The sequence below is a fragment of the Paraburkholderia monticola genome, assembly GCF_001580545.1.
Taxonomy (GTDB): domain Bacteria; phylum Pseudomonadota; class Gammaproteobacteria; order Burkholderiales; family Burkholderiaceae; genus Paraburkholderia; species Paraburkholderia monticola.
Window position 1 is genome coordinate 401682 of record NZ_LRBG01000039.1, and the last position, 461373, is coordinate 863054.

The window sequence follows — 461373 nt, forward strand, 5'->3', positions numbered from 1 at the left end:
GCGCAGGCGACCGTCGCCGCAGACCACGCCGCGCTCGAGTCAGCGCGCTCGCAGATCGGCGCATTGACGGCCCAACTCACCCAGGCGCACGCCCAGCTCGAAGCGGCGCGGGCGAGCGCCGCGCAGTCGCAACTCGATCTCGAACACACGGTCATCCGAAGCTCCATCGCCGGTCGGGTCGGCGACCGCTCGGTGCGCGTCGGCCAGTTCGTGCAGCCGGGCACCCGCATGCTCTCGGTCGTGCCGGTGCAGGACACTTACCTCACCGCGAATTTCAAGGAAACGCAGATCGGCCGGATGCGAGTCGGCCAGCCCGTCGAGATCTCCGTCGATGCGTTGTCCGGTCACACGCTGCACGGCGTCGTCGATAGCTTCGCGCCGGGCACGGGGTCGCAATTCGCATTGTTGCCAGCGGAAAACGCGACCGGCAACTTCACCAAGATCGTTCAGCGCGTACCGGTACGCATTCACCTCGAAACCGGACCGGAAACGCATAAGGTGCTGCTGCCCGGCATGTCGGTCACCGCCCGCGTGGATACCCGCTCTTCACGCGACGACGATCGTCGCATCGAGGCCGAGAACCATCGTGAGTGATGCCACGGCCGCATCCGCCGCGCGGGCAGCGCCAGCGCATCCGCATGGCGAGCGCGCCAGCGCGTCGGACTGGATCGCGGTGGCGGCAGGCGCGCTTGGCGCGCTGATCGCCACGCTCGACATCTCCATCACGAACTCGGCACTGCCGCAGATCACAGGCGAGATCGGCGCAACCGGCACGGAAGGCACGTGGATTTCCACGGGCTATCTGATGTCCGAGATCGTGATGATCCCGCTCGCCGCGTGGCTCACGCGCGTGTTCGGACTGCGTAATTTCCTGCTCGCGAATTCGACGTTGTTCATCGGCTTCTCGATGATGTGCGGCTGGTCGAGTTCGCTCGGCGTCATGATCGCCGGCCGTATCGGTCAAGGCTTTACCGGCGGCGCGATGATCCCGACCGCGCAGACCATCATCCGCACCCGTTTGCCCCCGTCCCAATTGCCGGTGGGCATGACCGTGTTCGGCCTCACCGCGCTGCTGGGCCCATTGTTCGGCCCAGTGGTCGGCGGCTGGCTCGCGGAGAACATCAGCTGGAGCTGGTGCTTCTTCGTCAACCTGCCGGTCTGCATTGCGCTGATCACGCTGCTGCTTGCCGGACTCGAACCCGACAGGCCCCACTGGGAAGCGTTTCTGAAGGCGGACTGGCTGGGGATCATCGGGCTCGCCATCGGCCTGAGTTCGCTGACGGTGGTGCTCGAGGAAGGCCAGCGCGAACGCTGGTTCGAATCGCAGATGATCATCACGTTGACCTGCGTGTCCCTGTTCGGCATGGCGTTGATCGCCATCTCGCAGCTGACCGCCAAAAAGCCCATTCTGCGTTTGTCGCTGATGCGCAATGGCAGCTTTGCGAGCGTCAACATCATCGTGTTCATCGTCGGTGCGGGGCTGTACGGCATCTCGTACCTTTTGCCTCAGTTCCTCAGCCAGGTGGCCGGCTACAACGCGCAACAGTCTGGCATGGTGATGCTGCTTTCCGGTCTTCCCGCCATCATGACGATGCCGATCTTGCCGCGCCTGCTGGGCAAGGTCGACAGCCGCGCGCTCGTGATCGTCGGACTGATCGTGTTCGCATGGAGCTGCATGCTCGACACTACGCTCACTGCGCAGAGCGTCGGTGACGATTTCACCTGGTCGCAGTTGCTGCGTGGCGTCGGCCAGATTCTCGCGATGATGCCGCTGAATCAGGCCGCCATGGCCGCGGTCTCGCGCGAGGAATCGGGCGATGCGGCCGGCCTCTACAACATGGCCCGCAACCTCGGCGGCTCGGTGGGTCTTGCCATCATCGGCACGCTGATCGACCGGCGCGAGACGTTTCACACGGCCGTGCTGCGCGAATCGATCACGAGCAATTCGCTGAAAGGCCAGCAACGCATCGCGGAAAGCGCAGCCAGCTTCTTCGCCCAGACCGGCGACATGGCGTACGCGAAGATCCAGGCGCTCGGCCAGCTTGCCGAACAGATCCAGGTCCAGTCGACCGTCATCACCTATTCCGAAACCTTCTGGCTGCTGGGCGTCGCACTGCTTGCATGCATTCCGCTCGCTTTCCTGCTCAAGAAGCCGCAGCCGGGCGCACCTGCGTCGGCCGCGGGTCACTGAAGTTTTTACGGCTTGAACATGACCGCACTCCGCTCTCTTCGCCCCACGCTCTGCACGCTCGCGGTCGCCGGCGCAACCGCTCTGCTCGCAGCCTGCACGGTAGGTCCCGACTATCGTGGCGCCCCGGCAGTCGCGCCCGAAGCGGCGAGCGCCGCGACGTTCGTTCGCACGCCCGCGCAAGGGTTCGTGACGACCGCTCCCGCGCCAAGCCAATGGTGGCTCGCGCTCGACGACCCGCAGTTGAATACGCTGATCGCAGCGGCGCTCGCGCACAATCCCGACCTGCGCGCGGCGCAGGCCCGCCTGCGTGCATCGCGTGCGCAATTGCAACAGCAACGCGCTGCGGAGCTGCCGAAGCTTTCCGCCGACGCTGCCGCGGTGCGCTTGCGCCAGCCCGATCTGAGCGCCCTGTCCTCGTCAGGTTCCAGCACGGGTTCGTCCGGTCGTGGACCGCTGCAACTCTATACGGCAGGCTTCGACGCATCCTGGGAAATCGATCTGTTCGGCGGCACGCGTCGCGCGATCGAAGCGGCTACCGCACAATCCGAAGCCGTTGACGCCGACCTTGCCGATACCCAGGTCTCACTGGCAGCCGAGGTCGCTCAGGCATACATCGGCCTGCGCGATCAGCAGCAGCGTCTCAAGATTGCACAGCGCACCGCCGATCTGCAGCAGCAGATGCTGGCGCTCACCGAACAGCGCCGCGCGGGCGGCACGGCAGCCGAGGTCGATGTCGAGCGCCTGACCACCCAGGTCGAGACCACGCGCTCGACGCTGACGCCGCTCGCCGCCCAGGTGGAGATTTCGCTCGATCAGCTCGCGGTGCTGACCGGCAAGGCACCCGGCGCGCTCGATGCGGAACTGGCCGAATCAGGCGCTTTGCCGACGATGCCCGCCGGCGTGCAGGTAAGCGACCCCACGACGATGCTCTCGCAACGCCCCGACATTCGCGCCGCCGAGCGCCGCCTCGCGTCGAGCAACGCGCAGATCGGCGAGCACATCGCTGATTTCTTCCCGAAGCTGACACTGTATGGCGATATCAGCTTTTCGGCCGGGGACCCGGGGCATCTGTTTCGCAAGGCGAATGCGACGTGGCTTGGCGCACCGTATCTGTCATGGAACGTGTTCGACTTCGGTCGCACGCTCGGTGCGGTGCACGGTGCCGAGGCTTCCCGCGACGAGGCGATCGCCAAATACGAGAAGTCAGTCCTCGCCGCCCTACAGGATGCCAACGACGGCCTGTCGCGATTCGGTCATCAACGCGAACATCTGGCAACGTTGCAGAAGGTCCAGGCCTCGGCCGTGCGTTCGGCGGACCTGACGCGCCAGCGGTACCGTGCCGGTACCACGAGCCTCATCGATCTGCTCGACACGCAGCGCACGGAATTTGCCGCGCAGCAGGACGTCGTGTCCGGTCAGGCTGAACTGCTGAAGGATTTCGTCTCGCTGCAAAAGAGCCTTGGGCTCGGTTGGAGCCGGTATGACGACGGCGCGACGACCAGTCAATCGCCGGCCCCTGGTTTGACGAGACCTTCGAGCTGATAAAGCTCGATCTTGCGATAGAGCGTGCTTCGCGAGACGCCGAGGTCGCGTGCGGCCTGCGTCAGGTTGCCGTGGGTATGGTGCACGGCGCGTGCGATGGCTAAACGTTCCGTTGCCTCGAGACTGGCCCCGTCGTCGCGCGGCGACGGTATGACCTTCGAGGTCGAGACTTCGTCGAGCAACTCGGCAGGCAGATCGTCGAGGGAAACCGCGGGTTCGCTCGAGGTCAACAGCATGTTCTCGATCACGTTGCGCATTTCCCTGACATTGCCGGGCCACGAATAGGCACGCAGCAGCGCCATGATTTCCGCGCTCAATTGTCGCTCGGGAACGCCGTGGCGCAAGGCCAGCTTACGGTTGAAGTGCTCGACCAGCAGATCGATGTCGATGTCCCGTTCGCGCAGCGGCGGAATGCGTATACGCGTCACACTGATCCGATAGTACAGATCGCGTCGAAAGCGACCGGACTCGACCTCTTCGCGCAGATTGCGGTTGGTCATCGCCAGCAGACGCACGTCGACGCGGCGCGGCTGGGTGTCGCCAAGCCGGTACATGATGCCCTCTTCCAGAACACGCAATAGAACGGGTTGCAGTTCGAGCGGCATCTCGCCGATCTCGTCGAGACAAAGCGTGCCGCCATGCGCCAACTCGAAACGGCCCGCGCGCCCTTCCGTTGTCGCGCCGGTAAAGGCGCCACGCACGTGACCGAACAACTCGCTGGCAATCAGTTCTTTCGATGCCGCTCCGCAGTTGTATGCGACGAACGGGCTGTCGCCGGCCTCTTCACCGTGGATCGCGCGAGCGAACAGTTCTTTGCCGACGCCCGTTTCACCTTCGATCAACACCGGTACGCGTCGCCTGGCAAGCTGGCGGCCGCGATTGATGGCGGCCAGCATCACGGAACTCTGCCCGAGGATTTGCGCGAAGCGGTTGCGCTGCGGGTCCGCCTCGCCGTGGCGCTCCGCGCTGCGCACATGCACGGGCCGGGTTCGGGTGGGCACCACCAGCATCGCCCCGATCGTGCTGCCGTCGACGACGACGGGGTTGAACCATTCGGCGCTCAGGCCCTCGGGCAAATGCTGCGCCCAGTCCTCCACCGCCGAGGTCGCGCCCATGCCCGGGAAACGCTCGCCGATACCGACCGGCAAACTGACTCGGCCCGTGGTGTGAACGAGCCGGCCACTGCGGTCGATGGCAACCATCCCGGCTGCGTCCGAAGACGACATCCGCTGCAGGCAGAAGGCCAGCAAACGCATATGCTCGCGAGCGGCCTGCTCGGCGAGCACCATTTCGATCTGGCGCGCGGCGGTCACGGCCAACGTGAGGTTGTTGATCTGATAAGTGGAAGGTGGTCCGGAGATGTCGAGCACACCGATCACCGCGCCGGTGCCCGGCTCGCAGATCGGCGCTGCCGCGCAACTCCATGACTTGATTCCTTCACAGAAGTGCTCGGAGGCATGGATATAGGTCGGCTCGCGGGTGGCGAGCGCGGTGCCGATACCGTTGGTGCCGGCCCTGCCTTCGCCCCAGTCGCCGCCAATCGTCAAATGGATTTTTTCGCCCGCCGCCTGCGTGCGCAAATCGCCGGCCGCTTTCAGGATGACTCCGTCCTGGTTCGTGAGCAGCAGGATCGAATGTGAATCAGCGAAAAGGTCGGCCGTCACCGTGAAGAGGCGCTCGGATGCAGCCAGCAACTCGCGATGGCGCCACAGCAGCGCCGCCACTTCATCCCCGTGTACCGCGATCGGTGCCGAGACCGCGGTGGGACTCACGCCCGAACGCAAGCTGCGTTGCCATGAGTCGATCAGTGCGGGCGGAGCGGCCGTGGATGGCTCGCCGGCCAGAAAACGTTCCCACGCGAGCATCGTGCCCCGGTCGGAATGACTGAGGTTCGCGCGCTGCGCATTCGCGACGATGCCACGTATCGCGGCCTGGTTACCTAGACCCAACATGCTGCCAAGCTGATGTCTCCTCGCCACAACTGTCCTCCTGGGCGATGGGTTAACGCGGAACCGGGCTCTGCGGCTGGTTTCGTCGTGACTAGCTAGATTGCGACGGCTGGGCGTGGTTCGCTGTTTTCTATTTTTTTACACCCAGCTGCTAAGGCGCCCGCCAGTATATGCCTGGCGCTTCGACAAGTCTTTTGGGGGAAACACGGTTCGTATGCTCGGTCACACAATTGCCTTCATGATCACACCGGCGACGCTGTGCAAAAGCGGAGCGATCGTCGCGCTGACCTCGGTAACCAGAATCGACAGCCCGCTTAGCGTGATGCCGAAGCCCACGGTGGTTTTGAGCAGGCGCGTCGAAGGTGTCGCGCGAAGACGCCGGACTGTCATCGCGGCCGCGCCGAGATGGCGCTCCGTTCCTGTAGCCATCGTTCATCTCCTCAACCTGCGGCCGCCCGGTTCGTGCCGGAGGCGGCCTCGCTGTGCCGGCCCCCGGATACGGAGACCGGCTATCTCGCTCTCACGCGCCTAGGCCCGGCCGAGCCGTTCGGCGCCTGCGCCCAGCGCCGCTCCGGCGGTCGGATCAATCGTCTCCGGTTTTTTGGCGATCAGCGTCTGGGTGGTGAGAATCAGCCCTGCCACCGAGGCCGCATTGCGCACCGCGCTGTAACTGACCTTGACCGGATCGATGATGCCTGCTTCAGCGAGGTTCACGAACGCGCCGCGACGTGCGTCGAGACCCATGCCGGGTTTTGCCCGCATCGCTTCGCTGACGATGGCCATGCCGTCGAGTCCGCAATTCGTCGCGATGTGAAAGAGCGGCTTCGCCAGGGCACCCTGCAAGAGCCGCGCGCCTTGCTGCACACTGCCCTGATGACGGGCGATGACGCCCTCCAGTTCGGATGAGACCCGCAACAAGGCCATGCCACCGCCCGGCACGACGCCTTCGGCAATCGCCGCGCGCGCCGCGTGAATCGCATCGTCGATCAGATGAAGCCGACGCTTCTGTTCCACCGGCGTCGCGCCACCCGCGAGAATCAGCGCCGTGCCGCCCGACAGTTTTGCAAGGCGCACCTGAAACTTGTCGCGCTCGACGTTCTCCGGCGCCATCTCGTACTGCCGCGCCACCTGTTGACGGCGCGCCGCCACCGCCGCCGGATCGCCGCCGCCCGCCGTGATGATGGTCTGATTCGACGAGATGCGGACCTGGCGCGCGCTGCCGAGATCGCGCAATTCAGTGGCTTCCAGCTTGCCGCCCAGATCGCGGGCAACGACCTTGCCACCGGTCACGATCGCGATGTCCTCGAGCATCGCCTTGCGCCAATGTCCGTACTCCGGCGGATGAATCGCCGCCACGGGCATGCCGCCGTTGTCGCGCCACGCGAGCAGCGTCATGACGCAAGCCGGCGCGACCTCTTCGGCGATGATCAGCAGCGGCCGTTTGCTGCGCGCCGCCAGCGCCTGAAGCGCCGCCACTTCTTCCTGCGACTGCAGCCGCTGATCGGTCATCAGAATCAGCGGGTTGTCGAGCACCACCTGCATCCGCTCGATGTCGGTCACCATGTGGTGAGAGAGGTAGCCACGATCGAAAGCCATCCCGTCCACCACTTCCAGACGGGTTTCGACGGTGGTGCCGTATTCCACGTCGACGATCCCGTCGGCGCCCACCCGCTCCAATGCTTCGGCCACCAGCTTGCCGGTGAACTCGTCGTTGGCTGCCACCACCGCCACGGCGCGCACTTCGTCACTGCTGCGCAACGGCGTCGCGGCGCGCTTGAGCGCGTCGATTGCCTCGTTGACGGCCAGTTCCAGGCCTTGCACCAGTTCGACCGGATTGGCGCCCTGCGCGAGGCAGGCGAGACCGTCCTGGACCAGCGCGTCGGCCAGCACCGTCGCGGTGGTCGTGCCATCGCCGGCTACTTCGTTGGTCTGCCTCGATACTTCGCGCACGACCTGCGCGCCGATATTCTCGAAGGGATCTTCGAGTTCGATCTCACTGGCAATGCTGACACCGTCGCGCGAGATGATCGGCGAGCCGATCGGCCGGTCGATGATCGCGTTCATTCCGCGTGGGCCGAGCGTGCCTCGCACCGCTCTCGCCAGTTTCGCGATGCCTCGACCGAGCGCCATGCGGGCCTCGTCGTCATGCAGCATGATATTCGGCATGATCCTGTGTCTCCTGATCCGATTAGGTCTGATTGCTCTTTTTAGCTCTGCTGCTGTGGACGAAGTGCACCGGTTTGATCTCGACCGCCGGCGCGCAGGCGCTGCTTTCGCCATAGCGTGCGGCAAGAAGACCGCGGCATAGCGCGCCGTTGAACTCGGCATTGACGCCGACTCTTCGCAACGCGCGCAGGTATGCACCGAGTTCGTCCGGATTCAGCTGGCCACCTTCCGTGTCGACAAAAGCCAGTTCATCCTGCGCTGCTTCGTCGGCGTGCCCCACGACAGAACGCCGCTCGCCATATCGCGCGACCAGCCGCCGGGTCTTTTCGTCGTCCGTGCTCTCACCTGCCAGCGCCGACAGTTGCGTCATGCTCAGTCGCACCAGCCTCGCGGGCTCGCAGCCCTGGGCCAATAGCCAGCTCAGGAGTGCCTCCTGGCGACGTTGAAACGCCTTGACGAGAAAAATGCGCCGTACGTCCTCGACCTCGCCATTGGCCTCGCTGCCGAAGGTCTGCTGGAACGACCTGCCAGCCGCGACACCCCGATTGATCTCGGCGGCATACATGTGCTCGTCGAGCGTGATCGTGATGGTCGTGACCCACGGCAAGACCGCTATTGCCCGTCGCATGTCGTCCGCCATCAGGTAGGCGAAGTTGGCCGCGCACCAGTAGGTCGGCAAGCGGAAGCCGATCGATACGCCACCGCCTTCGACCTCCACCGCGGTGACGAAACCCAGCTCCGTCACCGACTCGTCGAGCTCCGGGTCGTCCACGGTCTCGAGCCGGGACCAGACCTCGCCGACCCGGCCCGACTCGCCCTTCGCCACGCATCCGGGCCGCGCCTGCACAGCGTGCGCGGTGCTCATGCACCGACCGCGGCCGGTTGCTGGACGTCTTTCAGCAACGCCTTTTGCGCCTCGATGTCGATGCCATACAGTCGCGCCGCGTTGAGCCCCAGGATCTTCTTCTTGGCCGTCAACGACAACTGCACGCCGGTTTCCTTGCTGACCGACTCGGGCAATTCGAAGGCCATGAACTTTTCGATCAGCCATTTCGGCGACCAGATGGCGTAATCGCTGCCGTACAGGATCTTGTCCTCACCGATCCAGAACAGCAGTTCCGAGATCACGTGCGCGAAGTACTCTGGCCGCGTGTGGATGAACGGCAGCACTACCGCAAGCCCGCCGTAGACATTCGTCTCCTGGGTCGCGATCCAGCAGAAGTCGTCGAGGCGCGGCAATCCGCAGTGCTCGACGATGAAATTCAGGTTCTGGAAGCTGGTCGCAGCGTCGTCGATATCGGCCACGTCGAACGCATCGCGATTGAGCGGCAGAATCGTCGGCCCCTTGTGAACATGGATGTTCTTGATGCCAAGCTTCTCGCAGCGCTCGAAATAGCGTTGCACGCTCGGGTCCGACAGCTTGTAGCCCTTGCTGTCGCCGCGCCATTCCGCCGTGTAAAGCTTGACGCCCTGAATCTTGTAGAGCGACGCAAGCTCCTCGAGACGGTCGAGCCCCGCTTCCCCATCGCGTGGATCGAACGCGCCATTGACGATGAAGCGATGCGGATACTTCGTCTTCAACACGTAGTTGGCCTCGGTCGTGTTGAAGCCGTTCTTGTAGAAGTCCGTCAGATAAGTTGGCTGACAGATCGCCATGTCGTCGTAACCGGTGACGAACAGGTCGTTGTACATCGCTTCTTCGCCGTACTTGTCGAACTTCTCCTTGGGCCACAAATACTCCTTCGGACTCAGGTTCGAGTGATAGGCGTAGAAGCAGTCGATGAATTGCTGGCCGTGCACGTTCTTAAGGTTGGCCTTGCTGCCGTCCCATAGATGGACGTGACCGTCGATGATGAAAATCTCTTCACCGTCCGTGGTTCGATACATGGCATTCGTCTCCTTGGTTGCACGAGCGGCCCGCCGCCGTTGCGGCAAGCCGGCCGCATGTTTAGCTATTGGGGGGAAGGTCATTCGTAAGCCATCGCATCATCCATGTTGCCGAACAGCACGACCGTCTCGTCGTCGATCATCACCATTCGCCCGTAGTGGGTCGAGGTGGAGATCTCGAATAGATGCGGCGTCATCTCGCGGCCCAGCACTTCGCTGATTTCGCCCATCTTGAACTCGATCTTGCCCTGCCCGTCGATGCGGATCATGGCGGGCAGATAGGTCACCGTGATGCCGGGCTTGGTGGACATCAGTTCGGCAATCGCCCGGGCCTCGACGCTGTCGTTCATCGTCACGCCGCATTGGTGCGAGATGGTCTGTTCGAAGCGAACGTCCTTCATCGACTTGAAGATGTTGTCGGTATGCACTGACATTGCGTACTCCTCTGCGCGGTTGGTTCGAATGGTTCGAGCGGCACTCAGGCGCGGATCGACGAAGGAAAGTGAACGCCGATCTCCCGGGCGATCATCTCCGCCCGTTCTATCGAGCTGTTCAGACTGTCATTGAACTGGGCCGTCTTCACATGCGGAATCGACCAGATCGGCTGTAGCTGCTTGGCCGCGGCCGCAGCCAGAGCACCGTGCTTTTCGAGCCATTCGCCAAACAGCTTGCGATTGGCCTCGCCGTGCTGCGGGTCGTTGGCGAGCATATGGAACAGCTCGACGGCATTGGCCAGGTTGCGCTCGTAGTCGCCCTCCGCCGCGGACACGACTGTCGGCGTCAGAAAATCGTTTTGCGCGGCGGCGACCTGCATGACGAAGCCGCTGCGAAACAGATCCGCGACGAGCGGCTCGAATACGATATTCACCGCGAAGTACTTCTCGAGAAAATCGGTGGCGCCGCCGATGGTTTCCACCGCCCGCCGCGTGTCCTGCCAGATGGGATCGGTCAGCCAGTGCTGCTTGCCGGCATCGAGGTCGAGATTGGGCAGATCCAAGGCGATCTCGCCCAGGTAGAGCGTCAGGTCCTGAGCAAAGCGCAGCTTGTAGGAGGCGTTCGTGAGGATCGCGCTATTGATCATCTGGGTGTAGCCGTAGCGCTGCGCATGCATCGTGGCGGTGCCCAGACCGAACTCCGCATGCTTGTACGCGCCCAGGTGCGCTTCTAGCACCTTGATCCACGTCTTGTCGAAGCGTTTCACCGCGCCCGAGCGCCGCGCATTCTGGATCGCGCCCGTGATCATGCCGACGATGGTCGATTGACGCTGGTAATGCGTACGCTCCCACTCTTCGTCGACGGCGCGGAACTTGTGCCAGTCCGAGCATTTGGCCGCCGTCCAGGTTTGCGAATACGTCGGCGTACCGTCAGCGAACGAAAGAATCCAGTCTTGCAGCAGATACCGGTTCGGATCAGGCTGCACATCCACGGTCATGTCTTCGTAGTGACTCGCCTTGCGTCCCTTCGGCTCGAAGTAGTTGTACTTGCGACTGTCCCAGCCGGCAAACTGGGCCGCGCCGGCCGCACCCGACTTCACTGGCGACTGCTCTGCCAAGGTACTCATGTTAGTCCTCCTTCGTGTTTCGGTTATAGACACTACGAACAGGTGCTGTCGTGCGAGAACCGCTCAGCGAACCGCCTGAGTAAACTTGTCGAAATAAAGTCGCTCGGGCGCGACGCCGGCCATCTGAAGAACCGGCATCACTGCCTCGATCATCGGAGTGGGACCGCAGGCGTAAGCGTCGATCTCACCCGCGAGCGCTTCCTCGCGCAACGTGCGGCCGACTACTTCGTGGATAAAGCCGGTCTCACCGGTCCAGCCGTCGTCCGGTTCGGCATTCGAGAGCGCCGGTATGAAGCGGAAATCCGGCAGTTTGTCCTGCAGATCCGCGAACTCGTCGAGATAAAACAGATCGCGCCGACTGCGTGCGCCGTAGAAAAAGCGGATCGGGCGCTCTTCGCCGCTTTGCACGTGATCGTTGAGAATCGACCACAGTGGCGACATGCCCGACCCGCCGCCCACGAGCACCATCGGACCGGGCTGGTCCTCGCGCCGGAAACAGGTACCGTACGGCCCCTTCGCGATCAGCCTGTCGCCTCGACGCAGGCCATCGTCCAGTTGCGACGAGAACGCGCCGTTGGGATACTTCTTGATGATGAATTGCAGTGTCGTTTGTCCATCCGGCGTATTGGCCATCGAAAACGATCGCGTGATGCCGGTGCCCGGAATCGTCAGGTCGACGTACTGCCCGGCCCAAAAGCGCAACGGCCTCGACAGGCTCACTTCCAGCAGCCTGATATCGTGCGTAAGCTTCGTGATCTTCGTGAGCGTTGCGTCGTATTCGGTGACCGCGATCGAGCGGCGCATCAGGTCTTCGTCGTAATTCAGCAACTCGACGGTCAGATCGCTATAAGCCAGTGCGCGGCATAGCAGGATATGCCCCGATTCGCGTTCGTAGTCGGGCAGCGCGAACGTCGAATACTTCTTGAGTTCCACATCGCCTTCGACCAGCAGTGACTTGCAACTACTGCACTGCCCCTCCTTGCATCCATGCATCACCGCGATGCCCTGGCGAAACGCGGCATCGAGCACCGTCTCGCCTTCGGCCACCGACATCTGCACCCCGACCGGCTCGAAGAAAACGGTATGGAATATCTTGTCGTCGTCTGTGTCAGCCATCTCGCGCCTCGTCTGTTGCACGTCGCTCATCTTTGCGCTCCTGATCCGTCCGGTGGCGCACCACCCGCCACCGGAGCGAATGGCTGCGTCAATTCACCGGATTGATCTTGAAGCCGGCGCGATACTCGGCAATGTGCTTCTCACGCTGTTCCGGCGTCATGCCGCGTAGCAGCACGATCGGGCTCTGGATCGTGTAGCCCCGCACATGGTCGAGCGTCCACATCTGCCTGTCGTCGAAGCGCAGATGCGGTTGCGGCACGAGCGTGTTGCCGTCGCTGCGCACGAAGCCGAGATCCTTGATGCAATCGGCCAGATCCCAGCCGTGGTAGCACTCTTCCCATTGACGGCGTCCACTGAAGCGCCCCATTGCCGGCGTCGGCCTGCCTTCGTATTCGTCGGCAAACGCCACCTTATGCGTCCAGCGGCACAGCTCCGAGCAATACGTGTACAGTTGGCCGTCGACTTCGTCGACCACGAAGTCTTCCCGAATCAGACAAGGCACCAGACAGCTCCAGCACCGGTGCGGATACACATAGCCGTTCTCCTGATCGAACAGCATGTTGGTTTCGCCCGGCACGCTCTTCTTCGCGTACCACTTCCAGTAGTCGCCGAATTCCGCGTACCAGCCGGGGTACTTGTGCTCGAACCATTCGAAGTCTTTCTCGGTCTGCGCTTCGATACGCCAGAAATTGACGGGCCAGCCGACCGAGAAGAACTGCGCGACCTTGTGGACATAGTTCTGCTTGACGATGCGATCCCAGGCCGCCGCGACGTCGTCATGGTGAATCTTGATGCCGTACTTCTCGAGCGGCAGCATGTAGGTGCGGTAGTAGTCCTCGTAGATCCAGCGGTGCCACAACTCCGCGTACGATTCCTTGCTCTTGTCGCGATTGGTGGTGCCGTACTCGATGAAGGTGCCAATGGCGGCATCGACGATCGCGTGGTTCTGCCAGAACGCATAGCGCAGGTCGCGCTCGAGTAGCAGATGGTTGTCCGGATCGTTGATGATCGACATCACCAGCGAGTGACCATTGCCGATATGGCGGCTTTCGTCCGACTGCACGGAAAGGAACACCGTGGGCAACGCATAGTCGCCGTTGCGGGCCGCTTCCGAGGGCATCGCGACGAAAAGCGTATTCGTGAATGCGGTCTCCGCCACCACCTGCAGGAAGACGTTGGCGGCCGTGACCGCATCGCCGGTCAGAAAGCCCTCGGCGAACTGCCGGCCAATCGTGGTGGCATAGCACTTGCCGAACGCGGCTTCCGTAATATCGAACCCGGCCGGGTCGATATAGTTTTCCATGTACCACTTTTTCAGGTTCATCTGGATCGTCGAGTGCCGGAACTCGTCGACCATCTGCATCGTGAAGCCGGTGCGTAGCTCTTCTCCGGGTGCGAGCCGGCCGAGCATCGCCATCGAGCGCGCCGCCGAAATCTCGGGGAACGGAATGATCGCGAGGAACAACTTCATCCATTCCACCCAGCGGGGTTCGACGTTGCGGAACATGTCGCCGCGCAATGCCGCGTCGAGTGCGCCGTAGACGCGGTTATCCTTCTCCTCCTGCATCGGAAAATAAGAGCGCAGCACCTGTTTCATCGGGTCACGCGGCGCCTTGCTGATCTTGTAATCCGTCGGGAAGGTCATCGCCTCCTGGACGTAACTCGGAGTCCAGCCGAGATCGGCGACGCGGCGTGCCGCCTCGCCGATACTGATCCCGCGCTGGGACGTGATCTTGTTGAGCGTTAATCCATCAGACATTGAGCTCTCCTAGTTCCATTTCGATAACTGTCGCAATGCGACGCTTCGGGCAGGGCTGGCTAGCGCCTGGGCCAGAGTCAACGACACGGGCGGGGCGTCTCGTCGGCAACAGAAAAACTCGGGAGAACGAATCGGACGACAGGCCTCGATGACCTGTCTTGATGATTGCGTCTCCTGCTGTTTTCGTTTTGCGCTTCTTGACGTCAACGCTTCCGGATTGACCTGGGCATATAGAGCGATAAGCGTGCCAAACGGACTTCCTTGATGCAGATCAAGCCCTGGTAAAGGGCACCGGCTGATGCAAAAAAATCTCGCAGTGCGCCATGTTTTGTTCTGCGACAACGCCGCTTCACCAGGCTGTCCGATATTGGGACGTTCTATCTGGCGATGCTGCCCTGACTCTCAGCAGTCAGAATCACGGATCGAGGCGCATCGCCAGGAACCTTTCCTTCAGCGACGAAGCGTGCCGTCAGAATGAGTGCGCCCAACGCGAAGTCCTTGCCATACGCTTCGATCATCTCGTCCGCCACCGCGCCGAGTCGCTCGAAGAACTGCTCTTTGGAAGTCTGTGCGTCGTTCATGGTTGTCTCTGGTTGATATGTGGGGGACCACGTCTTGTTTATCCGCGGCGTCGGAAACGGAACAACTCGTCCGGCAAAAACACCAGGGCCAGCTCGCCGGCCTCGGTGCCCAGCGCAAGCCGCCGACCGTCCGGCGACCAGGCCATCGCGCTGACCGGGCTGCTGCCGTCACCCTTGATGAACAGAAGGTCGCTACTGCCTGGCTGACACAGCAACACCGCGCCGCTGTGATAACCGACCGCAATCAGCGGATGAACCGGATGGCAGGCCACCACACTGACCGGCGTCTTGCTCGCCAAGCCGCATTCATGCGGCTCCTCATTCGCGCCGGGCGGATCGAAGCGCCAGCACACCGCACGCATGCCGCCGCTCGTCGCGAGAAAGCGCCCATCAGCGGAGAACGACAACGAGCGTGGCTGCCCCGGGTAGCCGCCCATTTCAATGTCCGCCCCGTCGGGTAGCCGCCAGCCATGCAGTGCGTTCTCCTCCATGCCGGTCACGAGATAGCGGCCGTCACGGCTCCACGCCACGTTGCGGTGATAGCCCGGCCACTTGAGCGGACGCTCGCGCAGCGTGTCGGCCGCCCATAGCGTGACGCCGCCTTGATGCGAGATCGCCAGTCGAGTGCCAGCCGGGTCGAACGCCATGGCAGTTGCCGATCCGGGCAGCATCAGGCAGGCAGGTTTCGGTCCCAGCCAATGCACCCTGCGGCCGCACGCATAGGCTCGGCCGCTCGCCTCGCTCGCAGCCACGCGGTCGATCCATGCGCCGGCCTCATGCGCGATCAGTTCGCTCGCGCCATCGAGAAGCAGATGGACGAGACGGCCATCGTCACCGCCACTGAGAAATCCGCCCGCGGGATCGGCGGCGAGAGCGAGGCACGCGCCCTCATGGACGGCGAAGCGCGTGAGCGGCGCCGGCGGCGCTTGCGCCTGCACGAACTCGACGCCGCCGCGCTCGCGTGGTTCGAGTCGAGGACCGCCCTCCCAGACACCGGTGGCGAGCGCCAGGGTGCCGTCGCCGAGCGCGAATCCCGCACATTGCCCTGACCTGTCCCAAACGACTTCGACGACGGCCGCGTCGCTTTCCCAACACGCCCCAAGCAGATCGATCAGAACGTGCGGCGCGTTCATGCGTCGATCTCGCAATGTCTGATGCTCTCGCGCAACTCGCGCCGGTCGAGATTGCGGCCGATGAACACAAGGCGGCTGTCACGACGTTCGCCATCTCGCCAGGGCCGGTCGAAGTCGGTATCCATCGTCATGTGCACGCCCTGAAACACGAAGCGGCGCTCCGATCCCGCAAGGTCGACGATACCTTTTGCACGCAGCAGGTCCTGCCCCTGCTCGACCACCAGTTGCTGCAGCCAGGAGAGGAAACGCGTTCGTTCGAGCGGCCGCTCGACGCGCAGCGATACGCTATCTATGCCGTGAGTATGGTGAGCCTGTCTGACAGCGGCGCCCGCACCAAGCGGCACGTAGCGGTAAGTCCGCTCTGCGCGTGAGCCGTCGTTGGTCTCGCCCGGCGATGCGCTCAGCCGCAGGCGCTTCAGATCGAACGCGCCACGATCGAGCAGCGCGGCAAGCGGTATGTCGCAGCGCACGCTGCTCAGGCATTCGGCAGTCGGGTTGAGGCGCCGCACGGCGTCCTGTACCGCGGCGAGACCGGCCGCATCGATGAGGTCGATCTTGTTGACGAGGACGATATCGGCCTGCGCGAGTTGCTCCGCGGCCTCGCGGCTGTCCGCGAGGCGCGCCTGCAGATGGGCGCCGTCGGCCACGCAGATCACGCTGTCGAGCCGGGTGCGCTGCCGGATCTCGTCATCGATAAAGAAGGTTTGCACGACCGGTGCGGGATCGGCCAGCCCGGACGTTTCGATCAGAATCCCGTCGAAACCGTCCTTGCGCTTGACCAGAGCCGCCACCACGCGAATCAGATCGCCGCGCACCTTGCAGCAGACACAGCCATTGTTCAATTCGATGACTTCGTCTTCCGCGCCGACGACGAGACCGCCGTCGATGCCGATGGCGCCATATTCGTTGACGATCACCGCATAGCGTCGGCCGTGCTGCTCGCGCAGAATGCGATTGAGCAGCGTGGTTTTGCCGGCACCGAGAAAACCGGTGAGCACCGTAACGGGAATCCGATTCATTGCCATCCCCCTTGTGTGCCAGACGATGCTCGACTCTCCAGGCGGAGCAGTTCGTCTGCCAGCCGCTCCCGATCGGACTCGATCTCGCGCAACCCGCTCTCGGCCTCGTCAAGGCGCTCGCGCAGTCGCGCGATATTCGCGGTTCCTTCCGGTGAGACGCCATCGCGCTGTTCGGCGGCCAGTGCCCACGCCAGTTCGATGTCCGCGCCCGCGCGTCGGCTTTCGGCGCGCAAGTGACGGGAGTTGACTTCGGTCAGTGCGATGACCAGTCGCATGCGCTCGAACTGCAAGGCGGCGTCGCGCTCCAGAGTCACGGCAATCTCCACGCTGAGGTCGTTGCGTCGAAGCGTTTTACGGAATCAGGACCGCGCGGCCTTTGACCTTGCCGTGATGCAGATCCTTGAGCGCCTGGTTCGCTTCGCTCAAACGGTATTCCCGTGTCGCCAGATGGACGAGGCCACGGTCGGCGAGCGCCATCAGTTCCACGAGTTCGGGATAGGTGCCGACCAGATTGCCGACGATGGTCTTCTCGCTGGTGATCATGTCGATGGTCGGGAGCTCGATCTTTCCGCCATAACCGACGATGTAGTAGAAGCCCGCGTTGCGCGTCATCGCGAGGCCCTTGGCGACCGCGTCACCTTCGCCAACGAAATCGATGACCGCTTCAGCGCCGTTGCCGCCCGTCAGTTCGAGCACGCGCTCGACTTCATTGCCGTCGCCCTTGACCGTGTGATGCGCGCCGCACTCCTTGGCCAGCTGCAGCGCCACCTCAGAGCGGTCGACCACGATAATTTCAGCCGCGCAAAGCGCGTTGAGCACCTGGATCCCGATGTGCCCCAAGCCACCGGCGCCGATCACGACGGCGAATTGTCCGGGAAGCAAATGGCGCGATGCTTTTTTTGCCGCGCGGTACGCGGTCAAGCCGGCGTCGGTATAGGGCGCGACGTCCTTCGGTGCGAGCGATTTCGGCAACTGGATCAACGAGCGTTCGCCCGTCAACAGATATTGCGCGTAGCCGCCGTTGGCGTTGATGCCGGGAAACTGGCTCTCCGTGGCATGCATATCGTCACCACGCCGACAGGCAAGGCAATGTCCGCTCGTCACCAGGGGATGACAGATGACCGGGTCGCCCACCTTGACACTCTCCACTGCGCGCCCCACTTCTTCGACCCAGCCGGCATTTTCATGGCCCATGATGTAGGGCAATGCCACCTCGACCTTGCTGCGCCAGATGCCTTCCACGACGTGCAGATCGGTGCGGCACACTCCCGCGCCGCCGATCCGGACGATCACGTCGGTGGGCCGCACGATCTTCGGATCGTCGACCTCTTCGTAGCGCACGAATTCTTCGCGAGTCAGTGACTCGTCGTACTGATGCAGCACGGCAGCTTTCACTTTTTGTCTCCTCCGTTCATGTATTTGCACGCGGCGAGGACCGATAAGGCAATGTCCATGCCAAACGGAAACTGGCGTATCCGCAGGTCCACTGTCGCAAAATCGGACGTTTGAAGAGGCCGAGGCGCCGCAGGTTGTCTGAAAATGGGACGCGTCGGTCTTCGATGAGCGGAGCGCCTAAGCCCCCTCCACTTTGCTGCGCCGCAACCTGCGCAACACCCTGCCCGCCTCGTCCCACCCGGCACGAGCGCGAGTCCGGCGTCTATTTAGCCGGCCATTACCAGCCCCCGCTTAGCGCGCCTAAACTGACGCTACTGCGCACAACGCAAGTCGCCCGCGTTGCCGATATCGCAGACGGAGGAGACAACGCATGCCCAAGCTCATTCACACGATGATTCGGGTGCAGGATCTGTCGCGCTCGCTGGACTTCTACGGGAAAGTCTTCAATTTCACGGTCTCGCACCGGCTCGACTTCCCCGACTTCACGCTCGCCTATTTACGCAACGACGAGGCCGAGACCGAAATCGAACTGACCTGGAACAAGGGGCGTGCCGAGCCCTATTCGCATGGCGACGGCTACGGTCATGTGGCCTTCGTCGTCGACGACGCGAAGAGCGATCGACAGCGGCTTCTCGACATGGGCCTCGCACCGAACGACCTGCGCGAATTCAAAGCGGACGACGGCACGCTGATCGCCCGCTACTTCTTCATTCAGGATCCCGACGGCTACAAGATCGAAGTGCTGGAAAGGCACGGTCACTATCGCTAGCGACCGTGAGCAGGACCGCGTTTGTTCGATGCTGGCATCAGACCAACAACAGGAGACAACGATGAACCCCACGATCATTCCGATCGCTCGCGACCCGGACGCGCGCGCGGTCGATCCCGTCATGCGTATCAAGCTCACGCGGCGCGAGCTGCTCAAAGGCACGGGCGTGCTGACGGGCACGCTGGCGCTATCGTCCACGCTCGCGATGCTCGCGCCGAGCCGCGTGTGGGCGCTCGAACTTCAGGGCCTCGACACGCACCAGGGCGACGTACTGCTCGCGTTCACGCGCCAGCTCTATCCGCATGACACGCTCGACAACGCCGTCTACGCGCTCGTCGTCAAGGACCTCGACGGGAAGGCGCAGAAGGATCCCGCCGTGCGCCAGCAACTGGCCGATGGCGTCAAACAGCTCGATGCCACCGCCGGCGGCTCGGACTGGTCCAAACGCGACAGCGCGGCGCAGGCGCGCGATGTGGCCGCACTGGCAGGCACGCCTTTCTTCGCCACGGTGCGCAGTACCGCCATCGTCTCGCTGTACAGCAACCCGTTGGCATATCAGCACTTCGGCTATGGGGCATCCGAGGGCGACGGCGGCTACCTGTACAAGGGATTCAACAGCCTGTCCTGGCTGCCCAATCCGCCGGCCGATCAAAGTGGTCCGATTCCAAAAGACAGCTGAGCACAGGAGACCATCATGGATCTGAACCAGAAGCACTTCGCGCTTACCGACGCCAATGTGGTGGTGGTCATCGGCTCGGGAGCCGGCGGCGGCACGCTCGCAAACGAACTCGCACAGAAAGGCATCGACGTCGTCGTGCTCGAGGCGGGCGCCATGCACACGCAGGCCGACTATGTCACCGACGAATGGGGCTCGTTCCAGTTACTTTCGTGGCTGGACAATCGCACCACCTCGGGCACGTGGCGCGTCGCCAAGGACTTTCCGAACCTGCCCGCGTGGATCTGCAAGACGGTGGGCGGCACCTCGACGCACTGGGCCGGCGCGAGCCTGCGAATCCAGCCGCACGAATTCAAGGCGCGCACGACCTACGGCGACATTCAAGGCGCCACGCTGCTCGACTGGCCGCTCACGCGCGAGGAACTCGACCCGTACTACGACCGTGCCGAGAAGAAGCTCGGCGTCACCCGCACCAACGGGCTGCCTGGCCTTCCCGGCAACAACAATTTCAAGGTCATGTCGGCGGGCGCGATGAAGGTCGGCTACAAACAATGCAACACGGGCCACATGGCGATCAACAGCGTCGTGCGCGACGACCGCAGTCACTGCTTCCAGCGCGGCTTCTGCTTTCAGGGCTGCCGCACCGGCGCCAAGTGGTCGACGCTTTATACCGAGTTGCCGCGCGGACAAGCCACGGGCCATCTGGAACTGCGCACCCAGGCCCATGTCGTGCGGATCGAGCACGATGCGCGAGGCAGAGCGACGGGTGTCGTCTATTACGACGCGCAGGGCAAGCTGCAACGCCAGAAGGCGAGAGTCGTGGCGGTCGCGGGCAACTCGATCGAGACGCCGCGTCTGTTGCTGAACTCCCATTCAGGCAAGTTTGCCGATGGTCTCGCCAACTCCTCGGGACAGGTGGGGCGCAACTACATGCGGCATACGACGGGCTCCGTCTACGCGACGTTCGACCAGAAGGTCGACATGTACAAGGGCACCACGATGGCCGGCATCATCGAAGACGAGGCGAAGAACGATCCGAAGCGCGGCTTCGTCGGCGGGTATCACATGGAAACGGTCTCGCTCGGGCTGTCGTTCTATGCCGCGTTCCTGAATCCTGGCGCCTGGGGGCCGACGTTCACGCAGGCGATGGACCAGTACGCGAATACGGCCGGCATGTGGATCGTCGGTGAAGACATGCCGCGCGCCAACAACCGCGTGACCCTCAACGACAGCGTGAAGGACCAGTACGGCCAGCCCGTCCCGAACGTCCACTTCGACGATCATCCGAACGACGAGGCCATGCGCGAGCATGCGTTCAAGCAGGGCTCAGCGGTATACGAGGCGGTGGGGGCGAAGTCGGTGTACCGGGTGCCGCCCTATCCGTCGACGCACAACCTCGGCACCTGCCGGATGAGCGCGAAGCCCGAGGACGGCGTGTGCAACGCGCATGGACAGACGCATGACGTGCGCAACCTGTACATATCGGACGGCAGCCAGTTCACGACCGGCGCCGCCGAGAACCCGACGCTGACGATCGTCACGCTCGCGATCCGCCAGTCGGATTACATCGCGAACCAGATGAAGCGCCACGCGATCTGATGACACGCGGTTCGACTCAGTGGTGTGCCTGCTTAAAAACAGCAGAAATATTGGCAAGGAGGAGATGACGCCCGGGCATGCCGCCCTCGGGCAAACGCTCGCTTGGCATCGTCGAGGTCTATGCTTGTTGGTGCGCTGCGTCCCACGTGACGCAGCGCGCCCAGACCTCGTGACGAACATAGGAGCGAAAACCGTGGCAACGATTGACTTCGAGAATCTGCGGGAACTGTTTCCGGGCCCCGACGACATCCCCGAGAGCGCCCGCCTTGTCGAGCCGATTCATCAGCGTGTCTCGCTCATCGATGGCGAACTGAAGCCGTGGGATGGCGCCTGCAAGACCGTGCTATCGCCGGTCTGCGTGCGACAGGCATCCGGCGAGGCCGAGCAGGCCGAGATCGGCAGCTATCCGGTCATGGGGGAGACGGAGAGCGATGCCGCGCTGGACGCGGCCGTGCGCGCCTACGACCACGGCCGAGGCGAGTGGCCGACCATGACGGTCGCCCAGCGCATCGGCTGCATGCAGGATTTCATTCGTCTCATGGCGGCGAGGCGCCATGAGATCGTGAATCTGATCATGTGGGAAATCGGCAAGAGTCTCGCCGATTCGCAGAAAGAGTTCGACCGCACCATCAGCTACATGCAAGACACGATTGCGGCGCTGAAGGAGCTGGACAACAGCAATTCGCGCTTTGTCATCGCCGAGGGCACGATTGGGCAGATTCGCCGCACGCCGCTTGGCGTCGTACTGTGCATGGGGCCTTACAACTATCCGCTGAACGAAACGTTCGCCACGCTGATTCCGGCCTTGCTGATGGGCAACACCGTCGTGTTCAAGCCGCCGCAATACGGCACGCTGCTGTTCTTTCCACTGCTCGAGGCATTTCGCTCCGCTTTTCCGAAAGGCGTCATCAACACGATTTACGCGCCCGGTGCGGTCGTCGTGCCGCACATGCTCGCTTCGGGAAAGATCGACGTGCTCGCCCTGATCGGGTCGAGCAAGGTCGCGGACCATCTGAAAAAGCAGCACCCGAAGTCGCATCGGCTACGCGCCGTTCTCGGCCTCGATGCCAAAAACGCCGCCATCGTGCTGCCTGATGCCGACATCGACCTCGCGGTCAAGGAGTGCCTGCTCGGCACCTTGTCGTTCAATGGTCAACGTTGCACCGCGCTCAAGATGCTGATCGTGCACCGCTCGATCGTCGACACGTTCATTGAACGCTTTACGTCAGCGCTCAGCAAACTCAAGGTCGGCATGCCGTGGGAACAGGGTGTGTCCATTACGCCGCTGCCCGGCATGCATCGCACGGCCTACATGACTCAGGCGATCGACGATGCGAAAGAGCAAGGCGCGCAGGTCGTGAACGAAGGCGGCGGCGTGTTCTGCAAAACCCTTTTCTATCCAGCCGTGGTGTACCCCGTCAAGGAAGGCATGATGCTGTTTCGTGAGGAGCAGTTCGGGCCGATCATTCCGGTCATGGCATTCGATGACATCGAGACGCCACTCGAATATGTGATCACGTCGGACCACGGGCAGCAGGTCAGCATTTTCGGCACCGATCCAGCCCAGATCGGCGCGCTGGTCGACCCGCTCGTCAATCAGGTGTGCCGCGTCAACCTGAACAGCCAATGCCAGCGGGGTCCGGACGTCTTTCCGTTTGCCGGCCGCAAGGACTCCGCGGAAGGCACGCTCTCGGTCACCGACGCGTTGCGCGCGTTCTCGATCCGGTCGATGGTTGCCGCCAAGGAGACCGACCTGAACAAGACGCTGCTCGACTCGATGGTGACGAACCATCAGTCGAAGTTCGTGAATACCGGCTTTATCTTTTGATGTCCGGGCGAGCGTGCGATTTGCGCGTATCCGGCTCGGCGCGCGCCTGGACCGCTGCCCCCTTCCGGGGGGTGTCAGCGGCGCCGACGCGCAAAGATCACCCCGGCTCCGATCGCTACGAGCAGGGCTGCCAGCAGACCGCCGCTCAGACCACCCATCCCGCTCATACTGCGGGATTCGCTCCCCCTGGAAGCCGTCGATGCAGCGACGGGCGCGGAAGCCGCCGGCGCGACCGGCTGCGGAAGCGCCACACCGGCGGCACTGCCTTGGCGTACAAGAGAAGCCCCCGAGGTCGGCGCGGTCGCGGGCGCCTGCGATACCTCGGGCGCCGATACGACCGGGGGCGCTTCCGGATTGGGACCGACAGGCGCCATCGCGGTTTCCGAAGCCGCCATGACAGGCGCGGCCGCCTGAGGAGCCGCGGCGACCGACCGGGTCATCGTCTTCCACTGCGCAAATACGCCATCCACGCAATGCACATCGATACAGGCGTTGCGCGCCTGCCGCCACTGGCGTAGCTGCGCCGACGAAAGCTTCCCGCTGCTCAGCAAAGCCTGTTGCTGCGCGAAGATATCGTCGTACTCGTTGTTCAGGATCGCGTGATCGCAAATGACACGCTCAGCCGGCTGCTGCGTCGTTGCGCACTGAATGTCGGTTGCCCATGCCGCGCTGGAACCCAGCGCCGCCATGGCGATCAGCCCTACCCCAAGTTGTCGTGCAGGATGCACCCGTCCTCCCAGATTGTGATTGTCAAAGTTTGGGCACCACGATGAATCCGCCAGACTCGTCACCGTAGGTATCGACGCTGCCTTCCAGCAGATAACGTGCCGCCAACGCGCACAGCGCCGCGTCGACATCGTCGATCGATCTCAGAGGCGCTGTTTCGATGCCTTCCCGCGCGAGGATTGCCCGGCGCTGAGGGCCCTTTTGTTTGGCGGATGCGACGTCCGTGCCGAGGAAAGCACACGTTATCGCGTGAGGGAAAGTTTCGAAGCACACACGGCCAGTGATTCTTTTGCCGCCGCTGAAAAGCGGAAAGTGCGCGGCGAACGCGTCGTAGACGCGCTCGCCGTTGAACATCCACCCATAGAACCCGCTTTTGCTGGCCAGCGCCAATTCGCGGGCCGGTGTGGCAAACGAAAAAATTCGCCGCTGCGCGAGGGCCTTTTCGGCCACCCTGCCCGCGGCACCCGTTCGCCACCGGCACGGCGCATCGATGCCGACCGCCGCCACCTCGAATGCGCGGCACTCCTCGAGCATCTGTTCGGGAGTCGTCCCGCTCAGATTGCACACCACATCGGTGCCGCGCAGGATGACCAGATGGTTGCCCTTCCGGTCACCCCCAACATCGATGCCCGCGACCGTGCGCGGTGTCAAAGCAACGCCACCACCCTGACGTCCCCCTGCTCCGCCGACGCCACCACCTTCTCGCCGATCCGGCGGAACGTGATCGACACCGACGCATCTCCGACCCGCAGATCGCCGACTTCGAGCCAGTCGATACCTTCAGGCAGCATCGGCTGCTCGATCAGCACTTCGCGGCGCTCGGCGTCGATCGTGATGCCCAGGCACGCCTCCAGCATCATGAACGGCGAGCCTGCCGCCCACGCCTGCGGCAAACACGCGACCGGATAGGCGGTAGGCGGCTCGCCGCGGCGTCTCGGGAAGCCGCAGAACAGCTCGGGCAAACGCATGTCGAAATTGACCGCCGCCTGGAACAGCGCATCCAGCAGTTTCACGGCCGACGCCTTGCCGCCGTAACGCGACACCCCGCGCGCGCAAAGCGCGTTGTCGTGCGGCCAGACCGAGCCGTTGTGATAGGCCATCGGATTGAAGCGCGCCTGGCTCGCGGCCAGCGTGCGCACCCCCCAGCCGGTGTGGAACAGCGTCGAGTCGAGCGCGCGCACCACCGCTTCGCCGCGCTCGCGCGTGGGCAGGCCGAACGCCAGCAGATGCCCCGCGTTCGATGCCATCACGCGACACAGTTCGCCATGACCGTCGAGCGCGATGCCGTAAAAGCCGACCTCGTCCATCCAGTACTTCTCTTCGACGCAGCGGCGGATATTCCTCGCGCGCTCCGCATACTGTGCGGCCGCGTCAGCCTGGCCGCGCAGCTTCGCGAAATGGGCCATCGTGTCGAACGCGGCGCTCGCGTAGGCCTGCACTTCGACGAGCGCGATCGGACCATCGGGGAAGCGCCCGTCCGCGTGGAACACCGAGTCGTGGCTGTCCTTCCAGCCCTGATTCGCGAGACCGCCATCCGATTCGCGCTGATAGTCGAGCAGCCCGAGACGGTTCTTGTCGCAGACGCCCGCGACCCATTGCGCCGCGCGTTCGAGCGCGGGCCAGAGTTCGTCGATCAACGCGAGGTCGCCGGTGCGGGCCGCGTAGGCGCCGGCCAGCACGATGAACAGCGGCGTGGTGTCGACGCCGCCGTAATACAGCGCGAACGGCACTTCGCCGGCCGCAGCCATTTCGCCCTTGCGCATCTCGTGCATGATCTTGCCCGGCGCGGCATCGCGAAACGGCGAATTCTCGCGCGCCTGATGCTCGGCGAGAAAGCGCAGCACGCCGGCTGCGAGATGCGGTTGCAGCCACAGCGTCTGCAGCGACGTGATCACCGCGTCGCGGCCGAACGGGGTCGAAAACCACGGGATGCCCGCGTACGGATACGGACCGGTCGCGAGATCCGTCGTCAGCAGGCTGAGGTCGGCGAACGAGCGGTCGATCCACGCATTGAACAGCGGGTTGCTCGAACGCACGCGCGCGCTCGCGAGGCGTCGCTCGCGCATCACGAGATGCGCATCCACCGAGGCCGCGCGCACCGCCGCACGACCCACGCGCGGGCGCTCCGCGTCGATCTGCGACAGATGCGCCTCGCTCAGCGCATGCACCGGCTGCGACACGTCGGCGCCAAGCTTGCCGGCTATCGGCGCGACATGCACCGCCACCGACAGGTAGATCGACACGCACGCCTGCGCGGGCAGCTTGACGGTGTAGTCGGCGCGGTCCGCGGACAGCTTGTCCGGCTCCGGCGAGAACGCGATCTGCAGATTGCGCGCCACGTCGTCGAGACCGATATAGCCGAGCAGCACCTCGTGATTCTCGACACGCGCGGGCTGGACGCGGCCCCGTTTGTCGCGTTTCAGCCCACGCACTTCGAACATGTCGCGGAAATCGCTGGCAAACGAAATGGACAGCGGCACCGTCGCGTCGCTCGTGCCGTAGTTCGTGAGTTCGATGGCCTCGTTGAGCACGGTGCCCGACAGCACGCGCACGCGCTGGACGTGGATCACGCCTTCCGGCGTGCTGCTGCCACCGAGCGGCGGCAGCGGGCGGTTGGTCAGATGCGCGGTGAACGTGGCGTTGTCGCTGCTGACGGCGCCCGACAGCAGCGACGGCGCGCGGCCGCCGAAGGTCAGGCGCAGTTGCGACAGCACGCGCGTGTCGTTGACGAACAGACCGTCGTCGTGGCCGGTGATGTCGCCGAGCGGATCGTTGACGATGAAGGTGTCGCCCGACTTGAGCACGTGCTGCGCGGCGCTCGCGACGTTGAGGTTCTCCGTCGGGATGAAAATGCCGTCCTGCTCGGGCTCGCGATGATCGACGCCGCCCGAGTGGGTCAGCCCGCCGAGGGCTTCTGGCTGCTGTATCAAGGTCGCTCCTATGAATTCGCTGCTGCGTTCAGTTGCACTTCGGGTCTCGCCTCGCCCCGTCGCATCCGATTGTAGAGGCTCTGTGCGCGTGAGACGAACTAATCGCGTCGGAGTTTCGGCTTTTTTGTGCCGTTTTTTTACAGCGTTTTCGGTGGCACAGGTCGTGCAGAGGGAAGGCGCCAAACGCAAAAAACCCACGGCCTCGTGAGCCGTGGGTCTGGGAACTGCATTCAACGCGTGATGAGCGTCTCGTCGGTCCGATTACCGGTGCTATTAACGCTGCGCGGCCGGCTTGGCCTCGCGCAGCGTCTCGCCGATGAAGAGCTGCCGCGGACGGCCAATCTTCTGCTCGGGATCGGCGATCATTTCGTTCCACTGCGCGATCCAGCCGACCGTACGTGCCATCGCGAAGATACACGTGAACATCGCGGTCGGAATGCCCAGCGCGCGCTGCACGATACCCGAGTAGAAGTCGACGTTCGGGTACAGCTTGCGCGACACGAAGTATTCGTCTTCGAGCGCGATCTTTTCGAGCGCCATCGCGAGCTTGAACAGCGGGTCGTCGTGCAGGCCCAGCTCTTCGAGCACTTCGTGGCAGGTTTCGCGCATCAGCTTCGCGCGCGGATCGTAGTTCTTGTAGACGCGGTGACCGAAACCCATCAGCTTCACGCCCGAGTTCTTGTCCTTCACCTTCGCGATGAATTCGGGAATGTTGTCGACCGAGCCGATTTCTTCCAGCATGTTCAGCGCGGCTTCGTTCGCACCGCCGTGCGCCGGGCCCCACAGGCACGCGATACCCGCCGCGATACACGCGAACGGATTCGCACCCGACGAACCGGCGAGACGCACGGTCGACGTCGACGCGTTCTGCTCGTGGTCCGCGTGCAGGATCAGGATACGGTCGAGCGCGCGCACCAGCACGTCGTTGACCTCGTACTCCTCGGCCGGGTTCGCGAACATCATGCGCATGAAGTTCGCGCTGTACGACAGGTCGTTCTTCGGATACACGAACGGCTGGCCGATGGTGTACTTGTACGCCATCGCGACCAGCGTGGGCAGCTTCGCGATCATGCGGATCGCCGATATCTCGCGATGCAGCGGGTTCGTGATGTCGAGCGAGTCGTGATAGAACGCGGACAGCGCGCCGACCGCGGCGACCAGGATCGCCATGGGGTGCGCGTCGCGGCGAAAACCGCGGAAGAAGAAGTGCATCTGCTCGTGCACCATCGTGTGCTGCGTGACGGTGTTCTCGAACTCGGCCTTCTGCTGCGCGTTCGGCAGCTCGCCTTTGAGCAGCAGGTAACAGGTTTCGAGGAAATCGGCGTTTTGCGCGAGATTGTCGATCGGATAACCGCGGTACAGCAGCTCGCCCTTGTCGCCGTCGATATACGTGATTTCGGAGTTGCACGACGCCGTCGACATGAAGCCCGGATCGTACGTGAATTTGCCGGTCTGGCCGTACAGCTTGCGGATGTCGATGACGTCCGGGCCCAGCGTGCCCTGATAGATCGGCAGATCGATGGTCTGGTCGCTGTCGGAGAAGCTCAGCGTTGCGTGTGACTTCGAGTTCATCTACGTCTTCCTTTTGCTTGATACCGCATACGTGCCGGCATGCATCGCAGTCGTAAGGCGAGGCGCGAGTTTCGGCGCTCTCGACGATAGACGGGCATGCTCAGCCTCCGCTGCGCATTCTACGGGTCGGCGTGGCGTTGATTGCGTCGATTGATTGCAACAATCCATCTCTGTGGGCGCAACATTCGTTGCCGGTGCGCGGGGCCGGCGGCGCTTGCGTCCATGCCGTGCCTCCTATGCGGGCATCGCGAGCCGGATGAAAGTTGCACGAAAGACGCGACATCGGCCGCAACAATGTTTTGCTGCCAGCACACTGCGTCGGCTCGCATCCATCTGCGATACTGATTCGGTGCATTTGATGCTTGCGGCCCGCTACTCCAAGCGGGCCTTTTTGGATCACTCTGAAAAGCAGGACGAACACAAAATGACTGCCTCTCTCGAAACGCTGTTTCCGGATCACGTCCATACCGAAGACCATACGGTCACCGCACTCAACCACCAGGACATCGTCGTCGCGTTGTCGGCGGCGCTCAAGGCGCAGCAGGTCGCGGTGCTGCACATGCTGTATCCGCGCACCGACGCGCGCACCCATCGCAGTCTCGACACGCTCGTCGACGTGCTGCACGGACACGGCCTGCATGAAGTCGCGGATCTGATCGCGCAGGAAGCGCACTATCTGCTGTTCAAGGATCCGGTGAAGGCATGGAAAGTCTTCCATGAAATCCGCAACGACTCGCTCGCGATCGGCGTGCATCTGTACTACCACGGGCTCGTCGGCGAAGCGGCCGAACGCGCGCTCGACAAGGACGCGCATCGCAAGGGTTGATGCGTGCAACGGGCGATCGGCGGCCTCGCGTAGAGGCCGATCGCCATCGTCATTCGCGACGCGGGTTCAGCGCGCGTTCACCGTTTGAATGAACTCGTCGACGTAGCGATTGAACGCGGACGGATGCGCGAGGTTCATGCCGTGTGAGGCACCGCGCACCGTTTCGCGGCGCGCATCCGGCAACCATCCCTGTAACGCGGTTACCGTGCGGCGGAACATGTCGGGACTCTTCTCGCCATCGATTAGCAGCACCGGGCAGCGCACATCGGTCGCATCCTCTGGCACGTACGCGGGTAGCGGATCGCGGAACTGCCGCGCGAGCGTATGCGCGTTGTCGGTCGCCATGCGGCGAAAACCCGGCGTGCTCATCGCCCAGAAGCCAGGGCGGCTCACCGAATCGACGAATAGCTGCAACCCCGCTTCGACGTCGCCGCCTTCGATCAGCTGGGCCGCTTTCGCGCGCAATGCGTTGACCGTCTCCGGCAGGCTCGCGGGCGGACGTCCGGCGATCTGCAGCGGACCGCCGGGATCGGCGAGCGTCAGCGTGCGCACGTGCTCGGGATGACGTCGCGCGAAATGATAGGCAACGCAGCCGCCGCGCGAATGCCCGACCACATGCGCGGGCCCCGCGCCGAAACGGGCGATGAACTCCGCCACTTCGTCCGCATGGCTACTCCAGCTGAACGGCTGGTCCGCCGCGCTATCGGTCGCCGGCCAGTAATGCGTGAGACTGACCGCGACGCAGCGATAGCGCTTCGACAGCCCGGCCACCTGCGGCTGCCAGTAGCGGTAGTCGCACAGCGAGCCGTGCACGAACAGCAGCGGTTCGCCGTCGCCGACCTCGACATAGGGCATGCGCAAGCCGCTGCGGAGTTCGATGAAAGATGGCGGTGACGAAAGCGACGAAGCGGAAACAGATCGATTCACGGGTGATTGACGGGCAGCGCGGCACCGGCACGTGAACGGGCGCGAAGCCGGCAAAAAGACATTGGGAAATGAGCGTATCCGCGTCCCGGAAAATGGGACGCGATCCGTATTGTCACATAAGCCTCGGCGACGCGTCGGCCGCCCAATTGCCGCCCGGCCGCCGCTCACCGGACGCTCACCCACCGCTCACTCGGCCCAGGCTTCCTCGACCCAGCCCGCGGCGGCCGCCACGCCCGCGCCGCGCACCGCGCAGGTCAGCGGTTCGTCGGCCACATGCACATCGAGGCCGATTTCCTCGCTCAAACGCCGCCCCAGATTGCGCAGCAACGCGCCGCCGCCCGTCAGCACGATGCCCGTGTTCGCGATGTCCGTCACGAGTTCGGGGGGCGCCATTTCGAGTCCGCGCTTCACCGCGCCGATCACCTGACGCAACGGCGCCTCGATCGCCTCGGCGATATCGTGATTGCTGAGCTGCACCGTGCGCGGCAGGCCGTCGTCGGCGCTGCGGCCGGTCGCGTTCATCTGCTCGAGCGGCACGTCGTGCACGGCCGTGCCGAGGTTTCTTTTCATGTGCTCGGCGGTCTGCTCGCCGAGCAGCACGCCGTACAGATTGCGTACGTAGCTGATGATCGCCGCATCGAAATTGTCGCCGCCGACGCGCACCGAGTCGCTATACGCGGTGCCGCCGAGCGCGATCACACCAACCTCGGTGGTGCCGCCGCCGATGTCGACCACCATCGAGCCGGTCGCCTCGCGCACCGGCAACCCCGCGCCCAGCGCGGCCGCAAACGATTCACCGATCAGGCTGACTTTCCACGCACCGGCTGCTTCGGCAGCCTCCCGGATCGCGCGGCGCTCGACGTGGGTCGCCGAGCCCGGCACGCACAGCGTGAATGCCGAGCGCCGGCTGAATAGCGAGCGCGGTCGCGCCATGTCGACGAATTGCCTGATCATGTGTTCGGCGGCGGAGAAATTGGCGATGACGCCGTGGCGCATCGGCCGCACCGCTTCGAGGTTGAGCGGTGCGCGGCCGAGCAGCTGGCGCGCCTCGGCGCCGATCGCGGCAATCCGTTTCGCGCCGCTCGTGGGCTGCTTCTCGAAGCACACGACGGACGGCTGGTTCAGCACGATGCCGCCGTCGTCGGTATAGATAAGGGTGTTGGCCGTGCCGAGATCCATCGCCACGGAATGGCGGAACAGTCGCTCAAAGAGCGGGTAATGCGGCGTCGGTCTGGCCATATGCAGGCTCTGTTGTGTCGTTATCCGCCGTCTCGGGCGGTCTGGAAATGCGCCCCCGGTACCCCGAAGCCGCGCGAGACGCCCGGCTGGGCGTTGCGCGTTTCGCGCGGCGGGGGTGATTTTCAAGCTATTGCCCGTATTACGGCAAGCCCGCCAGAATCTTTAGTGCCACTTTCTTTCGCGCGTGTATCAATCGCGCGACACCGCGCCCAGCGCGCGTTCCAGCGCGGCACGGCCGAGCGCGACGCCGTCGGCGGTGATCGTGTGGCCGACCCCGGGCAGCATGTAGGCGTCGACCGGATAGCCGGCCTCGCTGAGGGCATGGGCCGCGGTTTCGAGTTCACGCACCGGGATCACGTCGTCGTCCTCGCCGTGGATCAGCGTGAGCGGCGTCGCGCGGTTCGCGGACACGATCGGCGATGCCAGTCGCCCCGAATACGCGACGACGCCCGCGGCGCCGTCGGCGCTCGACGCAACGTGGTGCAGCGCCATGATCGAACCTTGCGAGAAGCCGACGAGTGCAAGCTTGTCGAAAGACAACTGCCAATGCGCGAGCTCGGCGTCGAGCACACGGCGCAGCGCCGGATAGCCGGCGGCGACACGCGCCTCGCGGTTCGCCTCGTTGACGTCGCGCAGGCTGAACCACTGGCGCCCGCCGAAGCCGCCGTCGAACGGATCGGTGCCGTCGAGCGAAACGAATGCCGCGCCGGGCAGATCCTCGCTCCAGATGTCCGCGAGCGGCATCAGATCGCGCGCGTTGCTGCCGACGCCGTGCATCAGCACGACGAGGCTCGTTGCGGGCGCATCTTGCGGTGCGCGTTGCGGCGCGCGGCGCCAACCGTGTTCGAATTGTTGCCAGCTCATGGTGGTGTCCTTTTTTCCGTGGGTTTGCGTTTCTTGCCTGAATGACTCAGCCTCAGCCGCGAGCATACGCCGCGTGCCGTGTCGGTGTCGCCGGACGGCGCAGCGGCTGCGCCCGTGGCCGACGTCGGCAAGCGAATGCAGGTATGCTTTTGCGGATCGACGGCCCCGCCCCCGGAGAACACCGTTTGAGCCAGCCCAACGCCACGCCCGCTGCCGCGTCGCCGCCCGCACCACCCCCGCCACTCGAAGGCGGCCGGCTGATCCTCGCCACGATCGCGGTCGCGCTCGCCACCTTCATGAACGTTCTGGATACGTCGATCGCGAACGTCGCGATTCCGACGATCTCCGGCAACCTCGGCGTCTCGGTCGATGAAGGCACGTGGGTGATCACCGTATTCGCGGCCTCCAATGCGGTGGCGATTCCGCTGACCGGCTGGCTCACGCAGCGCATCGGCCAGGTGAAGCTGTTCGTCGGCGCGATCCTCGCGTTCACGCTCGCGTCATGGCTGTGCGGCATTGCGCCGACGCTGCCGATCCTGCTGCTCGCGCGAGTGTTCCAGGGCGCGGTGGCGGGCCCGCTGATTCCGCTCTCGCAAGCGATCCTGCTCGGCTCGTATCCGAAAGAGAAGTCGTCGACGGCGCTCGCGCTGTGGGCGATGACCGCCACCGTCGGCCCGATCGCGGGCCCGGCGCTCGGCGGCTGGATCACCGATAGTTACAGCTGGTCGTGGATCTTCTACATCAACATCCCGGTCGGCCTGTTCGCGGCCGGCGTCACGTGGATGATCTATCGCACCCGCGAATCGCCGACGCGCAAGCCGCCGATCGACGTGGTCGGGCTCGGTCTGCTGATCACCTGGGTCGCGTCGCTGCAAATCATGCTCGACAAGGGCAAGGACCTCGACTGGTTCTCGTCGCCGGTGATCACGATTCTCGGCCTCGTCGCGCTGGTCAGCTTTGCGTTTTTCCTCGTGTGGGAGTTGACCGAGGAGCATCCGATCGTCGATCTGCGCCTGTTTCAGCAGCGCAACTTCCTCGGCGGCACGATCGCGATTTCGATTGCGTACGGCGTGTTCTTCGGCAACCTCGTGCTGCTGCCGCAATGGATGCAGGAGTATCTGAACTACCGCTCGGTCGACGCCGGTCTCGTCACCGCGCCGCTCGGCATCTTCGCGATCATTCTGGCGCCGGTGCTCGGCCGCGTGCTGCCGCACTCGGACGCGCGCATAATCGCGACGCTCGCGTTCGTCGGCTTCGCGATCGTGTTCTACATGCGCTCGAAGTACGTGATCGAAATCGACACGTGGCACCTCGTGCTGCCGACGCTGCTGCAAGGCATTCCGATGGCGCTGTTCTTCGTGCCGCTGACGGCGATCATCCTGTCCGGCCAGCCGCAGAACCGGATTCCAGCGGCGGCGGGCCTGTCGAATTTCGCGCGGGTGTTCTGCGGTGCGGTCGGCACGTCGATCGCGGGGACCGCCTGGAACAACCGCACGATCCTGCACCATTCGCGGCTGACCGAGCAGGCGTCGGTCAACAACCCGTTGTTCGCGCAGCAGATCGACACGACGCAATCGCTGCTGCATCTGAATCAGCAATCGGCGAATGCGCTGTTCGATTTCACCGTCAACACCCAGGCCGCGATGATGGGCCTGAACGACGTCTTCTATGTCTCGGCGATCATCTTTCTGCTGATCATTCCGCTGATCTGGATCACGCGACCGGCCAAGGGTGGCGGCGGGCCGGATGCGGCGGGCGCGCACTGAGGTTTTGTTTTCGCGCGAGGCCGGCGCTCGCGCGTTGGCCACGGCACGGCGTCAACGGAAATAGCGCGCGGGGGTGTCGCCGAACGCATCGCGAAACACCGCGATAAACGACGACACGTCGCTGTAGCCGACTTCGAGCGCCACCTGCGTGACACTCTCGCCGGCGCCGAGATGTTCGAGCGCGGCCAGCAGACGCAGCTGCTGACGCCATTGACCGAAGGTCTGCCCGGTTTCCTTCGCGAACAGCCGCGCGGCCGTGCGCGCGGTCACGCCAGCTGCCGCGGCGAGCTCCTCGAGTACCAGCGATTGCGCGGGATTCGCGCTGAGCGCGTCGGCGATGCGCTGCGCGCGCGGGTCGTCCGGCCAGTTCAGGCCGAGCGGCGCGGCGGGCAGGCCGGCGACGCGATCCAGCAATACCTGAAGCAGACGGCGGGCGGGTTCGTCGGGCGGATGGCCGTGCGGCAGTTTGGCGGCGGCGGCGAGCAGCGCCTGCACCAGCGTGTCCGGGATCAGCGCGCCGGTCTGCATGGGCAGCGGCGTGGCGTCGGGGGCGGGGTCTGCGGCGGAACCTGTCGCGGCATCGATCGCGACGTAGAGCGAATACAACTGCACGGGCTGCGTCGCGTGCAGACAGTGCAGCGTATTCGCGACGATCCACAACGCGCGGCCAGGCGGCACGACCCAGCGGCCGGCTTTGGTGCGCACGGTCAGCACGCCCTCACCGACGTGGATCAGCCGGGCGCGCCGATCCGCGCGCCACGGCTCGTCCAGCGCCGCATGGCGCTCGCCGACCACGAAAACCGCTTGCTCGATGCCGTCCGGATCGAAGGCTTCCGTCATGGTGTTTGCTCTCGCGCGGGACGTCCGCGAAGGGAGCAAGATTAGCACGCGAGCGGGGCGAGGCTATGGGGCCGCTTGATCTGGATCGGCGAGCCTGGCGCACCAGGCCCGAGACGTTGCTTAGCGTGCCCGTCTCGCCAACTCAGATTGCTTTCAAGCAAGACCGGTGACTCACAAAACCTCGAACACGCTATACACGGGCCCGCTTTCGAAGCGGTGCCCCGTTCCCACGGCAATGATGCGGTTGAGCCATTCGTATCGACCGGCCGGCGCTTCGAAAATCGGGGCGATGCGAAAGTAATAGCTGGCTGGATCGATCACCTGTCCTCTTTCGAGTCGCTCTATCAGCTCGGCGGGACCGTGTCGAACACCACGGTAGGACATCGCGATGGTCACGTCATCATCGCTCTTGAGCAGCAGACGCACGTCGAGCGTCGTGCTGCCGTCGTCCCGAACGGTTTGCCAGTCACTGCCGCCGTCCAGTACCGTTCCGGACAATCGTTCACCCGCGAATGTCCCTGAAGGAACGATGCCGACCCGGCGAAACGGGCCCGGCGTCTGGCCGACCACCACGATCGGCTTGACGTCGAGCCTCATGACGAACAGCGGTTGCGTCGCGATGGTTTTCAGCGGCACAGGAAGGGTCTCGAACACCGAATCGGGCATGGGGCACCTCGTAAATGACGATATGACAGGATCGAACCGTGTTGAATCCGTTCACCGGTTGACGGGAACAGTGCATCTCAGGACGCCGTTTTTCCGCCGTTGACTCTCAGAATCTCGCCGGTGATGAAACCCGCCTTCGCGGACGCGATGAATACGATCGCGTCCGCGATTTCTTCCGGCGCCCCTGCCCGCTTGAGCGGCACGCTCGCGAGAAACGCGGTTTTGCGCTCCTCGTTGCCGGTCAGTCGCGCCAGCATGGCGGTCTCCACCGGACCCGGAGCGATGGCATTGACGCGCACGCCCGCGGCGGCACCTTCGATCGCTGCGGACTTGGTCAGCCCTTCCACTGCGTGCTTGCTTGCCGCATAGAGCGAGACGTTGGGCGCGCCGCGCGAACCCATGGTCGACGAGATGTTGACGATGCTGCCGCTACCCTGCGCGAGCATCACGTGCATCTCGTGTTTCATGCTGAGCATGGTGCCCAGCACATTTGTGTCGAAGACGGCCGCATAGCGCTCGGGCGTCAGTTCCGTGACGGGCCCCGGCTCTCCCTCGGTACCCGCCGCGTTGACCGCCACGTCGAGCCTGCCGAACCGGGCGACAGTGCGCTGGACGAGTTGACGGACCGAATCTTCGAAACGGACGTCGGCGTGAACGAACTCCGCCTCCGATCCGAGCGCGCGAAGTTCAGCGGCCAGTTGCTCACCTTCTTCAGCACGTCGCCCGGACACGACGATACGCGCTTGCTCGTGGGCAAAGGCCAGCGCGGCGGCACGGCCGATACCAGTCAGCGCGCCGGTGATCAGAACGACAGGATGCAAGGACATAGGCTTTCTCCAGTGAGCGGCGCGTCGAAACCTGATTTTGCGGCGACGGCAGCGACAGGTCTGATACTAAAGCGAGCGCCATTGAAGATAAACGTGCGGCGATTCCGAACATTCTGGACATCAACGTCCGAAATCGCACGCCGCATGAACGGCCAGCGTCAGACCCGCAAGTTCTGGCTGATGTAGTCGATGAACACCCGCAGCTTCGGCGAGGCGTAGCGGCTCGCGGGCCACAGGATCCAGAAGGTCACAGTCTCGTCGATATAGTCACCGAGCACGATCCGCAAGGCACCCCTCGAGAGCGCATCGCGCACGATGAAGGTCGGCAGGAACGCGAGCCCCTTGTCCTGAAGCGCGAGGAAAGCCAGCACTTCGATGGTGTTAGCCGAGAACGTCTGAGGCAATTCCGGCTCGGCTTCGGACGCTGCAAGCCGGAATGGCCAGCGTTCGATCTTGCCCGTGGCGGGAAATTTATGGAGCAGGCAGGCGTGAGCGCGAAGCTCGGAGGGATGCGCGGGTGTGCCGTGCCGCTCGAGGTAGCCGGGCGAGCCGACGAGTACCTGCCCGCACGAACCCAATCGACGCGACACCAGCCGCGAGTCGTGCTGTTCGCCGGTACGAATGACGGCATCGAAGCCCTCTTCGATGATGTCCACCATCCGATCCGACAAATCGACGTCGAGTTCGATGTCCGGGTACTGCGCCATAAAGCCGTCCAGCGCCGGCATGATGAGCCCCGACAACTGCGGCGTGCTGATCCGCAGCCGGCCGCGCGGGCTCCCCGCGGCATCGGAGAGTTCGGCTTCGGCTGCCTCGATTTCCCCAAGAATGCGGCGGCATCGGTCGAGAAACAGTGCGCCCTCCGCGGTCAGCGTCATACTGCGCGTGCTCCGATGAAAAAGCCGCACGCCGAGTCGCTCTTCCATCCGCGCAATGCTCTTGCCGACCGCCGACGACGAGAGTCCGAGTTGACGTCCCGTCTCGGTAAAGCTACGTGTATCCGCGACCTGTACGAATAGAGAAATACCGCCAAAGCTATCCATCGGCATTTCCCGGGTCTGTGGGTCTGTGGCCCTGTGGGTGGACTAGTTCGCCGCAACCGTGGGTGCAGGACCGAGGTCGACGCGACACTTTCAATTTAGGACATTTCTGTCCGATATATTCGGAATCTGAGCCCATTTTTCTTCTTTGGATCGATTCCTACACTCTCTTCAAGTCTGAACCCGCAGTCGATTTGCCATCGACAGCCCCTTGAGCCCGAGAGAGAGTCATGTCCAAACTTCATTCACCCATCCAGGTCGGTCCTTTCGAATTTTCACATCGCGTCGTGCTGGCGCCGCTCACCCGCATGCGCGCCGAGGAAGGCGCGCGACCCGGCCCGTTGATGGCCGAATACTATGCGCAGCGCACCTCGCCAGGCGGGTTCCTCATCAGCGAAGCCACGATCGCGGCGTCCAACGGAAATGGTTACCTCGGCGCGCCCGGACTTTACGACGACAGTCAGATCGAAGGCTGGAAGCGGGTTACCGACGCCGTGCACGCCAAGGGCGGTCGCATCTTCCTCCAGCTGTATCACGCGGGACGTCAGTCACACAGCCAGTTACAGCCCGATGGCGGGCAGCCGGTCGCCCCTTCCGCCGTGCCGCACGGTGGCGTGGCCTACACGGAAGCAGGCTGGATCCCCAACACACCGAGCCGCGCGCTGACGTTGCCCGAGATCGCCGGTCTCGTCGAGAGCTTTCGCCGCGCCGCACTGCGCGGCAAAGAGGCCGGCTTCGATGGCGTCGAACTGCACGCAGCCAACGGCTATCTGTTCGATCAGTTCCTGCAGGACGGCAGCAACAAGCGCTCGGACATCTATGGCGGCTCATTCGAAAATCGCGCGCGTTTCCTGATCGAAGTGACTGAAGCCGTCATCTCGGTGTGGGGCAGCGACCGCGTCGCCGTACGCCTCGGCCCGAGCGGCAGTTGGGGCGACATGTCCGATAGTGACCCGGAAGGCCTGTTCACGTTCGTGGCCGAGAAACTCGATGCGATGAACCTCGCCTATGTCCATCTGATCGAACCGCGCGTGCTTGGCAACGTCGATGACGATTCGAAAGACCCGAATCCCGTCGCCGCGCAGCTGATTCGCCGGCACTATCACGGCGTGATCATTGCCGCGGGCGGGTTCAAGCGCGAGACGGCGGAAGCCATCCTGCAAGCGGGCCACGCCGATCTCGTTGCCTTCGGCCGCGACTTCATCGCCAACCCGGATCTGCCCGAACGGCTGCGCAAGGGTTTGCCGCTCAATCCGTACGATCGCCCGACCTTCTTCGGTGGTACGGAAATCGGCTATACGGACTATCCGTTTTTCCGTGCGACGTCCGCGCGAACCCATGCAGCTGGACGGCCGCAATACGAGCATCGTCGGTGATCCTGCGCAGGTGGACGACCCGCTGCGATCGCGGGTCGACGAAGCCGACATCGACGGCTTCAATCCCGACCCGTTGAGGGTATTCGCGTTCGCGCCAGTTTCGATAGAGGGAGAGCGGCTTCTCGTCGCAAGTGGATCAAGCCAGGCGCGACCGCATTCACGTGCATATCCGGGGTTGTGCGCCCCTGGATCTATCGATGTAGGAGGCCACATGGGCGAATTCACACGCTCAAACAAAAGCGTCAAACCAGGTTTTTGACGCATCGCGTCATGAAGCATGAACTTCGACGCGGTGGCTAATCAGTGACTGCCAACAGCCACTCATCGACCATCCGGCGCTGAGGGTGACTTAGCATGCGTCGCCCTGGCGAGTGAGACATCGAATCGCGTTCCAGGCAAAACGCTGGCTGCTCGAAACACACCAAGGAGCGGTGGACGTGGCGCACTTGCCCAGCTACCTCAACGAGTTCGTGTTCCGCTTCAACCGCCGACGTTCCCGTAGCCCCAGGCTGCTGTTTTACAGGGTTCTGGAACTCGCCGTGGCCCATGACCCCGTGCGCTACCAGGATCTGACGCAAGAAAGGTCCCAAGGCCATGCCGCCCACGCCGCAGCGAAAACGCGGACATCCTCCCAGTCTCGAGCGCCCTCGGCGGAACCGGCCGTGGCGACAGTCTGACTCCGGTTAAATGGACACCTCGGACGTCGCTTATCCCGGCGACTTCCCCTACTGTGGCCTGTCTTCCGGGTCGCAGCAGAACGGTCCGCGTCCCTCGTGTATCCCCAGCAGCAGAGTTGTGGCGTCCAATCCCCGGCGGGTGAATCGAGCACCTTCAACCACACATTCGGGCCACCGTTGAGCGGCTCAAAAAGTGGACTGCTCCTTGGAAAGCGTGGTGTCGTGCCAGGGAATTCCCTGGCCGCCTTGAATTCACCCCTACCTCGACCTATGATTCGACATAGAACGATCTTGTATAGAATCATGCTTACACAGATCATCTGATTGCGGTCAATAAAATGTGGCGACTGACCGGACGATACCAGGTGTGACGCACAAACGTTCCACGAGGCGCCAACGCTCAATGAGCGCTGGAGTGTACCCGGATGTCTGGCAAAAACGCTGGATCGGGGACCGAAGGTGAAGGAGCAGGAAATGACCAGTGACGTAGTTTCTTTGCGAAGCTTGATTGACAAATGGCTGGCCCCGACACGGGCCTCGTCGATCCGCCTGACCCGATGCCGGTATTCGACCCGCGAACCTATGCGATGCGTACGTGCGGAGTCTCTCGGCGCTCCAATGCCCCTTGCAATCTTCTTTTTCCGGCACCACGACGGATCGTGGTGTGTGTTTCCTCCTTCTTCGGCGCGGCCGACGATGCGAGCGTCCTGAAGGCCGAATAAGGAGCGTCGGCGTACTCGCCGGCACTGAAGGGGAATAGCGATGGACATCGAAAAGATTGCGAGTGATTCCGGCATGCTGGTCGTGCTCGATGGGCGAATCGGGCGTGAAGAGTACAAGAGCGTGCACGGCTCCCTGCAGGCGCTTCAGCGCTTCGCCAACGGCGTTCGCGAGCTGGTTGCAAGCGAAACATGCGCCGCCCGAATTGAACTGAACCTCGAACGCTTGCTTTGATAACTCCGGCCGTTGATGCTGCAGTTGCTGCGGAACAGTCTGTGTTCGGCCTTTACGAATGCGGCGGACAGGAAAAGTAGGCTGCTTCCCTCTTTATTTCCTTACTCTGCCGTTATCAGCGACCATCGTCAGACTGTTCTATGGAAAGCGACGCTGGAACTGTTCACGACCACGGAATTGCAGGGAACCTAGGGCATGTTTGCAGACGTGAACGAAGATTTTGTTGATTGGTCCCGCACTATTGCTCGCCGCCTCGCTAATATCGTCTTTGCCGCAATTGTTGTCTTCTGTGCGCTATCGGGACCGTCTTACGGCGCTGATTCGTCAATCTGGCCGACTCCCGCTCAAGCTGTCGGCATACCCGAAGAGGCGACGCCGACTGCCGAGGAGATCGCAGTCGTTGTACGCGCCCGTTTCCATATTGGTTTGCACGACGCATTAGAAATTGGTCATGCGGTAGTTCAGGCAGCCAGGCGATACGCAATCTCGCCGTTGGTGTTGCTTGCTGTGATCGCCGTCGAATCCAGCTTTGACCGACTCGCGGTAAGCGCGGTCGGCGCCAGGGGACTCATGCAAGTCCTCCCGTCTCAGCACAGAGACCGCGTGCTTCGCACGTCCGATTTGACCGACGCGAGCACGAATATCCGTATCGGTTCCGCGATTCTGCAAGACTATATAAGAGCATCAGATGGAAAACTCGACGACGCGTTATATCGCTATAGCGGTGGGGCTCAAGGCTATGCGCGTCGTGTAGCCAACCACGTTAGTATGCTGAGGTCAGCGTTCGGCTTGTAGAAGAAAATCTGCAAGTCTGCAATCTGCAATGGGCCTGGCCTGCGCACTGCCGTTGTACCGGCTCCGAAGTAAGTTTGGTCTACACCTTTCCCGGCAGCGCCCCCTTCTGCGAGAGTCAGACCCAATGCCGCAAGGCCCAGGTCAGGGGGCGCTCAATGACGGCCGGAACTCCGTCGCCCTCTTCGATCGCGTCACTCTCTCCGTCGACGAACCTTGCTTTGATCATCAACCGCATGGCCTGGCTCCGAGCATTGCGAGACCCCCAACTTCGCAAGTTACGACGAACTGAAGGAGCGGATGCGGCACCGCGAATGGCGGATTGACAGGACATTCGCCGACCTTCGCCGATGGCCGAGCGCGACGTACTTCTTGACCGTTTCCGGCGTCGCCGCGACCCGCACCTCTCCCCCTCGCGTCTCGGCAGGTATTCCAATCTGCATGTCTGTCCAATCCTTAAAGCGCTTGCGTTTCGGAGACAGCGCCGCGAGACTGCCGCCCGACGATTTCGCGCGACTTCGCTCCGAAGCGCATGCTTCAGCGCGGCGCGCCTTCGCCCGCGTCTGATTGCAGACGCTCCCTGAAAAGCGAACCCAGCGCATCCAGTGCTTGTTAAGCGGCCTTCAATTGCCCGACGCTTCCGAGAAAGACGTGGGGCACCGGGAATTCGCGCTGCGAGCTCAAAATCGAATCGGTCACGTGGCAAGGAAGCCGCCATCGATGGCCAACTCTGTCCCTGTCACGAATGAGGCCTGATCCGACAGCAACCATACGGCAGCCGCGGCGACTTCCTCGGGCGAGCCAATACGGCCGATGGGATAGGCGGTGCTCAGTTGATCGAGCATGCCGGCAAATTGAGGATCGGAGGTTAGCGCCTGCACCATGGGCGTATTCACCGCACTCGGCAGAATTGCGTTCACGCGGATACCCTCGCGCCCGTAGTCGAGCGCGGCGCCTCTCGTCAAACCCAGCACGCCGCTCTTCGATCCACAGTAATCCGCCGCTCGAGGCATCGCGACGCGCGCCAGCGCGGACGACGTATTGACGATCGCACCGCCGCCCGTCTTCAGCATCGCGAGTATCTCGTGTTTCATGCAGAAGAATATGCCGTCGTAATTGACGCTCTGAGTTCGCCGCCATTGCGTCGCAGTCAATTCATGTAACGCAACATTGGCCTGGGCCAGGCCAGCATTGTTGAATGCACCGTCGATCCGGCCATACGCGCGCAACGCCGCAGCCACCAGCGCCTCCACCTCGGCCTCGACGGCGACGTCCGTGGCCACGAAAATAGCCTCGCCGCCCAGCTTCCGGACGGCTTCGACCGTTGCCTCGCCCGACGCCACCGCGAGATCCGCGACCACCACCCGGGCGCCGGCGGTGGTGCAGGCGATCGCCGCAGCCCGCCCGATACCGCCACCACCGCCTGTAATGATGATTACCTTGCCTTCGAGTACTCGATTCATATCTGCACGTGGCTCCCGCTATCAGTGCGCAAACAGCGGCGCGTTGTCGACATAGATGCGGTTGTCGCAGATTTTCCCGTCGCGCAGACGCCAGATGGTTGCGGCCGGCACCGTCAGCGTCGATTCGTCGTGACGGGTATAGGTCACATCGATGCGCGAAACGATGACGTCGTCGTATTGCCAGCTATCCAGCAAACGATGATGGAGGCCGGCAATCATCGCCGAGAACTGCTTCAATCCCGCCGCGATATTGGCGTGCCCGACGAGAGGCGCCTGATTGCCGAAGACAAAGAGGCAGTCATCCGTCAGATAAGGCAGCAGTCGCCGTTCATCCATGGAATCCACGACTTGATACACTTCCAGCGCGAATTCGAATGCAGGGGTGAGTGCGTTAGCAGACATGATCGAAACGTCTCCTTGGCCAGGATATCGGTCAGGCGATGCGCGTGCGCGCGCCGCTTTGATTCGAGCGTTCGATAGCATCGATCACCTTGTGAAGGGCGACCGCATCATCGAAATCGGGCGCGGTATGCGTTTCGTTCACCAGATCGTCGGCCATCTGACGATAGACAGCGGCGACATTGCGCGCCGGCGTCGTATCTTCAAAGCCGTAGTAGTACGACTTCGGCACGTCGAGTTCGCGATAGCCTTCCTCGCCCTTCTTGCCGGCTTCCACGCGCAGCGGCGCGATATTGATCACGGGAGCAAAGGCGTTCGGCGCGGTAATGCGCAGATCGCCCTGCGTGCCATTGATTTCCCACAGCAGGCGCTCACCACGCGGCATCCCGCCGCGCAATTCGAGCGACAGCGGCGCGCCTGACTTCAGGACGGCATTGAGCATGACGTGGTCGTGCGTCTGCATCGGAATCGATTCGCCGGTTTCGACGATGCGCACAGTCCTTCGACGCTGGGACACCACACTCGACACCTCGTCAACCGCGCCAATCACGCTTTGCACTGCAGCCAGCGCATGCCCGCCGATGATCGCCAGCATCGTGGCGCCGGTGCGTGCATCCATGGCGTAGGAATCGCCTCGCGTCACTTCGTCGCCCCAGGTAAAGCCACAGCCGAGATAAGTGGACGAAATGACTTCACCCAGGAATCCGTCAGCCACCAGTTTGCGTACATACGCAACTTCCGGCGAGGCTACCGCCTGGGTTCCCACGACGGCTCGCCCCTTGCTTTGCCTGGCGAGCGCTGCCATCTCGACCGCTTCGGCCAAACCATTACCGAGTGGCCATTCGCAGTAGACATGCTTGCCAGCCTTCAGGGCAGCAGTGACGACTTCCTTGTGGTAGGGCACCTTGACGGCTACCACCACCACATCGATATCCGGCGACTCCACCAGCGCCGCCACACTCTCGAACGCGCGCGGGATATCAAAGGCAGCCGCAGCCGCCTGGGCGCTCGCGAGACTCGTGTTCGCCACACCTGCGATCTCGAAGACATCCGACAGCGCGCGCAGCGCAGGAAGGTGAGCCGTCGCGCCCCAGCCTCGATCCGGACTTACACCGACAATACCCACTCGAAAACGTTTGCTCATTGCAACCTCAATATTGTTCAGTCATTTGCATACGGGCCACCATCTCGTGTCGCCTGCGGCCCGAAACCAATTGCGTGTGCGACGAACCCTTCAGACCAGGCGGTTCGCCCGCTATCCGCTTCAAACGAGTCCGTACTTGTAGGACGGATCGCTCTTGTCACGGCGCCCGACGTTGAAATTCGCAAGCGGCACAGACTCGTCCTGCACCGCATCGGAACGCTGCGAATCGAGCACGACCATGCGGTCGGCAATGCGCCATTCGCCGTCGCGCCGCTCCATCCGATCGACGTAGCGGATAAACGCAATCCAGTCCGTGGCGGGCGTTTCGCTGGTGGGCCTGGTTCTATGGATCGCTTGTGCGTAGTGCTCCGCGTATGCCACATCGCCATCAACCTGGACGTACTGGTTGCCGGTGAAGTGCTGAGTGCACTCGAAGGCCGGCAGCAGCTCCGCGGCCCATTCGATAAAGCCCTCCACCCCGCCCTCATAGGCACCATGGCGATCGATGGCGTCCGGGTGATAGCACGACCGGATCAGATCCCAGTCCATCCGGTCAACACCACGGCAGTAGCGGATATGAACGCGGCGAATCTCCGCCTCATCCAGCAAATGTTGAAGTTTCTCTCCCAACGTATGTTCCATAGTCTGGATACCTAATTGTTGCTGCCTCGATGTATGGCAGGTTCGTGAAGACGGGGGCTATGGCTCGGGTGTATCGCCGAGCCACCCCCGTCCCTTATTTGCCCACGCTGGGGTGCGGTAGATACTGGCCAGTTTCCATCAGTTCCGCGATTGCCAGCGCCTTCGGCGTCCAGCGCAGCGTCGCTCGCGTTTCCAGCAGCCAGGCCTGATAACCCTCGGGAACATCTTCCGAGGGCCCGTGGTGAATCACGCCCTTGGGCACACAGGTCAGCGTACCGGGCTCCGTGCATCCACCCCATGCGCCCGGTCCACGCACATAACAAATCACTTCGTCGAAATCGGCGTTGATATGGACCGGCGGCCGGCCACCAGGGCGGGCGCTGAGGTTGAACATCAGCAAGTCGCCAGTGGTCGACGCCAGGAACTGACTGGGCGGCCCACCCTCGGGTAGATAGGCATGCACCTGGATACTGGCAAGGTTCAGCTTCCATACCGGCACGCTGTCCGACAGGCACACGCCCAGCGCCAGCGGATCATGCGGCAGCGTGAACACCGTGTTCTCGGCGTCGAAGGTCTTCAGCACCAGCTGCGTCGGGCCGCCGAGAGGCATGTTGGGATCGATCTCAGCGAACTTCAGGTCGCGCGCCGTGTTGAGCAGGCCGCTCGGCAACGGCGGTGCGAGCTTGAGGGCCGCGGGACTCTCGACAATCACGCTGCGCATGCCGTCGCCGGTCGGCGCATAGCGATACGCGATGGCGCGGGGAATGGAGACGAAGTCACCTTCGCTTGCGGTAAGGCAGCCGACATCGGTTTCGAATTTGACCGTGCCGGACTGAATGAAATGAACCTCGTCCGCCTCGACATTGCGCACCACGTACGGCATCGGCTTGCGACGCGCCGATACATGCAGCTTGACGCCCTGTCGGGAAGTTGCCACCGTCGTCGGCAACGCACCGGGGTCGTCCCGATCGTCCGGTGTCAGGCGCTCGAGCACGGCGCGGCGCGGCGCGTGCGGACCTTGCACGGAAAGATACTCCGGTGCGTACGTGGCTCGCGTCACGGCTGACAGCGCGCCCTGGAATCCGTCACGGGTCCAGAGTTGTATCGGCGGGGGGCCTGCATCAGGCTGTTTACCGCTCATTTGTCCACCTCCTATGCTCTTCGCTCGTCATCGCCTCAATCTCCAATCAGCATAGATGACGCCGCGCGCGGCGCCACCCGCATTACCCCGGAATTACTTCGCCGGAAGGCCCAGCAGGGCACGGTATTCATTCGCCGAAGCTGGCGTGCGCCCATGCAGTGCCGCGCTCTCGCGCGCCATGTGGAACATCTCGAGGTTGTCCTTCAGCAGCAAATCGCTGTTCGGATGCTTCCATTGCGTGTCCTCGGTGCCGATGCGGATATGCAGGCCCATCATGGTGGCCAGCGTGGTCATGTAAATACCAGCGCGACCTGCCGCACATACGCTGATCACCGAGGTCGGATCGATCTTGCGGATCTGGTCCACCATCAGAAACAGATGCTGTGCCATATCCTGGGCATCGCTGACCCAGGTGCCCGACACCAGCGTGCGCCCGGTGTTGAATGGCAGACCATACAGAATCAGCCAGTTGTACGGCGCTTTCAGAATGCCCGTATCGATCAGCTTACGCTTGGCGAGCTCGATTTCGCCCGAGCTGTGCACCGCGAGTTCGGGCTTGACGCCGGCCGCCTCGAGCGCCGCGACGGCCGGCACCATGAAGGCTTCCGGATGACCAGGGGCACACGGGGCGACTTCCGTCAGATGTTGACGCGCCGGGGCCACGCACTCGTCGAACGTCGAACCGTTGAGCACGTTCAGATTGGGTACGAAGTCATTGCCGAAGCGTTTTTTCAGCGGCTCGAGCACGGACAGGTAGGCTTCGACCGGCGGAATATCCTTGTCCATGCGACGCCCTTGGGCATCGACCATGAATGAAAAGTCGATGTGCACCCCGCACGCGCCCGCTTCGATCACGCTCGACGCGGCATCGATGTACTCCTCGAACGACGTGTTCGTTGCAAAGCGGCCTGACACGGCCGCGTTGATGGCGATTTTTTCCGAAACATCCCATTTCGGCTGCAACTCCGCGCCAGCGATGAATTGATAGGTTTCCGACTCCTGCTTGGCAGCTTCCCAGAGTGAAGGGTGTTGGGTCATGTAATCCTCGATCTCGGTAAAAAAAGCAGTTCGACACCAGCCAAACCAGCGGTAATGAAACTGCCATCCAGCACCCGTTCAGACGGATGCCCTCGACACATCCACGTATCGCAAACGGCTTATCAGCCAGCCGACGCATTGCTACGTTCCCCTGAACTATCGCTCTGAACACGATAACTTCACAAAGGATCGATGTATATCGAATGATGTGTCGTAGAATGAATTAAGTCAAGCGCGACCAGGGTATCCCCTGGATCTCCCATCCAATTTGCCGAGGACCGTGTACATGACCAAGCCCGCCCCCGCTTCAATCGACATGGTTTTCAGTTCGACCCAAGTCTCCGGTGGCCCCGGGGACATGGGATCGCATCCGGTCTTCGACGAGCGCAAAAGAACCGTGCCCTGGATGACCACCACCCTGCATCGCCTCTACGACGCGGAAATTCAGAAGATGCTGGGCACGGAAGGTATTTCGGTAGCGCACTGGTACTACCTGAGCGCGCTCGCGCACAGCGGCATGCTGAATCAGATGGAACTCAGCCGACGCATCGGGATCGCCTCGACCACAGCGGTGCCTGCGCTGGACAGCCTGGAACAGCGTGGTCTTGTAAAGAGAACTCGCGACCCCAAAGACCGACGCAAGTACGACGTAACCCTGACCGACGACGGCAGGGATCTCGTCGATGATTTGCAACCTGCGGTCATCAAGGTGATTGCCGCCTCACTGGAGGGGGTCGGCCAGCACGAGATGCGCGCGATCTGGCGCATCCTGCATCGGATCGAGCAGAACCTGATCGTCATGGCAAACGACGATACCGTCGACTGAACTCCCACCTATCGGCACTCTGACTGCCCTGAATCAGCGCTAGGGAGATTCCCCAGGATACTTGACTTCGTTCAAACTCAAACACATCATTCTATATAAATCGATCGCACATAGCATGATCTAAGATCGGATCATATGCCGGACTGGAGCGACGGATAGTGTCTGTAGGTAGCCTCGCGACCACGATCGGATACACGGAGACAGGACAGTCGATGAAACGCAATCTAGGAATCCTTAACGATGGCGACACATGCATGACTGCGTCGTTTGCGCTCACCTGTCCCGGCTATCCGCACCGAACTTGCCGGCAACCCCTTGCCTCAGATAGCAGCGCCAATAGGTCCCACTGTACGTGCATGCCACGAACTCTGCCGTCAGCGCGGCACAGGGAAGTACCCCGTTGCGCAATCGCATTCATCACCACGTCGAGGATCATCATGTTCTTCAAGCTTCGCACCTCTCTCGCAGCAGCAGACGCCCCGCGAACCATTCCGCGGCCGGGCAAGCGCCCGAACACGACAATGATTTCTCGCACGCTTCAGCTCATCGGCCTGATTCTCTCCGCGGGTCTGATCTGTACGGCGGCCCAGGCGGAGGAGGATTCCGTTACCAACCATCAAGGCGACATCACGCAGATGTGTGGCACGAAGCCGATGGTGGTCGGCGTATCCGATGGGTACGGAGGCAACACCTGGCGCAAAACGGGGCTGGCCGAAGTCAAGGACGAGCTGAGCCGCTGCAAGAACGTCACGCGCGTGATCTACAGCAATGCCAACGGCGATCCACAAAAGGCGAACTCCGATATCAACAGCATGGTCGCGCAAGGCATCAACGTGCTGATCCTGTTGCCCGACTTCGGCGCCGTGCAGTTGCCCGCCATGCGCGCGGCAATGAAGGCCGGCGTGGCGGTGGTGCCGTACTCGGCGCAGGTGCCTGGCGTTCCGGGGCGCGACTACGTAATCGACGTGGTCGGCGACACACAGAAAATCGGCGTCCTCTGGGCCGACTGGCTCGGAGCCAACCTCAAGAGCGGCAATGTCGTGTTCATGGGCGGCTCGCCCGGTGCGACCACCTCGCAGAACTTCATGGACGGCCTGCGTAACGGTCTCAAGAAATACCCGGGTCTAAAGCTGCTCAATGACCAGTATGTCGTGACGAACTGGAGCCCGGTAGACGCACGCAAGGCGACCGCGGGCCTGATTGCGCACTACCCGAAGATCGACGCCATCGTGACGGATTCCGGCGAAACCTCGCTGGCCGCCGTCCAGGCATTCGAACAAGCCAACCTGCCGATCCCTGCCATCGCGACGATCGCGAGCGACAACCAGGTGAATTGCCATTACCTCGCGGCCAAGAAGGCAGGCAAGCCGTACGCCTATTACACGCTGGATGGCACGACCACCTATGTGCGCTTTGCCGTGCGCCAGGGCGTAGCGGCCTACCAGGGAACGGTCAACAAGGAATCGCCGTGGATCCTGCCCTACCCCTACGCGGACAGCGCCAAGGGCATCGATCCGAAGTGCGACCCCTCGGTCCCGCCTGACGCCGACCTCACTTCCGCGCTCCCGCCGCAGAAGCTGAAGGCCGTTTTCGAGAACTGATTTCAGCATCCGAACCATGAACGCACAGCACTTACTCCTTCAGATCGAAGGCGTCACCAAGATCTTCCCGGGCGTACGGGCACTCGACAACGTCACGTTTTCGGTGCTCGCCGGAGAGGTCCATGGTCTCGTCGGCGAAAACGGCGCCGGCAAATCCACCTTGATGGCCGTGGCGTCGGGCGCCCTCGTCCCTGAGAGCGGACGCATCGTCATCGATCGCACGGAAACCCGGGGCGACACCGAAGCCGCGCGCCGCCTCGGGCTCGCCATCGTGCGGCAGGAGCCGGCCTTGATGCCGGACCTGACCGTTGCCGAGAACCTCTTTCTCGGCATGCCGGCCGAGCAGCGCCCGACACTGATGAACACCGCCGACTGGGCGCAGCAGCAATTGCGTCAGTGGAGCGACGACGTAGCGATCGATGCCCACGAACGTGTTTCGAGCCTGAACCCCGAGCAACGCTTTATCGTCGAGATCGTCAAGGCACTGTCGGCCAAACCCAAGGTCCTGGTGCTCGACGAACCCACTGAGCACCTGCTCGCGGAGGACGTCGCGCGCCTCTTCGATCGGATTTGCCGTGTCACCGATTCGGGTTGCGCGGTCGTCTATATCTCGCACCGGATTCGCGAGGTCCAGCAGATCGCCAATCGCATCACGGTGCTCCGCGATGGGCGGGGACAGGGCACCTACGACGCAGCAGGGCTCAGCGAACAGCAGATCGTCGAGCTCATCGTCGGCGGCGCGCTCGATCGCGAGTTCCCGGCCAAGACCAAAGCCGAATCGGCCGATACCGTGCTCGACGTGGTTGCGCTCGACGGCGTCGGTTTCTCGGACGTGACGATGCGCGTCAAGCGCGGCGAGATCGTGGGTCTCGCCGGCATCGACGGCAATGGCCAGCGCGAATTCATGGCCGCGTTGGCCGGTCTGACGCACAGCCGCGGCACGGTCACCGTCAACGGCCGCGCCGCCAGTCTGCGGGATTCCAAGGCCGCTGCCGCTTCGGGTATCCGTCTGCTGCCGGGCGATCGCCACCGCGCCGGCATCTTCGGCGAACTCTCGGTTCGCGAGAATTTCTCGATCCGCAGCCTCCCCTTCGACGCGGTCAAAGGTTGGGTCAGGCAGCGCAGCGAGGCGCGCCGGGCGCGCGAGGCCGTACTGAGTTTCGCGGTCAAGACGCCTTCGATCGAGACGCCGATTCGTTCCCTGTCGGGCGGCAACCAGCAAAAGCTCGTACTGGCCAGCGTGCTGGCCAGTCGGCCCGAAGTGCTGCTGGTCGATGAGCCAACGCAGGGTGTCGATATCGGCGCGCGCATGGAGATCTACAAGGTGCTGCGCGAGGCCGCCGCGACGGGCACCGCGGTCATCGCGGTTTCGTCGGATGCACTCGAAGTGGCCGGGCTGTGCGATCGCGTGTTGATCTTCTCGCGCGGGCACGTGGTCAAGGAACTGCGCGACGACGCTGTCAGCGAGAACAACATCACCTCGGCCGTGCTGACCGCCACCACCGAGCGCGCCCGTGGCACCGCCAGCATCCCACCCTTCTGGAAGTGGGCATCGGGAGACTGGGCGCCGCTCGTCATGCTCGCGCTGGCCGTCTGCGTGCTGGGTCTGTATGCCGCGCACGTCAACGACGCCTATCTGTCGGCCCGCAACCTGAGCGGCATGCTGGCCCTGGTGGCGACACTGGCGATCGTGGCCTACGGGCAACAGGCGTTGATGCTGGTGGGAGGCATAGACCTGTCAGTCGGCCCATTGATGGGCTTGATGGTGGTGATCCAGTCGTTCTACCTCAATGACGGGTCGCCATTCAGTCACGAGCTGACCGGATGGATTCTTTCCTTCGGAGTCGCCATTGCCGTCGGTCTCGTGAACTGGGTATTGGTCAGCCCGTTCCGGCTTCATCCGATGGTCGCCACATTGGCTACCTATATGTCCTTGCAAGCCATCTCGCTGATCCTGCGCCCGGTACCGGGTGGCCTGATCGCGAATAAGTGGCTCGATACGATCGGCGCCCAGCTGGGTTTCGTGCCGATCATCCTGATCGTGGCTGTGGTACTGGCCATCGTGCTCGAGTTCGCGCTATTCCGTTCCCGCACCGGGCTTGTGTTCCGGGGCGTCGGCTCCCGACCCGAGGCTGCGCGCATGGCCGGGGTCCGCACGCAACTGACGATGCTAGGCGCCTATATCGGCTGTTCGCTGCTGGCGGCCATCGCCTCCGTTCCGATGATGGCGCAAGTTGGCTCGGGCGATCCGAATGCCGGCATCAACTACACGCTGGCCAGCATCGCGGCTGTGGTCATCGGCGGGGCGAGCCTCTTCGGCGGGCGCGGTTCGTTTATCGGCGCACTGCTCGGCTCGCTGTTGATCATCCAGGTGAATGTCGTCACCTCGTTCCTTGATATCGGAGACGCATGGCAATCCTATCTGTTGGGCGGAATGATCCTGATATCTGTCGCCCTGTACTCGAAGAGCCGGGAAATGGCGGTAGCGAAATGAAGAAAATCATGAGCGACAGTTCAATCACGACACCTGAAGCCCAATCCACCACGCCCGCGCCGCGGCAATCCGTCAGTCTGCCGTCGATCGGCGAGTTCGGGTGGGTCTGGGTCGGACTGATCCTGCTGCTTGGCATCAGTCTGGTGGTAGCCCCCGGCACGATGACGCGTGGCTCGATTCTGGCCATGTTGCCATTCGCGGGTATTCTCGCCATCGTCGCGACCGGCGAGACGCTCGTCATCCAGCAGCGCGGGCTCGACATGTCGGCGATCGGCATGGTCTCGCTGGCCGGCGTCGTGATGGCCAGAACCGGCCTGTCGCACGACTCGCTGCTGCTTGCGGTGGCGGTCACGGTCGGGGTCTGCGCACTGGTGGGCATTGTCAACGGCGTGCTGGTTTCTCGGCTCGCGATCATGCCCTTGGTCGCCACGCTGGCAACCAATGCACTGCTAATCGGAGCGGTCCGCTCGCTGACCGACAATGCCCCTGTCAATGTGCCGGCACTGATGCAAACCATTTCGCATGCTCAACTGTTCGGTTTGCCGGCCAATATCCTGATTGCATGTGCCTTCGTCGTAACGGCATGGCTCATCACCCGAAAGACTGCCATCGGTCGGAGATTCGTGGGCGTCGGGGTGAATCCGCGCGCAGCGGAAGCAGCTGGTGTGCGAGTGCTGTCGTATCAGATCGGTGCCTACGTCGCGTCTGCTATGTGTTTCGGCGCAGCCGGCATGCTGTTAGCCGGCTTTATCGGCAGCGCGTCGGCAACCTCCGGCAACGATTATCTGCTTCCCGCAATTGCCGCGGTCGTTGTCGGCGGCACACCCTTCACTGGAGGAAAAGGCAGCGTTATCGCCAGCGCCGCTGCGGCTCTGTTCATGGCGCAGCTTGGCCAGCTCGTCCTCGCGCTGGGTGCCGGCGATTCGATTCAGCTGCTCGTGCAGGCCAGTGCCATTCTGCTTGCAACGCTGATCCGGCATTTGCCACATGTGCTGCATTCACTTAACCGCGTCAAGAAATAAGGCAATGCCGGAACGCCCAGTCGTGACGTTCCGATCCGTTTTGTAATACGGCATATCGGCTAGACAAGGCAGTTAGAGTGACAAAACCTATCAGATGTCGTCAGTGGTTCTTGGAGACTTGGTTAATAAGGATACCCAAATGAAAAGGCTAATGTTAGGGGCAGCGATAGCGACAATCGGCACATGCAATGTATATGCACAAAGCAGTGTGACATTGTACGGACAGGTCACCGCTGGCCTTGATTTCGTCAACCACGTAGCCACGGCCGACGGCGGTTCGACACACTTGATTCGCTTTGGCAGCGACCAGTACCATTACAGCTGGTTTGGCTTGCAAGGCACTGAAGAGCTTGGTGGTGGCCTGCAAGCCGTATTCAGGCTGGAGAGCCTGTTTTCGTCTGGGACTGGCCAGAATTTTCCCAATGAGCTCTTTACGCGATACGCCTATGTCGGTCTCGCATCCAACACCTACGGTAGTATCTGGTTCGGCCGGGCCATGTCCTTGACCGACACGACCGGCTGGTATCTCGACCCATTCGGCGAGCAAGCGACCGGCGTTGCCAACTTCGCCAATGGACGTGCCTGGGGTCCACGCTCGAACCTGGTCACCTACAACTCGCCGAACTGGCGCGGTTTCTCATTCCGTCTGCAGAACGGTTTCGGCGGCTCGACCACCGGCTTCCAGGCGGATCGGACCTTCAGCGGGAGTTTTGACTACACCATAGGTGACTTTGCCGCGCATGGCGTCTACGAGGAAATCCGCGACGCCAACGGGCAGCTGTCGGATCTCTACGCCGCATCGCGCGAATACATGATCGGCGGCACCTACCAGATTGGCGCAGCCAGGCTCTATGGTGGCTACCAGCTGCTCGCCTCGGATGCCAACACAATCGCAACTGCCTACAACCCGTTCAAGGCAACCCGCAGCCAGCAGGAATGGTTCGGTGTGTCCTATCAGGCCACCTCCGCTTTCACCGTTGGGGTAGCCTGGTACCACGCCAACGTCAATCACGACGGCGGCGGCGGCAACCTCGGCGTGATCGGCACCACCTACACTCTGTCGAAGCGGACCACGCTGTACGCGACGTTCGGAGCGATGTTCAACGACAAGCATTCCGTCTTCTCGGTCGAAACTCAGGATTCCCCGCCGAACCCGGGCCAAAATCAGCAAGGCGGGTATTTCGGCATCATTCACTACTTCTGATCCCCGTTCTATCGTCGAAGCGCCGCGTCTGCGGCGCCGTTCGACATGCGCCGTGGTTTGCGAGTCGGGTGCGCGGCACGCATCATCGATAATGCGGCAGTGCGACGAGGCCACCTCCAGTCAAGGCCATCCAGCAGTATCGACAGTTGCGCAGCACTCAGATGGACCTTGCCGCCGTCGGCCTGGGGCCATATAAAACGACCTCGCTCAAGCCAGTTCGCGAGAGCAGCCCGGATTCCGTCCCCCGTGGCCCGGCGAATGTTTACCAGCTCACCGCGCCACTCAGGAAACTGTGGACAGCTGCGTCAATCGGTGTGGACGAACGCATCGCTGAAGAAATCATCCTCCGCCAAGCCAGCCTTAACGAAGGTGTCCTGCGCAGAGCTCGTCATGATCGGGTTGCCACACGCGTAGACCTCATATCCCGCCAGTGAACCGAAATCTTCGAGCACGGCCTCGTGCACGAAGCCGCGGCGACCGGCCCATGCGTCATCGGCCTCCGACAGCACCGGTACGAATTTCACTCGCCCACTGTCGTGCCATTTCTGGGCAAGTGCGGCCAGATAAAGATCTTCGGCGCAGCGGGCCCCCCAGTAAAGATGCAGCGGCCGCTCAAGCTTGCGCCTGATTGCATCCTCGATGATCGATTTGACCGGTGCAAACCCTGTGCCTGTCGCCAGCAAGATAGCCGGGCTCTGCGAGCCGCCACGCAGCATGAACTGTCCGAACGGTAGCTCGATCCGTAGCTTGTCGCCCTTCACGAGGTGACTCAGCACGCCTTCAGAAAACCGGCCGCCGGGCACGTGACGCACGTGCAGTTGCACACTGTCGTTTTCGTGCGGTGCGTTTGCCATCGAATAGTTGCGCCGCGTGCCGTCTTCGAGTTCGATCTGCAGATACTGGCCAGCGCCAAACTTCGCTCGCACGCCTGCCGGCAGCCGCAACTGCAGAATGCGGACATCGGCGGCTGGTTGCGTGATCCGGTAAACCGAGGTCTCGAGCGTCTTGCGCGCGACGGGATCTCGCCTTTCGATGCGGCGGGGTGCGATCGTCACATCGGTGCCGGGACGCAGGCAGCATAGCAACACTCGCTCGCTTGGGCTCGACAACGCCCCCTGCACCGATGAGCGCCCCTCGCCTGCCACCAGATGCCCTTCGCAGGACGCGCAAACACCCTTGCGGCACGAATACGGTACCGCGTAGCCGGCGCGTTCAGCCGCATCGAGTACGGTTTCACCGGCCGCGCACGGGAACGTTATGTCGCTGTCCGCGACAGAAATACGAAAATCCATGATGTCTCCTCGACGTCTTGCCAGCGGCTTACAGGGGCAGCGCAAGTAGGGTGTCGACGCGCGAGCTGTCGCACACGACGATACGCTCGCGTAACCGCACGCCCGCCTCGGTGCGAACATACAGGTCGCAATAACGGCCCGTCGCGAACAGATCCGTGGTTCCGTCGCGCATGATGCGTGCAACCATGAACGAGGTTTCGCTACGCGTCTCAGTACCGTCGTCGCTGATCACGGACGGCTGCCCGAGCAGATGCCGGTAGCCATGCCGTTCATATATATTGGCGTCGCGCAGCGATGCGATCCGATCGACCAGCATCCCACGCGAGGCCGCATAGATCATGCTGATCTCGAAGCCTCGACGATAGTTTTCGGCGGTCGTCACCCGGTACACGCACGACGCGGTAAAGAATCCGGGCCACTGGTCAAGATCACCGTCATCAATACAGCGTGCGTATTCGGCTTGCGCTCGGGCAATCAGCTGATGGATATCCTGCGTCATGTCAGTATCCCATTGCGGTGCGGTAGGCTTTCCAGAAACCACGAATCGAGGCTTCCGTCACACGGCTTGCGCTACTCGTCGTGCCGTCCCCACCCATCTCGATTACCGAGCGCGCCTCACTCGCCCCTTCAATGCCGCGCTGCACGAAACCGCCTACGCAGCCATCCTCCATCGAAACGTAGCCCGCCGGACCCACCAGGTTCGCCTGGCGCAGACGCATTTCCCTCAACTCTGGCGTATCGTCCTCGAAGCCGAGGTAGATCCAGTTCAATTCGGTCTGCCGCGCGCCACGGGGCAGGATCTGACGTATCGCGAGAGCGTTCTGGATCTGCTGCAGCACAAAACCTGGAAACACCGAAAGAATCTGCAGCGTGATGCCGTCGCCGAACTCATCCAAACCCGTCAGCACCGAGGTGTCTTCGAGACGATGATCGTTCTCCGAGCGGATATTCTGTGCCGCGTATTCGCTCTTGCCCCCCTGCTTTGCTGCTTCAGCCGCGTGATCCACCGCTGAATAACTTACGTGGTGGCCGCCACTGGGGTCGACGATGATGCCACCACGCTGCGACAGCTTATTCAACTGGAAGGTCGTAAAGAACAGGTGCAGAATGCTCGCATGGTAGGAATCCTTAACGTTCTCGACGTAGAGCTTCCAGTTATTCGGGAGCATCTGGGTAAAACGCCCCAAAACGACAGGTGCTCGGCCCTCGAGTACGCGTGCGATGCGTTCAACGATCTCCTCGCCGAGGTATTCGTCAAGCGGCGGTACATCATCGGAATAGCTGCCGAACACCAGGCCATGCAGTGTCGCCACGCGCAGCTTGCGCAAGCCATGATCGCCGAGGCAGAAATCTTCCTTCATGCCGCCCTGGCCGTTAATGCCGTCCTTGAACGCGACACCCAGCAGATCGCCCTGCAGGTTATAGGTCCAGGCATGGTAGACGCAGCTGAAATCCTTGGCGTTGCCCTCATCCTCCAGACACACCATCGCGCCGCGATGTGCGCAGCGATTTTCGAATGCATAAAGCTCGCCGTCCATATCGCGGGTGACCACCACCGGGGCATCACCGACAAACGTACTGCGAAAATCGCCCGGATTCGGCACCTCGGCTTCGAGGCACAGGTAGCTCCAATTCGGGCCACGAAAAATTGCGTCCTGCTCGTCCGCGTAGACGTCGTCGCTCTGGAACAGTTCGTATGGCACACGCCTGACGCCCTCAGCGGGCCACTCGATGCTGGCACGACGTGCCGGCCGGATAGGGATGATGTTCAAATTAGTAACTCCTTAACAGGCATTCGCCCGTGCAGATTACCGAGGACCGCGCAAAGAGACGCTTGACAGCGCCGCCCAGTGGTGTTCGAATACCGTACGTTGTTCGATATTTGAGTTTAATATGGCACTCATCAAAAGCGCTGTCAACAAAGAAGTCGGCGCGTTGCCGACTGTCGCCGACGAAAACGAACCCATTCAGGCTCACGCGAAAGAAGGTATGGGGGGGCTGGCCAAGGGTCTCGCGATCATCGAGGCGTTCGGCGCAAGCACCCCGCGCATGACTGTCTCGGATGCCGCGCAGCTGGCCGGTCTGAGCCGGCCAGCGGCACGGCGGTGCCTGTTGACGCTCGTCGAACTCGGCTATCTCGCGCACGACGGCAAATTCTTCACGCCGCTGCCACGCATGCTGCGGCTGGGCGGCGCCTACTTCAGCACCTCGTCGCTACCGCAAATTGCGCAGCCGCTGCTGGCGAGCGCGCGCGACAAGTTGCAGGAGTCGGTCTCGCTGGCTGTGCTGGACGAAGGCTATGCGGTATTTGTCGCGCGCGCCGAGGCAGTTCGTATCGTGTCCACGGGTGTGAAGCTCGGGGGTCGCCTGCCCGCCTATTGCTCGGCGACCGGGCGTGTACTGCTGAGCGACCTGCCAGAACAGCAGGTGCGTGAACACCTCGAGAGCGTCCCTATGAAGCGTCTCACCGATCGCACGGTGGCAAATCTCAACGGCGTATTGAAAGCGATCCGACGCGCGGCCGAGGAAGGTTACGCGATCAGCGACGAGGAACTGGAAATCGGCATGTCGGCAATGGCGGTACCTGTGAGGAACCGCTCGGGGCAGATCGAGGCCGCCTTGAGCGTGAGCGTATTTTCAGGCCGTGTGAGCATCGAGACGTTGCGAGACAACTTCCTGCCGGTGTTGCGTGAAATGGCAGAACGCCTGCAACGTTCGCTTTAAGTAGGCACACGCGCCCCACGCGACCTGCTACAGCAGGACAGCCAGGTGACGGCGCGCGATTTCGAGCTCGGGCAGCAGGTGCTCCACTACGTCTTCACGGGTCATTCGGCTGGTGGACACCGAGAGACTCATCGCAGCCACCATTTCACCGCGTGCGTTGCGGATCGGAACGGCAATCGACCGGATACCGATCTCCAGTTCCTCGTCGATGATGGCATACCCGTGTTTTCCCACGAATTCAACCTCTCTCATGATGCTGGTGATCGTCGTCCGCGTATGGGGTGTCAATGCGGGGCGTGCCATTCGGTTCAGCATGAATCGCACTTCGGCCGAGGGCCGGTCCGACAGCAAAACGCGCCCGGTCGCGCTACAGTAGGCCGGCAGGCGCGAGCCGACGCCCAGACCACTGGAGAGACTACGGCGATGTGTCGAGCGCGCGACGAAGACGGCATCCTGCGAATCCAGAACCGCGATCGAGGCAGACTCCTGCGTGCGCTCGCTGGTGATTTCGAGGATCGGTTGCACGACCTTGGTTAAGGGATCGGAGACCACATAGGCGTAGCCAAGCCTCAGGGCGCGTGGCGCCAGGGTGTAGCTATACCCATCCTGTACCGCATAACCAAGCCCGCAGAGCGTCAGCAAACTTCGTCGTACTGAGCCTTTGGTGTGGCCCGTGATCTCGGCCGCCTGCGTCACCGTCAATGCGCCCTTCTTGATGCCGAAGGCTTCGATGATCGATAGCCCTTTCTCGAGCCCCATCACGTATTCCGGCTCGCTTTCCTGTGATTCCTTTCCATCCGCATGGATCGCCATGGTTTCCTCGCAAAATACGGAATCCGTACAACAGTCCGGTATCCGGACATAGTAGCCGAGATCTTTGACAACCGATGGGCCATTGCTGATATTTCGCTCTATGCCTAAGCGCAGTCGAGTCGATCAATCCGGCCGCTGATATTGCGATCCAATGTCTACTGAGGTGCGAAGAAAATCATGAAACCTGAAATACCCAAACGCATTATTGTCACGGGCGGCGCCAGCGGCATCGGCTATGCCTTCAGCGAACACCTTGCACAGTTAGGACACCGCATCGCCATCGCCGATCTGCGTGGTGCCGATGAAGCCGCGGCGCGCCTGCGCGAATCCGGACTTCAAGTGATCGGCCTACGCGCAGATGTTGTCAGCGAGACCGATGTTGCTGCCATGGCGGCCGCAACGGTTGCGGAATACGGCGGCATCGATGGTCTGGTCAACAACGCCGCGCTGTTTACCACACTGGCGCTCAAACCGTTCGAGCAGATCACCAACCAGGAATGGATGCGGGTCATGGAAGTCAACACCTTGGGACCGTTCAATTGCGCCAAGGCTGTGCTGCCGCACCTGCGAGAAAGCGGCCGGGGGCGCCTGGTGAATATCGCGTCCACCGTGCCGATCAAGGCGCCATCGAATATGGCCCACTACGTCGCCAGCAAGGGCGCCGTGATCGCTTTCACTCGCGCACTCGCGCGGGAACTGGCCAAGGACCACATCACAGTCAACGCAATTGCCCCGGGCTTCACACTCAGCAATGGCGTGCTGCAGACGGATATGCAGGATCGCATCGGTGAAAACGCCCGCACCACGGGCCGGTGTATCCAGCGCGACCAGGTGCCGAGTGATCTCGTTGCGGCACTGGCTTACCTGGTCAGTGACGGCGCGAGCTTTGTCACCGGCCAGACCCACGCCGTCGATGGCGGCAGCGTTTTCCTCTAAGTCAGGCCGCCATGGATACCATCACAACACCCTACGAAACACTCACCCTCTATATCGGCGGCCGCTTTCTGAATGCCGATGGGCGCCCCGAACAGGACGTGATCAACCCTGCGACTGGCAAGATCGTCGGCCGATTGCCACATGCAATGCCGCAGGATCTGGCTGATGCCGTCAGCGCGGCGGCCGACGCATTCCAGATCTGGCGCCGCACGTCGCCCTTCGAACGCTCGGTCTTGCTGCGTCGTGTCGCTGCATTGATCCGGGAGCGCGCTGCGCAGATCGCACGGAACATTACGCTCGACGAAGGTAAGCCTCTGGCCGAGGCCATGCAGGAAATAATGAACTGCGCGGAGCACGCCGAATGGCATGCGGAAGAATGCCGACGCATCTATGGGCGAGTGATACCGGCGCGTTCGCCGGGTGTGCAGCAGACGGTCTTGCGCGAGCCCATCGGTGTCTGCGTTGCCTTCACGCCGTGGAATTTTCCATTCAACCAGGCCCTGCGCAAAGCAGTTGCGGCCCTCGGTGCTGGCTGCACCATGGTCATCAAGGGTCCCGAGGATTCTCCGAGTGCCGTCGTGGCGCTGGCCCATATACTTCACGATGCCGGATTGCCGGCGGGCTGCTTCAACGTGGTCTGGGGCGTGCCGTCCGAGGTCTCCAGCTACCTCATCGGCGCTCCGGCAGTGCGGAAGATTTCGTTCACCGGCTCCACGGCCGTCGGCAAGCAACTGGCGTCATTGGCCGGCGCGCATATGAAACGCATGACGATGGAACTGGGCGGCCACTCGCCGGTGTTGGTATTCGATGATGCCGACGTCGAACAGGCCGCGCGTTTCCTCGCGCGCACCAAAATACGCAATGCCGGTCAGGTCTGCATGGCGCCGAGCCGCTTCTACGTGCACGAAAAGGCCTACGAGCGGTTTGTCGACGCTTTCACTACCGAATACGCGCCGCTTCGCGTAGGCGACGGCCTCGATCCTCAGACCCAGATGGGACCGCTGGCCCACGAACGCCGCGTGGACGCGATGCACGCGCTCGTCACGGATGCGCAGGAACGCGGCGCCACGCTGGTCAGTGGCGGCCGTCGTCTGTCCGACCAAGGCTGCTTCTTCCCTCCGACCATCCTCACCGGCGTACCGGACAATGCGCGCATGATGATCGAAGAACCGTTCGGCCCCATTGTTCCGATCACCACATTCAGCAATGCCGAAGAGGCTCTGACGCGCGCCAACGCCCTGCCGTACGGCTTGGCCTCATACGCGTTCACCAATACGATTGCCACTGCCGAATACGTTACCAGACATCTCGAGGCCGGCATGGTCGGTATCAACCATTTCGGTCTGGCACTGGCCGAAACGCCGTTGGGTGGCGTGAAGGACAGCGGCATGGGCAGCGAGGGGGGCACCGAGACGTTCGATGGCTATCTCGTCACCAAGTTTGTATCGCAAGCCAGCCGGGTGCCTTGACCATCAGTCCAGGGCGGCATCGCCCTGGGACATCTGAATCAGGTTCTTCTCGATCTGGTGCGTGACCTTCCAGAACACACGCATGTCCTTCGGGGAGATTCCCGCGAGCGAGAGCGCGAACATGTCCACCATTTCCGGCAGCACCTCGTCGATCAGGCGCCGGCCCTCGTCCTTCAGGCTGACGTAATACTTTCTCCTGTCCTTGGGATCCCGCACTCTCTGCACCAGCCCACGCTTCTCGAGATTGTCGAGCGCCGGCACCGCCGTCGTGGAGGCGACCCCCACCCGCCGGCTCAGTTCCAGCTGATTCAGTTCACCACGCTCAGCCAGTACGCGAAGGTAATACCAATAGGCAATGGGAAGGCCCACCCTGTCGAGCAGTTTCTGGCCCTGCATATCGTAAAGCCGATGCACCGTCCTGGCCATCCACGGCACGGCACGGCCCCGGTCGTCAAACATGTCAGGCGACAATCTCGCTAACACCGCATCCGGCGCTTCGCTCTCGATGGTCGCCTGGACGGCGCTGCGATTCATCTTGGACATTCCCGTATTCCTTTACACATGAGCGACCCGGGCCGACGTCCAGGTCGAATTTCAGCGGTAATCAGGGAACATCCCACCGCGGGAGTCCTTGACATTGTTTATGCCGAGTAACATCATTCGATATAGATCGATCACCAGATAGAATCATTGTCTCACGGATGATCCTTATTTGGATAGATCATACAACGGGATCGACCGCCGCGTCGCACTGCTCCGCAATAACGCCCTTCCAGGGCGTAATCCGGGACAGATCCGACCACGATGGCCGATCGATTTGCATCCTCGGAGACACAGGGGTGGCACTCTCATGCGAAGAAACATCCTGACACTTATCCTTTGGCTCATGCCGACCGTCCTACGTATGGCGGCCCGCAAGTCCCCCGCCATGCGAGCGCACCTCGCCGCTGGCAGCGGTGTCATCCAGTTGCGGCTCAGGGACAACAGCCTCTCGAGACAACTTCATTTCAAGAACGGCAGCATCTCGGGCCGTTGGGGCGTGCACCCTGAACCGGACGCCGAACTCGTCTTTATGGACGCGGCAACCGCGCACAAGATGCTCGCGCCGAAAACCGATCATGCGTTCCTGATCGACGCGCTCAAGAACTTCAAAATCACGCAAGGCGGAGACGACCGGAAACTCCTGTGGTTCGGCCAGCTCGTCAACATCATGAAGACGGCCGGCTGGCGCAAGGGCACGCCGATGAAGGACGGCAGCACGCGCTTTACCTCGCTCACCAATGGCGGCCCGCTGTTTGTCTATGTCAAGGACGACAAGATCATCCGCACCACGCCGATCGATCTTGAAGAGGAAGACGGGCCGAGCTGGACCATCACGGCGCGGGGTCGCAAGCTGTCGCCGGCGCGACGCGCGACGGTCAGTCCGCACGCCCTCTCGCTCAAATCGCTGGTGTACTCCGAAAAGCGCATTCTTTATCCAATGAAGCGCATCGACTTCGACCCCAACGGCGAACGCAACACACAGAATCGCGGTATTTCGGGCTATGAACGTATCAGCTGGGACGAGGCGCTCGACATCGTCTCCGGAGAAATCCGCCGCATGAAGAAGGATTACGGCCCCGGCGCCATCGGCATGGTCACGGGTGCCCACCATCAGTGGGGCAACATCAACTACTACCTGAGCGCCATGCTGCGCTTCGGTAACCTGATCGGCTTTACCCGCATCGAACCGAGCCCGATCAGCTGGGAAGGATGGTACTGGGGCGCGATGCATCATTACGGCAACAGTCTGCGCCTGGGCACGCCAAGCTTTTACGGTACGGTCGAGGACTGTCTCAAACACGCCGAAATGATCGTTTTCTGGTCAAGCGATCCGGAATCGACTAGTGGGGTCTATGGCGGAGCCGAAGGTACCGAGCGTCGTCTTTGGGCCAAGCAACTCGGCATCGAGTTCGTGCATATCGACCCCTATCTGACGCACTCGGCTCAATTCCTCGGCGGCAAATGGCTGCAGGTCAAACCTGGCGCCGACTCGGCACTCGCGATCGCCATCATGCACGAATGGATGGTGAGCGGCAGCTACGATAAGGAATACGTAGCTGCCAACACCACCGGCTTCGACGAATGGAGCGCCTACGTCCTCGGCAAGGAAGACGGCATACCGAAAACGCCCGAGTGGCAGGAAGCGGAAACCGGCGTTCCGGCCAAGGATGTCCGCAGTCTTGCCCAGCGCTGGGCCTCGAAAAAGACCTATCTGGCAGCAGGCGGTCTCGGTCATGGTTTCGGCGGCGCGTGCCGTACCGAAACCGGCGCGCAGTGGGCACGCAGCATGGTCATAATGATGGCCATGCAGGGCTGGGGCAAGCCGGGTATCAACTTCGGCAATCTACAGATCGGTGCGCCGCAGGACCTTAACTTCTACTTCCCCGGCTATGCCGAAGGCGGGATCTCGGGCGACCTGAACAATACCGCGAGTGCCGCCAACAACTACTGTCGCATGCCGCACATCATCACGCTCAATCCGGTGAAGCAGGCAATTCCGCGGCAAAGACTGGCCGAGGCTATCACCCAGGGCAGCTCGAAGGGCTATGTGTGGGATGGCTTCTCGATCGAGGGGCAATTTGTCCAGTACTCGTATCCCCAGCCGGGCCTTTCGAAGATGCACATGCTGTACCGCTACGGCTCGTCCTCGTTCGGCACGACGCCCGGATCGAATCGACTGGTTGAAGCGTATCGCCACGCGTCTCTCGAATTCATCGTCAATCAGTCTATCTGGATGGAAAATGAAGCCCAGTTCGCCGACATCATCCTGCCGGCCTGCACGGTACTGGAGCGCGACGACATCGGCGAATGGGCAAACTCGGGCGGCTACATTCAGCACGCCCAGACGCAACTCAATCACCGCATGGTCGTGATGCAGCACAAGTGCATCGAGCCGCTAGGCGAATCAAAATCGGACTATCAGATCTTTACCGACATCGCTGCAAGACTCGGCTACGGCGGCATGTATTCGGAAGGCGGGTGCTCTGAGCTTATCTGGTGCGAACGTGTCTTCGACTCGACCGATCTACCCCTGCAAACGACGTGGAAGAAGTTCCTGAAGAAGGGCTATCACGTGGTACCGCCGCCGAAAGACGACGACCAGCCGCCAGTCGATATGCGCTGGTTTGCCGAAGGCCGTGCGAAGGATCTGCCGGAGGCCAATCCACTCCCCGGCGCCTATACGAACGGCTTTGCCCAGGGGCTGCCGACACAGTCTGGCAAGTTCGAGTTCGTGCCGTCAAGCCTGCGTCGCATTGAACAGATCGACCCAGCGCGACCGGCCGTCAACCGGTACATCAATCCGTCCAGCACCGTCAAACAGCCGTTCCCCTTGCAGCTCGTGACCAACCATCCCGTGTACAGCTTCCACACGCATCAGGACGGCAAGAACAGTCATGTCAGCACGATCGACAACCACCGGATGAACGTCAACGGATATCGATACTGGGTCCTGCGCGTGAGCCCTCAAGATGCACAGGCGCGTGGCATACAGCACGGCGACCTCGTGCGGGTCTACAACTCGCAGGCCTCGGTCATTTGCGCTGCGGACGTTTCGCCGCTCGTTACGACGGGCGTAACGCGAGCCAACGAGTCGTGCGCTGAGCTCGACATGATCGAAACTTCAATCGGCCTGGTTGATCGCGGAGGCTGTCTCAACCTACTCACTCCGGGAACACAGATGAGTGCGACGGCAGACGGAATCATGCCCAATACTTGCTGGGTGGAAGTGGAAAGGTGGGACGCAACACTGGAGAAAGCAGCATGAGCGGCCGCGCACTAATCATTGATGTTTCGCTCTGCATCAATTGCAGAAACTGCGTGCTCGCGACCAAGGACGAGTACGTCGGAAATACCTTTCCGGGGTACTCCGCACCGCATCCGCCGGAGGGTCTGGAAACGATCCGTATCGAACGTCACGTTCGCGGCGCGGGATCGCTGGTCGATGTCACCTATATCCCGAAGGCCTGCAATCACTGCGACAACGCACCTTGCATCAAGGCTGCCGGGGATGGCGCAATCTACAAGCGCCCGGACGGCGTGGTCATGATCGACCCGGTCAAATCGCATGGCCGTCGCGATCTCGTCAATGCCTGCCCTTACGGCATGATTGAATGGAATGAGCAGGAGCAGGTACCGCAGAACTGGAACTTCGATGCCCACCTGCTCGACAGCGGGTGGAAAGAACCCCGCTGTGCGCAAGCCTGCCCTACCAAGGCGCTCCGCGCGATCGAGGCCGATGACGCCCGCCTTGCGGAGATGGTCGAGAAAGAGCATCTGACGGTCCTGCGCCCCGAGCTCGGCACCAAACCGCGTGTCTTCTATAAGCACCTCGACGATGCGCTGAGCCATCTGGTGGCCGGCAACGTCTGCGAAGACCTGGGCGGCGGCCAGCTACGCAATCTAGGTGGTATCGAAGTGATTCTGCGCGACTCCGCCGATGGCAGCGAACGCGCCACCACGACCGACCATTTCGGTGACTTCCGATTCTCGGGACTGACGACGCCGGCCTCGCATATCGAGTTGCTGGTCAGAAAGGACGGCGTCGAGAAGACCCTCGTCAGTAGCGATCGTTCTGGAAGCGTCAATCTCGGCACGCTACTCTTCTGAACGTGGCCATCAAGATGAATGCCACGACGGAAAGACATTGGGACCACGAGGTAGACGCCATCGTCATCGGTGTGGGTGCGGCCGGCATGAGTGCAGCGATCGTATCGAAGAGCGAGGGACTCGAGCCTTTGCTGCTGGAGAATACCGACCAGGGGGGGAGGTACCAGCGCCTGGTCGGTCGGCATGATGTGATTGGGTACTCAACACACCCACCTGAACTAGCCGGAAATGCCGGCGGTCCGGTGCCACGCGCCCTACTTTGACGCGTGGCACCGGACCAAGCGGGCATCAGATCTTGAAGCTTTCGAGGCTGGCCGGATGAAACAGCTCACGCGCCTCGAGTCGGCGGCTGGACAACCCCTCGGCATGGTGACGGGCCAGGAAGCGGTCAATGGTCTGCTCGTTTTCCGCAAAGCCGTATGGCCAGAAATCGTTCCCCATCAGCTTGCGCGCCGCCTGCACCTGCTCTTCGACAAACGGCAAGGTCACCTTGGTCGCCGCAGTATCGGCGAGTCGCGTGATGGCAAGAGCCTTCGATTTCTCGAACGCCTTGACGAGCGTGCCCGGCAGCCACGGATGTGCTTCGGCCACCGATTTCTTGATACCGAGCGTGTGCATGATCGGAAACAGTTTGGTGCGAGCGTACCAGTCAGTTGCCGTCTTCTGCGGATCGTCGAACAGATAACGCACCTTCGGGTGCCCCTGGTCAAAACACGAAGGTGCACGCGGACCGATCACTGCGTCGACTTCTCCTGACGCCAGCATGCTGGAAATGGTTTTCCCTTCGGGAGCATTCTCCAGCTTGATATCTGCGGGCAAATTCAAGGAGATTTTCTCGACCCGGGTCGGATCTTCATAGCCGCCGCGCACCCAGGTTACATCCGACGCTTTCACCCCATACTCTTCCTCGAGGAAGAGTCGAACCCATACATTGGCGGTAAGTTGGTACTCAGGCACGCCGATGCGCTTACCCTTCAGGTCTTCGGGCTTGCTGATCCCACTGTCCGCATGAACATAGATCGCCGTATGCCGGAAAGCGCGTGACGGAAACACCGGAACGGCAATATACGGCGACGTGCCCGCTGCCGTCTTGACGGAATAGCTGCTCAGCGACAGCTCGCAGACGTCGAAGTCGGCGTGGCGAAACGCTCGAAAGAAAATCTCTTCGGGATCTTGCAGCAGGAAAACCGGCTCCACTCCATCGATCTGAACATCCCCATCGATCAAAGGTCGCATGCGGTCATAGTTACCAACGGCGATTGACAGTCTAAGCTTGTGATTTCCCATTACATCGTCTCCTTGTTGCTGCACAGTCGAAACAAAGGCGATATCGACGACACTGATCGACCGGACAGGCTGACCGAGCAATAATGATAGATATCACTTCATCCTATCTAGTATGATCCTGCAAAGGATTACCACTGTCAAGGATCAAGGGGGCCGTAAAGACCATGATCGCCGCCATGCTGAAACCACCCGGTGGCATCAGATGAACTGGCGTTGATTCGTCGGGCAAGCACGGTCCTCGACGACAAAATCGCGAAGCTGCTGCTTTCGAAGCGAACAAAGCCAAGTCCGCCAGGGAATTCCCTTGGTAATGTGCGGGGGTTCTCCTGGTCACCCAAGGGACTAAACGAAATGGGTTCCATCGATCATCGAACGAGGGTCGCCAAAAGCAAACGTGATGCGACGCGTCACAAGTTGCTCGATGCGGCCATGAGTTTATTTTCGGATCATGTCGGGCCCACGCCGGTTATCGACGACGTGGTTCGGGAAGCAAACGTCTCGCGTGGCACTTTCTACAATTACTTCGATTCCGTCGACGAGGTGCTTGCTGCCGTCGGTCAAACGCTGAGCGATCAGATGACCGCTGATATCCTCCCCATGTATGACACACTCCGGGAACCGTGGCAGCGTCTGTCAGTGGGATTTCGCTTCTTTATGGTTCGCGCGCTGCTGGACCGGAAGTGGGCCGGGTTCGTCACGCGGGTGACTGCGTGGCAGCACGACACACTGGTAGCTCGATATCTGCGATCTGATCTGGAGCAAGGCAGGGAGCGCGGACAATTTTCCTTTGGCCGGCTCGATGTTGCGACCGACTTCATCATCGGCGCAACCGCCTATAGCATTCAGACCATCCGCGATGGTGTCGCAGAGCCCAATGCTTACATGGACGCGCAAGTCGGCATGGCGCTGGCCTGCGTGGGATGCGATCGGGATACGCGCGACCGCGCTGTCGCTTTCTCGCTATCGCACCTTCAACGGTGGGCGACCAGCGAGCTGAGTGCCGGCACGCCCACATGGGCGTCGAATCTCGCCTCCCACGAAGGACAACGCTTTCTGGCTCACGCGCTGCCCCGGGTTGAGTCCCTCGTGAACAGCGAACCCAAACCCTCAGCCTCTACCAGCCCTCAGGATCACCATTCGCCGCGAAAAGCGGGAGATGGGTAACAATCTGCCGGTATTTGCCGCCGTAAAAGACGAGTGGACGCTCATGCTCGCCGAAACGAAGGTGTTCCACCTCTCCGATAAAAAGGTAATGATCTCCGGCAGGATGAACGTCTACCGTCCGCAAGATCATTTGCGCGAGCGAACCGTCCAGAAGCGGCGTTTCCCGCTCGCTGATTAACGGCACCTGCAGTCGATCGTCCGGACTCCCTCCGAAGTGCATGCTCAGTGGTTTCTGGCTTTCCGCAAGGAAGTTGATGCCAAAGCGTACCCCTTGACGGACCCACTGGTTAAAGCGCGAAGTGGCTCGGACCGAAATGAGGATGAGCGGAGGCTCCAGCGAAACTGACATGAACGCATTGGCCGTCATCCCGGCCGGTTTTCCATCCGCGACGTAAGTGACGACCGTCACACCGGTGGCGAACAGCCCCATACAGGAGCGAAGAAGATTTTTGTCGATCATCTTCTTCTGCTCGGAAACAAGGAGATCTGCCATGATAAAAGTCCGTCGGTTTTATTCTGCCAGGCAAGCGAAAGATCGCGGGTCGCACAACGCGGCGATCTGATCAAAAGGCAGGGACGTGCGCCCTGCTCTCACGTTGCCATCGCGCTACGATCGCGCAGAGAGACCGCAGCGCATTGCTCGGCCAGGTACTACACCAGTGGGGTTACCGTGTTTTCGACATCCAGCAACGCTTTGCCGTACACCTCGGCGCCCACAGCCGGCAGCACGATCGCGTGACGCGCTGCAGTATTCGAATCGCGCCACCAGCGCTGCACCGGACTGGCTTCCGCGAAACTTCCGGCGCCATGCGCGAAAATCAGCGTGTTCAACGCATCCGTTATGTCCGACACGACAACACCCACATCGGCCCGGATACGGGCACGCGTGATGTAGTCCAGAGACATATCCAGGCGTGCAGCGTCGTCAACCTGATCCGCAGCGCGGAAGGCACGCATATGTGCCGTGTCGATCTTCAGCGCAGCCTCCGCCACCTGTAGCTGGAAGGCAGTCGAGTCCGTCTGCCTGGTAAATGACGTGTACGCAATCGCGCGCTGCGGAGCCTTCTCAATCACATATTTTAACGCTGCACGACCAATGCCCAGTTGCGGCCCAATGAGCAGAAGCGACGATACGGGTCCAAATGCGGCGCGATACTCGACTTCGTCTTTAAACGGAGTCGGATATTCGCCACGCACTGCGGCCATGATATCCAGCAGACGATGGTCTGGCACGAACACATCGTTACCCACGATACAGTTACTGCCTGAGCCGCGCATGCCGGTGGTGAACCAGGTGTCCTCGATCGCGAGTTCGCTCATTGGCACGAGCGCGAGATATTGAGCCTTGAGCGCGCCATGCTCGTCACGCTCGGCACACCCCAGAATGGCCCATTGCGAGTGCAGCGAACCCGACGAAAAGAACCACTTACCCGACATCACCAACCCACCCTCGACGCGTCGTACCTGCGTGGTAGGCGTGAAACCCCCCGATACCCGCGCGTTAGGGTTGGCTCCATAGATGTCGTCCTGCGCCTGTTCTGAAAACAGACTGACCAGCCAAGCACTCCCGTTGATCAGAGAGGTGACCCACGCAGTACCTCCGCAGGCTTCTCCCAGTGCCGCAGTGACTTCAATGTGCGAGCGGATCGTGCCCTGGTAACCGCCATAGCGTTTGGGAACCATCAACTTGAAGAGACCCGCATCCGCGATAGCCTCGATGTTTTCCTCGCTGGCGCGCCGGTTTCTGTCCGATTCTGGCGCATTCTTGAACAACAGCGGTTGCAAGCCTTTGGCACGCTTGACTAGTTCCTTCAGATCCGGCGACGTTTCATTCTGATGCGGGATCTCAAAGTTATCGATAATGTTTCCCATCATGCTTCCTCTTCTATGGATTCAGGAGACCACTACTTAAGGCCGGTTTCTCTTCTGTTTTCCGGACTAAAAATGAGTTTTACCAGGTAGAGGTTGTTGTTTCATAACGTTCCGCCTCAATGTTATTTCGCAGGCCGAATTACTATGCATAGCTTTATTTGCATCAACCGATACAACCTCTTTCTGGAATTAACTATAGATTGATGACCTCCCGGGCTCAACAGAATTACCGCCTCTCCAGGGTTATTGCTGACCGCTTTTGTCACTCTGACAAAATGTCAATTCTGGTGTGCAAACGCGCGCGTGAGGCGAGTGGTTTGAGAATGCACAGAGCCATAGCCGCGAAACACGAAGACCCGTATCATTTCCTGAAGACGTAACGAATGGCCCAAAAAGCAATTGTTCATAGACGGGAAAGACTGTGGATCATCAAACCAGGGCAGCTGAACGAAAGCGCTTCCTGACGCGGACCAGGCTACTGGATGCCGCAATGAAGGTGTACGTGCGGCGCGGCGGCCCACGGCCCGTGATCGATGACGTCATTCGTGAGGCGAGACTATCGCGAGCCACGTTCTACAACCACTTCATCTCGCTGGATGAAGTCATGGCAGCGATAGGAGAAGAGCTCAGCAATCAGATGACCGCGGATATCCTGCCCCTTTTCGATGGGCTTAAGGAGCCGTGGCAACGCGTTGCCGTAGGGTTCCGACTGTTTTTGTTACGGGCCCTGTTGGATCCAACGTGGGCAGCTTACGTAACGCGGGTTGATGCATGGCCTCACAATACGCTGGTCGCACGGTACATGGTGCTCGATCTACGCAACGGAAAAGCAAACGGACAGTTTCACTTTGAGCGGATCGATGCAGTCAGCGATTTTCTAAGGGGAGCAACAGCGCATACCATTCAGGCAATCATGGAAGGTGTGGATGACCCCAATCAATACATGGATGCCAGCCTGCACATGGCGCTCACCGGGCTGGATTGTTCGGCCAGGCTGTGCGAACAAGCGGTTATGTTTTCGCTCAGCTACCTTCAGACGTGGGCGGCAGGCACGACTGCCATACCCAGACCCAAATGGATCGACAAGATCGATAGCGAGGAGGGGCAACGCTTTCTGTCATATCAGCCGTCAAGCAGAACCACACCGGTCTCCTGGAAGTAACGGAAACGCACGCACGGGTCATTGCTGCGCGTGCAAGGCTGCTTTGCATTCGCCACGATAGTGTCACTGTGTGAGTTCCGATACATTGCGATCATCATTCACAGGAGACTCGACAATGAAGACGTTCCTTAGCATCGGTTCTGGGCCCGGCATCGGGATCGCAACTGCAGAGCGTTTCGCGCAAGAAGATTTCCGTGTGGTCCTGACGTCGCGCGATCCCGAGAAGCTTGGCGAGAGGGCGAGCCAATTGTCCAGCAAGGGCTATACGGTCAGCACCATGAAGGCAGATGCCGGAAATCTCGACAGCGTGCTCAAGCTCATTAGCGAAACGGAAGCAGAGTTTGGTGCAATCGATGTGCTGCATTTCAACTCGGCGTCCATACATTCGGCTTCAATTGAAACACAAGCGCCCGAGACCTTTGTTTCCGATCTGACTATCAACATCGGTGCGGCACTCGTCGCCACGCAGGCCGCTTCGCGAGGCATGCTGGCGCGCGGCAGCGGCGCAATCCTGATGACTGGCGGTGCCTTGGCAACGCACCCGCATCCCGACTACCTGCTGCTGGGCATTGGTAAGGCTGGGATTCAAAACCTGACGCAAGGGGTTTTCGACAGTTTCAGGAATCGCGGCGTCCACGTTGCTTCCGTCACCGTGGCCACCTTCGTGACACCCGATTCTCCCGAGGCACGCGGTGTCGCACAAGCGTTCTGGGATCTGTACACCCAACCGCGTGAAGGCTGGACGCCGGAGGTCATTTATCCGGCTCAACCCATCTGAGCGAATCTGTTCGGTTAGTCAATCGCGTCGCGGTGGCCATGGCACTGCAAAGTCTGCGCGCATTCGCTGACCCGCACATGAAGGAATGGCACACCGCGTAGTGGGGGCTGGCAAGGTTTCCGAGGCTTGCCAGGTTCAAGCCAAGCTCAATCCACGACCGAATTATCCTGAGACATCTGATTCAGGTTGTGTTCGATCTGATGCATAACCTTCCAGAACGCGCGTATATCGCGCGGGGTGATGCCGTCCAGTGACGTTGCGATCATCTGGGTCAGTTCAGGCATCAACTCATCCACGAGACGCTTGCCTTCAGGCTTCAGATTGACGAAATACTTTCGTCTGTCGTTGGGATCGCGCGTCCTTTGCACAAGGCCGCGCTTTTCAAGGTTATCCAGCGCCGGAACTGCCGTAGTCGACGCAATACCCACGCGCTTGCTCAGTTCGAGCTGGTTCAGTTCTCCACGCTCCGCGAGCACGCGCAGGTAGTACCAATACGCAATGGCGAGGTTTTCCTTGTCCAGAATCTTCTGCGCGTTGCCATCGTAAAGCCGGTGCACCGTTCTGGCCATCCACGGAATGGTTCTGCCGCGATCATCAAATAGCTCGGGCATATTTCTTTCAACCGGTGCTGACACAGCAGCATTCCTCGCTGTTTTGGCTGTAGTGGCGTTCGACTTGGCCATTGACTCATTCCTCGACATGGGGCCCGCCATCCAGACATGGGTCCGTAAGGCTGGGCAAGAAAAGGGGTATCAAAGCGCCGGATCAGGGCATTCCCCAAAGCCCTTGACTTTATTGAATCGAAATAACATCATTTGATATCAATCCATATTCGATGGCATCATCGTCCTACAGATGATCCACCAAGGAAAGATCATACAACACGCGCCCGCTGTCGGACCGTTGTGTTGCGTCGGCTCGCCAATGCGAGGGCGGCATGAGTGGATTGGCGGCGTTTGACCTAAAGTTTGCCCTGAAGCCTGAATCTCAGGAGGCGTGGATGCAGTTGGAAAACAAGGTTGCCGTGATTACGGGCGGAGATAGTGGAATTGGATTATCGTCCGCGCGTCTGTTTCTCGATGAAGGTGCTCATGTCGTGATCTTGAGCAATAGTCGGGAAACGCTGCGCACTGCTCGCGAACAACTTGGCAGCGGCGTCATGGCAGTCGAAGCCGACGTCACTGACAGGAAGGCGCTCGACCTCGCCTTCGCGCAAGTGGGTCGCCACTTTCAACATATCGACATACTGTTTGCCAACGCCGGCATCGTATGCTCCACCCCGTTGGAAGATACGTCCGGCGACCTGTTTGCGCGGGTATTGACCATCAACGTGGCAGGCAGCTTCTACACGGTGCAGGCCGCGTTGCCTTACTTGCGTGCTGGCGCGTCCATCATACTGATCGGCTCGATCGTCGCGACCATGGGCGTTGCTGGATTCAGCGCATATGCCGCCAGCAAGGCAGGCATCTCAGGCATGGCGCGGGCGCTGGCATCGGAACTGGCGCCAAGAGGCATCCGCGTCAATACGCTCGTGCCCGGCCCAACCCGCACGCCAATCTGGAACTCCATCGCGCATACGGAGGCGGAGTTTCAGGCGCTTGAAAAGAATCTGCTCAGAACTATCCCGATTGGCCGCCTGAACGAAGCAGACGAGATCGCACAGGCCGCACTATTTCTCGCATCCGATCGCTCCAGCAGCATGCAGGCGTCCGAGATCGTTATTGATGGCGGCGCGTCCCGTGCGCCACAAGGTGCGCCAGTGTATCGAACGTAAACGCACGCCAGACCGGGGGGTGCAATTCGAGTGGGATGGGCGGTGATGTCACACTGCCTTTGCGCGCCACAAATCAGGCATTGCGAGCCGCGCTGCCGCGACGGTGCGCGGCCAGTTCGCGACCGATGCGACGAATCTCGGCTTCGCCCTGCGCAAGCGCATCCGCGTTCGTGTGCACCGAATAGTGGCCGAGCACCAGCGGATAGGGATGCTTGGCCGCGGAGCCGAAAACAAATGAGGTCGCTTCCTCGGCATAGACCTCGATGGGCGCACCGGCGGCTTCCTCGAACAACGCGAATTGCCCCGCTTCGATGGTTTCAGATGCGCTCAGGCGGCCCTTGTCGATTGCCAGCCACGAAACGTTGTGTCCTGCTGGAGGCAGATATCGCCAAGTCTCGCCAGCATCCAATTGCACATGAAAATAGTTGATGTTCTCGGGTGCGCGGATCTCGCTCACCGCCGATCCATGGCGACCCAGGATCACGCGCACGGGCCCATCCTGCTGCACCCGGCCTGGCGGGACATATTGGCTTTCCGCTGGCGAATTCTCCTGCGCAGGCGGAAGCGCCACCCAGAGTTGAAAGAGGCGTACGGCCTCGCCCGGCAATACGTTGCCGTCGTGCCAGACACCGTTGCCGGCCTTCATCCATTCGAGGCCGCCCGCTGGCAACTCGCCCGTCTTTCCTGTCGTGTCCGCATAGGAGATGCCGCCGCTCAGCACCGTGGTGAGCGTGGCGATACCGGAGTGCGGGTGCATCCCGAACATCGGTTTGCCGGTCGGCACGACCACGGCGTGATCGAGGAAGACGAACGGCTTGATCAGCTCGCCGAGGTCGCTGGGACTGACCAGACGGGTAATGCTGCCGTGTCCGTTGCCGCGGGTTCGAAACACAACCTGGCGTGGGGTCAGCGCGGAACCCCGACTTGGAGTGAGTACGGCTGTGTGGTTGTTCATGGCTCTACCTCGAGAAAAACCGCGGTGCCTTGCGTGCGATTCGTATCCAACGCTTACCGCGCAATACCGTGATGGCAATGAAGGTGATTGACCGCACCGACGCGCCGCGTGGGCTAGCGGCGCGTGCCTTCATCACACAGTGGGGAAACAGGCGAGACCTCCCAATCAGTCCGCCAATTTAATTCACACCTAGAGAGCCGGTCCGTAAAACCGTCCGGGAGGACCGCGCGTCAAGGCTAAATGCGCCAGCACCGAACCACGTAATCTGCAGCAGGCCGCCAGCCATCATCACGTTCTTGAGGAAGTGAATCATCTGGTTTTGATCGGCAAAGTTGTGGTGGAAGAACATCGCGGTCACCACACAAAATACCGCCATCCCCAGCGACACAGCGCGGACCCTGTAGCCCGACAGCAGTAGCAGGCCGCCGCCCAGTTCGGTCAGCACGGCCAGAACGAATGCCAGCGGTGGCACGGGCAAACCCACGGCCGCAATATAGCCAACTGTGGCGCTATACGCTGCGAGTTTGCTGACCCCGCTCATCACAAACGGTGCCCCGATCAGAATGCGGCCCAACAGCGGAAGAAATTTAAAACGTTCCATGACAACAATCTCCTAAAGCAAATATGTGAAGGTGGATTGCAAACAAAGGAATCAGCCGGCGTCCACCATCACCAGCTCGGAATCTTCAAGTGCGGAAATCTGCGCAGCAGCGATCTTCGTGATCGCCACGCCGTCGAGCGGCCCAACCGGTTCGCCGTCGACTTCGATGCGTCCTGATGCCACCACGAGATAGGCGCAACGCGCAGCGCCAAACTCGTATCGAACGCTTTCGCCTGCCTTTAGCATCGCGCCCAGCACGCGTGCGTCAGCGCGAATAGGCAGTGCGCCGTCATCACCGGCAAACCCACTGGCAAGCACTACAAATCGACCTGACCGGTCGCTTTTCGGAAACGGACGGGTGTCCCACGCGGGTTTGCCACCGGACTCACGGGGCAGCAACCAGATCTGATAGACCTTGAGCGGCACGTCGGACTGGTTGAACTCGGCGTGACGTATGCCGGTTCCTGCGCTCATGACCTGCACATCACCCGCGTGAATCGTGCCCTCGGATCCGATGGTGTCCCGATGGCCGACCACTCCCTGGCGCACATAGGTGATGATCTCCATGTCACGATGCCCGTGCATGGGGAAACCGCTGCCAACGGCGATCTCGTCGTCGTTCCAGACGATCAGCGGACCGAGGGCGGAATGCGCAGGATTGCCGGCGGCGCTGACCGCGAAATGGTGCTTCGCGCGTAGCCAGCCAAGATTGCCGCTATCCAGTGATTCCCAACGTCTGTGCGTAAGCATGTGCAGCCTCTATATGCGTTGTGTGACCCGAGAAACGGTTTATTTCCAACTCGCCATCCCATCGAAATCAGCGTGATGCCAAACCATGTGAAAATGCTACTTCCGCAACGATTCAGCGCATATCTCCTGATTCACAACGTTTCATTGCTGCTGGTAGAACGATAAGAGGCACTGCACAAGTAATGCGCCGGGCTACTTCTGGCGGAGAGGACCTGGCGCGCGGACGTCAATGAGAAGAGCGCGATGAGGACGGCATGTGGGAATGACGCAGTCGAGCAGTGAGAGCGTGTTTAATCAGCGCACTAAATCTCGCTGCGGCATCGGCATGCACCGTGCGGCGTGACGCCCGTCCGCAGCTTTTCCGTGAGATACACAGCGACGGCATTCAGCACCCGCGTGAGGGCAATCCGCCGAATTCCCCTTTGCTCGAGCCCGCGATAAGACGCAGCACGTCATCGACGGCCGTAGGAAAGGGATGTTCGGGAGCAAGCCGATATCATGGGACTTGCCATTTCACGCGAGGCGCTGGTGACAGGCGCATCTTCCGGGTCAAGTAGACGGGTTACGACAAAATCTCCCAATGCACCCTCAATCGCGGGATATTGCATGGTCAGCTTTTTCAACGTAAGGGGTTGCCAATGGCGCCAGAAGTGCCGCATGCACGGGGGTGCACGAGCAACACGAATGTCCTAGCCTGGGACATAGCTCTTGATGATGTGATCCACCAGAGAAGGCAAATGCTGCGCGACTCGTATTGAATCGCCGCCTGATTGGAAACCGGACGTTGCACCCAACCAGAGTGTCGTCAGGCTTTCAGCCAACGCCTCGGCGTCCGTCGCGTTAGCGGCAACTGCGAGGCGCAGCAATAGCGCACGAAACTCCCGGACAAGATTGTTGCGCGATAGCCTGAGGGCATGCTTCTCGTCGGTGGACGGTATCGCCAGCACCTGGATCGGCCCAGGCGGATGATCATCAGAAGCCAGCACAACCGCTATGTCGATGAACAGTTCGATCATGGTTTCGACAGGCTCTTCGCCGCATCGCTGCGCGGCCTCGTGCCACCGCGCGCGCTCACGGTCACACAGCCACTCAGCGTAAGCCTGCAAAAACGCCTTACGCGGTCCAAATATCCGGTAGAGGGTCCGCTTGCCAAGCCCCGTCCGATTGGCGAGCCGCTCGAGGTTCATCGACTCGATAGGCTCGCGAGAGAAAAGCACTTCCGCGGCTTCAAGAATGCTCTTCCGCAGATCACCCAATGCAGCCTGTGGGTGTATGTGTTTTCTTCGACGGTTCGCGGACCGCGCAGTCCGCGATGAATCCGGAACAGGTTGATCGCGCTCTACCTGCGCATCCAACATTGCTTTCCACATCGTTAGCTATCCTTTGTATCAACAACCGGATCCGATCGAAAGCCCGCTGTAACGCGCCCCACCACTGGCACGACTATCGTCGTACCTCTCACAGATGCTATCTCCGCATCGATCGTTCGCACATGTCCTGAATTGCAAAGCAACGTTGCGAGTGGTAGAACGTTGAAGGCCCGACTTCAGGCAACCCATGAACCAAATCAACGACCTCAATGATCTTCGGCTCTTCGCGGAAGTCGTCGAGCACGGAAGCTTCACGGCAGCGGCCCGTGGCCTCGGCGTGCAGACGTCGAAACTCAGCCGGCGCGTCCGCGCTCTGGAGGAGGAACTGGGCGTCCGGCTGCTCAATCGCACCAGCCGAAGCCTGTCCTTGACGGAAACCGGGCGGCGGTTCTACCAGCATTGCCTTGCTCTTGTGGCGGAATCGAAGGCTGCCAAGGACTTTGTGGACCAGACGCGCTCAAAGCCACAGGGCACCATACGGATCAGTTGCCCCGTCGGGCTGCTGACCTCCGGCATTTCCGCCATGATTGCGCAGTACCTCCAGGACAACCCGCACGTGCAGGTGCTCGTCGATGCCACCAACCGCCGCGTAGATGTGGTCGAGGAAGGGTTCGACTTCGCCATCCGCGTCAGGCTTCCACCTCTCGAGAGCACGGATCTCGCGGTCCGCCAGCTTGGCTTATCCGTTCATATGCTGGTCGCCAGTCCGGAGTTGGTCGCGCGCTATCCGGTGCCCGACTCGATTGAATCGCTCAAGGAATGGCCCACGCTTTCCATGGCCAGCAACAGCGAACGCTTTGTCTGGAACCTGGTGGATGCGGAGGGTGGCATCACCTCGTGGACGCATCAGCCGCGTCTCGCGACAGACGACCTCGCTAGCCTGCGGCTAGCTGCCTTGCAAGGCATTGGCGCGGCCCTGCTGCCGCGCGAATTCGTGGAGGCCGATATTCAAGCCGGCGGGTTGCTTCACTTGCTGCCAAATCTGGCGACGACTCCTGGCCTGATTCACGCGATCTTTCCGACTCGCCGCGGCATGGTGCCTGCCGTCCGGCAACTACTCGACGCGCTGGTCGCAGGATTCGAAGCCCTGAACCAGAAGTGGTAGCGCGCTTGGCGGCGACGTCACACGCTCGTGTTGTCCCACGACGGTGCGAGTCCAAATGGATCGACAATCCGGCTGCCTGCTGCCGCCAATGAACGGATCGCCGCCATATCCGCACCATCGAGCTCGAAGTCGAATACCGCGAGGTTTTGCGCCAGCCGATCGATGCGCGTAGTTCTCGACAGCGCAATGACCCCTGGCTGCTGTACAAGCCAGCGCAAGACGATCTGCGCGATGGTTTTGTCATGGCGCGCCGCAATTTCCTTGAGCGTCGGGTCCGAGAAAACCCGGCCAACTGCCATGCCGCAATAGCTGGTGACGGAAAGTCCCGCTTGCAACGTGGTTTCGATCAGCAACGATTGATTCAGATACGGGTGATATTCGAACTGATTCGTCACGAGCGGCAACGCGGAAAGTTCGATCGCGTCTTTCATCAGCGCACGGTTGAAATTGCTCACGCCGATATGCCGGACCTTGCCCGCGCGGGCCACTGCGTTGAGCCCTGCAATCTGCTCGGCGAGCGGCACATCCGATCCGGGCCAATGCAGCAGGAGCAGATCGATATAGTCTGTCTTGAGCTTTCGCAAGCTCTCGTCAACAGATGCTTCAAAGCGCTCCGATGCGTAGTTGCTGACCCAAACCTTGGTGGTCAGAAAGATGTCGCTTCGCGGGATGCCGGACGCCTCGATGCACCTGCCGATTTCACCTTCGTTACGATAAATTTGCGCGGTATCGATGTGACGAAAGCCCGCGTCGAGTGCGGCCGGAATCATTCGATAGATGTCGTCAGCACCCATCCCATAGGTGCCAAAACCGATCGCCGGAATGGACCCGTTACCAACCTGAACAACCTGGACGTTTTGCATGAAGCGCTCTCGATGGGACTGCCGCCAGCCCAATTCCGTTCTGGTACGGAGATGAGACAGATGCTAGCTTCGCCCCAGACTCGCGCATAGGTCCCGCGCCAGAACGCATCGTTGCTACTGATGGAACGATTCCCGGAGAGCCAAGCTCCTGGGCTGATGTTTATCGTGTATTCAATGCGCGAACAACGGCGCGACGTCGATATAGATGCGGTAGTCGTCAATTTGCGTATCGCGCATCCGCCAGATCGTCGTGGCCGGCACGGTCAGTGTCGATCCGTCATTGCGCGTATAGGTCACTTCGAGCTGTGAGACGATCACGTCATCAAACCGCCAGGCGTTGAGCAGATGGTGCTTGATGCCGCTAATCGTGGCCATAAAGTTCTTTGAAGTCTGCGCGATATTTTTGCGTCCGATCACCGGTTCACCGTTGCCGTAGACGAATGTGCAGCCTTCGGTGAGGAAAGGTGCAAGCTTGTTCTCATCCATTGAATCAACTGCCCTGTTCACTTCCAGAACGTATTCGAATGCTGCCGTAGACGCCTGAGTAGACATGTCGCGGTTCCTCCTTAAATAGTATGCGAAGTGATAGACGGCCAGGTGCACCACGTGCGCATATGGCCGTCGTGCAGATCAATGACTCAGCGATCCCACGCCGTCAGGTTGCGTTCCGAAGACGTGGGGTGGTGATGCCTGCTTGACCAGCAACGCGATGCACGAAAGCGCGCCGGCAATGGCGATCGTCGCGAAAACACCCACTAGCGTGAAGTGCCGCCGCACGAGTTCAGCTACGAGAAATGAGCCGGCAACGCCGCCAAATCGGGCCATGCCGAGCATCCACGCCACACCGGTGCCGCGCCCTTCGGTTGGGTAGAAGGTGGCGGCGAGTGCATTCATCGAGGCTTGAGCCGTGTTCACCAGCACGCCGGACACGAGTACGACCGGTATGAGCAAGCTTACGGTTCCCGCCGTGACGCCAATCCCAAACAGACCGACTGCGGCGAGCGCGTAACACGTGGCGATGACGAGATTCGCGTTGAAGCGGTCCATGAGCGCGCCGCACAAGACCGCACCCACACCGCCAAGCGGAAACAGCGCGGAGACGAGTGTCGCGCTCTTCGGGCTCAGACCTGCGTCCCTCAGCAGAATGGGCATCCAGTTGATCAACGCGTAGATGATGACGAGGCCCATAAACGCCGCGAGCCACAACATCAATGTCCCGACGATGTATGAGCGCGACAGCACGAGGCCGAGCCCGTTATCACCCGTTGCCGGTGCGCTCTCGGTCAGAACAAAGCCGCGAGCATGGATTACATCTTCGGAGATGCGGCCCAAGGTTGCGCGAATGCGTGCCACTGGCTTGCCATTTGCAACCATGAAGCGTACAGATTCGGGCAGCTTGAGCCAGAGCAGCACACCGTGCAGTATCGGCGTGGCGCCGCCCAGCATCAGCACGCTTCGCCACCCGGCATGAGGAATCATCCATGCGGCAAGCAATCCGCCCAATGCCGCGCCGAGCGGGAATCCGCAGCACATCAGCGTGGTCACTGTGGCGCGGCGCCCGGTTGGACAGAACTCGTCGATCATGGTCACCGCATTAGCCATGGCCGCACCAAGGCCGATGCCGGTTGACTCAGCGTCGTCGAGAATGCGGATGCGACACAGGCCACGCCGAAGAGGAACACGGAGCCGACAATCAGCGCCCTTCGCCCAACGCGGTCGGACAACGGGCCTGACACGAGCGCGCCAAATGCGAGACCGAACAGCGCGGCACTCAGCACAGGTCCAAGGTCCGACTTTGCGACATGCCATTGAGTCAGCAGCGACGGCGCGATGAAACCGATTGCCGCGGTGTCGAATCCATCCAGCAGGACAATCACGAAGCACATGAAGAAAATCAGCCGCTGAAAGCGACCGAAAGGGTGCCCATTGATCAACTCCTGTACGTCAACGAGCGAAGCGCCTTTCATCGTATCTCTCCTGTCAGCTGCTCGCGGCACGGTGGCCACTGTGCGGTCATGGCGTGGGGCATTGCTTTGATCACTGCAGGGGGCACGCAGGTGAATATCAGCGACTTTCCACATTCGATTTATATCGAATGATCTTTCATGGGATGATCAATGTCAAGAAATTGTCGACCGGTTTCAGCAGAAAACCTCTGCGCCTGCAGAAAAGCGACCCGAGGCAATCTGCCAGGGGATTCCCTGGAGTTTCTTGACATCATTCACACTGATACGCATGATTCGATATAAATCGATTGCTCGAGACACTCTTACCAACAGGACAAACGCCATGCTCACCGCAACGACGGAGAACTGGGACCGCGAGGTCGACGTCATCATCATGGGTGCTGGCGCCGCCGGCATGACTGCGGCCATCGTGTCGAAAAACGAAGGGTTTGAACCACTTGTTCTGGAGAAGACCGATCAGGTCGGCGGCACCTCTGCATGGTCGGTGGGCATGCTGTGGTTCGTCGACAGCGCGCCCATGCAGGCAGCAGGATTCAAGGATTCGTTAGACAAGGCGCGCAAGTATTTCGCCAGCACGGTGGGAGCGAGTGTCGATCGCTCTTTGCAGGAAGCCTATATCCAGCAGGGTCGGACCGCGCTCGACTATATGCTGCGCAACTCCGAGCTGAAGGTGATGGCGGTCGACTATCCGGACTACTACCCCGAACTGGACGGCGGCATGTTCGGCCGCGCTCACGCCCCGTTGGAGTTCGATGCACGCAAACTTGGAACGCACTTCAAGACGCTACGCGCCCCGCTTCCAGCATTCGCACCGTTCGGCGGCATGATGCTCGACCTTGTCGACCTGCTTCACTTCCTTTCGGTCACGAAGTCGGCGCGGTCGTTCTTCCACGTGATGAAGCGCTTTCTGCGCTATGGCGTGGATCGGCTCAGCTATCACCGTGGCACTCGTCTCGTTGCCGGCAATGCACTCATCGCGCGCCTCTACAAAACCATGCTGGACCGGCAGATCGAAATCTGGCTGAAGTCGTCCGCCAGCAAACTGATCATCGAGAAGGGTGCCGTCATCGGTGCCGAGGTGGTTCGCGACGGCCGCACGCAGCGAATCCGCGCGCGCCGGGGCGTGATCATCGCCACCGGAGGCTATCCGGGCAACCAGAAAATGCGCGAAGAACATTCACGCAAGCCGACCGTCGAGTTGGGACTCGGACTGCCCAGCAATGTTGGCGAAGGTATTCGGCTCGGTCTGTCGGCTGGTGGGCGGCTCGATCACAACTCCGAAGACACGGGCTACTACGTGCCAATGTCCGTCCTGCAGAACGACAAGGGCGCGAAGGTGCTATGGGGGCACTTCATGCTTGACCGTCCGAAGCCTGGTTTCATCGCAGTGGGCAAGGATGGCAACCGGTTCACCAACGAGGCCGCGTCGTACCACGCTTTTACACTCGGCATGTTCGATGCTGGCGCGATCCCCGCGTATCTGATCGCGGATGCGGCCACGGTCAAAAAATACGGCATTGGCGTCATCCTTCCCGGCAGTTTGTCACTGCGACGGTATGAGAAGGCCGGCTACCTTTTCAGCGGACGGACGCTCACTGAACTTGCAGGCAAGATTGGCGTCGACACAGGCGGATTGGAACGCAGCGTCGCACGTAACAACGAGTTTGCGGCAACGGGCGTGGACACCGATTTCGGCAAGGGATCATCCGCCTATAACATCTACAAGGGCGACCCCACGCACTCGCCGAACCCGTGTCTCGGACCCATCGAGCACGGACCCTTTTATGCTGTCATGCTAATGCCGGGCGATTTCGGCACCAGCCGCGGTCTCGTGACTGGAAGTCACGGCGAGGTGCTGGATCAGGATAACCACCCCATTGCCGGACTCTATGCCTGCGGCAACGATATGAATTCGCCCGTAGGTGGACACTATATTGGCGCCGGGATCACCCTCGGACCCGCGTTGACTTTCGGCTATCTGGCTGCGATGTCACTTTCTGCAAGTGAGCCTGCAACAAGGTCATCCGCGCCCTTGGTCGCGTGAGGTGCAGGTCATCGCCTTGTCCAGCTTCTCCAGCATAAACCATGCAAGCCTCCACCTGCACTCGCATGTCGTTCACAGCGAACCGGCTGTTGATCGACACCTCCTGACTGCCGCGTGGCCCTTGCAGGCGCCACGTGTTGCGCCCTCTCCGGTTGAAAATCGCCAGGCAATCGTGATCGGCCGGTTCACGCAGCGTGCGCGGCGCAGCGCGTCTTTTCAGATAGGGTGGCTTCGCTGTGAGCATCGGCGAATTCGGAGCCAGCCGGCGCATTTTGAAACTGCTCCCTGTCGCGATGCCGGTGTGCAGGGGCAGATCGACCGTCTCCCGATCAGATCAGTCGGCGCATTTTCCAACCGAAATTCGACGTTGATAGCCGGCCAATTGGGGGCGAGCGAAATCAAGCCGAGACTGTCCTGTGGCGGGTGTCGATCACAGCTTGAGAGGCGGTCGTTCACTCGAGCCGCCTGACTTAAGGCGTGGAGTGGAGAGCACGAATTCGCTCACAGCGAGTTGCGACATCCGCCACCGTCGGTATGCGAACGTCGAAGATGCAGCTTTTAGCTGCCGCGCAAAGGTTGACGGCCGAACGTCGGCTTCGTCCGGCGATTTGCCGGCGCGACACGCCACACGAATGGCCATCCTCGTATTGAACCTGCCAACGAAGTGATCACGGGGGCAAGGCTTGCCTATGGACGCCCACACGTCGCGCTCACATCCTTACCTAGGGGTGTCGACAAGAATGTCCATACCCCACTTGACCGTAAGGCAGTTCGTGATGGGCTACGGCTGTGCGACTGGTTATTAGATGTCGCTGCAGTGAGCGCGGAATCGTAGCGCTTAGATGCGGGACTGAGAATCTGATCCCACATCATCCCAGCTAACGTTCGGCGCTTCGACTTGCCGTGTCGACCTCCTCCATCGCCCCGGGAAGCACAGACTACCCAAACACAGAATTCAATAGTTCTTCGCAAGAAAGATCTTGCGCCGCACGACGATTTTTCCCGTTGCCGCGGACTTGGTTGCGCCCGAACGACGAGTCTTACAGTCCCGCAGACTTTGTTGTCTCCCCATCGATCGAAAAAAGAGTTTGACAGACTATCTTAAGATATATATCTTAAGATGCATCTTACGACATTTATGGGAGACTCCCAGATGCGTCATCCTCATCGTTTTTCCGGTCCGCGAGGCGAGCACCGCGAGGCCCGTGACCGTTCTCACGCCGGGTTCGGCCGTTCATGGCCCCATGCGAGCGACGTTGCCGCGCACCACGCCTTCGCGGCCGGCGCTTCGCCCGACACGCGCCATCAGCAGTTGCTGCACGTCTTGCGGCTCGCGTTCGGCCGCCATGACGGTCTGCGCTTCGGCGGCCGTGGCTCACGCTTCGGCGGCGGCCACGGCGGCCACGGCGGCCACGGCGGCCACGGCGGTCCCGGTGGCTGGGGCGGACACGGCGGCGGCCCGGGTGGCTTCGGCGGCGACGGCGAAGGTTTGCCACGCGGCCGCAAATTCAGCTCCGACGATCTGCAATTGCTGCTGCTGTCGCTGATCGACACGCAGCCGAGCCACGGCTACGAGCTGATCAAGGCGCTCGAAACGCGCTCGAACGGCTTCTACAGCCCGAGCCCCGGCATGGTCTATCCGGCGCTGACCTATCTCGAAGAGCTCGGCTACGTGAGCGTGCAACTCGAAGGTAACCGCAAGCGCTATGAACTGTCGGATGCCGGCCGCGAGTATCTGGCCGCGAACCGCGAGCGCGTCGAGCTGATGTTCGCGCGAATCTCGCATATCGCCCGCAAGATGGATTCGGTGCGCCGCGCGTTTGCCGGCGAAGCGCCGGCCGACGTCAGCGAAGGCGGCTGGGTGCCTGAGCTCAACGAAGCGCGCCGCACGCTGAAGAACGCGCTGCTGCGTCGCGACAACGCGCCGGCCGACGAGCAGCGCCGCATCGCCGCGATCCTGATGCGCGCGGCCAAGGAAATCGAAGACGGCAACGGCAGCGAAAAACCCGGCGCGGGCAGCAACAGCGAGCCCTCCGCCTGATAGCGCGCCGCAGGCCACGAGCCTGCCCGCGCGTCCTCTCGAACCGAACAGGAGCACCATCCTCATGCAAGAGCAGCACCATCGCCCCGATCTCGCCGTGCAGCGCGTGCGGCATCCGTTGAAGTTCCGTCTGCTGCAGGTCAAGCAGGTGCGCGCGCTGACGCCGCACCTGATTCGCGTGACCTTCACCGGCGACGATTTGCACGACTTCGTGTCGGCGTCGTTCGACGATCACATGAAGGTCTTCTTCCCCGAACCCGGCGCCGACAAGCCGACGCTGCCGCAAGCCGGCCCCGACGGCCCGGTATTCCCGGAAGGCAAGCGGCCGACCGCACGCGATTTCACGCCGCGCCGATTCGATCGCGACGCCGGCGAGCTCGACATCGAGTTCGCGATGCACGACGCGGGCCCCGCCGCGACGTGGGCCGCGCAGGCGAAAGTGGGCCAGTATCTGGGCATCGGTGGTCCGCGCGGCTCGCTCGTGATTCCGACCGGCTTCGACTGGCATCTGCTGATCGGCGACGACACCGCGCTGCCCGCGATCGCTCGCCGCCTCGAAGAGCTGCCGCCCGGCACGCGTGCGGCCGCGGTGATCGAAGTCGCCGATCCGTCGGCGCGCATCGAGTTCACGACGCAGGCCGAGTTGCACCTCGTCTGGTGCTATCGCAGCGAAATCGACACGCAGGGCGGCACGCGCGGCGCAGCGCTGTTGCAGGCAGTACGCGATACCTGGCTGCCGGAGAACGGCGAAGGCTACGTGTGGGCCGCCGGCGAAGCGGCGACGATGCGCGCGGTGCGCCAGCATCTGTGCGGCGAACGCGGGGTCCACAAGACGCGGATTCGCGCGGCCAGCTACTGGAAACAGGGCGCGGTCGCGGTCCACGAAACGCTCGACGACTGAGCGCCCGCTCGCGCGCCGGGCCATGGCGCGCGACCACCCGGGGCGTGCTTCGAACAACAAACGGAGATCGATCGATGTACTCCATCACTCCACAGCACGAGCGTCGTCTGCTGTGGCTACTCGCGCTCACGCAGTTCACGATGAGATTGGACTTCATGGTGATGATGCCGCTCGGCCCGCAGATCATGAGCGCGTTCCAGATCACACCCGCCGCATTCGCGACGGCCGTATCGGCCTATTCGTGGTGCTCGGGGCTGTCGGGTCTGTTCGCGGCGACCTATATCGACCGTTTCGACCGGCGCCGTCTCCTGCTCGCCATTTACGCGCTGTTCGCGCTGTCGAACCTCGCCTGCGCGCTCGCCTCGAGCTTCGCGCTGCTGCTCGCCGCGCGCGCATTCGCGGGCATCACGGGCGGCGTGCTCGGCTCGGTGATCATGGCGATCGTCGGCGACGTGATTCCGCCGCAACGGCGCGGCGCCGCGACCGGCACGATCATGACGGCGTTCTCGCTTGCGGCGATCGCCGGCGTGCCGGCCGGCGTGATGCTCGGCGCGCGGTTCGGCTGGGCAGCGCCGTTTTTCCTGCTGGTCGTGTTGTCGCTGCTGGTGTGGGTCGCGGGCTCGCAACTCGTGCCCTCGCTGGCCGCGCATCTGAGCCGCCGGCAGCCACCGCTCGCCGAAGTGCTGCCCGATCTGTGGCGGCTGCTCAGCTACCCGCGGCATCTGAACGCGTTCGCGCTGACGTTCATGATGATGATCGCGCACATGCTGGTGATTCCGTTCATTTCGCCGACGCTGGTCGCCAATCATGGCGTCGCGCCGCGGCAGTTGTCGTGGCTGTATATGGCTGGCGGCGCGGCGACGTTCTTCACGTCGCGTCTTGTCGGCCAGCTCGCCGACCGCTTCGGCACGCAGCGCGTGTTCCGCTGCGCGGCGCTGCTGTCGTTCGTGCCGGTGCTGTTCATCACGCATCTGCCGAACCTGCCGTTCTACGCGCTCGTGCTGTTCTTCCCGTGCTTCATGGTGCTGATGAACGGACGCATGGTGCCGATGCAGGCCCTGCTGACCACCGTTCCCGAGCCTGCGCGGCGCGGCGCGTTCCTGAGCGCCAACAGCGCGTTGCAGGCGCTCGGCACCGGCACCGGTGCGTGGCTCGGCGGCTTGATGCTTGGCACCTCGGCCGATGGCCGCATCGTCGGATATGGGAGCGTGGGATGGGTTGCCGTGGCGCTCGCGTGCGTGGCGGTGCTGTGGGTCTCGCGCGTCAAGGGTACAGCGCGAGACGCGCAGCCAGCCGAAGCGCCACGAAACGATGTGGCCCACGGCGCAACACCACGTCAGGGACAATTCGAATAGCGCGCTTGGCAGAGCGTACGCGTGCAAAGGGGTTGAATTAACCAAACAAACGCGACCACGCCGCGCGTAGGCGACGCGCGCGGTCCTCGAGCAGGTACGACGCAGCGAGCGCGAACAGGCCTGACACTACGCCCGTCGCGATGTGTTCGAGAGCATGAAAGCGGTAGTGGCTCAGGTGAGAGTAGGCATCGCCAATGGCGGTCAGGCAGCCGACGAGCAGTGCGTTGCCATAGCGATTGCCGAACCACCTCGCAGCGGGCGTGAAGGTGAGCAGCAAGGTCAGCACACCGGTCAGCAGCCCCGTCTTGAATGCGATCGCCCAGTGAGCGAGGCTCATGATGTTGCCCCAGCTTCCGGGCATACAGGTCATGCATGCGCTTGTCGGTTGCCAGAAACGCTGGATAAACAGTTTGAAGCGGCGTTTCCATGCGCTTCCCATCGCGTGCTCCACGATCTTCGGTGTGGTGCCGGTGGCTCGACGAAATGCATCGCGCTTTCGCAAACGGGTGAACTTCGCGTTCTGTTGCAGCGCCTCGATGCTTTCAGCCTGCTGGGCCGAATTTTGCCGTTGTCCTGTCAGACAGGTTTCAGCTCTTTCTCGATGTTTTCGGCACAAATGGCGTGGGTATGTGCTCGACCTTCTCGCTCCCGCACTTCGGACAAGCCGGATGAGCGGCTTCATGTTCAGCAAGATGCTCGGCATGTTCGAACATCTCACCGCACTTTTCGCACCTGTACCGATAAGTCGGCATGGCATTCCTCCAGAGAGAATCCTGCACGTCGTGCTCGCCAGCGACTGTCGACGACGCCGGCAATAACCCATTCTAGTGCAGGAAAGGCCGTTCCCACCGGACAAAGCAGCACCCGATCGGCTTGCGCCAACTACCTCGAAACGCGCTAGGTCTCGTCGTCGGTCTGACCCGTCAGCGCGCATCGCGCGGCTTCGCCTTGCTCGTGCGACGCAGCATAAAACACCCGCGCCCGGCCGATTACGATCTTCAACGTGGCGATCACCGGCACCGCGAGAAAAATCCCCGCTACGCCGCCAAGCTGATCACCCGCGAGCAGTCCGACGATCACCAGAAACGGACTGACCTCGACGCCCTCGCTCATCAGATACGGATTGAGCACGTAATCCTGAAACAGCCGATACAGCCCGATAAAAATCACCAGCCACAGCAGATGCGGATAGCCGCTGAACACCGCGACCACCAGCGTGATCGCGACCGCGGCAAGCGGCCCCGCGAACGGCACGAATTCGAGCAAGCCCGCGCTGACCGCGAGCAGAAACGCATACGGCAAGCCGAGCAGCGAGAACGCGACGCCGTAGCACAGCAGCGTGGCGAGCGACAGAAACAGCAGCGCGCGCACGTACTTCGACAGCAGCACGTTCAGATCGTCGATGATCTCGCTCCACAGCATGCGATGCGGTCTGTTCAGCAACGCGAGAAACGCCTCGCGCATGTTCTCGCCGTCCTTGATGAGCAGGAAGCTCAGGATCGGAATCAGCACCAGATAGATCAGGTTGCTCGCCGCATGCACGACGCCGAGCCCGAGGCTGCGTGCCAATGGCACGGCTTTGTCGGAGCCGGTTTCGATCTGGCTGCGCACGAAATCGATGATCCGTTCGCGCAACGGTTCGAGAAAATGCGGCAGCGGCAGACGGTCCGGCACGTCGGTGCGCAGCAGCGCGGGCAGTTGGGTGACGAGACGCGTCGCCTGACTCTGCAATTCGACGCCGAACACCGAACCGACCACCGCGATCAGCGCGACCACGACGACGAACACGAACGCGATCGACGCGACGCGTGGCACGCGGCGCGGGCGCACCCGTTCGACCAATGCCACCATCGGGTAGATCAGATAGCTGAAGAACACCGCGAACACGACGACGAGCACCGTCGTCGACGCGATATAGATGATGAAGAACAGCAGCGCGAGCAGAAACGCGGTCCAGACTTTCCTCGCCGTTCCGGCGTCGAATCCCAGCATTAGGCGTCCTCGAATGGTCGATGCCAGTCCGGCGCGACGCGGCGAGCACCGGCGGTGTGCGAGACGCTACGCCCGTGGTGCGTCAGCGCACGGCTTGCGTGCCTGACGTGATACGCCCGCGGCCGGATGGTTCAAGCTGCGGGTACATGCAGCCGCAGCGCGCTAGCTCTTGACATGCTCGCGCACTTCATCGGTTTCTTCGCCGATTCTCGCCTGCATGCGGCCAGCGACTTTTTCGGCCGCCCCTTCGGCCTGTTTCGCGCGATTGCCGGTAACCTTCCCGATCGCTTCCTTGACCGATCCCTTCAGTTCCTTCGCGGTACCTTCGATGAGATTCCTGTTCATGGTGCCTTCCTGCTGGTTTTGACTGTGGAGTTGCCTGGCGTTGCAACGAAACAGCCGCCGTACGGCGCGTCGCGCCGCGTCATGGCGCACATCGCTTCACCTGAGGCGATGCGCGTCGGAGCAACCTGAAAGTCTAAGCATGCGCCGTTCCCGACATCCCGTGCGCCGCGTCCGGATGATCATCTTTCGCGTCGTGAAAGATATGCCTGAAAAGCTCCTCGTTCCTTGCACGATTCAGGAGGTTCCGCAGCGCGACCCCGTAGCGTTCGTCGAGCATGGAGTTCGCCGGCAGCGGCGTTTCGCGGCTTCCCACGTCGTGATTGATGAAGCACCCGGGAGGCTTGGTGCGGTCGATCACGTAGATGGACTGCTTGCGCAGACTGGCGGCGCCGGGCGACGTGCCGCGGAAGATCATGTCCCGCGCGAACGTGCGCACGACCGCGAAATTTCGGTCTTCAGGATGTCCTCTGGTACCGCATAGTAAATCGGATATCCCGACCTCCGGTACAACTGCAATTGCAATACTTCGTAACAGCGCCCTTCGAATTTACGTTCCGCGAGCATCCGCGCCCGTTCCTCTTCACCACGGCAAATGATCGATTACGAGCACAGGAATGCGGCAATACGGTGACGTGAACGCACCGTAAGTGGACGAGCGCCCGTGATGAGCGTTGCGAGCAGCCTTTGCCTGTCGGGACGGGGCTTGATTATCTATCTAAGAATGCGCCCGGAAAGATGTCAATTGGCGCACGTAGTCTATGTGCGCCAGACCACGATCGACTGCGGGCGGCAGACAGGCGGAACGCCGGACGGACGATGCCAGGGATGCCTAAGTTCGGCTGGTCTTCAGCCTGGCACCCGGCGTAAGTCAGTCGCCGTGCTCCACGCCCAGCGCGGCCAACGGATGCGCGTCGCCCTGCCAGGGCGAGCTGAGAAAATGCCGCACGCGCTCGGGCCGCACCTCGGCGAGCGTCGCGGGCGACCAGCTCGGTCGACGGTCCTTGTCGATCAGTTGCGCTCGCACACCCTCGCGGAAATCGCCCTCCTCGATCGCACGCTTCACGATGCCGAGCTCCATGCGGAAACATTCGGCGAGCGTCATCTGCCGGCCGCGCAGCAGGGCCTCGCGCGTCACATGCAGCATCGTCGGCGAACAGGTGGTCAGCGCGTCGTAGGTCGCCTGCAGCCATTGCCGCAGCTCGCGCGGCGGATCGCGCTCGAGGTCCTGACGCAGCGTCGCGACGATCCGCTCGACGCCAGAGCGCCGATCGAAGTGGCGCAGCATCAGTTGCGTGAGCGCCGCGAGCGGCGCGTGCGGCACGATGTTGCACGGCGGCTCGAACACGCTGCGCAAGGCGTCGATGCGCTCGCCGTCGTGCGGCATGCGCTGCAAACGCTCCTCGAAGCTCGCGAGCCAGTCGGACGGCACGCACAGGTCGGCCAGTTGCAGGCGCATCGCATCCGCGCCCGATAGCGTCGCGCCGGTCAGCCCGACATACAGCGCAAGCTCGGCCGGCATCACGCTCAGAAAGCGGCTCGCGCCGACGTCGGGCACGAAGCCGATGCGCGTCTCCGGCATCGCGATGCGGCTGCGCTCGGTCACGATGCGCAGCCGCGCCGCCTGACCGAGCCCCATACCGCCGCCCATCGCGATACCGTCGAGCAGCGCGACCACCGGCTTCGGAAACGTGTGCAGCGCGTAGTCGAGCCGGTATTCGTCGACGAAGAAGGCGAGCCAGCGCGGGTCGCGCTGCGTCGCGAGCCGATGCACTTCGCGCACGTCGCCGCCCGCGCAAAAGCCCTTGTCGCCGGCCCCCTTCAGCACGAGCGCGACGATCGCGGGATCGGTGCGGCAACGCTCGACCAGCACCGCGAGCTCGCGCACCATCGCGTGCGACAACGCGTTGAGCGCGGCTGGCCGGTTCAGCGTGACGATCGCGACACGATTGACGACGCGAAACAGAATCTCGGGTTCGGCGAGCGTGCTCGTCGCATGACGCGGTTCGGCCGCGACACCTGGCAGGGCGCTCATCGCTGCGTCTCCCGTGGTGCATGGCTCGCCTGCCAACGCGGCGCGCGTTTTTCGAGGAACGCGTTGACACCCTCGCGCTGATCGGCGCCGTCGAACAGATCGACGAAACCCTCGCGTTCGAGCGCGAGCGCGGCGCCGCGCGGCACGCCATGCCGCGCCTGATGGATCAGCGTCTTGCTGAAGCTGACCGCCTGCGGGCTCAAAGCGGTGACGCGCTGCGCCATGGTCAACGCTGCTTCAGGTGCGGCGCCGCGCTCCACCACTTCCTCGACGAGGCCGATGCGTAGCGCGGTCGCCGCATCGACGCGCTCGCCGGTCAGAATCATGCGCTTGGCCCAGCCCTCGCCGACGAGCCATGGCAGCGTCTGCGTGCCGCAGCCGCACGGCAGCAGGCCGACCGCGGTCTCGGGCAACGCCAGCACCGCATGCTGCTCGGCGATGCGGATATCGCAGGCGAGCGCGCATTCGAGACCACCGCCCATCGCATAGCCGTTGAGCGCCGCGATCACGACGGGCCGCGCATTCTGTAGCGTTTCGAACGCCGCGCCGAAGCGCGCCGCCGCGGTTCGCGCGATGTCGCGATCGCCGTCGGCGAACGTGTTCAGATCGGCACCCGCGCTGAAGAACTTCGGGCCGTCGCCGGTGATGACGAGCGCGCGCACGCGCGCCTCACCGTTCAACTGCTCGACGGTGCGCTGCAATTGCAGCAGGCCATCGGGCGTGAAGGCGTTCGCGGGCGGCCGCTTCAGCGTGATCAACGCGATCGCGCCATCGTACGCATAGGCGAGATCGATCATTGCGCGCCTCCGTTGCCGCCACCACCGTGCTCGTGCGAGCGATACAGCTTGATCACCGCCGAAAAGTCCAGACGTCCCGCGCCGTTCGTGCTCATCGTTTGATAAAGCTGCTGCGCGAGCGCGCCGAGATAGACCGGTTGACGCACGCTGCGCGCGGCGTCGGTGGCGAGGCCGAGGTCTTTCAGCATCAGGTCGGTGCCGAAGCCGCCGGTATAGCCGCGCGATGACGGCGCGGTCTCGATCACGCCCGGCATCGGGTTATACGTGTCCGAACTCCAGCAGCGACCGGTCGACGTATTGATGATGCCGCCGAGCACCTTCGTATCGATACCGAGCGCCTCGCCGAGCGACATCGCTTCCGCGACGCCCGCCATCGAGATGCCGAGCACGAGGTTGTTGCAGATCTTCGCGACCTGGCCCGTGCCGGTGTCGCCGCAATGCACGATGTTTTTCCCCATCGCCGACAGCACCGGTTTCGCCCGCTCGAACGCGCTCGCGCTGCCGCCGACCATGAAGGTCAGCGTGCCCGCCGCCGCGCCGCCCGTGCCGCCCGATACCGGCGCATCGACGAAGCTGTTGCCGTGCGCCGCCGCGAGTTCGGCGAACGCCTTCACGCTGGCGGGATCGATCGTGCTCGAATCGATGATCGGCACGCCCGGCGCGATGCCGGCGAGGATGCCGTCGTCCGCGGCGAGCACGTGGCGCACGTGCGCCGCGGCGGGCAGCATCGTGATCACGCATTCGACGTCGCTCGCGGCCGCTTTCGGCGAGCCGGCCGCCTGTGCGCCCGCATCGACCAGCATGCGCACGGCCTGCGCGCTAAGGTCGAACACGTTGAGCGCATGGCCGGCCTTCAGCAGGTTCAGCGCCATCGGCGCGCCCATGTTGCCGAGTCCGATAAAGCCTATTTTCATGGTGTCGTCTCCGTGTTGACCTTCAACGCAGGCTGATCGTCGTGTTGACGCCGTCGTTGACGGTGTCGTCGTCGAACCAGCGCGCGGTGACCGTCTTCGTCTGCGTGTAGAACTGCACGACCTGTTTGCCGTAAGGGCCGAGATCGCCGAGCTTCGAGCCGCGCGAACCGGTGAAGCTGAAAAACGGCACCGGCACCGGAATCGGAATGTTGATGCCGACCTGGCCGATATCGATCTCGCTCTGGAACTTGCGCGCCGCCGCGCCGCTTTGCGTGAAGAGACCCACGCCATTGCCGAACGGATTGGCGTTGACGAGCGCGATCGCATCGTCGAGTGTCGCGACGTTCACCACCACCAGCACCGGTCCGAAAATTTCGGTGCGGTAGATTTCCATGTCGGTCGTCACGTCGTTGAATACCGTCGGGCCGATGAAGTTACCCTGCTCGTAGCCTTTCACGTTCACGTCGCGGCCATCGAGCGCGAGCGTCGCGCCCTCCTTCACGCCCGCCTCGATCAGGCCGAGAATGCGCTGCTTCGCCGCGCGCGATACCACCGGCCCGACATCGGTGCCCGGCTCGTGACCCGCGTTGACCTTCAGCGTCTTCGCCTTCGCGACGAGCTCGGGCAGCCACTTCTGCGCGCCGCCGACCAGCACCGCCACCGAGGTCGCCATGCAGCGCTGCCCGGCCGCGCCGAACGCGGCACCCGCGAGCGCGTTGAGCGTCTGCTCGCGGTTCGCATCGGGCAGCACGACCGCGTGGTTCTTCGCGCCCATCATCGATTGCACGCGTTTGCCGTGCTCGCTGCCGAGGCGATACACGTGCGTGCCGACCGCCGTCGAGCCGACGAACGAAATCGCTTTCACCAGGTCATGTGTGCACAGCGCATCGACCACCTCCTTACCGCCGTGCACGACGTTCAGCACGCCTTTCGGCACGCCGGCTTCGAGCGCAAGCTCGACCAGTTGCATCGTCGACAGCGGGTCCTGCTCGGACGGCTTCAGCACGAACGTGTTGCCGCACACGAGCGCCATCGGGAACATCCACAGCGGAATCATCGCGGGGAAATTGAACGGCGTGATGCCGACGCATACGCCGAGCGGCTGTCGGAGCGTATAGGTGTCCACACCACCGGCGACGTTCTCGGCGAATTCGCCCTGCTGCAACGTGCCGATCGAACAGGCGTGCTCGACGACTTCCAGACCGCGGAAGATGTCGCCTTCGGCGTCGGGAATGGTCTTGCCCTGCTCGGCCGACAGCGTCTTCGCGATACGCGGCATATGCTCGCGAATCAGCGCCTGATACTTCAGCATGATGCGCATGCGCGCGCCGATCGGCGTGTCCTTCCACGTGCTGAACGCGGCGTGCGCGCTGCGCACCGCCGCGTCGACTTCAGCGACGGTCGCGAACGGCACGCGCGCGAGTACCGCCTGCGTGGCCGGGTTCACGATGTCGCGCCATTCGGTCGTCTTCGATTCGACGAACTCGCCGTTGATCAGCAGTTTCACGGCGGCGGTGGCAGTGGCGCCGGCAACGTCGCGGCTGGTCTCGTTCGAAGCAAGGGTGCTCATGCTGAAACTCCTGGGCGATGGCCGCGCGGCGGCCGGACAACGATAGGGATGAAAAAACAGTGTCCCGACGCGTCGAATCCGAAGCTCGAATTCAACGCGTGCGATTCAAACCGGTCATAGCGATGAATAGGGACAGTCAGCGCAACTCGGGAAAATCTTCTTCCCAGTACTCGTCGGGCAGACGCGCGGGCTCGGCCGCGCGCTCCATTTCACGGCGCCGCAACTCGACGCGGCGGATCTTGCCGGAGATGGTCTTCGGCAGCTCGCTGAATTGCAGGCGACGAATCCGCTTGTACGGCGCGAGTTTTTCGCGCGAGAACGCGAACACCGCGCGCGCGAGTTCGGGACTCGCTTCGTAGCCTTGACGCACCGTGACGAACGCTTTCGGCACCGACAGGCGCAGCGCGTCCGCGCTCGGCACCACCGCCGCCTCGCCGATCGCCTCGTGTTCGATCAGCACGCTTTCGAGTTCGAACGGACTCAAGCGATAGTCGGACGACTTGAACACATCGTCCGAGCGGCCGACATACACGTAGTAGCCGTCGTCGCGACGCAGCGCGACATCCGAGGTGCGATAGAAGCCGTTGCGCATCGCCTGCGCGGTCGCGTTCGCGTTGTTCGCGTAGCCGGTCATCAGACCGAGCGGCCTTTCGGCGAGCGCCAGCGCGATTTCGCCTTCGGTGACCGGCTGGTCGTCGGCGTCGAGCAGTTCGATCCGGTAGCCCGGCAGCGGGCGCCCCATCGAGCCGGGCACGACCGGCTGGCCCGGCGAATTGCCGATCTGGCAGGTCGTTTCGGTCTGGCCGTAACCATCGCGGATCGTGATGCCCCACGCGTGCTTCACGCGCTCGATGATCTCGGGATTCAGCGGCTCGCCCGCGCCGACGATCTCGCGCAGCTTCACCGGATAATCGCCGAGCCGCTCCTGCACGAGCATGCGCCAGACGGTCGGTGGCGCGCACAGCGTGGTCACGTTGAAGCGCACCAGCGCGGCGAGCGTGTCTTTCGGCACGAAGCGCGCGAAATTGAACACGAACACGCACGCCTGCGCGTTCCACGGCGCGAAGAAACAGCTCCACGCGTGCTTGGCCCAGCCCGGCGAGCTGATGTTCCAATGGATGTCGCCGGGTTGCAGGCCGATCCAGTACATCGTCGAAAGATGCCCGACCGGATAGCTCTGGTGCGTATGCTCGACGAGCTTCGGTTTCGAGGTCGTGCCGGACGTGAAGTACAGCAGCAGCGGATCGCTGGCGTGCGTGATGCCGTGCGGCGTGAACTGCGGCGAGGCCTCGTACGCGGCGGCGATATCGATCCAGCCGTCGCGCGGCGCGCCGACCGACAGGCGGGTGAGCGGCACGTCGAGCGCGTCGAATTTGCCCAGCTCCGCGCTGTCGACCACGGCGAACTTCGCGCCGCCAATCTGCACGCGGTCGCGCACGTCGTCGGCGGATAGCTGCGTGGTGGCGGGCAGCACGATCGCGCCGAGCTTCATCGCGGCGAGCATCACGTCCCATAGTTCGACGCGGTTCGGCAGCATCAGCAGCACGCGGTCGCCGCGACCGACGCCCGCGCCGCGCAGAAAGTTCGCCATCCGCGACGAGCGCTCCGACATCTGCGCGTACGACAGGCGCAGGCCGTCGCTCGAAGGATCGTCGACGATCCACAGCGCGGGGTTGTGGTTGTCTCGCGCGATGGTGTCGAAGTAGTCGAGGGCCCAGTTGAACTCGCCGAGCGCCGGCCACGCGAATTCGCGGTACGCGCGCTCGTAGTCGGTGCGATGGCGCACTAGCAGATCGCGCGCTTCGAGAAAGGCTTTCGCTGCTGTCATCGTCGTCTCCTGTCTGGCGCGAGGGGCGCGCTCGATTTTTATAGCTGGGTACCGCTGCTGTGCACAACGAAGCGTCGGCGGCGAGGCTATTGTGCGCTCAAACACAGCCCTCAAACATGCCTGGCGATCACCATCCGCTGCACTTCGCTGGTCCCTTCGTAGATCTGCGTGATACGCGCGTCGCGATAGTGGCGCTCCACCGCGTAGTCCTCCAGATAGCCATAGCCGCCATGAATCTGGATCGCATTCGAGCAGATCTCCTCGGCGAGCTCCGACGCAAACAGCTTCGCCTGCGACGCCTCCGACAGACACGGCCGCCCCGCCGAGCGCAGCCGCGCCGCATGATGCACGAGCAGACGCGCGGCGTTCAGGCGGGTCGCCATGTCAGCAAGCATATTGGCGATCGTCTGGTGATCCTTCAGCGGCTTGCCGAACTGTTCGCGCTCGCTCGCGTAGCGGCGCGCGGCATCGAACGCGGCGCGCGCGATGCCGACCGCCTGCGCGGCGATGCCGATACGCCCGCCTTCGAGATTCGACAACGCGATGCGCAGGCCCTCGCCCGGCTCGCCGAGCAGATTGGTCTCGGGCACCGCGCAGTGATCGAGCGAGATCGGGCAGGTGTCGGAGGCGCGAATGCCGAGCTTGTGCTCCGGCCGGCCAACGTCGAAGCCCGGCGTCGAGCTCGGCACGATGAACGCGGACAGGCCGCGCTTGCCGCGCTCGGGATCGGTGACGGCGAACACGATCGCCAGACCGGCGCGCGCGCCGTTGGTCACGAACTGCTTGCTGCCGTTCAGAATCCATTGGCCGTCGCGCAGCACCGCGCGGGTGCGCAGATTGTTGGCCTCGGAGCCCGCCTGCGGCTCGGTCAGGCAGAACGCGCCGATCGTGCGGCCGGTGGCCAGCTCGCGCAGATAGCGGTCCTTCTGCGCGGGGCTGCCGAAGTTCAGGATCGGCGCGCAGCCGACCGAGTTGTGCACGCTCATCAGCGTCGCGCAGGCGGCGCAGCCGGCCGCGATCTCTTCGAGCGCGAGCGCGTAGGCGACGTAGTCGGTGTAGGAGCCGCCCCACTCGGCCGGCACCATCATGCCGAGAAAACCAAGCTCGCCCATCTGCGCGACCACGCCGGCCGGTAGTTGCGCATCGCGGTCCCATTGCGCCGCGTGCGGCGCGAGGCATTCGGTCGCGAAGTCGCGCGCGGCGTCGCGGATCATCCGTTGTTCGTCGGTGTAGAAGCTGTCCATGACTGCGTCCTCGTGGGTGCTCGCGGCCGTGCTGGCGATCGCGGCGATGGGGCAAAGTGTAGGCAAGCGGCCCGCGCGGCTCGATGCTCGCTGCGCTCTTTCTTGCTGAGCGCTTTTGCCATACTGCTACCATTCACGTACACGGCAGCCCGCCATTTCAGGGGTTTCACCAACCACCAGCCAGCTCATGCTGAGCGCTTTTGCCAGAGAAGCCGCAACCCGATGAAAAGCGACAAAGCCACGATCTCGGTCAGTCTCGTCGAGGAAACGCTCGCGCTCGCGCAGGCGCGCGGGCTCGACGCGCGACCGCTCGCCGAAGCCGCCGGCATCGCCGCGCCGATGCTCGCGTCGCCGAAGAGCCGGGTGTCGTCGGCGCAATACGGCGCGCTGTGGGCCGCCATCGCGCGCGCGCTCGACGACGAATTCTTCGGCCAGGACTCGCACCCGATGAAAAGCGGCAGCTTCATCGCGATGACGCAGATGGCGCTCGGCGCGCGCAACGGCGCGCAGGCGCTCGCACGCGCGGTCGGCTTCATGCGGCTCGTGCTCGACGACCTCGGCGCGACGATCGATACCGACGCGCAGCGCGTGCGCCTCAGGTTCGTCGAGCGCGCGGGCACGCGCAAGCCGGCGATGTTCGCTTACGCGACGTATTTCATCCTCGTGTACGGGCTCGTGTGCTGGCTCGTCGGCCGGCGCATTCCGTTGCTCGAAGCGCGTTTTCGCTGCGCCGCGCCGCCGGCCGCGCACGAGTACCGGCTGATGTTCTGCGAAGACATGTATTTCGACGAGCCCGCGTCGTACGTCGATCTCGACCCTGCGTTTCTGGAACTGCCGGTGATCCAGACTTCGCGCTCGGCGCGTCCGTTTCTGCGCGATGCGCCGGGCAGCTTCATCGTCAAGTACCGCAATCCGGGTTCGCTCGCCGCGCGCGTGCGCCGCGCGCTGCGCGCGTTGCCGATGTCGAACTGGCCCGCCGCCGATCAGATGGCCGCGCGCCTGCACGTCGCCGAGGCGACGATGCGGCGGTATCTGAAGCAGGAGGGCCACACGTATCAGTCGATCAAGGACGCGCTGCGGCGCGACATCGCGATCGCCGAACTGCAGCGCACGGAGCGCACCATCGCCGATATCGCGAACGCGGTCGGCTTCGCCGAGCCGAGCGCGTTTCATCGCGCGTTCCGCAAATGGACCGGCATGCGGCCGTCCGACTATCGGCCCGCGCAGCCCGTCGGGGCCGATCTCACGCGACGCGCCGAATCGGACTAAGCTTTAAGCGGCAACAGGCCAGCCTTGATCGAGGTATCGGCCCGCGCCGCCGGTTCACGCCGGCCGGCGCGGCGGCCGTCAGCGATGAACACGACTCCGCGTCTCCCGCTCCGGCAGTCCGGTCCGCGCAGGCCGCTTATCCGCGGCGGCATCGCGGGCTGTTTGATGCGCGGCATCGCCGTGCTCGGCATGCTATGCGCGCTCGGCTTCGCGACGCGCGAAGCGCTGGCACCGCTGCAAGCGGCGAACGCGGCCAATCCAGCGACACCGACACGCGTCACCGCCGCGACCGCGAACAGCGTGGTCGTGATTCCGGTGAACGGCGCGATCGGGCCGGCCAGCGCCGATTTCATCGTGCGGGGATTGCAGCGCGCCGCCACCCAGCAGGCACAGCTCGCGGTGCTGCAACTCGATACGCCCGGCGGCCTCGATACCTCGATGCGGCAGATCATCAAGGCGATCCTCGCCTCGCCGGTGCCCGTCGCGACCTTCATCGCGCCGAGCGGCGCGCGCGCCGCGAGCGCCGGCACCTACATCATCTACGCGAGCCATATCGCGGCGATGGCACCGGGTACGAACCTCGGCGCGGCGACGCCGATCCAGATGGGCATCGGCGGCAACGAGCCGCCCGCAGGCGGCCCGCCGGGCACGCAAGGGCCACCGGGCACGCCCGGACTACCGGACATGCGCACGCTGCCCGGGGGCGCGTCCGCGCCCGTCGCGTCATCCGACGCCGCCAGCGCGCTGCCGCTCGACAGCCAATCGACCGAAATGCGCAAGCAGGTCCACGATGCCGCCGCCTACATCCGTGGCCTCGCGCAGATGCGCGGCCGCAACGCCGACTGGGCCGAGCGCGCGGTCCGCGAAGCGGTGAGCCTGTCCGATGAGGAAGCGCTCGCGCAGCACGTCGTCGATATCGTCGCGCGCGACGTGCCCGACCTGCTGCGCCAGCTGGACGGTCGCACGATCGTCACGACGAGCGGCAACGTCACGCTGCATACCGCGCATGCTCCGCTCATCACGCTGGAACCCGACTGGCGCAGCCGCTTTTTCGCCGTGATCACCGATCCGAGCGTCGCGCTGATTCTGCTGATGCTCGGCATGTACGGCCTGTTCTTCGAATTCGCGAATCCGGGCTTCGTGCTGCCCGGCGTGGTCGGCGCGATCAGCCTGCTGCTCGGCCTGTTCGCGATGCAGATGCTGCCCATCAGCTACGTCGGGCTCGGGCTGATCTTCCTCGGCATCGCCTTTCTGATCGGCGAAGCGTTCCTGCCGACCTTCGGCTCGCTCGGCTTCGGCGGCGTGGTCGCCTTCGTGGTCGGCGCGATGATGCTGATGGATACCGACGTGCCCGGCTACGGCATCCCACTGCCGCTGATCGCCGCGGTCGTCGTGTTCAGCGTCGCGTTCGTGCTCGGCGTGTCGCGGCTCGCGCTGCACGCGCGGCGGCGGCCGGTCGTGACGGGCTCGGAGGCGCTGATCGGCTGTGTCGGGGTGGTGCTGGACGGCGGCTTGCTGCCCGAACCCGAACACGTGGCGGACGGCGCGCTGGCCGGCTGGGCGCGCGTGCACGGCGAGCGCTGGCGCGTATCGAGCACGCTGCCGGCCGCGCCGGGTCAGAGCGTGCGCGTCACGGCACGCCATGGCCTCACGCTGACCGTGGTGCCGGTCACCCCGGTCGACGGCTTACAAGGAGAACGTTCATGATCGGCTTCACATTCGGCTTCAGCAGCATCCTGATCCTGCTCGCAGCCGCGCTGATTGCGTCGTCGGTGCGGATTTTTCGCGAGTACGAACGCGGCGTCGTGTTCATGCTCGGCCGCTTCTGGAAGGTCAAGGGGCCCGGGCTCGTGCTGATCGTCCCGATCGTGCAGCAAGCGGTGCGCATGGATCTGCGCACCGTCGTGTTCGACGTGCCGCCGCAGGACGTGATCACGCGCGACAACGTGTCGGTGAAAGTCAACGCGGTCGTGTATTTCCGCGTGGTCGATCCGGAGCGGGCGGTGATCCAGGTCGCGCGCTACTTCGAGGCCACCAGCCAGCTGTCGCAGACGACGCTGCGCGCGGTGCTCGGCAAGCACGACCTCGACCAGCTACTGTCGGAGCGCGAGCAGCTCAATGCCGACATCCAGAAGGTGCTCGACGCGCAGACCGACGCGTGGGGGATCAAGGTGTCGATCGTCGAGATCAAGCATGTCGATATCAACGAAACGATGATCCGCGCGATTGCCCGCCAGGCCGAGGCCGAGCGCGAGCGGCGCGCGAAGGTGATTCACGCGGAGGGCGAACTGCAGGCATCGCAGCATCTGCTGGAGGCCGCGCAGACGCTCGCGCGCCAGCCGCAGGCGATGCAGCTGCGCTATCTGCAGACGCTGACGACGATCGCCGCCGACAAGAACTCGACGATCGTGTTTCCGCTGCCGATCGACCTGCTGAGCGCGGTGATGGAACGGTTCAACAAGCCTTCGGCGTCGTGAGGACGTTGTTTTTCAGGAGACCCATTCGGCGCGGACCCGCGTCGAATTTGCAGTGAACCCAGCCGCCTTCGCGTTGTTTCCGCTTCATGATGGAACGACGCTCGCGGCGGGTTTGATCCGCCGGCAGAAATGGTGCGTGGCTTTCTATCGTGTTATCTGGTTCGGTTCGCACCGGAAAACGAACAACCCCGGCTGTTGTTCCGCTCCGCAGGAGCTAGACATGAATCTGTTTTCCCGCATTGGACTCGGCGCGCTGTTGACGGTGGTGACGATCAGCACCGTCTACGCGCAACCGGTGACGCAGCCCACCGACCCGTCGGCGCCGAAAACGCGCGCCCAGGTCCGCGCCGACCTCCTCGAATGGCTCGCCGCCGGCTACGACCCGTTCGACTGGATCAACTATCCCGAGAACGCGCAGCGCGCGGGCCGCATCGTCGCGCAGCGCCGCGCGGAGCAAGGCAATAGTTCGTCGACGGTGCAGTAAAGCGCTCGCGGCTTGCGTCGCCGCAGCCTGAATGCCGCCCGCGCGGGCGGCAGGGGGATGGTTTGCGCCGCGGCAAGGTATCATCCCGTCCCTCCCCCACGCGGCAAACCAGCCGCACTCAGCCGGAACCCGCACCATGCCAATCTGGGTCGATGCCGACGCCTGCCCGGCCGTCGTCAAGGACATGCTCTATCGCGCGGCGCGCCGGACCGGGGTGCCGCTCACGCTGGTCGCCAATTCTTTCCTGCGCGTGCCGCCGTCGCCGCTGATCCGCGCGATCCAGGTGCCCGCCGGCTTCGACGCCGCCGATCAGTTGATCGTCGAGCGCGTCGCCGCGGGCGACCTCGTGATCACCGGCGACATCCCGCTCGCCGCCGCCGTGCTGGCAAAACATGCCCACGCGCTCGATCCGCGCGGTAACTGGTACACGCCCGGCACGATCGAAGAGCGGCTGCGCATGCGCTCGATGCTCGACCAGCTGCGCTCGAGCGGCGTCGACACGGGCGGCCCGGCCGCCTTCAGCGCGCGGGATGGCAAGACGTTTGCCGGCGAACTCGATCGCTGGCTGGCGCGTCACGCGCCGCGCGGTGATGCGCCGGCGCCACACTCAGGTGGCGAACCGCCCGCCTGACGGGCCACGGCGATCTGCTGGCGCCGCCGTAAGTGCCGGGGCGGCGCCATTCGTGTTTACAATTCCGCGATAGCGCCCTTGCGCCGCCCGCTTTGCCGGGGCGTGCCGCGGCTGCCTCAATCAAAAAAATCACTTTCCGAACGACGAGAGAGAAAAAGACCGCCAAATGGACTCGATCAAACGCTTCTTCGGCTTCGACGACGTCGACACCAACCTGCGCACCGAGGTGCTAGCAGGCGTGACCACCTTCCTGACGATGGCCTACATCATCTTCGTGAACCCGGCGATTCTCGGCGACGCCGGCATGCCGAAGAGCGCGGTGTTCGTCGCGACCTGCCTCGTGGCCGCGCTCGCGTCGCTGATCATGGGTCTGTACGCGAACTACCCGATCGCGCTCGCGCCCGGCATGGGCCTGAACGCGTACTTCGCGTACACGGTCGTCAAGGGCATGGGCTATACGTGGCAGGCCGCGCTCGGCGCAGTGTTCATCTCCGGCTGCCTGTTCCTGATCGTCACGCTGTTCCGCGTGCGCGAGGTGATCGTCAAGGGCATCCCGCATTCGATCCGGATCGCGATCACCGGCGGTATCGGCCTCTTTCTCGCGATCATTTCGCTGAAGTCGGCCGGCATCGTGGTCGGCAATCCGGCCACGCTCGTCACGCTCGGCAACCTCCATGACGCGCACGTGGTGCTCGCCGCGGTCGGCTTCTTCGCCATCGTCACGCTCGATCATCTGCGCGTGCGCGGCGCGATCCTGATCGGCATCGTCGGTGTGACGATCCTGAGCTTTTTCTTCGGCGGCAACCAGTTTCACGGCATCCTGTCCATGCCGCCGTCGATCGCGCCGACGCTGTTCCAGCTCGATATCCGCAGCGCGCTGTCGAGCGGCGTGCTGAATGTGGTGCTGGTGTTCTTCCTCGTCGAGCTGTTCGATGCGACCGGCACGCTGATGGGCGTCGCGAACCGGGCGGGCTTGCTCGTCGAAGGCAAGATGCATCGGCTGAACCGCGCGCTGCTCGCCGACAGCACCGCGATCCTCGCCGGCTCGATGCTCGGTACGTCGTCGACGACGGCCTACATCGAGAGCGCGTCGGGCGTGCAGGCCGGCGGCCGTACCGGCGCGACCGCGATCACGGTTGCCGTGCTGTTCATCGCGGCGCTGTTTTTCGCCCCGCTCGCCGAAGTGGTGCCGCCGTACGCGACCGCGCCCGCGCTGCTGTACGTGTCGTGCCTGATGCTGCGCGAACTGGTCGACCTGCCGTGGGACGACGCGACCGAAGTCGTGCCGGCCGCGCTGACCGCGCTGCTGATGCCGTTCACCTATTCGATCGCGAACGGTGTCGCGTTCGGCTTCATCTCGTACGCGGGGCTCAAGCTGCTGACGGGCCAGGCGCGCCAGGTGAAGCTGGTCGTGTGGGTCATCGCGGCGATTTTCCTGTTCCGGTATTTCTATCTCGGCAGCGAGTGAGGCTGGGGTCGCGGCGCGCTGACGCGCCGCGGGACGGGCGAATCTGTCGTTGCACCCGGTGAGCGTTTATCATCTGATGTTTCGAACGACGACCGACCCGGTCGCAACGACACGGGTCGCACCTGGAGCCGCCATGTCCTCATACAGCCGCACGACGGACCGCTACACGAAGCCCGCGATCTTTTTCCACTGGGCGATTTTTCTGCTGGTCGCGCTCGCCTATCTGGCCATCGAAATCCGCGGCCCGCGTGGCTCCGACAGCCGCACATTCTGGACTGGCGTGCATTTCTGGGCGGGTACGCTGGTGCTCGGACTGGCGGTGTTGCGGCTGCTCTGGAGACTATGGGCCGGCACGCCGGAGCAGCTCGAAACCAACCGGCTGCTCGCTTTTATCGCGCGCGCCGCGCACCTCTCGCTCTACGTGTTCATCTTCGCGCAGCCTCTCCTCGGCATGCTGATGGTCAACGCGGGCGGCCGGCCGGTGTCGCTCGCCTGGACGGACATCAGCTTCACGCTCGTGCGGGCGGATTCGATCGCGCGGCCGCTCCTGAAGGATGCCCACGAGTGGCTCGGCAACGTGTTCTATTGGGTGATCGGACTGCATGCGCTCGCGGCGATCGCGCATCACGTCGTGTTCAAGGATCGCACGCTGCGGCGGATAGTTTGACGCGAGTGAGCGCGTCGGAGATGAGTCCGAATTTCGCGCTTCGGCAGCTGTAGCGCTTGCCGAAGCTTCAATGCCGACCGTTGGCCGGCAACGCCCGGTCAGTCAGTTACGCCAGTTGGCCTCGTAAAACCGCACGTAACCGCTTCTGAGCACGAGACACTGCGCACGCGTTTCCGACAGCAGCCGGCGCGTGGCGGCCTCGATGCGCGGCCGGTGCGCGTCGAACGCGACGACCATGTCCTCCAGCCGGGGCGATGCGGCGCCGAAGTGATCTTCCAGCGCTTCCGCGGTGATCATGCACTCCACCCTCTGCCCATCGACCATTGCCGGAAACGCCAGAGTAAGTTCGCGACCTGAATATTCAGGGGCTTCGTTCGGAAATTGGATCTGCATGGGAATCACCTGGAAGAATGCGCGCACGATGCACTCGGGTAATGCGCGCGCGGGTTGCTTGCTGTCGCGTTCGCCGCTCGTTCCTCCTTGTCCCATGCAGTCGACGCGGGCCGTCACCTCGGCACGGCATAGTCGATTCGCGCCACGCGGAGGTGAATTGATTCACTTTAGACGAGTTCTTGCCAGGTGCAAGATTTACGCGCTTTTTTCTTGATCGTGCGACCGATGCGCGTATGTTGCGATGCCACATAAAGCGGCGTCCGATCCCGTGTAAAGTGTCGCGCACCTAGCCACTGATCCGCACGATGTCCGCCCCCAATCACCCGCCTGTGGTTCGCGTCGAACCGCTCGGCCAGAGCTTCGAAGCGCCCGATTCGCTGACGATTCTCGAGGCCGCCGCTTTCGCGAATCTGCGTTTGCCGCGCTCGTGTCGCAACGGCACGTGCCGAACCTGCTTGTGCCGCCTTCTATCTGGGTCGGTCAAATACACCGTCGAATGGCCGGGTTTGTCGAAAGAAGAAAAGGCTGAAAGCCTTATCCTGCCTTGCGTTGCGGTCGCTGAGACTGATCTGGTGATCGTGGCCCCAGACGCTCGGCAAATCTGACGGTCTGGCGCGATCAAAAATCGATCCAAAACTAATCCAAAATTTTTCAGCCTTGTCCGATCTTTACCTCGGTCCATTCCCGGCCGCGTGAGTCCCGATATAGCTCGGTCATCTTGGAGGATTTGTGCCCCAGAATCGTCTGCGCCACTTGTTCCCCGTATTCATCTGCATAAAGACGCGCGGCTAGCGACCGGATCTCATGGTAGGTCGGCGGCGTACGGTCGGTTTCAATAGAGAGCTTGGCCTCATCCCGATACGTGGCAAACGTATTGCTGATCGTGCCGAGCTTCACATGTGAGCCCGCCTTGGCGTTCCCCCGCCCCTTCCGGTGGTGGATCATATGCTTCGAGACGACGGCATCCCGGCATTGCTTGACCACGTCCTCGACGGTCATGCCGATCGCGCTAAGGCGCAAGGTCATCGGAATGCGAACTTTAGTCTGATGACCCTTCCTGCCCTTGCTCTGCTCGACCCAAAGAAAACCGTCTTTGACCTGGCTGAACTGCATGCGCGCGACATCTTCCCGGCGCTGACCGGTGATCAGTGCCAGAAGCATCGCATTTTCCATCCAGTGCTGCCCGTCTTCGCGCACCTTGGCCAGCACGGCATTGAAGTCGTCAACCGTCAGCCGCGTGCGCGTCACGATGACCTTGGGCTTCTCGACGGGAGTCGCGGGATTGGAGCCTACCTTGATCAGTCCCTTCGCCTCAGCTGCCCGGAAGACATAGATCGCCCTTCGCAACACTCTGGCGGCCATAGTGGGACCGCGTTTCGTCGCATCCTCGATCAGATCCGACATGTTTCGCGTCGTGACCTTGTCGATAGATTGCACCGCAAAATCAGCGTTGCGCAGTGCGTTGAGTTCGTGCTTCGCGGCATCGAGAGTGCCGGCCTTGGCATCCTTCCGGCCTGCAAGCTTGGCTTCGTATTCATCGCACCATGCCGCCAGAGTCATCACATTGCCATCCAGTCTCTGGATGAGTGACACCGCCCCTTTGCGCCGGAGCAGTTCCGCATTGGCAGTTCTTGCCTGCTGGATAGCTATTCGAAGGTCATAGCCGAGCCCGACAGTTTTCCCGTCTGACGGATTGCGGAACCAGTAATACCCCTTCGAATTCTGATAGAGATTAGGCGGCCAGTTCCGCCTATCTGCGTTTCTTCGTCTAGCGGCCACCGATCATCCTCTCGATTCGATCAGCAACAGGATCAACATACTCGGCATCGGGTCGGCAAAAATATTGCCGACCTACCTTCTTCGGCCGAGGCCGGATTTTTCCATTCTTGACCCAGTTTAGTAGCGTATTGGCGTGCGGTACACGCTCTCCGAATATCGCTTCAGCCCAAGCCCTTACCGGTATCAGTTGTGCTGGCATTCTCTCCCTCCCAAACCCCATTCCCTCGCGGTGATCCGCAAAACGCGGCGCGCTGCCTCGATCATGCTGCCTGCGCCCTCGCAATCTCGACGAGCCGCGGATCGGCCTTCGTCAGCACGTCCAGCAGCAGCCGCTTTTCTTCCAGATACGTGACGGCGAACTTTGGGTCGTGCTTGACGATGCTCGACGTGTTGCTGATCAGGTCGGCGCATTTGATGGTCTGGACCCAGCCCGGTGCTGCGGCGAGCCGATCCCGCGATGCGGCTTTGCGCTCGGCGCGGTTGCCTGTTTCTAGGTCCGACAGCTTCAGCACGGCCGACGTTATGATGTCGCCGAACTCGCCGCGCAACGCCTCGGTCGAGACGCCCTGGTCCTCAATACAGTCGTGCAGCCACGCCACAGCGACCGACGAATCGGTGTCAAGAGCTACGGTAGCGACGATCCCCGCCACCTCGGCGAGATGATCGACATACGGATTGCCCGTGTACTTACGCGTCTGGTGCTTATGGACCTCTCGCGCGAATTGCATTGCCCTGAATGCGATGCTCATGCTCTCACCTCCGGCTCCAATGATTCGACAAGATTTTCCATCGCTGCCAACTCCTCCATCGTCAGCATGTCGACCGGACTTCCTGGCCACCAATCGTCAAACTCTCCTTCCCGGCCATCCGGCGCGAGCGCGCTGCTCACATAATCGAACTCGCTGCAATCGTTGAACACGACGATGCGCCATTCTCCAAACATGAACTCTACGTCGCCGCAGTAGATCTTGTCCCACGACTCATCGCCCTCGACCTTAACGGCGATTTCGCCGCGCAACGCCTGGCGGAACACCTCGACAATCTCGCTTGCCTGTATCGCGCTCACGCTCCCTCCCCTTCCTTCTCCAGCTCTTCAATCGCCTCCAGCGCCCATCGAAGCGCTGCGCCGGTACGCGGGCCGTAGTTGCCATTCTCGATGCACCACCGGAGTTCGGCTTTCAGTTCTGGCGCCTCAGGCATACGCGCTCCCTGGATGACCGGGCTCGTTGCTGCCGCGGCATTCGTTTCTGTGATCATTTGCATGAGGACACCTTTTGTTGCCACATTTGGCGCAGAGGATCATCCGCGTCATTTCAATCGGGATCGGGCCAAAGCCTGATTCCACGGTTTGACCGCGCAGACAAGCCCGGCATTGGCATTCGTCGGTCATCGTTTTCTCCGGGATGAAATCCATTCGAAAACCAACACAATCAGAAAGACAGGCCACAGCCATACAACCATGACGAACGAGCCTCCCTTCCCTGATAGCGGCGTACCTTCGCCGAGTTTTCCCGTGACGGCCAGGACGATCGCGAAGATCAGCCCGACGACCGGATATGCAAGAAACAGGTTTTCGCCGGTGATCATCACGCCCTCCTCGCCCGAACCGGCTCCCGCACTACGCGAAGCCCAATCGGCAGCATCAGTTGTACCGGGCCGTCGAAGTCATCGGCCATCATCTGGGCAAAGTCGGCGCACAGGTTGGCGGTGAGTTGAGGCGTGGGCTGGCGTGCGCGGGTGTAGGCGAAGGCGGATTCGAGGAAGGTGCGGCGGTTGGGGGTGTGGTTCATGTTTCAGAGTTGTCCGATAGATGGCGGAATGTTCACGTCCTACGATGTAACCTCTCAGGCCGCGCTCCCCCGCGGTTTTAAGCCTCGCCTTCTGGCGGGGCTTTTTTTCATTCAAGATGCGCAAATCGCTTCGATCCGTAGTAGTGTGCCGCCACACCAACCAGTGGAGCGCCAAATGAAAGCGACTCATGAAGTCTTGCGGACCGCGTATCGCGAGTGGATGGACGCTCGTGAGCACTTCGAGAGAGAGATGCGATTGATCCTCTTTGGCGGCCATCAGGACTTGGCCAAAGTCAGCGCACTACTCGACCGGCTGAACTCGACATATCGGCACTTCATTGAAGTGGGCAGGCCGCTAGTCGGGGTCGAGACGATCAATCGGTGATCTTGCCGTCCGATGCTGAGCCACCATCCTTGGCAGGCGCGGATAGGGCGCGGATAGCGTCAGCCACGTCTTCGTAATCGTCTTCCGGGATGCCGGGATGACTGCCGTACCAACTGTCGCCTTCCATCTCTCGTGTCAGGTCTTTGAGTTTCGCGAGCGCGGCAATGGCCGCTTCCTCCAGCGCAGCGCGGCGGGATGCTTGCTCGATGGCGCGGGCGAATACATAGGCCGTAATAGGTCCGTCTCCGACATCCTTCGCGCACTTTTCAAGGATCGTATCGATTTCGGCATCACTCATGGTCGCCTCCGCTTACTTGGGCGGCGAGAAGGGCGTTGAGTTGTGCAAAAACACCATCCGCCTCATCTGGCCTCCCTGCGAGCAAAGCGCAGCCATAGTTGGCCGCGAGCCGCAATATTTCGTCGAGCCGCACATCCGTCAGCGCCCGCGTCTGTGCTGGCACCGCTTGCGGGGATGCGGCGCGGGCGAGTTCTTCAATCACGGCGTACGCTGCGGTGAAGTCGTTCATCTGCCCGAAGTGGTCGCGCGCCCAATCAGGCACTCCGTTTGATCATTGGCCATGCTCACGCAGGTGCATCCATTCGGTATAGCGAGGAAACGCCGCCCGCTCATCGTCCAGCACCACGGCGGATTTCGGCGCATAGATGCCGGTTCGCTTTTCGGGGTCGCCTAGACGTTCGCGTTCGAGCGCTTCATAGTCGGTGTTGTCTGCCTCGCCAGCTTTAGCCGTCTGCGCCGCTTGGCACTCTTTGCAATGCCCGTACGACATATCCTGAAGCGGGACTAGCCCCCCACATCCTATGCAGTGGCCAGTTTGCACTGGCGTGGCATAGCGGCATCCCTCAGTGGCTCCCTTGTCCAAACAGTTTGGACCGCAATCGCAAGATTGCGCGGGGTGTGGTTGCGGGGCGGCGTGGACGATGCGGCGCCGCGTATAGCCGAACTGTTCGTAGGTGTCGTAGGTCTGCTTATCGACATCCCCCCATACGTTCTCTGGGGACGGCCAACCGGTCTGATAGATCGCATTCGCCGATTGCGCTGGCGCGGCAGGGGTCGGCTGCCCATTTGATACCCACCGGTCAATATCCGGGTCAGTGCAATGCCATGTGAGGCCGTCGATGACTCGCATGTCGCCGCGCTTAAGCTGACCCTGTAGAGCGGCAGGCTTGCTTGCAGATAGCAGGGCAGTATCGACAATGCGCTTCACAAGGATGACTCGCTCTTCTAGCGTCGTCTGGTACTTCATCGATTTAGCGAAGCCTTCAATTAGTTCATCCGTCATTTCAACGCCTCACATAAGGATTGTTCGTTTGGTCGGTCAGGCCGGCAATGTAGTCCAAGCTGACCCGGTAAAGTTTGGCCAGTTCGGCCGCCATAGTCAGGCCCGGCAGGTGTTCGTCCCGCTCAACCTGATTGAGATATGTCGGGCTCATATGAATTCGCTTCGCCACCTGTGCCGCTGAGATGTTCGCATCGGTTCGCAACCTTCTCAGGCGCGCGCCGATCGTTTCACTCATGCCGTGCATAGTTCCTCCGCTGAAAATAACCATTGCTGCGCCGGTTCTGGTCGTCCGTTGATCCGCTCCGTCCATGCTTTCGCTTCCCGCCAGTCGTTCGCATTGCGCCCCTGCTTGCGCGCTGCAAAGCTCCACGCCATTGAATCAGCCGTGTGCAGCAGTTCTCGCACGATCCACGATGAGAGCGCTGTCGACTTCAGCCCGAAACCGTGAAGTTTCAGATCCGGCCGCACCGCCTTGATCGCCATCAGCACGGCTTCAATCGCGCGCGGATCGCCGTTGCGCTTACACACCGAGCCGACGCCGACCCATGCGCCATGCTTCAGGCGATCCCCGTACATCTCGATGTGCCGCACGTAGTCCGCCGGCGAGTAGCCCTGCAACACCGGCATGATGTAGACACCGCCGACATCGCATTTCAGCAGTGCGTCATATCGCTCGATCGTGAGCTGCTGGTGTTGCTCGATCGTCATGCCAGTGATCTTCAGCATGTGCGCCTCGCACATGTAGTCCTGCGCGACGGCGGCCAACAGATTTCCGTTAGTCGACCAACGCTTGATCTCGGCCGCGTAGACCTCGACTCTTTCCGGATAGCCACCATGCGTCAGGATCGTGGTGAAAGCGCCGCTGTCCATGATCCAGTCGCCGACCGAGAAACCAGACTTTCGCTTTGCCAGCCGCTTGACGCTGACGAACGCCGCGTCGAAGTGCTGTGCATCGGACGGCTGGTGAAGGCCGGTGAAAAACCGCATGCTCGTCTCACGATTGAAGGGGTAAGGGGTTGCCGCGATACGTCTTCGTCAACGCAGCATCGACAGCGCGCCCGCGCGAGCGGACGACGTTCGCGAGCTTCGCGCGGTCTTGATGACTCGCTGTCGCTTGCCGCAGGAGTCCGAAATAACTGTTCGCCATCTCGAAGACGTCTCCTGCCGGCGCGCTTGCCACGCGCCGCAACGCCTCATTCCGCGTACGCTTACGCGTTTCTCTCCTCCACGGCTTAATGACTTGGCCCACGAAATCAACGCCGTGCTCGATCGGCTGCAAGATCGTCTTGCTCGGATTGATGTGGACACCGAGCCGCGCCGGCAGGAAACCGGTCAGATCGGCGAGCACGCCGTTGAGGTATCGCGGTGACTCGTGCAGGAACACGAAGTCATCGACATACCGGATGTAATGCCGCGCGTCGAGCACGTGCTTCGCGCGCTGGTCGAGCACGTCGAGATAGACGTTCGCGAAGAACTGACTCGACAGGTTGCCGATCGGCAAGCCGAGGTGCGCGGGCTGACCCAATAGACGCTTGTGCACCGGCACGAAGTTCATCATCTCCGGATCTCCGCGGTAGACGAAGTCGTCCCGTGGATCGTGCATCAGCACGAGCTCGGTCAACGCGCGCCAGAACGGCTCGGAGATGGGCGGCATCGTGTGGCGTATCACTCGCCCGGAACATACGGGATCGTCCATTCCGACGCATCGCAGCGAAGGCGCCCTCTCTGCCCACTACGACACGATGCGAGAACTGATCAACGACGGCGACGTGACTGCGCTGCATCTGAAGGTGTTTGATGCATTGCGGGCGGAACTCAACGCGGAGATTGAATGACAACCATCAAGCGAATCATCTGCGAACTGTTCGGTCACAAGTCACCCGGCAGCACCGTGACGTCTTGGACCCGCGCAGGCTATGTGTTCTGGCAGTGCCCGCGGTGCCGTGAAAACGTGGCGAAGGCTCCGAAATGACGGCCGCCCTCTACAGAGAGTTCACCCTAAAGAACGGCGGCGTCTGGAATGCCGTCGTCGCATTCATCAAGGCCAACGCGCCGGTCTTTGCCGACAAGGGCGAGCCGCTTCGCCTTATCGTGACGGCCGAGGAGCGGCAGCGCAACGCCCAGCAGAACCGCTTCTACTGGGGCGCGGTGCTGAAGCAGATAGCCGAGTCCGCATGGGTCGACGGCAAGCAGTACGACAAGGACACGTGGCACGAGTTCTTCGCCCGCAAGTATGGCGTGCTGGACGAACTGACGCTGCCCGATGGCGAGATCATCACGCGCCGGAAGTCGACGACGCAGATGAGCGTGGGCGAGTTCAGCGAGTACCTGAATCAGGTGCAGGCCTACGCCGGTGAAACGTTGGGGGTGACGTTCGAATGAAAGACAGCCGTCTCTATCTAGTACTTGCAGCCATCTATTTAGCGCCGCATCTCTCTCCGATGGTTGCCATTTTCTCTGGCGCGTACCTGACGGCCGCCGGGCTCTATGCCATGTGGAGGGAAGCATGAAGCGCTCGCCACTCCAACGAAAGACGCCACTCAAGCGTGGCTCCTGGAAAAGCTCACCGGTCGATCAAAAGGACTGGCGCGCCGAGATGCGAGCCAACCCCAAGCGATCGACGCTCAATAGCAAGCCAAAGCGCGTCACCGTTGCCGAGGGTGCGAAGTATCTCAAAGCGTGCCGCGGCGAGCGGTGTTACCTCAACGTGTTCGGCGTTTGCTTGCATGACCCGGCGACAGTCGTTCCATGCCACTCCAACCAAAGCAAGCACGGAAAAGGCATGGGTATCAAAGCGAAGCACGAATTCACCGTGCCCGGCTGCCGGACATGCCATGTATTCATCGACCAAGGTAGCGCGACGCGCGAATACAAGTTCGACATATGGGATCGGGCCTACGCGGAGTGGGAGCCGGTGCGGGCTAGAAAAATGGGATTGGAATTGAAGGAGGCGGCTTGATATGGCCACACCACACGACATAACGGGAATGCGCTTCACAAGATTGGTTGCTCTTCGGGTTCATACCGAGATGCCCATTAATCAACAGACTCTCTGGGAATGCCAATGTGATTGCGGCAATACGCATCTCGTAAATCGCAAGAACCTAATAGGCAATTTTGTCAGAAGTTGTGGATGCCTTGTAAAGGAGAGCATAAAAAAGGCATCCGAGGCAAATTTTACGCACAGGCACGCGAAGACGAGCATCTATCGCATATGGGGGTTAATGAAGACTCGCTGCAATAACCCTTCGAATCCAGCTTACCCACAATATGGCGGAAGGGGCATCAAGGTTTGCGAACGTTGGGAGAAGTTTGAGAACTTCTTGGCTGATATGGGTGAGCGACCTCTAGGAATGTCTCTTGATAGATACCCTGACGTCAACGGTAATTACGAGCCGTCTAATTGCCGCTGGGCCACTCGTGTGCAGCAAGCAAACAACCGTACCGACAGTTGTCATGTGACCTTCAACGGGAAAACACTGACATACGCGGAATGGGAAGCGGAAACAGGGATAAAACAAGGGGCGATTCGTAAGCGATTGCTCGCAGGGTGGGATGTGGAAAAAGCACTTACGCAGCCGACAAAGGTTTACAACAAGGAGGCTAAATGAGCGGGCCAAAGCGATACGGCACCTCAGCCGCTCACCGCGAGGACGGCGTTTTCTGTCTGTACGCCGAATACGAAAAGCTCGTGGCGGAGAGGGATGCGTTGCGGGCAGTCAATCGTGAATTGCACCGGCGCGCGCATCAGATCGAAGCCCCGCGCCAGCAGTTCAAGGCGCTGTTGCGTCAGGCCAATGACCATTGGGGCGATACGTGGATGCATGAGTTCGATCGTCTGGTGAACGCTCACCAAGAAATTCAGGCCATGTTCCGCGAACTGGCGCGGGTCTATGAATACCCGATGGACGGCCAGCATATGCATTCGTGCATGGATTCGAATGTCGAGTTCCCGCGCGAGAAGCATCCAGGAGTACCAGTTCCTGTCTGCGGGAATTGCAACGCCGATCAACGATCTTAATTCGGCGATCATCGCGGCATACAACGCCTACTCGCCAGCGACGGCTCAGAATGCGAACCTCTCGAGCGCCGTCAAGATCAATGGACTGGAACGCAACGTTCCTACGAATTCGACGGTCGATCAGATCATTGTCGGCGTTGTCGGAACGACCATCACGAACGGCGTGACGCAGGACGCGAACGGTAACAAGTGGAGCCTGCCGGCGCTGATTACGATTCCGCCCAGCGGCACGATCACTGTTACAGCAACTTGCCAGGCCGCAGGCGCTATCCAGGCCGGCATTGGCACGGTCAATCAAATAGCGACTCCGACGTTTGGCTGGCAGACGGTGACGAACGCAACCGCAGCTGCGGCCGGCGCACCAGTAGAGACTGACTCGCAGCTCAAGGCGCGTCAAGCGGTATCAACTGCGCTGCCCTCGCGCACGGTTCTCGAAGGCACGGTCGGCGCTGTGTGGGCTGTGACGGGTGTCACTCGCGTTACGCCATACGAGAATGATCTGAGTACGACGGACGCGAACGGCGTTCCTGGTAACAAGATCTATCTGGTGGTCGAAGGCGGCGACTCGACGGCAATTGCTAACGCGATTGCCTCCAAGAAAACGCCCGGGACTGGCACCTACGGCACGACCACTGTATCGGTCACGGACGCCTATGGCATTGCCCATAACATCAACTTTTATCGCCCGACGTACGACGCCATCACCTGCGCGATCACCCTGAAAGCGCTGACGGGATATACATCGGCGATCGGTGCGGCGATTCAGGCTGCGGTGTCGAACTATGTCAACGCAGTAGTGATCGGCGGCGCTCCTAGCGGTACGGTGGAATGGGATTCTGCGCTTACTGCAGCAAAGTCGGTATCGGGCAGCAACACCTTCCGCATTATTTCGCTCACGCTGAGTGGCCCTGGTGGCGCAGGATCGCCCGATGTGCCGCTCGCATTCAATCACGCCGGACAGGCTATACCCTCTAGCGTGACGATCACGGCTACCTGATATGGCGCTCGCTACCGACTACACCTCGCTCATCACAAGTGAGCATTCGTCGAAGCCGAAGTTTGCCGCAATGTTTGCGGCGGTCGCCCAATGTTTCGTCGATCAGATAAACGTGATGCAGTCGATACCGGCTGCGTTCGATCTTGATCAGGCTGTTGGCGTGCAGCTTGACGCAGTTGGGCTGTGGGCGGGCATCACGCGCCAAGTCAGGACGCCGCTCAATGTCTACTTCTCGCTCGATACGGCAAACTTGGGTTTCGACCAAGGTAACTGGCAAGGTCCGTTTGATCCATCGACGGGTTTGACGTCGCTTGACGATTCGACCTTCCGCACGCTGATCCGTGCGAAGATCGCTGCTAATTCATGGGACGGAACGATACCGGGTGCGGCGGCAGCGTATGCGAATCTGTTCGCCGGATCCGGAAGCTACATCTTCATCCAGGATAACCAGGACATGACCATGACGGTCGGTGTCTCTGGAGCGATTCCGAGCGCGCTTCTGCGATCTCTGTTCACTGGAAACTACCTCAAGCTTCGCCCGGAAGGCGTGCTCGCCAACTACATCGTGCCGTCTGCCAATAACACGCCGCTATTTGGATTCGACGTGAACAATCAATGGATCGGAGGTCTGGACGCCGGTTCTTGGGCTGTAGCAGCCTGATTTCTCCATCTTGCATTTAAGCCGTCTTCGGACGGCTTTTTTATTTGGACTTCTGAATGGCAACCAACGATTTCCAGACCTTTGCGGCTGGTGGCGGCGCAAACGTATTGACGCAAGCTCAGTACCTTGCATTGTCGTCGATCCTTGCGAATGGCTTTTCTGCCGGCGTCGCTCCGTCTGCGCAACTCAACAAAGTCTGGCGCCAAAGCTCTATCATGTCGGCCGTTCTAGGCCAACTCATCGTCAACACGACGGGACAGAACGCCACGGACGACGGCACAACGGCGACGCTCCTGACAAACCTGATCAACGCTATCAGCGCGAATTCGGAGTCAGTCATCGGCGGCGTCCGTAATCTGGCCATGAACATCGCCACAGCCAGCGCATCGGCGACATTGACCGCAGACGAGATCATCGTCGGATCCGCACTCGGCGGCCTGAAGTACACGCTCGCCAGCTTCAGCAAGACCATCAACCTCGCCACCACCGGCGCCGGCGGCATGGATACCGGATCTGCCCCAGCATCGGGGTTCGTCGCGATCTACGCGATCTATAACCCGACAACGCAGACTGCGGCGCTACTTGCGACTAATGCCGCCACGAAGCAGGGCAATGTGTACGGTGGCGCAAATCCGCCAGCTGGATATACGGCGAGCGCGTTGGTCAGCGTGTGGCAGACGAACTCGAGTGGACAGTTGACAGTAGGTACACAAGAAGACCGGTCAATCTCGACAGTGTCCGTTGGTGTTTTGACATCGTCAACAACACAGTCAACGCCCGTCGCGCTGACTATTTCCTCAGCCGTTCCGGCGAATGCGCGCTCTGTCTCTGGATATTTGTCGCTGGGGTCCACGTCCATATCAAGCATGTTCCTGAACTTGTTTTCAAGCTCGGCATCTACCGGTCAGCAGACAGCAGCCGGCACAGTGTCGGCAGGCACCAGCCTATTTACCACATTTCGCAATCTCCAGATGGTATCTGCGCAGACCTTGTTTTATACCGCGGGCAATGGTGCGGGGACGCCCACATTTTCAATCACGGTCAGTGGCTATGATTTCTAGGAGTATTTGATGCTCAGCGTTCAGTTTTCGGATTCTACGCAGACGGCAGTGATAGCATATTTTGGCTGCCCACAAGATCCTAGGTATTGGCCGAACCAAGGAACGGTCACGGCCAGCGATGCGCCATGGAAAGCCTTTTACGATGCTCAGCCGTCGTGGGTACAATCGCAACTGCCAGTTCCCGTCTAGCCGAGTTGGTCACTATTTTGCGTAGCCATCTGCCCGGCTCTGTGCAAAAATCAGCACTTCCCTACAAGTGCACAAACCGATGAGCGCCAACCTCTCAGAAGCCGCCGGCAGAGCCAACTCGAAAATAGATGAAGACGTCGCAGCCTGGATCGGTGTCGCCATCATTAGCTTGTTCGTCCACATCTATCTTTCCCTTGCATTCACTGGAGAAAATTTGCACGTATGGGGAGACGAGATCATTTACAGTATGGAGGCGCGGAGTCGTGATTTCCATGGCGCCGTTTATCAGAATTACCTGTATCTGGCGCTTTTCTCGATTATACGATTCGCCCATCAAGGCTTTCTTGAGCTCGCTCGAAGCATTAATGCGCTGCTGGTAGCAGTTTCAGTTCCGTTTGTATATGCGACAGCCAAGATCTATTTGGCAAAAAGATGGTCGCTGCTTATCGCGTTGATTACCGGAATTGCACCGATCACGACTTATGCGGCGTACTTCATGCCGGATGCGATGTACTATTCCGCATTCTGCGTCTTTGCGTGGTTTTGTCTAGCGTGCGCGGGCCTCTCTCCGGTTATTTATGGTCTGTCTTTGGGGTTGTTGGCGGCCGTGTTGGCAATGATCAAACCCCATGGAGTATTCATACTGATCGGATTTGTTGCTTCGCAGGTTATGCTGTGCGCCGCAGTCCGATCGAGAGAGAAGGCTCTTGCGGTGGTCAAGGTTATCTTGGCCTGTATCGCGTCCTTTGTCCTGGTCAGGTTTTCCGTGGGATACCTGTTTGCCGGTAAAAGCGGACTGAGTCTGTTTGGTCAATATTCGCGATTTGGTCAAGTAGGATGGACTGCGGCACAATATTTATCGGCGTGGAAGTTGCTTATCTTGCTGACAAAGGGGCATGTGATTTCACTGGTATTGCTTACCGGGCCAGCGATACTCGCACTGTTCATGCCGCATACAGGCGATTCTTCTGAGCGCGAAAAAAGCCTCCGGTTGCGCACGCTCGCTCTCTCCGTGTTGGCGCTGATGTTTTTTGTCACGCTGGCCTTTTCGGTGAGAAACGCCGAAGGGGAAATATCGTCGGATGCACTTCGGTTGCATATGCGGTATTACAATTTCATTTTCCCGCTTCTTTACATCGTCGTAGCAACCAGCATCGGCCAGATCACGCGGGTCCCGAAGATATTGTTGCTGTTGTCATTAGCCATGGTTTTGCTTGCGGCCAGCGCGGTTGGGGGAAGTTTGCATGGTTTCTTTCCTTTCGAAGTGGACTCGCCTGAGTTGCGGGGAGTGACGGCTCGTACGTGGACGCTGGTGCTTTCGGCACTCCTTTCTGCGCTATCCATCATTCTTTTTGCTTGGCGACCATCGCGGGGTGCCCGTTTCTTTCTTGTCTGTGCGTTGCCCGTTATGGCGGTTATCGGGACATGCTTCATAAACCTTGACCTGCGAGCCAGGATGGTCGATATGCCCGGAGACGTCGCAGGAAAAATGGTTCGGGAATATCTTGGGGCGGATGCAACTCACATCGGCTTCTTTGGTGATGTGACCCAGACCAATCAGGCAATGTTTTATATCGGGGATGCCGATTCGTTCATGTATGGACTTGATGAAGGAGAGGCGGTCCCGTCGACATTGATTGCTGGCGCGCGCGTTGATGGTAAATTGATGCCGCCTTGGGCGACGCTCCCTGCTTCTACAAAGTGGGCGGTCGTGTTCGGTGTCAGGCCCGTTCCTGCGACATACCGGGCAGTCCTGACTGGCCCGGATTGGACGCTGTATAGAATTAATTAAATGCACGGTTCGCGGCCTGGATTCAGCTCGTCACCATCTGTAATTCATGGTGAGTACGTGCGCATGCGTCCACAATGCCGGTATCGGATTCCCTGCCTTCGAACCGTTCGCGAAATATTGATAGCGCACGCTCAACCGCCTGTACGCTACGCTCGCGCCTACGACATACCCCAGATGCCAGCCTTCCTCGTCGACAAAGTGAGACTGATACGGCGTCTGGCCGATGTAGTTGACCTGATTCGTCGCATCGGCGGTCCACGTCGGACGGTGATAGTACGGACCGGCCTCGACGCCGAACCGCCAGCCTGCATAGTCGTAGTGCGGCTCGATCGTCGCGAGAAAGCCCATGTCATGTCCTGAACCGCTGAAGTTCGCGAGCGGCATCGCGACGCGCTCGGTCTTCGTGGCCAGGTTGTAATTGGCATCGCTCGTCGCATAACCGGTCGAATGAATTGCGCCCAGCCATGCATAGTTCAGATGCCATGAAACGCCCCAGTGCTCGGCCTGATAGGCGTCGCCCGTGAAGCCTGCTTCGATGGCCGGCGCAGTCAGTTGCACCTTGTGCGGAAAGCCCTCCTGTAACCAGAGGCCGTCTGCCGCCTGGGTGTAGGCCGTCCCGCCGATACCGGCTTCCGCGTTGAAGAATGACTCTGCATGCGCACTTGCAGCGGCGCAGCCGAGTGACATCGCTACGGCTGCTGCTCGCCATCCTGCTCCGGGGAACCGGAGGGCGCGGTTAGATCTATCTCGGCTCCGGCCTCGCGCATCCTGGCGAGCACGGCCTCGATGTCCCGCGGTTTCAGCACGAGTCGAGCCATTCCGAAGAAGAGCATGTGCGCGCCGAGCTCCCGCTTGTTCTTGATGCTTTCGGATTTGGACGTGTATCGGCGAAACGCCCTGTCCCCGGCAACGCCAAACAATTCCGCCATTTGCGCGCCCGTCAGACCCAGTTGTGTCTTCAGGCGCTCGATGTCCTCTGGGAGAGGTGCCTTGTAATGCATGTCGGGAGATTCCATGTGCGCGAAAAGGCGCACGAAAGCAGACTTTCATGATCGTTCCTATCGGGATGTCGGACCGCGCGGGAAGCGCTGTGCCAGTACGACCATACTAGGACCGATGGACCTGTTTAGTCAAGCGTTAGTTCACTGCGCACCAACATCCACAACACGACCACGCCCGCACCAGCGGGCTTTTTCTTTTTCCGGGGTTTCTCAATGGCAATCGGCGATCAGGCCGCAGAACTGGTGCGAAGCGATGTTGTTGCAAGCGCCGTTAAATCACTTCCCCCGGTTTCAGTCGTGAGCATGCACTGGCTCGGGTTCCAGTTATCGGACCTCGTTATGGCGACCACGCTGATTTACACAGTGCTCCAGATCTTCGCGCTCATCCGTGACAAGTTCTGGCCGCACAAGCGCAAGAGCAAACGCGAGTAGTTCCGGTTCATTGCCCGCTTCGGCGGGCTTTTTTATGGGGTGTTGTCATGAATCTCGCCCTGCTCGAAGCCGAGCTGCGCCGCGATGAAGGCGTGCGCTATATACCGTATCTGGACTCGGCAAAGCCGCCCAAGCGAACCGCCGGTGTTGGTCACAACATCGATGTTTCGCCGCTGCCCTCTGCTTGGACATTCCCGCTGACCGATGCGCAGGTCAATCAGGTGCTCGAGCGGGACATCTCGACGACGCTCGCGAAGCTCGACCAATACCTTCCGTGGTGGCGCCAGATGGATGAAGTGCGTCAGCGCGTCATCGCCAACATGTGTTTCAACATGGGCATCGGCAACGCGTCGCTCGGTACAGGTCTGCTCGGATTCAAGAACACCCTTGCAGCCATGCAACGCGGTTCGTATGCCGTCGCTGCGGCCGGGATGAAGGCCAGTTCCTGGTACTCACAAGTCGGAGCGCGCGCGCAGCGTCTTTGTCAGGCGATGGAAACCGGTGTGATGCCGGTCGTCGCCGGTGTCGCCTGAATATCTGCCGCACGAATAAACGTCAAATATCTGCCACACGAATAGCCGCCCGCGAGGCGGCTTTTTTGCGCCCCAAGGAAATCAATGGCCTCGAATCTCAAATACAGCTCGGCATTGAAGACATCGCAGCAGACGGCAATCTCGACCGCCGCAGGCTCGTCCGCCATCCTCACGCTATACAGCGGCACGCAACCTGCCTCGCCTGATACTGCGGTCACGTCTCAGGTCGCACTCTCGACCCATACGTGCGCGGCGACTTTTGGCACCGCGTCCGCTGGCGTGCTCACGGTCGGCGCCATCGCTAACGGCACCGGCACGGGCGGTGCGGGCGCTGGCACCGCGGCTACCTGGTATCGCCTCACGACCTCCGGCGGCACCGCGCTGGTCGATGGCAGCGTCGGCACTAGCGGCTGCGACCTGAACCTCACGGGCACGACCAACATCGCGACGGGCCAGACGGTGAGCATTTCGTCGTGGACGTTGACCAACGGCAACTGATTTTCAGGGAGCTCCATGAACTGGTACGCCATCTTCGCCGCTGGCGCAACGCCCGCAAATAGCGACCCGGTATCAACGGGAACGGTCATCGATCCGGCCGCGCTGCAAGCAGCAGACATGACCTCCATTCAGCTATCGGGAGATCCGGCTGGTCTCGTCTGGCAGCGATCGACGCAAACCTTCGTTGCGCCTTTCGTCGTCACCACGCTGAGCACCGTCGAGTTCATGGCGCTCTTTTCGCAGGCGGAACGTGTGGGTATCAGGACGTCAACCGATCCGGCGATTCAGGACTTCGTCTGGCAGACGAACAACGCGCGAACCATCACGCTGAGTGATCCGGTCGTCGTCAACGGGCTGGCGTACTGGAACGGCAACGCGGTGGTCTATGCGTTCCTGTGCGAGGACGGCAGTGGCCTTGTGGTGGAAGAGTTCGACCTGAACGACTTCGTTTGGTCCGAGTTCGACGCCCAATTCACGGAATGGTCCACCGCGCCGAAATTCAGTGAGCGCGCAGAAGTTAAAGGCTGGCTGATGGATGCGCCGCCGTACGAGGCGGGCTAATTGATGTGCGCTCAAGGGCGCGGGAGGAAAGCTAAACGATGACCGACGATGAAGCACGCGCCGACGCGCGCACGGGCACTGGATGGATTAACTGGGATACTGAGCGCAACTGCCCTATGTGGAGCACAAGCAGCGATCCGACGATCACTCTAGATGGTGAATTCACCGTGAGGGAACTGTTGGCGGTCCCGCACTTTGGGCCACAGGTCGCGGACTGATTGACGTGCGAGAGCGCGAGGAGGAAGGATGATCATTCGAGACGACTTGCGCCGTCTGATGGCGCAGAACCTGCTGGACTTCATTGAGGAGCACCCGGACGAGCCGATCTTCGCGGCATACCCGAACCCGGCGAAGGAGTTTAGCGTGAGCACGCGGGGCGAGGATATAGCGATCACGCACCCGACGCTTGGGACGGTGTTGCTGACGACGAGGTGAGGGAATGGATGACGCGCTGCCGGATGGCAGGCTAGAGAGGAATGCGCCCGAAGCGTGCAGCAATGCACCGGGCGGTTTACAGCGGATCGCCTGTTATGGCGGTTTACAATCGGTGGTCTGTATAGGATCAGGCGGGAACGCCGGAGCCAAATGCGGCGATGACCTTGTCGAGCATGTGATCTGCCAGCCGGGGCATGAGAGTTGCCGGCGCCCCGATGTGCGTGAGCAATGCCGACTGGTGCCAGCCAAGCGGTACGTCGGGAACCGGATCGGACCCGCACTTGTAGATATGCACCGACACCTTGGCGAGCAGCGTGCGCACGCCGAGATCAGGGCTGACGCGCGGAGCCTCAAACCCGTACACGGCCGCCGGCGGCTTTCCGGCGAGTGTCAACGCAACAGCGGCGCACACAGCCAACGCACCGCCGAGCGAGTGACCAACTAGCGTCACCGGCTGATCGCCTATCGCCTTCACGACATCGGCCGCGATGGCTTGCCAAGCACTCCAGAAGCCGCGATGGATTTCGCCGACACCAGGCACGCTGACCGTCAACACGTCGAAGTCGGTCGCCCAGCAGGCATCGTTGTCAGATCCCGGGAACGCAACCACCAGCCCCGCCGCAGTATTCCGCACGATCGCCCGCGAGGCGCTATCCGCTTTGCCTGGCAAGGCTGAGAGGGTATTTATCGGCTCGTAGCGAACCTGCTTGTGCCGGCTGAAGGCCGGGCGCGTGCGCTATTCGATCGAATGGCCCGGGGTGAGCCGTGAGGAAAAGGCGGAGGGCTACATCCTGCCGTGCGTGGCGATCGCGGAAACCGACCTGGTGATCGAAGTGCCGGATGCGGTCGTGCTACCGGCGCGCTGAGTGAAGGTGCGAGCGTGAAGGGCGAGGCGCCCCGCTCGCCGACGGCGACAAACGCCGCGTCTTACCGACCGTTGCCCATTGCGCGAGCGATTTTCTTATCCGTGTTGTACTGGCTCAGCGCATACACCGACCAGATCGCGGCCGGCACCCAGCCGATCACCGTGATCTGCAGAATCAGACAGATGATGCCCGCAAACGGACGGCCGATCGTGAAGAACTGCAACCACGGCAGAAGGATGGCAAGCAAGAGACGCATTCGGTTTTCCTGTTCCTGTCATTGCGGCAGCGTGCGTTAGTTCGCGTGGGACGCATCTGCCTCGTTGTTGAACGTATCAAGCGGACGGATCAAGCGGCGCAAAGCGCGGCACCTTGACGCCGTCCTGCTCGACCAGCTCGAAAAATACCGTCGCCGGCCGGGTCCAGATCGTACCATTGGCCGCCTTGTAGACGATCATCGTGACCGTCGGATCCGATTCGAGCGTGGCCTCGCACACCAGTTCGTAAATGCCGCCTTTGTAGTGCCGGTAACGCATCGTGTATGTCCTTATGTTGGGCGTGATCGAGGCAATTGCAAGCGCGGCGCGCTCAAGCTGCGCCGCCCTCTTTCATCTGCTTGAGGATCTTGTAGACGGTTGCGCGGCCCATCGTCAGCACCGCGGCCACATAGTTCGCCGAGCTGCGCCCGCGAAACGCGCCCTGCGCGTGCAGCGCCTCGACGATTTCACGCTTGTGCTCGCGCGTGAGCGCATTGATGCCGATCTGCCGGTCGCGCAGCCAGTTGTGCAGATACGTGTTGATACGGTCCTGCCAGTCGTCGCGGAACAGATCGTCGGTGGGCGCGTCGGTCATCGTGCCGCCCTTGATGAACAGGTCGAGCGTCGAGCGCACGTCCTCGAACACCGCGATGTTGAAGTTCACGCACAGGATGCCGGCGGGCTTGCCGTCGTCGTCGAACAGGATGTTGCTCACGCAGCGCATGCGGCGGCCGTCCCAGTTCAGCTTCTCGTAGGGACCGATGGTCTGGCCGCGCGCCGCAAAGTGCGCGTCGTCGAGCACCGACGGGGCGCCCACTTCCAGCCGCGACAGATTGTTGACCAGATACGCGATGGTCTGATCGCGCAGATCGTGAATCACCACTTCGGCGCACGGATAAAGCAGCGCGGCGATGCCGTCGGCGATCGGCGCGTAGCGCTTGAGCAGCAGGTCTTTGACAGGTGACACGTTCGAATTGCGCATGGGAGAAACGCGAGGTTCGACGGAAGGCAGCGCGCCGTCCGCATTCGGAAACTCGCCATTGTAGCGGCCCGCCACGGGGCGTCGAGCATCAATCCCGCGCAACAATTTTGTCGGCATCGCGAGCGCATTTTTTTCGTGCGATAAACCCTGATCGACCGACAACCGAACGGAGTCCACCGATGGCCACACTCGAAGCGCTTCGCGCCGTGCTCGACGACAAGCACACGCCGGAGATCATTCGCAACCACATCATCGATTCGTTGCAGTACGCGCTGCGCAACTACGGTCAGGTCTTCACGGCAAAGGAAGTCGAATGGCTGGCCGGCTGGGACGACGCACGCCTGCCGCTCGCGGCCACGCGCGAATTGCACAAGCGGGTCGCCGAGACGGCGCGCTGACGCGTTCGGCTAGCGAGCCTCGCGCTCGCGACTCGCCCCTCTCTCCTACGCATCTGACACGGCTTCGCCGATCGCTCGCAAAGCCCCGCCGGGCGGGCGTTTCGGCCATACGCCGAAGTTTTCGCTATCCAATCCTCCCTATTTCAGGCATCATATTGCAATAGTTGCACCTCGCACCCATATAGCACTGGCAGCACCAGGCAGTCTCAAACCGGCATCTCCGCACTACCCCCGACTGTTCGACCGCCGCTCACCAGCGGTCCCGTCATTCCGGCAATGCGCCGCCTGCATTCGCCGTCGCGAGAAGTACACCGAGCGGTTCAGCATCATGCGTCCAGCGTGCGAATCGCGTCGCGTCAGCGTTTTTTCGGTCGAATCCGCGCTTTCGCGCGACCGCTCGAGCCATTGTCATTGAGCCCGCCAGGTCTGGCAGACCTGTGCCAACCACATTTATCGCGGCGCGCCGCTTGGTGCTGCGCCGCCGGTCCGCGTCGTGACGCGTCGTGACGCTGCTGCCGAAAGCAGCGCCACCCGAGCGGTTCGCGGACCACGCCATACAGGACACTTTTTATGATGACTCCAGCAATCAAGACCTACAAAGGTTACGAAATTCACCCGCTCGTTTATCCGCGCCGTCCCGCGGGCGCAGAAACGACGCGCAATCCCGGCGCCGGTTACGACGCGTCGGTGCGGATCTGCCGCGTCGGCGCCAATGCGGCGGCCGACGGCCGGGTGTTCCGCCTGCAGTATCTGTTTCCGTTCGACGGCATGGGTAAGGCGCGCATCGCGTGCATGGCGCATGCGGAACGGTTGATCGACGGCCAGGTGAGCGGTCAATCGGTCGCCGATCTTTGAGCGGCGTCATCGCCGCGTCACTGATGTCGAGCAGCGTGCTTGCGGGCGCCGCTGCTTTTTCAACGAATTCACAGTCGCGCTGCTTGCAATGCGCGCGGCCGACTGCCCCTTTATCCCATCGACCAGGAGTTATGCATGGCGAAAGAAGAACTGCTTGAACTTGACGGTATCGTCGACGAAGTACTTCCGGATAGCCGCTACCGCGTGACGCTCGACAACGGCGTCGTGGTCGGCGCCTATGCGTCCGGACGCATGCGCAAGAACCATATCCGTATTCTCGCGGGCGATCGCGTGACGCTCGAACTGTCGGTCTACGACCTGACCAAGGGGCGGATCAATTTCCGTCACAAGGACGAGCGCTCGGGCGGCGGCGCGCCACGCTCGGCGCCGCAGCGACGCCGGTAAGTAGCGGTCTCGGCCCCGCACCGCGTACCTGTGAAGTCTTGCAGGTCACGCGGGCAGTGCGCCCGAACGACATGTGAAAGCGCGGGCCCTGCCGACTCGCGCTTGATCTTCCGACTCCGCGCCACCTTCGCAATGAAGGCCGCGAGCGTCGCAGCGCATCTCGCTAGACCCCAAACACCGCTCCCAAATCCTCCCCACCCGCGCTTCTGCGCACCTGCTCCACCACCCGCTCCTCCAACTCCGACAGATGCTCGCGCATCGACGTCAATGCGGCCTGCAGATCGCCGGCATCGAGTGCATCGATGATCCGCGCGTGCTCATCGGCTGAACAGCTCGAACCCTTCGACGGATCGAACAGCGCCTTGTACAGCTCGGTCTTCGCGACCAGTTGCCCGACCAGCCCCAGCAACTCGGTGCCACCCGCCAGTTCCGTCAGCAGCACGTGAAACTGACCGGCGAGGCGCACGGATTCATCGATGGCGCCGGCTCGCAGCGCCTTTTCCTCGCTGCGCACATGCGCGCGCAAACGCCGCTTGTGCGCCGCGCCCAGCGCCCCGCACAGCGTCGCGACGATGCCCGCCTCGACGATCTGCCGCGCGCGATACACCTGGCGAATGTCCTCCTCCGACGGCGACGGCACGAACGCGCCGCGATTCGCCTCGAGCACGAGCTTGCCCTCGAAGCCTAGCCGCGCGAGCACCTTGCGCAGCGCGCCGCGCGTGCAGCCGAACGCGGCCGCGAGATCGCGCTCGACCAGTTGCGCGCCCGGCCGCAAACGCCCTTGCAGCAGGGCTGCGGTGATCGACGCATAGACGCGCTCTTCGACGCTCGACGAGGCGTCGTCGCTGGCGGCGGAAGCGGATGGAGCCGAAACGGCGTGGGAAGAACGCGGGGAACGCGTAGCCATGATTTCAGTGCTCGTAGACGGTGGAAAACAACAAAGGAACGGCGCCGCAGCATTCTAGCGATGCCCCTCGCACAACGCCAATCTGCAGGGCCATGCCGCCGCTTATACCGGACATTCGCCAAAATGGTTAACCATTTTAGGTTAATATGGTTGACCAAAACGGAGACTGCAACGTTTTTCCGCGGTCCAACTCTCAGGCCCACGATGAATCTGCCCACCACCGCCACCTCTCCCCGCCCCTCCGCGAAGCGCGCTCGCTCGGCGCTGACGTGGCACGAGCTCACGTGGCTCGGCGCGATCGTCCTGATCGGCATCAATCTGCGCCCGCTGCTGACCTCGATCAGCCCGTTGATGACAACGATTCGCGACGCGACCGGCCTCAGCTTCTACGGCGCGTCGCTACTGACCAGTCTGCCGGTCGTTGCGATGGGCGTCGGCGCATTCGGCGCGGCGGCGTTGACCCGCAGCGTCGGCGAAACGCGCGGGGTCGCGCTTGGGCTCATCGCGATCGCGCTGGCGTGCGCGGCGCGCTGGGTGGCGTCGAGCGGTTTCACGCTGCTCGCCACGGCGCTGCTCGCGGGCGCCGGCGTCGCCGCGATCCAGGCGCTGCTGCCCGCCGTCATCAAGCAGCGCTTCCCGGCGCGCGTGCCGCTCGCGATGGGCGTGTTCTCCGCATCGATCATGGGCGGCGGCGGCCTCGGCGCGAGTCTGAGTCCGTGGGTCGGCCGTGCGATGCAGTCCTGGCACGCGGGGCTTGCGGTGTGGGCGCTGCCCGCCTGCGTCGCGCTCGCATGCTGGTGGCTGCTGACACGTCGGCATGCCGTGGCCCACGCCGCGGCTAGCACGCCTGACGCCTCCGCGCCGGCGTTCTCGCCGTGGACCACGCGGCGCGCATGGACGCTCGGCCTGTACTTCGGCATCGTCAACGGCGGCTACACGAGTCTGGTCGCGTGGCTGCCGGCGTTCTATCAGCAGCGCGGCGCGAGCGTCGCGGCGAGCGGTTCGCTGCTCGCGGCGATGACGGTCTTCCAGGCCGCGTCGGCGTTGCTGTTGCCGCTTGCCGCGGCATCGTTCCGCGATCGCCGCCCGTGGCTGATGCTTGGCCTGTCCGCGCAATTGGCCGGCATGCTCGGCCTGATCGCACTGCCTGACGCCGCGCCGCTGCTGTGGGTGGGTGTGGCGGGTGCGGGGCTCGGCGGCGTGTTTTCGCTGACGCTCGTGACCGCGATGGATCACTCGGCCGATCATCGCGTGGCCGGCCAACTGGTCGCGTTCACGCAGGGCGTCGGCTTTATCGTCGCGGCCGTGGCGCCGCTCGTGGCGGGCATCGTGCGCGGGTGGAGCGGCGGCTTCGTGGCCGCCTGGATCATGCTCGCCGGCTGCATCGCCGCGATGATGGCGGTGACGCTGCTGTTTTCGCCGCGCAGTTATTCGCGCTGGCTTTGAGACTTCGGCCACTGCCGTTTTGTACTTGATGCGCCGCTTCGGTGCATCGGACGTCGGCGGCCGTCCATGCCCCGCGCCGGTGCAACGCCACCGACGTGGCCGCGCCGCCGCTTCCCTCAACGCCTTGCAGCCATCAGCGGCGAAATTCCCGGCGACTCCCGCCAGTCCCCCGCACACATCCTCACACACCTCGCCAGCGCACGCCGGACGAAGACTGGCACGCCCATTGCTTTATAGAGAGTCAGCTGTCCCTTCCCCCGACTCCATGCTGCGTGTTCTCCTTGTCACCGACACCGACAAACCCATCGGCGATCTGCGCGACGCGCTCGCACGTCTCGGCTGCGAGATGCTCGCCGGCACCGCGACGCCGCAGGCGCTGCATCGCGCGGTGCAGGACGAGCGGCCCGACGTCATCATCATCGATACGGAGTCGCCGTCGCGCGATACGCTCGAACAGCTCGCCGTGATGCACGCGAGCGCGCCGCGCCCCGTGCTGATGTTCAGCCACGACGCGAACCAGCAATTGATCCGCGAGGCGGTCAACGCGGGCGTCACCGCGTATCTGGTCGAAGGCCTCGCGAGCGAACGGCTCGCGCCGATCCTCGAAGTCGCGCTCGCGCGATTCGCGCAGGAGTCGCAATTGCGCGAACGGCTCGCGCAGGCCGAGAACGAACTGGCCGAGCGCAAGCTGATCGATCGTGCGAAACGCCTGCTGATGGACCAGCAGAAACTCACCGAACCGGCCGCCTACGCGAGTCTGCGCAAACGCGCGATGAACCAGGGTGTCAAACTCGCCGAGGTCGCGCGCGAGGTCGTCGCGTCGGCCGGCTTGCTCAAATGATGCGCTCATGAATCCAGCCACTTCCGTCACCGCAGCGGCCATTGCGGAGCCGCTCGAAAAGACCCATCTGCGCCTCGGCTTCGTCGCGTTGTCCGACGCGGCACCGCTGATCGCCGCGAAGCTGCTCGAGTTCGGCCACGCGCACGGGCTCACGCTCGAGTTGTGCCGCCAGCCGTCGTGGGCCGCCGTGCGCGACAAGCTGCTGTCGGGCGATCTCGACGCCGCGCACGCGCTTTACGGGCTCGTCTATGGCGTGCAGCTCGGCCTCGGCAGTCCACGCACCGACATGGCCGTGCTGATGGTGCTGAACCGCAACGGCCAGGCGATCACGCTGTCGAATCGGCTCGCCGATCTGCTCGTGAAGCACCGGACATTACGTGACGCGCTCGCGGCGCTCGGCCGCAAGCCCGTGTTCGCGCACACCTTCCCGACCGGCACGCACGCCATGTGGCTGTATTACTGGCTCGCGGCGCAAGGCGTCGATCCGTTGCGCGATGTCGACAGCGTCGCGATTCCGCCACCGCAGATGGTCGCCGCGCTCGCCGAAGACCGGCTCGATGGTCTCTGCGTCGGCGAACCATGGAATGCGATGGCCGAGGCGCACGGCGTCGGCAGAACGATCGCCTATACGAGCGAGGTCTGGCCCGAGCATCCCGAGAAAGTGCTCGCCTGCCGGCGCGACTTCGTCGATACGCATCCGCGCACGACGCGCGCGCTCGTGCAGACCGTGCTCGAAGCATGCCGCTGGCTCGACGGCGCCGGGCATCGCGACGAAATCGCGGGCTGGCTCGCGCGACCCGATTACATCGGTATCGACGAGACGTTGATTGCAGCGCGGCTTGGCAATCACGTCGACACGGCGAACCCGCGCCGCCTGCCGATGCGTTTCTTCGACGACGGGGCGGTCAACTATCCGCATCCCGCCGAAGGCGCCTGGTTCCTGACGCAGTTCGAGCGCTGGGGGATCATCGATGCGCGCAACGATTACGAGGCGATCGCCGCGAGCATCAATCAGACGCGGCTGTATCGCGAGGCCGCCGCGCGCGTGAACGTGGCGGTGCCCGGCGAGGACGTGACGCGGGAATTGATCGATGGCGAGCTGTGGGGAAGCGGCTCACCCTCCACCGGGTACGCGCGGCGTTTTGCGATCCGCCGCTAAGGCGGATCGCACGCAAAAGCTAAAGGCGATGCTCAGAAGTTGTACTTGTCGATATTGCTGGCATCGAACGTGGTCGGCGGTCCGAGGATGATTTCGCCTTGCGCGCCGATGGTGCGCTTGCCGAGCTTGCCGGCGTCGAAGGTTTCGCCTTCCTTACCCGTGATCTTGCCCGACGCGAGCGACGCCGCCGCGTACGCGGCCAGATAGCCGAGTTCGTTCGGATCCCACAACTGGAACGCGGTCACCGTGCCGTTCTTCACGAACGCGCGCATCTGGTTCGGCGTGCCGAGCCCCGTCACCGCCACCTTGCCCTTGCTCGACGACGACGAGATATAGCGCGCCGCCGCCGCGATGCCGACCGTCGTCGGCGCGACGATGGCCTTCAGGTTCGGATACGCCTGCAGCAAACCCTGCGTTTCGACGAAGGACTTCTGATCGTCGTCGTTGCCGTAGGCGATCTTGACCAGCTTGATCTTCGAATACTCGGGCTTCTTCAGCTCTTCCTGCATCCACTTGATCCACGTGTTCTGGTTCGTCGCGTTCGGCGTCGCCGACAGGATCGCGAATTCGCCCTCGCCGCCCATCAGCTTCGCGACCAGTTGCACCTGGCCGCGGCCGATCCCCTCCGCGTTCGCCTGATTGACGAACAGCTGCCGGCCTTCGGGCGCGGTATCGGAGTCGAACGTGACGACCTTGATGCCCTGGCCCATCGCCTTCTTCAGATACGGCACGACCGCGTTCGCGTCGTTCGCGGCAATCACGATCGCATCCTGATGCTGCGTGATCAGCGTGTTGATGTACGACACCTGCGACGACGCGCCCGCATCCGACGGCCCCACCGCCTTGCCCACCCCGCCGAACTCCTTGATCGCGGCGAGGCCGCCATCGTCGGCGATCACTTCGTACGGGTTGTTGATCTGCTTCGGCACGAACGCGATCTTCAGCCCGCTTTTCAGGTCCGCGGCGAACGCGCCGCCGCAACTGATCGCGAGCAACGCGGCGCATAGCGCGGCCGTGCCGGTGTGACGTAGAGGTTTGAACATAAAGTGTCTCCTGCGTTGTTGTTGGACAGAGTGGGGAACCGGATTAGCTTGCCGATGAAGCAGACGCGGCGGCGGACTTCGCGATGAAACGCCGGTCGCGCGCCGCCCGCCAGCGCGCGACGAGGTTGGGAATCAGCACCGACGCGAGCAGCAGCACGCCGGTCACGATGGTCAGCGTTTCGCTCGATACGTCATCGAGCGTCAACGCGTTCTTCAGCACGCCGATGATCAGCAGCGACAACAACACACCGACCATCGAGCCGCGTCCGCCGAAAATGCTGACGCCGCCGAACAGCACCGCCGCGATCACAGACAACTCGAAGCCCTCGCCGTTATCGCCGCGCGCACTCGTGAAGCGCAGCGTATAGACGATGCCGGCGAGCGCGCTGACGAGCCCCGACATCACGAACAGACGCAAGCGGATCTTCGCGACCTCGATGCCGGAGAACGCGGCGGCGGTCGGGTTCGCGCCGATCGCATAGAGGCTGCGGCCGAACGCGGTGGCTTGCAGCAGCACGGTGAACAGCACGGCCGCGACGATCACGATCACGAACGGCAACGGAATGAACGTGGGCCCCAACGTGTCCATGCCGAACGCCGTGTACGCGGCCGGAAAATCCGCGACCGCCTGATCGCCGAGCAGCACATACGCGAGGCCGCGAAACAGCGCGAGCGTACCGATCGTGACCGCGAGCGACGGCAGGTTCAGCTTGACGATCACGAGGCCGTTCAGCAGTCCCGCCAGCGCGCCCGCGATCAGCACCAGCACGATCACGACCGGCATCGGCAGCCCCATGTGCCACAGCACGCCCATCAGCGCGCTCGATGCGCCCAGCACCGACGCGACCGACAGATCGATTTCGGCGGCGACGATGATCAGCGTCATCGGCAGTGCCATCAACGCGATTTCCGTCAGATCGGCGAATACGTTGCTCAGGTTCGCGCCGCTCAGAAACACCGGCGACAACCAGCGCCCCAACCCCAGCGACACGATCAGCACGACCACCAGCAACACTTCCCATTGCAGCGGCGTTTCGCGTTTGCGCGTGAGCAGCGCGGAATCGGGTTTAGCCATGATCGCGTTTCCTCATCATGCGTTTGGCGACGGAGCGGGCCAGCAACGTATCGGCGGCGATCGCGGCGACGATCAGCGCGCCCTGGATCGCCTGCTCCCAGAACGGCGACACGTGCAGCACGACGAGCGCGATGCTGATCACGCCGAGCACGAGCGCACCGAGCGTGGCGCCGAGGATCGTGCCGACGCCGCCGGTAATCGCGACGCTGCCGACCACCGCGGCCGCGACGACCTGCAATTCGATGCCCTTCGCGGTGCTCGCATCGACGGTGCCAAAGCGCGCGAGCCACAACGCGCCCGCGAAGCCCGCGATCGCGCCGGACAGCAGAAAGCCCGACATCACACGGCGCTCGACGTTCACACCCGCGAGCCGCGCGGCCTCAGGATTCGAGCCGATCGCGTAGTGCTCGCGACCGCCCCGAAACTGCTTCAGATACACGGACAGACCGGCCAGCACGACGACCGCGATCAGCGCGAGCGTCGGGATGCCGAGCAGCGTGCCGGTCGCGAGCCGCGAATAGGCGTCGGGCAGACTGGTCGCGTTGATCTGGCCGCCGTGCACCCACGCGTAATCGGCGCCGCGAAAGATGTACAGCGTCGAGAGCGTTGCCACGAGCGAAGGCACGCGCCCCACCGCGACGAGCAGCGCGTTGATGCCGCCCGCGACGAGCCCGATCGCGAGCCCCGCGGCCAGCGCGACGAGCACCGGCATATGCGGCAACGCCACGTACAGGCTGCCGACCGCGTACGCGCTGACGCCCACCGTCGAGCCGACCGACAGATCGATATGCCGCATCAGGATCACGACGGTCATGCCGGCCGTCAGCAGACCGATGATCGAGACGTTCAGCAGCACGTCGCGCAGATTCTGCAGATTCAGGAACTGCGGCCTCGCGATCCCGGTCCCCACGATCAGCAGGATCAGTACGACGAACAAAGTGGTTTCGCGGCTCTTCGCGATGCTCGCGACGAGACCGCCCGACGAAGCGGCGGACCGCTTCGGCAGCGACTGCTGGACCGGCGCGGGATGGGTCGAATGGCGCATCATGCTGCACGTCCCAATGGTGAGAGCCCCTGACCGAGCGCGGCGCCCATGATGCGCTCCTCGTTGGCGTCGGCGCGCGCGATCTCCGCGCTGATGCGGCCTTCGTGCATGACCAGCACGCGATCCGCCATGCCCAGTACCTCGGGCAGCTCGCTCGAAATCATCAGCACCGCCATGCCGTCGCGCACGAGTTCGGCCAGCGCGCCATACACCTCGGCTTTTGCGCCGACGTCGATGCCGCGCGTCGGTTCATCGATGATCAGCACTTTCGGGCCGGTCGCGAGCCACTTGCCGAGCACGACCTTCTGCTGGTTGCCACCGGACAGTGTGCCGACCGGCGCGTTCGGATCGCCCGCCTTCAGACGCAGGCGCGTGCCCCACTTCGTCGCGAGCTGTGTTTCGCTGCGCGTCGAAATGAGACCGTGCCGCACGAGCCGGCCGAGCACCGTCATCGAGGCATTGCGCGCGATGCTCAATTCGAGCGCGAGCCCTTGCTGGCGACGGTCTTCCGGCACGAGCGCGAGCCCCGCGCGCACCGCGGCCGCGGGCTTGCCGGTGGCGAGCCGCTGGCCGGCGAGCCACACCTCGCCCGCGTCGAGCGGATCGATCCCGAAGATCGCGCGCGCGACCTCGCTGCGTCCCGCGCCGACCAGACCCGCGAGCGCGACGATCTCGCCCGCGCGCACCTCGAACGAGACGTCCTTGAACACGCCGACACGGGTCAGGCCGCGCACCGACAGACGCACGTCGCCAGGCGCGCAATCGGCCTTCGGGTAGAAGGTCTCCAGATCACGACCGACCATCTTCGCGACGATCGCGTCGGTGGTCAGATCGGCGGTCAGCGCGTCGAACACTTTCGCGCCGTCGCGCATGATCGTCACGCGCTGCGTCAGCGCGAATACTTCGTCGAGCCGGTGGGTGATGAACAGGATCGCGACGTCGCGCTCGCGCAGCTTGCGCACGATCGCGAACAGCCGCTCGACTTCGGGCAGCGACAACGCGGCGGTCGGTTCATCCATGATCAGCACGCTCGCGTTCAGCGACAACGCCTTGGCGATTTCGATCACCTGCTGATCCGCGATCGACAGACCGCGCACCAGTTGATCCGCGCGCAGCTCGACGCCGAGCGACGCAAGCAGCCCGTCCACCTCGCGATGCATCGCGTCGTACTGGATGCGGCCGAAGCGATCGACCGGCTGCCGCCCCATGAAGATGTTCTCCGCGATCGACAGATCGAAGAACAGCGTCGGTTCCTGATAGATGACCGCGAGTCCGGCGTCGCGCGCTTCGGCGGGTGTCGCGAAGCGGCGCGGCTCGCCGTTCACCAGCAGTTCGCCGGCATCGGGCTGATGCACGCCGGCGAGAATCTTGACGAGCGTCGATTTGCCCGCGCCGTTCTCGCCGAGCAGCGCATGCACCTCGCCGGGCCACAGCACGAGGTCGCCGTCGGACAGCGCGCGCACCCGGCCGAAGGATTTGCTCGCGTGCCGCAATTCGAGTCGCGGCACCGCGGATGGGGATGGCTGCACTGCGTTGTCTCCTTTGTTTTGCGGCTGTTTGCGGCGCGGTGCGTGGTGCGTGGCGCGCGGCGCGCGGCGCTTCAAATACGGTAGTACCGTTCCGCGTTGCGCCGGAACAGCGCGTCTTTCTCTGCCTCGCTCGCATCGCCGACAATCGCCGCATACGCACGCCACAAATCCGTATACGAACCGAACAGCCGGTCGACGGGAAAGTTCGAGGCGAACATCGCGCGTTCGACGCCGAACGTATCGATCGTTTCGAGCACATACGGCCGCAGGCTTTCGACGCTCCAATGGTGATCGAACATCGCCAAGCCGCTGATCTTGACTGCCACGTTCGGACAGGCCGCGAGCAGGCGCATGCCGTCGCGCCACGCGCGATAGCCGGCCACGCTATTGCGATCGACGAACATGCCCGCATGATTGACGACCAGCAGCGTGTCCGCATGCGCACGCGCCAGCGCGGCCGCCTCTTCCATTTGCGACGGATACAGCTGTAGATCGAACGACAGGCCATAGCGGCGCAGCAAAGCGAAATGCTCACGCCACTGCGGCTCGCGCATGTAATGACGGCCGACGTAATCGAACAGCTTGTTGTCGTGCACGTTCAGAATCTGCCGGATGCCGCGCGTATTCGCGAACGAAGCGTGCGCTTCGAGCAAGGCGGGCGCGTTGCTCGCGGACAGATCGACCGCCGCGACGATCGCATTCGGCATGCCGCGAGGCGCGTCGCGATCCGCGATCGACTGCAGCCAGCGCGTTTCTTCGACCGGATCGGCCGGATCGTGATTCGCCTCGACGTGCACGAGCTTCAGCACGTCGATGTCGCCCGCTTCGCCGAGCAGATCGTCGAGCAGGTAGTCGTGCTTCAGGTCGCGCGCATCGCCGACGAACGACACGCCCGGGTTCTCCAGCCACGGATAGCGATGCGTCTTCAGATCCCACAGATGGATATGCGAATCGACAACCTGCATGCGGCACCTTCGTCGGGTTAAAGCGTTTCGAGGTTCGTGCGTCGTTGCGGGGTTCAGCTGTGTTCAGCGCGACTCAATGACTGAGATGAAAGACCGGGTCGAGCGTTTGCGACAGCGGTGTATGGTCCGGCGCGGTCTGCATGATATCGGCCATGTAGTCCCACCATTTGCGCATCACGTCGAGTTGCGGCAACTGGTCCATCGTGTGATCGGTCGTGCGCGAGAGCACCGCGAAAAGATGATCCGTGCCGGGGTCGAAGAAAATCCGGTAGTCGCGCACGCCGGCATTGTGCAACGCGTCAACGAGCTCGGGCCAGATCTGCGCATGACGCCTTTCGTATTCTTCGCGCATGCCGGGGTTGAGCACCATCCGGAAAGCGATTGTCTCCATTGCGCCTGTCTCCTGTCGCGCTCTTCGAACGACTATAATTCCTGCATCGATAGCCTCTCAATCCGTAGTTGGGATTGGGCGATCCACAAACCGAATCGCACGGGCACCCACACCGGCACCATGAGCCAACATTCAGCCGCCGTCGCACTCGTCAACCGTCTCAAGTTCAAGCATCTCGCCCTGCTCGTCGCGCTCGACGACACCCGCAACCTGCATCAGGCCGCCGAGGCCGTCAACGTCGCGCAACCGAGCGCGAGCCGCATGCTCGGCGACATCGAGGAAGCGTTCGGCTTCCTGCTGTTCGAGCGCAACGCGCGCGGCATGACGCCGACCCCACTCGGCGTCGTCACGCTCGCTTACGCGCGCCGCGCGCTCGCCGAGCTGACGCGCTTCGCCGAAGACCTCGAGGTCAAACGCCGCGGCGGTCACGGACAATTGACGGTCGGCGCGATCATGGGCGCCGCGCCCGATCTGCTGGCGATGTCGGTCGCCGCGCTGAAGACCGAAAGCCCGCTGCTCAACGTGCGCATCCTCGGTGAAACGAGCGACCAGGTCGTGCAATTGCTGCATCGCCGCGAAGTCGATCTCGCCCTGGGGCGCCTGACCAATCCTTTGCAGCACAACGACTTCAGCTTCGAGCCGCTCGCGCGCGAAACGCTGCTGCTCGTGGTGCGCGCCGTGCATCCGCTCGCGCGGCGCACGCGTATCACGTTGCGCGAACTGGTCGCGTGGCCGTGGGTTGCGCAGCCGATCACCAGTCCGGCGCGCGTGCTGTTCGAGGAAGAACTTGCGCGCGCGGGTCTCGCCACACCCGTCAATCTGACCGAATGCGCGTCGATCTTCGCCACGCTGCAACTGCTCGAGAATTACGATGCGGTCGCGATGCTGCCGGAGTCGGTCGTGCGCGATCATGTGCGCGGCGGCCTGCTCGTCGCGCTGCCGCTCGAAATCGGCAAGAGCCTCGCGGGCTTCGGCATTCTGACGCGCAAGGAAGAGCCGCTCGCCGAGCCGGCGCTGCGCTTCATCGAGCTGCTGCGCGGCTTCTCGCGCAACCTCGCGCGCGACGCTACGGCCGACGCGTCCAGTACGCCGACCACGCCCGCCACGGTCAATTGACGCTAGCATTGCGCCCGGCTTATTGCAGGTTGACGAACAGGCCGCCATCGACGAGCAACGCGGCCCCCGTCACATAGCGCGCGCGGTCCGACGCGAGAAACACGACGCAATCGGCGACGTCGTCGGGATGGCCCAGGCGACCCAGCGGAATGCGCTTTTCGAAGTAGGCCTTCTTCGCTTCGTCGGCGAGATCTTCGGCATTGAGGTCGGTGGCGATGGTGCCGGGCATCACCGAGTTGCAGCGGATGCCGAACGGTCCCAACGCAATCGCGCACGATTGCATCAGCGAATGCACGCCGGCCTTGGTCGGCGTGTAATGCGTCTGCATGCCGCCGCCCACCAGCGCGCTGATCGAACTCGTCGCGACGATCGCGCCGCCGGTGCCCTGCTTTTTCATCTGCTGCGCGGCGGCCTGGGTCACGTAGAACGCGCCGTTCAGATTGACCGCGACCGTCGATTCGAGCACGTCCGGCGGCATGTCGAGAAACGCGTGAAACGGGCAGATGCCGGCATTGCTCGCGAGCACGTCGAGCTTGCCGAACGCCTCGACCGTGCGGAGCACCAGTTGCTGGCCCGTGTCGCGCGCCGCGACGTTGCCTTCCACCGCGATCACGCGCCGCCCCAACGCTTCGATTTCGCCGACCACTTCCGCGACCGCCGAGCGGCGGCCATACGATGCGTCGTTGTCACCCCAGTAGTTGATCGCCACGTCCGCGCCTTCGCGGGCGCAGGCCACCGCAATTGCGCGTCCGATGCCGCGCGAACCGCCTGTGACGATCACGACCTTGTCCTTGAGCAGCACGTTAGTCTCCTTTGCCGGGGGTTGCCGTAAGGCACACGTTCACCACGTTCAATGCTGATAAGGCCGCACCAGCGCGCATTCGGGATTGAGCCGCACGCCGAAGCCCGGCGTGTCCGGCACCTTCATGCGCCCGTTGACCGGCACCGGTTCGTCGAGCAACAGTGGGTTGAACATCGGCACGACTTCGTCGGCCTTCGGCGCCATCATCAGGAACTCGGAGAACGGCGAGTTATGGCGCGTGACGACGAAGTGATAGCTGTACACCGACGACCCATGCGGCACCACCATGACGTTGTGCGCATCGGCGAGCGCGGAAATCTTGATCAGCTCGGTGATGCCGCCGCACCAGCCGACGTCCGGCTGGATCAGATCGCAGCATTGCATCTCCAGCAGCATCCTGAAGCCCCAGCGCGTCGCCTCGTGCTCGCCGGTCGACACCATCATGCCGCGTGGCACGTTGCGGCGCAGTTCGGCGTAACCCCAGTAATCGTCAGGCGGAAGACATTCCTCGACCCACTTGAGACCATATTCGTGCGCGCCTTGCGCGAGCCGCGTCGCATAGGGCACATCGAGGCTCATCCAGCAGTCGTACATCAGCCAGAAGTCTTTGCCGACGCGCGAACGCATGTCGGCGAGCTTGTCGAGGTTCTGTTTGAGACCCTCCTCGCCTTCCGCGGGACCATGCTGCAACGGCAGCTTGCCGCCGATGAAGCCCAGCTGCTTCGCGAGATCCGGCCGCGCGCCGGTCGCATAGAACACCAGCTCGTCGCGCACCGGGCCGCCCAATAGTTGATAGACGGGCTCCTTGCGAACCTTCGCGAGCAGATCCCAGAGCGCCAGATCGACGCCGGAAATCGTGTTGAGCACGATGCCCTTGCGCCCGTAGTACAGCGTCGCGAAGTACATCTGATCCCACATCTTCTCGATGTCGGTCACGAGCTGCCCTTCGAGAAAACGCGCGAGATGCTTCTCGACGATGAACGCGCCGATCTCGCCACCGGTCGTGACCGCGAAGCCGACCGTGCCGTCGCTCGCCTCGATCTCGACGACCAGCGTGCCAAGCACGTTGATGCCGAACGACTGGCGGCTTGCGCGATACTCCGGATAGCGCGCCATCGGCGTGGCGATGTGATCGTCGATCCAGTGTCCGCCGGCCTGGTCGTGATAGTCCGCGCCGCCGCCGCGAACGATGAAGGCACGCACGTGCCGGATGGTAGGCATGGCCATGAAAGGGCTCCGTGAGAGAGGCGTCGAGGCAGCTCGACAACGCGGGCTCGACGCGTGTGCAATAGTCGTGCAATAGTCGTGAATACGCGAGCAATGGGTGAGCAGCGCGCTCAGTAGGTGGCGCGGCCGCCCGACAGGTCGAACACCGAGGCGGTGCTGAACGCGCAGTCTTCGGAAGACAGCCACAGGATCAGCGAGGCCGCTTCTTCCGGCAGCAGGAAACGGTTCATTGGAATCTTCGAGAGCATGTAGTCGATGTGCTGCTGCGACATCGAATCGAAGATCTCGGTCTTGGCCGCGGCCGGCGTCACCGCGTTGACGAGAATGTTTTTCGTCGCCAGCTCCTTGCCGAGCGACTTGGTGAGCCCGATCAATCCCGCTTTCGACGCACTGTAGTGCGAAGCATTCGGATTGCCCTCCTTGCCCGCCACCGACGCGATATTGACGATGCGCCCATAGCCCTGCTTCAGCATCTGCGGCACGACGGCGCGGCAGGTCAGATACGGGCCGATCAGGTTCACGTCGATGACGCGGCGCCAGATATCGGGCGCGAGCTCCCAGGTCGCGCCATTGCCGCCGGTGATGCCCGCGCAGTTGATCAGCACGTCGATCGAGCCGTGCTCGGCGACCGTTTGCGCGGCGGCCTGCTCGACCGCGGCTTCGCTGGTCAGCTCGACCGTGACGGCGCTGACCTTGCCCAGTTCGCCCAGCTCGTGCTGGCTGCGCGCAAGGCGCTCACTATCGACGTCCCACAACGCGACCGACGCGCCCGATTGCAACGCCCGCTGCGCCACCGCATAGCCGATGCCCCGCGCGCCGCCGGTGATGACGACCGCGCGCCCCTCCAGATCGATCCGATTCATTGCTGTGCTCCTGTGGGCCGCCGTGCGGCGCGCCATCGAGTTGTTGTCTATCGCTGCGGTCAATATACGGGCGGTGCGATGCGCCAACAATTCGACTATTGGAGGGGGCGATAGCAAAAGTGGATCGTCGGCGATGCGGGGATACCGACGCCGTCGGGCGCCGGATCGTGGGACATGAAGAAGTGAAGCGGCTAGTCGTCCGCCGCGACGAACAGCATCGACACGTAAAGAATGGTCGACACGACGATGATGCCGACCCCGACCAGCACCTTGGTCCGATCGAAGTTGATACCGCCGATGATCGCGATACCGATGCCGAACACCGACGCCAACGTGCCGACCGCCGCGAGGCCAACGTGTATCTTGCTGCGGACCAGCCGTTTGCGCTCCGTTTCGGCAGCCGATTCCGATTCGCTCTGTTCCATGCCCTGCTCCTTCGCGCGCGACGCGATGACCATAGTGAAACCTGAGCCGCAGTGGCCGGCGCGCGACATCGAACGCCGGATGCCGTTCGACGCGACGCGCCTCGATACGCTTCAGCGTAGTTTATTTATGCCTGTTCGAGCGCCGTTATTTGACGTCCTCGCCATTGCGCGACACCTGCGCCGCGATGGCCGATATGAACACCGCGCGCACCGAATCGCCGACCTTGATTTTCTCGAGCGGGACGTCGGGCGCCACATCGAGCGTTTCCGTGCGCGACGGCCCACGCAGCGTGATCGTGCGCTTCTTGCGATCGATCTTGCGCACCGTCGCCACGATCTCGACGCGACGCGCCGACGCCACGACGCCATTGGCCGCCGGCTGGGTGACTTCGGTATCGATGCGTTGCCGGATACCGCTCGGCGCGAGTTTGTCGACGCCGACCAGCACCGCCTTCTTGTAGGCAATCGACACGACGTCGCCAACATGCAGCTTGCTGACGTCGGCCGCTTCCCGATTCACGTCGAAGGTTTCCTCGCCGCCTTGCGGGCCGCGCAGTGTCACGCTGTTCGTCGCGGGATCGATCGCGACGACGCGCGCCTGAACGTGCAGCAGCGCCACCGCGCCGACTGCAGGCTGCTCGGGCGCCGACGCCGGGTTGTCCTGCGCGAGGACCGGACCCGCCACCGCGACAGACACCGCCAGCGCCACCGTGATCGCCTTCATCCGCGCGAGCCCCGAACCCTTTCTATTGCAAGCCATGAAATGCTCCTTTTGATTGCGTCGTGGTGACGACCCATGTATTTGTCGCGAATCGCGTACTGCGCGCCGCGGCTGCAAGTGCGGTTGCATCGAATAAAAAGGAAGATGACTATTAATCGCTTTTATCAGACCGGTTCCGCTTTTTAAGCCAAAAGCGGTTCTTTCTAATGCGTTGATTTGTCACAAAGAGCGGATTGCGAAAAGCGGGTGCTTCTCCATGCGGTGCAATCGTTATGCGGAGTGGTTGCGGATGAGTCCGCGCAAGGAACCGCGCGGCTTTGCGCGCAGGTTTGGGTGCGTTCCCGCGAGCGTCAGCCGATCCTAACAAACATGGAAAGGAAGTCAAATCTTTATGACAGGTTGGCGATTCATTTGGCGTGGAAATGCGAAGCGAGCAATTCGTTGGTTGCCTGACAACGGCGGGCTTGATGGATGCGCTCCGCATTAAACCGCGATGCGATACGCGCGAATTCGCCCGCGCGACACGACTCAGCACAAACCCTTAATGGTTGACACTTAAGCTATTACGCATCAGTTGATTCAGGAATACAAAAAATTGTCGTCAATCATTGGAATACTGCGGGTACAGCTTTATCGAAAGGACACCACACATGATCACGCCACGCCCCTGCACCGCCGCCTGCGTCTTCGACGGCCGCCTCGTCACCCTGACTTTCCATCCGGACACCGGCCTGTTGCGTATTGCCGATCCGTCCGGCGCCTGTCTGAGGGAAACGCGCTGGCATGGCTCATGGCGCGCGCTGCTCGATGAATTCCGCGGCTATTACGAAGCGGCGGAACACGACGTGACGGCGCGCGGCGTCGACGAGATCGTCGCGCGCCTCGGCGAGCGCAGCGGTGATGCGCAGCGGGAATTGGCGTTCGCGTGAAATTGCCTGCGCGTGCAGGCAAGCACCTGAAAAGTAGTGGCGGCAGAGCGAGGCGCCTGATAGTTGCTGATTGACCCCGCGTTGTTCACTGCGCGTATGATTCGACGCGCCTCGCTGCCGCTCGCAAACCGGTCATTGACCGAAATAAACCTTGCACTCCGTACCAAACGAGCAGGACTGGCTGCTACGCCGGCCTCCCGCTTGCGACTCGCCGGCCGGGACTCCGCCATACGACGCATTGCGCACGCCCTGGTCGCGCGCATCCCAACTCTGGCCGAACGACATGTCGGTCGTCGCCTGCGCCGATTCGTTCGCATTCTGCTGCATGACCGCCCGACCCGACATGCCGGGGTCCGCCTGGCCACCCAACTCCGCCGCGGTGGCCGTTCTCGGCGCGAGAAACAGAACGGCGGTGGCGGCAATCATCAATATACGTACTCTCATTTCCGGACTCCTCATCCGGCGCAGCAGTGTTCGTCCTCCACGAGAATTGATCCGCGAACAGCCAAATTGCCCAAACGGGCCGAGGAACGGCTCGATGCCAATGCGCTACTGCTGCGACGGGTCACCGAACTAAACAGATGAAGAATTGCCGCGCTTGCCAGCGACCCTCGACGCGTTCCCGAGCGTCGGCGGAATCGGCACACACAAGCTGGCTGTAAGTCTGCATTGCGCAGTTTTTGATCTTTCTTTTATAGTTCGCGCATGCCGGAATTCAATCTAGGAGCTTCCACCAGTGTGGTCAATTGTCCACACCGTTCGATAAACCGCATTCACCGGCAAATTCAATGTGAACTAAGCGCGCTTCGCGCTCGCATTGCGTTATGATGACGCTACAACGCACAAAAGCGGCACCCGCACATCGACGAAAGTCCGGTGAACGACGGGCAGCGTGGAGCGACTCCAGCCATTCGCAATCATTGCATCGGGACACAGAGTTTTTTCTAGTGAACGTCAGGCTTACCGGCCTCGTTCGCCGCGCTGCGACATGCTGAAATATTTGCTGATTGAGACTCACGGTTTGAGGGTCGGTTGTTCCAACGGCCGTCTTTGTCACAGGCCTATTGCGATTCAGAGAGCGACGTTTTTTAACCGGCTCATGCATTCCCTTCAATCGACAACCCCATCGCGGGGCGGCCCGATCCAGTCGGGCTCGACGCTTCGCAGCTTTTTCCCCGCAATCTGTCTTTGACAGGACGCTGCACGTTTTAGAAGGACGAATATCCTATGGACGAAAGGAAGCGAGATAGCATGATTGCGTATCTCCGCCATCGTATGGAAGAGTTTGGTATCAGACCGGAAGACCTCGCTGCCGCGCTGGCGACCGAGTCATTGGCGAAAAAGGCCGCGCGCTATCGCAGTGCGACCGGGGACAGCTGGGACGGGAATGGCGAAATGCCGCAATGGTTGAAGCAGGCCATTAGCGCCGGCCAGAGCATCGAGCATTTCGAATTGGCCCAAAAACCGGCGCCCGCGCCTCAACCGAAAAAGCAGGTGGACTGGTCGAACGACCCGTTCGCCGGCACTCCGCTCGCGCGCCCGAATAGTCGCTAGGTGCAGGCCGCCGCGCTCGAAGGCGCGGGCGCAATGGCCGCGGCATCGAAATGAACCGCCGTACCACGCACCGGTTTGGACTCACCGCTTGCCACATTAACGGCAGTCGCGGCATTCACCGTATTTCCCGTATCGATGGCATTCACCTCAGCGGCGATATTCGCGTGCTTCGCGGCGGACTGCGCATATTGCGGCAGTTCGATAAACGCACTGACCTGGCGCACGATCTGCCAGAACGTCTTGTCGAAAAGACGGGCCTGCTCGTCAGCAGCCCCCGGGCCGCCCGCGAGCGGATCGGCAACGGTCCAATATACAAACGCTGGAGCGCCGGGAAATACCGGCGCATGCAGTCCGCCGACGGAGCCGTCGAGCGCGATCACGATATCCATCCGCGGCGCCCATTCGCCGGTGAATTCGAGCCAGCTTTTCGGGCTCAGCGCCGCACGACCCGAAATACCCGGCCGCAATTGCGCAACCGCAAGTGGATGAAGGCGCGCGGCCGGTTCAGGGCCCGCGCTGAACGCGTCGAACCGGTGCCCGGCCAGTTCGCGCAGTAAAGCTTCGGCAATGATGCTGCGGATCGAATTATCGCGGCAGAGAAACAACACCTTATATTTTCTGGACACGCTTACCCCGTACCGATGTTTTTTATTGGTCTCTGGGCGGTATTGTCCCGCTCCAGTCTTGCGCCCCCGTGACATTACGGCGTCTTTATTATTTGCGCCACGGGATTCGCACCAGGTATCTCGATTCACGGGCACAGAGCACAACTTAGCGAACGACGCGCAGTGTACCAGTGTCCGGCCTACTCTTTCAGTACCCTGACAATATTCGTCACATCAAACGGCACCGTCCCGCCGGCCGGGCACGACGCCGCTGGCCGCGGCGCCTGCGGTTCTTCGCCCATCCTGCGCTGCGTTACGTCAGAATTTCAGGCCATTGAGGAACTGGAACCAAAGATTGCCCAGCGCGCTGGCCGGATGCACGTCGCCGGCGGATTCGTCTGGCTTCGCGTGATTCGGGCGTCTGCCATGCGGCTTGTCCTCCGAGGCCGCTTCAGTTGCGGCCTGTTTTTCGGCTTGCCCGGCGCTTCGCTTCGCCTGCTTCGACGCCCTGCTGGTTGCTTGCGCGGTTTCCTCCCGTTCCGGTTCGTCGCCGCCAGCCTGTGCCGCCTGCGCGCTCTTCGCTGTCTTGCGCGCGCGCTGGGCATTTTGCGCGGCGTCCGCCTCGTCGCGACGCGCCGCCTGCAACGCCGCGACGCTGTCGGCGATCTGCGCGGCGCGGTGCGGTTCGCATTGCCGCCCGAGCAGCACGCCGAACAGCACGTCGCGATTGTGGCCCTGATCGGCGAAGCGGATCGCGGTCGACACCATCTCGGCGTACGCGGCTTCGTCGGCGGCGCGCGCTGCCGCCTCGCGCTGCGCCTGCGCACGTTGCCGGCGCGTTTGCTGGGCCTCCCACTCGCGCATCTGTTCGGCGTAGACCGTGTCGTACACCTTGCGCTGCCCGGCATCGGACAGGATCGCGTACGCGTCCTTGATTTCCTGGAACGCGACGCGCGCGGTGTCTTCGGTGCCGTGGTTGCGGTCCGGATGCCACTTCATCGCGGCTTTCCGATAGGCCCGCTTGATTTCTTCGTCGGTGGCGTGCGCGGGCACGCCGAGCGTCTCATACAGGGTTGCCATGCTGGGCTCGATCTCGCGGGGAATCCATGCGGGGCATCGTAGCATGCAAGAAGCGGCTTCATCGCGAAGCGGCCGCTTCGCGGACCCGCGCATCGGCACACTGCCGAGCCGACACAGCGGCGCAACGCCCGCCGGCGACCCACAAAAAATGGCCTCGCCATTTGCATAGCGAGGCCGAATCCCATGTCAAGGAGATGTCATGGAGGAGACGAGTTCATCTTATCGTCAGACCCGCGCGTGCCCAACCAACGGTTCGCCATATGCTTATCGGGCGCGCGCTCACGTGGATTGAAGCCGGGTCAGGCGAGCCGCGGCAACATGGTTATATCGTTAGAACAAAAAGTCGCTTAGCCGCGCGGCGGTCGCTCATTAAGATGACGCTTCAAAGTCCGGTTCCCAGTAGCCTCAAGCGCGCAGCGAACCGCAATCGAAGGAGCATTTCGTTGAGCAGATCTGATCATTCCCGTCCGCCGCTCGTCATTGGCATTGGCGGCACGACGCGCGCAGCCTCGTCGACCGAGCGAGCGCTCGCCTTCGCGTTGCGCGGCGCCGAAGCCGCGGGCGCGCACACTCGCCTGTTCGGTGGCAGCTTTCTGCATAGCCTGCCGCACTACGCGCCGGAGGAGCCGGTGCGCACCGACGAACAGCTCGAACTGATCGAGGCCGTGCGTCGCGCGGATGCGGTGATCATCGCGACACCCGGCTATCACGGCGGCGTGTCCGGGCTCGTGAAGAACGCGCTCGACACGCTCGAGGAATTGCGCGCCGACGAGCGCCCGTATCTGGATGGCCGCGCGGTGGGCTGCATCGTCACTGCCTACGGCTGGCAAGCGGCGGGCTCCGTGCTGACGTCGCTGCGCTCGATCGCGCACGCGCTGCGTGGCTGGCCGACACCGTTCGGTGCGGGCATCAACACGCTGGAGACGCGCTTCGAGAGCGCGGACAGTTGCTCCGATCCGAAGGTGGTCGAGCAACTCGCGATCGTCGGCCAGCAGGCCGCGCAGTTCGCGCTCGCGTTCAATGCACAGCGTGCGCATGGCGCGCCGGGTGTGTCGCGTCATTCGACTGCGAACCTCGCCGCCGCGCAAAGCAGCAGCACCGCCACCACCATCTCCGACACCCGTTCCGCGCGCGTTCTGCACGCCGTCTGAAGCACACCCTGGCACACCCCACCCCACCGTGGCGCCCGCGCAATCGCGCGCGGCGCCACGCTTTGCATCGAGCGACCGTGCGCCACATAACAGACGCCGCGCCCCCGCACGAATAGTGTGATCGAACACAGCGGATTTGATCCAATCCGGGCTTTTGATTACCACTCCCGCCCCGCGCTGATTTGCTTTCGACGAAAGATTGGTTCACCCGCTGCGCAGCGCGCCCTACGCTTGACCCTGCCCGCCGCTTCACTCAACTTCGGCATCGACAGGGCCGCGCCGCACGCATTTGTATTCCGCACAAGAAACGCGGACACATAGAGAAGTCAAGATCATGAACTCACACATCCGCTACAAGGGCTACGAAGTCGAAGCGGCAACGCAACTACTCCCGAATGGACTATTCGCCGCCAATCTGACCATCGAGCAGCGCGACGAGACTACGCGCAAGGCCTATTCATTCGACGCGCTCGACTACTTCTTCGACGAAGAGCACGCGCTCGCTTATGCGTCCGACTGGGGACGTATGTGGATCGATAACCACCAGTAAGCAAATCGAAGTGCGCAATGCGCGTTGCGCCTCGCCTGGCATCGGCATTCAGGCGGATGTGCCAGAATAGGTGAACCCTTGCGTTCGCCGTCTGCACGCGTGAGCTGTGCGCGACATCGACGGATGCGGCCTAGACTCGCGCCGCCCGCGACGCATCCATCGATACGGAGACGCCGGCCATGACATGGACCGTCGACGCACAACTCGCGCTGAGCGCGACACAAGCGGTCGAGGCAGTGCAGTCCGGCCGCCTCAAGGCCGCCGACTACGTCGCCACCCTGCTCGCGCGCGCCGCCGCGCTCACCCATCTGAACGCGCTCACCACGCTCGACTTCCACGGCGCACTCGCCGCCGCGCGGCGCATCGACACATTACCGGCAGCCGAGCGAGCGCGCCTGCCGCTCGCGGGCTTACCCATCGTCGTCAAGGACAACATCAACACCGCAGGCCTGCCGACGTCGGCCGGCACGCCCGCGCTAGCGGGCTTCGTGCCGACGACCAACGCGCCATCGGTGCAACGTCTCCTCGATGCGGGCGCGATCGTGCTCGGCAAGGCCAACATGCACGAACTCGCGTTCGGCATCACGAGCACGAACCTCTCCGCGCACGCGGGGCCAGTGCGCAACCCTTACGATCCATCACTGATGCCGGGCGGCTCGTCGGGCGGCACCGCCGTGGCGATCGCCGCGCGCATCGCGCCCGCCGGACTCGGCACCGACACCGGCGGCTCGACCCGCATTCCGGCCGCGCTGACCGGCACTGCGGGCTTGCGTCCATCGGTCGGCAACGGCGGCGCCGAGCGACGCTATCACGACCCCGACACGGTCGTGCCGATCAGCCATACACGCGATACCGTCGGACCGATGGCGCGCAGCGTCGCCGATCTGGCGCTGCTCGACGGCGTGATCACGGGTGCCGACGCGCTCCCCACGGTGGCGCTCGATCGCTTGCGGATCGGCTTGCCCGCGCCGCTGTGGGACGCGCTCGAGCGACAGGTCGAGGACGTCGCGCGCGCCGCGTTGCAGAAGCTCGAAGCGGCGGGCGTCACGTTCGTGCAGGTCGCGATGAACGAGTTGGAGCATCTGAACGGGATGGTCGGCGGTCCGATCGCCATTCACGAAGCGCGCGACGACGTGCTCGCCTGGCTGGTCGCGAATCAGGCACCGGTGCAAACCGTTGCCGAGCTGGCCGTGCGCATCGCGAGCCCGGACGTGCGCGCGATCTACGACGACGTGCTCGCCGACGTGCTCGGCTCGCACTACACGGCGGCGCTCAACTACTGGCGGCCGCGGCTGCAAAGCTACATGGCCGCGACCTTCGCCAATGCCGCTCTCGACGCGTTGCTATTTCCGACTACACGGCTCGTCGCGGTTCCGATCGACGATCTGAACGGTTCGTCGACCGTGAAGATCGACGGCGGCCCGCCGATCGATACGATGGAAGCGTTCCTGCGCAATACCGATCCGGCCAGCACTTCCGGCATTCCGGGGCTGTCGCTGCCGGCTGGGATGAGCGCGAGCGGGCTGCCCGTCGGTTTGGAACTGGATGGACCGCTCGGCTCGGACAGGCGGCTCCTCGCCATCGGCATCGCGATCGAACAGGTACTGGGAGCGTTGCCGCCGCCGGTGCTGTGAGGTTTGTGCTTTAATGCCTGCGCGTTCCAGCCTGCATCCCGACGCTTTACCCGCTCGACCATCACCCTTTGCGACGATGACGACATCCGCCACCGCCCTCTCTGCTCGCGGCCTCGCGCGCCGCCTCGTTCACTTCAGCGCGGTCCTCGCGTTCGCCTTCACCGCCAGCGCCTGCGCGCGTCTCGCGACGGTCGATTCCAATGCGCTATGGAAGATCGTCGACATCCGCTGCGTGCCGTCGCAGCAGGCCACCGGCACGCCGGGTCAATGCACGGTCGTCGATCTCGACAAACGCTACGTCATGCTGAAGGATATTCTCGGCCGCTCGCAGTTTCTGTTGATGCCGACCGATCGCATCACCGGCATCGAAAGTCCGCTGATCCTCGCGCCCGAGGCCAAGGACTACTGGAGCGACGCGTGGGATTCGCGCCATTACGTGCAACAGGCGGTCAAACGCGAACTGCCCGACGATCAGCTCGGCCTCGAAATCAACTCTGAGTATCGTCGCTCGCAAAACCAGCTGCATATCCATATCGATTGCATGCAGCGGGAAGTCAGCGTCGCGCTCGCGAAGCACGCCCACGACACGCCCGGCGAATGGCGCTGGGACACGCTCGATGGCAAACGCTACCGGATCATGCGCGTGAGCTCGCTGAGCGGCGCCGATAACCCGTTTCGGATCGTCGCGCGCGACAATCCGGACCCGGCGACGATGGCTACGCAAACGATCCTCGTCACCGGTGCGGGGCCGTCGGCGGATCCGGATGGCTGGTTGATCGTCAATAGCGGTATCGACGTCGATGGGGGCAGCGGCACGGCCGAAGGGCTGCTCGATCACGCGTGCCGCGTAGCCGACGATCGTTGAGCGCCAACCGGACACGCACTTGCCGCCCCTGCCTTACCACGATTGCGCAGATGCATTGCTCAATAAAATGGTTCGGGCGCGCCGCATTGCCCCGTACGATCGGTCTGCACCTGCGAGCCAAAGCCGTGGGCGCAAACATGCATTCGGACCGATTCAACGATGGCGATCTATCTCGACGACACCCAGCGCAAGCACCTCGACCGTCTGGCCACCAGTTGGACCTGGCGCACGCAATGGCCGACGTGGGTACTGATCGTCGCGATCTATGGTGGCTGGTTCGGCGTCGCCACGCACACGCGTGTGCTGGGTCTGCCGCTGACAGCCGCGCTGCTCGCCGTCTTCGGCGCGTGGTACATGTCGTTGCAACACGAACTGCTTCATGGCCATCCGACGCGCTCCCGGTTCGTCAACGCGCTGATCGGTTTCGCGCCACTCGCGGTATGGTTTCCTTATCACGTGTATCGCGAGTCACATCTGCGGCATCACGACGATGCGCATCTGACCGAACCCGGTAGCGACCCGGAAAGCTATTTCGTCAGCGCATCGGACTGGCTGCGCGCCGGGACCGCGATGCGTGCGTTGCTGGTGTTCCGCAATACGTTGATCGGTCGATTGCTGGTCGGGCCAGCGTTTTCGATTGCCGCGACGGGTGCGCAAGCGCTCGCGAGGATTCGCGATGGCGATTGGCGCGACGTGCCCGCATGGGTTGCGCATCTCGGCGCGTTGGTTGCGCTCACGGCGTGGTTGCAACAGGTGTGGGGGATACCGGGGTGGGTGTTTATCGTCGGTGCGGGGTATGGCTCGCTCTCGCTTGCATCGGTGCGCTCGTTTCATGAGCATCGGGTTGCCGAGGAGACCGCGCATCGGACGGTAATCAATGAAGCGGGATGGGTGTGGCGGTTGCTGTTTCTGAACAATAACTATCACGCGGTGCATCATGATCTGCCGCAGGTGCCGTGGTTTGCGCTTCGGCAGGTCTTTGAAACCTCCCGGCGGCAGTACATCGAACGCTCTGGAGGCTTTCTGGTAAAGGGTTACAGCGAATGGATGAGACGTCATGCATTCGCTCCAGTCGCCCCTCCGAATTATGGGGATCTATCCGGCTTGGGCCAGAGTAATCCGCGTGCTTCCGACAGTTTTGCGGGTAAATTGCGGGTGAAATTCATGGTAGTTGTCCGTCGAGGAGAACTCTATGAAGCTGACCTACCCGCTCCTGCTGAACGCAAAACCGCAAGACAAGCCTTATAAGCTCCGCGACCGCGATTCCATGCATCTTCGAGTGTCGGTCTCGGGTTCGAAGGTATGGAAATTTGACTACCGGCTAGATGGCAAGGATTGCAGCCATACCCCGTGGGCGATTCCCTGATCTGTCGATAAGCGACGCCCGCCAACGTCGCAATGATGCCGCCAGGCTGGTGGTCCGGCATTCACCCCAAGGCCTATGAGAAGCAGCTGCAACAGCGGACGATCACACACAACAAGAACACCTTTTGAGCCGCCTGCGAAGACTGGATTGAAGACTGGCAGGCCGTACGCTTTCTCTCGGCCTCTTCAGGGCGCACGGCGCACGAGGGACGCTCAGTACATGGGCGCACGAACCGGGGTTTGCTCCCCTGGCGATTGAACGTCAGTTGGCCCACGTCGAAAAGAATCGGGGGAGTCGTGCGTATAACAAAGCCGAGTTTCTTCCTGAGAGACAGAAGATGATGCTGGACTGGGGGAGTTATCTGGAGGCTTTGAGCGACTAATCTTTGGTCTGCGTCGCCCCCGCTTGCGGCAACAACGATCTCGCAACCCCCAAAGAACCGGACGTTACTAAAAAGCTCTGACAGTCAAACAGTTGGCAGTTTCTTTTATGTCCAACTAATAAAATGGACTGTTAGGCCAGGTTCTGCTCTCAGCCTCGTACCCAAACTCAGCGTGAACATCCCGACGGATCCCACCGTCGAGTCCACCACATCGCTCTGTGCGAATCACGATCACCATTCAGAAAATGGATAGATCGCATTCCAACATTTAATTGGGTGATGCCGCGCGCCTCCTGTATTTTTTATAGCTCAACCACACCAGAGACCCATCGACGCGCGCCGCAACCGATCCAGCGTGCGTCGACCATGTCCTGAATCATTGAGGCTCAAGAATGTTCGACCGCGTCTTCGTCAATGCCATCGACGTGAATGGCAATCCATTGAACCTCTCGGTGAAAGACGGCGTGTTCGCGTCCATTGGCTCGCAACGCCCCGAGACGGGCAACGAAGAGATCATCGATCTCAAGGGTCATCTCGTCCTGCCGGGCTTCGTCGATGGACATATTCATCTCGACAAGAGTTTCGTGGGCGATCGCTGGCGCCCTCACCGCCCGGTCTCCAGTCTGCGTGAACGTCTTGCCGTCGAGAAGCAGGAACTGGCCGGCGCACGCTCCATCGCGAAGCGCGCGGATGCGCTGATACGTCAGGCCGCATCGTTCGGCACGATGGCAATGCGCAGTCACGTGGACGTCGACGCAACCACAGGACTGACCAACCTGCACGCAGTCATGGAAGCGCGCGAAAAATGGCGCGGCCTCGTCGACATCGAGCTGGTGGCGTTTCCCCAGGCAGGCGTCGTTTCCTGTCCCGGCACAGCGGAGGTTCTCGATGCGGCTGTGCGCGAAGGCGCACAGGTTGTCGGTGGCATCGACCCGACGACTCTCGACGGTGACGCCGAAGGACAGCTCCGCATCGTCTTCGGCATCGCGGAAAAACGCGGCGTGAAGATCGATATCCATCTGCACGAACCGGGACAGCAAGGGATCGACCAGTTGCACCGGATCGCTGCACGCACGAAGGCGTCGGGGCTGCAGGGCCGCGTAACCGTCAGCCATGCCTACGGGTTGGGCGATGTCGCTCCCGATGTGGTCGACCGGATCGCCGCGGCGCTTGCAGATGCCGGCGTGTCGATCATGACCAACGCGCCCGGCGACCGTGCCTTCCCGCCGATCCTGCGGTTGCGTGAAGCGGGCGTGCGCGTTTTCACCGGCAACGACAACATCCGGGACGCGTGGTGGCCATACGGCAATGGCGACATGCTGCAAAGAGCGATGTTGATCGGCTACCGCTCCGGTCTCTACACCGACGACGAACTGCTGTTCGCGCTTCACATGGCAACAGACGCCGGCGCCGCCGTGCTCGGGAAAGACGCTTATGGGCTGAAGCCCGGCAATGAAGCGAGCTTCGTCATAGTCGACGCACCCAACGGCGCCGCTGCCGTTGCAGCGGCGCCTGCGAACCGCGCCATCGTTCGCAGCGGCCAGTTCCAGGACGACGCGTCGCGCCTGCGATTCGAGTCGGCGAAAGCCGAACCTCACGATGACGTGGCCCTGAGTGCCACGAGATAACCATTGACTGGAGAAAACCGTATGTCAGGCAATACCTACTATGCGCCTCAGGGCGGTCATCCGTCGCAGAAGGAGCTGCTGACCGATCGCGCGATGTTCACGCAAGCGTATGCGGTCATTCCCAAAGGAGTGCTTCGCGATATCGTCGCCAGTCACCTTCCCTTCTGGGACAACACTCGCCTCTGGGTACTGGCGCGCCCTCTCTCCGGCTTTGCCGAAACTTTCTCGCAATACATCATGGAAGTCGCTTCAGGGGGCGGCAGCGAGCATCCCGAACAGGATGAGAAAGCCGAAGGTGTGCTCTTCGTCGTCGAAGGCGAAATCGAAGTCACGCTGCAAGGCACCCTGCGCGTTCTGAAATCCGGCGGCTATGCGTTCATTCCGCCCGGCACGAACTGGCAGCTGCGCAATCGCCATAAAGACACCGCCCGCTTCCACTGGATTCGCAAGCACTATGAAGCCGTGGATGGCGTGCCGCTTCCCGAAGCCTTCGTGAAGAACGAGCAGGACATCGAACCGATTCCGATGCCCGGCACGGAAGGGCGCTGGGCGACGACGCGCTTCGTCGATACCGGCGACATGCGCCACGACATGCATGTCAATATCGTCACCTTCCAGCCTGGCGGCGTCATCCCGTTCGCGGAAACGCACGTAATGGAGCACGGCCTGTACGTGCTGGAAGGCAAGGCGGTCTATCGTTTGAACCAGGACTGGGTCGAAGTGGAAGCCGGCGATTTCATGTGGCTGCGCGCTTTCTGCCCGCAGGCCTGCTATGCGGGCGGACCGGACCGTTTCCGCTATCTGCTGTATAAGGACGTCAACCGGCATATGAAGCTGACGCTCAACGCGCCGCGATAAATTCCGCGCGAAACATGCCATGCAAAGCGGCACGCCCTTTCACCGGAACGTGCCGCGGAATTCTCTGCTTCAATCGCACTTCAGGCCTCAATAGTGGCTGCGGCTCCAGAGCGTCGGCGGTGCGTCGAGCAGATGACGCAAACCCGCGCGCTCGAACGTCTGTTCCGCCACTTCCGACACGCGTTCGAGCACCGCGCCTTCATCGACCGACAACACCCGATAGTCCTCCATCAGGATTTTCCCGCCGACCATCGTCATGCATACGTCGCCCGCATTTGCGAAGCAGGTGACGCGGTAGACAGGCATGTTCAGCGGCATCAGGTGCGGCTTGAACAGGTCGACCAGAATGATGTCGGCCTGCTTGCCCGCTTCGAGCGAGCCTAGTTCGTGATCGAGCGACAATGCGCGCGCGGCATCGATCGTCACCATCTCCAGCACCTTGCCGTGCGGAAGAACATCCGGATCGCGGAAGTGCCGGCGATGGTAGTGCATGCATTGCCACATGTGCCGGAACATGTCGTAGCCCCTGTCGGGCGCCGCGCCGTCGGAGCCGATCGCAACCGTCACGCCCGTATCGATCAGTTCCGGCACCGGGCAGCGTCCGATGATCGACATGATCGCGCTCGGGTTGTGCACGATCGAAGCGCCCGTCTCGACGCATGCTGCGATGTCGGCCTCCGTCAGATCGATGGCATGCGACATGAACGACTTCGCGCTCAGCAATCCCAGTTCGCGATGCGCGAAATCGAGTGTGCCCGCGCGATGGCCATCCTGCGTGAAACTCAGGTCCCGCTCGCGCGCAAGCGTCGCATAGCGGGCCGCCTCGCGCCGATAATCGCGTTCGTATCGCGCGACGGCCGGGTCGTGCTCCGGCGCATAAACGGGCAGTGCCAACGCGATCCGGATGCGGCCATCGGCGTCGCAGTGACACGCATCCACTATGTCCTTGCACACGTCGAACATGTGATCGAACGTGATGTCGCGCGTCTCGCTGCCGCCTGCACCGTGCCTTGTATAGGCACGAGGCGCGGGCGGACGCGACGGCCCGACTGCGACGACCGAACGTGTGCCCGTTCTGACCACCGCGTCGCAGTGACGCCGCGCGTACGCGGGGTCGTCGACACGCATGATCGAATCCCCGCCACCCAGCAGCGAAACGCCCGTCGTCACGCCTGCTTTCAGACGCTCCAGCGCCGCGAGATGCGACTCCGTTTCCCAGAACGCTTCGTTCGATGCGCGCGTATAGATTGCTTCGCACGCCGCCGTCCATGCATCGCCATCCGGGCCGCCGATCGTTTTCAGCATCGCGTGCCCGGCATGGGCGTGCGCATCGATCAGACCTGGCAATACGGCCTTGCGGCGCGCATCGATTACCCGTTCGGCGCGGTATCGCCGTGCGAGCGCGGCTGTCTCGCCGACAGCGACGATGCGATCACCCTTCACGGCCACCGCGCCATCGTCGATGACGCGGCGCGACGGGTCCATCGTAATGACGCAGCCGTGCTCGATCAGCACATCTACGTTTTCGTATTCGTTCATGATTTGAGCAGTTCTCCGTTACGCGCGACAATGCGTCCGTTTGCGACGACGAGCCTGCGCTTCGGCCTCGCCACCACCGCATGCGCGACGGACTCCGCATCCACCAGCACGAGGTCGGCGCGCGCGCCGGCGTGCAGACCGTAGTCGTTGAATCCGCAGCCGCGCGCAGCGGCGTCACTGACGCAATCGAAGGCGATCAGCAGATCATCGTCGCGGCGCAGGTCATAGCGCAGGCCGATCAGCATCGCGCGTTCGATCATGTCCGGGACGCCGTAGGGAGACCACGTATCGCGAATCCCGTCGTTGCCGCCGAACATCGTGATGCCCTTCTCGCGGCAAAGCTTGAGCGGTGGCACCGTGCGCGAAGGCGGTGCGCTCGTCAGCAACGCCACGCGCAGATTCGCGATCCGATCGAGCAGCGCGTCGCGTTCGCGCTCCGGCAACGCGCCCAGACAAAACGCGTGACTGACCACGACCTGCCCCTGCATGCCCAACGCCTCGACGCGATCGAGCAGAAGTCTCAGCGTGAACGCGCCGATTTCGCCCGGCTCGTGCAGATGAATATCGATCGGCTTGCGATAACGTTCGGCGAGCGCGAAGGTCTCGTCCAGCGAGGCGACAGGATCCCCGTCGATCAACGCAGGATCGAGCGCGCCGAGCACGTCGGCGCCTTCAGCGAGTGCGCCGCCGAGCAGTTCCACGGTACCGGGGCGAATCAGCATGCCCGATTGCGGAAACGCGACGATCTGCATGTCCAGCACGTCGCGCATCGCCTGGCGCGTCGCGAGCACGCCTTCCAGATAACGCAGGCCTGCATCGGTATCGATATCGACATGCGTACGCAGACGCGTGGTGCCCGCCGCGACGAACGCGCGCGACAGCGCGAGCGACTGCGAGGCCGCATCGTGTCCGGATGTCTTGCGCCATTCGCGTTCATTGCCGATGCGATCGGTGAGCAAGGGGCCGACTTCGTTGCGATACCACGGGCGTCCCCAGTTGCTCTTGTCGATGTGCGTGTGGCCTTCGACGAAACCCGGCAGCAGTAATGCGCCGCTGCCGTCCTCGATATGGGCGTCGGGCGCTGCAGCGGCATGCGCGCCGAGCGCCTCGATACGGCCATCGACGACCGATACGGAAACCTGCTGGCCATCGGCCAACCGGACATTGGAGAGATAAAGAGAGCGAGTCATGTTTGTCCTGCCGATTCGACGGCCGTATCGAAACGCGTGCGCAACAGGCGTTGCGCGGCACTGATTGCAACGAAGATCACCGCATTACAGAACAGAGCGACGAGTCCCATGTTGATGGACGTGAACGCGAGTGGCGCGTTCGGGAATATGGACGCAAGCGTCATACCGCCCCAGTTCGACAGCCCGAGCACGACGCCGCCTGCGGCAATTCCGCCGAACGCCGCTTCGCGCGTGCCGAACGGACGCTTCAGAAAACTCGATGCGAGCATGGGCACGAGTTGAGTTAGCAGGCTCGACGAGAAGATCGCGAGCGCCACGAACGTTGTGCCGCCGCGCAGCACGAAGAAGACGACGACCAGCGTGAACAACGGCAGCGAGATGCGGGCGACGCGCGCCACGTCCCTGTCGCTGGCCTGTGGCGCGAAGCCTTCGCGATAGATGTTGCGCGCGATCGTCGTAGACGCGTTGAGCATGATCAGCGAGCCCGGCACCAACGCCGTGAGCAAGCCCGCCCCGCCGACGATACCGACGAACCACGACGGGAAAGTCTGCTTCACGAGCCGCAACAACGCGAGATCGGTCTGCGCGCCTTCGAGCCCGTACACGGTGAGCACGGCCGCGAATCCGACGAGGAACAGGAACGCGATCAGCACCTGATAGATCGGCATCAGCACGACGTTCTTGCGCAGCGCCGAGGCATCGCGCGACACATAGATCGCGGTGAACCCGTGCGGGTACAGGTAATAGCCGAGCGACGTCAGCAGCAAGGTCGAGTTGTACCAGCTCAGATTCAATCCATGCTCCGGCATACGCAGCAGTTCCGGATGCACGGCATCGATACGCGCGAACATCTCACTTAAGCCGCCGAAGTAATGCAACGGCAAGTAGGTGCCGAGAAAGATCGCGAGGCCGAGAATCAGCGCATCCTTGAAGATCGCAATACTCGCCGAGCCATGAATGCCCGAGACCATCATGTACGCGACCATCAGCAGCGCGCTGATCCAGATCGCCGTGTTCTGTGCGATCAGGCCATACGACATCTCCGAGACGATGATGCCGAGCCCGCGCAACTGGATGATGAGCAGCGCGACCATCGCGAACACGGCCACCACGGACACCAGCACGCCCACGGCGCGGCTCTCGTACCTGGAGGCGAAATAATCGGCGAACGATACGAGGCCGTTGTCTTTCGCATAGCGCCAGATGGCTGGCAGCATCCAATAGCCGATCACATACGCGAGACAGCCGTATGACAGGATGTAGAACGCCGGTACGCCCTTGCTATAGGTCCAGCCGCTTGCGCCGAGGAAGGTGAAGGTCGAGAAGGCTTCACCCGCCATCAGCAGGAAAGTAAGCAGTGCGCCGAAGCCGCGTCCGCCGACCGCCCATTGCTCCAGGCTGAGTTTCTTTCCGCGACGCGCGTAAAGGCCCACCGCGAGCGCGAAGATCGCGAACAGAACGATGATGATGAGCGCCGCGTTCATTGCCCGCCTCTCACGCAACCGCTCGCGCCCGCGGATTTGTCGCGGCTATCGAGCCAATAGATGAGCGCCAGAATGGCGGCCGTCCCGACCATCCAGATCAGGTTCCAAACGAGCAGGAACGGTATGCCGAACAGGAACGGCGTGTGCGCGGCGAGCGAACCACCTGAATAAAGGCCGATGAACGGCAGCGCGGCAAGCAGAATGCGGAGTTTCATGGCGATACTCGCGTGGCGGCGAAGTCGGCGATGCGGTACAGCACGATTCCCGTGCCGACCGATTCGGGCGCCCTCCTCCAGTTGCATTTCACCTGTGCATTTCTCATGTCTGTCTCCGGGTTCTTGTCTTGCTGATAGGCGATTCTTCGACGCTTGCGGTAGCTCGTCGCTCATTCGCCAATTACTCGCCATTCAGATCACCGTTGATGATATCCACCTGCCATCTCATTCGAAAATTAAATGTTTTGATGATCGGTAGTTGATAAATAAATACCCAACGGACCTCCGGCTGCAAAAAAGGCACCCGCAGAGGTCATCGCTTTGGCCACTAGCGCCCAGTCGAATATTTAATTTCCCCATGATGTTGGGGATGCTTACGCTTGCCGCAGGGCGCGTAACACCCCGCAAGAGGCAGTGCAGCCCTCACAAACATCCTACTTATCGAATAGACGGAGACTTCATGAAGAAACTTGCGCTCGCAGCGACGCTCGCCCTGGTGGCCGGTATCGGACATGCAAGAGATATGACGGCCATTCGCTTCGGCGTGGATCCCAGCTATGCCCCGTTCGAGTCCCTCGCGCCGGACGGGAAGCTGGTGGGCTTCGACATCGATCTTGGCAATGCGATCTGCGAAAGGCTGAAGGTCAAGTGTGTGTGGATCGAAAACTCTTTCGACGGGATGATTCCGGCGCTCAAAGCAAGAAAGTTCGACGGTGTACTGTCGTCGATGAGTGTTACCGGGAAGCGTCAGGAACAGATCGCCTTCACGGACAAGATCGACAACGTGCTCCCGCGGCTGGTCGCCAGAAAAGACGCGGGTATTCTGCCGACTCCCGAATCGTTGAAGGGCAAGACCGTTGGCGTGGAACAAGGGTCGACGCAGGAAACGTACACCCGGGCCTACTGGGAACCGAAAGGCGTCACGATCCGGACCTATCAGACCCAGGACCTCGTGTATCAGGATCTGCTGGCCGGCCGTATAGACGCTGCGCTGCAATCGTCAGTGCAGGCGGAACTTGGCTTTCTGAAGTCCGCGAACGGCCGCGATTTTGCATTCGCCGGCCCCGCCCTGAACGATCCGAAAACGCTGGGCGTCGGTGCGGCCATCGGCGTACGTAAGGAGGATGACGATCTGCGTCTGCAGATCAACAAGGCACTGGCCGAAATTATTCAGGACGGCACTTATCAGCGGATTTCGCGCAAGTACTTCTCGTTCGACGTTTATAACTGATAAGTGGTTGGCTGACCTGACGGGTGAGAACCGGGGCTATCGGCGAACTAAGCGAAGTTGCCTTCGTTCGCCGAACGCGGTCGCTATGAATTCCCGATCAGAACTTGTGACGAATGCCGACCACAGCCGCAACCTGCGACGTTGTCGACGACGGCGCTGAAATGCTTTCGATCCACGCCTGCCCGATGCTCGACGAAGCCTTCTGGTACATAACGTTCACGTACAGATCCGTGCGCTTGGACAACAGATATTTCGCGCCCGTCGAGGTCTGGTTGAAGTGCCCCGACAGCGACCCTTGAGTCACATGGGTATACACCTGGGCGAGCGCAAGCACCAAAGTCGGCGTGACGTAATAAGTAACGCTGCCTTCGTAGTTATCGAAATGAATCGACGAAGCTGTCGGCACGTCGAATCGTGACCCGGTATAGAGGAGTCCAAATTGCGCCGGACCAAATGAATAGGTGCCACCGGCGCCCCAGATCTGCTGGCGCGTCGCGCTTCCAAGCGGCGTGCCGAACATCGACTCGCTGCCATAGTAGTTGTCCGACGCCACCGCCCCCACCGCGCTGCTGGCGGGGTCGTTCATCCGGGCGTAGGCGGCCCCCAGATTCAGCGGGCCGTTGGTATAGGTGAGACCGGCGCTCCAGCTATTGTTCGACGAGAAGTTCGTCGAGTTCGAAAAACCATACACCAGATTCGCCTGCAGGCCCGCGAAGGTCGGCGATACGTACTTGGCCGCGTTGTTCGTGCGGAACGTGTTGTTGATGTTGTCGTTGTCGTGCGGGTGAGCGGAATAGCCTGTCAGCACGCTGCTGATCTGCAGGTTGCCGAGGATGTCCTGGGTCGAGTTGTACTGACGGCCAAACGTGAGCGTGCCGAACCGGTCGCTGCTCAGGCCCACGTACGCCGAGCGGCCGAACAGCCGGCCACCTTGCGCGAGTCGGCCGCTCTCGATATCGAACCCGTTTTCCAGCCGGAATTGCGCCTTCAGACCGCCGCCGAGATCTTCGGATCCGAGCAGGCCCCAACGCGAGCCCGATTCGTTACCGCTCGTCGCCTCCCACGCCGTATGGCCTTGCTGGTTGTTCGTGTAGGTCACGCCAGAATCGGCGATGCCGTATAGCGTCACGCTGGACTGCGCGTTCGCCGCGCCCGGGAGCGCCGCCGTCATTCCGATGCTCAGGAGTGCCATCCTCCAGTTCTTGCTCACTTGTCTCTCCATTTTGTCTAACCTATAGCCGTCGTTATGAGGTCTCTGTACCGCGATGGGCGGCGTCCACGCACTGCGCGGAAACGCCACGTCGTCAGTCGCTGAATGTTATCTAGACAAGCTGGGCATTCGAAAATGAAATGTTCAAATGGCATGCAGTTGAACACTGAATAGTTCAGAAAACGCACCTGCTCCATGTGTGGGCGCTGTCAGCGAAGCGTAGGGTTGGCTCGATTGCCAGCCGCTCCGGTGCGTGATACAAGTTGACCAGTCAATTCACGGATCGAACAGTTCAATGTCAACCAGTGCGAAACCACGTAGACCCTTGTTCGATCTGGATCTACTCAAAGCGATTGTCATGGTCGCCGACTGCGGCACGTTCACCGCGGCGTCTGCGCGGCTACATTCGACGCAGTCCACCGTGAGCCAGAAAGTGCGGCGGCTGGAGGAGATGGCGGGACATAAGCTGCTCGATCGTGGAAGCCGGGACGTGCGTCCGACCGATGCGGGAGAAACGCTGCTGGGATACGCGCGACGGATGCTAGCGCTCAATGACGAGATGATCGAAGCGCTGTCGGGTGCGACGGTGGGCTTGACCGTCCGTCTCGGTGTGCCGGAGGATTTTGTCGGCGGCCCCACGACCCATGCACTCGCGACGTTCAATCGCAAGCATCCGGCGGTGAAGCTCGAGGTGACCAGTGGCTTGAGCCGTGACCTGGCCAATAGCTATGATCGGGGCGATCTCGACCTGGCTCTCGTCAAACAGCGTCGCAACAGCCGCGAAGCGGTCGCGACGTGGCCCGAGCAAATGAGGTGGATCGACAGCGCAAATAACCCTTGTATCGAGCTCGATCCAATTCCGCTCGTCGCGTTCCCGCCTCGCGGGTTATACCGTGACGACATGATCAACACGATTGAAGCAATCGGACGCCGCTGGCGGATCAGTTTCATCAGTTCGAGTCTGAGCGGCATTCAGGCAGCCGTCGCCGATGGTCTCGGCATTAGTCTTCTGCCGGCGCGCGCGGTCACCGCCGAGCACGTTGTGCTGACGCGCAAAAGCGGACTGCCTTCGATCGAATCGATGGATATCGCACTCCTGCATCGCCCGACCGCCGATCCGGTCGTAAAGGAGCTTGCGCGTGCGCTGTCGCGGATGTTTGTACAGTCGCGTCGCTGACCGGCGCGACCTGCTGATGCCCCAAATAAACAATACCCCCTGGGTTTCGGCCCCGAGGGCATCCATGCATGTCCTCATGCCAAGCGGACACGGTGCTTTATAAGGCATCGAATACGACGCTTCGATGACCCGCGCCCCATGCGGAAACGCAGTCTTCATATCTCCGTTCTGGACAGTCGGCACCACCCGCGCCTCGGGATCATCGAGCCACGCCGCCTGACGCGCTGCAAGTGTGCTGCTATCGAAGGTCTCCAGCGGACTGTCTTCCGACTCCACATGCAGCGCTGCCTGCCCTTTGTGCGCCGACCAATAATCATCGGCCAACACAGCAACGCCGGCCTGATTACCGCCCAGCACATCAGGCCGCCCGCGAGCTAACCCAGCATCTTGTCCAACGTGATGGGAAGATCGCGAATTCGCTTGCCCGTCGCATTGAAGACAGCATTCGCGACGGCTGCGCCCACCCCCGTAATGCCGATCTCGCCAACACCGCGCGCGCCCATAGGCGTATGAGGATCCGCTTCGTCATTCCAGATGATGTCGATCTTCGGCACGTCAAGGTGAACCGGCACGTGATAGTCGGCTAGCGATGGGTTCATCACACGGCCAGTCCTCTCGTCGAACTGGGTTTCTTCCATCAATGCCAGACCGAGACCCATGATGATGCCGCCGCGAAACTGGCTGGCGGCGGTTTTGGCATTGATGATCCGGCCGCAATCGAAAGAGCCGAGAAACCGGCTCACACGGATCTCGCCGGTGACAACGTTCACTTTCACCTCGCAAAAGAGAGCGCTATGGCTGTGGATGGACCAGTGTTGCAACTCGAAAGGCGTCGGCGCCTCTGCCTCGACACTCACTTCCGCGAGCCTGGCACGGGCGAGTAGCGCGGCGTAGCTCTCAAACCGGCTCTCATCTTCCAACGCACAGAGACCGCCGTCGCGGCCACCCACCTCGTCCCACAGTAGGCCAGACAGCGGCGATCGATTGCCGGCGAACTGGAGCAGTTTCCTGACGAGATTGTGATGGGCCGCAATCACTGCAGCGCCTATCGCGGCCGTCTGCTGTGAACCGCCGGCCAGCACCATGCCCGGTAACGTCGAGTCGGCGTATTCAAAGTCGATGTCGGCCATGGTCAGCCCGAGACGCTCGGCGATGACCTGGGTCTGGGCAGTCGACGTGCCCATCCCCATTTCATGCGCGGCGATACTGACGGTGGCCCGGCTCTTGTCGGTCAGCGTGATCTTTGCCGCGCCGCCTGGCATCCGATAATAAGGATACGTGCCCGTGGCACAGCCCATACCGACCAGCCAGTCCCCCTCACGCCGTGTGCCAGCCTTACCGCGCGCGGCCCACCCGAATCGCTCCCGGCCGGCCTTCCAGGCCTCTACGATGCCGCGCTGAGAGAATGGCAGCCCCGTCGTCGGATCCTTTTCTGGTTCATTGGCGATCCGCAATTCGACAGGGTCCATGCCCATGGCGTGAGCGAGTTCATCGATGCCGGATTCCAGTCCGAAAGTTCCGACAGCTTCGCCCGGCGCGCGCATGAAGGTATTGGCCGTCATATTCATGTTGACGGTCTCGACGTCGAGCAGAAAGCTTCGGGAGGCGTAGACGCTTTTTGCCGGCAGAATGAACGGCTCGGGCATGTTGTTGTGCGGCGTCATCGCGACTGTGCCCGTGTGGATCAGGGCGTCCAGGGTGCCGTCAGCCTGAGCGCCGAGCGCCACGCGCTGTTCGGTGAAGGTACGGCCGCCGACGAGGCGATACACCCCTTCCCGGGACAGCATGATCCGCACGGGACGTTGCGCCAGCTTCGCCCCCGCGGCTGCCAGGATCTGGTGCTGCCATACCGTTTTTGAACCAAAGCCTCCACCGACATACGGCGACGTGACGCGCACGTTTTTCTCGTCGATGCCGAACACGTGAGCGATGGTCCACGCTTCGTGAGCTACCGCCTGCACGGCGTCATGGATGCGCAGCGTATCCCCCTCCCAGGCGAGCGTCGCCGCATGCAACTCGATCGGATTGTGGTTGTGGCGCGGCGTCGTGTAACGCACGTCGATCTTGTAGGGCGCCGCCGCCAGCATGGCCAGCGCATCATTGATCTCGAGCTTGAGCGGCTCACCCAGAAAGACCCCGGGTTCGGAACCTCTCGCTTTGGCCGCATCGAGCGACGTTACCGCGTCGCGGCTCTGCTCATACGTGACGTGAATCACGGACGTAGCGTAGTCAGCCTGCTCCTGGGTTTCGGCCAGCACCAGCGCGACCGGCTGGCCATTCCAGTGAACCTGATCGTCCTGCATGACCGGCAGATCATCGCCGCCGATGGCCTTGGGCTGGGTCATGAATGCCGGCATCGGTTTGAGACGCGGCGCGTTCTCGTAGGTCATCACCAATACGACGCCTGGCGCGGTTTCGGCAGCAGCAGTATCCATGCTGACGATGCGCCCACGGGGGATAGAGGAATACTTGAGCGCCGCATAGGTCATTCCGTCCATCGGAAACTCCGCGGCGAAGCTCGCCTGGCCGGAAACTTTCAATGGTCCATCGATCCGGCTGACCGGCGCACCGATCAGGCCGTGTTTGTGATTGATCAGCGGATCGGGCTTGCCGCCGGGGATAAAGCTGTCAGGTGCGAGGGCGATGGCCTTTTTCATCACTGCCTGCATGGTGTCCTTGAGAATAGGCATCAGCGTGTCTCCTGAAGAGCAGCCAACTTCACCAGCGTGTCGATGACCACGCGCTGGCCCAATTCGATCTTGAAGGCGTTGTCGCGAAGACCTCGAGCGGCAGCGAACTCCGCCTGCGCCGCCGCGCGAAACGCCGCCTCGGTCGGCGGTCCGTCCTGCAAGGCCGCCTCGGCCACGTACGCGCGCCATGGTTTATGGGCAACCCCTCCCAACGCGATTTGGACCTCTTTCACGACGCCATCCCGCACTTCCAGAGCGGCCGCGACCGAGATCAATGCGAAAGCGTAGGAAGCCCGGTCGCGTACCTTGCGATAGGCGGAAGGCCCCGCAATGCCGGCCGGCACGGTCACGGCGGTGATCAATTCGCCCGCCTCCAGCACCGTTTCGACGTGCGGCGTTTCGCCGGGCAGCACATGAAAATCGACCAATGGAATGTCGCGGGCGCCATTGCGGTTCTCAACTGTCACCACCGCTTTCAGCGCGGCCAGGGCAACGGCCATGTCCGACGGATGCGTGGCAACGCAGGCGTTCGATGCGCCGAAGATCGCGTGCATGCGGTTGAAGCCCTCGATGGCGTCACAGCCCGCCCCGGGTTCGCGTTTGTTGCAGTGCGCGGCGTCGTCGTAGAAGTAACCGCAGCGCGTGCGCTGGAGCAGGTTGCCGCCCACCGTCGCCATATTGCGGATCTGCGCCGAAGCCCCTGCCAAAATGGCCTGCGACAACATCGGATAGCGCTCGCGCACGCGGCGATCAGCCGCCACGGCGGTGTTCCTCATGCCGGCGCCGATCCGCAGACCGCCATCGCCTGTCTCTTCTATCGCGCACGAGAGACCTGTGACATCGACGAGCATCGTCGGATGCTCGATGGTTTCGCGCATCAGGTCGACAAGATTTGTGCCCCCGCCCACGTATTTGGCACCCGACCGGCTGCCAAGCGTCAGCGCCGTCTGGTGGTCGGATGCGCGTTCATAGGTGAAGGGATCCATTATGTGGCCTCGCGCTCGCTGGACTCGATCCTGTTCGTGCCGTACGTGTCCTGGATCGCGTCGACGATGCCGTTATACGCGCCGCAGCGACAGAGGTTGCCACTCATTCGCTCGCGCAACTCGGTATCTGTCAGTTCGAAGCCGGCTGCGGTCACGTCGTCGCTTACATAGCTCGGCACGCCGCACTTCAGCTCCTGGGCCATGCCGACAGCCGAGCAGATCTGACCGGGGGTACAGTAGCCGCACTGGAAGCCGTCGTGTTCCACAAAGGCCGCCTGCAACGGGTGAAGCTCCCCAGGTGAGCCCAGCCCTTCAACGGTGGTGATCTCGCAGTCCTGATACTGCACGGCGAGCGCGAGGCAACTATTGATGCGTATTCCGTTGGCCAGCACCGTGCAAGCGCCACATGCGCCCTGGTTACAACCCTTTTTAGCGCCGAACAGATGACATTCCTCGCGCAGCAGATCGAGTAGCGAGGTCCTGGGGTCGAAGTCAAACTCGACCCTATTGCCGTTAATGATGAAATGCATGATTGCACTCCAGGTAGATTCGGGAAATCACCCCGATGCCGCCGCAACAAGCTAACGTCAATGCGGCGGATTGGTTGCGATGCTGCGATCGATTCACGGGACACATCAAGTAGTCGCAGCTTGAACCCAGACCCAGCGCACTTGAAACTTGATGTTGATTTACAAGGATAGTGCCTCTGTTGGTGATCGAACGCCGGCCGCTTGTCGATATTCAGGGCAGCAACGTCCGATAAACGGACGGCGCATTCCTCCGCGATGCCACAGCAAGGGAAATGCCCGATAAAAATCAATGGCCGCAAAATCGTCTTGGTTTCGACATCGCACGAAACAAGAGATGACACTTGCAAATCGCTTTCGGCGACCGCCCTCGGGAGATCTGGTTGTGCAATGGTCTCGACCGCGTCACGCGATACGGCAAAGATGAGTTTTCCTCTCGATCGATGGATGCCCAAGTGAACGCCGGACTCTGCACAGGCACGAAACATGGGAGATCAGAAATGCCACATCGATACCCCACATTACCTCCTCAGCCCACGCTGAAGCCTGCCCCATCGATAGAAGAGTTACGATGCAAGCAGTCGTTCATGCGAGGTTTGTGCGCATTTCCCGCAACGCTGATCATCGGCATAGTCGTTGCAATCGGCCTGGCGTTCTTCAAGACGGTGCACGACTTCCAGGCCGGTGCACCGAACGTCGACGGTGACACGATCGCTGTCGTCATGAGCCTGGCGCTTGGCGTCGCTGCTACATATTGCCTGGTGAATACTCTACTGCGCGGCTGGTCGCAGCACTCCCCCCTTCAAGGCGATGAACTCGACGAACTGACGAAGATTATTGGCGAGGAACACGTGAGGTCGCACGGCATCGATGCTCAGGGAAACCTCACCCGATACCACAACGAAGTACTTGCCATCGATCGGGAGTTCACCCGGTTCGACCTCGCTACCATGAAGACCTATTGCGCCGGGATGGATGCCTGGCGAGCGCAGATGAAAAAGCATCGGTCAGAGCAGGCTTTACGTGCGACCCTGTATGGCGACCGGCTGAAAGCAGCTCGCCTGACACAGAGTGCGATCACACGAGCGGGGCGCCGATGAAACTGGCGCAAAAAGAGAAAGCGCGATACTCACCCTGTCGTCCGTCGCGTGGTCGCTGCGCCACTATCCCGCTGGTGGATCAGTGCACTCGCTGCCTCGCTGGGCATTGCCATCCTCGCCTTCCTCAATCCTGATCACTACACCCGCCGCGACGCCGTCACTGGGCAATGGGTACCGAGCGCAGGCTAGGCACGCATGACGGATACTCAGTTCAATCCACGGAGATTGATGTGATCAAGAAACTGCTCTTCGAGCGCGGTGTAACCGTGACATATGAAACGATCCGATGCTGGTGTGACAAGTGTGGTAAGGGCTTTGCGCATAGGGTAAAAGCAGCGCGACCCAAGCCGGGTGGCACGTGGCACCTCGACGAGATGTTCGTCACGCTGCGTGGCGAACCGTACCTGCTGTGGCGTGCGGTCGACGGGCACGGCGCCGAACTCGACATCCTGCTACAAAAGCGGCGCGACAAGGCCGCAGCCAGGCGTTCTTCAAACGTGTGCTCCGCTCGAGCCCGATGCCGCGCAAGGTCGTCACCGATCAACTGCGAGGTTATCCGGCCGCGAAGGCCGAAATTCTAGAGTTGGCGAGCGTGAAGCATGTGTTCGTCAAAGCGGCCGCCCGCCTGAACATCCGCGCGGAGAACAGCCACCAACCAACACGCGAACGCGAGCGTCGCATGCGCGGCTTTCGCGACCCGAAACGCACGCAGGAATTCCTATCGTGTTTCGGGCCGATCCGGCAACATTTCGCATTGAAGTGGCACCTGCTGAGCGCCTCACTTTATCGCAAACAACTCGCGGCCCGGTTCGTTGCATGGCGCGAATTCGCCGTGCTCGCCCAAAATCCGTCGACTACCTTCTGACATGTCGTCGCATATGCCGTCATGCCGTCTCGCAATCGGCAAGTTGACAATGCCGTTCATGCCGTGGGTTTGCGCCTAAGCGGCTGGCTGTTTCGGACACATGGCCGCCAGAATCCGACGATTCGCCGTTTGCGGAGCATAAACCTGGATTCAGCTGCATCCAGTTCGCGCACACTTTCGTATGTGATTTGTCCGGCCGGAAGTCGCGGTCGCGATGGCGGCATCCAGTGCATTGATCGCCACCAACCCTCTGATGAATCCGGGTGCGTCTGCTCCACGTAGACGCGCGCGTCCACGCTGGGAAGGGGACTGGTCTTGCATAGCGAACCAAGGAAAATGATCTTCACAGGTCTGGTTGTCGGCGCGCTCGCCGTTGGCGGCTATGCGTATGTATCGCAGTCGAAAGACGACTCCTTGTCGACCTACGAGCTCGGCTTGACGCATGGCGGCGACTCGACGAGTTCGTCACGCGGCGACATCATCAGCGGAAGGATCACGCGCGGCCCGGTCGCGGCTGGCCTCGATTCGACCGCGAGCGTGGCCGCTCGTGTACAGGCGGCGCGCAACAGCCTGCTGCGCGACGACGTTGTCGCCGCGCGGGCGCAACTGAATGCGGTACGGCCGGCACACGAGCGCGAAGAGCCGGTGATCGATCTGCAAAAGCAGATTCAGGCGCAGGCGGTTCGGGACCAGCGCGCGCTCGCGGCGGCGCAGGCCAGTGAGGTGCCGCGAACATTGCCGCCTTCGTCCACGCCGCTGAAAATCGGCGATTCGCATGGTAGCCGCAGTGCGGCGCACGAGCATTGGAATCGCGCATCGAGCTATGCAAAGAGCGGGCGTCCGACGGAAACGGTGAAGGCGCGCGCTCGCAACGATGGCGGTTCGAGCGGGAGTGTATCTGTTGCGAACGCGCAGGCCGTTTCAAGTCAGCCTGTCGATGTGCGGCCGGCACTGAAACCTGGAGAGAGCGTGGCCAATGCGGCTAATGCTCCCACTGCGTCCGCTGCCCTCAACGCACCCAACGCGTCACAGGCGATGCAGCAGACGACGCAAGCCGTGCAAACGACGCCATCCAATCCCCCCGCCGAACTGAGCGCGCAAACCGCGTTGCCGCCGCGCGTCGTGCAACCCGCGCCATCCACCGACACACTGCCGAAACCGGACAGCGGCCCGAAGACGCGCGCACAGGTCCGCGCGGAGATCGCCCGCGCGCGCGAGGACGGCAGCCTTCCGGTATTCGGCAATCCCGATCCCGCCGGGCCCGCAGGCGCACCACGCGTGATTGGCGCGGTGCGCCCTTGAGTGGAGACAACTATCTCCCAATACGGAGAAGGAATTCGCGATCGGCTTCCGGCATTGAATTGATCCATTCCGATTCGGCTCCCGGTGCGGGCAACACCTTACCGTACTCAACCATCTGGGACGGCGGTAACTCAGAGAGATACACCCAAACGGAGCGCTTTTCGGCGCCCGTCGCGTTTGCGACAAGAGTGACGAGAGCTTCGAGCAAACCCCTTTTCTGATCCGCGCTTCTGCCCGCACGGATCTGTCCATGAACGAATAACTGATCCGACACGAGCGGTGCTCCGCCAAGGAAGTGATCGCCAGCCGGAATGGCCTGAAAAATCACCTGCGCGAAAAAGCCTTGCGCGCCGGTCGCCTGGCTGTGCACGTGCGTAATGTCTCGCGCGATCTGCCGCTTCTGCGGATCGGTAAGTCGCCCAGCGGCCGTCATTACGGTATAAGTTGGCATGCTGCTCTCCTGTCGCGATTGCACGCTACGATGCGGATTCGCAAATCTCGAAATTAGGGCAATAGATACGCCTCTTCCCTCACTGCCCTGACGCGATATCTCAAGTATCTGTTTCCGCGCCGGAAAATCGGTAACTCGGAATTAATTCACCTTGCTATCGACAGATTGTGACCCATTCAGCGTCACCGATCCATCGATCGAGGACGTCACCGAATTCCGGTGCCGACATCGGCTGCTGACCCGTAATCAGTTCGCGATCGACGACCACGTTGCTGTGCCAGTTCGCGACCGTATCGACATGCGCGCCCGCTTCTGCGAATGCATTCACCGCATAGAAGCGAACATTGCCGCCGAGACCGTTCTGGCCTTCGAGTGGCTGCTCTTCGCCCGTGGAGAGTACGGTCATGCGATAACCGGCATACGGCCACCCTGCAGCGAGCGAATTCGCCTTAGCTTCATTGGCAATCGTCGATGCGACGAAGGCGTCCGGGTCCTTCAGCGTGGACAGCAGCACGATGGGTCCGTGGCATAAGTTGGCGGGCTTACTGGGCGGTCGTGACGTTCGACGTGTAGCGCGGCGCGGCCTTGGCATTTGCGAACCGGGGAGCCAGCGCGCGACGGTCGGCTTCCCACTTCGTCCAGTCGTCACCATCGTGCAGCGTCGGGATGGTCACGAGTTCACCCTGATCGAGGCCCGCGAGCGCGGCATCCACCAGATCGTCGGCTGTCATCGTGCTCGCGGCTTCCTTTTGCTTCGCATAGCCGGCGACGTCCCAGAACTCGGTTGCCGTCGCTGCCGGCAGCACGGTCTGCACACGCACGCCCTTGCCTGCGAGGTCGCGCTGAAGCGCATGACCGAAGCTCAGCACATACGATTTCGAGGCGCTGTACACACCGTTCAGCAACTCGACTGCAATGCCGACCACAGAGCTGATGTTGATGATCGTGCCCGAGCCCTTGGCGACGAACGCAGGCGCAACCGCGTAGGTGAGACGCGTCAGCGCCGTGATGTTCAGGTTGATCATCGATTCCATGGAGTCGACGTGACCGTCGAGAACCGATGCGACCGATCCGACGCCCGCGTTGTTCACCAACATCGTGATGCGCGGGTCTTCGCGAAGCAGGGTCTCGATTTTCGCGAGCGCAGCCTTGTCGTTGAGATCGGCGGCAATCGTTTCGATCGCGCGGCCGGTCTCTTTCGTAAGACGCTCTGCGAGAGCGTTCAGTCGGGTCTGGTTGCGTGCCACCAGAATAAGGTCGAAGCCGCGCCTGGCGAGACGATCAGCGTAGATGGCGCCAATGCCAGCCGATGCGCCGGTAATCAGCGCGAAACCGTTCGTAGAGGAAGTCATTTTCAGTCCTTTGAGTGGGGGGTGAACCAACACAGCGTCGGTTCATGGAGCGAATTCTGAGCGCGGCCGCCAACGACATCAATGCCATATATGCAATGATTTCGGCCACTCATTCATCTGCACCGTTGTCCGTTCCGTGCTACCTTCAATGAATCAAGCCATGACTCGCGAGGCATCAATGCATAGCGTCGGACTCGTCGTCTATCCCAACTTCCAGTCGCTCGCGCTCGCAGTGGCGAGCGTCTTCGAATACGCCAATCTGCTGCGCGGCGAAGCAGCCTACGAATTCAGCATCGTGTCCGAGCACGGTGGACCGATCGCTTCGTCCCAGGGGTTTTCGGTTCATAGCGAACCACTTGCCAAAGAGGGCTACGACACTCTCATCGTGGCGGGCGACAACGAATGCCGCCTTCCCTCGACCGCGCTGGTGGATTTCCTTCGGGAAGCACCGCGCCATTCACGGCGTATTGCGTCGATCTGTACGGGTGCATTTGTTCTGGCTGCTGCAGGTCTGCTGGAAGGAAAGCGCGCGACGACACACTGGTTCCACGCGCGTGACTTCCAGAAGCAGTATCCGAACATACAGCTCGAAGAAGACCGCATCTTCGTCGTGGATGGACAGATCTGGACGTCGGCCGGCATGAGCGCCGGCGTGGATCTCGCGCTTGCGATCGTCGAAAACGACTTCGGGCTGGACACCTCGCGCATGGTCGCGCGCAAGCTCGTGCTGTATCAGCGGCGCGGTGGCGGCCAGTCCCAGTTTTCGGCGCTGCTGGAGATGGGCGCGCGCTCGGACCGCGTTCAGATGGCACTCACCTACGCGAGCGAAAACCTGGCGAGCGATTTGTCGGTCGAGCGGCTGGCCGAAGCGGCACGGCTCAGTCCGCGTCAGTTCAGCCGTGTGTTTCGTGAGGAAACGGGTCAATCGCCCGCCAAGGCAGTCGAGCGGCTTCGCGTTGAAGCCGCTCGTCTGATGATGGAGACGACCCGTCACCCGATCGAGATCGTCGCGAGAGAGACAGGCTTTGGTGACCGGGAGCGGATGCGTCAGGCGTTCCTGCGTGCATTCGGTCAGCCACCACAAACCATACAGCGGGCGTCGGGTGTCACTCCCTTTGCGCTTTAAGCGTAGTTCGCCTTACTGCTCGCCCGGCGTCCACTCCGGGCTATAGCCGCCCAGCGCCGGGTGATACATCTCATCCCCGGAATGCTGGGTGAATTCGACGTTGAGCCGGTCTTCGCGCAGGCCGAGAATTTCGATGCAGTGGGCGCACAGCGCTTTGGCCACGTCCATTCGCAGTTCGGGCGTCCTGCCCTTTCTGATGTCCAGCATCATGACTGCGACCGGAGTGGGCTCTTCACCGGTTTCGGGAATCCGCCAGACACCGCCGTCTCCGAGTTCTCGAATCGCGACGCTGATACGTCTGATGTCAACGGACATCATTCGCGCGTACGTCTCGCTCATCCTCAGCGCCAGGCGCCGCTTGTCGCCGACTGAATAGTGGTCGTTTACGTCCAGTTGTAAATAGGGCATGGTCGTCACACTCCTTGAAAGCCCCATTTTTCACTGGACGTGGAGCCTCTCCAATGTCAGATGCGCAAGGTTTCCGGACACGTGAGTGATCGCGTTTGCTCGCTGAGGATCACTTTATGCGGGCAGGAATTCACCAGACGCTAGGTCCTCGGTGGTCGAATGGCAGTTGATGGCAGCGCAAAGCTGACGCCTGACCTCGAGAAGTTCGGCGCCGATACGCCGATAGCCGACTTCGTGAAGTTCGCGATCGCAGCCAGCAAGTCTCCGTCGACTGCGCTTCAGGTCGCGTCATAATTCGGGAGGGTCCGCCGCCGGGAATAGCGCGATGCGAAGCACTCCTCGACACTTGAAGACCTTTTTCGAGGTCCTGCACGATGTGGGGGATGCATGCACCAGCACGGGCACATTTGCGACCCATACCGGATCAACGCCGCATCGAGGCACGCCCCCTACTCCGCGTCCGCGCCGCGCGGAACCCCTTGTCAGGTAAGGATTTCAGGCCACAATCCGAGTAGTGGCATAGTTGCTGCTCCTTTGAGTTCAAACTTGTATTCAAGATTGAACTCATGTCTAAAGACGCCCGCTTCAGAGTTCGCGCCCTGCTTGACGCCTATGCAAGCCACAGCACGACGCCCCGCCAGGTTGTCGAGACGTTGATCGCCAGGGCTGAGGCCTCCAGTCGTCCGGAGGTCTGGTTATCGCGCGTGAGTGCGGCCGATCTTGCCAGCCGCACTGCCGAACTCGAAGCAGCGCACGCGCGCCTGGGCGCTGGCGTCTTCGAGCGGATGCCGCTTTTCGGCGTGCCATTCGCAGTGAAGGACAATATCGATGTCGCCGGCATGCCGACCACTGCGGCCTGCGACGCCTTCGCGTACTCGCCCCGCACCTCGGCGTTCGTCGTCAACCGACTGCTCGATGCGGGCGCCATCCTGATCGGCAAGACGAATCTCGACCAGTTCGCGACAGGTCTGGTTGGCACGCGCTCGCCAAATGGCGGCGTGCGCCAGTTCGAATCCGACCTGCACATCTCTGGCGGATCGAGTTCGGGTTCGGCGGTCGCGGTTGCGGCCGGCCTCGTCGCGTTTGCACTCGGCACGGATACGGCAGGTTCCGGACGTGTCCCCGCCGGCTTCAACGAACTCGTGGGTCTTAAGCCAACGGCTGGCCTCGTGAGCAAGCGTGGCGTGGTACCGGCGTGCCGAAGCCTCGATTGCGTATCCATCTTCGCGCACGATGTCGGTGACGCGTGGGAAGTCCTGCTACAGATGGCGAAGTACGACGGCGAGGATGGTTATGCGCGCCGCGTGCCATCACTCGGGCTTACCCATACGGCGTTGCGTCTCGCCGTGCCAGAGCCACTGACCTTCTTCGAGGACGCACACGCGCAACAGGCGTTCGCCGCCACGCTCGACACGATTGGAACGCACCTCGCGCTGACGCCGGCGCGCGTGCCATTCGCACCCATGCAGCGAGCCGCGGCTCTCCTGTACGACGGCCCCTGGGTGGCTGAACGACGGGCAGCGCTCGGGTCCTTCTTCGAAACCCACCGCGCCGATATCGATCCGGTTGTCGCGCAGGTCATCGAGAAGGCAGACAGCTACAGCGCCGCCGATGCATTCAACGGCCAGTACACGCTCGCCGCACTACGCCGCGAGGTCGAAGCGCTGTTCGAGGCAGTCGATGTCCTGATCGTGCCAACCACACCGACGCATCCGACCTTCGATGAAGTACGCGCGGACCCGATCCGCACGAACAGCCAGCTTGGTGTCTACACCAACTTCGTGAATCTGCTCGACCTGTGTGCGCTCGCCGTGCCGGCCGTGCGCCGGACCGATGGCCTGCCGGCGGGGGTGACGCTGATTGCCCCGGCGGGCGCCGACCAGCGTCTCGCCGTACTCGGCGCGCAGATCCAGGCGCTCTTCATGGCGCACGCCGCGGCGGACGACGCCGCCCGCATCGCCGCCAGACCACTGCCGTTCGAAGAGCCTACTGTGACGCTCGCCGTCGTCGGTGCTCATCTTCGAGGGCAGCCGCTCTGCTGGCAACTGCTCGAAGCCGCTGCGCGTTTCGTCGAAACCACCACCACATCCGCGCAGTACCGCCTCTATGCGCTCGCCGGCACGTCACCGCCCAAGCCGGCGCTGGTGCACACGCCCCGCGAGGCTGGCCAGCCCATCGAGATCGAGTTGTGGGAAGTGCCGCTGCGCAGCTTTGGCGCTTTTGTTGCCCGGGTGCCCGCACCGCTCGGCATCGGCAGCGTGCAGACAGCCGGTGGACTCGTGGTCAAAGGTTTTATCTGCGAGCCCTCGGGGGTCGGCCCGGGCAGCGGCGCGCGTGACATTACCGGGTTCGGCGGCTGGCGCGCATGGCTTGCCACAGCGGCCGAAGCACAAGCCTGAATCGCTATGCAATCTTGAATCTAACGAATCGAATTCACGAGGAGTCCAACCATGACCAGGCGTCGCGATTTTCTCAAGGGGGCAGGCGCCCTCGCCCTCGGCAGCGCATTCCCGTTCGATCTCGCCTTCGGCGCCGAACCACTGACGGTCGGCGTCGTCTACGTCGGCTCGCGCGGCGACTACGGCTACAACCAGGCTCAGGCGCAGGCGGCTGCCGTCATCAAGAAGCTGCCGAACGTGAAGGTCGTCGAGGAGGAGAACGTCCCCGAGACCGTCGCCGCGCAAAAGACGATGGAAGCAATGATCGAGCAGGACGGCGCGACGCTCATCTTCGCGACCTCGTTTGGCTACTTCGATCCGCATGTGCTGAAGATGGCCGCGAAATATCCGAAGGTCCACTTCGCGCATTGCGGTGGCCTATGGAAGAGCGGCAATCCTGCCAACATCTCGAGCTACTTTGGCTACATCGACGAATGCCAGTACCTGAACGGTGTCGTGGCGGGCCATGCCAGCAAAACGAAGAAGCTCGGCTTCGTCGCGGCCAAGCCTATTCCGCAGGTGCTGCGCAATATCAACTCGTTCACGCTGGGCGCGCAATCGGTGGATCCGTCGATCACGACGCACGTCATTTTCACGGGTGACTGGTCCATGCCGGTGAAGGAAGCGGAAGCCGCGAACAGTCTCGTCGATCAGGGTTGCGACGTGCTGACGTGCCACGTCGATGGTCCGAAAGTCGTGATCGAGACGGCGGAAAAGCGCGGCGCAATGAGTTGCGGTTACCACGCGAGCCAGGCGGCGCTGGCGCCGAAGGGCTATCTGACCGGCGCCGAATGGGATTGGGCGACGCCCTACAAACTCCTCGTTACCCATGCGCAGACGAACAAGCCGCAACCGAACATCCTGCGTGGCGGCCTGCGCGAAGGTTTCGTGAAGATGTCGCCGTACGGCGCGAAGGTGACGCCGGATGCCCGCACCAACGCCGACGCCGTGAAGGCGAAGATGGTTGCGGGCGACTACGTAATCTTCAAGGGGCCGATGAAGGACAACAAGGGTGCCAGCGCCATTGCGTCCGGCACGAGTTACGCGCAGACCGACATCGCACTCGAAAGCATGAATTACCTGGTTGCCGGTGTGGTTGGCCAGATCTGAGGATCGTTCGTGTCCTCGCGAGGAGTCGTGATGTCCGCTTCCCTTTCTCCCGCTCAGGGGCAGTCGCGAAGACTGCCCGCAGCCCTTGCGCGTATGCTGCTTGCCGTGTTGCCCGCGTTGCCGACGCTCTGTGCGGTCGCAGCCACGCTGGTCCTGTTCGGCGCGTTTCTGCTCGTCCAGGGACAGCCGGCCGCTGAAGCCCTTCGCCTCATTGGCCAGGGCGCGTTCGGCTCGTCGTTCGCGTGGCAGAACACCTTGCTGCGCGCCGCGCCGCTCATGCTCACGGCACTGTGCGTCGCGCTGCCCGCTCAGGTCGGTCTGATCGTCATTGGCGGCGAAGGCGCGCTTGCGCTGGGCGGCCTCGCCGCGGCGATCGTGCCTCAGTGCCTGCCGCACGCCACGCCCTGGTTCATTGCCACTCCCTTGATGGCGCTAGCCGGCATGCTCGCGGGCGGACTGTGGATCACTGCGGTGGGCGCAATGCGTCAATGGCGTGGCGTGAACGAGACCATCAGCAGCCTGTTGATGTCGTACATCGCCATCGCCGTTTTCAAGTTTCTCGTCGAAGGACCGCTGCGCGATCCCGCAAGTCTGAACAAGCCGTCCACGCTGCCCATTCCCGACGCCATGACCATCGGTTCGCTGCCGGGTCTCGACGTGCACTGGGGGCTCTTCTGGGGCGTGCTCGCATGCCTCGCCGCGTGGGTGCTCGTACGCCGCAGCACGCTCGGATTTGCCATGCGGGTGACGGGCGGCAACGTGCGAGCGGCACGTCTCGTCGGCCTGCCGGTGGGCAAACTTGCGCTCGCCGCCTGCGCGCTGGGTGGAGCCTCGGCTGGACTCGCCGGGATGTTCGAAGTGACGGCCGTGCAGGGCAGCGCGAATGCATCGCTGCTCTCGGGCTACGGCTATGCGGGCATCCTCGTCGCGTTCGCGGCGCGGCAGAATCCGTTCGCCGTGATCGTCTGCGCGTTGATGGTCGGCGGCATCGAGGCGAGCGGCAGCCTGCTGCAACGACGCCTCGATCTACCCGACGCCGCCACGCTCGTACTGCAGGGCTTGCTGTTCGCGAATCTACTGGCCTGGGAAGCACTGGCTCCTCGCCTTGCCACCTGGCGCGTGAGGCTGCAGGCTGCCGCGCTCGACGCCTCTTCTGTTTCGCTGGAGCGTACTCACCATGTCTGACCTTCATTCGCCCGTGGCGGTGCTGCTGCTTTCGCTCTTCGCGGGAGCCATCCGCGTGAGTACGCCCTACCTGTTCGTGAGCCTCGGCGAATGCCTCACCGAAAAGGGCGGCCGCGTGAACCTCGGCCTCGAGGGGATTCTCGTCTCCGGCGCCATGTGCGGATACGCCGGCTCGTATCTGTTCGGGTCCCCGTGGCTCGGTGTGCTCGCGGCGGCGGCGGCCGGTCTGGTGCTCGGCTGCCTGCACGGGCTCGTCTGCTCGCTGCCGCGTGTTTCCGATATCGCGTTCGGCATCGCACTCATGCTGTTTGGCACCGGCCTTGCGTTTTATCTCGGCAAGCCGTTCATCGAACCGCAGGCACCGATGCTCCCGTCGATCGATCTCGGCGCGTGGGCTGCCTCGCCGCAAGTGCACAACGCGCTGCACATCAACCTGCTGTTCGTGATTGGCGTCGTGCTTGCCGTCGCCCTGCAGTGGGGGCTGCGCTCGATGCGCTGGGGCATGACGCTGCGGCTCGTGGGCGAGAACGCCGAGAGCGCCCGCGCGATGGGCTATCCCGTCACGCGCGTGCGCGTCATCGCGACGGCGGTGGGCGGCCTCTTCGCCGGTGTGGGTGGCGCCTATCTCTCGCTCGTTTATCCCGGCAGCTGGAACGAAGGACTCTCGAGCGGCCAGGGTCTCATGGCCGTCGCGCTGGTGATCTTCGCACGATGGCAGCCGCTGCGCTGTCTCTGGGCCGCCCTGCTGTTCGGCGCCGCCGGGGCACTCGGCCCAGCCCTGCAGGCGATCGGTGTGACGAGCGGCTACTACCTCTTCAACGCCGCCCCCTACGTGCTGACGCTCGCACTCATGATCATCAACTGCCGCCCCGATCGAACGCTGGCGGGCGCACCTGGCGAGCTGAGCCTGACACGGTGAGCGCATGCGCCACCTGACCGATCTCAGCCTCGTGTGACGCTCACACAGCGCGCCAACGGAGAATCAACATGACCCGCTACCTCGAAGCCCGTCCCTATCCCTGGCCTTACGACGGCAACCTGCGCCCCGACAACACGGCGCTCATCATCATCGACATGCAGACCGACTTCTGCGGCCACGGCGGCTATGTCGACAAGATGGGCTACGACCTCTCACTCACCCGCGCACCGATCGAGCCGATCAAGCGGGTCCTCGCGCCGATGCGTGAACTCGGCTTCACGATCATCCACACGCGAGAAGGACATCGCCCGGATCTGTCCGACCTGCCCGCGAACAAGCGCTGGCGCAGCCGACAGGCGGGCACGAACGGCGTGGGCATCGGTGACGTCGGACCGTGTGGACGCATTCTCGTGCGCGGCGAGCCGGGCTGGGAAATCATCGACGAACTCGCGCCGCTGCCTGGCGAGATCATCATCGACAAGCCCGGCAAGGGCTCATTCTGCGCGACGGACCTCGAACTGATCCTGCGCACGCGCGGCATTGCCAATCTCGTGCTCACGGGCATCACGACCGATGTCTGCGTTCATACGACGATGCGCGAGGCGAATGACCGCGGTTTCGAATGCACATTACTGGCGGATTGCTGTGGCGCGACCGACAGAAGCAACCACGCCGCCGCGCTGAACATGGTGCTGATGCAAGGCGGCGTGTTCGGCACGGTCTCCGATTCGGCGGCGCTCGTCGCCGCCCTGGAGCGCTGACCATGGCTACCGCGACGCGCGCACTCGGTGTCGAGGTAATCGGCGCCAGCAAATCATTCGGTGCGTTCCGCGCACTCGACGACGTCACGCTCACGGTGGCGCCAGGAACCGTTCACGCGCTGCTCGGGGAAAACGGCGCGGGCAAGAGCACGCTCGTGAAGGGGCTCGTCGGCTACGGCGTGCTCGATCACGGCGCGATTCGGGCCGACGGTCGCGAGGTGCACATTACGTCGCCGCGCGATGCCCAGGCGCTCGGCATCGGCATGGTCTACCAGCATTTCACGCTCGCGGCGGGGCTTAGCGTCGAGGAGAACCTGTTGCTCGCGCGCGGCAAGCTGCCCTGGAAGATCGACTGGCCGGCCGAGCGCGCCGCGCTCGACGCGTTCATGCGCCGCATGCCCTTTCGGCTCGAACTCGACGCACCGGTGTCATCGCTCGCCGCGGGAGAGAAACAGAAACTCGAAATCCTCAAGCAACTGTACCTGGAACAACGCTTCCTGATCCTCGACGAACCGACCTCCGTGCTCACCCCTCAGGAAGCCGACGAAGTGCTTGGCTTGATGCGCGCGTTTGCTTCGCGCGGAGACCTCACGGTATTGATGATCACGCACAAGTTCCGCGAGGTGATGGCCTATGCCGACAGCGTGACCGTGCTGCGCAAGGGGCGGTTCGTCGGCACCTGTGCCGTGGCCGACACCGATCGTGACCGTCTGGCCGCGTGGATGATGGGTGGCGACGCGAGCGTCGAAACGCGTGAGGGCGCCGCCGAAGACGCCGGCGAGCGACGTCTCGCGCGCCGGCAGTGCTCGCCGGATGCGCCGGTACGTCTCGCGCTATCGAAGCTCTCGGTCGTCGACGACCGCGGCCACGCCGCCGTGCGTGAGGCAACATTAGACGTGTGTGCAGGAGAGATACTCGGGCTCGCGGGCATCTCGGGCAACGGCCAGAAGGAACTGATCGAAGCGCTCGTTGGCCAGCGCAAGGTTCAGTCGGGTGGGATGAGTGTAGAGGGCGCGCCCTATGCCGCGACACGCGAAGAGATGACCCGCATGCGGGTGTTCGCGCTACCTGAAGAGCCGCTGCGCAACGCGTGCGTTGCGGGCATGAGCGTGGCCGAGAACATGGCGTCGCGGGATTTCGACCGCGCGCCGCTGCGGCGCGGTGGATGGTGGCTCGACCGTCGCGCCATGCGCTCGCGCGCCGAACGCCTGATCACAGAGTTCAACGTGCGGCCACCGTTGCCCGAGCGCGCCATCGGCACGCTTTCGGGTGGCAATGTGCAGCGCGCCGTGCTGGCGCGCGAGCTTGGGCAGGACGTCAACGTCCTGATCGTCGCGAATCCGGTGTTCGGGCTTGACTTCGCTTCTGTTGCGGACATTCATGCCCGCATTCTCACTGCGCGAGATGCCGGTGCAGCTGTCCTGCTCGTGAGCGAAGACCTCGACGAACTGATGGAGCTCGCCGACCGCATCGTCGTGATGGCCGAAGGACGTCTCGTCTACGAGACCGCGGCGAGCGACGCCGACCGCGTGGTGCTCGGGCGTCACATGGCCGGTCATGGCGATGAGGCCAGCCCACAGGTGTCTGAGCCGGCAGTGCTGCACGCGAGCGCCTGAGCAACGCGTTAGCGACAACACAAAGGAGAAACGAAAGCGATGACGACCGTCGCGCGGGCGAAACCCGCTCCGTTCACTTTCGATGCGCGTCATACGGCGCTCATCGTCATCGACATGCAACGCGACTTCATCGAGCCCGGTGGTTTTGGCGAAGCGCTGGGCAATGATGTTTCGCTGCTTTCAGGCATCGTGCCGACGGTCGCGCGGCTGATCGCACATGCGCGCTCGGCGGGCTGGCTGCTCGTGCATACGCGCGAGTCGCACGCTCCTGATCTTGGCGACTGCCCGCCAGCCAAACGGCTGCGTGGCAGGCCCAATGCGCGCATTGGCGACCACGGACCGATGGGCCGGATCCTGATTCGCGGTGAGCCCGGCAACGCCATCATCGATACGCTGAAGCCACTCGATGGCGAACTCGTCATCGACAAGCCCGGCAAAGGCGCGTTCTACGCGACCCGGCTCGGCGAGGAGCTGTCGATGCGAGGCATCACGCACCTCGTGTTCGCGGGCGTGACGACTGAGGTCTGCGTTCAGACCTCCATGCGCGAAGCCAACGATCGGGGCTACGAGTGCCTGCTGATCGAGGATGCGACGGCGAGTTACATTCCCGCGTTTCGCGACGCCACGATTGCGATGATTCATTCGCAGGGCGGCATCGTCGGCTGGACCGCCCCGCTCGACGCACTGCTGGAGGCAGCCTGATGGCGCTGGAACTGAACCGTCCCGAGATCGTTGCACAGGTGGAAGCGGCTTTCGAGGCATATGAATGCGCGCTAGTCGACAACGACGTCGACACGATGAATGCACTCTTCTGGGATGCGCCCGACACCGTACGCTACGGCATTGCCGAGATCCAGCATGGTGGCGAGGCGATCCGCCGCTGGCGTGAGACGTGCGTCCCGGTGCCGCGCTCGCGGCGGTTGCATCGCACCGTGGTAACGACGTTCGGCACCGACTACGCTACGGTGAGCACCGAGTTCACGAGCGACGCAACACCGTTGACGGGCCGCCAGATGCAGACCTGGGCGCGCCTGCGCGAACCCGTTGATGCATTTGGCGGCTGGGCGATCGTCGCTGCCCATGTAAGCCTCATCGAGCCCGTCTAAGGGCGGATAATAAGGAACCGGCCTTCGTCGCCCGACATGGCGACGATGCGCAGCAAAGCTCTTAATGCTTTTTCTACAGCCGACTCATGGACGACTTGCCCGAAGTGGCTGCCGAAGCCTCAGCAGCATCTGGCGCGAAGGTGGCCTATAGCGCGAACCCGCTTGCAGAACAGGTGTATCTGCTGATCAAGCAGGACATCTTCAGCTTCCGACTGTTTCCTGGCGACCGCTTTTCCGAAAACGACATTGCCCAGCACTACGGCGTTTCTCGCACCCCCGTGCGCGACGCCTTGTTTCGCCTGCTGCGCGAAGGGTATCTCGAAGTGGGATTCCGACGCGGCTGGAAAGTCTGCGAGATCGACTTCAATCGGCTCGACCAGCTCTATGATCTGCGCATCGTACTCGAGCTGGCGGCGATCGAGCGGCTCTCCGGCGCTCCCCACGACGTCATGGACGCGCTGCGGGCCATATGGTGCGTCGACGAGGGCGCGCGCGAAAGCGATCCGGCCACGATGTTCCTGCTGGACGAAGGATTTCATCGCGGTCTCGTGACCGCGGCGGCCAACAACGAAATGCTGCGCGTGCATAACGAGGTGACCGAGCGCATCCGCATCGTGCGGCGACTGGATTTTCTCAAGGCGCATCGCACGAGCGCGACTTACGACGAGCATTCAAAGATGCTCAACCTCATCGATCGTGGCAAGTTTGGCGAAGCTGCCATCCTGTTGCGCGCCCATATCACGCAAAGCAAGCTGGAGGTGCGCAAGATCACGCTGTCGATGCTCGCAACAGCGCGCAATGAAAAGCTGCCGTTCGTGAGCTAGAGCTGTGCTGGCGGATTGACGCAGTCGCTTACCGTGACCGGCCGCGCGTCAGGATTTTCGAAGCGGGGATTGCCGGCTCGCAGTGAGAGGGTCCGTAGCTGAGTTGGATCTTTGCGGCTCCAACCGCCATCTTTCGCACGAAGAGTGCATTTACCCCATGTAAGTGACACTGAGTTCGAACGGCGCGACGCCACTGAGACCCGAAGCGGTGGTTCGAAATGTTTGCCAACCGCCACGGCCTGTGTGGACATCGAACGCCGTATTCGGTTCGCCGTTGTCTTCAGTCGGCCAGCTTCGATTCAGCCACACCAGTTTGACCGATAGGTCCGTCGACAAGTTGTAGCTTGCTGCGAGCGTACCTTCGCTCGATTGCATAGCGTTATACGTGGTACCGGTCAGTCTGGATGTGCGCGTGAGGGAATTCACACGAAATGCGCTCTTTCCCGATTCCGAGGCTCTTTCGTCGAACGGTGATCTCGCCGATGAGACCCGTACGCTCGATATGCGTGCCGCCGCATGGAATGACGTGGTCATCGCAGTGCCAGACCCTTGCGTCGGGTACATCAGGATGCGCCGAGAGATGGATCGCGAGGTCACGTCGCACCAGTTCGTTCGCCGTCTCCTGAATCTTGCCAAGGTCCTCTGCGGTGAAACGTTGGTCGACCCCAAAGTCGAATCGCGTTCCACCGATCTTGATGTGGCATCCCAACGTGTCCGCGACCGCGTCCGGCCGGTGGAGACCGACCGCGAGATACAGCAAGTGCGACGCCGAATGGCTGACAGACAAAGCTGCTCGCCGCGTGACATCGATCGAGACCTTCACATGCGTTTCCGGCACCAGACACGCGAGTAGGTGCTGGTCATCCGCATGAATCTGATGCAACACGACGCCGTCCACCTGGATATCCGGGAACCCGGGAACGCCAGCCGCATGCCCGTACATTTTCTTCGCGTGAATGAATCGCAACACTGTTCCATCGTGGAATGCGATCGTACCGTGGTCCGAATCCTGGCCGCCGCCTTCCGGATAAGCGACCGTATCAGCCAACTCCACCCAAGCTCCATCGACTTTAACTACGTGTGTCTCGCACGCAGCGAGGTAAGCGTCGTTGTAGAAAAGTTTTGTCGTGCGACGGTTGAGTCTCATGCTCGAATCCTCGAATTCCTTCTAGCCCTATCGAGTATCCAAACAGGTACCTGCATCTGCAATAGACAGTTCCCGATATGAGGCGCAGGCCAGTTGCGTAGTGAGGTCGCGCGCCAGGCACGCCGAACACAGCCCGCCCCCCCCCCCGCAAGCAACACGTGAGCATGCCCACCGCATGGAGTTCTTTAAGGATGGTGAAATCCGGACTAGCCGCCGTTGCCAGGTGCGTTCCCTGCATCCAATATCAGCTGGCACCGCAGCCGCCGCGGGGATGAATACCGGCAGAGCCGCGGATAACAGAGTAAATACATCAGGACACCCACATGTATTTGACTATCCAGCAACGTGCCGCATTGCGCGCGGCGGCCAAACTAGGGATCGTGGCGATCGATGCAATGGTGTTGTCGCTGCGCACCCACAATCCCGAAGCCTTTCACGACGACGAGTCGCTGCGCGAGCGGGTGTTTCTCATCGAGCCTCCCATCGATATTCTGCATCGCCGCTTCATCCGCCGTGCGCCCGCGCTATCTCCCCGCCAACCCGACTGTTACCGATGGGCGAGCCTGGACCGCCGCGAGTGATGAGTCAGAAATCCGCATCCCGGAGCGTTCGCTGAAAACATTCTTCTTCGGCAGGAAGGAAACGACAAGCAACCGTAAGCCGTGTCACAGCGCACAGAACACTTCTTCTGACCAATCGAGAAACAGCGCCGGCGTCCTTACCGCAGCGCACCACACACAGCAACCTCACACCCCACGCCCCCACTCGTTTTCCCGCATAGCGCCGAAAATGACGTCGAAATCGCGTCCCGGACCCGATCCACTTCCTATCATGTAATTCAAACGCGGCGAACAAACCGCTCGACAACATGATGCGGCACGGTCATGCTGGATTCCAGCCGCTCGTGGACCTGACGCCCCTCTACTCGTTATGAGGCCATCGACATGAACAAGCCATGCATCATTACCGTCGCCATCACCGGTTCCGTGCCGCGCAAAAAGGACAACCCGGCCGTGCCCATCACGATCGCCGAACAGGTCGAAAGCACGCAGGGCGCGTTCGAGGCGGGTGCCACGTTGGTCCATCTGCACGTGCGCGACGAGAATGAGAATTCGAGTTCCGATCGCTCGAGCTTCGCGGAGCTGCAGGAAGGCATCCGCAAGCACTGCCCGGGCATCATCATCCAGTTCTCGACGGGCGGCCGCGGGCGGTCGTTCGAGCAACGCGGCGCGATGCTCGACCTCGCGCCGGATATGGCGTCGCTCGCGACGGGATCGGTCAACTTTCCGACCACCGTTTATGAAAACCCGCCCGACTTCGTCCGTTCGCTCGCATCGATGATGCTCCAGCACAACGTGAAACCAGAGATCGAGATTTTCGATCTGGCGATGCTGTACAGCACGGTCGATCTCGTGCAGCAAGGGCTACTGAAACCGCCAGTGCACGTGCAGTTCGTGCTCGGCGTGAAGAACGCGCTGCCCGCACGGCGCGAAATTCTCGAGTTCGAAGTCAAGCAGCTCTCGGCGTTACTGCCGGACGCGACGTGGACCGCAGCCGGCATCGGCCGGCATCAGCTGGAGGTGAACCACTGGACGCTGGAAATGGGCGGTCATGCCCGCACCGGCCTTGAAGACAACGTGCGCTGGGACAAGGACACGCTCGCGAAAAGCAATGCGCAACTGGTGGAACGCGTCGCGTCGCTGTGCGGCGAATATCAGCGCCCGGTCGCGACGGCCGCGCAGGCGCGCGAGCTGCTGGGCCTGCCTCAAGCTTGAAGCCAGAGCACGCGGCACGACGCAACGCGTGCGCCCCGGCGTCGCCCGGGAGCACGCGTTCGTCTCGTGGCGCATCGGGCCCCTTGCGCTGCGGCACGCGCACGCCTGTGTGACATCTGTTTGTGCCCCAAAGCCGCATGGTGGTAGTACCAGACCAGGGTGAAGCAGGCGGAGAAAACCTGCATCATGGCGGCATCAATCGACCCAATACTGATTCTCCCTGATAGCGTTTTGCTCCGCTCCAGCCGTCGGCGGCCCGCAGCGACTTCTGCGGCGTCGCAAGATCATGCGCCTGTTTACGCCCCCCACCGAGTGTGCAAGTATCCTTGCCAAGGTGTGTCCCGCACATCATGGCGAGGTTCCACATGGCATGGAAACTTTGGAAAACCGAGAAGCAGCAGGACGACACGCGCATCTGGCCGAGCGGTACGCACGAGTCGTTGAAACAGCTTCTGGATATGTACCTGAGCACCGACGCGGCGCCGTTTGCGAACTGGGCCGCGACTGGGATTACCTTCGCGCCGGAGGTCGAACCGCTTGCCCGAAACGGGGTCCGAGGGTATCAGCTCGCCCTCTGGTTCTGGCTTTTTGCTGAGAAGCACGGCTCGATCGCCGCAAAAATGGTGCGCGAATCATTTTGTCTGCTGGCCGACGCCACGCAAGCCTCGTCCGGCGACAGGATCGACGCGCTCCTCGACCTCGAAAACCGCCTTGCGCATTCTGTCGAGACCCTTGCCGCGCAATCGCGCAGCTTCCGGCTGGAGGGTTTGCCCGTGGAGCTACCGACGGAGTTTTTCCTGGCGACCGGCTTGCTCCGGATTGCACCGGACTCGCCTTATGCCGGCAACGAGGGCGTCAGCCTGCAAGGCAATGACTTCAAGCTCGCCGACTGTTTTCGCCATGCCACGGAAGAGGGGCTGTCGATATTCCGGCCGATGATAGACGCGGTCGACTTCGACGCCAAATCGCTGCCTCACTGGAGATGGAGCGCTCATCCCGGCGCTGCCGAGCGACATCTGCAACGACGTCACAACAATCCGCTATTCCCTCTGCATCGTCAGATGGTGACGGCCCACGAGGTCTTCGAAGCGCGTCTTGCCGATGCGCAGTCGCTTCAGGACATCAGGAGCGAGCTCAATGAGACGAGCCGCTCGTTCTCCGAGACGACCGAACTGCCGTTGAACTGGCAGTCCTTCCTCGAACGGTACCTGGACCACGTCGACAGACTGGACGAACGCCGCCTCGTGGCCGGCGGACAAGGCACGTCCCTCGGAGAGGCAATCGGAAAATTACGCGCCGATATCCTCGCCACCTGGCGAGCTTCGATTCAACGGAGCCCGCATAGTCTCGCCATGCTGGAGCAGGAAGAAGCGAAACGGGCCGAGCGGCGCACGCTCCTCTATGAATGCCACTGGACCGCCCAGCTGTTGGGACACGGGTCCGTGATTCCGCCGGAAGAGGTCGTTCCTGCCCTGCTGAGCGAATCCGCCCCCGAACTGGAAAAGGCAGTGGCTGGCCTGCAAAGCGAACCGCGACTGCATGAAACGCTGGCCCAGTGTCGCACAACGGCGCATCGGCTCGTCAACGAGGTTCGCGCCGCCGGCCACCCTCTTCCCGAACTCGGCGACAAGCTTCGCATTCTGGATGGTGCGTCCGGGAAATTGCCGGACTGATCTTCTTCGCGATGTCCCACGCACGACCATAAAGGCCAATCATGAATCCGACCTCTCGCGTCCCGCTCGATACAGCCACAGAGGCGGCGTCGACGCTTTCAGAATATCTGGAGCTTTCGCTGGACAAAGGAAAGAGCCTGATTCTGGTTCGCTCTCAAGGCGAAAATAGCGATGTCTACCTTGGTGAGCCTGGCGAGCCGGATGCCGACCTGATCAGCTACGCGGCCATTCAGAACGCCGTGGTCCACGCGATTCTGGATGCCACCCAGTCCGGACTGAACGAACTGGTCATCGATGGACAGACCTACCGCTTCGTTCGGACCTTCGCACAAGTTGCCGAGCGTGGGGCGATCGTCTTTACACCGGCGTAGACGTTCCTTCGATTGTGGGCTGCTTGTTGCTGCTCACGCCTGATGGTCGGCAGTCGCCGGGTCCTCGATCCCGCGTCTCACGGCGCTGGCCGCGTCTTGTACGTGTTCTCGATGGCCGTCAGTTGATCGAAGGTGCGATCCAGGTCCTGTTTGAAGGTGTCGAGCACCTTGTGTTCGCGGCTCAGTAATTTCCGGAGTTCAAACAGCAAATCACCTCCGCCGATAATCTTGTGCGGCTGCGGGGTTTTGGTGAAAGCCATGAAACCGTAGGCGATTCGGATGCCGAACGTCGCACCTGGAACGAACGCGGCGCCAAGATCGAGTCCATGCACGAGCAGATACTCTGCGACGTGCTTCAGCATTTCCTCGGTGAGGATGTCTCGAAGCTCTTCGACGACGGCCCCGCTCAGCTTGTCGCAAAGCTGGTCATAGGTGCTGAGCAAATGCGATTCACGAAAGGTGTCGAGCGTTGCCAGTCTGATGCCGATCAGCGCTGATGCCGCGTCGAGCGCGGAGATCGATTTTTCCGTTGCCTCGCCGATCGCCCGCTCCACTTCGAGATGCGCGGTAGCCATGCGTTCGCGCATCCTGCGCAGATTGTTCAGCTCATGCTGGGCGACTTCGAGGGCGGACGCATCGGCGGGCGGCGGGGGTCCCAGATCGAACGCTTCCGAGAGATCCCGCACGGCGCCCGAACCGAGCATCTGGTTCCGTTTCATGACGACCGTGTTGAGGGACGATGTGAACTGGTCGCGTACGTCACGGAAAGCCCGTATCTCCCGCTCCGCCGCGTCGGCCTGTTCGTTCAGGATCTCGTTGGGGTCCTCGTCACGGGTGCGCAATTCTTCCAGAAACTGGAAAACCGGACCTTCAGCCATTGGCGCTCGCTGCTCATATTTCTTGTCCTGCGCCAGATATCGCTGGATGGCCTCATGGAAGCGGATTTCAATCGAACTCATCGTGACCCCTCGGGCGCTTCGCCTGGAAACTCAGGCCGGATAACCCACTGGAATCAGATAAACGACGGTCTGACCGTGAGGCAACGCGAGCTTGCGCGCCGCCGGAGCGCCGTCGACCGCGCCCACGGTCACGGCGACTAGCCCGAGCGTGACGGCCTGCAGCAGCATGTTCTGGGTGGCGTGGCCGACCTCCAGATCGGCATACAGATTGGCTCGCGCGCCATATCGCTCGGTCAGCCGACTCGGCTCGGCCGCCACCACGAGCAGGGCCGGCGCCTCTTCGACCGACCTCTGGTTGACTGCAAGGGCCCTCAGTTCGGGGCGCAGGTCGTGCGTGGCCCGCGTCTGGGCCCGATGGCCCTGCGGCAAGTAATGCATGACCTCCGCCGCGGTCACCACGTAAAGCTCGAGCGGGTACAAAGCGCCGGCCGACGGAGCCGCGCGCCTGCCGTTGTCCGGATTGGTGATCCCTTGCCCGGCCCACAGCAACTGGCCGATGGCCTCGACAGGCAGCGGCTTGGGCGCGAAGTTGCGCACGGACCTGCGCTTTTCGATGGCTTCCTCCAGCGAGACCGTGCCGGTGATGCTGGGTTTAGGCAGCGCGATCTCGTTGGTGTATTGCGCTTCGCTGCCCTGCGCCAGCCTGGTGGCCCCCTCGGCAAGCGCGCCTGCGGCCAGCGCGACCAATAGCTCACGACGTTTCATGGAGCACCTCCATGAGCGGATTCGAAACGGGGAATCGAGGCCGACGTCCGCTTCGTGCCTGGTCGGACGACCTCGATGGTCGGCATACAGATTGGTAAACGGCGATTTGTATGGTGACACGCGCGGCGTCTGCCTCAATCGGACTTTGGTCCTACAAACGTGGCGCTACCGCTAGAGAGCCCCGCAGCCGGCCGCAGGTGGTGTAGCGTTGTCATGCGCAACCGACAGGAGACCCACCATGTGCCGCTGGCTCGCTTATTCCGGCAATCCGGTTCAGCTTGAAACAGTACTGTTCAACACCAAACATTCGCTGATCGATCAAAGCCTGCATTCGCGGCTCGGTGCGACCACCACCAATGGCGACGGTTTCGGAATCGGCTGGTATGGACACCCCACTGACATTCCGTATCGCTACCGCTGCATCCAGCCCGCCTGGAGCGACCGCAATCTACGCGAGGCCGCGCGGGCGATTCACTCGCCGCTGTTCGTCGCGCACATACGGGCGGCGACCGACACGCCGTCGCAGGAAACCAACTGTCATCCGTTCCGCCACGGCCGCTGGCTATTCGCTCACAACGGGCTGGTGCGCAACTACCCGGCGCTGCGCCGCGATCTGATGGTGAAGATCGACCCCGATCTGTTCCCATCCATCGAAGGCTCGACCGATTCCGAGGTGTTGTTTTTTCTCGCACTGACGTTCGGGCTGGAGCTTGCGCCCGTCACCGCGCTCGAACGGATGGTCGCCTTCGTCGAAGCCATCGGCCGCCAGCATGGTGTGGACGAGCCGCTGAACATGACCGTGTGCGCGACCGACGGCGAGCAGATCGTCGCCGTCCGCTATTCGAGCGAAGGCAAGTCGCGTTCGCTGTTTCATAGCACCTCGTTCCGTCATCTGCTCGAGTTGTATCCCGACGACGAGCGCATCAAGACGGCCGGCGAGAATGCGTTCCTAGTGCTATCCGAGCCGCTCGCGGACTTGCCCGGCTTCTGGCAGGAGATTCCCGAGAGCACGGCGGTGGTCGCGCGCGGCGGCGAAGTTGGGCAATATCCGTTCAAGCCGCACCTGGCCGACTGAACTGTGCGCGGTCCCCGAACGCGGACCGCCTGCGTGATCTGAAGCATCCGTTGAACGCGCCAGGCCCGCGACTTGCTGTGTGTTGCCGTGAGGAGACACACATGAACGACGATAAATTGATCGAGCCCGAAGCCTCGGTTCGCGACCCCGTCGAGCGGTCCTGGATCAAACGGCTCGGTCCGGGCTTGATCACAGGCGCCGCGGACGACGATCCGTCGGGAATCGGCACCTATTCGCAAGCCGGCGCGCAGTTCGGGTTCGCGCTTCTGTGGGTGATCCTGCTCACCTATCCATTGATGACGGCCATCCAGCTCGTGAGCGCGCGCATTGGCCGGGTGACCGGCAAGGGCCTCGCGTCGAACATGCGCATGCACTATCCGGCATGGCTGCTATACGGCGCGGTCGGCCTGCTCGTCATCGCCAATGTCATCAACATCGCCGCCGACCTGTCGGCGATGGGCGCCGCAGTCGACCTGCTGGTGCATGGCCCGCAGCACCTTTACGTCATCGTCATTGGAGTGTTCTCTGTCATCCTGCAGATTTTTGTCCCCTACGACCGGTACGCGCGCATTCTGAAGTGGAGCGCCCTATCGCTTCTCGCGTATGTCGCGGTCGCCTTCATCGTTCCGATCCCGTGGGGTGAAGTCGCACACGCCATCGTGCTGCCGCGCATCTCGCTCACGTCAGGCTATCTGACCACGATCGTCGCCGTGCTCGGCACGACGATCAGCCCGTATCTGTTCTTCTGGCAGGCGTCGCAGGAAGTCGAAGAAATGCGCTCGGCGCCAGTTCAGGCGCCGTTACGCCGCGTCCCGCGAGAGGCGCCCGCGCAACTGCGGCGGATCAACATTGATACGTGGGTCGGCATGGGCGTCTCCAACGGCGTGGCCTTCTTCATCATGTTGACGGCGGCCGCTACGCTCCATCTGCATCACATCGATGTCAAAACGTCGGCGGATGCCGCCCGCGCACTCGAGCCCTTTGCCGGGCGCTTTGCTTACGTGCTGTTTGCGCTCGGCATCGTCGGAACCGGCCTGCTCGCACTGCCGGTCCTCGCCGGATCGGCCGCCTACGCCGCCGCGGGCAGCTTTCGCTGGCGCAGCAGTCTGGCGTTGCAACTCACCCTCGCGCGCGAATTCTATGCGGTGATCGCACTGGCCATCCTTGGAGGTGTGGCCATCACCTTTATGCATTTCGACCCGATCCGCGCGCTGTACTGGAGCGCGGTGATCAATGGCGTGACCGCGGCACCGATCATGATCGTCATGATGCTGATGGCGCGAAGCCGCCGTGTGATGGGGCAGTTCGCCGTCAAAGGCGTGCTGGCCTGGGGAGGATGGCTGGCCACGCTCGCGATGGCGGTGGCGGCCGTCGGCGTGTTCGTGCCGGGCTGAGAGCCCGAGAGCCCGCATGCCGCCGCGAACCCGGCTTGCCTTTCTTCCCCAATAGCGGTGCTGCGATATACGCGCCAAACGGGTTGCAAAACGGGGCTGCAAAACGGGGCTGCAAAACGCCAACCTGATCTGAACTTCCTGGAGCTACGTTCGTCTGAACGGTGCACCTGGCCAGGCACGGCACCGTCGCATGCTGACACTTTGCCGACAGCCGCGCGGCCGCTCTCGATTGACGATCAGGGAGAATTTGGCATGCCCAAAAAGCGTTCGAACGAATCCGCCGCCGCGCGCGGTAACCGCAACGACAACGGCAACGGCAGGACTCTCAAAGCACCTGTCTTTTCGCAGCCGCAGCCCACGCCGGATCCGCAAACCTTCGTGGTCAGGCACGCATCCGATGCCGCCGCCTACAAGGTCATCGACGAACTGAACCGGGAGCACAAACTGAAGGCGCTCCCGTTTCCTGCGCCGCGCGGCGGCACCGAACCCCGGCTGACGTTCGCACAGGTGATCGACAACGATCAGACGCTGCTCGACACGATCAACGCGAACGGCCAGATCGTGTTTCACGCCACCGGCGATTGCGGCAACACTAAAGGTCCGGCTACCCAGAATGAAGTGTCGGACAAGATGGTCAGCGACTTCGACGAAGCGGATCCCGCCGAGGTGCCGCAATTCAATTTTCTGCTGGGCGACATCGTCTACAGCTTTGGCGAGGCCCAGTACTACTACGATCAGTTCTATGAGCCGTATCGCGACTATCATGCGCCGATACTCGCCGTGGCCGGCAATCACGACGGCATGGTGTCGCCGTTGCAGCATGAGAAGAGCCTGCAGGCGTTTCTCAGAAACTTTTGCTGCGAGCGCTTCCAGGTCTCTCCCGATGCGGGCAACCTTTCCCGTACGGCACAAATTCAGCCCGGGGTGTTCTTCACGTTCGAAGCGCCGTTCGTGCGCATCATCGCGTTGTACAGCAATACGCTCGAAGATCCGGGCGTGATCGCGGACCGTCACATCGGCAACACTCAGCTCAAATTTCTGAAAGCGGCATTACTGCGGGTGAAGAAAGAAAACTATCGCGGCGCGCTGCTTTTCGCACATCACCATCCTCCGTATGTGGCGCGTGGACGTCACGGCTGGAGCGTCGAAATGCAACGGCAGATCGATGCGGTTTGCCACGAGGTCGGGATCTGGCCACATGCCGATCTCGCGGGACACGCGCACAACTATCAGCGCTTTACACGAACGCGTGCCGATGGCACGCACATTCCTTACATCGTGTGCGGCAATGGCGGTCACGGCGTGCAGCGACTCACCACCAACGGACAACCGCCGCTTCGCGCGCCGCAGTTGATTCAGGCTGCATCAAAAGATACCGATGCCGTTGTCCTCGAAAGCTACGACGACCGCAACTACGGCTATTTGCGGCTGGTCGCCAATGCGAGGCAATTGCGTATCGAATACCATCCCGCCGTCGACGGACCCAACACGAAAACGCCGGACGATCAGGTGACCATCGATCTGGCCACCCGCCAGGTGGCTCACTACATCGCTCGCGACTCCGGCATACCCGCACTCGCCGCGCATATTCGTGAGTACGCGCGAGTCTCGGCCGGCAAAGGCTGACGGGCGCGCGGCCGTTTCCGCTCAGCCGCTTACACACTAAAGATTCCTGTATCCGTACCGTAATAGCAAGGATAAGGCGGCAGCTAGCATTCGAGCGGCCGCACAACCACGGCAGTCGGAGACCAGCGTGAGATCGAAAGCGGCATCGTCCTCTAAAAAAATCGACCCGATTCAGTCGGCGAGCGATCTGGACGCACACGCCGGTGGTTGGTCCGCCCGCAACCAGCAGTTCCTTTCCTATTTCCTCTCCCGGGCGGGTCACCGCGGGACCATGCCGCTCGCGAGTTTCGTCATTGCCGTCGCGGCCGGCGTTGGGGTAGGTGCACTCGTGCATCAGGCAGTCGGCGAGACCGCGCTTGCCTTGCGGGTCGCCTTGTCGGTGCTGGCCGGCGGCGCGGGCCTCGCGGTGGTTTGTCGAAAACTTGACTTTGATTACGCCCAGCGCAGTGCCGCCACCGAACTGGCGAGCGGCCTTCTGCATGCGAATCGCGACTGCCTGAAGGTGCTTGCCGCGGATGGGAAGATGCTGCGGGTGTCGGAGCACGGCGCCGAGTTGATGGACGCGGAGTCGCCGGACCAACTCTCCGGCGCGGACTGGCTCAATTTCTGGAGCGGCGACGACCGCAAGGCGGCCGAGAAGGCTCTGGCGGGCGCCCTTGCAGGAACGAGCACCTCTTTCACTGGAAGCTGCGCGACGGTCAAGGGGCGTACCAAATGGTGGAACTCCACGCTCACGCCGGTGACAGGCGACGATGGCGAGGTGGCCACGGTTCTTTGCGCTTCAGAGGACGTCACCCAGCAGTGTGAACTGTTGAAGACGCTTCGCGAACGCGATGAACTGATGCATGAGATGGAGTCGCATGTCCGGCTGGTGTTCTATTCGTATAGCTCGAACTTCGAGCACTTTCATCATGTCAGCGCGGGGGTCGAGAGCGTGTTCGGCCTGACGCCTCAGGATCTCGCCAATCGGCCTTCCGCGTGGCTCGAGCTCGTGGTGCCGGAGGATCTCGAGCCCTTGCTCGCCGAGATGAGCCGCATCGCGTCCGAAGCGACGGAAGGCCGCATCGAATATCGCATCCGCCGCCCGGATGGTTGCCTGCGCTGGATCAGAAGCACGGCCTATCCGGTGTTCGATGATTCCGCCAAGGTGGCGCGCATCGTCGGTGTCAGCGAGGACATCACGCTGGAGCAGGAACGCCTCGCGGCGCTCGACCGCCTGGCCTACACCGATGCGCTGACCGGACTATCCAATCGCGGCGCCCTGATCCGCCACATGAAGACGCTTTGCAGGCAGAACGTCGCGTTCGGTCTCATGTTCGTCGACCTCGACCGCTTCAAGGTGCTCAACGATACGCTCGGCCATACGGCCGCCGACCGTCTGCTACAGGACATCGCGAAAGTCATTCAGGGGGCGCTGCCTCCTGATGCTTGTGTGGCGCGCCTCGGTGGGGACGAGTTCGCGGTCATCGTCAGGGGCCCGAGCGACAAGGCCACGCTGGCCACGTTGGCGCAGTCCCTTCTCAACCTGTTTTCAAGCGACGTTCGCAAAGACCACGCTGCGCCATTCGTCACGGCGTCTATCGGCATCTCGATCTTTCCCGAGCACGGCCGGGACCACGAGGCACTGCTGACGAGCGCGGATATCGCCATGTATGCGGCAAAAAAAGGTGGCCGCAACGGCTTCAGGTTTGCCGACGAAGCGTCCAGCGATGTGCTCGGGGATTTCGAACTGGAGTGCGATCTGCCTACGGCGTTGGCGTCGAATCAGTTCGTCCTCCATTTCCAGGGGATTCACGAGCCGGCCTCGCTGGCGGTGAAAGGCGTCGAAGCACTGGTTCGATGGAATCATCCAACGCGAGGGTTGGTGCGGCCCGCCAGCTTCATCCCAATCCTGGAGGAAAGCGGGTTCATCGTCGAAGTCGGCGCGTGGGTCATGGACGCGGCTCTCGCCCAACTTTCCATCTGGCAGAGCGCCGGAAGACAAGAGCTTTCGATGTCGGTGAACGTGTCGGCGCGTCAGCTCAGGGATGACTCTCTTGTCGCTATCGTCGACGAGGCGCTGCGAAAACACGACGTGCCCCCGCACTGCGTTCAAATCGAACTGACCGAAAGTGCGTTGATGGAAAACGCATTGCTCGCGCAAGCCACGCTGATGGCGCTCAAGCGTCTTGGCGTGCGTATCGCGATCGACGATTTCGGCACGGGGTACTCGAGTCTGCGCTATCTGGCCGATTTTTCGCCGGACATCGTCAAGATCGACCGTTCATTTACGGCCAGGCTGGACCGCGACGCCGCCGCCGCGTCGATCGTCCGGGGCATCATTCAGATGTCGCACGAACTAGGCATCAAAGTGACGGCCGAGGGTGTCGAAACCGATCAGCAATTGCATGCATTGCGCGACGCGGGCTGCGACTACGTACAAGGGTACTTTTTGACGAAGCCGACGAATGCGGACAAGCTTTTCCATCGCGAAGGCGCTTTAGCGGCTTCCTAAGCGGGAGACACTAGCTGCTGCTCCGGCTGAGAAACAGATCCGCGACGACCGAGCGCAACCAGCGATTGCCCGCCTCGTGATGGTACTTCGCGTGCCAGTGCTGCCGCACCGCGAACTTGTCCACCGGGAAAGGACACGAATGGACCGCGACGTCATTCGTGCGCGCCAGCGTTTCGCCGATGTGCCGGGGCAACGTCGCGATCAGATCGGTCGAATTGATGATGGACCCGAGTCCGAGAAATCCAGGCAATTCAAGCACGACGTCGCGTTCGATCTGCTCGCGCAACAACGCCTGTTCGAGCAGTTGCGCTCCCGTGCCCGCTTCGATGACGACGTGCCCCTCGGCGCAGTATTGCTTCAGGCTCATCCGCGCGCGCACGCGTGGATGATTCCGGTTGGCGAGGCACACCCAGTCCTGCATATAAAGCTGTTGCTGGTACATGCCGCCCCCGAGCCAGGGCACGTGCCCGATCGCCAGATCCGCCTCGCCGGATTCGAGCGCGCGTTCCGTATTGCCGTCGATCCGTGCCGCTTCCAGCCGAATGCCGGGCGCCTGAGCCCGCACATGCGCCAGCATTCGCGGCAGCAGCGTGATATGGCTCGCGTCTGTCATGCAGATGCGAAACCGTCGTTTGGCGGTGGCGGGATCGAACGAGATTTCCCAGGCGGCAAACCGGCGCAACGACTCCAGAATCTCCCGGCACGGTCCGATCAAGGCATCCGCCTGCGGAGTGGGCGTCATGCCGGCTGGCGTGCGGACGAACAGCGGGTCCTGCAAATGATCGCGCAGGCGACCTAACCAGATACTGACCGTCGGCTGACTTTGTCCAAGCTGCTCGGCGGCGCGCGTGACGCTTCGCAAGTCGTAAAGCAGGTCGAAAAGCTGCAGTAGCTTGAGGTCCGGAAGGTCTGTGGTGCTCATGGCCGTATTGTCGTTCGCAATATTGTGATTGTAGCCATTGCATTGTGCGAACGGACCGGAATCCGGACTGCGTCACTCGAGCGGCACGGTCAACCGGTCGATAACCGCCTGCGTCTGCGGACGCACACCGCGCCACCACTCGAACGCCTCGGCCGCCTGCTCGACGAGCATGCCGACGCCGTCGGCGATACCCTGCACGCCCGCATCGCGCGCGAGCCGCAGAAACGGTGTGAGCCCCTTGCCATACGCGAGTTCGTACGCGGCCCCCGCCGGGCTGAACACGCTCGGCGCAACGGCAGGCAACTGACCGGTGAGACTCGCCGAGGTCGCGTTCACGACGAGGTCGAACTGCCCCATCGTGTCGAGTTCCCGATAGCCACATGCGATCAGCGGGTCGCTGCTCGCGACTTGCGCCAGCAGCGCCTCGGCCTTGCGCACGTCACGGTTCACGACGACCAGTTCCGCCGGCCGCGCCGCGATAAACGGCAGCAATGCGCCGCGAACCGCCCCACCCGCGCCCAGCACCAGCACCCGCTTGCCCGCCATCGGTTGATTGAGATTGACTTCGATATCACGCACGAGGCCGACGCCGTCGAAATTCTCGGCAATGATCCGGCCGTTTTCGAACTTCATCGCGTTCACGGCACCAGCGAGCGCCGCCCGTTCGCTGCGCTCATCGGCGATCGCGAACGCCTGTAGCTTGAACGGCGCGGTGACGTTCATGCCCCGGCCGCCCGCGGCGATAAACGTCCTGACCGTCGCGGCGAACGCGTCGGCCGGCTCGATGGGACCTTCGATCGCCGTGTAGGTGATGTCTTGCCCGGTCTCCTTCGCAAACAGACCATGAATCAGCGGAGATTTCGTGTGCCCGATCGGATTGCCGATCACAGCGTACTGGTCGGTCATCACGCACCTCGCCTGGCATACAGCACGCCCTGGGTCTGCATCGCGTCGATTTCCGCGGCGTCGAAACCCAACGACAGTGCCACTTCCGCATTGTGCTGACCAAGGTCCGGTCCGACTTCGCGGATCGACGTGTCGCAGTCGGAAAAGCGAAAAGGCAGGTTCGGCAGACGCAATTTTCCGAAGCGCGGATGGTCCTGCTCGATCACCATGCCGCGCGCGACGATCTGCGGATCGGCGATGACTTCGTCGATACGCTGGACCTTGGCGCACGGCACGTCGACACCGTCGAGCAACGCCAGCACCTCAGCGACCGGCCGCGCCGCGACCCACGGCTTCACGACGGCGAGGATGGCCTCGCGATGGGCGTTGCGTCCGTTCAGACTGTGGAACCGCGGGTCGGCGCCGAAGCCGGCCGGAGCGCCGTGTCGTTCGGCGAGCGACGCGAACCGCTTCCACGAGTCATCGACTTGCGCGGCGATCACGAGATCGCCATCGGCCGCGCGAAACACGCCGTACAGCGTCGAGGTCGGCATGTCGTGACCGGTCTGCTCCGGCAGCACGCCTTGCGTCGTGTAGCACTGCACCGCGTATTCGTGCATCGACACCAGCGTGTCGTACAAGGCCATGTCGATATGCTGGCCGCGACCGCTCTTCACGCGGCCGAGCAGCGCGGCGTTGATCGCGGCGACCGCGTGAATGCCCGTGTACATATCGCCGAGCGAAATGCGCATCAGCGGCGGCGGTTCGCCGGGGTTGCCGATCATCTGCATGATGCCGCTCTTCGCCTCGGCGATCAGGCCGAAGCCGGCCCGATGCGCGTCGGGACCGGTATGGCCGTACGCCGAGATCGAGCAGTACACAAGACTCGGATTGCGCCCGGACAACTCGGCATACCCGAGGCCCAGCTTATCCAGCGCACCTGGCCGGTAGTTTTCGATGAACACATCGGCCGAATCGCAAAGACGTCGCATGAACTCCTTGCCGCGCGGATCTTTCATGTCCACGCTGACGCCGCGCTTGCCCATGTTCAACTGCAGGAAGTAGGCGCTTTGCTGGTCGTCGAGAACGGTCGCGTGCTGGCGGCCGGCATCGCCGCTGCCAGGACGCTCGACCTTGATCACTTCGGCGCCCAGCGCCGCGAGACAACGGCCCACATAAGGACCGGCGAGAAAGTGGCTGTAATCGACGACGCGAATACCTTCGAGAGGACGGGCTTGCATCAGTTCGCTCCTGGCCGGCGCGGCACCATCAGCCGATGTTCGCCGCGCTGGACGACCTGGCCGTCCTGATTGATCAATTCCGAGGGCAGCACGACGATGCCCCAGTCCGGACGGCTCTTGCTCGCGCGCATGTTGCCCACGCGAAACGCGACATGAAGCACGTCATCGACCCTGATCGGCAGCAGGAAATCCCACGTCCAACCGAGTGACATGCCGGGCAGAAAGCGATAGTCGCTCTGCGACTTCAGGCCGTCCGCGATCGACAGGCCGAACAGTCCGTGCGCGACGATCGAACCGAAGTGGCTCGCGTTCGCGTATTCCTCGTCGACATGCACCGGTGTGTGATCGCCGGTGAGATCGGCGTAAGCGAGAATGCGCTGTTTGGTGACCGCATAGGTCGGGCTCACGCACGCGTCGCCCTCCTTCGCGTCGTCCCAGTACTTTTCGATGATCGTGCTCATGCTTTACGCCTCCGCGCGTGGGTTGATCGCCAGCGCCTGCGCAACGCACGCGGCAGGTTTGGCCTGAATCAGTTCGAGCGCCAGTCCATCCGGCAGCCGCAGCCAGTTGCGTCCCTGCTGCATGGCGGTCACATTGAACGCTTGCGTCGCGACGAGCGCGGCCTCAAGGTCCTCGCACATCACGCCGAGATGCGCGAGACGCCCCTCGGGACCTTCGTGGTGCGGCGCATGGATGAACTGCAATCCGCCGAGCGTCCAGTACTGACGCGGCTCCTCGCGCGTGCCGTCGACCTCGCGCATGGTCATGCCGAGGACTGACTCGAAGAAGCGGATATGCCAGTGGATATCCTTGACCCAGATGGCGACGTGTTCCACGTAGGCTTTGGAGCCGCTCATGCCGTCGCTCCTTCTTTCTGACGATCCGTCATGGCGCGCTCGATGCCCTTGATGCACGCGACGAGCGTCGAATTGACCGGCGTCGGGACGCCGAGGCGCTCGCCCCAACGCACGACCGCGCCGTTGATGAAGTCGATTTCGGTGACCGAGCCTTTTTCGAGGCTTTGCAGCATCGAGGTCTTGAACGCGGGCGAGAGGCCTTCGGCCGCCATCGTCCACGCTTGCTCGGCGTGGGTCATCGACAGGTGAATGCCGGCGGCCTGCGCGGCTGCCATCGCTTCTCCGATCGCCGCCAACGCGGTGGCCTTCATTGTGGGTTCTGCGTACAGTTGCCCATAGGTCAGACCGGTGATGCCGGTGATCGCCCCCGTCGCGACGTTGATCAGCAACTTGTCCCACATGGTGCCGAGGATGTTGTCGCTGACCGTGGTCGTCAGACCCGAAGCGTTGAACGCGACGGCGATCGCGCGGACCCGGTCCGTGACCCGACCGTCGAGCTCGCCGACGATCGTCAGTTTTCCGCTCACGCCCGACTGAATGTGTCCCGGCGCCTTCAGCACGCCACCGACATAGGTCTTGCCCGCCAGCACCCGCTCGCGGCCGACGATCTCGCTGAGCACGTCTTCGTGGCCGAGGCCGTTTTGCAACGACAACACCAGCGTGTCAGGTCCGACGAGGTCGAGCGCGCCGCGCATCGCCGAATCGGTGTGAAAAGACTTGACCAGCACGATGACGAGGTCCACCGGTCCGACTTCGCCAGGGTTCGTCGTCGCGCGGACGGTTACGCGGCGCGATCCGCTGGCATCGTCGACTTGCAGACCGTCGCGGCGCATGGCCTCGACGTGCGCCGCGAAGCGGTCGACCAGCCACGTCTCATGGCCACCTTCGGTCAGCGCGGAGCCGATCGCGCAACCCAACGCGCCGGCTCCGAGGAATGCGATCTTCATAGATGTCTCCGTGATATGGAGACGAAGATACGATTCGATCCTTATGCTGGCAATGCAATGGATGCAATAGGGTCATTGCGTGGAGCAATGTGACGGATCCGTCGAACACGGAGATAGCTTCTGCCCCGCGCTCATCGCCGCGCTCCTTTGCGCCCGATGCATGGCGGCCACCTTCGCTTCCGCGGCCTGAATATCAGCTGGGTACGAACCGTCATCGCCCTGCGACGGGTCGTATCCCGCCGCCTCCAGTTCCTCGAGTTCGTGCATGACCTCCGCGCGGGTGACTTGATGAGGCTCAGGCGCCGACACAGTTTGCGCGTGGGCGCTCGTGAAGTTCGCCATCAGCATCGGGCCTGCGATCACGAGGCTGAGCAGTGGCGAACCCGCATACCGATTCATCGATTCCGATTTCATGTTGCACTCCTTCTTTCCTGAAGATGGATTCGCGCATCGGCATTCACTGCGCGACCGGCTTGCCGGACTGTGAGAGTTGCGCGACGCACATCAGGTAAACAAAGGTTTCTCGCTGGATATTCCCGGAGTCACGAACTCACGGAACACTCGCGCATTTTTCGTCGTTCGAGAGCGTTGCGCAGTTGACCTGCGACGAACGCGCCAACGATCAGAGACAGGTACAAAGCCACGAGATCGTGACGCCAGCCGTTCAACGCAAGCTGATGCGCAACCAGTTTCGGATCGGGAGCCGCAAGGATTGCGCTTTTCGCCTCGACCGTTCGCATCATTCGCACGAAGCCTGCCGCGGATAGCAATGGCAGCAGGATGACCGACGTCAGCAGCACGGGCTTCATGCGAAGCGCCCATCGCAGGTGACGCAAGCGGAACCATAGCCCGAGGCATCCGTGGATCCATCCGGGCGCGAGCAGTGCAAGCTGCAAACCCTGCGTACCCGTCGTTAGCAACTGGATGACGACGCGCTCGTAGTCGGGTTCGAAGCCATAGAGCGAGGACGCGAGCCGGGTCGTCACCGCATGGCGGATCAGCAGCAACGGCAGGCTCAGCCCGGCCCACAGGCGCACCCATTCGGCTAGAGGCAATGTCCAGTGACGGCGCGCGTAGATCGTGCGCATGGCCAGCGCAAAATGAAGCGCGGCTGCCCCGTACAACGCGATCGTTCCAGGTATGCTGCGCCAGAGCCGCAACGCCAGAACCAGACCGCGTCCCGCAAGTTCGAGCGACCAGATTCCGAGCGCGTGATTGAGCAGATGCAGGAAGAGATAGACCAGCAACACCACGCCGGAGCCGAGTTGCAACCGGCGCAAAACGGCTTGCATCCGCGTCGTCATTTGATCACCCATCTGCTGTCAGTCTTACCTGCAAGACCGGGGTGTCGCGGCGCTTATTCCCGATTCGACGTACGCGGGCCGATAGTTTGGAGCGAGCACCACAACCTGGCGTGCAGTCGATGACAATTCGGCTCTTGTCGCGTGAGTTAGCGACTATTATTGATTGGCTGGTTTTGTCCGACCGGCACTACATCGACAGGCCAATGAAAGCTTTTACTGGATCGACAGCAAGTTTGGATATGCGGTGTCGGGCGGTTTCGCGCGCAACGCTCTATCTGGCATTGCAAACGCGATGGCCGCGCAGTTGGCAACAACAACAAAGGTCGAAGGTCATTTGTACGTCGCGACATAGGGGCTGATGCCGCAACGTCCGGCGCCGTCTCCAGGCCTCATTGGAAGGAGACTCGGCGATGAACTTGAACAGAAGGCTGTGGTGCAGGCGCGTGCCGTCGTGGGTGGGGGCGTGCTGTGTGCTGGCGCTGTGCGCGACGTGGAGCCACGGCGCGTACGCGGATTCGCAAAGCGATCAATGCCAGGGCAAAGGATGCGAGAAACATGAACCGCCGCCGCGATCCAAACTTGGCTGTCCAGATCTGAATGGCTTCGCCATCCCCGCCCACAAGATCGGTCTGCCGACGACGGGCGCCGTCGTCACGTCGACGACCCAGGTGGCGGCGAGCGGTAGCGGCGCGACGGCGACCGGGTCGTACTGCCTCGTGGCCGGCGCGATTCATCCGGTCGACCCATCCGCGCCGGACATCCTGTTCAATGTCGCGTTGCCGGACCAGTGGAACGGCAAGATCCTGATGCTCGGCGGAGGCGGTTTCGACGGCTCGATTCCCGCCGTGACGGGTAACGTGCCGAGCGCACCAACTGATCTGCCGGGACCGCTGTCGCGCGGCTATGCGGTGTTCGCGAGCGATTCCGGGCACGAGGCGACCAACGGGTCCGTCAACGGCGCGTTCTCCGTCAACGCCGAGGCCTACGACAACTTCATGGGCGAAGCGCTGAAGAAGACGCATGACACCTCGCTGCTGATCATCGACGCGCACTACGGCACGCATCCGTCCAAGGCGTATTTCGCGGGCGGCTCGACGGGCGGACGCGAGGCGCTGACCGTCGCGCAGCGCTGGCCGCGGGACTGGGATGGCGTGATCGCGTTCTACCCGGCGTACGACTTTACGACGCTGAGCCTGCAACAACTGCGCGTGACCGAAGGCTTCGCGGCGCCGGGTGCGTACCTCGACACCGCGCAGCGCGCGCTGCTGCTCAACGCCGTGATGCAGACGTGCGACGGGCTCGACGGCGTCGTCGACGGGCTGATCAGCAACGTGCAGGCATGCAATGCGACGTTCAACCCCGCGACGGCCAGGGTCGACGGCAAGCCGTTGCGTTGCGCCGGCGGTGTGGCACGCGATGACACCTGCCTGTCGGACCGGCAGATCGAGGCGCTGAACACGATGAACACGCCGCTCGTGTTTGCGTACCCGCTCGAAAGCGGCGAAACGTTCTATCCGGGCTACAACGTCTACGGCGCTGATCTCGGGGTGGGCAGCAGCTCGCCGCTCGAAGCGATCGTCACGGAACTCGCGCTCGGCACGACGCAGCCGTCGTATCCGCTGCAGAGCACCGCGATGTTCGACGGCCAGATCGCCGACGACTTCGTCCGTTACACGGTGATGGACAACCCGAACGCCGATTCGCTGACCTATAACCCCGCGCTGGCCGGTCGATGGTCCGGGCGCGTCAGCATGCTGTCGGGGCTCGACGCCACGGACGCGAACCTGACGCCCTTCATGCAGCACGGCGGCAAACTGCTGATGGCGCACGGCACCGTGGATCAAACCGTCAGCACGCGGGCCACCGAGATCTACTATCAGCGCATGCTGGTGACGATGGGGTTCGGCGCCGTTGCGTCGTTCGCGCGCTTCTATGAGATTCCGGGGCTGCAGCACGCGGTCGGCACCGAGTTCAATGCGTCGTGGGACTCGCTGACCACGCTTGAGAACTGGGTCGAGCACGGCACGCCACCCGTGCATCAGGTGGACACCGATACCGCCGGCGTGCCGGGACGCACGCGGCCGCTGTGCCAGTATCCGACGTGGCCCAGCTATAACGGCGCGGGCGATGTGAATAGCGCGGCGTCGTTCACCTGCGTGCAGTAAGACGGGTCATGGAGAGGCTTGCTTGCCTGCCGGCCTCTCCACCGGCAGTCTGAAACGAGCTCACAGGGTGGCGGTCACGCCGCCATCCACGTACAGAATGTGTCCGTTGACGAAGTCCGAAGCGCCGCTCGCGAGGAAGATCGCCGCGCCGACCAGATCCTGTACATCGCCCCAGCGTCGCGAAGGCGTGCGCGCGGTCAGCCAGTTGCTGAAGGCTTCGTCGTTGACGAGCGCCTCGGTCAGTTCCGTCCTGATGTAGCCGGGGCCGAGGCCGTTGACCTGGATGCCATGCTGGCCCCAGTCGATCGCCATGCCCTTCGTCAGCATCTTCACGGCACCTTTGCTCGCGGTATAGGCGGCGATATTGGGCCGGCCCAGTTCGCTTTGCACGGAGCAGATGTTGATGATCTTGCCGCGCTTGCGCGCAATCATGTGCCGCGCCACCGCCTGTCCGACCAGAAACACGCTGTCCACATTGGTTTTCATCAGCTGTTCCCATTGCGCGTGGGAGAACTGCTCGAGCGGCGCGCGGCGCTGCATGCCGGCGTTGTTCACGAGAATATCGATCGGGCCGATCTCGCGTTCGATCTGCGCCACCGCCGCTTCGACCGCCTCAGGCGAAGTCACGTCGAAAGCATGCCCATGCACGTTCGCGCCCGCGTCGCGCAAGCGGCTCACCGCTTGCGCCAGCCGCGCTTCGTCGCGGCCGTTCAGAACGACTTCGGCGCCGGCGCCCGCCAGCCCTTGTGCCAACGCGTAGCCGATACCCGTGCTCGATCCGGTGACGAGCGCGCGACGCCCGCTCAGGTCGAACATTTGCAGAGTGTGGTTCAAGTGCGTTCCCCTTTTCAATTCGATGTGCGCGGCGGTCGCTGTCAGTTTAACGGCGACGGCGTCGATCGTGGGCTGATCTGGCGTGCGGCTTGGGGTTCTGGTGGCGGGAGCGGTGGCGGATGATGCACCGTAGGCGCCAGGTCAATTGCGGGCCACACTCGCCTCAGTCACCAGAAACTGATCCATCAACGAGATCTTCAGCGGCTTGTCCGCGTCGAGCTTCTTCTTTTCGATCACATACTTCCAGCCGTCGCCGCTTCCGGGATTGCGATAGAACGCGACGACTGCCACATAGTTCGTCTCGGCCTGCATCGGCTGCGACAGGCTCGCCGACGCGCCCGGATTCAGCACCGACGCCATGCTTGCCTGCAGGTCTTGCGCAAGCAGCGTGCGGTCGTTTCTTAGCAGATCCTCATACGAGGCACCGTCGAACATCTTGCGGTCCTTCAACTGATAGACGCGTACGGCGACCGAGGTCGCGCGGCCGGCGTCGTCGGGGTTCAGCGCTTCGCGCGCCGACAGGTCGACGTCGAGCACCTTGACCTGCTTGAAAAACACCGCGTGATAGGCGCTCGACGACGCGTCCGACACGGTTTGCCACGCACCGCATGCCGACAGCAGCGCAGCGGCTGCAAAAGTGGAAACGGCAACTCGAAAGTTCATTAATGGTCCTTGCAACGCATGATTGATCACGCGGATTGAGTCAGATACGGATTGGCCGCGGGCTTCGGAAACGCCTGATAAACCCCGAGCGCGACATTGATCAACCGTTCGTTCGCGGCGGGCAGCACGGTCGTCCAGCCAAGCCGTGGAGCCGGTCCGGCCTGTCGGTCAGCGACCGGACCAGGCGAGTTGATCGACGGCAACGGCGCGAGGTGCGACGACATTTCCATACGCAGATGCACGTCCGCCTTCAGCCCCACATACAGCTGCACGAACGCCATCAACTCGCGATGCAACCACGCGCCCGGCAAAAGATCGTGCGCCTGGGTGGCGCCGGCCGGTCGCAACGTCACGCGCACCGCACGGCTGCGGTACGCCAGCCGTTTGCCGAGCACATAGCCGCCGCCGAGGCCGTGGCGCACGCCGTCGTTCGCCGCATCGGCACGCGCGGCCGACGACGTCAGCGGCCGCGGCTTGCCGGCACGCGCAAGCACGGGAAAGAACTCATCGACGCGCACCTCGATGCCGGGCACCGCGAGCGCAATCACCCCGGCGAGCCCTTCAGGTGTGCGCGTGCGCTGGATCAGCAGACCGAGCAGCGCGAGCATCCGCGAATCGGGCAAGCCGGCGCGCAGCGGTTTGTCGCCCCAGCCGAAGCCGGCGAGACACAATAGATTGCGCGAATGCGCGTCGCTGCCGCCGATGCGAAAACTCTCCGGATAGCGGTACTTCTTCCACGCGCGATAGAGCAACGTGACGAACCGATGATTGAACTGATCGAGAAACGCCTCGACCACTTCGTGCCCTTCCTCGCGCAGCACGATCTCGTCGATCATGTGCGACGGCATCGCCGCGTCGACGCCGTAGAGGCCCATGAACGTCGTGCGCACGGTTGGCGGCGCGGCCTGCGCGTCATCGTCGAATTCGACCGCGGCGATCTCGCCCGCCGGAAAGCCGGTCCGTGCGCGTGGCCGGAAACGCACCGGTTCGTGTGCCGGTGTATCGCCTGTGCCGAAACCCGGCTGCTCCGCCACCCGCACTTCGAGCAAACGGCACAACTGCATGAAGTTCATGCGCGGCGCGCGCGCGAGCAAGGCCGCGACAAGCGGTTCGAGATTCAGCGCCTGGTTGGGCGGGCCGAAAGCGTTCGCATACGCGCTCATAGCGGCGCCCGCTGGGCCTTGCTGCGTGGCCAGACTGTGCGCGTCTGCGACGGCAGGCTCACGATCGACAGCTTCGTGAACAGATTGATCTCCGCATACAACGCGAAAAAGCGTTGCAGCAACTCGCCGAACAGCATCACGTCGCCCTCGCCAGCGAACGCATGCGAGTCGAGCGTCACCTCGATGTGCACGCCGCGCTCCACCGAACCGCCCGACACCTCCTCGAGCAATTCCTGCGACACCCACACAATGCCCGCGAGTCGTCGACGGTTCAGTTCGTCGTGGGTCCAGTCGTAAAGCGCGAGCGCGCCGCGCAGCACTTCCGCGTTCATCATCGACAGAAAGTTCGGCGCGAGATGCGACAGCACGCGCCACTGGAAGCGATCGCCGGTCGGCGGGTACAGCGGCAACGTCGGCGCGACGAGATTCTTCACGCCCACGATGTTCGGCGTGCTCGTCGCCAGCTCGGCGATGCTCGCTTCACGCAAGCCCTTGCGCGGCAGCATGCCGTTCGTGCCCGTGACGCGCAGCGACAGGCTTTCCTCGGGCAGCGTGTCCATCGTGTCCCACGCGTGACCGCCGAGTACGACCCATGTCTCGTGCAGCCCCTCGACGCCGGGACGCACGCGCGCATGGAAGTAGCGCTCGGGCGCCTCGTGCCGCAGCATGCCGCCGCGATGCCGGAACGTCGCGAACGGCACGTACTCGTAGCGCTCGGCGGTGTCGTGATCGAACGCCTCGATCGCATCGACCGAATAGGTCTCGACATGCTCGCCCTGATGGCCCGCCGGCAACACCCGGTATTCGGTCTCGTGATGATCGATCTCGATCGGCTCGGCATCGAGCTCGAACAGATTGATCACCGGCGTGCAGAAAAGCCGCACGTTTTCCGCGCCAAAGCGCTGATCCGACGGGTAGGTGTGCTTCAGCACGATCTCGAGCTCGAAGCGCGTCGACTTCTCGGGCAGCGTGGTCACGTCGAGTCCGCACAGATCGACGAACAGGAACTTCTCGCGAAACGTAAAGTATTCGAGCAACAACTGGTATCTGTACAAGGCGGTGACGAGCGGTCAGACGCTGAAGTCGGTCGAGATCAAGTGGTACAGGATCGACGACGCCGGCAAGGAGAAGGAGTACTTCAACACCAAGCTGGACAACGTGAAGATCGTCGCGGTCAAACCGAAGATGTTCGACATCAAGAATCCCGACTACGAGAAGCACAACCACATCGAAGAAGTCGAACTGCGCTACGAAACGATCACGTGGTCGTACAAGGACGGCAACATCATCCACAAGGACACCTGGAACGAGCGTTCCTGATTTCCAGGTGGCAAACGGGACCGGCGCGCCGCCGGTCCCGTGACGTGCGCTAACACGTCTTTACCAGTCCGCGCAGCGGACTGGTCCTTTCTTCCGCGAGTGCACAGTGCGCTCGCCGCTTCTCTCCGTGACCGGACTGCCAACATGACCCTGCGCGACGACCGAAGGACCGCCTTTTGGGACACGACTCACCTGCTGCGTCGACTCAACCCGCACTGCGCGCAGGCGCTCGAAGCCGCCGCGAGTCTCTGTCAGACGCGGCTGGCCGACGAGATCACGGTCGAGCACTGGTTGCTGAAACTGATCGAAGCCGGCGACGGCGACATTCCCGCCATCCTTCGCCATTACACAATCGATATCGACGCGCTCTGGGATACGCTGCTTGCCGCGATCGATCATCTGCCGCGCAATCTGCGGGGCAAGCCGGCCCTCTCGCCGCAACTCGCGGCGACGCTGGGGGACGCATGGCTTCACGCGTCGCCAGAGAACGGCGATGCGCAAATCCGCTCGGGCAATCTGCTGCAGGCGATCACCGACGCGCCCTATATTCTGCGCGCGCGCAACGCGTGGCCGTTACTTGCCATCACCAGCGCGCAGATCGAGCGGCTACTGCCGCGAATTGCGCATCAATCGTGTGAAAGTGAAAACGAAAGCGAAAGCGAAACTGACGCACAGGAGCCCGAAACGCCTCGAGCTACAGCGAACGCCACGGCGACGAACGGCGTTTCCCCCTCGAGGCAAGCTTCACCCGCAAGCGCCGACGCCCTCGCGCGCTTCGCGATCGACCTGACCGACAAGGCGCGCCGCGGCGACATCGACCCCGTATTCGGCCGCGACCGCGAGATCCAGCAAATGGTCGACATACTCGCGCGCCGCCGCAAGAACAATCCGATCCTCGTAGGCGAACCAGGCGTCGGCAAGACCGCGCTGGTCGAAGGGCTCGCGTTGCGCGTCGCCGAAGGCAGCGTGCCGAACGTGATCCGCGACGTGCGCATCCTCACGCTCGATCTCGGCTTGCTGCAAGCGGGCGCCGGCGTAAAAGGCGAATTCGAGCAACGCCTGAAGAACGTGATCGACGAAGTGCAGGCGGCGGCGCTGCCGATCCTGCTCTTCATCGACGAAGCGCATACGCTGATCGGCGCCGGCAACACGGCGGGCGGCGCCGATGCCGCGAACCTGCTGAAGCCCGCGCTCGCGCGCGGCGAATTGCGCACGATCGCGGCGACCACGTGGTCCGAATACAAGGAATTCTTCGAGCGCGACGCCGCCCTGGAACGCCGCTTCCAGATGATCAAGGTCGACGAACCCGACGACGACGCGGCCTGTTTGATGCTGCGCGGCCTGAAGAGCCGCTACGCTCAATACCACCACGTGCACATCCGCGACGAAGCGCTGGTCGCCGCCGTCAAACTGTCACGACGCTACATTCCGGCGCGGCAACTGCCGGACAAAGCCGTCGATCTGATCGACACCGCCGCTGCCCGCGTGCGCATGGGGCTCGAAACACCGCCGGCCGAACTGCAACGCGCGCACGCCGCGGTCGCGGCGCTGGAACTCGAACACGCCACGCTCGAAGACGACCAACGCGCCGGCATCGACGATAGCGACGCACGACACCACGCACTGGACGCCGCGCTCGCCGACGCGAACACCGAACTCGCGGCGCTGCAAACACGCTACGACCGGGAACTCGAACTCGTCCAGACACTGCATCGGCAACGCGACAGCGACATTGCCACGCGCGACGCGACCGCATTCGCGCAGGCACGTCACGCGCTGGCAACAGCACAAGGCAAAGCGCCGTTGATCTTCGCCGACGTCGACGCCCAGGCGATCGCACGTGTCGTCGCTGAATGGACTGGCGTGCCGGTCGGTAGTCTGGTCGAAGACGAACTGCGTAGCCTGTTGACCCTCGAGACGCAACTCGCGAACCGCGTCGTGGCGCAGGACGACGCGCTCGCCGCGCTGTCGGAAAGCTTGCGCACCGCAAAGGCCGGGCTCAAGCATGAACACGCCCCGCTCGGCGTCTTCCTGCTGGCTGGCCCGTCGGGTGTCGGCAAGACCGAAACGGCGCTCGCGCTCGCCGACCTGCTGTTCGGCGGCGAGGCCGCGCTCACGACGATCAACATGTCCGAGTACCAGGAATCGCACACGGTCTCGCAGCTGAAAGGCTCGCCGCCCGGCTACGTCGGCTATGGACGCGGCGGCATTCTGACCGAAGCGGTGCGCCAGCGCCCGTATAGCGTGGTGCTGCTCGACGAAGTCGAAAAAGCGCATCGCGACGTCCTCGACATGTTCTATCAGGTGTTCGATCGCGGCATGATGCGCGACGGCGAAGGCCGCGAAATCGACTTTCGCAACTGCGTGATCCTGATGACGTCCAATCTCGGCAGCGCGCAGATCGACGCAACCACCGCGGACGACCCGGCGGTCTCGCAAAACGAACTGCTCGACGCAATTCATCCGCAGCTCGTCGCGCACTTTCAACCGGCGCTGCTCGCGCGCTTCCAGACGCTCGTGTACCGGCCGCTCGATGCCGTTGCGCTTGCCTCGATCGTGCGCCTGAAGCTCGCGAAGGTCGCGCAGCGTCTGCATCGCCAGCACGGGGTCGAGCTAGGCTGCGACGAATCGCTGATCGACGCGATGGCCGAGCTGTGTCTCGCGCGCGAATCGGGCGCGCGCAATGTCGATGCATTCCTGAATCAGCGCGTTCTGCCGACGGTGTCGCGCGAACTGCTCGCGCGCATGGCGAACGGCATCGCGCCCGCGAAGATCCTGTTGAGCAGTTCGACCGACGGCAATCTGACGATCGATTTCGTCGATCGTGAAGAAGTCGTCGCTGAACACACGGCGATTGCCTGACGGAGCACACACGATGCCGGCGGGACCGTCTCTCTACGACATGCTGCTCGGCCAGATTGGCGGCGCGTCGCTCGACGCCTACGACGATCGCACGCTCGAATGCCTGAGCGTGCAGCAGAACGTGCAACGCATTCTGAACACGCGCGCGGGTGCGCTGAAGCACCTGCCCGACTACGGCCTGCCTGACATGACGAACATCTACAAGGCACTGCCGTCGTCGGCGCACGCGCTGAAGCAGCAGATGGAAGCGACGCTGCTGAAATACGAACCCCGCATTCGCGCGATCGACATCGACATCCTCGACGACGACGACCCCGGCGTGCTGGTCAGCTTCGAAATGACCTGCCATTTGAAGAAAACCGGGCTCGTGCGCTTCGGAACGTATTTCGAGCCGCCGGGGCGGCTGCATCTGAAAAGACGGATGCAGAGTCGAGGCTGATCCGCGCGACCCTGCCCACCTCGCGACACGCGACAGCCGCTCAGCCGCGGCACAAGCTTTCAGACAACCAACATAACGATGCGTCGGCAACACGCCTGAAAGGAACTTCTGTCGGTCAGCCATGCGGTATATACCGCAATAAATAAAACCGCAAGCACAGGTAAACGATGGCGTTTTCCTGAGCGATTCTGACAAATTCGCGGTATATACTGCGCTCCATCGATCCGGCTGAAGCCGGCCCCCCGCCCCCCTCCTCAGGAGAATTCGATGAAGCTGGTTACCCGCTGGAAGAGTTGTGCGTTGATGTTGGCAATGTGTGCGGCAAGCGCGTACGCGCACGCCGACGACCTCGCGAACGTGCGCAAGGCCGGCGAGCTGGTGGTCGGCACCGAGATGCAATTCGCGCCGTTCGACTTCCTCGACAATGGCCAGCAAGCCGGTCTGAACAAGGAGCTGTTCACGGAGATCGGCAAGGAGCTCGGCGTCAAGGTGCGCTTCATCGACCTGCCCTGGCCCAGCGTGCTGCCCGGTCTGGAAGCGCACAAGTTCGACATGGTCGGCGGCCCGCTGACGGTCACGAAGGCGCGCATGGACCGCTACGCGTACACGCTGCCGATCGCCGACGCAACCGACGCGCTGCTCAAGCGCAGCGGCGACGGCTCGATCAGGCAATCCTCGGATATCGCCGGCAAGACGGTCGGCGCGGGCAAGAGCACCGCTCAGTACGAGCAGCTGAAGGCCTGGGCCGCGACGCTGCCGCAGCCGCCCGAAATCCGCGAATACGTCGACTTCAACCAGGCCTATTCGGATCTCGCCGCGGGACGGATCGTCGCCGTCGCGAACTCGGTGACCAACATCGCCTATGTCGCGAAGCAGCGTCCGGACACCTTCAGCGTCGTGCAGCCCGCGTTCGGCTCGAAGGTCTACTACGCGTACTGCATGCGCAAGGACGCGGACAGCAAGACGCTCCTCGACGCATTCAACGCCGCGCTGCTGAAGATCAGCCGCGACGGCCGCCTCGCCGCGCTGCAGAAGAAATGGCTAGGCGTCGCGATGGAAACGCCCGCTTCGCTGCCGACGCCGAACTACTAAGCCCGGTCGCTGCAAGGGCCGCTCTCAAGGCCTGATCGTCCGATCGCGCGGCTCTGTTCATCGCAGCGCGCGACCGCCCCGCTTTCCCTGTTCCAGATGCTCTCGACCATGTTCAGTCCGTCTGTGTTTGCGCAAGGCTTCCCGCTGTTGCTGCAGGCAGCCATCGCCACGGTGTGCATCTCGCTAGCCGGCCTCGCGATCGGCTTCTTCGTCGCGCTCGCGGTCTGTGCCGCGCGTCTGTCCGGGCGCCCCGCGCTGCGCGCCGCGGCCGGCGCCTATGTGTTCGTGTTCCGCGGCGTGCCGCTGCTCGTGCAACTGCTGCTCGTCTACTACCTGCTGCCATTCATCGGCATCAACGTGCCGCCGCTCGTGGCGGCCGTCAGCGCCGTGTCGCTCTGCTCGGCCGCGTATGTCGCCGAAATCCTGCGCGGCGGTTTCCTCAGCATTCCGCATGGCCAGGCGGAAGCGGCGCGCATGCTCGGCATCGGCCCGTTCGACATGCTGCGCCGCGTGCAGGTGCCACAGGCATTCCGGCTCACGCTGCCGTCGCTCGCGAACGAAATGGTGCTGCTGATCAAGGCTTCTTCGCTGATCTCCGTAGTCGGCGTCGCCGAGATCACGCGCACCGCGCAGAACATCGCCGCGAGCACCTATCGTCCGCTCGAGGCGTATCTGGCCGCCGGGCTGATCTATTTCGTCATCAACGGTACGCTCGCGGCGCTCGCGCACCTGGCCGAACACCGGCTCCACGCATGAGGCTCCCACGATGAAACAGTTCGACTTCGCCGTCATCACGCACAACCTTCAGCCGATCGCGTCCGGCTTCGCCAACACGATCGGCACGTGGGCCGCCGGCGTGCTGATCGGCATCGCGCTCGGCTTTCTGATCGCCGTCGCGCAACTGTTCTGCGGCACGGCGATCCGCGCGGCGCTGCGCGCCTACATCGAGTTCTTTCGCAGCACGCCGTTTCTGGTGCAGCTCTTTCTGCTCTACTACGGCGGCCCGTCGTTCGGCCTCACGCTCGAACCGATGACGGCCGGCGTGCTCGGCCTCGGCCTCTATGGCAGCGCCTATTTCGCCGAAGCCTTCCGCTCGGGCTTCCGCGCGGTGCCCAAAGGTCATATCGAAGCCGCGCAATGCCTCGGGCTCACGCGCTGGCAAACCGTGCGTCGCGTGCAACTGCCGCAGATGCTGGTGCTGATCGTGCCCGCGCTGACCAACCTGATCATCGTGCTGAGCAAGGAAACGGCCGTGCTGTCGATCGTCACCGTGCCCGAGCTCACCTTCGTGCTGACCGGCATCGGCTCGGCCACCTTCGCGTTCGTCGAAACGCTGCTCGTACTGTGCGTCTGCTACCTCGCGCTCGTCGAGATGACATCGCGTGCCGGCGCATGGGCAGAAATGCGTCTCGCCCGTTTTTCCGCCTGACAGGACTTTCCCCATCATGAATGCCTTCACTGAAATACCGGGCGGCGCCGCGGCGACGGCCCCCGCGGGCGCGCCCACGCGTCAGCCGCTGATCGAAGTACGTCAACTCGGCAAGCGCTTCGGCGACATCGAAGTACTGCGCGGTGTCGATCTCGACGTCAACAAGTCCGAAGTCGTCTGCATCATCGGCCCGTCGGGCTCGGGCAAGAGCACGCTGCTGCGCTGCATCGCCGCGCTCGAAACCTACGATCGCGGCGACGTGCTCGTCGAGGGCGAACTGCTCGGCTACACCGAGCGCAACGGCCGCCGCGTGCGCGCCTCGCAAGGCGAGATCAACCGCGTGCGCCGCAATGTCGGCATGGTGTTCCAGCAGTTCAACCTGTGGCCGCACATGAGCGCGCTCGGCAACGTGATGGAAGCGTTGCAACGCGTGCGCGGCATGTCGGCCGACGAAGCACGGCAGCGCGGCATGAAGATGCTCGAAACGGTCGGCCTCGCGCATCGCGCCGACGCGTATCCGGCGAAGCTCTCGGGCGGTCAGCAGCAGCGCGTGGCGATTGCGCGCGCGCTCGCGATGGAGCCGCACATCATGCTGTTCGACGAACCGACTTCGGCGCTCGACCCGGAACTCGTCGGCGAAGTGCTGCAGGTGATGAAGCAACTCGCGCGCGACGGCATGACGATGGTGGTCGTCACGCACGAAATGGGCTTCGCCGCGCAGGTCGCCGACAAGGTCGTGTTCATCGATCAGGGGCGCATCGCCGTGCAAGGCTCGCCGCAACAGGTTTTTCACGACGCGTCGCAACCGCGTCTGCGGCAGTTCCTGCAGAACTACTTCGACCGCAACGCGTTCTGGACGCGCAACAACGACACGGAGCCCGCATGACCCCAACCGATGCACTGATCCAGGCGCTGCGCCCCGACATCCTCGGCCTGCCCGCGTATAACGCGGGGTTGTCTGCCGCGCATGTGCGTCAGCAGTTCGGCCTGACCCGCATAGCGAAGCTCGCCAGCAACGAAAACCCGTTCGGCGCGAGCGCGCGTGTCGATGCGGCGTTGGCCCGCGCGCTCGCCGATGGCGTCGCGATCTATCCCGATCCCGCCTGCGGCGCGTTGCGCGCGGCGCTTGCCGAGCGCTTCGGCGTCGACGGCGCGCGACTCGTTTTCGGCAACGGTTCCGAGGATCTGCTGTCGGTCGCGGCGCATACCTTTCTGGCGCGGGGCGACGAGGTCGTCACCGTGGTGCCGTCGTTCGGTCTGCACGTGATCTGCCCGCAGAGTGTCGGCGCGCGCGTGATTGCCGTGCCGATGCGCGGACTCGAGTTCGACGTCGATGCGCTCTGCGCGGCGCTGACGCGGCGCACGCGCATGCTCGTGATCAGCAATCCGTCGAATCCGGTGGGCTGCACGATGGACGCGGCGCAGATCAAGCGTCTGCTGTCGTGCGTGCCGCCCGGTACGCTCGTCTTGTGGGACGAAGCGTATTACGAGTACGCGAGCGCGACGCCGGGCTACGCGGACTGCCTCGCGCTGCTCGCGGAATCGGGCCTGCCGTGGCTGCTGCTGCGCACGTTTTCGAAAGCCTACGGGCTCGCGGGACTGCGCATCGGTTACGGTCTCGCGTCGGATGCGCGACTCACCGATCTGATGAACCGCGTGCGCACGCCGTTCAACATCAACCACCTCGCGCAGTGTGCGGCGCTCGCGGCACTCGCCGACACCGCGCATGTGGAAGCGAGCGTCGAACACGTCAGCGCCGAGCGCGAACGCATGCGCGCGGCGCTCGTCGCGCTGAGCTACGCGCCCGCGCGTTCGTGCGCGAACTTCCTGTTTTTCGATGCGCACGAAGATGCGCTCGCGCTGTCGCAGCGTCTGCTGCGCGAAGGCGTGATCGTCAAGCCGTGGCGCGAACCGGGATATACCGGTTGCGTGCGCGTATCGATCGGCAGTCGCGAGGATAACGATATGTTCATCGACGCACTCGAACGCACCGCGCAAAGGCAGATCAACGGCATGCCCGCCGAACTTCTCTGACTCCGCTGGTTCGCCGTCGTGCGCGACAGCTCGATGGCATCCGCCTCTATTCCATTTCTCTGGCAGACAGTCATGACTCAAGTCGACAACGCTCTCACCCTCGTGCCCGGCGAGGTCACGCTCGATCAATTGCGCACCGTGCTGCGCGAACGCGGGCCGATCGCGATCGATCCGCGCGCGTTTGCCGCGGTCGAACGCAGCCACGCGGTGGTCGACGACGTGATCGCGCGCGGCGCGGTCGTCTACGGCATCAACACGGGCTTCGGCAAGATGGCGCAAACGGTCATTGCGCCGGACAAGCTCACCGAACTGCAACGCAATCTCGTGCTGTCGCACAGTGCCGGCACCGGCGATCTGCTGCCCGACAGCACCGTGCGGCTCGTGATGACGCTCAAGGCGATCAGCCTCGCGCGCGGACATTCGGGCGTGCGGCCCGACGCGGTGCACGCGCTCGTGCGCCTCGTCAACGCGGGGGTCTATCCGTGCATTCCGTCGAAAGGCTCGGTCGGCGCATCGGGCGATCTCGCGCCGCTCGCGCATATGACCTCGATGCTGATCGGTCTCGGCGACGCGCGCGTTCGCGGCGAACGCGTGAGCGCGCTCGAAGGCTTGCGGTATGCCGGTCTCGAACCGTTGCAGCTCGGTCCGAAGGAAGGGCTCGCGTTTCTGAACGGCACCCAGGTGTCGACCGCGCTCGCGCTGGTCGGCCTGTTCGCGGCGGAAGACGTGTTCGCCTCGGCAATGCTCGCGGGCGCGCTGTCGCTCGAAGCGATCAAGGGCTCGCTCGTGCCGTTCGATGCGCGCATCCACGCGGCGCGCGGCCAGCGTGGCCAGATCGACGTGGCCGCCGCCTACCGCACCTTGCTCGACGATAGCGCGATCGTCGCATCGCATCGCGACTGTGGACGGGTGCAGGACCCTTACTCGATCCGCTGCCAGCCGCAGGTGATGGGCGCGTGCCTCGACCAGCTCCGTCATGCGGCCGAGGTGCTGCGCATCGAAGCGAACGCGGCCTCGGACAATCCACTCGTGTTCGCCGACGAAGGCGACGTCTTGTCGGGCGGCAACTTCCATGCGGAACCGGTGGCGATCGCGGCCGACGACATCGCGATCGCGATCGCCGAAATCGGCGCGCTGTCCGAGCGGCGGCTTGCGTTGCTGCTCGATTCGAACCTGTCGGGTCTGCCGCCGTTCCTCGTCAGCGACGGTGGCCTGCATTCGGGCTTCATGATCGCCCAGGTGACCGCCGCGGCGCTCGCCTCGGAGAACAAGTCGCTCGCGCATCCGGCGAGCGTCGATAGTCTGCCGACCTCGGCGAATCAGGAGGATCACGTGTCGATGGCGACCTACGCCGCGCGGCGGCTGGGCGACATGGCGGAGAACACCGGCGTGGTGGTCGGCATCGAGGCGATGGCGGCCGCGCAAGGTATCGACTTTCATCGGCCGTTGCGCTCGACGTCGACGCTGGAGCGCGTGATCGGCCGGATTCGCGAGGACGTCGCCTTCTACGACAAGGACCGCTTCTTCGCCGACGATATCGCCGCGATGAAAGCGTGGGTGTCGACGATCGAGGCGCCCGAAACGGTGGCGCGTCTGTTGCCGAGTCATCGCGCGGCGAGCGCTCGAAGCGCGTGAAGGCCGGAGCGTGCGCCTATGACTGCAACACGCGCTCCCCTCTCATCTCCACGCCGGCAGTTGCAGGTGCGCGACAACGAGCAACGCACACGCTTTATCCTCGTCTGGGCCGATGCCGCCGACGGTCACGCGGAACTCGCGTCGCCCCGATCGTTTCGCACGATCCGCGCGGCGATCGCCGAAGGCATCGCGCGATTCGGCTTGCTGCCGGTGCGCTGCAAAGTGACCGTGTCGGGCGCGGCGCAACCGGTACGCTCTTAGCCGGCTTGCGGCGCACCGTGAATGCGCATCCGCCGCAGTTCCCTGCGCGCGATGCGTGCGAGGTTGCCGTACAGGCCGCCCATCGCGATCGCGTAGGCCAACGCGGCACCGGTTGCACCCATGCGTGGCACGAGCAGCAACAGCAACACGACCTGCACGCACGCGGCCGCTGCAACGCTCGCATAGAGCACGCGATGCTGCGCGCGGTACTTCAGATACGTCGGCGCCATCGCGACCAGCACGACGAAGGCCGCCGTCAACGCGAGCAGGCGTAATGCGACGAGGCCTTCGTCCGCGAACTCCGGGCGAAACAGCGCGAGCAGTTCGCGCGTCAAGCCGAAGGCCAACGCAAGATATGCGACGAGCGGCGCCGCCAGCCATCGCAGCCGCTTGCGCCGCAGCGACTGGATCGCGTCGACATTGCGCTGCTCCAGCAGGATCGCCAGCTGCCCCGCGTACAGACGATTGGTCGCTGTGGCGAGCACCTGCGCGATGCCCGCCACGCCCATCGCGACCGCATACGCGCCGACCGCGCCCGCCGACGGTTGCAACCAGTCGAGCACGATCACGCCCGCCTGCCCCAGCACCGCCATGGACATCCGATAGATCCAGAACGGCCGTGCGTCGGCTTCCCACGTTTGCGCATCTTCAAGCGCCGTCGCCTGCCACACCTGCGGCGGCGTATGACGGCGAACCAGCTTCAGCATGATCGCGAGCGCGACGACCCACGCCACACCCCAGCAACCGACCGCGACGGCGCCGCTCACGGGCAGCCGGACCGCGAACAGGACGCCAAGCGTCGCCAGCACGAGACACGGCACCACGAGCCGGAAAATCGCGGTGGCGGCAAGGCCGCGTCCGAGCGCGGTCAACACTTCCTGAGCGAGGTGAACGAAGGCGCCGATCGGAACGAACGCGCAGCTGACGATCAGCGCGAGCCGGGTCTGCCCCTGCAAGCCGTCCGCGAAACCGGCCCACAGACCCGCGACGCCCGCCAGGCACACCGCGCTCCACACGGTGCGCCATGCGCCAAAACGCAGATAGCCGCGCGCACGTTGCCAGTCGCCCTTGTCGAGCAGCACCGGCAGCAGGCGCAGCGTGAACTTGTCGAAGCCGCGCGGCGCGAGCATCACGAGCACGATGAAGGTGGACGATGCGACCACATACACCTTGAAGCCTTCGACCCCGAGCCGTCGCGCGAGAATCACCGCGAGCAGATAAGCGACCGCCTGCCCGGCGATAGCCAGCGCCGAAACCTGTTTCGCCGCCCGATCCAAGGCGGTCATCCTAGTCAGGACGCCGGGACAGCTGCAAGCCGATCTGCACCGCCTCTATCCGTGAACCGACGCCGAGCTTGTCGAAGATCCTCTTCAGGTGCCACTTCACGGTCTCGGCGGTGACCTGAAGTTCGCGCGCGACTTCCTTGTTCGACAAGCCGCGCGCGACGCAGGTGAGAATCTCGAGCTCGCGCGCGCTGAGCACGTCCGCTGCGCTCGCGACACGATCGCCGGACTCCGCGGGCGACGGCTCACCCTGCCCATCGAACGCGGCGAACAGACGCTCGACGAGCGCCGCATGCGCGCGCGTGGTACTGGCCGGCGAACTTTCCATGAAGCGTCGCAGCAACGCGTACATCGGCTCGCCCTCGTCGACGAACGTGTTGATCATTCCAGCGCTCGCGCCGAGCTTCAGCGCGCGATCGAGCTCGACGCACGCCTGCTGATGCATATCGCCGCGCTCGAACGCGAGCGCGAGCAAGGCCGACAGCGACCCGTCGAGGTACTTCCAGCCGTGCGCGGCGATCTCGTCGCGCACGGTCGCGAGAATGGCCGGCGCACGCTCGGCCTCGTTGCCGGCGATCAGCACACGGGCGAGCAGCATCGCGTGAGTCGCGCGCGTTTCGAGGAAGGTGCCCGCACGCCCCGCGCACAGCATCGGTACCGTCTTGCTCGACGCCTCCGCGATGCGCCGGGCGCGCGCGAGTTGCCCTTGCAGCAGCAGAATCCGCACTGTTTCCGCATCGCAATTGACCTGCAGCCGCAGCGCATTGCGCGTCACCGCGAGCTGCCTTCGTTCTTCGATGATCGCCAACGCGGCGTCCATGTCGCCGTCGCGCGCGAGAAAGCGCGCGGACGTGCGCATCAGCCGCATCAGTCCGCTCGGCGGACAGGAATCCATCGGGACCGTCGCACGCTCGGTGATGATCGCGCGCGCGCGGCTCAAGTCATTGCGCTCATAGTAGATGGACGTCAGGAAGCCCGCGAAACCGGCCGCCACGCCCGAACTGCGCCCTATGATCTGTTCGATGCCCGGCAGCACGCCTTCGCAAAACCGCAACGCCTCGGCCATCTCGCCGTGAACGAGCAGCGCCAGCGCGAACAGGTATTCCCGATAGGCGTTTTCGAAGACCGGCGTGGGATTGTCGTCGGTCGACGCGGTCAGTCGCCAGACCTTGCGCGCCTCTTCGAGTTGGCCCGCGTAACTGAGACCGTGGATCTGCGCGGTCATCGCAAGCCGGGTCACCCAGTGCCCCGATGACGACGCGGACATCGCCGCGGCCCGGCCGAACTCCAATGAACGTTCGCTCTCGTCGTTGGTGATCGCAATGAGCGCGCGCACCGCGTTGACCTCCGGCAAGGCGGCTTCGGCTTTTTCTCGTGCCTTGCCACGGCTATTCGCGATCCGCGCGGCGACCGATTCGATTTCCTCCGCGGCAGCCGTGTTCTCCATTGCCGCCGCCAACGCCAGAGCACGCGCGGTGCGAATACGCAGATTTCTCTGGATCAGCGCGGGCGGCAGCTTCGCGATCCAGCCGAGCAACGTATGCGCATCGCCATGCTCGACCATCGCCATCGCGCAGTTTTCGACCCATTGCGCGGCGTTTTCGAGGTTGCCTTCGGCAAGCGCATGTTTCACCGCTTCCTGCCACAGCCCCGCGGCGGCCAGCCATTGGCTCGCACGGCGATGTAGTAGCGGCAGCTCGTCGGCGAGCTGACGGGACGCCCGCCGCCTGAGTGCATCGACCATCAGCGCGTGGCAGCGAAACCATTGGCGTTCCTCGTCGAGCGGACGAATGAATACGTTGTGCTGTTCGAGCCATTCGAGGCGCTGCCAGCTCCGCGCGCCCTTGCCCATCACCGCGTCGCAGACACCCGCGCCGAGCCGGTCAAGAATCGACGTGCGCAGCAGAAAATCCAGAATCGGCGGGGGCAGATACGACAGCACGGCTTCGTCGAGATAAGCATCGGTGCCCAGCCGCGCGCCGGTCAGGCTTTTCGCGACCTTCGCCGCATCGCTCGGTGCTCGCAGCGTCAGCGAGGCGACCTGCAAGCCCGCGACCCATCCTTCGGTCGCACTGTTCAACAGCTCGACGCTCGAACGATCGAGCGCGATCCTTCCGGACTTCGAAAAAAACGTATGGGCATCCTCGACCGAAAAACGCAGGTCCTCGACACCGAGGCGGGTCAGCCTCTCCGGACTGCCGAGCTGGCCGAACAGCATCGCGGGATCGCCGCGCGAGCCGAACAGCACGTGCAGATTGTCGGGCGCATAGCGCAGCATGCGCGATACGAGCGCGAGCACCGGTTTCGAACTCAGCCGGTCGACGTCGTCGAGCACGAGCGACACGTCGCGCTTGCAGGCCGCGATTTCGTTGAGCAACACCGAAACGACCGTATCGACGCGCGTCAGCATATCGTGCGTGAGAAGCTGGTGCGCCTGCTGACCGACCTGCGTCGACACACGGCAGAACGCCGCGACGAGGTAGGCCGCGAATTGCTCCGGATCATCGTCCTCGGCATCCACGCTGAGCCACGCGACGATGTTCTTCTGCTCCAGCAGCGTCGTCGTCCATCTTGCCAGCAGCGTCGTTTTACCAAAGCCCGCCGGCGCGCAAACCATCGTCACGCTGCGGCTGCCTCTGGCCTGCAACCGTTCGTACAACGCAGGACGTTCGACACAGGATGGCGGCAACCGCGGCGGCGCCATTTTTGTCTGAATCAGCGCCACGTTCCATATTTGGCGACCACTCTCGTGCGAGACTTCCACTGGCATATTCTTACGCTAATCAAGTCGACTGATATCCGGCTCTTAAAGCACGCTGAGCGGCATGGATGGACGCATGCCGTTGACTCGTGGGTGGTAGTCGCAATTGTCAATGTTTATCTCGAATGCATCAAGATCAATCGCCTTTCCAGTTGGCCCGATAGGCGCCCAACGCCTTCATCCGCAGGGCCCTCCATGGGTGAAACACCTCCCCATGGCGATGCGTCGTCACTCCCCGATCGGGGGGCTACCGTGAAAAATGGTCAATGTTTAGTCTAGCGAGACCATGAATATCCTGCTCATCGAAGACGATCCGACCGAGGCCCAGGCGGTCTACGCGGCCTTGCATCGCGACCACGACATCAGCCGGGTCGGCAGCGGCGAAGAGGCGGTGCGCTTCCTGCGTGGCCATCCTGTCGACCTCGTGATCGTCGATTGGCAATTGCCGCGGATGAGCGGCCTCGACCTGCTGCAATGGATCCGCAACACGCTCGGCGACGAACCGGCCGTGCTATTCCTGACCGGTCGCCTATTCGACGTCGATATCGTGCGCGCACTTGAGGCGGGCGCCGATGAATATGTCTTCAAGCCAGCCCGCGCGCCGGAACTGGCGGCACGCGTCAACGCGCTCGCACGCAGGATCGCGAAACAGCGCAAGATTGCGGACCTGCTGTGCATCGGCGATTACACGCTGAATCTGACCGATCGCAGCATTTCGCTGCGCGATCGGCCAATCAGTCTGACGGTCAAGGAATTCACGCTGATCGCCCATTTTTTCGAAAACGCCAACAAGATCGTCTCACGCGATTCTCTGGCCTCGCTCGGCTGGGGTCGCGATCTGAATGGCACGTCGCGCACCATCGATACGCACATGTACCGTCTGCGGCGCAAGCTCGCACTCAAGCCTGAAAACGGCGTACGCCTCACCGCGATCTATATGCACGGCTACCGGTTCGACGAAGTGCGTCCGCGCATTGCAAGCAACGACGCCAATACGGAAAAAGAAGCCGATGTAGAAAACGTATAGAAGCGTATCTCCCTTTGCCCTCGCATCGCCCAGCACCAGACAGCTCACCAGTCCCGGCAATAAAAAGCCACTCCGCTTCCATAAGCGGAGTGGCTTCTTCGTTCAGAAAACGATCCGGCTTCTCATGCTAACCACCCACAGTACATTCGTTCCCGGATTGAGCGCCGGATGGACGACGGCCTGGAAGTCCGGCGTAATCGCGAAGTTCGGCGTGACCTGGAACCGGTAGAAGATTTCGCCCGTGTACTGACTATCGAGGACGTGGTTCGCCGGACGGGCCCAGCCAACCGCCACGCCGAACAGATCGTTGTGCTGCTGCGTCGGCCGCCAGCCGAGGCCGACCGCCGCCGCGCGATCGATCAGCCAGCCATCGGACCAGCCCGCCCGCGTGAACCACATCAGGTTGTTGCCCACCGTATAGTTCGCGTTGAACGCGACACCGTACGCGCGAGGCATGCCTATTTCCTCCTGCGGATTCTTGTACCACCCGGTCAGGTGAATGTTGTCGCTGTCCATCGGACCGCGCGCCTGAATCGGCGTGCCCGAGCGAGCCAGACTGCTGAGGCCCACTTCCAGCATGTAGAAGTGCTCGTTCTTGCTGAAGAAGTCGTTGATCGTGCTGCCCGTGTCGCTGCTATTCGACGTGAAGATGCCGGGCTTGATGTAAAGCCCGGTCGATGTCGGATACCAGGCCGCCACCGCACCGAAGCCCCGCAGCGGCGACGCGATGCTCGGACTCGTCGAAAACGACTGACTCAGGAACTGGCGGTTGTCGTCGAAGAACGGATACGCGTCGATGAAGTTCGGCGCGAACACCTTGCCGATCGTGTATTGGAAGCGGTTCTCGAACAGATTCTGACGGACATACAACTGCGTGATACCCATGTCGAACTGCCCATACGTCGCCGCGGTTGGCACCGCCGAACCCGCGCCCAGGCCGGCCTGCAGCGGCGGCAGATTGGTGCCGAGCGCGCGCCGGTCTTCGACGGCCATGTCGATCGCGAGCGCGTTGGGCTGGTTGCGGTTCAGCAGATCGTATGAAAAATTCAGCGTCAGCTTGCTGCCCACCGCATTGAACTGATCGATCGGACTGCTCGAATAGTTCTGCCACAACACCATCCACGAACCACCGAACGAGAAGCCGTACTTTTCGCGCAGTTCGCGCTTCCACGCGAACCACGGATCGAGCATGGTCGGTGCCCTGAAGAAGCCGCGTTGCGGTGTTTCGTCATCCAGCAGATCGCCGCCGGCCGAAAGCGTGCCATCGAGCAGATCCGGGTACAGGGGAACTGTGGGCGTCACGTCGTGGGCGGCGCCATTGGCGGCGTCTTTAGTCGCGGCTTCGGCCGTCGCAGGCGTCGCTTCCGCGACAGTTGGCTCGTCCGCCGATCCAGGCAACGCCTGCGCGATGGCGGGCGGCGCGAGGCCTCCAGCGAGCGCCAGCGCGGCGGCGATCGCGATCGGCCTGGGCCAGCGGCGCGACTCCGTATCGATGAGATGGCGCATGGCTCACGACTCCCATACCGGCGAATCGCTGCCGCGAACGACGACGAGCGGATCGCGCCAACGCCCCGGCGTCTTCGACAGCTTCGCGAGCGGCGCCAGACGATGAATCTCGCCGTAAGCGCTGAGCCCGTTCACGGTTTCGGGCGGCACCATCATCTGCTCGGCGCTCGGCGTGAAGTGGGTATCCGCGATGAAGCCGAGACTCTGAAACCACATCGCCGAACGCGCGAGGCTGACTCGCACGTGGTAGCTGCCGCCTTCCTTCGCGCGGCGCCGTAGCGCGGCGAGAACACCGCTCGCGCCGATATAGCCTGCGATGTAGTCGTTCATCACGAGCGTCGGCGGGAAAGCCGGGGGCCGCCCGGCGACGCCTTCGGTGTCATCGTAGGTCGAAGGAAACTCAGGATGACCGCCGCCCTCACGCATCGTGAAGCCGGTCACCGTCAGGCCTTCCATGTCGAAGCCCGGGCGGTCGCGCCACGGGCCGTCCCAGCCGTAGCAGCGCACCGACAGATAGATGACACCGGGGCGCTGACGCGCGACTTCCTCCACGCCGAAGCCGAGCCGCTCCGCGCTGCGCCCGCTAAAGCCTTCGATGAACACATCGGCCTGCGGCAGCAGCGCCGTCAGCGCCTGCTTGTCGGCGGCCTTCGTCAGATCGAGGAAGGTCGAGCGCATGCCGACATTGACGTCGGTGACCAGAGCTTCGTGCTCGAAAGACTGATCCCGCGCGATGTGCAAGACCTGCGCGCCCTGCTCCGCGAGCGTGCGGGCCGCGGTCGTCCCCGCGATCACGTGCGTGAGCGACAGCACCTTGATGCCGGACAGCGGTTGGGTCGGTTTGTCGGTATAGGGAATCGGCGCCGAATCGGCGACCTTGACGATTTCGATCAGCGGCACGCCGGCGAGATACTTGCCCTGGGGATGACGCAGCCATTCCGCCGCGGTTCGATGCATGCCGCCGCAAACGCGCGCGGTGCCGATCGCCTCGTCGAGATCGGCGGAATTCCATTGCTTGATACTGTGGGCGATGGCCTTGCGATCCGGATAGGTCTTGAGCATCTTGACGATCCGGTCCATCAGATGAGGATACGGCCCGCTCAGCGTGAACATGCGGCCGTCTTTGGTCGGAAAAGCCTGGAAAGTGATCGGATTGCCGACCCCGAGCGGGGCCTGATACCAGCGTCCATTGACCGTCGGTTCGAACGAGAAATTTCTCGCGACCGCATCGTCGGCCGGCACTACGCCCATCGCGATGCGGACTTTCATGATGATGCCGAGCAACGGATTGACGTTATAGACGGCTTCGCGCAAATCCACCTTGACGTCCTGCGGTTGCCCCGTGCGATCGGACCAGATCGCCGCCGACAGCACCCCCGCCCCCATCGCCGGAATCGCCATACAGGAACCGATCAGCGCATGACTGCGCACGATCGGATCGCGCCCGGTGAATACGACCTTGCCGCCCGCGTCGCCAGGCGTGGCGCCAATGTCATGCATGTACTGCGCAAACGCCTTGTCGATATCGAACGGCTGAGTGGCTGCGGAGGTCTGCGCATAAGCGCCTGAGCCAATCGTGCTCGTTAGCGCGATGCCCAGCGCCGCCGCGCCCGTTTCCCTGAGAAAGTCCCTGCGCTCGATATTGAAATCCGACATTACAACCTCCTGGTGGTCCGCCTTGAATTCGACGAAACGAATGGTTGATCTACAGATCTATTCAGACACGCGTGCCTTTTCACAGCGATAGGGGTGAAACGCCTTCTCCGACCACGACTCGAACCTTTCTTTAATCCGTACACCTATATAATTTGTTTCGCTTTTCTCCCGGCAAACCTCTCGCCCCTTCCTCAGCTTCCTAAAAGCCGCTTTCCTCCGTCACGCGTTCAAGGCGATATCCGTGCATATAGATCGCGCGCAAACGCAGGCCGTTCTCCGGTTTGAGTCGCAGCTTGTTTCTCAGACGATAGATATGCGTGTCCAGACTTCTCGAGACCTTGTCGAGGTCGCGCCCCCAGATCATCTTGACGAGCATGTCGCGCGGCATCACACGCCCGAGGTTGCGAAACAGCACCGCGGTCACGTCGAATTCCTTGGTCGTCAAGCCCATCACCTGATCGTCGAACGAGACGGTCCGCGCGTGGAAATCGATCGTGTAGCGGCCGACCGTCATCAGCGTTTCGTGACGATGCACCGGCGGATACGCACGGCGCAGCAATGCATTGACACGCGCGACCAGTTCGCGGCGGCGTACCGGCTTGATCATGTAGTCGTCGGCGCCCGCGTTGAGCGCGGTTATCGTTTCGTCTTCGCGCGTCCGGTTCGTCAGAAACAGTACCGGCAGTTTTCGTCCGATGCGCTCGCGCACCCAGCCGAGAACCTCGAGACCCGAGATATCCGATACCTGCCAGTCGAGCACCAATAGATCGGCAGTCGCATTCTCCAGATAGCGAATTGCCTCACTCCCCTCTCGTACCGTCTGGACTTCGTGACCTTCCGCGGCAAGGACAGCGCGGATCACTTCTGATTGAGCGTGATCGTCCTCGAGGGACAGTATTTTCATCGCGACAATTTCCTTTTCGTTCGACTTGTCGTGGTGGCTCTATTGCGACTGCCTCGCTGATTGCGCTACTCCATTGGGTCTCCCGCGCAATTGGCCTTGTGAGCGGTCTCATAGTTTGCATGTGTCACCAGAGTTTGCATTTGTCACAAATCATGGCATTCCCCGGCCGGGACTTTGTGAACTTTTCTGACGCGCTCCCCGTCCGCATGGACGGGCCCGCAACGCTTGCGTATCGGCTTCGTCGGGTTATTGAGCGCCGCGTGAAAGCGATACTTTCAAATGGCGGAAATACGATTGCCGCGATCTGCTCGAATTGCTGCCTGCGGCCGTTACCGGCTTCACCGCTGCGCAGATTGCTTACATCGGCATTACATGGAGGTCCCACGCATGGCCCAACGCGTCCCGTCAGGACATTCCCTGATTTGTTTTTGAAAAACTGGATACAAAAATCCACTTTGAGTATGCTGTCACCGTGTTCCCGCGCCTTGCCCCCAACTCATGCATCGATCCGCCGCATCACGAACCCCTGAACACGGGACCACTGCCGAACAAACGGCCTACCGCTATCTGTTCGACGCGATTTCGCAGGGCCGCTTTGCGACCGGGCAGCGCATCGTCGCTGAAACGATTGCCGCGGAACTATCGATGAGCCGCATGCCGGTGCGCGAAGCGCTGCGACGGCTGCATGCCGAGGGCCTCGTGGTGCTGCGCCCGAATCGCGGCGCGATCGTGCGTGGACTGAGCGCCGAAGAACTCGAAGACATTTTCGACATGCGTGTCGCGCTCGAAAGCCTCGCGATGCGCGTCGCGGCCCCGCGCTGCACCGACGAACATCTGCGCACACTGGCGCGTCTGCTCGACGACATGGACACCTCCGTCGGCGATACCGATCTGTGGGTGCAGCGTCACTGCGCGTTTCACGAGTATCTGTGCGGTATCAGCGGTCGCACGCGCCTGTACGAACAGATCCGTTCGCTGTACGCCTTGATCGAAGGGGCGATGCGCCTGTGGATCGAGCAAGCCACGTTCAGGCGCAAGAGCGCGCGCGACTACCACCAGTTGCTGATCGATGCGCTGCGCAGCCGCGATCCCGAACTTGCCGAGCAGGCCATGCGCGAGCACATCGAATCGACGGTGCCACGCGTGCTAACGCTTCTCGGCTCCCCCAAACCGCGGGACTGACCGCTGGCTGCGACGCTCGCAGCGGCGCCATGGTCGCCGCGCCAGCATCGCGCAGCCGGCGCTCGCCCATCGCAACGGATCACCGCACCTCACAACCGGCCACCCCAGGTCGCAACAAGACATAACAGGAGCCACGCCCATGTCAGCAAACAAGATCACGCGTTTTCGTCTCGCCGCCGTGTACGCAGGCGTTGCCATGCTGTTGCACGCAGGCATGACGTTCGCGGGCGAAGCGCAGCCGGCCGGCCTGCTCAAGAACGGCACGCTCACCTACTGCGCGAGCATGGACGCGCCGCCGCTCGCGTTCTATGACGAACAGCAACAACCGCAGGGTTTCTCGGTCGACGTCGCGCGCGATGTCGCGAAGTCGATGGGCAATCTGAAGGTCGAATGGCACGTGGTGCCGTTCAGCGGTCTGATTCCCGCGCTCAAGGCGCATCAGTGCGACCTGATCATCGGCCAGCTGTTCGACAAGCCGGAGCGTCGCGAGATCATCGACATCATCGATTACATGTACTCGAGCCAGTCGATCATGGTGCCGCGCGGCAACCCGCGCAAGGTGCATGCGCTCGACGATCTGTCCGGCCAGAAGGTTGCGGTGATCAACGGCTCGACGATGCGCTCGCTGCTCGAAAAGGAAAACGACAAGCTCGCCGCCGCGCATAAGCCGCCGATGAACATCGTCGTCTTCAACACCGACGCCGACGCATTCCAGGCATTCCGTCTGCAGCAGGTCGACGCGTACGGCACGACCGCCGAAAGCGCCGGGCAATTCCAGAAGGTGTCCGGCAATTCGTTCGAGCAGGCGGTGACCGGTTTCGCGCGGATCGCGACGGGCATCGGCGCGCGCAAGGGCGAACCGCTGTCCGGCGCGGTCGCGAAGGCCACCACTGATCTGACGAAGAGCGAGCGCTATACGCAGATGCTCGGCAAGTGGAATCTCGAGAACGAACGTTTCTGAGCGGGATCACGCCATGAACTTCAGCTGGGAGATTTTCCGCAAGTTCCTGATGACGCCCAGTCCCGCGTATCTGCATGGACTGCTGCTGACTTGCGGAATCAGTGTCTGCGCCATTCTGCTCGGCGTCGTGCTCGGTCTTGGCGTCGCGCTGTTGCGGCTCTCGCCGAGCCGTCCACTGCAGTACATCGCGCGCGCCTACATCTGGGCCGTGCGCGGTACGCCGCTGCTCGTGCAGATCGTGTTCCTGTACACCGCGTTCGCGGCCGCGGACATCTTCCGCTTCCACGATCTCGACTTCGGCGTGTTCACGCTGCCCGGCAACATCCAGGCGGCGGTGCTCGCGCTCGGCATGAACTCGGCCGCCTATATGGCGGAGATCATCCGCGCGGGTCTGAGCGCGGTCGATCGTGGGCAGTACGAGGCGTCGCGCTCGCTCGGCATGACATCGGTGCTGCTGATGCGACGCATCGTGTTGCCGCAGGCGCTGCGCGTGATCGTGCCGCCGATGGGCAACGAGTTCAACGTGATGCTGAAAAACACGACGCTCGTCAGCGTGATCGGCGTGCAGGAGTTGATGTTGAGCACGCAGATGATCACGTCGGTCAATTTCCGCGTGTTCGAGCTGTACCTCGTTCTCGCGATCTACTTCCTGCTGCTGACCACGCTGTGGAGCTTCGTGCAGCGCCGCCTCGAGGCGCACTTCGGTCGCGGCGAAGCGCATGCGTCGTCCGGTCAGCGCCTGTTCGGCGCGCAAACCATGAAGCTTCTGAGAGGGCGTTGAAGTGAGTCAGACAGACGAAGTCATTATCGAAGCGTCGGACATTCACAAGTCGTTCGGCGCGACGAAAGTGCTGAACGGCATTTCGTTGAGCGTGACCAAAGGCGAGGTGGTGGTGCTGATCGGCTCGTCAGGCTCGGGCAAGACCACCTTCATTCGCTGCCTGAATCTGCTCGAAACGTTCGACGCCGGCCGGGTGCGTGTGAACGGCCGTTTGCTCGGTTTCGTCGAGCGCGCCGATGGCAAGGTCGTGCGTGATTCAGCGCGTGAGCTGGCGCGGCAGCGTCGCGACATCGGCATGGTGTTCCAGCGCTTCAATCTGTTCCCTCACCTGACCGCGCTCGAAAACGTGATCGAGGCGCCGGTCCATGTGCTGAAGGTATCGCGCGACGAGGCAGTTCAACAGGCGCAACGACTGCTCGCTCGCGTCGGGCTCGCGGATCGCGCGGATCACTTTCCATCGCAGTTGTCGGGCGGCCAGCAGCAGCGCGTCGCGATTGCGCGCGCGCTCGCGATGCAGCCGAAGGTGCTGCTATTCGACGAGCCCACGAGCGCGCTCGATCCCGAGACGGTCGGCGAGGTCCTGCAGGTGATGAAGGAGCTCGCGCACGACGGCATGACGATGGTGGTCGTCACGCACGAGATGGAATTTGCGCGCGAAGTCGCGCATCGGGTCGTCGTGCTCGACCAGGGTGAGCTGATCGAACAAGGGCCGCCCGAGCAGATCTTCACCGCACCGACCCATGCGCGCACGCGGGCGTTCCTGCGCCGCACGCTGAAGGCCGAGCCGCTGCTTGCACCGGATTCGGCGCTTTGAGCATCGCATTGCGCGTGACCTGACCACGCGGTTGCGTCGTCACCGCGATCATCACTGTCATCGCCGCGGCGGCCCTCGCGCGCCGCGGTGTGATTTTCTTTTAGCGCGCGCTCTGCTCAGGCAACTCGATCTGCCTGCGCCGCGCGCGCCTGTTCGATCAACTGGAGAACGTTTCTATGCGTAACTTCGAGAAGCCCGGGCGATCGCTCGCTTTCGCCCGCAACGGGATGGCGGCGACCTCGCACGCAGCGGCCACGCTCGCGGCGGTCAACGTGCTGGCGGCCGGCGGCAATGCGATGGATGCGGCGATCGCCGCGTGCGCGGTGCAATGTGTGGTCGAGCCGGGCTCGACAGGCGTCGGCGGCGATTGCTTTGCACTGTATGCGCGCGGCGGCACCGACGATATCGTCGCTTACGACGGTTCAGGCTGGGCTCCGGCGGCAGCGAGCGTCGAGCGCTTGCAGCAGCTGGGCGTCAATGCAATCGAGCGTCATTCGCCGCATGCAGTCACGGTGCCGGGTGCCGTGCACGCATGGACCACGCTGCATCGCGATCACGGCCGCCTGCCATTGCGCGAGGTGTTTGCGCAGGCGATCCGTTATGCGGAGGACGGCTACGCGCTCACGCCGCGCAGCGCGTGGGATTGGGCACAGGAAGCCGACACGCTCGCGCGCGACGCCGAGGCGCGCGTGACGATGCTGGTGGATGGCGCGGCGCCGCGTCAGGGTAGCGTGCATCGGCAGCCGCATCTGGCGAACACACTGCGGCTGATCGCCGAGGAAGGACGCGACGGCTTCTATCGCGGCCCGCTTGCCGCGAAGATGGTCGCGCATTTGCGCGCGCACGGCGGCCTGCATTCGCTCGACGATTTCGCCGATTACCACGGCGAATATGTGACGCCGATTCGCGCGAGCTTTCGCGGCTACGACGTGGTCGAATGTCCGCCGGGCGGCCAAGGCGTGATCGCGCTGATGATCCTGAAGATCCTCGAGAAGTGTGCGGCCGACGGCGATCCGCTCGACGCCGACCGCCTCCACCGCGAAGTCGAAGCGGCCAAGCTCGCGTATTCGATGCGCGACGCGATGCTGGGCGATCCGCGTCACGGCAAGGTCGACGTCGACTGGCTACTGTCCGATGCGCTCGCCGACGAACTGCGTGGCCGCATCGATCTTGCGCGGGCCTTGCCGCCCGCGCCCGCGTTGACGCCCGTCGAGCACAAAGACACGGTGTATATCACGGTCGTCGACAAGGACCGCAACTGCGTGAGCTTCATCAACTCGCTGTTTCATCCGTTCGGCAGCGGGCTGATGGCGCCGGACTCGGGCGTGCTGCTGCATAACCGCGGACAGAGCTTCGTCGTGGAGCCGGGGCATCCGAATGCGATCGGGCCACGCAAGCGGCCGATGCACACGATCATCCCGGGCATGGTCACGCAAGGCGGCCGGGTGCGGATGAGTTTCGGCGTGATGGGCGGCCACTATCAGGCGATGGGGCACGCGCATTTCCTGTCGAAGGTACTGCACTACAGTATGGACATGCAGTCGGCGATGGATCTGCCGCGCATCTTCCCGCGTCCGGGCACCGACTCGGTCGACGTCGAAGCGACGATGCCGGCATCCGTACGAGCGGCCTTGACGGAACGCGGATTCAGGCTCTCAGCGCCTTCGACGGCCATCGGCGGCTCGCAGGCGATCTGGATCGATTGGGAGGAAGGCGTGTTGATGGGCGCGTCCGATCATCGCAAGGATGGTTGCGCGCTGGGATATTGAGCGCGGATCATCCGACGCACGCATAGGCACCTGCGCCGCGCGCCGCAGCGCAGGTGTGCCCGGCCGTGCGAAGCGGCCCGCTGGCCGCCTCAGCCTCAGGCGTTGACTTCCTTCGACCACCCGGCATACCAGTTGCGGAACAACTCATACTGGGTCTGTGCGTAGCGACGCTGGGCCTCGCTGAGCACATCGCTTTCGTTGAAGTGCAGCGTGTACTCCTTGTCGCCGTTCAGCACCATCAGATATTTGTAGTACAGGACCAGATCGGTCCCTTCGTCGAACGACGAAAGCACGGCGAGCGCCGCTTCCAGTTCGCGCGCCCGACGGCGTGCGACCACATCGCCGTTGGCAGCCTTGCGGCACAGGTCGACCAGTTGCAGGACTTCACGGGGCAACGCATTGCCGATGCCCGTGATGGCACCCGTCGCGCCGCAATTGACGAAACCATGGAACACCTGGGTGTCGACGCCCACCATCAGCGTGACTTCGTCGTCCTGGCTCGTGATGTTCTCGGCCGCGTAACGCATATCCGCGGCACCGCCGAACTCCTTGAAACCGATCAGATTCGGATATTTCGCGCGCAATTCGAAGAACAGATCGGCGCGCGTGGCAAAGCCGTAATAAGGGCTGTTGTAGATCACGGCGGGCAGTGCCGGCGCAGCCTCCAGAATCGCGGAGAAGTGTGCCTTCTGCGCAGCGGCCGAAGCGCCGCGAGACAGCACGCGCGGGATGACCATCAAGCCGCTTGCGCCTACCCTGGCCGCGTGGGCCGCGTGAGACACCGCTTCTTTCGAGTTGACCGCGCCCGTGCCGACGATGGTCGGGACGCCAGCGGCAACGAGACGCGCCACGCCTTCCTGGCGCTGCTGTTCACTCAAAAGCGGCCAGTCACCCATCGAACCGCAATAGACGACCGCGCTCATGCCGAGGTCGATCAACGCACGCCCCTTTGCCACCAGCGCGTCGTAGTCGGGCGTGCGATCGGCCGTGCACGGCGTCATCAGAGCCGGAATCGTGCCAGTGAAAATATTCTTGCTCATCTGCTACCCCTTGGACGTTGAACGATGCCATGCAGTATCACCATTCTAAATCGCTCTGGCTTGCGCGCTTTCCTGAGCCGGAGAGACGAAATCGGCACAATGGTGAGCGCGGGGCAGGAATCCGAAATGCCCGCAAGCAGGCCTGCCAGCGCATCCGGCATCGTCGCGGCAGCGGGAAGCGAAGAACTATCGGGTTGCGGCAGCGTGCAGAAGCGCGCGGTATTCAGTCGGGGTAACGCCCACGGTCGCCTTGAACTGTCGCGTGAACGCGCTGTGGTCGTTATAGCCACAGCGGGTAGCGATATCGGTGATGCTGAGCTCGCTCGCGAGCAGCCTGGAGGCGGCATCGAGCCGTGTCTTCAACAGCATCTGCCGCGGGGTGATGTGGAAGATCTTGTCGAAGTAGCGCTCCATCTGCGCTACCGACATGTCGATCAATGACGCCAGATCAGCGACCTTGATCGGCTGCGCGTAATTGTCCTGGATACTTTTCGCGGCGACAGCGAGGCGCTGATACGCGGGATGCGTACCCTCCGCCGCGCGCAGATCTCGTGACGTGCCCGCGACGCCGAGCACCCGCCCCTCGCTGTCGACCAGCGGCACCTTCGACGTCAGGCACCAGCCGGGCTGCCTTCCCGGATATAAATGCAATTCCAGCTGATCGATCAGGCGGCTTTGCGAGCGGACGACATTCGCGTCCTGAGCCGTATAGAGGTGCCCAAAGCGCGCGGGAAACACTTCCGCGGCAGTCTTGCCGAGCAGCGCCTTCTTGTCCTTCAGACCACAGCGAGTAGCAAGCGTGGTGTTCGCGACCAGATACCGTGCCTCATGGTCTTTCACGAAAAAGACCACGTCAGGCATGGCGTCGAACAACGGCTCCAGCAGCGAGAAGTGGGCCACCATTTGCTGCAGGGATTGCGCCTGCATGGCGGTCGGCAGGACCAGATCGGACATCGCGCTCGTCAATGAATCAAGGGGTGAGGATTATGCCCTCCGCAGCCATTCGCGCGCTACACGTCGATCGAGTGCGTGGCTTGCGGCTCGCCGCAGCGTCGGCTCGATGCGGCGTCTCCTACGCCTCGAGAAGCGTGGCAATGCGGGCCGGCGAAAACGGAGCCCGTTGCCCGCCCGGTTCCCAGTCGAAGCAGAATGCCGCCGCTTCGCCGCAGATTCTTCCTTGACAGGGCCCCATTCCGCAGCGCGTGTGCAGCTTTGCGTCGCGCCACGTCCGATGCTGCGACGCCTCGCCGAATGTCACGTCCTCGCAGCGGCACAGGATCGTGTCCGGTGCGGCGAGCGTGCGCAGAGCCGGGGCGAGTGCAAAGGCATCGTGCATGCGCCGCGCGAAACGCCGGTAGCGTTCGCGGCCACCGAATAGCGCTCGAGCCTCGCCACGATTGCCGAGCGCTGCGTACGCGGCGATACGGCCTTCGAGCGCCGACAGTTCCATTCCGCCTACGCCCGTGCATTCGCCCGCCGCGTAGACATCGGCTACCGAGGTGGCCTGCCATTCATCCACGGAGAGCGCCGCTCCGGCTGGCGTGTCGGCCACGCGGCAACCGAGCGCCAGACCGATCTGAAGGTTCGGCACCAGTCCATACGCGCAGGCGAGCCGATCGCAATCGATGCGCATCTCGTCATCGCCGCGACGCACGCGCACATGCGTGACACTTGTCTCGCCGCTCGCCTCCGCAACGTACGCGCCACGGTAGTACGGCGTGGCGCGCAGATCGAAGCGCATGCGCAGCGCCTGGACAAGCTTGGCGGGCGTGCGCACCAGACCTCTCGCGAAGCGATTGACGTCGCCCGCGGCAGCCTGCTCGACGATGGCCGCCACCTGCGCGCCCTGCTCCCGCGCCGTGACGGCCGCGGCCCAAAGGAGCGGTCCGCTTCCGGCGATCACGATGCGCTCGCCTCGCACCGGCATGCCGCCCTTGATGAGGGCCTGTAGTCCGCCCGCGCCCGTGACGCCAGGCAGCGTCCAGCCGGGATAAGGCAGAAAACGCTCGCGCGCGCCGGTCGCGACGATCAGTTTGTCGTAGCCGATCCTGAACCCGCGCGTCGCGTCTTCCACAAGAAGCCGCCGCTCGCCGGGCACCTGCACGACACGCGTGCCGCTCAGACAGGTGATGTTGTCGTGGCGAGCCAGCACCTCGATCGCCGCACGCGCGGCGCCCTTCGGGACATGTCGAGGACCTTGCCGCCAGATCTGGCCGCCGGGCAGCGCGTTTTCGTCGATGATGCCGACCCGCGCACCCGCTACAGCCGCCACGCTTGCCGCATGCAGGCCCGCCGGACCGGCACCGATGATAAGCACGTCGAATTTCATCTCTGCGTCTTTCCTGTTTCGATCGACATGCCCTGAACGCAAAGCGTCTGACAGGACAGCACATGACGCACACCATCGACGGTCACTCTGCATTCCTGGCACACGCCCATCCCGCACAACGGACCACGCGCCGCGCCGCCCACCGAGCGCCGCGTGACGACGTCCGCCCCGCCACCCGCGAGCGCGATCGCCGCCACCACCGAACTGCCCTGAGCCACATTCACGCTACGCCCATCGATCCGAACCGTCAGCCAAGTCTCAGCCATGCGCGGCTCCCACGCTAATGCCTGCCGTCGCGCCGCTCATGCCGAAGCGCGCCGGCAAATACGGTGTCGCGTCGATTGGCAAGTCCGCCGTCGCACCCACCATCTGCGCGGCGATCAGCTTCGCGGTGGCGAGCGCAGTGGTCACGCCGAGGCCCTCGTGACCCGTCGCGAGCCACGTCGAAGCGGGGCTCATGCCATCGCGTGCAAAATGCGCGGTCGGGCCGATCAGAGGCAAGCCGTCGCTGGTCGCGGGCCGGAATCCGGTCCATGCGCGGATCGCATTGAGCGTCGGAAGCTGCGGAAGATAGTCGCTCGCACGTCGCAGCATGCGCGCCAGGATGTCGGGCTCGATGGCGGGATCCACGCTGTCGAACTGCCGCGACGAGCCGATCAGCAATTGTCCGGTCGGACGCGGCTGGACGTTGAACGCGACCGACGTCCCGCTCGTGTTGTGCGCGCTTTTGATGTAGCCGAGTTCGAGAATCTGATGGCGGATCGTGCCTGGATAGCGATCGGTGATCAGCAGGTGACCCTTCTTCGCCTGCATCGGCAAGTCAGGCAGGAAATCCATTGCCTGCAAGCCGTTGGCGAGCAAGACCGCACCCGCCGCGATGGTCTCGCCGTTGCCGAGCACCACGCCGTCGCGGCTCAAGCGCACGACGGGCGTGCCGAGGCGGCAGCTTATGCGGCCGGCGCCGCGTTCCTTCAGGTCGGCCTGCGGCGCTTGCGCGAGCAGCCACGCAGCGGCAGCGGGCGCGTAGACCACGGCGTCGTCGGGGACGATCATGCCGCCGCGCAAGCCCTCGCGGAGCCCCGGTTCCGCCTCGCGCAACGCCTGCGCGTCCAGCATGTCGCACGCGATGCCCTGGCGCACGAGCGAATCCCGACGCTCACGCGCGAGGCCGTATTCTTCATCGTCGGCTGCGACCCAGAGAGTGCCGCAACGTACGAAGTCCTGGCGACGCTCGAGGCGCGGCGCAAGTTCCAGCCACAACTTGCGCGACCAGAACGACAGCGCGAACTCGGCCGGGCTGTCGTCCATCACCACCAGGTGCCCCATGCCCGCCGCCGTGACGCCCCCGCCAATGCCGGCTCGATCGAGCACGAGGACGTCGGCGCCGTGGCGAGCCAGCTCGTGAGCGCACGCAGCGCCGACGATGCCCGCGCCGACCACCACCACGTCGAAGCGACCGCCTGTCACGTCCGGATGCCCCACGCGAACGGATCGTCGCTGGCGAAGATCAGCTTCGCTTCGGCATTCACGTGCGCGGTGCCGCGAATGCTCGGCCGCACGTAACCGGGCGTGAGTTCACCGCCGCTTTCCTCGCTGCTCTCGTAGCTCGCCTCGAACACGCTGCCGACGATGCTTTCCTGCCGCCACAGCGCGCCCGGTGCGAGCGCGCCGTCGGCGGCAAGGCACGCGATCTTCGCGCTCGTGCCGGTACCGCACGGCGATCGGTCGTAAGCCTTGCCGGGGCACAGCACGAAGTTGCGGCTGTCGACGCCCGGGGTCGGCGACTCGTCGAACAGTTCGATATGGTCGATGAGCGCGCCGTTCGCGCCGGTCACGCCGTTCGCTTCGAGCGCCTCGCGAATCGTCCACGCGGCATCGGTGAGCGATTCGACCTGCGCGAAATCGAGAGCCTGCCCGTGATCGGACACGAGGAAGAACCAGTTGCCGCCCCACGCGATGTCGCCGTGCACGCGGCCGAGTTTCGGCACGTCGAGCGGAACCTGAGTGCGGTATCGGTACGCGGGGACGTTGCGCACGGTCACGCTGCCATCGTCGTGCAGTTCGGCTTCGACCACGCCGACGGGCGTCTCGATCCGATGCACGCCGGGCGCGATGCGCCCCAGGTGCGCGAGCGACACGATCAGGCCGATCGTGCCATGACCGCACATGCCGAGAAAGCCGACGTTGTTGAAGAAGATCACACCGGCCGAGCACGACGGGTCGTGCGGTTCGCACAGCAGCGCGCCGACCATCACGTCGGAACCGCGCGGCTCGTTGACGATCGCCGCCCGCACGGAATCGAAGTCGCGGCGGAAGATTTCAAGGCGCTCGGAGAGCGGGCCGCGACCGAGATCCGGGCCGCCCGAAATCACGAGACGAGTGGGTTCGCCACCGGTATGGGAGTCGATGACGTCGATGTGAGGGAGTGTTTTCATGGTGCTGATCTTAAGCGGCAACAGTCGCACCGTCTTGGCTGAACACACCGGCGACGGCGATGAAATCGGCACAGCGGCGCGGCATCGATTCCGGGCGCTGAGCGTTCATCGGTCGCGCCATGACGCAAGACCAGCCCGGACCATCGGGGAAGAACGGGAGCCATATCCGGTACAACGTGGTCACGGGCTTACCCGAGTAGACAAGCGACACCGTCGATGCGTCCCGCCAGCCCCATCGAGAGTATGCCGATTTCTGCATTGCCGTTAGTTATTTCCTGCAAGACGCGGCCGATACCAGGTTCGTATATTGGTGCACTAGCCGCCGGGCAACCGGAACGGAAAAGGGTCGGTGGCCGCGAGGCCCCTTGACGGTGCAGCCACCTGCACAAACCACAATCAGAGGAGCCTAGCAGCAATGAAATACCGTATGACATACATAGCGGCCGCGTTGTTGGCGAGTTCGAGCCTGACGGGCGGCTATGCGTTCGCCGCATCGCCATCCGATGTGCAGATCGGCTTCGCAGCACCTCTCACGGGCGGTCAGGCCCACTATGGCGCGGACTTTCGCAGCGGCGTCGAGTTGGCGATCGCGGACATGAACGCAACGAATCCGGTGATCGGCGGCAAGCCGGTTCACTTCGTCCTCAACGCGCAGGATGACCAGGCCGATCCGCGCACCGGCACGACGGTGGCGCAAAAGCTGGTGGACGACGGTGTGGTCGCCGTCATCGGTCACTACAACTCGGGCACCAGCATTCCGGCGGCGTCGATCTACGCGAAGGCGGGCATCCCGGAAGTCGCCATGGCCACGGCCCCGGCGTACACGCGCCTCGGCTTGCCGACGACCTTCCGGCTCCTGACCTCGGACACGCAGTTGGGCAGCGTGCTCGGCGACTACGCGGTGAAGGGGCTGAAGTTCAAACGGCTGGCGATCGTCGATGACCGCACCGCCTACGGACAAGGTGTCGCCGAAGAGTTCACCAAAGCGGCGAAGGCGGCGGGCGCTACCATCGTCGATCAGGAATACACGACCGATAAGGCCGTCGACTTCCGCGCGATTCTGACCAAGATCAAGTCCTCCGACGTCGATGCGGTGTTCTACGGCGGCGCCGATACCCAGGCCGCCCCGATGCTGAAACAGATGCGCTCGCTCGCGATCAAGGCGCCGCTGATCGGCCCCGACATGCTGCAGTCGGCCAACCTGATCAAGATTGCGGGCCCGTCGGCGGAAGGCACGCTGGCCGCGTCGGAGGGCAGCCCGCTTGCGCAGATGCCGGGCGGCAAGGCCTTCGCGGACCACTACAAGGCGCATTTCAACCAGCCGGTCGAACTCTACGCACCCTATGCGTACGACGGCACGATGGCCGTTTTCAACGCGATGAAGAAAGCGGATTCGACCGATCCGCATGTTTATCTCGCCGCGTTGAAGGCTACCAACATGAAGGGCGTCACCACATCCGAACTGTCATATGACAGCTATGGCGACCTCAAGTACGGCGGCGTGACGGTGTACAAGGTGGTTAAGGGCGAGTGGGTGCCGTTGCAGACCGTCGGCACGAAGCAGTGATTTGCAGGCGCAGGCTTGCCTGCATCTGACGAACCGGTGGGCGCGTGGCTGAGATCGGCGCGCCCGCCGGAGCCTGGCGGCAGACCTTCGTCGATACCTGCTCGAAAGTCGCGTTCGCAAAGCGCTGCGACCGCCAGACGCCAATCAATGCCGATGCGACATTTGTTCACAATTGATCGCGCGATTCTCGCTATAGTGAAAACGGTCGATCACGGGTCCGATCGACCTTCCCAGGCAGACATCGCGTCTGTCCTTCGGCAGCCTCGATCGCTTCCCGCGTTCGGGGCTTTTTTCTTTGCGGCCCTTCGTTGCAGCCATCTTGCGATGGTGCCAGTCAGCAGAAAAGATATTCAAATAGTCATTGCTTATTCAATCTGCTTTTTACTTCAATTTCACACGACTCACATACACAACAAACGAAACGCGCTGGGCGCCTCGTTACTTTGTTGAGGTGAGCAAAAAAAATCCCGCACAGGGGAGGCGGGATTAAAACAACAGGACGCTGAGGAGACGAGCACGTCCTGCTTGAGACCCACGCCGACAGGAGGAATACGCGTGGATATTTCTACGCTCGACAGCTCAGGCTGCCTTGCGCGTGACCCCTTCGCCCATGACCTTCACGACGTCATCGACAACCTCGGTGGCAGCCGCGAATCCGTCGGCGAGCACTTCGCGCGGGTCCGTCGATGAACGAGCGCGTACAGGCCCCACGCGAAAAGCAGTCGACCACTCACCGCCGATCAATCGCGTCTTCAACGTGACAGCGGCGATGTAACGGCGCTGCGCCGTGGCGTCATCCACCTGCGTGGCTGCATCGCCGGCGCGCAATGCGTTGACGACGATGTCGAAACCCCGATAGCGATATGTTTGCTCCATGCTGTGCTCCGTGTTCAGCCATTGCTACACATCTGCATTTCACCTTGCGACCATACTGCATCATTCTCGGATAACGATTGTCAAGAATTGTCATATCCTGGGCGATTTTCGCCCGACTTTTCTGCCCTCGACTTGCCAATGCCCAACGTCGATCCCGTGCAGTGACACATCCAGGCGCGTTATTGCCAGATTAAAAAGTCGCTTCAGAGATTTCAATGCAATTGCCGATAAGTCTCTATACGGTGCGTATTCATCGAATAGTAAGGATGATTACAAACTTAAAAGCACTAACCTGGATCCATTTGAGTGACCGGCGATCAATCAATCTGCGCTGAAGACCATGCCATCTCTATGCGGCAACGCACACGCGCACGGCAAGCGCGTGCAAAGTGAAAAGCAGTCGCCACCAACGACGAAGCCATAACTGATTCGATCGCCCGTTTATCGTCAACAAAAAGATCTCGAAATAAAAAGTCATTCTCTCAAAAATAAAGACAGGAACTCACCCGCTGCGTCAGTAGTCCGATGACTGCCATTGCCCATCATGGCTCACCTCTGGCGAGCCGCGCTCCGTCTGGCTCTCCGCCGTCCGCCCGTAGCCTTCGCTATGTCGCTCGCGACAAGGATCGTGTCATCACGAATTGCAGATCGCTTATCAAACTGAATCAACTTGAATGGGGAATTGCTGGTGAAATATCTCGCTGGTTCAATGTCGCAATCGTGGCATCTTTTTCTGTCTTCTCGCTTTGCGCGCCGTTGCGCAAGCAGCTTCGGTGCAGCCTTGATCACCTCTTTGCGCCGCCCCGAAGCAGTGGAGCGCGCCCGATGAGCGTGTTCCAGATTGCCGGTGCGCTGTTCGCCGTCGTCGCCCTATTCGGCGTCCTCAATAGTCGGTTCATCAAGCTGCCCGACACGCTCGGCATCACGGCGGTCGGACTCGTCGTCTGCGTCGGCATTTCGGCGTTCGGCTTCTACTATCCGGCGATGGCGATCGCCGCGCGCAAGATCGTCGTGCAGATCGATTTCGCCGACATCGTGTTTCACGGCCTGCTGAGTCTGCTGCTGTTTGCAGGCGCGCTGCACGTCGATCTGTCGAAGATGCGCACACAACGGCGCGCGGTGCTGATGCTCGCGACGATCGGCGTGTTGATTTCCATCGCGGTGGTCGGCTTCGGCTTTTATTACGCGGCACAATGGCTCGGCCATCCGGTCAGCCTGCTGTGGTGTCTCGCGTTCGGCGCGCTGATCTCGCCGACCGATCCGATCGCGGTGCTGAGCGTCCTCAAGCGCGCAGCAGCGCCCGAAAGCCTCGAAACCAAGATCACCGGCGAATCGCTGTTCAACGACGGTACGGCCGTTGTCGCATTCGTCACGCTGGTCGGACTCGCGACCGGCGCGAACGAGTTTTCCGCGAGCGCAATCGGAGTCGATCTGCTGCGTGAAGTTGCCGGCGCACTCGGGCTCGGCGCGGCGCTAGGCTTCGGCGCATCGCTTCTGCTGCGCGGCATCGACAGCTATCCCGTCGAGATCCTGATCACCCTCGCGCTCGCGACCGGCGGCTATAGTCTCGCCGAAGCGCTGCACGTGTCGGCACCGCTCGCGGTCGTGATCATGGGGCTCGTGATCGGCAATCACGGTGCAGCGACGTCGATGTCGGAGAAGACACGCGAGCATCTGTTCAACTTCTGGGACCTGCTCGACGAGTTGCTCAACCTGGTGCTGTTCGGGCTGATCGGGCTCGAGATCATCGCGCTGTCGCTGCGCGTCGAGATCGTCTGGCTCGGGCTCGCGGCGATTCCCGTCGTGCTGTTCGCGCGTGGCGTCAGTGTCGCGGTTCCGCTGCTCGTGCTGCAGAATTTCCGGCGGCTCAATCCGCATTCGGCTGTCGTGCTGACGTGGGGCGGACTGCGCGGCGGCATCTCGATTGCGCTCGCGCTGTCGCTACCGGACTTTCATGGACGCGAAATGTTTATCGGCGTCACGTATCTGGTCGTCGTGTTCAGCCTTCTGATTCAAGCGACCACACTCGGCCCGCTGATCCGCCGGCTCAGTGTGTCGGGCGCTCCCGCGAAAGACGCGCCATCGCGACGCATGCACGTGGCAGCGAAGGAGTAATCGTTCCCCGGGTCCACACAGGGGTGCCGCGCGCGTTACCGGATCAATCCGGCCTGCCGCGCCGGGCTCATCGCCAGCACGAAACGCGCGCTCAACGTAAAGTGGATACCTGCGCGATCGTCAGCACGATCGCGCGGCCAAACCAACCGAGTCCGCAGGCCGTGCATCGGCGACGAAGTTGGTGGGAAAATCCCAGCGCCGGTTCCCACGCTGGATCGAGGCGCCGGATTTAAGCGCCTTCTGAGCAGTGTCCGCCGCGGATCCGCCACGCGGCGGCCGACCACGAAGCAAGACCGATGGCGAGTCGAACCGCCGCCGTCTTCGCTCTGGCCACGGTTCACGCCGCGGCCCTGGCCCGGGCTCGAAAGTCCGCCGCCAGTTTCTGGCTTACTTTCCGCCAGACTCCGGAGCGTCGCGGCTGTCGCGGCCCCGGGCATTTAGCCGTCTATGCCGGTTTTCCCACATACCTGGCAGGCGCGGTTTGTCATCCTGTCGATTCAGGCGTAGGAAGGAGTTCGCCATGTCGGTCTATGTCGATGAAGGGTTCCGGCCCTGTGTGACGGAATGCGAGACGGTCGCATTCCGCGTGTGCTGCGACGATCGTGCGCAGGTTTTTGAAGTCAGCGCCGACGCGCTGGTCGAGTTCTGCGGCGCCGCGAGCCGTCGCAAGCAGGACCTGCTGGTCGCGTTCGAGGACGCGCAGGACGAGATCCTCTCGGTCGCGGCGCAGCGATGGCAGTTCACGCCGAGCGAGCCGGTACGGCTCGGCCCCGACGAATTCAAATTGGTTAGACATTAGACAGGCGAGAAGCGCCTTCATGAGCTGGATCGCCGCCCTGCCGATGTACAACGTGACGCCCGCGCTCGACCTCGAATGGCGCGAGTGGCTCGACGACGTGTTGCGCCGGGTCAAGCCCGCCTGCCGCATCGTCGAACCGGACGAAGAGTTGCACGGCTTCTGGCGGCGCCCGAACCTGCTGATCTCGCAGACCTGCGGTTATCCGCTGATGCAGGGCCTGCACGAGGACGTGCAATTGATCGCGACGCCCTGCTTCGACGCGCCAGGCTGCGACGGCGCGCATTACTCGAGCGTGCTGGTCACGCGCGCCGACGCGCGCTTCGACACGCTCGCATCGTGCCGCGGCGCACGCGCCGCCTACAACCAGGACGATTCGAACAGCGGCATGAACGCGTTTCGTCACGCGGTCGCGCCGCTCGCGCGCGCCGGCATGTTCTTCGGCGCGGTGCTGCGCACAGGCTCGCATCTCGGCTCGCTGCGCGCGGTCGCCGAGAATCGCGCGGACGTCGCGGCGATCGACTGCGTGACCTTCGCCTTCGTTTGCGACGTGCTGCCGGAACTGGCGCGCCGCGTGCGCACGATCGGCATGACCGCCGCGTCACCGGGCTTGCCGCTGATCGCCGCGACCAATGTGCCGCCTGCCACCATCGCCGCGTTGCGCGACGCGCTGAACGAGACGCTGAGCATCCGCCCCGAGCGCGCAAAACGGCTGCGCTTAAAGGGTTTTTCGACGCTGCCGCTGACCGACTACGCGCGCATCGGCGAGCTCGAAAGCCAGGCGCGCGCCGTGGGCTACGCGCGGCTCGGCTGATCGATACCCGCGCTCATCCACCCGCCTGCTGCACGTCCAGCACCAGCAACTGCGCACCATCGGCGACCTGATCCCCGACCGCATACAGCACCTCGGCGACCGTGCCGGCCGTCGGCGCGCCGATCGTATGCTCCATCTTCATCGCCTCCATCACGATCAGCGGCGTGCCCTTCTCGACCACCGCGCCGGGCTCGACCAGCACCGCGATCACCTTGCCCGGCATCGGCGCGGTCAGGCGGCCTTCGCCGTGCTCGGCATCGGCGGCATGCGCGAGCAGGTTCTGCCATTCGAATGCGAGCGTCTCGCCTTGGCAAAACACGTGGAACCTGTCGCCGTCGATGAACACGCGGCCCGTCACGCGTGCATCGCCGATCGTCGCGCGGAACTCGTGGGCGCCCGCGCCGACCGACCATGTGAAGTCCTCGCGCACGCCATCGTGTTCGAGCGTTTGCACGAGCGCCTGCGCTTGACCGTTGCGCGCGAAGGTGACCATGAAGGGGGCGTCGCTGGCGTCCTGGGCGGCCTCGTCGATCATGCGCCAGCCGAGCGTTTGCGTGTAACCGCTGTTGAGCCGCCAATGCGACAGCGCATCCCACGGCGACGCGCCGTGCGCGGTGCCACCCTCGCGCGTGAGCAGCGCGGCGCATGCAAGCGCGAGCGCTTCCTTGAACGGCTTTTTCGCCGGTGCGAACAGCGCATCGTGATGACGCTCGATCAAACCGGTGTCGAGATCGCCGCTCGCGAACGGCTCGCTCGTGACGATGCGCTGCAGAAACTCGACGTTCGTATGCGGCCCGACGACCTCGCACGCATGCAGCGCGCGTGCGAGCCGCGCCAACGCCTCCTCGCGCGTCGCGCCGTAGACGATCAGCTTGGCGATCATCGGGTCGTAGAACGGCGTGATCGCATCGCCCTCGCGCACGCCGCTGTCGATACGCACCGGCGCCTTGCGGCCTGGCTCGCCGAGTCCGGCTGCATCGATCGCGAACTCGACACCCTCGGGCATGCGCAGATGCTTGAGCGTCCCCGTGGACGGCAGGAAGCCGCGCGCCGGATGCTCGGCGTAGATGCGCGCCTCGATCGCGTGGCCGTCGAGCTTCAGTTGCTGCTGCGTGAGCGGCAGCGCCTCGCCCGCGGCGACACGCAATTGCCATTCGACCAGATCCTGTCCCGTCACCATCTCGGTGACCGGATGCTCGACCTGCAGCCGCGTGTTCATCTCCATGAAATAGAACTCGCCGGTCGGCGTCATGATGAACTCGACCGTGCCTGCGCCAACGTAGTTGACCGCGCGCGCGGCGGCCACGGCCGATTCGCCCATTGCGCGCTTGACCTCGGCGGACAGCCCCGGCGCGGGCGCCTCCTCGAGCACTTTCTGATGACGCCGCTGCACCGAGCAGTCGCGATCGAACAGATAGACCGCGCCGCCGCGCTGATCGGCGAACACCTGGACTTCCACGTGACGCGGCCGCGTCAGATACTTTTCGATCAGCACGCGGTCGTTGCCGAAGCTGCTCGCCGCCTCACGCTTGCACGACAGCAGCGCGGCCGCGAAGTCCGCGCTGCGCTCGACCACGCGCATGCCCTTGCCGCCGCCGCCCGCGCTCGCCTTCAGCAGCACCGGATAGCCGATCTCGTCCGCTTCGCGTTGCAGCAGTTGCGGGTCCTGATCGTCGCCGTGATAGCCCGGCACGAGCGGCACCGCGGCCGCGTGCATCAGCGCCTTCGCGGCGGCCTTCGAACCCATCGCGGCAATCGCCTCGACCGGCGGCCCGATAAAGACGATGCCGGCCGCCTCACACGCATGCGCGAAATCCTCGTTCTCGGAAAGAAAGCCGTAGCCCGGATGCACGGCTTGCGCGCCGGTCGCGCGCGCGGCCTCGATGATGCGCTCGATGCGCAGATAGCTTTGCGCCGCCGCCGGGCCGCCGATATGCACCGCTTCGTCGCAGGCGGCGACGTGTTTGGCGTTGGCGTCCGCGTCGGAATAGACGGCCACGCTCGCGATGCCGAGCCGTTTGCAGGTCGCCGCAACGCGGCACGCAATCTCGCCCCGGTTGGCGATCAGGATCTTGTTGAACATGAGTGTCTCGATGAAATAGGCGCTGCGGGGCGGGTGTAGTTAGCGGAGCATCTCAGTTGCGCCAGCCCGGCTGGCGTTTTTCGAGGAACGCTGCGACGCCTTCGCGGCCTTCGGCGCCAGCGCGCGTCTTCGCGATTCGTGCGGCCGTGTCCTCGATCAGCGCGTCGCTCAACTCGCGGCCCGCGATGTCCTGCACGAGCCGCTTGCAGGCCCGCACCGCTTGCGGTCCGTTCGCGCACAGCGTTTGCGCGAGCTGCGCGACCGTGGCATCGAGCTGCTCCGCGCTCACTGCTTCGCTGACCAGACCCAGCCGCACTGCGCTCGCGCAGTCGAACGCCTCGGCGGTGACGAAATAGCGACGCGACGCCTGTTCGCCGAGCGCGCGAATCACGTACGGCGCGATCGTGGCGGGAATCAGCCCGAGCCGTGCTTCGGACAGGCAGAAGTGCGCACTGTCGACCGCGACGACGATATCGCACGCGGCAATCAGGCCCATGCCGCCCGCGTACGCGTCGCCATTCACGCGCGCGATCACCGGCTTGCTGCAGCGGTACACGGCCGACAGCATGCCCGCGAGCCGCATCGCGTCGGCGCGGTTCTCGTCGTCCGAGTAGCCGGCCATTTTCTTCATCCAGTTCAGGTCGGCGCCCGCGCAGAACGCCTTGCCGTTCGCGGCGAGCACGACCGCGCGCACGTCGTCGTGCGTGTCGAGCGCGGTGAACGCGGCGCTCAGCTCGGCGATCATCGTTTCGTTGAACGCGTTGCGCACCTCCGGACGATTCAGCGTGACCGTCGCGATCTGGCCGTCAATCTCGACCTTCAGCGTTTCGTATTGCATGCGTAGCACTCCTTTGCCTTGCGTCGTCGCCTCGTGGCGCCGTCAGCCATCACATTCTGAAGACGCCGAAGCGCGTCTCTTCGATCGGCGCGTTCAGCGCCGCCGACAGGCCGAGACCGAGCACGTCGCGCGTTTGCGCGGGGTCGATCACGCCGTCGTCCCACAGACGCGCGCTCGCGTAGTACGGATGACCCTGTTGCTCGTATTGCTCGCGGATCGGCTGCTTGAACGTCTCTTCTTCCTCCGCGCTCCAGCTGCCGCCCTTCCCTTCGATGCCGTCGCGCTTGACGGTGGCGAGCACCGATGCCGCCTGCTCGCCGCCCATCACCGAGATGCGCGCGTTCGGCCACATCCACAGGAAGCGCGGCGAATAGGCGCGGCCGCACATGCCGTAGTTGCCCGCGCCGAACGAGCCGCCGATGATCACCGTGAACTTCGGCACCTTCGCGGTCGCCACGGCCGTCACCATCTTCGCGCCGTTGCGCGCGATGCCCTCGTTCTCGTACTTGCGGCCGACCATGAAGCCGGTGATGTTCTGCAAAAACACGAGCGGAATCTTGCGCTGGCAGCACAGCTCGATGAAGTGCGTGCCCTTCAGCGCGGACTCCGAAAACAGAATGCCGTTGTTCGCGACGATGCCGACCGGATGCCCCCAGATATGCGCGAAGCCACACACGAGCGTCGTGCCGTAGCGTGCCTTGAATTCGTCGAACGCGGAATCGTCGACGATGCGCGCGATCACCTCGCGGATATCGAACGGCTTGCGGGTGTCGACCGGGATCACGCCGTAGATGCTCTGCGTGTCGTAGCGCGGCGGCTTCGGCTCCTGCAACACGAGCGACGTCGGCTTCACGCGATTCAGGTTGCCGACGATGCTGCGCGCAATCCCGAGCGCATGCGCGTCGTTCTGCGCGAGATGATCGACGACACCCGACAGACGCGTATGCACGTCGCCACCGCCGAGGTCCTCGGCGCTGACCACTTCACCGGTCGCGGCTTTGACGAGCGGCGGACCGCCGAGAAAAATCGTCCCCTGATTCTTCACGATGATCGACTCGTCGCTCATCGCCGGCACATACGCGCCGCCCGCGGTGCACGAGCCCATTACGACAGCGATCTGCGGAATGCCCGCCGCCGACAGATTCGCCTGGTTGTAGAAGATGCGGCCGAAGTGATCGCGATCGGGGAACACATCGTCCTGATTCGGCAGATTCGCGCCGCCCGAGTCGACCAGGTACACGCACGGCAAGCGGTTTTCGCTGGCGATCTCCTGCGCGCGCACGTGCTTCTTCACGGTGACCGGATAGTAGGTGCCGCCCTTCACGGTCGCATCGTTGCAGACGATCACGCACTCCTGTCCCGCGATGCGGCCGATGCCGGTGATCACGCCGGCGCCCGGTGCGTCGTCGTTATACATGCCGTAGGCGGCGAGTTGCGACAGTTCGAGAAACGGCGTGCCCGGATCGAGCAGTTGCGCGATCCGCTCGCGCGGCAGCAGTTTGCCGCGGCTCGTGTGCTTGTCGCGCGCCGCCTGCCCGCCGCCCTGCGCGAGCAGCTCGATCTTCGCGCGCAGATCGGCGACGAGCGCTTCGAGCGCGGCCGAGTTCGTGCGGAAGTCGTCCGAGCGTGGGTTCAGTTTTGATTCGATGATCGGCATGACGTGGCTTCTCCAAAGTGCCGCCGGTTTATCGGGCTCATGCGCGCACGCTTCAGAGCGTTTCTGCAAACAACTCCCGGCCGATCAGCATGCGACGAATCTCGCTCGTACCCGCGCCGATTTCATAAAGCTTCGCATCGCGCCACAGACGCCCGACCGGGTACTCGTTGATATAGCCGTTGCCGCCGAGAATCTGGATCGCCTCGCCGGCCATCCACGTCGCCTTTTCGGCGGTGTACAGAATCACGCCCGCGCAGTCCTTGCGCACCTGGCGCACGTGGCCATTGCCGAGCGTGTCGAGCTGACGGCCCACCGCGTACAGATACGCGCGGCATGCCTGCAAGGTCGTGTACAGATCGGCGACCTTGCCCTGGATCAGCTGGAATTCGCCGATCGACTGGCCGAACTGCTTGCGATCATGGATATACGGCACGACCGCGTCCATGACCGCGACCATGATGCCGGTCGGGCCGCCTGCGAGCACCGCGCGCTCGTAGTCGAGACCGCTCATCAGCACTTTGACACCGCCGTTCAACTCGCCGAGGATGTTTTCCTCCGGCACCTCGACGTCCTGAAACACCAGTTCACCGGTGTGCGAGCCGCGCATGCCGAGCTTGTCGAGCTTCTGCGCGACCGAGAATCCCTTCATGCCCTTCTCGACGATGAAGGCGGTAATGCCGCGCGAATTCGCTTCGGGATCGGTCTTCGCATAGACGACCAGCGTGTCGCAATCGGGACCGTTGGTGATCCACATTTTGGTGCCGTTCAGCACATAGCGATCGCCCTTCTTCTCGGCGCGCAGCTTCATGCTGACGACGTCCGAGCCCGCGTTCGGCTCGCTCATCGCGAGCGCGCCGACATGCTCGCCCGATACGAGCTTCGGCAGATACTTGCGCTTCTGCGCCTCGTTGCCGTTGCGATGAATCTGGTTCACGCACAGATTCGAATGCGCGCCATACGAGAGGCCGACCGATGCCGAGGCGCGCGAGATTTCCTCCATCGCGACCATGTGCGCGGTGTAGCCCATGTTCGCGCCGCCGTACTCTTCGGAGACCGTCATGCCGAGCACGCCGAGATCGCCGAATTTGCGCCACAGGTCCATCGGAAACTGGTCGGTGCGATCGATTTCCCCCGCGCGCGGCGCGATTTCTTTGGCGGCGAACGAGGCAATGCTGTCGCGCAGCATTTCGATTTCTTCGCCGAGCGGGAACTGCAAACCGGGCAGATTGGGCATTGCGGTGTCTCCTGAGTTCGTGGGCGGCCGCCGATGGAATGCGAAGCGACGCGCGAAAACAATGTCATGGCGCATTTCACGCCAGATTGACGTAAGCGTCAAGTGGTATTTTTGAGTATCACTCAGAAATTTCACGAACCCGCGCCGGCCAGCGAATTCGGTGCTACGATCGCGCTCATCGGGCATAGACGCGGCGCACGAACGCCGCCGCAAGCTCCAAACCGCAGCAAAAATCTGAATCTGACTCATATGATGGTTGCCGAGAACGCCGGATTACCTGTGTCGCGTCGCCAGCCGGCCGGGCGCAAGTCGCAGCAGCGCGTGAAAGAGATACTTCAGGCGGGGCGCGACGTGTTCTCCGAAAAGGGCTACGAACGCGCGACGACCGCGGAAATCGCGCAACGCCTTGGTATTTCGGAAGCGACCGTGTTCAGCTATTTCCGCGGCAAGCGCGAGCTGTGCGCCCGTGTGATCGGCGATTGGTACGACGAGATCATCGAGGCGATCGAAGCAGGCCTGCCGCGCGACGGCAATGTGCGTCAGCAGTTCGCGTTCATCGTGCGCATGCATCTGCGGCTGATGCTCGTGAACGGCACCGACCTGTGCGCTCTAGTGCTGTCCGAGGGCCGCTCGCGGCATCACGAACTGAGCGAAGCACTGATCGAACTGCAGCGCCGTTACACCGCGCCGTTGATGCGCGTGCTCGCGCGAGGCCGTCAAAGCGGCGAGATTCGCACCGACATGCCGCTGCGCCTGCTGCGCTCGATGGTGTTCGGGCCGATGGAGCACGTGCTGTGGGATGCGACGCTGACCAACCGGCAAATCGATATCGACGCGACCGCCGATCAACTGATCGACGTGCTGTGGGTCGCGCTGACGCCGCCTGACCTCGCGCTCGGCGCGTTGCAGCGCTTTCGGGTGGAAGTGGCCGAGGCGAGCCGTCGTTTCGACGAAGCCAGCGCCGCGGCCGGCGCCGCCGAGGTTGAAGCCACCGCTGCGCCGGACGCCACGCGCCACCCCAAAAGCAGCTAATCTACGAGCTTTCCCGCCGCAGCCGGAAGGAGAGCCCAAGTGCCCGCAGCGAAAAGCGCCGCAAAGAAAGCGCCACCCTCGACCCCGTCCCGATCCACGTCCGCCGCCCAGATTCGCGTCGGCATCGGCGGCTGGACCTACGCGCCGTGGCGCGGGCCGTTTTATCCCGAGGACCTCACGCAAAGCCGCGAACTCGAATATGCGAGCCGGCATCTGACGTCGATCGAAATCAACGGCACGTTCTATGGTTTGCAGAAACCAGCCAGCTACGAGAAGTGGTATCAGGAAACGCCCGACGACTTCGTGTTCTCGCTGAAGGCGCCGCGTTACGCGACCAACCGCAAGGTGCTCGCCGAAGCGGGTGAAACGATCGAGCGCTTCTTCGCAAGCGGCGTGCTGCTGCTCAAGCAGAAGCTCGGGCCAATCAACTGGCAGTTCGCACCGACCAAGAAATTCGACGCCGACGATTTCGAGGCTTTTCTGAAGCTGTTACCGGCGAGCATCGAAGGACAGAAGCTGCGGCATGCGGTCGAGGTTCGTCACGACTCGTTCAGGACACCGGAATTTGTCGCGCTCGCGCGCAAGCACAAGGTCGCGGTCGTGCTCGCGGCCGACAGCGAGTATCCGCAGATCGCCGACCTCACCGCGCCGTTCGTCTACGCACGCATCATGGGCACGAGCGAAAGCCAGGCCAAAGGCTATTCGACGAAAGCGCTCAACGCCTGGGCGGAACGCGCGCGCCAGCTCGCCGCCGGCACCACACCGGACGATCTCGCGACCTGCGCGAAGCCGCCTGCAAAAGTAGCGAGCCGAGACGTCTATCTCTATGTGATCAGCGGCTTCAAGGAGCGCAATCCGGCCGCCGCGATGGCACTGCTGCAGAAGCTCTGAACCGGCCACGCCGCCGCCCGTGCGCCAGCAGGCCGGCGCGAGTGTCATAATCGCGCCAGCGCATCCGTGCGCGGTCACGTCGGCTTCGCGTCGAGCCCCACGCAAGACCTTGCGTCATACCTCGCCCGAGGCCTGAAGCAACACCACCCGCACGGTCCACGTCAAACCTACGCTGCGCCCGCGCGCCTTCGCCGCGGCGCTCGCATAACGGGCGGCATTGCCGTCTCATCAACCGATTGCGGAGAACATCTTGAGCGCCCTCGACAATCCCTTGCACGATCAGGAAGTCGGCTCGGCCGACGCCACCCAGGACACCACGCGCATCGACGACGTGCGCATCGGCGCGGTACGTCCGCTGATCTCCCCCGCGCTGCTGCAGGACGAACTGCCGGTGCCGCCCGCGGTGCAGACGCTGGTCGAGAAGACCCGCGTCGAAATCGCCGACATCCTGCACGGCCGCGACGACCGGCTCGTGCTGATCACCGGTCCCTGCTCGATTCACGATCACGACCAGGCGATCGAATACGCGCGCAAGCTGAAGGCCGCCGCCGATCACTACCGGGACGATCTGCTGATCGTGATGCGCGTGTACTTCGAGAAGCCGCGCACGACGGTCGGCTGGAAAGGCTATATCAACGATCCGCGTCTGGATGGCAGCTTCCGCATCAACGAAGGCCTGCGTCACGCGCGGCAGTTGCTGCTCGACATCAACGGTCTGGGCCTGCCCACCGCGACCGAATTCCTCGACCTGCTGAGCCCGCAATACATCGCCGATCTGATCGCCTGGGGTGCGATCGGCGCGCGCACGACCGAGAGCCAGAGTCATCGCCAGCTCGCATCGGGACTGAGCTGCCCGATCGGCTTCAAGAACGGCACCGACGGCGGCGTGCAGATCGCCGCCGACGCGATCGTCGCGGCGGGCGCAAGCCACGCGTTCATGGGCATGACGAAAATGGGCATGGCCGCGATCTTCGAAACGCGCGGCAACGACGACGCGCATGTGATTTTGCGCGGCGGCAAGAAAGGGCCGAACTACGACAGCGCGTCCGTGGAGGCGACCTGCGAAGCGCTGCGCTCAGCGGGTCTGCGCGAGCAGGTGATGATCGACTGCTCGCATGCGAACTCGAACAAGTCGCACCTGAGGCAGATCGAGGTTGCGGACGATATCGCGCGGCAACTGTCGGCGCGCGAGAGCCGCATCATCGGTGTGATGCTCGAAAGTCATCTGGAAGAAGGCCGTCAGGATCTGAAGGCCGGTGTGCCGCTGCGTTACGGCGTGTCGATTACGGACGCCTGCGTGAGCTGGGCGCAAACCGAACCGGTGCTCGCCACCCTGGCCGAGGCAACGCGCAAACGTCGCGCCGGCTGACAGCGCCACGCACGGACCGCGAGACCGCGGTTCGGCGGCGGGTCCGCTCGCGACCCGATCGAGGCCGATCGAGTCCGGGAACGCCTGGCCCAAAGAGCCAGGCACACGCGCCGCGCCAGCCACCGGGCGAACCACCTGGCCGGGTTGGGCAGCGCGTGAACCTCACGCCCGACGCATCGCTCACGCGCGCCTCACAGCAGGGCTGCGGAGCGCATCACGAATGCTCCGGCGTGAAGCGCGTGACTTACGACGCGTTGACGGCTTCCTTGAATGCCTTGCCTGCGGTGAACTTCACCGTCTTGGCCGCGGCAATCTGGATCTCCGCGCCCGTCGACGGATTGCGGCCCACGCGTGCGGCGCGCGCGCCGGTCGAGAACGAACCGAAACCGACCAGTTGCACCGTATCGCCGCTCACCACGGCCTTGGTCACTGCCTCGACGATCGCGTCGATGGTCTGGCCGGTTGCCGCTTTGCTTTCGCCCGTCGCTGCGGCGACTGCATCAATCAGTTCCTGTTTATTCATAGCACTTCCCGTATGGTAATCATGGAACCGGCGCCCATATAAGGCGCCGGGACCGACACACTAACGCATAGGCGCACTTTCGCGCAAACCCCTTGGTGTAAGCCTTGTATCAACGCAGCAGCGCCGGTTTGACGTTTTTGCGCCCCAAACTGCCATAAGAATCGCGGGCTTATGCGCGCGCGCCGTTCCGGGCACGCTCTTCGCGCATCACAATCCGTTGCAATTTCAGTGATTTAGCACGCGACCTGCGAATGTTCGCGGGCTTCCCGAAGACGTTCGCAGGTCGCGTGAAGCGCGGGCGCGGTACTTGCGAGACACGTCGCATGAAAACTTTCGGCAAGAAATAAAAAAAGTGAGAATTCGCCACTTTGTGACATGCGCGCTGCTCACTGCGTTCGCCCTCACGGCTGCCGCAGCCGACGACACCGCGTGCGCGACCCTCGTCGGCACGGCTAGCGCCAGCTCCGCGCAGGGCTTTTCATTGCGCGACGGCGAACCAGTCGACTTCGTCGGAGGCGGCGGCAAGACCGTGCACGGCAAGCTGCTCGTGTTTAGCGACGGCGGCGTGTTTCGCGCGTACTGGCAGCCGGACGAGCGCCCGGACAAATACGTGCTTGCCAATGCGGGCACCGACGCGGTGCGCCTCGTCTCGTCCGAGCCACGGGGCACACCCGCGCCGGGCGGCCAACCGGGCACGGCGATGCGTCCGCAGCGGGTGCTGTCTTGCCCGATGCTTTGAGCGTGCGTAACGCCGCTTGCCCTCAAGGTTTCGGCGTCGGCATCCGGCACAAACGTCAGGTTTCGACACGGCGAACGCGCGCCGCCAGGTAGTACTTACCGCCTTTGCTTCGTTCTACTCCCTCCAACCGTCGGAATCCTCAAGTTAATCGGCATCATGCCGATATAAACAGCTGCGTTTAGCGCGCAAACGTTAAAAGGACGGTGATGGGTTGGCTAGCGAGATTGAAAAAGATGCTATCGGGCGTCGAGGGCGACCGGGAGCTCTTGCGTGCGCAATTGCATGCGTTCAGCCGCCAGATCCCGCTTCTTTACTTCATCCTGCTCGTCAACACGGCAGCGGTCGCGGCGACGCATCTGAGTAGCGCGCCGCCCTGGCTGTCGATGTATGTGCCCGGCACACTCGGCGTGCTGTGCCTGTATCGCTGCGTGCGCTGGTGGCGGGCGCGCAACCGCACGCTGACGGCCGCGCAGGCTGAACGCGAAATGCGCAGCCTCACGTGGATCGTCAGCCTGTTCGGCATCGCGTTCAGCACCTGGTCGGTGCTGCTGTTTCCGTACGGCACCGCCTATCAGCAGGCACAGGTCGCTTTCTACATGGCCACGACGCTGGTCGGCAGCGTGTTCTGCCTGATCCATCTGCGTGTGCCCGCGATGCTGCTGCTGTGCATCGTGATCCTAAGTTTTGCCGGGTTCCTCGCGTCGAGCGGCTCGCCGGTGTTCTTCGCGATGGCCATCGACATGACACTGGTCGGCGTCGCGCTCGCGGTGGTGATCCAGATTTACTGGCGCACGTTTGCCGACGCGATCAATGCGCAACGCGAACTGCAGGCGAGCCAACAAAACACCCAATCGCTCAGCGACGACAACTACCGGCTCGCGAATCTCGACAGCCTGACCGGCCTGCCGAACCGCCGCAGTTTCTTCTCGTCTCTGCGTGCGATATCGGAGCAGGCGCTCGAAACCGGCGGCGGTTTCAACGTCGGACTCATCGATCTGGACGGCTTCAAGCAGGTCAACGACATCTACGGTCACGCGAGCGGCGATCTCGTGCTGCAGGAAGTCGGCACGCGGCTCCTGTCGATCAGCGAAACGGGCCTGATGTTCGCGCGTCTGGGCGGCGATGAATTCGGGGCGATCGTGCGTCACAGGCTATCTAACGAAGCGCTGGTCGAGTTGGGGCAGCGGATCTGCGACGCGCTCAGCCGACCCTATCAGGTTGCCGACAATGTCGCGGAGCTGTCGGGCACGATCGGCTGGGCCGCGTTTCCCGAAGCGGGCTCGACGGTCGCGCAGGTGTTCGAGCGCGCCGACGCCGCGCTCTACGTCGGCAAGGAAAACCGTCGCGGCATGCCGGTGATTTTCTCGACCGAACACGAAACGCGGATGCGGCGCCTGAGCCTCGTCACGCAGGAGCTGCGCCATGCGGACCTCGAAGCCGAGCTGTTCCTCGAGTTCCAGCCGATCTACGATCTGCTCACGCGCCGGCCGATCGGACTCGAAGCGCTCGGCCGCTGGCACAACGCACGGCTCGGCATGGTCAGGCCGGAGGAATTCATTCGGATCGCGGAACGTACCGAGCTGATCCTCGGCATCACCGACGTGCTGCTGCGTCAGGCGCTCGCCGAAGTCGCACAGTGGCCGGCCGATCTGTATCTGTCGTTCAACCTGTCCGCGATCGATATCTCGACGTCGGCGCGCGCGCGTCGCCTGATCGACATCGTCGAGGCGAGCGGCGTGTCGCCGCATCGCGTGACGTTCGAAATCACCGAAACCGCGTTGACGCGCGATTTCGAACAGGCGCATAGCGCGATGACGATGCTCAAGCAGGCCGGCTGCCGGATGTCGCTCGACGATTTCGGCACCGGTTATTCGAGCCTCAGCTACGTGCATCGGCTGCCGTTCGACGCGATCAAGATCGACCGCAGCTTCGTGAGCGACGTCGATACCAACAGCGCGTCGAAGAAGATCATCAAATCCGTGATCGACCTGTGCCGCAACCTCGGGCTCGAATGCGTGGTTGAGGGGCTCGAAACGCCGTTACAGGCCCAGGTCGTGAAGGCGCTCGGCGCGCGCGCGGTGCAAGGCTATCTGTTCAGCCTGCCGATGCGGGCGAGCGCGGTCGGCACGTTTTTGTGGACCGCGCTCGCCCAGAGCCATGCGGTCGAGACGCAGCCGTAGCAGTCGAACACGCTGCCGCAGCGACGCTCAATACGCCAGCTTCGGATACCAGTCAGTGCCGCGGCCGCCCGGCGTCATGTCGAGGATCGTCCACAACGGCATCGGGTCGGGCGCACCGCGCGGGTCCTGACCGGGGTCTGACGTCGACGGCCCCATCTCCTCGGCCCAGAAATGCCGCACCACACCGCCCTCGCGCGTGAATACGTTCAGCGCGGGAAAGTCGTCGCCGGCGGGGTCTTCGCCCGCGTAATCGCGATTGAACGTGTTGCCTAGCGACGAATAGAGCCGCAGATGCCGCCAGCCACGCTCCCGCTTGAACGCGACGAGCTTGTCGATCGGCGAGCGGCCGATCACGGCGAACGCGACTCGCTGCAGGATATCGGGCATTTCGCCGTCCCACGCGCTCAGCAGCGATGTGCACATCGGGCAAGGCCGCTCGCGTCGCGGGCCGAACATCCAGTTGTAGGTGACGAGCGTGTCGTGCGCGCCGAACATCTGCGACAGACTGACCTCGCCGGCTTCGCCTTCGAAGCGGTAATCCTCAGGCACGCTTCCGCCCGGCGGCAACGCGCGGCGCTGCGCGGCGACTCGCTCGATCTGGCGGCGCAACTCGATCTCCTCGGCGAGCAACGCGTTGCGCGCGCGTCGATATTCGGCGCTCTCGCCGGGAAAGCGCGAGGGCTGGTCGGCCAGTTCGCGGGCCGGTTTCAGTGTAGGCATCGAGGTGTTTGCGTCGTTCATCAGCTCTCTCCTTACGAGAAATCGTGACAAAACCGAACGGCAGGCAGACGGGCGCCTGCGCTTTGCCGCCCTTCCTGTAGTGACGACGAATCGGGCCGCGGAAAATCGACAGCGTCTGCGGGGATTTTTCAGCGACGGCTTCGGCGGCGGTTTTCCGGCCGTTTTGCGGTGGTCCGGCGAGGCATTCATCACGTGCCGTCGCAAGGTATGCTTGGGCCACATGCCCACACACAGTCCGCGCGCCGCTCACGATGCGGCCGCCTTGGGGAACGCACATGCCGCTTCGTCTGCCACCCCTGCCCGCGCTCCGGTTTTTCGAAGCGGCCGGCAGGCATCAAAGTTTCAAGCTCGCCGCCGCCGAACTGAACGTCACGCCTAGCGCGATCAGTCACGGCATCGTCGGGCTCGAGGAGGCGCTCGGCGTCGAGCTGTTCGTGCGCGAGCCGCGCGGTATCTCGCTGACGGCGACCGGCGCGGACTATCTCTCGTACGTCTCCGAGGCGTTTTCACTGATCGCGATCGGCACCCAGCGTCTGCCCAATCATCGCGCGGATCGACCGATCGCGCTGAGCTGCGCGCCGACCTTCGCGTCGCGCTGGCTGCTGCCGCGCCTCGCCGGCTTTCGCGCGCGCTGGCCGACGGTCAACGTGAGCGTGGATACCTCGCATCGCCAGGTGGGCTTTCCGGTCGACGGCTTTGATTTCGCGATTCGCATGAGCCGCGCGCCGGTCGCCGGCACCGCATGGACCCGCCTGTTCGGCGAGCGTTTCGTGCCGGTGTGCAGCCCCGCTTATCTGGCGACACTGCGCGACGAACGCGGCGCCCTGAGCTTGCAACGCGCGACGCTGATTCACGTGAACGCCGCGAGCGAAGACTGGCAGGCGTGGCTCGATGCGACCGGAGCCGACGCTATCGAGACGAGCGGCGGCTTGCGTGTCGACACGATCCAGCTCGCCTTCGAGGCGGCCAGCATGGGCCTCGGCGTCGCGCTCGGCCGCAAGCCGCTGGTCGACAGCGATCTGGCGAGCGGCGCGCTCGTCGAGGCTTGCGCGCAAACCGTCGCGGCAGGTACGGCTTACTGGCTCGTCAGTGCGGAGCAGGCGGACAGCGCGATCCGGCGGCCCGAGCTCGCCGATTTCAAGCGCTGGCTCGTCGACGAAGCGGCGCGATTCGATGCGGATGTCGCCGTCGCAGACGCCGTTGCGGACACCGTTCCGGACGGCCACGTCGAAACGAACAGGTGAGCCACGCTCACCTGTCGTCGAAATCTTTTCCTTTGCCGGCCACGCGACGGGCTGCGACGATGGTGGCCAAGGAGAAGCCGCCATGTCGACCACCCAAAGCAAGCCGCCCGTCCGTGCCTTCGCTCCGGCGAAGACTACCTCCACGACGCTGGTGATCGTCGCCGGTGCGTTGATCCTGAGCGCCGCGATGGGCATCCGCCAGACTTTCGGCCTGTTCATCGGCCCGTTCTCGTTCGATCGCGGTCTGCCGGTCACGCTGATCGCGTTCGCGATCGCGCTGCATAACCTCGTGTGGGGTTTCGCGCAGCCGTTCGCGGGCGCGGCCGCCGATCGCTACGGTTCGGCACCGGTCGTCGCGTTCGGCGCATCGACGTTCGCGGCCGGCCTCGCGCTGTCGGCGGTCGCGCCGAGCGGCGCGCTGCTCGTGGTCGGCATGGGGCTGCTGGTCGGTATCGGCGTGAGCTGCACGACCTTCGGCGTGGTGCTGCCAGCGGTCGGCCGCATGGCGTCGGCGGAGAAGCGCAGCGTCGCGATGGGGCTCGTCAGCGCCGGCGGCTCCGCGGGACAGGTGCTGATGGTGCCGCTCGTTCAAGGCATCCGGTTGCATGCGGGCATCGCGACATCGCTATTCGTCCTCGCGTTCACGATGCTGCTGATCGCGCCGCTCGGCATCGTGCTCGACCGGCGCGCGCAGCTCCATGCGGCGGCTGATGCCCGGGCTCAGGTTCCGGACGTGCCCGAACCTCTGCGAGAGGTCCTGGCGAAGGCAACGCGCCATCGCGGCTACCGGCTGTTGACGCTCGGCTTCTTCACCTGCGGCTTCCAGCTCGCGTTCATCGCGACGCATCTGCCTGAATATCTGACGCTGTGTCATATGCCGATCGGCCTCGGCGCCACCGCGCTTGCGCTGATCGGCCTGTTCAACATGGCGGGCAGTTGGGCATGTGGTTGGCTCGGCGGCCGGTTTCGGCAGCAGCATGTGCTCGGCTGGCTCTATCTGATTCGCAGCGCGACGATCGGCGCATTCTTCGTGCTGCCGAAAAGCACGCTGTCCGTAGTGATGTTCGCGGCCGTGATGGGTCTCACGTGGCTCGGCACCGTGCCGCTGACGAGCGGGCTCGTCGCCAAGGTGTTCGGCACGCGACACCTCGGCAGCCTGTTCGGCCTATGCTTTCTGAGCCATCAGATCGGCTCGTTTCTCGGCGCGTGGCTCGGTGGCCTCGTGTTCGATCTGACCGGCTCGTATTCGCTGCTATGGGTGGCGACGGTCGCGGCGGGACTGGTCGCGGCGCTGCTGCATTTCCCGATCGACGACACGACGGTCACGACGCCCGCGCTGCGTTCATCCCGCCCCGCGCAGGCGTGATGCAAACTGCCGCCTGGGATGCCGAAGCAAGGTCAGTTGCGACTATTTCTTCGGCGCATCGGCTGCGGCTTTTGGCACGCGTCCCATCAGATAGAACTCGTCGTTCGGGCGCATCGAGATCACGTTCGCCATGCGGTTCGACAGGCCGAAAAACGCCGTGATTGCCGCGATGTCCCAGATGTCTTCATCGCTAAAGCCGTGGCCGCGCAGGGTCTGGAAATCGCCTTCGTCGACCGTGCCCGATGCGCGGCATACCTTCAGCGCGAAATCGAGCATCGCCTTCTGGCGCTCGGTGATGTCGGCCTTACGGTGATTGACCGCGACCTGATCGGCGACCAGCGGCGCCTTTTCGTAGATGCGCAAAATCGCGCCATGCGCGACCACGCAATACAGACAATCGTTGACGGCGCTCGTCGCGACCACGATCATCTCGCGCTCGCCTTTCGTGAGACCGCCCTCCTTCAGCATCAACGCATCGTGATAGGCGAAGAACGCGCGGAATTCGTCGGGCCGATGCGCGAGCGTCAGAAACACATTCGGCACGAAGCCCGCTTTCTCCTGCATTTCGAGAATGCGGGCGCTGATGTCCGCGGGCCACTCGCTCGGCTCGGGGACCGGGTAGCGGCTGATGGGCTGAAGCGTGGCCATGCGCTGTCTCCGTGATCTCTGTCGGGATATGCCGTCCATTGTAGCAACGCGTTTTCGCGGTCGCCCGCGCGTCGCCACCGCCGCTCGATCACGTCTGCTCAATCACGTCCGCTCAATCACGTCCGATATTGCCGCCCGTATCGTCTAGACTTTCTGTTCGGCATGCGTGAAGCCGCCCGGTATGGCGGTGACCCAAGGAGCAACCATGTCTAACGTTACGCACGACGCGCGCGCCCCTGTCATCAAGGTGCGCCCTGAACAGGCCATGGCGACCGCCCAGCGGCTGCCGTATTTCGTCGGTATTTCGGCGGGCACCGCGGGCACGACCGGCCTGTCCATGTACATGGTCGTGGTGCCGCCGGGCGGCCACGCGGAGCCGCACTATCACGCCGACTACGAGACCGCGATCTATATGCTCGAAGGCAAGATCGAAACGCGCTACGGCCCGGGCTTACGCGAGTCGGTCATTACCGAGCCGGGCGACTTTCTGTTCATTCCGCCGGGCGTCCCGCATCAGCCGTTCAATCTCGATGCCAACGTCGCGGCGCGCGCGATCGTCGCGCGCAATCATCCGGACGAGCATGAGCGGGTCGTGCCGTATGATCCGTCCGAGCATGCGTGAGGCGACCCGCCTCTTCCCAGCTTCGCCGGCCTGAGGCGATGCAGGAACCGCGACTCAGGCCGGTTTGATCGATCCGCCGCGCGGTGCATGCACGCCGCGCGGTGCGTCGTTCGGCGCGCCTATGTGTCGGTTGGGCGCGACTCTGTCCGCGTTGTTTCACAACGCCGATCCGCTACCTGTGCTTAAATCCGTCTTCCGCGCCGACGCGCGCTCGTGCCCCCGCACGGCCGTTCGCGTCGCTCAGGGTACTCATCGGTGCTGGCGCGGCCAATTCTATTTACTTTCATTGCCTTCTCAGGAGCGCGGTTGTGTGGCATTTCCCGGTCGCTATTCCACCCTCTCTCGGCGTGTGGGCCGTGTTCATGAGCGTGCTCGTCACCCAACTCGGCATGCCGGTTCCGGCCGCGCCGATGCTGATTCTCGCCGGAACGATGGCCGCGGTGGGGCAAGCGTCATATGTCAACATGATCTGCGCGGCAGTCGGCGCGACGCTGCTCGCCGATTCGCTGTGGTTTTTCACCGGACGCGCGTATGGCCGCCGTCTGCTGAATTACCTCGTGCGCTTCTCGCTTTCGCTGGACACCACGGTGCGCGTCGCGCGCAATACCTATGAACGCTACGGCGCGCCAATCTTGACGGTCGCGAAGTTCCTACCCGGTCTCGGCCTGATTTCCGCGCCGCTGCTCGGCACGACCGCGATCGGCGTCGGCGTCTTTCTGTGGTGGGACATGGTCGGTGCCACGCTGTGGGCAAGCGTCTGGGTGATCGGCGGCGGCGCGCTGCACGATCAGATCGTGCAAATGATGCTGCTCGTGCGGCACAACGGCGGCACGATCTTCGATACGTTCGCGGTGATCTTCGCGGCCGTACTGCTGTATCGGTGGCTGCGTCGTTTGCAGTTTCGGCGCTGGCTCGCGCATACGCGTATTTCGCCCGATCAGCTCGACGCGATGATGAAATCGAACGAACCGCCGCTGATTCTCGATGCGCGGCCGAGCATCGTGCGCGAAAAGGAATCGCACCGCATTGCCGGGGCGCGGCCGCTCGATCTCGAGTCGCCCGATCCGATTCATCCGGAGTATCTGAAGCGACCGATCGTCGTCTATTGCGTGTGTCCTAACGAAGCCACCGCGAAGCGTATCGTCGGGCAATTGCATCGCAAGAACATTCATCATGTGCGCGCGCTGAAGGGCGGCCTCGATGCGTGGGAAAAACGCGGCTATCCGGTCGAGCCGTTACCGCCCGACTTCAATACGGCGATGGCGCACATGCTGGAAGACAAGGGCAACGAAGGCGAATATACGGTGCGTGCACGTCTCGCGAAGTGAGCGAACAGTGGACAAGTCAAAATATAAAAATAAATTGACGGCATTTTTAGCTCGTATATGCTTGCTATTGGGCGATCGCGTCGACGGCGCTGCGAATTCAGTTCTTATCGTTTAGTACCGCGTCACGTCGATCAACCCGTGTCCTGTTTCTTCAATGTCCGCTGTGGATTCGAAACAGGCCGATCAATACCCTCAACCAGGCTAGTCGAGTGTCATCGTGAGAGTCCGAGGCCCTTTGGTGAATTGGAATCGCAGTCAGGCGCGTGGTATTTGCGCTGACGGCGCCAGCGCCGACGGCAGCAACGGCAGCCTTGCGTTCCGCCGCTTTCTGTCCGTCATCACAGTCCTGTCGCGTCGCTCCGTTCGACGTCGCAATGTCCTTTCCGCTCGCGCGTTCATCGCCGTGCGCACAGACGAAGTCGCTTCGCTGCTGCCGTAGCGCCTCTCTTCTTTCGTCTCTTTTCGCTGTTCGATTCGTCCGTCTGCACGCGTTGTTCGCGAGCTGTTTGCTTGCGTGCGCGCGGCGCTGACTGATTGCCGCGCATCGCGACGGGCTCAATCGAACCGCTTCTAATCTGACACGCGCTGCGCGTTATCGCGCGGATTCGCTTTGGCGTTGGCTCGCCTTCGCGTTTTCCTATATCGCCGCGCGTCCTCGTAAGCGCCGCTCATTGGATGGGCGGCGCGGGATCGACACGTCTATTCGTTATGCGACACAAACCCATCGTAGGAATCACCGCCGATAGAACCCTGCTCGGCGCTCACCCATCACACATGGTCGGTGAAAAGTACATCGCCGCGATCGTCGATGGATCGAACGCGCTCGCCATGCTGTTGCCGGCTTTCGGCGACCGTCAGTGTGTGGATGAAGTGCTCGCCACCGTCGACGGCCTGCTCTTCACCGGCAGCTATTCGAACGTCGAGCCGCAGCGTTACGGCGCCGCATCGAGCGAGCCCGGCACTTTGCACGACGCGGCGCGCGACGCCACCACGTTGCCGCTGATACGCGCGGCCACTACTGCAGGCGTACCGGTTCTCGCAATCTGCCGCGGCTTGCAGGAAATGAACGTGGCATTCGGGGGAACCTTGCATCAAAGCGTTCATGCAGTGTGTGGACTGAACGACCATCGTGAGAACAAGGCGGACTCACTCGACGCGCAATACGCCGCATCGCATTCGATCGCGCTGGCGCGCGGCGGCATGCTCCAGCGCCTCGCGCGTGGCGCCCGCGAAGCGCGGGTGAATTCACTGCATGGCCAGGGCATCGCCCGGCTGGGCACCGGCTTGACGATCGAAGCCACCGCGACGGACGGTCTGATCGAAGCGATCAGCGTTAAAGATGCCCCTGCATTCGCGCTCGGTGTGCAATGGCATCCGGAATGGAAGTACACGGACGACCCGCTATCTACCGCGATATTTCGCGCCTTCGGCGACGCGTGTCGCCAGCGCATGACTACACGAAGCAACGCCGACGCCGTTGCAACCCTGCACGCGTGACCCAGCGCGCGGATCAAAACAGAGAGAACAATCATGCACGATATCGACGAATTTCTGAAAAAGCATCACGTCACCGAAGTCGAAGCGATCATTCCTGACATGGCCGGCATCGCGCGGGGCAAGATCATTCCGCGCAGCAAATTCGAATCCGGCGAGTCGATGCGCCTGCCGCAAGCGGTGATGATTCAGACCGTGACCGGCGACTATCCGCAAAGCGATTCGCTGACCGGCGTCACCGACCCCGACATGGTATGCGTGCCCGACGCGAGCACGATCCGGATGATTCCGTGGGCGGTCGACCCGACCGCGCAGGTGATCCACGATTGCGTTCATTTCGACGGCACGCCGGTCGAAATCTCGCCGCGCTGCGTATTGCGCCGCGTGCTCGATCTGTACAAGGCGCGCGGCTGGAAACCGGTGATCGCGCCGGAACTCGAGTTCTATCTGGTCGATATGAACCGCGATCCCGATCTGCCGTTGCAACCGCCGGTCGGTCGCACGGGGCGCGCGGAAACGGGACGCCAGGCCTATTCGATCGAAGCGGTCAACGAATTCGATCCGCTGTTCGAAGACATCTACGAGTACTGCGACGTTCAGGAACTCGAAGTCGACACGCTGATTCACGAAGTCGGCGCCGCGCAGATGGAAATCAACTTCATGCACGGCGATCCGCTCAAACTCGCCGACAGTGTGTTTCTATTCAAGCGCACCGTGCGCGAAGCGGCGTTGCGTCACAAGATGTACGCGACCTTCATGGCTAAACCGATGGAAGGTGAACCGGGCTCGGCGATGCACATGCATCAAAGCCTCGTCGATAGGGAGACCGGCCGCAACCTGTTTACCGCCGCGGACGGAGAACCGACGTCGCTGTTCACCGGCTATATCGCCGGCTTGCAGAAGTACACGCCCGCGCTGATGCCGATCTTCGCGCCGTACATCAACTCGTACCGGCGTCTGTCGCGTTTCATGGCCGCGCCGATCAACGTCGCGTGGGGTTACGACAATCGCACGGTGGGCTTCCGGGTTCCGCATTCCGCGCCGGTCGCGCGACGCATCGAGAATCGTATCCCGGGTGTCGATTGCAATCCGTATCTGGCGATTGCCGCGACATTGGCCGCAGGCTATCTGGGCATGACGCAACGACTCACCGCGACAGAGCCACTGGCGAGCGACGGCTATGCGCTGCCCTATCAATTGCCACGCAATCTCGAGGAAGGCCTGACGCTGATGAGCGCATGCGAGCCGATTGCCGAAGTACTCGGCGAGAAGTTCGTCCGCGCCTATCTCGCTCTGAAAGAGACCGAATACGAAGCGTTTTTCCGCGTGATCAGTTCGTGGGAACGTCGGCATTTGCTGCTGCACGTTTGAGTGCCGTCAGCCAATTGGTCATTGAGAACTTTGAAAGGACGGAGGCAGTATGAGCTATAAGAATGAAGACGTAATGGTCGCGGAAAGGTCCGAAGTTGGCGGGACGAAAAACGTATCGGCATGGCAAGCCACATCACGCAGCACCGCCGAATACCGCGCGCTCGATGCCGCGCATCACATTCATCCGTTCTCGGATATGGGCTCGCTCAATCGCACGGGCTCCCGCGTGATCGTCAAGGCGCAAGGCGTGTACCTGTGGGACTCGGACGGCAACCAGATCATCGACGGCATGGCGGGACTCTGGTGCGTGAACGTCGGCTATGGCCGCCACGAACTGGCCGACGCCGCCTACCGGCAGATGCAGGAACTGCCGTACTACAACACGTTCTTCAGGACGACGCACCCGCCGGTAATCGAACTGTCGGCCCTGCTGGCCGAACTGACACCGGCGCCGTTCAATCACTTTTTCTATTGCAACAGCGGCTCGGAAGGCAACGACACCGTGTTGCGCATCGTCCATCAATACTGGGCGACGCAACGCCAGCCCGCGAAGAAGTTCGTGATCGCGCGCAAAAACGCCTATCACGGGTCGACGATCGCGGGAGGCACGCTCGGCGGCATGGCTTATATGCACGAACAGATGCCGTCGAAAGTCGAGAACATCGTGCATATCGATCAGCCCTATTTCTTCGGCGAAGCGGCGAGCGATCAGACGCCGGAAGAATTCGCGCTGGCTCGCGCGCGGCAGCTCGAAGCGAAGATTCTCGAACTCGGTGCAGACAACGTCGCCGCGTTTATCGGTGAGCCTTTCCAGGGAGCGGGCGGCGTGATCTTTCCGGCCGCGACTTATTGGCCGGAAATCGAGCGCATTTGCCGCAAGTACGACGTGCTGCTCGTTGCGGATGAAGTGATCGGCGGCTTCGGCCGAACCGGCGAATGGTTCGCGCATCAGCACTTCGGCTTCGAGCCGGATCTGATGACGCTCGCGAAGGGATTGACGAGCGGATATGTGCCGATGGGCGCGGTCGGTTTGCATGACCGCGTCGCTCGCGCGTTGATCGACAACGGCGAGTTCAACCATGGCCTCACCTACTCCGGGCACCCGGTCGCGGCCGCCGTCGCGCTGGCCAACCTGAAGCTGTTGCGCGACGAGAAGATCGTCGAGCGCGTCAGGACGGATACCGGTCCGTACTTTCAGACGAAGCTGCGTGAGACGTTCGCCGATCATCCTATCGTCGGCGAGATCAGCGGCGCGGGTCTCGTCGCCGGCGTGCAACTCGCTGAGGAGCCGCTCAAGCGCAAGCGCTTTGCGAATGGCGGCGATGTCGGTACGTTGTGCCGCGATTTCTGCTTCAACGGCAATCTGATCATGCGCGCGAGCGGCGACCGGATGCTGCTGTCGCCGCCGCTGGTGATCAGCCGGCCGGAGATCGACGAGATCGTGGCGAAGGCCAAGGTCGCGATCGATTCGACCGCGCGGGAGCTTGGCATGCTCTAGCGACGCGCGGTGGCGAGCGCGCTCACTTGTTGAGCTTCACCGAAACGAAGCTGCGGGCGTGGTTGCGTTGAATCAGCACCGAGACCGTTTTTGTCGCCTTCGTTTCGACGGCGATGGCTTCGTCCGCCGACTCGACCATGGTGTCGTTCAGCGACACGACGATGTCGCCGGCCCGGATGCCTGCGCTCGCCGCTGGCCCGCTCGACGCATCGACCATCAAGCCGAGCGGAAGGCCGCTAGTGCGACGCTCGTTCTCGCTAAGCGGATGCGTCACTAACCCAAGGCGATCTGCCGCGCGGCGGTCCACCGGCTTGGTAGCGGCAACGGGAACGACAGCGACGGCGGGTAGGGGTTCGGCGGTGGGTGCGGTAGCGGGTATGGGTGCGACTGCGGGTATGGCGGCGCGCGCTGATGCGGGCGCAGCAGCGGCTATGGCAACTGGAACGGCAACGTGTGCTGCATCGGGTACAGCGGTGGGTCCGGGAGCAGGAGCGGCAGTCAGTACCACTGCAGGTGCGGCAGCGGGTACCCCTGCAGATTCCGCAGCGGGTACCGCAGCAGACGCGGGTAAGGCGGCACCGGCGCTATCGCTCGCCGTCTCCCCCGGGAAGCTCACCGTCGTCAAACGCCGGCTGCGGATCAGCTTGAGTGTCGTCTTCGTTCCGGGTGGCACGGCGGCAAGCTGGTCGGCCAACGCCGCCGAGTGGTCGATTCGCGTGTCGCCGACCTGCACGATCACGTCGCCCGCCTTGAGCCCGGAGGCGGCCGCTGGCGAACCGGGCTCGACCATGTCCACGAGCGCCCCGCCCGCGCGCGGCAAGCCGAGGGCCACCGCGAGCCCGGGGCTCACGTCCTCGACCTGCACACCGAAGCTGTTTGCGCCTCTGCCATTTCCTGCATTAGCGGCATTAGCGGCATTAGCGGCATTAGCGACGTTGCCACCGTTGCCCGCCGCCGGCTCCGGCTGGGGCTGCAACTGTGCGCGGAACCTGTTGGCCGCCTCGATCGGAATGGCGAACGTCAGGCTCTCGTATCGATCGCTATCCGTGTAGATCTGCACGCCGATGCCTATGACCTCGCCCGCGCGGTTGAACAGCGGGCCGCCAGAGTTGTCCGGGTTGCCCGCGACATTCGTCTGGAAGAAAGGAAACGTACTGCCGTCCGTCAGCGTGCGTGAGGTGGCGCTGATGATTCCGGTCGTTTCGGTATTCTGGAAGCTGTCGGGCGAACCGATCGACAGCACGGGCTCGCCGACCCGCACCCGCTGCGAGTCGCCGAGCTTGAGCGCCGGCAGGTTGTGGGCGTCGATCTGCAGAACGGCGACGTCGCTTTGCGGGTCCACGGCGACGACCTGCGCCTTGAACTCGCGCTGGTCGGTCAGCCGGACCGTCACTTCCTCGGCGGCATCTACGACGTGCGCCGTAGTCAGGATCAACCCGTCGGGGCTGACGATGAACCCCGAGCCCCTGCCGGTCATCACGCTCGGTGCGCCGACCTGAGCAGCGGACGATGGCCGCGCGGCACGTTTGAAGAACGCGAAGAACGGATCGCTGACGTCGATGACCTCTTGCCCTGGCGGCGAAATCTGATCGTTGGCCCGCGCAGTCACGTTCACGACTGCTGGCCCGTAGCTTTCGGCGAATGTCGAGAAGTCGGCTGGTGTAGCAGCGGCTGGTGTAGCAGCGGCTGGCGTAGCATCCGCGGGCGGGGACGCCGGGTGTTCATCGGCGGGCGCCGGGACGGGTGTCGCCGCGGTGGCGTGCAGGCAAAAAGCGCTGGCAAGCGTCAAAGCGATCGCCGCCGAACCGCGTGGGGTGCGGGCAAAGATCCTGTGGAGCACAGCACACCTCCAGATGTTCATCGTGCCGGCGCGCGGACACCCGATGCGACGAAGGCAATCTGGTGCCCACAAAAATATAGTAGTCGCACGGTGAGACAAGTGGGTCAGGGTTTTTCCCTGACGCAGCATCAGGAAGGGGCGGTGAAAGGCGATCGCCGACGGCCAAGGGGTGTGGTGCCAACGACGGAAGCGAAAGGCTGCGTTCGCCGACCATCTTTTTCTACGCAAGCAGTTACCATTCGACGATGGCGTCGTACCGAACGCCACTTCTCTTATCCGTCTAACGCATCACAGGACCCACCGATGACCCATCAAATCGTTTTGCTCCCTGGCCTGCTCTGCGACGACGCAGTGTGGGCAGATCAGCGCGGCGCGCTCGGCGCGCTCGGCGACTGCTTCGTACCGGACTACGGCATGCGCGACTCGCTCGGCGCGATGGCCGAACTCGTGCTCGAGTCGGTATCGGGAGACCACCTGCTGGTCGCGGGTCATTCGATGGGAGGACGGGTCGCGCTAGAAGTGTTCCGGCGTGCCCCGGAGCGCGTCGCCGGGCTCGCGTTGCTCGACACCGGCTATACGCCGCGCGCCGCCGGCGAGGCCGGCGAAAGCGAACGCGCGCAGCGACTGAGACTACTCGAGCTCGCCCGCACGGAAGGCATGCGCGCAATGGGCAACGCGTGGGCGCCCGGCATGGTCAACGCCGAGCGCCACGATTCCGCGGTCTACGAAGCGGTGCTCGACATGATCGAGCGAAGCACGCCGGACAAATTCGCGGCGCAGATCCGCGCGCTGCTCGATCGCCCTGATGCGACGGCGCTGCTTGGCGAGATCGAATGCCCAACCATGATCGTGTGCGGACGCGACGATCAATGGAGTCCGCTGGCGCGCCATGAGGAGATGCACGCGCAGATTCGCGACTCGAAGCTTCGCGTGATCGAACGAAGCGGTCACATGTGCACGATGGAGCAGCCGAACGATGTGACCGCGGTGCTGGTCGAATGGGCGCGATGGGCGAGCGGGCTTTGAACTGCTTGCTGATCTGCGCGATCGACAGGTAGCCCCGGATGCCCGGATGCGAGTCGATTTCCGTTCGTCAACTTCGAGAAAGGTCCTTCAGTCATGAATGAATACTGCATGTTCAAGGGAAATCTGCTGCGCGCGGCGCCTTTCAAAGATTCCTATATAGGCAGTCCGCACTACGTGATCACGGTGAGCGGCAACGACACTACGCCGTTCAACATCGTCGTGAATTCGGCGTCGACGCAACCGGGCGCAAGCGGTAACGACGATGTGTACTTCTACGCCGATCTGAACTTTGCCGATCCGCTAACCGCCAAACTTCAGGCATTGAACCTCGGCCTCTACACCAGTGGCTTTCCGCGGCTCGATTACTTCCAGGACAGCAGCCTGCTCGACATTCACCGGATGCGGCCGGTTCCCTACGAGGATCAAAACGGCAATCGCGCCGACGTCAACGACATCATCGACGAAATCCTGACCATCGACGAAAGCAAGCCTTCGCAAAGCCTGCCTTTCGACAACGGCAGCGGTCAGTTGCATAACCGCGATTTCTGGACGCCGACCTCGCCGGGCATCGTGGTCTATGGGTTCGGCTTTCTGTTTCTGCCGAAGAAGGACGGTCTTCACGAGACCCACATGAATCAGGGCAATCCGCGCGGCCCGCATTACAACGAAAACGGCGCGTTCCAGGACGGCGCGGTGATCGTGCAGCGCCCCGATGGTTTTGCCGCGATGTTCACCGCGTTTCAAACGCAGTATCTGCCCACCAACGCAGCAGGCGATCCGGTCGCGACCGCAGTCGCGTTGCCAGACTATATTCAGGGTGGCTAAAGCCCGGCAGAGGCGAATCAAGGCGGTCATGGCCCGCTTGTGTGGACCATGGCCCTACCGGGCCACCGTGTATGCTGCCGACAGCACGCCATTTTTTGGCTCACCGGGGCATAATCCGTGGATTCATCGTTCTGTTCGTCCACATGAAGAAAAATAGCTCCACCAGGAATGCCGTCCGACGCGAATCCGCGAGCCAACCTGAGCAGTTGCTGGCCGACATCGCCTTCGTGCAGATCGAGGAAATGATCATCACGCGCAAGCTGCCGCCAGGTTCGATGATCTCCGAAAGCCAGCTTGCCGCCGAAATGGAAATGGGACGCACGCCGGTGCGCGAAGCGCTTCAACGCTTGCGGCAGATCGGCTTCGTCGAGATGCTGCCGCGCCGGGGCACGCTCGTCGCTGGCGTCGACATTCGCCAACAGCTCGAATTGCTGGAGGTCAGGCGTCCACTCGAAGAACTCGTCGTGCGCGTGGCTGCGCTGCGCGCGACGCCGGAAGAACGCGCGAACCTGCAACGGCTCGCGCAACAGATGGTTGCCGCCGCCGAACGCGGCGACATGGAAGCGTGGATCAGGACCGGTGGAGAAATCCACGACGCCGAGGTTCGCGCCACTCACAACAGCATGCTGATCACGAGCATGCTGCCGATTCATGCGCAATCACGGCGCTTCTGGTATCACCATATCATGCAGAATCGCGCGTACGTCGAGGGCGCACAGTTGCACTCGAATGTACTGACAGCGATCGCCGCCGGCGACGGCGATCGGGCCGCCGCGGCCGCGCACGGTTTGATGCAATTCATCGAGCGTTTTACGCGCTCCGCACTCGATACTTTCTGAAGGCCATTAAAGCGAGAACGGCGACCTTGCCCCGTGATCGGGACAAGGCCGCCGTCCGGCGCACCTGCGCGCGCTGATTATTCCGCTTGCGGCTGCGCCATGTCGACCGCACGACCGCGCGCCTCGACTTCTGCACGTGGCGCCCTGACGAACACGGCTACCGCGATCGCCCCTGCCAGCGCCACGCCGCCGCTCAGCAGGAACGCACTCTTGAAGACATGGGTCCATTGCACGAGAAAGCCGGTCAGAATCGGCGCGAGGATGCCGGCCGTGTTCGCGAGCAGATGCATGAACCCACCGACGCCACCCATCCGCGCAGGTTCAACCGTATCGAGAATGATCGCCCAGTACACGCTGAGCGTCAGGTTCATGAAGAACACCGTGATACCCATCAACGCGACCGCCGCGCCGACGCTGCTCACCGTGCCCGCGCACGCCACACAGGCCGCGGCAACCATGAGACCACCGACAATCACGATCTTGCGCGACTTCAACGCATTGCCGGTCCAGCGGAAGATCAGATCCGACGTCAGGCCGCCCAGCGCGATCCCCACGAATCCGAGCAACCACGGAATCACGTTGACGACGCTCATCGACGACAGGCTCAGATGCCGCTCCATCATCAGATAGCTCGGGAACCACGACAGGAAGAAGTACAGGATGTACGCGTACCCGAAATAGGCGAGCGAGGTCGCCCAGATGGTCGGGCGCTTCAGATATGAACCCAGCGACATCTGCGGCGTTGCTTGCGACTCCGCACGTTCTTCACGCTCGTTCAGGACCGGCGAGATCGCGCCACGGGCCCATCGATTGCGCTCGGGCCGATCGGTCGAAAACACCGACCACATCAGCACCCAGAGCAGGCCGACCGCGCCGATAATCATGAACGGCAGACGCCAGCCCCAGTGCAGCGCCATGATGCCGACAATCGGTCCAGCCAACGCCGCACCAAGTTGCAAGCCTGAGTTCGCGAAACCAACGGCCGTGGTCTGCTCTTTCCGTTCGAACCAGTTGCTGACGATCTTGTTGGTGCAGGTGGCCAACGGGCCTTCACCCGCGCCGAACACCACACGAATCACCAGCAGGCTCGCGAGACTCGTGGCCGCGGCGGTCAGACCGCAGAAGATCGACCAGAGACCGATCGCGACGATCAGCACCCGCTTCGCGCCAAACCGGTCCGCCGCATACCCGCCGACGAAACAGAACAGCGAATAGCCGACGAAGAAAGCACTGAAGACGATGCCGAGATGCGCGGCATCCAGTTGCAGATCCTTTGCGATCAGCGGCGCCGCGACCGACAGCGCGGCCCGATCGAGATAGCTGATCGCGCACGCGAGAAACAGCATGAAAACGATAAACCAGCGGTACTTCATGATTGTCTCCTCCGGAATCGCCACGGCGATCGGGGTGGTTGGCTATTCTCGATGCCGTTTCGAGAGCCACGGCATTCGGTCGTTATGTCACGGGATCGGGCTCGGCGCTTCGTCGAAGGCAATCGCCGCTGCGTGACGAGGCAGCCGATCCATTGTTTTGTGCTGCTATTCCTCTACCGCGGCCTCCGTACACTGGCTCGCGTTTTCGACGAACAGCGATTCATGCATCAGCGGCAATGGGTCGAGGATACGCGCCGGCGCAAACGCCATCAGATCGAGCACGTCGCGCCGCACGTCGACGCCAGGCGCCACCTCGGTCAGCACGAGGCCGCTCGCGGTCTGCTCGAAGACGGCCCGCTCCGTCACGATCAGCGCGCTCTGTCCTGCCGCCACGCCGTTTGCCACCTGATAAGTTCTGCTCTGCACAGTATCGACAAACTTGCTGACCTTGCCTTCCTTCACGATCTTCATGCGGCCCGCTTCGTAGCCGATATCGAGTCCACCCGTCGTGAACGACCCCGTAAACACGAGGCGCTGTGCATTCTTCGCTATGTCGATGAACCCGCCCGCTCCGGGGTTGACCTTGCCGAACTTGCTGACGTTGACCGTGCCATGCGAATCGTATTCGGCGAACGCGAGCGCCGCGAACCGGCATAAGCCCCCATCGATCACGTCGAACTGAGTCACGCCGTCGAGCAAAGCCTGCGGCAGAAGATTGGCCGAAAACTGCCAGCCATTCATGACGATTCCGCCATACGACCCATGCTCCGTCGTGAACCAATAGTCGTCCGAACCATTGTTCGGATCAAAGAGCCCTTGCTCGGCCATGACCAGCGGCACGTCGGCTGCTGCGCCGAAGCCGAAAATCGACAGTTCATGTTTTCGCACTTCGAGCGCCGCGCGGCGTGCGATCACCTTGTCGGGGCCGAACGGTATCGCGGGCAAACGCGTGCTGACGCCGGCCGCGCGCAGATACGCTTCGTCGTACGGCGTGTCGGTGCTCATCATCATCTGCGGCTCGACCACGAGCGCATCGACGAACATACCCGGCAACCGCACCGACGTCGCCGCACGCTGCCCACCCGGCACGATGCGGCGCACCTGCGCGATCACACGGCCACCGCTCGCCTTCGCGGCGAGCGCGAGCGCGAGACTCGAGGAAACCAGCGGTTCATCCTCGAACGAGAGATTGCCAAACTCGTCGGCGCTGCTGGCTCGAATGATGGCGACGTCGATCGGCCAGCTGGGATAGAACAGCAATTCCTCGTCGTTCAGCCGGATCTTCTGGATCAGATCGTCCTCGCAGCGGCTCGTGAACTTGCCGCCGCCATATTGCGGATCGGCGTAGGTACCGACACCGACGCGCGTCATGTAACCCGGACTCTTGCGCGCGACTTCGCGCAACCAATGCATCGACGCACCGATCGGCCATGAATAGGCTTCGATGCGGTTCTCCTGAATGAGCCGCATCAGCGCAGGACGCTCACCGGTGCGCGGATTCACCGGATTGATGTAAGAGCCGGAGACGATGCGCTTCATCAGCCCTTCCTGCGCGACGTGATCCATGCCGCGAATGTCGACCGCGTCACCGGTGCCGCACGGAAAATAGAACGTGAGATTGCGCGGCGCGCCGGTTTCGCGAAAGCGAGTGCCAAGCGCCTCGAGCGTCGCGTCGGGCACCACCCAGCCGATCACGCCGACAGACGCCACGGTCTGTCCATCCTGAATCGAAGCGACGGCCTGTGCCGCCGACATGATCTTCTTCATGCCTTCACCTTGAACTTTGAAAGGATTGTCTGCGCCGCGCCGCCTTCGCAATTGCTTGCGAAATGCCGGGACGCGAGGTTGTCGAGCCGTTCGCCATCGAGCGACACGAACGGTTCGAAAAAGCGTTTCGTCGAAGCGACCGCGTCGGCCGGAAGCGCGGCAAGTCGGTTCGCGAGGGCGAGTGCGGTCTGATCGGCGGCGCCCGGTTCGCTCAGATAATCGGCGACACCGAGACGGTGTGCTTCGACGCCTGTCATCGGGTCCGCCGCCCACGTCAGCAGGCGCGCACGCACCGGTCCGACACGCGCGAGCAATGCCTGAAGGCCCCAGGGCGGCAACCAGCCGTTCGGCACTTCGGGAAGATGCCAACGCACATCCGTCGCGCTCACGACGATGTCGCATGAGATCGCCAGCACGAAGCCGCCGCCGAGCGCGAAGCCTTCGACCGCGGCGATCACGGGTTTCGACATTGCCGCAATCGAGCGCGCGACCCGCGCGGTATCCGATTCGGAGTCGCACATCTGCTGAATCGACATCGTCGCGAGCTCTTTGAGGTCGCTACCCGAACAGAAAGCGGGCGGCGCGCCCAAGAGAACGACCGCACGTACTTGCGGGTCGCGGTCGGCCTGCTGTAACGCCTGCTCAAGCTCGGCAATCGAACCGCCATCGAGCGCGTTGCGTCGCTCGGGCCGATTCAACGATAGCTGACGGACATTCCCGATATTCACGATAATCACTGCCCTACCCTCCATGTTTTCATTACTACTGGCATGCCTGCTAGAGACGCACGCCGTCTCGACCGAGTGCGCTTCGTATTGCCTGTGGATCGACATTGCGCGGCTCGATGCGCTCGCGCACGGCCAGCGTTGCCGCGTGCCCGATCGCATGACCGTATGAAAAGCATTGCGCCGTGACGCGCGCAGACGCAACCGCTTCGTGTTCCGCTGACAAACAACGCCCCGCGACCAGCAACCCTTCTCCGCGCGAAGGCACGAAACACCCATAAGGCACTTCATAGAAGTCGTCGAGCACCCACTCCACCTTCGGCTTCGCGCCCGCGTGCAACTCGATCGGCCACGGCGAGCGCGCAATACCGTCGGAAAACTTCCTCGCGCCGACGACATCCGCGTTCATCAACTTCGCAACGCCTTCAACCTGGCGTGTCTGACGCACACCCACCTGCACGCCGGTGTCGTTGACGAACGACTGCTCGCATCCAGCTATGTAGTCCTTAAGAAATCGCGCATACGATTGAACCTGTTTCCTTCCATTCATCTCACCTTCTGTGAAATCGTCGTAGAAGATCGGGTTCAGCTCGCGGCCGTCGGAACCGGTGATTCGCGTGCAGTTGCATAGCAACTCGCCGGGTCGCGTCGTCGGGAAGAGCCAGATTTTCGAGCGCGGCAGGTCGTCGCCAGCGGCTTGCCGTTCGCGCAGCAGCGAGGAGATCGCCTCGCCCATGATCGTGTCGTCACCGTAAGTGCGCCTGAACCGTTCGACGTCCACACCTTGCAGCCGGAAAATCATCGTTGGATTCTGGACGTGAAGACCGTCACCCACAAAGCTGTCGAGACCCGCCATCGCGACGAGATCCGCGTCGCCGCTTGCGTCGATGGTCATGCGCGCGCGGATGGTGAGCGGTCCTTGCTTGGTCCATGCGGTCACCCCATCGACGCGTTCGTCGCCATCGAGCAGAACACCGGTCGCTACCGCGTGATAGATCACCTTGACGCCAGTCGCCAGGAGCAGACTGTCGGCCGCATCGCGCCACACCAACGGATCGTGAACGCGCGTCCAGGTTTTTCCGTAGCGCACCGGCGCGGCGAGACCACCACGCTGTTCAAGCACGTCGCAGAACTCCTGCGCAAAGCCGGACACGATTGCCTCGGGCTTCGCGCCGGCACGTTCGGTAGCGAGGTACAAGCCGCACACGGTGCCGGACAATCCCGCCACCGCTCCGCCGCCGCAAAAGCCATAACGCTCGAGCAGGATGACCTTCAATCCCTGGCGGCTGGCCGTCACCGCGGCCGCAACTCCAGCTGCGCCTCCTCCGGTCACAAGGACGTCGCAACTAAGGCCGTCAACGGACCGCACATCAATTCCATTTTTCATGTTTCACCATCCGTCGTCATTTGATATGTCAGTTGACGACATTTGTAGCTGAGCGAAATCGGGCTGTCAACAGGAATGGTGGGAAGCAGAGTCGGGGGAGATGCTTACGATTGCCTTGGACGGCAGGTGTGGCGGCGGTTTGGGAGCAAACGGCCAGTGCACCTAACGTTTTCCCCAGGCGATGCTCGGAGAGCAGTGGAGCGCGGCAGCGAGGTGCGGGAGAGTCGGCTACAAGAATGGCATCACTACCGATCTGACGAGGGCCCCAGGTACGTACTCGATCAGGGTGACACAACGGGTGGAAACGATCATTGGAATTCGGCCACGCTCGCCAGAGCGTGGCCGAAAATCTGAGAGATGGCCCGCGTCCCTATCTGGCAGGCCATCCGATAATCAGAAGCTGTGCCGCAGTCCCGCCATCAGACCAAGCTGGCCCGCCCCCGGCGCTGGCGTCGTACCGCCGCCGCCCTGGCTGACCGTATAAGCCGCCTTGTCGCTGTTCCAGAGATACGCGCCCTGCAGATACACCGCCGTACGCTTCGACAACAGATAGGTAGTACGCAATGCGGCAATCGTGCCGCGCGCATCGTCGCGGCTGTTGACGATGTGATACACGCCGCTATCGACGATCAATGCCGGCGTCACCGGATACGAGGCGGTCAGGTAAAACTGGTCGGTATGCACGTTCGGCGTGGCCGCCGAAACCGTGTCGACGCGCCGCCCAAGCCAGCCGCCGCCAAGCCGCAAGTTGCCGACGTGGCCATAGCCATTCAACTGGATACGCACGTCCGTGTCGCCCGGATTCGAGAAGTCGAACGACGGCGTGCCGTCGTACATATTCGCCATCGCACCCGGGCCACCGTGTTGCTGATCGTAGGCCGCGGCGACACCGTAGCCATTGCGATCGTAGCGCAGCATCGCGGACCATTCGCGGCAGGTCGGCCCGTTGCCGGCTGTCGGCCCGGCGCAGGTCCCCTGCCCCGGCGAATTGCCCGTGCCCGTCGCATCGCGGCCGAACGACCATGTCGCGCCAAGTGTGAAGCCCGCATAGCTGCCCTTGTAGACGACCGTGTTGTCGCTACGCGCACTTGGCAGATATTGATCGAACGACGCGGTCCCGCCATAGATGTCGGGGCCGAACAGATCCGCGTCCGACAGCGCCCAGAAGGTCATCGTGTATTGGCGCCCGAACGTCAGCGCGCCATACGGCGTATTCAGTCCGACCCAGGCCTGACGGCCGAACAGGCGGCCGCCCTGGTTCAACGTGCCGTTGCGCATGTTGAAGCCGCTTTCGAGCGTGAAGATCGCCGACAGACCGCCGCCCAATGCTTCGTTACCACGCAAGCCCCAGCGCGACGGCATTTCACCCGTAATGCCCGGCATTCGCACGACGCTATCGCCTGCCGCATTCGCATGCGAAACGTACTCGACGCCCGTATCGACGATGCCGTAAAGCGTCACGCTGCTCTGCGCGCACGCCAGGGCGCTGACGCTCGACAAGACAAGTGCTGTCGCAATCCGTAGTTTCATAGTCTCCATGATTTCCTGTTTGTTATTAATGACAGACGTGCGCCGTCCGCTCGCGATGCGCGAGAGACGAAGAACCGCAAGGGGAAAAATCAGATCACGCGCAACCGCCCCCGCGATACGAACGCACCGCGAGGGACCGTCGCGTCGATCAGCGCGCTGTCGCGACGCCTCGACGCGGAATATGCCGCCGCACCATCGCCAGCGCGAGCAGCACGACTGCCATTGCAATGCCGAGCATCAGCAGATAGCCCGATGCGCCGCCGGCCGTGATCACCGCAGCGCCGGCGAATGCGCTCAGAATCGCGCCGACCCGGCCGAACGCGAGCGCCGACGCGGTACCCGTCGCCCGCACGCTGGTCGGATAGACGTAGGCGCACAGCGCGTACATCGTCGATTGCACCGCGTTGACGAACAGACCGTGCAAGCCGAGGCCGACGATCATCAACGCCGTGTGCTGCGTCGCGCTGACGCCGAGCAGCACCCATGCACTCGCGACCCCGCCCACGCAACACACCAGCAGGGGCCAGCGAGAGCCGTACCGCCCAATCGCGAGCGCGCACAGCACAGCGCCGATCACACCGCCGAGGTTGTAGGCGCTCAGGCCGTAGCCCGCGAGCGACACGCTCAAGCCCTCGCTCGTCAGCATCGACGGCAGCCAGCTGAACGCCGCGTACACCGCGAGCAGGCACATGAAGAACGCGCCCCAGATCGCGACGGTGTCACGTGAACGGCCATCGCGGAACAGCGCCGTGAAGCCGACATGGCGCTCGTCGCTCTGCTCGCGCACATCGGTGAAGCTCGCATCGGCCGACACGTCGCGCGCCATGCGCCGCAGCAGCTTCACGAGCTCGGGCCAGCGATGCGGACGACGCGCCAGAAAGCGCGGCGACTCGGGCAGCGCGGCAAGCAGGACGACGGCGAGCACCAGCGGCAGCACGCCACCCGCGACGAACAGACCGCGCCAGCCATAGACCGGCAAGACCTGCCCGGCGAACAATCCGGCGACCATGCCGCCCAGCGGCACGCACAGAATCGTCGCCGTCACCGCGAAGGTACGAAAACGCGCGGGCGTGAACTCGGCGGTCAGCGTGGTCGACGTCGGCAGCGCGCCGCCGATGCCGAGCCCCGCGAGAAAGCGCAGCGCCGCGATGGCCGCGACGTTCGGCGCGAGGCTGATCGCGCAGGTTGCCGCGCCGAACACGAACACGCTGCCGATGACGGCCCAGCGCCGGCCGAACCGATCGGCGAACAGCCCCGCGAACGCACTGCCGATGCCCATGCCGATCAGCCCCGACGCGACCACCGGCGCAAAGGCGTTGCGCGTGATGCCCCATTCCTTGATCAGCATCGGAATCGCGAAGCCGATCAGTTGGCTGTCGAAACCGTCGACGACGATCGACAGCGCCGCGAGCACCACCGCGACTTTCTGCAGCAGCGTGTAGATGCCGTCATCGAGCGCATGACCGATGTCGACCGTGCTGCCGCCGCGGGCGATGCCGGCGAGCGCCGCGTCGTCGCGCGCGGCCGAGGCCGCCGCCGAAGCGGGAGGAACGTAATTCATGAGCATGTCTCCGTTGTTCGCGCTGCATGCGCGTTGTTCGATTTTTTGTGGCGCTTCTCGTCAGAACGGATAGTGACGCGGCGTGGTTTGGAGCGTAACCCAGCGCAAATCGGTGAACTCCGCGATCCCCGCCTTGCCGCCGAAGCGGCCGAAGCCACTCGCCTTGACGCCGCCGAACGGCATCTGTGCTTCGTCGTGCACGGTGGGGCCGTTCACGTGGCAGATGCCCGACTCGATGCGCTTTGCGACGTTCAATGCGCGGGCCGTATCGCGGCTGAACACCGCCGCCGACAGGCCGTACTCGTTGTCGTTCGCACATGCGATCGCGGCGTCTTCACCGCGCACGCGCACGATCGGCTTGACCGGCCCGAACGATTCGTCGTGGTAGATGCGCATGTCCGGCGTCACACGATCGAGCAGCGTCGCGGGCATCAGCGTGGTTTCGCTCCTGCCGCCGCACACGAGCGTCGCGCCTTTGGCGAGCGCGTCGTCGATCAACGCGTTGCAGCGTTCGACCGTGCTCATGTCGACCACCGAGCCGAGCACGACCGGTCCCTTGCGCGGATCGCCGAGAGGCAGTGCGCGCGAGCGCACGGCGAGCCGCTCGACGAACGCGTCGGCGATGCTCTCGTCGACGATGATCCGCTCGGTCGACATGCAGATCTGTCCGGAATTCGCGAACGCGCCGAACACGGCCGCATCGACCGCGGCGCCGATGTCGGCGTCGTCGAGCACGACGAGCGGCGCCTTGCCGCCGAGTTCGAGCACGGCAGGCTTCAGATTGCGCGCGCACGTTTCGGCGATCAGGCGACCCACGCGCGTCGAGCCCGTGAAGTTCACGCGCCGCACGGCCGGGTGTTCGATCATCGCGTCGACGATGCGCGCGGCGTCGGCCGGTGCATTGGTCACGAAGTTCACGGTGCCGCGCGGCAGACCCGCCTCCTGCATCGCCTCGATGATGAGGCCGTGCGTGGCCGGGCAGATCTCCGAGCCCTTCAGCACCACCGTGTTGCCGCATGCAAGCGGCAGCGCGATCGCGCGCACCGCCAGAATCACCGGCGCGTTCCACGGCGCGATGCCGAGCACGACGCCCGCGGGCTGACGCACACCCATCGCGAGACTGCCGGGCACGTCCGATGGAATCAGTTCGCCGGCGATCTGCGTGGTCAGCGCGGCCGCCTCGATCAGGCCGGCTGCCGCGAGATGCACGTTAAAGCCTGCCCAGATGCCTGACGCGCCGGTCTCGGCGGCCATCGCGGCGGCGAATGCGTCGGCCTTCGCCTCGAGCGCGTGCGCGGCCTTCGTCAGCAGCGCGCGGCGCTCGCTCGGCCCGAGCGCGGACCACACCGGAAAGGCGGCCGCGGCGGCGGCGACGGCGGCGACGGCATCTTCGACGGTCGCGGCCGGCGCACGCGTCGCGACCTCGCCGTCGAGCGGGTTGCGGCGCTCAAAAGTCGCGCCGTTGCGCGCCTGGACCTCGTCACCGCCGATCAGCATCGATACGTTTTTCGTCATTTGTCTCTCTCCTTCTGAATGGAAAATGCCAGTTACGCGACGATCGCTTCGACGAGCGTGGGCCCGCTTTTCACGTGATCCGCGGACAACGCGCGACGCAACACACCGGCGAGTTCCGCCGCATCGCTGACGCGCACGCCAGGACAGCCCATGCCCGCCGCGATCGTCACGAAGTCGAGGCCCGGCAAATCCGTGCCCTGCACGGTCTCGTCCGGCGTGAAGCCGAACACCGGCGCGAAATCCTGCAGCGCGGCATAGCGCGTATTGTTCAGGATGACGAACGTGATCGGCAGTTGCATCTGTACCGCGCTCCAGATCGCCTGGATCGAGTACATGCTCGAACCATCGCCGATCAACGCGATCACGCGCTCGCCGGGCCGCGCAAGCGCGACGCCGACCGCGGCCGGCATGCCGTAGCCGAGGCCGCCGCTGTCCATCGTCAGGAACGCACCGGCGCGCGCGATCGGCAGATAGGTCTGCATGACGGGCCGCGAGCTCGGCGCTTCCTCGACGACGATGCCATCGGGGTCGCGCACTTCGGCAAGGGTCTGCAACGCGAACGCGACCGACATCCGCTCGCCTTGCGCAGGCGGCAGCGCACGGGGCGCCGTCGCGCGCGGCGAGGGCAACTCACGCGCTTTGGGCGCGGCACGCGCGAGCAGATCCTGCACCCCGAGCCGCACGTTGCCGACCGCCGCGATGCCCTGCGGCGTCCATGCGGCAACGCCCGGATCGTCGATCAGTTGACACAGCTGCGCGCCCGGCGGCACATGCGGCCCGCTGCCTTCGACGTGATACGTGAACGCGGGCGCGCCGATCACGAAGATCGCATCATGCGCGCCGAGCAATTCGACGATGCGCTCGCGCATCGCCGGCAAAAAGCCCGCGAACAGCCGATGCGTTTCGGGGAAGCTGCACCGCCCCGTCATCGGCGCGACGTAGACGCGCGCGGCATGCCGTTCCGCGAGCCGCACGACGTCCGCGGCCGCATCCGCGCGATCGACCGCGCCGCCGACCACGAACGCCGGACGCTCGCACGCGTCGAGCAACGCGCCGATGCGCGCCAGCATCGCCGGATCGGGACGCACGATGTGCGCGACCTCGCGCTCGGGCACCCGCTCGGCCGGCTGATCCCAGTCGTCGACGGGAATCGACACGAACACGGGGCCGCGCGGCTCCTGCATCGCGATCGCGTGCGCGCGCGCAATGGCGAGCGGCACGTCCTGCGCGCGCGCCGGCTCGATGCTCCACTTCACATAAGGCTTCGGCAATTCGGTCGCCTGGGTCGCGGCGAGGAACGGGTCGAACGGCAGGATCGAGCGCGCCTGCTGACCGGCGGTGACGACGAGCGGCGTGCGATTGCGAAACGCCGTGAAGATATTGCCCATCGCATTGCCGACACCCGCCGCCGAATGCAGGTTGACGAGCGCCGCGTTGCAAGTGGCCTGCGCGTAACCGTCGGCCATACCGACCACGACCGCTTCCTGCAGACCGAGCACGTAGCGGAAATCCGCGGGGAAATCGCGGAACATCGGCAGCTCGGTCGAGCCGGGGTTCGCGAAGATCGACGTCATGCCGACGCGGCGCGCGAAGTCGATGACCGCGTCGCGTACGGTCCATTGCGTGCCCTGTTCCATTACCTGTCCTTGAATCTGCTGCGGCGCGCTGCCTGTCATGCGAGGCCTCCTGTCTGGTGAGCGCGAAAAATCGAAAGACCATTATCACGACCGCCGAGGTAACCGAAAATTGCCTAATTTGCAAAAAGCCATTACCTTTCGGCATGACTTACAACCTCCAGCAATTGCAGGCGTTCGCGGTGATCGTCGAGAGCGGCAGCCTCGGGCGCGCCGCGGAAGCGCTGCACATTACACAACCGGCGTTGAGCCGCACCATCCGTCGTCTCGAGGAAAAGGTCGGCGCGCCCCTGTTCGAGCGGCATTCTCGCGGCATGCATCTGACCGCGGTCGGCGAAGCACTGCTGCCGCACGCCATCCTGTTGCAGCGCGAAGCCGAACAGGCGCGCGAGGAAATCGACGCGATGCGCGGCCTCGCGCGGGGGACGATCCGCGTCGGCGCGGTCGGAAGCATCGCGAGCCTCGTGCTGCCGCTCGCGGTGAGCGGCGTGTTGACGAAGTGGCCGAATCTGCGCGTGGAGATCATCGAGGGCGTGTGGGACCGGCTCGCCGATGCGCTCGTCAAACGCGAGATCGATCTCGCGCTCAGCATGGCCGTGCCCGACACCGACGAGATCACCGCGGTCCCGGATTGCCGCTGGGAAGACGCGAGCTACGTGGTCGCCGCGCTCGATCATCCGTTGCGGCGCAAGCCCGAGCTCACGCTCGCCGACACGCTGGGCGAACGCTGGGCGATTCCGCCGCGCGGCACCGGGCCGTTCGAGCACATGCAGAGCGTGTTTGCCGAACGGGGACTGGGACTGCCGAACGTCGTCGTCGAAACGCGCTCGGTGACGGCGCTCAAGAGTCTGGTCGCGCGTTCGGGCTTTCTGAGCTGGATGGCGTCGACGATGTACGTGACCGAGAGCAAGGCCGGCGTGTTCGATACGCTCGGCGTGCCGGGCGTGGTCGGACGGCGCACGTTGACCGCGTTCCGGCGCCGTCAGGGGATTCTGCCGAGCCCGGCGATGAAGCTGCTGGAGCAGTTGCGGCAGTTGACGGCCGAAGGCATGACCGAGGGTTGATGACGCTTCGCAGCTGCAGCCACCTTCTCGGCGTTTACCCGATGAAGAGACTTTCTCGACTATTTATCAATAAATTCTCATGTTAGATTCCGTCGCTTTGCGGTCGCGGAAACGAAAACAAGGGGAACCGGATGTGGGTTTTGATAGGCGTGCCGATCGTGGTGCTCGGCTTCGCATTGCGCTTCAATGCGCTGCTGGTGGTCACGATCGCGGGCGTCGCGACCGGTATCGCCGGCGGCTTGCACACGGTGGAGATCGTCAGCGCCTTCGGCAAGGCGTTCGCGGATAACCGCTACATGGGCCTGATCTGGCTCACGCTGCCGGTGATCGCGCTGCTCGAACGCAACGGTCTCAAGGAACAGGCGCGGCATCTGATCTCGCGCCTGCATGCGGCCACCACCGGCCGCGTGCTGATGCTCTACTTCGTGATCCGCCAGGTGACGGCCGCGCTCGGGCTCACCTCGCTCGGCGGCCATGCCCAGATGGTGCGTCCGCTGATCGCGCCGATGGCCGAAGCCGCCGCCGCGAACCGTCATGGCGAGTTGCCCGACGAAGTGCGTCAGCAGATTCGCGCGAACGCGTCGGCGGTCGACAACATCGCCGTGTTCTTCGGCGAGGACATCTTCATCGCGATCCAGTCGATCCTGCTCATCAAGGGCTTTCTCGAACAGAACGGCATCGTGGTCGAGCCGTTGCACGTATCGGTGTGGGCGATTCCGACCGCGATCGCCGCGCTCGTCATTCACGTGATCCGCCTGATCCTGCTCGACCGCAACCTGTCGCACAAGATGAGCGCCTTCAAACGGAGCGCGACGCAATCATGATCAAGCTCGAATCCCTCTATGTGCTCGCCGGCCTGATGTTCGCCGCGTTCGCGCTGTTCAATCTGCAGGACCGCACGAACCCGCGGCGCGTCGTCAACTTTCTGTTCTGGGGTACTTACGCGATCACGTTCCTGTTCGGCGCGGAACTGCCGCACTTCGTGACGGGGTGTCTGGCGATCGCGCTCGCGTTGATCGCGGGCTCCGGCAAGCTCGGCAAAGGTCGCAACGACAGCAACGGTGAAGCAGCCGCCGCGCGTCGCGAAGCGAACGCGCAACGCTTCGGCAACCGGCTGTTCATTCCAGCACTGTTGATTCCGGTCATCACGCTGGTCGGTACGCTGACGCTCAAATACGTGCCCTTCGTCGAAACGAAGAACGTCACGCTGATTTCGCTCGTGCTCGGCACCCTGGTCGCGTTCGGCGCGGCGCTTTTCATGTTGCGCGACTCGCCCGTGCATGCGTTGAAGGACGCTCGCCAGACCATGGATACGGTCGGCTGGGCCGCGATCCTGCCGCAGATGCTTGCCGCGCTCGGCGCACTGTTCGCGGTCGCGGGCGTCGGTCACGTCGTGTCGGATCTCGTGAAAGCGTGGATACCGGACGACTCCGCATTTGCCGTCGTCGCCGCCTACACGTTCGGCATGGCGATCTTCACGATGATCATGGGCAATGCGTTCGCCGCGTTTCCGGTGATGACGGCCGGCATCGGCTTGCCGCTGATCGTGCATCAATTCAACGGCAACCCCGCGATACTCGGCGCGATCGGCATGCTGTCCGGCTTCTGCGGCACGTTGATGACGCCGATGGCCGCGAACTTCAACATCGTCCCCGCCGCGCTGCTCGAACTGAAGGACCAGAACGGCGTGATCAAGGCGCAATGGCCGACCGCTTTACTATTGCTGATCGTCAACACCATACTGCTGTACGTGTTCGTATTCCGCTTCTAAGGAGCCGCCGATGACCACCCAACTGACCCGCGAAATCGCGTCGAAATTCGCCAATGTCGCGCTCGCCCACCTCACGCGCGAATATCCGAACAAGCTCACGCATTCGCTCGCCGGCCCGCAGGATGTGCAGGGCCCGCGCGCGCTGCATCCGATCTTCTACGGCAGCTACGACTGGCATTCGTGCGTGCACGGCTACTGGCTGATCCTGCATCTGCTCGAACGCTTCCCCGATCTGCCCGAGGCCGCCCGCATCGTCGCGGTGGTCGACGAGCATTTCACCGAGGCGAACGTCGCCGGTGAGCTCGCCTATCTGGACCTGCCGCACAATCGCGGCTTCGAGCGGCCGTATGGCTGGGCGTGGCTGCTCGCGCTCGGCGCGCAACTGCAGACGCTGAAAATCTCGGAAGCCGCGCGCTGGGCGAAGATTTTCGCGCCGCTCGCCCAAACGTTCGTCGACCGCTTCGAGGAGTTCCTGCCGAAAGCGACCTATCCGCTGCGCGTCGGCACGCACTTCAACATGGCATTCGCGCTCGCGCTGACGCTCGATTTCGCGCGGCAGACCTCGCGTGAATCGCTCGAAGCGTTGATCGTCAGCACCGCGGAGCGCTGGTATCTGAACGACGTCGCGTGCCAGGCGTGGGAGCCGGCCGGCGACGAGTTCCTGTCGCCGTCGCTGATGGAGGCGGAGCTGATGCGGCGCGTGTTGCCGCCCGCGCAGTTCGCCGACTGGTTCGGGCGTTTCCTGCCGGACCTCGGCGCCAAGAAGCCGGCGACGCTGTTCGAACCCGTCACCGTGACCGATCGCAGCGACGGCAAGATCGCACACCTGGACGGCCTCAATCTGAGCCGCGCGTGGTGCCAGCGGGCGCTCGCGCGTGCGCTGCCCGCCGGCGATGTGCGTCGCACGGTGCTGTTCGATGCGGCCGAGCGGCATCTGCACAGCGCGCTGCCGCACGTGGCCGGCGACTACATGGGCGAGCACTGGCTCGCCACGTTCGCAACGCTCGCACTCGAAGCTTGAGCGAGATGACAGCACTTTGAAGAAGTCACGCTGAGTTTGTCGGGGCGCTTCGGTATGAAGCGCCGCCAGCCTGCTGACCAACCCCACGCTTTCCGGAGCGTGGGGTTTTGTTTTTCAGTCGTGGCGAAGATTGGTCGCAATGGTTGATTAGCCGAAACGAAGTCATCCAGCCTGGACACCGTGAACATCGATTCGGTATAGCTGTCAGTTCCGCAGCATCGCTGTGGTCTCAGTATTGTCCGATTCCTTAATTCGACGTTTCCCCCTCCCGCCCGGATAACCGGCGCGAAAAGCATTTCGACAGCCGGCTAGAAAATAACAACGAGGTATTGGGATTTCGGACCGATCCCATTTTCACTCTGTCCCAAAAATATAGACTGGAGTCAGTTGAAGAGATCAGCGCAAAGCGATCTGACTCTTCCGGCACTCAGATCAACAGCTATTGACCAGTCATCACTGGCTCTCCGGTGTTGGAGCGCGCGTCACCGTCACACATCTCCAGCGAGAAATTACTGATCTGCAGGGCAGGATTGATCTCTATTTGGTACGCAGTACTACGTTTATCAACTGACCAACTCTTGTAAAAGGAACGCATTATGAACAAGTCATATGTCAGCATCTGGAATGAGGCGCGTGGATCGTGGGTAGCAGCCTCCGAGAATACGACGGCACGCGGCAAGCGTAGCAAGGCAAAGGTTTCTGCAGTTGTGGCGACCGCGCTTGTGGCCGCTGCTTCGTTGGCACCGGTCGCACACGCACAGTACAACGCGGGCGGCGGTAATGCCAAAGGAGCAACTTCCATCGCAATTGGCCAAGGGGCTAAGACTTCTGGAACAAATGACTCCAATATAGCTGTAGGTATGAATGCTGATGCAAGTACGTCGACGGCAACCGCATGGAGTGCTACTTCGATCGGTACTAATTCGAAAGCAGCCGGTGATGGCTCTGTCGCGATGGGCGACAGCGCCACCGCCAACGCGGACAAGGCTACTGCACTTGGCCGCGGTGCGATGGCGAATGCGGTCAATTCGAGCGCAATGGGCGCAGGGGCCCGCGCGATGGCGGCCAATTCGAGCGCAATGGGCGCAGGGGCCAACGCGACGGCGGCCAATTCAGTGGCGCTGGGCGCAGGTTCGACGACGACGGCCGATCTGACCACAGCAGGCTACAACCCGGGTTCGACGACATTGTCGGGTACCGCGGCGGCGGCGAAGGGCGAAGTGTCGGTGGGTTCCGCAGGCAATGAACGTCGCGTGACAAACGTCGCAGCCGGTTCGGCCGCGACGGATGCGGTGAATGTCAGCCAGTTGGAATCGGAAGCGGCCAAGTCGAACGCGATCGGCGCGGATATGGCGCGGGCACTGGGCGGCGGTGCGACCTATAACGCGGCCACGGGTGCGATCACCGCGCCGAGCTACAGCGTGGGCGGCACGACGGTCACCAGCGTGGGTGCTGCGATCACCAACATCGACGGACGGGTAACGACCAACACAGGGGACATCGCAAGGAACAAGGACGACATCACGAACGTGCAGAAACAACTGGCGGAGAGTTCGACTGGTCCGGGTCTGGTGCTGCAGGACGCGAGCACGGGTGACATCACGGTGGCCAAGGATACCGATGGGACGGTGATGAACATGGCGGGAACGGCGGGCGACCGCGTGGTGACGGGCGTGGCCAATGGCGCGGTCAATGCAACGAGCGTGGATGCCATCAATGGCAGCCAGTTGCACGCAGTGGCGTCCAGTGCAGCAGCGGGTCTGGGCGGCGGTTCGACGGTGAACCCGGACGGCACGATCTCGGCGCCGAGCTACAGCGTGGGCGGTAAGACGGTTCATAGCGTGGGCGACGCGGTCACCAACCTCGATGACCGGGTGACGCAGAACACCTCGGACATCACCAAGCTGCAGACTCAAGTGGGCGATGTCGGCACGCAACTGTCGGGCGCGGTGCAGTACGACCGTAACGTCGACGGTTCGGTGAACTTCAATTCGGTCACGCTGGGCGGAGCTCAGAGCGCAGGTCCGGTGGTCCTGACCAATGTGGCAAACGGCGCGAGCCAGTACGACGCGGTGAACTACGGCCAGCTGTCGGCGTTGCAGGACCAGGTAACGGATATCAATGGAAAGGTGTCGGATCTCAACACCCAGGTGTCGAATGTTCAGCCGGCAGGCGACAGCAATGGCGTGGCGGTCAATGCGGCGATGCCAGGTGCTGGCGTGGCCAGTACGCTCGTCGGCGCGGGTGCCGTTGCTTCCGGCGACCACACCGCGGCGATCGGCGCGAACGCCAGCGCGACAGCGGACAACGCAGTGGCAGTCGGCGCCAACGCCGCGGCGACGGGCGTCAACTCGACGGCAATGGGTACGGGCTCGCAGGCTACCCATGCGAACTCGGTCGCGTTGGGCCAAGGTTCGGTGACGGACCGCGACAACTCGGTGTCGGTGGGCTCGGTCGGTAACGAACGCCAGATCACCAACGTCGCGGCAGGCACGGCGCCCACTGACGCGGTGAACGTGGGTCAGTTGAACAGCGTGCGCAGCGATATGGACGGACTCCGCAAGGACGCAATGGGCGGTGTCGCGTCGGCGATGGCTATCGCGAACCTGCCGCAGTCAGTCCTGCCAGGGCGGACCATGGTTGCACTGGGCGCCAGCACCTACGGCGGCCAGGCGGGTTCCGCGCTTGGCGTGTCCTACATGACGCGTGACAGCAAGTGGACGGTCAAGGGTGCCGCCAGCACGAGCACCCGTGGCGAGGTCGGCGCATCGCTCAGCGCGGGCTTCTATTTTTAAGCAGTCGTTTCCCGGCCGGGCATGCAGCCGGGACGGTTCGCGGAAAGCACGCATCGGATGTTCTGATGCGTCAGACTGATCACAAAGTACCCCCAACGCCCGGCCACGCGCCGGGCTTTGTCATTTCATGAGCATCATGCTCAGGAGACCAACGCCCATGCAGCACCAACTCGAGATGGTGACGATGGTGACGCTCGAGGAAACCGTGCTGAAGGACCACATGCCGCGCAAGATCGACGCGGCGGTAAAATCGCGCATGGCGATTGCGCCGCTTAAAAGGTGGAAGTTTGACTGAGTTCGAGCAGGGTTTCATTTTGACCCGACATTGGCGGGACACTCCGGCCGGCACGGAAATCGAGTTCTGGCTGGCTACGGACAGCGGACCGCGCCACCTGCGCCTGCGCCCTCAGCCGTCCGTCGCCTTCATTCCGGCTGAACATGGCGAGCGCGCGGAAGCGATCCTGCGCCGCGACGCGCCGCTCGATCTGCGCCCGCTCGAATTGCGTGACTTCCAGCATCGGCCGGTCAGCGGGCTTTATTGTCCGCAATACCGGCAATTGAAGGGATTCGAAAAACGCCTGCGGGAAGGCGGCGTCGATATCTACGAAGCCGATATCCAGCCGCCCGAGCGTTACATGATGGAGCGCTTCATCACCGCGCCCGTGTGGTTCAGCGGCGAGCCGCAGCACAAGGGCCCGTGGCTCGATGGCGAACTCAAACCGGCCAACGAATATCGTCCGCCGTTGAAGCTCGTGTCGCTCGACATCGAAACGAGCGCGCATGCCGAGCTGTATTCGATCGCACTCGAAGGCTGCGGCGAGCGCCAGGTCTATATGCTCGGACCGCCAAATGGCAACCACGCCGAGGATACCGACGCAGGCGCTCTCGACTTCAAGCTCGAATACTGCGAAACCCGTGCACAGTTGCTCGAAAAGCTGATCGCGTGGATGGAGCGACACGATCCCGATGCGATCATCGGCTGGAATCTCGTGCAGTTCGATCTGAAGGTACTGCAACAGCATGCCGAGCAGTACCGGGTGCCGCTGCGCATCGGCCGCGGCGGCGCGGTGATGGAGTGGCGCGAGCACGGCGTCACGCGCAATCATTTTTTTGCGGGTGTGGCGGGACGTTGGGTCATCGACGGCATCGAGGCCTTGCGTTCGGCGACGTGGAGCTTCCCGTCGTTCAGCCTCGAATACGTGTCGCGCTCGGTGCTGGGCGAAGGCAAGGCGATCGACAATCCCTACCAGCGCATGGACGAAATCCAGCGCCGCTTCGACGAAGACAAGCCCGCGCTCGCGCGCTACAACCTGAAGGACTGCGAGCTCGTCACGCGCATCTTCGCGAAAACCGAACTGCTGCCGTTCCTGCTCGAACGCGCGACCGTGACCGGCCTGCCCGCCGATCGCAGCGGCGGCTCGGTCGCGGCGTTCACGCATCTGTACATGCCGCGCATGCATCGGCAAGGCTATGTCGCGCCGAATCTCGGCGACGTGGCCGGCGCGGCGAGTCCCGGCGGCTTCGTGATGGATTCGCGGCCAGGCCTCTACGATTCGGTGCTCGTGCTCGACTACAAGAGCCTGTATCCATCGATCATCCGCACGTTTCTGATCGACCCGCTCGGTCTCGTCGAAGGCATGCTGCATCCCGACGACGCGCATTCGGTACCCGGCTTTCTCGGCGCGCGTTTCTCGCGCACGCGACATTGTTTGCCATCGATCGTCGCGCAGGTGTGGCAGGCGCGCGAAGCGGCCAAGCGCGAGCAGAACAAGCCGCTGTCGCAGGCGCTGAAGATCATCATGAACGCGTTTTATGGCGTGCTCGGCTCGACCGGCTGCCGCTTCTTCGATCCGCGGCTCGCGTCGTCGATCACGATGCGCGGCCACGAGATCATGCACACGACGCGCGAACTGATCGAGGCGCAAGGCTACGAAGTGATCTACGGCGACACCGATTCCACCTTCGTGTGGCTCAAACACGCGCATGGCGAGGAAGACGCCGCGCGCATCGGCCGCGCCCTCGTCGAGCATATCAACGCGGTGTGGCGGCAGAAGCTGCAGGCGCGCTTCGGCATCGACAGCGCGCTGGAACTGCAATTCGAGCGGCACTATCGGCGCTTTTTCATGCCGACGGTGCGCGGCGCCGAGGAAGGCAGCAAGAAACGCTACGCAGGTCTAACCGTCTTGCCGGATGGCCGCGAGGATGTGGTCTACAAAGGGCTCGAAACCGTGCGCACCGATTGGACGCCGCTTGCGCAGCAGTTTCAGCAGGAACTCTACCGGCGTATCTTCAAGCGGCAACCCTATCAGGATTACGTGCGCGACTATGTGCGCGATACGCTCGCGGGCCGGCTCGACGATCAGCTCGTCTATCGCAAGCAGTTGCGCAGACCGATCGATGCTTACGAGCGCAACGTGCCGCCCCATGTGCGCGCGGCACGCGTCGCCGATGAGTTCAATCGCCAGCAGGGACGTCCGCTGCAATATCAGAACGGCGGCTGGATCAGCTACGTGATGACGGTGGCCGGCCCCGAGCCGCTCGAAACGCTGCGCTCGGCGATCGACTACGAGCACTATCTGACGCGCCAATTGCAGCCGGTGGCCGATGCGATTCTGCCTTTACTGCGCGACGATTTCACGACGCTGATGTCGGGGCAGAAACAGTTGTTCTAAGCCTGGAGGCGCCTGGTAGCCCCGCTAGTTGAATCCGCTGCTGTCTCGTCCTATAAAGATGAGGCACACGATCCCACACCCACTGTATCGTGCAAGGCTGGTGTCCAAACGGAAGCCCGGAGACTCGCATGAAGAGGGCATTAGTCGCGATTGGCGTCAACAGGACCGCTAGCGTGTTCCCGCCTCTCAATGCGGCAGCGCAAGGTGCGATCCAGATGGCCGACTGGGGTGCACAGCAAGGCTTCGATGTGACGCTGCTGCACGACGGCGACGGTCATCGGGTCTCGATTTCCGATGTCTTCGCTGCCGTCAACGCGGTAGTCACCGCCAAGATCTATTCGCAACTCGTTGTCTACTTCTCCGGACACGGAATCCTGTTGTCACCGGATGCTGAAGTCTGGCTGCTGTCCGGTGCGATAGCCAATCCCAACGAAGCGATCAATGTCAGCGGTTCGATCGTGGCGGCAAGGGCCAGCGCGATCCCGCACATCGTCGTCGTGTCCGACGCTTGCCGTTCGATGCCGGCGAACTTCCGTCTCGGCCTGGTTTCCCCGGGGCTGATCTTCCCCGCAGCCAACCCCAGGGCCCCCATGCCCGAGGTCGACGTGTTCTATGCGACGCTACCCGGCGACCCGGCACTAGAGGTGCCGCCTGATGAGGCCGAGAAGTCGTTTCGAGGGCTCCTTACCAGTTGCATGCTCAAAGCGCTGTCAGGGGTGCCCGCGACGCTGATCGAACAAACGAACGATGCGGGAACGGTACGACGTGTCATCGCCTCGAGATCGCTAAAGATCCACCTGGCGAGAGCGGTTCCGGATGCCGCATCGGCTGTGTCGATCGCCTTGAGGCAAGATCCGGACGCTCGAGTCGAGTCCGCACTGCCGAAGTATCTGGCCGAGGTGACGGCAAGCCAGCTTGACTCCGAGCCCCCGATCAATGGCCTGGCACTGCTTCAGGTAGATATCGCACCATTGAGCTACCGCCTCGCACACTCCTGGGAGTCGGCGGTATCGCGGCTACGGATAGACAAATGGACGCAGTTGGGGACGCCTCATCTCGGACTGAGAGACAGCGTGCTGATAGACGACCTGGATGCGCTTTCTGAAGCCGGCAGGCCCGAGCAACCCAGGCTCGAGGTTCCGGACATTGGAAACGTGAAACAGTCCGTCAAGCTGATTCTGACATCAGCCAGGCGCAGTTCCGACAAGACCCGAACGGGCTTTAGCGTCTATGGAACATCGGTCCGGTATGTCAGATCAACTGGCTCAGACTCCCGCTGCGAAGTCTGGGAAGAAAACGGTGCGTCTCAGGTCAGCGTCGAGTCCGAGTACTTGCGCGATTCACCCTATGCACCTCAAGCCGCCTTGCTGAGATTTGCCGATGGCTCGGGAATGGTGCTCTCCGTGCTGCCCTGCTTCATCGGTTCCGTAGTGATTGAGCGTGGACGCGTCGTCACGGTCAACTATGCGCCGGCCAGAGGGACCGACATTCATCGCGAGTATAGAGAGCTTGCACCGGACATCAATAAACGACGCGCGTTCGTCGCTATTGCCGCCAAGCATGGGAGTTTCCGGCTCGACCAGGAAGCGGCCGAAGGGACCGCTTCCTATCTTCGATCCATGAAGAAATTCGATCCCACGCTGGGACTGTACGCGGCGTATGCGTATGTACAGGCAGGTAAGGATGAAGGCGTCCTGTCGATCTTCGACTACATGCGAATGGAGCCTGAGCCGATTTTCTTCGACGTTGCGATGCTGGCCGCCCAGCGAAACAGAAAATTGCCGCAGTCGCTCGACTTCGCGCCGTGGATGCCCCTGCTCACGCAGGGCTGGCTGTTGCTCGGCGCATTTGAGAAACGCATGCCGGACGTGCTGAAAGTGGCGCGCAAGCACCTCATCCCGGGACTATGGACCACGTTTTCCGCCGAGGGGATGAACGTACTCGAGGAAGCAATGTTCGGAGGAGTCGGACCATGAAGCTCATATTCATCCACGGACGCGACCAGCAAGGCAAGGACGCAGCTCAACTCCAGAGGATCTGGGAAGAAGCCTTCGACTGTGGACTCGATAAGGCCGGCCTCCCCAGACCCGAACGCCTCGCTGTCCGATTTCCGTACTACGGCGATGCGCTCGATCATCTCGTCAAGCAGTTGGACGAACCCCTGCTCGCCGATATCAAGGGTAAAGGAATCAAACCCGATACGCCTGAAGCCGAGTTTCGCGGGCAACTTCTGACCGAGATCGCGGCGAATGCCGCTATCCCGGACGCGGAGATTGCCGCAAGCGCGGGGCTATCCGTTCAGGAGAAAGGGCCGCTGAACTGGGCATGGGTGCACGCGATCTTGCGCACGCTAGACAAGGAGTCCCCGTTCGGAGATGCAGTGCTGGACAGCTTCACTCGGGATGTCTACGTCTACCTCACCTACCCCGCGGTTTCAAGGCAGATCGACGCCATCGTCGCGAAGACCATTCCCGTGGGCGAGCCATGCGTCGTGGTCGCGCATTCTCTTGGAACGATCGTCGCCTATCGGGTCCTGTCGGAGCTCGCGCAAACCGTTGATGTGCGCGGTCTCGTCACGGTTGGCTCGCCGCTAGGATTGACGAGTGTTCGAGACCATCTGCCCGTGCCGCTCGCGAGGCCCGCCGGCGTGAAGAACTGGCAGAACGCGTTCGACAAACGCGACGTAGTCGCTCTTCTGCCGCTTGACGGATCAACGTGGAGCATTCAGCCGCCCATCGAGAATTTCGGCGACGTCGACAACTTCACTGACAACCGCCATGGAATCAGCGGCTACCTCGATGATGCAACCGTAGCTCGATGGGTGGCCAGGTCGCTTGTCTGAGCGCGTACGACCGGTTTCATTCCCTGGCCAGGTCAAGACCAGTCTGATTTCTTGTCGAACCGTAACACCATCTTTACGCCGAAACCGTACGTGACAGTCCATTCCCGGACGCATCCAATTTTCAACGTACGACGTTAATCCGCAGAGCTAAGTTTTAAGGTTGACGTGTCCCTTAACGACCGATTAGAATCCGTCCGTCTTTACTAAAGGGGCCTTGCCTTGGACAGTTGTAGTAGTCGATCTTCGAACAGTTTGATTGCCTGACAGGCAGAACGTCCGCTAGCCTCATTCAGCCACCGTTCTGCCCGCAGGCAAACGGTGCGCGTCGTAGTACTTCCTGTATCACCACTCCCGCGCCCTCCATTTCAGCACCGCATCGGACTGCTTGATTTCGTTCGTCCGTACGGTCCGTTTCCCGAGCCCCCCTCGGGACCATCCTCGCATGCGCCCGCAGGTTTATCCCTGCGGGCGCAGGTGAAGACACGTCCGTGCACAACTCACGGAAAAGGAGATGTGATGCCCGACAGTGAAATATGGCCTTTACGCCACTCACGTTTTTACTTTGCCTGATGGATGCCTGCATGCGTTCACCGTCATTTGCCTGACTGTCTGAGCGTTGCGCCGCAGGTGTTCCGGCGACCTCAAACCATAGGTCGGGCTCTGGCCCGAACGGAGAATCCGCATGTATTTCGCTCTTCTCGTATCCCGGCTTCCGCAGGTCCGCGAGCCGCACCACTACTACGTCGAACCGTCGACGTCCGCACCGCCAGCGCCGATCAAACCGTCACAACGATGGTGGGCGGCCTTCAGGGCCCTGCTCCGGCGCGCAGCACGTCACGTCTGATCCTGGGGTCTACAGCGCGCGTTTGTCGCATCGAGACGATGCGCGCGCTGTCGCCTCATCTGGGCACTAAAGCGGGCGTGGATGCGATCTGTCAGCTCGCTAACGGCTGCGGCCGCCCAGGCCATCTACTTTCCGACCTTCAAAAGCCGCGAGCCGTTCGCCGCGTGCATAGCAGCAGGAACAACCAATGCAATACGAATCCAAAAACAACCAGCACACCTCCAGGACGAAGCAGAAGGGTTTTGTGTCCGGCCCCTTCTCGCGCGAACAACGAGCCCATGCCCATGTTGTGACTGAAGCTAACGAATCCGTCAGCGCTACGCTCGCGAAGACAAACAGTTCGCTCGACGGTCTTCTGAAAACCGACGCGCTGGAGCGTCTCCATCTGGCGGGTCCCAACGAAGTCGCCCACGACAAGGCGCCCCACGCACTGACACAACTGCTGTTGGCCTTCAGAAATCCGTTCGTGCTGGTGCTGCTGGCCCTGTCCGTCATCACCTTCTTCACGGACGTGTATTTTGCCGCTCCGGACGATCGCAGCTGGACCGGTGTCGGCATCCTGCTCACGATGGTGACCGTCAGCAGCCTGCTGCGTTTCATTCAGGAATACCGGTCGAACAAGGCGGCGGAGCGGCTCAAATCGATGGTCCGTACCACCGCGACCGTGATCCGCCGCGCGAGCGCGTTCGCGGAGCCGCAGAAGCAGGAGATCGCGATGCGTGATCTCGTTGTCGGCGATATCGTCTGCCTTCAGGCGGGGGACATGATCCCTGCCGACATCCGTCTGATCGAGTCTCGAGACCTGTTCATCAGTCAGGCCGCGTTGACCGGCGAGGCATTGCCGGTAGAGAAATACGACACGCTCGGCGCGGTGGCGGAGAAATCGGCCCATGCCGAGCACGGTAGTGGCGCCGACCTCCTCGATCTCGCCCATATCTGCTTCATGGGCACGAACGTGGTCAGCGGGACGGCAACGGCGATCGTCATTGCCACCGGTGCCGATACGTATTTCGGTTCGCTGGCAAAAAACGTCGTCAGTCACAAGCGCGTCGAAACCAGCTTCGATCGTGGCGTCAACAGCGTTTCGTGGCTACTGATCCGCTTCATGCTGGTGATGGTGCCTGTGGTATTCCTGATCAATGGCCTGACCAAGGGTGACTGGCTATCAGCCGTGACGTTTGCACTCGCGGTCGCGGTCGGTCTGACACCCGAGATGCTACCGATGATCGTGTCGGCGAATCTGGCCCGGGGTGCCGTCGCGATGGCGCGGCGCAAGGTGGTCGTCAAGCGTCTGAACTCGGTGCAGAATTTTGGCGCGATGGATGTGCTGTGTACGGACAAGACCGGCACACTCACACAGGACAAGATCATCCTCGAGCATCACCTCGACATCAACGGCAACCGGGACGAGCGGATTCTGCAACTGGCCTGGCTGAACAGCTTCCATCAAAGCGGGCAGAAAAATCTGATGGACATCGCCGTCGTGGACCATGCCAATCAACCTGGCGCGCCGGCAAAGCTGACGCAGTACGCCAAGGTCGACGAACTGCCATTCGATTTCGTGCGCCGCAGACTGTCGGTGGTGGTCGAAGCGGCGGACCGCAACCATCTGATGGTGTCGAAGGGCGCGGTCGAAGAGATGCTGGCGGTATCGACACACATCCAGGACGGCGACACGATCCACGAGCTGACCCTGCGCGAGCGCGACATGCTGGTCACCCGCGCCCGGGAGTACAACGAGGAAGGCTATCGTGTCCTGGTCGTCGCCACACGCGAGATTGCGCGCGTCGAAGCAAAGTCTCAGTACCAGACGCTCGACGAATCAAACCTCGTGGTACGCGGTTTCCTCACCTTTCTCGATCCGCCGAAGGATTCAGCCGCGCCGGCCATCCGTGCGCTGCACGAGCATGGTGTGGCAGTCAAAGTACTGACGGGCGACAACCACGTCGTCACCACCAAGGTCTGCCGGGACGTCGAACTGGAACCGGGCACCCCGCTGCTGGGACGCGACATCGAAGACATGGACGATGCCCGCCTTGCGCAGGTGGTCGAACACACGACCGTCTTCGCGAAATTGACCCCGCTGCAAAAGGCACGGGTGGTGAGGGCGCTGCAGGCAAACGGCCACACGGTCGGCTTCCTCGGGGACGGGATCAACGACGCGCCGGCGCTTCGCGATGCGGACGTTGGTATTTCCGTGGACACAGGGGCCGATATCGCGAAAGAAACCGCCGACATCATCCTGCTCGAAAAAAGCCTGATGGTGCTGGAGGAAGGCGTAATCAAGGGGCGCGAGACCTTCGGCAATATCCTGAAGTACCTGAACATGACCGCAAGCTCGAATTTCGGCAATGTGTTTTCAGTGCTGATCGCCTCCGCATTCCTGCCGTGGGAGCCGATGCTGGCGATGCAACTGCTGATCCAGAACCTGATCTACGACCTCTCGCAGATGTTCTTGCCGTGGGACCGCATGGATCCCGATTTCGTGAAGAAGCCTCGCAAGTGGGACGCCGGCAATATCGGACGTTTCATGGTGTGGCTGGGTCCCACTTCGTCGGTATTCGACATCACGACCTTTGTGTTGATGTGGACGGTGTTCGGCGCCGGCGCAGCTTTCCAGCTACACGGCGGCGGTCAGGCCATCATGAATTCCGGCTGGTTCATCGAGGGGCTCGTCTCGCAGACACTCGTCGTCCACATGCTGCGCACGCGCAGGATTCCGTTCATCCAGAGCACCGCGTCCCTGCCGGTGTTGCTATCGACCTCGGTTGCCATCCTCGTCGGATGCTGGCTGCCGTTTTCTCCACTGGCCGGGGCATTGGGTTTTGTTTCGCTGGATCACAGCTACTGGTTCTGGCTCGTCGCGACAATGGTCGGCTATGTGATGCTGACACAGGTCGTCAAAACGCTATATATCCGCCGTTATGGTCGGTGGTACTAATCCGCGTCGAAGCTGCGCGGCGGGTCGGCGCTATCCGGCCCGCGATCGCATTCATCAGCCTTGATCCATGGTCCGTCAGCGCCGTCCGTTACGGCGTGACGGATCGCACGACTCCACGGTCCGCCACTCCTCGTCATGCGCCATCGGGTGCGGGCGCCGGATGCACGCGACCAATTTACTTTCGACCAGGTTCACAAGATGTCAGTCAAACAGAACAATTCTTTCGCCATTCCGGCTGCCGCTGTCGCCACGCTGGCGTGCTTCAGCGCGAACATCCACGCGCAGAGCAGCGTGACGCTCTATGGCGAACTTGATACGGGGCTCGCCTTTGTGAGTAACGTCGGCGGCAATGCGCAGTACAAGGCAACCTCCGGCCTCATCGACGGGAGCTACTGGGGCCTGCAGGGTTCCGAAGACCTGGGTGGTGGCAACACGGCCGTCTTTCAACTGGAGCACGGCTTTTCAGTGACGACGGGCGAAGCACTCAACGATCATCCGTACTACGTCGGTCTTGGCAACGAAGCGTGGGGCACCGTCACGCTTGGTCACCAGTACGATTCGATCCACGACTACCTGGCACCGTTCACCCTGACAGGCGGCGCGGGCGGTACGGCGTTTGCGCATCCGTTCGACAACGACAATGCCAACAACTCGTACCTCGCGCGCAACGCTGTCAAGTATGCGAGTCCGTCGTTCGGAGGTCTCAGTTTCGGCGGCATGTACGCGTTTTCGAACGATGCCGGCCAGTTTGCGAACAACCGTGCCTATAGCGTCGGCGCAAACTATCAGAATGGTCCGTTCGCCGCCGGTGCCGCATACCTCCGCGTGAGCGGCCGCGGCAACACGGGGAACGGGGCGTATGACACGATTAATCTACCCGGGTCGAACCGCAGCGAATTCGATGCAACCGTCCAGACGCAGAACACGTATGGCATGGGTGCGAGCTATGCGTTGGGCGATTTCACGCTCGGTGCTGCGTGGTCACGTTCGACCTATAGCGGCGTGGCCGATGCTGATTCCGCTTCCACCGTGCCTTCGGTTGGCTTCAGCAACTATGAAATCAATGGGGTGTATCAACTGAGGCCGATGGTGTCGCTCGCAGGCATGTACACGTACACAAAGGGCGCGGGCCAGCACTGGAATCAGGGAGGATTGCAGGCGGTTTATCTGCTCTCGAAGCGCACAGACGCGTACGTCGAAACGATCTTCCAGCGGGCATCGACGGACGCACCGGCTGTGATCAACAGCGCCGAACCTTCATCGGGCCGCAATCAGTTGCTGGTCGGCGCTGGAATCCGGCATCGGTTCTGATCGGTCTGGCAGCGACCATCGGCTGGTCCCCCGCCCCGTGCCTACAAGGAACACTTCCGCCAGCACCTGGCGGTCTTTGTACCGCGGGGCGACATCGTGCCGATGTCGCTTCAACAGGGAGAACTGCGTGAATTGCACAGATAAGACGAATCGGGCCGGACAGGTCGCGCAGTATGCGTTCGTGATTCACGAGGTCCCGCGATTACGCGCGGTGCTTTCCCTGATCCACGACATCGCGGCAGGACCACCCAGGCCTGACGCACTGGCAGACATTGCCCGCCTTGCGCGCTGCGCACTGGTCGTTTCAGTGCCGCCCGATCTCCAGACGGTCGAAACCGGTCATGCAGGGGTACGTTCAACGGATGGCGCTCAAATCTGATCCCCATCACCTGGGTCGATTCAAATCGACTGACGTGAGCCGGGCGACTATGGACGAATTGCCTACTTCAGCACAGACAGCCCCACAGCCCCTATATCAAACGGCATTTTGTGCACCGCGAAGGTGCTGCGTGCCATGTGCCACATGGTCCGCTCAGTGGGGCGCAAATCGATGGGACATCCGCAACCGGGCCGTGACATCCGGCATGGCTGAATATGACTAATCGGAACAGGTAAGCCGTGGTAAAAGGCGGAGAAAACCTAATTCAGATTCGTGATTTGCAATTCTGTCAACACAATTAAAACACTGTCTGATCCGACCCATTCTAATATCGCCGATTGCCCACACAATTGGCCGGATTCGCATTGTTGCTTGACCTAACCCTTTATTGTTCTATAGTGCCATTTGATCCGCCTCAGAGAGATCGTGGCGGCATTGTGAGTTATCCGTGAGTTGTACCCCAATGATCTGCAACGACAGGAGAAGATGCATGAAAGCAATCCACGCCGTCAGACTGGTCACCACCGCCCTTCTGATTTCGGGTTCAATTCATGCCTATGCACAGGCGAGCAACCCTGCTGCCCCTACTACGCCCCCGACCACAACGGCCGAAGCCCGAGGGCATTACAAGTCAATGAAGGCAGCGAACCGGGCGCTCCAACGCCAGGTTCGATCGGCGCTGGTGAAAGATAGGAGTATTTCGACGTCCAATATCACGGTTCGCGCTCGCGATGGTGCCGTCACCCTGCAGGGAAGCGTACCGGTTCAGGCACAAAGCGACCGGGCAACCGAAGTGGCGAAAGGCGTACCTGGTGTAACTTCGGTCAGGAACGCACTGTCGATCCGTCCTGTCGGGACCTGACGCGATCGAGTACCGCACCTCGCACGGCCGATGCTCTGGCCGTGCATGACATCGATGGCAGAAGCACTACGTGTTCGACTGCCCATCATGAATCTGATACATGGCGACGCGCCGGCTCTCGAGCCGGCCTTCGCTATGTAGAGATTTTCTCGAGTTCGAGCCCTTTCGTCTTCGGTCCCATCAAGCCGATCGCCAGCATCACAATCAGCATCGCGCCCGCGATGAACACGAACACGCCGGTCGTCCCGAAGTAACGCAACACGGCCGCGATCAGAAAGGCCGTGAAAATCGCCGAAAAACGGCTCCACGAGTAAACGAAGCCGACCGCGCGCGCCCGGATGCTGGTCGGAAACAGCTCGGCCTGATACGCGTGAAAGCTGTACGAAATGATGTTGCCGGCAAGCGTCAGACATACGCCCAGGCTCACGAGCATCACCGCGCCCGATACCTGACTGAACCACAATCCACACACGATATTGACGCCGGCCATCACGACGATCACCGTCTTGCGCTCGAAGCGATCGCCGATAAACAGCCCAATGATCGGACCAAGCGGCGCGGCCAACGCGATCACGCTCGAATACATCAGGCTCGTCGTGATCGTGATGCCCTGCTTGATCAGCAGCGTCGGCACCCAGTTCGCGAAGCCGTAAAAGCCGACCGTCTGGAAGATATTGAAGATCGTCATCATCAGCGTGCGGCTGCGGTACGGAGGCACCCACATGTCGCGGAAGCTGCCGCGCGGCGCGACTGCCACCGGCGGCGCCGGGGGCGGCAACTCGCGGCCATACTCGTTGCGCACTTTCGCTTCGAGCGCGCTGATCACGCGATCGGCTTCGGCAAGACGGCCTTGCTGCGCGAGCCAGCGCGGGCTTTCCGGCAACGCGCGGCGAATCCACCAGACGAACAACGCGCCATGCGCGCCGATCAGTACGACCCAGCGCCAGCCGTCGAGACCGAACAGCGTACGCGGCACCAGCAGAAACGACAGAAACGCGACCACCGGCACGGCCGTGAAGCCGACCGCCTGCTCGCACGCGAACGCGCGGCCGCGAATCTGCTTGGGCACCAGCTCGGAGATGTAAGTGCCGATCGTCACCAGTTCGACGCCGATGCCGACACCGGCGACGAAACGCCAGAAATTGAGGCCTGTCGCCGTTTCCTGAAATGCCATCACGACGTTGGCCGCGGTGTACCACAGCAGCGAATAGGTGAACACGGCGCGCCGCCCGAAGCGATCCGCGAGAAAGCCACACGCGATCGTGCCGATAAACAGGCCACTAAACAGCGCGGCGATGAAACTCGCGACACCGGTCGAGCCGAACAGGCCATGCGTGGTCGCGGTCAGCATGCCGCTTTTCACGAGGCCTGGCGCGATATAGCCGGAGTACAGCAGATCGTAGAGTTCGAAGAAGAATCCGAGGCTCAGCAGCACGACGAGCTTCCAGATGGAGCGCGTCGCGGGCAAGCGGTCGAGACGCGCCGAAATGCTGCCTGCATCGAGCGATGCGGTGTTCGACGTTTGCGCGGGGGCGCCGTTCGCGGCACTGCCGGCCGCGTCGGTGGAATGGGCTGCGTTGCCGCCGCTACGCGCGACGGACCCCGCGTGATCGGGGGATGCCATGTTGTCTGTCTCCATTGCGACTGCCATTGCGGCTGCTTTCATGCCAACGTAGATCGCTCGCCGCGACCGGTTCGATGCCGGCCTGGTTATGTTCGCGCGTCGCACGCAACACGCTGCCTCGGCCGGAGTCCGGCCAGCATTCTAGCCGTGTGCGCGCCGCAATTGTTCGAAGGTAGTGATTTTTCCGGTCAGCGCGCTCGCCGCAACCGTGTATGGGCTCGCGAGCCACACGTCGCCCGGCCCGGAACGGCCGGGGAAATTGCGGTTGATCGCGCTGATCGTCACATCGTTCGGGTTCGCCGATTGACCCGGCCCACAGTTCGCGCACGAGCCGCAGCCGGGCATCACGAGCGTTACGCCCGCGCGCTCGAACACGGGCAGATAGCCCTGCTCCTCGCAAAACGCACGCACCGCCATCGTGCCGAATTGCAGGAAGAGACGCGTGCGCTCAGGCACGCGCAGACCGTGCTCGACGCCCCAACGCAGCACCTCGTGATAGAAATCGAAGTCCTCGCGCTTGCCCGCGGTGCACGAGCCGCCGTACGCGATATCGATCGCGACTTCGTGTTCGAGCTGCGGCGCAGGCACGCCGTTGCCGGGATCGCCCGGACGCGCGAGCATCGGTTCGATCGCGCTCGCGTCGATACGAATCGTGTCGCGATAGGCCGCGTTAGCGTCGCTCGTCATCCAGCTCTCCAGCACGAAATCGACGCCGCGCCGCCCTTTCAGGAACGCGACCGTGCGTTCGTCCGGCTCGACGATGCCGGTAAAGCCGCCAAGCTCCGCGACCATGTTGGTCAGCGTCGCGCGTTCGTCGATCGACATCGCCCGCACCGCCGCGCCCCCGTATTCGAACACGAGACCGATCGCGCCGCCCGAGCGGATCGCATCCATTTGCAGCAGATGAAGCACCACGTCCTTCGCGGTCACGCCGTCGAGCAAGTGTCCATCGATCTCGATGCGCAGCGTCTCCGGCACTTTGCAGCGCACGTAGCCCGTGACCCAGCTATTGGCGATTTCGGTCGCGCCCGCACCGAACGCGAGACAACCGAGCGCGCCCGAATGCGGCGTGTGCGAATCGGTGCCGCACGCGACCTGCCCCGGCAGCGCGTATTGCTCGGCCATCAACGCATGACAGATGCCCTCGGAGCCCGGCACGTCATCGAGCGCGCCGTGCGAGCGCACCGGGTAGTCGCGCGAGAACGACGTGTGGCCCTCCATCAGATTCGCGACACCCGGCAGCAGGCCGTCGCGCACGTGCGGGATGCTCTGCGGCGCGAGCACCAGATGATCCTGGAACGCGATGATGTGATCCGGCGCATGCAACGGCGCGGGCTTGCCGAACGCGCGATGCATCAGATGCGCGCACATGCCGGTGAAATAGTCGTGGCTGAAGCGCCAGTCGGCGGCGATGAACACACCGTCACCGCGTTGCGCGCTCGCGGTCCCTGGATGCAGATGACGGTCGATGATTTTCTCGACCAGCGTTTTCGGCGCGCCGCTCGGCGCAGCACTGGCGGTATCGCTCGCGCGCGGGCCCGGTGCCGGCCAGTCCGCGAAGCGGCTATACGCGAGCAAGCCGCCGCTGCGGATGATCTGCTGCGTGAGCGCGTCGCGGCCCTTCAGGAATTCGTCGATCGGCACCGCCTCGCCGGCAAGCAGGCGATCGAGCACGGAAAAATCCGTCGTGGTCAGAATGCCGATGTTGTCGCAGTTCTGCTGATAGATGCGCTCGAAGCTCTCCGCGACGATCAGCCGGATGCCCGCCGACAACTCCGCGAGCGGACTCGATTCGCGCGACGAGCCCTTGCCGTAGCGCTTGCCCGCCACCGTCACGCGAAAGCCGACGTCCTTCACCGCGTTGCGGCCGATCGGCAGGCGCCCGCCGGCCTTGAAACCGACATAGGGATACTGGCCGAGGCGCTCGTCGTACGTGAGCATCACGGTGACGGGCGTGATCTCGTCCGTCGACACGTTGTCACGCAACGGCCCCGCCGTCTCGCGCGTGAAGTTTTCGCCGGCCAGTTGCGCCTCGATCACGGCCGGGTCTTGCGACAGGTACAGCACGCGGCCATCCAGACGAATCGTATCGCTCATCTCTGCATTCTCCTTGCGCTCACTATACGGCGCGCAGGGCCGATGCCGAAGTGCCGGTGCGGCAAGGCTGCCGTCTCGTTTCGCGAATGCTCGGCGTTGCGCCGCGGCATGGCGGGCGTGCGGGAGAGCGTCTAAGGCTGATTGCCGAGGAACGAAACGAGGGCGGCCGCGCTCGCGCTCAACTGCTCGCGCGCCTTGAAGATGATGATCAGATGACGCTCCGCCCACGCATCGGCGAGCGGCAGCAGGCGCACGTCGAGCGTGTTCACGTAGAGCAGCCCGACCGGCTCGGGCACGATCGCGATGCCGAGCCCCGCGTGCACCATCCGGCACAGCGCGTCGAGACTGCTTACGCGCATCCGCACGTCGAGCTGCCGGCTCGCGCTCGACGCCTGCTGCGCGAGCAGGCGCGTCAGCGCGCTCTCGCTGCGCAGGCCGACGAAGCTGTCGTGCGACAGATCGTCGAAGCTCACCCGCGCCGCCTCGGCGAGCCGATGCCCGCCCGGCACCAGCACCGCCAGCCGGTCCTGCCGGTACGGCAGTTGCTCGAACGCCTCGCTGCCCGCGACCGGATTGCAGATGCCGAAGTCCGCGCCGTGCTCGTCGACGATACGCAGCACATCCGCGCTGTTTTCTTCTTCGAGTTCGATCGATACATCCGGAAACGCGCGGCCGAACGCGGCCACGTCTTCGGGCAGGAACTGCACGATCGAGGACAGATTCGCGACCACCCGCACGCGCCCTTTGACGCCGGCCGAAAAGCGCGACAACTCCGCGCTCATCTGCTCGATATTGCCGATGATCGCGAGCGCGTAGCGCAGCACGGTTTCGCCGACCGGCGTCACGGTGATGCCGCGCGAGCCGCGCTGAATCACCGGCAGGCCGATCAGCGCCTCGATCTCGGCAATGCGCCGGCTCACCGCCGACGACGCGATGAACTCGCGCTCCGCCGCGCGGGCGATATTGCGCTCCTGGCAGACGGCGACGAACAGGCGCAGCGAAGTGAGATCGAGTTTCTTGAGCAGGTTTTCCATGGGACGAGGCGTGTCTTACGACAGGCGCGAGGAAACGCTGGAAGGGTGGCCGCTATCGTCTCACGGAGCGCCGGGCCGCGCCATCACGCGCCGACAGTGGCCCTCACAGCGCATCATGAAAGATGATGCCGACCGTATGCCGATGTCCCGAGCGCAGGCGGCTCACGCCATGCCGCAGATTCACACGATACGGGCCGCGCGTGCCTTGCACCGGCCGGCTGTTCACGGTGAATACGACCGCGTCACCCTTCGCGAGCGGCACGACTTCGGCGCGCGACTGCATGCGCGGACGCTGCTCGGTCATCACGAACTCGCCGCCGGTAAAGTCGCGCCCCGGCTCCGAGAGCAGCACCGCAAGCTGGAGCGGGAACACGTGTTCGCCGTACAGGTCCTGGTGCAGGCAGTTGTAATCGCCTTCGCCGTATTGGAGGATCAGTGGCGTCGGACGCACCTGGCCGGCGTCATGGCAGCGTCGAATGAAATCAGCGTGCTTCGGCGGATACCGCACCTCGATGCCCATCGCCCTATTCCAGCGGTTCGCGACCGGCACGAGGTGCGGATACAGCGCACCGCGCAAGCCGTCGACGAGCGGCGGCAACGGATACGCGAAGTACTTGTATTCGCCGCGGCCGAAACCGTGGCGCGCCATCACGATGCGGCTGCGATAGAGCTCGTCCTGCGAATAGAGCGCGCTCAGCGCATCGCACTCGCGAGGCGTCAGGAGTTGCGGCACGGCGGCGCAGCCGTACTGGTCGAGCTCGTGTTCGATCCGCGGCCAGTCGAGTGCGTCGACGCGTCGGTCAATCGTTTGGGTGGGGGCTATTGCGTTCATCGTCGATGAGTGGGCGGCCGGGCTCGGTGCCCGCGCCGTGAAAGTAAGTCGCTCGATGACGCTAGTGTAAGAGTGTCGGACCGGTAAAACACTCCGGGTCTTGCGGTCAAATTCGGCCGGGCTGCACGGGCGGACGATTCACGCTACGCTGTCGGTTTCGTTGCGGCCGCATTGGCCACGCTGCATTTGCCAGGCCGCATTGCACTTCATTTCGCCGGGGACACCCATGAAACAGCAGCTGACCATCGATTTTGTTTCCGACATCGCCTGCCCGTGGTGCGCGATCGGCCTCTCGTCGCTCCAACTCGCGCTCGCGCGGCTTCAGGACAAGATCGACGCGCGCATCGTCGTGCATCCGTTCGAACTGAATCCGCAGATGGGACCGGACGGTGAAGACATCGTCGAGTATCTCGGCAAGAAATATGGCCGCACGCCCGCGCAGATCGCCGAAACGCAGGCGATGATCCACGAACGCGGCGCGAGCGTCGGCTTCGATTTCGGCCCGCGCACACGCACCTACAACACGTTCGACGCGCATCGTCTGCTGCATTGGGCCGGCCTGAAGGGCGAACAGTTGCCGCTGAAGCTCGCGCTATTGCGCGCTTACCACGCCGACGGCAAGAATCCGGGCAATCATGAGGTGCTGGTCGAAGCGGCCCAGTCGGTCGGACTGGACGCCAGCGAAGCGCGCGAGGTGCTGACGAGCGGCGCATATGCCGACGAGGTTCGCGAAGCGGAAAAGAACAATCAGGAGATGGGCATTCAATCGGTGCCGTCGATCATTTTCAACCGCCGCTATCTGGTGACGGGCGGGCAACCTGTCGAGCAATTCGTGCAGGTGATCGAGGAGATCGTGGCGAAAGAAGCGGCGTAGGGACCTGCCAACCTCAAGGAGGCGATATTGCACGCGCTGTCGGTAATAACAAAAAGAAACTGGAACGAAGTGCCCCGATGGGGGCTGATAATCGGCGGCGCGGCGATCATGTTTTTCGGGCAGATCGCGCTGATATTCGCTCAATACGCGCTATGGGGCCCGCTGGCGCCGCATAAAAACCCGCTGGCGCATCAACCGATTCTGGTTCAGCTGCTCTTTATCGCCATCCTGATGCCGTTCCTGGAGACGATCGTCGGGCAATGGCTGCCCATTCGGCTCATTAACGGCGTCTTTCGTTTGTCGTGGCGGTTTGCTGCGGCGGGATCGATTGCACTGTTCACGCTGATGCACGGTTACGTCGATCGCGCGGTCGTGTCGATTCTGCTGGGCGCGGTGGTGCTTGCGGCGGTGTTTATCGTCGAGGCGAAGCGTAGCGGACGGCCTGTTCTGAGCACCTGGCTCACACACGCACTCGCGAATGCGTGCGTGCTGTCGCTTCAACATGTTTGAGCGGGAATAGCGTGGGCTCAAGTGCCCAGGCCGTCCCCGCCGCGGCTCAAAAACGCTTACAGATAGCTGCAAACGTAGTCGAGCGTCTCGACCACGTCGATGTCGAAGCGGCTCTTGCCCGGCACCGAGAACGATTCGCCCGCGCCATAGGTCTTCCACTCGTCGCTGCCGTCGAGGCGGATGCGGCACTGGCCCGCCTGCACTTCCATCAGTTCCGGCGCGTCGGTGCCGAAGTTGAGCGTGCCGGGCAGGATGACGCCGAGCGTCTTGCGCGTGCCGTCGGCGAACAGGACGGTGTGCGACACGCACTTGCCGTCGAAGTACACGTTGGCTCGTTTGACTACAGAAACCTGATCGAATTGCGTTGCGGCCGTCATGGCGGTCTTCCTCTGGGTCATCGTGAATGGATGCGTTGCGGCCCGGTGAGGCGCGGCAGATGGCGCGCGATGCGCGCAAGCCGCCCGCGCGGGGCTCCGGTCCGGGCGCGAGCCCGCCATGATACAGGCTATTGATGACGCCAATACGGTAACGCATGTGCGGCACGACTCGACGGAGCCTGCGTCGCACTATCGTGCCGGGTTGTCGCCAAGCAGCAGCCTGAACCCATACACGGCCAATTCCTGCTGGGAAAAATCCAGATCCTCGGAGCGCACGAAGCCGAGCCTCTCGTACATGGCCCACGCGGACTGCATCGCCTTCGTCGTATGCAGGACGACCTCGGCGTGTCCGCTTTGACGCGCGAGTTCGATACACGCGAGCGTCAATGCCTTGCCCGCGCCCTTGCCGCGGTAGTCGGGATCGACGCCGAGCAGCCGGATGCCGGAAGCTTTCTTCACCGCGGTCGCGGTTCCCCCCGATCCGTACTGCGCCATATCGGAGAAGTACACGACGCCGCCCACCAGTTCATTCGATTCAGACAGCGCGACCAGCACACGAGCGCCCGGTTTCTCGTTGAAGCGGGCAATATGGGCCAGCATGTCGTAATAGCCCGGCTGTTCGTCAGGCTTCGGAAAGCCGGGCAGCGCGGCATAGACTTTGACCAACAATTGGCCGAGTCTGGCCAATTCGTCGGCATTGCCATCGCGTATGGAAAGTTTCGAATTCATTGATGTCCTTCGACAGCCGAAGTTGGGATACGATAATTGCGCTTCATCTCGACGCGCGCGCGAAGCGAAGATTTTCGCAGATTTTCACGCGCTAACCTGGAAGCGGGCGCGATTCAAAAAAGGCGGAACCGGAGGACGGGTGAGAAAAGACAGTGCGTGCACAATCATCGGCGCGATTGCCGCGGCAGTCATCGCACTCGGCGCGGCAACCTGTGCGAATGCGCAAACGAGTGGCAGTATGCCGAACGACGCGTCCGCGCAAGGCCAATCCATCGCGGCATCGCCGCCTCGCAATCGACCGGATAGCGAACTCGCGCGCGACGTGCGGCGCGCACTATCGCGCACACCGAACGTGCATTCAACGGCGATTCACGTGCAGGCGCGCCACGGCATCGTGACGCTGACCGGTTGGGTGCCGCAGCGTGCCCAGGTACAACGCGCCGGTAGTGTCGCGAGATCGGTGCGCGGAGTCAGACACGTGAATAACCACCTGAATGTGCGCACCCGAGGTGCCAGCGGCCATTAGCACAAAGCGAATAGGAAAAAGTACTCAGCCCGGCACGCATGCGCCGGGCTGAGTACTTTCTATTGGCCATTCGATCCATTCGCGCGAATATTCGCCGTGGCGCTCCTTTCCTGCGAAGCGCCGCCGCGACTCACGCGATAGCTCAACGCCACATGCGATAGCCGTACACCGGAGCGCGATACGCATAGACGCGCGGCTGCGCCCAATAGACCGGCGGACGGTAAACCTGATACGTAACGGGCGCCACCGGTTGAACCACCGTTTCCACGACCGGCGGCATTTCCTCGTATTGCTGCTGCGGATAGACCGGCACGTACTGCACGGGCGGCTGCGGATAATCCTGCCGCACGTACATCGGCTGGTTGTCGGCATAGACCGGCTGCATCTGCGCGTAGGCCGGCGCCTGCTGGTATTGCATTGGCGGCGGCGCGTATTGCGGCTGCTGGTACACCTGCTGGTATTGCTGTTGCGGCGGCGCTTGCGGCACCTGACGTTGCGCGTACTGCGCCGGCTGCGGCTGCGGCTGCAACTGCTGATGAGGCTGAGGCGGAATGCTGGTGTACTTCGAGTTGTCGTCTTCGGGGACGCCCGGCGGCAGCGGCGGCACGTCGACCCGCGCGACGTCGGTCTTGGCGGGTTGGCGCTGGCCGTGATTGTGCGAGTCGATCATTGCCTGGTAATCGGCCTGATCCTGCTTGCCGCGATTGATATAGCCATTGCGATACGCGCGGGCCACGTCCGACATCTTCGAATTCGGATCTTCTTTCATGCCGTCCGCATTGACTTTGTACTCGTTCGGACTGAGCGAACCGGCCGGTACCTCGTCGTCGGACGCATACGCCGCTTCGGGTCCGTCGGCCCACGCTGGATAACACTGCAGCGTTAGCACCGAAGCGACCGTCGTCACCCCGAGCCCCCAAAGCGTCCTTGTTCTCATGATCCACCTCACGGCCGATTAAGAGTATTGAAAGCCGAAATTTTTACTTGCGCAGTTGGCTATTTCTCTTCGCGCGCAATTGTTATTTTCTAGCACATTCTTTTGGCGTCGGCATTATTTTTTCTTTGCAAATGAGCGGTGTAGCGCACGACTGACACTGTGGGTCCCTGCCAGGAGATGGGAGAAACCCTGAGAGTCAATCTTGCCGGAATGGACCGGTTGGTACGCCGGCCTCGCAAGCCACGGGGGCCGTTCTTTTCGTCCGTGAATGACGCAGTACCGATGTGGCCTTTAACGCGCGCAGTCGTGCCGAGCGCGGCGCGACAACTCGGCTTTCCCTATTGCGCGAGCCGCCCTTCTCTGCTCGTGCGAAAGTTAAACAATTCGCATAAATGGCGCTTCGCAATCAGGCTGAGTACCGTCCGAAAGATTCGCCGATTACGATCCGCCTGGACTTTGCTCGCGACTTCGCCGCGGATCCGCCCACGCTAATCAATCACTCGGTACCGCCGCCGCCTTTCTTTGCTGACACCCGGTTAAAGCGCTGCTCGACGACGCGCGTTCCCCATTGCGCGCCTTCCGATTCTTCGCTGAGCCGAAAGCCGAATGACTCGTACAGGTGGCGGGCCGCGTCGAGCCCCTTGAAAGTCCATAGATAGGTTTCGTCGAACCGTTCGTCGACGAAGCGCATCGCCTGCGCCAGTATTTGCCGCCCAATGCCGGAGCCGCGCAACGAATCGTCGACGATAAACCAGCGCAGATGCGCGACGCCCGTTTCGTCGTCCCCGTCGATCACGACCGAGGCGAGCGTCCGCCCGTTCTCGACGTAAAGCCAGATCCCCTTTCCCGCGGCCGGCAATGCGCCCGCGAACTCGGCCAGTTCCGTTGCGACTTTCTTTTCGAAGAATGCGCCGAAGCCCCAGTGCTCGGCGTAATAGCGGCCATGCAGACTCGCGATGTCGCCGATGCAACCGGGTTGATAGCCTTGCGCGATTCCCGCGCCCGCGGCTTGGGTCGCGGCAATCTTGCTGACCTCACCTTGTGCGAGGGCGTCCGCATACAGCGCGAGAGAACGGACGAGCGCCTGCTGGTCGGCGGGGACCATGCGCCGCAGCGCGCCGGACACGCGATCGGTCGCGAACCGGTCGATTTTTTTGCGCAGCTTTTGTCCTTCGCCCGTCAGATACAACTCCGAAGAACGGGCATCGTCGACACTGACGGTGCGCTCGATGAGCCCACTCGCTTCGAGCTTCGCGATCTGCCGGCTCGTGTTCGATTTGTCGAGCCGCAGGATGGTGGCCAGATCTTTCGCGCTGATGCCCGGCGACATGCCGATCTCGATCACCGCATGCACTGCCGATGGCGCCAGATCGCTATCGGCGAGCGTCGTACGCATGAAGCCGAGTTCGCGGACCAGTCGGCGGGAGAACTCGCGAAGTTCGAGAATAGTCGTTTCGCGGGGCTTGGTGGGGGCGTCGATCAGATCCATCATGGGCTCGCTATCAGTTGCGTTGCGCAATCAATATAGTTGCGGACCGCAACTTAAGCAAGGACAGAGTTACGCCTCAATACCGCCGTTCCTGCATCAACCGCTTGACGGTCAACGCCAACGGCACAGTAAAGAAGATATGCGACATGAACCCGCCGATAATCACGGCCGGGTCGAAATAGTCCGGATGGTTATTCGATGCGATCATGATCGCGACATGCATGACGATCCACGCGAACACCGCGTAAAACAGCGCGACGAACGTCGCTTCGTAGCCGCGCCTGCGGAAGTACGGCCAGATGGCGGCAAACAGCACGCCCCACGCAATGGCGAAGAAAAAGTGAATTCCGGTGCCGACGACATACGCCCAGATGCCGAGCGAGGCCTGCACGTCTTTGCCGAACACGAGCCCCGTCGCATTGCGCGGAATGCCGGCGAGCGGCATCAGATGCTGCGCATCGACCCAGACGAGCGCTTCGTAGATCCAGATCACCACGGCGCCGATCAGTCCGCCGATCACGCCCGCGCGCAACATGCCCGCGCGATCCGGCGCGCCGGAGTCCGCGGCGTTGAACCGCCGGTTCAACGCAGCCTCGCTGATGTCGAATTTGCCGGCCATCTCTGCTCTCCTCGAAATGGACTACCCATCGGAACTTCACTGAGGATCGACCCAGCAGGCCCTGCGGGCCTGTTGAGCGCGTTCGTGCCGGCCGTTAGACCGCCTCGGGGACCTGCCGGGTCTTCAGGAACGCTTCGAGCGATTCGCCGCGCATGCTCGCGTACACGCCAAGATTCGTGATCTTCACCACACGCGCGAATTTCTCGAGCACGAAGAACGACACGCCATAACGGATCATGCCGATCCAGTCCGTGTTGTCGACGAGCGTGCGTTCTTCCGCCGTCAGGCCGGCCGCATCGTAAGAAGCGGTGCGGTTTTCGAGCCACAGCGCACGCGCCGACGCTTCGCGCATCTGCCAGAAAAAGCGGTTCAGGCGCATCGCCTTCATGCTCTGGCGAATATCGAACGGATACGTGCCGGTCAACTCCTCGACGCCAACCAGTTGCGGATTCATTACGCCACCTCTTCTTCGTAGATCGTCACGGCCATCGCGGTGCTGGTCGCCAGATAGTAGTTGCGATGCAGTTCGCGGACCTTCTTGCCGAGCGCGCCGCGCATCGCGAGCCACATGATCGTCTCGACGCTTTCCGCGCCGCCGAGGCGCACGTAGTCGACGTGTTTCATTGCGGCCAGACGCTCCGGATCGTTGACGATCAGATCGAGGAACTCCATGTCCCATTCGGTATTGTTGAAACCGCTACGCTCGCCGTGCACCTGGTGCGACAGCCCGCCCGTGCCGACCACCACGACCTTCAGATCCTGCTCGAATGATTCGATCGCGCGACGCAGCGCCTGGCCGAGCCGGTAGCAGCGATTCGCGGTCGGCAGCGGATACTGCAGCACGTTGACCTCGAGCGGCACCAGCGACAGCGGCCAGCCGCCCTGATGCGGCAGCATCAGCGACAGCGGTGAATTGACGCCATGATCGAGCGGGCGGTCCTGGAAGACGGTCAGATCGAACTCGTCGTTGACCAGTTGCTCGACGATATGGATCGCGAGATCCGGATGGCCGGCGATGTCCGGCAGCGGACGCTTGCCCGCGCCTTCATCGGCGAATTCATGGTTGGGCGACACGCCGAGCGCGAACGTCGGGTAGCAGTCGAAGAAGAAGCTGTTCGCGTGGTCGTTGTAGAACATCACCATCACGTCGGGCTTCTGTTCGGCCAGCCACTGCGCCACCGGTTCATAGCCCTTGAAGAGCGGCGCCCATGCGGGTTCGTTCTGCTTGCCCTTGTCGTACGCCAACCCGATCGTGGGTACATGGGACGTGCCGATACCACCAATGATCCTTGCCATATTCGCTCTCTTTCATCACTTCGTGCCGCTGCCAATCGGATAGGTCGCCGGACTTACCGTGCTAGTCGACGCGCCCGTCTTGGGATACAAAGATAGGAATTGTGCCGCGATACGGGAAGCACGGGTATACCTCAGGCGCCACCGGATTGATCGGTAAAAACCCGGTATTCCGGCGTTCGACGAACAGATGGAACGCGCCGCGATCCAAGCCGCGCATGGCTTCCTCGGTATCCCAAGGCCGTGTGACAAGCTTCTCGCCGCCCCTTCACGAGCCAGCAAGCGATAAACAAAATAGATGGCCCGGAAAACAACTCGCAAGACCCTTTTTTAAGGCTTGGTGCGGGGTTGCACGCATGGCTATACTGCGGTGCTTCCGACGAGTGACAAACCATGAACGAGACGACCCAGCAAGCGATTGTCCAGACGTTACGCGAAAAGATTCTGTCGGGCGAACTGTCGCCGGGTCAGCGGCTCGTCGAAGCGCAACTCGCGCAATGGCTCGGCGTGTCGCGCACACCGCTGCGCTATGCGTTGAGCGTGCTGTCGTCGGAAGGCCTGCTCGATCGTTCGGGCTCGCGCGGCTACATGGTGCGTCGCTTCAGCGTGCGCGACATCCTCAACGCGATCGACGTGCGCGGCGTGCTCGAAGGACTCGCCGCGCGCTCGGTGGCCGAAAGCGGAGTGAGCGCCGCGCTTGCCGCCGCGCTCGACGACTGTCTGCGCGAAGGCGACGAGATCTTCGAGCAGAAGCATCTGCAGCCGGGCGACGATGTACGTTACGCGCAGATGAACGGCCGCTTCCATGCGCTGATCGTCGAAGCGGCGCAGAACCAGGCGGTCACGGCCGCGCTCAGTCTGAACGACAAGGTGCCGTTCGTGTCGCCGTTCACGATCGCATTCGATGAATCCGCGCGCGAGCGCCAGTTCATGATGCTGATGTACGCGCATCGCCAGCATCATGCGATCGTCGACGCGCTGAAAAAAGGCGAAGGCGCGCGCGTCGATGCGTTGATGAAGGAGCACACGCATATCTCGAAGGAAAGTCTGAATCTGTCGCTGCCGTCGTTGCATCTGATCGCGGGCGCAGCATGAGCAACGACACCCTTTCCACCGAAGGCACCGTGGCAGCCGCGAAAGCACCGCTGACGGCGACCAGCAAGGACCTGCTCAATCTCGCGCAACTGCGCGCTTTCCGGCTCGTCGCCGATATGGGCAGCGCGACGCGCGCGGCGGCCGCGCTGTTTCGCGCGCAGTCGGCGGTCACGCGTTCCGTGCAGGAGCTCGAGTCGGCACTCGGCGTGCCGCTGTTCGATCGTGGTCCTTCGGGCATGCTGCCCACGCCGGTCGGCCGCGCGGTGCTGCATCGCTGCGAACGGATCTTCGCGGAACTCGAAGAACTCGCGCAATGGTGCGCGGCGCGCCAGACGCGGCGCCGGCCCGTCGCGGAAGGCGCATTGCCCGCCTATCTGCTCAACACGCGACGGCTGCAACTGTTGGTGGCGCTCGCGCGGCATCGGCACATGCCGAGCGCGGCGAAAACCTTCGGCATCAGCCAGCCCGCGGTGAGCACCGCGATTCGCGTGCTAGAGAGCGGCTCGGGTCTGAGCCTGTTCCATCGCAGCCCGCGCGGCATTCTGCTGACGGCCGAGGGCGAAACGTTCCTGCTGCACGTGCGCCGCGCGCTGAACGAACTGCGGCATGTCCCCGACGATATCGCCGCGTTGCACGGCAAGATTCAGGGCTCGGTGACGGTCGGCGCGTTGCCGCTCGGCCGCACGCTGATCCTGCCGAAAGCGATCGCGCGGATGACCTCGGAGAATCCGGGCGTGCGCGTGGTCACCGACGAAAGCGCCTACGAGACGCTCGTCGCCGGCCTGCGTGCGGGTGACATCGACTTCATTCTCGGCGCGCTGCGCGACAACGACGCGACGAGCGGCCTGAAAAACGAGCGGCTGATGTCCGAAGACATGGTGGTGCTGGTACGCCGCGATCATCCGCTGACTCACGCGCGCGATCTGACCATCATGGGATTGCGCGACGCGCAGTGGATTCTGCCGCGCAGCAATGCGCCCGCGCGCGCGCTGTTCGAAGCGCAATTCAAGCGGTTGAAGGTGAAGCCGCCGCTGCCGACCGTCGAGACCGCCGACCTCGCGGTGATTCGCGGTCTGCTGCTCGGCACCGACATGGCGGCTGCCTTGTCGGCGCAGCAATTGCATCACGAGATTCAGTCCGGGCAACTGGCGGTGCTCGACGTGCCGCTGCACAACACGCGGCGCGATATCGGCCTGACGATGCGCGCGGCGGGCACGCCTTCGCCGGCGGCGCGCGCGTTGATCGATGCGATCCGGCTGTCGGTCGTCGATGTGACGCGCACGGTCAGCATCGGCGCGGCCTGAAATCCGCACTTGATTAGTTCGCTTAACTATTTTCGCCCGGGTCCGGCAGGCCGTCGAAAAACGCGCGCCAGTCGAACGGTGTCGACAAAGTACCGTAGTCGATCCCGCCCGCCTCCATCGCACCGACCACGCTGTCCTGCAAGCGCGCGGACGCCTCGCTCATGAACGGCGTGATGCCTGCTTCTCGCAGCGTCTGCGGATGCGCGTCAGATCGCTCATGCATGCCATTGCGCAGTCTCCTTGTGCGAGCCTTGTGCCTCTTTCGCGAGTCTACTTGCTTTGTAAAAGCACAAGGAATTCGCGCGACGAACTTTCTTCATCAACCTGCTAAGACGCGCACCGCGTTGGAGCGCCGCGCAAGGAATCGTGCCAGCTTCGGCGCAAGCCGCATGCGGAAACAGCATGGCGAATGACGTGCAAATGACACATCGCGCTATCACCTGTCACGACATTTCTCCGACAATAGAGGTCGCGCGGACCTTGCCCGGCCGCGCCTCAACGACACCCGGAGAAGATGCAATGAACAAACGCCAATTCCTGAGCAGCGCCGCACTGCTGGGCGCGGCAGTCGCGCCAGCCTTCGGCGCGAAGCGCGAGCATGCGGAATGCGCGCCCTCGCCAGTTATCCTCACTATCTCCGGCGCGATCAAGCACAGTAATCGCGGCCCGCTCAATCCGGCCTTCGATCAATTGCTGGCGAAACATCAGGTGAAGTTTTCGCAAGCGTATGGCATCGACCTGCCGTTGCTCGCGAGCATGAAGACCGTGACGATCCATCCGACGATCGAATACGATGCGCATCTGCATACGTTCAGCGGACCGCTGCTCACCGACGTGCTCGCGCATGTCGGCGCGCCCGAAGCCGGCGACACGCAAATCGTCATGCATGCGGTGGATGGCTATGCGGTGATGACGACACTCGACAAAGTCCGCGAGTATCGCTTCATCGTCGCGACGCAGATGGACGGCAAGCCGCTGCCGCTCGGCGGCCTGGGGCCGTTATGGGCGATCTTCGACGCGGACCAGATTCCCGAGCTCGCCGCCAAGCCGCTGAAGGACCGCTTCGAATTGTCGCCGTGGGGCTTGTATCACATGCAGATCACGCAGGCGTCATAGTCATAGCGCGCCGCCGAATTGCTCGAGGCAGGCCTGCTGCACACGCTCGACCGAGTTCGCCCAATCCTCGCCCGGCCCACGCCGGAACAGACGCAGCGTGTGCGGATACCACGGCGAATCGTCGCGCTGATGCATCCAGCGCCAATCGACGTCTCGTTCGGGCAGCATCACCCAGCAGGGCTTGCCGAGCGACGCGGCCAGATGCGCGATCGACGTGTCGACGCAGATCACCAGATCGAGTTGCGCGACGATCGCCGCGCTGTCCGCGAAGTCGCTCACGCGCCCACCGAGATCGAGCAGCGGCTGCGCGAGCGGCGGATTGCGCGCTTCGTCCTCGCCCTGGCCCTTCTGCAAGCTAACGAAGTTCAGGCCCGGCACGTCCCATAGCGGCGCGAGCGCGGCGAGCGAAGGCAGCGAGCGATTCGCGTCGTTATGGTGCTTCGCGTTGCCCTTCCAGACCAGCCCGACCTTACGGCCGGGCGGCAGCGCGTCGAGCGCGGGGCGCCAGCGCTCGACGAGCGCGGGATCGGCGCTCAATCGCGCAGGGCGCGGAATCGTATCGACCGTCGTGTGTAGATGCAACGGCACGCTCAACAAACTGGTCCAGCAATCGAACGTCGCGGCGCGCGTGAGCGCCCCGTTGTGGTCGCGCACGGCGTCGACGCCATCCACCATCGCGATCAGCCGATGCAATGGCGGCATGCACGCAAACTCGATACGCGCCGCCCCCAGCGCCTTCAGCAACGGAATATAGCGGCTGAATTGCAGCATGTCGCCGAGCCCGTCTTCCTGCCACAGCAGCACGGACTTGCCCGCAAGCGGCTCACCCAGCCATTGCGGACAACCGAGCATCTCCTTCGACTTTCGATGAATGAAATGGGGTTGCTCATAGCGGCTTTCATAAAGCGGCCAGCCCTCGTCGAAGCGGCCGAGGCCCAGCAGCAACACGCCAAGACTGAAACGCGCCTCGCCATAATCGGGCTTTAAGGCAAGCGCCTGCCGATACGCGCTTTCCGCCTCGGCAAAGCGCCCGAGTTGGGTCAGCGCGTTGGCAATGTTCGAATGCGGCTCGGCGAGTTGCGGCGACACCGCGAGTGCCTGTCGGAACGCGTCGAGCGCTTCCGGAAAACGCTCGAGCACGCGCAGCACGCAACCGAGATTGTTGTGCGCATGGGCAAGATCCGGCTGGCAGCGAATCGCGTCGCGGTAAGCCTGCTCGGCTTGCGCGAAACGTTCCTGCCTGAACAGCGCGACGCCGAGGTTGTAATGCGCCTGGGCATAATCCGCCCGATGCACGAGCGCTTCGCGGTACGCCGCCTCGGCCTCGCTCACCCGATCGAGATCGATGAGCAGCGCGCCGAGATTGAGATGCGCTTCGGCGTAGTCGGGCCGGATCTTGATCGCAAGTTGGAAAGCCAGTTCCGCTTCCGCGGGACGCTGGGTCGCCTTCAGCACACTGCCGAAGTTATTCAGCGCTTCCGGGTACTGTGGCTTCAGCGTCAGCGCCTCGCGATACGCGGCGTCCGCTTCCGCGAGCCGGCCCAGTTCCATCAGCACGGTGCCGAGGTTGTTGTGCAGTTCGGCGTGGCCGGGCAAGCCGCGCAGCGCATGACGATAAGCCACTTCCGCTTCCTGCGGACGGTGCAGCTCGCGCAGCACGATGCCGTGGTTGTAATGCGCTTCGGCGTGATCGGGGCGAATCGTCACCGACTGCCGATACGCCGCCTCGGCTTCGACGTGGCGGCCGAGCCCGTACAGCACGTTGCCGAGTTGAAGATGCGCGTTCGCGTCGAGCGGACGCAGCGACAACAGTTGCCGATACGTCGATTTCGCGGCCGACAGCCGGCCGAGCGATCTGAATAGCGAGCCGAGACTCGCGTAGACCTCCGCGTAGTCCGGCTTCAGATACACGCACTGACGCCAATGGTTCTCCGCGTCCGCCCACCGACACAGCGCGAACGAACACGCGCCGGCAATTTTCAACGCATCGGCGCGTTGATCGATCGGCAACGTGGAATCTTCGAGCAGCGGCGCGACGAGCGGCAAGGCATCGGCGAACTGCCCGGCCGCACATAACGACACGGCCCGCTGGTTGATGTCGGCGGTCGAAGTTGCGGGCGTCTGCGTGAGTGTCATGGGTCGTGGCGATGTTTCAGCGCGCACCTTGCGCGATTTCACAGCATAAGTGAATCGCCTTGAACCCAGCGCCTCGAAATAAGCGCATTTTCGCCGTCTAATCTCCTGCTATACCGATCATTACGAATGAAAGGATCGCCCGGTGATGCTAGAATCGCGCCCGTCTTTTCTTCGACCATCATGACTCGACGTTCGCGCAATCACCTGACCGCATGGCTTGGCCTCGTCGCCATGTGGCTCGTCGTGTTCGCGCCGCTCGTGAGTCAGTTGCTCGATGCGGGCCGCGCCCACGAGCCGATCGCCGCGCTGTGTTCGGCGCTTCATCCGGCCGGCGCGAGCGATGCGAGCGTCGTCGCTCGAACCAGTCCCGCGCCCGTGCATCTGAGCCACGACGATGCATTCGGCGCCTGCGGCTACTGTCATCTGCTTGAACATCACGTCGCCATACCGACGCTCGCGGCCGTCGAGCCGCCGGCCGCGCTGCTGCTAACCGGCACCGCGCCGCCCACGCTGTCCACCCGCTTCACGCCGCTTGGCGCGTTCCCGTCGGGACGTCCACGCGCCCCGCCTGTCGTTTCCTGATCGCTGTCGGTCCTGATCGTGCCTTCGTCGCTGATGTCGACGAGGCCTGCGATCGCCTGCTCAATGCATCGAGGAAACGCTCATGTTCAACTTCGCGCTGCGAAGGCTGTCTTTTTGCGTCCGCCGTGACGCTGTCTTTTCCGTTCGTTGGCCCGCGCTCGTGCCTTCGGTTTTGCCTGCTCTCGTGCCGGCTTTCCTCGCACCACAGGCGCATGCCGACGACGCTACGCTGCCCGCCATCAGCGTCAATGCGAGCGCAAGCCCGAGCGCCGCGCCGGGCGCCGTCGACCCGAACCTCCCCGCCTCCATCGAAACCGTTACGCGCGATCAGTTCGCGAACTGGAACGTCGTCAACACCGAGGACGTGCTCAAGTACATGCCAAATCTGGCGGTGCGCAAGCGCTTTATCGGCGACCTGAATTCGATCATCGCGGTGCGCGGCACCAGCAATACGCAGAGCGCGCGCGGCCTCGTCTATGCGGACGGTCTGCTGCTGAGCAACCTGCTCGGCAATAGCTATTCGTTTCCGCCGCGCTGGTCGATGGTGTATCCCGAGGAAATCCAGCAGGTCGACGTGATCTACGGCCCGTTCTCCGCGCTGTATCCGGGCAATTCGCTCGGCGCGACCGTGCTGATCAGCACGCGCATGCCGAAGCAGTTCGAAGCGAACGCCGATGTGAAGGCGTTCACGCAGCACTTCAGCCTGTTCGGCGTGAACCAGAGTTTCAACGGCAGCGAAGCGAGCGCGTCGATTGGGGATCGGGTCGGCAAGTTCTCTTACCTGCTCGGCGTCAATCATCTCGAGAACACGAGTCAGCCGCTGCAATTCGCGACGCTCGCACAATCGACCACCCCCGCGAAGACGGGTGACACGCCCGTCACCGGCGCCTATTTCTACAACAACCAGACCAATACGCCGACAGCCGTGCTCGGCGTGAACGGTGAAGGTATCGAGCACACAGTACAGGATCAGTTCAAGCTGAAATTGCAGTACGACTTCACGCCGACACTGCAGGGCAGCTTCACACTCGGCTACTGGCACCAGACGTACAACAGCGAAACCTCGACGTTCCTGCGCGATGCGGACGGCAACCCCGTGTATAGCGGCAACGTGTCGATCGGCGGCTATCACTACACGATTCCGGCGGCCGCGTTTGCGCCGAGTCTCGGGCATAGCGAGAACTGGCTCTACGGCATGTCGCTGAAAACGCGCAATGCGACCGGCTGGAACGGCGAGGCGATCGCATCGTATTACGACATCGGCAATAGCGTCGCGCGCACTGCGAGTGCCGGCGGCCCGGGCAATGGTCCCGGCACGCTGCTGTTCGGCGACGGCACCGGATGGAAAACGCTGGACCTGCGCGGCACCTATACGCCAGAAACCCAGCAAGCTGGCGTCGGCAACCATGCGCTGAGCTTCGGCTACCACTACGACAACTACTTCGTCGACAACCAGACTTACAACACGCTGAACTGGCGCGACGGCGATGTGACCTCGTTCGCCAACGCCTTCACCGGCAAGACGCAAACGCAGGCCCTTTACGCGCAGGACGCGTGGCGCTTTCTGCCGCGCTGGAAGTTCGTGTACGGCGTGCGCTATGAAGACTGGCAGGCCTACGATGGCGCGCAGTCGCTGCCGGGCGCGACCATCGCGTACAGCGATGCGAGCCAGCGCCACTTTTCGCCGAAGGCGTCGCTATCGTTCGATGTCAGCGACGATCTGACTTTGCGCGCGTCGATCGGCCGCGCTTATCGCTTTCCGACCGCGAGCGAACTGTTCCAGGGGCAAATCAATGGCTCCGTGATCGTCAACAACAATCCGCATCTGCAGCCCGAAGACGATCTGTCGAAAGAGCTGAGCGCCGAATGGGCGCACTGGAATGGCGTGTTCCGCCTCTCGCTGTTTCAGGACGACGTGAAGAACACGATCTTCAGTCAGACCGACACCACGGTGATTCCGAACGTGACGAACTTCCAGAACATCGGCAAGGTCCGCTCGCGCGGCGTCGAAACGAGCTATTCGGGCGAGGACGTGTTCGTGCGCGGACTCGATCTGCTCGCGAGCGTCGCCTACACGCAGTCGAAGATCCTCGAGAATGCGCAGAACCCGGCCTCGGTCGGCAAGTACTTCTACCGCATTCCGCTGTGGCGCGCGAATCTTGCCGCGACGTATCACTTCGACGCGCGCACCGCGTTGACGCTCGCCGCGCGCTACTCGGGCCGTCAATACAACACGCTGACGAATACCGACACGAACCCCAACGTGTTCGGCGGCACCAGCACCTACACGGTCGCCGACGCGAAGTTCACGTTCAAGCCGACGAAGCTCAGCGAAATCGGCATCGGCGTCGACAACCTGTTCGATGCGCGCTACTTCGTCTATCACCCGTATCCGGGCCGCACCTTTTATGTCGAAGCCAGGCTGCGTCTCTGAGCGTGACGCAATCCGCAGCCATACCCAGCAAGCCGCTAATCGCACACCAACCATCGTCCCATTTGTCCCGACGAGGATTTCATGTCCACGACTCAAAGCGCCGAACGCACGCGCGCAAAGACCACGGCCACTTCGGCTCCATCGGCCACCGCAACGGGCGGTCAGGCCCATCCTGGCTATCGAACACTGTGGCGCTGGCATTTTTATGCGGGCCTCTTCGTGATGCCGTTTCTACTCGTGCTCGCGATCACCGGCACGCTGTACTGCTTTCAGCCGCAGATCGAGCCGCTGCTTTATCGCCAGCAAATGATCGTCGCCCCGCAAGCCGTACCGCGGCTGCCCGACAACGCGCTGCTCGCGAGAGCGCGCGCGGCGATGCCCTCCGGCGCCGTCGCGACGACCGCCATGATCACGCGCGATTCGCAACGCAGCGCCGAGTTCGTGTTTCGGCTGGCGGACGGTAGCCAGCAAAGCGTCTATCTGAATCCGTACAACGGCGATCTGCTGGGCACGCTGAGCGTCGAGCGTCGCTTGATGCAGGTGGATCGCATGCTTCATCGCAAGCTGCTGCTCGGCAAGCCCGGCGAACTGCTCATGGAACTCGCCGCATGCTGGACACTCGTGATGATCGGCACCGGCATTGCCCTATGGTGGCCGCGCGGAAAAACGACTGCACGCGCCGCGCTGTTGCCGCGCCTTACGCTGACAGGGCGTCCGCTGTGGAAAAGCCTCCACGCGACGATCGGCCTGTGGCTCGCGCTTGGCGCACTCGCGTTCGTATTGACGGGTCTGCCGTGGACCGGCTTGTGGGGCAAGCAGTTCAAGGCGATCGCGAGCGCGACGAAGCTCGGTGCGCCGCCGGGTGCGTGGGGCGGCCTGCCATTGCGGTCCTCGATGCCGGGAGCGCACGTCTCGCACGACGATCACACGAGCGCCTCGGACTCGCCTGCCGAAACAGACTCGATGCCCGGCATGGTGATGGACGATCTGCCGTTGCCGCAGAAGCCGTGGGCCGCGGGCAACTCGCGCGTGCCTTCTTCCGCGGACGCGGCCGCCGATGCGGCGGACGCCGTTGCGCCACAGTCGCTATCGCTCGGCCATATCGTCGCGCTCGCCGCGTCACTCGGCATCACCGACGGCTACAGCATCGTGCTGCCAACCACCTCCACCGGCGTCTACGCGCTGTCCTATTTCCCTGCAGATCCGAAAGACGAACGCACGCTCTACATCGACCAATACAGCGGCGCGATCCTGAAGGACATTCGATACGGCGATTACGGCGCCATCGCGAAGGCCGTCTCGTACGGCACGTCGTTGCATATGGGGCGCTACTTCGGCTTGGCGAACCAGCTCCTGTGCGCAGCCATTTCGCTCGGCCTCGCCGCGCTGGCGGTGACCGGCTTCGTGATGTGGTGGAAGCGTCGGCCGTCACGCTCGCTCGGCGCGCCATCGCGCGAGCGCGCCGCGCCGCCGATGCGCAGCTGGAAAACCGGTCTCGTTCTGCTCGGCGCCGTTTTTCCCCTGATGGGCGTGACGCTCGTCGCGGTGTGGCTGCTCGACCGGCTGGTTTTCGGGCGGGCGTCGCGGACAGAACTGAACAATCTCTGAAATGGGGTCGAGCCGTATCGCACCGCTTGCGTTGTCCGATCATTTACGCTACATTTTGCTCGTTTATGATCGTTTTGCAGCAAAACGGAGACGAGGACCATGCAACGAACGCGGGAAGAAGCAATCAACGGGCTACTGCCCGAGCAGCGCGAGGCGCTGATTCTGGAGCGATTGCGCACGCACGGCCGCGTGCTTGCGGCCGAACTCGCCGCCGAGCTGCAGACCTCGGAGCACACGGTGCGCCGCCATCTGCGCGATCTCGCGGACCAGGGCCACTGCAAGCGCGTGTACGGCGGTGCGCTGCTGATTTCGCCCGCCGACAAACCCGCGGCGCTTCGCATGCACGAAGCCGTCGATCGCAAGGCGCGCCTTGCCGCGGCGGCCGTCTCGATCGTTCGTCCGAAGCAGATCGTGCTGCTCGACGCCGGCTCCACGAACGTCGCGATCGCGGCGGCGCTGCCCGACAACGCCGGGCTCACAGTCGTCACGAATTCCCCCGAGGCCTGCGCGCGTCTGCTGGACCGGCCGGGCTTCGAGGTGATCCTGATTGGCGGCCGCATCGCACGCGGGGCGGCCGGCTCGCTCGGCGCGACCGCGCTGCTGCAGATCCAGCAGATTCGCGCGGACCTCTGTTTTCTCGGCGCCTGCGCATTCGATCCCAACGAAGGCGTGGCCGCATTCGACGTCGAGGACGCCGAACTAAAACGGGCAATGGTCAAAGCGAGCGGCCAGATCGCCATCGCGCTGACGTCGGAAAAGCTGATGACCGCGGCACCGTTTTCGGTAGCGCCTGCGTCGGCGGTCGATTTTCTGTTCGTCGAAGCGGACGTGCAGGCCGCGCGTGTCGCGAACCTGCAGGCCGTCTGCGACAACGTGATGGTGGCCCGCCCATGAACTCACTCGTCAGGGAGCGCATCGCGACGCTCGCGGTCTTTCTCGCCAATGGTTTCGGCATCGGCGCATGGGCGGTCGAGGTGCCACGGATCAAGGAAAGCCTGGTCCTCAGCGACACTTCGCTCGGCATCGCGTTGTTCTGCTTCGCGCTCGGCGCGATCGTCGCGATGCCGCTCGCGGGACAACTCGCCCCGCGCGTCGGCAGCGGACGCGCCACCGCGCTGCTCGGCGCGGCCTTCGCGATCGCGCTGCCATTGCCGGCGGTCGCCCCGGGCATGCTTGCTCTGTGCGTCGTGCTGTTTGCGCTCGGCGCGTCGAACGGCGCACTCGACGTATCGATGAATGGGCATGCGAGCGCGATCGAAACGCGCTGGCGCGCGCCGATCATGTCGTCGTTTCATGCGGCCTGGAGCGCGGGCGGCCTGCTTGGCGCGGCGAGCGGCGCGATGTTGCAGAAAGGTGGCGTCGGGGTCGTCGGCGGCCTGCTCGTGCCCGATCTGTTCATTGCAGTCCTGATCATTTTCGCGGCGTCGTTTGCGTTGCGCGATATCGGCCCGCGCGCGGCCGCCGCGTCGAGCGGCTTCGCATGGCCCGACAGCGGCGTGATGAAACTGGCGATGCTCGCGTTTCTCTGCATGCTCGTCGAAGGCGCAGTGGCCGACTGGAGCGCGGTGTACCTGCGCTCCACGTTGAACCAGGAAGCGAGCATCGCCGCGATCGGCTACTCCGCGTTCGCACTTTCGATGGCGGCGTGCCGGATTGCCGGCGATGCATCGGTGCGGCGCTTTGGATCGAGCAAGGTCGTCGCGCTCGGCGGTCTGATCGCGCTCGCGGGACTCGCGCTCGTCCTGACCCTGCCGACGGTGCTGACCGCGTGCGTCGGCTTCGCGATGGTCGGCATCGGTCTCGCGAATATCGTTCCGGTGATTTTCAGCGCGGCGGGCCGCTCGAGCGCGACGCCCGCGATCGGCGTGTCGATGGCGGCCACGTTCGGCTATGCGGGCTTTCTGGTTGGGCCGCCGCTGATCGGTTTCGGCGCCGGCGTGCTCGGCTTGCGCGCGGCGTTGTGCGTGCTCGTCATGGCCACGCTGATCGTGTCGCTGCTGGGCGGCAAGGCGGTGCGTGGCGCGCAACTCGCGTAGCTATTTCGCTTCCTTGTCGAGCACGGCAACCGGCTTACGCGCGGGCACCGCATCGCGTCCGGTGTGCTGCCCCAATGGCCAACTGAACGCGCCGAGCAGCGAACGCGGTTGTGTGCCATCGTCGAGACCAGTGGCAGGCCACTCGTGTTTCGCGGGCACCCAGCGCGTGCCGAATACGTGATCCCACATCGGCAATAGCTGCGTGAAGTTGTGATTGAGATGCTCGGCGCGAATCGAATGATGCAGACGGTGATACTGCGGATTGTTGACCCACGTGACGTAGCGGCCGAGGTCCACCCGCAGGTTCAGATGCGCGAAGTAGTTGCCCAACATGAACACGATCGACGTCGCACCGACGATCCATGGCTCGACCTTGAACAGGACGCCGACGAGCGGGTAGAGCAGACAGCCTTTGATCAGCACTTCCAGCCAGTGATGCCGCAACGTGATCGTCACGTTGAAATCGACCGCGCTGTGATGCAGCGAATGCAGCTTCCACAGTATCGGCCACGTATGCTGCAAGCGATGAAACGCGTATTCGAGGAAATCGATCGTCAGCAGCACGATCACGAACGAAGCGAGCGCACCCCACCCGCGCGACACCAGCACCACCATCCCACCGCCTAGCGCATTCACGATCGCGACGCTCGCGGCCGCCGTGAGCGGCTTCGTGGCCTCCACCAGCGCCAGATACAATGCCGCGTACGCCATGTTCAGACGCTGGCCCGCGCGCGATTGCAGCAAGGTGGCCGGCCAGCGACGCTCGAGCAATGCACCGAGGCCCATCACGACCAGCACGAGCGCATAGGCTTGAAGCCACAGGCTCGCGTGGTGCAGCAAGGCGGGAAACGGGCTCGACGCTAACATGGGGATTCCCTGGTGCGGCGGATGCATACCGTGTCGTGAGCACGCCTGCCCGAGCGTTCGCGTGACAAGCGGCGCGGCTTGAACTGTCTGGCAAACGTCAGACACGCCGCGAATCCGGAAACGGCAGGAGCGTTAGTGTGATCTTCGCAGCCCGCCGGCCGCCGCGCAAGCGCCCTTTATGGCGATGCCGCCGTGCCGCGAATGCGGATTCACGCCTATGAATGGAAAAAATGGCGAGGTCATCGCTTCACGCCGTCACGATCGCGAGCGGTCGATACTTGCTGCCATATCGTCCGCTCGCGTCGTCGTTGTTAGTCGACATCCGTTTGGTGTTGGCCCCGCCGCACCTCGCGAGACGCGCCAATTACCCCGAGCGCGAATCACGAAGACATTTGCTGCTGTCGGCATTTGTTCACTGCATGAAATTCCGGCTGCAACATGTGTAGTTCTTGTGCCTCACTCATTGCAACGGCTGTGCCATGCCTAGTCGAAGCCTTGTCGCACAAGGGCGGATGCTTGCAGACGAGCTTCGAAGCGGGCCTGATCGCACGCGATGCATCGAAAATGAAACGCCGCCTGGATGGCCCGACACCTTCGGGCAGAAGCGCGGACGTCGTTCAATGCGGGCGGGATAACCCGAGGGCGCACGGCCAGGTCAAGGATTGCGACACGTGCTTGTCAGAGTTGCCGGCGCCTCGTCCGACGTAACACCGCCTACGCCGTGGCGACCGAGGTGTCGCAAAGCTGAGACGACAAACGGCTCAGAGGAGCCCGGTCAACTGCGCGACGCGCGACTCGAAGCGATCCAGTTCATCGGCAGCGAGAGACGTTTTCTGCGGCAGTTCGACCTTCAGCGGGTCCTGCGGCACGTGGTCCACGTGGACCTCGAAATGCAGATGCGGTCCGGTCGCCCAACCCGTTTTGCCGACATAGCCGATCACCTGATTGCGCAGTACACGGCTACCGGCACGAAGCCCTTTCGCGAAGTGCGACAAATGCGCGAACGTCGTCGAATACGGTGCCGGGTTCTGAATGACGACCACGTTCCCATAGCCCCTCTTCCGGCCGATAAAGCGGATCACGCCGCGCGCGGTCGCATGCACGGGCGTACCGGCAGGCGCGGCGAGATCGACACCGTCATGACTTTGCCAACGATGCAACACCGGATCGAAGCGGCGCAACGAGAAACCCGACGACACGCGCGTGAAATCGAGCGGATAGCGCTCGAACGTGGGCCCCGTGCTAACGCCGTCTTTCGAGTAGTAGGAAGCTCGACCGTGAAGATCCTTGTGAAGGAACACGTCGTGCGCGGTCGTGCCCCGCACGATGCGCACCGCGAGCGGTTCGCCCGACACGTCCTTGCCGCCGTCGTTGCTGGTATCGAATACGGCACTCACACGGTCGCCAGGTTTCAGATCGCGCGACAGGTCGAGTTCGCCGCCGAACGCCCGCGACAGAATGGCCGTGGTGCCGGCATCGACACCGATGCTTTGCGCGGCCGCCGCGAACGTGCGCTCGACCGGTGCCTGTCTCACCGCGAACGCGGCGGCTGGCTCGGCCGCTGATGGTGTCGAAGCCGACAGCGGCGCGCGGGGCACGGCCTTCGCCGACTCTTTGCTCATCAGCGACACGTCAGGTTCGTCGTTGCGCGCAGCGCGTTCATGCGTGACGAGATACACCGCGCACGCCGAACTCATTGCACATACCACGATGATTGTGCTGGCGCGCCTCGGCAGGAGGCGGGCTACAGATAGAGGCATGATCCGGGACAAAAGTCGAGCGTCGCACACGCGAAAGGCGCGCGCGACGAGGTGGTTTCGTTGAATCAGCGTCTTCGGGGACTGCGTAAGACGCCGCAAAAGGCTCGGGCAAGCCTAGGGGCGCTCTCTTAAGTCAGCCTTAAGCTGTCCCCAAATAGGCCTGCGATGCGACCAGGGCGCAAACTCGAACCCTGGCTGCCGAGGCCGTGACGAAAAGCTCGATGAAATCGGACCGCGCCGACTTAGTTAAGACAACGAAGCAAGCATGTTCGACAGACGCCGAATGTGGGCCTTGAACGCGTCGCTCGTTTCGCGGTTGGTGGCGGGGTCCAGATGCGAGCTTTCGGCGAGTTGCGCCTGCTCGTGGAAGTCGTTGGCGATCCTGCGCTTGATATCCTCGGGCAGCGACCGCACGATGGAGACCAGCAAAGCCTCTTCGGCATGCAACATGCCGAGAATCGAATGTGTGTCCATACGAGAACCTCCGGTGGGAACATCGTCGGTGCCGGCCGGCCGTGGCGCCGGTGCCCCTCATGTTACCCCGTTGGTTCTGCGTCGTTACTCGGCGATCGAATAGCGCGACCGACGAACGCGCGACTGCTGCTCCTCGCGTTCGACACGCGGACTTGCACCGCGGATGAACAGGACCACGCAAAACGCCACCATGGCCCAAATGCTAAGAACTACCGTCAAAGCGCTCATGTCAGTTTCCGGAACGTCGGGACTACGGGTTGGTACGGTGATGCTGCCGCCTGGCTGTCAATGCAACGTGGACTGCTCGGGTGCACCGAACAGCAGTTCGTCGATCAGACTGGTGGTGAACGTCAGTTGCGATTCGAGCGATTGGCGCGCGACTTGCGCACCCGTCGCGTCGCCGCGAGCGACGGCCGCGTGTGCCTGAGTGGCGAGACGCAGGATCGCTTCGGAACCGCGTTGCAGTTCGCGCATCGCGCCGTCGTCCGGAGCCGGCTGATCCCATTCCGAAGTAGTCAGTTCCGGCTGGTCGGCGTCGAACCGGCGGCGTTTGTTTTGACGGGTAGACATCCGGGGCTCCTGGCGGGAAGGCGCGCTCTGCGTGATGGGACGAACTCAGTGTGCGCCGGGCGCCCGCGTTTCAATTCGCTGAACAGAAGCCGAATCTGAAGCCAATCTGGCTCTTCGGCAAAAAATAAGGGTTTATACCGAGCAATCCGCAGCGGCGGACCGCAAATCCGGTCGCGGAGTGCGTCCTGATTCGCGGCAACGCGGGGAAAACGTCTACCTTGCGGACGCGAAACGAAGCTTTTAGCGCCTTAAACTGCCGGTACGACGTTGATGCGCAACGCCTCGGCGCCAGCCGCGATTGCCAGCAGGTGATCGACGTTCGGATGCGCGCCCGGGCGGTTGCGCGCGTCGGCCGTATGCTCGGCGAACAGCGCGAGGCCGTGCTCGGCCGCCTTTGCGTCGAGGGTGCCGAACACGCCGCGCAGGTAGTTGTACACCGCCAAAGAGCCCTGCTTGCCCGGTTTGTTCTCGATGCTCGCGACCACGGCGCCGCTGCCGTCGACCAGATCGATGCGTGCGATGCCGTCGATCGCCGGCATTCTGGCGAGATTTTCCTTGAAAACGTTGCTCGGTTCGATCATTGAAACCACTCCTTCTGTTCTAAAAAATGCATGGCGGGCCGTATCTTATCCGATGGGCTGCGAGCGGGTGAACTGGCCGGCACGACGGACCGGCAACCGCCCCAGATCACTAGGATTCCTAGCCAATTCTCCGTAACTTCCACCATCCCTTCGACGAAGAAAAAACGTTTAACTGTCGCCACCCAAAAACGGCAAAAACGGCCCCCGTGTAATGGTTTTCGAAACAAGCCGCCATAGAGACGAAAGCGATGCGTCGCCCCGGCGACGAGGAAATGCTTCGTGAGCCTAACTAACTTCCACAAAGTTAATCGGATCGATAATCCGGGCGGACCACGCCTTAAAATCGGACCTTCGAAACGAGATTAGAAAGTGGATCAGGAATTGACATATCCCGCCAATCCCGCGCTGCAAGCTGACGCGATCGCCGGTTGTTGGCGTTTTGCCCTGCTTGCAATCTCCTTTGAGATATGATCTCCTACGTCTTACAGAATATTGATGTAACGAAAATCACCGGCGGTTGTAATTGTCGTGCTGCGTCGCAGCGGCATCCAACTAAGGAGACATCCAGCATTCATAAGGCATAGGACCGAAATCAGCCACAAGCAATGGGATGACTCATACCTCAGTGCTGGGCTTTGTTTGGTTCGTGATTTTTAGTCATCTGACGACTGATGTTTAGATTGAACCGCTGGATTTCGGCGACCCAGCATATGCATTTATTAATTATTCGATTCAAAAGGAGACGCAGATAATCACCAAATATCTGAAAAATTAATCAGACTGCGATTCAATTAAAATCTGGAGACGAAATGCTTTCACCGAAAAAAACTACGCTTGCCTTTGCCCTCAGTGCGGCCACCGCACTGTTATTCACCGCCTGTGGCGGCGGCGTGAACGATTCGCCCTCTGCATCGGGCCCGTCCACGAATACTCCCGCGCCCGACCCGTCGAAAAACGGTGCCATTTCGCTGCACGGAATCGTCTACGGCGCGGCCGACACCAGCGTGCCGACCGGCGCGGGCATTCCGATCACGATGATGGGACAAATGCGAGCGCTGTTCGATCTGATCAGAAAATCGTCCGATTTCACTCAGGTCGTGATGGATCTCGGTGACGGCAGTCCGGTCCACGTGCTCGATACAAACACCGGCGACAAATTCCTGCCCGGCAAGCTCGCGCTCGGCCTGTCGTGGATCCTGATCGACATGAAAACGAAAGGCGATCCTGCCTACGCGGATTATCTGGCGACCTACCAGAAAATCACGACCGCGATGATGCAGATGACCGGCTCCAATTACACGTATGCGAATACGTCCTGGGGCGAGTACTACTATCTCGTCGCGCTCAACAACTTCCAGTCGCACGGCATGCTCAACGAGGTGTTCAGCGACTCGATGCTGAAGACGCTGCAGGCGCGCCTGACGTTCTGCGACATGTTCGGCCCCGATGCGAGCGGCAAGACCGACACCTGCCCGGCCGCCGGCACGCCGATCGACGTTGCATCGCTCAATACCGCGCAAAACTACTACGCGGTCTCGTACGGCATCGCCGGTCTGCGCCAGAAGCTCGGCTGGAGCAATCCGACGTTCTCGTCGACCACCGACGCGAGCGTCGCGACCATGAACGCGCGCGACGCGCTGCTGTACACGCTGACGAAGCACATCCGCAATGACTCGTCGGGCGGCTTCTCGGACGAAGCGTCGAATACCCACACGACCTATTACGACCAGTCGCGCTACGACCGTTACAGCACGCTGCTGATGGGCGAAGTGACCGAGCGCACGATGGAAATGGGCAATCAGGCGAACCTGACGCCGGAACTGAAACAGTATCTGCGCAACTCGGTGAACCTGATTCTTCCGCAGCTCAATACCAACGGCCAGGGCTTCAACTACGGCCGCTCGATCGGCCCGTACGGCGACTCGGCCTTCATGGAAGTGCTGACCGCCGCGGCCAATGCCGGCATCCTGACCGATCAGGAAATGAAGGTCGCCTATACGTACATCTACAAGTCGGCTCTGCGCTTTAGCAACTTCTGGTACGACCCCACGCTGCCGACGCCGTCGGTCAACATGTGGGTGAAGGGCCGCGGCACCGACTCGTATCGCGGCAAGCCGCGCGTCATGGGCGAAAACTTCAGCCTGCTGCATCAGTACATGTATGTGAACGCGTGGTGGGACAAGCTCGGCTTCAACGGCAAGGCACCGCTGTCCGATACCGACATGCAAGCCTATCTCGACGCGATTCCGCACTACACGCTGACCTGGTACAACCAGCCGAACGATACCGCGCATCCGTATAGCGCGGCGCTGATCACCGTGCGCGACGGCAAGCGTGTGATCAACCTGAACCTGAGCCAGGCGCCCGACTACAACTCGTTCACGCCGTACTATCCGACGCCGTCTTCCGACAATCTCGCGTACGGCACGACGGACCTCAGCTATGCGCTGATGATTCCGCAGGTCACCTACGGCGGAAAGACCTATCTTCCGGTCACGTACTACAAGAATCTGAACGTGCAGGAAACCAATGGTCAGGTGGTCGTCACGTTCGACACCACGAAGTTCAGGCAAGCGGCGAAGAACGCGTTGTACACGACGGATCTCGATCTGCAGGTGCACACGGTGATGACGTTCGCCAAGGGCACCATGACGCGCACCGACACGCTGACTTCGGGAAGCTTGACGGGCAATCTCGCGGTGGAAACGAACTACACCTCGTTCGCGGACTTCCAGAACACGACAGCCGATAGCGACGGCTACTCGGTCAGCTACACGAATAGCCCCGCGACGAATTACGCCGCCATGGGCTTCGATAGTTGCGCGCTGTCGCAGTTCGATACGGTGAGCGGCGCGACGAACCCGCTGTCGACCACGCCGATTGGACAGTTGCACTCCAACTTCGCTTGTACGACCAACCCGTTCGCGTTGACGGGCGGTGCCAAACGTACGCTGAGCTGGACGCTGAAGTACGCTGATCCGGCCTGATAGCGGCAAGCGCCTTCCTTCCTGCTCGCGGGAAGGAAGGCCTCATCTTCAGGCTGAGAGAGGTAGCAGTCATACCAGTAGGAGGAGTTGCCTTGTTAAGGTACTGCAGCGTCGGAACAATGCGGCATCGACGCAACGAAACCGACAACGCGTCCGATTCAGGCAACTTCACCGGAGCTGGCAAACATGCGCATTTCCTTTCTGCACACGATCGAAAATAACAGACGGGTATTCGAACACGCAGCCATCGAATCAGGATTGCGCCCGGACGATCTTCGCCATGCGGTGCGAGCCGATCTGCGTGAAGCGGTCGAACGGGCCGGCACGATTACCAGCGATATAAAAGCGCAAACATGCGGCTGCCTACTTGAACTCGCGCGCAACGCCGATGCCGTCGTCGTGACTTGCGCGACGCTCGGGCCCGCGGTCGACGAGATGGGCAATGCGCCAGTGCCTGTCGTCAGAGCGGATGCCGCGCTCGCCGCAACGGCCGCTGAAGCCGCTGAAGCCGCGCGAGGCGGTGGAAAGATTGCAGTACTGTGCGCGGCCGAAGCGGCGATCGAATCCAATCGAAAGCTCTTTACGCGGTATGCGGAAGCACGGGGCGCATCGGTGGAAATCGTTCATGTGCCGCAGGTGTGGGCGCTGTTCAGGAGCGGCGAGATGGACGCCTGCTTCGCGGCGATCGCTTCGGCGGCGACGGATGCCTATTCGGCCGGTGCGAGCGTGGTCGCGTTGGCTCATCCATGGATGGCACCGGCCGCCGATCTCGCGAGCTGCTCGAGCGAAGGCAAGCGGCCTTTCGATAGTGCGCGCGCGGCGTTGGATGCCGCGATGCTGCGCGTCAACCAGGCGTCAGCGAGCGAGCAGCAGTAAGTCAAACCAAAAAAAGCCCGCTTACGCGGGCAACCCTTCTCTACATGGCATCGTCACACGCAAACAGCGTCACCCCTTCGTCGCGCCGAACGTGAGGCCCGCGACAAAATGCTTCTGCATCGCAAAGAACATCAAGACCGACGGCAGCGCCGCCAGAATCGATCCCGCTGAAACGAGATTCCACGCGGTCGTCCACTGCCCTTTCAGCGCCGCCACACCGACGGTGATCGGCGCGGCATCATCGCCCTGCGTCAAACACAAGGCCCAGAAATAGTCGTTCCACACGAACGTGAACACGAGGATCGCCAACGCCGCGAGCGCGGGACGAATCAACGGCAGCACGATCCTGAAGAACACGGTCCACTCGTTCGCCCCTTCGATGCGCGCCGCCTCCACCAGTTCGAACGGCAACTGCTTGATGAAGTTGCGCAGAAACAGCGCGCAAAAGCCAGTCTGGAACGACACATGAAACAGAATCAGCGCGCTCACGGTATTGAACAGCCCGAGTTGCAACGACAGGTCGCGCACCGGAATCATCAACACCTGGATCGGGACGAAATTGCCCGCGACGAACGTCGCGAACAACGTCGAATTGCCGCGAAAGCGATAAATCGCCAAGGCAAAACCCGCCATCGCGGCGAGTGCAATCGAGCCCACCACCGAAGGCACCGTGATCAGCACGCTATTCCAGAAGTAATGCAGCATCGGCGACGTGGTCAAGGCCTCGCGATAGTTATCGAACATCGCGAAGTGCTTCGGCCATCCCCAGTAGTTGCCCTCGCTCAACTCTTCGGTTGAACGCACCGAGGTGACCAGCACCGCGATCATCGGCAGCAGCCAGATCAAGAGTGCAATCGGCAAGGTCAGTTTGTACGCGCGGCGCGTGGCCGGCTTCCATTTGTCGATTGGGATCGGAAACATCAGCGGCTCCTTATTGCTCGGCGCGCAGCATCCGCCGCAGGTGATAGACGATGTACACGAGCATGATGCCGAACAGCACCACCGCGATCGCCGCCGAATAGCCGATGCGGTAGTACTTGATCGCCTGGTCGTACATGAAATAGGCGAGCACCGTCGAGCTTTCGAACGGACCGCCGCCCGTCATCACCGAAATCAGATCGAAGCTGCGCAGCGCGCCGATGATCGTCACGACGATCGCCATGAACGTCGTGGGCCGCAACTGCGGCAGGATCACATGCCAGAGCATCGACCAGCCGTGCGCGCCTTCCATCCGCGCGGCTTCGATCTGCTCGGCGTTCAGCGTGGTCAAGCCGGTCAGATAAAGAATCATGCAGTACGCGGTTTGCGGCCACAGCGCCGCGAACACGATGCCGAGCGTCGCATAGCGCGGATCGCCGAGCACCGGCACGCCGTGGCCGAGCATCATCGCGAGCAGGCCGAAGGTCGGATCGTAGAACCACGAAAAGATCAGCCCGACCACGACGCCCGACAACACGAACGGCGCAAAAAACAGCGACTTGACGATGCGGATGCCCGCCACCGCCTGATTCAGATACAGCGCGACGGCGAGACCCATCGGCGGCGCGAGCAGGAACAGCACGAGCCAGATCAGGTTGTTCTTCAGCGCCGTATAGAACGTCGGCGTATGGACCAGCTCGATATAGTTCGCGAGGCCGATGAAAGTCGGCTCGGTCATGCCGTCCCAGTTGAAAAAGCTCAGGCGGATCGTCGAGAGGATCGGCCACACCACGTAGACGGCCACCATGAAGCAGGCCGGCGCGAGAAACAGGAACGCGGCACGCCGCTGCCGCCGCGCGGTCGGCGTCGGCCGGCGCCGGCGCGATGCGACGGGCGCGCCGCCTAGCGCGCCGCCCGCCGCAGGCAAGCCCGCGCCGCCGGGTTCAACAGGACCGTCGACGCTATGACGGCTGACGGAATGCGACACGATCACTCTCCCGATCCAGTCTGATGCCTGCGGACAGCGGCCTCGCGGCCGCCGCCGCTCACTTCTTGTAGATACGCTGACGCGTCTGCTCGAGCTGCGCGAGGATGTCGTCGAGTTTCGACGGGTCGGAGACGAACTGCTGCATCCCCTTCATCCCTTCGTCGGCCATTTCCTTCGTCATGTCGCGATCGTAGAACTGCGCGATACCGCCCTTCGTGTTCGACAGGATCTGGAAGCCGATCTTCGAAATCGGATCTTCAGGCTCCGGCGACTTGCTGTTCGCCGACAACGAGCCGAGTCCCTTCGCGAGTTGCGCGCCGATCTCGGGCGTCTCGACGAAAGCCAGGAACGTGTGCGCATCGGTCTTGTTCTTCGCCTTCGACGGAATATGCAGCGATTCGACCGGCCCATCCTCGGCGGTCGGCACCTTGGAGTCGATGATCGGGAACTGGAAGTAGCCCATTTGCGGCTTGATGTTATCCGGGAAACCTGCCGCGATGAACGTGCCCATCAGCATCATGGCGGCCTTGCCCTGGAACAGGAACGGCTGCACCGCGTCGAGATCGTAGGACAGCGAGTTATTGATGAAGTAGCCGTCGTCGATCAGTTGCTTCCACGTCGTATAGACCTTCTTCACGCGCGGATCGGTGTACGGAATCTCGCCCGCCATCAGCTTCTGATGGAACGCATTGCCGTTCAGGCGCAGATCGAGATAATCGAACCAGCCAGCGAGCGTCCACGCATCGCGGCCCGCCACCGCGATCGGCGTTATGCCGGCCGCCTTCAGCTTTTTCGCGGCGTCGAGAAACTCGTCCCACGTTTTCGGCTCGCCCTTGATGCCGGCCTTCTCGAACAGATCCTTGCGATAGAACATCCCCCACGAGTAGTACACGGTCGGCGCGGCATACTGCTTGCCCTTGTACGACGATGCTTCCTTCGTCGACGCATACATGTCGTTCCAGCCGTTCTTCTGCCAGTCGCCGGTCAGATCCTCGAAAAGGCCACGCTGCGCGTAATACGCCATCCGTTCGCCGTCGTGCCAGTTGACGATATCGGGCGCGACAGTGGAAAGCCAACCCGGCAACTGAACCTTGTAGGCCTCTTCATCGATGAACGACACCTTCACGTCGACGCCGGGATGCGCCTTCTTGAACTCGTCGACCACCTGCTGCCACACCGCGCGCTGGCTCGCGCCCTTGTACGCGATGTTCAGCGCGAGCGTGCCCGCCTGCGCGGTGCTGACGACGGACGTCCCCGCGGCGACCGCGGCCAATGCGAGCGCCAACAGAATCTTGCGTGGTTTCAGTTTCATCCTGACTGTCTCCTTTATGCCATGGTTTTTACGTCGTTGTCGCTTCTGTGTCGAATGACTGCATGGAGCTGTTACGGCCAGACTTCTATTGCGAGCGGTAGATCGCTACACCCTGCGGCGCCACCTCGCGCGACCCTATCACGAATGCATCGTCGGCGACGTGATCGAGCAGGTGGACTTGATCGCCATAGTTGAACACGTAGGTCAGTGCGCCGCGTCGGCTGATGCGCACGCTGTCGCCGAGGGCCTGCGTTTCGAGGCCCGCTGCCCGTGCGATTTGCGCGAACAGATGCACCGTCAATGCGTCATCGAACAGGCTCGCGAAGTAGTGGAACGCGCCGCTTCGCACGTACGCGGGATGACCGTCCGCGAAACGCGCGCGTACGTCGAGCGACGTTGACGCATCGCTCTCGATGAAATCACGCCAGTGACGCGCGAAGCCGCCGGTCGCGGCATCGTTCTGTTCGAGCACCACCGCCTCGGTCACGTTCGGCCGCATCGATTCGACGCGCCACACGCGCAGCGGCAGTACCGACGTCAACGCGCCAGGCGGCAGATTCGCCGGAATCCGCAGATCGCGCGTCTTCGATCCCGTGCGCGGACCGAGCACGACCTGCGCGCCCGAGCGTGCAAGCCAGGCGGCGAAATCGTCGGGCACCACCGGCAGCGGCGGCACGACGACCAGACTATAGCCATCGAACGAGGCATCCACCGGCACGACATCGACGTCGAGTCCGAGCGCGCGCAACGCCGAGTAGTACTCGAAAGCGAAACGCGGATAGTGAAAGTCCGCACCCTGCGGGTGAATCTCGAACAGCCACTTCGCTTCGTAGTCGTAGACGAGCGCGACTTTCGAGCGGATCGCCGCGTTCGCATCGGCATTCGCGGCGAACACCGTGCGAATGTCCGCGGCCACCTGTGACGCTTCACTACCGCCGACGTCGAGCCGGTTATCGGGCGTATTGAGGCCCGCATGCATCTGCTCCTGCGCGAACGGCGCCTGACGCCAGCGGAAGTACGACACACAGCCCGCGCCGTGCGCGAACGCTTCCCAACTCCACAGCCGCACCATGCCCGGCAGCGGCGCCGGATTCCACTGCGCCCAGTTCACCGGTCCGGGCTGCTGCTCCATGACCCAGAACGGCAGCTTCGACATGCCGCGATACACATCGTGATTGAACGACGCGAAATCCGGATGACCGCTGCGCAACCAGCGCGCCTTGATGTCCGGCGCGAACCACTGCTCTTCTAGCGCGCCGAGCGGATAGCTGTCCCACGTCGCGACGTCGAGATCGGCCGCGACCTTGTAGTGATCGAACTCGGTGAACAGCTGCATGAAGTTATGCGCGACAGGCCGTCCCGGCGAATGCGCGCGAATGATCTCGACCTGCATGCGGTTGTAGCGCGCCACTTCGTCGGAGGCGAAACGCCGGTAGTCGAGCCGATGCGACGGATGCGCCTCGGTCACGGTGCCGACGGGCGCGTCGATCTCGTCGAAGCCGCGGTACTCCATGCTCCAGAACACCGTGCCCCACGCATCGTTCAACGCCTCGATCGTGCGATAACGTGCCTTCAGCCACTCGCGAAAGCGCGCGACGGCCGCCGCCGAATAGCTGACCACCGTGTGATGACAGCCGAATTCGTTATCGGTCTGCCAGTACGCGACGGCCGGATGCTTGCCATAACGCTCGGCCACCGCCGTGCAGATGCGCCGCGACGCCTCGAAATACGCAGGCGACGAGAAATCGTAATGGCGCCGCGAGCCGAACGCGCGCGGGCGTCCATCGGCGCCGACCGGCAGGATGTCCGGATGACGATCGATCAGCCACTTCGGCGGCGTCGCGGTCGGCGTGCACATCACGACCTTCAGGCCGGCCGCGCCGAGCACATCGACGGCGCGATCGAGCCAGCCCCAATCGTATTCGCCGGGTGTCGGCTCCATCCGGCTCCACGCGAATTCCGCGATCCGCACCTGCTCGATGCCGAGCGCTTTCATCCGGCGCGCGTCGTCTTCCCACATCGACTCGGGCCAGTGCTCCGGGTAATAACAGACTCCAACGCGCATCCGTATGTCCCCAATGTTTTTCAAGCGTAGTGTTCGACGGATTCGAGCGACGCGGCCGCGAAGCCATCTTCGGTAAACAGATGGCAGGCCGTGCGCGGCACCCGCAGGTTCGCGCGGTCGCCGGGCGCGAGGCGCGTATTGCCGGGCGCCTTGGCAATCAGCACGGCGCCGCCGGGTTGATCGAGGTGAACATAGCTGTGTTCGCCGAGCTGCTCGACGAGCGATACGGTGCGCGCGAGCACACCGTCTTCCGGGCTCACCGCGCTCGTGTTTGCCGATGCATCGACGAACTCGAGATGCTCGGGACGCACGCCGAGCGTGACCGCTTGCGCCGGCTGCAAGCCCGCGCCGCTCACCGGCACGTGCACGTTTTCGCCGGTGTGATCGAGCGTGACGAGCACGCCTTGGGCATCGAGTGAAGCCACCTTGCCCGGCAGGAAATTCATTCGCGGCGAGCCGATAAAGCCGGCCACGAAGCGGCTCTTCGGGCGGTGATACAGCTCGAGCGGCGCGCCTATCTGCGCGATGCTGCCGTAGCGCTCGGTGTCCTTGCCCGTATGCAGCAGCACGATCTTGTCGGCGAGCGTCATCGCTTCGATCTGATCGTGCGTCACGTAAACCACGCTCGCCTTCGCAAACTGCTTGTGCAGGCGCGCGATTTCCACGCGCGTTTGTCCGCGCAACGTCGCATCGAGATTGGACAACGGTTCGTCGAACAGAAACACGCCAGGCTCGCGCACGATCGCGCGGCCAATCGCGACGCGCTGCCGCTGCCCGCCCGACAGCGCCTTCGGTTTGCGTTCGAGCAGCGCCTCGAGTTGAAGGATGCGCGCGGCTTCCCGCACCTTGCGGTCGATTTCGTCCTTGGGGGTCTTCGCGAGTTTCAGGCCGAACGCCATGTTCTCGAACACGCTCATGTGCGGAAACAGCGCATAGCTCTGGAACACCATCGCGACGCCGCGTTGCGCGGCAGGGACGTCGTTGACGATCTGCCCGCCGATCGACAGGTCGCCGTCGGTCACGTCTTCGAGACCGGCGATCATGCGCAGCAGCGTGGACTTGCCGCAGCCCGACGGGCCGAGAAACACGCAGAACTCGTTTTCGCCAATCTCCAGATCGACGTTGCGAATCACTGGCGCACCGTCGCCATACGCCTTCTGCACGCCTCGTAACGAAATGCTCGCCATTGCATCGACTCCGTGATTTAATCGGCGCGAAGTCGGAGATTAAGCGCTTAATCAGCAAGACCAAAAAATCGATCGCAAGGCGATCGTTGGGTCTGTCTCCGATATCGTTTTGTACGCTGGTTTGACGACAGATGTTGCCGCGCCTCGCGCCGCGACGCAAATGTCGGACAGCCATCCCAAATATTGACCAGATCATGCCCACACTCAGCGAAGTCGCGCGTCATGCTGGCGTTACGCCGGCCACGGTGTCCAACGTGCTGCGCAATCGCGGCCGGGTCGGCGAAACCACCCGGCAACGCGTGCTCGACGCGGTCGCGGCGCTCGGCTACCGTCCGCATCTCGCCGCGCGCGCGTTGGCCGAGGGCCGCGCGCCGACGCTCGCGCTGATGGTGTCGAGCATCGCGAATCCGTTCTATCCGGAGTTCGCGCTCGCGGTCGAACGCGCGGCGCGCACGAGCGGTCAATTCGTGATCATCTGCAATACCAACGAAGATCCGCTGACCGGCCGCGCGTACCTCGACCAGATCGCCGGCACCTTGTCCGAAGGGGTGCTCGTGACGAACGCGAACCTCGATTTCGCCGATCTGCACAAGACCGAAGCGCGCGGCACGCCGGTCGTGCTGTGCATGTGGGAGCGGCCCAGCGAGCCGCCGGGGCTGCCCTGTGTCGCGGTCGATTTCCGGCTGGCCGGCCAGCTGGCCGGCCAGCATCTGCTCGAACTCGGGCACCGGCGCATGGGGGCGATCGTCGGCAGCAAGGCGTCGGGCATTCACGCGGCGCGCTACGAAGGTTTCGTCGACGCGTTGCGCGCGGCCGGCGTGACGAAGAATCGCGTGCGGCATGCGCTCGACACGATCCACGGCGGCTACCTCGCGACGCGCGCGCTGCTCGAAGCCGATCCGCAATTGACCGCGATCTTCGTGACCAACGATCTGCCGGCGCTCGGCGCGATGCACGCGGCCGCGGACCTCGGCTTGCACGTGCCCAACGATCTGTCCGTGATCGGCATCACCGACATCCAGCTCGCGCGCGAATCGCGCCCCGCGCTGACGACGGTGGCCGTGCCGACAGTTGAGGTCGCGGGGCTTGCGGTGGAACTGCTGCGCGAGTTGATCGAGACGTCGTACGGGCAGGCGGGACGCAGTGCGCAGGACGCGCCGCCGCAAGTGCCGATGCGGATTTCTTCCGCGCCGAAACTGGTGGTGCGGGCGTCGACGGCGGCGCCGCGTTCGCGTTGATGTGGCCGTAACGAGCGCGCGCACGTGCCGAAACGAACGGCTGGAGCGCGAGTTGTGCCACGCTCCGCGCGCGATCGATTTTGTTAGATAAGTGTCAACCTTTGTTAGGACTCTAAACGAGATAGATGATCCGCCATTAGCATTTATGCCTTCAATCATGGAGGGTCATTCTATGCCGTGGGACAAAGTCTCAGCCGTTAACTATCTTCAATGGCACGCGAGAGCAAACAGTCATGGAGACTGCGCGAAGTATGTCCGGGAAGCGATCGAACGCGGCGGTATCAGACTGGACCGGACCGCGTCTGCGCAAGACTATGGTTCATCACTAGTCCGCGCCGGGTTTCGTGATGTGACTGGCAGCACTCCGGAACGTGGTGACGTGATCGTGATCGAGGCAATACCGCGTCACCCGCATGGCCACATGACGATGTTTGACGGCGACATATGGATTTCCGACTTCAAGCAGCCGCGCGGCTTCTATCCCGGCCCAGACTATCGCACCGCAGCACCGCGCTACAAAATGTATCGTCACGACTGAGAGAGACCAATGAAAAAATACTTCGCTGTGTTGGCAATGTTCTCTATCTTCGCCTTCAATCTGGCGGCGATGGCTGCGGCTCCGCTAAGCACGCCAGAGTCAGTGACCAGAGCCTTTTATACCTGGTTCATCAAACACCTGGCCGACGACGATGTCTATCCGCTGATGGACAAATCTATTTCCCGTTACGTCGCACCATCAACCGTTGATGTCCTGCGAAGCGACTACAAGGCAAACAGGTTCGCAGAGGGTGCGGAGTACTTCACCAACGTTCAGGACTTCGATGAAAAAGACTGGACAGATCATATGCTCGTCCGGCCAGCAATGATGCTTGATGACGTGGCGCTGGTTGCGGTCACCTTCGGGCTTGCTTCCACCAGAAAGACTAACGTCGTGTTCCTTCGCAAAATTAACGGCGTCTGGAAAATCACCAAGGTCGTTGATACAAGTGACTACCGCTAACGCGGTTGCTCAGGCACGGAATTGACAGTCCCCTCTCTTTCACCCCGCTGATTCATGGCGGGCTTTTTTTGCCTGCGCATCACTGTTTCCGCTAGCAGGTACGCGACCGCCTGATCGCAACCCTATCTATCTTTTCGAAATATCGATGTGAGCAAGCGCTGTTCCGCCGCGCCGGTCACTGCGCACCGAGTTCTCATCAATCAGCATTCAGCGCTTAGCGAAAAGTGCGGTGCAAGCAGCAAATTGCTGCTTGCAAATCACCACCAACCATTCAAATTACTTTCAATCGATCCAGGACTTTCCCGAAGCCTGGACAGACTGATTTGCATCGCAACATGGCATCAAAGCCCCACCGCATAAGCGTTCCAGCCCGGACGTGCGGTGTCGGTCGGCACTTGACCCGCCTTCACATTTCCTTGACGCGCAGCCCCGCGCCTGCTGTACTAAATCAACCAAAGTGATTTAGGCGCTTTTCTTCTGGCGACATCGCATCGAAGCGTCATCGCCAAACGCCGAGCCCGCAGCTTTGCACTTTCAACCCATCTGCAGTCCCCAACGTCGTTGCCAATAACCGGAGGAGCGTCTCATGAATCTGACTTCCCGCAGGCGTCCTGTCGCCAGGACAATCGTGTCGATGTGCGCCGCGGCCGCGGCGGTGTGGTGCGCGAGCGCCAGTCAGGCCGCCGACCAGCCCGTCATCGGCCTGATCACGAAGACCGATACGAACCCGTTCTTCGTCAAGATGCGCCAGGGCGCCGATGCGGCCGCGTCGAAAGACGGCGCGAAACTGATCACGGCCGCCGGCAAGTTCGACGGCGACAACGCGAGCCAGGTCACCGCGATCGAAAACATGATGACGGCCGGCGCGAAAGCGATCCTGATCACGCCGAGCGACACCAAGGCGATCGTGCCGAGCATCAAGAAGGCGCGCGCGGCCGGCGTGATGGTCGTCGCGCTCGATACGCCGACCGATCCGCAGGACGCGACCGACGCCCTCTTCGCCACCGACAACTTCAAGGCCGGCGTGCTGATCGGCAAATACGCGAAGGCCGCGTTGAACGGCAAGCCCGCCAAGATCGCCACGCTCGATCTCGCGCCGGGCGTGTCGGTCGGCGTGCTGCGTCACAACGGCTTCCTCGAAGGCTTCGGCGTGAAGGAAGGCGATGCGTCGATCGTCTGCAGCCAGGACACGCGCGGCGATCAGGCGAAGGGCCAGACGGCGATGGAAAACTGCCTGCAGAAAGCACCCGATATCAACGTCGTCTACACGATCAACGAGCCGGCCGCCGCTGGCGCGTATCGCGCGCTGAAGGCTGCGGGCAAGGACAAGGCCGTGATGATCGTGTCGATCGACGGCGGTTGCGAAGGCGTGCGCAACGTGAAGGCCGGCGCGATCGCGGCGACCTCGCAGCAGTATCCGCTGAAGATGGCCGCACTCGGCGTCAACGCCGGCGTCGAATACGCGAAGACCGGCAAGAAGGTCTCCGGCTATCAGGACACCGGCGTCACGCTGATCACCGACAAGCCGATGTCCGGCATCGATAGCAAGGACACGAAGTTCGGCCTCGACAACTGCTGGGGCAACAAGTAACGCGCATCGAACAGCGGCCCGTTGCGCGTCGTAGCGGGCCGCCATCTGATTTGCCGCGTGACCTTCCCGTCACGCTCATGTACCGAGGACTGCCATCATGTCGACTCCCTCCGCGCCCGCCGGCCGCCCGCGCACGTCTTTCACCGAGCACCTGCCGTCGCTTTCCGAAATCGGACCACTGATCGCGCTGGTGCTGGCCTGCGGATTCTTTATCTCGCAGAGCAACCGCTTTCTATCGTTCCAGAATCTGTCGCTGATCCTGCAACAGACGATGGTCGTCGCGGTCATTGCAATCGGCCAGACACTGATCGTGCTGACCGGTGGCATCGATCTGTCTTGCGGCATGGTGATGGCCTTCGGCTCGATCATCATGACCAAGTTCGCGGTGGTGCTCGGCGTGCCTCCGGGTCTCGCGATTCTGTGCGGCATCGGCGCGAGCACCTTGTTCGGCTTGCTGAACGGTCTGCTGATCACGCGTATCAAGCTACCCGCATTCATCGTCACGCTCGGCACGTTGAACATCGCATTTGCACTCACGCAGATCTACTCGAACGCGGAAAGCGTGTCGAACCTGCCCGACGCGATCATGTTCTTCGGCAGCACGTTCAGCGTCGGACCTGCTGAAGTCACCTACGGCACCGTGCTGACGCTGCTGATGTATCTGGGCACGTGGTTCGTGCTGCGCGACACGGTTCCCGGCCGCCATCTGTACGCACTCGGCAACAACGCCGAAGCCGCGCGGCTGATGGGCCTCTCGTCGCAGAAGATTCTGCTGACCGTGTACACGCTCGCTGGCGCGATCTATGGCATCGCCGCGCTGCTGTCGGTGGCCCGCACCGGCGTTGGCGATCCGCAAGCGGGGCAGACCGAGAACCTCGACAGCATCACCGCGGTCGTGCTCGGCGGCACGAGTCTGTTTGGCGGACGCGGGTCGATCGTCGGCACCTTGCTTGGCGCGCTGATCGTCGGCGTATTCCGCAACGGTCTGACGCTGATCGGCGTTTCTTCGGTCTACCAGGTATTGATCACCGGCATGCTCGTGATTCTCGCGGTCGCCGCCGATAAACTCTCGCACCGCGGCCGTTGAGCCCGCACAGGAGCCCTGTCATGTCGACGACGATTTCCCCCTCCACTTCCGCTTCTACCGCCATGCCGGTGCTGCAGGCGCGCGGACTCATCAAACGTTATGGCAACGTGACCGCACTGGACGGTTGCGATTTCGAAGTGCTGCCCGGCGAAATCCTCGCGGTGATCGGCGACAACGGCGCGGGCAAATCGTCGCTGATCAAGGCGCTCTCCGGCGCGACCGTGCCCGACGAAGGCGAGATTCTGCTCGACGGCAAGCCCGTCAAGTTCCGCAGTCCGCTCGATGCGCGCGCCCAAGGCATCGAGACCGTGTACCAGGAACTCGCGGTCGCGCCAGCGATGAGCATCGCCGAAAATCTGTTCCTTGCCCGCGAATTGCTGAAGCCCGGCTGGCGTGGCTCGCTGTTCAAGATGATCGACAAGCGCCGCATGCTGGAAGAAGCGACCGCGCATATGAAGGATCTGCAGATCGGCATCCGCTCGATGCGCCAGGCGGTCGAGACGCTCTCCGGCGGCCAGCGTCAGGGCGTCGCCGTGGCACGCAGCGCGGCATTCGCGCGCCACGTGGTGATTCTGGACGAACCGACCGCCGCGCTCGGCGTGAAGGAAGGCAATATGGTGCTCGAGTTGATCCGGCGCGTGCGTGATCGCGGCCTGCCGGTCATTCTGATCAGCCACAATATGCCCCACGTGTTCGAGATCGCTGACCGCATCCATATTCAGCGGCTCGGCCGGCGCGCGGCGCTCGTCAATACGAAGGACGTGCACATGTCGGAAGCCGTCGCGATCATGACCGGCGCGAAGGAAGCCGACGTGAAAGCGATCGCATGACACGCCGCTCAATCAGCTGAGTCACGAGGCCGATAAACAACGATGGACACCTCCAGCACCAGCCCTCGCTCGCCCATCAAGCGCACGGTCGGCTCGAATCAGGTCGGCATGCGGCAATTCAACGAGCGCATCGTGCTGCAAACGATCCGCCTGCACGGCCCGCTGCCGAAGGCCGAGGTCGGCCGTCTCACGCGTCTGTCGATGCAGACCGTGTCGATGATCGTCGACCGGCTCATCGCCGACGGCCTGCTCGAAAAGCAGGCGCGCGTGCGCGGCCGGATCGGCCAACCGTCGGTGCCGATCGCGTTGTGCGCGGACGGCGCGTATACGATCGGCATCAAGGTCGGCCGCCGCAGTCTCGATGTGCTCGCGATGGATTTCGCCGGGCGTATCGTGTGCCGCGACGTGTTCGACTACGCGTATCCCGATCCGCACACGCTGTTCCCCGCGCTCGAAAGCAAGCTCGCGCGCGTGAACCAGACGCTCGGCGCGAAGGCAGGCAAAGTGGTCGGCGTGGGTGTCGCGGCGCCGCTATGGCTCGGCGGCTGGCGCGATTTTCTCGGCGCGCCGCCCGACGCGCTCGACGCATGGAACGACATCGATCTGCGCGCGCGCATCGCGACGATGACCGGCCTGCCCGTCGAGTTCGCGAAGGACACCACGGCCGCGTGCGCGGCCGAGCTCGTGATGGGCCAGGGCCGCGGCATCCACAACTTCCTGTATCTGTTCGTCGGCACCTTCATCGGCGGCGGTCTCGTGATCGACGGCCGTCTGCATGGGGGTCCGCACGACAACGCGGGCGCAGTCGGTTCGATCCCGCTGCGCGAAGGCAGCGCGCGCAAACCCGCGCGGCAGTTGTTGCACGCGGCATCGGGCTTCGTGCTGGAAAAGCTGTTCAGCGACGCCGGCGCGCCGGCCGCCGCGGCGCACGATCATCGCGCGCTGTCGCCCGAGTTGTGGCGGCATACCGAGCAATGGCTCGACAGCGCGTGCCCAGCGATCGCGAACGCACTGACGAATGCGGCCGCGTTGCTCGATCTCGAAGCCGTGGTGATCGATGGCGAGTTGGACCGGATGTTGCTGCGCGAGATCATTCGTCGCACCGAGCGCGTGCTCGATCGTTTCGAATGGGAAGGCATGGTGCGACCGCAACTGCTCGAAGGCGCGATCGGCGCCGACGCCCGCGCGATGGGCGGGGCGATTCTGCCGCTGTATGCGCACTTCGCGCCGGTTCACGAGCTGTTCCTGAAGCCGGCGGAGGCGGGTTATGACGAACGGTGAGCGTGCTGTTGGCGAGCCTTCAAATCAATCGATTCACTTCGCGGCGACCTTCGTCGCCGCGGACGTCGATTGCTCCGGCGCTTCCACGGTTTTCTCGACCGGCTTGTCGAGCAGCGGCTGCAACGCCGGCGCCATCGACTTCAGCAATTGCACCGCCAGCGCGCTCGTGAAGTCGTAACGCGCGGCGTACGGTTCATGCACGAACGCGGTCAGCGTGCCGTAGAAGCGGTCGCCGAGCGCGAACACAAAGGTCGCGCTGCGATTCACCTTGCGTGACTCGATGAGCCGCGCGCCTTTCGCGTACACGTTCAAGCGCTGATCGCCGGTGCCGGTCTTGCCGTAGACGGTCAGCGTTTCGCCGTTCGGGAACGTCATGCCTTGCGCGAGGCGCCGTGCGGTGCCACCCGTCACGACGTCGCGCAACAGCATCTTCACCTCAGCGGCGATTTCCGGCGACACCTGCTGCTGCGGCGCGACCACCGCACGCTTGAAATGCGTTTCGTACGGTGTATCTTTCGCGAAGTCGATCTGCGTGAGGGTTTCGGTCGGCACCTTGTTGCCGTCGTTCGCGATCACGCCGATCAGTTGAGCGAGCGCTGCCGGACGATCACCCGACGCGCCGATCGCCGCCGCATACGACGGCGTAAGCGACGCAAACGGATAGCCGAGCGCCTGCCACGATTTGCCGATCGCGTCGTACGCGCGCAGTTCGACCATGCGTTTGATGCGGTGATCCTGAGTCACGTGATAGCGCGTCTTGAAGAGCCACGAGTAGGTGGACAGGCGCACGTCCTGACTTGCTGTTTCGATCTGTTCGAGCGTCGCGTCGGGATGCGAGCGCAGATAGTTCAGCGTCCACAGTTCGAGCGGATGCACGCTCGAGATGTAGCCACGATCGTTCAGGTTGAAGCGGCTGATGCCGTACTTGTCGTACAGATTCGCGAGGTCCTCGTCGTCAAGCATCGTATTGGCCGGCGTGTTCTTCAGCGCCGCGTACATCATCTTGTTGAACCACGCGTTCGATTCGTCCGGCGCGACGCTGCGCAGCGCGGTCGCCACTTTCGGCGGGGTCTTGCGCACGCCGAGCAGCAACAGCGTGATCTGCTGATCGGCTGTCTTGCCGTGGTACTTCGTGTAGAAACGCTTCATGTACACGCGGCTTTCCTGATCGGCGAAACGCGTCAGGTACATCTTGCGGGTCGCCGGATCGCCGAGCCATTGCGACGACGGCCCGGTGGTCTGCACCATTTCATAGTGCACGATGTCGCGCATCAGCCGCACGAACACCAGGTTCACCGAATGCTGGAACGCGCGATGCACGGTCAGGATGCGGCTGTTGTCGTCGGCTTCGAAGTTCGTGAAGGTCTGCGCGCCGCCGCCCGTAAAGAAGGTCTCTCCCGGGCTCGCCGAGTATTTGCGCTCGATGGCGGCATCGAGCATCGGCTGCAGCGAATGATCGCGCGTGTGCAGCAGATAATCGATCGCCCAGCGCGTCAGCTGGTCGTTCGGATCGGGCGTGATCGCCTTCAGCTCGGTGTTGCTCAAGTCTGCGTAGCGGGTATGCAGGTCGGTGACGATCTGCAGATAGGTAACGACGGTGCGCAGCTTCGCGGTCGAGCCGAGATTCAGGCGCGCGCCCGAATTGATGTCGAACGGCTGGTTCACGCTATCGGTCTGCACGCGCACGAGGTTCGCGTCGCCGTGGCGCTCGAACAGCGTGAAGCTGTAGGCGATATGCGATGGATCGTCCGAGCCGCGCAGCATTTCGAAACCGACGAGTCCCGCGGCCTTCGCGCCGTCCTTGGTCGCGGCGGCGGCGAGCCGCTCGGCCACCGCCTGTTGCACGTCGTTGTTCAGCGTGCCGGTCGCCTGCACGTCGAGGCGGTCCAGCTCATAGAAGCTGCGCACGCCGAGTGCGGTCAGCAGATGCGAGCGCATCGACGTGACGGCCTTGCGCGACACGAATGAACCGAGGTCCGGTGTGCTGCGCGGCGCACGATGCAGTTCGACGTGCGCGGCAAGCGCCGCGTCGCGCAACTGCGGCGAGATCACGCCACCGCTCGAGAGCAGCCGCGTATAGCTGTCGGTCAGCCGTTCGAGCTCGGGAAAGCCGCGCTGCAGGAAAAACGACGGCGCGCGCTGCGCGATCATCAGCGACAACACTTCGCGAAACGCGACGCCCTGCTCGGCAAGATTCTCGTCGGTCGACGCTGCCTTCAGCAGGCGGTTCGTTTCGCGGAAATCGCGCCCATACCAGGCGGCGAGACCATCGCCGATACCGTTGATTTCGCCCACGCCCGGCTGCGCGGCGAGCGGCACCGAGTTCAGATAATGGACCACGATCTGTTCGCGCGCGGGCAGCGTCTGCGGTCCATTCAGATACGCGCGCACCGACGCGGACGCGATTTGCCGAAGTTTTTCCGGCGGCGTCGCGGTACGGCCGCCCGCCGAGTGACGGAATTTCTCGATCTGCGTCGCGAGCGTGCTGCCGCCCGGCGTCTGCTGATGACGATTGAAAACGCGCGCCCCCTGATCGACGAGCGCGCGGCTGAAGCGCCCCCAGTCGATCGCCGGATTGCGGTTCGGCTGATTCGGATCGAGCAGATAGCGGTCTTCGATGAACAGCAGCGAATTCACGATGAGCGGCGGAATCGCGTCGAAGCTGTCGTACACGCGGCCTGGAAACTGCGCGCTGTAGAGCGGCGTGCCGGTGCCATCGAACAGTTGCAGCCCCGCCGTGTCCTTTTCGTCGTAAGGCAGGAACAGGCCGTTATCGGCGAGCGACAGCATGCGTTCCGAATCGCGCGCCTGCGAGCTGATTTCGAAGCCCTGTTGCAACAGACGCTGCTGGATGGCAGGCAACAGCGCGTAGCCGAGCCGCGCGTCGTACGGCCCCTTGTCGGCTTGCGGGAAGCGGATGGAATGGCTGGGACCGTCGGCGACGGAAAAACCGACGTCGCGGGTCAGCTCGGAAAGATAGCGCGCCTGCAGCCGCGAAGTCTCGATCTCGATCTGCACGAGGCGCGCGAGCAGCGCCACGGCGATCAGCAAAAACGCGGCCAGCCCCCATTTGAGCCAACGCCAACTCCGGACCGGTACGGTGCTGGTCGTGCGAAGCGGAAACCGAAGCGGTGGCCGATTCATGGCTGCTCTCCCCGAGCGATGGCCAGGGTGTGGAGCCTGGCTCAGTTCATCAAATTAGTGTAGCTCGGAACGGGAGAGCGTCATCGGTCCAGATCGATACGACAGTGTCGCGGCTACAACACCCGCCGGCGGCGGATGACAAAACGCGAACTCGCGTGAGATATTGAACGTCTTTTCAATGCCTGCAAAACCGCCGCTTCGGGCGGTTTTTGCCGTTTGTGGCGGGCGTTGCCGAAAATCAGGCGCTTTTTTCCGGTGCTTTTACCTGTCGCGGCGAAGATCGCGTCTGCGTCTGCCCTTGCTGGGTTTGCCCGCGCAACAGCGCGATAAACTTTTCAGCCGGCGGCGACAGCACACCGCCCTTGCGCGTCACGATGCCGAAGGTCTGCGATGGCGATTTGAGCCTGACCGGCACCATACGCAACATCTTGTGCCGTACGTAGGGCCCCGCGATCGCGCTCGGCAGCAGCGAAACGAGTTCGTCGCTGCTTTGCAGCAGTGCAACCGTCACGAACGTGGAAGCTGTCGAAATCGGATTGTCGGGCATGTCGAGGCCGGCAAGATCCATCTCGCGTTCGAGCAGCGCGTGCAGCGGCATGTGTGACGGATACATGACCCAGCGATGTCCGGACAGATCGCGCAAGGTCATCTCGCGGCGCGGCAACGGCGCATGCCGGTAACCGACCACCACGACCAACGGCTCGTCGCCGAGCGGACGGTATTGATACTTCGACGGATCGGCCGCGACCGCCGCGCGGCCCACCACCAGATCGAGCCGGCCATCGTCGAGCTGCGCGAGCATCCGCGCGCTCGTATCCTCGACCACTTCGATCGACAGACCCGGCTGCGCCGCATGCAACTGATTCAGCGCGGGCACCACGCAGTCGGGAATCGCGCCCATGATCGCGCCGACCGCGAGCCGGCCGCCGCGCCCCGAACGGATTTCGGCGACGTCCTGGCAAAGCGCGGTCAGGTCCGTCGTCACGACGCGCGCATAACGGATCACGCAATGGCCGAGCTGGTTCGGGATCATGCCGCTTTTCGAGCGCTCGAAAAGCGGCGCATCGAGCATCGATTCGAGCTCCTGCAATGCCTTGCTCGCCGCCGATTGCGTCATCGACATCACGCCGGCGGCCTTGTGCAGCGACTTGTGATCGTCGAGCGCGATCAGCAGATGCAACTGCTTCATGCGCAGCTTCGACAGCAGGACGTTGAGCGTGTCTTTCATCGGGTCGGGTGAGTCGCAAAAGCGATCACGATATGGAAACAATTCAATATACCTGCGGGGCCTCACGCCGTATAGTCGTGGCAGGAGACATTCATCGAGTTGCGCCGCTCATCCGTGAGCTCAAGCGCAATCCTTCCATCCCAGCACGGACCCCATCGCCATGAGCCACCCGTCACCCGCCAACGCCCTGCGCGGCGTCTTCCCCGTCGTGCCGACGATTTTCGACGACGCCGGCCGCCTCGATCTCGAAGGCCAGAAGCGCTGCCTCGATTTCATGATCGACGCGGGCTCGAACGGTCTGTGCATTCTCGCGAACTTCTCCGAGCAGTTCGCGCTATCCGACGACGAGCGCAACACCCTGATGCATCTCGCGCTCGAACACGTCGCGGGCCGCGTGCCGGTGATCGTCACGACCACGCACTTCAGCTCGTACCAGTGCGCGGAGCGCAGCCGCGCCGCGCAGGCCGCGGGCGCCGCGATGGTGATGGTCATGCCGCCGTATCACGGCGCGACGATCCGCATCGGCGAGCGTGGCATCCACGAGTTTTATCGTACGGTGTCCGATGCAATCCAGATTCCGATCATGATCCAGGACGCGCCGGTCAGCGGCACGCCGTTGTCCGCGCCGTTCCTCGCCCGCATGGCACGCGAGATCGACAACGTGTCGTACTTCAAGATCGAAACGCCGCAGGCCGCCAACAAGCTGCGCGAACTGATCGAGCTCGGCGGCGAGGCGATCGTCGGTCCATGGGACGGCGAGGAAGCGATCACGCTGATGGCCGATCTCGATGCGGGCGCGACCGGCTCGATGACGGGCGGCGGTTATGCCGATGGCATCCGCCTCATCATCGATGCTTACGCGGCCGGTGATACCGAGGCCGCCGCCGCGCACTATCAGCAGTGGCTGCCGCTGATCAACTACGAGAATCGCCAGGGCGGCCTCGCATCGTGCAAGGCGCTGATGAAGGAAGGGGGCGTGATCCGCTCGGACGCGGTGCGTCATCCGCTGCCGCAGATGCATCCGGCGACGCGCGAAGGGCTGTTGAAGATCGCACGCCGGCTCGATCCGCTCGTGTTGCGCTGGGGTCGATAACACACACTGAAACGCAGCGGGGCGCCTGGCGACGTGCGGACTCACCCGGGCTGGACGACGGCACACGATTGCCGCTAACCTAGGGTCTACTCAAAGACCCACGCCCCATGCAAAGTTTCTACGAAGCCACCGTCACCCGCTCCTCCGCCTACGCGCCGCTGACCGGCCGACGCAGCGCGCACGTCTGCATCATCGGCGGCGGGCTCGCGGGACTGTCCACCGCGTTGGGACTCGCCGAGCGCGGCGTCGAAGACGTCGTCGTGCTCGAAGCGCAGCAGGTCGGCTTCGGCGCATCCGGCCGCAACGGCGGCTTCGTTTTCGGCGGCTACAGCCTCGATTGCGCCGACCTGCTGAAGACGCTCGGCCCGACTCGCGCACGCGAACTCTATGCGCTGACCACCGACGCCGTCGAGCTGATGCGCAAGCGCATTGCGCGCTACCGGATCGATTGCGATGCGACCGACGCCGGCGTGATCCTCGCGAACTGGTTCGACGAACCCGCGCGCCTCGAAGCGCAACGGCGTCTGATGCGCGATTCGTTCGGCGTCGACTGGGAACCGATCGCGGCGGAGACACTCGCCGCGCAATTGAAGACAAACCGCTATCACGGCGGCCTGCTCGAGCGCAACGCGTTCCATTTCCATCCGCTCAAATACGTGGTCGGCGTCGCCGCGGCGGCCGCGCAAGCGGGCGTGACGATTCACGAACGCTCGTCGGTCGTGAGTTTGCGGCGCGACGGCGCGGGCTTCGTCGTCGAGACTGCGCAGGGTGCGCTCGACGCGCGCCACGTCGTAATGGCGGGCGGCGGCTATGCGCGCAACGTGTATGCGCGCGTCGAGCGTGCGGTGCTGCCGATCGCCACCTATGTGATGGCGACCGAGCCGCTCGGCGAACGCTTGCACGATGCAATCGCCACGCGCGCCGCGATCTACGACACCCGCTTCGCATTCGACTACTACCGCCCACTGCCCGATACGCGCATCTTGTGGGGCGGCCGCATCTCGGTGCGCGACCGCGAGCCCGAGGCGATCGCGCGTCTGTTGCGACAGGATCTGCTGAAGGTCTATCCGCAGTTGCGCGACGTGCGCATCGAGCACGCATGGGGCGGCCTGATGAGCTATGCGCGGCACAAGATGCCGCAGATCGGTCGTAGCGCGGACGGCGTCTGGTACGCAGTCGGTTTCGGCGGACACGGTATGGCGCCCACGACGGTGTCGGGCGAACTGCTGGCCGCGGCGATCTCCGGTGAACGGCCGGTGCCCGACGCGTTCGCGAGCTTCGGACTGACACGCACGTTCGGCGCGCTCGGTCTCGCGGCCGCGCAGCTCACCTACACCGCGATGCAAACACGCGACGCGCTCGCCTCGCGCCGCCGGCCCGCGCGCCCGGTCGCGTAAGCACTACGCAAGCCCCTCGAGAGTCCTGCGCCGATGCCGCAGACCCACGCCAGAGGCCCATTTCACCATGCTAGAATGCGCCGTCACTGCCGCTCGAAACCACAATGAAAAAGGGAAGCAAGGCCGCCGAGCCTGATACCAACGGCATCGTGTCCAGCGCACCGCACGCCGCCGCGCGGCATACCAACGCGCGCCGTACGGACACCCCTCGCAAATACGATCCCGAGCAGACGAAGCGCAACATCCTCGACGTCGCGACCCAGGAGTTCTCGGCGATGGGGCTGACCGGCGCACGCGTCGACGCGATCGCGGAACGCACGAACACCACCAAGCGCATGCTGTACTACTACTTCGGCAGCAAGGAAGGGTTGTACCAGGCGGTGCTCGAGAAAGTGTATGGAGACATTCGGGCGCTCGAACAGGATCTGCACATCAGCGAACTCGACCCGGTCGAAGGCATGCGCGCGCTGGTCGAATTCACGTTCGACTACCACGACCGGCAGCGCGACTTCGTGCGTCTCGTGACGATCGAGAACATTCACGGCGCCAAGTACGTCGAGCAGGTCAAGACGTTCAAAGGCCGCAATGTCACCGTGATTCATACGATCGAGGATCTCCTCGCGCGCGGCATCGCGGCCGGCCAGTTCCGCAGCGACATCGATCCGATCGATCTGCATCTGATGATCAGTTCGCTGTGCTTTCATCGCGTCGGCAACCGGCATACGTTCGGCACTGCGTTCGGGCGCGATCCGTCGCATCCGCGGCTGCGGGCGCGCCATCGGGCGATGATCGTCGATGCGATCCTGCGATTCGTGAAGAAGGACGTTTGAGGCCGGTTGCGTAGCGATCCGCTGAAATGAAAACGGGATGTGGTGAAAACCACATCCCGTTTTTTATCGCTTCGAAAAACGCAGCGCGTTCAGCGACTTATTGCCCCGGCAAACCGGTCACGGCAGTCGACGTGGCCGGCAACGTCGGTACGAGGTCCGCTCCCGCGGCGTTCTTGATCGTGCTGTTGGTGAAGGTCCAGTTGCCCGCGTTGGCGATCGAGCCGGCGCCCACCGAGGTGCCCGACGATTTGACCGCCGTGATGTTCACGTTGTTGAACGTGAAGTTGGTAAACCGGCCCTTCTCCGCTTCACCCGCGATCGTGTAGCCCGCCACGCTAAATACCGCGCTCTCGACGTGCTTCATCGTGATGTTCTCGAACTTGAAGTTGCGGAAGATCGGATAGCCGTCCGACGGGTTGGCGGGCATCACGAGAATCGACGGCCAGTACGGCGGTTCCACATACGTCGTGCCGAACGTGGTCGGCACCGTGCCGCCGGCCGGCCAGTTCTCGTTGCCTTGCATGAAGTAGTACGCGTCGTCGACGTTGATGTCGTGGATATAGACGTTTTCCATCGTGCCGCCCCGCGTCGGTGCGGATTTGAACACGAACACACTGTAGACAGCCGGCCCCCCCGTCTTGTAGCCGACGTTGCTGTTGATCTGCCCGGTCAGCGGCGAAACCTGGATGTTCGACACCTCGATATTGTTCGCGCCGCCCGACGTTTCGCTGCCGATCGTAAACGCCGTCGCGCCGGCCCGCACCGTGGAGTTGCGGATCACGACGTTCGCGGTCGGCTTGTTCACGCGCAGCCCGTCGCCGTCACGGCCCGACTTGATGACGAAGCCATCGTCGTTCGCGACGATATCTGCGTTCTCGACCAGAATGTTCGTCGACGAGTCCATGTCGATGCCGTCGGTACTCGGCATGATGCCGGTCGTGGGCGTCGGGAAGTTGTAGACCTTGACGCCGTCGAGATGCAACTGGTCCGAATAGCACAGGTGGATGGTCCAGAACGGCGAGTTCTGCACCGTCACGTCCTTGATCGTGACGTTGGTCGACTCGTACGTTTCGATACCGCGCGGCCGCTGCTCGTCCCAGTTGAGCGCCCAGCCGACGTTCAGCGTCGAATGGAACGTCGTGCCATCGGCGTAGTAGTGCGACCACCACGATTGCCCGTTGCCGTCGATCACGCCCTTGCCGGTGATCGTCACATTGCTGGCGTTGCGCACGTTGATGATCGCGGATGCCCAGTTCATCTCGATGCCCTGCACGCGGGTCGGCACCTGCGGATACAGCGAAAGGCCATCAGGATAGAAACCGTTCGTCGCGCCGGACGCGATGGTGGTTTCGATGTTCCACCATGTTTGCGCCTGGATGGCCTTCAGCGTCACGCCTGCGTCGATCTGCAAGGTCGTATCCGATCCGACGAACAGTGCGCCGGTCATGAACGTGCCCTGCGGAAACACGACCGTCCCCTTCGCGGCGCTCGCGGCATTCAGTGCTTTCTGGATTGCCGCTGTGTCGTCGGTCGAACCGTCGCCTTTGGCGCCGAAGTCCGCGACGTTGAACGTCGTGTTGACGCTCGGTGAAGAGGCTGGCGTGGCCGGCGTCGCCGACGCGGGATTGGCCGCCGCGGCGTCGGAATTACTGCTCGACATCCCACCCCCGCCACAGCCCGCCAATGTCATGCATGCCAGTGCAATCGCCAACAATCCCGTCTTCATGTCCCCTCCAGTGGTTTCAAATTACGACCGAAATTTATGTTGTAGGCATTCTCTTCATTGGTGGGATGTCATACAAGATGGTTTACCCTTGTCTAACAGAGTAATAACGAGAAATTACGACTTCGACGTTTATTACTCAATGTTACGTCTCACATACTGAATAATTCTGTGAATTATCTGTGAATCGCGCAATGTAACTTCTACATTCTCCGAGCAATTCTTACTGCGTTTTTGAAATGTAATAAGACATCGTATAACTTGGGTGGTTCTATCTCTCCTGCAAACGCAAAAATCCCCGGTTGCCGCCGCACTGCGACGACAACCGGGGATTCGAAGGGAACTGCGACCGTCAGATCAAAAAACAGCTCAGCGGCAAGACTCAATCCACCAGCACGATCCGCTTGATATCGCCGACGATGAAGATGTACGACAGCGCGCCGATCAACGCGATCACACCGATGAACACCAGCGCGCCCACGAACGAACCGGTCGCCGCGACGATCAGGCCGACGACGAGCGGCGTCACGATACCCGCCAGGTTCGCGGCGAAGTTGAAGATGCCGCCGGTCACGCCGAGCAGACCCTCGGGCGCGATATCCGACACCAGCGTCCAGCCCAGCGCGGCCATGCCCTGCGCGAAGAACGCCACCGACAGGATCGCGATCACCACTACGTTGCTTTCGACATAGTTGGCGAGAATGATCGTCGACGCGAGCAGCAGGCCGGCGATGATCGGCAGCTTGCGCGCGATGTTCGGCGACTTGCCACGGCGCAGCAGCCAGTCGGAGAACACGCCGCCGAACATCACGCCGATCGACGCCGCGATGAACGGCATGATCGCGAAGGAGCCGATCTTCAGCCATGCCATATGACGCTCGGTGGCGAGATACGTCGGGAACCACGTGAGGAAGAACACCAGCGTCGAATTGCCCGCGAACTGGCCGAGGCAAATGCCGGTCAGCTGACGATGCTTGAGCAGCCGGCCAATGGTGCGCCATTCGAAGCCGCTCTTCTTCGCCGCAGGATCGGCCGCAGCCGCGGCATCCTTGTTGCGGTGCGTAAGACCGCCGCCCGCCTCGATATAGTCGAGCTCTTCCTGATTCGCCGACGGATGATCGCGCGGCTCGCGATACAGCAGCCACCACACCACGCCAAACGCGATACCGACGCCGCCGACCACGAGGAACAGCGAGCGCCAGCCGAACGCGCCCATCAGCATGAACAGGAACGGGCTGAAAAACGCGAGACCGATATATTCGCCGACCGTGTAGGTGCCGGTGGCCATCGCGCGTTCGCTTTGCGGGAACCATGTCGCGACCACGCGGCTATTGGTCGGAAAGCACGGCGCTTCCGAAACGCCCAGACCGAGACGGAACGCGAACAGGCCGCCGATGCCGGTCACGAGCCCTTGCGCGAGCGTGCACAGCGACCAGAACGTCATCGACAGGAAGTACGTGAGCTTGCTGCCGAAGCGGTCGAGAAACAGGCCGCCCGGAATCTGCGCAGCCACATAGCTCCACGAGAACACCGAAAACAGCAGGCCCATCAGCGCGGCGTTGATGCCGAGCTCCTTCGTCAACTGCGGCGCCGCGATGCCGAGCACGGTGCGGTCGAGATAGTTGATCATCGTGCCGACTGCGAGCAGCGCGAGAATCTGATAACGGGCTTTCGAACGGCGAGCGGTGCTCGCCGTCTTGCTCTGCGCGGACGAGCCCGCGGAACTGGATTGGAACGATTGCGGCATGTGGTCCTTGTCTCCTCGATCAGCTTGTGTGCCGGTCTTTACGCGGCCGGTTAGCGTTGCAACAGCGATTGAAAGTGGGTATAGACGCGCTCGGCGTCCGGCTCGAGGCCCGTGAAAATGCGCATGGCATCGACCGCCTGGTAGACCGCCATGCCGCCGCCGCTCAGCGTGCGGCAACCGAGGGCCTCGGCCGCCTGCAACAGCGCGGTGCGGATCGGGAAATAGACGATGTCGGCGACCCACAAGTCGCGGTGCAGCAATTCAACCGGCAGCGGCAGGCCAGGCAGTTTCGCCATGCCGGTCGGCGTCGCGTGAATCAGGCCTTGCGCGGCCGCCAGCGATTCACCAAGCGAGGTGCCGGCGCTGACCTTGGCTTTAGGGAAGCGCTGCTGCAGTTCGTCGGCGAGCGACTGCGCCCGGGCGGCATCGACGTCGAACAGCGTCAGCGACTGCGCGCCCATATTCAGCGCCGCGTGCGCGACCGCCGCGCCCGCGCCGCCCGCGCCGAGCTGCACGACGCGCTCCAGCGATACGTCCGGCAGGCCGCGCTGGAACGCGCGCGCGAAGCCGGACCAGTCGGTGTTATGGCCGATCCGCTTGCCGTCCTTGAACAGCACCGTGTTGACGGCGCCGAGCGCGCGGGCATCGTCGGACAATTCGTCGAGCAGCGGAATCACCGCCTGCTTGCACGGATAGGTGATGTTCAGGCCGTTGTAGCCCATCCGTTCGGCCGCCGTCAGCAATTCCGGCAGCGCGGTGGTGTCGAGCTTCTGCGCATCGAGATCGATCCGCCGATACACATAATGCAAACCGAGCTTGCTGCCCTCTTCCTCGTGCATCGCGGGCGTCAGCGAGCCGCCGATGCCCGAGCCGATCAGGCCGACCAGAAAGGAGTCGGGCGTGGCCCGCAGGCTCGCTTGCGCATTCGCCAACGCCGCGATCTGCGCGTCGGTCCGGGTATTTACTTGAGTGTTCATTTCGCCGCCCTATTCTTAAGAATCGTCGCCATCCGTTCCAGCGCGAGCACATAGCCCTGCGTGCCGCAGCCGATGATGATCGCGTCCGCTACCGCCGACACGTACGAGTGATGCCGGAATGCTTCGCGCCGATGCACGTTCGAGATGTGCACCTCGATGACGGGCTTCTCGATCGCCGTCAGCGCGTCGGCGATCGCGACCGAGGTGTGGGTGTACGCGGCCGGATTGATCACGATGCCGTCGACCTTGGTGCGGGCCGCGTGCAGCCAGTCGATCAGTTGATGCTCGGCGTTCGACTGGCAGAAGTCGATCGCGAGGCCGAGGCGCTCGCCCGCGTCGCGGCACAGCTTCGCCACGTCGTCGAGCGTTTCCGAGCCATAGAAGGCCGGCTCGCGCGTGCCGAGCAGATTGAGGTTCGGTCCGTTCAGGACCAGTACGGAGGCAAAGCTCATGACAACGACTCCCGCAAAATAAGGCGCGACTCGAACCGCGGCACTCGCGGCGGCTTTTCGACGCGTAGCGAAGTGTGCGCCGATCGGCCGTTTCCGTCATTCGGGGTTTCTACGAATTTGTACCATCTAGTTAGTTTGTATAGACTGTCGAAACTCCCGGCTAGTGTGGGGTATTCTGGTCTGCGTCTTGCTGCAGCGCGTAACGAAGTGGCTCATTTTGCGCATTGCAACAAGCCCTGCAAGCCGCGCCCACAGGCGCACCGCAGCGGTTTGTCTCGTCATTTTTCCGTCGTTTTGTCCGTTTTTGCAGGAGTCGTTCATGCAACGTTCGATTGCCACCGTGTCCATTAGCGGCACCCTCGTCGAGAAGCTGAGCGCGATCCGCGCGGCGGGCTTCGAAGGCGTCGAAATCTTCGAGAACGACCTGCTGTATTTCGACGGCTCGCCCGCCGACGTGCGCCGCATCGCCGAGGACCTCGGCCTGAAGATCATGCTGTTCCAGCCGTTTCGCGATTTCGACGGCGTCAGTCCCGAGCGGCTCGAGCGCAATCTCGACCGTGCGAAGCGTAAGTTCGACGTCATGCACGAACTCGGCACGGACCGCATCCTCGTATGCAGCAACGTGTCGCCGGACACGATCTGCGACGACTCACTGATGATCGACCAGCTCGGCGCGCTGGCGCGCGCCGCCGAGGCGGCCGGCGTGATCGCCGGGTACGAGGCGCTTGCATGGGGCAAGCACGTGAAAACCTACCGCCACGCGTGGAAGCTCGTCGACGCGGTGAACCATCCGAGCCTCGGGCTCGTGCTCGACAGCTTTCATACGCTGTCGCTGAACGACACGCCCGACGCGATCGCCGACATTCCGGGCGAGCGCATCGCGTTCGTGCAGATCGCGGACGCGCCGAAGCTCGCGATGGACGTGCTCGAGTGGAGCCGCCACTACCGCTGCTTTCCCGGCCAGGGCGACTTCGATCTCGCGAACTTCACCGCGCAGGTCGTCAAAGCCGGCTACAAGGGCCCGCTTTCGCTGGAAATCTTCAACGACGGCTTTCGCGCCGCCCCCACCACGATCACGGCGGCCGATGGCCATCGCTCGCTGCTGTTCCTCGAAGAGCAAACCCGCGCGCTGCTCGAAGCACAACAGCAGCCGCAGAAGACCACGAGCGACCTGTACCGCTCGCCCGCCGCGCCCGCGCACGTCGGCTATCAGTTCCTCGAATTCGCGGTCGATCACACGACCCGCGCGCAACTCGCCGACTGGCTCGGCAGGCTGCGCTTCCGCCAGGCCGGCGAGCACCGCTCGAAGGACGTGACGCTGTATCAGCACGGCGCGGCGTCGATCGTGCTGAACGCCGAGCCCGATTCGTTCGCCAACGCGTTTTTCCAGCAGCATGGTTTGTCGCTGTGCGCGTCGGCGTTTCGGGTCGATAACGCGAGCCATGCGTTCGAGCGCGCGGCCGGCTTCGGCTACGCGCCGTTCTCCGGCCAGATCGGGCCCAACGAGCGGGTGCTGCCCGCCGTGCAGGCCCCCGACAGCAGCCTCAACTATTTCGTCGACGAGACGCCGGATCAGCCCACGCTATTCGAAGCCGATTTCGTGCTCACCGACGTCAACGGACCTACCGAGGTAGGACCGCTCGAGCGCATCGACCACGTGTGTCTGTCGGTGCCGGCGAACGCGCTCGACACGTGGGTGCTGTTTCTGCGCACCGCGCTCGGCTTCCTGGCCGAACCGGGTGTGCTCGTGCCCGACCCGTACGGCCTCGTGCGCAGCCGCGCGCTGCGCAGCGCCGACGGCTCGGTGCGGATCGCATTGAACGCATCGGTGGATCGCCATACGGCGGTCGCCGAGGCGCTGCACACGTATCACGGCTCCGGCCTGAACCACGTTGCGTTCAGCACCGGCGACATCTTCAGCGCGATCCCCGAGTTCGTCGCGGACGGTGTGCCGATCCTGCGCATTCCACGCAATTACTACGACGACCTCGCGGCACGCTACGCGCTGTCCGACACGCTGCTCGAAGCCATGCGCGCGAACAATATCCTGTACGACCGCGACGAGCGCGGCGGCGAGTTTTTTCACGCTTACACGGAGCAACTCGACCAGCGCTTCTTCCTCGAGATCGTCGAGCGGCGCGGCGGCTATGACGGCTATGGCGCGGCCAATGCGGCGGTGCGGCTCGCCGCGCAGGCGCAGCGGCGCAAGTAAGGCGCACACACCGAGGTTCGACGGCGGCGTCTTTCGTGCGAAGTCGCCGCGTCGACACGAATCTCGTCTTTCCAGGCACGCGGACTGCGTCTCCGAACGGGGCAGGTTCGCCGGGTCGATATAATGGCGCCTGTTTTGCCGAATATCCGAATCAACGCCAGGAGAGATATGAAGAAGGTCGCTGCAGTCCTGTCCCTTTCGCTATTGCTCAGCGCTTGCGCGTATTTCCAGAAAGACCCGGATTCCGGCGAACCCGTCGCGGACACGACGACGCAGCGTTCCGTCGACGACGTGGTCGCCTGTCTGACGCAGCTGGCCAATCATCACAACGCCGCATTCAAGTCGACCACGATCCCGCAAGGTCAGATGCTCGACTTCGGCGACTCGAACATCGTCAAGGTACGCAGCGACAACGGCGCGACGACTTACCGTTTCTATGCGGGCAAGCGTCATGTAAGCAATCTGTGGATCGAATCGGCAGGCAAAACCTGCGCGCCATAAGGCTTGGTGGCGCGAAAAGGCGAGGTTCCGGGCGCCGCAATCTGCTCCATTGCAACGTTCATGTCACGGTGTTACAGGACAATAGAGTCTTAAGAATCGTTTAAGACTTCGTCCGCATGCTCCCCGGACATGTACACGCGAGGTGCGCTCCATGAACCAGCCCGAACCGAATACCAACGAAACACCGGCCAAGCGGCCCACGATCCTGCGCCGTCTGCTGAGCCATCACGAGCTCGCGACGCTGCTGCTGTTGCTGCACGCGCCGATCGATGCATCCGCGAAACCGGAAATTCCGCAGCTTTACGAAGCGGGTCTCGTCGAGACCGTTTCGAACGAGGCGGGTACGCCGCATATCCGTCTGACGTCCGAGGGCAATTCGGTGCTGCGAGGGCTTGGGGTCAAGTAACGCGTGACTGTCATCACGATGTGAGGCCGTGGTAACGATCGACGTTGCCATGGCCTTTTTCTTTGTCATGCAGCCTTCTTACGCCTGCCACACGCCATACCCCACCTCGCGCAACCCGATCGCCAATTCCACTTCCATATCCTGCGCGCCGCGGTAAGGCATCGGGTTGAACACCTCGTACAGTTCGGGCATCAGCCGCAAGCCGTAGTCGCGCACATAGCGATTCGCCTGAATCCCGGCTTTGTGCCGATCGAAGCGCAAGTCCGGGTCGAGCCCCGTCATGCCCACGTAGACGCAAGGCTTATCGAACCGATAGTCGGGATTCGCGCGACGAAAGCGCGCCTCGTTCCACACCTTGTCGTCGAGCGCGACGACGTACACGTAGTAGTGATGCGCGCGACCGGCCATGACACGTGCGACGCCGCTCAGTTGCGCAGCGTACCGTGCAGCAGCATCCGGTATTCGGTCGGCGTGACGCCGACGGTCGCCTTGAATTGCCGCGTGAACGCGCTGTGATCGGTGTAGCCGCAACGCGCGGCGACGTCGGTGACCTTGTCGTGCGATACCAGCAGTGCGGTCGCCGCATCGAGCCGCGTCTTCAGCAGCACCTGGCGCGGCGTCAGATGAAACACCTTGTGAAAATAGCGCTCCAGTTGCGCGACCGACATGTCCGCCATCGCCGCAAGCTGCTTCAGGTTCAGCGGTTGCACGTAGTTTTCCTGGATCGACTGCACGACGGCGGCGAGCCGGCTGTAGGCCGGATGGCTGCTTTCATCGGCTTTCAGATCGCGCGAGATGCCCGCGAGGCCGACCACCCTGCCGGTCGTATCGCGCAACGGCTGTTTGCAGGTCAGGCACCAGCCCGGCTGGCGCCCCGGATACAGATGCAATTCGAGCTGATCGAGCATCTGATTGCCGACGCGGATGACCGCCTGGTCCTGTGCGGTATAGATCCGCCCGAAGCGGCGCGGGAACACGTCTTCGGCGGTCTTGCCGAGCAGCGCCGCTTTTTCCTTGAAGCCGCAACGCGAAGCGAGCGTGCGGTTGACGAGCGCATAACGCGCTTCGGCGTCCTTCACGAAGAACACGACGTCCGGCATCGCGTCGAACACCGGCTCGAGCAACCTGAAATGCGCCAGCATGGCGGACAGCGTTGTTTCGTTCGGTTCGAGCGGATAAGCCAGCGTGTTCATCATGCGGGTTCCGTGGATGCCTGCCTGGTTGAATGCGTTGGGTCGCGTTTTGGTTGCGTTGGGTCGCGTTTGGGGATCGCTGCGCCGATGGGGCCGGAAAGCCTGCACCGGCGCTCGATTGCGATCGATTATAGAGCCGCGCGGCGCGCGCCGATATCTATCGGGAGGCAGCGCGGATTTCAGCCCACCCCCAGCCGCCGCAGTTGGTAGCCGCTCCTGTACACCGTCTGCAAGCGGAAGCCATTATGTGGCTCGATCTCGAGCAGCAGACGTAGCCGCGATACGTGACTGTCGATCGTCCGTGTAAATTCGCGCTGCTCGCGGCCCCACACCGCCGCGAAGATGTGGTCGCGCGACATCACGCGATCGAGGTTGGAAAAGAACAGCGCGGCGATCCGGTACTGCGTGGGCGACAACGGCACCGGCTCGCCATGCAGCGTGACCGCGTGGCGAACCGTGTCGAAACGATAGGGGCCGATCTCGAAGCAGGTCGCGGCGCTGAAGCGCTCCGGATACGCGCGCCGCAGCAGCGCTGCGACCCGCGCGCGAAACTCGGCGGCCCGCAGTGGCAACGCTAGGTAATCGTCGGCACCGCCGGCGAGCGCGCGCACCATGCTTTCCTCTGAGCCGTCGTTCGACACGAACATGATCGGCACGCGCTCGCCCGCTAGCCGGCGCACCGAGCACAACAGGTCCGTGCCGGCCGGCAGCGTATCCTGCCAGTCGAGCACCAGCAGATCCATCGTGGAGCGCGCGAGCGACCGCGACATCGCGAGGCCGTCCGCATAGACCTTGCAGAAATGGCCGGCTCTCACCAGAACATTTTCGATCGACTGACGCATGAGCGGATCATGCTGAAGAATGGCAACGCGCATGGGATGAACTCTCGACAAAGACACGCAGGTGATTCTCGGAGGCTCACCCCTGTCCCTCGCATCGGAGCATTCCGAATTTCCGCCGCGTTCGTCGATGCCACGGAGCGCAATGGCGGGGCGCCGTTTTTCATCCTGTAAAATCCGCGCCGGCCTCTGTCGTCAGCGCGGCCGCCCTATCCGGGCGGCGCGCCGGTGTCCCGTGCTCTACCCAGCGCCTGCCACACTTCTCGCCCGACGACCGCCGCATGTCCACGCATCCCTCGCGTGGCTCCCCATTCATCAAACGACATAGCAATGCAAGCGACAAATCTGGGTGGAGCGCAGGCTGTCACCCCCCGCCCGCTTGGGCACAGCGACTACAAGACGCTCGGTCTCGCCGCGCTCGGCGGCGCGCTCGAGTTCTACGACTTCATCATCTTCGTCTTCTTCGCCCCGGCGATCGGCCAGCTGTTCTTCCCGGCGGCCATGCCGGACTGGCTGCGTCAGGTGCAGACCTTCGGCATCTTCGCGGCCGGTTATCTGGCGCGGCCGCTCGGCGGCATCGTCATGGCGCACTTCGGCGACCTGTTCGGCCGCAAGCGCATGTTCACGCTGAGCGTGCTGCTGATGTCGGTGCCGACGCTGCTGATGGGCCTGATGCCCACCTATGCGAGCATCGGCGTGCTCGCGCCGGTGCTGCTGCTTCTGTTCCGCGTGATGCAGGGCGCGGCGGTCGGCGGCGAAGTGCCGGGCGCGTGGGTGTTCGTGTCCGAGCATGTGCCCGCGCGGCACGTCGGCTATGCCTGCGGCACGCTGACGGCCGGCCTCACGGCGGGCATTCTGCTCGGCTCGCTGATCGCGTCGGCGGTCAATCGCCATTTCACGCCGGCCGATATTTCCGCGTACGCGTGGCGTATTCCGTTCCTCGTCGGCGGCGTGTTCGGCATGTTCTCGGTTTATCTGCGCCGCTGGCTGCACGAGACGCCGGTGTTCGCCGAGCTCAAGCAGCGCAAGGCGATTGCCGCGGAAGTACCGCTCAAGGCGGTGCTGCGCGATCACGGCCGCGCGGTGATCGTTTCGATGCTGCTCACGTGGATGCTGTCGGCGGCGATCGTCGTCGTGATCCTGATGACGCCCACGCTGCTGCAAAAGCAATTCCACCTCGAGCCGGCCACCGCGCTGCTCGCGAACTGCGTCGCGACACTGTGCCTGACGATCGGCTGTGTGATGGCGGGCTCGATCGCGGGACGCGTGGGCCCGGGCCGCACGATTTTCGTCGGTGGGCTGGCGCTCGCGCTCACCTACTACGTGATGTTCCGCCAGTTGGCCGTCGATACGTCGATGCTGGTGCCGCTGTATGCGCTGGCCGGGCTTTTCGTCGGCGTGATCGGCGCGATTCCGCTCGTGATGGTCCGCGGCTTCCCGCCGGTGGTGCGCTTCTCGGGCATCTCGTTCTCGTACAACGTCGCGTATGCGGTGTTCGGCGGTCTGACGCCGATCGTCGTGTCGCTGATGATGAAGTCGAACCCGCTCGCCGCGCCGCTCTATGTCGCGACGATCTGCGTGCTCGGCGCGCTGACCACGTTGTTCATCAAGGACGCGCCGCGGGAGCGTTGATCCGCGGAGTGGCGGCGGTGCGACGGCTCCGGCACTGGAGGCGCCGTCGCCCGCGCTAGCCTGGGGCCGTTCAGGCACCGAAATTGCGAAACAGGGGGATGCTCGCTGCTTTCCGCGCTGAGTGCATGTCGCCCGTGCCGGCGCATCCATACTTCACGCCGCACCGAAACATCGCGCGTTGTAGTGAGTTCACGATGTCACCATGAACTCAACCACACCCTCCTTCTCCCCCGCCCTCGGCCGCGTTCTCGCGACCGTCAGCGTCGGCTTCGTGGTCACGCAACTCGATGTGACCATCGTCAACATCGCGCTGCCCCGGATCGGCGCGGACCTGCACGCGAACGTCGCCGGTCTGCAATGGGTCGTCGATGCGTACACGCTCCCGTTCGCGGTGCTGATGCTGTCCGCCGGCGCGCTCGGCGACCGCTTCGGCGCGCGACGCATGTACGCGTGCGGGATCGTGCTGTTCGCGCTCGCGTCGCTGGCCTGCGGGCTCGCGCTCGACGGCCCGATGCTGATCGCCGCGCGCGCGGTGCAAGGCATCGGCGCGGCCGCGATGCTGCCGAACTCGCTTGCGCTGCTGAACCAGTCGTTCGGCCACGAGCCGAAGCTGCGGGCCCGCGCGGTCGGCCTGTGGACCGCCTCCGGTGCGATTTCGATCGCGGCCGGCCCGGTGGCCGGCGGTCTCCTGATCGCCGCGTTCGGCTGGCGCAGCATTTTTCTCGTCAATCTGCCGATCTGCGCGGCCGGCCTGCTCGCGACGCTACTGTGGATCCCGCGCCCGCAAACCGCGCGGCGCGGCGCGCCGGCCGGCCCTCTCGGCAAGCCGGGCGCGCAGCCGCGTGGCATCGATCCCGGCGGTCAGTGTCTTGCGATCGTCGCGCTGACCGCGTTCGTCGCCGCGGTGATCGAATGGCGGCCGCTTGGGCTCGCGCATCCGCTCGTCGCCGGCGGCTTCGTGCTGGCGCTGCTGGCGGCGGGAGCGTTCGTGTTCGTCGAAGCGCGGGTCGCGCGCCCGATGCTGCCGCTGTCGCTGTTCGGCACGCGCACGTTCAGTGCGGCGGTGCTGTTCGGCATCTGCGTGAATCTGACGTACTACGGGCTAGTGTTCGTGCTGAGCCTCTACCTGCAGCGCGTGCGCGGCTACACGCCGTTGCAGGCGGGCCTCGCGTTCCTGCCGCTGACCGGCGGCTTCCTGATTTCGAACGTCGCGAGCGGCTGGGTGATCGGCCGCTTCGGGGTGCGCGTGCCGATGATCCTCGGCGCGATCACCGCGGGCCTCGGCTACGCGCTGCTGCATTTCGTCGACGCCGACACGCCGCTGATCGGCTTGCTGCTGCCGTTCCTGCTGATTCCGTCGGGCATGGGACTCGCGGTGCCGGCGATGACGACGGCGGTGCTCGCCTCGACCGAAGCGCGGCGCGCGGGCACGGCATCAGCGGTCTTGAACACGGCCCGCCAGGCGGGCGGCGCGGTGGGCGTGGCAGCGTTCGGTGCGCTGGCGAGCGGCGCCGCCGCGACGCAGATCGTGCAGGGGATGCGGGCGGCGACGGCTATTTCGGTGGGACTGCTGGTGCTGGGCCTCGTGCTCGCGTGTTGCGTGCATCCGGAGCCGCACGCGGCGGCATCGGACGCACGCGGCGCAAGCGCCGCGAGCAAGTGAGCGGTGTGGGTGACGAGAGACGCCTACAGCGACCCCTCCTGAATCGTGCCGGTATCGACGGCGCGCTCGATCAGACCTTCGCTGCGCGCCTTGGCGATCGCATCGGCGATCAGTTTCTCCGGGTCCTCGATCTCGGCCTTCAGCGTGCCGATGAAGCCGGACGCATCCAGCACCACCAGTGTCTTCGCCGAATCGGCGAGGCTGATGATCACGCGATGCGGCGTCGGTCCTTCGCCGAGACTGGCGCACAGTTGCGTGACTTTGCCACCGATCATCTGCTCGAAGTTCTGAATCATGATCTGCTCCCTTGATTGCCACGGATGGGTTCCGTGTGGAGTAGCAGGATGCGGGCCGCGCGGCCTGCGCGCGCCTTACAGCCCGCCGAGACCGCCGCGCGGCGCGCGCGCGTTGTCGATGCTCAGACGCCCGGCACCGGTGACGAACAGCAGCAAGAAACCGCCGGCGATACCGATGTTCTTCCAGAAATGGATCACCATGTCGTGCTGCATGGCCGGGTCGGTCGTATTCCAGAAGTCATGGCCGAGCACCGCCGTCGCAACCGTATACACCGCCATGATCAGCGCGAGCGGGCGCACCTTGAAGCCGACCACGAGCAGCAGGCCGCCGAGCACCTCGACTGCGGTCGCGATCGGCGCGGCGATCTGCACGAACGGCACGCCCTTCGAATGCAGGTAGCCGACGAAGCCCGCATAGCCCAGCAGTTTCATCACCCCGCTCCACAGGAACAACACGGAAAGCGCAAGACGGGCGATGAAAATAATGCCGTAATCGACGGGACGCGACATGGGGGACTCCGGAAATTGAATAAGCAGCAGACCCGAATGGGCGAGCGCAGTTCCCCGCCTCGCCCCTGAGCATATGTGCAACGGGGGCGATTTCCAAGCCCGCTCAGGCTGGCGGATACGTGGCGACCTCGATCAGGTTGCCGTCCGGATCGCGGCAATAGACCGATGTCATCTTGCCGCGCGCGCCTTCGCGCTCCACCGGCCCCGCCTCGATCGCGACGCCTTGCGCGAGCCAGTGCGCCTTGACGTCGTGCGGGCTCGCGGTGGTCACGAAGCACAGGTCGGCCGTACCCGGCACTGCCTCGCGCGAGGTGAACCAGGCGACGGTATCGGCCGATGCGGGACGCAGGTTGATCTTCTGATTGCCGTAGGTCATCGCCACGCGCGTGCCGGTGCGTGAGGCGAACTCGGTGCGTCGCATGCCGAGCATCCGCGCGTACCACGCCGCGCTCACTTCGACGTCGGCCACGTTCAGAACGAGATGATCGAGACTGTCTAGCTGGAAGCTCATGATTGTGTCGTGATGAATCCGCGGAAGTTGAAAGCGACTATGCGCGTGGCGCATCCGGCGCGAGCAGCACGCCCTTCGTGAACACGAAGCAACCGTAGCCGCGCTCCTCGCCCGTCGCGATCACGCAATACGCGCGGCGCGCACGCTCGTAAAACGCGAATCGCTCGATCGACACGAACGGCACCTCGCGCCCCTCGGCTGCATTGACCTCGGCTTGCGCCTCGCGCTGCACCACGGGAATCGCGTGCGGATCGCCGACCACTTCCATGCGCGACGCGGGATGCTCGATGAAGGTGTCGAGCGGCAGCACCGACAGCACCGCGCGGACCGCGCGCGGCGAACCGACGCCATCGAGGCGCAGCGGTCTACCGAGCACGGTGTCGCGGGCGACGGCGTCGGCCGGGAAGTTGGCGTCGCAGATCACGAGCTCGTCGCCGTGGCCCATCGAGCGCAGCGCGTGCAGGATATCGGCGTTCAGAAGCGGGTCGAGGTTTTTCAGCACGGAGTCTCCTGGTCGTTCGGGTGCGAACTTGCCGCGTGGGTGGGATGCGTGCATTGCGCAAAAGGATCGCGTGTCACGCGTGTGCCGTGCTCAGCCGCACGACGATCGATTGTAGCAAGCACGTCGCGCGGCTTGCGGCACGACGCTCGCGCCGCATTGCCAGCGCAGCCAGCCGACCACCGCGAGCACCACGAGCCCCGCGCCGCCGAGCACCGGCTCGCGCCACCCGAGCAGGGCGATGAACATGAACGCCCGCGCGCCGGCGAGCAGCGCAAAACCGGCGATCGCGCTCGATAACGCGTCGACAGCGGCAGCGATGCGCAGCAACGCGAGTTGGATTGCAGCAGGCGTGACAGCGGCGGGCTCATGCATGATCGTCTCCGGGAAAAACGTCTCAGGTGGCGGCGGGGGTTTCGTCGAGGAAACCGGTGACCGCTTGCAAGCGCCCATGCGCGTCCACCACGCCGAAGTCCGAGCCCTTGACGATGGCCTCGCCCGCGGGCGTTGTCAGGGCCCACGAGAACCGCAGGCGATTCGCGAAGCCGTCGACGTCGGTCGTGCGGCGAAACGTGTGATGCGGAAAACGCTCGTGCACCGCGCGGATCATCGCGTCGATGCCGGCGTGGCCCGTACCCGCGAGCAGCGGGTCGCGATAGTCGGCATCGGCGCTCCACGTGGCTTCGATCAACTCGCGACGGCGCGCGCCGTCGGTCTCGTTCCAGCTATCGAAATAACGATCGATCAAATCGGTATGCGCATTCATCTCAATCTCCTTGATTGGCAGCGTTGAGCACTTCGCGCCGCATACGCATCGCATGCGGCGGGCTCGGAGTGAAGATTGGAGGTTCGCGTGCATTGCGTCGATTACGCGGGAGGTAATCAAGCGGATACAGCGTCGGAATGGTCGCGGTCTATCTGCGTTTGGCCGCCGCCCGCGCGGGATGGGGGAGCGGCCGTAGCATGGAGGGAGGTGGCGCATCGCGCTCGGGGTCGGTCCGCCGGTCGGTGTGAATCGCGGAGATCGAGCGCAGCATTACCTCTCAGGTAATCGATTGCGTGCGCGCTTCGACTATGATCGGTGGCATGAACACACTCTCGATCGCACAATCGCCCCCGTCATCCCGGCCGACAGCCACTCGCACAGTCGGCGATCTGCTGCGCGAATGGCGGCAGCGGCGCCGCATGAGTCAGTTGCTGCTCGCCACGGAGGCCGATATTTCGACGCGCCATCTGAGCTTCGTCGAATCGGGCCGCGCGCTGCCGAGCCGGGAGATGGTCATGCATCTCGCCGAGCGGCTCGACGTGCCGTTGCGCGCACGCAATGCGCTGCTCGTCGCGGCCGGTTACGCGCCGCTGTTTCGTGAACGTCCGCTCTCCGACCCGCAGCTCGCCGCCGTGCGCGAAGCCGTCGAAATGGTGCTCAAGGGACACGAGCCCTACCCCGCTCTCGCGATCGACCGGCACTGGACCATCGTCGCGACCAACAATGCGCTCGCGCCGCTGTTGAGCGGCGCGAGTCCCGAACTGCTGAAGCCACCGGTCAACGCGTTGCGCCTGAGCCTGCATCCCCAAGGCATTGCGGCGTCGATCGTGAACTGGCATGCGTGGCGCGAGCATGTACTGGCCCGGCTGCAACGGCAGGTCGACGTCAGCGGCGACGATACGCTCCGCGCTCTGCGCGACGAACTGGCCGCCTATCCCGCGCCGGCGGATGCCGACGCCGCCACGCCCGACGATGCCAGCCTCAATCAGATCGCCGTGCCACTGAGGCTGCGCACGCCGCTTGGCGTGCTGTCGTTTTTCAGCACCACCACGGTGTTCGGCACGCCGGTGGACGTTACGCTGTCGGAACTCGCCATCGAGGCATTCTTTCCGGCCGATCAGCAAACCGCGGCCGCGCTGCGCGAGTTTGCCGAACGTCAGCGCGGCTAGCCGCGCGCGTTCACTGTCCGCCCAACACCCCTCGAACAAGGGATATGTCCGTCAACCTCGACAGCCTACTCATTCGCCAACTGGGTCCCGCCGACCGCGACGCCTATTTCCAGCTTCGTCTGCGTGGGCTGAAAGCGCACCCCGCATCGTTTGGACAAAGTTACGACGAGGCGCTCGCGAAAGGCGCGGCGCAGCACGACGCGACGCTGCAGGGTTCGGCGGCCGAAGGCACGTTCCTGCTCGGCGCGTACGCGTCGGCCGATGCGCCGCTGATCGGCGTCGTGGGACTACTGCGCTACAAATCCGACAAGGAGCGGCACAAGGCGAACGTGGTCGGCATGTATGTGGCGCACGAAGCGGCGGGCCGCGGCGTCGGGCGTGCGCTGCTCAGCGAGCTGTTGACGCGCGCGGCGCGCGTCGACGGTTTGCGGCAGGTGCAGTTGACCGTGGGGAGCCGCAACGACACGGCGCGCAAGCTGTATGAATCGCTGGGCTTTCGCAAATATGGATGCGAAGTCGGCGCGTTGTACGTCGACGGCGTGTTCCATGACGAGGATCTGATGGCGCGATTCCTGTCCTAGCCTCTCCGGACGATTGCCAACGGCACCCCGCTGCCCGTCTACGGCGCGCGCCTCGCCACGGGTTGTCATATCGGCACCTGTTTCAGCGCCATCGTGTCAGGCAGCCTGGACGACTGGTTTCGGCTCTAGCCCGTCGCGGCTTGCAGCGGCAACCGGTCGACACGCGCTGGCGGCCGCAGGTCGGCCTGGAAGGTGAACCCCATTCCTCGGAGCCGGTGCCAGTTCTGGCCTGACCGTTACGAATCCGACCCCAGTTGCATAGTTTGTAACTTAGGTTACATCTTTCCGTTCCCCCCGCTCCGGCCCCCGTGTCGTCCCTAAGACGAGTATTTATTACCGTCCATTGTTTGCTTTCTATTTGCTTTCTAATTCACAAAGCAAATTTTTAGACCGTCGATCAGAGCTCGTTACCTGCTCAGACAATTCAATGAAAGGCCCGTACTACAGGGGTTTCCATGGATAGATCGGAGTCTCGAAACGCTAAAAATCCACTTGGCATCATTCATTACAACGCCGTGAAAGTCTTACCGAAAATTGATGCATTTTTTCGAGATATTTTTGCGACAAGGGATTGATTTCCTTTTTTACCCTTCATACAATTCGTCCCAAGCTGTTACGAAATGTAACGTCTTGTATCAAATGTTCGCTGTCTGTATCAGGTAGCAACACGTAGCCGGAGGTCTCGTTTCCGGTGAGGCAGAAAAGACATAACGGCGCAAAGCCGACAGAGAAATTCGGGGCTTCGGAAACAGAGAAAATGGACCGTAGCAGCGAGACGCTGGATTCAATCCGCGAGATTAACTTGTCTTACATCATGCTCGCGCAACGCATGTTGCGCGAGGACAAACCGGTCGGCATGTTCCGGCTGGGACTGTCGTCGGAACTGGCTGATTTGCTTGCCGGGCTATCGCTCGCGCAAATCGTCAAGCTGGCCTCTTCCGATCAGCTCTTGTGCTTCTTCCGCTTCAACGACCACACGATGCTGTCGGCTTTGACCCAAACGGCCAAGCATGCCGCCGTTGCACCCACCCACACGGCGATCCTGCTGGCAGGCCAGCCCGCCGAGCAATTTGCCTGATCGAGGTGACTGCAATGCTCAAGCGAAGCCTGACCGAAGATGCACAGGAAGTGTTCCGCGCGATCGCGCTGATCGAACTCGGCGCCCGCATGCAGGTGCTCGAGAGCGAGCTGACGCTGTCACGCGACCGCATGATCCGCCTGTATCGCGAGGTCAAGGGCGTATCGCCGCCCAAGGGCATGCTGCCGTTCTCGGCGGACTGGTACATGACGTGGCTCGCGAACATTCACGCGTCGCTGTTCTACAACACGTATCTGTTCCTGAAGAACGAGGCGCGCTGCTCGCATCTGGATGCGCTGACCAAGGGATACCGGCTCTATCTCGAGCATTGCCAGCACAGCGAAACCGAACCGGTGCTCGACCTGACGCGCGCCTGGACGCTGGTGCGCTTCTTCGACGCCGACATCCTGCAACTGACGAAATGCTGCCGTTGCACCGGCAAGTTCGTCGCGCACAAGCACGACCTGCAGCACAACGTCGTGTGCGGCGCTTGCCAGCCGCCGTCGCGTGCCGGCAAGACGAAGAAGGCGGCTGCCGCCCGCCAGGAAGCGCTCAGCGCAGCGCAGGTCGCACAGGCCGCCTGACCGATCGATCCGCCCGGCGCCACCCGGCGCCAAACCCGATTCAATCCGAAGCTCATATGAGTCCGCGCAGTGAACGAACTGCGCGGATTTTTTTCGCCTGCGCGTCGGACCAGCGGGCGAACCGAATCCTCTCAGGTGTACAGGGAAACCTCCGGCAAGGTCCCGCTGAGCGCGTAGCGGCCGACGTCGCGCACGCGGTAGTCGAGCGGATCGTGAAGCGTATGCACGCGCGCATTGCGCCAGAAGCGGTCGAGCGCGAGCGGCGCATGCGTCGCGCGGGCGCCGCATGCGTCGAAGAGCTTTTCGCCGATATCGAGCGCCGCCCGATGCGCGACGATCTTCGCCTCCGATGTCGCGAGCGCGACGCGCGCACGGGTCTCGGCATCGAGCGTCGCGCGTCGTTGCCACGCGTCGTCGAGCGCGTCGGCGGCGCGCGCGGCCAGCGCCGCAGCGCTGACCGTCTGTATATGCATTTCGCCGAAGCGCTGGATCAGGTAGGGATCGTCGGTCGCTTTGGCAACGCCGGACGCGATCCACGGCCGGCCATGTTCGTGCACGTACGCTCGCGCTTCTTCGAGCGCACCCTGCGCGATACCGACGAACAGATTGGTCAGCACCTGTTGCGAGATCAGCGTGCGCAGGCTCGCGTGCGGGGTGTCGGGCCGCTCGAGCACTTCATGCGGCTGCACCCTGACCCGCGCGAACGACACGCTACCGCTGTCGGTTTGCCGCTGGCCAATCGGGTCCCAGTCGTCGTGCACGGTGATGCCTTCGCGCGTGGTCGGAACGGCAGCGAAGACGGGCTTGCCGGTCGCTGGATAGTGCGCGGACACGATCATCATCTGCGAGCCGCGCGTGCCGGAGCAGAAACCTTTCTGGCCGTCGAGCAGGTAGCCGCCATCGTGCGTTGCGGTTGCCGTCAGGCGCGTGTCGAGTGGATTGACCGCATTGCCCCACCACCAGCGATGCTCGACGGTACCGCGCAAATACTGCTCGCGTTGTCGAGGATTGCCCCATAGGTCGATGCTGACCACCTGCAGGCAAGTGAAGCCGACCAGATGCGCGAGCGCGCTATCGACCCGCGCGAGTTCGCGCACCACGCCGTAGATCTCGGACCAGCGCGTGCCGGCGCCGCCGAATTCGCGCGGCACGGCGAGCGTCAGCAGGCCCGCGTCGGCGATCCACTGCTTCTCCTGCGCGGCGTGGCCGCCTTCGCGATCGCGTTGCGCGGCGCTCGCGCGCAATGCGGCGAGCAGTGTGGTGAGATCGCGGGCGGGACGCGGGTGCCCCTGCTCGCGAATCTGCTCGATGCCGTCATGCATGAAAGTCACTGGCTTGCCTTGGGATCATCGTTGGCTGGATCGGACGATGATAAGGAGCCCCGCACAAGGGGTCTACGAAGCGATTTGCACAAGTAAAGCGCCAAAAGCGATTTGCGCGAAAAAACGCCGGGCGGCGCTTGCGCGCGGCCCGGCGTGGGTGATGCGATCGATAAAACGCCTGCTAACAGGCTTGGGGATTCAGCGCTTCGCGACCTGTTGCTGCGCTGAGACGGATGCGGCCGCTGCCGTGGAGCCGGCGGCACCTTCCGGCGCCGACACCGCCCCCACCGCCGTATCGCCCGCCGTCACCTCGCCCCAACCGCCACCGAGCGCACGAATCAGATTTACCGTCGCGACCGCCTGCGTCCCCGCCAGATGGCTCGCCTGCAATTGCGACTGCAACACCTGCCGCTCCGCATCGATCACGTCGAGATAGCTGACCGCGCCCTCCGTGTACTGCGTGCTCGACAGATGCTCGGCGCGCTGCGAGGCGTTGACCGCGTCGTTCTGCTCGCGCATCTGATCGTCGAGCAAGCGCAGATCGGCAAGGTTGTCCTCGACTTCCCGGAACGCCACGAGTACCTGTTGACGATACTGCGCGACGTCCTCGTCGTACTTCGACCGTGCCTGCGCGAGATTGGCCTTGAGTTGACCGCCGTGGAAGATCGGCACCGTCAGCGCCGTGCCCGCAAACGGACCGAGGATGAACGCTCGGCTCGACCACATGAACAGATCGCCGAGCGTCGCCGATTCAAAGCCGAACGCGCCGGTGATGTCGAGCTTCGGGAAGAACGCCGACTTGGCGAGCCCGACGCGCGCGTTCGCTGCCTGCATCGCGCGCTCGGCCGCGGCGATGTCCGGCCGGCGTTCGAGCAGCGCCGACGGCAACCCCGACGGCACGCGCACCGTCACCGGCGCGAGCGGCGCTTCCGCGAACGAGAAATCGGCGGGCGGCTTGCCGAGCAGAATCGCGAGACTATGCTCCGAGGCCGCTCGCTGGCGCGCGACGCCGACCGCGTCGGCACGCGCGCTCGCGAGCTCGTTACGCGAGCGCGACAGATCCAGTTCGCTGATATCGCCTTCCCTGAAGCGTCGCTCGACCAGCTTCAGCGTGTCCTCGCGCAACGCGACGGTGCGTCGATACAGATCCTGGTCCGTGTCGAGCTCGCGCAACTGGAAGTAGTTCTGCGCCACATCGGCCTGCAACGACAACTGCACCGAGCGGAACAGCGCTTCGCTCTGCTGCTCGTCCGAACGCGCTGCGTTCACGTTCGAGCTGACCCGCCCGAACAGATCCGCTTCATACGACGCGCCGACCTGCGCGCGCCAGATCGTGCCCGTCGTGCCGCCCGCGCTGTCCGGCAGGAATTGCGACGCCGCCGACGCGCGCTCGCGCGTCGGGCCGAAGCCCGCGTCGAGCTTCGGGAACCAGTCGGACTTCGCGGACTGGGTCACCGCGCGTGCCTGCTGCACGCGCGCGGCCGCGGCCTTCAGGTCCTGGTTCGCGGCGGCGGCCTGCTCTTCGAGCGCGTCGAGCTGCGGGTCGCCGAACACCTTCCACCATTCACCACGCAGCACATCGTCGGCGGGCTGGGCCGGTTTCCACGTGCCGTTGTTTTCCGCCGATGCAGCCGAACCCGTCGCCACGCCCGACGCCGCCGAAGCCGGCGTCGCTACCGCCGGCGCTTCCTTGAACGCCGCCGGCGTTTCGACGTCGGGCCGCTTATAGGTGGGCTCGACCGAGCAGGCGGCAAGGAGCGCGATCAGCAAACCGCTCGCGGCCGCGCGGCCCCATCCGCGCAAAGAGTCAAAGCGAGATTCAAACCGTTTCATTGTTGTTTTCTCCTCAGGCGTCCGTAACCGCTGCGCCATAGCGCGGCGAATCCTTCTGCGCGACGTGGATCGTCCCACCCGCGAGCGAACGCAGCACCACATAAAACACCGGCGTCAGCATCAGGCCGAACAGCGTGACGCCGAGCATGCCGAAGAACACCGCGACGCCCATCGCGTGACGCATCTCCGAGCCCGCGCCGCTCGATACCACCAGCGGCACGACGCCCATGATGAAGGCGATCGACGTCATCAGAATCGGCCGCAGACGCAGACGGCTCGCCTCGATTGCCGCCTGCAGCGGCGTGCGTCCGTCGTGTTCGAGCTCGCGTGCGAACTCGACGATCAGAATCGCGTTCTTCGCCGACAAGCCCACCAGCACCATCAAACCGATCTGCGTGAAGATGTTGTTGTCGCCACCCGTGAGCCACACGCCGGTCAGCGCGGACAGCACGCTCATCGGCACGATCAGGATCACCGCGAGCGGCAGCGTCAGGCTTTCATACAACGCGGCGAGCACGAGGAACACGAGCAGCACGCTGATCGGGAACACCCACATACCCGCATTGCCGGCGAGGATCTGCTGATACGTGAGGTCGGTCCATTCGAGCTTCACGCCGTGCGGCAGCACCTCGGCGGCCACGCGTTCGGCCGCGGCCTGCGCCTGTCCCGACGAGAAGCCAGGGGCCGGGCCGCCGTTGATGTCGGCCGCCGTGTAGCCGTTGTAGCGCACCACCATCTCCGGTCCGTACGTCGGCGTCACCGTGACGAGCGACGACAACGGCACCATCTCGCCCGCCGCGTTACGCGTCTTCAGTTGCAGGATGTCGTCGGCGCGTTGACGGAACGGTGCATCCGCCTGCACGCGCACCTGGTACACGCGGCCGAAGCGGTTGAAGTCGTTCACATACAGCGAGCCCAGATAGATCTGCATCGTGTCGAACACGTCGGTGACCGGCACGCCGAGCTGCTTCGCCTTCACGCGATCGAGATCGACGTTCAGTTGCGGCACGTTGATCTGATAGCTCGAGAAGGTCGGCCCGAGTTCAGGCGTTTGCGCGGCGCGCTTCACGAAGGCTTCGGCAGCCTTGTTCAGTTCCGCGTAACCGACCGCGCCGTGATCTTCGAGCTGCATCTTGAAGCCGCCGAGCGTACCGAGCCCGAGCACCGGCGGCGGCGGGAACACCGCGACGAACGAGTCCTTGATCGCGCCGTACTGCTGATTCAACGCACCGGCGATCGCGCCTGCCGACAGCTTCTTGTTGCCGCGCTCCTTGAAAGGCTTCAGCGTGACGAACACGATGCCCGCGCTCGAACTATTCGTGAAGCCGTTCACCGACAAACCGGGGAACGCCACCGCGCTTTCCACACCCGGCTGCTTCAGGGCGATCGCGCTCATATCGCGGATCACCTTCTCGGTGCGATCGAGCGACGCGCCGTTCGGCAACTGCGCGAACGCGATCAGATACTCCTTGTCCTGAGCAGGCACGAAGCCGCCCGGCACGATCCGCGCCATCAGAACGGTGGCGCCGAGGAGGATCGCGTACACCGCGAGCATCGCGCCCTTGCGGCGCAGCACGCCGGTCACGCCGCGGCCATAGGCTTCCGACCCGCGATGAAAGACCTTGTTGAATTGCCTGAAGAAGCCGCCGAGCACGCGGTTCATCACGCGCGTAAGCCAGTCTTCCTTCTCCCCGTGGCTGCGCAGCAGCAGCGCGGACAACGCCGGCGACAGCGTCAGCGAATTGAACGCCGAGATCACCGTCGAGATCGCGATGGTCATCGCAAACTGCTTGTAGAACTGGCCCGTCAGGCCGGTCATGAACGCGAGCGGCACGAACACGGCGACGAGCGTGAGCGCAATCGCGATGATCGGCCCGCTCACTTCGCGCATCGCCTTGTAGGTCGCGTCGCGCGCACTGAGCCCGCTTTCGATGTTGCGCTCGACGTTCTCCACCACGACGATCGCATCGTCGACCACGATACCGATCGCGAGCACCATGCCGAATAGCGACAACGCGTTGATCGAAAAGCCGAACGCGAGCAGCAGCGAGAACGTGCCGACGATCGACACCGGCACCGCGATCAACGGAATGATCGAAGCGCGCCACGTCTGCAGGAATACGATCACGACGATCACGACCAGCGCGATGGCTTCAAGCAGCGTATGGATGACCGCCTCGATACTCGAGCGCACGAACTGCGTCGGGTCGTAGACGATCCGGTATTCGACGCCAGCCGGCATATCGACGGCCAGTTCCTTCATCGCCGCGCGCACCTGCTCGGAGATCGCGAGCGAGTTCGCGCCGGGCGCCTGATTGATCGCGAGCGCCACCGCCGGCTTGTTGTCGAGCAGCGAACGCAGGCCATATTCCGAGGCCGCGAGCTCGACCCGCGCGATGTCGCGCAGATAGGTCACGCCGCCATCCGGCGCGGTCTTCACGATGATGTCGCCGAATTCGCCTTCGGTCCTCAAACGGCCACGCGCATTGACCGACAACTGCAACTGCGTGCCCGGCACCGACGGCGACGCGCCGATCACACCGGCCGCGACCTGGATGTTCTGCTCGCGAATCGCGTTCACGACTTCAGTCGCGGTCAGCCCGCGTTGTGCCACCTTCTGCGGATCGAGCCAGATCCGCATCGCGTAGTCGCCCGAGCCCCACAGCTGCACCTCGCCGACGCCCTGAATCCGCGCGAGCCGATCCTTCACGTTCAGCAGCGCGTAATTGCGCAGGTACGTCATGTCGTAGCGATCGTTCGGCGAGATCAGGTGCACGACCATCGTCAGCGTCGGCGAACTCTTGATCGTCGTCACGCCGAGCCGCTGCACGTCTTCCGGCAGACGCGGCAGCGCCTGATTGACGCGGTTCTGCACGAGCTGCGTCGCGAGGTCCGGATTGGTGCCGAGCTTGAACGTGACGGTCAGCGTCAGATTGCCGTCGCTATTCGCCTGCGACTGCATGTACAACATGTTCTCGACGCCGTTGATCTGCTCTTCGAGCGGCGCGGCGACCGCCTCGGCGATCACTTTCGGATTCGCGCCCGGATACTGCGCGTGCACCACCACCGAAGGCGGCACCACTTCCGGGTACTCGGAGATGGGCAGCTTGAACAGCGAGATGATGCCCCCGAGCAGGATCAATACCGATAGCACGCCTGCGAAGATCGGGCGATCGATGAAGAATTTGGATATGTTCATTGGAAGCTCTTAACTTGGACCATGCGGTTGCGGCATGCGGCTCACGAATTGCCCTTCGCGGCGGCGTCAGCCTTGGCGCGCGACTGTGCGAGCGATGCGTTGTTCGGGTCGTCGTCGGTCGTCATCGGCACCATGTGCGCGCGCACCGTATCGCCGGGTCGCACGCGCTGGATGCCGTTGACCACGATGCGGTCACCGGGCTTCAAACCGTCTTTGACCACGCGCAGATTGCCTTGCATCGAACCGGTCGAGATCTCGCGATAGACGACGTGGTTGGCCTGGTCGACGACCAGCACGAACTTCTTGTCCTGGTCGGTGCCGACCGCGGCATCGTCGATCAACAGCGCCGGATGCGGGGCGCTGCCGCCCACCTTGACGCGCGCGTAGAGGCCCGGAATCAGTGCACCGTCGGCGTTGTCGAACTTCGCGCGCACCCGGATGGTGCCCGAGGACGTATCGAGCCGGTTGTCGACCGACTCGATCGTGCCGCTGCGCGAGTAGCCCGATTCATCGGCGAGGCCCAGCTCGACCGGCACCTTGTCGCCGTCCTTCGCGCGGCTCAGGTATTGCAGGTAGGTCTGCTCGTCCGCGTCGAACGATGCGTAGATCGGCGACACCGACACGAGCGTCGTCAGCGGCGTCGAGCTCGCGCCCGCCGACACGACGTTGCCGACCGTGATCTCCGCGCGCGACACGCGGCCCGACACCGGCGCGACGATCTTCGTGTAGCCGAGATTGATGCGCGCGGTTTCGAGCGCGGCTTGCGCGGCCTTCAGGTTCGCGCTCGCCTCGCGCGCGGCGTTCTGCTTCTCGTCGTAGTCGCGTTTGGCGATCGCGTTGTCGACGATCAGCCGTTGCGCGCGTTCCCAGTCGCTCTGTGTGTAACCGGTGCGCGCCTGCGCTGCCGCGAGCTGCGCTTCGGCGCGATCGACTTCGGCCGCATACGGACGCGGGTCGATCACGAACAGCGTGTCGCCCTGCTTGACGAGCGAGCCGTCCTTGAAGTTGACCGACACGATCGTGCCTGGCACCTGCGAACGCACGTCCACTTTCTGGACGGCTTCGAGACGGCCCGAATAGGACTGCCAGTCGGTGATCGTCTTCTGCACGACGGTCGCCACATCCACTTCAGGCACGATGGTCGGCGCGGCCGGCGAGCTCGCATCCACGCGGATCGCGCCGAACGTGCCGAGCCCGGCAAGCACGACGACGACCACGGCGGCGAGAGCCACGCGGCGGCGGGAAAGAGGAAGGATAGTCATGTGTAGCTCCAGGTATCGTTGATTGAAGTTCTGTTTATCGATGAGCACGCGCGTCGAAGCGCCACTGGAAAAAGCGCACCGCTTCCTGCAATGCGGGCGGGTGATCGGCGAGCGCCGCGTGCGACACGCTCGGAAAACGCACCACGTGGGTCTGCACGCCCGCGTCGATCAGATTGCTTGCATACTTCTCGGCCTCGACATGCAGCACGTCGTTCTGCGCGGTCGCGATCAGCGTGGCCGGCAAGCCGGCGAGCCGCGACGATTCGAGCGGCGCCGCATACGGATGCATGCGCTGCGACGCTTGCGGCAGGTAGGCGCGATAACACGCGGCGCACTCGCGGGCCGTGATGTCCGAGCCGAGACGCTGCTCGTCGCCAAGCCGCGTGAGGCTGGGATCGAGCATCGGGCCGAACAGCGCCTGCGCGCTGATCCGCACGTCGCCACGATCGCGGGCGATGAAGGCGAGACAGTTGGCGAGTTGGCCGCCCGCGTCATGCCCCGCCACGCCGATCTTCCTGCTATTGCCGCCGAACGCGCGCGCCCGCGTCTGCACCCACAGCGCCGCGCGGTGCGCGTCTTCGGGCGCGGCGGGAAACGGAAAACGCGGCGCGAGCGAATAGCCCACCGACACGACGAGCGCCGGTAAGTGTTCTGCGAAATACCGCGCGGCGAAGTCGGCGGAGTCGATCGATCCCTTCGTGAAGCCGCCGCCGTGGAAATAAAGCAATACCGGCAAGCCGGTCTGTTTCGTCAGCCGATACAGCCGCAACGTAATGGGCTGAGCGTACCCATCGACCTGCACGTCGGTCACTTCGAGGGTCGTGTCGTTGGCCTCAGCGCCAGTGTCTTCGGCGGATTCGCCGGTGGAAACTGGCGGGTACGGCATTTTGAATGCATCCATGTCGAGCCGCGCAAATGCGCATAGAACTTCAATGGTGCGAATTGTGGGTTCGGCAGACTCGCAAATAAATGCCTATAATCCGGCAACACAATTCGGTGCCTTTGAACAATCCGCTTGCGATTGTTTTCGCGGACTCCATTCCCGCCTGCGCACCCGCCCCTTCTGGAGGTTTGCAATGGACCGGCTTCAGGCCATGCAAGTGTTCACGCGAGTCGTCGACACCAACAGCTTTACCCGTGCGGCGGAAACGCTCGATCTGCCGCGCGCATCGGTTACCACGATTATTCAGAACCTCGAAGCGTTTCTCGGCACGCGGCTGATGCACCGGACCACCCGGCGTCTGTCGCTGACCCCCGATGGCGCCGCGTACTACGAGCGCTGCGTGCGCATCCTCGCGGACGTCGAAGAGACCGAGGCGAGTTTCCAGAGCGGCAACAAGAAGCCGCACGGCAAGCTGCGCATCGACATGCCCGGCTCGATAGGGCGTCTGCTCGTGATTCCCGCGCTGTGCGAATTCCACACGCGCTATCCGGACATCGATCTGCAATTGGGCCTGACCGACCGGCCCGTCGACCTGCTGCAGGAAGGCGTCGATTGCGTGGTGCGCGTCGGCGCGCTGCAGGATTCGTCACTGGTCGCGCGCCGCATCGGTCTGTTCGAAGGCGTGACCTGCGCGGCACCCGATTACATCAAGCGCGCGGGCATGCCCTCTTCGCTCGAAGATCTCGACAACCACAAGGCCGTCAATTACTTCTCGAGCCGCACGGGACGCACGATCGACTGGGCGTTCATGGTGAACGGCAACGAGGTGGAAGTGAAGATGAAGAGCATCGTGTCGGTGAACGACGCCGATGCGTACGTGACCTGCGGACTCGAAGGCTTCGGCCTGATTCAGCCGGCGCTCTTCATGGTGTTGCCGCATCTGCGTTCGGGCCAGCTCGTCGAAGTGCTGCCGGAGTTGAAACCGTTGCCGATGCCGATTTCGGCAGTCTATCCGCACAGTCGTCATCTGTCGCCGAAAGTCCGCGTTTTCGTAGACTGGATTGCAGAGGTGTTCGATCGTTGCCCATTGCTGAGCGGACGCGGCAAGCTCGACGCGACTTGCACGAAGCGCACCTTCGAGGAGCGCGAGTCAGCGCCGGCACTCGACACGCCGGTGATGACCGAATGGGTCGCATGACGTACAGCAAATGAAACAGTGAATTCCAGCCGCGGCGCCAATGCCGCGGCAACTGCGCACTAGCCCCGATCCTTCAAGCCCTTCCCGCGATTGTTCCTGAATCGCGACTATTCATTTCGCGAAACCGCGATTTATCCGCACCGCGTCGACGTCTACATTTCACCCTGTCGCAGCGCCATCGCACTGCCAATGAATCGACAGGAGTAGATCATGAAACGCAATCTTTTGGCTGGCCTCGCTCTTTCGTTGCTCATCAGCGCGCCGGCGTTCGCGCAAGGCGGCGGCGGGATCGGCCGCGCGGGAACGTATGACACGCAACCGACGCCGAGCGCCAGCACGAAGACACGCGCCGAGGTCAAGGCCGAACTGGTCGCCGCGTATCGCGACGGCTCGCTACCTTCGCTGAATCGCACCTCGTATCCGGACAAAGGCCTGATCGGTCAGACGCAAGCCGCGCGCATCGCGTTGCAGGAAGGCACGAACGGCGACGCGACGCGCGTCGCGAGCGGCCAGTAACGAGTTGGAAAGTCTCAATCAAGGAGCACATCATGACACCATCGGAACTCGATCAATGGGATAACGACACGCCCGTGTGGACGCCGTTTCGTCCTTCACAGCATTGAGCGTTAGCTGTCGTACGGCACTCGCCGTCATGCGCCCGCGAAGTCACTTCGCGGGCGCATTGCTATTAAGCCTATCGAAAGCCATTGCAGCCCAGGGCTACGCGTTTACTGGCGTTTCCCTATAATCGAAGGTCCTTTCCTCGCAGCGGGTTTGTGCACTTCATCACAGGAGCACCTCGATGGACTATGTGAAACTCGGCCGCACCGGCCTCGATGTATCGCGTCTTTGTCTCGGTTGTATGAGTTATGGCGTGCCCTCGCGCGGCACGCACCCCTGGTCGCTCGACGACGAAGCCGCGCGCCCTTTCATCAAGCAGGCACTCGATCACGGCATCAACTTCTTCGATACCGCCAACGTCTATTCGGACGGCACCAGCGAGGAAATCGTCGGCCGTGCGCTGAAGGACTTTGCGAAGCGCGATGAGATCGTGCTCGCCACCAAGGTCAATAGCCGCATGCATCCGGGCCCGAACGGCGCGGGATTGTCGCGCAAGGCGATCATGGCGGAGATCGATCACAGCCTGCGTCGTCTCGGTACCGACTACGTGGACCTGTATCAGATCCATCGCTGGGACTATGGCACGCCGATCGAGGAAACGATGGAGGCGCTGCACGATGTCGTGAAAGCGGGCAAGGCGCGCTATATCGGCGCGTCGTCGATGTACGCATGGCAGTTTGCGAAGGCCTTGCAGGTGGCCGAGCGCAATGGCTGGACGCGCTTCGTGACGATGCAGAACTACGTGAATCTGCTGTACCGCGAGGAAGAGCGCGAAATGCTGCCGCTCTGCGAAAGCGAAGGTATCGGCGTGATTCCATGGAGTCCGCTTGCGCGTGGACGTTTGACGCGCGACTGGGACACCGAAAGCGCACGCTCGGAGACCGATGAATTCGGCCGCACGCTGTACGCGCACACGCAGGAGGCGGACCGTCGGGTTGTCGGGCGGGTCAGCGAGATCGCGAAGGAACGTGGCGTGCCGCGCGCACAGGTGGCGCTAGCGTGGGTGCTGCAGAAGAAGCCGATTACCGCGCCGATCGTCGGTGCGACCAAGCTGCATCATCTCGACGATGCGGTTGCGGCGCTGTCGTTGAAGCTCAGTGACGAAGAGATTCATCGGCTCGAAGAACTTTATGTGCCGCATGCGGTGGCGGGGTTCAAATAAGCGGCGGGATGCGTAGCGGCATCCCATCAGCGCAGGCGGAATGACACGCGAGCACAGCGCACGTCCTTTCGCCTCACTTACTCCTCTCTCCCCCTCCGCTCACGGTCCCAATTCATGCGCGCGCTGCCGTTCGGCTTGCGTCGGAAATAGCTTCACCCGCAACGCCTGAAGCTGCGCGTTGCGCTGCGAGACGTCGAGCGCCGCATCGCGAATGATCTTTTGCGCGTCGTTCTGATAGCTCGAATAGCGCTCGGCCCAATGCCGTCCTTCGTGGCTGCGTTCGCTGTAACTCGTCACCGCTTTCTGTAGCAGCCCGAGCAAATATTGAATGTGCTGCTCTTCCTCGCGGCTGTTTTGCCAATGCGGAACCGGATAACGCGGTTGCTGCGCCGACGCGGCTCCCCCTTCCTGATCGGCCGCGCGTTGCCGATATTCGTCGATTGCCTGCGCCAATTGCGAATCGTCGTTCTGGTACCAGGCTTGCACGACCTCGTCGCCGAGCATCCGTTGCCGCAACGGGTCGCGTTGCTGACGCCAGGTCACGATGCGGTTGATGTCGACGTTCGTTGCATTCAGACTCTGCGCGTTGAGGTTTTGTGCAGCGAGCAGATCATCGTGCGCTTTCATATAGGCCACGTAATGCTCGACTATCTGCACCGCTTCCTCCGAAGCGGGAGGACGAAGCCGGGTTCTCAGATACAGCTTCAGTTGATCCGCGCGGTCCTCGTCCGTCTGTTCGAGAAGAAAGTAGTCCATCAGGTCGCGTAACCCGTCGTTGACGATCAGATGGTGACTGTCCGTCATCGCGAGGCCATTCGCGAGACTCGAATCACCCGGCCAGATGCGCAATGAGGTATCGGCGTCAGGCGCGGGTGCATGGACTGAAGCCGCCGCCCCGTTGGTCTCGCGATCCGCTGCGACGCTCGTCGGCGTCGCCGTTGCCTGCATCGGCCCCGCGTGCCGGAAATACAGCACGCCGGTCGACAACCCCAACACCGCCGCGCAGATCACGCACAGAGGTCCCAGCCATTTTTCCGGCATTTGATCCTCGACGACGATCGTTTGAAGAAACGATGCGAAAAGGCCGATGAGCCGCCTTTGCGCATCGCGATCCGCCACGCTATGCCTGCGTCAGAACGAGCAACTCGGCACGCTGCCGCTCAGCGTGAAGCTCGACGTAGTCACGCCAGTACCAGATGGCGTCACGTTCGAGTTATACAGCCCGACCGTCGCGTACTGATCGCCGCTTTGCGCGGTCGCATCGAGGCTGACGTTGGCCAGATACGCTGTCACCGGATAGCTCGAGCTGCGCCCGTCGATCTTCGTATAGGCACCCGACAGCGACGCCGTCGAGTACGCGCCGTTCACGATGATGTTGGACAACGTCGGAGTGCCGCCGGTGCTACAACTGCTGTAGTTCGTATCCGTCACGATCAGGTGCTTCGCGTTGGTGATGCAGGTGTTCACGTAGCTCACCTGCTGCACCGTCAGCGAACACGGATCTGCCTTCACGTTGATCGCGTTCGCGTCGGTCGATGCCGTGCCGCTCAGGTCGTTGCCGTACACATAGTTGTTCTTGAACAGGATGTTCGAGACCGTGTTCTTGGCAATGCTGCCGACCGACAAACCATGCGTGCCGTGCAGCTTCGTGTTCGACACGGTCACGTTCGAGATGTTGCCCGAGTTGGTCTTGACCGCGACACCATCGTCGCCGGCTTCGATATCCGAATTGATCACGGTCGCATTGGTCAGGCTGTCGATGTCGATACCGTCCGCGTTCGCACGTGTGGCCGGCGTGCGAATCGACACGTTCCATGCGGTGAAGCCGCTGCCGCCTTCGACGTACAGATTCGGATGGGCCGCCTGAGCGAGCGTCACGTTATAGACGATGAAGTTCGTGATATTGCTCGCCTGCACGAGCCGCGGTGTACCGCTGATGATGTCGCCGCGACCGTCGACGGTGCCCGGTCCCATCAGCGATGCATTGGTGCCCGAGAACGACAGCAGGTTGGCATTGCTCGAGTAGCTATTGTTGCCGTACAACGTGACGCCCGAGTTGACCACGATGCCTGCACCGCTGATCGTCAGACTGCCGGTATAGAACGCGTTGTTCGATCCCGAAGTGGCCAGCACGACGCTGCCGCCCGTGCCGGCGCAGCTATTCAATGCCGCTTGCAGGCGGCTGGTGTCGTCGGTGGTGGGCGGTGAGGCGCGTTGCGAAGTCGAGAACTGCGCGGTGAGCGTGGTACAGACGGTGGGATAGGTTGGCTGCGTGACGGTTCGGCTATCGCCGGTCGCCAGTGTTTGCGCGTGAGCCGGAATAGCAATCAGACAGGAACATGTAAGGAGTACGGAAGAAAAAGCGCGACTGATTTTTTTCATCGAAATCTCCGATGTGACGCCGTTTTATGGACACCTGATATGTGATTTGGATAAGTGGCCTGACTAGTATCAAGTCGTATGACCACTTCCCGAACGAATACTAGGGTCAGGGTTCAGGGCTGTCAAGCAAGGCGATAGCGATGCGAGCTACGCGGTCGGCGCAGCATCGTTATGAATGGAAGACCTCTTTAATTGCGCGGCACGTCCGGTTCGAAGAATACCCAGCGCACCTGAGGAAACGTGGCCTGCAGATCGGCCTCGATGAGATTGATCGCATCGACCATCGCGCGGCCGCTCGCGTAGTCGATCATTTCCGCCTGCACCGCCACCACCACGTGACGTCCCCACTGCAGCGTGATCATGTTGATGATGCTGCGAATCTCGGGACGCGTGCGCAGATGCGCGTCGATTGCGCTGCGCACCTCCGGGCTCGCCGACTCGCCGACGATCATCGACTTCACCTCACGCGCGACGAGCCACGCGATCGTCATCAGCAGAAGACCGACGCCCACCGAGCCGAGTGCGTCATACACGGGATTGCCGCTCACCATCGTCGATAGAACAGCGACGAATGCGATCGCGAGACCGAATAGCGCGGCGATATCCTCGCCGGCCACGACCAGCAGATCCGATTCGCGCGTCTCGCGAAACCAGCGCCACAAATTCTTGTCCGGATACGTCTTGCGAATCTCCTTGACCGCGCCCCACAACGAGAGCGCTTCGAGCACCACTGACACACCCAGCACCGCCAACGCGACGAACGCATACTGCAACGGCTCGCGCACGATCAGTCGATGCACGCCCTCATACACCGAAAACGCGCCGCCGACGAAAAACAGCAGCAACGCAACCAGCAGCGAATAGAAGTTGATTTCGCGGCCGCTGCCCATCGGATGCAAAGGACTCACCGGCTTGCGCGCTTCGCGAAGCCCGAATAGCAACAGCAGTTGATTGCCGCAGTCGGCGGTGGAGTGAATCGCTTCGGCGAACATCGAGCCGGAGCCGGTGAATGCCGCCGCGGCGAACTTGCAGACGGCGATGCCGAGGTTGGCGGCGAGTGCGTAGAAAATGGCTTTCGGCGATTCTTCTTTCATCTGCTGGCGCGTGTCCGTGAATGGGCTGGGTACTGCGCGATATTATGGACGACAACGACACATCGGGTCCCACGAATCGGACCTGATGTGTCGCCGCTCCGCCAGGCTGCAAAGCCGGTTCGCCAGGCGCCCTTTACACCATTCGCGTCACTCACGCCCTCTCGAGCGCCGCCATCTCCCGCACCACCACCAGCAGCACCGACAGACTCGCGCCGCCCGTCGCGCGCAAATCGGTCAGCAGGCGCGTATAACGCTCGAGTTGCGCCGCGCGTTTGTCGTGCCAGGTTTGCACGAGCGACTCGGGCGACGACGCATCGGTCGCGCCGGCCAGCGCGCTGGTGGTCAGCGCGCGCTTGAGCCGTGCGAGCTCGGCGAGCGCCGACGCCCGCGCGAGCATGTCCCAATGCGTCGGTGCCGGCAGCGAGGCCGCACGCTCGCTGATCCAGCTGTAGTTCAGCAGCGTGCCGAGCGCGAAGTACACGCCCGCGACCTGTTCGAGATTGCGCCCGCACGTCGACGCGACTTCGGCGATATCGAGCAGCGCGGCCGACACCTCGCCGCTCGCGATACGCACCGCGAGTTCGCTATCGACGCCCGCATCGACGAACACGCGCTGCCGCTCCGACAACGCTTCGAGATCGGCGCCAGGCAACAGCGCCGGCCATTGCGGCGCGAGCCGCTGAGCGGCATCGCGACAGCGCGCGAGCAGGCCGCTCACGTCGTCGCCCACCCCGCCCGAATGCAGATGCCGCAGGAACCACAGCGCCGAGCGTTCGACGAGCCGCGCGACTTCGGCGAACATGCGTGCCTGCACGTCGTCGGGAACGCGATTGTCGAGCGCGTCGATGCTGCGCCAGATCTGATCGAGATCGAACACGTCGCGCGCCATGATGCACGCACGCACGATGTCGCCGGGATGCGCATCGGTCTCCTCCATCAGCCGATGCACGAACTCGCAGCCGACGCGATTCACGAGCGCATTGGTCAGATACGTCGCGAGGATTTCGCGGCGCAGCGGATGGCGCTGCATCGGTTCGCGGAAACGCTGTCGCAGCGGCTTCGGAAAGTACTCGATCAACATGTCGCTGACGAGCGGGTCTTCCGGCATCGACGACTCGAGCAACGCGTCGTACAGCCACATCTTGCTGTAGGCGAGCAGCACCGCGCGCTCGGGTGTCGTGAGGCCCTGCTTCGCGGCGGTGCGCTCGGCGATGTCTTCGTCGGTGGGCAGAAACTCGATCACGCGATTGAGCCGCCCCGCCTTCTCCAGATAGCGCATCAAACGCGTTTCGGCATCGAACAGCTCCACGCCGTAACGGCCCGCGATCGACAAAGCCTGGGTCTGATAGTAGTTGTCCGTCAGCACGAGCAGACCGACTTCATCGGTCATCTCGGCCAGCAACGCATTGCGTTGCTTCTCCGTCATCTCGCCATCGGCGACGACGAGGCCGAGCAGAATCTTGATGTTGACTTCGTGATCCGAACAATCGACACCCGCGGAGTTGTCGATCGCATCGGTATTGATGCGGCCGCCACGCTGCGCGAACTCGATGCGCCCGAGTTGCGTCAAGCCGAGATTGCCGCCCTCCGCCACGACCTTGCAACGCAGATCCGCGCCGTTCACGCGAATCGCGTCGTTCGCGCGGTCGCCGGCCTGCTGATTGGTCTCGCGGCTCGCCTTCACGTAGGTGCCGATGCCGCCGTTATAAAGCAGATCGACCGGTGCCTGCAGAATCACGCGCATCAACTCGGCCGGCGAGAGCGCCGCCGCGCTGATGCCGAGCGTCGCCTGCACCGCCGGCGACAGCGGAATCGTCTTCGCGCTGCGCGGGAACACGCCGCCGCCCGCCGAGATCAGCGACGGATCGTAATCGGCCCAGCTCGAGCGGTCGAGCATGAAAAGGCGCGCGCGCTCCGCCATGCTCGCGGCGGGATCGGGATTCGGATCGAGAAAGATATGCCGGTGATCGAACGCGGCGAGCAACTTGATATGCGGCGAGAGCAGCATGCCGTTGCCGAACACGTCGCCCGACATGTCGCCGACACCGACCACCGTGAAGTCCTCGCTCTGCGTGTCGACGCCCATTTCGCGGAAGTGTCGTTTGACCGACTCCCAGGCGCCGCGCGCGGTGATGCCCATCTTCTTGTGGTCGTAGCCGACCGAGCCGCCCGACGCGAACGCGTCGTCGAGCCAGAAGCCGTATTCCTGCGAGATCGCGTTCGCGTAGTCGGAGAACGTGGCCGTGCCCTTGTCGGCGGCGACGACCAGATACGGGTCGTCGGGATCGTGGCGGACCACGTCCGGCGGCGGCACGACTTCCGTGCCCGCGAGATTGTCGGTCACATCGAGCAAGCCGCGCAGGAAGGTCTGATAGCACGCGACGCCTTCGCGCAGCCACACATCGCGATCGCTCGGCGGCGGCGGATTCTTGACGACGAAGCCGCCCTTCGAGCCGACCGGCACGATCACGACGTTCTTCACCATCTGCGCCTTCATCAGGCCGAGCACTTCCGTGCGGAAATCCTCGCGCCGATCCGACCAGCGCAAGCCGCCGCGCGCGACGCGCCCGCCGCGCAGATGAACGCCCTCGACGCGCGGCGAATAGACCCAGATCTCGAACATCGGTTTCGGCTCGGGCAAGCCGGGCACCTGGGCGGGATCGAACTTGAAAGACAGGTAGGGCTTCGGCTTGCCCTGAGCGTCATAGCGGTAGTAGTTGGTCCGCTTGGTCGCCTTGATGACGCCGAGAAACTGCCGCAGGATGCGGTCTTCGTCGAGATTCGGCACCTGGTCGAGCGCGCCGTCGATCGTCGCGAGGCAACGTTCGACGCGAGCGTCGCGCGCGTTGCCGAGCGCCGGATCGAAGCGCGCGATGAACAGCTCGACGAGCATGCGCGCGATCGCCGGATTGCCGGTCACCGCGCGCTCGATATACGCGTCGCTGAATGTCGAACCGACCTGCCGCAAGTACTTCGCGTACGCGCGCAGAATCGTCACCTCGCGCGCATTCAGCTGCGCACGCAACACGAGACGATTGAAGTCGTCGCTTTCGATCGCGCCGGTCCACACCTGCTCGAACGCCTGCTCGAACAGATCCTTCACTCGCTCGATGTCGAACTCGGCATCGTCCGCGAGTTCGAGGCCGAAGTCGTGGATCCACGCGGGCATCGCGCCCAGCGCTTCGATCAGGTAAGGCCGCTCTTCATCGACGCGCACGCCCAGATGTTCGAGCATCGGCAGGCTGCGCGACAGCGCGATCGGCAAGCCCGCGCGATAGACCTTGAAGCGGAACGCGCGCGGTCCCGATTCGATCGGCCGGTACAGGTTCATCGCCAGCCCCTCGGTGCCCTGCACGCGCTCGATCAGCTCGATATCGCGCACCGCCGTGCGCGCCGGATAGTCGTCGCGATAGCCGGCCGGGAACGAATCGCCATAGTGCTGCAGCAAGCGGTTGCCTTGCTCTTCGCCATACGCGTCGAGCAACGCGTCGGCCAGATCGTCCTGCCAGCGGCGCGCGACCTGCACGAGGCGCGCTTCGAGCTCGCGCGTGTCGACTTCGGGCATGCCGCCCGGCTTGGCGTGGACGACGAAATGAATCCGCGCGAGCGTCGACTCCGACAGCAGCGGCGTGAATTCGACGTTCTCGCCATTGAACGCGTCGGCGAGCAGGTTCGCGATCCGTTGCCGCAAATCGGTGTTGTACTTGTCGCGCGACACGAACACGAGGCAGGACACGAAACGATCGAAGCGATCGCGCCGCGCGAACAGCCGCGTGCGCTGATGTTCCTGCAAACGCAGCACGCCGAGTGCGGTGTCGTAGAGCTGGTCCTCGTCGGCCTGGAACAACTCGTCGCGCGGGTAGGTTTCGAGCACCGTCACCAGCGACTTCGCGAGATGACCTTTCGGCAGGAATCCGGCCCGTTTGACGATATTCGCGCATTTGCGCCGCACGATCGGAATTTCCGCGGACGACACGAAATAAGCGGTCGACGTATACAGGCCGATGAAGCGCCTCTCGCCCGTCACCTTGCCATCCGCGCCGCTCAGCTTGATGCCGACATAGTCGAGATAGCCGGGCCGATGCACCGTGGCGCGCGAGTTGGCCTTGGTCAGAAAGATCGGCGACGAGCCGGTGATGATGTCCGCGGCCGCCTGCGGCAACGGAGTCACTTCCGCCGCGCCGGGCGGCCGCAGCGCATCGCGCAGAATGCCGAGGCCGGAGCCCGGCACTGCCCGCAAACCGTAGCCACCGTCCTGCTGCACCAGTTCGTAGTCGCGCTGGCCGAGGAACGTGAAATGATCGGCCACCATCCATTCGACGAACGCGCGCGCTTCGACGGCCTCGGGTCCGGTCTCGCGCGCCTTCATATCCTGAATCGTCTGCTTCGCGCGTTCGACGATCTTCGGCCAGTCCTCGACCGCCGCGCGCACGTCGCCGAGCACGTGCGCGATGTCGTCGCGCAACGCGTCGAGTTTTGCGGCATCGCCACAACGATCGACCTCGAAATGGATGCACGATGTCAGATGCGAGCGCGTGTCGCCCGCCTCTTCGGCGCCCTGGCTCACGCGCGCGATGCTGCCGTCCGTCGCGCGCCAGATGCGAAACACCGGATGCACGACCGAATGCAGCGCGAGCCGATGCCGGTTGACCGTCATCGAGACCGAGTCGACGAGGAACGGCATGTCGTCGTTGACGATCTCGATCACGGTGTGATCGGAATGCCAGCCATGCTGTTCGAGGATCGGGTTATAGACGCGCAGCCGCTGCTCACCCGGCACGAAGCGCTGCGCGGTCTGCCAGTGGGCGAGCGCCGCGCCGTACAGATCGGCGATCGAGCGGCTTTGCAGATCGCCCGCATCGACGAAATCGTAGTAGTGCCGCAGGAAGGGTTCGACGATATTGAAGGTCGGCTCCGGCAATCGCCCCCGCGCAAATTCGACGACATCATTGAGCAGGTGCGTGACGGCTTCTTCGTTCTTTGCTTGCATGATCGACTCCCCTGGCTGACGGCAACGGTGAGTTTCGTGTGATTCGCAGGCAACGTCTGACTAGAGATTATGCGCCTGCCGCGCACGATGGGGCCGATTCGCGTCGTCAGGTAATACCCGCTGACGGGTCGTCGGGGATGCCCGAAAGCGGCGCTGAAAAGCGTTGCGTCGCTGCGGCGCGGCAATGCCGTGCGCGGCTCAACGCGCGGGCCTGGTCAGCGCGGATGCCGTTGCCGGCGCGGCCTCATCTTTCTGCTCATCGCGCCGCGCGAGCCAGCCGCCTATCTGCGCGGCGGTCCAGGCGGGATCGTCGTGCGGCAGGTCATGGCCGGCCCACGGATGCTCGCGATGCGGCGCGCCCCACGCCGTCGCGAGCTTCGCCGAACAGACCGGGTTCACCAGCCCATCGGCCCGCGACGACAGAATCAGCACCGCACAACTCGGCGCGGCAGCCGCCGCGCTGAAGCGCGCCGCGGCCCACAATTGCCGCAGCGCATTCGCACGGCTCACCGGTGCGCTGCGGCGGATCGCGGTCCAGGCCGCCAGGTCCGCTTCCAATGTGTCGACGGTATTACAGGTGAGCCGATGGATGCCGCTCTCGGCATCGGCCGCATCGCTCCAATGCGCGGCGACGCCGAGCAGGCCCGGCCACGCCGACGGCCGCAGCCGTTCGTGCGCGCGGCTGAATGGCCGCATGCTCGTATTGATCAGCACGAGCCGTTCGATTTCGCCGGGATGGCGCTGCGCCCAGTCGGTCGCGACCATGCCGCCGAGCGACATCGCGAGCACGTTGTACGGGCTCGGTACGCCCGTTTCCAGCGCCGCCTCGCGCATGCATGCCACCATGCCGGCGACGCTCGCGGGCGCGCGTCGCTGGACGAACTCGCCGTTGCCGAGCAGATCGAGCAGCAGCACGCGCACGCCCGTCGAGCTTGCAGCCGTCGCGGTTGAGGTTGCCCCTGCTTCGCCCAAGCTGTCGCCCGAGGCCTGGTCCAGGGTTTCGCGCAACACAGCCGGCAGACGCCCCCAATGCCGCGTTTCGCGGGTGAGTCCGCGCAGCAGGATCCACGTGCTCATACGCTATCCGGCCTGTACCAATGGTCGAGCGCGCTTTGCAGCAACTGCTCGCGCTGGTTGCCTTGCGGCAGCCAGCGCTGCGACGAAAACGCCGCGCGCGCGAGAAAGTCGAACAGGTTCGCATGGCGCCGCAGCACGCGCGCGGTGCGATGTGCCATGACCGGATTGAACATGCCCTGGCGCGAAAACAACTGACGCGGGTTCTTCTTGATCCACAGCCACGAGCCGAGTTCGAGCGTCATCGGCAGGAAGATGTTCGGCGCCGGCGTGCGGTCGTACGCGTAGTCCCATAGATCGCCGTGCAGCAGATACTGGTGGCTTTGCGGCTCGAACGTGTAGCCGTGGTGAGGATGCGCGTGTTCGAACATACTCTTCAACACGTACATTTCGGGCAGATGCGGCATCTGCTTGCGGGTTCGCGCGTACGGAAACCAGATGCTGTCGCTCCAGCCGTAGCCGGAATGGCAATCGAGCGCGATGCTCAGCGGCCGCGCGGCGAGCTGCGCTTCGACCACTTGCAGCAGCGCGGCCGCCTCGGGTTCCATCGGCTCGCCCGCGCGGCCGCGATACCAGGGCAACCACGCGCCGACACGCTGGCCACCCGCCAGCAGCGGCACGCGCGCGTCGGCGTTTTGCGGCGCGTTGCGCATCAGGTCGACACCGCGTGGATTCGCGCGCGTGGATGCCCACATCCCGCCGGGGTTGGCGATCGGTAGAAAGATCAACCGGATGGATTGCAATTGCCGCACCAGCAATTCGTCCCACTCGAGCCGCGCGAGCAACGCGCGCATATAGTCGAGCACCAGTTGCGAGCCGATTCGCTCGAGCCCGTGAATGCCCCCGAAAAAGCCGATGGCCGGCGCGAGCGGATCGGATGAGCCGATGCTCGCGGTGTAGACGGAAAAGTGCCGGCCGCGCACCGTGGTCTCGCAGACCGCGCGAATTTCGAAGCTCGCGCTGCCCTGGTCGAGTATCGACTTCAGATCTTCATATTCGTCAAAGCTGTCCGGAAGAAAGCTCAAAGGAGTCGGCATGACGGCGTGAGCGCAGTGTCGGGATTATTAAGGACGGCCGGAAAACCCGCACTATAGCCTGGCTCTGTGTCAGCGCGCGCGAGCGCGCGTGGCTACCCATCAATCATGTCATACAGATGTCACTTACCGTTCGAATCACTGACTCCCAGCTGACTTCACACTGACTTTGTTTTGCCATCCTGACGACACATGACTCAACGATAAAGGTCACGCTACAAAGATGTAGTCGTCTAGACGTTGCGATGCCTTCACTCAACCGTCACAGTCGCTTTCTAGAATGAGCCCACACATGCCGGCAGTGTCCGGATGCAGCGAGGAAATAGAGATGGAAGCGATCCGTGAAGCAATTCGAATCGAACGTTTGAGCAAAACGTTTGGCAACGGCCGCAAAGCGCTCGACGAAATCGATCTGCGCGTCGCGCCCGGTGAAATGGTCGCGCTGATCGGCGCATCGGGCTCGGGTAAGTCGACGTTGCTGCGGCATATCGCGGGCTTTACCGCCTCGGACGCACAGCCGTCCCAGATCGAAATTCTCGGCCGGCCGATCCAGCAGAACGGCCGCATCGTGCGCGAAGTGCGCAGCATTCGCCGCGATATCGGCTTCGTGTTCCAGCAGTTCAATCTGGTGAACCGGCTGTCGGTCGAAACCAACGTGCTGATCGGCGCGCTCGCGCGCCTGCCGTGGTGGCGGCGTCTCACCGGCCGCTTCCCGCGTGCGGAACGCACGTTGTCGATGACCGCGCTGCGCGAGGTCGGGATCGGCGACCATGCGCGCGAGCGCGCCGCGAACCTGTCGGGCGGTCAGCAGCAACGCGCCGCGCTCGCACGGGCGCTCGTGCAGCGTGCGCAAATCGTGCTCGCCGACGAGCCGATCGCCTCACTCGATCCCGAATCGTCGCGCCGCGTAATGGACATGCTGCGCGCACTGAACATCGAGCATCGGATCACGGTGCTGGTCTCGCTGCATCAGGTCGACTTCGCGATGCAGTACTGCCCGCGCACGATCGCACTGCGTCGCGGCAAGGTGGTCTACGACGGCCCCTCCAGTGCGCTGACGCCGGCGCTGCTGAAGAAGCTCTACGGCGATGACGCGCGCGAGTTGCTCGACGAAGCGGCGCACGACGCGGACGAAACCCGCGACACACCCGACACACCCGACACGCCCGACGCAACCGACGCCGCCGCGCCCGCGCGGGCGGACACCGGCCGCGCGGCCGCACGCCGTGCGTTCGCAGTGAGCATCGCGCCGTCGAACTGAACCCGCCCGCGCAGTCGCGCGCTTTCCAATTTTCCGCCCACCCAACCGGATCTCAACCGATGAAATTCCTGCGCTCCCTGATCACACTCGCGGCCGGCGCTGCCGCCTTCGCCTGTGTCGCCGCGGCCCACGCCGAAGACCTCAACCTCGGCATCATCTCGACCGATTCGTCGGCGGTGCTCAAGCAACGCTGGGAACCGCTGATCGAGGACATGAAGAAGCAGACCGGCCTGAACGTGAAGGCATTCTTCGCGACCGATTACGCCGGCATCATCGAAGGCATGCGCTTTAACAAGGTGCAGGTCGGCTATTTCGGCAACGCGTCGGCGATCGAGGCCGTCGACCGTTCGGATGGCGAAGTGTTTGCGAAGGCACAGCACTCGAACGGCGACAGCGGCTACTACTCGCTGCTGATCACGAACGTGAACAGCCGCTTCAAGACGCTCGACGACGTGTTCAAGAATACGAAGGACGTGACGCTCGGCTTCGGCGATCCGAACTCGACGTCGGGCACGCTGGTGCCGGGCTACTACCTGTTCGCGAAGCACAACACGCCGGTCAATACGTCGTTCAAGAGCGTGCTGCCGTCGAGCCACGAGGCGAATCTGCTGGCCGTCGTCAACAACAAGATCGACATCGCGACCAACAACAGCATGATGATGGAAACGCTCAAGCGCGAACATCCGGACAAGTTTGCGCAGGTGCGCGTGCTGTGGACCTCGCCGCTGATTCCGTCGGACCCGCTGGTATGGCGCAAGGATCTGCCGCAGGCGACGAAGGACAAGCTGCGCAAGTTCTTCCTGAACTACGCGAAGACCGATCCGCACGAAAAGGCGGTGATGGCCGGCATCACCGAGTACAGCGGCTTCGAGGCGTCGTCGGATCAACAACTGCTGCCGATTCGCGAGATCGTCCTGTACCAGCAGAAGCAGAAGATCGAGAGCGACACGCACCTGTCCGATAACGACCGGAAGACGCAACTGGCCGCGCTCGACGCCAAACTGAGCGCGCTCAGCAACGCACAGTCGAAGCAATGAACACGGCCGATCTGATCACGTCGCCGAACCGCGCGAACGAAGCGCGCGCGGCGCGGGACGCGCTGGCCGAGCAAGCGAAACAGCAAGCCGGCAAGCGCAGCTGGTGGTCGCTGCTCGGCTGGATCGCGGTGCTCGCGGTGCTCGGCGGCGCTTGGCACGGCGCCGACATGCGACCGCTCGATCTGCTCAGCGACTCCGCGAACATGGGTCAGTTCGCGAAAGATTTCTTCCCGCCCGACTTCAGCGAGTGGCGCAGTTACGTGCACGAGATGTACGTGACGCTGTCGGTTGCGGTCTGGGGTACCGCGCTGTCACTCGTCTGCGCGGTGCCGTGCGGCCTGATGTCCTCGCACAATCTCGCGCCGCAGTGGATCGTGCAACCGATGCGCCGTCTGATGGACGCATGCCGGGCGATCAACGAAATGGTCTTCGCGATGCTGTTCATCGTCGCGGTCGGGCTCGGACCGTTCGCCGGCGTGCTCGCGTTGTGGGTGCATACGACGGGCGTGCTCGCGAAGCTGTTCGCCGAAGCGGTCGAGGCGATCGATCCGCGCCCGGCCGAGGGCGTGCGCGCGACGGGCGCGACCCGCATCGACGAAATCGTCTATGCGGTGCTGCCGCAAGTGCTGCCGCTGTGGATCTCGTACGCGCTGTATCGTTTCGAATCGAACGTGCGCTCGGCGATGGTGGTCGGCATGGTCGGTGCGGGCGGGATCGGCGTCGTGCTGTACGAAGCGATCCGCTCGTTCAACTATGCGCAAACGGCAGCGGTGATGATCATGGTGATCGTCGTCGTGACGGTGATCGATCTCGGGTCGGCGTGGCTGCGTGAGCGGGTGACCTGACCAAAGCGGTCGCACGGCACCGAAGTACCGAATCATCACGGGCGAAGCACGCGAAGGCGACAGCGCTCCGCGTGCCTGAAAGTCAAACCACCAGCCACGCAATCAAGTCGTCGCGCAGAACGTCAGAACCGATGCCGGATGCCTGCCTGCACCAGCGTTTGCGACTGACCGCTCGAAGCGGTCGTCGTATAGATCTGCGCAAACGCGCCCGGCCCACTCGCGCGCTGATAGATGCCGGTGAGGAACAGGTCGGTGCGCTTCGACAGCAGGTAGTCGGTTGCGAGCGTCACCTGGTTGTAGTGCGGCGAGCGGCCGCCGGAATAATCTCCGGCCGTATAGACATACGACACACCGACCTGGAATGCCGGCGTGAAGCGCTTCCAGACACCGAGTTCACCGTTCTGCAAGCGCAATCCCGACGTATCCGAGTAGTTGAACAACACGTTCGAGTAGCTCGCGAGCACGTTGACGAAACCGAAATCGTAGGTCACGCCGGCACCGAGGATGCGTTGCTGGTCGGTGCCTGCGCCGGTCGGGCTCACGACGAACGGTGAGCTGAAGCCCCAACCGGTGCTGTCGACCGCGCCGCTCGTCAGATTCGACGGCGTCGCGTTGCTGCGCCGGTTGAACTGCGTGAACGCCACGCCCGCCTTCAACGGTCCATTCGCGTAGACCGCGCTGCCGCTGAAGCCGTTGTTGTTCGAGAACTGCGTCGAGTTCGAGAACGCGTAGCTGCCCGCGAACGTGAACCCCGAGAACGTCGGCGACACGTAGCGCACCGAGTTGTTGAAGCGGTTCGTGAAGAACATGTTGTCGTTGTCGCCGATATGCGCGCCGAAGCCCGCGAAGATATTGGCGGCCTCGGCCCACCACAGGCTGTTGGTCATTTCTTCATATTGACGGCCCATCGTCACCGTACCGTAGCGCTGATTGCTAAGGCCGACGAATGCCTGCCGGCCGAACATCCCGCCGAGCATCGCACCATTGGTGATCGAGAAGCCGTTTTCGAGCGTGAAGATCGCGTGCGTGCCGCCTCCGAGGTCTTCGTCGCCGCGCAGACCGAAGCGCGGCGGCATCATGCCGCCGTTGGCAAGCGCGAACAGATTCGAGCCCTTCACGTTGCTCACGTATTCGATGCCGGTCGAAATGATGCCGTACAGCGTGACGCTGCTCTGAGCATGTGCGCAACCGATCCCCACCGCGCTCATTGCCGCGCACATAGCCGATTTTCTTGCCAACCGCCAAACCTTCATGATGTCTCCTTCATTAGTTCCGCTAATTGTTATGAACTGCCCATTGTGTTTAGAAGCTGTGGATCCTTCATCATGTTGCTGTGCGACGGCCCGCGAGCGGCGACCTGCGGCGCCGTTCGCGCATGGCCTTGAATCGAGTCGAGTCAGTTCGGTCCGAGCGCTTCGACCGGACCGTGCCGGTGGTCTTCGAGATTTTCCGGGCGCCCCCAGCCGAGAATTGGCGCGAGCTGCAGCACGACCGCGATCACGACGAGCCCGATGCGCACCATCCAGCCGCCGTCGTAGAAGCTCGCGAAGATCGCCGGCGGTCCGAGCAGCACGCCGAGATAGGTGGCCTGCGCGACCACCCCGCTCGTCGCGCCGAGCGTGCCGACGCTCGGCGACGACGACGGCACCAGCGTCCAGATATAGCCATTGACGGTCCCGATACCGAGCGAGAACACGCACACGGCGACGATGGCCGCGATGAACCCGACCATCGGCAGATACAGGGCGACGCCGCCGCACAGCATCACGATGCCGCCGACGATCGCAAGCCGCCCACCGTTCACGCCCGCCTTCAGCAGATGGCCGACGCTCAGGCAACCACATGCGACGAACACTTCGGCCAGCGTGCCGACCGCGGCCGCGGCCGGAATCGGAATACCGTAGCGTCGCGACAGATACACGGTCAGCGCGGCCATGATGCCGGTCTGGATGAACGCGGACGCACCCGATGCAAGCGCGACACGATACGGCCGCGGGCTCCTCAGCACGAGCCAGATATCGGACAGTCGACGGCTTTGCAGATTCGCCTGTTTGGCAGGCAGCAGGATCACCGCGCAGGCGAGCGCCGCCATCAGAATCGCGTGACCGCCGAACGCCCAGCGCCACAGCTCGCCACGTTGCGCGAGCGGCGCGACGATGCTGAGCGTGAGACCGATACCGACGGCCGTATGCGAGGTCCACAGGCCAAGCGCGATGCTGCGCCGCGCGCCCGTCGTCGTGCGCATGATCAGTGTCACGGCGCCCACGGTCAGCGACAGATAGCCGACGCCTTGCAGCAATCGGCCGAAAAACAGCGTGCCGATGTCATGCGAGCCGAACACGACGAGATTGCCGACCAGCGCGAACACCGAGCCGCCGAAAATCACGCGCTTGTCGCCGATCCGATCGACGAGCCAGCCGCCAAACACGGCGGCGATCGCGGTGATCAGCGACGGAATGGAGATGACCCAGCCCGCGCTCGCATGCGACAGGTCGAAGTACTTCGCGATGTCGCCGATGACGGGAACCGACTGCGTAACGAGCGACGTCGCGACCGTGCCGTAGATGTACAGCAGGATGATGCAAGGCCAACTGCCCGGGGAAAGCATGCTTGTCTCCTGGAAAAATCTTCCGATTGTTGTACTTGTTGTGCATTTATTGAACTCGTGCGTGCCCTAAGCTCGTCACCCCCATTCGAGCAATCGGCACAGATTGCCGCCCATGATCAGCTCGCGATCCGTCGCCGAGAGCCACGACAAGGTCTCGCTGAAGTGCGTGACGCACTGGCGGTACGGATGGTGCAACCTCGACAGTTCGCTAGCCCACACGATGCGCTCGGCGCCGAACGCATCGAAGACGCGGCGCAAGGTCGTCTCGAGCGAGCGGAACGGATACGGGTCGAGCGCGTAATCGCCGACGCCCGCCGCCTTCACGTGCACGTTCGGGTGCTCGGCGAGCGCGAGCAGCGCGGGCAGATGATCGAACGCGCTCGGCCCCGAAGCGCCGCGCGGCACGCCGAGATGATCGACGATGATCCGCAGTTGCGGATGACGCCGCGCGATCCCGTCGACGACGTGGAGCGCGTTCGGCACCAGCAGCGCGACCACGAGGCCGGTTTCCTCGGCGATCGGCCAGAGCCCATCCAGCTCGCCGTCGACGAGCGGCTGCAAGCGCTCCTTCGTGTTGAACAGGAAGCGGATGCCGCGCATGTTGGGCTGCTCGCGCCACATCCTCAACAACCGGTCCGGATTGTCGAGCCGGCTGTCGAGCAGGCCCATCACCGCGAATCGTTGCGGCTCCGCTTCGGCGAGCGACAGCGCATAGGCGTTGCCGTCGGGGTCCCACAGCGGCGGCACGAGCAACGCGCGGTCGACGCCGGCCTGCTTCATTTCGGCTTTGAGGACGTCGCCGGTGATCGGCGTGCGTCGATGGTGCCCGGTCGATACACCGTTGGACCAGGCATGGACTTGTGCGTCTGCGATCGGCATGAAAGTTCGTCGTCGGATAGTCGTGAAGGTCTTGAATGACGTGTCGTCATGCCATGGTCTGGAACAGCCGGCCCGCGCCGCGAATCTCGCCGCGCCAGCCCGCCGCGTTCAGCACCGACCACAGCATGGCCTGATTGCTCGTGACGACCGGCAGATCGAGCCCGCGCTCGAGCTCGTCGGCGGCTTCGAATGCGCGCACGTTCGCGCACGACAGCAACACCGCGCGCGTGTCGCCGTCCACCTGCTTGCGCACCACCGCGGCGATTTCGGCTGGCTCCATTTGCGCGGCTACTTTCGCATCGGTGAAACCGAGCGACACGGTGCGCGCCACATTGAAGCCCGAATCGATCAACGATTGCCGCTCCACGCGCGAGAACTCGTCGCTGAACGGACACACGTGCAGGATGCCGTCGGCCTTCAGCGCGCGCAGTGCTTCCTTGATCGCGACCATCGTGTTGGTCGATGGAATCTCGAGCATGGCCGACATGCGTTGCGCGAGTCGCGCATCGCAATCCGGACCATTGGCGACACTCGCGCCCGTGCAGTTGAACGCAATCGCGTCGGGTGACAGGTCTTTCAGGTAGCCCGCTTCGTCGATCGCTTCGAGGTACGCGCGGGTCAGGCTTTCCATCGTTACGCGCCCCGCTTCCTTGCGCAGGCGGATGCGATGCACGTGATACGCGACGCCATCCGGGCAATAGGCGCGGAAGTCGTCTTCGGCGATCGTGTTCAGCGACGGCACGATCATCCCCACACGCAATGTCTTCATCGATTCCCTCTTGTGTTGCTCTATGTGTTGCAGGTTGTGGACCAGTCTATGGGCTTACGCTTTGCAGGCCCAATCGAAAAACTGCCAGGGTCATCCGTTTTTGCTGTACTCGGGCGAGTGGCTCGCGGCATGCGCTTCGTCCTCGGTCTGGTCCATCGATTCGAGCGCCTTGCCGCGCGCTTCGATGCCGATGGTCAGGTACGTGACGCCGCAGACGAGCAGGCACAACGCGAGGAACTGGAACGCCGGCACGATCACGCCGACGGTCGCCGACGGCATCACGACGTTGTTCGAACCGGCGGTCATCGCGAGGCCGAGCGGGCCGAGAATCTTGCCGACCGAGCCCGCGAGTCCCGCGTAGCCCGAACCGGTGCCGCGCAATCGCGACGGCCAGATTTCGGTCGAATAGGCGGCACACACCGAGAAGCTGCCATCGGCGAAGATGAATGCGAGCAGCAAGGGCGCCCAGAACAGCGATGGCGTCAACCAATCGCCGTGGCCGATATAGCCTGCCGCGAGCAGTGCAAGGGCCGACGCAATCGCGAAGCAGCCGCCGGTCTTGCGGCGTCCGATGCGGTCCGCGAGTCCCGCGGCCGACAGACGCGCGAGCATGCCGAGCACGGCAAAGCCGATCATCGTTTTGGCGGCGAGCGCCGGCGTGAATTGCTGGATCTGCGCGAGCAGCGTGGGCGCCCACAGCACGATGCCGTAGTAGCCGGCAATCAGGCCGACGTTGATCAGCGTGGCCGTGATCACGGCGCGCGGGCAGCGCAGCAGTTCGAACCAGCCGCGCGATGCCACCGGTTGCGGCGTGTCGATCTGGTCTTCGAACGATGGCTTGCCGAGCGCCCACGCGATCGAGCGACGCCCGGCCGCGTCGCGGCCTTGCAGGCTCAGCCAGCGCGGCGACTCGGGGATGTACACGGCCCCTATCAGCGCGATCACGGCCGGCGCGGCGCCGAGCGCGAACGTCCAACGCCAGCCGAGCGCCGGAATCACGTAAGCGCCGCTGAAGGCGCCGAGCAGCAGGCCACCCGTCGTGATCGCCGACACGATGCCGGTCAGCATGCCGCGCCGCCGCGGCGGCGTGAACTCGTGGACCAGCGCGATCTGGATGAAGTAGCCGGCGGTGCAGAAGCCGATCACGACGCGCAGCGCCGCCATATAGATCCAGCCGCGCTCCGGCGTGAACGCGAGACCGACGCTGGCCGCCGCGAGCAGCATCAGCGACAGCACGAACACCGGCTTGCGGCCGAAGCGATCGGCCATGCTGCCCCACACGACGCCGCCGACGATCGCCCCCGCCCCCGACGACAACAGCACCGCCCCCATCATCCCGTACGTGAGGCCCCACGGCTTGATCAGATACGCCATGATGAACCCGATCAGATAGGCATCCCAGAACTCGAGCATGCTGCCGACGCCGACCAGCCCGAGCAGCAGCTTCTGGTTGCCGGACAGTTCCGTCTGCTCCTGGAACGGGCTGCGCCCGTTATTCGTTTGCAACATTGTCGTCTCCATCGTTTGGTTTTTTGCTTTGCAGGACTAATCTATTCTCGCGAACCCGACTCATCGGTGTGCGTCGGATCTTGCCGCTCAGGTACGCGCCGCTTTGCGTCTGGGTATCTTCGACTGGCGCCGCGGTTTCGCGGGCGGGGCAACTGCCGCGGGTGGTTCAGGTGCGTCGAGCGCCAACGCCTCCGGCTCCGCCATCAAGTCACCGGCAATCGCCGTCGCGTTGCGCTTCAGGTGATGCAAAAAGGCCGCCTGCACATCGTTGGGCCGCCAATCCCGCTTCGTGGTAACGCCGACGATCGGGCCATCCCACGGCACCTCGACCGGCAGTGGCGCGATAAAGCCGAAGCGTCGTTCGCTCAGCACCTCGGTCCAGCTCAGCACCGTCAGCATCTCAGCGTCGTACAGCGTGATGCGGATCGTCGACAGCGAATAGGTTTCGATGCTCGCCGGCGGCGGTGTGGTCTCGGCGAAGATATGCTCGTACGCTTCGCGGCGCGGCGAGCCCTTCGGTGGCAGCACCCACTGATAACACGTGAGATCGTCGACGCTGATCGCATTTTTCCGCGTCAGCGGATGCTCCCGGCTCGCGACCACGCAATAGCGCTCGTGATACAGCGGCTGCTCGACGAAATCGAAGGCCTTGCCCGGCTGCTTCAACAGTCCCAGCATGAAGTCGATCTCGCCGCGCAGCAGCTTGTTGAGCAAGGTTTCATAAGTGCCGCTCAGCACGACGACACGCGCATCGGGAAACTGCGCGCTCAGCGAGCGGATCGCGTTGACGATCAGGATGGTCGGATCGAGCAGCAGCACGCCGAGCGTCACGGTGCGCTCCTTCGGAAACTCGTACGTAGTGACGGTTTCCGCGAGCGCCGCGATCTGGCTCGACACGAGCTTCAGCCGTCGCGCGAACTCGCTGCCGACCTCGGTCGTATTGATGCCCGCCGACGTATGTCGGTACAGTTGCCCGCCGAGATTCTGTTCGAGCGTGCGTGCCGCGCGCTGCAAGGACGCCTCGGTAATGCCAAGCATTCGCGCGGCCGCACGGAACGAGCCGCACTCCTCGATCGCGATCAGGCAGCGCATCTGCGTGCGCGTGATGCCACTCGCCAGCGCGAGCGGCGAGACCTTGCGCGTGCTGCCCATCAGTTGCGCGGCTTCTTCGGCGAACTGCAGGATCTTGCGCGTGCGAACCAGCGCCGCGACGCCGACCGGCGTCAGATAGGTGCCGGTCGGCGAGCGTTCGAACAGCGCGACGCCGAGCATCCCTTCGAGCGCCGCGACACACGAAGTCGTGGCCGGCTGCGAGCGCAGCAATTCCTGCGAGGCCTGCGTGACGTTCTCATGGCGCGCGACGGTCTCGAAGACACGCAACTGCCAGATGCTCGGCAGGTCTTTCTCGGACACGGTGGTCTCGATTCGTCGCATCGCCATTCCTGATCAACTGGGTCTAGTCAATGGGGTGGGCTGAAAGGGCCATCGCGCTATTCGCGACCCACCGTATTTCGCAGCGTGCCAATTTTATCAATCGAGATCTCGCACACGTCGCCCGGTTTCATGAACACCGGCGGCGTGCGCGAGAAGCCGACGCCACTCGGCGTGCCAGTCGCAAGGATGTCGCCCGGATACAGCGGCGCGATCGTCGACACGTATTCGATGAAACGCGGGATCTTGTGAATCATCGCGCCGACGGACTCGTCCTGCATCACCTGACCGTTCAGCGTCGTACGGATGCGCAACTGATCGACATCTTCGATTTCGCGGCGCGGCACGATCCACGGCCCGATCGAACCGCTGCGGTAGAAGTTCTTCCCCGGCGTGATCTGGCGCGTGTGAAACTGCCAGTCGCGCACGCTGCCTTCGTTCATGATTGTAAAGCCCGCGATGTGCTCGAAAGCATCCTCCGCCGCGATCCGGTAACCTGGCTTGCCGATCACGACGACCAGTTCGCCTTCGAAGTCGAACTGCTCGCTCACGCCCGGATGCAGCAGCGGCTGATCGTGCCCAACCAGCGAGTCCGCGGCGCGCGCGAACAACGCCGGCGATTTCGGCAGCTCCTGCACTCGCCCCGCGCTCTGCACCTCGTTGTGATGCTCGGCGTAGTTGAGCGCAAGACACCAGATGTGCACGGGCGCCGCGATTGGCGGCAGAAAGTGAATCTGATCGAGCGCATAGTCGGCAGGCACGGACGCCGCGGCCGCGACGTGCTGCGGAAAGCCGGCGGCGACCAGCGCCTTCAGGTCCGCGTACTCGTGGCCGAAGCGCTTGCCGAGATCGATCACGCTATCGCCGAGCACGACACCGTAGGTGCTGCGTCCGTCGATTTCAAAGCTGGAATATTTCACTTCACTTCTCCGTTAGACGAGGCCGGCATACGAGCCGCCATCCAGTTGCAGGTTCTGTCCCGAGATGAAGCCGGCCTGCGCGCTGCACAGGAATGCGCACGCGTCGCCGAATTCCATCGGATCGCCGAGGCGTTTCGCGGCGATCGTCGCCGCGATCCGCTGCTTCGCTTCGGCCATCGTGATGCCGTCCTTCTTCACCATGCGCTCGGCCATATAGCGTTGACGGTCGGTGTCGAAGCGCTCAGGCAGCAGGTTGTTGATCGTCACGTTATCGACGACGCTATCGCGCTGCACCGATTTGCTCAACGCGGTCAGCGCCGCGCGCACCGCGGCGGAGAGGCCCATCGTCGCGCTCGGCGACTTGACCATCGCCGAGGTGATGTTGACGATGCGGCCGAAGCGCCGCTCGCGCATGCCGGGCACGAAGGCCTTGATCAGGAAGATCGGCGCGAGCATGTTGCCTTCGACCGCGCCGAGCCAGTCCTCGCGGCTCCAGTCGCCGATCTTGCCGGGCTCCGGTCCCGCGTTGTTGTTGATCAGGATGTCCGGCGCGGGGCAGGCATCGATCAGCGTCGCACGCCCCTCTTCCGTGTTCAGATCCGCGACGACGATGCGCGGCCGCCGGCCCGCCACCGCCTCGATCTGCCCGGCGGCGGTCTCCAGCGCGTCGCGATGGCGGCCGTTGATCGTCACCTCGCAGCCCTCGCGCGCCAGCGCCGTCGCGCACGCGAGCCCGAGTCCCCGCGACGATGCGCAAACCAGTGCTTTCTTTCCGGCGATTCCCAAATCCATGACGTGTCCTCTGTGACTTCGTTGATTGCGGTGGCCTCGAGCCGTGTTCAGTGAGCTTTCTCGGCCAGCGCCGCCAGGCGTTCCTTCAGGCGCGGATAGAGCGTCAATGCATTGCCTTCGAGAACCTGCCGGCGGTCGCGCTCGGCCAGATGCGGCGTCGCGACGATATAGCGACCGGTGTCGTCGTAGTGATGACCGGTCTTGGGGTCGATGCCCTTCACCGCGCCGATCATCTCCGAGCCAAACACGATGTTGCGATGGGGAATCACCTTCGTCAGCAGATCGATGCCGGCCTGGTGATAGACGCAGGTGTCGAAGAACACGTTGTTCAGCAGACCCTGATCCAGCGCCTCGAAGCCCATGTCCTGCGCGAGACCGCGATAGCGTCCCCAGTGATACGGCACCGCGCCGCCACCGTGCGGGATGATGAATCGCAGCGTCGGAAAGTCTTTGAACAGCTGGGGCGCGAGCAGCAGTTGCATGAATGCCGTGGTGTCGCCGTTCAGGTAGTGCGCGCCGACGTGATGGAAGCACGGATTGCAGGAGCTGCTCACGTGAATCATCGCCGGCACGTCGAGCTCGACCATCTTCTCGTAGAGCGGGTAGTAGATGCGGTCGGTCAGCGGCTTGTCGGTCCAGTAGCCGCCGGACGGGTCCGGGTTCAGATTGCAGCCGACGAAGCCCAGCTCCAGCACGCAACGTTCGAGCTCCTCGGCCGACGCTTCGAGCCCCTGTCCCGGCGATTGCGGCAACTGGCACACGCCCGCGAAACTCTCCGGATACAACGCGCAGACGCGGTGAATCAGGTCGTTATTCAGGCGAGACCATTCGATGCTGTTCTCGAGCGTGCCCAGGTGATGGCCCATCTGCCCCGCGATCGGCGAGAACAGCGTGAGGTCGAGACCACGCGCGCGCTGTTCCTTCAGTTGACCGTTTTCGAGCGCGGCACGCAGTTCGTCATCGGAAATATCGAGCGGTGCGCCGTAAAAGCCGCCGCCGTTTTCGAGCTGACGGCGCCGCCATTCGTGCAATGTTTTCGGCACTGTCGTGAAGTGCCCATGACAATCAATAATCATCGTGATTTACCGTGTTGTTGGATGCGAAGGCCCACGCGTTCAGCGACGCGGCGCGTCAGGCGCCAGCCGGCCACTCGACGATCTGCGTGGCCTGCTTGACGAAGCGCTCGGGTGGCTTTTCGCCGGTGTCGTAGCTCATGCCCTCGCCGATCTGGATGCGATTGAAGCGGCTCGCCGCGTTGAGCTTCTCGTGCGAGATCCAGTGCTCGTGCATCTGCTCGAACGGGCTCATCCAGTAGTCGAAGATCTGACTGCCGAGCGCGTGACGGCCGATGCCGCGCACGTGATCGTGTGAACGGTGCGTCATGTGGTCGTAGCCGAAGAAGATGTCGTCGACGCCCTCGACCTGATACGACACGTGATGCATGCCGGCGCGTTGCCCGCGCAGCAAAAAGATCACGTGATGATCGACCAGCTGGTCGCCGCGATCGACGCGATTGAACTGGCCGATCACGTTGCTTTGGTCGCCGACGAACAACTCGTCGGTCGGCAGCAGGCCGAACGTGCGCTGATACCAGCCGATCGTATCCGCGAGATTCGGCGTCGCGTATGCGGTGTGCGCGATGCGCACCACGCGCGCCGGACCGAGCGACCGGCTTTCGCCCTCAGGGCCACGCACCAGCACACGCGATGGCAGCGGCGCCACGCGCTCGCGACCGGTCACGAGTTCGAGCCAGAAGCCGTTCGGGTCCCGCAGCCGGATGCGCCGACCGCCACCGGGTACGTCCGGCGATTCGATGCCGTGCGCCTCGGGCAGCTTCGCGAGCGCGCCGAGGTCGGCTTCTTCGCTGAGTTCGTAGCCGAAGCTGATCGCGCCGGGCGCGCCGAGTTCGGTCACGTGAAGAAACGGCGAGTCCCCGACACCGCGCATATAGAGGCGCTTTGCGTCGCGGTGCGCGAGGACCATCCCGAAGTCTTCGAGAAACGCCTGCATGCGGCCGAGATCCGGTGCACTGAGCCGGACGTATGACATTCCTGTGATCGGTGAAGCCACCGTTGTCTCCTTGTTAAAGCTTTCTGCTTCGACTGCCCGGCTCGCTCGCGCGCCGTCAGGTCAGAACCTTCGCGACGTTGCCGTACAGTTCTTCGACGCTGTAGCGTTGCCTGATCAACTTCTGTTCGAAGGCGTACCGGATGACCGTTTCGAGTGCCGGACGCAGCGCATCGAAACCGACCGGCTGCAGGTCCGGGCCGCTCGCGGGCGGCAGCTCGCCGCTCGCCGCGCGGCTTTTTAGCAGCATATCGAACACTTCGCGCACGAGATCGGCCCGCGTTTCCGCGATTTCCTTGCGAATCGTTACGACGTGATTGATCGGCACGACGTGAGTGCGGCTGTACCATGCGGCGGCCGCTTCCTTCGGCTCGGGAATCAAACTGCGAATCCCCGGATCGCCGGACAATGCGCCGCCCGCGATGATCGCATCGACTTCGCCCGCGCGCAGCATGCCTTCGAGGCTCAGCGTCGAATCGATACGCGTGACGAAGTCGGGGTCGCGAAACTCGGCGACGTGTGCTTCTTCCTGAGTGAGCCAACGCACCTTGTCGAGTTCAACGCGGTATTCGTCCGACAGAATCCCGCGCACCCACGTCGGCGTGGTTTGCGGATACGAACGCATCGCGATCGTTTTGCCGGCGAGGTCTTGCGGCTTCAGATCATCGTCGGCCCGGCACAGAATGCTCTTGTGGTGAAACATGCCGTTCATGACGAACGGCAGCATCACGTAAGGCTTGCCGGCTTCGTACGCCTGCAGGAACGTGACGACCGCGAGCTCGGCGACGTCGAACTTCAGTCCGCGCACGACGTCCTTGAACGCCTTCTGCGCCGTGTCCACGTCGGCGAAATCGAGCCGCAGGTTCGGCGAAGCGACGCTGCCGTCCTTCAGCGGCGCAGTCTTCCTGTATGTGCCCATCATCGCGGTGAGCGTGGTCATTTCGGTCCCTTTCATGCGCGACTCGCCGTGGCGGGCGCCTCGTGTTGTAAGTTGCCGGGCGCGGCGCCGCTACGCGGATCGTGGAATACCGCCCGCAGCGGAGGCTCGTTCGGAATCAGCCGCTGACGGTGCGCGTAGCGCACCAGCGCCGCCAGCGACGGCGCGTTCTCGTCGAAACCATACGGCAGCGGATCGCCGACCCATTGCGATAGCTCGCGATAACGCCTGTCTTCCGCGCCGTCCGCCTCGCCACGACGAATCCGCTCGAGGTAGTTCGCCTTGGCCAGCGCGAATGCATCGAACAGCGCGGTCGCCAGCGTGGGATGCCGCTCGAGCACCTCGTTACGCACGACGATCATGCCGTGCAGCGGATAGATGCCCGTGCGCTCGAACCAGTCGCGCTCGCGCGCCTCGGCGTCGTCGACGATCTCGACGAGTTCGTGTTCGAGATCGTTGCCCGCGCCCGCAAGGCCGCCGAACGCCGCTTCGAGCTCGCCGCATTTCATCAACTCCGCAATGGACTGCCCTTCGGCGAGCCGCTGCACGTTCGGCGGCGTCGCGAAGCTCTGTACGTTCTCTTCCTCTTCCGTGATCCACGTGATCTTGTCGGGATCGACGCCGTACTCGTCGGCGAAAATGCCACGCGTCCAGACGGCCGCCGTGACCGAATAGGTGCGCACGCCGACGCGCCGTCCTTCGAGATCCTTTGGTCCGCGAAGCGCCGACGAACGCAGCCGTTGCATGCCCGCATGGCGAAATCGTCGCGTCATCGGCAGTGCGAGCGCGGTGATCGGCGCACCGGCCGCGACCGCCATCAGATACGAAGTCGGTGCCATTTCGCAGATGTCGTACGGCTGGCTGCGCGCCATCTCGCGGTAGGCGTCGGGCATGCGCTTCTTCTCGATGAACTCCAGTCCGAAGCCCTCGACGCCGACGGTTCCGTCACGCAGGTCGCGCACCTGGCCGTGCGGTCCCAGCACGATGGACAGTTTCGCTGTCATGTTTTCTCCGTGCGTTGCCTTAAGCCGCCGAACGGCCGGCGAGTTGCAGACCCTTCTCTAGCGCCGAAAAATCGCGCTTCGGATAGGTCATCAGGAAGCGGTAACCCTGCTCGATCACGCGACCCACGTTCTGATTCGTCACGTGCGGATGACCGACCGGAATGTCGTATGCCTTGCCGACTTCGAGCACGTGATCCATCATGCGCAGCAACTCCGGGTTGTCGTATTGACGCGGACACCCAAGCTCCTGCGTCAGGTCGCCCTCGCCGATCAGCAGCACACCGATGCCCGGCACCTGCTTGACGATCTCCTCGAGGTTTTCGATCGCACGCGTGTCCTCGATCATCAGCACGACCAGCACCTCACCTTCCGGCGCGAGCGGCCATACGTCGGCCTTGCGGTAGTACTCCTGTTGCGACACGCCCCAATAGCGCGCCGCAGGCATCGGTGCATCGCCGCGCAAGCCGGCCGGCTCGTAGAGCGGCGCGCTGTTCAGACGCGGATAACGGCACGCGGCGACCGCGTTGTACGCCTCCTCCGGCGTGCTGATGCGCGGCCACACGATGCCGTACGCGCCAAGGTCGAGCGCCTGCTTCGCGAACCACTGGTTCATTTCGCTGCCGCTTGGCGGGATACGCACGAGCGGCGTCATCTGGCAGGCAATCGACTGCGCTTTCGCAATGCGCTCGCGCAACAGCAGAAACTGCATCGATTCGCGCAGCGCGCGGATGTCCCAGGGCGTGTGCTCGAGTTCGAACACGACGCCATCGTTCGACGACTGCGCGAACGCTACCGCCGATTCCACTTCCGCCTGAATGAACGACGTGAACGCGATCCGGCGTCCGGTCTGCAGCGCGCGGATCACGCCGTTGAGTCTTTGTGTCATGGTGGGATGGTCCTTCGTTCGCTTACAGCATCGCCGCGCAGAACGCATCGCCGGCGCCTTGCGGAAGAGGCTTTTCGGTCCAGTGGTTGCCGCCGTCGGTCGTGAAGAACACCTGGCCGCCGCGCGTGACGCTGATCACGCCATTCGGGTCGCTCGGATGCACGCCGAAGCCGAGCATCGTGCTCGCCGGGTTCACCTGCGAGTCCGCGCGGTACCAGCTCTTGCCGAGATCGTCGCTCGCGTACAGCGCGCCTGCGTTGCTGCGCGACGAAATGCTGAAACACGCGTACATCTTCTTCGGGTCGTCGCAGACGAAGCGGCAGTCGCGTGCATACGAGAACGGCGCGAACTTGCCGACTTCGAGATCGCGAAAGGTCTTGCCCTTGTCGCGGCTTTCGAAAATGCCGAGGCGGCAGATATAGAAGAACGCGTCCGGGTCCGCGCTCGTCGTGCAGACGGAGTGCGCATCAAACACACCTTCGGCGTCGTCGTCGGTTTCGATTCTGCTTTTCAGATGCGGCAGTTTCGCGAGTTCGAGCAGGCCTTCGGGTTCGCCGCGCCACGTGTCACCGCCGTCCTCGCTGACGAGAAAACCATTGATCTCCGCGACCGCGTACATCACATCGGGATTGACCGGGTGAAACGCGATGCGCATCACGCGCGAATCGCCGAATGAAATCTTGAAGCGCTCCGGATGCTCAGCCTTGCATTTGCGCCAGGTGTCGCCGCCGTCGTCGCTGCGATAGATGCTGACCGGGCCGCCGGCCGCAAACAGCGTGTCGGGACGGGTCGGGTGAATCACGACGCTCCAGAACTGGATCGTCTCGTCGGTCACGTTCAGACGCGACCAGGAATCACCGCCATCCTTCGAGCGGTACACGCCTTTCCGTGTCGCCGCGAACAACAGGTCGGGGCGACCGGGATGCGGCGTGATCGCCTGCACGGAGGCATCGTCGGGGAAATCGCTGAGTTTTTCCCACTCGCCGCCCGGCTTCAGCCGATACATCGAACCAATGGCATTCGGACGATTGGCGGCCGTGCCGACCAGCATCAACTCTTTCATAAGGTCTCCGGATGAATTTATTGTCGAGCGCCGCCGCGTGATTCCGACTCGCACTCAACAGGAGTTCGGAATGCAGTGTAAGTGCCGCCGGCTACGCTTTGTTATTCAAAATCTGCGGTGGCAATAGAAATTTGCTTAGTCGGTGAAAACACGCTTCGCGGCGCTGAGAACGCGGACGAAAACGATGGGAAGGAGCTAGTGATTACCCGCAGAGATGGGCAAGAGGTGTAGCGAATCCTGTTGGATCGGAGATTGAAGAGACAGCGAGCGGCGAACCTTCAGCGTTCGTCGACGTGTGTCGTCCAGGCCTGCTCGATGGCATGCAACGCGCTGAGCACGATCGAACGGTTCAACGCGGCCGCGAGCGTGCCGTCGCGCTCGGCGTAGGCCTCGCACAGCCGCTTATGGTCCGCGCACGAGCGCTGCAAACGGCCCGGCAAGGTGGTGCTCAGATGACGCAAACGATTGGTGCGCATGCGCATCGAGTCGAGCACTTCCTTGAAGATGCCGTTGCGGCTCACACGCAGTTCCTCGTCGCGAAACGCGACGTTGGCCCAGAAGTAGCCGTCCACGTCGCCAAGCGCGGCGACCTCGGCAAGACGCTGATGGGCGCGCCACAGTGAGGCGATGTCGTCGTCGGTGGCGTTCTCGACGATCGCGAGCGAGACCTGTGCGTAGAGGATGGCGCGCAGCTGATAGATCTCGCGCACGTCTTTCAGATTGACCGCGGATACGCGCGGCCGCCGCCGCGGCGACCAGTCGACGAGCCCTTCGCGGCTCAGCACGAAAAGCGCCTCGCGCGCGGGCGTGCGGCTCACGCCGAAACGTTTGGCGAGTTCGACCGAGTTCAGGTCGTCGCCGGCCACGAGCCGCCCTTCGATGATTTCTCGCGCGACCCAGTCGACGATCTCCGCCACCGGCGACGCTTCGCCGTCGTCCGGCTGCGCGCTTCTGTCGACATTCTGGTCCATTGCGGGTCCTGTGCTGAAAGGCATGGCTGAGCGGCTGCTGAAGCGGATTCTAGCAAACCGCGCCGTCACGTCCGCTCCGGAGAGCATCGTGATGGAAATGCAAAGTGTACACATCTGACCAATTCAAATCTTGTATATATCGGAAAATTCGCATTATCATGCGCAAAGTGTCGACACTAAACAGACAAAGCCAAGACCGGCACGCTCGTTCCATACAGACCAGGAGACGTCATGTTCATGGAAAAGGAAATCGCCGGATCGGCGCGCGCGCTACCCAGCGTGTCGGCCCGGCTGGATCGCCTGCCGCCCACGCGATACTTTCGCGGCCTCGTCGTGCGGATCGCGATCGGCGGCTGGTTCGAGTTCTACGAGATGTTCATGGCCGCGTATATCTCGCTCGGCCTGATCGGCAGCGGTCTGTATCGCGCGACGACCGTCGGCCTGTTCGACGTGAACGGCTTCGCCAGCTTTCTCGGCTCGTTTTTCGCCGGCATGTTCGTCGGCACGGTCGCACTCGGCGGCTTCACCGATCGCTTCGGGCGACGCGCGGTGTTCACCGCGGCCATGCTGATCTACTCGGCCGCGACCTTCGTCGCCGCGTTCCAGACTTCGCCGGCCTCGATGGACCTATGGCGCTTCTTCGCAGGCATCGGCATCGGCGTCCAACTGATTACCGTGGATACCTACATCTCCGAGCTGACGCCGTCGCGCACGCGCGGGCGCTACTCGGCATTCAGCATTCTCGTGATCCTGACTTCCGTGCCGATCGTCGCGGTGCTGTCGTATCTGCTCGTGCCGCACATGGTGCTGGGGCTCGACGGCTGGCGCTGGGTCATGATCATCGGCTCGGCCGGCGCGATCCTGATCTGGTTCATGCGACGCGGCCTGCCCGAGTCGCCGCGCTGGCTCGAAAGCAAGGGACGCGATGCTGAAGCGCATGCCATCGTCGATGCCATCGAGGCGCGCGTCGCCGCCGAAACGGCCGCCCGCTGCCGCCGACGGACCTCGGCGCACCCGGCTCAAGTCGCGGTGAACGCGGCTCGTGGGCGGAGATCTGGCAGGGTCGCTATTTCATGCGCACAGTGATGCTGTCGATGTTCAACTTCTTCCAGACCTTCGGCGTCTACGGCTTCGGCGCATGGGTGCCCGTGCTGCTGTACTCGAAGGGCATCACGATCACGCATTCGCTGTTCTATACGATGGTGATCGCGTTCACTACGCCCCTCGGCGCGCTCGGCGCGATGTGCTGCGCGGAGCGGCTGCAGCGCAAATGGCAACTGGTCGGCTGCGCGCTCGCCGTCGCGGTGGCAGGCGTGTTGTTCGGCCTCGCACGCGAGCCGCTACTGATCGTGCTGTTCGGCGGTATCGTCACGATTGCCAACAACTGGATGATCGGCATTTTCCACACCTATCAGGCCGAGCTGTACCCGACGCGTATCCGCGCCCGCGCGGTCGGTTTCGTGTTCAGCTGGAGCCGCGTCAGTTCGATCTTCGTCGGTTTCTGGGTGGCGGCACTACTCAAGCATTCGGGCGTGCCTGCCGTGTTCGTGCTGATTTCGTCAGCCATGCTGATGATCGTCCTGATGGTCGGCGTATTCGGGCCGCGGACCAACGGCGTTCGTCTGGAGGAGTTGTCCCAATGAGTTCCATTGCCGCCGCGTTCGCGCAAGGCCTTTATCGACTCGCACTGCGCCCGTTGCCGGAGCCCGTAGCGACCGAAGCACAACGCTCGCTGATCAACGTGATCGGCACGTCGATCGGCGCATGCCGTCATCCCGGTGTCGACGCGATACTCGCGACCGCGCGCGAACTCGGCGCGCATGCCACCGCGCCCGTGCCGGGACGCAGCGAACGCGTCGATAGCCACTATTCCGCGCTGGCGACAGGCTTCGCCGGTCATCTCGACGATTTCGACGACACGCATCTCGCCACCGTGATTCATCCCGCCGCGTCGGTGTTCGCGGTGTTGACCGCGCTCGCGCCCGAGACGCGACCCGACGGCGCGAGAGCATTGAACGCCTTCGCGCTCGGCTGCGAAGCGCAATTGCGCGTCGGCGTGTCGATCTCGCCGGAGCATTACGATCGCGGCTGGCACATCACCGGCACCTGCGGCGTGATCGGTTGCGCGGTGACCGCCGCGCTGCTGCTCGGGCTCGACGAAACCGGTCTCGCCGAAGCCGTGGCGATCGCCGCCTCGATGTTCGTCGGCCAGCGCGAAGCGTTCGGCACGATGACGAAACCGTATCATCCTGGCAAGGCCGCCGCGAACGGTGTGGCGGCCGCGCGCCTTGCGCAGCGCGGGCAGCGCGCCGCCGCCGATATCTTCGAAGCGTCGGGCGGCTATTCGCATTCGCTGTCGACGCGCGTCGACTTCGAGCAGATGAACGGCGAGTTCGGCGAGCGCTGGGAGTTGCTGTTCAACACCTATAAGCCCTATCCCTGCGGGATCGTCGCGCATCCGGCCATCGACGGTGGTCTCGCGCTGTCGGCACGGATCGACGACGTCGCGTCGATCGATGCGATCACGCTGCGCTGTCATCCGCTCGTGCCCGAACTGATGGGCAATCCGCAACCGAAAGATGGCCTGCAGGCGCGCTTCAGCGCGATCCATGGCGTGGCGGCCGCGCTGTGCGACCGGCAGGTCGGCCTCGCGCAATACGAAGATCAGCGCGTCACGCGCGACGACGTCCGGGCGTTGCGCGCCAAAACCACGCTCGCGCCGGACGCATCGGTCAGGCGCGACGAAGTGTTGATCGAAGCGCGACTCAGCGATGGTTCGATCTTGCGGCATCACGTCGAACATGCACGCGGCAGTCTCGCTCGACCGCTGACCGACGATGAACTGATGGACAAGGTCCGCCTGCTGATCGATCCACATCTCGGCGAAGGCGCCGCCGGTCGCCTCGCCGCGAGCGTCGCGAGCTTGCAGGCGGCACCGAACCTCGACGCTTTGTTTTCGCTGTGCACGCCGAACGAGGAACTGAATCATGCATAACCCAGCCTCTCAATCCGCCGTATCGGATGCGCTCGCCGAATTCGCCGTTGGCGAGCTGACGGATCAGCACGTGCGGACCCTCGCGAAGCAAACGCTCGACGACGCGCGTCGACACGTTGCCGCCGCGGGAGAGGCGGGCCGGCAACTCGGCGCGTTGCTGCGGATCGAAGATACCGCGCCGAACGACACACGCACCCGCGCATGGCTGCTCGGCGCGATACTCGCTCGGCAAATGCCTGCGTCTCCCGCGACGCCAGTGCTCGCGGCCGTCCTCGCGATGGGCGCACAACTCGCGGCCGCGGAAGACGACATCGTCGCGGCCGCGGCCATCGGCATCGAAGCGAGCGCGCGTCTGTTCGGCGCGCTCGACAGCGACGAATTTCGGGCGCGCTGGAATTGCGCTTCGGCAGTCGGCATTCTCGGTGCGACGCTCTCGATCTCGCGGCTGCAACGACTCGATGTCGCGCGCACGCGCCACGCGCTGGGCATCGCCGCGACGCAGGCAGCCGGACTCGCGCGCAACGCCGGACACGCAATGGCCGCGCTCGAAACCGGCAAGGCCGCGGCCGATGCAATCGAAGCGGCGTTGCTGGCGAAGCATGGCTTCACGAGCGCGGCTGCGTCGATCGACGGCCGGCGCGGCTTTGCTGCCTTGATGGCATATCGGTTCGACGCAGCGGGGATCGTCGACGGAATCGGCACGCACTGGGTGTCGGCGACATAAAGAACTCAACAAGAACTATCAGGAAACCCACATGACCGCGTGTTTCATCCCAACGCGCCGCCGCCTGCTCCAGTCCGCCGGCGCGCTGGCCGCATTGACGTTCTCTGCGCCAGGCCTGTTCGCCGCCGCAAATGCCGGCAGCGCCGCAAGCGCCACCCAACCCAACAACGCCGACATCACCGGCCGACTCGCCCGCTACATGGTGTCGGCCCGCGACGGCACGCTTCCCGACGCGGTCGTGCTCGCATGCAAACACCGCATCCTCGACACGTTCGGTGCGATGGTCTCGGGCTCGCGCATGAAGCCCGGCTCGATGGCGGTCGACTATGTACGCGGACTTGGCGGCGCACCGCAGGCGTCGGTGATCGGCGCGACGTTTCGCACCACCGCCATCAACGCGGCCTTCGCCAATGCAATGTGCGCGCACTCCGATGAAACCGACGATTTCGAGCCCGTCACCAAGGCGCATCCGGGCAGCTCGGTCGTTCCAGCCGCGCTCGCGCTGGCCGACCGCGAAGGCAGCAGCGGCGCGCAGTTCATCCGGGCGGTCACGCTCGGCTACGACCTCGCCTGCCGTCTGCTGATGGCACTCGGCCCCGATCTCGTGCGCGGCTCGCATCGTAGTGCCGAAGGCACCGCATCGACGTTCGGCGCGCTCGGGGCGGCAGCCCTGGTCGCACAGCTGGACGAGTTGCAGACGCGCTATGCGATCTCCTACTCCGCGCAGCAGGTGTCGGGCTTATGGAGCTGGGTGAAGGACAAGGACCATGTCGAGAAGGCTTTCGATTTCGCGGGCATGGGTGCGCGCAACGGCGTCACGGCGGTCGATATGGCGCATGCGGGCTTCACCGGTGTCTACGATGTGCTCGACGGCACGCACAATCTGTTCATCGCGCTGTCGACGAAGCCGAACCCCGAAGCGATGCTCGACGGACTCGGCAGCCGCTTCTACGTGACCGAAACGGCGATCAAGACCTATTCGGTTGGCTATCCGATCCAGTCGCCGCTCGATGCGCTGCTCACCTTGCGCAGGCAGTACAACCTCACGCCGGATAACGTGCAGAGCATCGTCGTGAGGATTCCGACCGACGCGGAGGGCATCGTCGGCGATAGCGCGATGCCCGACGTCAATTGCCAGCACCTCGTGGCACTCGCGCTCGTGAAGGGCGCCGTGTCGTTCGCCGATAGTCACGACGTTGCGTTGCTACACGACCCGCGCATCGTCGCGCAGCGCGCCAAGGTCAAGGTAACACCCGACGCCGCGCTGATGGACCCGGCCGCGCCGCGCGGCGCGATCGTCGAAGTCACACTAACCGACGAACGCAAGGTCGAGCATTTCACAAAAATTTCCGCCCGGCACGAAAGAACACCCGCTGAATACCGAGGCCGTCAGCGCCAAAGCGCGCGATCTGATGGCGCCGGTTCTCGGCGCGGGCAAAACCGAGCAGTTGATTGCGCGGATTAACGACCTCGAGGCCGTAGAGGATATTCGCGAGTTACGTTCGCTATATACGACGTAGTCAACGCGTGTAGTTCACCACCGGCACGGAATACGAACTCGGTACGAAATCGGTACGGCTACTCTGCTGGGACGAACCATTCGCGGACGTTCCATAGCCGCTATTCTGCGCAGCCTGCTGTTGCGCCGAGACCTTTGCTTCGGCTGCCTGGATATTGGCCGGATAGTCGTCCGCACTTGCGTTGGACGGATCGTAACCGGCCTTTTCGAGCTGACTCAGTTCAGCACGCACCTGCGCACGCGTCACCGGCTCGTTGGATTGATTCGACTGGGCAAACGCCGCGAGCGGCGCGGCAATCAGAGCGGCGATCACCGCGGCTTCGATCAGCGACTTGATGGAATTCATGATTTCCAACCTCCAGACATGGCTTGATGCGATTGCCGCGGCGCCTGGTGCAACCATCGGCCATCCGCAGCGGTGAGGCCAGTGTAGAAGCCGATCACGCCACGTAGAAACCCCTGAACCATGAATTCACTGTTGCTATAACGACCACAATTCGCGATGAACTACACTGATATCGCCCAGCGACGCACCGCAGCCATCGCATTCGATCGAGGAGACCCACGCTCATGTCGCATCCCGTTGCCCTGCCGTCTTACCGCGACAGCGTGCGCGCCGAATGGGTCGATTACAACGGCCACATGCGCGACGCGTTCTACATGCTGGTCTTCAGTCTCGCGACCGACGTGCTGATCGATCTGATCGGCCTGCCCGATGCGGTACGCAAGGAACGGCATCGATCGATGTATACGCTCGAAGCGCATCTGAACTATCTTCACGAAATCAAACAAGGCACGCAGGTGCGCGTCGACATGCGTGTGCTCGGACACGACGCGAAACGAATTCATCTGTACCTCGAAATGTTCTCGCTGGACGCGTCGCCGAACCAACGTCCCGGTCCCGTCGCCGCGGGCGAGCAGATGCTGCTGCACGTCGATACCAACGGACCGCGTGGCGTCGCTTTCGATCCGGACGTCATAGCGCGCGTACACGAGCTTGCGCAAGCGCATGCGGCATTGCCGCCGGCGCGTTTCGCGGGACGCGTGATCGCTTTGCCTGCCACCACGCAACTGGAAACCACCACCCGAACGGAGTAACCATGCTTGAGCCGGAAATCGCCGCCTTCGTCGAACGTGCCAGCGCGCTTTATCCATCGCATCACGTGGCGATGACACCGCGCGAGCAGCGCGATCTCTACGACCGCTACGCCGCGATGCTGACGCCACCGCTGCCTGCCGGGCTCATCACAGAGGACGCGAGCTTCGACACCGACACAGGCCATGCGATCCCGCTACGGCTCTACCGGCATCCAGCGAAGGCAAGCGAAAACGCCACGATCCGCGGCAGGGTGCTGTATTTTCATGGCGGCGGCTTCGTGCTCGGCTCGCTGAACAGTCATCAAATGGTGACCGCGCGCCTCGCCGCCGACACCGGCCTCGACGTGATCGCGGTCGACTACCGGCTCGCGCCCGAGCATCGAGCGCCGGCCGCGCATGACGACTGCCTCGCGATTACACGTGCCGCGTTGAGCAACCGCCTGCCGTTCGACATGCCCGAGAACGCCGCCTTGCAACTCGCAGGCGACAGCGCCGGCGGCACGCTCGCGGCAAGCGTCGCGCTGCGCTTGCGCGATGAAGGTGTGAGCGGGGTGCGCGGCATCGCGCTCGTCTATCCGATGCTCGGCACCGAGCCGCAACTGCCCGCGCGTGACAGCGAGGCCCATGCGCCGATGCTGACGCTCGCGGACGTGCACAAGTTTCGGGACGCTTACTGGGGGAACAGCGAAGAAACCGGGGAAGCCGCACCCGGCCCCGCATGGACGATCCCGCTCGCGGCAACCCGCTTCGACGGTCTGCCGCCGACGCTCGCCATCGGCGCCGAGCACGACCCGTTACGCGATGACGCGCGCGTGTGGGTCGAACGGATTCGCGCGGCGGGTGGAGATGCCCGCCTCCTGATTGCCACGGGGCTCGTACATGGATGCTTGCGCGCGCTCGAAACGAGTCCCGGCGTGCAGGCCATGCACCGGGCTGTATGCGATTTTCTCCGGGAACACGCACGCCAATGACGCAGCGACGCGAATCGCCGCACCAGACGCGTTAGCGCAGCTCAGCGATTGCGGTCGCTACGCCATTGCGCAAACGTGACGAGATCGAGGCCGACCTCGCCCGGCTCGATACGGGTCCAGCCGTAGAACGCGTCGTCCCAGTCGGGAATGCTTTGCGGCGTCAGCGAACGGAACTTCATACCCGAACGATAGGCGAGGTCCGGCCAGAACAGCGGCATCACCTCGCGCACGGCGAGCTGGCGCAGCAGGTCGGACGGCCCACCCTCGTCGGCGACGATCTCGCCCTGCGAGATCCAGTCGTTCTCGGCCCACGCGACGAACACGCTCGGGTTGCCCGCGCCGTCGAACATCAGGATGACGTTCTGCTCGGGCCGCCAGTAATACTCGACGATGCCCTGCGCGGCCACCACTTCGTCGATCACCTTGCGCGTACGCGGATCGCAGTACGTCATGCCGTTTTCGCCGAGCGCGAGCCAGCCCGATTCCGCGCAATGGCGGCTCTTCGCGTCCTTCAGGAAATGCGTGAGGCGATTGGCCGAATCCGCGTCGGTCTTGCGCAGATACAGATCGACGATGCCGGCATTGAACGCCTTCACCGCGACCGTTTCATCGGCGACGCCGGTGAGCAGCACCTTCGCACAACGCAGATGCGAGATCGACGCCAGAAATTCGACGCCGCCGATGCCCGGCATGTCGTAGTCGACGACGACCGCCGCCACTTCCTCGAAGCGCGACGGCCGCGCGACGATGTCACGCTCCGCCGACGTTTCGACGAAGCGCTCGACACCCGGCTCGCTCAGACAGGCCGATGCCGCCGCGAACTCGAGCGAATTCTCGCGCGCGTGCTGGCGGATATAGCCGAGCGCCGCTTGCGGACGGGTAAAAAACAGATTCGTGTAGGTGCCAGGAAAAAACCGGCGCAGCGCGTCGAGGTAGCTGTCGTTATCGTCGACGAACACCACGGTGGACGGATAAAAAACGGGGGGTCGAATAAAGTTGTTCATATCTTCACGTGTTTCTCACGCCGCCGCTGCGAGCGCCGCGGACCAATCGGTCCGTATGGTGTCTCGCCAAACGACTGCCCAAGGAATGCCGGGCGATGTCTCGCCCGCGGGTCCGCATGATCAATGGGTTCTTGCCGCTACTTCCGGTCGCCGCCTGCCCTCGCCGCCGCTTTTCGATGCCGTTCGCGCGTCTCGGATGGCGCACTTTGACGGGCCCGCCGGCGTGTGCGCTGTAACCGAATCGCTGCAAGTCACTTTTACACGCCGGATAATCGAACCGGGGCGGCCGGTCGTCTCCAACGGTTCGTATAGTACAGGCTCCGCGCATTGGCAGTGCAACTTATATCGCATTGCCGCCCACACCAGTCGCGCGAATGCGGCGAAATTAATTGGGTCGAAAAGAAAATCACGGCAGGCGGAAAAAAATACTTTTTCCGTCGTCCAGGCGAATCGCCAATACGGCGCGCGCGCTGTTTTGGTGCCAGGTCCATTCGGACATCAACCATCGCGAAGCGTTGCCGTATGCGGACAAGAAGCGTCGATACCGGGAGGGTCGTTTATCATCGATTAATCGCAGTCGTTGAATGGTAGTTGCTTAGATATGACGAATACCGGCAAGTTGATGATAGTCGGGCTGCTCGTGGTCGACGCGGGCGTCGCAGGTTATCTGCTTTACCCCAGGGACGATCAGGCGCCGGCGGTGACCGGCGCGGTGACTCGCAGCGTCACCGGCGCACTGGACTCGGAACCGCAAACCGACACGACGCGTGCGGCTGGCGGCAGCGTGCTGCCGGCGGAACCGGTGAGCCCGCCGGCCGCGCCGCGCGCGGAGGTCCCGAACAACGTCGCGATCGCGCCGCAACCGGCACCTCCGCAGACGGATTCGGTCGCCCCGGCCCCGGCCCAGACTCAGGCACCCGTTCCCGCTCCGTCCCAGCCCGTCACAGCGGCCGCGCCCACACCGGGCGTCACGCCCGACTCGGGGCAAAGCGCCAGCGGGCGCATCGACAATGCAGCGCCCTCCGCGGCCAATCCGGCCGCAGTCGCACGCGCGCGCTCGAAACCGCAGTCTTACGCGCAGCAAAAGTCCCAGCCGAGGCCACAGTACGGACCTCGCGTCGACCAAACCCAAACCCAAACCCAGACCCAGGCCCAGGCCCGCCAGCGCGACGCCGCACATCCGAACGGCGCGAACCCTGTCGCCGCGATGTTGACCGATCAGCTGGTCAAGGAGTCCGCCAAGCCTGACCCGTCGCTGCCGATGCCTTCCGGCGTCACCGCGCCGATGCCGACTGACAACGGCAATGGCTACAGCGGTGGCACCGGCCGCAACACGAATCCGATTGCGCAGGCGATGACCGATCAATTGGTCCGGGAATCGTCGAAAGTAGCGCCGACGCACCCAGCCGCGCAGCCGCCGATCATCAAGCCCTGATCGACACTGCGCTTACGGCCGCGACGCCACTTCGTCGAGGTGCGCGAGCAGATCGGCCGGATCGTCGTAGACGCGCAACGCACCCGCACGCTCCAGTTCCTCGGTCCCGTAGCCACCCGACAGCAGGCCGACGCCGAGCGAGCGGCAGCGACGCGCGGCCAGCATGTCCCAGATGCTGTCGCCGACCACCACCGTGTGCTCGATCGGCACGCCGAGCCGCGCGGCCGCGGCGAGGAAGAGGTCGGGATCGGGCTTCGCGTATTTGACGTCGTCGCGCGTGACGACGACCGCCTTGGCCGGATCGACACCGAGCGCCGCCAGATTCAGCGCGGCGGTTTCCATCCGCCCGCTCGTCGCGACGGCCCACGGCGTGCCGGCCCTGGTCAGCGCGTCGAGCAGTTCGCGCGCACCCGGCAGCGGACACACCTGCGCGCGCATGCGCTGATAGGCGGCCGCGTGCGCGTGCCGCAGCCGTTCGGCGCGTTCGAGGCTGATTTCGCCATGCGTCTCCCGCAGCAACTGGTCCGTGAACAATCCACCGCTCATGCCGATCTTGCGATGAATGCGCCACACGGACAGCGCGATCCCCTCGCTGTCGAGCGCCTCTTTCCACGCCAGCACGTGTTGATAGACGCTGTCCACGAGCGTGCCGTCGAGATCGAAAAGAAAGGATGTCTGGATACGCATGCCGGCCTCCGGTGATGATGGGTAAAGCCACTATGCCATGTGTCGATGAAGCCGCGAGGACGGCCTCGATCCGCTTCGACGCGCACAATGCCTGCGCTCGATGGGTTCAGATCCGCACAAACCCGTAAGGATTTGCCCCAATTTCGCGCAGCCCCTCCCAGCGCGCACCGGAACAGGGTAAGCTTCGCCCCCTCGTTGTTTGCGCCGTCAACCGTTTTTCGAAAAATCCCCGCTTTATTTCCACGCTGAACGACCGGAGCGCACTTTCCGCGCCCTGCATCAGGCATTGGCACGTCAGTTGCTTTTGGCTGATGCGCCAATTCATTCGACCGCCGGCTCGAAGCCATGCAATGACATTGGCACAGCACTATTCGCAATAAAAAAGCGGGGGAATCACCGACATTTTTCGATTTTCACAATAACGCGCTATCGGAAGCGGAATACACACGCGACCGCACCCGGTGAATCGCGCAACGAGCCCAATTCAATCGAAAACACGCTTGTCAATCAAGGAACACATTATGAAAAAGACCCTGCTCGCAGCCGCGCTGTGCGGCGCCTTCACGATGTCCGCGCACGCACAAAGCAGCGTGACGTTGTACGGCCTGTTGGACACGAGCCTCGTCTACACGAATAACCAGCTTGGCCACAGCAACTGGCAGCTCTCGAGCGGCACCACCCAGAACACGGTGTTCGGCCTGAAAGGTTCGGAAGACCTCGGTGCGGGCCTGCACGCGGTCTTCAAGCTCGAGCAGGGCTTCTTGATGAACAACGGCGCGCAGGCGTTCGCCGGCAGCGCGTTCGGCTCGCAGGCGTGGGTCGGCCTGCAAAGCGATCCGTACGGCACGCTCACGTTCGGCCGCCAGTTCGACGTAATGAACGACGCCGTCGGCCCGCTGACGGCCGGCTTCAACACGTGGGGTGGCAGCATCGCCGCGCATCCGTTCGAAAACGACAACCTCGCCGCGAACTCGGTCGTGGTCAACAACTCGGTCAAGTACGCGAGCCCGGTGTATCACGGCGTCACGTTCGAAACGATGTACTCGTTCAGCAACAAGGCCGGCGACTTCGCGAACAACCGCTCGTACGGCTTCAGCCTCGCGTACGCAGAGGGCCCGTTGAACCTGGCGGCTGGCTACCTGCAGTTCAACAACGCGGGCAACGGCAGCGGCGCGGTGACCACCGGCGATACGAGCGCGAACTTCATCGCCGAACGCCAGCGCGTGTGGTCGCTCGGCGGCAACTATACGTTCGGCGCGGCGACCGTCGGCCTCGTCTGGAGCCACACGCAGATCGACAACGTCGCGGGCGTGTTCTCGTTCGGCACCGGCACCTATCTCGGCGCGGCGGGCGACGCCACCGGCACGCTCGGCGGATCGCTGCGCCTCGACAACTACGAGGTCAACGCAAAGTACGCGCTGACGCCGGCCTTGAGCGTATCGGGCGCGTACACCTTCACGCATGGCGCGTATAACGGCTCGTCGCCGGCATGGAACAGCGCGATGCTGCAGACCGACTACGCGCTCAGCAAGCGCACCGACTTCTACCTCGAAGGCGTGTACCAGAACGCGCACGGCGCGCCTGCGGATTCGGTGTTGTCGCACGCGATGATCAACACGCTGTCGCCGTCGTCGACGAGCACGCAGGTGGCGGTCACGGTGGGCATGCGTCACGCGTTCTGAGGTTCCGCGGCGCGGGTGTGACGGCGCGAAGCCCTCACGACTGCGCCGCCGCGATCACCTGCGACGCGAGCGCATGATGCTGGCCGCGTCGCGAGCGGATCGCGTGAATCTCCTCGATCACGCCGTCCGCGCGGCCGAGCCAGCGCACGCCGCGCAATGTAGTTGAGCATGCGGATTGGATACTTCGAAAAAACCGAAGCGTCGCTCAGGTTATCACCGCTTCATTCGAACCGCGAACAGGCTCATGATGGCGGTTCCGCCGCCCGCGGCGCTCTCGACTCGGCCACCTCATGGATTCCCTGCTCGCACTCGCTGTCGATCCCGCCGCCTGGGCCGCTCTCGTCACGCTGGTCGTGATGGAAATCGTGCTCGGCATCGATAATCTGATTTTCATTTCGATCCTCAGCAACCGCTTGCCGGAGGCGCAACGCGCGCGCACGCAGCGCATCGGGCTGCTGCTCGCGCTGGTGATGCGGCTGCTTCTGCTCAGCACCGTCGCGTGGATCGCGAAGCTGACCACCGTCGCGTTCACGCTGTTCGAGCATGGCTTTTCGTGGCGCGATCTGATCCTCATCGCCGGCGGCCTGTTCCTCGTGTGGAAGGCGACCAGCGAAATCCGCGAGCACGTGATTCCCGATGACGAACTCACCGCGAAAGCCGGCTCGACCGTGCAGCTGACCGTGGCGGCCGCGATCGGGCAGATCATCGTGCTCGACATCGTGTTTTCGGTCGACAGCATCATCACGGCGGTCGGCATGACCGAGCACTTGCCGATCATGTTCATCGCGGTGATCGTGTCGATTCTGGTGATGCTGTTCGCCGCGCAGCCGCTCGCGCGCTTTATCGATCGCAATCCGACCATCGTGATGCTGGCGCTGAGTTTCCTGCTCGTGATCGGCATGACACTGATCGCCGACGGTTTCGGCTCGCATGTACCGAAGGCCTATATCTACGCGGCGATGGCGTTCTCAGCGTTCGTCGAGTCGATGAACATGCTCGCGCGGCGCGCGAAACTGAAACGTGTGGCGAGCCATGCGGAGTGATCTCGTGACAGGCGTGCCTAGCGCGCTTTCCTGCGAGCGCTCTTGCCTGTCGTCGCGGCGCGCGGCGCTTCCTTCTCGAGCGGCGCACCGCCGTTCATCTGCTCGAGCCACGACAGCGTATCGACATACGACAGAAACTGCTTCAGATACCCCGGCGACAGCTCGCGCATCAACGACAACGCGCGATGCACGAGGCTGCTCGAATTGAGCGGCCCCGCGTTGCCGGGCACCTGCGCAAGCGACTGGCGCAGCTGCTTTTCGGTGCGGACTTTGGACCAGACTTCGCGGAAGTAGTCGACTGCGGGGAGTTCGGGATAGGCGGCAGCGTGCGGGGCATCGGTGCGCGCGTGGTGGCGGGCGAGTTGCTCGATGAGGGCCGCGAGCGTGGCGGTGTCGGCTGCGTTTGTTTCATCGGCTTCGCTGGCAATGGCGTGCGACGCGCTCTCGTCCACAGCCGCGCGCTCCACCCTCGCCGTATATTCGTCCAGTAATCCTGACAATCTTCGTTCCAGCACGCGCCGCGCCTCGCCGACATGCTGTGCCGCGCGCCGCGCGAGCGCGTCGAGCAGATGAAAACGCACCGGATCCAGTCGATCCGCGCCGCTCGCGCGCCATGCGTCGAGCGTCGCGCCAGTCGCGTGGATCGCGTCGTCGTCGATCATGGCGTTGCCGTCACGCGCGTCGTCAAGCACCGGGCTTCTCCGCTGGCGCCGCGCTCGACGGCCGCGGCACCGGCGCGATTTCGACGCGGCGATTCTTCGCGCGACCCGGTTCGTCGGCATTCGAACTAACCGGCTGCCCGGAACCGAACGCCGCCGCAAACGCCGACGACGCCGGCACACCCTCGTCGATCAGCGTGCGCGTGACCGTCAACGCGCGTTGCGCCGACAGCTCCCAGTTATCGGCGAACCGTCGATTGCCTTCGCGCAGGCGTTGATCGTCGGTGAAGCCGCTGACCATCAGGATCTGGTCGCTCGCGCGCAGATACGCGGACAGCGGCCCGGCGAGACTCTTCAGCAGCGCGCGGCCCTCGGGCTGCAATTGGGCGGAGTTCAGCGCGAACAGCACGTTGCCGCTAATGCCGATGCGGCCATTGACGAGCGTCACGCGCCCCGCCGCGAGCGGTCCAGCCAGGGCCTGCTCGAGCGTCTTGCGACGCTGCGTTTCGGCCTGGCGCTGCTTGACCTCCTGTTCGAGCTTGCTCGACAGTTCGAGCTGCACGCCGATCACGCCGACCAGAATCAGCACGAACGCGCCGAGCAGCACCGACATCAGATCGCCGAACGCGGCCCAGATCGGCGCGGCCGTTTCCACGCCGCCGTCGATGTCCTCAGTCATACCGCGTCGGCTCCGGCGGTCGCGCGCTGCGCGGCCAGCACCTGCAGATCTTCGACGATCTGCTTCTGCGACATGACGCTCAGGTCGACCACGTCACGCGCCTGCGCGACGTAGTAAGCGAGTTGCTCGTCGCTACGTGCCAGCGATTTGTCGAGCGCCGTCTCGATGCGTTCGAGGTGCGCGACGAGCTTGTCGTTCGCTTCGCCGAACATGCGCACGGCCGCACCGAACGCTTCGCCGAGGCTCGCGACCTCGACCGCGCTGCCGGTGACCTGCGCGGCGACCGTGCCGAGCTTGCCAGTCTCGTGCTCGAGGTGCTCCGTAAAGCGATTGCCGACGCGTTCGAGCAGATCCGCCGACGTCGAGACCAACGCATCGACTGCCGTGCGCTGTTCGGTCGACGCGTGGTTGACCGCATCGAGCAGCGTTTCCAGCGTGGCGAGCAAACGGCTGCGCTCTTCCAGCATGGCGGTATCGCGGACCATGCTGTCGGACAGTTTCTGGCGCAGCTCGGCGACGACTTCGGCAGCGGCCTTCGGCGCTTCCGACGCCGCCTGCACGAGGCGCTCGATCTCGGCGATCGTCGCGTTGGCATGCGTTTGCGTCTGCGCCGAAATATCGCGTGCGGTTTGCGCGAGTGCGTCGCAGATTTGCTGCTGACGGGTCGCGGTTTGCGCCCCGGTCTGTTGCCACTGGTCGCTGAGCTTCGCGGTCATCGCACCGAGCGCGTCGCTCCACGCTGCGAAGCGCTGTTCGTCGCGCGCGGCCAGGTCCGCTTGCAGGTTCGCCGCGGCCTTCGGTGCTTCAGCCGCTGCTTGCACCAGTCGATCGATTTCAGTGATCGTCGCGCTTGCATGTGATTGCGTCTGTGCAGAAATATCGCGTGCGGTTTGCGCCAGTGCGTCGCAGATTTGCTGCTGACGGCTCGCGGCTTGCTCCCCGGTCTGTTGCCATTGGTCGCTGAGCTTTGCAGTCATCGCACCGAGCGCGTCGGTCCACACGGCGAAGCGCTGTTCGTCGCGCGCGGCCAGGTCCGCTTGCAGGTTTGCCGCGGCCTTCGGCGCTTCAGCCGCTGCTTGCACCAGTCGATCGATTTCGGCAATCGTCGCACTGGCATGGGTCTGTGTCTGCGCCGAAATATCGCGTGCGGTTTGCGCCAGCGCGTCGCAGATCTGCTGCTGACGGCTCGCGGCTTGCGCACCCGTCTGTTGCCACTGATCGCTCAGCTTCGCGCCCATCGCGTCGAGCGCCTCGGCCCATGCGCCCAAACGCTGCTCGTCGCGCGCGCTCAGTGTCGTCTGCAAGTCCGTGTGCGAGCTGCCGACCGCGCCCAGCAACGCCGCCGCATGCTGCTCGAACGTCGCGGCAGCCCGCGCCAGCGCCTGCTCGTTGTTGGCGGCGAGCTTGTCGCCCGCGCTTTGCTGCTGCGCCAACGCATCGCCCCAGGACTGCGACATGGCGCTCGCCGTCGCTTCGAGCCGCGCGGACACGCCATCGAGCAACGCGGCCGAGCGCTGCTCGAACGTCTCGGCCACGCGTTCGATCGAAGCGCGCTGCTGCGCGGCCAGCTCGTCGCTCGCCTGCCGATGCCCGGCGAGCGCGTTGCTGCAAATCTCGGCGACGTTCGCACTGGTCGCCGCGAAGCCGCTCGACATACCGTCGAGCTGGCGCTGCACCGCTTGCGTCACCGCCTCGTGCAACGCGGCGGTCTCGCGCGCGACACCCGTCATCGTCGCTTCGACGACCGGCTGCAAGGCCCGGCCAGCGGCCTGGGCGCTGCCGGCCACGCTGTCCTTCAGCGACTGCTCGATCACACCGGCGAGGCGCAGATACGCCGCTTCGGTGCGGCCGTAAAACGCGTCGAGGCTCGCGATCTGCCGCTCGTTCGACACGGCGCTCTGCTGTTCGAGCGCGCTCATCATCGTCTGCAGACGTTCGACCAGCAGCGGCGTCGCTTCGGCCTGGCGTTGCAGCAGCCGGAAGCTTTCCTCACGCTGATGGCTCTGCGAGTAGACGCGCAAGGTCGTCGCGATCTTCACGTCGAGCTGTTGCGCCGCTTCGAGCCGCTCGCGGCGGCACAGCGCGGACAGCAGCCCGAGCATCGCCGAGGTCGCGACACCCGCGATCGACGTGCCGAACGCGAAGCCGAGCCCCTTGACCGGCGCGGCCAAAGACGCGCGGATCGCCTGCAGGTCGCTCGCGCTTTCGAGCGCGAGGCCGGTGCCGCGCAGCGTCATCACCATGCCGAGCAGCGTGCCGAGCATGCCGAGCAGCACCAGCAGGCCGACCAGATACGGCGTCAGCGCAGGGCCGGGCAGCGCGACGCGCTCGCCTTCGACACGCAGCCGCACGCTATTGCGCAGGCTCGGATGCACAGGTTCGAGAAACGCGGCGAGGCTCGGCGGCGGACCGGACAGCGCGGCGAGCGCACCCGTCAGCGTGGTGGTCGCCTGGCTGTAGCGGCGCATTTCGAGCGCGCCCAGCACGTAGAAGACGCCGATCAGCAGCGTGACGGCGAACGCGAGCGGATTGGAGAAGGCGTAACCGACGGCGATCCAGCACGCTGCGGCGAGCCCCGCGAGAAACACAACGAAATCGATACGATATCTGGACATGGGGTCCCAGTTAGCAGGTGCGAAGTGCCGCGAGCAGCCCTTCGACCGGTTGAAAACGAACATCCAGTTCGGCCAGCAACACGCTTTGCATGTCCTTGCGGAATGCGTCGAGCCAGGCGTCGGATGCGAGCGGCGCGACACGGCTGCCGGCCACGTTACTGTCGGCATGAGCCAAGGCTGGCTGGGGTTGCATCGAGTGCGCGCCGGCCTCACCTTCGGCCGGCCGCTGCCGCGTGGTATCGGCATCGGCGGCAACCTCAGTCTGCGCTTCTGCCTCGGTGAGCCTGCGCTGCTCACCCGCTCGCAAGCGCTCGAAGTGCCCACCAAGCAAGCCGGGCACCGCGCCGAGCAAAGTCCGCTCGCGCTCGCCGAGCGCACGCTCCATCACTGCATCGACGACCGCGAGCCGCGCGAGCGCCGGCCCTTGCGTCGCCAGCCGCGCGCGCAGCCGGCCGCGCAACGTGCCGATCGCCGTTTCCATCGACTGCTGAAGCGCCAGATAGCGCTGCCGGAACACCGCGTAGTCGGCTTGCGTATCGATGCCCACGCGCGGCGCGGACGACGGCGTCGAGCCTCGCCGCCGCTCGCCGGCGAGCACGCTATCAGTGGCAATCGCGCTCACCAGCGAGCGGCGCACGCGCGTGCACTCGTCCTCTTCCGCGCGGCCGAACGCGCGTGCGCCACCGGCAGCCGCCGGCGGCTTGCCGTCGAGCGCCGACGACAACGCGATCGCGTCGGTCCAGCCGAGCCACTGGCTCAGCCGATCCGCCAGCGATAGGCGCGATTCGGCGACGTCGGCCTCGGCGAGACGGGCCAGTAAGCGAACAAGCGCGGGCCCGCTGAGGGCGCTGCGCTGAGGGGCTTGCACCATACCACCCGAAGCAAAAAAGTCAGCAGTTTACACGCTGACGACGGCGAGTCCGAAGTCGCCCGCCCGAAGGCGGCTTAAAGACAGCATTTCGTCCGAGCGAGCAGGACATTCGCGCGTTTTCCCGAGCGCGGTTTTTTGCCGATAGCGAAGCAGGCCCATCCCTGTATAAGATGAAAGCTCACGCCTCGCCACCCGCTCGAACACGGCGGAGCGTCGACAACACACAGAACACACGCAAGGCAGACAGGGAGCATGAAATTCGATACCGTGGTGCTCGGCGCCGGCATTGTCGGGGTAAGCGTCGCCGTGCATCTGCAGAAACGCGGGCGCGCCGTCGCGCTGATCGACCGCAAGCTGCCGGGCAACGAGACGTCGTTCGGCAACGCCGGGCTGATCCAGCGCGAAGGCGTCTATCCGTACGCGTTTCCGCGCGGGCTCGGCACCCTGCTGCGCTATGCGCGCAACCAGTCTCCCGACGTGCGCTATCACGCCGACGCGATGCTCGAAGTCGCGCCGTTTCTGTGGCGCTACTGGCGCAACTCGCATCCGGCGAAGCACGCGGAAATCGCGAAGTCGTACGCGACGCTGATCGAACATTGCGTCAGCGAACATCGCGCGCTGGCCGCTGACGCCGGCGCGAGCGCGCTGCTGCGGCCAATCGGCTGGATCAAGGTGTTTCGCCATGCCGCCGCGCGCGACGCCGAAACCATGATCGCCGAGCGCTGGCATCGCGAGTACGGTGTCGAGTTCGAAACACTCGACGCGCCACGCCTGCAACAGCTCGAACCCGATCTCGACAAGCGCCTGCAAGGTGGACTGCGCTATCCGCAATCCGATTCCGTCAGCGATCCGAACGCGCTCGTCACCGCGTACGCGCGGTACTTCGAAGCCCTCGGCGGGCAGTTTTTCTTTGGCGACGCCGACACGCTGCGCGAGGGCTGGCAGGTCGAGACGCGGGAAGGGGCGATCACGGCCACCTCGGCGGTGATCGCGCTCGGACCGTGGTCGGATCGCGCGAGCACGCGGCTCGGGTATCGGCTGCCGCTCGCGGTCAAACGTGGCTATCACATGCACTACGCGCCGCGTCGGGCCGCGCATCTGAATCATCCGATTCTCGACGTCGAGCACGGCTATGTGCTCGCGCCGATGGCGCGCGGCATCCGCCTGACCACGGGCGCCGAAATCGCGCTAGCCGATGCTGCCAAGACGCCGGTACAGCTCGATGCGGTCGAGCCGATCGCGCGCACGCTGTTTCCGCTCGGCGAACGTCTGGACGCCGAACCGTGGATGGGGCGCCGCCCCTGTACGCCGGACATGATGCCGATCATCGGGCCGGCGACGAAACATCAGGGACTCTGGTTCGCGTTCGGCCATGCGCATCATGGTTTAACGCTCGGACCGGTCACGGGGCGACTGATCGCCGAGATGATGACCGGCGAGCCAACGCTGGTCGATCCGCGGCCGTTTCGGGTCGAGCGGTTTTAGCCGGATTGTCCGAGGCGCGATCGAGCGGGCGCCGGACCATGTTATCTCGATGAAAGAATCGACAGGCAAAAGTAGCCGCCGACGGTCGTCTTGAACGGCCACTTTTGTCCGTCTTCCGCGTCCGCCACAACGGCGCCGACGCTCGAAACCTCTATCGCCGCTCTCGGCGAACCACCCTCTCATTGACGTCAAACCAGCCAAATCGGCGGCGTTTTCACGTCAATCTCTTATATCTAACATCGAAGTCACCCTTCCAGCGATTCATCAAAGAAGCCTCTCGTCAAGAATTTTGTTGAGAACGCTTCTCAATTACGCAGCAATTACCTACAATCCGGACCGCAAACTCTTTGTAATAAACATGGAATGCACGGGTAAGGAAACTGACACCTGCCCCGGCTTCCCGAACTCGACGGGGATGAACATGAAGTTGCGGTCCGACGATCCGAAGCTCGGCAAAATCAGCACGACACTGTGCGGCGTACTGGCCGCCGGCCCCGCCCTCGCGCAGGGCACCACGGCCGCCGCGCCGCCCGACCGAGAGGGCCAGCTCGCGCCGATTTCCGTGCAAGGCCAAGCGGACGACGGCTTCAAGACCGATCACTCCGCGTCGGACAAATTCACCGCGCCGCTCCTCGATACGCCGAAGTCCGTCACCGTGATTCCCGAGGAACTGATTCGCAGCACCGGCGCGTCGACGCTGACCGAAGCGCTGCGCACCGTGCCCGGCATCACGTTCGGCGCGGGCGAAGGCGGCAACCCGCTCGGCGACCGCCCGTTCATTCGCGGCTACGACGCGCAGGGCAGCACGTTCGTCGACGGCATGCGCGATATCGGCGCGACCACCCGTGAAGTGTTCAACATCGACAGCATCGAGGTCACGAAAGGCTCGGACGGCACGTTCGGCGGACGCGGCGGCGCGGGCGGCAGCATCAACCTGATCTCGAAGACGCCGCATCTGGGCACTAGCGCAGACGGCAGCGTCGGCCTCGGCACCGACCGCTATCGCCGCTTCACCGCCGACGGCAACTGGCAGATGGCCGACCATGCGGCGTTCCGCCTGAACGTGATGAGCCACAACAACGACGTGCCCGGTCGCGACGCGGTCAACAACGAACGCTGGGGCATCGCGCCGTCGTTCACGTACGGCCTCGGCACGCCGACCCGGGTGAGCGCCAGCTACTACCACCTCAGTACCGACGATCTACCCGACAGCGGGATTCCGTACTACTACACGACGACCAACAAGCCGGCGGGCGTCAGCACGATCTACCCGGCGCCGGTGAACCGCCACAATTTCTACGGCCTGATCGACCGCGACTTCCGCAAGACGAACTCGGACGTCGGCACCGTGCGCATCGAGCACGACATCAATAGCGATCTGACGATCCGCAACACGACGCGTTACACGAAGTCGTCCCAGGACTACATCTGGACCCAGCCCGACGACAGCCAGGGCAACGTCGTCAACGGCATGGTGTGGCGCCGCGCGAATACGCGTGCGAGCGACGTCTATAGTCTCGCGAATCAGACCGAACTGTTCGGCGAGTTCAGGACCGGTTTCCTGAAGCACAGCTTCACGACCGGCATCGAGTTATCGCGCGAAACCAGCGTCAACGATTCGTACACCGTGGCGGCCGCGACCGGGGCGATCTGCCGGACCAATGGTATCGGCGCGGCATCGGGCTATAACTGCACGAGTCTATGGACGCCGAATCCGAACGATCCCTGGTCCGGATCGGTCAGGCAGACTAACGATCCGAGCGAGCAGCGCACCATCACCCGATCGGCCTACGCGTTCGATACGATCGAACTCACGAAACGCTGGCAGGCCAACGTCGGCCTGCGCGTCGACGATTACTCGACCGATCTGCGCAACACGGTCGCCAACGGCGCGACGCACGTGTCGCGCGACGACACGCTGTTCAACTACCAGTTCGGCCTCGTCTTCAAGCCGGCGTCGAACGGCAGCATCTACGCGTCGATCGCAACCTCGTCGACGCCGGCCGGCGCGCTGCTCGGCCAGGGCAGCGAAACACAGTCGCTGACGCCGGGCCGTGGCGGCGTCGGTCTGAACGCGGCGGAGCTGTCGCCGGAAAAGAACCGCAGTATCGAAGTCGGCAGCAAGTGGAACGTGCTCGACAACAAGCTTTCGCTGACCGGCGCGCTGTTCCAGATCGATACGACCAATGCGCGTGTGACGCTGCCGGACAATAGCTATGCGATGGTCGGCAACAAGCGTGTGCAGGGATTCGAGTTCGGCGTGGCCGGTCAGTTGACCAGCAAGTGGCAGGTGTTCGGCGGCTACACGTATCTGAAGAGCGAGCTGCGCAACAACGGCAAGACCACCTCGGATAACGGCCATCAGTTCCCGAACACCCCGAAGAACAGCATCAGCCTGTGGACCAACTACGAGGTGCTGCCGAAGTTCACGATCGGCGGTGGCGCGTTCTATATGTCGCAGGTCTATGGCGATACGGCGAATCTGCGCGCGGTGCCGTCGTACTGGCGCTTCGACGGCATGGCGACCTATCGCGTCAACAAGCACGTCGATCTGCAACTGAACGTGCAGAACATGTTCAATCGCACGTACTACGACCAGGCGTACGCGGCGCACTATGCATCGATCGCACCGGGCCGCTCCGCGTTTCTGACGCTCAACGCGCACTACTGATACCGCGCGTGATGAACGAGGTCACCTTGAAGGCGCTCGCCAACGTGTCGCGCGACGAACTCGCCGCCATCCTCGCGGGGCCGCCCGAGCGCGCCGCCGCGTGGGTCGCGGCGGCCGCGCGAAACGGCATCGTCGAGGCGCAGGCCGTGTATGGCCAATACCTTCTCGACGGACACGGCGTCGAGCGCGACGTCGACGAGGCGTTCGTCTGGTTCCGGCACGCGGCGCGGCGCGATCATCCGATGGCGATGAACATGCTCGGCCGCTGCTACGAACATGGCTGGGGCACCACCGCATGCGCGCCGGTCGCCGTGTACTGGTATCGGCTCGCCGCACGGGCGGGGCTCGATTGGGGCATGTACAACTATGCGTCGGCATTGGCGCTTGGTCATGGCGTCGAACGCGATCGCGTGCAGGCGTTGCAGTGGTTCCGGCGCGCGGCAGAACTTGGGCATGCGAAGTCGCTGAACTTCGTCGGCAGCTTTTACGAGGACGGTTGGACAGTCGACGCCGATCCGAATGCCGCGCTCGACTACTATCGACGCGCGGCGCAAGGTGGCGATTTTCGCGGTCAGTTCAACTATGCACGGCTGCTTGCGGAACGAGGCGAAATCGCCGAAGCACTGCAATGGTTGCAGCGCGTGCCGCGCACCGCGACAGCCGCGTTCCTCACGAAAATGCGTGGCTGGCTGGCGGCTTCTCCGATCGGCGCTTTCCGCTCACTCGAACGGAGCCTCGCCGCAAGCGCCAACCCGGATTCGCGCGCGAACGCGCAAGCCAGCACCGCGCCGAACCTCACGCGAGAACCGCGCACATGATGCTGCATCTGCCAGCCGTGCTCAGCAAACAGCAGGTCGCGCAATGCCGCGACATGCTCGATGCGGCGCAGTGGATCGACGGCAACGCGACCTCCGGCCAACAATCGTCGCAGGCCAAGCGCAACCAGCAGCTCCCCGAAGGCTCGCCCGCCGCGCGTGCGATCGGCGACGCGATTCAGGACGCGCTCGGCCGCAACCCGCGCTTCTTTTCCGCCGCCCTGCCGCTGAAAGTCTTCCCGCCGCTGTTCAATCGCTATGCAGGCGGCGACGGTTTCGGCACGCACGTCGACAACGCGATCCGCCAGTTGCGCGGCACGGACTTCCGCATCCGCAGTGACCTGTCGGCGACACTGTTTCTCGCCGAGCCCGACAGCTACGACGGCGGCGAGCTTTGCATCGAGGACACCTACGGCGTGCATCGCGCGAAGCTGCCGGCCGGCGACATGGTGCTCTATCCCGCTTCGAGCCTGCATCACGTGAGCCCGGTCACGCGCGGCGTGCGCGTCGCGTCGTTCTTCTGGATCCAGAGCATGGTGCGCGACGACGGCCAGCGCGCGACCCTGTTCCAGCTCGACAACGACGTGCAGACGCTCGCCGCGCAACGAGGCTCGAACGACGCGACCGTCGTGAGCCTCACCGGGATCTATCACAATCTGCTACGTCGCTGGGCCGATGCCTGAAGCAGGCCGAAGACGCCGGAGACAATAAAAAACGCCGCGGGCCAACAGCCCCGCGGCGTTCTTCATCGAGCCGGACGAACCTCGATCAAGCCGTCACGGCAGCCCGTCGCGGCGCGACCGCCGATACCACGAAGCTCACGACGATATTCGCGACCAGCGCGATCAGGCCGATATACAGCGGATAGTTCTCGTGGCCGAAATGCAGCCCGTACACCGGCTTGAGCCCTTGCGAAATCGCGAGGCCCGTGCCGAGCACGATACCGACGAGCCAACCGAGGAACAGACCCTGCGTGTTCAGACGACGCGTGTATAGCGAGAACACGACGGCCGGGAAAATCTGCAGAATCCACACGCCGCCGAGCAGTTGCAGATCGATCGCGTACTGCGTCGGCAGGAACACGATGAACAGCAGCGCGCCGAACTTGACGACCAGCGACACGATCTTCGCATTGGCCGCTTCCGCTTGAGGCGTGATGTTCGGCGACACCAGCGGACGCCACAGATTGCGCGTGAACAGATTCGCCGCGCCGATCGACATGATCGCGGCCGGCACCAGCGCGCTGATCGCAATCGCGGCGGCCGCGAAGCCGACGAACCACTGCGGGAACAGCGTGCCGAACAGGGCCGGCACGACGTCGCTCGCCGACTTCACGTTCACGCCCGCCGCGATCGCCATATAGCCGAGCAGCGCGATCAGGCCGAGCAGCACCGTGTAAGCGGGCAGGAAGATCGCGTTCTTGCGCACCGTCTTCGCCGACGCCGACGACAGCACCGCCGTCATCGTATGCGGATACATGAACGCGGCGAGCGCCGAGCCGAGCGCAAGCGATGCGAACGCGGTGTACTGATTCGGCTTCAGCAGGATGCCGGTCGCGCCGCCCTTCGCCTGGAAGTGCGCGTCGGCCAGTTCGAACACGTGCCCATAGCCGCCGAGCTTCACCGGAATCAGCCATACCGCTGCGATCACGACGATATAGATCATGATGTCCTTGACGAACGCGATCATCGCCGGCGCGCGCAGACCGCTCGCATACGTGTAGAGCGCGAGAATCACGAACGCGACGATCAGCGGTGTTTCGCCACCGACGCCCAGCCCCCTGATCACGACCTGCATGCCGACCAGTTGCAGCGCGATATACGGCATCGTCGCGACGATGCCGGTCAGCGCGACGGCCGCTGGGAACCACTTGCCGCCGTATTCGCCGTGCACGTAGTCCGCCGCCGTGATGTGGTTCTTCGCGTGCGCGACCTTCCACAGCTTCGGCATCACCGCGAACACGAACGGATAGACGATGATCGTGTACGGCAGCGCGAAGAAGCCATACGCGCCCACCGAATAAACGAGCGCAGGCACCGCGATCACCGTATAGGCGGTGTAGAAATCGCCGCCGACGAGGAACCACGAAATGACCGTGCCGAACTGTCGGCCGCCGAGGCCCCACTCGTGCAATTGCGTCAGATCGCCGCGTTTCCAGCGCGCGGCAAAAAAGCCGATCACCGTGACGAGCACGAAGAAGGCGACGAAGACGGTCATCGCGACCGGGTTCACAGGATTCAGTTCGCTCATTTGAGACCTCGATACACGATGTAAATCAGCAGCGAGGTCAACGGCACCCACAGAAACTGATACCAGTAGAAGAACGGAAAGCCCGCGAGCGACGGATGCGTGTCGTTATAAAACGGCAGCCACAGCAGGGCGATATAAGGAATCAGCAGAATGAGCCAGAGCCATGAACGGCCGGCCGAGGGGGAGGTCTCCACGAACGTCTCCTGAATATTATCGACAGCACGCGCGATGGCTCGTGGCCGGGCGCGCGGATGCCTGGTTGCCTGAGGTCAGGCGGAAAATCGGGGAACGTCGCACACTCCCCGCCAAGACTCACGCGGCGCGGTATGCGACGGGCATGTAGTATTCGCCTTCACGCACCGCCTTACAAGCGCGCAACTACGTAAGCCGACTACGTAATAATACGTAGCCCGCTAGCCGGTTTTCGACGATGAAACTCAAAGCAAAGATTGTGTTGCTCGCGATCGTGCCCTTCATGGTGGCGATCGTCAGCATCGAGACGGGCGTGCGCCGCGAAGCCACGGCGCTCGCCGAGCGTCAGCATGCGACCACCCAGGCCGCGTACCTGGCGAGCAAGGAAATCGAGCTCAAGCACTACGTCGAACTCGCCACCACCGCGATCGCGCCGCTCTACGAAGCCGGCCGCGACAATGCGCGCGACGACGCGCTGCTGCGCACGCGCGCGCTCGCCGTGCTCGAAAAAATGAATTTCGGCGAGGACGGTTACTTCTTCGTCTACGACATGCACGGCCGCACGCTGATGCATCCGCGCGAGCCGGACCTGGTGGGTCGCGATCTGTGGTCGTTGCGCGATAGCCAGGGCACGCCGACGATCCAGCAACTGCTGGCAGCGGCCGCGCGCGGCGGCGGCTACGTGCGGTATCTGTGGCATCGGCCGTCGACCGGCAAGGTCGAGTCGAAGCTCGGCTACGTGGTACCGCTCGAGCGCTGGGGCTGGATGCTCGGCACCGGCATCTATCTCGACGACGTCGACACGACGCTCGCGCATATCGACGCCGAAGCTGCGGCCAATATCGCTCGCACGATGAAGTGGATCGACGCGATCGCGCTGGCGGGGCTCGCGGTCATTGCGCTGTGCGCGCTGGTGCTGAACGTGACCGAATACCGCAGCGCCGACGCGAAGTTGAAGCGTCTCGCGCAGCAAGTGGTCGAGTCGCAGGAAAACGAACGCGCGCGGCTGTCGCGCGAATTGCATGACGGTATCAGTCAGATGATGGTGTCCGTCAAGCTGCTGCTCGAATCGGCGCTCGCGCGGCTCGAACGCGGCGACGTGCGTGTCCCGGCCGCAGAGTCCGCGTTGTCCACCGGACTCGCGCGGCTCGGCGATACGCTGCGAGAAATCCGCCGCATCTCTCACGCGCTGCGTCCGTCGATGCTCGACGATCTCGGCGTCGCGGCCGCGCTCGAACAGCTGACGCGCGAACTCGGCGACGAGTCCGGCATCGCGATCGGCTTCACGCAGATCGCGCACACGCATGCGGCTACCTTGCCCGATGCGGTCAACACCGTGCTGTTTCGCATCGCCCAGGAAGCGCTGACGAACATCGTGCGGCATGCGCAGGCGTCGAGCGCGGCGCTGGCGCTCGAAGTCTCACGCGATGCGGTCACGCTGGCGATTTCCGACAACGGCCGCGGCTTCGATGTGAGCGACGCCTTCGTCGGCGGACGTGAAGGTGTCGGGTTGCGCAATATGCGCGAACGGCTCGAAGCGCTCGGCGGCATGCTGTCGTTGAGCTCGCAGCCAGGTCATACCGTCGTCACCGCGCGCGTGCCGCTGCCAACGACGCACGCAACGGTGCCGCCCTTGCAGGAACTCTCTTCATGAACGACTCGACCACTCCTTCCATCGCGCGTCTGCTGCTCGTCGACGATCATCCGCTCGTGCGCGACGGTCTGCGCGCACGCCTCGAAGCAGTGCGCCATTTCGAGGTGGTCGGCGAAGCGGGCGACGCGCAGGAAGCGCTCGCGCTCGCCGAACGACAGTCGCCGCATCTCGCGCTGATGGATGTCGGCATGAAAAGCGGTATGAACGGCATTGCGTTGGCCGGCCTCTTTCACGAGCGTTTTCCGGCGATTCGCGTGCTGATGCTGTCGATGCACGACAACCTCGAATACGTCACCCAGGCGGTACGCGCGGGCGCTAGCGGCTATGTGTTGAAGGATTCGCCCGCGCTCGAAATCATTCAGGCGATCGGCGCGGTGCTCGACGGCAAGACGTTCTTCAGCGCGGAACTGAGCGCGCGGCTGATCCAGGCATCGGCGACGCAATCGCCGGTCGAACGTTTGACGCCGCGCGAGCGCGACATTCTCGATGCGCTCGCCGAAGGTCTGTCGAGCAAGCAGATCGCCCAGCGTAACGATCTGTCGGTGCGAACCGTGGAGACGCATCGGTTGAATCTGAAGCGCAAGCTCGACATCGAAGGCCAGGCCGAGTTGATCAAGTTCGCGGTCGAGAATCGGCGCAACAAGCGTTGAAGGTTGGGGCAGCGCGATAATAGGCGGTCCACACCCGGAGCGACGACAGCATGAAACGCGTGTTCGAACTGAGCCTCGCCGGTCTGTTGCTTTGCGCGGCGACGGCTCACGTTGATGGCGAGCCGGCGCGTGTCAATCGCGGCCACGATCCGTTCATGCAAATCTCCAAGGCAATCGCCAATTGCCCGACGCCGCTCGGTCCATTCGAAACCGAAAAGGAATGGCTCGACGATAGCCATTACCGGATCGAGCGCGGCAATAGCTGCTGGATCGAAGGACGTTGCCGTTTGCCGAACGCGTATCTTTACGACGCGGAAATCGCCGAAAGCGTGCAACGGCGTCTCGCGAACCTGAATGCGGCGACGCACTGGCGCGAACAGTCGACGCTGTGGCTCACGCTGCAACGCCGCTTCATTTATGTCGAAGGCTGTGTCGCGCCCGGCTTCGACAAGAAGACCTTCCTCGCCGAACTCGCGAAAACGGCGGACGTCGAGCGCGTGATCGACAACACGGTCAGCGATCCGCGTGCCGCGCAACTGCCATACCGCACCCAGGCGGACCCCGATAAGCCCGTGCTGGACCCAGGCAATTGACGCGGGAAATGACTGCGTTTTCGTCAATGAATCTATATCGACAAACGTCGATAGCAACGCAGAAATCGTTGTTTTGGCCTTGGCAATGTCATTGCTAACATCGGCGGCCCTACCTTACGGTCCGCAATAACAATGACAACATTTCGATTTCGCCGTCCCGACTTTCGCCCTTCATTTCGCGTTGGCCTGATCGGCGCCGCCGTTGCGAGCTTCGTCATGCTCGCCTCGTGCGGCGAGGACAGCGTGCAGCCCACGTCCGCCGCGTCGAGCGCCGCGCCCGCATCCACGCCGGTCGTCGCGCAGAAGCGGCCGAACATTCTCTACATCATGGCCGACGACCTCGGCTACTCCGACATCCACGCGTTCGGCGGCGAAATCAACACACCCAATCTCGATGCGCTCGTACAGAGCGGCCGCATCCTGACGAATCACCATACGGGCACCGTCTGCGCGATCACGCGTTCGATGCTCATTTCCGGCACCGATCACCATCTGGTCGGCGAAGGCACGATGGGCGTGCCGACCGACGAGCGCAAAGGACTGCCGGGTTATGAAGGCTATCTGAACGACCGCGCGCTCTCGGTCGCGCAGTTGCTGAAGGACGGCGGCTATCACACCTACATGGCCGGCAAGTGGCACATCGGCTCGGGCATCGTCGGCAGCGCGACGGGCAGCGGGCAGACGCCCGACCAATGGGGTTTCGAGCACAGCTACGCGCTGCTCGGCGGCGCCGCGACCAATCACTTCGCGCACGAACCGGCCGGCTCGCAGAACTACACCGAAGACGGCAAGTACGTGCAGCCGGGCCAACCCGGGCAACCGGGCGGCGCGGGCGGCAGCCCGGCCGTGTTCTATTCGACCGACTTCTACACGCAGCGCCTGATCTCGTACATCGATTCGAACAAGGGCGACGGCAAGCCGTTCTTCGCGTACGCGGCCTATACATCGCCGCACTGGCCGCTGCAGGTGCCCGACCCCTATCTGCACAATTACGTCGGCAAATACGATGCCGGCTATGACGCGATCCGCGATGCGCGTATCGCCCGGCAGAAAGCACTCGGCATCATTCCACAGGACTTCGTGCCGTTCGGCGGCGCCTCGGAGACGCTGGCCTCGAGTCCGGCCACCGCGAACAATGGCACCGTGAACGCGAAATACGTGAGCGCCGTGCACAGCGCCGCGCAGGGCTACACCGATTACGGCCCCGGCTATGTGAACAAGAAGTGGGACAGCCTGTCGCCGGCCGAGAAGAAAGCGCAGGCGCGCTACATGGAAATCTACGCGGGCATGGTCGAGAACCTCGATCACAACATCGGCCTGCTGATTCAGCATCTGAAGGACATCGGCGAATACGACAACACGTTCATCATGTTCCAGTCGGATAACGGCGCCGAAGGCTGGCCGATCGATTCCGGCGCGGACCCGACCGCCACCGACACCGCGAACGCGACCGATCCCACCTACTCGCAACTCGGCACCGACAACGGCAAGCAAAACGCGCAACGCCTGCAATACGGCTTGCGCTGGGCCGAAGTCAGCGCGACGCCGTTCCGCCTGACCAAGGGCTATTCGGGCGAAGGCGGCGTGTCGACGCCGTTGATCGTGCATCTGCCGGGACAAACTGATCAGAAGCCGACGCTGCGTGAATTCACCCACGTGACGGACAACACCGCAACGTTCCTCGCGGTCGCGCAGATCACACCGCCGACCACACCGGCCCCCGCGCTGATCAACACGCTGACCGGCGTCGATCAGAACAAGGGCAAGGTGGTCTACAACAATCGCTACGTCTATCCGATCACTGGCCAATCGCTGCTGCCGCTGCTCGAAGATCAGAGTACGGCGCCGGTGCATAGCGCGTCGTTCGGCGACGAAGCGTACGGCCGCGGCTATCTGCGCAGTGCCGACGGCCACTGGAAGGCGTTGTGGACGGAACCGCCGCTCGGCCCCGTCGACGGTCACTGGCAGCTGTACGACATGAGCGCCGATCGCGGCGAAACGCAGGACGTGTCCACGCAGAACCAGTCGATCATCGATGGTCTCGTGCAGCAGTGGAACGCCTATATGACGAGCGTCGGCGGCGTCGAGCCGCTGCGTCCGCGCGGTTACTACTGAGCACACGATGGCGTTTTCATTCAAGCTCAAGAGCGGCGTGGCGCTGTATGGCGCGTACGCCGCAATCGCGGCGGCCGCGTTCGCCGTCGCGTTTGCGGCGCCTTCCATCAGTGCGGCGAGCGCGGCCGCATTTGGCGCTGGCCCGTCCGGCGCATTCGACAACCTGAACCGCTCGCGCCCCCTCGCCGCGCTCGGCTCCGAACAGCAATGCAAGCGTTACTCGGGCTTGCCCGCGCGCTGGCGCGACGACCCGCAGGCCGGCATGGTGCATCTGCATGGCGGCGACTTCGTGTTCGGCAGCAAGCTCGGCTACGAAGACGAACGCCCGGCCGGCGACGGCAAGACACATGTCGCCGGTTTCTGGATCGACCAGACCGACGTCACGAATGCACAGTTCGCCGCGTTCGTGCACGCGACGGGCTACGTCAGCGATGCGGAGCGCCAGGGCGGCGCGGTGGTATTTCACACCCCGACGCGCGAAGAGATGAACGCGCGCGATCTCGCGTGGTGGAGCTGGGTCAAAAGCGCCGCATGGAATCATCCGGGCGGCCCCGGCAGCAATCTCGACGGCCGGATGAATCAACCGGTGACGATGGTCACGCAGGCCGATGCGCTCGCGTACGCGCATTGGCTTGGCCGCGATCTGCCGACCGAAGCCGAATGGGAATATGCGGGCAAGGCCGGCCATGACGGCGCGGATCTCGATACCGCGCCGCGCGACGCGCACGGCAAGCCGAGCGCGAACTACTGGCAAGGCGTATTTCCGGTGCTCGACACCGGCGAGGATGGTCACGTGGGCCTCGCGCCCGTCGGCTGCTATGCGGCGAACGATTTCAGGCTCTACGACATGATCGGCAATGCGTGGGAATGGACCAGGGACGTGTACACCGGTCCCCACCAGTCGCATACGAACGGCGACACCGCGGCCGTCGCGCCACTCAGCCGCCGGCACGATACGCCGATGGTGATCAAAGGCGGTTCGTTCCTGTGCTCGCGCGACTACTGCGTCAGGTATCGCGCGGCGTCGCGCGAGCAGCAGGAAGCCGACTTGCCGGCTTCGCATATCGGCTTTCGCACGGTGTCGAGGGATGCATCATGAAGCGACTTATCGTTGCCGCGCTTGCGCTCACGGTGTTGCCTGCGTTGTTGCCTGAACGCTCGCACGCCGCATCGCAGACGATCAAGGTCGGCGTGAGTTCGGGCGCGCAAGCCGAGATCATGAATGAGGTGCGCCGCGTCGCCGCGACCGAGGGCCTCGCGCTCGACGTCGTCGTGTTCGATCAGCCTGCGCGGATCGACGCCGCGCTGGCCGCGAAAGAGATCGACGTCGCGAGCTTCGAAGACGAACCGGCACTCGACGCGCAGCGCAAACAGCATGGCTATGCACTGACGAGCGTGGCCACGACAGTCACGTTTCCGCTCGCGCTGTACTCGCGCAAGCTGACGAACCTCGTGCAACTGCAACGGGGCGCCACGATCGCGATTCCCGACGACCCCGCCGGCACCGCACGCGCGTTGATCCTTCTGCAAAACGAAACGCTGCTGACGTTCCGCGACAGCGCGGGCCTGCATGCGACGCTCGCCGACATCACGAGCAACCGGCTCGGCCTGAAGATTCGCCAGGTGCCGCGCGCGCGTCTGTACGACACGCTGAACAGCGTCGCATTCGCGGTGATCGACAGCGACACCGCGGCACGCTCGGGTCTTCACCCGGCACGCGACAGCCTCAGCCTCGAAGACGCGCGCTCGCCGTACGCGAACGTACTGACCGTGCGCGAAGGCGATCGCCAGGACGCATGGGTCGGTCAGCTGGTCGCCGCCTATCATTCGAACGACGTCGCGCATTTCATTCTCACGCGATATCAGGACTCGGTGCGTCGGCCGTGGTAAAGACGTTCTCGTTTTCCTGTTCCGCGTGCGGTCGATGCTGCAACAGCCCGCCGTCGATGACGCTCGCGGAACTGTTCCGTCATCCTGACCGGTTCATCGGCTGCATCGCCATTGGACGAGTCGCGCGCAGGCGGCCCGGCGAACGGCTGCGCGTCGGCCGACATGAAGCGCTGCTCGACGAAGCCGACTGCGCGGCCTTCGATGCGCTTGCCGAGACGCTGCTGTATCGCGCGGGCGACCTTTTCAGCATCGTCGCGCAGGGCTTCGACTATCCATCGCTCGCGCGCTGCCCTGCTCTCGCAGACGACGGACGTTGCGCGATTCATCTGCAAGGCAAGCCGCTGACGTGCGAAGTGGTGCCGCTCGACCCGCTCGTGCCGGATCACCTGCAACATCTGGTACTGGCGGAACGCGGCGACAGTGCCGTCTATGTCGGGAGTGCCTGCATTCAGGAAGGCAGACGTGACGATGCGGCGTTGTTGGTCGACCAGGGCCGCATTGCCGATCCGCACGCGCAAGAAACGCTCGCGCGACGACGGCGTGCGCTCGAAGCAGAGCGCGCAATCTGGACCCAGGCCGTATTCGACGCATTGCGCGTCGACCTGTTCGATTCGCCCGCCGCACGCGCACGCATTCCCGCAGGCGGCTTTCTGACCATCTCGCTGGTGCCCGCGCTGCTGAGCGTCGCGGCCGCATCCGCGCGTTGCCGTGAGCTATGTCTCGACTATATCGACCGCCAGTTGGTGTTGATCGAACGCAGCATCGCGCAGGCCCTCGCGCGGCGCAGGCTCGACGATCGTCCGGTCACGCAGCAACTGCGTGGATTTGCCAATGCGTATCAGCACGCAAAAGCGCGCCTCGTCGATGCGGGTGCCGTGGCAGACGACCACGGCAAGCCGGCCGCGCGTCCCGACATCGACGCTTATCTGAGCAGCGCCGTTCAGTGATCCGGACCGGCTTTCACAGTTGCGCGTCCAGCACGCTCACGAACTTTTCGATCAGTTTCTCGCCAAGCGAACGCTGCTTCCACGCTTCGAGCGTGACGCGCTTCGATTTCGCGATGTCGTCGGCGAAAGTGGCCGTCTGCTGCTTCGCGAAGTCGCTGTCGTAGATGTTCAGGTTCGCTTCGTCGTTCAGCTTGAACGAGCGGTTATCGAAGTTCGTCGAGCCGACCGACACCAGGTACTCGTCGACCACCAGCAATTTGCAGTGGAACATGGTCGGCTGGTACTCGTAGATCTCGACACCCGCTTTCAATAGATCGCCCCAGCACGCACGCGATGCTTCGCGCACCGTGTGCGTGTCGATGCGTTTGCCCGGCGTGATGATCTGCACTTTCACACCACGTTTCGCGGCTTCGACGATCGCATTGATGGTGAGTTTGTCGGGCACAAAGTACGCGCTCGCAAGCTGCAGACTGCGCGTGGCGGCGGTGATGGCCATCAGATACATCAACTGCATGTCGTCGCTGCCGCCCGACGGCGAGCTGCTGAACATATGCGCGAGACCTTCGCCCTCGCCTTTCGGCTCGGCATCGACGGGCGGGAAATACGCGGGACCGTGCAAAACGTTGCCGGTCGCCTTGATCCAGTTGTCCATGAACACGGCCTGCATATGGCCGACCGCCGGACCTGTCATGCGAAAATGCGTATCGCGCCAGTGCTTTTCGTCCTGCGCGTTGCCGGTCCACTCCGGCGCAATGCCGACCCCGCCCGTAAAACCGATCCGGCCGTCGATCACCAATAGCTTGCGGTGCGTCCGATCGTTCATACGACCGAGTCCAGTCCAACGCGGCTTGTGAAACTTGACCACTTCGGCGCCCGCCTCGCGCAGTAGTTCCAGATAGCGCCGATCCATTTTCGACGAACCGACCCAGTCGAGCAGGATATGCACGGCGACACCTTCGCGCGCCTTATCGGCAAGCGCGTGCGCAAACTGTTCGCCGATTTCGCCGGACCAGTAAATGAACGTTTCAAACGTGATGGTTTCGCGCGCCGAGCGAATGCCTTCGAGCATCGAGGGAAAGATGCGGTCGCCATTGAGCAGCATCTCGAAGCAATTGCCCGGCACCACGGGCGGTCCGAGCAATAGACCCATCGAGCGAAGGAATTGCGGATCTTCGCTCTTATATAGACGCTCGATCTTGTGTTCTATCTTCTTCTCGCCGCTCGACAGATTGGCGATCACGAGAACGATCACGAGCGTGACGAACGCGGTAATAGGAATAGTCAGCATGCGTGGCCTCGATGCCGGGCGACAGGACACGAGATGCACGGCGCGTGCCCGAATCAGGACCGCGCCTTGCTACCCCCTTCTAGCGCTTCATCTGACTGCTTCATCTGACCAACGCAAATGCCTCGCGGCTGGCTATTTCGCCCGCGCCGAATACACCGATAACCGTATAGTCGGACGCCACGCATTCGAATGTCGACGCTTCGAACGTAAGGACGAAATGACGCCGCGCCGGTGCCTCGGGATCAATGGCCGGAGAGCCTGCCGGTACCGCGGCAATTTCCGCGCACAGCGACGAATTGACGACTTCATGCAGCGCGTAGCCAGTTAGACCCTGCGCCGCGAGCGGATGAATAGGCAAATCGGCATCGCCCGGCGGCCCGAGACGATGAAAGACGGTGTCGGCAAACAACACCGCGCAAAAAGGATCGTCGTCGGGATCGAATGGCCCGAATCGTTCAAAGTCCGACTCCGCGATCGGATAAGTGAGGATCACGCGGCGATCGCTCGCGACGATGAATGGATCGGCGGCATCGGCGGCCGGACGAGGAGCGGAGTCCAGCAGGACGACCTGGTCTTCCTGCTGGGATGCGTAGCACGTGCTAGCCATCTACTTCACAGCCCGCGGCCGTTAGGCGCTGGCTTGCGTCTCTGGCGTTTGCGGAGCTGCGGCGGGCGCGGCCGTGCTCTTCGCGGCAGCCTTGCGCGCCGGTGCCTTTCTTGCCGTCTTCACTGCGCTTTTGCGGCCGGCGGTTTTCTTCACCGCGGCTTTCCGGCTTGCCGGGGTCGCCTTTTTGGCTGCGGTCTTCTTTGCGGCCGTCTTGCGAGTCGCTTTTTTCGCCGCGGTCTTCTTGCCTACCGCACTCGCGGCCGCTTTAGCCTGGCCGCTTTTCGCCGCCGCTTTCGCCGCCTTCGGAGCGGCGCTCGTCGCGCCTTCGATCAGGAATTTGCTGCGATCCTTGACCGCCGCCAGCCATGCCGGCGCCGGACCGCGGCCACTCCAGGTCGCGCCGGATTTCGGATCCAGGTACTTCGGCGGCTGTGCGCCTTTCGGCTGACCTTTGCCGCGCTTCGCGGCGGGCGCGGCCGCGGCTTTGCTTGCACTCGCGGCATCGATCAGGAATACGGTGCGGTCCTTCACGCCGGCAATCCAACCAGGCGCGCGGCCGTGACCCGTCCAGGTCGCGCCGGTTTTATGGTCGCGGTACTTCGCCGGCGTTGCCGATTTGGCGGCCTTGCTGGCGCCGGCGGGTCTTCCCCGACCTCTGCCGACATTGCCATTCAGACCTCGCGCGGCACGTCGTGCCTTTGCCTGTGCTTCGATATCGGCAGTCGTGAGACCGTGCTTCAGCATCAACTCGCGAATCTGATCGACCGCGGCCTGTGCTTTTCTGGCAATGAGAGCGTCAGCTTGCGCCTGGAGCTTCTTAAGCTTTGCTTGGATTTGCTCTAACGAAGGCATTTGATTGCTCCTTATGTGGTAATCGTCGAACTATGCCATGAATGACGAAAGAAAGGCAGTCTATTCACCTGTCCTGAGCTTCAATACATCGATAAGACGCCCATGCAGCGTTCAAATAACAAAGCTTTCAGGCTTTCTTCCGACTCATCGCAGTCTTCTTCCTTTTCCTTTCCTCCTGATTGCTCTTTTTCAATTCGGTTCCGCCACTCAGATCGGTGTAAAAACGACGACCTGGCGATCGGCAATGTACCTCACACTCCGTATAAAGCGGTAGTGTTGACCGTCCGCCGTTATCCGGTTGAGCCCGAGGCGAGTCAGCACCAGCATTTCATCTGCCTGAAAAGCGTCGACGACTCCGGAATCCGTTAAATCCTCCAATGCGCCCGAGGGATTTCCGACATACACGCTGCGCACCTGCTTGCCGATCCGCATCACGACCACGCTTTTTCCCTCGTCGAGAGCCAGCTCGAGAAAGCTGGCAAGCGTGCGCAACGACTCCGGCGTGCAAGTCCTGGTCTGATAGATCGGTGCAGTCGATGGCGTCATTGTGTTTCCCCGTCGTCCGTATCGGCGATAAAAAAGGGCGCCGCCGTGCTTGCTCGCATTAGTCGCTTCTACTATAGGCAAGCATTAGCATATTCAAAGGAGAGTAGCCCATTTTTTATTCAAAAAGGTCTCTTTTTGTGGCCTGCTATAGCGCAAGGATTGAAGCGTGCGCGAAACGCCAGTGACGAGGTATGCAAAAAGACAGCCGCGGCTCCTGTAACGGCCCGTTACCGATCTTGCAGCATCTGTTGCCTCTGCAGCCGCGTCATCCATTTACACTTCGTGTCGGCGCCCGGCGGCAAATGTACAGCCAATAGAGAGCCTTGATGAGCCGCCGCACTCGCGGCGGCCATTGAAAATGCACCGGGCCGCCCCATTTTCGATCCACTCAAACGCGATGGTACTTGCAATGAAAGCTGGTTTTATTCGGACCGCCCTCGGGGCGTTGGCTGTCTCTTTGGCAATGGCCGGCACCGCAAACGCGGCCGGTTGCCTGAAAGGAGCGGTAGTAGGCGGTGTCGCCGGACACTACGCGGGACATCATGCGGTGGTCGGCGCGGTCGGCGGCTGTATCGTCGGGCGGCATATGGCCAAAAAGCACGCCGAAGAGCAACAGGCGGCAATTCAGGCTGCGCCGCATCAGCAGGCCAGAATGCAGTAACGGGAGAAATGGAGGCACCGCCGCAAACGTTTACGCAGGCGGCGGGGAAACGATGTTTGAATCCCCGCTTCGCGGCAAGTGCCCCATTCCGCTCGATCACGCAATGCGCAATCCGCGAGCCGGCAGGATCTCCTGAGTCGTCACGAAGCGGTGCTGCTTGACCGCGTCGTGAAAGAGGCGATAGTCACTCTTCTCGAAGGCGTCAGTCCAATTCGGTCTGTCCCCGGTGTCGTCATCGCACGACAATCCGGTCGCCAGGTACTTCCACGAACCGGGGCCTTTGGCGATATAGCCGGGCACGGGTTCTTTCAAACGGGGAATACGGCCGGCATTCACCCATTCGCAGACGGTTCTCAGCCGCAGGTTGTCGTCGAGATCGCGGTTCGTATCGAGTAGTCGGGTCAATGCGTCCTTGACGTCGTCCGGCATGCCGGGCTGGGTTTCGAAATCTTCACGTCCGGCCAGATAAGCTCGCACGACGCGACAACTCATGTCCGCCGCCTGTACGAAATCGGGCAAATTATGTCGCGAGATGAAGTGATTCAGGCCGTCGATGTAATGCCAACGTGCCCAGGGCTGGTCGGGGTAATGCAGCGCGGCACCGTGACCGACCGGCAACGCGATCGTCAGAACGTCCGTCTCGACACGCTCGATCAGATGCGCGACCGCCAGTTCGAGGCTCGCGAGCCAGCCTTTGCGCGTGCAATCCTGCGCTTCGAGAAGATGCACGCGATTCCAGGGGCTTTCGATGCCCGCGAATCCCTGGTGCGCCCAGGTATCGACATACGTATGAAGCGTCACGCCGAGCCGGTGCAACGCGGTCTCCGAATCGCGCTGCCGGATCGCGCGCCGTACCACTTCGCGTGCCACTTCACTATCGGGCCGGCAAACCGCCTTTTCCTCGAGGCTCTCACCAACGCCGGCCGGCAAAAAATGAAAAGGCGTCCACACCAGCCGATTCTGGTCGTTCTCGGTATTGGCGTAGTCGAATAACTTGTGCGCGGTAGCAAAGCGCTCGAATGTCTCGCCACCCTTGAACCGCAGTATTCCGCTCGTCGTTGCGTCGTCGACGTACTGGCAGGCATGCGCGACAGTCTGCGCATCGCTGGGCGTCATGCCGCCGACGCGCGCGGCAATGTAGATCACGCCGTAATGGAAGTCGATGTTCATGGCAGGCGCTCCTCGCGCGCATACTCACGGCCGGTCTGTTGCAGGCGACAAAGGCGAGACGAATTCAGGGAGCCGCGCGTGAGTAGATAGTAGACGAGCGAGCGGCACGCGCCTTGAAAAAACACGCGTTCCGGGCGCACCTTTTCACGTTTTGCGCCATTCGACTGTTCGGGCTACTGAAGGAAGAACGCTGCGCCGCCGGCGCGAGGCAATCGGCCGGCACGGAAAGCCCGGACCGACCCGGTCGGCGCGGCTCAGGTCAGATGCGTAATGGACAGACGACTATTCCAGTGCTGATTCAGATATTCGAGCGCGAACATCCGGTGACAATGATGTGGTAAATGTTCACTGCAAAGCAGGCACCCGGACTCGAATAGCGCGATATCCAGATTGCTTTCCACGCGGCGCCGCGAAATGAGGTCGAAATATTCCTCGCGAAAATTCTCCCAGCTCAATTGCTTGCCCTGGTAGCGTTTAAGCAGATCCGGCTCGGGAGCCAGTTCGGGAACTTCCACGTACGCCGCATTGCACAAGTGCTCGAGAAAGTAAGGCAGATCCTGCCTTTTCGCAAAGCCCGCGAGTTGCGAGGTGTTATTGAGGCGAATGTCGAGCACCGTGCGCACCTGGGCGCCCTTCAGCAAATCGAAGAACTTCTGCGCGCTTTTGCCGGTAAAACCGATGCTCGCCACCTGCACGACACTTTTGTCACGTTTCATGGTGAATTCCCTGGTGGGCCACTCAGCGCCCATAAAAAAGCCTCGCTGCGATTGGCGCAGCGAGGCTCGGGTCTCAGTGCATCTTTGGCGCGGCTCGGGCGCTTTTACTTGACGATGTCGACCAGTTCGACTTCGAAGGTCAGATCGGTATTCGGCGGAATCGGGCCGACGCCGCGATCGCCGTAGGCGGTCGCCGCCGGGCACGTGAGACGCGCCTTGCCACCGACTTTCATCTTCTGCACGCCTTGCGTCCAGCACGGGATCACGCGATTGAGCGGGAACGTGGCCGGGCCGCCGTGCTTGGCCGAGCTATCGAATTCCGTGCCGTTGGGCAGCGTGCCGCGATAGTTGACCTTCACGACGTCGGTTGCGGACGGTTGCGGGCCCGTGCCTTGCGTCAGATGTTCGACGATGACGCCGGACGGCAGCTTCTCCGTGGTCGGCGCGGCAGCCATCGCGGTCGAGGACAGAACGGCTGCGGCCAGCAAAGCAACGAGTGATTTCAAAGCGAATCTCCAGTAGGGTAATTCGGCTGATTGTAACGGATCGGCTGTCGGCCGAGGCGCCCAGCCGTTGCCCGATGCCGCCCGAGGTTGCACCCGCTTCCAGGAGGTCGCTGAACCGGCGCGCGAGCTCGCGGTCCACATGAACATCCGGCGAGCGAGTCGCCGGCACGCGAATTTGCCACATCCGTCGACAAGAGCGCTTTCGATGACCGAGCCGGCCGATTCTGATACCCCCGCCGACCAGCCGGCCGCCGCCCCGGCGTCCGCCGACGAGCGGCGTCGCGCGCCCAGGCCGCGGCGGATTCCGCGCAGCGCCGCGCAACAGGCGCGGCTCGATGCGCGCGATCCCGCTTTCGAGCCGCTGCCGTTTCCGTCGTATTCAGCCGACGATGCGCGCCGCCCGTTCACGGACAAGCTCGACGCGTGGTTCGCCGCGCGCCGCTGGCAACCGTTCGATTTTCAGCGCGAGGTATGGCGCAACATCGCCGACGGCGCGAGCGGCGTGCTACATGCAAGCACAGGCGCGGGCAAAACCTGGGCCGTGTGGTTCGGCGCGCTCGCCGCGTTCGAGAAGGCATCGTCGACGCCGCGCCAGCATCCTGAACCGCTGAGCGTGCTGTGGATCACGCCGATGCGCGCGCTCGCCGCCGATACCGCGCGCGCGTTGCAAAGCTCCGCCGCAGAACTCGCCGTGCCCTGGAGCGTCGGTCTGCGCACCGGCGATACGTCGAGCGCCGAACGCGAGCGGCAGAACCGGCGCATGCCGTCCGCGCTCGTCACGACGCCCGAGAGTCTGACGCTGATCCTGACGCGTGCCAATGCGCGTGAAGTACTGGCTCAGGTGCGGCTCGTGATCGTCGACGAATGGCACGAACTGCTCGGCAACAAACGCGGCACGCAGACGCAACTGGCGCTCGCGCGTCTCACGCATTGGCGCCCCGGTTTGCAGGTTTGGGGGCTGTCGGCGACGCTCGGCAATCTGTCGTTCGCGACCGAGGTACTGCTCGCGCCAGTCGCGACGCCGCGCGTCAGTGTGCACGGCGCGCTGCCGAAAGCACTGATCGTCGACACGATCATCCCCGACACGATCGAACGCTTTCCGTGGGGCGGTCATATGGGCATGCGTCAGGTCGATGCCGTCGCGCGCGCGATCGACGCGGCTCGCACGTCACTCGTCTTTACCAATACGCGCTCGCAATGCGAGGTCTGGTATCAGGCGCTGCTCGACGCGCGGCCCGAATGGGCCGGTGTGATCGCGCTGCATCACGGCTCGCTCGATCAGCAGGTACGCGAATGGGTCGAACGCGGGTTGAAGAACGGCTTGCTGAAGGCGGTCGTGTGCACGTCGAGTCTCGATCTCGGCGTCGATTTTCTGCCAGTGGAGCGCGTGTTTCAGATCGGCTCGCCGAAAGGTGTCGCGCGCCTGATGCAGCGCGCGGGCCGCTCGGGACATGCGCCCGGTTTGCCGTCGCGGGTGACGATCGTGCCGACTCATGCGCTCGAATTGATCGAAGCGGCCGCCGCGCGGGAAGCCGTCGACAAGCGGCAGATCGAAAGCCGTGATACGCCGGAAAAGCCATTCGATGTGCTGGTTCAGCACCTCGTCACGGTGGCGATCGGCGGTGGTTTCGACGCGCGCGAGCTGTACCGCGAACTTTTGCACACCTATGCATATCGTGATCTGACGCAGGCGGAGTTCGATTGGGCGCTGGGTTTTGTCGAAGGCGGCGCGACGCTGCGCGCCTATCCCGACTACCATCGGGTCGCGCGCGGTACCGATGGTCTGTACCGCGTGCCACGCGACGATCTCGCGCGCCGCCATCGCAACAACATCGGCACGATCGTCGCGAACGGCACGATGAACGTTGCGTATCTGTCGGGCGGACGCATTGGTGCAATCGAGGAAGCGTTCATTTCACGACTCAAACCGGGCGACGTCTTCACGTTCGGCGGTCGCGCGCTCGAACTGATCCGCGTGCAGGACATGACCGCGTGGGTGCGGCGCGCGAGTTCATCGCGTGGCGCGATGCCGCAATGGGCCGGCAGCCGCATGCCGCTATCGTCCGAGCTGGCGGACGCGACGCTTAGCATGCTCGCACGCGCGGCCGGCGGCATCTACGACGAACCGGAAATGCGCGCGGTACAGCCGCTGCTCGAATTGCAGCAGAAGTGGTCGGCATTGCCCGAGCCGGGGGTGCTCGTCGTCGAGTTGCTGAAATCGCGCGAAGGTCATCATTTCTTCTGCTATCCGTTTGCGGGGCGCACCGCGCATATCGGACTCGGCGCGTTGCTCGCATGGCGTGTCGCGCGCGAGACGCCCGGTACGTTTTCGATTTCGATGAACGACTACGGTTTCGAATTGCTGTGCGTGCAGGCATTCGATTGGGAAGCGCAAATAAAGAATGGCCTGCTTTCGCCCGAAGAACTCGATCACGACATTCTCGCGAGCCTCAATTCGTCGGAGCTGTCCTTGCGACGTTTTCGCGAGATTGCACGCGTGTCGGGACTCGTATTTCAGGCGCATCCTGGACAGCAGAAGAGCGCGCGGCAATTGCAGGCATCGAGCGGGCTTTTCTACGAAATCTTCCGTCAGCACGATAGCGGCAATCTGCTGCTCGGTCAGGCCGATGCCGAAGTACTGCTGCAAGAACTCGACGTGCGGCGCATTCGGCTTGCGCTCGAACGGATGAACGCGAGCCGCGTCGTGCTGACGCGGCCGAACAAGCCGACGCCGTTCGCGTTTCCATTGATCGTCGGACGCCTGCGCGAAAAAGTCAGCACCGAGAAGCTCTCGGATCGCGTCGAGCGAATGCTCGCGGAACTGGAAAAGGCAGCGCAACGATGAAGCCGAACTCGCTTGCGATCGACATCGCCGGACAGCGGCTCGTGCTGTCGAGCTCGCGCGCGTGTTTCGATCCGGCGTTGCGCGCGCTTTTTATCGCCGATGCGCATTTCGGCAAGGATGCGGTGTTTCGCGCCCGCGGCATTCCGGTTCCGATTGGTTCAACCGCGGACAATCTGCTGCGGATCGATCGTCTGATCGCCGAGTTCGAGCCGGCGACGCTGGTGTTTCTCGGCGATCTGTTGCACGCGCGCGAATCGCTGTCGACGCTCACTATCGATGCGTTGCATGCGTGGCGCGTGCGGCATGCGTCGATGCGTGTGGTGCTGGTCGAAGGCAATCACGACAGGCATGCGGGTGCATTGCCGCGTACGTTGGATGTCGAGGCTGTGCGCGAACCGTGGCTGATCGGCGCGTGGGCGTTGTG

Annotated in this window: 432 protein-coding genes and 9 pseudogenes (2 of these 441 running past the window's edge); 209 read left to right on the forward strand and 232 right to left on the reverse strand. The window is 63.2% G+C overall.

Features of this window, described 5'->3' with window-relative positions:
• The 3 genes in view from CI15_RS32875 to CI15_RS32885 are tightly spaced (at most 18 nt apart) and all read left to right on the forward strand, a layout consistent with a single transcriptional unit that may run on beyond the window.
• Nucleotides 1–594: the 3' portion of an HlyD family secretion protein gene (locus CI15_RS32875; protein WP_062137244.1), read on the forward strand. Its footprint begins 543 nt before the window's first position; only the last 594 of its 1137 coding nucleotides appear in the window; the start codon falls outside the window, past its left edge; it ends in the stop codon at nt 592–594.
• The gene (locus CI15_RS32880; RefSeq protein WP_062137247.1) at nt 587–2191 is read left to right on the forward strand and encodes a DHA2 family efflux MFS transporter permease subunit; all 1605 of its coding nucleotides are present in this window, start codon (nt 587–589) and stop codon (nt 2189–2191) included. The genes CI15_RS32875 and CI15_RS32880 overlap by 8 nt, the downstream gene beginning before the upstream one ends.
• An 18-nt stretch (nt 2192–2209) precedes the next feature.
• Complete coding sequence (locus tag CI15_RS32885) at nt 2210–3733, forward strand: efflux transporter outer membrane subunit (protein WP_241496013.1); 1524 nt, start codon at nt 2210–2212, stop codon at nt 3731–3733.
• On the opposite strand, the gene CI15_RS32890 is transcribed toward CI15_RS32885, so the two are convergent.
• The 14 genes from CI15_RS32890 to CI15_RS32955 form a co-directional block, all read right to left on the reverse strand.
• On the reverse strand, nt 3694–5685 hold the full coding sequence (locus CI15_RS32890; protein ID WP_062137250.1) for a sigma-54-dependent Fis family transcriptional regulator: 1992 nt from the start codon (nt 5683–5685) through the stop codon (nt 3694–3696). The two genes, CI15_RS32885 and CI15_RS32890, sit on opposite strands and share 40 nt — an antisense overlap.
• A 219-nt stretch (nt 5686–5904) precedes the next feature.
• Nucleotides 5905–6111, reverse strand: coding sequence for a hypothetical protein (locus CI15_RS32895; RefSeq protein ID WP_062137252.1), 207 nt, complete (start codon nt 6109–6111; stop codon nt 5905–5907).
• Nucleotides 6112–6210: 99 nt separating this feature from the next.
• Complete coding sequence (groEL, locus tag CI15_RS32900; protein WP_062137255.1) at nt 6211–7848, reverse strand: molecular chaperone GroEL; 1638 nt, start codon at nt 7846–7848, stop codon at nt 6211–6213.
• A gap of 22 nt (nt 7849–7870) precedes the next feature.
• The gene (locus tag CI15_RS32905; protein WP_062137258.1) at nt 7871–8713 is read right to left on the reverse strand and encodes an iron-sulfur cluster assembly protein; all 843 of its coding nucleotides are present in this window, start codon (nt 8711–8713) and stop codon (nt 7871–7873) included.
• Entirely contained in the window at nt 8710–9735 is a 1026-nt protein-coding gene (locus tag CI15_RS32910) for an amidohydrolase family protein (RefSeq protein WP_062137261.1), read from the reverse strand. The genes CI15_RS32905 and CI15_RS32910 overlap by 4 nt, the downstream gene beginning before the upstream one ends.
• An 80-nt stretch (nt 9736–9815) precedes the next feature.
• A complete protein-coding gene (locus CI15_RS32915) occupies nt 9816–10169 on the reverse strand; it encodes an MmoB/DmpM family protein (protein ID WP_062137265.1) in 354 nt (117 codons plus the stop codon).
• Between the two features lie 44 nt (nt 10170–10213).
• Nucleotides 10214–11296 carry a ferritin family protein gene (locus CI15_RS32920; RefSeq protein WP_062137267.1) on the reverse strand — a complete coding sequence of 361 codons (1083 nt, stop codon included), beginning with the start codon at nt 11294–11296 and terminating at the stop codon, nt 10214–10216.
• 63 nt (nt 11297–11359) lie between these two features.
• Entirely contained in the window at nt 11360–12442 is a 1083-nt protein-coding gene (locus CI15_RS32925; protein WP_420915894.1) for an NADH:ubiquinone reductase (Na(+)-transporting) subunit F, read from the reverse strand.
• 58 nt (nt 12443–12500) lie between these two features.
• Complete coding sequence (locus CI15_RS32930; protein ID WP_062137270.1) at nt 12501–14171, reverse strand: aromatic/alkene/methane monooxygenase hydroxylase/oxygenase subunit alpha; 1671 nt, start codon at nt 14169–14171, stop codon at nt 12501–12503.
• Nucleotides 14172–14548: 377 nt separating this feature from the next.
• Entirely contained in the window at nt 14549–14752 is a 204-nt protein-coding gene (locus CI15_RS32935) for a hypothetical protein (protein WP_062137272.1), read from the reverse strand.
• Between the two features lie 38 nt (nt 14753–14790).
• Entirely contained in the window at nt 14791–15885 is a 1095-nt protein-coding gene (locus tag CI15_RS32940; protein ID WP_062137275.1) for a WD40 repeat domain-containing protein, read from the reverse strand.
• Nucleotides 15882–16904, reverse strand: coding sequence for a CobW family GTP-binding protein (locus tag CI15_RS32945; protein WP_062138387.1), 1023 nt, complete (start codon nt 16902–16904; stop codon nt 15882–15884). The genes CI15_RS32940 and CI15_RS32945 overlap by 4 nt, the downstream gene beginning before the upstream one ends.
• Nucleotides 16901–17230 (reverse strand): hypothetical protein, encoded by a 330-nt coding sequence (locus CI15_RS32950; RefSeq protein ID WP_241496014.1) that lies wholly within the window; start codon nt 17228–17230, stop codon nt 16901–16903. The genes CI15_RS32945 and CI15_RS32950 overlap by 4 nt, the downstream gene beginning before the upstream one ends.
• A 25-nt stretch (nt 17231–17255) precedes the next feature.
• Nucleotides 17256–18299, reverse strand: coding sequence for an NAD(P)-dependent alcohol dehydrogenase (locus CI15_RS32955; RefSeq protein ID WP_062137278.1), 1044 nt, complete (start codon nt 18297–18299; stop codon nt 17256–17258).
• A 370-nt stretch (nt 18300–18669) separates the two neighbouring features.
• Here CI15_RS32955 and CI15_RS32960 point away from each other — a divergent pair, with 370 nt between their 5' ends.
• From CI15_RS32960 to CI15_RS32975, 4 genes are all read left to right on the forward strand, one after another.
• Complete coding sequence (locus tag CI15_RS32960) at nt 18670–19068, forward strand: VOC family protein (protein ID WP_062137281.1); 399 nt, start codon at nt 18670–18672, stop codon at nt 19066–19068.
• 61 nt (nt 19069–19129) lie between these two features.
• The gene (locus tag CI15_RS32965) at nt 19130–19747 is read left to right on the forward strand and encodes a twin-arginine translocation signal domain-containing protein (RefSeq protein ID WP_062137285.1); all 618 of its coding nucleotides are present in this window, start codon (nt 19130–19132) and stop codon (nt 19745–19747) included.
• 15 nt (nt 19748–19762) lie between these two features.
• Complete coding sequence (locus CI15_RS32970; RefSeq protein WP_062137287.1) at nt 19763–21343, forward strand: GMC family oxidoreductase; 1581 nt, start codon at nt 19763–19765, stop codon at nt 21341–21343.
• Nucleotides 21344–21536: 193 nt separating this feature from the next.
• A complete protein-coding gene (locus CI15_RS32975) occupies nt 21537–23171 on the forward strand; it encodes an NADP-dependent glyceraldehyde-3-phosphate dehydrogenase (RefSeq protein ID WP_062137290.1) in 1635 nt (544 codons plus the stop codon).
• Nucleotides 23172–23245: 74 nt separating this feature from the next.
• Here the strand turns inward: CI15_RS32975 and CI15_RS32980 are convergent, their stop codons facing one another.
• The 4 genes from CI15_RS32980 to gltA form a co-directional block, all read right to left on the reverse strand.
• Nucleotides 23246–23860, reverse strand: a complete 615-nt coding sequence (locus tag CI15_RS32980) for a lysozyme inhibitor LprI family protein (protein ID WP_062137293.1) — start codon at nt 23858–23860, stop codon at nt 23246–23248.
• 61 nt (nt 23861–23921) lie between these two features.
• Nucleotides 23922–24548, reverse strand: coding sequence for a DUF429 domain-containing protein (locus tag CI15_RS32985; protein ID WP_062137296.1), 627 nt, complete (start codon nt 24546–24548; stop codon nt 23922–23924).
• Nucleotides 24545–26824, reverse strand: coding sequence for an amylo-alpha-1,6-glucosidase (locus tag CI15_RS32990; RefSeq protein ID WP_062138391.1), 2280 nt, complete (start codon nt 26822–26824; stop codon nt 24545–24547). Before CI15_RS32990 ends, CI15_RS32985 begins: the two co-directional genes overlap by 4 nt.
• Before the next feature lie 276 nt (nt 26825–27100).
• The gene (gltA, locus tag CI15_RS32995; protein WP_062137300.1) at nt 27101–28399 is read right to left on the reverse strand and encodes a citrate synthase; all 1299 of its coding nucleotides are present in this window, start codon (nt 28397–28399) and stop codon (nt 27101–27103) included.
• 424 nt (nt 28400–28823) lie between these two features.
• Here gltA and CI15_RS33000 point away from each other — a divergent pair, with 424 nt between their 5' ends.
• Complete coding sequence (locus CI15_RS33000; RefSeq protein WP_062137303.1) at nt 28824–29225, forward strand: hypothetical protein; 402 nt, start codon at nt 28824–28826, stop codon at nt 29223–29225.
• 66 nt (nt 29226–29291) lie between these two features.
• Here CI15_RS33000 and CI15_RS33005 read toward each other — a convergent pair whose 3' ends face one another.
• From CI15_RS33005 to CI15_RS33015, 3 genes are all read right to left on the reverse strand, one after another.
• Nucleotides 29292–30152 (reverse strand): alpha/beta fold hydrolase, encoded by an 861-nt coding sequence (locus CI15_RS33005; RefSeq protein WP_174543283.1) that lies wholly within the window; start codon nt 30150–30152, stop codon nt 29292–29294.
• 186 nt (nt 30153–30338) lie between these two features.
• Entirely contained in the window at nt 30339–31391 is a 1053-nt protein-coding gene (mreB, locus tag CI15_RS33010; RefSeq protein ID WP_062137308.1) for a rod shape-determining protein, read from the reverse strand.
• A 189-nt stretch (nt 31392–31580) separates the two neighbouring features.
• Nucleotides 31581–32255 (reverse strand): alpha/beta hydrolase, encoded by a 675-nt coding sequence (locus CI15_RS33015; RefSeq protein ID WP_062137311.1) that lies wholly within the window; start codon nt 32253–32255, stop codon nt 31581–31583.
• Between the two features lie 185 nt (nt 32256–32440).
• Between CI15_RS33015 and CI15_RS33020 the strand changes: the two genes are divergently transcribed.
• Nucleotides 32441–34021: a DHA2 family efflux MFS transporter permease subunit gene (locus CI15_RS33020; protein WP_062137314.1), complete on the forward strand. Its 1581-nt coding sequence runs from the start codon at nt 32441–32443 to the stop codon at nt 34019–34021.
• Nucleotides 34022–34072: 51 nt separating this feature from the next.
• On the opposite strand, the gene CI15_RS33025 is transcribed toward CI15_RS33020, so the two are convergent.
• The 4 genes from CI15_RS33025 to CI15_RS33040 form a co-directional block, all read right to left on the reverse strand.
• Nucleotides 34073–34861 carry an AraC family transcriptional regulator gene (locus CI15_RS33025; RefSeq protein WP_062137317.1) on the reverse strand — a complete coding sequence of 263 codons (789 nt, stop codon included), beginning with the start codon at nt 34859–34861 and terminating at the stop codon, nt 34073–34075.
• A gap of 171 nt (nt 34862–35032) precedes the next feature.
• Nucleotides 35033–35527 (reverse strand): DUF3237 domain-containing protein, encoded by a 495-nt coding sequence (locus CI15_RS33030; RefSeq protein WP_062137320.1) that lies wholly within the window; start codon nt 35525–35527, stop codon nt 35033–35035.
• A 77-nt stretch (nt 35528–35604) separates the two neighbouring features.
• On the reverse strand, nt 35605–36354 hold the full coding sequence (locus CI15_RS33035; protein WP_062137323.1) for an SDR family NAD(P)-dependent oxidoreductase: 750 nt from the start codon (nt 36352–36354) through the stop codon (nt 35605–35607).
• 158 nt (nt 36355–36512) lie between these two features.
• Nucleotides 36513–37397, reverse strand: coding sequence for a LysR family transcriptional regulator (locus CI15_RS33040; protein ID WP_062137324.1), 885 nt, complete (start codon nt 37395–37397; stop codon nt 36513–36515).
• Nucleotides 37398–37624: 227 nt separating this feature from the next.
• On the opposite strand from CI15_RS33040, the gene CI15_RS33045 reads away from it, so the two are divergent.
• From CI15_RS33045 to CI15_RS33060, 4 genes and pseudogenes are all read left to right on the forward strand, one after another.
• Nucleotides 37625–38770: an alkene reductase gene (locus CI15_RS33045; RefSeq protein ID WP_062137327.1), complete on the forward strand. Its 1146-nt coding sequence runs from the start codon at nt 37625–37627 to the stop codon at nt 38768–38770.
• Between the two features lie 377 nt (nt 38771–39147).
• Nucleotides 39148–39375: pseudogene (locus tag CI15_RS37425) on the forward strand (hypothetical protein); the annotation flags it as partial.
• An 834-nt stretch (nt 39376–40209) separates the two neighbouring features.
• A complete protein-coding gene (locus tag CI15_RS33055; RefSeq protein ID WP_062137334.1) occupies nt 40210–40401 on the forward strand; it encodes a hypothetical protein in 192 nt (63 codons plus the stop codon).
• Between the two features lie 195 nt (nt 40402–40596).
• Nucleotides 40597–41196: a transglycosylase SLT domain-containing protein gene (locus tag CI15_RS33060; RefSeq protein WP_062137336.1), complete on the forward strand. Its 600-nt coding sequence runs from the start codon at nt 40597–40599 to the stop codon at nt 41194–41196.
• A gap of 692 nt (nt 41197–41888) precedes the next feature.
• Here the strand turns inward: CI15_RS33060 and CI15_RS33065 are convergent.
• From CI15_RS33065 to CI15_RS33090, 6 genes are all read right to left on the reverse strand, one after another.
• Complete coding sequence (locus CI15_RS33065; protein WP_062137338.1) at nt 41889–42656, reverse strand: glucose 1-dehydrogenase; 768 nt, start codon at nt 42654–42656, stop codon at nt 41889–41891.
• 21 nt (nt 42657–42677) lie between these two features.
• Nucleotides 42678–43139 carry a nuclear transport factor 2 family protein gene (locus tag CI15_RS33070; protein WP_241496015.1) on the reverse strand — a complete coding sequence of 154 codons (462 nt, stop codon included), beginning with the start codon at nt 43137–43139 and terminating at the stop codon, nt 42678–42680.
• Complete coding sequence (locus CI15_RS33075; protein WP_062137343.1) at nt 43090–44199, reverse strand: Gfo/Idh/MocA family protein; 1110 nt, start codon at nt 44197–44199, stop codon at nt 43090–43092. Before CI15_RS33075 ends, CI15_RS33070 begins: the two co-directional genes overlap by 50 nt.
• 120 nt (nt 44200–44319) lie before the next feature.
• On the reverse strand, nt 44320–44841 hold the full coding sequence (locus tag CI15_RS33080) for a nuclear transport factor 2 family protein (RefSeq protein WP_062137345.1): 522 nt from the start codon (nt 44839–44841) through the stop codon (nt 44320–44322).
• A gap of 94 nt (nt 44842–44935) precedes the next feature.
• A complete protein-coding gene (locus CI15_RS33085; protein WP_062137347.1) occupies nt 44936–45982 on the reverse strand; it encodes a homogentisate 1,2-dioxygenase in 1047 nt (348 codons plus the stop codon).
• A 93-nt stretch (nt 45983–46075) separates the two neighbouring features.
• Nucleotides 46076–47020, reverse strand: a complete 945-nt coding sequence (locus CI15_RS33090; protein WP_062137350.1) for a 3-keto-5-aminohexanoate cleavage protein — start codon at nt 47018–47020, stop codon at nt 46076–46078.
• A 286-nt stretch (nt 47021–47306) separates the two neighbouring features.
• Between CI15_RS33090 and CI15_RS33095 the strand changes: the two genes are divergently transcribed.
• The 5 genes from CI15_RS33095 to CI15_RS33115 all read left to right on the forward strand — a co-directional run bounded on the left by CI15_RS33095 (nt 47307) and on the right by CI15_RS33115 (nt 54167).
• Entirely contained in the window at nt 47307–47846 is a 540-nt protein-coding gene (locus CI15_RS33095) for a MarR family winged helix-turn-helix transcriptional regulator (protein WP_062137353.1), read from the forward strand.
• Nucleotides 47847–48283: 437 nt separating this feature from the next.
• Nucleotides 48284–49447, forward strand: coding sequence for a substrate-binding domain-containing protein (locus CI15_RS33100; RefSeq protein ID WP_062137356.1), 1164 nt, complete (start codon nt 48284–48286; stop codon nt 49445–49447).
• Between the two features lie 16 nt (nt 49448–49463).
• The gene (locus CI15_RS33105) at nt 49464–51941 is read left to right on the forward strand and encodes an ATP-binding cassette domain-containing protein (RefSeq protein ID WP_062137361.1); all 2478 of its coding nucleotides are present in this window, start codon (nt 49464–49466) and stop codon (nt 51939–51941) included.
• Nucleotides 51938–52963, forward strand: a complete 1026-nt coding sequence (locus CI15_RS33110) for an ABC transporter permease (RefSeq protein ID WP_062137365.1) — start codon at nt 51938–51940, stop codon at nt 52961–52963. Before CI15_RS33105 ends, CI15_RS33110 begins: the two co-directional genes overlap by 4 nt.
• 151 nt (nt 52964–53114) lie before the next feature.
• Nucleotides 53115–54167: a porin gene (locus tag CI15_RS33115; RefSeq protein WP_277621336.1), complete on the forward strand. Its 1053-nt coding sequence runs from the start codon at nt 53115–53117 to the stop codon at nt 54165–54167.
• Nucleotides 54168–54175: 8 nt separating this feature from the next.
• Here the strand turns inward: CI15_RS33115 and tnpB are convergent, their stop codons facing one another.
• The 4 genes from tnpB to CI15_RS33130 are packed head-to-tail and all read right to left on the reverse strand — an operon-like array spanning nt 54176 to nt 57231.
• The gene (tnpB, locus tag CI15_RS38340) at nt 54176–54436 is read right to left on the reverse strand and encodes an IS66 family insertion sequence element accessory protein TnpB (RefSeq protein ID WP_082814374.1); all 261 of its coding nucleotides are present in this window, start codon (nt 54434–54436) and stop codon (nt 54176–54178) included.
• A 36-nt stretch (nt 54437–54472) separates the two neighbouring features.
• Entirely contained in the window at nt 54473–55459 is a 987-nt protein-coding gene (locus CI15_RS33120) for a 2Fe-2S iron-sulfur cluster-binding protein (RefSeq protein WP_062137371.1), read from the reverse strand.
• 28 nt (nt 55460–55487) lie between these two features.
• Nucleotides 55488–55958, reverse strand: coding sequence for an aromatic-ring-hydroxylating dioxygenase subunit beta (locus CI15_RS33125; RefSeq protein WP_062137374.1), 471 nt, complete (start codon nt 55956–55958; stop codon nt 55488–55490).
• 1 nt (nt 55959) lies between these two features.
• On the reverse strand, nt 55960–57231 hold the full coding sequence (locus CI15_RS33130; RefSeq protein WP_062137377.1) for an aromatic ring-hydroxylating dioxygenase subunit alpha: 1272 nt from the start codon (nt 57229–57231) through the stop codon (nt 55960–55962).
• Nucleotides 57232–57394: 163 nt separating this feature from the next.
• Here CI15_RS33130 and CI15_RS33135 point away from each other — a divergent pair, with 163 nt between their 5' ends.
• Entirely contained in the window at nt 57395–58183 is a 789-nt protein-coding gene (locus tag CI15_RS33135) for an IclR family transcriptional regulator domain-containing protein (protein WP_241496016.1), read from the forward strand.
• 27 nt (nt 58184–58210) lie between these two features.
• On the opposite strand, the gene CI15_RS33140 is transcribed toward CI15_RS33135, so the two are convergent.
• A complete protein-coding gene (locus CI15_RS33140) occupies nt 58211–58996 on the reverse strand; it encodes an IclR family transcriptional regulator domain-containing protein (RefSeq protein ID WP_062137382.1) in 786 nt (261 codons plus the stop codon).
• A gap of 177 nt (nt 58997–59173) precedes the next feature.
• Between CI15_RS33140 and CI15_RS33145 the strand changes: the two genes are divergently transcribed.
• Together CI15_RS33145 and CI15_RS33150 are read left to right on the forward strand one after the other, a co-directional pair.
• Nucleotides 59174–59932 carry an SDR family NAD(P)-dependent oxidoreductase gene (locus CI15_RS33145; RefSeq protein ID WP_062137385.1) on the forward strand — a complete coding sequence of 253 codons (759 nt, stop codon included), beginning with the start codon at nt 59174–59176 and terminating at the stop codon, nt 59930–59932.
• 11 nt (nt 59933–59943) lie between these two features.
• Entirely contained in the window at nt 59944–61401 is a 1458-nt protein-coding gene (locus CI15_RS33150) for an NAD-dependent succinate-semialdehyde dehydrogenase (protein WP_062137387.1), read from the forward strand.
• 3 nt (nt 61402–61404) lie between these two features.
• Here CI15_RS33150 and CI15_RS33155 read toward each other — a convergent pair whose 3' ends face one another.
• Nucleotides 61405–61944: a MarR family winged helix-turn-helix transcriptional regulator gene (locus CI15_RS33155; RefSeq protein WP_062137389.1), complete on the reverse strand. Its 540-nt coding sequence runs from the start codon at nt 61942–61944 to the stop codon at nt 61405–61407.
• Nucleotides 61945–62251: 307 nt separating this feature from the next.
• Between CI15_RS33155 and CI15_RS33160 the strand changes: the two genes are divergently transcribed.
• The 3 genes from CI15_RS33160 (at nt 62252) to CI15_RS37945 (ending at nt 66314) form a co-directional block, all read left to right on the forward strand.
• Nucleotides 62252–65209, forward strand: coding sequence for a molybdopterin-dependent oxidoreductase (locus CI15_RS33160; protein WP_062137392.1), 2958 nt, complete (start codon nt 62252–62254; stop codon nt 65207–65209).
• A complete protein-coding gene (locus CI15_RS33165; protein ID WP_062137395.1) occupies nt 65206–66051 on the forward strand; it encodes a 4Fe-4S dicluster domain-containing protein in 846 nt (281 codons plus the stop codon). The genes CI15_RS33160 and CI15_RS33165 overlap by 4 nt, the downstream gene beginning before the upstream one ends.
• Before the next feature lie 86 nt (nt 66052–66137).
• Nucleotides 66138–66314 (forward strand): hypothetical protein, encoded by a 177-nt coding sequence (locus CI15_RS37945; protein WP_241496035.1) that lies wholly within the window; start codon nt 66138–66140, stop codon nt 66312–66314.
• Nucleotides 66315–66339: 25 nt separating this feature from the next.
• Here the strand turns inward: CI15_RS37945 and CI15_RS33175 are convergent, their stop codons facing one another.
• Complete coding sequence (locus CI15_RS33175; protein WP_062137400.1) at nt 66340–67338, reverse strand: ABC transporter substrate-binding protein; 999 nt, start codon at nt 67336–67338, stop codon at nt 66340–66342.
• 351 nt (nt 67339–67689) lie between these two features.
• Here CI15_RS33175 and CI15_RS33180 point away from each other — a divergent pair, with 351 nt between their 5' ends.
• Complete coding sequence (locus tag CI15_RS33180) at nt 67690–68502, forward strand: TetR/AcrR family transcriptional regulator (protein ID WP_063910610.1); 813 nt, start codon at nt 67690–67692, stop codon at nt 68500–68502.
• Here CI15_RS33180 and CI15_RS35935 read toward each other — a convergent pair.
• On the reverse strand, nt 68453–68995 hold the full coding sequence (locus CI15_RS35935) for a flavin reductase family protein (RefSeq protein ID WP_075643823.1): 543 nt from the start codon (nt 68993–68995) through the stop codon (nt 68453–68455). The two genes, CI15_RS33180 and CI15_RS35935, sit on opposite strands and share 50 nt — an antisense overlap.
• A gap of 158 nt (nt 68996–69153) precedes the next feature.
• The gene (locus tag CI15_RS33190; protein ID WP_153041246.1) at nt 69154–70377 is read right to left on the reverse strand and encodes an acyl-CoA dehydrogenase family protein; all 1224 of its coding nucleotides are present in this window, start codon (nt 70375–70377) and stop codon (nt 69154–69156) included.
• 418 nt (nt 70378–70795) lie between these two features.
• Between CI15_RS33190 and CI15_RS33195 the strand changes: the two genes are divergently transcribed.
• Together CI15_RS33195 and CI15_RS33200 are read left to right on the forward strand one after the other, a co-directional pair.
• Nucleotides 70796–71536, forward strand: a complete 741-nt coding sequence (locus tag CI15_RS33195) for a TetR/AcrR family transcriptional regulator (RefSeq protein ID WP_062137409.1) — start codon at nt 70796–70798, stop codon at nt 71534–71536.
• A 115-nt stretch (nt 71537–71651) separates the two neighbouring features.
• Nucleotides 71652–72314 carry an SDR family oxidoreductase gene (locus CI15_RS33200; RefSeq protein WP_062137412.1) on the forward strand — a complete coding sequence of 221 codons (663 nt, stop codon included), beginning with the start codon at nt 71652–71654 and terminating at the stop codon, nt 72312–72314.
• A 146-nt stretch (nt 72315–72460) separates the two neighbouring features.
• Here CI15_RS33200 and CI15_RS33205 read toward each other — a convergent pair whose 3' ends face one another.
• Nucleotides 72461–72997: a MarR family winged helix-turn-helix transcriptional regulator gene (locus CI15_RS33205; RefSeq protein ID WP_062137415.1), complete on the reverse strand. Its 537-nt coding sequence runs from the start codon at nt 72995–72997 to the stop codon at nt 72461–72463.
• A 317-nt stretch (nt 72998–73314) separates the two neighbouring features.
• On the opposite strand from CI15_RS33205, the gene CI15_RS33210 reads away from it, so the two are divergent.
• Nucleotides 73315–74088: an SDR family oxidoreductase gene (locus tag CI15_RS33210; RefSeq protein ID WP_062138393.1), complete on the forward strand. Its 774-nt coding sequence runs from the start codon at nt 73315–73317 to the stop codon at nt 74086–74088.
• A 73-nt stretch (nt 74089–74161) separates the two neighbouring features.
• On the opposite strand, the gene CI15_RS33215 is transcribed toward CI15_RS33210, so the two are convergent.
• The 5 genes and pseudogenes from CI15_RS33215 to CI15_RS33230 form a co-directional block, all read right to left on the reverse strand.
• On the reverse strand, nt 74162–75043 hold the full coding sequence (locus CI15_RS33215; RefSeq protein ID WP_062137418.1) for a pirin family protein: 882 nt from the start codon (nt 75041–75043) through the stop codon (nt 74162–74164).
• A gap of 178 nt (nt 75044–75221) precedes the next feature.
• A complete protein-coding gene (locus tag CI15_RS33220; RefSeq protein WP_062137421.1) occupies nt 75222–75644 on the reverse strand; it encodes a DoxX family protein in 423 nt (140 codons plus the stop codon).
• 51 nt (nt 75645–75695) lie between these two features.
• Complete coding sequence (locus CI15_RS33225; protein ID WP_062137424.1) at nt 75696–76394, reverse strand: pirin family protein; 699 nt, start codon at nt 76392–76394, stop codon at nt 75696–75698.
• Between the two features lie 385 nt (nt 76395–76779).
• Nucleotides 76780–76887, reverse strand: a pseudogene (locus tag CI15_RS38345) (hypothetical protein); the annotation flags it as partial.
• 196 nt (nt 76888–77083) lie between these two features.
• Nucleotides 77084–77764 carry a TetR/AcrR family transcriptional regulator gene (locus CI15_RS33230; RefSeq protein WP_082814359.1) on the reverse strand — a complete coding sequence of 227 codons (681 nt, stop codon included), beginning with the start codon at nt 77762–77764 and terminating at the stop codon, nt 77084–77086.
• Between the two features lie 187 nt (nt 77765–77951).
• On the opposite strand from CI15_RS33230, the gene CI15_RS33235 reads away from it, so the two are divergent.
• Nucleotides 77952–78869, forward strand: a complete 918-nt coding sequence (locus tag CI15_RS33235) for a LysR substrate-binding domain-containing protein (protein ID WP_062137430.1) — start codon at nt 77952–77954, stop codon at nt 78867–78869.
• 17 nt (nt 78870–78886) lie between these two features.
• Here CI15_RS33235 and CI15_RS33240 read toward each other — a convergent pair whose 3' ends face one another.
• From CI15_RS33240 to CI15_RS33250, 3 genes and pseudogenes are all read right to left on the reverse strand, one after another.
• Nucleotides 78887–79732 (reverse strand): aldo/keto reductase, encoded by an 846-nt coding sequence (locus CI15_RS33240; protein ID WP_062137433.1) that lies wholly within the window; start codon nt 79730–79732, stop codon nt 78887–78889.
• A gap of 171 nt (nt 79733–79903) precedes the next feature.
• Nucleotides 79904–80284, reverse strand: a complete 381-nt coding sequence (locus CI15_RS33245; RefSeq protein WP_062137436.1) for a nuclear transport factor 2 family protein — start codon at nt 80282–80284, stop codon at nt 79904–79906.
• 78 nt (nt 80285–80362) lie between these two features.
• Nucleotides 80363–81699, reverse strand: a pseudogene (locus tag CI15_RS33250) (MFS transporter).
• 322 nt (nt 81700–82021) lie between these two features.
• On the opposite strand from CI15_RS33250, the gene CI15_RS33255 reads away from it, so the two are divergent.
• The 4 genes from CI15_RS33255 to CI15_RS33270 all read left to right on the forward strand — a co-directional run bounded on the left by CI15_RS33255 (nt 82022) and on the right by CI15_RS33270 (nt 88040).
• Nucleotides 82022–83743 (forward strand): FAD-binding protein, encoded by a 1722-nt coding sequence (locus CI15_RS33255; protein ID WP_062137439.1) that lies wholly within the window; start codon nt 82022–82024, stop codon nt 83741–83743.
• A 1153-nt stretch (nt 83744–84896) separates the two neighbouring features.
• Nucleotides 84897–85784 carry a PadR family transcriptional regulator gene (locus tag CI15_RS33260; protein WP_062137443.1) on the forward strand — a complete coding sequence of 296 codons (888 nt, stop codon included), beginning with the start codon at nt 84897–84899 and terminating at the stop codon, nt 85782–85784.
• Nucleotides 85785–85848: 64 nt separating this feature from the next.
• Nucleotides 85849–86685 carry a siderophore-interacting protein gene (locus CI15_RS33265; protein ID WP_062137447.1) on the forward strand — a complete coding sequence of 279 codons (837 nt, stop codon included), beginning with the start codon at nt 85849–85851 and terminating at the stop codon, nt 86683–86685.
• Between the two features lie 74 nt (nt 86686–86759).
• Nucleotides 86760–88040, forward strand: a complete 1281-nt coding sequence (locus CI15_RS33270; protein WP_062137450.1) for an MFS transporter — start codon at nt 86760–86762, stop codon at nt 88038–88040.
• Nucleotides 88041–88077: 37 nt separating this feature from the next.
• On the opposite strand, the gene CI15_RS33275 is transcribed toward CI15_RS33270, so the two are convergent.
• The 11 genes from CI15_RS33275 to CI15_RS33320 all read right to left on the reverse strand — a co-directional run bounded on the left by CI15_RS33275 (nt 88078) and on the right by CI15_RS33320 (nt 98762).
• On the reverse strand, nt 88078–88479 hold the full coding sequence (locus CI15_RS33275) for a hypothetical protein (protein ID WP_062137453.1): 402 nt from the start codon (nt 88477–88479) through the stop codon (nt 88078–88080).
• Nucleotides 88480–88627: 148 nt separating this feature from the next.
• Entirely contained in the window at nt 88628–88792 is a 165-nt protein-coding gene (locus tag CI15_RS35940; RefSeq protein WP_075643824.1) for an FmdB family zinc ribbon protein, read from the reverse strand.
• 145 nt (nt 88793–88937) lie between these two features.
• Nucleotides 88938–90032 carry an AI-2E family transporter gene (locus CI15_RS33280; RefSeq protein WP_062137455.1) on the reverse strand — a complete coding sequence of 365 codons (1095 nt, stop codon included), beginning with the start codon at nt 90030–90032 and terminating at the stop codon, nt 88938–88940.
• A 162-nt stretch (nt 90033–90194) separates the two neighbouring features.
• Nucleotides 90195–90377, reverse strand: a complete 183-nt coding sequence (locus tag CI15_RS33285; protein ID WP_062137458.1) for a CsbD family protein — start codon at nt 90375–90377, stop codon at nt 90195–90197.
• Nucleotides 90378–90510: 133 nt separating this feature from the next.
• A complete protein-coding gene (locus tag CI15_RS33290; RefSeq protein WP_062137461.1) occupies nt 90511–90813 on the reverse strand; it encodes a hypothetical protein in 303 nt (100 codons plus the stop codon).
• A 432-nt stretch (nt 90814–91245) separates the two neighbouring features.
• Nucleotides 91246–92409: an enoyl-CoA hydratase/isomerase family protein gene (locus CI15_RS33295; RefSeq protein ID WP_062137465.1), complete on the reverse strand. Its 1164-nt coding sequence runs from the start codon at nt 92407–92409 to the stop codon at nt 91246–91248.
• Nucleotides 92406–93206 (reverse strand): enoyl-CoA hydratase, encoded by an 801-nt coding sequence (locus tag CI15_RS33300; protein WP_062137468.1) that lies wholly within the window; start codon nt 93204–93206, stop codon nt 92406–92408. The genes CI15_RS33295 and CI15_RS33300 overlap by 4 nt, the downstream gene beginning before the upstream one ends.
• On the reverse strand, nt 93203–94120 hold the full coding sequence (mmsB, locus tag CI15_RS33305) for a 3-hydroxyisobutyrate dehydrogenase (protein ID WP_062137471.1): 918 nt from the start codon (nt 94118–94120) through the stop codon (nt 93203–93205). The genes CI15_RS33300 and mmsB overlap by 4 nt, the downstream gene beginning before the upstream one ends.
• A 22-nt stretch (nt 94121–94142) precedes the next feature.
• Entirely contained in the window at nt 94143–95690 is a 1548-nt protein-coding gene (locus CI15_RS33310; RefSeq protein ID WP_062137474.1) for a CoA-acylating methylmalonate-semialdehyde dehydrogenase, read from the reverse strand.
• Nucleotides 95691–95826: 136 nt separating this feature from the next.
• A complete protein-coding gene (locus tag CI15_RS33315; RefSeq protein WP_062137477.1) occupies nt 95827–97518 on the reverse strand; it encodes an AMP-binding protein in 1692 nt (563 codons plus the stop codon).
• A 110-nt stretch (nt 97519–97628) separates the two neighbouring features.
• Complete coding sequence (locus CI15_RS33320; protein WP_062137481.1) at nt 97629–98762, reverse strand: acyl-CoA dehydrogenase family protein; 1134 nt, start codon at nt 98760–98762, stop codon at nt 97629–97631.
• Nucleotides 98763–98984: 222 nt separating this feature from the next.
• Between CI15_RS33320 and CI15_RS33325 the strand changes: the two genes are divergently transcribed.
• From CI15_RS33325 to CI15_RS33355, 7 genes are all read left to right on the forward strand, one after another.
• Entirely contained in the window at nt 98985–100031 is a 1047-nt protein-coding gene (locus tag CI15_RS33325) for an AraC family transcriptional regulator (protein WP_062137484.1), read from the forward strand.
• Between the two features lie 84 nt (nt 100032–100115).
• Nucleotides 100116–101738, forward strand: a complete 1623-nt coding sequence (locus CI15_RS33330) for an NfeD family protein (protein WP_062137487.1) — start codon at nt 100116–100118, stop codon at nt 101736–101738.
• Nucleotides 101735–102508 (forward strand): slipin family protein, encoded by a 774-nt coding sequence (locus CI15_RS33335; RefSeq protein ID WP_062137490.1) that lies wholly within the window; start codon nt 101735–101737, stop codon nt 102506–102508. The genes CI15_RS33330 and CI15_RS33335 overlap by 4 nt, the downstream gene beginning before the upstream one ends.
• 220 nt (nt 102509–102728) lie before the next feature.
• Complete coding sequence (locus CI15_RS33340) at nt 102729–102992, forward strand: DUF4148 domain-containing protein (protein WP_062137493.1); 264 nt, start codon at nt 102729–102731, stop codon at nt 102990–102992.
• Between the two features lie 136 nt (nt 102993–103128).
• A complete protein-coding gene (locus CI15_RS33345) occupies nt 103129–103623 on the forward strand; it encodes a YaiI/YqxD family protein (RefSeq protein ID WP_062137496.1) in 495 nt (164 codons plus the stop codon).
• Nucleotides 103624–103789: 166 nt separating this feature from the next.
• Complete coding sequence (locus CI15_RS33350) at nt 103790–105091, forward strand: NCS2 family permease (RefSeq protein ID WP_062137500.1); 1302 nt, start codon at nt 103790–103792, stop codon at nt 105089–105091.
• A gap of 133 nt (nt 105092–105224) precedes the next feature.
• Nucleotides 105225–105758, forward strand: coding sequence for a cytochrome b (locus CI15_RS33355; RefSeq protein WP_062137502.1), 534 nt, complete (start codon nt 105225–105227; stop codon nt 105756–105758).
• A gap of 102 nt (nt 105759–105860) precedes the next feature.
• On the opposite strand, the gene CI15_RS33360 is transcribed toward CI15_RS33355, so the two are convergent.
• The gene (locus tag CI15_RS33360) at nt 105861–106151 is read right to left on the reverse strand and encodes a DUF1488 family protein (RefSeq protein ID WP_062138395.1); all 291 of its coding nucleotides are present in this window, start codon (nt 106149–106151) and stop codon (nt 105861–105863) included.
• Nucleotides 106152–106456: 305 nt separating this feature from the next.
• Between CI15_RS33360 and CI15_RS33365 the strand changes: the two genes are divergently transcribed.
• Entirely contained in the window at nt 106457–106756 is a 300-nt protein-coding gene (locus CI15_RS33365) for a 2Fe-2S iron-sulfur cluster-binding protein (protein ID WP_062137505.1), read from the forward strand.
• Nucleotides 106757–106802: 46 nt separating this feature from the next.
• Here the strand turns inward: CI15_RS33365 and CI15_RS33370 are convergent, their stop codons facing one another.
• The 7 genes from CI15_RS33370 to CI15_RS33390 all read right to left on the reverse strand — a co-directional run bounded on the left by CI15_RS33370 (nt 106803) and on the right by CI15_RS33390 (nt 109720).
• On the reverse strand, nt 106803–107930 hold the full coding sequence (locus CI15_RS33370; protein ID WP_062137508.1) for a tyrosine-type recombinase/integrase: 1128 nt from the start codon (nt 107928–107930) through the stop codon (nt 106803–106805).
• Nucleotides 107920–108150 (reverse strand): excisionase, encoded by a 231-nt coding sequence (locus CI15_RS38350; protein WP_420915895.1) that lies wholly within the window; start codon nt 108148–108150, stop codon nt 107920–107922. The genes CI15_RS33370 and CI15_RS38350 overlap by 11 nt, the downstream gene beginning before the upstream one ends.
• Nucleotides 108151–108190: 40 nt before the next feature.
• Nucleotides 108191–108679, reverse strand: coding sequence for an HD domain-containing protein (locus CI15_RS33375; RefSeq protein ID WP_062137511.1), 489 nt, complete (start codon nt 108677–108679; stop codon nt 108191–108193).
• Nucleotides 108676–108996, reverse strand: coding sequence for a DUF7693 family protein (locus CI15_RS33380; RefSeq protein ID WP_062137515.1), 321 nt, complete (start codon nt 108994–108996; stop codon nt 108676–108678). Before CI15_RS33380 ends, CI15_RS33375 begins: the two co-directional genes overlap by 4 nt.
• Nucleotides 108993–109193, reverse strand: coding sequence for a hypothetical protein (locus CI15_RS37100; RefSeq protein ID WP_161950080.1), 201 nt, complete (start codon nt 109191–109193; stop codon nt 108993–108995). Before CI15_RS37100 ends, CI15_RS33380 begins: the two co-directional genes overlap by 4 nt.
• 123 nt (nt 109194–109316) lie before the next feature.
• On the reverse strand, nt 109317–109517 hold the full coding sequence (locus CI15_RS33385; protein WP_062137518.1) for a hypothetical protein: 201 nt from the start codon (nt 109515–109517) through the stop codon (nt 109317–109319).
• A complete protein-coding gene (locus CI15_RS33390; RefSeq protein ID WP_062137520.1) occupies nt 109517–109720 on the reverse strand; it encodes a hypothetical protein in 204 nt (67 codons plus the stop codon). The genes CI15_RS33385 and CI15_RS33390 overlap by 1 nt, the downstream gene beginning before the upstream one ends.
• A 28-nt stretch (nt 109721–109748) precedes the next feature.
• Between CI15_RS33390 and CI15_RS37105 the strand changes: the two genes are divergently transcribed.
• Nucleotides 109749–110105: a hypothetical protein gene (locus CI15_RS37105; RefSeq protein WP_161950081.1), complete on the forward strand. Its 357-nt coding sequence runs from the start codon at nt 109749–109751 to the stop codon at nt 110103–110105.
• Here CI15_RS37105 and CI15_RS33400 read toward each other — a convergent pair.
• From CI15_RS33400 to CI15_RS33425, 6 genes are read right to left on the reverse strand one after another with little or no spacing between them, the layout of a single operon-like run.
• Nucleotides 110095–110403 (reverse strand): hypothetical protein, encoded by a 309-nt coding sequence (locus CI15_RS33400; protein WP_062137525.1) that lies wholly within the window; start codon nt 110401–110403, stop codon nt 110095–110097. The two genes, CI15_RS37105 and CI15_RS33400, sit on opposite strands and share 11 nt — an antisense overlap.
• Nucleotides 110396–110632, reverse strand: a complete 237-nt coding sequence (locus CI15_RS33405) for a hypothetical protein (protein WP_153041248.1) — start codon at nt 110630–110632, stop codon at nt 110396–110398. Before CI15_RS33405 ends, CI15_RS33400 begins: the two co-directional genes overlap by 8 nt.
• A 42-nt stretch (nt 110633–110674) precedes the next feature.
• On the reverse strand, nt 110675–111406 hold the full coding sequence (locus CI15_RS33410) for a hypothetical protein (protein WP_062137531.1): 732 nt from the start codon (nt 111404–111406) through the stop codon (nt 110675–110677).
• Between the two features lies 1 nt (nt 111407).
• On the reverse strand, nt 111408–111641 hold the full coding sequence (locus CI15_RS33415; RefSeq protein ID WP_161950082.1) for a helix-turn-helix transcriptional regulator: 234 nt from the start codon (nt 111639–111641) through the stop codon (nt 111408–111410).
• Nucleotides 111638–112393, reverse strand: coding sequence for a deazapurine DNA modification protein DpdA family protein (locus tag CI15_RS33420; protein ID WP_062137536.1), 756 nt, complete (start codon nt 112391–112393; stop codon nt 111638–111640). Before CI15_RS33420 ends, CI15_RS33415 begins: the two co-directional genes overlap by 4 nt.
• Nucleotides 112394–112400: 7 nt before the next feature.
• Nucleotides 112401–113060: an RNA-directed DNA polymerase gene (locus CI15_RS33425; protein ID WP_420915896.1), complete on the reverse strand. Its 660-nt coding sequence runs from the start codon at nt 113058–113060 to the stop codon at nt 112401–112403.
• Here CI15_RS33425 and CI15_RS37200 point away from each other — a divergent pair.
• The 9 genes from CI15_RS37200 (at nt 113050) to CI15_RS33460 (ending at nt 120127) form a co-directional block, all read left to right on the forward strand.
• Entirely contained in the window at nt 113050–113241 is a 192-nt protein-coding gene (locus CI15_RS37200; protein WP_162532575.1) for a hypothetical protein, read from the forward strand. The two genes, CI15_RS33425 and CI15_RS37200, sit on opposite strands and share 11 nt — an antisense overlap.
• A gap of 133 nt (nt 113242–113374) precedes the next feature.
• The gene (locus CI15_RS33430; RefSeq protein WP_062137539.1) at nt 113375–113788 is read left to right on the forward strand and encodes a recombination protein NinB; all 414 of its coding nucleotides are present in this window, start codon (nt 113375–113377) and stop codon (nt 113786–113788) included.
• A gap of 124 nt (nt 113789–113912) precedes the next feature.
• The gene (locus CI15_RS33435) at nt 113913–114365 is read left to right on the forward strand and encodes a nuclease domain-containing protein (protein ID WP_062137543.1); all 453 of its coding nucleotides are present in this window, start codon (nt 113913–113915) and stop codon (nt 114363–114365) included.
• A gap of 1 nt (nt 114366) precedes the next feature.
• Nucleotides 114367–115017 carry a hypothetical protein gene (locus CI15_RS37495; protein WP_075643826.1) on the forward strand — a complete coding sequence of 217 codons (651 nt, stop codon included), beginning with the start codon at nt 114367–114369 and terminating at the stop codon, nt 115015–115017.
• On the forward strand, nt 115014–115427 hold the full coding sequence (locus CI15_RS36900) for a hypothetical protein (RefSeq protein WP_153041249.1): 414 nt from the start codon (nt 115014–115016) through the stop codon (nt 115425–115427). Before CI15_RS37495 ends, CI15_RS36900 begins: the two co-directional genes overlap by 4 nt.
• Complete coding sequence (locus tag CI15_RS33445) at nt 115348–116424, forward strand: baseplate J/gp47 family protein (RefSeq protein ID WP_174543284.1); 1077 nt, start codon at nt 115348–115350, stop codon at nt 116422–116424. The genes CI15_RS36900 and CI15_RS33445 overlap by 80 nt, the downstream gene beginning before the upstream one ends.
• Nucleotide 116425: 1 nt before the next feature.
• The gene (locus CI15_RS33450; RefSeq protein ID WP_062137548.1) at nt 116426–117085 is read left to right on the forward strand and encodes a DUF2612 domain-containing protein; all 660 of its coding nucleotides are present in this window, start codon (nt 116426–116428) and stop codon (nt 117083–117085) included.
• 56 nt (nt 117086–117141) lie between these two features.
• Complete coding sequence (locus CI15_RS33455; RefSeq protein WP_241496017.1) at nt 117142–118146, forward strand: hypothetical protein; 1005 nt, start codon at nt 117142–117144, stop codon at nt 118144–118146.
• 268 nt (nt 118147–118414) lie between these two features.
• A complete protein-coding gene (locus tag CI15_RS33460) occupies nt 118415–120127 on the forward strand; it encodes a hypothetical protein (protein WP_062137551.1) in 1713 nt (570 codons plus the stop codon).
• Between the two features lie 30 nt (nt 120128–120157).
• Here the strand turns inward: CI15_RS33460 and CI15_RS33465 are convergent, their stop codons facing one another.
• Both CI15_RS33465 and CI15_RS33470 read right to left on the reverse strand, forming a co-directional pair.
• Complete coding sequence (locus tag CI15_RS33465) at nt 120158–120814, reverse strand: hypothetical protein (RefSeq protein ID WP_062137554.1); 657 nt, start codon at nt 120812–120814, stop codon at nt 120158–120160.
• A 2-nt stretch (nt 120815–120816) separates the two neighbouring features.
• Nucleotides 120817–121128, reverse strand: a complete 312-nt coding sequence (locus CI15_RS33470) for a helix-turn-helix domain-containing protein (RefSeq protein WP_062137557.1) — start codon at nt 121126–121128, stop codon at nt 120817–120819.
• 213 nt (nt 121129–121341) lie between these two features.
• Between CI15_RS33470 and CI15_RS36910 the strand changes: the two genes are divergently transcribed.
• The 5 genes from CI15_RS36910 (at nt 121342) to CI15_RS33495 (ending at nt 123587) form a co-directional block, all read left to right on the forward strand.
• Nucleotides 121342–121560 (forward strand): hypothetical protein, encoded by a 219-nt coding sequence (locus tag CI15_RS36910; RefSeq protein WP_075643828.1) that lies wholly within the window; start codon nt 121342–121344, stop codon nt 121558–121560.
• A gap of 47 nt (nt 121561–121607) precedes the next feature.
• Nucleotides 121608–122093, forward strand: coding sequence for a glycoside hydrolase family protein (locus CI15_RS33475; RefSeq protein ID WP_062137560.1), 486 nt, complete (start codon nt 121608–121610; stop codon nt 122091–122093).
• A gap of 84 nt (nt 122094–122177) precedes the next feature.
• Entirely contained in the window at nt 122178–122591 is a 414-nt protein-coding gene (locus CI15_RS33480; RefSeq protein WP_062137563.1) for a hypothetical protein, read from the forward strand.
• Nucleotides 122592–122606: 15 nt separating this feature from the next.
• Complete coding sequence (locus CI15_RS33485) at nt 122607–123152, forward strand: hypothetical protein (protein ID WP_062137566.1); 546 nt, start codon at nt 122607–122609, stop codon at nt 123150–123152.
• Nucleotides 123153–123398: 246 nt separating this feature from the next.
• Nucleotides 123399–123587, forward strand: a complete 189-nt coding sequence (locus CI15_RS33495; protein ID WP_062137572.1) for a hypothetical protein — start codon at nt 123399–123401, stop codon at nt 123585–123587.
• A gap of 127 nt (nt 123588–123714) precedes the next feature.
• Here CI15_RS33495 and CI15_RS33500 read toward each other — a convergent pair whose 3' ends face one another.
• On the reverse strand, nt 123715–124221 hold the full coding sequence (locus CI15_RS33500) for an alpha/beta fold hydrolase (protein WP_241496018.1): 507 nt from the start codon (nt 124219–124221) through the stop codon (nt 123715–123717).
• Nucleotides 124222–124285: 64 nt separating this feature from the next.
• On the opposite strand from CI15_RS33500, the pseudogene CI15_RS33505 reads away from it, so the two are divergent.
• Nucleotides 124286–124453, forward strand: a pseudogene (locus CI15_RS33505) (2Fe-2S iron-sulfur cluster-binding protein); the annotation flags it as partial.
• A 61-nt stretch (nt 124454–124514) separates the two neighbouring features.
• On the opposite strand, the gene CI15_RS33510 reads toward CI15_RS33505, so the two are convergent.
• From CI15_RS33510 to CI15_RS33520, 3 genes are all read right to left on the reverse strand, one after another.
• A complete protein-coding gene (locus CI15_RS33510) occupies nt 124515–124709 on the reverse strand; it encodes a YqaE/Pmp3 family membrane protein (protein ID WP_062137578.1) in 195 nt (64 codons plus the stop codon).
• Nucleotides 124710–124785: 76 nt separating this feature from the next.
• The gene (locus CI15_RS33515) at nt 124786–124986 is read right to left on the reverse strand and encodes a DUF1653 domain-containing protein (protein WP_062137581.1); all 201 of its coding nucleotides are present in this window, start codon (nt 124984–124986) and stop codon (nt 124786–124788) included.
• Nucleotides 124987–125038: 52 nt separating this feature from the next.
• Nucleotides 125039–125689 (reverse strand): helix-turn-helix transcriptional regulator, encoded by a 651-nt coding sequence (locus CI15_RS33520; RefSeq protein WP_062138399.1) that lies wholly within the window; start codon nt 125687–125689, stop codon nt 125039–125041.
• Nucleotides 125690–125868: 179 nt separating this feature from the next.
• Here CI15_RS33520 and CI15_RS33525 point away from each other — a divergent pair, with 179 nt between their 5' ends.
• The 3 genes from CI15_RS33525 to infA all read left to right on the forward strand — a co-directional run bounded on the left by CI15_RS33525 (nt 125869) and on the right by infA (nt 127347).
• Nucleotides 125869–126087, forward strand: coding sequence for a hypothetical protein (locus CI15_RS33525; RefSeq protein ID WP_062137584.1), 219 nt, complete (start codon nt 125869–125871; stop codon nt 126085–126087).
• Between the two features lie 573 nt (nt 126088–126660).
• Entirely contained in the window at nt 126661–126942 is a 282-nt protein-coding gene (locus tag CI15_RS33530; protein ID WP_062138401.1) for a hypothetical protein, read from the forward strand.
• A 135-nt stretch (nt 126943–127077) separates the two neighbouring features.
• Entirely contained in the window at nt 127078–127347 is a 270-nt protein-coding gene (gene infA / locus CI15_RS33535) for a translation initiation factor IF-1 (RefSeq protein WP_062137586.1), read from the forward strand.
• Nucleotides 127348–127510: 163 nt separating this feature from the next.
• Here the strand turns inward: infA and CI15_RS33540 are convergent, their stop codons facing one another.
• Nucleotides 127511–128254, reverse strand: a complete 744-nt coding sequence (locus CI15_RS33540; protein ID WP_062137589.1) for a GntR family transcriptional regulator — start codon at nt 128252–128254, stop codon at nt 127511–127513.
• A 204-nt stretch (nt 128255–128458) separates the two neighbouring features.
• Between CI15_RS33540 and CI15_RS33545 the strand changes: the two genes are divergently transcribed.
• The 3 genes from CI15_RS33545 to CI15_RS33555 all read left to right on the forward strand — a co-directional run bounded on the left by CI15_RS33545 (nt 128459) and on the right by CI15_RS33555 (nt 131700).
• Nucleotides 128459–129700, forward strand: a complete 1242-nt coding sequence (locus CI15_RS33545) for a cyanate transporter (protein WP_062137593.1) — start codon at nt 128459–128461, stop codon at nt 129698–129700.
• A 265-nt stretch (nt 129701–129965) separates the two neighbouring features.
• Nucleotides 129966–130541 (forward strand): ANTAR domain-containing response regulator, encoded by a 576-nt coding sequence (locus tag CI15_RS33550; protein WP_062137596.1) that lies wholly within the window; start codon nt 129966–129968, stop codon nt 130539–130541.
• 7 nt (nt 130542–130548) lie between these two features.
• Nucleotides 130549–131700 (forward strand): CmpA/NrtA family ABC transporter substrate-binding protein, encoded by a 1152-nt coding sequence (locus CI15_RS33555; protein ID WP_062137599.1) that lies wholly within the window; start codon nt 130549–130551, stop codon nt 131698–131700.
• Nucleotides 131701–131732: 32 nt separating this feature from the next.
• On the opposite strand, the gene rhaS is transcribed toward CI15_RS33555, so the two are convergent.
• From rhaS to rhaM, 6 genes are all read right to left on the reverse strand, one after another.
• Nucleotides 131733–132743, reverse strand: coding sequence for a rhamnose ABC transporter substrate-binding protein (gene rhaS / locus CI15_RS33560; protein ID WP_062137602.1), 1011 nt, complete (start codon nt 132741–132743; stop codon nt 131733–131735).
• Between the two features lie 43 nt (nt 132744–132786).
• On the reverse strand, nt 132787–133818 hold the full coding sequence (locus CI15_RS33565; RefSeq protein ID WP_062137607.1) for an ABC transporter permease: 1032 nt from the start codon (nt 133816–133818) through the stop codon (nt 132787–132789).
• Nucleotides 133811–134866 (reverse strand): ABC transporter permease, encoded by a 1056-nt coding sequence (locus CI15_RS33570; protein ID WP_062137610.1) that lies wholly within the window; start codon nt 134864–134866, stop codon nt 133811–133813. Before CI15_RS33570 ends, CI15_RS33565 begins: the two co-directional genes overlap by 8 nt.
• The gene (locus CI15_RS33575) at nt 134863–136392 is read right to left on the reverse strand and encodes a sugar ABC transporter ATP-binding protein (RefSeq protein WP_062138404.1); all 1530 of its coding nucleotides are present in this window, start codon (nt 136390–136392) and stop codon (nt 134863–134865) included. Before CI15_RS33575 ends, CI15_RS33570 begins: the two co-directional genes overlap by 4 nt.
• Before the next feature lie 71 nt (nt 136393–136463).
• Nucleotides 136464–137357 carry an amidohydrolase family protein gene (locus CI15_RS33580; protein WP_062137614.1) on the reverse strand — a complete coding sequence of 298 codons (894 nt, stop codon included), beginning with the start codon at nt 137355–137357 and terminating at the stop codon, nt 136464–136466.
• Nucleotides 137358–137430: 73 nt separating this feature from the next.
• Nucleotides 137431–137748 (reverse strand): L-rhamnose mutarotase, encoded by a 318-nt coding sequence (rhaM, locus tag CI15_RS33585; RefSeq protein WP_062137617.1) that lies wholly within the window; start codon nt 137746–137748, stop codon nt 137431–137433.
• A 120-nt stretch (nt 137749–137868) separates the two neighbouring features.
• Between rhaM and CI15_RS33590 the strand changes: the two genes are divergently transcribed.
• Entirely contained in the window at nt 137869–138864 is a 996-nt protein-coding gene (locus tag CI15_RS33590) for a LysR family transcriptional regulator (RefSeq protein ID WP_062137620.1), read from the forward strand.
• Nucleotides 138865–138883: 19 nt separating this feature from the next.
• Here CI15_RS33590 and CI15_RS33595 read toward each other — a convergent pair whose 3' ends face one another.
• The 5 genes from CI15_RS33595 to CI15_RS33615 all read right to left on the reverse strand — a co-directional run bounded on the left by CI15_RS33595 (nt 138884) and on the right by CI15_RS33615 (nt 142941).
• Complete coding sequence (locus tag CI15_RS33595) at nt 138884–139666, reverse strand: L-rhamnose 1-dehydrogenase Lra1 (RefSeq protein ID WP_062137623.1); 783 nt, start codon at nt 139664–139666, stop codon at nt 138884–138886.
• A gap of 48 nt (nt 139667–139714) precedes the next feature.
• The gene (rhmD, locus tag CI15_RS33600) at nt 139715–140893 is read right to left on the reverse strand and encodes an L-rhamnonate dehydratase (protein WP_062137626.1); all 1179 of its coding nucleotides are present in this window, start codon (nt 140891–140893) and stop codon (nt 139715–139717) included.
• Between the two features lie 110 nt (nt 140894–141003).
• A complete protein-coding gene (locus tag CI15_RS33605; RefSeq protein WP_062137629.1) occupies nt 141004–141756 on the reverse strand; it encodes an SDR family NAD(P)-dependent oxidoreductase in 753 nt (250 codons plus the stop codon).
• Between the two features lie 191 nt (nt 141757–141947).
• The gene (locus CI15_RS33610; RefSeq protein WP_062138406.1) at nt 141948–142181 is read right to left on the reverse strand and encodes a hypothetical protein; all 234 of its coding nucleotides are present in this window, start codon (nt 142179–142181) and stop codon (nt 141948–141950) included.
• Between the two features lie 145 nt (nt 142182–142326).
• Entirely contained in the window at nt 142327–142941 is a 615-nt protein-coding gene (locus CI15_RS33615) for a copper-binding protein (protein WP_062137632.1), read from the reverse strand.
• Nucleotides 142942–143552: 611 nt separating this feature from the next.
• Here CI15_RS33615 and CI15_RS33620 point away from each other — a divergent pair.
• Complete coding sequence (locus CI15_RS33620) at nt 143553–143831, forward strand: hypothetical protein (protein ID WP_062137635.1); 279 nt, start codon at nt 143553–143555, stop codon at nt 143829–143831.
• 132 nt (nt 143832–143963) lie between these two features.
• Here the strand turns inward: CI15_RS33620 and CI15_RS33625 are convergent, their stop codons facing one another.
• Complete coding sequence (locus CI15_RS33625; RefSeq protein ID WP_062137637.1) at nt 143964–144275, reverse strand: hypothetical protein; 312 nt, start codon at nt 144273–144275, stop codon at nt 143964–143966.
• A gap of 783 nt (nt 144276–145058) precedes the next feature.
• Here CI15_RS33625 and CI15_RS33630 point away from each other — a divergent pair.
• A complete protein-coding gene (locus tag CI15_RS33630) occupies nt 145059–145385 on the forward strand; it encodes an H-NS histone family protein (protein WP_075643829.1) in 327 nt (108 codons plus the stop codon).
• Here CI15_RS33630 and CI15_RS33635 read toward each other — a convergent pair.
• Complete coding sequence (locus tag CI15_RS33635; protein WP_241496019.1) at nt 145382–146086, reverse strand: arsenate-mycothiol transferase ArsC; 705 nt, start codon at nt 146084–146086, stop codon at nt 145382–145384. The genes CI15_RS33630 and CI15_RS33635 overlap by 4 nt on opposite strands.
• Nucleotides 146087–146308: 222 nt before the next feature.
• Nucleotides 146309–147070, reverse strand: coding sequence for a J domain-containing protein (locus CI15_RS33640; RefSeq protein ID WP_062137643.1), 762 nt, complete (start codon nt 147068–147070; stop codon nt 146309–146311).
• 443 nt (nt 147071–147513) lie between these two features.
• On the opposite strand from CI15_RS33640, the gene CI15_RS33645 reads away from it, so the two are divergent.
• From CI15_RS33645 to CI15_RS33675, 8 genes are all read left to right on the forward strand, one after another.
• Entirely contained in the window at nt 147514–148221 is a 708-nt protein-coding gene (locus CI15_RS33645; RefSeq protein WP_062137644.1) for an NADPH-dependent FMN reductase, read from the forward strand.
• Nucleotides 148222–148555: 334 nt separating this feature from the next.
• Nucleotides 148556–148771, forward strand: coding sequence for a hypothetical protein (locus CI15_RS33650; RefSeq protein WP_062137645.1), 216 nt, complete (start codon nt 148556–148558; stop codon nt 148769–148771).
• Nucleotides 148772–148950: 179 nt separating this feature from the next.
• On the forward strand, nt 148951–150405 hold the full coding sequence (gene iaaH, locus CI15_RS33655; RefSeq protein ID WP_062137647.1) for an indoleacetamide hydrolase: 1455 nt from the start codon (nt 148951–148953) through the stop codon (nt 150403–150405).
• Between the two features lie 76 nt (nt 150406–150481).
• A complete protein-coding gene (locus CI15_RS33660; protein WP_062137650.1) occupies nt 150482–151270 on the forward strand; it encodes a CDP-diacylglycerol diphosphatase in 789 nt (262 codons plus the stop codon).
• Between the two features lie 159 nt (nt 151271–151429).
• Nucleotides 151430–152518: a fatty acid desaturase gene (locus tag CI15_RS33665; protein WP_062137653.1), complete on the forward strand. Its 1089-nt coding sequence runs from the start codon at nt 151430–151432 to the stop codon at nt 152516–152518.
• 19 nt (nt 152519–152537) lie between these two features.
• Nucleotides 152538–152636, forward strand: a complete 99-nt coding sequence (locus CI15_RS38355) for a hypothetical protein (protein ID WP_420915898.1) — start codon at nt 152538–152540, stop codon at nt 152634–152636.
• Nucleotides 152637–153410: 774 nt separating this feature from the next.
• Nucleotides 153411–154646 (forward strand): amidohydrolase family protein, encoded by a 1236-nt coding sequence (locus tag CI15_RS33670; protein ID WP_062137656.1) that lies wholly within the window; start codon nt 153411–153413, stop codon nt 154644–154646.
• A gap of 21 nt (nt 154647–154667) precedes the next feature.
• Nucleotides 154668–155504: a bifunctional allantoicase/(S)-ureidoglycine aminohydrolase gene (locus CI15_RS33675; protein WP_062137659.1), complete on the forward strand. Its 837-nt coding sequence runs from the start codon at nt 154668–154670 to the stop codon at nt 155502–155504.
• Between the two features lie 87 nt (nt 155505–155591).
• On the opposite strand, the gene CI15_RS33680 is transcribed toward CI15_RS33675, so the two are convergent.
• The 4 genes from CI15_RS33680 to CI15_RS33695 are packed head-to-tail and all read right to left on the reverse strand — an operon-like array spanning nt 155592 to nt 159932.
• On the reverse strand, nt 155592–157043 hold the full coding sequence (locus CI15_RS33680) for an amidohydrolase family protein (RefSeq protein WP_062137662.1): 1452 nt from the start codon (nt 157041–157043) through the stop codon (nt 155592–155594).
• A complete protein-coding gene (locus CI15_RS33685) occupies nt 157040–158233 on the reverse strand; it encodes an amidohydrolase family protein (protein ID WP_062137665.1) in 1194 nt (397 codons plus the stop codon). The genes CI15_RS33680 and CI15_RS33685 overlap by 4 nt, the downstream gene beginning before the upstream one ends.
• Nucleotides 158230–159717 carry a sodium:solute symporter family protein gene (locus CI15_RS33690; RefSeq protein WP_062137667.1) on the reverse strand — a complete coding sequence of 496 codons (1488 nt, stop codon included), beginning with the start codon at nt 159715–159717 and terminating at the stop codon, nt 158230–158232. The genes CI15_RS33685 and CI15_RS33690 overlap by 4 nt, the downstream gene beginning before the upstream one ends.
• Nucleotides 159714–159932 (reverse strand): DUF3311 domain-containing protein, encoded by a 219-nt coding sequence (locus tag CI15_RS33695; RefSeq protein ID WP_062137669.1) that lies wholly within the window; start codon nt 159930–159932, stop codon nt 159714–159716. The genes CI15_RS33690 and CI15_RS33695 overlap by 4 nt, the downstream gene beginning before the upstream one ends.
• Before the next feature lie 460 nt (nt 159933–160392).
• Here CI15_RS33695 and CI15_RS33700 point away from each other — a divergent pair, with 460 nt between their 5' ends.
• Nucleotides 160393–161163: an ABC transporter substrate-binding protein gene (locus CI15_RS33700; protein WP_062137672.1), complete on the forward strand. Its 771-nt coding sequence runs from the start codon at nt 160393–160395 to the stop codon at nt 161161–161163.
• A 97-nt stretch (nt 161164–161260) separates the two neighbouring features.
• Here CI15_RS33700 and CI15_RS33705 read toward each other — a convergent pair whose 3' ends face one another.
• Nucleotides 161261–162385, reverse strand: a complete 1125-nt coding sequence (locus tag CI15_RS33705) for a porin (protein ID WP_062137675.1) — start codon at nt 162383–162385, stop codon at nt 161261–161263.
• Nucleotides 162386–162668: 283 nt separating this feature from the next.
• On the opposite strand from CI15_RS33705, the gene CI15_RS33710 reads away from it, so the two are divergent.
• On the forward strand, nt 162669–163550 hold the full coding sequence (locus tag CI15_RS33710; RefSeq protein ID WP_062137676.1) for a LysR family transcriptional regulator: 882 nt from the start codon (nt 162669–162671) through the stop codon (nt 163548–163550).
• A gap of 81 nt (nt 163551–163631) precedes the next feature.
• Here CI15_RS33710 and CI15_RS37950 read toward each other — a convergent pair.
• The 4 genes and pseudogenes from CI15_RS37950 to CI15_RS33730 form a co-directional block, all read right to left on the reverse strand.
• Nucleotides 163632–163919, reverse strand: a pseudogene (locus tag CI15_RS37950) (aldehyde oxidase); the annotation flags it as partial.
• A 5-nt stretch (nt 163920–163924) separates the two neighbouring features.
• Nucleotides 163925–166240, reverse strand: a complete 2316-nt coding sequence (locus tag CI15_RS33720) for a xanthine dehydrogenase family protein molybdopterin-binding subunit (protein WP_062137682.1) — start codon at nt 166238–166240, stop codon at nt 163925–163927.
• Nucleotides 166240–167226, reverse strand: a complete 987-nt coding sequence (locus tag CI15_RS33725; protein ID WP_062137685.1) for an FAD binding domain-containing protein — start codon at nt 167224–167226, stop codon at nt 166240–166242. Before CI15_RS33725 ends, CI15_RS33720 begins: the two co-directional genes overlap by 1 nt.
• Complete coding sequence (locus CI15_RS33730) at nt 167226–167756, reverse strand: 2Fe-2S iron-sulfur cluster-binding protein (protein WP_062137688.1); 531 nt, start codon at nt 167754–167756, stop codon at nt 167226–167228. The genes CI15_RS33725 and CI15_RS33730 overlap by 1 nt, the downstream gene beginning before the upstream one ends.
• Nucleotides 167757–168340: 584 nt before the next feature.
• Between CI15_RS33730 and CI15_RS33735 the strand changes: the two genes are divergently transcribed.
• The 3 genes and pseudogenes from CI15_RS33735 (at nt 168341) to CI15_RS33745 (ending at nt 171020) form a co-directional block, all read left to right on the forward strand.
• Complete coding sequence (locus CI15_RS33735) at nt 168341–168853, forward strand: hypothetical protein (RefSeq protein WP_062137691.1); 513 nt, start codon at nt 168341–168343, stop codon at nt 168851–168853.
• A 374-nt stretch (nt 168854–169227) separates the two neighbouring features.
• Nucleotides 169228–169718: pseudogene (locus tag CI15_RS33740) on the forward strand (DDE-type integrase/transposase/recombinase).
• A 336-nt stretch (nt 169719–170054) separates the two neighbouring features.
• A complete protein-coding gene (locus CI15_RS33745; protein WP_062137697.1) occupies nt 170055–171020 on the forward strand; it encodes a hypothetical protein in 966 nt (321 codons plus the stop codon).
• 10 nt (nt 171021–171030) lie between these two features.
• On the opposite strand, the gene CI15_RS33750 is transcribed toward CI15_RS33745, so the two are convergent.
• The 3 genes from CI15_RS33750 to CI15_RS33760 form a co-directional block, all read right to left on the reverse strand.
• Nucleotides 171031–171471: a tautomerase family protein gene (locus CI15_RS33750; RefSeq protein WP_062137700.1), complete on the reverse strand. Its 441-nt coding sequence runs from the start codon at nt 171469–171471 to the stop codon at nt 171031–171033.
• Nucleotides 171472–171625: 154 nt separating this feature from the next.
• Entirely contained in the window at nt 171626–171985 is a 360-nt protein-coding gene (locus CI15_RS33755; RefSeq protein WP_241496020.1) for a type 1 glutamine amidotransferase family protein, read from the reverse strand.
• A gap of 28 nt (nt 171986–172013) precedes the next feature.
• Complete coding sequence (locus tag CI15_RS33760; RefSeq protein ID WP_062137704.1) at nt 172014–172823, reverse strand: SDR family NAD(P)-dependent oxidoreductase; 810 nt, start codon at nt 172821–172823, stop codon at nt 172014–172016.
• Between the two features lie 178 nt (nt 172824–173001).
• On the opposite strand from CI15_RS33760, the gene CI15_RS33765 reads away from it, so the two are divergent.
• The gene (locus tag CI15_RS33765; RefSeq protein WP_062137706.1) at nt 173002–173949 is read left to right on the forward strand and encodes a GlxA family transcriptional regulator; all 948 of its coding nucleotides are present in this window, start codon (nt 173002–173004) and stop codon (nt 173947–173949) included.
• Nucleotides 173950–173961: 12 nt separating this feature from the next.
• Here the strand turns inward: CI15_RS33765 and CI15_RS33770 are convergent, their stop codons facing one another.
• The gene (locus CI15_RS33770; RefSeq protein WP_062137709.1) at nt 173962–174357 is read right to left on the reverse strand and encodes a tautomerase family protein; all 396 of its coding nucleotides are present in this window, start codon (nt 174355–174357) and stop codon (nt 173962–173964) included.
• A gap of 566 nt (nt 174358–174923) precedes the next feature.
• Between CI15_RS33770 and atzF the strand changes: the two genes are divergently transcribed.
• The 9 genes from atzF to CI15_RS33815 all read left to right on the forward strand — a co-directional run bounded on the left by atzF (nt 174924) and on the right by CI15_RS33815 (nt 184316).
• On the forward strand, nt 174924–176756 hold the full coding sequence (atzF, locus tag CI15_RS33775) for an allophanate hydrolase (RefSeq protein WP_062137712.1): 1833 nt from the start codon (nt 174924–174926) through the stop codon (nt 176754–176756).
• Nucleotides 176757–176807: 51 nt separating this feature from the next.
• Nucleotides 176808–177905, forward strand: coding sequence for a BMP family ABC transporter substrate-binding protein (locus CI15_RS33780; RefSeq protein ID WP_062137715.1), 1098 nt, complete (start codon nt 176808–176810; stop codon nt 177903–177905).
• 30 nt (nt 177906–177935) lie between these two features.
• Nucleotides 177936–179090 carry an ABC transporter permease gene (locus tag CI15_RS33785; protein WP_062137718.1) on the forward strand — a complete coding sequence of 385 codons (1155 nt, stop codon included), beginning with the start codon at nt 177936–177938 and terminating at the stop codon, nt 179088–179090.
• Nucleotides 179083–180009 carry an ABC transporter permease gene (locus CI15_RS33790; protein ID WP_062137721.1) on the forward strand — a complete coding sequence of 309 codons (927 nt, stop codon included), beginning with the start codon at nt 179083–179085 and terminating at the stop codon, nt 180007–180009. Before CI15_RS33785 ends, CI15_RS33790 begins: the two co-directional genes overlap by 8 nt.
• Nucleotides 180010–180077: 68 nt before the next feature.
• Nucleotides 180078–180770, forward strand: coding sequence for a biuret amidohydrolase (biuH, locus tag CI15_RS33795; protein WP_062137725.1), 693 nt, complete (start codon nt 180078–180080; stop codon nt 180768–180770).
• 2 nt (nt 180771–180772) lie between these two features.
• Complete coding sequence (locus CI15_RS33800; protein WP_062137728.1) at nt 180773–182386, forward strand: ABC transporter ATP-binding protein; 1614 nt, start codon at nt 180773–180775, stop codon at nt 182384–182386.
• A gap of 39 nt (nt 182387–182425) precedes the next feature.
• Nucleotides 182426–183088, forward strand: coding sequence for a cysteine hydrolase family protein (locus CI15_RS33805; protein WP_062137730.1), 663 nt, complete (start codon nt 182426–182428; stop codon nt 183086–183088).
• Complete coding sequence (gene hpxZ / locus CI15_RS33810) at nt 183088–183492, forward strand: oxalurate catabolism protein HpxZ (RefSeq protein WP_062137733.1); 405 nt, start codon at nt 183088–183090, stop codon at nt 183490–183492. The genes CI15_RS33805 and hpxZ overlap by 1 nt, the downstream gene beginning before the upstream one ends.
• A gap of 86 nt (nt 183493–183578) precedes the next feature.
• The gene (locus CI15_RS33815) at nt 183579–184316 is read left to right on the forward strand and encodes a GntR family transcriptional regulator (RefSeq protein WP_062137736.1); all 738 of its coding nucleotides are present in this window, start codon (nt 183579–183581) and stop codon (nt 184314–184316) included.
• A 379-nt stretch (nt 184317–184695) separates the two neighbouring features.
• Here CI15_RS33815 and CI15_RS33825 read toward each other — a convergent pair whose 3' ends face one another.
• A complete protein-coding gene (locus CI15_RS33825; protein ID WP_062137742.1) occupies nt 184696–185463 on the reverse strand; it encodes an alanyl-tRNA editing protein in 768 nt (255 codons plus the stop codon).
• Between the two features lie 323 nt (nt 185464–185786).
• Here CI15_RS33825 and CI15_RS33830 point away from each other — a divergent pair, with 323 nt between their 5' ends.
• From CI15_RS33830 to CI15_RS33845, 4 genes are all read left to right on the forward strand, one after another.
• A complete protein-coding gene (locus tag CI15_RS33830; protein ID WP_062137746.1) occupies nt 185787–186044 on the forward strand; it encodes a hypothetical protein in 258 nt (85 codons plus the stop codon).
• A gap of 363 nt (nt 186045–186407) precedes the next feature.
• Nucleotides 186408–187238 carry a 3-oxoadipate:acetyl-CoA acetyltransferase gene (locus CI15_RS33835; protein WP_062137749.1) on the forward strand — a complete coding sequence of 277 codons (831 nt, stop codon included), beginning with the start codon at nt 186408–186410 and terminating at the stop codon, nt 187236–187238.
• Nucleotides 187239–187603: 365 nt separating this feature from the next.
• The gene (locus CI15_RS33840; protein ID WP_062137752.1) at nt 187604–188911 is read left to right on the forward strand and encodes a hypothetical protein; all 1308 of its coding nucleotides are present in this window, start codon (nt 187604–187606) and stop codon (nt 188909–188911) included.
• 41 nt (nt 188912–188952) lie between these two features.
• Nucleotides 188953–189282 (forward strand): hypothetical protein, encoded by a 330-nt coding sequence (locus CI15_RS33845; protein WP_062137755.1) that lies wholly within the window; start codon nt 188953–188955, stop codon nt 189280–189282.
• A gap of 77 nt (nt 189283–189359) precedes the next feature.
• Here the strand turns inward: CI15_RS33845 and CI15_RS33850 are convergent, their stop codons facing one another.
• Nucleotides 189360–190241 carry a hypothetical protein gene (locus CI15_RS33850; RefSeq protein WP_062137758.1) on the reverse strand — a complete coding sequence of 294 codons (882 nt, stop codon included), beginning with the start codon at nt 190239–190241 and terminating at the stop codon, nt 189360–189362.
• Nucleotides 190242–190271: 30 nt separating this feature from the next.
• The gene (locus CI15_RS33855; protein WP_062137762.1) at nt 190272–190946 is read right to left on the reverse strand and encodes a SagB/ThcOx family dehydrogenase; all 675 of its coding nucleotides are present in this window, start codon (nt 190944–190946) and stop codon (nt 190272–190274) included.
• Nucleotides 190947–191184: 238 nt separating this feature from the next.
• Here CI15_RS33855 and CI15_RS33860 point away from each other — a divergent pair, with 238 nt between their 5' ends.
• From CI15_RS33860 to CI15_RS33875, 4 genes are all read left to right on the forward strand, one after another.
• Nucleotides 191185–192021, forward strand: a complete 837-nt coding sequence (locus tag CI15_RS33860) for a class II glutamine amidotransferase (protein ID WP_062137766.1) — start codon at nt 191185–191187, stop codon at nt 192019–192021.
• Nucleotides 192022–192122: 101 nt separating this feature from the next.
• Nucleotides 192123–193415 (forward strand): NRAMP family divalent metal transporter, encoded by a 1293-nt coding sequence (locus CI15_RS33865; protein ID WP_062137769.1) that lies wholly within the window; start codon nt 192123–192125, stop codon nt 193413–193415.
• Nucleotides 193416–193667: 252 nt separating this feature from the next.
• Nucleotides 193668–195041 (forward strand): metallophosphoesterase family protein, encoded by a 1374-nt coding sequence (locus CI15_RS33870; RefSeq protein WP_062137772.1) that lies wholly within the window; start codon nt 193668–193670, stop codon nt 195039–195041.
• A 127-nt stretch (nt 195042–195168) separates the two neighbouring features.
• On the forward strand, nt 195169–197535 hold the full coding sequence (locus CI15_RS33875) for a sensor domain-containing protein (protein ID WP_082814362.1): 2367 nt from the start codon (nt 195169–195171) through the stop codon (nt 197533–197535).
• A gap of 10 nt (nt 197536–197545) precedes the next feature.
• Here CI15_RS33875 and CI15_RS33880 read toward each other — a convergent pair whose 3' ends face one another.
• The 8 genes from CI15_RS33880 to CI15_RS33915 all read right to left on the reverse strand — a co-directional run bounded on the left by CI15_RS33880 (nt 197546) and on the right by CI15_RS33915 (nt 203679).
• A complete protein-coding gene (locus CI15_RS33880) occupies nt 197546–198457 on the reverse strand; it encodes a LysR family transcriptional regulator (protein ID WP_062137775.1) in 912 nt (303 codons plus the stop codon).
• 72 nt (nt 198458–198529) lie between these two features.
• Complete coding sequence (gene aroE, locus CI15_RS33885) at nt 198530–199363, reverse strand: shikimate dehydrogenase (RefSeq protein ID WP_062137779.1); 834 nt, start codon at nt 199361–199363, stop codon at nt 198530–198532.
• Nucleotides 199363–200583, reverse strand: a complete 1221-nt coding sequence (locus tag CI15_RS33890; protein ID WP_062137781.1) for a CaiB/BaiF CoA transferase family protein — start codon at nt 200581–200583, stop codon at nt 199363–199365. Before CI15_RS33890 ends, aroE begins: the two co-directional genes overlap by 1 nt.
• Nucleotides 200583–201044 (reverse strand): MaoC family dehydratase, encoded by a 462-nt coding sequence (locus CI15_RS33895; protein WP_062137784.1) that lies wholly within the window; start codon nt 201042–201044, stop codon nt 200583–200585. Before CI15_RS33895 ends, CI15_RS33890 begins: the two co-directional genes overlap by 1 nt.
• 3 nt (nt 201045–201047) lie before the next feature.
• On the reverse strand, nt 201048–201440 hold the full coding sequence (locus CI15_RS33900) for a VOC family protein (RefSeq protein ID WP_062137787.1): 393 nt from the start codon (nt 201438–201440) through the stop codon (nt 201048–201050).
• A complete protein-coding gene (locus CI15_RS33905; protein ID WP_062137790.1) occupies nt 201437–202387 on the reverse strand; it encodes a ketopantoate reductase family protein in 951 nt (316 codons plus the stop codon). Before CI15_RS33905 ends, CI15_RS33900 begins: the two co-directional genes overlap by 4 nt.
• A 72-nt stretch (nt 202388–202459) precedes the next feature.
• Nucleotides 202460–202801 (reverse strand): DUF4148 domain-containing protein, encoded by a 342-nt coding sequence (locus CI15_RS33910; protein ID WP_062137793.1) that lies wholly within the window; start codon nt 202799–202801, stop codon nt 202460–202462.
• Nucleotides 202802–202929: 128 nt separating this feature from the next.
• Nucleotides 202930–203679, reverse strand: coding sequence for a hypothetical protein (locus CI15_RS33915; RefSeq protein ID WP_241496021.1), 750 nt, complete (start codon nt 203677–203679; stop codon nt 202930–202932).
• A gap of 422 nt (nt 203680–204101) precedes the next feature.
• On the opposite strand from CI15_RS33915, the gene CI15_RS33920 reads away from it, so the two are divergent.
• Nucleotides 204102–205856, forward strand: a complete 1755-nt coding sequence (locus CI15_RS33920; protein ID WP_075643830.1) for a tannase/feruloyl esterase family alpha/beta hydrolase — start codon at nt 204102–204104, stop codon at nt 205854–205856.
• A 60-nt stretch (nt 205857–205916) separates the two neighbouring features.
• Here CI15_RS33920 and CI15_RS33925 read toward each other — a convergent pair whose 3' ends face one another.
• The 4 genes and pseudogenes from CI15_RS33925 to tssF all read right to left on the reverse strand — a co-directional run.
• Nucleotides 205917–206672 (reverse strand): glucose 1-dehydrogenase, encoded by a 756-nt coding sequence (locus tag CI15_RS33925; RefSeq protein WP_062137799.1) that lies wholly within the window; start codon nt 206670–206672, stop codon nt 205917–205919.
• A gap of 159 nt (nt 206673–206831) precedes the next feature.
• Entirely contained in the window at nt 206832–207353 is a 522-nt protein-coding gene (tssJ, locus tag CI15_RS33930) for a type VI secretion system lipoprotein TssJ (RefSeq protein ID WP_062137802.1), read from the reverse strand.
• Nucleotides 207354–207379: 26 nt separating this feature from the next.
• Entirely contained in the window at nt 207380–208516 is a 1137-nt protein-coding gene (tssG, locus tag CI15_RS33935) for a type VI secretion system baseplate subunit TssG (RefSeq protein WP_062137805.1), read from the reverse strand.
• A pseudogene (gene tssF / locus CI15_RS33940) lies at nt 208513–209562 on the reverse strand (type VI secretion system baseplate subunit TssF); the annotation flags it as partial. The pseudogene tssF and the gene tssG, both read right to left, overlap by 4 nt.
• Here tssF and tssD point away from each other — a divergent pair.
• From tssD to CI15_RS33990, 10 genes and pseudogenes are all read left to right on the forward strand, one after another.
• Nucleotides 209561–209836 (forward strand): annotated as a pseudogene (gene tssD, locus CI15_RS33945) (type VI secretion system tube protein TssD); the annotation flags it as partial. The pseudogenes tssF and tssD sit on opposite strands and share 2 nt — an antisense overlap.
• A 144-nt stretch (nt 209837–209980) precedes the next feature.
• Entirely contained in the window at nt 209981–212698 is a 2718-nt protein-coding gene (tssH, locus tag CI15_RS33950) for a type VI secretion system ATPase TssH (RefSeq protein ID WP_062137808.1), read from the forward strand.
• Nucleotides 212699–212711: 13 nt separating this feature from the next.
• The gene (tssE, locus tag CI15_RS33955) at nt 212712–213137 is read left to right on the forward strand and encodes a type VI secretion system baseplate subunit TssE (RefSeq protein WP_062137811.1); all 426 of its coding nucleotides are present in this window, start codon (nt 212712–212714) and stop codon (nt 213135–213137) included.
• A gap of 267 nt (nt 213138–213404) precedes the next feature.
• The gene (locus CI15_RS33960) at nt 213405–214229 is read left to right on the forward strand and encodes a transporter substrate-binding domain-containing protein (RefSeq protein ID WP_062137814.1); all 825 of its coding nucleotides are present in this window, start codon (nt 213405–213407) and stop codon (nt 214227–214229) included.
• A 108-nt stretch (nt 214230–214337) separates the two neighbouring features.
• Nucleotides 214338–214985 (forward strand): amino acid ABC transporter permease, encoded by a 648-nt coding sequence (locus tag CI15_RS33965; RefSeq protein WP_062138414.1) that lies wholly within the window; start codon nt 214338–214340, stop codon nt 214983–214985.
• Nucleotides 214986–214995: 10 nt separating this feature from the next.
• On the forward strand, nt 214996–215658 hold the full coding sequence (locus CI15_RS33970; protein WP_062137817.1) for an amino acid ABC transporter permease: 663 nt from the start codon (nt 214996–214998) through the stop codon (nt 215656–215658).
• Between the two features lie 16 nt (nt 215659–215674).
• On the forward strand, nt 215675–216544 hold the full coding sequence (locus CI15_RS33975) for an amino acid ABC transporter ATP-binding protein (RefSeq protein WP_062137820.1): 870 nt from the start codon (nt 215675–215677) through the stop codon (nt 216542–216544).
• Nucleotides 216541–217692, forward strand: coding sequence for a histidinol-phosphate transaminase (hisC, locus tag CI15_RS33980; protein ID WP_062137823.1), 1152 nt, complete (start codon nt 216541–216543; stop codon nt 217690–217692). The genes CI15_RS33975 and hisC overlap by 4 nt, the downstream gene beginning before the upstream one ends.
• Before the next feature lie 72 nt (nt 217693–217764).
• Nucleotides 217765–219327, forward strand: coding sequence for a histidine ammonia-lyase (gene hutH, locus CI15_RS33985; RefSeq protein WP_062137826.1), 1563 nt, complete (start codon nt 217765–217767; stop codon nt 219325–219327).
• Between the two features lie 18 nt (nt 219328–219345).
• The gene (locus CI15_RS33990; RefSeq protein WP_153041251.1) at nt 219346–219588 is read left to right on the forward strand and encodes a hypothetical protein; all 243 of its coding nucleotides are present in this window, start codon (nt 219346–219348) and stop codon (nt 219586–219588) included.
• On the opposite strand, the gene CI15_RS33995 is transcribed toward CI15_RS33990, so the two are convergent.
• Together CI15_RS33995 and CI15_RS34000 are read right to left on the reverse strand one after the other, a co-directional pair.
• Entirely contained in the window at nt 219585–220874 is a 1290-nt protein-coding gene (locus tag CI15_RS33995; protein ID WP_062137832.1) for a polysaccharide biosynthesis protein, read from the reverse strand. The genes CI15_RS33990 and CI15_RS33995 overlap by 4 nt on opposite strands.
• Nucleotide 220875: 1 nt before the next feature.
• Nucleotides 220876–223494, reverse strand: a complete 2619-nt coding sequence (locus CI15_RS34000) for a winged helix-turn-helix domain-containing protein (RefSeq protein WP_338152562.1) — start codon at nt 223492–223494, stop codon at nt 220876–220878.
• A gap of 424 nt (nt 223495–223918) precedes the next feature.
• Between CI15_RS34000 and CI15_RS34005 the strand changes: the two genes are divergently transcribed.
• Nucleotides 223919–224659, forward strand: a complete 741-nt coding sequence (locus CI15_RS34005) for a response regulator transcription factor (RefSeq protein ID WP_062137839.1) — start codon at nt 223919–223921, stop codon at nt 224657–224659.
• Nucleotides 224660–224761: 102 nt separating this feature from the next.
• Here CI15_RS34005 and CI15_RS34010 read toward each other — a convergent pair whose 3' ends face one another.
• From CI15_RS34010 to CI15_RS34020, 3 genes are all read right to left on the reverse strand, one after another.
• Nucleotides 224762–226165 carry a carbohydrate porin gene (locus CI15_RS34010; protein WP_062137842.1) on the reverse strand — a complete coding sequence of 468 codons (1404 nt, stop codon included), beginning with the start codon at nt 226163–226165 and terminating at the stop codon, nt 224762–224764.
• A gap of 3 nt (nt 226166–226168) precedes the next feature.
• Complete coding sequence (locus tag CI15_RS34015) at nt 226169–227821, reverse strand: CoA transferase (RefSeq protein ID WP_062137846.1); 1653 nt, start codon at nt 227819–227821, stop codon at nt 226169–226171.
• A gap of 199 nt (nt 227822–228020) precedes the next feature.
• Nucleotides 228021–228725 (reverse strand): response regulator transcription factor, encoded by a 705-nt coding sequence (locus tag CI15_RS34020; RefSeq protein WP_062137849.1) that lies wholly within the window; start codon nt 228723–228725, stop codon nt 228021–228023.
• A 498-nt stretch (nt 228726–229223) separates the two neighbouring features.
• On the opposite strand from CI15_RS34020, the gene CI15_RS34025 reads away from it, so the two are divergent.
• The 5 genes from CI15_RS34025 to ggt all read left to right on the forward strand — a co-directional run bounded on the left by CI15_RS34025 (nt 229224) and on the right by ggt (nt 234232).
• Nucleotides 229224–229907, forward strand: coding sequence for a GntR family transcriptional regulator (locus CI15_RS34025; protein WP_062137852.1), 684 nt, complete (start codon nt 229224–229226; stop codon nt 229905–229907).
• Between the two features lie 139 nt (nt 229908–230046).
• Nucleotides 230047–230868 (forward strand): ABC transporter substrate-binding protein, encoded by an 822-nt coding sequence (locus tag CI15_RS34030; protein WP_206597787.1) that lies wholly within the window; start codon nt 230047–230049, stop codon nt 230866–230868.
• Nucleotides 230869–230881: 13 nt separating this feature from the next.
• Entirely contained in the window at nt 230882–231649 is a 768-nt protein-coding gene (locus tag CI15_RS34035; protein WP_062137855.1) for an amino acid ABC transporter permease, read from the forward strand.
• A gap of 1 nt (nt 231650) precedes the next feature.
• Nucleotides 231651–232463 (forward strand): amino acid ABC transporter ATP-binding protein, encoded by an 813-nt coding sequence (locus CI15_RS34040; protein WP_062137858.1) that lies wholly within the window; start codon nt 231651–231653, stop codon nt 232461–232463.
• Nucleotides 232464–232639: 176 nt separating this feature from the next.
• Nucleotides 232640–234232, forward strand: coding sequence for a gamma-glutamyltransferase (ggt, locus tag CI15_RS34045; RefSeq protein ID WP_062137861.1), 1593 nt, complete (start codon nt 232640–232642; stop codon nt 234230–234232).
• A gap of 95 nt (nt 234233–234327) precedes the next feature.
• Here ggt and CI15_RS34050 read toward each other — a convergent pair whose 3' ends face one another.
• The 6 genes from CI15_RS34050 to CI15_RS34075 all read right to left on the reverse strand — a co-directional run bounded on the left by CI15_RS34050 (nt 234328) and on the right by CI15_RS34075 (nt 240036).
• Entirely contained in the window at nt 234328–235272 is a 945-nt protein-coding gene (locus CI15_RS34050; RefSeq protein ID WP_062137864.1) for a dihydrodipicolinate synthase family protein, read from the reverse strand.
• A 186-nt stretch (nt 235273–235458) separates the two neighbouring features.
• Entirely contained in the window at nt 235459–236226 is a 768-nt protein-coding gene (locus CI15_RS34055) for an AraC family transcriptional regulator (protein WP_062137867.1), read from the reverse strand.
• 118 nt (nt 236227–236344) lie between these two features.
• On the reverse strand, nt 236345–237601 hold the full coding sequence (locus tag CI15_RS34060) for an NAD(P)/FAD-dependent oxidoreductase (protein ID WP_062137870.1): 1257 nt from the start codon (nt 237599–237601) through the stop codon (nt 236345–236347).
• A complete protein-coding gene (locus CI15_RS34065) occupies nt 237598–237867 on the reverse strand; it encodes a 2Fe-2S iron-sulfur cluster-binding protein (RefSeq protein WP_062137873.1) in 270 nt (89 codons plus the stop codon). Before CI15_RS34065 ends, CI15_RS34060 begins: the two co-directional genes overlap by 4 nt.
• Nucleotides 237860–239083 carry an NAD(P)/FAD-dependent oxidoreductase gene (locus tag CI15_RS34070; RefSeq protein WP_241496022.1) on the reverse strand — a complete coding sequence of 408 codons (1224 nt, stop codon included), beginning with the start codon at nt 239081–239083 and terminating at the stop codon, nt 237860–237862. The genes CI15_RS34065 and CI15_RS34070 overlap by 8 nt, the downstream gene beginning before the upstream one ends.
• Nucleotides 239065–240036 (reverse strand): 4-hydroxyproline epimerase, encoded by a 972-nt coding sequence (locus CI15_RS34075; protein WP_062138419.1) that lies wholly within the window; start codon nt 240034–240036, stop codon nt 239065–239067. Before CI15_RS34075 ends, CI15_RS34070 begins: the two co-directional genes overlap by 19 nt.
• Before the next feature lie 415 nt (nt 240037–240451).
• Between CI15_RS34075 and CI15_RS34080 the strand changes: the two genes are divergently transcribed.
• Entirely contained in the window at nt 240452–241603 is a 1152-nt protein-coding gene (locus tag CI15_RS34080) for a branched-chain amino acid ABC transporter substrate-binding protein (RefSeq protein WP_062137876.1), read from the forward strand.
• 44 nt (nt 241604–241647) lie between these two features.
• A complete protein-coding gene (locus CI15_RS38140; RefSeq protein ID WP_277621299.1) occupies nt 241648–241779 on the forward strand; it encodes a hypothetical protein in 132 nt (43 codons plus the stop codon).
• A 403-nt stretch (nt 241780–242182) separates the two neighbouring features.
• Here the strand turns inward: CI15_RS38140 and CI15_RS34085 are convergent, their stop codons facing one another.
• Nucleotides 242183–242479, reverse strand: coding sequence for a hypothetical protein (locus tag CI15_RS34085; protein WP_062137879.1), 297 nt, complete (start codon nt 242477–242479; stop codon nt 242183–242185).
• A gap of 825 nt (nt 242480–243304) precedes the next feature.
• On the opposite strand from CI15_RS34085, the gene CI15_RS34090 reads away from it, so the two are divergent.
• From CI15_RS34090 to CI15_RS34100, 3 genes are all read left to right on the forward strand, one after another.
• Nucleotides 243305–244594, forward strand: a complete 1290-nt coding sequence (locus tag CI15_RS34090) for a cation:proton antiporter (RefSeq protein ID WP_062137882.1) — start codon at nt 243305–243307, stop codon at nt 244592–244594.
• A gap of 520 nt (nt 244595–245114) precedes the next feature.
• Nucleotides 245115–245393, forward strand: a complete 279-nt coding sequence (locus CI15_RS34095; protein ID WP_062137885.1) for a DUF1488 family protein — start codon at nt 245115–245117, stop codon at nt 245391–245393.
• A gap of 19 nt (nt 245394–245412) precedes the next feature.
• On the forward strand, nt 245413–246204 hold the full coding sequence (locus CI15_RS34100) for a phosphate/phosphite/phosphonate ABC transporter substrate-binding protein (RefSeq protein ID WP_062137888.1): 792 nt from the start codon (nt 245413–245415) through the stop codon (nt 246202–246204).
• A 13-nt stretch (nt 246205–246217) separates the two neighbouring features.
• Here the strand turns inward: CI15_RS34100 and CI15_RS34105 are convergent, their stop codons facing one another.
• From CI15_RS34105 to CI15_RS34120, 4 genes are read right to left on the reverse strand one after another with little or no spacing between them, the layout of a single operon-like run.
• Nucleotides 246218–248287, reverse strand: a complete 2070-nt coding sequence (locus tag CI15_RS34105) for an acetyl/propionyl/methylcrotonyl-CoA carboxylase subunit alpha (RefSeq protein WP_062137891.1) — start codon at nt 248285–248287, stop codon at nt 246218–246220.
• Between the two features lie 52 nt (nt 248288–248339).
• The gene (locus tag CI15_RS34110; RefSeq protein ID WP_062137894.1) at nt 248340–249125 is read right to left on the reverse strand and encodes an enoyl-CoA hydratase/isomerase family protein; all 786 of its coding nucleotides are present in this window, start codon (nt 249123–249125) and stop codon (nt 248340–248342) included.
• A gap of 49 nt (nt 249126–249174) precedes the next feature.
• Nucleotides 249175–250782, reverse strand: coding sequence for a carboxyl transferase domain-containing protein (locus CI15_RS34115; protein ID WP_062137897.1), 1608 nt, complete (start codon nt 250780–250782; stop codon nt 249175–249177).
• Between the two features lie 52 nt (nt 250783–250834).
• The gene (locus tag CI15_RS34120; protein WP_062137899.1) at nt 250835–252016 is read right to left on the reverse strand and encodes an isovaleryl-CoA dehydrogenase; all 1182 of its coding nucleotides are present in this window, start codon (nt 252014–252016) and stop codon (nt 250835–250837) included.
• A 249-nt stretch (nt 252017–252265) separates the two neighbouring features.
• Between CI15_RS34120 and CI15_RS34125 the strand changes: the two genes are divergently transcribed.
• The 3 genes from CI15_RS34125 to CI15_RS34135 all read left to right on the forward strand — a co-directional run bounded on the left by CI15_RS34125 (nt 252266) and on the right by CI15_RS34135 (nt 255308).
• Nucleotides 252266–253048, forward strand: coding sequence for a TetR/AcrR family transcriptional regulator (locus tag CI15_RS34125; RefSeq protein WP_062138420.1), 783 nt, complete (start codon nt 252266–252268; stop codon nt 253046–253048).
• 111 nt (nt 253049–253159) lie between these two features.
• Nucleotides 253160–253939, forward strand: coding sequence for a DUF72 domain-containing protein (locus CI15_RS34130; RefSeq protein WP_153041269.1), 780 nt, complete (start codon nt 253160–253162; stop codon nt 253937–253939).
• 250 nt (nt 253940–254189) lie between these two features.
• A complete protein-coding gene (locus tag CI15_RS34135) occupies nt 254190–255308 on the forward strand; it encodes a 3-deoxy-7-phosphoheptulonate synthase (protein WP_062137905.1) in 1119 nt (372 codons plus the stop codon).
• A gap of 244 nt (nt 255309–255552) precedes the next feature.
• Here the strand turns inward: CI15_RS34135 and CI15_RS34140 are convergent, their stop codons facing one another.
• Nucleotides 255553–255831 carry an HU family DNA-binding protein gene (locus CI15_RS34140; protein ID WP_042324988.1) on the reverse strand — a complete coding sequence of 93 codons (279 nt, stop codon included), beginning with the start codon at nt 255829–255831 and terminating at the stop codon, nt 255553–255555.
• 352 nt (nt 255832–256183) lie between these two features.
• On the opposite strand from CI15_RS34140, the gene CI15_RS34145 reads away from it, so the two are divergent.
• Together CI15_RS34145 and CI15_RS34150 are read left to right on the forward strand one after the other, a co-directional pair.
• Nucleotides 256184–256570: a hypothetical protein gene (locus CI15_RS34145; RefSeq protein ID WP_062137908.1), complete on the forward strand. Its 387-nt coding sequence runs from the start codon at nt 256184–256186 to the stop codon at nt 256568–256570.
• Nucleotides 256571–256776: 206 nt separating this feature from the next.
• Nucleotides 256777–258750, forward strand: a complete 1974-nt coding sequence (locus CI15_RS34150) for a putative bifunctional diguanylate cyclase/phosphodiesterase (RefSeq protein ID WP_062137912.1) — start codon at nt 256777–256779, stop codon at nt 258748–258750.
• 27 nt (nt 258751–258777) lie between these two features.
• Here the strand turns inward: CI15_RS34150 and CI15_RS34155 are convergent, their stop codons facing one another.
• A complete protein-coding gene (locus CI15_RS34155; protein WP_062137915.1) occupies nt 258778–259491 on the reverse strand; it encodes a DUF899 family protein in 714 nt (237 codons plus the stop codon).
• Nucleotides 259492–259766: 275 nt separating this feature from the next.
• Here CI15_RS34155 and CI15_RS34160 point away from each other — a divergent pair, with 275 nt between their 5' ends.
• Together CI15_RS34160 and CI15_RS34165 are read left to right on the forward strand one after the other, a co-directional pair.
• Entirely contained in the window at nt 259767–260735 is a 969-nt protein-coding gene (locus CI15_RS34160; protein WP_062137917.1) for a LysR substrate-binding domain-containing protein, read from the forward strand.
• Between the two features lie 82 nt (nt 260736–260817).
• On the forward strand, nt 260818–262101 hold the full coding sequence (locus CI15_RS34165; protein WP_062137919.1) for an MFS transporter: 1284 nt from the start codon (nt 260818–260820) through the stop codon (nt 262099–262101).
• 42 nt (nt 262102–262143) lie between these two features.
• On the opposite strand, the gene CI15_RS34170 is transcribed toward CI15_RS34165, so the two are convergent.
• The gene (locus CI15_RS34170) at nt 262144–262749 is read right to left on the reverse strand and encodes a peroxidase-related enzyme (protein WP_062137922.1); all 606 of its coding nucleotides are present in this window, start codon (nt 262747–262749) and stop codon (nt 262144–262146) included.
• A gap of 205 nt (nt 262750–262954) precedes the next feature.
• Here CI15_RS34170 and CI15_RS34175 point away from each other — a divergent pair, with 205 nt between their 5' ends.
• The 6 genes from CI15_RS34175 to CI15_RS34200 all read left to right on the forward strand — a co-directional run bounded on the left by CI15_RS34175 (nt 262955) and on the right by CI15_RS34200 (nt 269062).
• Complete coding sequence (locus CI15_RS34175) at nt 262955–263371, forward strand: cupin domain-containing protein (protein WP_062137925.1); 417 nt, start codon at nt 262955–262957, stop codon at nt 263369–263371.
• A 308-nt stretch (nt 263372–263679) separates the two neighbouring features.
• Entirely contained in the window at nt 263680–264699 is a 1020-nt protein-coding gene (locus CI15_RS34180; RefSeq protein WP_062137928.1) for a VTT domain-containing protein, read from the forward strand.
• 217 nt (nt 264700–264916) lie between these two features.
• The gene (locus CI15_RS37955; protein WP_241496023.1) at nt 264917–265138 is read left to right on the forward strand and encodes a hypothetical protein; all 222 of its coding nucleotides are present in this window, start codon (nt 264917–264919) and stop codon (nt 265136–265138) included.
• Nucleotides 265139–265407: 269 nt separating this feature from the next.
• Nucleotides 265408–266196, forward strand: coding sequence for a gamma-glutamyl-gamma-aminobutyrate hydrolase family protein (locus CI15_RS34190; protein ID WP_062137934.1), 789 nt, complete (start codon nt 265408–265410; stop codon nt 266194–266196).
• A gap of 33 nt (nt 266197–266229) precedes the next feature.
• Complete coding sequence (locus CI15_RS34195) at nt 266230–267564, forward strand: glutamine synthetase family protein (protein ID WP_062137937.1); 1335 nt, start codon at nt 266230–266232, stop codon at nt 267562–267564.
• Nucleotides 267565–267613: 49 nt separating this feature from the next.
• Nucleotides 267614–269062: an aspartate aminotransferase family protein gene (locus tag CI15_RS34200; protein ID WP_062137940.1), complete on the forward strand. Its 1449-nt coding sequence runs from the start codon at nt 267614–267616 to the stop codon at nt 269060–269062.
• Nucleotides 269063–269084: 22 nt separating this feature from the next.
• Here CI15_RS34200 and CI15_RS34205 read toward each other — a convergent pair whose 3' ends face one another.
• Entirely contained in the window at nt 269085–270677 is a 1593-nt protein-coding gene (locus tag CI15_RS34205) for a trypsin-like peptidase domain-containing protein (protein ID WP_338152563.1), read from the reverse strand.
• 528 nt (nt 270678–271205) lie between these two features.
• Here CI15_RS34205 and CI15_RS34210 point away from each other — a divergent pair.
• From CI15_RS34210 to CI15_RS34220, 3 genes are all read left to right on the forward strand, one after another.
• Complete coding sequence (locus CI15_RS34210) at nt 271206–271928, forward strand: alpha/beta fold hydrolase (RefSeq protein WP_062137944.1); 723 nt, start codon at nt 271206–271208, stop codon at nt 271926–271928.
• Between the two features lie 93 nt (nt 271929–272021).
• Entirely contained in the window at nt 272022–272753 is a 732-nt protein-coding gene (locus tag CI15_RS34215; protein WP_062137947.1) for a DUF2278 family protein, read from the forward strand.
• Between the two features lie 143 nt (nt 272754–272896).
• A complete protein-coding gene (locus tag CI15_RS34220; RefSeq protein ID WP_062137950.1) occupies nt 272897–273592 on the forward strand; it encodes a GntR family transcriptional regulator in 696 nt (231 codons plus the stop codon).
• Nucleotides 273593–273669: 77 nt separating this feature from the next.
• Here the strand turns inward: CI15_RS34220 and CI15_RS34225 are convergent, their stop codons facing one another.
• The 8 genes from CI15_RS34225 to mdlC form a co-directional block, all read right to left on the reverse strand.
• Nucleotides 273670–274965, reverse strand: a complete 1296-nt coding sequence (locus CI15_RS34225) for an MFS transporter (protein WP_062137952.1) — start codon at nt 274963–274965, stop codon at nt 273670–273672.
• 165 nt (nt 274966–275130) lie between these two features.
• A complete protein-coding gene (locus CI15_RS34230; protein WP_062137957.1) occupies nt 275131–276732 on the reverse strand; it encodes a CoA-transferase in 1602 nt (533 codons plus the stop codon).
• Nucleotides 276729–277469, reverse strand: coding sequence for an enoyl-CoA hydratase/isomerase family protein (locus tag CI15_RS34235; RefSeq protein ID WP_206597788.1), 741 nt, complete (start codon nt 277467–277469; stop codon nt 276729–276731). The genes CI15_RS34230 and CI15_RS34235 overlap by 4 nt, the downstream gene beginning before the upstream one ends.
• Nucleotides 277470–277509: 40 nt before the next feature.
• On the reverse strand, nt 277510–278844 hold the full coding sequence (locus CI15_RS34240) for an FAD-dependent oxidoreductase (protein WP_062137963.1): 1335 nt from the start codon (nt 278842–278844) through the stop codon (nt 277510–277512).
• Nucleotides 278845–279237: 393 nt separating this feature from the next.
• Entirely contained in the window at nt 279238–280374 is a 1137-nt protein-coding gene (locus CI15_RS34245; RefSeq protein WP_062137966.1) for a porin, read from the reverse strand.
• Nucleotides 280375–280522: 148 nt separating this feature from the next.
• Nucleotides 280523–281935 carry an MFS transporter gene (locus CI15_RS34250; protein ID WP_062138421.1) on the reverse strand — a complete coding sequence of 471 codons (1413 nt, stop codon included), beginning with the start codon at nt 281933–281935 and terminating at the stop codon, nt 280523–280525.
• Between the two features lie 60 nt (nt 281936–281995).
• Nucleotides 281996–283450 carry an aldehyde dehydrogenase gene (locus CI15_RS34255; RefSeq protein WP_062137969.1) on the reverse strand — a complete coding sequence of 485 codons (1455 nt, stop codon included), beginning with the start codon at nt 283448–283450 and terminating at the stop codon, nt 281996–281998.
• A 32-nt stretch (nt 283451–283482) separates the two neighbouring features.
• The gene (mdlC, locus tag CI15_RS34260) at nt 283483–285126 is read right to left on the reverse strand and encodes a benzoylformate decarboxylase (RefSeq protein WP_062137972.1); all 1644 of its coding nucleotides are present in this window, start codon (nt 285124–285126) and stop codon (nt 283483–283485) included.
• A 104-nt stretch (nt 285127–285230) separates the two neighbouring features.
• Between mdlC and CI15_RS34265 the strand changes: the two genes are divergently transcribed.
• From CI15_RS34265 to CI15_RS35980, 12 genes are all read left to right on the forward strand, one after another.
• Nucleotides 285231–286148 carry a LysR family transcriptional regulator gene (locus CI15_RS34265; protein ID WP_062137975.1) on the forward strand — a complete coding sequence of 306 codons (918 nt, stop codon included), beginning with the start codon at nt 285231–285233 and terminating at the stop codon, nt 286146–286148.
• A 131-nt stretch (nt 286149–286279) separates the two neighbouring features.
• Complete coding sequence (locus CI15_RS34270; protein ID WP_062137978.1) at nt 286280–286972, forward strand: DUF969 domain-containing protein; 693 nt, start codon at nt 286280–286282, stop codon at nt 286970–286972.
• A complete protein-coding gene (locus CI15_RS34275; protein WP_062137981.1) occupies nt 286969–287919 on the forward strand; it encodes a DUF979 domain-containing protein in 951 nt (316 codons plus the stop codon). The genes CI15_RS34270 and CI15_RS34275 overlap by 4 nt, the downstream gene beginning before the upstream one ends.
• 10 nt (nt 287920–287929) lie before the next feature.
• Complete coding sequence (locus CI15_RS34280) at nt 287930–288940, forward strand: DUF2891 domain-containing protein (protein ID WP_062137983.1); 1011 nt, start codon at nt 287930–287932, stop codon at nt 288938–288940.
• 596 nt (nt 288941–289536) lie between these two features.
• Entirely contained in the window at nt 289537–291735 is a 2199-nt protein-coding gene (locus tag CI15_RS34285) for an ESPR-type extended signal peptide-containing protein (protein WP_075643833.1), read from the forward strand.
• 157 nt (nt 291736–291892) lie between these two features.
• Nucleotides 291893–292030, forward strand: a complete 138-nt coding sequence (locus CI15_RS37205; protein WP_162532576.1) for a hypothetical protein — start codon at nt 291893–291895, stop codon at nt 292028–292030.
• On the forward strand, nt 292023–294407 hold the full coding sequence (locus tag CI15_RS34290) for a DNA polymerase II (protein WP_062137990.1): 2385 nt from the start codon (nt 292023–292025) through the stop codon (nt 294405–294407). Before CI15_RS37205 ends, CI15_RS34290 begins: the two co-directional genes overlap by 8 nt.
• 128 nt (nt 294408–294535) lie before the next feature.
• Nucleotides 294536–296383 carry a caspase family protein gene (locus CI15_RS34295; protein WP_062137993.1) on the forward strand — a complete coding sequence of 616 codons (1848 nt, stop codon included), beginning with the start codon at nt 294536–294538 and terminating at the stop codon, nt 296381–296383.
• Nucleotides 296380–297249 (forward strand): alpha/beta fold hydrolase, encoded by an 870-nt coding sequence (locus tag CI15_RS34300; RefSeq protein WP_062137995.1) that lies wholly within the window; start codon nt 296380–296382, stop codon nt 297247–297249. Before CI15_RS34295 ends, CI15_RS34300 begins: the two co-directional genes overlap by 4 nt.
• Before the next feature lie 1031 nt (nt 297250–298280).
• Nucleotides 298281–301034, forward strand: a complete 2754-nt coding sequence (gene mgtA / locus CI15_RS34305) for a magnesium-translocating P-type ATPase (protein WP_075643834.1) — start codon at nt 298281–298283, stop codon at nt 301032–301034.
• Nucleotides 301035–301232: 198 nt separating this feature from the next.
• Complete coding sequence (locus CI15_RS34310) at nt 301233–302345, forward strand: porin (protein WP_062138422.1); 1113 nt, start codon at nt 301233–301235, stop codon at nt 302343–302345.
• Between the two features lie 869 nt (nt 302346–303214).
• Nucleotides 303215–303586: a BON domain-containing protein gene (locus tag CI15_RS35980; RefSeq protein ID WP_075643835.1), complete on the forward strand. Its 372-nt coding sequence runs from the start codon at nt 303215–303217 to the stop codon at nt 303584–303586.
• Between the two features lie 133 nt (nt 303587–303719).
• Here the strand turns inward: CI15_RS35980 and CI15_RS34315 are convergent, their stop codons facing one another.
• The 4 genes from CI15_RS34315 to CI15_RS34330 all read right to left on the reverse strand — a co-directional run bounded on the left by CI15_RS34315 (nt 303720) and on the right by CI15_RS34330 (nt 309173).
• The gene (locus tag CI15_RS34315) at nt 303720–305210 is read right to left on the reverse strand and encodes an MFS transporter (RefSeq protein WP_062137999.1); all 1491 of its coding nucleotides are present in this window, start codon (nt 305208–305210) and stop codon (nt 303720–303722) included.
• 141 nt (nt 305211–305351) lie between these two features.
• Entirely contained in the window at nt 305352–307307 is a 1956-nt protein-coding gene (locus tag CI15_RS34320; protein WP_062138000.1) for an aconitase family protein, read from the reverse strand.
• A gap of 131 nt (nt 307308–307438) precedes the next feature.
• The gene (locus tag CI15_RS34325) at nt 307439–308341 is read right to left on the reverse strand and encodes a LysR family transcriptional regulator (protein WP_062138002.1); all 903 of its coding nucleotides are present in this window, start codon (nt 308339–308341) and stop codon (nt 307439–307441) included.
• A 103-nt stretch (nt 308342–308444) separates the two neighbouring features.
• Nucleotides 308445–309173, reverse strand: coding sequence for a 2OG-Fe(II) oxygenase (locus CI15_RS34330; RefSeq protein ID WP_062138005.1), 729 nt, complete (start codon nt 309171–309173; stop codon nt 308445–308447).
• Between the two features lie 226 nt (nt 309174–309399).
• Between CI15_RS34330 and CI15_RS34335 the strand changes: the two genes are divergently transcribed.
• A complete protein-coding gene (locus CI15_RS34335; RefSeq protein ID WP_062138008.1) occupies nt 309400–310047 on the forward strand; it encodes a DsbA family oxidoreductase in 648 nt (215 codons plus the stop codon).
• A 27-nt stretch (nt 310048–310074) separates the two neighbouring features.
• The gene (locus CI15_RS34340) at nt 310075–310557 is read left to right on the forward strand and encodes a CPBP family glutamic-type intramembrane protease (protein WP_241496025.1); all 483 of its coding nucleotides are present in this window, start codon (nt 310075–310077) and stop codon (nt 310555–310557) included.
• A 56-nt stretch (nt 310558–310613) separates the two neighbouring features.
• Here CI15_RS34340 and ppnP read toward each other — a convergent pair whose 3' ends face one another.
• The gene (gene ppnP / locus CI15_RS34345; protein WP_062138011.1) at nt 310614–310934 is read right to left on the reverse strand and encodes a pyrimidine/purine nucleoside phosphorylase; all 321 of its coding nucleotides are present in this window, start codon (nt 310932–310934) and stop codon (nt 310614–310616) included.
• A gap of 189 nt (nt 310935–311123) precedes the next feature.
• The gene (locus CI15_RS34350) at nt 311124–311663 is read right to left on the reverse strand and encodes a GNAT family N-acetyltransferase (RefSeq protein ID WP_062138014.1); all 540 of its coding nucleotides are present in this window, start codon (nt 311661–311663) and stop codon (nt 311124–311126) included.
• Between CI15_RS34350 and CI15_RS34355 the strand changes: the two genes are divergently transcribed.
• Nucleotides 311644–312189 (forward strand): BON domain-containing protein, encoded by a 546-nt coding sequence (locus tag CI15_RS34355; RefSeq protein WP_241496026.1) that lies wholly within the window; start codon nt 311644–311646, stop codon nt 312187–312189. The genes CI15_RS34350 and CI15_RS34355 overlap by 20 nt on opposite strands.
• Before the next feature lie 142 nt (nt 312190–312331).
• On the opposite strand, the gene CI15_RS34360 is transcribed toward CI15_RS34355, so the two are convergent.
• The 5 genes from CI15_RS34360 to CI15_RS34380 all read right to left on the reverse strand — a co-directional run bounded on the left by CI15_RS34360 (nt 312332) and on the right by CI15_RS34380 (nt 316530).
• Nucleotides 312332–313126, reverse strand: coding sequence for a hypothetical protein (locus CI15_RS34360; protein ID WP_062138020.1), 795 nt, complete (start codon nt 313124–313126; stop codon nt 312332–312334).
• A gap of 496 nt (nt 313127–313622) precedes the next feature.
• Nucleotides 313623–314615 (reverse strand): bifunctional helix-turn-helix transcriptional regulator/GNAT family N-acetyltransferase, encoded by a 993-nt coding sequence (locus CI15_RS34365; RefSeq protein WP_062138023.1) that lies wholly within the window; start codon nt 314613–314615, stop codon nt 313623–313625.
• Nucleotides 314616–314691: 76 nt separating this feature from the next.
• Nucleotides 314692–315234 carry a hypothetical protein gene (locus CI15_RS34370; protein ID WP_062138026.1) on the reverse strand — a complete coding sequence of 181 codons (543 nt, stop codon included), beginning with the start codon at nt 315232–315234 and terminating at the stop codon, nt 314692–314694.
• A gap of 94 nt (nt 315235–315328) precedes the next feature.
• Nucleotides 315329–315688 carry a protocatechuate 3,4-dioxygenase gene (locus tag CI15_RS34375; protein WP_062138029.1) on the reverse strand — a complete coding sequence of 120 codons (360 nt, stop codon included), beginning with the start codon at nt 315686–315688 and terminating at the stop codon, nt 315329–315331.
• Complete coding sequence (locus CI15_RS34380; RefSeq protein WP_062138032.1) at nt 315688–316530, reverse strand: gallate dioxygenase; 843 nt, start codon at nt 316528–316530, stop codon at nt 315688–315690. Before CI15_RS34380 ends, CI15_RS34375 begins: the two co-directional genes overlap by 1 nt.
• A gap of 390 nt (nt 316531–316920) precedes the next feature.
• Here CI15_RS34380 and CI15_RS34385 point away from each other — a divergent pair, with 390 nt between their 5' ends.
• Both CI15_RS34385 and CI15_RS34390 read left to right on the forward strand, forming a co-directional pair.
• Nucleotides 316921–317622 (forward strand): GntR family transcriptional regulator, encoded by a 702-nt coding sequence (locus CI15_RS34385; RefSeq protein ID WP_062138034.1) that lies wholly within the window; start codon nt 316921–316923, stop codon nt 317620–317622.
• Nucleotides 317619–318926: a LysR family transcriptional regulator gene (locus CI15_RS34390; protein ID WP_075643836.1), complete on the forward strand. Its 1308-nt coding sequence runs from the start codon at nt 317619–317621 to the stop codon at nt 318924–318926. Before CI15_RS34385 ends, CI15_RS34390 begins: the two co-directional genes overlap by 4 nt.
• 22 nt (nt 318927–318948) lie before the next feature.
• On the opposite strand, the gene CI15_RS37210 is transcribed toward CI15_RS34390, so the two are convergent.
• The gene (locus CI15_RS37210) at nt 318949–319149 is read right to left on the reverse strand and encodes a hypothetical protein (protein ID WP_062138036.1); all 201 of its coding nucleotides are present in this window, start codon (nt 319147–319149) and stop codon (nt 318949–318951) included.
• A 296-nt stretch (nt 319150–319445) separates the two neighbouring features.
• Here CI15_RS37210 and CI15_RS34400 point away from each other — a divergent pair, with 296 nt between their 5' ends.
• Entirely contained in the window at nt 319446–320042 is a 597-nt protein-coding gene (locus tag CI15_RS34400; protein WP_062138038.1) for a putative pterin-binding protein, read from the forward strand.
• Here the strand turns inward: CI15_RS34400 and CI15_RS34405 are convergent, their stop codons facing one another.
• Nucleotides 320043–322178: a tetratricopeptide repeat protein gene (locus CI15_RS34405; RefSeq protein ID WP_062138040.1), complete on the reverse strand. Its 2136-nt coding sequence runs from the start codon at nt 322176–322178 to the stop codon at nt 320043–320045.
• 180 nt (nt 322179–322358) lie between these two features.
• Between CI15_RS34405 and CI15_RS34410 the strand changes: the two genes are divergently transcribed.
• From CI15_RS34410 to CI15_RS34430, 5 genes are all read left to right on the forward strand, one after another.
• Complete coding sequence (locus CI15_RS34410; protein ID WP_062138042.1) at nt 322359–322760, forward strand: DUF2946 domain-containing protein; 402 nt, start codon at nt 322359–322361, stop codon at nt 322758–322760.
• A gap of 82 nt (nt 322761–322842) precedes the next feature.
• Entirely contained in the window at nt 322843–325194 is a 2352-nt protein-coding gene (locus tag CI15_RS34415; RefSeq protein WP_062138045.1) for a TonB-dependent receptor, read from the forward strand.
• 81 nt (nt 325195–325275) lie between these two features.
• Nucleotides 325276–326802, forward strand: coding sequence for a PepSY-associated TM helix domain-containing protein (locus CI15_RS34420; protein ID WP_062138048.1), 1527 nt, complete (start codon nt 325276–325278; stop codon nt 326800–326802).
• Between the two features lie 99 nt (nt 326803–326901).
• Nucleotides 326902–327696: a DeoR/GlpR family DNA-binding transcription regulator gene (locus tag CI15_RS34425; protein WP_062138051.1), complete on the forward strand. Its 795-nt coding sequence runs from the start codon at nt 326902–326904 to the stop codon at nt 327694–327696.
• Nucleotides 327693–328838, forward strand: coding sequence for an MFS transporter (locus CI15_RS34430; protein ID WP_062138053.1), 1146 nt, complete (start codon nt 327693–327695; stop codon nt 328836–328838). Before CI15_RS34425 ends, CI15_RS34430 begins: the two co-directional genes overlap by 4 nt.
• On the opposite strand, the gene CI15_RS34435 is transcribed toward CI15_RS34430, so the two are convergent.
• From CI15_RS34435 to CI15_RS34455, 5 genes are all read right to left on the reverse strand, one after another.
• Entirely contained in the window at nt 328839–329705 is an 867-nt protein-coding gene (locus CI15_RS34435; RefSeq protein WP_062138057.1) for a sterol desaturase family protein, read from the reverse strand. It lies immediately after the preceding gene.
• A 761-nt stretch (nt 329706–330466) separates the two neighbouring features.
• Nucleotides 330467–331402, reverse strand: a complete 936-nt coding sequence (locus CI15_RS34440; protein WP_062138060.1) for a M23 family metallopeptidase — start codon at nt 331400–331402, stop codon at nt 330467–330469.
• A 309-nt stretch (nt 331403–331711) separates the two neighbouring features.
• Nucleotides 331712–331939 (reverse strand): hypothetical protein, encoded by a 228-nt coding sequence (locus CI15_RS34445; RefSeq protein ID WP_062138063.1) that lies wholly within the window; start codon nt 331937–331939, stop codon nt 331712–331714.
• Nucleotides 331940–332224: 285 nt separating this feature from the next.
• Nucleotides 332225–332509: a hypothetical protein gene (locus tag CI15_RS34450; protein ID WP_062138065.1), complete on the reverse strand. Its 285-nt coding sequence runs from the start codon at nt 332507–332509 to the stop codon at nt 332225–332227.
• A gap of 248 nt (nt 332510–332757) precedes the next feature.
• Nucleotides 332758–333090 carry a DUF2322 family protein gene (locus CI15_RS34455; protein ID WP_062138067.1) on the reverse strand — a complete coding sequence of 111 codons (333 nt, stop codon included), beginning with the start codon at nt 333088–333090 and terminating at the stop codon, nt 332758–332760.
• 809 nt (nt 333091–333899) lie between these two features.
• Here CI15_RS34455 and CI15_RS34460 point away from each other — a divergent pair.
• Both CI15_RS34460 and CI15_RS34465 read left to right on the forward strand, forming a co-directional pair.
• On the forward strand, nt 333900–336077 hold the full coding sequence (locus CI15_RS34460; RefSeq protein ID WP_062138069.1) for a hypothetical protein: 2178 nt from the start codon (nt 333900–333902) through the stop codon (nt 336075–336077).
• A 186-nt stretch (nt 336078–336263) separates the two neighbouring features.
• The gene (locus CI15_RS34465; RefSeq protein WP_062138072.1) at nt 336264–336953 is read left to right on the forward strand and encodes a hypothetical protein; all 690 of its coding nucleotides are present in this window, start codon (nt 336264–336266) and stop codon (nt 336951–336953) included.
• A 69-nt stretch (nt 336954–337022) separates the two neighbouring features.
• Here CI15_RS34465 and CI15_RS34470 read toward each other — a convergent pair whose 3' ends face one another.
• The 5 genes from CI15_RS34470 to CI15_RS34490 all read right to left on the reverse strand — a co-directional run bounded on the left by CI15_RS34470 (nt 337023) and on the right by CI15_RS34490 (nt 343423).
• Nucleotides 337023–337874 (reverse strand): carbohydrate ABC transporter permease, encoded by an 852-nt coding sequence (locus CI15_RS34470; RefSeq protein ID WP_062138075.1) that lies wholly within the window; start codon nt 337872–337874, stop codon nt 337023–337025.
• Between the two features lie 10 nt (nt 337875–337884).
• Nucleotides 337885–338859, reverse strand: coding sequence for a carbohydrate ABC transporter permease (locus CI15_RS34475; protein ID WP_062138426.1), 975 nt, complete (start codon nt 338857–338859; stop codon nt 337885–337887).
• 58 nt (nt 338860–338917) lie between these two features.
• The gene (locus CI15_RS34480) at nt 338918–340171 is read right to left on the reverse strand and encodes an ABC transporter substrate-binding protein (protein ID WP_062138077.1); all 1254 of its coding nucleotides are present in this window, start codon (nt 340169–340171) and stop codon (nt 338918–338920) included.
• 85 nt (nt 340172–340256) lie between these two features.
• Entirely contained in the window at nt 340257–342236 is a 1980-nt protein-coding gene (locus tag CI15_RS34485; RefSeq protein ID WP_062138080.1) for a beta-galactosidase, read from the reverse strand.
• A 20-nt stretch (nt 342237–342256) separates the two neighbouring features.
• On the reverse strand, nt 342257–343423 hold the full coding sequence (locus tag CI15_RS34490; RefSeq protein WP_062138083.1) for an ABC transporter ATP-binding protein: 1167 nt from the start codon (nt 343421–343423) through the stop codon (nt 342257–342259).
• 194 nt (nt 343424–343617) lie between these two features.
• On the opposite strand from CI15_RS34490, the gene CI15_RS34495 reads away from it, so the two are divergent.
• From CI15_RS34495 to CI15_RS34525, 7 genes are all read left to right on the forward strand, one after another.
• Nucleotides 343618–344661, forward strand: a complete 1044-nt coding sequence (locus CI15_RS34495) for a LacI family DNA-binding transcriptional regulator (protein WP_062138086.1) — start codon at nt 343618–343620, stop codon at nt 344659–344661.
• Nucleotides 344662–344833: 172 nt separating this feature from the next.
• On the forward strand, nt 344834–345199 hold the full coding sequence (locus CI15_RS34500) for an NlpC/P60 family protein (protein ID WP_062138089.1): 366 nt from the start codon (nt 344834–344836) through the stop codon (nt 345197–345199).
• Nucleotides 345200–345208: 9 nt separating this feature from the next.
• Nucleotides 345209–345661 carry a DUF3828 domain-containing protein gene (locus CI15_RS34505; protein ID WP_062138092.1) on the forward strand — a complete coding sequence of 151 codons (453 nt, stop codon included), beginning with the start codon at nt 345209–345211 and terminating at the stop codon, nt 345659–345661.
• 586 nt (nt 345662–346247) lie between these two features.
• Nucleotides 346248–347252 carry a sugar ABC transporter substrate-binding protein gene (locus CI15_RS34510; RefSeq protein WP_062138095.1) on the forward strand — a complete coding sequence of 335 codons (1005 nt, stop codon included), beginning with the start codon at nt 346248–346250 and terminating at the stop codon, nt 347250–347252.
• Between the two features lie 97 nt (nt 347253–347349).
• Nucleotides 347350–348339 carry an ABC transporter permease gene (locus CI15_RS34515; RefSeq protein ID WP_062138097.1) on the forward strand — a complete coding sequence of 330 codons (990 nt, stop codon included), beginning with the start codon at nt 347350–347352 and terminating at the stop codon, nt 348337–348339.
• 20 nt (nt 348340–348359) lie between these two features.
• Entirely contained in the window at nt 348360–349169 is an 810-nt protein-coding gene (locus CI15_RS34520) for an ATP-binding cassette domain-containing protein (RefSeq protein WP_062138100.1), read from the forward strand.
• A gap of 42 nt (nt 349170–349211) precedes the next feature.
• A complete protein-coding gene (locus tag CI15_RS34525) occupies nt 349212–350450 on the forward strand; it encodes an ROK family transcriptional regulator (RefSeq protein ID WP_062138103.1) in 1239 nt (412 codons plus the stop codon).
• A 33-nt stretch (nt 350451–350483) separates the two neighbouring features.
• On the opposite strand, the gene CI15_RS34530 is transcribed toward CI15_RS34525, so the two are convergent.
• Complete coding sequence (locus CI15_RS34530) at nt 350484–353594, reverse strand: transglycosylase domain-containing protein (RefSeq protein ID WP_062138105.1); 3111 nt, start codon at nt 353592–353594, stop codon at nt 350484–350486.
• Nucleotides 353595–353832: 238 nt separating this feature from the next.
• Nucleotides 353833–354822, reverse strand: coding sequence for a LysR family transcriptional regulator (locus CI15_RS34535; RefSeq protein WP_062138108.1), 990 nt, complete (start codon nt 354820–354822; stop codon nt 353833–353835).
• A 160-nt stretch (nt 354823–354982) separates the two neighbouring features.
• Between CI15_RS34535 and CI15_RS34540 the strand changes: the two genes are divergently transcribed.
• The 3 genes from CI15_RS34540 to CI15_RS34550 all read left to right on the forward strand — a co-directional run bounded on the left by CI15_RS34540 (nt 354983) and on the right by CI15_RS34550 (nt 358142).
• On the forward strand, nt 354983–355915 hold the full coding sequence (locus tag CI15_RS34540; protein WP_062138111.1) for a dihydrodipicolinate synthase family protein: 933 nt from the start codon (nt 354983–354985) through the stop codon (nt 355913–355915).
• Between the two features lie 107 nt (nt 355916–356022).
• Complete coding sequence (locus CI15_RS34545; RefSeq protein ID WP_062138113.1) at nt 356023–357312, forward strand: NAD(P)/FAD-dependent oxidoreductase; 1290 nt, start codon at nt 356023–356025, stop codon at nt 357310–357312.
• Nucleotides 357313–357416: 104 nt separating this feature from the next.
• Entirely contained in the window at nt 357417–358142 is a 726-nt protein-coding gene (locus tag CI15_RS34550; RefSeq protein ID WP_062138116.1) for a TetR/AcrR family transcriptional regulator, read from the forward strand.
• Nucleotides 358143–358239: 97 nt separating this feature from the next.
• On the opposite strand, the gene CI15_RS34555 is transcribed toward CI15_RS34550, so the two are convergent.
• The 4 genes from CI15_RS34555 to aroQ form a co-directional block, all read right to left on the reverse strand.
• Nucleotides 358240–359802: a glycoside hydrolase family 28 protein gene (locus CI15_RS34555; protein WP_062138119.1), complete on the reverse strand. Its 1563-nt coding sequence runs from the start codon at nt 359800–359802 to the stop codon at nt 358240–358242.
• Nucleotides 359803–360247: 445 nt separating this feature from the next.
• On the reverse strand, nt 360248–361612 hold the full coding sequence (locus CI15_RS34560) for an MFS transporter (protein ID WP_062138122.1): 1365 nt from the start codon (nt 361610–361612) through the stop codon (nt 360248–360250).
• 50 nt (nt 361613–361662) lie between these two features.
• Nucleotides 361663–362589 carry a shikimate dehydrogenase gene (locus CI15_RS34565; protein ID WP_062138126.1) on the reverse strand — a complete coding sequence of 309 codons (927 nt, stop codon included), beginning with the start codon at nt 362587–362589 and terminating at the stop codon, nt 361663–361665.
• Nucleotides 362586–363041 (reverse strand): type II 3-dehydroquinate dehydratase, encoded by a 456-nt coding sequence (aroQ, locus tag CI15_RS34570; protein ID WP_062138129.1) that lies wholly within the window; start codon nt 363039–363041, stop codon nt 362586–362588. Before aroQ ends, CI15_RS34565 begins: the two co-directional genes overlap by 4 nt.
• A gap of 319 nt (nt 363042–363360) precedes the next feature.
• Here aroQ and CI15_RS34575 point away from each other — a divergent pair, with 319 nt between their 5' ends.
• The 3 genes from CI15_RS34575 (at nt 363361) to CI15_RS34585 (ending at nt 366160) form a co-directional block, all read left to right on the forward strand.
• Nucleotides 363361–365253, forward strand: coding sequence for a bifunctional sugar phosphate isomerase/epimerase/4-hydroxyphenylpyruvate dioxygenase family protein (locus CI15_RS34575; RefSeq protein ID WP_062138130.1), 1893 nt, complete (start codon nt 363361–363363; stop codon nt 365251–365253).
• A 168-nt stretch (nt 365254–365421) separates the two neighbouring features.
• Nucleotides 365422–365754, forward strand: a complete 333-nt coding sequence (locus CI15_RS34580) for a hypothetical protein (RefSeq protein ID WP_062138131.1) — start codon at nt 365422–365424, stop codon at nt 365752–365754.
• A gap of 151 nt (nt 365755–365905) precedes the next feature.
• Complete coding sequence (locus tag CI15_RS34585) at nt 365906–366160, forward strand: hypothetical protein (protein WP_062138133.1); 255 nt, start codon at nt 365906–365908, stop codon at nt 366158–366160.
• Nucleotides 366161–366238: 78 nt separating this feature from the next.
• On the opposite strand, the gene CI15_RS34590 is transcribed toward CI15_RS34585, so the two are convergent.
• The 3 genes from CI15_RS34590 to CI15_RS34600 all read right to left on the reverse strand — a co-directional run bounded on the left by CI15_RS34590 (nt 366239) and on the right by CI15_RS34600 (nt 368228).
• The gene (locus CI15_RS34590; RefSeq protein ID WP_062138135.1) at nt 366239–366568 is read right to left on the reverse strand and encodes a hypothetical protein; all 330 of its coding nucleotides are present in this window, start codon (nt 366566–366568) and stop codon (nt 366239–366241) included.
• 17 nt (nt 366569–366585) lie between these two features.
• The gene (locus tag CI15_RS34595; protein ID WP_062138428.1) at nt 366586–367353 is read right to left on the reverse strand and encodes an AraC family transcriptional regulator; all 768 of its coding nucleotides are present in this window, start codon (nt 367351–367353) and stop codon (nt 366586–366588) included.
• A gap of 179 nt (nt 367354–367532) precedes the next feature.
• Nucleotides 367533–368228 (reverse strand): response regulator transcription factor, encoded by a 696-nt coding sequence (locus CI15_RS34600; protein WP_062138137.1) that lies wholly within the window; start codon nt 368226–368228, stop codon nt 367533–367535.
• A 294-nt stretch (nt 368229–368522) separates the two neighbouring features.
• Here CI15_RS34600 and CI15_RS34605 point away from each other — a divergent pair, with 294 nt between their 5' ends.
• A complete protein-coding gene (locus CI15_RS34605) occupies nt 368523–369824 on the forward strand; it encodes an MFS transporter (protein ID WP_062138139.1) in 1302 nt (433 codons plus the stop codon).
• 202 nt (nt 369825–370026) lie between these two features.
• Nucleotides 370027–371487, forward strand: coding sequence for an MFS transporter (locus CI15_RS34610; protein ID WP_062138141.1), 1461 nt, complete (start codon nt 370027–370029; stop codon nt 371485–371487).
• Nucleotides 371488–371510: 23 nt separating this feature from the next.
• On the opposite strand, the gene CI15_RS34615 is transcribed toward CI15_RS34610, so the two are convergent.
• The 6 genes from CI15_RS34615 to CI15_RS34640 all read right to left on the reverse strand — a co-directional run bounded on the left by CI15_RS34615 (nt 371511) and on the right by CI15_RS34640 (nt 374069).
• Nucleotides 371511–371783: a hypothetical protein gene (locus CI15_RS34615; RefSeq protein ID WP_062138143.1), complete on the reverse strand. Its 273-nt coding sequence runs from the start codon at nt 371781–371783 to the stop codon at nt 371511–371513.
• A gap of 75 nt (nt 371784–371858) precedes the next feature.
• Nucleotides 371859–372293 (reverse strand): DoxX family protein, encoded by a 435-nt coding sequence (locus CI15_RS34620; RefSeq protein WP_062138145.1) that lies wholly within the window; start codon nt 372291–372293, stop codon nt 371859–371861.
• Nucleotides 372294–372396: 103 nt separating this feature from the next.
• Nucleotides 372397–372804: a VOC family protein gene (locus CI15_RS34625; protein WP_062138430.1), complete on the reverse strand. Its 408-nt coding sequence runs from the start codon at nt 372802–372804 to the stop codon at nt 372397–372399.
• Between the two features lie 37 nt (nt 372805–372841).
• Nucleotides 372842–373306, reverse strand: a complete 465-nt coding sequence (locus tag CI15_RS34630) for an RbsD/FucU family protein (protein ID WP_062138147.1) — start codon at nt 373304–373306, stop codon at nt 372842–372844.
• 90 nt (nt 373307–373396) lie between these two features.
• Nucleotides 373397–373678: a hypothetical protein gene (locus CI15_RS34635; RefSeq protein ID WP_062138149.1), complete on the reverse strand. Its 282-nt coding sequence runs from the start codon at nt 373676–373678 to the stop codon at nt 373397–373399.
• A gap of 22 nt (nt 373679–373700) precedes the next feature.
• Complete coding sequence (locus CI15_RS34640; protein ID WP_062138151.1) at nt 373701–374069, reverse strand: nuclear transport factor 2 family protein; 369 nt, start codon at nt 374067–374069, stop codon at nt 373701–373703.
• A gap of 320 nt (nt 374070–374389) precedes the next feature.
• Here CI15_RS34640 and CI15_RS34645 point away from each other — a divergent pair, with 320 nt between their 5' ends.
• The 4 genes from CI15_RS34645 (at nt 374390) to flhC (ending at nt 377481) form a co-directional block, all read left to right on the forward strand.
• Nucleotides 374390–375238, forward strand: coding sequence for a helix-turn-helix domain-containing protein (locus CI15_RS34645; RefSeq protein ID WP_075643843.1), 849 nt, complete (start codon nt 374390–374392; stop codon nt 375236–375238).
• 44 nt (nt 375239–375282) lie between these two features.
• Nucleotides 375283–375819, forward strand: coding sequence for a GNAT family N-acetyltransferase (locus CI15_RS34650; protein ID WP_062138153.1), 537 nt, complete (start codon nt 375283–375285; stop codon nt 375817–375819).
• A 757-nt stretch (nt 375820–376576) separates the two neighbouring features.
• Nucleotides 376577–376897 carry a flagellar transcriptional regulator FlhD gene (gene flhD / locus CI15_RS34655; protein WP_062138155.1) on the forward strand — a complete coding sequence of 107 codons (321 nt, stop codon included), beginning with the start codon at nt 376577–376579 and terminating at the stop codon, nt 376895–376897.
• A gap of 14 nt (nt 376898–376911) precedes the next feature.
• Nucleotides 376912–377481, forward strand: a complete 570-nt coding sequence (flhC, locus tag CI15_RS34660) for a flagellar transcriptional regulator FlhC (protein WP_062138157.1) — start codon at nt 376912–376914, stop codon at nt 377479–377481.
• 131 nt (nt 377482–377612) lie between these two features.
• Here flhC and CI15_RS34665 read toward each other — a convergent pair whose 3' ends face one another.
• The 5 genes from CI15_RS34665 to CI15_RS34685 all read right to left on the reverse strand — a co-directional run bounded on the left by CI15_RS34665 (nt 377613) and on the right by CI15_RS34685 (nt 385998).
• On the reverse strand, nt 377613–378803 hold the full coding sequence (locus tag CI15_RS34665) for an acyl-CoA dehydrogenase family protein (protein ID WP_062138159.1): 1191 nt from the start codon (nt 378801–378803) through the stop codon (nt 377613–377615).
• A 198-nt stretch (nt 378804–379001) separates the two neighbouring features.
• Nucleotides 379002–380636, reverse strand: coding sequence for an efflux transporter outer membrane subunit (locus tag CI15_RS34670; protein ID WP_062138161.1), 1635 nt, complete (start codon nt 380634–380636; stop codon nt 379002–379004).
• Between the two features lie 13 nt (nt 380637–380649).
• A complete protein-coding gene (locus CI15_RS34675) occupies nt 380650–383835 on the reverse strand; it encodes an efflux RND transporter permease subunit (protein WP_062138163.1) in 3186 nt (1061 codons plus the stop codon).
• Nucleotides 383836–383876: 41 nt separating this feature from the next.
• Entirely contained in the window at nt 383877–385097 is a 1221-nt protein-coding gene (locus CI15_RS34680) for an efflux RND transporter periplasmic adaptor subunit (protein ID WP_062138165.1), read from the reverse strand.
• A 34-nt stretch (nt 385098–385131) separates the two neighbouring features.
• Nucleotides 385132–385998, reverse strand: coding sequence for an alpha/beta hydrolase (locus CI15_RS34685; RefSeq protein WP_062138167.1), 867 nt, complete (start codon nt 385996–385998; stop codon nt 385132–385134).
• Between the two features lie 175 nt (nt 385999–386173).
• Here CI15_RS34685 and CI15_RS34690 point away from each other — a divergent pair, with 175 nt between their 5' ends.
• The 3 genes from CI15_RS34690 to CI15_RS34700 all read left to right on the forward strand — a co-directional run bounded on the left by CI15_RS34690 (nt 386174) and on the right by CI15_RS34700 (nt 388961).
• Nucleotides 386174–387178 (forward strand): LysR family transcriptional regulator, encoded by a 1005-nt coding sequence (locus CI15_RS34690; RefSeq protein ID WP_062138169.1) that lies wholly within the window; start codon nt 386174–386176, stop codon nt 387176–387178.
• 210 nt (nt 387179–387388) lie between these two features.
• The gene (locus CI15_RS34695) at nt 387389–387694 is read left to right on the forward strand and encodes a DUF4148 domain-containing protein (RefSeq protein WP_062138171.1); all 306 of its coding nucleotides are present in this window, start codon (nt 387389–387391) and stop codon (nt 387692–387694) included.
• A gap of 286 nt (nt 387695–387980) precedes the next feature.
• Nucleotides 387981–388961, forward strand: coding sequence for an aldo/keto reductase (locus CI15_RS34700; protein WP_062138174.1), 981 nt, complete (start codon nt 387981–387983; stop codon nt 388959–388961).
• A gap of 99 nt (nt 388962–389060) precedes the next feature.
• On the opposite strand, the gene CI15_RS37500 is transcribed toward CI15_RS34700, so the two are convergent.
• From CI15_RS37500 to CI15_RS34730, 6 genes are all read right to left on the reverse strand, one after another.
• Nucleotides 389061–390002, reverse strand: coding sequence for a hypothetical protein (locus CI15_RS37500; RefSeq protein ID WP_174543285.1), 942 nt, complete (start codon nt 390000–390002; stop codon nt 389061–389063).
• Between the two features lie 90 nt (nt 390003–390092).
• Nucleotides 390093–391343, reverse strand: a complete 1251-nt coding sequence (locus CI15_RS34710) for a glycosyl hydrolase family 28 protein (protein ID WP_062138176.1) — start codon at nt 391341–391343, stop codon at nt 390093–390095.
• Nucleotides 391344–391531: 188 nt separating this feature from the next.
• Nucleotides 391532–392437 (reverse strand): cation diffusion facilitator family transporter, encoded by a 906-nt coding sequence (locus tag CI15_RS34715; RefSeq protein ID WP_062138178.1) that lies wholly within the window; start codon nt 392435–392437, stop codon nt 391532–391534.
• A 151-nt stretch (nt 392438–392588) separates the two neighbouring features.
• On the reverse strand, nt 392589–397427 hold the full coding sequence (locus CI15_RS34720) for an NAD-glutamate dehydrogenase (RefSeq protein ID WP_062138180.1): 4839 nt from the start codon (nt 397425–397427) through the stop codon (nt 392589–392591).
• A gap of 198 nt (nt 397428–397625) precedes the next feature.
• A complete protein-coding gene (locus CI15_RS34725; protein ID WP_062138182.1) occupies nt 397626–398504 on the reverse strand; it encodes an alpha/beta fold hydrolase in 879 nt (292 codons plus the stop codon).
• Nucleotides 398501–399538 carry a M14 family zinc carboxypeptidase gene (locus tag CI15_RS34730; protein ID WP_062138184.1) on the reverse strand — a complete coding sequence of 346 codons (1038 nt, stop codon included), beginning with the start codon at nt 399536–399538 and terminating at the stop codon, nt 398501–398503. Before CI15_RS34730 ends, CI15_RS34725 begins: the two co-directional genes overlap by 4 nt.
• 325 nt (nt 399539–399863) lie before the next feature.
• Between CI15_RS34730 and phnC the strand changes: the two genes are divergently transcribed.
• From phnC to phnE, 3 genes are read left to right on the forward strand one after another with little or no spacing between them, the layout of a single operon-like run.
• Nucleotides 399864–400796: a phosphonate ABC transporter ATP-binding protein gene (gene phnC, locus CI15_RS34735; RefSeq protein WP_062138185.1), complete on the forward strand. Its 933-nt coding sequence runs from the start codon at nt 399864–399866 to the stop codon at nt 400794–400796.
• 59 nt (nt 400797–400855) lie between these two features.
• Nucleotides 400856–401833: a phosphonate ABC transporter substrate-binding protein gene (phnD, locus tag CI15_RS34740; protein ID WP_062138187.1), complete on the forward strand. Its 978-nt coding sequence runs from the start codon at nt 400856–400858 to the stop codon at nt 401831–401833.
• On the forward strand, nt 401830–402678 hold the full coding sequence (gene phnE, locus CI15_RS34745; RefSeq protein WP_062138189.1) for a phosphonate ABC transporter, permease protein PhnE: 849 nt from the start codon (nt 401830–401832) through the stop codon (nt 402676–402678). The genes phnD and phnE overlap by 4 nt, the downstream gene beginning before the upstream one ends.
• A gap of 122 nt (nt 402679–402800) precedes the next feature.
• Here the strand turns inward: phnE and CI15_RS34750 are convergent, their stop codons facing one another.
• The 15 genes from CI15_RS34750 to CI15_RS34820 form a co-directional block, all read right to left on the reverse strand.
• Nucleotides 402801–403931, reverse strand: coding sequence for a porin (locus CI15_RS34750; RefSeq protein ID WP_062138190.1), 1131 nt, complete (start codon nt 403929–403931; stop codon nt 402801–402803).
• Between the two features lie 143 nt (nt 403932–404074).
• Nucleotides 404075–405286, reverse strand: a complete 1212-nt coding sequence (locus CI15_RS34755) for an MFS transporter (RefSeq protein ID WP_062138192.1) — start codon at nt 405284–405286, stop codon at nt 404075–404077.
• Nucleotides 405287–405361: 75 nt separating this feature from the next.
• Nucleotides 405362–406165, reverse strand: a complete 804-nt coding sequence (locus tag CI15_RS34760) for an amidohydrolase family protein (RefSeq protein ID WP_062138194.1) — start codon at nt 406163–406165, stop codon at nt 405362–405364.
• A gap of 46 nt (nt 406166–406211) precedes the next feature.
• On the reverse strand, nt 406212–406934 hold the full coding sequence (locus CI15_RS34765; protein ID WP_153041256.1) for a maleate cis-trans isomerase family protein: 723 nt from the start codon (nt 406932–406934) through the stop codon (nt 406212–406214).
• A 90-nt stretch (nt 406935–407024) separates the two neighbouring features.
• The gene (locus tag CI15_RS34770) at nt 407025–408443 is read right to left on the reverse strand and encodes an MFS transporter (protein ID WP_062138198.1); all 1419 of its coding nucleotides are present in this window, start codon (nt 408441–408443) and stop codon (nt 407025–407027) included.
• An 87-nt stretch (nt 408444–408530) separates the two neighbouring features.
• The gene (locus CI15_RS34775; RefSeq protein WP_062138200.1) at nt 408531–409877 is read right to left on the reverse strand and encodes a LysR family transcriptional regulator; all 1347 of its coding nucleotides are present in this window, start codon (nt 409875–409877) and stop codon (nt 408531–408533) included.
• 56 nt (nt 409878–409933) lie between these two features.
• Entirely contained in the window at nt 409934–410794 is an 861-nt protein-coding gene (locus tag CI15_RS34780; RefSeq protein WP_062138202.1) for a fumarylacetoacetate hydrolase family protein, read from the reverse strand.
• Between the two features lie 12 nt (nt 410795–410806).
• Entirely contained in the window at nt 410807–411586 is a 780-nt protein-coding gene (locus tag CI15_RS34785; protein ID WP_062138205.1) for an SDR family oxidoreductase, read from the reverse strand.
• Nucleotides 411587–411633: 47 nt separating this feature from the next.
• A complete protein-coding gene (locus CI15_RS34790; RefSeq protein ID WP_062138207.1) occupies nt 411634–412662 on the reverse strand; it encodes an amidohydrolase family protein in 1029 nt (342 codons plus the stop codon).
• Nucleotides 412663–412717: 55 nt separating this feature from the next.
• Entirely contained in the window at nt 412718–413635 is a 918-nt protein-coding gene (locus CI15_RS34795; protein WP_062138209.1) for a VOC family protein, read from the reverse strand.
• A gap of 76 nt (nt 413636–413711) precedes the next feature.
• On the reverse strand, nt 413712–414608 hold the full coding sequence (locus CI15_RS34800; RefSeq protein ID WP_062138211.1) for a substrate-binding domain-containing protein: 897 nt from the start codon (nt 414606–414608) through the stop codon (nt 413712–413714).
• Nucleotides 414605–415594 (reverse strand): ABC transporter substrate-binding protein, encoded by a 990-nt coding sequence (locus CI15_RS34805; protein WP_062138213.1) that lies wholly within the window; start codon nt 415592–415594, stop codon nt 414605–414607. The genes CI15_RS34800 and CI15_RS34805 overlap by 4 nt, the downstream gene beginning before the upstream one ends.
• A 19-nt stretch (nt 415595–415613) precedes the next feature.
• Entirely contained in the window at nt 415614–416480 is an 867-nt protein-coding gene (locus CI15_RS34810; protein WP_062138215.1) for an HpcH/HpaI aldolase family protein, read from the reverse strand.
• Nucleotides 416481–416502: 22 nt separating this feature from the next.
• Entirely contained in the window at nt 416503–417543 is a 1041-nt protein-coding gene (locus tag CI15_RS34815; protein ID WP_062138217.1) for a VPS10 domain-containing protein, read from the reverse strand.
• A 278-nt stretch (nt 417544–417821) separates the two neighbouring features.
• A complete protein-coding gene (locus CI15_RS34820) occupies nt 417822–418460 on the reverse strand; it encodes a GntR family transcriptional regulator (protein ID WP_420915897.1) in 639 nt (212 codons plus the stop codon).
• A gap of 291 nt (nt 418461–418751) precedes the next feature.
• Here CI15_RS34820 and CI15_RS37965 point away from each other — a divergent pair, with 291 nt between their 5' ends.
• From CI15_RS37965 to CI15_RS34840, 5 genes are read left to right on the forward strand one after another with little or no spacing between them, the layout of a single operon-like run.
• Nucleotides 418752–419600: an MFS transporter gene (locus CI15_RS37965; protein WP_241496027.1), complete on the forward strand. Its 849-nt coding sequence runs from the start codon at nt 418752–418754 to the stop codon at nt 419598–419600.
• Nucleotides 419588–420157, forward strand: a complete 570-nt coding sequence (locus CI15_RS37970) for an MFS transporter (RefSeq protein ID WP_241496028.1) — start codon at nt 419588–419590, stop codon at nt 420155–420157. The genes CI15_RS37965 and CI15_RS37970 overlap by 13 nt, the downstream gene beginning before the upstream one ends.
• Entirely contained in the window at nt 420154–421509 is a 1356-nt protein-coding gene (locus CI15_RS34830; protein ID WP_062138221.1) for an MmgE/PrpD family protein, read from the forward strand. Before CI15_RS37970 ends, CI15_RS34830 begins: the two co-directional genes overlap by 4 nt.
• On the forward strand, nt 421502–422233 hold the full coding sequence (locus tag CI15_RS34835; RefSeq protein ID WP_062138223.1) for an MmgE/PrpD family protein: 732 nt from the start codon (nt 421502–421504) through the stop codon (nt 422231–422233). Before CI15_RS34830 ends, CI15_RS34835 begins: the two co-directional genes overlap by 8 nt.
• A 31-nt stretch (nt 422234–422264) precedes the next feature.
• On the forward strand, nt 422265–423698 hold the full coding sequence (locus tag CI15_RS34840; RefSeq protein ID WP_206597789.1) for an MmgE/PrpD family protein: 1434 nt from the start codon (nt 422265–422267) through the stop codon (nt 423696–423698).
• A gap of 55 nt (nt 423699–423753) precedes the next feature.
• On the opposite strand, the gene CI15_RS34845 is transcribed toward CI15_RS34840, so the two are convergent.
• Nucleotides 423754–424098, reverse strand: coding sequence for a DUF4148 domain-containing protein (locus CI15_RS34845; RefSeq protein WP_062138225.1), 345 nt, complete (start codon nt 424096–424098; stop codon nt 423754–423756).
• 224 nt (nt 424099–424322) lie between these two features.
• Between CI15_RS34845 and CI15_RS34850 the strand changes: the two genes are divergently transcribed.
• Both CI15_RS34850 and CI15_RS34855 read left to right on the forward strand, forming a co-directional pair.
• Complete coding sequence (locus CI15_RS34850) at nt 424323–424850, forward strand: thioesterase family protein (RefSeq protein ID WP_062138228.1); 528 nt, start codon at nt 424323–424325, stop codon at nt 424848–424850.
• Nucleotides 424851–424852: 2 nt separating this feature from the next.
• A complete protein-coding gene (locus CI15_RS34855; protein ID WP_062138230.1) occupies nt 424853–425821 on the forward strand; it encodes an alpha/beta hydrolase in 969 nt (322 codons plus the stop codon).
• 41 nt (nt 425822–425862) lie between these two features.
• Here CI15_RS34855 and CI15_RS34860 read toward each other — a convergent pair whose 3' ends face one another.
• On the reverse strand, nt 425863–426825 hold the full coding sequence (locus CI15_RS34860) for a response regulator (protein ID WP_062138232.1): 963 nt from the start codon (nt 426823–426825) through the stop codon (nt 425863–425865).
• Nucleotides 426826–427426: 601 nt separating this feature from the next.
• On the opposite strand from CI15_RS34860, the gene CI15_RS34865 reads away from it, so the two are divergent.
• On the forward strand, nt 427427–428260 hold the full coding sequence (locus CI15_RS34865) for a hypothetical protein (RefSeq protein WP_062138234.1): 834 nt from the start codon (nt 427427–427429) through the stop codon (nt 428258–428260).
• Nucleotides 428261–428272: 12 nt separating this feature from the next.
• On the opposite strand, the gene CI15_RS34870 is transcribed toward CI15_RS34865, so the two are convergent.
• Complete coding sequence (locus CI15_RS34870; protein ID WP_062138236.1) at nt 428273–428947, reverse strand: HAD family hydrolase; 675 nt, start codon at nt 428945–428947, stop codon at nt 428273–428275.
• A gap of 521 nt (nt 428948–429468) precedes the next feature.
• Here CI15_RS34870 and CI15_RS34875 point away from each other — a divergent pair.
• Nucleotides 429469–430629: a porin gene (locus CI15_RS34875; RefSeq protein WP_062138238.1), complete on the forward strand. Its 1161-nt coding sequence runs from the start codon at nt 429469–429471 to the stop codon at nt 430627–430629.
• Between the two features lie 34 nt (nt 430630–430663).
• On the opposite strand, the pseudogene CI15_RS36915 reads toward CI15_RS34875, so the two are convergent.
• Nucleotides 430664–430786 (reverse strand): annotated as a pseudogene (locus tag CI15_RS36915) (LysR family transcriptional regulator); the annotation flags it as partial.
• A 133-nt stretch (nt 430787–430919) separates the two neighbouring features.
• Between CI15_RS36915 and CI15_RS34880 the strand changes: the two are divergent.
• A complete protein-coding gene (locus tag CI15_RS34880; protein WP_062138240.1) occupies nt 430920–431672 on the forward strand; it encodes a TerC family protein in 753 nt (250 codons plus the stop codon).
• Between the two features lie 17 nt (nt 431673–431689).
• On the opposite strand, the gene CI15_RS34885 is transcribed toward CI15_RS34880, so the two are convergent.
• The 4 genes from CI15_RS34885 to CI15_RS34900 are packed head-to-tail and all read right to left on the reverse strand — an operon-like array spanning nt 431690 to nt 436496.
• On the reverse strand, nt 431690–432331 hold the full coding sequence (locus tag CI15_RS34885) for a DUF2894 domain-containing protein (RefSeq protein WP_062138434.1): 642 nt from the start codon (nt 432329–432331) through the stop codon (nt 431690–431692).
• A gap of 25 nt (nt 432332–432356) precedes the next feature.
• Complete coding sequence (locus tag CI15_RS34890; protein WP_062138242.1) at nt 432357–433010, reverse strand: OmpA family protein; 654 nt, start codon at nt 433008–433010, stop codon at nt 432357–432359.
• The gene (locus CI15_RS34895) at nt 433007–435625 is read right to left on the reverse strand and encodes a DUF802 domain-containing protein (protein ID WP_062138244.1); all 2619 of its coding nucleotides are present in this window, start codon (nt 435623–435625) and stop codon (nt 433007–433009) included. Before CI15_RS34895 ends, CI15_RS34890 begins: the two co-directional genes overlap by 4 nt.
• 10 nt (nt 435626–435635) lie before the next feature.
• Nucleotides 435636–436496: a DUF3348 domain-containing protein gene (locus CI15_RS34900; RefSeq protein WP_062138246.1), complete on the reverse strand. Its 861-nt coding sequence runs from the start codon at nt 436494–436496 to the stop codon at nt 435636–435638.
• Between the two features lie 252 nt (nt 436497–436748).
• On the opposite strand from CI15_RS34900, the gene CI15_RS34905 reads away from it, so the two are divergent.
• From CI15_RS34905 to CI15_RS34920, 4 genes are all read left to right on the forward strand, one after another.
• Entirely contained in the window at nt 436749–437981 is a 1233-nt protein-coding gene (locus tag CI15_RS34905; RefSeq protein WP_062138248.1) for an NAD(P)/FAD-dependent oxidoreductase, read from the forward strand.
• Between the two features lie 421 nt (nt 437982–438402).
• Entirely contained in the window at nt 438403–440652 is a 2250-nt protein-coding gene (locus CI15_RS34910) for a TonB-dependent receptor (RefSeq protein WP_062138436.1), read from the forward strand.
• Nucleotides 440653–440663: 11 nt separating this feature from the next.
• Nucleotides 440664–441470, forward strand: coding sequence for a tetratricopeptide repeat protein (locus tag CI15_RS34915; protein ID WP_062138250.1), 807 nt, complete (start codon nt 440664–440666; stop codon nt 441468–441470).
• Nucleotides 441467–442150 (forward strand): Fe2+-dependent dioxygenase, encoded by a 684-nt coding sequence (locus CI15_RS34920; RefSeq protein ID WP_062138252.1) that lies wholly within the window; start codon nt 441467–441469, stop codon nt 442148–442150. Before CI15_RS34915 ends, CI15_RS34920 begins: the two co-directional genes overlap by 4 nt.
• A gap of 85 nt (nt 442151–442235) precedes the next feature.
• On the opposite strand, the gene mctP is transcribed toward CI15_RS34920, so the two are convergent.
• Complete coding sequence (gene mctP, locus CI15_RS34925) at nt 442236–443717, reverse strand: monocarboxylate uptake permease MctP (RefSeq protein WP_062138254.1); 1482 nt, start codon at nt 443715–443717, stop codon at nt 442236–442238.
• The gene (locus tag CI15_RS34930; RefSeq protein WP_062138256.1) at nt 443714–443911 is read right to left on the reverse strand and encodes a DUF3311 domain-containing protein; all 198 of its coding nucleotides are present in this window, start codon (nt 443909–443911) and stop codon (nt 443714–443716) included. Before CI15_RS34930 ends, mctP begins: the two co-directional genes overlap by 4 nt.
• A 236-nt stretch (nt 443912–444147) precedes the next feature.
• Here CI15_RS34930 and CI15_RS34935 point away from each other — a divergent pair, with 236 nt between their 5' ends.
• The 7 genes from CI15_RS34935 (at nt 444148) to CI15_RS34965 (ending at nt 451758) form a co-directional block, all read left to right on the forward strand.
• Nucleotides 444148–445563 carry a cache domain-containing protein gene (locus tag CI15_RS34935; RefSeq protein WP_062138258.1) on the forward strand — a complete coding sequence of 472 codons (1416 nt, stop codon included), beginning with the start codon at nt 444148–444150 and terminating at the stop codon, nt 445561–445563.
• The gene (locus CI15_RS34940) at nt 445560–446213 is read left to right on the forward strand and encodes a response regulator (RefSeq protein WP_062138260.1); all 654 of its coding nucleotides are present in this window, start codon (nt 445560–445562) and stop codon (nt 446211–446213) included. Before CI15_RS34935 ends, CI15_RS34940 begins: the two co-directional genes overlap by 4 nt.
• 50 nt (nt 446214–446263) lie before the next feature.
• Entirely contained in the window at nt 446264–446806 is a 543-nt protein-coding gene (locus tag CI15_RS34945) for a hypothetical protein (protein WP_062138262.1), read from the forward strand.
• A gap of 216 nt (nt 446807–447022) precedes the next feature.
• Entirely contained in the window at nt 447023–448921 is a 1899-nt protein-coding gene (locus tag CI15_RS34950; RefSeq protein WP_420915900.1) for an arylsulfatase, read from the forward strand.
• Between the two features lie 7 nt (nt 448922–448928).
• Nucleotides 448929–450020: a formylglycine-generating enzyme family protein gene (locus tag CI15_RS34955; RefSeq protein WP_062138266.1), complete on the forward strand. Its 1092-nt coding sequence runs from the start codon at nt 448929–448931 to the stop codon at nt 450018–450020.
• A complete protein-coding gene (locus CI15_RS34960; protein ID WP_062138268.1) occupies nt 450017–450811 on the forward strand; it encodes a MetQ/NlpA family lipoprotein in 795 nt (264 codons plus the stop codon). Before CI15_RS34955 ends, CI15_RS34960 begins: the two co-directional genes overlap by 4 nt.
• The gene (locus tag CI15_RS34965) at nt 450805–451758 is read left to right on the forward strand and encodes a hypothetical protein (RefSeq protein ID WP_063910612.1); all 954 of its coding nucleotides are present in this window, start codon (nt 450805–450807) and stop codon (nt 451756–451758) included. Before CI15_RS34960 ends, CI15_RS34965 begins: the two co-directional genes overlap by 7 nt.
• 13 nt (nt 451759–451771) lie before the next feature.
• Here CI15_RS34965 and cls read toward each other — a convergent pair whose 3' ends face one another.
• From cls to CI15_RS34985, 4 genes are all read right to left on the reverse strand, one after another.
• Nucleotides 451772–453046, reverse strand: coding sequence for a cardiolipin synthase (cls, locus tag CI15_RS34970; protein ID WP_062138273.1), 1275 nt, complete (start codon nt 453044–453046; stop codon nt 451772–451774).
• Nucleotides 453047–453146: 100 nt separating this feature from the next.
• Nucleotides 453147–453653, reverse strand: a complete 507-nt coding sequence (locus CI15_RS34975; protein ID WP_062138275.1) for a hypothetical protein — start codon at nt 453651–453653, stop codon at nt 453147–453149.
• Nucleotides 453654–453674: 21 nt separating this feature from the next.
• Nucleotides 453675–454505, reverse strand: a complete 831-nt coding sequence (locus tag CI15_RS34980; RefSeq protein ID WP_062138276.1) for an H-NS family nucleoid-associated regulatory protein — start codon at nt 454503–454505, stop codon at nt 453675–453677.
• A gap of 207 nt (nt 454506–454712) precedes the next feature.
• Nucleotides 454713–455051 carry a hypothetical protein gene (locus CI15_RS34985; RefSeq protein WP_062138278.1) on the reverse strand — a complete coding sequence of 113 codons (339 nt, stop codon included), beginning with the start codon at nt 455049–455051 and terminating at the stop codon, nt 454713–454715.
• A gap of 409 nt (nt 455052–455460) precedes the next feature.
• Here CI15_RS34985 and CI15_RS34990 point away from each other — a divergent pair, with 409 nt between their 5' ends.
• Nucleotides 455461–455712, forward strand: a complete 252-nt coding sequence (locus CI15_RS34990; protein WP_174543286.1) for a hypothetical protein — start codon at nt 455461–455463, stop codon at nt 455710–455712.
• Between the two features lie 96 nt (nt 455713–455808).
• Here the strand turns inward: CI15_RS34990 and CI15_RS34995 are convergent, their stop codons facing one another.
• The 3 genes from CI15_RS34995 to CI15_RS35005 form a co-directional block, all read right to left on the reverse strand.
• Entirely contained in the window at nt 455809–456882 is a 1074-nt protein-coding gene (locus CI15_RS34995; protein ID WP_062138280.1) for a DUF6765 family protein, read from the reverse strand.
• A 254-nt stretch (nt 456883–457136) separates the two neighbouring features.
• Complete coding sequence (locus CI15_RS35000) at nt 457137–457598, reverse strand: DUF488 domain-containing protein (protein WP_062138282.1); 462 nt, start codon at nt 457596–457598, stop codon at nt 457137–457139.
• A gap of 104 nt (nt 457599–457702) precedes the next feature.
• The gene (locus CI15_RS35005; protein ID WP_373685682.1) at nt 457703–458053 is read right to left on the reverse strand and encodes an FKBP-type peptidyl-prolyl cis-trans isomerase; all 351 of its coding nucleotides are present in this window, start codon (nt 458051–458053) and stop codon (nt 457703–457705) included.
• A gap of 256 nt (nt 458054–458309) precedes the next feature.
• Between CI15_RS35005 and CI15_RS35010 the strand changes: the two genes are divergently transcribed.
• Complete coding sequence (locus CI15_RS35010) at nt 458310–460949, forward strand: ligase-associated DNA damage response DEXH box helicase (RefSeq protein WP_062138284.1); 2640 nt, start codon at nt 458310–458312, stop codon at nt 460947–460949.
• Nucleotides 460946–461373 carry the 5' portion of a ligase-associated DNA damage response endonuclease PdeM gene (pdeM, locus tag CI15_RS35015; RefSeq protein ID WP_062138286.1) on the forward strand. Its footprint extends 235 nt past the window's final position, so 428 of the gene's 663 nt are visible here — the first part of the coding sequence; its start codon is at nt 460946–460948; its stop codon lies beyond the right edge, outside the window. Before CI15_RS35010 ends, pdeM begins: the two co-directional genes overlap by 4 nt.

Coding starts and splice junctions, on each gene's coding strand:
- CI15_RS34800 (WP_062138211.1), bottom strand. CDS start 414,608: ATGAAAGGGACCGAAATGACCACGCTCACCGCGATGATGGGCACATAC.
- CI15_RS34365 (WP_062138023.1), bottom strand. CDS start 314,615: ATGGATCTGATCGACGCCCCCACCAAGCCCCGCGAAACGACTATTCTC.
- CI15_RS34455 (WP_062138067.1), bottom strand. CDS start 333,090: ATGATCGAACCGAGCAACGTTTTCAAGGAAAATCTCGCCAGAATGCCG.
- CI15_RS32885 (WP_241496013.1), top strand. CDS start 2,210: ATGACCGCACTCCGCTCTCTTCGCCCCACGCTCTGCACGCTCGCGGTC.
- CI15_RS34500 (WP_062138089.1), top strand. CDS start 344,834: ATGCCGTGGGACAAAGTCTCAGCCGTTAACTATCTTCAATGGCACGCG.
- hutH (WP_062137826.1), top strand. CDS start 217,765: ATGACTCAAGTCGACAACGCTCTCACCCTCGTGCCCGGCGAGGTCACG.
- CI15_RS33070 (WP_241496015.1), bottom strand. CDS start 43,139: ATGCTATCGAACGCTCGAATCAAAGCGGCGCGCGCACGCGCATCGCCT.
- CI15_RS33475 (WP_062137560.1), top strand. CDS start 121,608: ATGAATCTCGCCCTGCTCGAAGCCGAGCTGCGCCGCGATGAAGGCGTG.
- CI15_RS33055 (WP_062137334.1), top strand. CDS start 40,210: ATGGACATCGAAAAGATTGCGAGTGATTCCGGCATGCTGGTCGTGCTC.
- CI15_RS37105 (WP_161950081.1), top strand. CDS start 109,749: ATGTTCACGTCCTACGATGTAACCTCTCAGGCCGCGCTCCCCCGCGGT.
- CI15_RS33855 (WP_062137762.1), bottom strand. CDS start 190,946: ATGAAACGTCGTGAGCTATTGGTCGCGCTGGCCGCAGGCGCGCTTGCC.
- rhaM (WP_062137617.1), bottom strand. CDS start 137,748: ATGGAGACAATCGCTTTCCGGATGGTGCTCAACCCCGGCATGCGCGAA.
- CI15_RS32980 (WP_062137293.1), bottom strand. CDS start 23,860: ATGGCGGCGCTGGGTTCCAGCGCGGCATGGGCAACCGACATTCAGTGC.
- phnC (WP_062138185.1), top strand. CDS start 399,864: ATGGAAGCGATCCGTGAAGCAATTCGAATCGAACGTTTGAGCAAAACG.
- CI15_RS33530 (WP_062138401.1), top strand. CDS start 126,661: ATGACTCCAGCAATCAAGACCTACAAAGGTTACGAAATTCACCCGCTC.
- CI15_RS33110 (WP_062137365.1), top strand. CDS start 51,938: ATGAAGAAAATCATGAGCGACAGTTCAATCACGACACCTGAAGCCCAA.
- CI15_RS33450 (WP_062137548.1), top strand. CDS start 116,426: ATGGCGCTCGCTACCGACTACACCTCGCTCATCACAAGTGAGCATTCG.
- CI15_RS33235 (WP_062137430.1), top strand. CDS start 77,952: ATGAACCAAATCAACGACCTCAATGATCTTCGGCTCTTCGCGGAAGTC.
- CI15_RS34115 (WP_062137897.1), bottom strand. CDS start 250,782: ATGCCGATCATCGAATCAAAACTGAACCCACGCTCGGACGACTTCCGC.
- CI15_RS34590 (WP_062138135.1), bottom strand. CDS start 366,568: ATGGCCGGTCGCGCGCATCACTACTACGTGTACGTCGTCGCGCTCGAC.
- CI15_RS34985 (WP_062138278.1), bottom strand. CDS start 455,051: ATGACGCCATCGACTGCACCGATCTATCAGACCAGGACTTGCACGCCG.
- CI15_RS34435 (WP_062138057.1), bottom strand. CDS start 329,705: ATGTTAGCGTCGAGCCCGTTTCCCGCCTTGCTGCACCACGCGAGCCTG.
- CI15_RS34210 (WP_062137944.1), top strand. CDS start 271,206: ATGACCCATCAAATCGTTTTGCTCCCTGGCCTGCTCTGCGACGACGCA.
- CI15_RS33120 (WP_062137371.1), bottom strand. CDS start 55,459: ATGGATTTTCGTATTTCTGTCGCGGACAGCGACATAACGTTCCCGTGC.
- CI15_RS34445 (WP_062138063.1), bottom strand. CDS start 331,939: ATGGACACACATTCGATTCTCGGCATGTTGCATGCCGAAGAGGCTTTG.
- CI15_RS34865 (WP_062138234.1), top strand. CDS start 427,427: ATGACGAATACCGGCAAGTTGATGATAGTCGGGCTGCTCGTGGTCGAC.
- CI15_RS34335 (WP_062138008.1), top strand. CDS start 309,400: ATGAAACAGCAGCTGACCATCGATTTTGTTTCCGACATCGCCTGCCCG.
- CI15_RS33080 (WP_062137345.1), bottom strand. CDS start 44,841: ATGGAACATACGTTGGGAGAGAAACTTCAACATTTGCTGGATGAGGCG.
- CI15_RS33800 (WP_062137728.1), top strand. CDS start 180,773: ATGGCTACCGCGACGCGCGCACTCGGTGTCGAGGTAATCGGCGCCAGC.
- CI15_RS33295 (WP_062137465.1), bottom strand. CDS start 92,409: ATGAGCGCCCTGCCAGGTGTCGCGGCCGAACCGCGTCATGCGACGAGC.
- CI15_RS34720 (WP_062138180.1), bottom strand. CDS start 397,427: ATGCAAGCAAAGAACGAAGAAGCCGTCACGCACCTGCTCAATGATGTC.
- CI15_RS33300 (WP_062137468.1), bottom strand. CDS start 93,206: ATGATCGATCTCGCCTATGCGTACGATGGCGCGATCGCGTTGATCACG.
- CI15_RS34015 (WP_062137846.1), bottom strand. CDS start 227,821: ATGTCGGATTTCAATATCGAGCGCAGGGACTTTCTCAGGGAAACGGGC.
- CI15_RS34550 (WP_062138116.1), top strand. CDS start 357,417: ATGAAAAAGGGAAGCAAGGCCGCCGAGCCTGATACCAACGGCATCGTG.
- CI15_RS34240 (WP_062137963.1), bottom strand. CDS start 278,844: ATGAAAAATGGAATTGATGTGCGGTCCGTTGACGGCCTTAGTTGCGAC.
- CI15_RS34855 (WP_062138230.1), top strand. CDS start 424,853: ATGCTTGAGCCGGAAATCGCCGCCTTCGTCGAACGTGCCAGCGCGCTT.
- CI15_RS33925 (WP_062137799.1), bottom strand. CDS start 206,672: ATGTTCGACCTGAGCGGGCGTCGCGCGCTCGTCACCGGATCGAGCACG.
- CI15_RS34645 (WP_075643843.1), top strand. CDS start 374,390: ATGAACACACTCTCGATCGCACAATCGCCCCCGTCATCCCGGCCGACA.
- CI15_RS37970 (WP_241496028.1), top strand. CDS start 419,588: ATGCGCACAGTGATGCTGTCGATGTTCAACTTCTTCCAGACCTTCGGC.
- CI15_RS33520 (WP_062138399.1), bottom strand. CDS start 125,689: ATGCGCAATTCGAACGTGTCACCTGTCAAAGACCTGCTGCTCAAGCGC.
- mdlC (WP_062137972.1), bottom strand. CDS start 285,126: ATGACAGGCAGCGCGCCGCAGCAGATTCAAGGACAGGTAATGGAACAG.
- CI15_RS34900 (WP_062138246.1), bottom strand. CDS start 436,496: ATGGTGCAAGCCCCTCAGCGCAGCGCCCTCAGCGGGCCCGCGCTTGTT.
- aroQ (WP_062138129.1), bottom strand. CDS start 363,041: ATGAGCTTTGCCTCCGTACTGGTCCTGAACGGACCGAACCTCAATCTG.
- CI15_RS34480 (WP_062138077.1), bottom strand. CDS start 340,171: ATGAAACTGAAACCACGCAAGATTCTGTTGGCGCTCGCATTGGCCGCG.
- CI15_RS34775 (WP_062138200.1), bottom strand. CDS start 409,877: ATGCGACGAATCGAGACCACCGTGTCCGAGAAAGACCTGCCGAGCATC.
- ppnP (WP_062138011.1), bottom strand. CDS start 310,934: ATGACGGCCGCAACGCAATTCGATCAGGTTTCTGTAGTCAAACGAGCC.
- CI15_RS33260 (WP_062137443.1), top strand. CDS start 84,897: ATGCGTCATCCTCATCGTTTTTCCGGTCCGCGAGGCGAGCACCGCGAG.
- CI15_RS32965 (WP_062137285.1), top strand. CDS start 19,130: ATGAACCCCACGATCATTCCGATCGCTCGCGACCCGGACGCGCGCGCG.
- CI15_RS34325 (WP_062138002.1), bottom strand. CDS start 308,341: ATGGAAAACCTGCTCAAGAAACTCGATCTCACTTCGCTGCGCCTGTTC.
- CI15_RS33330 (WP_062137487.1), top strand. CDS start 100,116: ATGAACACGACTCCGCGTCTCCCGCTCCGGCAGTCCGGTCCGCGCAGG.
- CI15_RS33695 (WP_062137669.1), bottom strand. CDS start 159,932: ATGAAACTCCGCATTCTGCTTGCCGCGCTGCCGTTCATCGGCCTTTAT.
- CI15_RS34760 (WP_062138194.1), bottom strand. CDS start 406,165: ATGCCGATCGCAGACGCACAAGTCCATGCCTGGTCCAACGGTGTATCG.
- CI15_RS38350 (WP_420915895.1), bottom strand. CDS start 108,150: ATGGGGTTTGGGAGGGAGAGAATGCCAGCACAACTGATACCGGTAAGG.
- CI15_RS34730 (WP_062138184.1), bottom strand. CDS start 399,538: ATGCCGACTCCTTTGAGCTTTCTTCCGGACAGCTTTGACGAATATGAA.
- CI15_RS33240 (WP_062137433.1), bottom strand. CDS start 79,732: ATGCAAAACGTCCAGGTTGTTCAGGTTGGTAACGGGTCCATTCCGGCG.
- CI15_RS33320 (WP_062137481.1), bottom strand. CDS start 98,762: ATGGACAGCTTCTACACCGACGAACAACGGATGATCCGCGACGCCGCG.
- rhaS (WP_062137602.1), bottom strand. CDS start 132,743: ATGTTCAAACCTCTACGTCACACCGGCACGGCCGCGCTATGCGCCGCG.
- CI15_RS32925 (WP_420915894.1), bottom strand. CDS start 12,442: ATGAGCGACGTGCAACAGACGAGGCGCGAGATGGCTGACACAGACGAC.
- CI15_RS33270 (WP_062137450.1), top strand. CDS start 86,760: ATGTACTCCATCACTCCACAGCACGAGCGTCGTCTGCTGTGGCTACTC.
- CI15_RS35005 (WP_373685682.1), bottom strand. CDS start 458,053: ATGGCTGCCGCGCCGACCACGGAGAAGCTGCCGTCCGGCGTCATCGTC.
- CI15_RS34945 (WP_062138262.1), top strand. CDS start 446,264: ATGAAACGCGTGTTCGAACTGAGCCTCGCCGGTCTGTTGCTTTGCGCG.
- rhmD (WP_062137626.1), bottom strand. CDS start 140,893: ATGGCCATGCCTACCATCCGGCACGTGCGTGCCTTCATCGTTCGCGGC.
- CI15_RS34390 (WP_075643836.1), top strand. CDS start 317,619: ATGAGCAACGACACCCTTTCCACCGAAGGCACCGTGGCAGCCGCGAAA.
- mmsB (WP_062137471.1), bottom strand. CDS start 94,120: ATGAAAATAGGCTTTATCGGACTCGGCAACATGGGCGCGCCGATGGCG.
- CI15_RS34890 (WP_062138242.1), bottom strand. CDS start 433,010: ATGACTGAGGACATCGACGGCGGCGTGGAAACGGCCGCGCCGATCTGG.
- CI15_RS34485 (WP_062138080.1), bottom strand. CDS start 342,236: ATGCGCGTTGGAGTCTGTTATTACCCGGAGCACTGGCCCGAGTCGATG.
- CI15_RS33355 (WP_062137502.1), top strand. CDS start 105,225: ATGTCCTCATACAGCCGCACGACGGACCGCTACACGAAGCCCGCGATC.
- CI15_RS34685 (WP_062138167.1), bottom strand. CDS start 385,998: ATGGATGCATTCAAAATGCCGTACCCGCCAGTTTCCACCGGCGAATCC.
- CI15_RS33200 (WP_062137412.1), top strand. CDS start 71,652: ATGAAGACGTTCCTTAGCATCGGTTCTGGGCCCGGCATCGGGATCGCA.
- CI15_RS34425 (WP_062138051.1), top strand. CDS start 326,902: ATGCAACGAACGCGGGAAGAAGCAATCAACGGGCTACTGCCCGAGCAG.
- CI15_RS34790 (WP_062138207.1), bottom strand. CDS start 412,662: ATGATTATTGATTGTCATGGGCACTTCACGACAGTGCCGAAAACATTG.
- CI15_RS33920 (WP_075643830.1), top strand. CDS start 204,102: ATGAACTTGAACAGAAGGCTGTGGTGCAGGCGCGTGCCGTCGTGGGTG.
- CI15_RS33880 (WP_062137775.1), bottom strand. CDS start 198,457: ATGAGCACCACAGACCTTCCGGACCTCAAGCTACTGCAGCTTTTCGAC.
- CI15_RS33030 (WP_062137320.1), bottom strand. CDS start 35,527: ATGCCCGATTCGGTGTTCGAGACCCTTCCTGTGCCGCTGAAAACCATC.
- CI15_RS38355 (WP_420915898.1), top strand. CDS start 152,538: ATGCATCTTCGAGTGTCGGTCTCGGGTTCGAAGGTATGGAAATTTGAC.
- CI15_RS33625 (WP_062137637.1), bottom strand. CDS start 144,275: ATGAGAGTACGTATATTGATGATTGCCGCCACCGCCGTTCTGTTTCTC.
- CI15_RS33690 (WP_062137667.1), bottom strand. CDS start 159,717: ATGAACGCGGCGCTCATCATCATCGTTCTGTTCGCGATCTTCGCGCTC.
- CI15_RS34440 (WP_062138060.1), bottom strand. CDS start 331,402: ATGAGTTCGGCGTGCGCGGTGTATCTCGTCACGCATGAACGCGCTGCG.
- CI15_RS34765 (WP_153041256.1), bottom strand. CDS start 406,934: ATGAAGACATTGCGTGTGGGGATGATCGTGCCGTCGCTGAACACGATC.
- CI15_RS34105 (WP_062137891.1), bottom strand. CDS start 248,287: ATGTTCAACAAGATCCTGATCGCCAACCGGGGCGAGATTGCGTGCCGC.
- CI15_RS34155 (WP_062137915.1), bottom strand. CDS start 259,491: ATGAACGACGCAAACACCTCGATGCCTACACTGAAACCGGCCCGCGAA.
- CI15_RS34795 (WP_062138209.1), bottom strand. CDS start 413,635: ATGTCATACGTCCGGCTCAGTGCACCGGATCTCGGCCGCATGCAGGCG.
- CI15_RS33155 (WP_062137389.1), bottom strand. CDS start 61,944: ATGTCCAAGATGAATCGCAGCGCCGTCCAGGCGACCATCGAGAGCGAA.
- CI15_RS34600 (WP_062138137.1), bottom strand. CDS start 368,228: ATGCGCGTTGCCATTCTTCAGCATGATCCGCTCATGCGTCAGTCGATC.
- CI15_RS34750 (WP_062138190.1), bottom strand. CDS start 403,931: ATGAAGGTTTGGCGGTTGGCAAGAAAATCGGCTATGTGCGCGGCAATG.
- CI15_RS33280 (WP_062137455.1), bottom strand. CDS start 90,032: ATGCTGGGATTCGACGCCGGAACGGCGAGGAAAGTCTGGACCGCGTTT.
- CI15_RS33550 (WP_062137596.1), top strand. CDS start 129,966: ATGCTGCGTGTTCTCCTTGTCACCGACACCGACAAACCCATCGGCGAT.
- CI15_RS34595 (WP_062138428.1), bottom strand. CDS start 367,353: ATGAACACGCTGGCTTATCCGCTCGAACCGAACGAAACAACGCTGTCC.
- CI15_RS34640 (WP_062138151.1), bottom strand. CDS start 374,069: ATGAATGCGCATACCGATTTGATCGATCGTTATTTCGATAGCTGGAAC.
- CI15_RS33325 (WP_062137484.1), top strand. CDS start 98,985: ATGAAAAGCGACAAAGCCACGATCTCGGTCAGTCTCGTCGAGGAAACG.
- CI15_RS33965 (WP_062138414.1), top strand. CDS start 214,338: ATGTTCAGTCCGTCTGTGTTTGCGCAAGGCTTCCCGCTGTTGCTGCAG.
- CI15_RS33860 (WP_062137766.1), top strand. CDS start 191,185: ATGTGCCGCTGGCTCGCTTATTCCGGCAATCCGGTTCAGCTTGAAACA.
- CI15_RS33900 (WP_062137787.1), bottom strand. CDS start 201,440: ATGAGCGGCTCCAAAGCCTACGTGGAACACGTCGCCATCTGGGTCAAG.
- CI15_RS34490 (WP_062138083.1), bottom strand. CDS start 343,423: ATGGCGAGCATTTCGTTACGAGGCGTGCAGAAGGCGTATGGCGACGGT.
- CI15_RS34360 (WP_062138020.1), bottom strand. CDS start 313,126: ATGAGAACAAGGACGCTTTGGGGGCTCGGGGTGACGACGGTCGCTTCG.
- CI15_RS34090 (WP_062137882.1), top strand. CDS start 243,305: ATGAGCGTGTTCCAGATTGCCGGTGCGCTGTTCGCCGTCGTCGCCCTA.
- CI15_RS34095 (WP_062137885.1), top strand. CDS start 245,115: ATGTCGGTCTATGTCGATGAAGGGTTCCGGCCCTGTGTGACGGAATGC.
- CI15_RS34190 (WP_062137934.1), top strand. CDS start 265,408: ATGCGACACAAACCCATCGTAGGAATCACCGCCGATAGAACCCTGCTC.
- CI15_RS33995 (WP_062137832.1), bottom strand. CDS start 220,874: ATGACCGCCTTGGATCGGGCGGCGAAACAGGTTTCGGCGCTGGCTATC.
- CI15_RS34715 (WP_062138178.1), bottom strand. CDS start 392,437: ATGAAAGAAGAATCGCCGAAAGCCATTTTCTACGCACTCGCCGCCAAC.
- CI15_RS34805 (WP_062138213.1), bottom strand. CDS start 415,594: ATGACAGCGAAACTGTCCATCGTGCTGGGACCGCACGGCCAGGTGCGC.
- CI15_RS34140 (WP_042324988.1), bottom strand. CDS start 255,831: ATGAATAAACAGGAACTGATTGATGCAGTCGCCGCAGCGACGGGCGAA.
- CI15_RS34110 (WP_062137894.1), bottom strand. CDS start 249,125: ATGCAATACGAAACGCTGAAGGTCGAGATTGACGGCCAGATCGCGACG.
- CI15_RS34850 (WP_062138228.1), top strand. CDS start 424,323: ATGTCGCATCCCGTTGCCCTGCCGTCTTACCGCGACAGCGTGCGCGCC.
- CI15_RS33190 (WP_153041246.1), bottom strand. CDS start 70,377: ATGATGGGAAACATTATCGATAACTTTGAGATCCCGCATCAGAATGAA.
- CI15_RS33635 (WP_241496019.1), bottom strand. CDS start 146,086: ATGTCACGGGGGCGCAAGACTGGAGCGGGACAATACCGCCCAGAGACC.
- gltA (WP_062137300.1), bottom strand. CDS start 28,399: ATGAACTCGAAGTCACACGCAACGCTGAGCTTCTCCGACAGCGACCAG.
- CI15_RS34580 (WP_062138131.1), top strand. CDS start 365,422: ATGAAGAAGGTCGCTGCAGTCCTGTCCCTTTCGCTATTGCTCAGCGCT.
- CI15_RS34840 (WP_206597789.1), top strand. CDS start 422,265: ATGACCGCGTGTTTCATCCCAACGCGCCGCCGCCTGCTCCAGTCCGCC.
- CI15_RS34785 (WP_062138205.1), bottom strand. CDS start 411,586: ATGGATTTGGGAATCGCCGGAAAGAAAGCACTGGTTTGCGCATCGTCG.
- CI15_RS33315 (WP_062137477.1), bottom strand. CDS start 97,518: ATGACAGCAGCGAAAGCCTTTCTCGAAGCGCGCGATCTGCTAGTGCGC.
- CI15_RS32935 (WP_062137272.1), bottom strand. CDS start 14,752: ATGAACGACGCACAGACTTCCAAAGAGCAGTTCTTCGAGCGACTCGGC.
- CI15_RS34220 (WP_062137950.1), top strand. CDS start 272,897: ATGAAGAAAAATAGCTCCACCAGGAATGCCGTCCGACGCGAATCCGCG.
- CI15_RS33060 (WP_062137336.1), top strand. CDS start 40,597: ATGTTTGCAGACGTGAACGAAGATTTTGTTGATTGGTCCCGCACTATT.
- CI15_RS34535 (WP_062138108.1), bottom strand. CDS start 354,822: ATGAAAGACACGCTCAACGTCCTGCTGTCGAAGCTGCGCATGAAGCAG.
- CI15_RS37965 (WP_241496027.1), top strand. CDS start 418,752: ATGGAAAAGGAAATCGCCGGATCGGCGCGCGCGCTACCCAGCGTGTCG.
- CI15_RS34085 (WP_062137879.1), bottom strand. CDS start 242,479: ATGGAGCAAACATATCGCTATCGGGGTTTCGACATCGTCGTCAACGCA.
- CI15_RS33175 (WP_062137400.1), bottom strand. CDS start 67,338: ATGGGAAATCACAAGCTTAGACTGTCAATCGCCGTTGGTAACTATGAC.
- CI15_RS34870 (WP_062138236.1), bottom strand. CDS start 428,947: ATGCGTATCCAGACATCCTTTCTTTTCGATCTCGACGGCACGCTCGTG.
- CI15_RS33470 (WP_062137557.1), bottom strand. CDS start 121,128: ATGCATTACAAGGCACCTCTCCCAGAGGACATCGAGCGCCTGAAGACA.
- mreB (WP_062137308.1), bottom strand. CDS start 31,391: ATGGCCAGACCGACGCCGCATTACCCGCTCTTTGAGCGACTGTTCCGC.
- CI15_RS33095 (WP_062137353.1), top strand. CDS start 47,307: ATGACCAAGCCCGCCCCCGCTTCAATCGACATGGTTTTCAGTTCGACC.
- CI15_RS34025 (WP_062137852.1), top strand. CDS start 229,224: ATGCATCGATCCGCCGCATCACGAACCCCTGAACACGGGACCACTGCC.
- CI15_RS33510 (WP_062137578.1), bottom strand. CDS start 124,709: ATGCGTCTCTTGCTTGCCATCCTTCTGCCGTGGTTGCAGTTCTTCACG.
- CI15_RS33760 (WP_062137704.1), bottom strand. CDS start 172,823: ATGACTTCCTCTACGAACGGTTTCGCGCTGATTACCGGCGCATCGGCT.
- CI15_RS34665 (WP_062138159.1), bottom strand. CDS start 378,803: ATGCATGACGGCATCGAGCAGATTCGCGAGCAGGGGCACCCGCGTCCC.
- CI15_RS33115 (WP_277621336.1), top strand. CDS start 53,115: ATGTTAGGGGCAGCGATAGCGACAATCGGCACATGCAATGTATATGCA.
- phnD (WP_062138187.1), top strand. CDS start 400,856: ATGAAATTCCTGCGCTCCCTGATCACACTCGCGGCCGGCGCTGCCGCC.
- CI15_RS34605 (WP_062138139.1), top strand. CDS start 368,523: ATGCAAGCGACAAATCTGGGTGGAGCGCAGGCTGTCACCCCCCGCCCG.
- CI15_RS34955 (WP_062138266.1), top strand. CDS start 448,929: ATGGCGTTTTCATTCAAGCTCAAGAGCGGCGTGGCGCTGTATGGCGCG.
- CI15_RS33100 (WP_062137356.1), top strand. CDS start 48,284: ATGTTCTTCAAGCTTCGCACCTCTCTCGCAGCAGCAGACGCCCCGCGA.
- CI15_RS34055 (WP_062137867.1), bottom strand. CDS start 236,226: ATGTCCGATCTGGTCCTGCCGACCGCCATGCAGGCGCAATCCCTGCAG.
- CI15_RS33405 (WP_153041248.1), bottom strand. CDS start 110,632: ATGAACGACTTCACCGCAGCGTACGCCGTGATTGAAGAACTCGCCCGC.
- CI15_RS37100 (WP_161950080.1), bottom strand. CDS start 109,193: ATGCAAATGATCACAGAAACGAATGCCGCGGCAGCAACGAGCCCGGTC.
- CI15_RS34280 (WP_062137983.1), top strand. CDS start 287,930: ATGACCACCCAACTGACCCGCGAAATCGCGTCGAAATTCGCCAATGTC.
- CI15_RS34075 (WP_062138419.1), bottom strand. CDS start 240,036: ATGAAAACACTCCCTCACATCGACGTCATCGACTCCCATACCGGTGGC.
- mgtA (WP_075643834.1), top strand. CDS start 298,281: ATGCAATACGAATCCAAAAACAACCAGCACACCTCCAGGACGAAGCAG.
- CI15_RS33830 (WP_062137746.1), top strand. CDS start 185,787: ATGTATTTGACTATCCAGCAACGTGCCGCATTGCGCGCGGCGGCCAAA.
- CI15_RS34355 (WP_241496026.1), top strand. CDS start 311,644: ATGGAAAGTTTCGAATTCATTGATGTCCTTCGACAGCCGAAGTTGGGA.
- CI15_RS34625 (WP_062138430.1), bottom strand. CDS start 372,804: ATGAGCTTCCAGCTAGACAGTCTCGATCATCTCGTTCTGAACGTGGCC.
- CI15_RS34275 (WP_062137981.1), top strand. CDS start 286,969: ATGATCAAGCTCGAATCCCTCTATGTGCTCGCCGGCCTGATGTTCGCC.
- CI15_RS34980 (WP_062138276.1), bottom strand. CDS start 454,505: ATGCCTTCGTTAGAGCAAATCCAAGCAAAGCTTAAGAAGCTCCAGGCG.
- CI15_RS34385 (WP_062138034.1), top strand. CDS start 316,921: ATGAACGAGACGACCCAGCAAGCGATTGTCCAGACGTTACGCGAAAAG.
- CI15_RS37205 (WP_162532576.1), top strand. CDS start 291,893: ATGCAGCACCAACTCGAGATGGTGACGATGGTGACGCTCGAGGAAACC.
- CI15_RS34995 (WP_062138280.1), bottom strand. CDS start 456,882: ATGAACATCGACTTCCATTACGGCGTGATCTACATTGCCGCGCGCGTC.
- CI15_RS34195 (WP_062137937.1), top strand. CDS start 266,230: ATGCACGATATCGACGAATTTCTGAAAAAGCATCACGTCACCGAAGTC.
- CI15_RS33685 (WP_062137665.1), bottom strand. CDS start 158,233: ATGACTCGCTCTCTTTATCTCTCCAATGTCCGGTTGGCCGATGGCCAG.
- CI15_RS34225 (WP_062137952.1), bottom strand. CDS start 274,965: ATGAAGTACCGCTGGTTTATCGTTTTCATGCTGTTTCTCGCGTGCGCG.
- CI15_RS33495 (WP_062137572.1), top strand. CDS start 123,399: ATGATCATTCGAGACGACTTGCGCCGTCTGATGGCGCAGAACCTGCTG.
- CI15_RS33750 (WP_062137700.1), bottom strand. CDS start 171,471: ATGCCAACTTATACCGTAATGACGGCCGCTGGGCGACTTACCGATCCG.
- CI15_RS33245 (WP_062137436.1), bottom strand. CDS start 80,284: ATGTCTACTCAGGCGTCTACGGCAGCATTCGAATACGTTCTGGAAGTG.
- CI15_RS33905 (WP_062137790.1), bottom strand. CDS start 202,387: ATGAAGATCGCATTCCTCGGAGCCGGCGCGTTGGGTTGCGCGATCGGC.
- CI15_RS33865 (WP_062137769.1), top strand. CDS start 192,123: ATGAACGACGATAAATTGATCGAGCCCGAAGCCTCGGTTCGCGACCCC.
- CI15_RS34565 (WP_062138126.1), bottom strand. CDS start 362,589: ATGAACACTCAAGTAAATACCCGGACCGACGCGCAGATCGCGGCGTTG.
- CI15_RS34175 (WP_062137925.1), top strand. CDS start 262,955: ATGTCTAACGTTACGCACGACGCGCGCGCCCCTGTCATCAAGGTGCGC.
- CI15_RS34410 (WP_062138042.1), top strand. CDS start 322,359: ATGACTCGACGTTCGCGCAATCACCTGACCGCATGGCTTGGCCTCGTC.
- CI15_RS34615 (WP_062138143.1), bottom strand. CDS start 371,783: ATGATTCAGAACTTCGAGCAGATGATCGGTGGCAAAGTCACGCAACTG.
- CI15_RS34010 (WP_062137842.1), bottom strand. CDS start 226,165: ATGCGCCATCTCATCGATACGGAGTCGCGCCGCTGGCCCAGGCCGATC.
- CI15_RS33310 (WP_062137474.1), bottom strand. CDS start 95,690: ATGAGCACCCTTGCTTCGAACGAGACCAGCCGCGACGTTGCCGGCGCC.
- CI15_RS33045 (WP_062137327.1), top strand. CDS start 37,625: ATGTCCAAACTTCATTCACCCATCCAGGTCGGTCCTTTCGAATTTTCA.
- CI15_RS32940 (WP_062137275.1), bottom strand. CDS start 15,885: ATGAACGCGCCGCACGTTCTGATCGATCTGCTTGGGGCGTGTTGGGAA.
- CI15_RS34420 (WP_062138048.1), top strand. CDS start 325,276: ATGTCCACGACTCAAAGCGCCGAACGCACGCGCGCAAAGACCACGGCC.
- CI15_RS37945 (WP_241496035.1), top strand. CDS start 66,138: ATGAGTGCAGCGATCGTATCGAAGAGCGAGGGACTCGAGCCTTTGCTG.
- CI15_RS33540 (WP_062137589.1), bottom strand. CDS start 128,254: ATGGCTACGCGTTCCCCGCGTTCTTCCCACGCCGTTTCGGCTCCATCC.
- CI15_RS33015 (WP_062137311.1), bottom strand. CDS start 32,255: ATGAGCTGGCAACAATTCGAACACGGTTGGCGCCGCGCGCCGCAACGC.
- CI15_RS34320 (WP_062138000.1), bottom strand. CDS start 307,307: ATGAGCGATACGATTCGTCTGGATGGCCGCGTGCTGTACCTGTCGCAA.
- CI15_RS33590 (WP_062137620.1), top strand. CDS start 137,869: ATGAGCCAACATTCAGCCGCCGTCGCACTCGTCAACCGTCTCAAGTTC.
- CI15_RS33430 (WP_062137539.1), top strand. CDS start 113,375: ATGACGGCCGCCCTCTACAGAGAGTTCACCCTAAAGAACGGCGGCGTC.
- CI15_RS34315 (WP_062137999.1), bottom strand. CDS start 305,210: ATGGCATCCCCCGATCACGCGGGGTCCGTCGCGCGTAGCGGCGGCAAC.
- CI15_RS34160 (WP_062137917.1), top strand. CDS start 259,767: ATGCCGCTTCGTCTGCCACCCCTGCCCGCGCTCCGGTTTTTCGAAGCG.
- CI15_RS33390 (WP_062137520.1), bottom strand. CDS start 109,720: ATGAACCACACCCCCAACCGCCGCACCTTCCTCGAATCCGCCTTCGCC.
- CI15_RS34585 (WP_062138133.1), top strand. CDS start 365,906: ATGAACCAGCCCGAACCGAATACCAACGAAACACCGGCCAAGCGGCCC.
- CI15_RS33410 (WP_062137531.1), bottom strand. CDS start 111,406: ATGACGGATGAACTAATTGAAGGCTTCGCTAAATCGATGAAGTACCAG.
- CI15_RS34265 (WP_062137975.1), top strand. CDS start 285,231: ATGACTTACAACCTCCAGCAATTGCAGGCGTTCGCGGTGATCGTCGAG.
- CI15_RS33840 (WP_062137752.1), top strand. CDS start 187,604: ATGGCATGGAAACTTTGGAAAACCGAGAAGCAGCAGGACGACACGCGC.
- CI15_RS33630 (WP_075643829.1), top strand. CDS start 145,059: ATGGACGAAAGGAAGCGAGATAGCATGATTGCGTATCTCCGCCATCGT.
- CI15_RS34695 (WP_062138171.1), top strand. CDS start 387,389: ATGAAACGCAATCTTTTGGCTGGCCTCGCTCTTTCGTTGCTCATCAGC.
- CI15_RS33425 (WP_420915896.1), bottom strand. CDS start 113,060: ATGCCGCCCATCTCCGAGCCGTTCTGGCGCGCGTTGACCGAGCTCGTG.
- CI15_RS33225 (WP_062137424.1), bottom strand. CDS start 76,394: ATGCTTACGCACAGACGTTGGGAATCACTGGATAGCGGCAATCTTGGC.
- CI15_RS34710 (WP_062138176.1), bottom strand. CDS start 391,343: ATGAAAAAAATCAGTCGCGCTTTTTCTTCCGTACTCCTTACATGTTCC.
- CI15_RS34405 (WP_062138040.1), bottom strand. CDS start 322,178: ATGACACTCACGCAGACGCCCGCAACTTCGACCGCCGACATCAACCAG.
- CI15_RS34270 (WP_062137978.1), top strand. CDS start 286,280: ATGTGGGTTTTGATAGGCGTGCCGATCGTGGTGCTCGGCTTCGCATTG.
- tssJ (WP_062137802.1), bottom strand. CDS start 207,353: ATGAACTTTCGAGTTGCCGTTTCCACTTTTGCAGCCGCTGCGCTGCTG.
- CI15_RS34380 (WP_062138032.1), bottom strand. CDS start 316,530: ATGGCAAGGATCATTGGTGGTATCGGCACGTCCCATGTACCCACGATC.
- CI15_RS33735 (WP_062137691.1), top strand. CDS start 168,341: ATGCGAGGTTTGTGCGCATTTCCCGCAACGCTGATCATCGGCATAGTC.
- CI15_RS36910 (WP_075643828.1), top strand. CDS start 121,342: ATGGCAATCGGCGATCAGGCCGCAGAACTGGTGCGAAGCGATGTTGTT.
- CI15_RS34545 (WP_062138113.1), top strand. CDS start 356,023: ATGCAAAGTTTCTACGAAGCCACCGTCACCCGCTCCTCCGCCTACGCG.
- hisC (WP_062137823.1), top strand. CDS start 216,541: ATGACCCCAACCGATGCACTGATCCAGGCGCTGCGCCCCGACATCCTC.
- CI15_RS33605 (WP_062137629.1), bottom strand. CDS start 141,756: ATGAATCGGATCGATCTGGAGGGGCGCGCGGTCGTCATCACCGGCGGC.
- CI15_RS32915 (WP_062137265.1), bottom strand. CDS start 10,169: ATGTCAGTGCATACCGACAACATCTTCAAGTCGATGAAGGACGTTCGC.
- CI15_RS33515 (WP_062137581.1), bottom strand. CDS start 124,986: ATGCGTTACCGGCACTACAAAGGCGGCATTTACGAACTGGTGTGCGAG.
- CI15_RS33335 (WP_062137490.1), top strand. CDS start 101,735: ATGATCGGCTTCACATTCGGCTTCAGCAGCATCCTGATCCTGCTCGCA.
- CI15_RS33460 (WP_062137551.1), top strand. CDS start 118,415: ATGAGCGCCAACCTCTCAGAAGCCGCCGGCAGAGCCAACTCGAAAATA.
- CI15_RS33670 (WP_062137656.1), top strand. CDS start 153,411: ATGTTCGACCGCGTCTTCGTCAATGCCATCGACGTGAATGGCAATCCA.
- CI15_RS34620 (WP_062138145.1), bottom strand. CDS start 372,293: ATGTCGCGTCCCGTCGATTACGGCATTATTTTCATCGCCCGTCTTGCG.
- CI15_RS34080 (WP_062137876.1), top strand. CDS start 240,452: ATGAAATACCGTATGACATACATAGCGGCCGCGTTGTTGGCGAGTTCG.
- CI15_RS33140 (WP_062137382.1), bottom strand. CDS start 58,996: ATGGCGATCCATGCGGATGGAAAGGAATCACAGGAAAGCGAGCCGGAA.
- CI15_RS34330 (WP_062138005.1), bottom strand. CDS start 309,173: ATGAACGCAATAGCCCCCACCCAAACGATTGACCGACGCGTCGACGCA.
- CI15_RS34300 (WP_062137995.1), top strand. CDS start 296,380: ATGAAGCTCATATTCATCCACGGACGCGACCAGCAAGGCAAGGACGCA.
- CI15_RS37495 (WP_075643826.1), top strand. CDS start 114,367: ATGGCCACACCACACGACATAACGGGAATGCGCTTCACAAGATTGGTT.
- CI15_RS33075 (WP_062137343.1), bottom strand. CDS start 44,199: ATGAGCAAACGTTTTCGAGTGGGTATTGTCGGTGTAAGTCCGGATCGA.
- CI15_RS34430 (WP_062138053.1), top strand. CDS start 327,693: ATGAACTCACTCGTCAGGGAGCGCATCGCGACGCTCGCGGTCTTTCTC.
- CI15_RS33975 (WP_062137820.1), top strand. CDS start 215,675: ATGAATGCCTTCACTGAAATACCGGGCGGCGCCGCGGCGACGGCCCCC.
- CI15_RS33650 (WP_062137645.1), top strand. CDS start 148,556: ATGAACTCACACATCCGCTACAAGGGCTACGAAGTCGAAGCGGCAACG.
- CI15_RS34245 (WP_062137966.1), bottom strand. CDS start 280,374: ATGAAACTACGGATTGCGACAGCACTTGTCTTGTCGAGCGTCAGCGCC.
- CI15_RS34755 (WP_062138192.1), bottom strand. CDS start 405,286: ATGCTTTCCCCGGGCAGTTGGCCTTGCATCATCCTGCTGTACATCTAC.
- CI15_RS35980 (WP_075643835.1), top strand. CDS start 303,215: ATGAAAGCAATCCACGCCGTCAGACTGGTCACCACCGCCCTTCTGATT.
- CI15_RS34540 (WP_062138111.1), top strand. CDS start 354,983: ATGAGCCACCCGTCACCCGCCAACGCCCTGCGCGGCGTCTTCCCCGTC.
- CI15_RS33665 (WP_062137653.1), top strand. CDS start 151,430: ATGGCGATCTATCTCGACGACACCCAGCGCAAGCACCTCGACCGTCTG.
- flhD (WP_062138155.1), top strand. CDS start 376,577: ATGGACCGTAGCAGCGAGACGCTGGATTCAATCCGCGAGATTAACTTG.
- CI15_RS32920 (WP_062137267.1), bottom strand. CDS start 11,296: ATGAGTACCTTGGCAGAGCAGTCGCCAGTGAAGTCGGGTGCGGCCGGC.
- CI15_RS34050 (WP_062137864.1), bottom strand. CDS start 235,272: ATGAGCAAGAATATTTTCACTGGCACGATTCCGGCTCTGATGACGCCG.
- CI15_RS32910 (WP_062137261.1), bottom strand. CDS start 9,735: ATGTATCGAACCACGGACGGTGAAGAGATTTTCATCATCGACGGTCAC.
- tssE (WP_062137811.1), top strand. CDS start 212,712: ATGCCGGCGGGACCGTCTCTCTACGACATGCTGCTCGGCCAGATTGGC.
- CI15_RS34875 (WP_062138238.1), top strand. CDS start 429,469: ATGAAAAAGACCCTGCTCGCAGCCGCGCTGTGCGGCGCCTTCACGATG.
- CI15_RS33555 (WP_062137599.1), top strand. CDS start 130,549: ATGAATCCAGCCACTTCCGTCACCGCAGCGGCCATTGCGGAGCCGCTC.
- CI15_RS34845 (WP_062138225.1), bottom strand. CDS start 424,098: ATGAATTCCATCAAGTCGCTGATCGAAGCCGCGGTGATCGCCGCTCTG.
- CI15_RS33375 (WP_062137511.1), bottom strand. CDS start 108,679: ATGAGCATCGCATTCAGGGCAATGCAATTCGCGCGAGAGGTCCATAAG.
- CI15_RS34940 (WP_062138260.1), top strand. CDS start 445,560: ATGAACGACTCGACCACTCCTTCCATCGCGCGTCTGCTGCTCGTCGAC.
- CI15_RS33025 (WP_062137317.1), bottom strand. CDS start 34,861: ATGACGGAAGCCTTCGATCCGGACGGCATCGAGCAAGCGGTTTTCGTG.
- CI15_RS34505 (WP_062138092.1), top strand. CDS start 345,209: ATGAAAAAATACTTCGCTGTGTTGGCAATGTTCTCTATCTTCGCCTTC.
- CI15_RS33785 (WP_062137718.1), top strand. CDS start 177,936: ATGTCCGCTTCCCTTTCTCCCGCTCAGGGGCAGTCGCGAAGACTGCCC.
- CI15_RS33105 (WP_062137361.1), top strand. CDS start 49,464: ATGAACGCACAGCACTTACTCCTTCAGATCGAAGGCGTCACCAAGATC.
- CI15_RS33165 (WP_062137395.1), top strand. CDS start 65,206: ATGAGCGGCCGCGCACTAATCATTGATGTTTCGCTCTGCATCAATTGC.
- CI15_RS34610 (WP_062138141.1), top strand. CDS start 370,027: ATGAACTCAACCACACCCTCCTTCTCCCCCGCCCTCGGCCGCGTTCTC.
- CI15_RS33480 (WP_062137563.1), top strand. CDS start 122,178: ATGGCCTCGAATCTCAAATACAGCTCGGCATTGAAGACATCGCAGCAG.
- CI15_RS33220 (WP_062137421.1), bottom strand. CDS start 75,644: ATGGAACGTTTTAAATTTCTTCCGCTGTTGGGCCGCATTCTGATCGGG.
- CI15_RS33960 (WP_062137814.1), top strand. CDS start 213,405: ATGAAGCTGGTTACCCGCTGGAAGAGTTGTGCGTTGATGTTGGCAATG.
- aroE (WP_062137779.1), bottom strand. CDS start 199,363: ATGACCGACCAGTACGCTGTGATCGGCAATCCGATCGGGCACACGAAA.
- CI15_RS33345 (WP_062137496.1), top strand. CDS start 103,129: ATGCCAATCTGGGTCGATGCCGACGCCTGCCCGGCCGTCGTCAAGGAC.
- CI15_RS33675 (WP_062137659.1), top strand. CDS start 154,668: ATGTCAGGCAATACCTACTATGCGCCTCAGGGCGGTCATCCGTCGCAG.
- phnE (WP_062138189.1), top strand. CDS start 401,830: ATGAACACGGCCGATCTGATCACGTCGCCGAACCGCGCGAACGAAGCG.
- CI15_RS33805 (WP_062137730.1), top strand. CDS start 182,426: ATGACGACCGTCGCGCGGGCGAAACCCGCTCCGTTCACTTTCGATGCG.
- CI15_RS33365 (WP_062137505.1), top strand. CDS start 106,457: ATGTCCGCCCCCAATCACCCGCCTGTGGTTCGCGTCGAACCGCTCGGC.
- CI15_RS34450 (WP_062138065.1), bottom strand. CDS start 332,509: ATGTCTACCCGTCAAAACAAACGCCGCCGGTTCGACGCCGACCAGCCG.
- CI15_RS34860 (WP_062138232.1), bottom strand. CDS start 426,825: ATGAACAACTTTATTCGACCCCCCGTTTTTTATCCGTCCACCGTGGTG.
- CI15_RS34575 (WP_062138130.1), top strand. CDS start 363,361: ATGCAACGTTCGATTGCCACCGTGTCCATTAGCGGCACCCTCGTCGAG.
- CI15_RS34915 (WP_062138250.1), top strand. CDS start 440,664: ATGAACGAGGTCACCTTGAAGGCGCTCGCCAACGTGTCGCGCGACGAA.
- CI15_RS33770 (WP_062137709.1), bottom strand. CDS start 174,357: ATGCCCTATTTACAACTGGACGTAAACGACCACTATTCAGTCGGCGAC.
- CI15_RS34125 (WP_062138420.1), top strand. CDS start 252,266: ATGATGGTTGCCGAGAACGCCGGATTACCTGTGTCGCGTCGCCAGCCG.
- CI15_RS33990 (WP_153041251.1), top strand. CDS start 219,346: ATGACTGCAACACGCGCTCCCCTCTCATCTCCACGCCGGCAGTTGCAG.
- CI15_RS34285 (WP_075643833.1), top strand. CDS start 289,537: ATGAACAAGTCATATGTCAGCATCTGGAATGAGGCGCGTGGATCGTGG.
- CI15_RS33835 (WP_062137749.1), top strand. CDS start 186,408: ATGAACAAGCCATGCATCATTACCGTCGCCATCACCGGTTCCGTGCCG.
- hpxZ (WP_062137733.1), top strand. CDS start 183,088: ATGGCGCTGGAACTGAACCGTCCCGAGATCGTTGCACAGGTGGAAGCG.
- CI15_RS32930 (WP_062137270.1), bottom strand. CDS start 14,171: ATGTCTGATGGATTAACGCTCAACAAGATCACGTCCCAGCGCGGGATC.
- CI15_RS32945 (WP_062138387.1), bottom strand. CDS start 16,904: ATGAATCGGATTCCCGTTACGGTGCTCACCGGTTTTCTCGGTGCCGGC.
- CI15_RS33640 (WP_062137643.1), bottom strand. CDS start 147,070: ATGGCAACCCTGTATGAGACGCTCGGCGTGCCCGCGCACGCCACCGAC.
- CI15_RS34895 (WP_062138244.1), bottom strand. CDS start 435,625: ATGTCCAGATATCGTATCGATTTCGTTGTGTTTCTCGCGGGGCTCGCC.
- CI15_RS33000 (WP_062137303.1), top strand. CDS start 28,824: ATGACTGCCTCTCTCGAAACGCTGTTTCCGGATCACGTCCATACCGAA.
- CI15_RS33090 (WP_062137350.1), bottom strand. CDS start 47,020: ATGACCCAACACCCTTCACTCTGGGAAGCTGCCAAGCAGGAGTCGGAA.
- CI15_RS34810 (WP_062138215.1), bottom strand. CDS start 416,480: ATGACACAAAGACTCAACGGCGTGATCCGCGCGCTGCAGACCGGACGC.
- CI15_RS33870 (WP_062137772.1), top strand. CDS start 193,668: ATGCCCAAAAAGCGTTCGAACGAATCCGCCGCCGCGCGCGGTAACCGC.
- atzF (WP_062137712.1), top strand. CDS start 174,924: ATGTCTAAAGACGCCCGCTTCAGAGTTCGCGCCCTGCTTGACGCCTAT.
- CI15_RS34370 (WP_062138026.1), bottom strand. CDS start 315,234: ATGGCCGGCAAATTCGACATCAGCGAGGCTGCGTTGAACCGGCGGTTC.
- CI15_RS34560 (WP_062138122.1), bottom strand. CDS start 361,612: ATGCCGCAATCGTTCCAATCCAGTTCCGCGGGCTCGTCCGCGCAGAGC.
- CI15_RS34310 (WP_062138422.1), top strand. CDS start 301,233: ATGTCAGTCAAACAGAACAATTCTTTCGCCATTCCGGCTGCCGCTGTC.
- CI15_RS34150 (WP_062137912.1), top strand. CDS start 256,777: ATGGGTTGGCTAGCGAGATTGAAAAAGATGCTATCGGGCGTCGAGGGC.
- CI15_RS33180 (WP_063910610.1), top strand. CDS start 67,690: ATGGGTTCCATCGATCATCGAACGAGGGTCGCCAAAAGCAAACGTGAT.
- CI15_RS35940 (WP_075643824.1), bottom strand. CDS start 88,792: ATGCCGACTTATCGGTACAGGTGCGAAAAGTGCGGTGAGATGTTCGAA.
- tssH (WP_062137808.1), top strand. CDS start 209,981: ATGACCCTGCGCGACGACCGAAGGACCGCCTTTTGGGACACGACTCAC.
- CI15_RS34675 (WP_062138163.1), bottom strand. CDS start 383,835: ATGAACATATCCAAATTCTTCATCGATCGCCCGATCTTCGCAGGCGTG.
- CI15_RS34065 (WP_062137873.1), bottom strand. CDS start 237,867: ATGGCTGAGACTTGGCTGACGGTTCGGATCGATGGGCGTAGCGTGAAT.
- CI15_RS34520 (WP_062138100.1), top strand. CDS start 348,360: ATGTCGACGACGATTTCCCCCTCCACTTCCGCTTCTACCGCCATGCCG.
- CI15_RS33285 (WP_062137458.1), bottom strand. CDS start 90,377: ATGAACAGGAATCTCATCGAAGGTACCGCGAAGGAACTGAAGGGATCG.
- CI15_RS34935 (WP_062138258.1), top strand. CDS start 444,148: ATGAAACTCAAAGCAAAGATTGTGTTGCTCGCGATCGTGCCCTTCATG.
- CI15_RS33790 (WP_062137721.1), top strand. CDS start 179,083: ATGTCTGACCTTCATTCGCCCGTGGCGGTGCTGCTGCTTTCGCTCTTC.
- CI15_RS33910 (WP_062137793.1), bottom strand. CDS start 202,801: ATGAAATCGGAATCGATGAATCGGTATGCGGGTTCGCCACTGCTCAGC.
- CI15_RS34990 (WP_174543286.1), top strand. CDS start 455,461: ATGAAAGCTGGTTTTATTCGGACCGCCCTCGGGGCGTTGGCTGTCTCT.
- CI15_RS33915 (WP_241496021.1), bottom strand. CDS start 203,679: ATGCAAGCCGTTTTGCGCCGGTTGCAACTCGGCTCCGGCGTGGTGTTG.
- CI15_RS33265 (WP_062137447.1), top strand. CDS start 85,849: ATGCAAGAGCAGCACCATCGCCCCGATCTCGCCGTGCAGCGCGTGCGG.
- CI15_RS34920 (WP_062138252.1), top strand. CDS start 441,467: ATGATGCTGCATCTGCCAGCCGTGCTCAGCAAACAGCAGGTCGCGCAA.
- CI15_RS34525 (WP_062138103.1), top strand. CDS start 349,212: ATGGACACCTCCAGCACCAGCCCTCGCTCGCCCATCAAGCGCACGGTC.
- CI15_RS37210 (WP_062138036.1), bottom strand. CDS start 319,149: ATGCATGAGCGATCTGACGCGCATCCGCAGACGCTGCGAGAAGCAGGC.
- CI15_RS33895 (WP_062137784.1), bottom strand. CDS start 201,044: ATGAGCACGATCATCGAAAAGTACTGGGACGACGCGAAGGAGGGCGAC.
- CI15_RS34975 (WP_062138275.1), bottom strand. CDS start 453,653: ATGGCTAGCACGTGCTACGCATCCCAGCAGGAAGACCAGGTCGTCCTG.
- CI15_RS34350 (WP_062138014.1), bottom strand. CDS start 311,663: ATGAATTCGAAACTTTCCATACGCGATGGCAATGCCGACGAATTGGCC.
- CI15_RS33815 (WP_062137736.1), top strand. CDS start 183,579: ATGGACGACTTGCCCGAAGTGGCTGCCGAAGCCTCAGCAGCATCTGGC.
- CI15_RS33215 (WP_062137418.1), bottom strand. CDS start 75,043: ATGAACAACCACACAGCCGTACTCACTCCAAGTCGGGGTTCCGCGCTG.
- CI15_RS33350 (WP_062137500.1), top strand. CDS start 103,790: ATGGACTCGATCAAACGCTTCTTCGGCTTCGACGACGTCGACACCAAC.
- CI15_RS34495 (WP_062138086.1), top strand. CDS start 343,618: ATGCCCACACTCAGCGAAGTCGCGCGTCATGCTGGCGTTACGCCGGCC.
- CI15_RS33765 (WP_062137706.1), top strand. CDS start 173,002: ATGCATAGCGTCGGACTCGTCGTCTATCCCAACTTCCAGTCGCTCGCG.
- CI15_RS32905 (WP_062137258.1), bottom strand. CDS start 8,713: ATGAGCACCGCGCACGCTGTGCAGGCGCGGCCCGGATGCGTGGCGAAG.
- CI15_RS33745 (WP_062137697.1), top strand. CDS start 170,055: ATGATCTTCACAGGTCTGGTTGTCGGCGCGCTCGCCGTTGGCGGCTAT.
- CI15_RS34555 (WP_062138119.1), bottom strand. CDS start 359,802: ATGTCGAGCAGTAATTCCGACGCCGCGGCGGCCAATCCCGCGTCGGCG.
- CI15_RS33420 (WP_062137536.1), bottom strand. CDS start 112,393: ATGCGGTTTTTCACCGGCCTTCACCAGCCGTCCGATGCACAGCACTTC.
- CI15_RS34200 (WP_062137940.1), top strand. CDS start 267,614: ATGAGCTATAAGAATGAAGACGTAATGGTCGCGGAAAGGTCCGAAGTT.
- CI15_RS34470 (WP_062138075.1), bottom strand. CDS start 337,874: ATGTTTCCGATCCCAATCGACAAATGGAAGCCGGCCACGCGCCGCGCG.
- CI15_RS33710 (WP_062137676.1), top strand. CDS start 162,669: ATGTCAACCAGTGCGAAACCACGTAGACCCTTGTTCGATCTGGATCTA.
- CI15_RS33970 (WP_062137817.1), top strand. CDS start 214,996: ATGAAACAGTTCGACTTCGCCGTCATCACGCACAACCTTCAGCCGATC.
- CI15_RS34515 (WP_062138097.1), top strand. CDS start 347,350: ATGTCGACTCCCTCCGCGCCCGCCGGCCGCCCGCGCACGTCTTTCACC.
- infA (WP_062137586.1), top strand. CDS start 127,078: ATGGCGAAAGAAGAACTGCTTGAACTTGACGGTATCGTCGACGAAGTA.
- flhC (WP_062138157.1), top strand. CDS start 376,912: ATGCTCAAGCGAAGCCTGACCGAAGATGCACAGGAAGTGTTCCGCGCG.
- CI15_RS35000 (WP_062138282.1), bottom strand. CDS start 457,598: ATGAAACGTGACAAAAGTGTCGTGCAGGTGGCGAGCATCGGTTTTACC.
- CI15_RS34215 (WP_062137947.1), top strand. CDS start 272,022: ATGAATGAATACTGCATGTTCAAGGGAAATCTGCTGCGCGCGGCGCCT.
- CI15_RS33435 (WP_062137543.1), top strand. CDS start 113,913: ATGAAGCGCTCGCCACTCCAACGAAAGACGCCACTCAAGCGTGGCTCC.
- CI15_RS34700 (WP_062138174.1), top strand. CDS start 387,981: ATGGACTATGTGAAACTCGGCCGCACCGGCCTCGATGTATCGCGTCTT.
- CI15_RS33720 (WP_062137682.1), bottom strand. CDS start 166,240: ATGCCTATTCTCAAGGACACCATGCAGGCAGTGATGAAAAAGGCCATC.
- CI15_RS33205 (WP_062137415.1), bottom strand. CDS start 72,997: ATGGCCAAGTCGAACGCCACTACAGCCAAAACAGCGAGGAATGCTGCT.
- CI15_RS35010 (WP_062138284.1), top strand. CDS start 458,310: ATGACCGAGCCGGCCGATTCTGATACCCCCGCCGACCAGCCGGCCGCC.
- CI15_RS34530 (WP_062138105.1), bottom strand. CDS start 353,594: ATGAATCGGCCACCGCTTCGGTTTCCGCTTCGCACGACCAGCACCGTA.
- CI15_RS34770 (WP_062138198.1), bottom strand. CDS start 408,443: ATGTTGCAAACGAATAACGGGCGCAGCCCGTTCCAGGAGCAGACGGAA.
- CI15_RS33445 (WP_174543284.1), top strand. CDS start 115,348: ATGTCGAGTTCCCGCGCGAGAAGCATCCAGGAGTACCAGTTCCTGTCT.
- CI15_RS36900 (WP_153041249.1), top strand. CDS start 115,014: ATGAGCGGGCCAAAGCGATACGGCACCTCAGCCGCTCACCGCGAGGAC.
- CI15_RS34835 (WP_062138223.1), top strand. CDS start 421,502: ATGCATAACCCAGCCTCTCAATCCGCCGTATCGGATGCGCTCGCCGAA.
- CI15_RS34035 (WP_062137855.1), top strand. CDS start 230,882: ATGAACTTCAGCTGGGAGATTTTCCGCAAGTTCCTGATGACGCCCAGT.
- CI15_RS33160 (WP_062137392.1), top strand. CDS start 62,252: ATGCGAAGAAACATCCTGACACTTATCCTTTGGCTCATGCCGACCGTC.
- CI15_RS33845 (WP_062137755.1), top strand. CDS start 188,953: ATGAATCCGACCTCTCGCGTCCCGCTCGATACAGCCACAGAGGCGGCG.
- groEL (WP_062137255.1), bottom strand. CDS start 7,848: ATGCCGAATATCATGCTGCATGACGACGAGGCCCGCATGGCGCTCGGT.
- CI15_RS34165 (WP_062137919.1), top strand. CDS start 260,818: ATGTCGACCACCCAAAGCAAGCCGCCCGTCCGTGCCTTCGCTCCGGCG.
- CI15_RS34725 (WP_062138182.1), bottom strand. CDS start 398,504: ATGAGCACGTGGATCCTGCTGCGCGGACTCACCCGCGAAACGCGGCAT.
- CI15_RS33850 (WP_062137758.1), bottom strand. CDS start 190,241: ATGAGTTCGATTGAAATCCGCTTCCATGAGGCCATCCAGCGATATCTG.
- CI15_RS34465 (WP_062138072.1), top strand. CDS start 336,264: ATGCGCATTTCCTTTCTGCACACGATCGAAAATAACAGACGGGTATTC.
- iaaH (WP_062137647.1), top strand. CDS start 148,951: ATGACATGGACCGTCGACGCACAACTCGCGCTGAGCGCGACACAAGCG.
- CI15_RS34830 (WP_062138221.1), top strand. CDS start 420,154: ATGAGTTCCATTGCCGCCGCGTTCGCGCAAGGCCTTTATCGACTCGCA.
- CI15_RS34005 (WP_062137839.1), top strand. CDS start 223,919: ATGAATATCCTGCTCATCGAAGACGATCCGACCGAGGCCCAGGCGGTC.
- CI15_RS34680 (WP_062138165.1), bottom strand. CDS start 385,097: ATGACTATCCTTCCTCTTTCCCGCCGCCGCGTGGCTCTCGCCGCCGTG.
- CI15_RS34400 (WP_062138038.1), top strand. CDS start 319,446: ATGAACAAACGCCAATTCCTGAGCAGCGCCGCACTGCTGGGCGCGGCA.
- CI15_RS34950 (WP_420915900.1), top strand. CDS start 447,023: ATGCTCGCCTCGTGCGGCGAGGACAGCGTGCAGCCCACGTCCGCCGCG.
- CI15_RS33615 (WP_062137632.1), bottom strand. CDS start 142,941: ATGGCTTGCAATAGAAAGGGTTCGGGGCTCGCGCGGATGAAGGCGATC.
- CI15_RS34255 (WP_062137969.1), bottom strand. CDS start 283,450: ATGACGAAAAACGTATCGATGCTGATCGGCGGTGACGAGGTCCAGGCG.
- CI15_RS33040 (WP_062137324.1), bottom strand. CDS start 37,397: ATGGATAGCTTTGGCGGTATTTCTCTATTCGTACAGGTCGCGGATACA.
- CI15_RS33255 (WP_062137439.1), top strand. CDS start 82,022: ATGCTCACCGCAACGACGGAGAACTGGGACCGCGAGGTCGACGTCATC.
- CI15_RS33725 (WP_062137685.1), bottom strand. CDS start 167,226: ATGGATCCCTTCACCTATGAACGCGCATCCGACCACCAGACGGCGCTG.
- biuH (WP_062137725.1), top strand. CDS start 180,078: ATGACCCGCTACCTCGAAGCCCGTCCCTATCCCTGGCCTTACGACGGC.
- CI15_RS33145 (WP_062137385.1), top strand. CDS start 59,174: ATGAAACCTGAAATACCCAAACGCATTATTGTCACGGGCGGCGCCAGC.
- CI15_RS34230 (WP_062137957.1), bottom strand. CDS start 276,732: ATGAAGAAGATCATGTCGGCGGCACAGGCCGTCGCTTCGATTCAGGAT.
- CI15_RS37500 (WP_174543285.1), bottom strand. CDS start 390,002: ATGCCGGAAAAATGGCTGGGACCTCTGTGCGTGATCTGCGCGGCGGTG.
- CI15_RS33385 (WP_062137518.1), bottom strand. CDS start 109,517: ATGATCACCGGCGAAAACCTGTTTCTTGCATATCCGGTCGTCGGGCTG.
- CI15_RS33620 (WP_062137635.1), top strand. CDS start 143,553: ATGATCACGCCACGCCCCTGCACCGCCGCCTGCGTCTTCGACGGCCGC.
- CI15_RS34100 (WP_062137888.1), top strand. CDS start 245,413: ATGAGCTGGATCGCCGCCCTGCCGATGTACAACGTGACGCCCGCGCTC.
- CI15_RS37200 (WP_162532575.1), top strand. CDS start 113,050: ATGGGCGGCATCGTGTGGCGTATCACTCGCCCGGAACATACGGGATCG.
- CI15_RS34030 (WP_206597787.1), top strand. CDS start 230,047: ATGTCAGCAAACAAGATCACGCGTTTTCGTCTCGCCGCCGTGTACGCA.
- CI15_RS33680 (WP_062137662.1), bottom strand. CDS start 157,043: ATGAACGAATACGAAAACGTAGATGTGCTGATCGAGCACGGCTGCGTC.
- CI15_RS34880 (WP_062138240.1), top strand. CDS start 430,920: ATGGATTCCCTGCTCGCACTCGCTGTCGATCCCGCCGCCTGGGCCGCT.
- CI15_RS33730 (WP_062137688.1), bottom strand. CDS start 167,756: ATGCATTTCATCATTAACGGCAATAGGGTCGAGTTTGACTTCGACCCC.
- CI15_RS34060 (WP_062137870.1), bottom strand. CDS start 237,601: ATGAAATTCGACGTGCTTATCATCGGTGCCGGTCCGGCGGGCCTGCAT.
- CI15_RS33705 (WP_062137675.1), bottom strand. CDS start 162,385: ATGGAGAGACAAGTGAGCAAGAACTGGAGGATGGCACTCCTGAGCATC.
- CI15_RS34960 (WP_062138268.1), top strand. CDS start 450,017: ATGAAGCGACTTATCGTTGCCGCGCTTGCGCTCACGGTGTTGCCTGCG.
- CI15_RS33415 (WP_161950082.1), bottom strand. CDS start 111,641: ATGAGTGAAACGATCGGCGCGCGCCTGAGAAGGTTGCGAACCGATGCG.
- CI15_RS33545 (WP_062137593.1), top strand. CDS start 128,459: ATGAATCTGCCCACCACCGCCACCTCTCCCCGCCCCTCCGCGAAGCGC.
- CI15_RS34650 (WP_062138153.1), top strand. CDS start 375,283: ATGTCCGTCAACCTCGACAGCCTACTCATTCGCCAACTGGGTCCCGCC.
- CI15_RS33125 (WP_062137374.1), bottom strand. CDS start 55,958: ATGACGCAGGATATCCATCAGCTGATTGCCCGAGCGCAAGCCGAATAC.
- CI15_RS34020 (WP_062137849.1), bottom strand. CDS start 228,725: ATGAAAATACTGTCCCTCGAGGACGATCACGCTCAATCAGAAGTGATC.
- CI15_RS33400 (WP_062137525.1), bottom strand. CDS start 110,403: ATGAGTGATGCCGAAATCGATACGATCCTTGAAAAGTGCGCGAAGGAT.
- CI15_RS34905 (WP_062138248.1), top strand. CDS start 436,749: ATGAAATTCGATACCGTGGTGCTCGGCGCCGGCATTGTCGGGGTAAGC.
- CI15_RS35935 (WP_075643823.1), bottom strand. CDS start 68,995: ATGGCAGATCTCCTTGTTTCCGAGCAGAAGAAGATGATCGACAAAAAT.
- CI15_RS33825 (WP_062137742.1), bottom strand. CDS start 185,463: ATGAGACTCAACCGTCGCACGACAAAACTTTTCTACAACGACGCTTAC.
- CI15_RS32960 (WP_062137281.1), top strand. CDS start 18,670: ATGCCCAAGCTCATTCACACGATGATTCGGGTGCAGGATCTGTCGCGC.
- CI15_RS34375 (WP_062138029.1), bottom strand. CDS start 315,688: ATGAATCCGCAACTGGTTGGCGTCGAGGAGTTGACCGGCACGTATCCG.
- CI15_RS33210 (WP_062138393.1), top strand. CDS start 73,315: ATGCAGTTGGAAAACAAGGTTGCCGTGATTACGGGCGGAGATAGTGGA.
- CI15_RS33485 (WP_062137566.1), top strand. CDS start 122,607: ATGAACTGGTACGCCATCTTCGCCGCTGGCGCAACGCCCGCAAATAGC.
- CI15_RS33610 (WP_062138406.1), bottom strand. CDS start 142,181: ATGGAACAGAGCGAATCGGAATCGGCTGCCGAAACGGAGCGCAAACGG.
- CI15_RS34670 (WP_062138161.1), bottom strand. CDS start 380,636: ATGAAACGGTTTGAATCTCGCTTTGACTCTTTGCGCGGATGGGGCCGC.
- CI15_RS33230 (WP_082814359.1), bottom strand. CDS start 77,764: ATGTGGAAAGCAATGTTGGATGCGCAGGTAGAGCGCGATCAACCTGTT.
- CI15_RS33580 (WP_062137614.1), bottom strand. CDS start 137,357: ATGCAGGTTGTCGATTCGCATATCCATCTGTGGGATCTGAAGACGCAT.
- CI15_RS33565 (WP_062137607.1), bottom strand. CDS start 133,818: ATGGCTAAACCCGATTCCGCGCTGCTCACGCGCAAACGCGAAACGCCG.
- CI15_RS33150 (WP_062137387.1), top strand. CDS start 59,944: ATGGATACCATCACAACACCCTACGAAACACTCACCCTCTATATCGGC.
- CI15_RS33660 (WP_062137650.1), top strand. CDS start 150,482: ATGACGACATCCGCCACCGCCCTCTCTGCTCGCGGCCTCGCGCGCCGC.
- CI15_RS32890 (WP_062137250.1), bottom strand. CDS start 5,685: ATGTTGGGTCTAGGTAACCAGGCCGCGATACGTGGCATCGTCGCGAAT.
- CI15_RS34415 (WP_062138045.1), top strand. CDS start 322,843: ATGTTCAACTTCGCGCTGCGAAGGCTGTCTTTTTGCGTCCGCCGTGAC.
- CI15_RS34170 (WP_062137922.1), bottom strand. CDS start 262,749: ATGGCCACGCTTCAGCCCATCAGCCGCTACCCGGTCCCCGAGCCGAGC.
- CI15_RS33340 (WP_062137493.1), top strand. CDS start 102,729: ATGAATCTGTTTTCCCGCATTGGACTCGGCGCGCTGTTGACGGTGGTG.
- CI15_RS33085 (WP_062137347.1), bottom strand. CDS start 45,982: ATGAGCGGTAAACAGCCTGATGCAGGCCCCCCGCCGATACAACTCTGG.
- CI15_RS34635 (WP_062138149.1), bottom strand. CDS start 373,678: ATGCATGAGCCCGCCGCTGTCACGCCTGCTGCAATCCAACTCGCGTTG.
- CI15_RS33890 (WP_062137781.1), bottom strand. CDS start 200,583: ATGCAAGCCCGTCCTCTCGAAGGTATTCGCGTCGTCGATTACAGCCAC.
- cls (WP_062138273.1), bottom strand. CDS start 453,046: ATGCTGACTATTCCTATTACCGCGTTCGTCACGCTCGTGATCGTTCTC.
- CI15_RS33360 (WP_062138395.1), bottom strand. CDS start 106,151: ATGCAGATCCAATTTCCGAACGAAGCCCCTGAATATTCAGGTCGCGAA.
- CI15_RS33455 (WP_241496017.1), top strand. CDS start 117,142: ATGGCAACCAACGATTTCCAGACCTTTGCGGCTGGTGGCGGCGCAAAC.
- CI15_RS33035 (WP_062137323.1), bottom strand. CDS start 36,354: ATGTCCTTGCATCCTGTCGTTCTGATCACCGGCGCGCTGACTGGTATC.
- mctP (WP_062138254.1), bottom strand. CDS start 443,717: ATGAGCGAACTGAATCCTGTGAACCCGGTCGCGATGACCGTCTTCGTC.
- CI15_RS34295 (WP_062137993.1), top strand. CDS start 294,536: ATGAAGAGGGCATTAGTCGCGATTGGCGTCAACAGGACCGCTAGCGTG.
- CI15_RS32895 (WP_062137252.1), bottom strand. CDS start 6,111: ATGGCTACAGGAACGGAGCGCCATCTCGGCGCGGCCGCGATGACAGTC.
- CI15_RS33570 (WP_062137610.1), bottom strand. CDS start 134,866: ATGATGCGCCATTCGACCCATCCCGCGCCGGTCCAGCAGTCGCTGCCG.
- CI15_RS34910 (WP_062138436.1), top strand. CDS start 438,403: ATGAAGTTGCGGTCCGACGATCCGAAGCTCGGCAAAATCAGCACGACA.
- CI15_RS33065 (WP_062137338.1), bottom strand. CDS start 42,656: ATGAATCGAGTACTCGAAGGCAAGGTAATCATCATTACAGGCGGTGGT.
- CI15_RS34250 (WP_062138421.1), bottom strand. CDS start 281,935: ATGAATTACGTTCCTCCCGCTTCGGCGGCGGCCTCGGCCGCGCGCGAC.
- CI15_RS33465 (WP_062137554.1), bottom strand. CDS start 120,814: ATGTCACTCGGCTGCGCCGCTGCAAGTGCGCATGCAGAGTCATTCTTC.
- CI15_RS34815 (WP_062138217.1), bottom strand. CDS start 417,543: ATGAAAGAGTTGATGCTGGTCGGCACGGCCGCCAATCGTCCGAATGCC.
- CI15_RS33525 (WP_062137584.1), top strand. CDS start 125,869: ATGGCCACACTCGAAGCGCTTCGCGCCGTGCTCGACGACAAGCACACG.
- CI15_RS33700 (WP_062137672.1), top strand. CDS start 160,393: ATGAAGAAACTTGCGCTCGCAGCGACGCTCGCCCTGGTGGCCGGTATC.
- CI15_RS34510 (WP_062138095.1), top strand. CDS start 346,248: ATGAATCTGACTTCCCGCAGGCGTCCTGTCGCCAGGACAATCGTGTCG.
- CI15_RS34460 (WP_062138069.1), top strand. CDS start 333,900: ATGCTTTCACCGAAAAAAACTACGCTTGCCTTTGCCCTCAGTGCGGCC.
- tssG (WP_062137805.1), bottom strand. CDS start 208,516: ATGAGCGCGTATGCGAACGCTTTCGGCCCGCCCAACCAGGCGCTGAAT.
- CI15_RS33275 (WP_062137453.1), bottom strand. CDS start 88,479: ATGGGAAGCGCATGGAAACGCCGCTTCAAACTGTTTATCCAGCGTTTC.
- ggt (WP_062137861.1), top strand. CDS start 232,640: ATGCGTAACTTCGAGAAGCCCGGGCGATCGCTCGCTTTCGCCCGCAAC.
- CI15_RS34690 (WP_062138169.1), top strand. CDS start 386,174: ATGGACCGGCTTCAGGCCATGCAAGTGTTCACGCGAGTCGTCGACACC.
- CI15_RS33780 (WP_062137715.1), top strand. CDS start 176,808: ATGACCAGGCGTCGCGATTTTCTCAAGGGGGCAGGCGCCCTCGCCCTC.
- CI15_RS34120 (WP_062137899.1), bottom strand. CDS start 252,016: ATGCCCAATCTGCCCGGTTTGCAGTTCCCGCTCGGCGAAGAAATCGAA.
- CI15_RS32970 (WP_062137287.1), top strand. CDS start 19,763: ATGGATCTGAACCAGAAGCACTTCGCGCTTACCGACGCCAATGTGGTG.